Origin of the sequence: Priestia sp. TGN 0903, assembly GCF_050846855.1 — a bacterium.
In the GTDB taxonomy this organism is placed as follows: domain Bacteria; phylum Bacillota; class Bacilli; order Bacillales; family Bacillaceae_H; genus Priestia; species Priestia zanthoxyli.
Window position 1 is genome coordinate 228,126 of sequence record NZ_JBOZGL010000001.1, and the last position, 461,373, is coordinate 689,498.

Genomic DNA, 461,373 nt, shown 5'->3' on the forward strand with positions numbered 1-461,373 from the left:
AGGTAACATTGCTTCAACACTAAATCCTATAACGGATGCTCATCCTAATTTAGGGTTCTTAGTAGCAAATGCCAAAGGAGACGTTCTTTTTCATTCAAATAACAAAAAAATAAAAAGTACCAATATAAAGTATTTACTCAAACAAAAGCTTGCAGCTGAATCTACGGGTAATCAATCATTTAATGCACATTATTCTTCTTTTATATCGCTCCTTTCCCTTCAAGATGATATCGGATACCTCGTTATTGAAGGACCTTCTTTTGATCCTATTTTCAGTCCGAATAGATATATTTATCAAGTCTATATGGGACTTGGAGGTAGTGTGCTCATCTTTTTTGTCTTGTTTTTATTATGGACAAGGCCTATTACACGGTACATTAAGCAGATTGAAGAGGGAATCAACAGGATTGTGAACAAGGACTGGACGTATTCCATTCCGGTGAAAGGAAAAAATGAACTGTCATTCTTAGCTAAAAACATCAATTGGATGACCGAACAAATGAGGCAACGTTTTGAAAAAGAACGTAAAGTGGAACAAGCCAAAAATGAATTAATTACAAATCTCTCGCATGATTTACGAACTCCATTGACCTCTATTATTGGATATCTAACACTCTTGAAAGATAAACAGTATAAAAATAGTGAAGAGCTGGAGCAATATATTCAAACCACCTACGGTATTTCATTCAAATTGAAAAATTTATTGGATGAACTATTCGAATATACGAAGTTGTCCCTACCTGAAGTAGACATGCAATTTCAAGAAGTCGATTTAAGTGGGGTGTTATATCAGCTTGTAGGAGAGTATACTCCCATGTTTGAAAATCGTGGGCTTTCCGTAAAAGTAGAGATTCCTGATGAGGCTGTTTTTATCTCCATAGATATTGAGAAAATGATTCGCGTTTTCGATAATTTACTTTCGAATGCTGAAAAATACAGTCATGAAAGTGGAGATATTGAGATAGTCCTCTATACTAACGAAAAACAAGTCATTGCACGTATTTCTAATACAACTGATCAAATTGCTTCTGAAGAATTAAGCCATCTGTTTGATAAGTTTTATCGAATGGATAAAGCACGCTCTAGCAAAGTCGTAGGGTCGGGAATTGGCCTTTCCATTGCCAAACGAATTGTTGAACTTCATCAAGGCGAAATATGGGCAGAAAGCGAGCAAAACAAGATAACGATGTATGTTGTGGTGCCTTTGCACCAAGATACAAAGGAGAAAGAGACCATTTATGAAGATTTATGAACTAATTAGACTAGCAGTAGAAATTATGTTTACGCCTATTTCTGATGATGTTCTAATGCTAACTTTTTATGAAAAAACACCTTCAAGTGATTACCAGGTAATCACTCGAAGGTGTTTTCTATTATTTTATTAAAACCGTTGTATTCGCCGGAATTACAAGCTGATTTTTGACTTTTGTAGCACCTTTTTCACTAGCAAAAATCAATTTACCTTTCGCGGCTACAGATACTTTTACCGGTTGATTTGAAATATTATGATACACGCTAATCGAGTTGCCTTTATACGTACGGCTATAGGCAACAACTTCTTTACTGTCTACTGAAATAGATTGAAGCGTTCCTTTTACTAACTCTTCATGCTGCTGACGCACGCGAATCATTTCACGGTAATGATTTAACAAAGAGTCCTTTTGTTTGGTTTGTGCTTCTACAGACACGCCGTTGCCGCCTTTGTTATATACAGGTGTTTCCCAGCTAGTTTGTCCAAGTCCGTTTCCTTCGTACCAGCGGAACGGTTCACGGATTAACTCATCAGGCTTTTCACCGGTCATGCCAATTTCTTCACCGTAATAAATATACGGGTTGCCAGGAAGCGTAAGTAAGATAGAAGCAGCTGATTTTGCTTTGTTCACATCGCCGCTCAGTTCACTCATGACGCGGTTTTGATCATGGTTGGTTAAGAAAATGCCGTCAATTTTATTTGGATTGTATGATTTGAACAGCTCATCCGTTGCCGCTGCTGCAGTGGCGATTCCTTGATCATTTCCTGCTTTTACAGAGCTGACAATTTTCCCTGCTAAATCAAAGTTAAATAGGGAATCAAGCGATTGATAGTAAGGAGCTACCACTTCAGGCTGATCCCATACTTCACCCGTTAGATATACGTTAGGATTTTCTTTTTTCATCGCATCTCTAAACTCATTCCACCACAGGATATTTTTCTTAGCGCCTTCAGGCGTTTGACCTTTAAAAATATGAAGCGCAGCATCTAAGCGGAAGCCGTCAACGCCTTGCTTTAGCCAAAACTTTCCGACATTAATCATTTCTTTTCTTACTTCAGGGTTATCGTAATTTAAGTCAGGCATTCCTTCCCAGAACGTTCCATAAAAATACTCTCCGTTTGGAGCTTTATGCCATACTTGCTGCCCCCAAGATCCTTTTTCATTCAAGTCGGTATCTTTATCAGCCCAAATATAGTAATCTCTGTACTTGCTGTTTTTATCTTTTAACGCAGCTTGAAACCAAGGGTGTTCGCTGCTCGTATGATTCACAACGAGGTCCATAATAACTTTTACATCTCGTTTATCTGCTTCTTTCATCAGTTTGCGAAAATCTTGCAGATTTCCGTACTGAGGATCAATGTTATAATAGTCCGTTACATCATATTTATGATAGCTAGGAGAAGGGTTGACCGGCATCATCCAAATCCCGTTTACTTGAAGATCATTCTTTGTATGAGAATTGCCATCATTTAAATAGTCCAGCTTTTGTGTAAGACCTTTTAAATCACCATGTCCATCTTTATTTGCATCGTAAAAAGAGTTTACATACACCTCATAAAATACACCGTTTTTATCTGCAGCTGGAGATTTACCTTTATGTACGGTTTCGGCGTGAACGCCTGTTGATAAGCTAGCAGCCAGCGGCAGTGTTAGAGCTAAAGCTGTCCATTTTTTCCCTTTCATCGTTTCATCCCCTTTTTTGCAATCGTTTGCATAAATTGACTACAATTGAAATATAGCACCTCTTTGAAAACGATTACAACGAAAATTTTATTTTGATTATTTTGAACTAGTAATTATTCTGACAACCTAGTTATTTACTGTGTCCAATGGCATTAAGAAGCTGCATTATATTAAGGCTATAGATAGAAAACATCAATAAAATAAGGGAGTATTATCCAAATGAAAATAATGACTATGTCAAATATTCTGACAATGTTGTTGTTCAATTCATCATCTCGTGCTAAAATCCAAATATAACTGAAAAACGGTACTACAGTTCCGAAAAACGGAACTTGAAGTATTGATGCAGATAATTCAGCTTGGATTTTATTTACTATCTGCAAATGATTACGCTTACAATGAAGTTTTTAAGGGGGAAGAACGCATTGAGTAGAGTGGATTTAAACTGTGATTTAGGGGAAAGCTTTGGTGCTTATCGCATTGGCAATGATGAAGCCATTTTAGAACACGTGACGTCTGTAAACGTAGCCTGTGGATTTCATGCAGGGGATCCAAGCGTCATGAGAAAAACGGTAAAATTGGCCGCTGAAAAAAAAGTGCAAATTGGTGCTCATCCTGGTCTACAGGACCTTATCGGTTTCGGACGCAGAAACATCAATATTTCACCTCAGGAAGCCTACGATATCGTAGTCTATCAAATTGGTGCATTAAACGGTTTTTTGCAAGCAGAAGGGTTATCAATGCAGCATGTAAAACCTCACGGTGCACTATATAACATGGCTGCTAAAAATAAAGCGTTGTCTGAAGCAATAGCAAAAGCTGTTTACAACGTAAATCCTGAGCTGATTTTGTTTGGATTATCTGGAAGTGAGCTGATTCAAGCAGGTAACAGAATTGGTTTGAAAACGGCCAACGAAGTATTTGCAGACCGTACCTATCAGTTAGACGGTTATCTTACGCCTCGTACAGAACCAAATGCTTTAATTGAAAATGACGACGAAGCTGTTTCTCAAGTTATTACAATGGTGAAAGAAGGGAAAGTCAAATCTCAGCAAGGCAAGGATGTAGAATTGCAGGCAGACACGATTTGTATTCACGGAGACGGGGCTCACGCACTTGAATTTGCTCGTCATGTCAACCGTTCTTTACAAGCATCAGAAGTGGTAGTTAAGGCTATTTCACAATAAAAACTACATACAATCAGGAGGAAGATGATATTGGAGCCAATAAAAAAATCAACACCTCAGCAAAAGCTTTCGGCTGCACCTAAAGTAAACTGGACGTTAATGCTTGGAGCCGCTTTTTTAATGGCCACATCGGCTATTGGACCAGGCTTTTTAACTCAAACTACCGTATTTACACAAAATTTAGCCGCAAGCTTTGGATTCGTTATTTTAATTTCAATTATTCTTGATATCTTTGCTCAAACCAACGTATGGAGGATTATTGCCGTTTCTGAAAAACGCGGACAAGAAATCGCCAATATGGTATTTCCCGGACTAGGATACGTGCTCGCTATTTTAATTGTAATTGGAGGACTTGCATTTAATATTGGAAATATTGCCGGTGCCGGTCTTGGATTAAATGCGATTACCGGTATTTCTCCAACAGCCGGAGCTGCAATTAGTGCAGTTATTGCCGTGCTAATCTTCGTTGTAAAAGAAGCTGGAAAAGCAATGGATCGCTTCACGCAAATTGCAGGTTTTGTCATGATTGGGCTAATGCTATATGTAGCAGCTACTACTTCACCTCCCGTTGGAGAAGCTGTAGTGAAATCTTTTAAACCTGATCAAATCGACATCATTGCGATCGTTACGCTTGTTGGAGGTACTGTTGGTGGTTATATTACCTTTGCAGGCGGACATCGTCTTTTAGATGCCGGGGTAAAAGGCATCGATTCTTTACCTCAAGTAACTAAAAGTTCTGTAACAGGAATTCTTATCACTTCCGTTATGCGAATCGCTTTGTTTTTAGCTGTACTTGGCGTTGTATCTAAAGGGTTACAAATTGACCCGGCCAATCCTCCAGCATCCGTGTTTCAGCTCGCAGCAGGAAACGTCGGTTATAAAATCTTTGGTATTGTCATGTGGTCTGCTGCTATTACGTCTGTAGTGGGAGCTGCTTATACATCCGTTTCGTTTATTCAAACGTTTAGTGAAAAACTTAATAAAAACTCAAACTGGATTATTATTGGATTTATTATTATTTCAACTCTGTCGTTTGTCTTAATTGGAAAACCTGTAAAAGTTCTTCTGTTAGTTGGAGCAATTAATGGATTAATTCTGCCGATCGCCCTTGGAACATTACTAGTTGCTGCATATAAAAAAAGCATCGTTGGTGAGTATAAGCATCCTTTATGGCTTACCATTTCTGGTGTACTTGTCGTTATTGTAATGGCTTTAATGGGCGGTTATACGTTAATGGATCAGCTTCCTCAATTATTTAAATAAAACAATGTGCCCGCACGCAAGTTGCGTGCGGGTAATGATGGGAGATAGAAACATGTCAAACCTTTCACAACTAACTCCAGCTGAACTTCGTCAGCAAATCCGTAACAACCAGCTTATTCACCCAACGGCAGGCATGGCAAACGGCTATGCTCAAGCTAATTTAGCTATTTTACCAAAGAAACAAGCCTTTGACTTTCTATTGTTCTGTCAGCGTAATCCTAAATCTTGTCCTCTTTTAGATGTAACGGACGTTGGATCTCCTGTTCCAAAGTTTGCGGCTCCGTCCGGAGATATTCGTACAGACATTCCGAAGTATCGAATCTATGAAAATGGGGAACTGGTAAAAGAAGTAACCGATATCAAAGGCTATTGGACAGAAGATATGGTAGCTTTTCTCATCGGCTGCAGTTTTACATTCGAACACGCACTTTTAAACAACGGCATACCTGTTCGTCACATTGAAGAAAACTGTAATGTTCCTATGTATAAAACAAATATTTCATGCGCTGAAGCGGGAATATTCCACGGCTCGACGGTCGTTAGTATGCGCCCAATTCCTCAGCAAGACGTAGTGCGGGCAGCGCAAGTAACTTCACGTTTTCCAGCTGTGCACGGAGGACCTATTCACATTGGAAACCCCGCTGCAATAGGGATCCAAGACCTTCACTCTCCGGATTTTGGTGATGCTGTTTCGATTAAGGAAGGAGAAGTGCCCGTATTTTGGGCTTGTGGTGTAACTCCTCAAGCAGTAGCAATGGAAACCAAACCTTCTATTATGATTACACATGCTCCTGGACATATGTTTATTACAGATATTCGAGATGAAAAACTAGGTGTTTTATAAAAGAAAGAGGTGTAGATATGAATCAAACCATAACAAAAGCGTCAGCTGTTATTTCTCCGCTTGGCGACTCAGCGCTTGTTATAACGTTTGGAGATAGCATTCAGTATGACATTCATAAACAAGTCAAAACGTGTAAAGATTCGATAGAATTAAGTCCTTTCCCTGGGTTTATTGAATGCGTGCCGGCATTTACGAACCTTACGATCTTTTATAACCCTCTTGAAGTGGTAGCAGCCGTGAAAAAGAAGGAGAAAAAAGAATTTGTGTCTCCTTTTGAAGTAGTGTCTTCTATCCTTCAAAGTAAATTAGAGAACGAACAGACAGAAAAAGAGTTAGACCATCGTACGGTTTCCATTCCAGTTTGCTACGGAGGCGAGTATGGACCTGACCTTGAATATGTGGCTCGTCACCATAACTTAACACCTGAAGAGGTAATTAGTATTCATTCTGAAGGCGAATACTTAGCGTACATGATTGGATTTGCTCCTGGATTTCCGTTTCTCGGAGGACTATCTGAAAAAATTGCTACGCCTCGCCGCTCGTCTCCTCGCACCTCTATTCCTGCAGGTTCGGTTGGTATTGCAGGAATGCAAACAGGAGTGTATCCTATTTCCACTCCCGGAGGATGGCAGCTAATTGGTCAAACGCCGATTAAACTGTTTTTGCCGGAGCAAAATCCTCCAAGTTTGCTGCAGGCTGGAGATATTGTAAAATTTGAGCCTATCTCTAAAGAAGAGTATCAAGAACTACAGGCAAAGGAGGGAGAAAAATGAGTATAAGAGTTAGTAAAGCCGGGTTATTAACAAGCATTCAAGATTTAGGAAGAAAAGGATTTCAGCAGCACGGTGTAATTGTAAGCGGTGCAATGGATTCTTATTCTCTCCGAATTGCTAATTTACTAGTTGGTAACGATGAAAAAGAAGCGGGACTTGAAGTTACGCTAATGGGGCCTACCCTTGAAATAGAAAGTGATTGTTTAGTAGCGATCACAGGTGGAGATTTAACTCCTTCGGTCAACGGAAAGCCAGTCCCGATGTGGAAACCTTTATTTATTCCAAAAGGAGGCACTTTATCATTTGGGCCTTGTAGAACTGGTTGTCGTTCTTATCTATCTGTAGCTGGAGGATTTTCTATTAATGAAGTGTTAAATAGTAAAAGCACGTATTTGAGGGGCGAAATTGGTGGCTATAAAGGAAGAGCATTACAAACAGACGACGTTTTACCTGTATCTGTTCCTGCTGCTTCAAAGCCTGCTTTTCTTTCCAATGAACTGATAAACGGAGTATATACTTCTTCATGGTCCGTAAATTATAAAGAATTTGTCCATTTTACAAAGAAACCAAGTGTCCGTGTTATAAATGGGGGTCAATTTGATTTATTTACAGCTGAAAGCCAAAGTCATTTTACTCAAGACCCCTTTAAAGTATCAAATCAATCAGATCGAATGGGTTATCGAATGGATGGACCTTCTCTTCAGCTTCAAGAAAAAAAAGAGCTATTGTCTGAAGCCGTCTCACAAGGTTCTGTTCAAGTCCCGCCAGATGGAAATCCCATTATCCTGTTAGCAGACCGCCAAACTACAGGAGGATATCCTAAAATCGCTCAAGTCATCACAGCGGATTTACCGCTTTTAGCTCAAGTAAAGCCCGGAGAATCCATCTATTTTTCTCACATTTCGCTTCATGAAGCAGAAAAAATCTATTTAGAAAAAGAACAGCTGCTTCAAGAATTGAAGATTGCTATTAACCTTGCGTCAACTAAATAACATAAAACGGGAGTGACAAGAAATGATAAACGTACGTGAATTGCAAGAAGTTGTTTCATTAATGAATGAATCTGGTATTCAAAAGCTCCATATTGAACATGAAGGAACAAAAGTTGTCATTGATAAAGCGGGAATTCCTTTAGAAGACACAGCTGTTACAGAAGTAAAAACAGAGGAAGTAAAAGCCGCTGCTGCTGAGCAAACGCCTCAAGATTCTATGTCTGTAAACGCAGCAGAGAATAATGAAAAACAAATCTTATCACCAATGGTTGGAACCTTTTACGCCAAGCCAGAAGCAGACGCTGATCCGTTTGTTCAAGTAGGACAAACTATTGAACGTAAAGATGTTGTATGTGTAATTGAAGCGATGAAGCTGTTTAACGAAGTAGATGCAGGAATGGACGGAAAAGTGCTTGAAATTCTTGTGAAAGACGGAGATGTTGTTGAGTTTGGACAGCCTCTATTTACCGTAAAATCATATTAAAATATACGTATTAAAGTATACATATTGTCAGGAGGAGCCACTATGTTCAAAAAAGTGTTAATCGCAAACCGCGGTGAGATTGCAGTTCGTATCATTCGAGCTTGTAAAGAGATGGGAATTGTAACCGTGGCCGTGTATTCAGAAGCAGACAAAGATGCACTTCACGTAAAGCTAGCAGATGAGTCATTTTGTATTGGTAAAACATCTTCTAAAGAAAGCTACTTAAATATTCGGAATTTGCTTACCGTAGCACAAGTAACCAAGGCAGACGCTGTTCATCCCGGCTACGGATTTTTAGCTGAAAATGCTGATTTTGCTGAGATGTGTGAATCCTATGATATTACCTTTATTGGTCCAAAAGCGGAAGCCATCCGTAAAATGGGAGCAAAAGCTGTAGCAAGAGAAACAATGAAACAAGCCGGTGTGCCTATTGTACCTGGCACGGAAGGACTGATTGAAGATAGCAGCACCGCTATTCCAGTAGCAAGAGAAATAGGCTATCCAATCATTGTAAAAGCTACAGCGGGCGGCGGCGGAAAAGGAATGCGGCTAGCTCATAGCGAAGAGGAGCTAGAAAAAGCGATTCGTCAAGCTCAGCACGAAGCAGAAACAGCTTTTGGAAACGGCGGAGTATACCTTGAAAAATATTTAGAAGAACCGAAACATATCGAAATTCAAATTATTGCTGATGAGGAAGGTAATGTAGTTCATTTAGGTGAACGAGATTGTTCGATTCAGCGACGTCATCAAAAATTAGTAGAAGAAGCTCCGTCTCCTGCAGTAGATGAAAATCTTCGTGCGAAAATGGGCAAGGCGGCAGTCTCGGCAGCTAAAGCAGTCGATTATACAGGTGTGGGAACGGTGGAGTTTCTGTTAGATAAACACGGACATTTTTACTTTATGGAAATGAACACACGGATTCAAGTTGAACACCCTGTTACAGAACTTGTAACAAACATCGACTTAATTAAAGAACAAATTTCAGTAGCAGCAGGCTACCCGCTATCATTTGCTCAGCTGGATGTTCAGTTAAAGGGATGGGCAATTGAATGTCGAATCAACGCAGAAAATCCGGCTAAAAACTTTATGCCTTCTCCTGGAAAAGTCGAGATGTATTTACCTCCTGGCGGCTACGGCGTGCGTGTAGACAGCGCGGTTTACCCAGGCTATGAAATTTCTCCATTTTATGATTCAATGGTGGCGAAATTAATTGTAACAGGGAAAGACCGAAATGAAGCGATTCAACGAATGAAACGTGCGCTCGAAGAATTTATCATTATAGGTATTCACACAACCATTCCTTTTCATTTAGAATTACTGAATCATCCTTCTTTTAAAGAAGGGGATTTTACAACCAAATTTCTAGAAAGTAACCCTATTTCAATTAAAGAACTAGAAACGGTGTAAGAAAGGAAAGTGCTCTTATAAGGGAGTGCTTTCCTTTTTTTCTTCATGTATAATAAAAAGAACATATGATTAGCTAGTAAGCTATACTTCTATCAAATACATGTATTCGCACAAATAAGGGAGAAGGTTTTATGCAAGCTAACAATAAAACAGTCGTTAAATCCATGCAGATTCTCACGCTTTTTATCAACCACCCTAAGCTGACCTTCACAGAAATGATGGAATATTCAGGCGTTCCGAAAACTTCTTTGCATCGAATGGTTGGTTCGCTTGAAGAGATGGGATTTTTAACAAAAGACGCGCAAGGATACTATTCGCTAGGACTTTTATTCTTGCAATTTGGTCAGCTAGTGGCTAATCGCTTAGATATTAGAAATATCGCAAAGCCCGTAATGGAAACGCTCCGAGACGAAGTAGAAGAAGCGGTTAATCTAATTGTACGAGATGGGGATCAAGCCATGTATATTGAAAAAGTAGATACGCTTCATCCCGTGCGTCTCTATACATCAATTGGAAGGCGTTCACCTCTTTATGCAGGAGCTTGTTCACGCATTATTTTGGCGCATTTACCCGAAAAAGAACAAGAGGCATATATTACTCAAACGGAGCTAACTCCAATAGGTATTGGAACCATTACAGATCAAAAGAAACTAAGAAATGTATTAAAAGAAGCAAAAGAAAAAGGGTATACCATTAGCACCTCTGAATTAGAAAACTTTACAACATCCGTGAGCGCGCCGATTGTAAATCATCAAAATGAAGTGGTTGCAGGCATTAGCGTAGCGGGAATTGAAGCGAGATTTCAAGGAGACAGACTGCCGTTCATTATTCAAAAAGTAACAGAAGCGGCGAGCCTAATTTCTGAAAAACTCGGTTATCAAGGTTCATTAAAGTAGCATACATAGAAAAATGGAGGTAAACCATTGAAACGATTAGAAGGTAAAACAGTCGCACTCGTAGGTCAGCGTAAAGTAGAAGAAATCAGCAAAATTGTTGAAAACCTTGGCGGGACCCCGCTTGTACGACCTGCACAAGGAACCATCTTTTTAGATGACACACACTTAGAAGCAGATATTAAAGAACTGGTAAAAGGAAATTATGATTGGTTTATTTTTACGACAGGCGTTGGGACGGAAATTTTATATAAAACAGCAGATAAGCTAGGACTAGCTGATGAATTCCTTTCTTCTTTACAAGCAGCTAATATTGCTGCACGCGGGTATAAAACCGTAAATATGTTAAAAAAGCTCGGTGTTACTCCAACCGTTCGAGATGATGATGGAAGTACAGCGGGCCTAGTCAGAGCGCTTCATTCGTTTTCTTTTGAAGGAAAGCATGTAGCGCTTCAGCTTCACGGAGATCCTGCACCAAAATTGATTGATTTTCTTTCGAATCAAAAAGCCCAATTCAAAGAGATTTTACCGTATCAGCATATTCCTCCAAAAGCAGAAGTCATGGAACAGCTTATAAACGAATTAACAAGCGGGAAAGTCGATGCTGTTAATTTCACAAGCGCTCCCCAAGCCCGCTTTTTATTTTCGTTTGCAAGAGAACACGGACAAGCTGATCACATTCGAGAACTCTTTAACAGCTCTGTAGTAGCTGTGGCCGTTGGGAAAGTAACCGCTGCTGCTTTAAAAGAAGAAGGAGTAGATCGTATTGTTATTCCTGACCAAGAAAGAATGGGAAGCGCAATTGTAGCTTTAGAACACTATTATCAGCAGCGTGATTAAAAAAACCTTCTCGCCTCATGGCGAGAAGGTTTTTTGTATGGCTTCATCCAAGCGTTGTCGAATATTGTTTGAAAATTGCCTATTGTCCTCTTTTTGAACTTCTTCAAACATCGAATAGAAATAAATTCATTGTTATTCCAGAAAATCATTTTCAAATATTGTAAAAATGGTAGATAAAGGGTAAAAATAGACAAATATGTTAAAGAGTTATTACGTTTCTTTTAGAAATATCTTAAATCTAAACAGCTTAAACAATAATAATTATCTACTTTATAACGCTAAAAGCACTGCTGTTTGAAGCTTGATAGATCTTTCACTGGCATGGGGAAATAAAGGTATATTTTTGCAGGCAAGAAGTGAATGTATACACAAGCGTTAAATGTTACATTACTGAAATACAATTGTAATATTGTTATTCTTTTTTTGAACGTTTATCGTGGTATAATTTTCGTAGATTTTCATTAGCATATTTAGCTATTTATCGACAAATACAGTGAACTTTACATAAATTGTCAGACTTTTATACATATTGATACATAATTAGAAATTACTAGTTTAACAGAGCGAGAAAGCGGAGGAATTCATATTGAAAAAGAAAATGCTTTTACTTAACACAACGGTTTTATTAGGCCTAGGAGGAGTTTTATCAACCCCAGCGTATGCCTCTACCATTCAGGATATGGAATCACAAAAATCTCAAATTCAAAATCAACGCCAAGATGTGCAATCTAACATCAAAGCAGCTTCTGATGAATTAACACGCCTTCAAGCAGAACAAGATCAAATGAAAGCACAGCTTGAGCGATTAACATTAGCAGAAGAAGAAAATAATAAAAAAGCCCAAAAAACAGAAGCGGATATTAAAGAAACGTCTAAACAAGTAGACCAGCTTGAAAAAGAAATTAAGCTGCTTCAAGAAAAACTTGAAAAGCGAAATGATATTTTAAAAGATCGTGCACGTTCCATGCAAGAAAGCGGCGGTAACGTAGAGTATTTACAAGTTTTACTCGGTTCTTCAAGTTTTGGTGATTTTGTAGACCGCGCGCTAGCTGTTTCGACGATTGTAGATGCAGACCGCGGTATTTTAAAAGAAACTAAAAATATGCAAGACGAACTAAAAACAAAACAAGCAGATGTTAAATCTAAGCTTGCTAGCTTAGAAGATATGAAGGCAGAACTGGATGAAATGACTGTCCAGCTAGCAGCTCAAAAGAAACAAAAAGATGCGTTGGCAAAAGAACTAAAAGATAAAGAAGCAAAAAATGAAGAACTAAAAGCTTCTCTACAATCAAAAGACAGCTCTCTTGCGAATGAACAGTCTACGCTTGAACAAAATATTAAAGATCAAAAAGCGGCGGAAGAAGCAGCAAGAAAAGCAGCTGAACAAGCAGCTAAAGAGGCAGCTAAGAAAGCAGCCGAACAAGCTCAAAAAGCAGCGGCGGAACCAGCTGAAAAAGCTGATTCGCCTTCTCCTAAAGCAGCACCAAAAGCAAGCAGCAATGATGTTGCACCTACAAGCGCTCCGGCTCCAAAAGCTAGCAATGTTGTAACGGTAGGAAACCGCTGGATTGGAAACTCTGCTTACGTATTTGGCGGAGGACGCAGCCAGTCTGATATTAACCACGGTTTATTTGACTGCTCGTCATTTGTACACTGGGCATATTCTCAAGTTGGTGTTAACCTTGGGCCTCTTGGATCTGTAAGTACAGAAACGTTAAAGCATGCTGGAACGCAAGTGTCTTCTAGTCAAATCCAGCCTGGAGATCTTGTTTTCTTCGATACATATAAAAAAGACGGACACGTTGGTATTTATGTAGGCGGCGGCAAGTTCATCGGTGCTCAAAGCTCAACAGGTGTTGCAATTGCAAACATGAGCAGCGGCTACTGGAAACAAAAATTCAACGGACGCGTAGTTCGTATTTAATAGGGTATAGTAAAAAGAAAACATCCAATTTGGATGTTTTCTTTTTACATTGTAAGGAGCGTATGACTATGAACTCTATTTTTGATCATATACAGCCCAACTTAGATATTTTATTTGTCGGTTTTAACCCAAGCATCCGTTCCGGTGAAACGGGTCATCATTTTGCTAATCCAACCAATCGTTTCTGGACGATTCTTCATAAAGCAGGTTTAACAGATCGTAAATACCATCCCGAGGAAGATCACTCGCTGTTACAGCTAGGATACGGTTTAACAAATATTGTGGAGCGTCCTACAAAGGCAGCTGATGAGATTACAAAAGAAGAATATGCAGAAGGCAGAGAAATCCTAAAGAAAAAAATCGCTACATACACGCCTAAAATCGTTTGTTTTGTTGGAAAAGGTGTCTATCAGCAGTACAGCGGACGCAAGCAAGTGAGGTGGGGCAAACAAGAAGAATCGATGGTATCAGGAATAATGGATTTTGTTGCCCCGTCTTCAAGCGGGCTCGTTCGGATGAAAATAGATGAAGTAGTGGCTATTTACGCAGAACTTCCGAAGTTGCTGCGTACATTAAAATAGAGAAAGCCTTAGGGCTTTCTCTATTTTGTAAATGAAATATCAATTTGAATAATTTCTGACCGGCTTCCGATTCGAAGAGGAGGACCCCAAAAGCCAAATCCTGAAGAGACAATGGTATGCAGCTGATTAGTTTGTTTGTAGCCCCAATCAATTTCAAATAACCGCTTTGTGATCAAATGATTAGGGGCCATTTGTCCTCTGTGAGTATGACCGCATAAAAGTAAATCTACGCCTGCTTGTTCCGCTTCTTTTAAAGAAAGCGGCTGATGATCCATCGCAATGACTGGAAGAGAACGATCCGTTTCACTCGCTAAATCGAAAAAGCTGTCTCGATTTTTATCCGTCTTATCTTTTCTTCCAATTAAGTACAAGCTATCGCCTATGTTTAACACTTCATCCATTAAAATAGGAATGTTCATTTCTTTCATTCTTTCCACAAACTGAGGGATCTTCCCACCGTAATACTCATGGTTTCCCAAAATTCCATATGTGCCTAAAGGCGCTTTGAGCTGCTTCATCATATAATCCATTTCTTTTTTAAAGAATACGTGGGGATCATCGTCAATAATATCTCCAGGAAGTAAAATAAGATCTGGCTGTATCTTTTGTACATGAGTGATTAGCCGCTGTAAATGTTTTTTGCCGGACAATGTGCCAAAGTGCATATCAGATGCTACGGCAATGCGAAGGTTTTTCCGATTCGTCTTTTTAGCAAGCGAAATTGTATATTTTCTTACTACAGGACTGTAAGCATTATACGTACCGTAAGCAAAAATGAATAAAAAAGCAGCAATCATGAAAAGTCCGATTGAATCGATAGCTGTAGAAAGCGAAGCGCCTAGAAAAGTGAGAATATATACGGCTAGATTACTTATAGGAAGCAAAAGAACTGAATATTGAATAAATCCTAACCAATACGATCCTACAATTTTAAACATGCTCACTTGTTGAAACGCGCGACTGATGATAAAGGAATAAGCAAAAAACACAACGATCACCGTAAGAATCCATTTGTTTTCCACTTCAAACATTGTGTGAAGCCACACCCAAGCGTTCCATCCGATGTACAGAACGAATAAATTATATAAAATAACAACTAAAATAGACCTTACTAACACACTTACTTTCATACGCTAACCTCTTTTCTTTCATCCGTAATTCCACTATAGCTCATTTTTATTGCTTCAACAAAATTTTATCTCTTCTTTCATCAATAAAATTTTTGCCTGTTGCACAAACGAAAAAACACACCTATAAAACAAGGTGTGTTTTTTGTATTAATGATGGTGATGCGCGTGGTGAAGGCTGCTAATCACAAATTCAGGCTCTGGAACGTGGAAATATTGAATCCATACGCCTTCTAAAAATTTCTCGCGTTTATCTAAAACGATATCGATATCTTTATCTGTTTTTACGATTTCATCATGTTCAGTCGGCGTATCGAATTTCCAATCATAATGCGCATGATCACCGTGGTCGATAGTTACATATACACGGATCATTTTTCCTTGACCTTCTGGGCTAGCCAAGGCATTTTTTAATACTTTTGCTGCGTTTCGATTAATTTTTACTTCCATTTCGAAAACTCCATTCTGTAACTTAGTATGTAAAGTATTTTCGCAAACTTAAACGAAAAAGAGAAATTTTTTGCCTGACGCTCCGTATAGAGTTGCTTCATTACAACATAATACGCTACACTACACCATATTGAATGAAAAAGGAGCGTATCATAAATGAAGATCGTTATTTTAGGTGACACTCATATCCCCAAAAGAGCGAAACATTTTCCAAAAAGACTCCTAGCCGAACTGAAAACAGCTGATGCGATTATTCATACCGGAGATTTTCAAACGATAGATGTCTACAATGAACTGCGCGTTTTTGCTCCTGTACACGGCGTGATTGGAAATGTGGACAGTGAAGAGCTTCAGCAAGTACTTCCAACTTCATTGCTTCTTCCGTTTGATGATGTTACGATTGGCGTAGTCCACGGTCATGGCAAAGGAAAAACGACTGAAAAACGTGCACTTTTGGCATTTGAACATCAACAAGTCGATGCAGTAATTTTTGGTCATTCTCATATTCCTGTTCATAAACAAATTGGTGATATTACATTGTTTAATCCAGGTTCCGCTACTGACAAGCGGCGTCAAAAGCAATTTTCGTTTGGGCTGCTGTACATACAAAAAGACACGCTGCACTTTGAACATGTTTTTTATGATTCTAAAGACTAAAACAAGAGGGGACTCTTGTTTTAGCACTTTTACGTTTACGTTGTGTGGTCTAAATGAGCGATATATTCGTGAAGCTTATTTTCTTCATAGTCGTTTAAGTCATGCATCGGAATAACCTGCTGAGTTTGAGGATCCGTTCCTCTTACTTCCGCAATTTTTACTCCTTCTTTATAGATATTAAAAATATCTTTTTCTTCTCCGCGCTGAACCTTTTCTGTTTCAAACATTGAAAAAGACTTGCTGTTTTTACTTTCTTCCATTAAAATCACCTACTTTTTTTATCGTACTCTTATCTTTTCACTCCCATTGTTAATTATGTATACACTCGATGACTAAAGGAATATGAAGTCTTGCCGATAGAAAGGAAGTGCACGATCACTTTTAACTACAGAGAGAGAGGCTACATAGCATGGAGAGAGTAAGAAAAAAAAGGTCCCTTAATAACTTTAAGACAAAGCTGGTGCTAGCATTTGCAGCGATCTTATTAGTGCCATCTGTTACGATAGGTGTATCAGCTTACATAACAGCGAAACATGAAATTGAAAACCAAATTATTAACACAGCACAGCAAAATGTACAGTCCATTAATTCGGTGATTGACGATACCATTGGACCAAAAATTCATGATGTAGAGTTTTTTGCATCAGTGGTAAACAACGAGCGCTACAATGAAAAAGATATGGCTACTTTACGCAAAGATTTTAACTTATATGCTTCGCTTCATCCAGAAGCCGTCAGCATTTTTACAGGAAATCAGCAGGGGAAGTTTATTCAAGCGCCTAAAAAAGTGACACAAGCAGGCTATGATCCCAGAAAACGAGATTGGTACAAGCTAGCCATGCAAAACAAAGGGAAAACAGTTGTCACTGAACCTTATCCCTCAGCCTCTACAGGTCAAACCGTTATTACTGTAGCAAAAACAACGGCGGATGGCACAGGGGTTATTGCTTTAAATTTAGATATAAGCCGCATCAATAAAGCTGTCAGCAAAGTGAAAATCGGAGAAAAAGGATATCCATTTCTTTTAGATGGAGAAAGAAAATATATTGTTCACCCTACGGAAAAAGCAGGTACAAAAGCAACAGATTCTCTTTTTGACAAGCTTTATGCAAAGAGCTCCGGATTCTTTGAATATACCTTTAACGGTGATGAAAAAAAGATGGTCTTTACGACAAATAAAACAACGAACTGGAAAGTTGCAGGCACTATGTATTCATCAGAAGTGAGTGAAGCAGCACATCCTATTTTTTACAAAACACTATTTATTATTGTAGTTTGTCTGATAATCGGGAGTCTTACCATTTTTGTGGTGTTACAATCGATTATTAAACCGCTCAAACAGCTTAAGAATCAGGCTCTAAGCGTTAGTGAAGGAGATTTGACAACAGCGATTACCGTCAATTCAAAGGATGAAATCGGTGAGTTAGGGTATGCTTTTAGTCAGATGCAAAACAACCTTCGTACATTAATTCAAAATGTTGAAATGAGTGCAGAACAAGTGGCTGCTTCTTCAGAAGAGCTAACGGCCAGTTCACAGCAAACGAGCGCTGCGACTGAACAAGTATCGGTTGCGATACAAGAAGTGGCTTCTAGTGCAGAAAAACAAACGGCTGTTATTGACCAAAATGCAGCTTCTTTAGATGAGATTGTACAAGGAGTTTATACGATTGCCAAGCGTACAGAAACTGTTTCTCAGCTATCAAATCACACAACGTCTGAAGCGGTAGAAGGTGGAAAAGCCGTGAGAGAAACGGTCGAACAAATGGAATCCATTTCTCAGTCCGTCGAGCTATCTAATACAACGATTCGTACTTTGTTTCAACGTTCAAAAGAAGTTGGAACCATTTTAGAAGTAATCAGCGGCATTGCTGCTCAAACAAATTTACTAGCCTTAAATGCTGCAATCGAAGCGGCACGAGCTGGAGAACATGGAAAAGGGTTTTCCGTTGTAGCAGCAGAAGTAAGAAAGCTGGCAGAACAATCACAAGTTTCTGCGTCTCAAATTTCTGAGCTTATTCAAGCTATTCAACAAGATACTCAGGAATCTGTACATACAATGGAGCAAGTTACAAACAAAGTTGAAGAAGGACGAACAATTTCACAAACGGCGATTCAAAAGTTCGAACAGATTCTAAGCAGCATGAATGAAACGACTCCGCAAGTAGAAGAAGTGGCTGCGACTGCTCAGCAAATTTCAGCAGCGGTTGAAGAAGTGGCTCGTACAGCGGGTGAAATGGCGATTCTTGCTAAAGGAAATGCAGCTACATCTGAAGAAGTGGCTGCATCAACTGAAGAACAGCTGGCTTCAATGGAGGAAATTGCTGTTTCCGCACAATCTCTGTCTCAAATGGCAGAACAATTGACAGCACTCATCAGTAAATTTAATTTGTAAACTTTCGTCAAATCGTCATAGACCTCTTTTATATTGGAAAAAGTAGAACATACACATATGAAAGAGGTGACAGTATCCGATGGAGCAAACAAAAATGACCTTTGAGCCAGCTTCAATTAACGATGATATGCATGCGAAGCTTAAACAACTAGAAGAGCAGTTTCAACAAACGTTGGGAAAAAGAGTAGCTTTAGTTGCATACGAAGCTGAAAAATAAAAAAACAAAAAAAGAAAAGACCTAGTGTCTTTTCTTTTTTTGTTTCAATAAGGTTAACATACATTAAATTACAAGCTTTTTTTCATATACTTTCTCAAAATAAGTTATAATATAGTGTAAAAATACACTATATTAGTGTTATTTCACTTTTTGTATGGTATAATTTCACAGAAATAAAGAAAGGAGCTTACAGTTTGTGATGAAGAAAAACCTGTTGTTAGGATCTTTTTTATCTTTTTATCTAGTAGGTTCGTATACCTCATATCATATTTATAAACAGCAGCAAACCCGTCCTGTAACGGAGGATGTTGCGCAGCTTCTTCCTACAAAAGTCAAAGAAATAAAGCATGGAACCACTGAAAAACAGCTGAAAAATTGGGTGAAAACCGCTTCACAGCATCATGAAAAAATAGCGATTTCAGGCATGCAGCACAGCCAAGGAGGGCAGACATACTATCCTAATGCTATTTTACTTGATATGAAGCAGTACAATAAAATTATAGATTACAAGCCCCGTCAAAAAGAAATTACGGTTCAAAGCGGGACAACGTGGAATGATATTCAGCAATATATACATAAAGACGGTCTTGCTCTTAAAGTTATGCAATCACAAAATATTTTTACCGTTGGAGGTTCTATTAGCGTGAACGTACACGGCAGAGATATTCGATACGGTTCTTTAATGGATACGGTCAAATCTATGCGTCTCCTGCAGGCGGACGGATCTATTATCGAAATTAGCCGGACGAAACACCCCCAGCTGTTTTCTTTAGTAAACGGAGGCTACGGGTTATTTGGGGTCATTTTAGATGTGACGCTTCGTTTGACGGACGATGAATGGTACGAAGATGAAATTATTCGCTTAGATTATAGGCAGTATACAGCGTATTTTAAAAACTACGTACAGCATAATCCTGACGTTCGTATGCATATGGCGCGTATTTCTGTTTCTCCTAATCAATTGCTAACAGATATGTACGTCACAAACTACCGTTTATCTTCTCAAAATACTTCTACTGTAAACGAACCGCTCAAAACAGAAAAAATAGTGGCTCTTCCTAAATTTATGCTAGGACTGTCTCGATACAGCGACTGGGGAAAAGATATGCTGTGGGAAACACAAAAGGCTTATTTCTTAAAGCAAAATGGACGGCTTGAAACAAGAAATAATGTTATGCGTTCTGAAAGTGATTTTATGGAATACGAAAGTGCTAGCCGGACGGAAATTTTACAAGAATACTTTGTTCCAGTTGATGAATTTGCTTCTTACATCGAGGATTTACGTCAAGTGTTATCAACTGAGGAATTAAATTTATTGAACATTACCGTTCGCTATGTAGAGAAGGATAATAAAGCCGTCATGTCTTATGCAAAAGACGATATGTTTGCTCTTGTTTTACTTATTAACCAGAAAAGAGACAATCAAGGCATCTCTGATACACAAAGAGTTGTCCGAAAAATGGTGGATGTGACGCTGCAGCATCAGGGAAGCTATTACTTGCCTTACTACGGCTACCCAAGCAAGAAGCAGTTAGAAGAGGCTTACCCTCATACAACCGCCTTTTTTAATTTGAAAAGAAAATATGACCGGAACGAAACGTTCGTTAATTTATTTTATAAGGAGTATGGAAAATGACGTACAAACAACTCTTACATTCACAAAGCCTGATGATTACCGCAAGCAGTATTGTGTTTCCTTTTTACCTTTTACTGCTTCGAAATCTTGGCGATAGCTATTCACAATTTGGCTTAGCTTACGGAATTTTTGCTTTAACCGCAGCTTTGAGTCATCCGTTGATCGGTTCATGGAGTGACAGAGTAGGAGAAAAGCGCTTGCTTCTTTTATATACGTTTGGGATGGCCGTTGTTATGATTGTGATTCCTGTTTTAACAACGATCACACAGGTGTATATCATTCAAATTATAATGGGTCTGCTTGGAGCTCTTCAAAAAACAGCAGAAAAAATAGCGTTATCTAGGCAGACAGATCGTGCTCACACAGGAAAACAAGTAGGACACTATCATTTATGGACCTCTATATGGGCAGCCTTGGCCGTTATTGCAACAGGGTATATCATTGATTTTCTGACAATCGGAAGCCTTTTTTACATCACTTCGTTTATGTACGTAGCGGCAGGGGTATTAATATGGCAAAAACCAAAAACAATCGAGCTTGAACACCACCATTCGCTGTAAAAGCATATATGGACAGGTCACCTGAATTTTTTAGTTCGTACAGTAAGATACTATAAAAAATTTATGTTCTCCCGATATAAGTACTGAAAGGAGAAACGTTTATGCAAGGTATAAGTATATCAGGGCAAGATGCATGGTCTTCTATTATAGTATCGTTCGCTATTTTCATCATTATATGGGGTCTGATTCCAGGCTTAACTATAAAGTATGTATGTAAAAGTCAAACACTAGGTATAGCAAGTTTTTTTATCGGTATTGTCTATGGAGTTAAAGCAGGTCATTTTCTTATTTAAATACGGTTTAGGTTAAATAAGGAAGCTTGGACCGCTATTAGCTAAGTCGGAGTCCCTTTTGTTTCCTGTTATTTTTTTAGAGCAATTCTCCATAATAACAGTTAAAGAGGTGAATCCGATGACAGATAACAATGTCGGGTTTGGAGTTAGCGGAAGCGAAGAGACTAGAAAAAAATCTACTGTTTCTAGTAAAACTCCTATATCTAATGATGTACAACAAAATCAAAAACAAGATAACTACGAAAAGCTTAGCCATCAACTAAATTCATTATCTGATGATGAATTTAGAGCAGATCGTGATGAAGATTAAGGGCTACCTATCAAAAAAGAATATTTAAATTAAATAAAGTATTATGAAAGTAAACTAAGTGGATTCCATGACTTTAACGTGATAGCATTAAGTACTGGTACAAACATACCACTTGACTATTTTGACATGCTATCTTGTCAAAGTTCTTGGTTATTTCTTTGATAACTGAGAATTCATTTGTAACCTTTAAGTAGAGATATAAAGGTAATCCTTCACTTTAATAAGTGAAGGATTTTTTTTCATTCCGTAAAAGTTTTGCAATTGTTTGGATTAATAAGAATAAAACAGATACATTGTATACAATGTAAACGTCGTCATGTATAATGTAACTTATTCTTAGTTGAAAACTTGAATGAGCAGGACAGACATACTCGAGATAAGCGGAGGCATACACCGGTGTCTAAAAAAATACATGATTTTAATGATATTATCCGAAAGCTGCGCAAAAAACTTTTTGGAAAAGGTCCAGAACGAATTCATACTGTATTCGTTCAAAACATGGCTATTTCAACTTTGTACGGCAACTTAACGCCAGCTGAACAATTTATCGCGAGAACAACCGAAGGTAAAGAGACGGTACATATGGCAAGAACGAAGCTTATTCAAAACCTTTATGCTTCATCTCCTCCAGAGGGGCTTGAAGACTTGTTAGGAGCTAAGCTGGAGTACTTATTTTCTGATATCAAAGTGGAAGAAGATATTGCTGTTTCTGTGTTTGTGTTTGAAACTAATATTCAGTAGAACAACGCAAAATACATAATTTAATTAAATGAAAGAGAAGTAGGATCTGCTTGTTTTTTATTTAGTTTTATTATAGATAATGATGACTGATATACTGTAAAGAAAGTGCAGGATTATTAGGCAGCATTCAAAAACCTTGTGTAAAAGGTGTTTTTGAGTGCTGCCTTTTTTAATTAAGGAGGAGTTTTATGGCATTTCACAAGCCGGATAAAATGTTAAACATCGCTTTAGAAGCGGGGGTTTCAAAGACGAAGTTATCCCTTTCTTCTATTCTTATGCTTGGGTTTCTAGGAGGCGCATTTATTGCGCTTGGTTTTTTACTAGATGTGCGCGTCATTGGTAATTTACCAGCTGAATGGGGAAGTTTATCAAATCTTTTAGGAGGGGCCGTCTTTCCTGTAGGTCTTATGCTGGTAGTACTTGGGGGAGCAGAGCTCATTACGGGGAATATGATGTCTGTCTCCATTGCCCTGTATGCAAGAAAAATTTCGCTTCGTCACTTGCTTCATAACTGGTTTTGGGTTACGCTTGCTAACTTTTTAGGTGCCGTATTTATTGCGTATTTCTTTGGACATATTGTCGGGTTAACAGAAACGGGGCCTTTTTTAGATAAAACGGTAGCAATTGCTCAAGCTAAAATTGACGACTCATTTTTTAAAACGCTTATTTCTGCCGTGGGCTGCAACTGGCTTGTATGTTTAGCTATTTGGCTTTCATACGGCGCTGACGACGTTACGGGGAAAATTCTTGGTATTTGGTTTCCGATTATGGCATTTGTTGCGATTGGCTTTCAGCACGTTGTAGCCAATATGTTTATTATTCCCGCTGCTATTTTTGCAGGTCATTTTACATGGATTGATTTTATGACAAATATTATCCCTACCTTTATTGGAAATATGATAGGTGGAGCTGTATTTGTAGGCCTTATTTATTTTTCTTCTTATCAACAGAAACAAAAAGAACGATTAAAAAAAGCTTCTTAATCAGGATTTATCAGTTGTCATTAAAAAAGCAGTCTCTTAGTAAAGAGGCTGCTTTTTTGATAGTGAAAGGTGAAAAAATGTACTTTTAACAATTTATGTATGATAACATATAAATCGATTAGAATATGGTACCATGAGCGTTTGAATCCACACTATTATTTTCATAATAATATTATGGTTAACTAGATGTTGATTAATACATTCGCAATTGAATATCTAGTACTACTTACTGTTTTATATGATTCATATGCAAATCATATTTAATAACTTACTAACGCTAACGGAGAGTGAAAAAATGAAGTTCATGCTTGCTGTTTTATTGATTATACTTGGTAGTATTTTAGTTGGTTTGACCAGTAACAGTCTAGGCGCAACAGGTAATAACATCATGCATTTATCTGGAATTGGGTGCCTTATAGCAGCTATTTTTATAGCAAAAGGCAAAAAAGATATCAAACACCGTAAAAAAAAGGAATGCGATGTTTAATCACGCATTCTTTTTTGATGTAAGCAGCTCTAGGCCTTTGTCATCCACTTTTTCTTACGATTATTATAAAATAGAAAGTAACAGCTATACATACAGCAGTAAGGTGGTATTCAACAATGAAACAATCTAACAAAACGATCGGTATTGCAGCGCATGTCGATGCAGGAAAGACAACATTTTCCGAACAGCTTCTTTATCATACCAAAAGTATTAAACAACGAGGAAGAGTCGACCACAAAGATTCCTTTCTTGATACCCATACGATTGAAAAAGAACGAGGAATTACGGTATTTGCCGATCAAGGCACTTTTTTATATAACGGTTCTACTTATTATTTAATTGATACGCCGGGCCACGTCGATTTTTCACCTGAAATGGAACGTTCTATTCAAGTGATGGACTATGCGATTGTTATCTTAAGCGCAGTCGAGGGAGTCGAAGGGCATACAGAAACGGTTTGGCAGCTGCTTCAAAAACATCGTGTGCCCGTATTCTTTTTCATCAATAAAATCGATCGTGTAGGAGCAGATCCTGAACGTGTTATAAATGATATTAAACATAACTTAACCCCTGATGTTTTTGACATAACTTCAGAGCTTATAGACGGCTCGTTAAGTGAGGAACTTATTGAATTTACAGCTGAAAAAGATGAAGAGCTTTTAGATGCATTTATGGAAGGCAAGAATGATCAAGCTTATTGGAAAGCAGCTATACAAAAGCTTATTCAAACCAATCAGCTTTTCCCGTGTGCTTGTGGCTCAGCTTTACAAGATATCGGCATTGAAAGTTTTTTAGAGAAGCTCGATTTGCTATCAGAAACTCACTACTCGCAGGAAGAAGCATTTTCAGGGCGTGTATATAAAATTCGGCACGATGAAAACGGCATGCGCATCACGTTTATCAAAGCTCTAAGCGGGACACTGCAAGTTCGTGATGAAGTGGCTTATGAAAAAAACGGAGAGCTATACGAAGAAAAAATCACTCAAATTCGTGCTTATAACGGAAGCACATTCAAAAATGTAAATGAAGGTTCAGCCGGTGAACTTTTTGCAGTTACAGGATTGACTTCAGCATCCGTTGGAGACGGTCTTGGAACGTTAAAAGAAAGCCGCTCCTACGAACTTTTGCCTACGTTAAAATCAAAAGTTGTTTTTGAGCCTTCTGTTCATCCAAAAGAAGGAATTAAACTTTTTCAACTATTAGATGCCGAAGATCCTTCTTTACATGTGACGTGGGAAGAAAGGACTCAAGAGCTTCATATTCATGTGATGGGAGCCATTCAGCTTGAAGTTCTCGAAAAACTGATAAAAGAACGTTTTAATATAAACGTACAGTTTGAAGAACCAGAAATTTTGTACAAAGAATCCATTGAAAATACAGTGATGGGCTACGGGCATTTTGAACCGTTGAAACACTATGCAGAAGTTCACTTGAGAATAGAAGCAGCGAAACAAAACAGCGGAATTACCTTTGAAAATGCTTGTCACGCCGATGATTTATCCGTTGGGTATCAAAATCTAGTCCGTCAGCATATATTTGAAAAGCCGCATCACGGTTTGCTAACGGGGTCGCCTATTACTGATTTAAAAGTGACGTTGTGTACCGGACGAGCTCACAACAAGCATACAAGCGGTGGAGATTTTAGAGAAGCAACGTACCGAGCATTACGACAAGGGTTAGAAAAAGCCAAAAGTATTGTGCTAGAACCGTATTATGACTTTAAAATTAAAGTGGATATTGATCAAATGGGGAGGGTATTAGCTGATGTTCAAAGCGCACACGGCCGCTTTGATTCTCCTGTAACAACCGAAAACAAAGCGATTATTACAGGGAAAGTTCCTGTTGCTACTTTTATGAACTACGGTTCGACGCTAGCATCTTTTACGCACGGAAAAGGAGCGATGTCTCTATTATTCGGAGGGTATGAACGTTGTCATAATGAAGAAGAAGTTATTGAACGAATCCGCTACAATAAAGAGGCAGATCCGGAATACAGCTCATCCTCTGTCTTTTGCGCCAAAGGACAGGGATATACGGTTCCTTGGAAAGAAGCAGAAGAAAAAATGCACTGTTTATAAAAAAACACTGTAGCAATTGCTACAGTGTTTTTTCTCCATACCTTACCTTTACAATAAAAACCACATTATAGTATAGTTTACTTATATTTCTAAAAAATGAGGTGATAGAAACGTGGATGCTACTGTTAAAACAACTAAAAGCGGGATAATAGGTGGGGTTCTTGGAGGAATTTCACTTTTATATGTTATCATTAATACTTTATTGATCCTTAACTTTTTTACAGGACTTGTTGAGGCTGAAAAGCTTCAAGGTCTTCCTATTATCGCACCTATCTTTTTAGTTCCGCTCATGATTGTCCCTGCAATTATTGGTTTTTTTATAAAAAAAGACAAGCTCTGTCTATGGGCGATTATTTTAAATATCATCTTGTTTCTTGTACCAATTGGCTACCATGTCATCGGTACGTTAGTATTCGGTCCTTAATCAAAAAACGAACAAACTTCAATATAAAGTTTGTTCGTTTTTTGATATCACATAACCACTATTGAGCTGGAGCAGTAGCTGTACTGCTGTTTTCGTCTTTCACCATCATCCTTACACCTTGTACAACCGCAATTCCTTCCCACTTATCAAGATCAGGTTCAAGAAATTCTAAAGCAAACGTGTGCGGACGTAACGACAGAAACGAAGAAAGTGTGCGGACTTGAATGACAGGAACGCCGGAACGTAAAACGTCAAATTTACGATCTGTTATATTCCCCGTAATTTCATATGTATCGCCGTCGTTTCTAATATAAAGATACTTCTTTTTAAAAAAAGTGAATTTCCGTTGAATCATTCCAACTTCATTTCCGTGGTGATCTGAAATAATCAGCTTTGGCATAAGGGCAAACATTTTAGATTTACCTGTAAACACGATCTCTTCGTTTTTCAAAATCTCAAATTTATTAGCAATAGATAACTTATATGCGACATTTCCAACAATGTCTTGTGATTCATTATAAATAGGAGATTCACCTAATTCGAAAAACTTGTCTTGCAAAATAATTCCTTGTTTCTCCATCTAAAAACCTCCTTTAGAATATATTACCATATCTTACACCTTTTGAGTTTGATAAGACTATTTTCATGGGTATTATTAAATAAAGTTCGTACTTACGTGCTGCGAATAATGAAAAGAATGAAAATAGGTTTCAAAGCTCATAATGTGTAAAGGAGACCTGCTTGTTACAACACCAAGTGGAACGTAAAGCAATTTGTTAGATATACATAAGGAGATGATACTTTATGCCTCAATGGCATCCGCATCGTGAACAAAAAAATTTACCTGATGAATTTCCTGTTAATCCGCTTTTTTCTCGACAAGGAGAAGTGACGATTCCAAGGCTGCGTATTGGTGATCAAGGTATGCTTCCCGAAACAGCTTATCAAATCATTCATGATGAAATTGCTTTAGACGGGAATGCCCGCTTAAATTTAGCTACGTTTGTTACTACGTGGATGGAGCCTGATGCAAAGCGTTTGTATGGAGAGTCTTTTGATAAAAATATGATTGATAAAGACGAGTATCCGCAGACAGCGGCTATTGAAGAGAGATGTGTACGTATTTTAGCGGATTTGTGGAATTCACCTAATCCTGATACAACGATGGGTGTTTCTACTACAGGTTCATCTGAAGCTTGTATGCTTGGTGGACTGGCGTTAAAAAGACGGTGGCAGAAACTGCGTAAAAGTAAAGAGCTATCAACAGACCGGCCGAACATTGTATTTAGTTCATCCGTTCAAGTGGTGTGGGAGAAGTTCGCAAACTATTGGGACGTAGAGCCTCGTTATGTGAACATTAATGCAGATCATCCTTATTTAGATCCAGAAGGCGTCATTAATGCGGTTGACGAAAATACAATTGGTGTCGTACCGATTCTTGGAGTGACGTATACAGGAGTTTACGAACCAATTGCTGCTATCGCAAAAGCATTGGATGAGTTACAGGAGAAAAAAGGGTTAGATATTCCTATCCACGTAGACGCTGCTTCTGGAGGTTTTATCGCTCCGTTTCTTCAACCAGACCTTATCTGGGATTTCCGCTTGCCGCGAGTAAAGTCCATTAACGTATCGGGACACAAGTACGGTTTAGTCTATCCTGGCTTAGGATGGGTGATTTGGAGAGAAAAAGAAGACTTGCCTGAAGATCTTATTTTCCGCGTTTCTTACTTAGGAGGCAACATGCCAACTTTTGCGCTTAACTTCTCTAGACCAGGAGCACAAGTCCTTTTACAGTACTACAATTTCTTACGTTTAGGTAAAGAGGGCTATTATGCCGTGCAAAAAACCTCCCAAGAAAACGCGCTGTTTCTCAGCAAAGAAATTGGAGAAATGGACGCATTCGAAATTATCGCCGATGGTTCAGATATCCCAGTTCTTGCTTGGAAACTAAAAGAAGGATACACGCCAAACTGGACTCTTTATGACCTGTCTAGACAATTGCGCACGTATGGATGGCAAGTGCCTGCTTATCCACTCCCAGCAGACATGGAAGAAATCACAATCATGCGCATTGTTGTTAGAAATGGATTTTCAAGAGACCTTGCTCATTTATTTATGGTTAATTTCAAACAAGCCGTTGAATTTCTTAACTCATTGGATAGACCTGTTCTTAAAGACACGAAATACGACAATGGATTTCATCATTAATTAGGGACAATTGTTTCATTTTATAACTGGTTAGTATAAACCTTAAGTATTAATTACTTCTATCTTTTGGGTTTAAATTCGTGTTATAATAGAAAATGTTGTCATTTTTACAAATCCTTTGTTTACTTTATCTAAGGAATTTAGGATCGAGTTGAAAATAAATGATGATATCAAGATTAGGTTGATACGTAGAGACATTCTGTTTTGTGTATTAATAAAGTCTATAAAGAAATTAAATATGAACGAGGGCACTTAATAGTGCCTTCGTTTTTGTGTGGGGAGTTTAATTATGAAAAATGTATTGAAATCTAAAAAAGTGTGGTTGTTTGCAGGACCTGTAATTGGTGCTGTAGTTGTAGGAACTTCTTGTTTTTATATAGGAAAGGCTGTTCAGGATGACATATATAGTACAAACATTGATAAAGAAATAGTTACATATAACCAATTAGTGGATGAATACAACAAAATAAATGATAAGCGTAATCAATATATCGATGATATAGAAGATTTAGAAGATGAGGTTAGCGAGAAGAAAAAAGAAGTCAAGGAAATTAAAGATGCTATGGCTCATAAAGATGAATTAAACGCAAAAATCGATAAGCTAGAAGCTAAAGTTCAAGAAAGAACATCTACCGCTTCTGATTTAGATTCAGAGCTCAAAAGTAAACAATCCGAATTAGATAAATTAACAGCGGGGGTACAAGAAAAAGAAGATGCACCTAAAGAATTTAGTGCTGGCCAGTATTTTGTAGGTCAAGATTTTCCCGAGGGACGTTATAAGGCTGTTCCGGTAGGAGAAGGTAGTAATTTTCAAGTTTTTGATACAGAAACTGGAGAAGCGGTAGTTAATACAATTTTAGGTCATGATAAATATTCAGAAAGTGAATTTGTCTTTTATGCTCAAGATGGCCAATATATGGAGACGCAAGCACGCGTTAAGTTAATTGCAGTGGAGTAAGGTTCTTTGTGCTATTACATAGTACATAAACAAGTTGATTAGTAAAAAGGAGTCCTTAGATTTTTCTAAGGGCTTCTTTTTCATACCAAAAACAAGAAAATGTTATCATTTTTTCTTATTTTTGGTATAATAACCCCCTAAGGTTTTATAGTTCTTTAGGATTACTTGAAACCTAAAAAAAGATAAAAAAAAGGGGATAATAGTCTATGAAAATGTTGAAAGTTGCTTTTGGTATTCCATTGTTAGCTATATTGCTAGCAGCCTGTAGTGATGAATCCAGTGAAACGGTATCGCAAAAAGAAGAGTCTGCAGAGAAATCAACAGCGGTTCATACGAAAGAAAACGGCAACAAAACGGCTGTAAAAGAATCATCTCCGAATACATTACAAACAAAAGCATCAACCATTAAAAAAGCAGTTAATTCTAAAGAAGCTGATCGCGATTACTTATTAAACGTAATGAATGGTTATCAGTATATCCAAGTAGGTGACAATCAGTATATTTACTACGGGATTAATCAAGAGCAAAATGTTTTTTGTATGATGGAAGTTAATTTTGACGCGAGTGGTGATTATGTAGAAAACATCAATTTTGTTGATAATGCTTCAGAAGAACAAATTGCTTTGCTTCAAAACCAAATACAAGAACAACAAAAGCAATTATCAGACCTTGAGCAGCAGCAAATGGAAAAAGAATTAGATGATTACTACGCGCAGCTAGAAGAAGACCGACAAAAAGAAGAAGAGGCGCAGGCCAAGGCTGATGCAGAAGCTGAAGCTCAGGCAGAAGCTGATCGTAAAGCGGAAGAAGAACGTTTAGCAGAAGAAGAGAAGAAACAGCAGGAGGAAGAGGAAGCTCAGGCAAAAGCGGATGAGGAAGAAGCTGATGCTTCTTTAGAAGATGAGGCGCAAACAGAATCGGAAGCAGAGCAAGAAGAAGATACAGAAACCCTTGAGGAAGAGGAACCAGCCGAACAAACAGTTTCCCAAGAGCAAGCTATCCAGCTAGTTCGTGACCAACAAGGCATATCTGAAGATTCACCTCTTCTTGTAGAATACGATCACCTTGACGACTCAGGAAACTATATTATCCATGTTTATGAAAATGTTGTGGATAATGAAGATACAGGAGAGGAACATACAGCTACACAAGGTTGGTATCAAGTAAGTCCTAGTGATGGGTCCATTACTGATGTTACGGTAGATGGTTACTAATACTGTAATAGTTTTTTAGATAAATAGCTTTAAAATGCTTCTTAACAATACAAAAATTTCTTCAGGTGTATAGTAGTACTGTAAGGCAGTTCGAAGACATAAAAGAACAATATTGATGCCTCTTTAACACATAGAATAAGCATAGTAACAAAGCATCGACAGGTTTAACAGCTTTAGATTTAAAAATTGAATTTAAAGAAAAGCTCAATAGTCAAAAAAGTCCCTAACACGGGGCTTTTTTATTAGCAAATATTACTTTTTAATGTAGAGTGTGCTAAAATAACTAAGACTTTCAAACTAATAAACAGTTCTATCATTTGGATACATATAGATAAGATACACCTTACAACTTAAGAGGAGGAACAACTATGTACAAAAAAGGTATTATTTCATTAGTAGCTGCAACTACGTTTTTAGTTAGCGGGTGCCAATCAGAGGAGAAAGCAGATTCAAAACCAGTCGAAACAAAAAGTGGGAGCAACCAGGTGGATACAGGTACTAGTGCTGTTAAGACTACCCAAGATAGTAGCAAGGACACAAATAGCAATACCGTGGAAACTTCAAATGTAGAAGGTAGCGCTCATGCGAGTGATGTTCATAAAAATAGTAATCAGCAAAATTCAGGCAGTTCAAATGAAGATTCAACTAATGTTCCTGTAACTAAGGATACAGCAGCGCTTGTAATGGCAGACTACATAAATGGACTAACAACTGCAATTAACACGGGTGATTTTAGTAATGTTTCAGGGACTTTAAAAGGATCTTTGCATAATGAGCAACAATCTTTGGTTAAAAACTTATATAAGAAGGGAATTAAAGAAAACTGGGTAAGTTATTCTGTAGTCGATTTTAATCAGGCAGGGACTTCTTCTAATGGCCCTCTTTATAAAATACAGACTGTAGAGACTGTATCTGTTATACAACCAGATGGTTCTCAAAAGACAAATAAATATAATTGGATGTACACAGCAGTACTTATTAATAGTCAATTATACTTAACTGATATCGCTAAAACTGGTCCAATTACTACTGTATCAAAAACTGGTCCATCAACTAGTAACTCTGCTACACCAAGTATTTCATCTGCAAATAGTAGCACAAAAGCTAAGTACTTAAGCATACTAGAGCAGACAAAAGCTCAAGAAGTGCCGGCAACTTCTCAAGTTGATGGCGAAAGAATGAATCAGTCATATAGAAACTATGATAAGTGGGACAAGGTTCTTAACGATATCTATAGCGAATTAAAGAATCAATTGTCTGCATCAGAAATGAACAATCTTAAAATCAAGCAACGCCAATGGATTAAAGATCGAGATTATCAATCTACAAAAGAGCTTAATGAGGCTGGTGGAGGGACTTATTACTACGCTGAAGAAGCTCTTATCTTACTTGAAATGACTAGAGAACGTTGCTATTTTTTAGTTAATAACTATATGAAGTAATGAGTCAGTATTATTATCTGGAATTTTATATGTTAAAGCTAAAAAAGTGAAGAATGGTGAGGAAGTAAAACCTTTATTAATGAGAAGAACTACAAATGCATTAACTAGTGTAACACTTTTATCTGGAGCTGGAACTACACTAGCTACTACTGGAACGCATTTGTAGAGGTTATTAAAAGGCTATACCAATACCATAATTATGTACAGAAAGAGTAACGCTAAGTTGCTCTTTTTTTATGACTGAAATGTGAAAAAAGCAGTATTATTTTCCTTATATTAACTGTAAAATTAGAAATAATGATAAATGTAAATGAGGGAAACATATGAAAAAAATATTAGCTTATGCAGCTACTCCATATCTTGTTCTACTTCTTAATGGATGTTCTTTTGAACCAGAGATAAATTCGATTAAATTAGATACAGATCCATCTATTGAGGATTCTAAGTTAGCTGGCTATTTAGCAGATGGTACGAACAGTGTTTCATATTCCTATAAGGAAGAAGACGATAAGTATAAAGTTAATGTCAAAGCAGAGGTAGATAACAAGTTTTATGACAACAACCCTCTAGGCATACTTAATATCCTTTCTAGAACTGTTCAGGATATAGATAAAGATATAAGTGACTATTGTGGAAGAAAAGCTTGTGAATTTGGCAACTTAAAATTAGTTTCAGCTACATCAACTAAAAAAGATACTTACTCTATGAAAATTGATAGCTACGATGGAGATGAAGTTTTAGTTCGTGATGATGTAAAATATAAAAGGGAAGACTTAGCCTATTACAAAGATCCTGATGGAATATTGCCAGATCCGAATTATAATGAACATGAAGATGTTCTTACCTTAGAGGATGCTGTCTATCAATACATGGAAGATAAATTTGATGAAATTACAAACTACGGTGAAAATTACATACCAGAAATAGATGATCCAAAAGTAATAAAAGCTGCAGCTATATACTTTGACATCACGGAAGAAAAAGCAGATGAAATCTATGTAAATAAAGCAGTTAAAGAAGGAGAAAATTATAAGGGGGAGGACTATGAGTGAAAAGAAAAACTAAAAATCTATCCATAAAGTCAAGCGGATGGAGGGGAAGAATTCGTTCTTTTTCCTTTTTCTTTTCGATTCTGCATCAAATCAACTAATTACAATCTCATTAATATCACATTGATTCATAACGACCTTAAACTTATTATACGAATTACACGAAATTGTAAAGTTCTAGGATAAACCATAAGGCATTACTTAATTACATATAAAATGATACGTACTGGCGTATTCAGGCGATTGCGATTAAGTGAGCGGCCATTTTAACCATTTCTAAGATATAATCCATAGCTTGTACATAATTTAATTCATTTGACCTTAAGCGCGTCATTCAGTAGATTCTTAAGAGTTCTGTTTACAACCCGAAAATTAAAATCCCGAAAGCAAAAACAGCTGATTTAAAAGGAACCTACACACTTTAAAGGAAAAGCAAAGTATTCCAAGGATCTAAGAGCAAGGGAGACCCTAACGATTTTATTTCTTTTTCTAGTTTACATAATATATATTCTAGGAACCAATTGATAAAACACAAATTCTGTCTCATTATAAAAGTATACTTATGATAGTGAGACAGAATTTAAAAATGAGATAGGGTTCGTATTTATATGATCTAACTCACTAAACTAATTAGCAACAAGAATTGTTCTAATTGAACAATTGCAGATATGATTTTATAGAAATACATATGAATTTCACCAGTTTATTTTTAGGATTGATCAGTTCAATTGATGTTTAGATTATATTTAGAGAGTTTGAAAAATGAATGACTTATATAAATTAAATTTTACACTCATTCATTTTTTCTCATCGTATTCTCAATGAACCTTTTGCAAAACGATGAAATCTGTTTGTAATTAATATCTTAAGGATTTATTTGCTACTGAACGTATATTTTTCATTTAGTACATATGTTTGCATTAAATGGATTTTTATTCATCAACAAAAGTAAAAACCTCGTATTTTCTGTAATAAAATACAGTTATAAGTATTTTTATTCCACCTAATTCCTTGTTAAAATCACTATAAACCCCTTTCCTATCAGCTTTTTAGTGATTTTAGTTGTAGTTTCCTTTTTCATCGGGTATAATATTAAACAAATAGATGACGGTATAAATTGGATGTCATTATCCAGTTTTAAAGGAGCGATACTCATGAACATTACAATTTATTATGGAAATCATGAAGATAAAACAATTCATACAATGGATTGTCACGTAGATATCGATTTAGATGATGAAGATATGGTAGCTTTAACAGAAGCTCGTTAATGAATATATAAAAGGCTGTGGATGCTTTTCATCTGCAGCCTTTTATTTTTTTGCTCCCCCTCTTCTTTTCCATCTTTTAATGACCGCTACGTTTTAAGATCATTAGCTACTTTTATTATAAAATTTCAAATTCTCCGTTAACTCCTCTTTACTTTTCGACACATTTTTTGTATCATTAGATAAGAACATATGTTCGTTTTATTTTTTATCGTATTGATGATCACAAGGAGTGTTTTTGAATGACGGTACGAAAAAGAAAAAGAAAGAAGCTCCCTCCTACCCTATCCAATACAGGCTTTATTGGAGCAACGTTTGCTGATACAGATGAATTAGCACGCAACGAATATCACTTTCCTCGTAAACAAATGAAAATTACCCATCATGTCTTAGATGCTTTGCTTCAAGGGGCAACGCACTTATTTCAACAGCATAAAGTTGAAGCCGCTATCTCATGCGTGTATCTACCTAAGTACAAAAAGATCGGTTTGGTTCTTTCTAAACAACCTTTTGGCCACGATGAAGGCATTGGGTATTTTATTAATTACTTAAAGGAAATCGGACATATTGAATGGGATGAAAAAACGAAAGACTACGAAATACATAATACGAGTTTTATCGGCGTGGTATTTGCAGATCTAGAAAAAATTGCTAAGTTCACCTTCGACTTTGAGTTAGAATTACTGTCGAAGTTCGTCAAGGACTTAATTATTCCCGCTAAAGAGCTATTCTTGCAGCATAATGTAAAAGCGTATCTCTCAGGCGTTGAAAATGAAGATCAGCATAAAGTAGGGTTTGTTTTATCGATTAAGCCTTATGATGAACGTAAGGAAGCAGACTTATATTTTGTGGAATACTTAAAAGAACGTGGTTTATACGAAGAGGACGAGTCTGAAGAAGAGCTAGTACCTATTCATACAAAATGGAGCTTATTTAAATAACATATGTTGTACCCGCTGTCGTAATAAGACAAGCGGGTCTTTTTTTGCTTTTTTACTAAAACCCAAAACAAATTAGTAGCAAGTACTAATAGTTAGTAATATAATAATAGTAATGATAAAAAATCATTGATATCTATAATATAAGGAGTCGTTTTTATGATTCAACTAAAAGATTTAGTTCCAAGTGAACATTACAACTTAACAGAGGAAATTGAAAAACATGCATCCGATCAGCTTGCGCTAAAGTGGCAGGACGCTGACGGTGTACGTGAGGAAATTACATATAACCAGCTGTTAGCAAAAGCAAATAAGGTGGCAAACGGGCTAACGGAGCTAGGATTAACAAAAGGCGATCACGTGTTGGTTATCGCACCTCGCCTTATTGAATCGTATGCTATTTACTTAGCATGTTTAAAAGCAGGTATTATTGTAATTCCTTCTTCAGAACTATTACGCGCAAAAGATATCCAATATCGTTTACATCACGCTGAAGCAAAAGCGATTATTTCTTACCATCCTTTCTGCAATGAGATCGATAAGATTGAAAACTTCCCTACTTCTCTACAACATAAAATTACATTTGGTGCTGATGTTACGTCGTGGACGCGCTTAGAGTCACTTACAGCGGATGCATCAGAACAGTTCCAAGCAGCTAAAACAACTAAGGATGATACGGCATTCCTTCCTTATACATCTGGTACAACAGGACAGCCAAAAGGCGTTGTTCATACTCATGGATGGGCTTATGCTCACCTTCGTATCGCTGCTGCTGAATGGTTAGATATTAAAAAAGGCGATACGGTCTGGGCAACAGCAGGTCCTGGTTGGCAAAAATGGATTTGGACTCCGTTTTTATCTGTACTTGGACAAGGTGCAACAGGCATTATCTATAACGGACGTTTTGAACCTAAGAAGTTTTTAGAGATTTTACAGTATGAACAAGTAAACGTACTGTGCTGCACGCCAACAGAGTATCGCTTTATGGCTAAAATTGATGAACTTGAACGTTTTGACCTGTCTCACCTTCATAGCGCTGTATCTGCCGGAGAACCGCTAAATGAAGAAGTAATTAATGTGTTTAAAAAATATTTTAATATCCAAGTACGTGATGGATACGGCCAAACGGAAAATACCCTTTTGATTGGTACCTTAAAAGGTGTAAAAACGAAGATTGGTTCAATGGGTAAACCAATGCTTGAAGGGTTTGTAGAAATCATTAATGAAGACGGCGAGCCTTGTGAGCCTGGAGAAGTTGGAGACATTGCCGTTCGTAGAGACCTCCCTTCTCTTTTCAAGCACTACTATAAAGACATGGAGCGCACTAAGAAAACGTATAAAGGAAACTACTATTTAACAGGTGACCGCGCTTCTAAAGATGAAGAGAACTATTACTGGTTCCAAGGACGCGGAGATGATATTATTATCAGTTCCGGCTATACAATTGGGCCGTTTGAAGTTGAAGATGCGTTAATTAAGCATCCAGCAGTGAAAGAATGTGCCGTTGTAGCTAGTCCAGATGCTGATCGCGGCCATGTAGTAAAAGCGTATGTTGTTCTTGTTGATCATGTAAAAACAACAGATACAGGGTTTATTAAAGAGCTGCAAAATCACGTGAAAACTCTTACTGCACCTTACAAGTATCCTCGCGTAATTGAATTTATTGATGAATTACCAAAAACTAATTCAGGTAAAATTCGACGTGTGGAACTTCGTGAACGCGAGCAACAAAAAGCATAATAAATGAAAAAAAGACGTATCTGTTAGGATACGTCTTTTTTTATTAGATAGCACGCTGTGAAGTACGAACATCTACCGTTAAAACACCTGTATTTACGTTTGCATATGCTTTAATGATGACAGGATAATCTTTGTTGTTTGTGAACTTAAAATCAGGTCCTCCCCACGATACGGTCGCATCTCTTCCCGCAGGTACATAACCTACATGTTTTGAATGGTGAGACCTAGCTGTCACTTGAAGACCAGCGCCGTCAATCGCATTAAATAACGTAGAAGATGTTTGACAAATACCTCCGCCAATTCCCATCACCAGCTGTTTATTGATAATTTCAGGAGCAGGCTGATAGCCTCTTTCTGCTGTGCGCTCCCCAACTGTTTGATTATAAGAAAATGAATCTCCTGGTCCTAACACAACGTTATTAATTGCTTCTGCTGATAGCTGAACATTTCTATTTCTGCTTGTATCACTTGGACGAAAACGTGTAGAATACGAAGCTAATGATACATCAGCGATCCCTTGAGCAGATGCTGCCGTGACATTTGGAGCGGTTTCGTATATCGGAACCTTTACCTCCAATTGTTTCGTATTTAAGTTCTGCAGATTTTTAACAAGTTCTGCTTCTTTTAAGATGATTTGCTTGGATCCGCCAGTCAACGATCCATTTTCATCTATTTTTATGTTTTGCATAGGTGTATCGATCCCTTTTGCCAGCTCAGACGCTAACTGTTTAATTTCTTGATCATATACACCTTTATCCTTGTAATGAACCGGCTTGAATTCTTTCATTACTTCTCCTGTACGGGAATCTTTTAACTGATACGTCAGTTCTTCGACTTTAAGGACTGGCTTTTTCTTTTTCTCAGCCTTTTTTTCTGGTTTTTTAGCCGCTTGTTTTTGTTCGATCGCAGCTGTTTGCTTTGCGGAATGATTTGTATACATGCCGTACGCAATAAACGCACTAACAATTGTCGCGCCAAGCAAGAGCGCCCCTAAGACTTTCTTCATGTAATTGAATCCCCCCATATCTCGGCTTTACCTCAATATGTTTTTTCTATAAAAATATGTATACATTCATTTTATACAAACATCTTATAAAAGACGATCTGCCAAAGTGAATAATCACCATTTTTTATATTTTTTTCTTTATTCAACACATGAGGTAAAGCGGAATGATGTTCATAGACCCCATTTTTTCTTATGAACTCAATAGAAAACAAATGTTGTATGCGTTTCCTGTTATTACTATTCTTATATATAATAGCACGAAAACAAGGATTTTTTAACGAATTATGGTAATTATTTTAAAATTTTTCTGACAATTTTCGCGGTGTTGTTCATTTTTCTATGGGCATTATACATGGTATAATGGTAAAAATGGAATTTGTTTTATGAGGAGGATTTACGCTTGACTGAACGTTATAGCAAAGAAGAGATTAGTCATCAGCTAGAAAGTATAGATCATGTAAAAGAAGCTCTTTTAAAATATAAAAACACCGTAATCGGTGAGAAATATGATTTGCTTCCCTACCATTTAACTTCAACAAAAGAGGCAATCTTAAAGACGATTCACGATAAAAAAAGCTGTATTGTTAGCGATATCACAAAAGTACTTGGGCTCTCACCCGGTGCTATCACCATTGTATTAAATCAATTAGAAGATGATGAGCTTGTGAATCGTATATATAAAAAGCAAAACCGCCGAAGCGTGTGGGTAGAGTTGACGGAAAAAGGCGAAAAAGTTGTCGAAATATTGCAAGCTACTCGTGTCGATTTTTGGTCAGATTTACTTTCACACTTATCAGAAGAAGAAAGAGATCAATACTTTCACATTATGAAAAAAATATCTCAAAAATTACAGCAATAAATATAAAAAAAGCGGCTATAAGGCCGCTTTTTTTATTATGCGTGTGCTAAAGCTTGTTTTTTCACTTCGTTTTTCAACACTTTTCCTACGCTGTTTTTAGGAAGTGATGAAACAAATACAACAGTTGGCACTTTATATGGTGCTAATCGTTCTTTACAGAAATTCACTACGTCTTCTTCAGTTAGAGCTGACGCTGCTTGTTTAACAACAAATGCATATGGAACTTCGCCGTACACATCATCAGGCATGCCGACAACTGTCGCTTCTAACACACCGTCTGCTGCTAGGACAACTTCTTCTACTTGATCTGGGTAGATGTTGTCTCCTCCATATACAATTACATCTTTATAGCGTCCTTCAATATAAAGAAATCCGTCTTCATCTAATCGACCTGCATCGCCCATCGCTAACCAGCCATCTTGTAAGACAGCATTTGTTGCTTCTTCGTTTTGCCAGTAGCCTTTAAATAGATAAGGGCTTCGTACAAGCACTTCACCTTTTTCTCCAGTTGGAACTTCTTGACGTGTTTCTGGGTCTAAAATTTTAACTTCCACATGTGGAGCCGGTTTTCCAGCTGAGCTTACTTTCTTCCATCCCATTTGAGGATGCCATGAACTGATAATCCAAGCTTCTGTGCTTCCGTATCCTTGAGCTAAAATCATACCGTTACGGTCATATTGTTCGATTAAAGACTCTGATACTTTTGTTCCGCCTGACACAGCAAGTTTTAGAGGGAAATCATAGTGATCTCCTTTTTCAAGCTCTTCTACGATGTATTTTAATGCTGGTGGTAGTGCAAACAGCATTTTAATGTTTTCTTTTTCGATTACCTCAATTACTTTAGCTGGATCTGTTTCTTCAGAACATACCATTGTGTTTCCTGTGTTAATGCACATAAATAAAATACTCATCGAACTCATGTGGAAGAATGGATGAACAAATAAATAGCGCATGCTTTTATCAATATTTGCACGTTCTTCCTGTCCGCCAGAGTTTAAAAAGGCACTTACCGATCCGTGTGCAATCATACATCCTTTTGATTTACCTGTTGTACCTGATGTAAACATCATTAATGCTAAATCTTCAGGAAGTACTTCAGGAAGTGCTTCTGGTGTGTTTGTGTTATACGTTGAGAATTGAGTTGTAAATTCTTTTGCATCCTCAATTTTTAACGTAAAGCTAAGTCCAGCCGTTTGTTCCGCTTTTTCTAATACAGACGTAAATTCATTGTGGTGGATAATCGCTTTTAACTGTCCGCTTGTAATAATGCTATCAAGCTCATAAGGTGTCATGCTCTTACTTAATGGAACAACGACTGCTCCCACTTGTAAAATCCCCATTGTAACAACTGGGTAAGCAATGCTTGTATGAGCTAAAATACCAATACGATCTCCTTTTTGAATTCCTTTCTCTAAGAAGTAATGAGACAATTGATTTACTTTTTCATGAAATTCATTAAATGTATAACGTTCATTATGTTCAACTAGTGCTTCATGTTGAGGAGAAATCTCTGCACGTTCTGCGACTAAGTATTGTAATGTGTTCATTTTATCCTCTCCTTTGTCCGCTCGGACTAAATATTTCGTTCGTGAATATTTTAATGACTAAAACATAATAACAAAAAATTTTTCCGAAGTAAAAGTTTAAAATTATCAAAATGTGTTTATATAGGTTGTATCGGGAAATGTTAAAAGAGATGCTGTTTTTAAGAAGTGTTGTATTACCAAGGGTTTGAGGAAAATTTACAAAATTTAAACAGTTCAGACACTGGGTTTAATGAACTATTTTTTTCCTTTTTTTGTTTGTAAATTAGTTTTTATTTCTTGTTTTTCATTTTTTTAATATATTTTCTTACTTTCCCCTTATTCACCGGATTTTGAGCTCATTCATTGAATGAAAACGGTGAATATGAAACAATAATATATAAGTATTTGGATTTGAAAGGAGCAAATTTAGACATGAAAGTTCTTGTAATTGGTGCGAATGGTCAAGTAGGCAAACATATTGTAAACATTTTGAATGAAAGTGATGTGCACACTGTACGTGCGATGGTTCGTAAAGAAGAACAAGCAAAAGAGCTTGAAGCAAGAGGTGTAGAAACGGCTTTTGCGAGCTTAGAAGGCACTGTGCATGAAATTAAGGAAGTGATGAAAGGCTGTGACGCCGTTATCTTTAGCGCAGGATCAGGCGGCAGCACAGGTCATGATAAGACACTTTTAATTGATTTAGATGGAGCAGTAAAAGCGATGGAAGCTGCAGAAGATTTAGGAATTAAACGATTTGTGATGGTAAGCGCCCTTCAAGCACATCACCGTGAAAACTGGAATACTTCACTAATTCCTTACTATGTAGCCAAACATTATGCAGATAAAATCTTAGAAGCAAGCGGATTAACATATACAATTGTTCGTCCAGGCGGATTGTTAAACGAACCAGGAACAGGACGTGTAGATGCTGGGGAGAACAAAGGGCGCGGATCCATTCCTCGTGAAGATGTCGCGCGTGTGGTAGTAGAAACGTTAAGTGAAGATCATACATTCGGACGTTCTTTTGATTTAGTTTCAGGTGATACACCTATCACAGAAGCTATTCAATCTATTTAATATAAAAAAGCAGCGAATGCGTATTCGCTGCTTTTTATTTATCATTTAATACATGTATTAAATGATAAATTACTTTTGCTGTCAGTCCCCATATGACTCGATCTTCATAGTAATAAAAATGTTCTTCCATCTCTCTTGTTTGCCAATTATAATTTTCACCACCAATAATCGCGTCATAAGGAAAATTATGTTCGGGTTCTACTCTGAAATTAATATTGTGTATATCAGGTTCGGTACGCTGAAAAAAAGAAAGAGGCGCGGTAAATACTTCTGCTACTTCCGAAGGATTCGGTCGAAGTTCAAGCGACTCATCAATGAAACCTACATAAGGATAAATGATTGTTCCGAATTGAGAAACAATATAATCTAAAGCTTGTACGTGCTGAATAGATTGGGGTGTAATCCCTAACTCTTCAGAGGTTTCACGGATAGCCGTTTCTTTTTCATCTGCATCCGTCTTTTCAACACGCCCTCCTGGAAAACAAATTTCTCCGGGCTGTCTACGTAAATCGAGCGCTCTTACTTCAAATAAAACTTGTAGTTCCCCTTGTTTTTCAATAAGCGGAACAAGAATGCCGAAGCGGGAGAACTGCTCCATCCCAAGGATTGTCGGCATCCGGTTTTCTAACTTAGCTATAATGCGGGATGCATCCATACGTCCACTTCCTTTCACAAAATGAATTATCAAAAGAATAGCGAGTTATAAGCTGCGATGTCAACTAACCTGCAAAAGAAAGCTGTTATCTTTATTATATGAAGAGATGTATTGAATTGACACTACAATTGATAAAAATATATAACATAAATATAAATAAAAACAGATAGCACCGGCTACCTGTCTTTTTGTCTTGTTTTTAACAAACCATAAATAAGTAAAAAGAATGCCACCACACTGATAAGCAATCCTCCTACTTGCTTATCAGTGAGTCCAAAACGAAGCTGAAGCCAAAAGATAACCAAGCAAATCAAAATGACGCTGGTAGCTAAATAAAAGTAAATGCTGTAGAAAAACGGATTCGTTCTTTTCCGTTTGTAGACAAGTAGTGAGATGCCTATATACGTACCCAATAGTGTGAGTAATACAACAACTTCCGTTAATGTTCTCACTGCATTCTCCCCTCTCCCTTTTTTCTTCTATACCCCGTTTCTTCTTTTATCAAAAGGTAAAAAGGTATTCATAAAAAACCGCTTTTACGACATAAGGCGGTTTTCTCGCTACGCTTTATCCTGAATTATTTCCTTTTTTACATCGGTCGTTTTCATCTTACTAACATCAGCTGCTTTTTTACAAAGGCGTTTGTATTATACATCAAGAGCAAAGGTAATGACCGCTTCACAAGCTAATTCGCTGCCTACAAATGCTTTTCCTTTTCCTTTTACAATCTTTCCGCGCTGCTTAAGAATCTCAAATTCTAAGCGTAGTGTATCTCCTGGCCTTACTTGACGCTTAAAGCGACATTCATCTATTCCTGCTAAAAAAGCAAGTCTTCCTTTTTGGTGGTCATCCGTAGCCATGGCAAATCCGCCGAGCTGAGCAAGAGCCTCCACAATAAGTACACCAGGCATTACCATGTAGTCCGGGAAGTGACCTTGAAAAAAAGGTTCATTTGCTGTTACTTGTTTAATTCCTACAGCAAGCTTTCCTTCTTCTTGCTCTAAGATGCGATCAACAAGTAAAAAAGGATAGCGGTGTTGAAGGGTATGTTTTATTTGTTCAATATCTTTCATATGTATCGCTCCTTTTTCTTATAATAAAGGGTCCTTACCGTCAAATGCAGGGAACGTATCTGGATGAAGAAGCGGCGCGAGTTTTTTTAACCCTAACAGCAATCGAGGTGAAGGACGACAATACAGCCATTCTTCTAGTACATATACACGATGTTCTTTTATGGCCGGCATGTCAGACCAGTTCGGTCTCTTGTGTAAAATCGTTGGATTTACTTTGTTTGTCTGTACGCCTACCCAAGCCAAACACACGTGATGTGGATTTCGTTTGAGCACTTCTTCCCAATCACTCTGTACATTTGCTTCTTTGTGATCAGCAAATATATTTTCTCCTCCCGCTAACGCGCTAATTTCGGTCAGCCAGTTTGCTTTTCCAGGAGTAAAAACGGGTTTTGGCCACCATTCCCAGTATACAGTGGTTTTTTCGATTTGACTTGCCATTCCTTTATATGTAGAAAGAAACTGATCATACCGCTCTAACAGTTCAGCTGCTTTTGTTTCAATATTTAATCGCTGGCCTAAATCCTGTAGATTTTGACGGATATCTTCTAGCGAATTAGGATTATATACGACGTAAGGTATCTTTCGTTTTTTAAGTTCTTCAATATTTCGCTCCATTCCAGGAACGCTTAGTGAAGCTAGGACTAAATCTGGCTTGGCTTTTTCCACCGCATCCATATTAATAGATAAATCGGGACCTAAACGCGGCAGACTCTGAATAGACTGCGGCCAATCGGAATAATCATCAATTGCTACGAGCAAATGCTCACATTTTAAATACGCTATTAGTTCTGTATTGCTTGGACAAAGCGAAACAATTCGCATATTTCCCCTCCTGCATCCATTTCTTTTTTTCTATTATACAATAGATTTCTATATAAAAAGCAGAGACTTTCACTGAAGTCTCTGCTTTTGGTGCTCTTTCTTATCCACCCATCGCACGATAAAAGAAATAAAAGAAACCCAAACAGCCAAGTGAACTAATGCTTGTAGTTAAAATACCGATTGAAAGCAGCACCTGTCCGTCTCTTTTTTGTTTGTATCGCAGCATATAATAAAAAGCTAAAAGGGTGCCAATAAGTAAATAAATAGCCCATATGTAAGGTAGATTCTTTAGCTGAAAGATGTATTCTTGATTAAATAATAAACAGTAAATAAAAAAAAGATTTACGATAAAAAAGCTAGGAAGTACACTTTTATTCATCTATTAAACCCTCTTCTATTCTTTATTTTCTGCTATAGTTATCTTGTTTTGATTTCTCAGTTCATCCCGTATTTCACGTAAATATTGATTTCTCTCTTTCATTCGCTTTAACACTATAACAATAACAGCTATCATACCAGCAATGATTCCTATATAAAGAACTCCAAACACTAAGATAGGTACTACACCCCAAAGCTCCATCTCATCCCTCCTACTTTTTGGTTATTACCTTATTTTACCTTATTTTGTAAAGGTGTCACGTCTTTTATCCATGAAAAAGGGGGTTTGAATATACATTCAAACCCCCTAAAAAGATAATAAAAAATAATATTTATTATAGCGCTTTGCTTTTGACACTTGCTCCCGTTCCGAAGAACTTATCAAAAATTTGATAAAGAGCAGACAGGCCAACTAACCAATAAATCGTTGTTACTAACCAATCCCAAGAGCCAAATAGCTCTTCTACTACATTCACGCCTAATGCTACAGCTAACCAATTTAAACCGCCTAAAATCACAAGAAGAGTCGTTAAACCTGAAAGAAATTTCACGTTGTCACCTCCTTGCGAACTGCATTAGGAAAAGCAGCTCATGTTACATCTTATGCGCTGTATAGATCAGTATATGCATAGGCGCTATGTAAAATAGTTATAAAGAATATGTGATTTATTCTTTTTTATTTCCTTATTGTGCAGCTGCTGCTTTCCCAATTTGCTTAATCGTTTCTACATGCATCGCTTCGTGATAGAAACTGAATAAAAACGTTTCGCCAACTGTTGTAAAGTTGATACCCGCTTTATTTGTAAAAGGTGTGATTAACTGCTTATCAAACTGCCCCGGCATGAACTCTTTAATACGGCGTGCTTGGTCTTTCAACACATTCGCAATTTCTTCAAGAGATGGAGCAGCCTCGTTCCAATCAGCAGGTTTTGTTCCGGCACCAAAAAAGCTTTCATAACTCTCTGGCGTTTGCATCGGTTCACCAGCTAAGCCAAACACAAGCTTTTCTTGAATAAAGGCAATGTGTCCAAGATTCCAGCGAATATTGTTATTGAACCCTTTTGGTGTGATGTCCGCTGCCTCTTCTGTTGTTTTTTCAAGGATACTAATCGTAATTCCTCTTACAACGTCCATATGTTTTAAAATCATGTTTTCCATCGTCTAATCTCTCCTTACGTTGTCGTATTAGATAAACTATTCAATGTCTATTGTGCACAAATTACCCCTTAAATGCCACCCATAACATTTAAACCTTAAAATAAAAGAAAATTCAAAAGAAAATCCCCCTATATAAAAACTAGGGGGATTTTTTAAGCAGAAGACTTTAAATTTGAGACAGGTCCTTTGTTTGGCTTCGGTTTTAGCTGACCAAGCTTATTTTTCAGATAATCTTTTAATGCGCCGCGTTTTCTCTTGCGTCTTTTATCACGATTTTTAATAGTAATCTCCTCCTTTCCTTTTAGTTTTAAGACCTGCGTATTAAATGGATTCTTCTTTTATACATAAAATCCTTTTGAATTCTCAAATTTACCTTCATGTAATTCTTTCCTTTTTACAAAAAAAGACCAAAGTATCAAAACTTTGATCATTCAAGCTACATACGTAATCGATCCAATAGTGGAAATAATAGCGCTGTTTCTGTCATACCAAACAACAGGTTCGTATCTAACCGCCAAATAACTGAGGTGAGCGGTGTGAAGCCTGACAATTTCATCTGACAGGTAAGCTGATTGCTTTGCGTTGTCTTTTCTCTTTAAATTTAACACTTCAATAATTCTTTCCCGCGTCGTAATTCCAATTCCATGACCAAAATATAGAGTTTCATCTAATACAATGGTGTTTTCACCTTTCCACTGGGGAGTATCAGGGTTATAATCAGGGTTTTTAAAATACGCACAGTCTCCGGGCAAGTAGTCAGATCCTTTATAACCATGAAGCTCAAGATCTTCATCGTATTGCCAATCGTGTAAGTAAAGATCAGCAAAAAGCCTGTTAAAATTTGCTTTTCCAATATTATTTAATACAGCTTTGTAAAAGATGATGATAACAGCCGTCGCGCACTCAAACGCGTATTCGTGTCCGTTGTAAAAAATATCATCGATGGCCTGATGAGGAGAAACGGTAGGTAGTAGCTGAAACCCTCCGTTATCGGTTCGTTTCCAATACTTTTCGTTGCACCTAGAACGGGCGAATGTAGCAAACCTAGCGCCGCTTTTGCGCAGCAACACAGACGATTCAATAATTTGTAATTTAACAGATACATCAAAATCAAGCTGGTCAAATGTAGCATACTCATACACTTCCCTATAGGCATCCATTTGTTTTAAAATGTCTGCTTTTTCTTTTGTTAACGAACTATTATTTAAATCGCTTATTTTCACAATTTGTTGATTAACTTTAATCATAGACGTTCTCTCCTTTACAGAAAATGATATCAATCACCTTCTCTAACAGGATATTGATAAAAAATTATTTTGTGTATCTTCATTTATTTAAAATCGTGAAGATTAGGAAAAACGATAAAAAAAGTAAGTTAACCGCTAATTTTTTCATTTGTTCCTTTTTGTCCTTTTGTCACCTTTTTAAATATAAAGCGAGCAACTAACACGTACAGTGGTAACACAATAATGACGGCAATAACATTTAAAATCCAAGGTATTGTCCCCATAAAAACGTTTGAAGATGCTTTATCATACCAGCTCACAATAATTATTAAAAAGACAACACTGGATATAAAAGTACTTACATATCCCTTCTTATAGTTTGTACTTCTCACAGCAACAACAAAGCCAATTACCAATGAAATGCCTGCTGACATTAAGACAAAAATCAAAAATAAATTTGCTACCTTTTGAACGTCCATTACTTCCCTCTTTCTTATAAAATTTTCACTCCAGAATCTTCGTTGCGTCACTTATAAAAAAAGTAAATTTAAGTACTTTAAACTTCTAAAACAATTAACGCCTTTTTCTAGATACAATTCCTACAGTATTTTGATTAACCGCTTCATTTTGTTTTTGATCAAAAGTTACTATTAAATTAAATTGTATATAAAAATTAACAAACCACACCCAACCATAATCCAACGCATACTTCCTTGGAATGCAGAATTAAAAATGTTTGCTAAAGCTATTATAAGTCCTGTTGACATGTTAAGATAATTCCAAAACAAGCAAATCGCCCCTCCTTAACCATTGCTTCTTCTTTTCTTAGGTCTTAATATAAATTCGTAGATGAACCAATAAATTAGAGGAAATAAAACGATAACGAGAAACCCGTTTTCAGCCGGTATATATTTGTAGATTAATAGCATAATAATTGCAAACACAAGGTAAGCTATCCAAAACCCTTTATCTCTTTTACGCATACTTACCACCTCTCTCTGAACTGAAATAGCATCCTAACGTCTAACGTATTTTCTATATACACAACCAAATCCTTTCTTAAAAGTACGTTATTAGCGAACGCCATACCAAGATAAGCCTAATTTTTAAGTCTAGGCTTATCTTGGTACTACCTATTTAGCAAGAAATACTTCTTCATTCACATTTTCAAAAAACGACTCCAACCTAGAAAAGTCCTCCTTGTTTCCCCGTGTAGAGAAAACTTCTTGATCATCGTGAACAATAACCATCGTAAGAGTTGATTTGAAAATTGTAAGGATTTGCTTTCCTGTTTTTATTTCCCTGATTTTATTAAATGGGATATGTAATACAATAGGCAGCTTAGAGAAAACTTCTCCGTAAAAAAGTAGGCTTTTTTCTGTATAAGCTAAAACACCTCGAATAGGTACAGAATTTCCATTTGGTACACCTACAAGTCCCGAAAATCCACTTTCACATTCATAGTAAGTTAAAATAGATTCTCTAATTTCTTCGTCGCTATCTACCCTTTCTTTAAACTCTTTAGTTGCTCTCTCTTTTAAACTCATACTATCCCCCCTATAGAAATTACTTCTGTTTAACGTACACCTAACTAAATTTTATAATAATTACACTTTTTTGTAAATTTTGGGTATCTGCCACCTAATTAATCTTTCTAGTTAAAATAATTCATACAAAAAAGTGCTTGGATATTTAAATATCCAAGCACTTTTTGTTAATCCCCCTCAAACTACAAAAACTTTATAGGAAGGATACGTTTTTAATACTCAAGCTTAGCAACACCTAAATTCGATTCAAAATCAGTAAGGTACGTGCGGGCTCCGTTATATTTCTCTTCTTCTTCATAGTCATAATTATTACTTGTGTACGGATTGTTAACAATGTTTTTATATGATCTGATGGTTTTTAATTGAGTATCCAAGGAATAATCAAAACCTTTCATTGCTGTTTCTAATTCTTCAAGCTGTTCCTTACTAAAAGCATCTCGATGCTTTTGTAATTCATCTTTTATTATATGCAGTTTGTATACTGGTCCGTTTGTTATGTCATTAACTGTAGGTTTTATATCTCTATTAATATCTTCTTGAGAAGAATGGAGGTGGTCGTAGAAGAATGATATACCTAGATCCTTGCCGTCATCCCAACCTCTGGTGGCCTCGATAACCGAATGCATATTTTTCATCATTGTCACTTTATATATTGTTTTAGGGGAAGTGTATTTCGTATAAGCTTTTAAAGCCTCTTCTCCATTTAGTTTATCAACATCTTTTTCAAGGTTATTGATACTTATTTCTAACTCGTCATTATTCATTTTATTAACCTTTGCAGTACTGTTAACGGACGTAGATAACAAATTAAAATCATTTTTATAACTTTGAAACGTTTTTTCTATGTCCTCATCTTTATTAATAAGACGATCACATTCATTTTGGAGAAACGTTAACTCTATTTTTATTTCTTTTTGGGCTTCTTCTTGTTTTGTATTTTTGCTAATTGATTCTTTTGAGGTACATCCCATTAAACTAAAAGCAATAGTTAGAACAGCTGCTCCTGCTGCTATCTTCCTTGAATTCTTCATTGTGAAACTCCATTTCTTTGTTGTTTAACTTTTACATACTGAACAACTATATCACACAAATGGATTATTTTAACTATTTATATTAAGATTAAAATTAAAGGAATTAATAAAACGGGGGTTTGTATGAAAAAGTTATATTCTGCATTACTCGCATCTCTACTGTCAGCCAGTATACTAACGGCTTGTTCAGCAACGAACGTAAACAGTAAAAAAGACGTGGAATTCTATTCTAGTGAAGATGAAGCCTTTGAAAATGCAAAAAAAGAGTCTACAGGAATACAAGATATTATCGGTGAAAGCAAATATGTAGATAACGAAAAGATTGTTATCTATACAATTAAAGGAAAATCGAATGTAGGTATAGGAACAGCTACATTAACTCAAAAGGATCAAAAAATCCGTTGGTATTTTAATGGGAATCCAGCTATTATTAAACAATCAAAGGGAAATACAGATATCACTAGTGACATAACGACTCCAAAAGGTGTAAAGTACGATTTTTATGCCGGTACCCCAACAAAATCAAATATGACAATTGAAACCCGTACCGATACTGAAGTGATCCCTCATATTGATAAAGAATATGATATTTATTATTACCTCTCCCCTGTTCCAAGCAATTAAGCAGCAATTTTTTTATTAGTCGCAACTAACCAAGGGGGACATTATATATGAAAGAGTTTATAAAATTATCTCTGTTTATGTTTATTATCGTTGGATTATCAGGGTGTATAGGCGAGGAATATGACTTCTCTCCCCCTACGGTTACATTATCGGCCAATGATGTTGTGGATGTTGAACTGAAAGAAACTAATGTAGATTGGCGCGGTGAAGAAGGAAAACAGTACAGAAAGGAAACAAATACAAGGAATAGTATAAATAGAGCTAAAAAGCAACAACAGCTAGCTGTAGCCCCTGAAACACCAGGGAATTTAAGGTTTGATAGCGAAGATTTTCTTGTTAATGACATTAGTTCTTATACAATAAGCACTAGTAATGCGAAGCAAGATATTAGAATAAACGAACAAGATAGAACTTTTGCGTTCCCAAAGAAAAAAGGGAATTATGTTTATTTGCTAGAACTCCAAACTGATAGAGGCTACGCACAATATGTAGGGAACGTTGTTGTTAAATAAATAACATAGAAAGTAATAAACCCCAACCTCTACAAAGAGATTGGGGTTTATTACTATTATAGTATTCTACTATACCTACATGAGAGGTCACTTATTGTCATTAGTAAGCTCTATAGAAAGATCTTGTCCAGATATTTTTCGACTTACGTATGAGAATAAAAAAGTGCTAACTACAAGCATTGATACTACTACAGAAAGAATTGTTTTATAATCTATAACAAACTTCCCTGGATCCATTAATAGCAGAATTAATGTTATTAAAAGTCCCATTACAATTCCATATATTACTCCAATCGTAATATATAAATTCACTTGTGAAAGAATGACTTTACGAATGGATTTTGGCGTCATGCCCATCGCGCGTAAAACAGCAAATTCTTTTCGTTTTGAATAAATATTATTTGCCAATGAATTAAATACTCCTATCATGGTAGAAAGAACCAATGTGGCAATAACAACTATAAAAATTCCCCAACGCTGATAAAACATTTCGTTTGCTTCTTTAACAGATTGATCATAGCTGCTTACCTTTAATTCGGGATACTGGCTTTTTAAGCCCTCAATTTCTTTTACAGCGGCCTTTACATTCGTAGCATCTATATATAGGCGGTAAAAATTCACATCTTTAAACTCCTTGTTTTTCCAATCTAAAAATGCCTCATAGTTGTCAAGAAGATGGTCAGGTATAGCTGTTACGACATAATCTCCTTTAGGTATTATATGCCCCTCTATAATTGATCCATCTTGATTTTTAGCATACATACCTAAATGGAGTACCTGACCTACTTTTACATTATGACTTTCAGCAAATTTTTTAGACACTATTATACTATTCTCTTTATTACTTCCTTTTACATAAGAGAAGTGCTCTAGAAGTCCTTGCTTCTGCAATCTTTTCAAGTCAACCACATTGTAAAGAATATCTGTAACCTTTTTTGACTTTGAAATCTCCCCTAAGCCCTGGTTGCTCATGTTGCTAACGCTTTTTACGTGAGGCAATTGTTCAGCCTTTCTAGTGAGTTCTGCTACATCTATTTTTGAATCATCAAGGCGAGTTTCCACAATAATGGGCATTACATATTCTTTTTTTAAGTAGGTTAGTCCATTATTTTGAATGGTTCTAAATGTAATTGACCCAAATACAGTAATGACCATTAATCCGCATATTATTAAGATAATCATTGTATTTTTTCTAACTTGAGGAATTAGATTTTTAACGGAAATATAAAATTCTTTCCCAAATAGTTTTTTTCCATATGGTAAAAACCACTTTAATCCTTTAGTCACTAGGATAGGAAAGATTAGTATAAAGGCAAACAAGACTAAAATAACTGTAATTAGTAACATCCCAGGTCCGTATGTGCCTCTTGTAGGAAATACCTGGCTTCCTATAACTAAAAATAAGGACATTGCTATTAGTACCTTGAAAATTACTATTCTTGTCTTGGAAAAACCATAGTTAATTTTCTCGTTCTTCTGCATTGTTTTTAGTGGCAATACTTTTGTACTTCGATAAGCTGGAATGAGTAAAAAGAATTGAATAATAACAAACATTACAACTGTAATGATAACGGCAGTACCTACGTTAAAATCAGATGGAGAGGAAGCTATTTTCGACACTTTTCCTAACCAGCTGTATAAGTACCTTTGACTGCAAAAGGTTAGCAAAAACCCGACACCTGTACCTACGGTGTTTATAACGGTGCTTTGAAGTGTGATAATCTCGCTAATCTGTTTAGCAGTGGCTCCTATCGACCGCATAATGGCGAACTGATTCCTCATTTTGTAAAGCAAAAGCTCAAAGTTTGAAATGAGAATAAGAGACGTGATGATTAATACCAATGCCGATAAAACCATAATAAATGTATGTAAGGATTGTAAATTATTTTGCACGCCTGCATCTTGTTCAGCTATATCAATACGTAAGTCCTTGTTATATGATTTAATATGCTTGGCCAACTTTAAGGCGCTCTCGTTTTTTTGTGCCTTTATTAATAAATAAGTCGCTTCTGCGCTGCTTTTTTCTTTTGTTTGAATATAGCGTTTTACATTCTTTTGATTAAGTATCAGCATATCCGGTGCTACTCCAGTAGCGGATAAATCATTTACGGTTTCCGCTAATGTGTATGTTCTGTTTTCAATAAGGACTTTATCACCAATTTTTATGTCTAAATCTTGGGCTAAGCTCTTATTCATTGCCACAGAGCTACTATTTAGAGGTTTGGAAAAGTGATATCGACTTTTAGCTAAGTAATCATTTTCAACACCTACTGTATAGATAGAGGCATGTAGTTGATTTAGGTTTAAATGAGCAATAGATACTTTTGATACCTTATCTACCATTTTATCCTGGTGAATTTCTTCAACTAAAGTTGATGTCAAAATTTTGCCTTGATTCATATCAAACCCTACGGACAAATCCATCGCACCGTAAGTTTGTTTTAATTGACTTTTTAATGTGTCCTGCGCATTAAAAGAGAATAAAACCATACTAAGTACAAGCATGGTAGAAATAGCTATACTTACAATAGACGAAAACACAATGAATTTATTGGACTTAAATAAACGAAAAGCTAAACCTCGTAGTGTTTTCATATCTTAAGACTCTCGGCTTTTGTAATAAGCTTAAACTTCTCTAGTATATGATCCAAATCACTATTTCCACTACAGATATACGTATCGACAATAGAGCCATCATGAAAGAATAGAACGCGATCTGCATAAGTAGCTACATTAGGGTCGTGAGTAACAAGAAGTATGCTTTGGCTAAGTTCGTTTTTTGTGGTTACCAGTGTGTCTAGTATGCCTTTGGAAGTATTAAAATCAAGGTTACCTGTAGGTTCATCTGCCAGAATAATAGGTGGGTCAGTTATAATAGCCCTTCCTATAGCTACGCGTTGCTGTTGTCCACCCGACAGTTGTACAGGGCGGTGTTTTTTCCAAGCTGTTAAGCCCAAGAGCTCAACAACGTTATTTACTTTTAAATCAATTACGTCCGATGTAAGTTCCTTTAAAACTAGCGGAAGAGCTATGTTTTCTTCTACAGATAAATCTTTTAATAAGTGGAATGATTGAAAGATAAATCCAATGTTATCTCGTCTGTACGCTGAAGCTTGAGGTTCTTGGAACATATCTTTTGAAAGCATTCCGTTTAATTTAATCGTTCCACTAGTTGGCTCATCAAGTGCTCCTAAAATGTTCAGCAGTGTACTTTTTCCTGAACCACTTGTTCCCATAACAGCAACCATTTCACCTGCCCGTAACTGAAAGGATATATCATTTAGTGCAGTAACTTCATAGCCCTCTCCTTTATAAACTTTAGTTAAATTTCCCACCTCTAAAATATGTTGATTCTTCACGTCTTCACCTCGAAGTAAGTTTCTTTTTTTGTAGTAGCAAAGGTAGTTCACGCTTTTATTACATCTACCTCGTAAATCCCCACTATATCTAGTACGTTTCAAAACAGGAATAGTTTTACATTTTGTGAAAAAAAGGAAAATTTTTTAGTTATTTATAAGAAACACAGAAAAGTAGAAGTTTATGAGATAAGCTGCTACATTCAAATTCAAACAAAAACAGTGTTGTATTTGACTCTGTTTTCTTGCTTAAATTCACTTGAACTCACATAAAACATTTCCACTTTTACCCTTATGTCTTGTAGTCCCACACGTAAACAATTATACTTATTTTAGTAAATATTCATAAAAAAGGAAGGGGGGGAACGTCATGCCGCCAAATCCATCACACCATCCTATTATTCTATTTGATGGTGTTTGCAATCTTTGCAACGGATGGGTACAGTTTGTTATCAAACGAGATTCACGTGCTCTATTTCGTTTTGTGTCGCTTCAATCTGATACTGCGGGAACCTTGCTGCGTAAGCATAACTATGAGCACCCACCACTTCACTCGGTCATTCTTCTTATGAACGGGAATCTTTACACAGAGTCTACGGCTATCCTACATATTGTCCGCCAGCTTCGAGGACCCATTCAACTAATGGCGTGTTTCCAAGTGGTTCCCGCGTTCATTCGAAACCTGTTCTATCGTTTTATTGCACGTAATCGGTATAAGTGGTTTGGAAAACAAACGTCATGTATGTTGCCAACCCCTGAAGCCAAAATGCGATTTTTGGACTAAGCATACAAATGGAGGAAAACAATGCGTTTATCAACAAAAGAGAAATTTCGTTTAAGTATTCTTGCGACCCTAAGGTGGACCATGGCTATTACGTTTCTTATTTATGGAATGGCCAAAATCTACCCAGGACAATTTATAACAGGCGATTTCGTGTTTGATTCAACAAAAGATTCTGCGATGAAACTGGCGTGGTATTTCTTTGGGTATTCTGATTTCTACAACTATTTTATTGCCACTGGCGAATTATTAGCTGCGTTGTTATTGGTGATACCGCGTACCGCGACACTAGGGAACATTATTTTTCTCCCCATTATTGCCAACATCACCGTCCTTAACTATTGTTTCAACATTCCTGCCAAAGTGGTGTGTGTTCCGCTTCTTGCGATGAGTTTGCTATTAGTATTGATGGAATACTCAAAGTTAAAAGGCATCTTCTTTGTCAACACTGCTACCCCAACGCAGAAAGTAGACGTTCAATCATCCGAAAGGAAGGTGACCGTTAAATGATCGTCTTTCTTTTGCCGCCCATTATCTTCGGTTTGGCGTGTACTTATTATTTTGGTCTTCGCAAAGAAGACTGAACACAGACAACTCCTTTTTTGTTCTGACTAGTATTTACGGAAACCAGGGAAGTTCGCGATAAGATACTAAAAAGAACTGCTGCAGGTAAACCCATAAAAGTGCAAATTGATGCCGCTGCATGTTGGCATTAAATTTCTTTATGCCACTTTTCAAAAACAATAAAAAAGGCAACAGCTCAACTTATGAGCTGTTGCCTTTTATTTATAGAAACACAGAAATAACCTTTTAACGATACCAAATTGTTTTATCTTGATACGGAATACGTTTTGATGAAGCTTCTTTATTAGGATGTCCGACGTAAATTAAGCCTAGGAGCTTATCGCCGTCTTTTAGAGATAAAAAGTCATTCAGTTCTGACTGATAGACAATGTCACCCGTTCTCCAAATTGTAGCCAAACCTTGTTCTTCCGCTACTAATAGCATATTTTGTATGCTTGCCGCTACGGCAGAGATTTCTTCAATTTCAGGCACTTTTCCTGAAGGACTTACTGCTACCGCAATAATGACAGGAGCGCGAAGCGGTCCTTTTTTTGCTTTTGTTGTTTTTTTCAACGCTTCTTCTTCACTTAAGTGAGCCGTTTTTTGCTTCATAATACGTTCCATTTCGTCTCCTAAACGAACGCGTGAATCCCCTGTAAACACTCGGAATTTCCAAGGCTCTGTCTTTTTATGGTTAGGAGCCCAAGTGCCTGCTTCTAACATAAGGTCGATAGCATTTTCTGATACGTCTTTGTCTTGCATAGCTCCAATCGTTCTTCTGGCTTTAATAATATCTAATACGCTCATGCTTTTCGTCTCCTTTTTCACATTCAATTTATTATAGTTATGTATTTGTCTTGAATATAGAATAATTGAAAATCATTCTCACTGTCAAATGTTTTGATTATCAATTAGGTAACGATGAATATGCCAATTTTTTAAGCGTGTTTGTTTTTTTAGCAGTTTTTCTTTTAATTATTTGGCAGTTCCGGCAAATAAAAAACGATTTGGAACATGTAATCCAAATCGTTTTTTTATCTTATACCCAGCCGCGGAAACGAGAAGCTTCAGCTGATTTTTTGATTCCTGCCATGTAAGCAGCAAGTCTCATGTCTACGTCATTTTCTTGAGCGATTTGATAGATCGTTTCAAATGAATCCACCATTACCTTGCGTAATTTGTAAGCTACTTCCTCTTCAGACCAGTAGTAGCCTTGATTATTTTGCACCCATTCGAAGTATGAAACCGTTACGCCTCCAGCACTCGCTAAAATATCTGGCACTAAAAGCACGCCTTTTTCGTCTAAAATGCGCGTAGCCTCAAGTGTAGTCGGTCCGTTCGCTGCTTCGACTACAATAGAAGCTTTAATGCGATGAGCGTTACGAACCGTAATTTGATTCGAAATGGCTGCGGGTACTAAAATATCACATTCTTTTTCTAATAGTTCTTCGTTTGTCATCACATTGGTAAATAAATTCGTTACGGTACCAAAACTGTCGCGTCGATCAAGCAGGTAATCAATATCAAGACCAAGCGGATCATAAAGAGCTCCGTACGCGTCTGAAATGCCAATTACTTTTGCTCCTGCGTCATGCATGAACTTAGCAAGAAAACTGCCGGCATTTCCGAAGCCTTGAATAATAATCCGTGCTTCTTGCAAGTTAAGGTTTTTCTTTTTAACAGCTTCTTCTATACAAATGGTTACTCCTTTAGCCGTTGCAGTTTCGCGTCCTTGAGATCCTCCGAGTACGATAGGTTTTCCGGTAATAAAACCAGGAGAATCGAACTCACGCAGTCGGCTATATTCGTCCATCATCCACGCCATGATTTGAGAATTTGTATAGACATCCGGTGCAGGAATATCTTTAGTAGGCCCAACTATTTGACTGATGGCTCTTACATAGCCGCGGCTGAGTCGCTCTAGTTCACCAAACGACATGTTTCTTGGGTCACATACAATTCCGCCTTTACCTCCGCCGTACGGAAGGTCGACAATCCCGCATTTTAAACTCATCCAAATGGATAATGCCTTCACTTCTTCTTCATTTACTTCAGGATGAAAGCGTACGCCTCCTTTAGTAGGCCCGACAGCATCATTATGCTGAGAGCGGTAGCCCGTAAATACTTTTACCGATCCGTTATCCATTTTAACTGGAATACGAACCGTCATCATGCGCAGTGGTTCTTTCAACAAATGATACATTTCTTCACCATACCCTAGTTTTTGAAGCGCTTCTTGAATAACGGTTTGAGTAGATAAAAATAAATTAAGTGATTCCTGTTCTTGCTGCTGTTCTTTTTTTAATTCACTAGCTGTTTTTGTAATGGACATTCTGTTCACCCCATATTAATCATTGAAATTTCTCAATGATTTAATATGCAATTCCTGTGCCAATTTCGGCGGTTTTACAACGCTTTTATTTTATAAATAATCTGCACTAGCAAGCCTTATATTCCCTGCATAGGCTGATATTAGTATATACTTAAAGAAATAAGACAAACTATTTATACTGAAAAGGAGGAAAGTGCTATGTTACATGAAAGAAAAGAACAAGAGCGAAACAATCACTATATAGAATGCTGTTCCATCTGCGGAGAAAGGCTAACATCTTTTCAAGAAAAAGAAATCTTCACATGCGACAGCTGTTTTGAACAAAAAGTCAACGATGTGCTTTCTGAGCTGTAATCAGGTACTCTATTTTTTAGAAACAGGTGTCACAATATTAAAGTTTGGATCAATAGAATCCTGACAAGACAAAAAGAAATCCCATTTTGATTTATCTCCTTGAACAAATATGACCGAGCTATAAGAGTGATCATTTGTAGTTGTTAGCCGGTATAAGGTATCTTGCCACATCGTTACCGTCACCTCAGCTTTCTTTCGCGTATCTCCAAGATACCTAAAGATTCCATGCTTAAGTTCTGTGAGAGCTACTTCATTACGATCGGGTATCACAAACAATATACGATAGTTACATGCGCCCGCCTTTAATCCATCTACGCGAATGCTAAATAGTTCTAAAATATTTTTCAAAGGAAGTGTATCCCATACTTCTTTTGTAATAATGTTGACTGGCAGCGGTATATTACCTAAACGAAGTTCTTTGGCTCCTGTTAAATATTCATTTCGCCAAGGACCAGATTCAGCTATATACCCTAATTGTTCAAGCGCGTCTGCGCATAAAAGTTTTGCCTTTACATGGTGAGGATCAGCGTAAATAACTTGTTTGGTCACTTCAGCTACCCATTGATAGTCGCCTTGTTGAAAACAGCGCTGTGCTTTTTGGACAATGTTGTCCGCTCCGCCCATATACTCTACATATTTCTTAGCTGACTCTTCAGGAAACAGTTTATTTAAATCTACAGGATTGCTGTTATACCAGCCCATATAGCGCTGATAAACCGCTTTTGCGTTATGGTTAACCGTTCCATAAAAGCCGTTTGTATACCACTCGTGAGATAGGGTTTTCGGTAGCTTCATCATTCGGCCGACGTGGTCGATGGTATAGCCTTGATTCATCAGCCTTAATGTTTGGTCATGAATATATTGATAAACATCTCGTTGATTTTCGATATATGTGATGCACGACTCGTTTCCGAACCTTGGCCAATTATGTACCCCAAATACAGTTGTTAGTTCTTGGCCAAATAAATCGATTGCTTGCTGCAAGTATTTTGCCCACGCTGCTGCGTCTCTTACTTTTGCTCCTCTAAGGGTATAGAGGTTGTGCTGAGTGGCCGTACAGTTTTCTGCAATACAAAGAGCCTTTTCACTAGGAATATAGATGTTCATTTCAGCAGGCGCCTCCGTCCCTGGCGTAAGCTGAAACTGAAATGAGACGCCGTCAATTTTCTTACTTACATAAGAATGATGTTCGGAAGGATGAATTTCTTCTATTCCTTTAATAAGCGTGATTGTTCCAAATGAAATTTCTTTTCCGATGCCGTTGTCAATTAAGCCTTTTTCATCGCGTCGCAGTCGAATACCGTACATGTATTGACTTCTTCGTGTCATTGCTGTTGCCGCCGTGACGTTTTCATCAATAACCGCATCCATAAATCCAGCAGGAGCATAAACTTTACTAGTTTTATTTTGTATTGAGTCAGGTAATATCCCTAGAACTCCGCCATAATGATCTATATGCGAATGAGAGAAGATAACAGCTCTAACAGGACGCTTCCCGCACTGCTGGTTTACTAGTTCAAGCGCTTTTTCTGCCGTTTCTTCGGATGTTAAGCAATCAATAACAATCCACCCCGTTTTCCCTTTAACAAATGTAATATTAGCCATATCAAAGCCTCTTACCTGAAAGATGTTTTCAGTTACTTGATATAAACCGGCTTGTACATTTAATTTTCCTTGTTCCCACAGTTTAGGGTGGACAGTAGCAGGTGTAGATTGTTCAAATAAAAAAGCGTACTTTCTTAAATCCCATACAGGATACAGCTGATTTTTTTTGAAAACCAGCGGAAAAGGTACGCGTACAAGGGCTTGGTCATCCGCAAGATTTTGTTCTGATTTCACTTGTTCCCAGTCTATTTTTTTATAAGTCTCAGCATTAGTCGCTGCAGTTTTTTGAGTAGCATCTTTTCGGTCAATCGTTAACTCCCGTTCATAATCAAACAGCATAACCCCCTCCTTTTTATTATTTTATGCGTAAAAATAAGACGAAGTACAAAAGAGAGAGAAAATAGAGTCAACAAAAAAGAAGATGCGCTTAGCACGCATCTTCTTTTTTATACTGAATGTTATGTTTGAATAGAATAGTCGAGTATTCTGTCTGAATTAGACAGCCTAGCACTTAGTATAACGATTGTTTACCAATGTTCCTTTTGTAATTAAAGCAAATCTTCCTTCTAAGGTGCTCAATACGTTTCTTGAAGTCGCTGTAAAACAATGCATGTGTACAGTCTCTCCTTTCCTGTATTGGCCTTACATAGAATATATACCCGGGGAAAAATAATTAAAACTTGATTTGGGTATTTTTTCAAAAATAATAATAAATCCATTCCGGTGTTTTTTTAAGAGAACGTTCCCATTTAGGGATTTCATCTATTACTGTTTTGGTTAATCTGCGGCTGTTTGTTTTATCTTCATTAATTTCTCGTTCTATGTGTGCAATCATCTCGCGATCATAAATAAGACAGCTCGCTTCATCATTTAAATAAAAACTTCGGGGATCCCAGTTGGCTGTGCTAATATTGGCAATCGTATGATCGATGACCATTACTTTTCCGTGAAAAAACCCCTTTTTATATAAGAAAATTCGAATACCTTTGTTTAATAGTTGCTCTGTTTTAGGGTAACTAGGCGGTTTAGTGAACCACGCATCAGTATTGTCCGGAAGTATAATATCGATTAAAACGCCTTTTTCTTTTGCTGAAATAAGTGCATTCATTAAATGTTCACTTGGAATAAAATAAGGGGTAGCAATGGTAAGCTTTACTTTGGCACGGTTGATTAGATCAATCATCTTTTGCTCAAGTTCTTCTCCAGTTGAAAACAATAGCTGATAGTTTGCTCCGTGAGAGCGAGCGATAGGAACTCGCTGAGGAGATATATGTTGTCCCGTATCTTCTTCCCAATCTTTCAAAAATTGCTTTTCAATTTCAAAAATACCTTCTCCTTTAATTCGCAAGTGGTAATCACGCCAATAGCCCAATTTTTTATGCTTCCCTAAGTATTCTTCTCCTATATTAAAACCTCCGAGATAGGCTTCTTGGCCATCTACTACGACAAACTTTCGATGATTTCGATGATTAATGCTATAAAAAAAGTGCTGCCTGCTTGCTTTTCGACTAAAGGTAAACTCAACTCCATTTTTCTTAAGATCATCTATGAGTGTTCGGGAGAGATCGTTTCCTCCAAAACGATCTACAGAAAGTTTAATCTTTACCCCTTCAGCTGCTTTCTCTTTCAATAGCTCAAATAGCTTCATGCTGATGTTGTCCGCTCGAATAATAAAAAATTGAATGTACACGTACTTTTTTGCTTTTTTAATATCCTCAAATAAAGTAGGATATAAACTACTTCCTTGTGTATACAGCGCTATCTTACCTTGGTAAACAGGCGTTTCGATAAGCGGATGTACGCGAACATAAGAGTTATAGCCTTTTTTTACGTCCCATTGAAAAAACAAACACAAACAAAGCCCGCATACTAAAATAAACAGCATTTTTTTAACCATACTGTACTCCTGATTTGTCTAATATGTATATATAGGCTTTGGAGGTTTGTTTTATTTTATATGAGGAAATGTATGGGAATATAAAACGTGTAACACAAAAAGCTTAATCATTTTTTGATTAAGCCTTTGTGTACTTCGCTAGCATTTAGTAAATATAGTCCTTATACAAGTCAGACTGAATAACCTTTTTATAAGCGAGACCGTGTTTCTTAGTAAGAGATTTCACCTCATCTACACAGCTTTGAGCGCTTCTTGGCGATACGTAAATATCGTTGATAAGCTGATGTAAATTACATGTAAGGAGGTTGCCATGCTCGTGAGAAAACTCATACGATCTTTTTTCGAGGATATCCATTCGTTTTTGCCATTGATTTGCGGAAATACCTTGAATTTCGAATAGCTTTTGCAGCTTCCAAGCGTGTATACGACTTGCTACAATAACAAGCCTCAATTCATTTTCATGCTGATAGGATTTGCGCTTGTAAAATAACGTGTCATATACAGAGTGACTGATCATTTCTTTTTGGAAGTCTATGTACTGCACTTTTCCAGAGAAGATTTTATAGCGTAAATCTTTAATACTGCATAATAAATTTTCATAGGTGGTTTTAATAGCTACGCCATCATTCCCTTTTAAATATAGATCCCACATTCCAGCGGCTTCGTAATCATTGATATGCCAGGATGAAACAGCAGAAAATTCATGGATTTTTCTTATATAGGTTCTAGAGGTACGGTTATGACGTTCGCCTTTTTTTCTTAACTCTTCTATGTTCCACATCGAAGAGCATCCTTCAAGGGGGTCTGAAAATGCATCAGGTTTTGCGAAAAAAAGCGCATTGGTTTCTAGTAAATCTTGAAAATCAGACAGCGGCATAAATCGCCATACCGTCGGATTATTGTGCACCTTATAGCGTTCATCATAATCGTCATAGCTAGATTCGAATCTTTTGGCATATTCGTACGCTTTCTCTCTATAAGCTAAATCCATTGGTTTTCCTCCTCTGAATGCATATTCATACTTGAATTATAGCACTTAATTGTTGTAATTTTCAAAATTATCCACCTGCATTAAGTTCTATTATCAGAAAAGAAGACACACCTCAACATCTACAGCGTGTCTTCTTATTTAATGAAATGAATGTTTTGCTTAACACTTTCACTTTCTGGCTGATTTAATTCCAATAAATAAATTTCATCCGCTCGAAAATCTGTATTCTTCATTTCTTTTTTTAAGGTACGAATAAAGGCAGCTGAACTTTTTCCATAGGCTTCAAAATAATGAAACGTGTGTACAACAAATAAAATGGATGCGCCACTGTAATCTTTTTTGCTCTTTTTTTGAATGTTCTCTAGCACTTTTTCTATATACTCTTCCACAGAACCTTCCGTCTGGATACGGGGTAGAGCAAAATTTCCTGAATTGACCCTCTGTGCATCTTCAAATTCCAGTTTCCCATCTTTGTAAGAAGTAATTTCAATTCGTTTTTCAGTACCATCCGGCTGAATAATTAATCCGTCGTATCCTTGACTTCCAATAATAAGCTTCAATTTTGAATTCCTCGGACAATAAGAAGATTGGCTGAAGCAATAAAGCGGATAAAACTCTTCAAAAAACTTTTTGAAACGCCCTTTTTTAAGTCTGGCTAATTTTATATACTCTTTGTTTTGATGAATCATTTGCTGCGTATGTTCAAAATACTGCTTCATTTCTTCTTGCGTTCTGTACAGATCAAGATCTTTAAATAATTCATCCATCTTTTTCACCTTCAATCCCACCAACTAAAAAAGTCTTCTTACTTAGTAGATACATATTCATAAATGTGTGTGACAATTTTCTTTTTTTAAAGATATAGCTTTTTTAAAACAAAACGTGCACACTTTTCATTTTTTTTGCATATCCTGTTATTCGTGCGTTCAATCATGAGCGTACGTTTCAGCCTTTAGTTGTAAAAGATAAACCGTAAAGTTACAGCTGATGGCCGATGATATGCGTCTGATGATTTCATAAACTATAACGAACAGGAAACTTAACAATAATTGAGGTGTTGGAAATGTTTGATAATGATTACGTAGTTAAAACCATTCACGATTTACATGTAAAACGTACAGAAAGTCAATTAAAAGTTTTATTAACTTATTTTTTCCATAAAAAATAACACGTATTTATAGATGGTAATATATAGTCAGTTGTTACTTGATGTTTTTTATAAGAAGAATAGTTTGATACAAATAAAAAGGAATAGTGGGTAATCCACTATTCCTTTTTTTACTATACTTGCAATTCCCGAATCAGTTCAGCAAGAATTTCAATGCTTCTATCGATATCTGGTAAAGAGGCATAGGCGTAAGAAAGCCGAAGATAACTGCCGGTTTCTTGTGCATAAATACTTCCAGAGTTAAGCAATATCCCTCTTTTTAAAGCACGAGAGTATAAAGATTTCATTGAAATAGAAGGTTGAATATGCACCCATATAAAAAAGCCTCCTTCAGGATTCGTCCATGTTGCTATATCTCCTGCGTATGTTTCCAAAGCATTCAGCATCACTTTTCTTCTTGTTCGCAATTCCGTTCGTACAGTTTCCATATGCTGTTGATATAAGCCATTTTTAAACCATTCTGCTGCTACTCTTTGAGATAATGAGCTAGATCCATAATCTGTTTGCATTTTAATATCCGCCAAACGCTCAATGACTGGTTCTGGGCCGACTATCCATCCGATCCGTAATCCCGGGCTTAGTGTTTTAGAAAGACTGCTAACATATAACACGTGTCCATTTTTATCTAAAGCTTTTAATGGCAGCGGAGGCTGTTTATCTAGCCATAATTCGCGGTATAAATCATCTTCAATAATAGGAAGCTGATGTTCCTCACATTCTTTCAACAAATCGTAACGCCTATTTTGTGACATTAATGTTCCCGTTGGGTTATGGAAACATGGATTTGTATATAAAATAGCTTGCCCTTCTTGAGGGTCGGCGCGTTTTATAGCTGTTACTTTTATTCCTTCCTCATCCATAGCAAGGCCTTTGAGTTTCATTCCGGCTGATTGAAATACATGTAAGGAATATAGATAAGAAGGTTTTTCGAGCAAAACCGAAGAGTTTCTTTGCAGCAGTCCAATTGAAATAAGCTGAAGAGCTTGAAGAGCGCCGGAAACAATTAAAATAGAATCTGGAGAAGATTCAATCCCTATTGTTTTCATATATGCACTTAATTCTTTTCGTAAAGGAAAATACCCCTTTGGTTCTTCGTATCCTAGAACCTCCATATTTTCTGCTACTTTTTCTACGGCGTATTTCATTTTGTTTTTAGGAAATATGTCAGGTGAAAGCTCTCCTTTGCTTAATTGAATAAGGTTTGAGTTAAATTCGGATTCATTAATATCTTGTACCATTGCTTGACTCGGATGATGCATGCCTGATTTCACATGAACATCCCAATCGGGCGGAGTTGTAGCCAAAAGTGTCCACGTATTATTTATAACGATGGTTCCCTTTCCCATCTTACCTTCAATTAAACCGTCCGCTGTTAATTCCTCTAATGCGGTGATGACCGTACTTCGGTTAACATCAAACATAGCAGCAAGCTTTCGCTGACTAGGAATTTTACTTCCAATCGGCCATTCTCCACGCGCAATTTTCTCTTTCATAAAATCAATGATTTGCTTGTATTTTGGATAACTAGAACTGTTCTCTTGATTCATACATTTACTCCTGTTTTTAAAGTGGTTGGGTTAATTGCCTTTAAACTGGTTGAAGACATTTTATCAAATGTTTATTAACATGGGAACCACAATAGATACTGGTTGGATTCAAAATGAAAAATGGAGATGAATAGGTATGAAATTAACGTTTAGTCTGGTGTTCTTACATATACTGATGATTAGCTTATGGGCTTCAGCATTTCCAGTTATTCAAATAGGGCTGGAATCGTTTTCTCCTCAGCACCTCGCTTTTGTTCGGTTAAGTATTGCTTCTGTAGTGCTGTTAGTTATTGCAATAGCCACACGCATGCCCTTGCCTGACATAAAAGATATTCCACTTCTTTTAGCTCTCGGTTTTTTAGGTTTTGCCGTCTATCACACGGCCTTAAACATTGGAGAAAAAACGGTAAGTGCGGGTATTGCGAGTTTACTGATCTCGACTACTCCTATTTTTTCTTCGCTTTTAGCTATTTTTCTTTTTCAGGAGGAGTTCGGAAAAAGAAAATGGATTGGATCTGCAGTAAGCTTTGCGGGTATTGTACTTTTAACCTTCAGCAAAGAGAATTTTGTACACTCAGTTAATGGAATCTTACTGGTTCTGCTAGCTGCCCTTGCAGAAAGCGTCTATATAGTATGTCAAAAAAATTTATTAAAAAAATATGGTTTCCTTTCTTTTGTGACGTACAGTATTTGGGGGGCTACAATTTCTATGCTTGTTTTTTTACCTGGGTTAGAAACAGAACTTGCGTATATCTCTGTCAGATCAGCAATAAGCGTGATATATTTAGGGTTATTTCCAACCGTTATTCCCTATATGGTACTCGCTTATCTGACATCGCGTATAGGTTCTGCTGAGGCTGCCATCTCTCTTTACTTAACTCCTGCGCTGTCCTTTTTCTTAGCGTGGCTGCTTTTAAAAGATATCCCGAGTGCAGCTTCCATTGCTGGAAGCATCATTACGTTATGCGGCGTGTTGCTTACACATAGTAAAAGAGAGAAAGTTCACAATGCAAAGGTAATGCGTAGGGCTTAGGGAATTCTCTTAAATGCTATGTTTTTTATTTATATATTTTATTTAGAACATACTTTAATTTCTTCTTTTTGCAGTTTAATTAATAATTAATATAAAAAAGCGCCTTTCTTTAATGTTTGAAATTTAAAGAAAGGCGCTTTTTTATGTAGTTTCTAATTCTGCTTTTATTTTCCCAGCCACTGCGTGAGTCAGCTGCTGAAGATCGTAAATCTCTTCTCCTGAAAGTACTACGTGTCCGTTTAAAACGTGGTTATGTTTATATGCTCGATACGTTACTTCAATACTTTTTATCGCACGCTCTACTTCATCATTCACCATAATGCTTTCATAGTGATAGGATAGTGTTTCAATTCGAATCTGCGTATTTTTCATATTCATTCACCCTCCATGAGCCGTTGACTAAAAATATGACTGTTAGAGGTCGACTATACATAAAAACTTTTTTGTTGCCACCTAATTTGTTATTTAGAACATATTTTAATTACTTAATTGATGTCTGCTCTTCTTTTTTATAAAACCTCAAAATAAACCCCTACTCTTCAGAGCGGGGTTTTATTGCTTGTAGTACCAGCCTTTTTTATCTAAAAACTGCTTAACTTTTACAAAATCCAGTCCAGCTGCTGTGAGTTCAGCTGACGGATTACCTATTGCATGTACGTTTAATTCACTGTCAATTCCTTCATTTTTTAAGAAAGTACGAAACTCTGTTTCCATGTCTTTACTTAATCCGCCTGTTTTAATTGTAACTGGGATAGGTTCTACGTCTTTCATTTGCACGAATCCGCCTGGAACAGCCCATGCTGCACTCGTATAGCCATGTACGCTAAATACCGTGCCTTTTTTTATAGTTCTGAAATTCTCTGTTACATTCGCATATTTGTAGACTCCAATATCCTTCTTCGCTTTTACTTGAAAAGAATATTTATCTCCGAGTGAAGTAACCTTTGGTAATGATTCTTCTATAGGATTACTTACACCCTTAAGCAATTCCATCATTTTAGCTAATGTTTTCTCATCAGCTTTTCCAGTTGACGTTAATCCATACTTTTCTTGAAAAGCTTTAACAGCTGCAACGGTTTCATTTCCGTATTGGCCATCGGTTCCTTGCTGGGAAAGCTCAAATCCTAATTTAGTTAAGTTTTGCTGCAGTTCTTTTACAGCTAGTCCGCTATCACCTTGCTGCAATTGTGCTGATGGCTGATTATTTTTCACCACCGTCACGCCTGTGTTAATACTATTAAAGAAATCCAGATCCATTTCATTGATATCAACATTGCCTTTAACCCCGTTTACTTTTCCTTGATCTGTATATTGAAACATAGACCATCTATCCCAAATGGCCGTATCACCTGGATTAGTAAATCCCTTGGAACGGTTACTTCCACTGTAACGAGCTATCCATAGCGGATATCTTGCCACGGCGCTTGTAAAATTGGATTTAATAAAACTATACCCGGTGTAAAGAATAGGCGTAATGCTTGTTTTCCTTTCAATATATTCCATCCATCTAACTGCAAAGGCTGTGACCTGCGCTTTTGTTTTCCCTTTATTTTCTTCCAAATCTAAGCAATGAGGCAAATCAACCTTCATGCTGCCTAATTTATTTAAAAAGAAATTAACTTCTGCAATAGGATCATTATCAGCATGAGCAAAGTGATAAAAGCCTACACGTAGACCTGCATTTTTTGCTCCTATATAATTATCATATGATTTTTTATCTAAGAAGGTTGTACCTTCTGTTAATTTAATATACGCGCCTTTTACCCCATCCGACGCCACTTTTGCCCAATCAATTGTTCCGTTGTGATGAGAAACATCAATGACCTTAATATTTTGATTATTACGGTTTTGCATTGCTATCACTCCTTCATACAAACTATGAATAAAAAAGGAAATGGCAACTGATACAGGCCTATTAAATAGATATTAGGCTTTATAAAAAACCGTACAATAAGAAGGGCTTTTGGTAGCCTTACCTTATTATAAGAATTATAAGAAATGAATTTGTGCAATTTCATAACGTTAGGAGAGCTATATTCGTTTATACTAATAATATGAATATATACTGTATAAAAAATGGAGGAATATGATGTCTTTAATAAAAGAAGCACGTAGGTATGCAGAACATGCTCATACCGGCCAAGTGCGTAAGCTGTCTGATAAACCTTATATCGTTCATCCTATTAACGTAGGTAATATTTTAGAAAAAGCAGGTTTTAGTGAAAAAGTAATAGCAGCAGCTTATCTGCATGATGCTGTAGAAGATACAAGTGTAACACTCGAAGAAATTGTACAAAGATTTGGCTTAGAGGTAGCGGAGATTGTTGAAGCTCATACAGAAGACAAATCCAAAAGCTGGGAAGAACGTAAACAGCATACAATTCAAATTGTGAAAACTGGTTCTCTTGAAGTGAAATCTTTAATTGTAGCAGATAAATTAGACAATTTACGGTCTTTAAAAGAAAGCTACGATCAGCAAGGAGATACAATTTGGAATAGTTTTAAAAGAGGATTCGAAAAACAGAAATGGTACTACGAGTCCATCAGCAAATACGCTGAAAAAGGATTGGGACCAAGCCAAATTCCAAGTTTTTTTAATACGTACAAACAAGAAGTAAATGATTTTTTTAGAAGTTAATATTCATATGAAGAAATTAGAAAACACTGAAAATAACTATTGCGAACGTGCGTCATACGTATTAAAATATAGTAGAGTCAACAGGCAATAAAGACTCTACATAAGCGGGACTGTAGTTCAGTGGGAGAATACTTGTCTGGCAGACAAGGGGTCGTGGGTTCGAATCCCATCAGTTCCATAAAACCAGTCGTATCAAGAGTTTAAAATACTTTAAAACTCTGCCGGATGGGATGGATGCAATACTATTTCATCTGACCTCTTCATGATTTCCATGAAGAGGTTTTTTATTTTCTTTTTACGATTGATCCCCATGATTTTTATGATTATTCTTTTCACTGCTCCTGCTGACAATTTCTCTAAGTTCGCCCTCGTCGCCTTTTGCATTGATGATTTCAAAAAGCTGATTCAGCCCTTCACTTGTTTCATCGTTTGGTTCTTTGCCCATTTTATCCCCTCCTTTTGCTTTTAGGGTGCCCATCTTTTTCGCATTGTTTCATGTAAAAAGCTAAAAAGCAATTTATCAATATTAATCGATCGTAAAAGTATACCTTTACGACCCTTATACAATTACTGTTTATACAGATATACTCAATCAATTCTTTAAATTTTGCAGCGTTTTATAGGGTTTCTAATACTCATCTATAATAAAATGATCATCACAAACTTCTTTAAAATCGTTCTCTTCTTGGAGATCTCCTTCTTTATCTTTAGATATCTCGGTTTCTTGTGTAAATAGTCTAAAAAGCTTGTTTAACATTGTTTCACCTCGTATCTTTCATTAATACATTCAGTATGATTCATTTATATGAAGCCAGTATGAATTGAAACGTAAGATAATGTGAATGTAGACATTATCTTAAGATGTTGAGCATGCTTATATCCTGGACAAAAAAGTTACTTCATTCTACTTATGTATTATCGCTTTGCTTCTTGAGTCCTCAACTTCTTTAAATACCGTTCAAATCGCTTGCGTAATCGGAATTATACCTTTGCTTGTTTTTCTTTAGTTATATCCACAATCAAACGAAAAAACGCAAGCTATAAAAAAGAACTTTGGATGCTGCTGCAAAGTTCTTTTCATAAACACTTACCGTTTGTTAAGAACTGTATTAAATATGAAATAGCTCATACACTTCTCATACAATCGCTAAGACCTATTCAGTTAACAGTCCTTCTTACGTTTTTTCTCAAACCATCCATATGCAATTTCAGCTTCAATTTCTTTATTTCCTGGAGAAACTAAGAAAATAACGTATGAACCGTTGTTTGGAAAGATAAATTTGCCGTCTTCATCACTTACTAATGTACTTTTCGGAGGAACAACACGGTTAAATACGTTTACCCCTTTAGCAGGAACGCCTTTTACCATTTCTGCAAATTTAATTTTCCCTTTTGGCTTTGAACGTAGTGTAGTATTTGCTGGACTCACATTATCTGAAGTTGTTCCTTTTCCAGGCGGGATAGGGTTAAACCAAATTTCAGCAGTAAAAGGTTCGTTGGAATAGTTAGTGATAGTAAAAGCATTCACAAATAGATCTACTCCAGAGCCGGAAGGGTTAACTAACCCGCCCCAAGCATTTCTATTTCCACCGAAACGAATAGGCTTAGTTTGTCCAACAAAATAGTCTCCTTTTAACGATTGATATAAAGGATTAGATATATTCACCGCTTTAATATACGGTTTGCTCGACTCGTAATTTGACATACAATCGTCTCCTTTCTGGACTATATTTTAGGAGTTTTTTCTGTAAATGCTTGGACACATGCATATATAAATATATTTATATATAAACGCAAAAAGATAGACCCGGTACTGAGCCTATCTTTTTCTATCGTTTTTACAAAAAATTTCCCCTTGGCCCTTTCCTTACTAATGCCCTCGTCGACTGCTGGTGTATAAACGGATTGTTTTTTGACTTTATATTCCGATGCTTTTTTAATCCGTCTACTATCCCTTCTTAAAGTAGTAATCACCTATTCTTTTGTAGTCATAAAATGAAGAATCTTTACCTTTTTTTCACAATACTCAATAATTTCATAACAGGTTGTGAGGATATCATGTCTAGACAGTTCTATTTCATCCAATACAAACTTTGAAAGCTGCTTTTGCAGAACCTCCAGCTTTTTGCTGTCTTCTTCATCGATCCACAGTCCTTCCGTAATACATACATCTGCTAGTTTGTTAATAGATTGAGCCGTCCAGTTTAAGCCGGCTGAAGAAACGGTTATTGTCAGTAAATCATTTTTTATAGCTAAAATAACCTGACACACATGGGTATAGGCATCAACTTTCTTTTGGATAAATGCTTTGCGAAGCTCTTGCTTGTATTGCTCTTTCGACATCGCTATAGCTACGACAGACGTAATGAATGTTCCTGCCAGCGCGATGAGCGACCCTATCAAAATCCCTATCATTTCTTCTGACAAAACGTTCACCTCTTTAAAGGTATTTCTATATGCTATGGGAATGAAGGAAATGATATGAGGATAAGTACCATGTAAAAACAGCCCTAACTTAGAAAAGTTAGGGCTGAAACACTAAAATAGGATGATAACCAAATTAGATAATACGACTTGTAATAATTCCTTCAATTTGACCAATTTTTTCTTCTAGCTCAGGCACAATCTCGTCACTTACTTGATTGTCAATATCGATCATTGTATACGCATATTCACCGCGGCTTCTGTTCACCATATCTGCGATGTTTAAATTGTAGTTTGAGAATACTTGCGTAAGTTGTCCTACCATATTCGGTACGTTGTGATGGAAAGCAGCTACGCGTTTTTTCCCAGTGTAAGGAAGAGATGCATTCGGGAAGTTCACTGAATTTTTAACATTTCCTGTTTCTAAGAAATTTTTCACTTGACGTGCTGCCATTACCGCACAGTTTTCTTCTGATTCTTGAGTTGATGCCCCTAAATGAGGAATTGGCACAACATTTTTCATGTTCAAGACATTTTGATTTGGGAAATCTGTAATATATCGACCAACTTTTCCATTTTCAAGAGCAGCTTTCATATCTTCTTCGTTTACAAGCTCACCGCGTGAGAAGTTCAAAATATGAACATCTGGTTTCATGATGCTAAACGTCTCTTTATTGAAAACACCTTTTGTATCGTCCGTTAATGGAACGTGAACCGTAATATAGTCAGATGCTGCAAATAGTTCTTCTAGAGACATTGCACGCTGTACGTTGCGAGACAAATTCCAAGCTGTATTAACAGAAATGAATGGATCAAAACCAATTACGTCCATATCTAAATCAAGCGCGTCGTTTGCTACAAGAGCACCAATTGCACCTAAACCAATAACGCCTAATGTTTTACCTTTGATTTCTTTTCCAACAAACTGTTTTTTACCTGCTTCAACTAACTTAGGAATTTGGTCACCTTGGCCGTCTAATCCTTTTGTCCATTCAACTCCAGCAAATAAGTTACGAGAAGAAGCCATAATTGTAGTTAAAACCATTTCTTTTACTGCGTTTGCATTAGCTCCTGGCGTATTAAATACAACGATACCTTGCTCCGTGCAAGCTTCCACCGGTATATTGTTAACCCCTGCTCCAGCTCGTGCAATAGCTTTTAAATTTTGGTCAAATGCCATGCTGTGCATGTTAAAGCTACGCACGACAATCGCATCTGGATTTTCGCTGTCGTTGTCAATTTGATAACCTTCTTGATTAAAAACATTTAGACCTTTTTGTGCAATGTTGTTTAATGTTTTGATTGTTTGTACTTTTTCTAATGTTAATGTGCTCATTTTGTACTCTCCTCTGATTATCATCGTAGTTTTACATGTTTTTACCTTTGGATAAAGGAACTTCATTTTTAATTTTTTTAAAAGTCTGGTTTTTTAGCCTACATGTCTGATAACTTCTATATCCTCTCCCCCTAAACAGAAAGAGGTAAGAGATATGTATTAATCCCTTACCTCTGCCCAGGCGAACGGCTACGTCACTATATGCTTCCTCACGGTTATCCGCGTTTCGCCAGTCACATATAGTCTTTGAAATTAAGTATATTCTAGCAAACTCTTTCAGAACGTTCAACCTTTTTTTAAAAGTTTGCTTTTTTCAGTCTAATTTTTAATCTCTTTGGTGAATCTCCTAATATATTGACAAATATCCTAATACATGTTAAATAAAAAGAGTGATTAGCACTCTATCCACTCAAGTGCTAATTATTTTATAAGCCCTATTTGGAAAGGAGAACTTCTTATGTCAAAAAAAGAATTCAAAGCCGAATCAAAGCGATTATTAGAGATGATGATTAATTCCATCTATTCTCAAAAAGAAGTATTTTTGAGAGAACTTCTATCAAATTCAAGCGATGCAATCGATAAAATTTATTACAAAGCCTTAACAGACAACTCCTTGCGTTTTAACAAAGAAAGCTATTACATAAAAGTAACACCAGATAAAACTAACCGTACCTTAACCATTACGGATACTGGGATTGGCATGACGCAAGAAGAGCTTGAAAGTAGCTTGGGCACAATTGCGCGAAGCGGTTCCCTTGCGTTTAAAAATGAAAATGAAACAAAGGACGGACACACGATTATTGGCCAATTCGGCGTTGGGTTTTACGCAGCGTTTATGGTGGCAGATGTCGTAACGGTGATTAGTAAAGCGTTAGGCAGCAATGAAGCCTATAAATGGGAATCTACTGGTGCTGATGGTTATACAATCGAACTTTGCGAAAAAGAAACGGTTGGAACTCAAATCATTTTAAAAATCAAAGAAAATACAGAAGATGAAACATATGATGAGTATCTAGAAGAGTATCGTTTAAAAGAGATCATTAAAAAGTATTCAGACTTTATCCGCTACCCAATTAAAATGGACATAACGGAAAAACGTCCTAAAGAAGGTTCTGATAACGAGCTAGAAGATTATACAGAAGAGCAAGTTATCAACAGTATGGTACCGATCTGGAAGAAAAATAAAAATGAATTGACTTCAGAAGACTATGAGCAATTTTATTCAGAAAAGCGCTACGGGTTTGATAAACCGCTCACTCACCTTCACATTAATGTGGATGGAACGATTCGCTACAATGCTATTTTATTTATTCCAGAAAATAGTCCGTTTGATTACTACTCAAAAGAATTTGAAAAAGGACTTGAACTGTATTCAAACGGCGTATTAATTATGAATAAATGCGCAGATCTTCTTCCAGACTACTTTAGCTTCGTGAAAGGTATGGTAGATTCTGAAGATTTATCTCTTAATATTTCGCGTGAAATCTTACAGCAAGATCGCCAGCTTCAGCTGATTGCCAAAAACATCGGCAAGAAAATCAAAAATGAGTTAAAAAGTTTGCTTAAAAACGAACGTGAAAAGTACGAGAAGTTTTATGAATCATTTGGCCGTCAGCTAAAATACGGCGTTTACAGTGACTTTGGCAGCAACAAAGATGTATTAAAAGACCTGCTTTTATTCTATTCTTCTACAGAGAAAAAGCTCGTAACACTAGACGAGTATGTATCACGCATGCCTGAGGATCAAAAGTATATCTATTATGCATCAGGCGAATCGTACAACCGCATTGAAAAGCTTCCTCAAGCAGAATTGGTTGCAGATAAAGGATACGAAATTCTGTATTTTACAGAAGATATCGATGAATTTGCGATTAAAATGTTAATGACGTACGAAGAAAAAGAATTTAAATCTGTTTCAAGTAGTGACTTAGGGATTGAAGCAGAAGAAGAACAGCTCAATGAGTCTGAGGAAAAAGAAAATAAAGAGCTATTTGACTATATGAAAAAAGCTTTGGCGGGAAAAGTAGGAGATGTGCGCGCGTCTAAACGTTTAAAAACACACCCCGTTTGCTTATCAGCTGATGGTGAAGTAACGATTGAAATGGAGAAAATTTTAAGTGCTATGCCTGACAATCAGCATGTAAAAGCAGAAAAAGTGTTAGAAATTAACGTAAATCATGATGTATTCGCTTCTTTAAAAGATGCATTTGAAAATGACAAAGAGAAACTAGACCTTTATACAAATTTATTATATAACCAAGCTCTTCTAATTGAAGGCTTATCTATTAGTGATCCCGTTGAATTCACAAATGATATTTGTAAAATCATGATATAAAAATCAGGCGCAGAATCATTCTGCGCCTGATTATATGCATGGCATAATAAAAGTAGTTATATAGTAAGAAGCGATAAAAATGGGTACGGGCAGTTCTTCTGTTACTCTTATTGAGTGTTTTCCTTGTTTAAAATGAAAAAGGTCTGATTTAAACTCCGCGACTTTTTCTCTTTTTTGATTAAAAATACATGCTTCCTCTACAGCTTCATGACTACTTAACATGTAGACGTTATTTCCCCATCTAATTTCTTGTGCTCCTTCGTTTTTAATTATTCCTTTACCTAATAGATCCCCCACTGTTTTTCCATTTTCTTTTATCACCCACCGGTGTTTTTTCACGTGATCAATAAACACCGTTCTTCCTTCCCATTGAACTTGTACATGTACCTTTAAGCCGCAGGAAAAGATAGGAAACCAAGAAATAGAATCTAACACTGGAAGTCCATCACGAGTTACAAAATCAATACTTTTAGTCCACATATTTTTATGCACTCTCTTAAGCTGTCCGACGTTTTCTCCATTTTCATTTGTAACTGCTACGGTCTTCCCCGCTGATTTAAAATAGGGAAGATAAAAGATATATTCTTGCATATAATCCTCCAAAGCTTCTGTACCTCATATTAACAGCGTGTACATAGTTATGTTTCTATCTTTCATATATTTCGTTTGTTTCTTTGGATTTCTTCCTTTGTTTAAATTGGCTCTGATTTTCTTTTAAATGCTTTAGTAAAGCAACAATCAAGAAACTAACAATCACAAGAAGAAGCCAAGAGCTAATTTTACTTATATGAACCATTGTCCATTGCTGCTGTTGATCTGGATACTGCCATGCTCCGAAAAATGTTGCGATATTTTCAGCGATCCAAATGAAAAAGCCAATCAGTACAAAAGACAATACTAAAGGCATGCGATATGTACGTTTGTTAACCGTAAAATATACAAAAGTTCGATAAAAAATAAGTAAAGTAAAAAGTTTTAAAAACCAGCGGAAGTCGTAAATGAAATGATGCGTGAAAAAGTTAAGGTAAATAGTCATACTTAGTATACTGACAATCCACGTAGAAGGCCAATTCGCAAGCTTTAATTCAAGCCTTCTCCACACTTGGCACATGTAGCTGGCTACACTAGCATACATAAATCCGCTGTACAGCGGAACTCCCCAGACTTTAGTGAAAGCTTTTTCCGGATAGCTCCATGAGCCCATATGAACTTTGTAGAGTTCTAACGCTAGTCCAATTAAATGAAATACTGCAATGACTTTTACTTCATCAAGCGTTTCTCGTTTAAACGCCACCATTAAAACTTGAGTTCCTAGACAGACTAATAAAATAAGGTCATATCTAGAAATAAACGGTACTTCAATTATTTTTGTCATGGCCAATGTAAGAAAAATAATAACAGGAAAAACACAAGATTTTGCTTGTTCTAAACCAAAATAGATTAATTGCTTCATTGTAACATCCTATCTTTATAGTATTCCTTAGTATTTTCACAGAAATGATTCCCTGAAAATTATTGCAGATTTTTCAAATTTATTCAATAAGCATCTCCGCTGTTTTTGCAACTAAATTATCATACCCAGCGGAGATCAGTTTTCTCCATTAACTTTTCAAAAAATCGGTGACTCTCTGTACATAGCGCTCTTTATCGTAAGATAAGTACAGATAACTGGTTAACTGTACAGGCTCTCCAAAGAAAAAACGTTCATACAGCGTTTCTCTTGTGCCAAACGGACTCATCGTTAAATCCCATGCAAGTCGAAAAAGCTTAATTCGATCTTCTGCTCCTCTCGATTTAGCTTGCAAATAACGCGTAATATCTTCCTTAACCAATGAGCGGCACGTATTTTCTGTTGGTATTGCCATTAGTCCGCTTGCACCTAAAAGCTGGATAATCTCTGTAAAGGTAGGATATGTTTTTGAAAATATATTTGCGGCAATACGAAGTGTAGTTTCATTCGGACGCATGTATCCCCATGTATCAATCTCCGCTTCTTCTTCTGCTTTCATCACGAGAGCTTTCATCGTTTCTAACGCAATAATAAGCTCCGTGGCTTTTTCTCGCACATGCGGATAGTCCGTAATGTTAATGGTTTCAATCAGAGATTGTACAATTCCTAATACAAACTCTGTTTTGACAATTCTCCTTGAAGTTACTTGATGCAGAGCAAAAGCTGAGAAGGAACTAGAAGCAAGGAATGTATTTGATACGTCTACATTTTCATAGAAAAACACGCGGTTCCACGGTACTAATACATGGTCAAAGACAACAATTGTATCCATTTCTTCAAATCTAGAACTTAATGGATAATCAAACGTCGAATCTTTTCCTGCAAATGATTCTCTACAAATAAATTTAATTCCTTTTATATTACTTGGAATTGAAAAAGCAAATCCTTTTTCTTTTCCTTGAATGCCTGCTGAAGACAGTACGAGCAGCTCATCCGTCATGCCACCCTGTGTAGCAAGCAGTTTCGCACCTTGGATAACGATTCCCTCATTGTTTTTATCAACTATTTTTGCTGCTATCGGTTCATCGTTTTGCTCGTAATAAAATTGGATTCGACTGACTTGAGGATCGATGAATGTATGAGTGAGCGATAAATCGTGCTCTCTCACATATTCATAATAAGAAATGATGTTTTCAGGAAAGCAATTTTCTTCTCCTCTCAGGAGTTCTGCAGAGGATGCAAAAGCCATCAATACAGTATTCATATAATCTGGACTTCTCCCCATCATACCGTGAGTTAAGCGAGCCCACTGCTGAGTCATCTCTCGCCTCTTTTTTAACTCCTCTTTTGTTTTAGGCTGTAAATAAGATGTACCGACAAATTCCTTAGAAGCCGGAGATTGGTATGTCATGATATCTTTGATTTTTTTATCATGCTGAAGATCATAAAGCTTAGCTTGACTGTTAATGGCTCCTTTAAAAGCCGGATGTTCTGATATATCGCCTGTTACGAGCTTGCCATCAACCCATACATTTGCTTTTAATTGGTTAATTCTCTCTACGTATTGCTTCCCATTAATTGCTGACATACTCCCACTCCCAGACTTTCGATAAATATTTTCACCTATTGCATTTTTATCATATTACGATGTCTTTTCCATGTTTCCTTCATACATCACAGCTTTGCGCATAAAAAAAAGAAGGTTACAATAACCTTCTTTTTTTATGATTTATTTATATTGAATATCATTTCTTAGAGATTCAACTTTACTTAATGCTTGGTCAATATCAGGCTCTTCAACATTAAAGTGAGCAAGTGCATCGTGAAGATGCTTAGCAATTGCATTAAAATGTTCGGGCTGAATATTCATATTTGCATGCGCTTTGGCCATCGACTTTCCTGAATATTGATTCGGTCCACCTAAGGCAAAGCTTATAAACTTAGCTTGATGTCGACGTTGTTTATCCATATCCGTGTGCTCGAAAAAGTGACTAACTGTTTCGTCTTTTAAAACAAGCTCAGAATAAAAATAGTCTACTACTTTTTCAATCGCTTCTTGTCCGCCCACTTTTTCATACAATGTTTGTTCCAAAACAATTCCTCCTTTTGTACCTTTAACCATTATTAACCAATACAAGTATTCATATTCTTTGAAAGGCTTCTTTATGGGAATTCGTTATCGTCATGTTTTATTCCTCTTCCTCATAATGAATAAAATGTAAAGGGAATGAACGCAGTGCAAAGGAGTTGTAGAAACTGCATTTAATATCTATCGTTACTGGTCTGAATCATTACATTTTGATAAGTGCTGGTCTAATATACGTAAGTATAAGCCGGTAAGCCTTTTACTCCTACTCGGCATGAAAAAAGAGAGCCGGCAGCTTCTTCGTATTTTTCTTCTTCCTTAGCTGTGGTGATAAATAAAGTTTGTAAATCGTCTCCTCCAAATGTACAGCAGGTTACATTGGAAACAGGAAGATGAATAGATTCTATAATTTCTCCTTTCTCTGGATCTACACAAATAACTTTCGAACCTCCCCAAAGCGCTACCCACAGTCGGTCGTGCTCATCAATTGTCATTCCATCAGGAAACCCGTCTATATCTGAAAGGTCAATCACCACTTTTTCATCTTCGAGCCTTGTTGTTTCTTTAGAAAATGAATAAGACATAATTTTATTTTTCGGGGAATCAACTAGAAAGAATTTGTCTCCTGTTCGATTCCAAGCTAGCCCGTTTGACACGCTTAATCCTTCTTTAGCACTCTTAATTACACCTTTTTCATCTACTACGTACAGCTGGGCTTTTCCTTCTTCATCTTCTTCACTCATCGTGCCAATCCAAAAGCGATTATATGGATCACATTTCCCGTCATTAAAACGCATGTTTTTTTCAAGAGTATCTAAACGGATATACTCTTCATGATTCTTTTTGTTTTTATCCACTAAAAGCAGCTGATTACGAGTGGAGACGACCAATTTTGAATGATTGGTTGTAGAAACGCTTGTAACAACTGAAGGAAGATCCATATCTTCTAATGTTGTCGTTTTTGGATCGTACGTAAGAAGTTTTTTATCTAAAATGTCTACTAGCACTAATCTTTGATTTTCTTCATCCCATAGGGGTCCTTCCAGTAAACGTCCATCGTACTTTTTTTCAATTTTCGCTTCCATTTTCAAGCTCCTTTGTTGTTTTTATGTACAACCGTTTTTTAATCGCTTTCTAAAAAATATTCCTTTAAGTATGCAAAACAAAAAACAGGAATATGTTTCCTTTTTATAAATACCCGTTGCATAACCTTCTCTAAACACTAGGTTATTCTCTAAACACTAGGTTACAAGAGAATCTTTTCATAAAAAAACAGCACGCTGTATATAGCGTGCTGTTTTTTTATTATAAAGTTACGTGTTCGTTTTCTAACTCTTTAACACGTGCTGCAAATTCTTCTTCTGTTAAACCATGTTCTTTTACATAGCGGTTACGGGGACTTACTCGGCATTCATGTGAACAAGCGCGTAAATATTTGTGTTCGTTTTCTTCAGAAGCTAAGATTTTCTTATTGCATTCTGGGTTTGAGCAGTTAACATAACGTTCGCAAGGCTCGCCGGTAAAGTGATCCTTCCCGACAATCACATGCTCTTTTTGGTTAACTGGTACGCTGATGCGCTCATCAAATACATAGCACTGACCATCCCATAGTTCACCTTGTACTTCTGGATCTTTTCCGTATGTTACAATACCTCCGTGAAGCTGACTTACATCTTCAAAACCTTCTTCAAGAAGCCATCCAGAGAATTTTTCACAGCGAATACCGCCTGTGCAGTACGTTAAGATTTTTTTATCTTCAAACTGATCTTTGTTGTCGCGAATCCATTCAGGAAGCTCACGGAAGTTTTGAATATCCGGACGAACAGCTCCTCGGAAGTGGCCTAGATCGTATTCATAATCGTTTCGTGCATCGATTACGACCGTATTTTCATCTTGCATCGCTTGATAAAATTCTTTTGGGCTTAAGTAATTACCCGTTACGCGAAGAGGATTCACATCTTCTTCTAATCGAAGAGTTACTAATTCTTTGCGGTGACGCACGTGCATTTTTTTGAACGCATGTTCATCTGCTTCGTCTATTTTAAATACAATACCTTCAAAACGAGGATCATTTTTCATCGTTTCCATGTATTTATCTGTTTGTTCAACTGTTCCTGATACTGTTCCATTGATCCCTTCAGCCGCAATTAAAATGCGTCCTTTTAGTTCAAGCTCTTTACAAAATGCCAAGTGCTGAGCTGTGAACTCTTCAGGATTTTCAATTGGAGTGTACAAATAATATAGTAGTACTTGATATGGTTTTCTTTCAGTCATGTTGCTTCTTCCACCTATCTGTTTATATTTGCAAGATATAATGCATGTAGGTCGGTTATTGTGAACCGAATTGATGGTAACAATTCATTACTTAAAGGTACATTACGACAAAAACAACATCCTTTTTATGAGGATGCTTCTATCTAAAAAGTATTACAGTGAATGATTGTTTCAAAAACATACAGTATTTAAGCCTGTAATAGTATAACATATCAAGGCGAACACTTCTAGGATTTGTTTTTTTTATGAACATTTTCTTGCGGAGATACGTTCTACCTGAGCTTTTCTGCGCATACATGATGAGATATGAACCTTTGAGATTGGAGGCGGAAATGATGCCTTTTTATACATTAAAAGACGGTGCAACTTTATACTATGAACAACAAGGGGAAGGAACACCTATTATTTTCATTCACGGAGTTTGGATGAGCAGTCGTTTTTTTCACAACCAGCTTTCTTTTTTTTCGAAACAGTATCAAACTATTCTTTTGGATTTAAGAGGACATGGAAATTCAAGTCATACTCCATATGGTCACACAATTTCCACTTATGCTCGCGATGTGCATGAGTTTATAAATAATAAACGATTAAAAGACGTCATATTAGTAGGCTGGTCGATGGGTGCTTTTGTTGTGTGGGAATATTTGAAACAATTTGGTGAAGAAAATGTAAAAGGGAATATTATTGTAGATGAAATGGCTTCAGACTTTAAATGGTCAGACTTTCCAATCGGTGCATTTGATTTACCTGCCCTTATTTCGCTTATGCAAGGTATTCAGCTTGATCGAACAAGTACATTAGAAAGTTTTATTCCGCTTATGTTTAAGGATGAATTAACTGAAAAAGATAAACATTGGATTATGAAAGAAGTAACGAAAATGCCCGAGTCGATAGCTAGTGCTATTTTGTTTGATCAATCCATTGTGGACTATCGAGAATTCCTCCCGTTTATTACAATTCCTACTTTACTGTGCTTTGGAAAAGAAGAAAAACTCATTCCTGTAGCGGCTGGAAGGCATATTCAAAAGCTGGTTTCAGGTTCTGTACTTGAAGTTTTTGAGAACAGCTGCCACTGCCCTTTTCTCGAAGAAAGCGATCGGTTTAACAAAGTTGTGAGTGATTTTATCGAGCGTATCTAATTTACAACAAAAAAAGAATTGCCTTGTTTCTAACGGATTCGGTTGATAGAAAGAAGCATAAGTTAGAACTACAAATCAGCAATATAAATGGTAAGTAAAAGCGCTCGAAAAAAATCCGAGCGCTTTTACACTTAATGTTCTCCGCCCTCATTGAACTTAACTCTTTTACAGTTTGAGGCGATAACTTATAAGAATATCTTTTGGTTCAAAACCAACTTTCATATATACTCGATTTGCTTGACTATTTGCTCTATCAACGGTTAGTTTAATTTCATTAATTTGTGGAAATGAAAACATCTCTGTTAAAACTTCCTTTAACAACCTCGTTCCTAGACCTTGACACTGAGCATTCTTTGAAACACCAATATACTCCAATGAAGCCTCTCGCATTTCAGTATCGACTTCAAAGTACGCATAGCCTTGCAACTCATTAGACACATTTTTAAGTATCTTTAACATATTTCTATCGTTAAGTCTCTCAATAATTGTTTTTCCATCATAATAAGTATTTTGAAACATTGCGTTATGCAGCATTTCAAATGCTTGAAAATCACTATGTTTAAATGGCTCGCTTTTCATTTCAATAACTTTATCAAAATTTTGTTCTTTAATTTCTAAGATCAAGTGTTCACCAGTCTTTTTTGCTTTTATTTCATTCATAAATACTTGTTGCAGCTCATTTTCTTCATTGATAAAAAAATGAAATTTTTGAATCAAAGGATTTTCATTAACTAACTGTTTCCATAATTGAGATTGCAAATAAATAGAAGATGTTTTATTAAAAGGTCCCCACACTTCTGCTACCGTTTCTTCGATATCAAATCCAATAGCCGCTAAAATTTCTCCTGTCCTATTTCTAGCGATTAAAAATTTAATATCACCCTCGTCACTAATAAAAGCTTCTTTTAATGTCTGGTAGATTTCTTCTTCTTTTTCACCACAATAACCAATATGTGATGTTTTCTGACTATTTGTTTCTGATAGAAATCGAGATAATTCACCGAGGTTATTTGGTTTTTCTATAATAGCATCCATAACACTATCCCCTTCTTTAACTCCAATTTAGTGTCGTGTTCGTTCCTACTTCAAGCTATCCCTGCTTATTAACCTCTTTTACCTTCCTAGTTTGAAATTATTATTCTATATGATATTAATTAATCTCAATACAAATAAGGTAATGAAATCTCGCGTCCGTCATAGGCAAAGCTTACGTTTTTATCTAAAAGCATCTCAGCGTGCTTTCTGATATCAATATCGTGTGATAAATGAGTGAACACCATGTTTTTTGCCTGTAACTTCACTTTAATCTCCATTGCCTCTGTCACATCATATACGGATCTTTTTTCTTTTTGAAGATATTCTTTCCAAAAAGATGTACCGAATATCAGTAAATCTAAGTGGTAAAAAGGCTCCCACTGTTCTTTTGTCACATTAAAAGAATCGGATACATACGCCCAGCGTGCGCCTTGTTTTTGATGAACCACAATGCCGTAGGAATGACCGTTAAATCCGTGATTCACTTTATGAAACGTAATGGCCGTTTCTTCGCTTTCCCACTTTAACGTGCCATTAAAGGTAAGCCCTTTTCTTTTTGCGAGATAAGGAAATCTTTTGATTAACTCATTGATGACTTCAGGCGCTCCTACGACTTCTGTACTTACATTATTCCAGTAGCATAAGTCGGCTAAATCCCCTAAACCAGCAACATGATCATTGTGAGGATGAGTAATAAACACGGTAGAAGGGATTTTTTTGTTATTGTATAAATGAAATTGATGTTTAAAATCAGGTGATACATCAATCAAACACACATTACCGTCCAGTGTGAACTGTGCACTAGGTCTTGTGCGCTGATTTAATGGATCTTTTTGCGCGCATACTTTACAGTCACATAATAATCGAGGCACTCCTTGAGCATCGCTCGTCCCATAAAATAAAAGCTTGTTCATTGCTCTGTTTCCTCCTTTTTTTCTTCTAAAGGTCTATCTTTTTATTTTAAGAAATGCCCTATGGCGTTCTGCATCTTTCTTTTATTTGTCCTTCTAGAATAAAACCAGCTTTTATGTAAAACAGCCAGTCTTTTTAACGACTGGCTTTGCTATATTCCTTATAAAAAACGTTTTTATGCTTTTTCTATTGCTTTCTTTCTTCGTCTCTTTCAACAATATGCTGAAGAATAGATAATTTGTTTGTCCAAAATTGTTCGTAGTAAGAAAGCCAATCTTTTATTTCTTTCAAAGGCTCCGGCTGAAGATGATACACTTTTTCTCTGCCTTTTTTTTGTCCATGGACTAGGTCTGCTTCTGAAAGTATATGAAGATGCTTGACAACAGCGGTACGGCTTATTGAAAAATGGGACGTTATTTCTGAAATAGGCAATTCTTTTTCAGAAAGCAGCTCAAGTACTTTTCTTCGAGTAGGATCAGCAATGGCTTGAAAGATATCATGCTTGGCAGCTGATGAAGTCATTTAGTTTTCAACAACCTTTCGAAGTTTTTCATTCACGAGACTAGTCCACCCGTAGCTCATTCTATCTCGTACCACTGAACTCTTTTCGTTTGCTTTTTCAAGAAGTGTTTCAGCTTCTTTCCAGCCGCTATGAATAAGCGTAAATTCAGTTTGATTACCCATTTCTTTTAAGGTAAACGAAACGACCCATCCATCCGTATCCCAAGAGAAAGAAAGATAGTTTGGTGCATCTATTTCTAATACTTTACACGGAGATGGTCCAAAAGGCGATTGCAAATGAAATTCATATCCTACCTGAGGCTGAAAATCATTAGGCATGAACCATTGTTGGAGCCCTTCTGCGGTTGCTACTTTATCCCAAACTTTTTGAATCGGCGCGTTAAATATTATCGTCTGTTTTACATCTTCTACTACACTTTTATCATTCATCGTTGTCTTCATTCTCCTTTTCCAAAAATAACATCAAAAGGTTTTATATGAAAATAATATAACACCTTTTGGTTTCATGTCAATTCTTCTTTCGAAAAATGAAATCCTTCAATACATCTCCGTTCTTTGATAAAGAAATTTGTTATGATGTTGAATGAGTGCATTTTGTTATATTTCAAATATATCTTTTAAACGATGCTTCGTCCGCTTTGTGCCAATGCATAGTGAATACCGTGCTGCAATGTTTGAAAACAATCATATTTTGATAAATCAATATGAGTCTTTGATATAACTAAGCCTAAGTCAGCAGAAATTCCTACTAAAATTGTTTTCGTACCAATCAGGGACGCTGCTGCACCTAATTTTTCAATAAGACTTGCCGTATATTCAGTAAGTTCTTTATCCAATCCGGTTAAATCCAGCACAAGATAATTAGCCTGATGTTTTGGGAGGTTATTTAATGTATTGACAATCAAATCTTCCGTTCGATCCTCGTCGTACTTGCCAATCAAAGGAACGACGACTATGCCTTCCAAAACCGGAATAATAGGAGAAGAAAGCTTTTTAATAAGATCTTTTAACTCTGCCGTTTTTTCTGCTACAATGCTTTGCAAATGTTCTATTTTCTGCGCTTCTTTTCTTCTCGCTAATTGATGAATATTTTGAGTAATATCAATGTTGGAAGGGAAGTATTCTACTGTGGTGCATTCATGCCCTTCTATTTGATGTTGAATCACCTTGTACCAAATGTTTGTCCCGAATAGTCCTGTGAAAATCCCTGCGTAATGGGCCGGAAGAAAATTTCCTCCTTTTGTTTTCTTTTGGGCCACGTTAATTTTATGTTCCCAACTGTCTTTTAATTCAGCAGATAGAGTTTTACTTTCAGGATTTAAATATTTGATAGTTGTTTTCCCCCATCCAGCCGAAGCGTATGTATTTGTAATTAACTCAGCCGCTTCAAAAACCGTTACGCCTTTCATATTTTGAAAGTACTCTCCTACTACTAATCCTTGTCGAAAACCAGTGGTTTCCAGTACTACCGAAGCTGCCTCTTCTCCAGATATTTCTTCGATTGTGTCAAACAATGTTTTCATCGCCGAAGAAATCCAAAAAAGAATCGCATCTTCTCCTTCAAAGCTAAATTTTCCTTTTTCTAAATCCCAAGCAAAACTAAGACCACCTATATCAATATTCTTTTTTTCACCCATGCCGGAATCTCCTTTTTATATAATCTCTATACTATAGTGGTTTTTACGTAAAAGTGAGTATGAATTACCTTGGATGCTGCTTTTTTTAATCTTATCATTATTAGCTCTAAAGGAACAATTCTTTTCAACCTACTGAGCTTGTAATAGTGGTGAAATAAAAAAAGCTTCTATTTTATGAAGAAGCTTTTCGGCTGAATTATTTAGTTTTCCTCATTCCCCTGACAGCTCGGACATTCATAAACGTGCACAAAATAAAGCCCAACATGGTGAAAACGTTTTCCTAAGCAGTCTGGACATGTGCCTGCTTCACGCATTTGTTCGCGTCGTTTTTCTCGCTGATTAGCTAAAAGATTTACAAATTTCATTAAAAAGACCTCCGCATGTTTTTGACTATAGGTTTTCCTAGTAGGAAGCCTTTTATTCGATCCGGTATATTTATCACAGCGCCTGCTTAAGTTTACTTTTAATCATGCTCAAGTTTTCTAATAGCACAAAAAAAGGATAGATAAAGCAGTCTCATGACGCTCATCTATCCTTCATTTTTACTCTATCTAATGCTTAACGTTATATCTGATTGGTGATAAAATCCAGCATATATAAGTTATTCTTCTACTTTGTATTTTTCTTTTTTTCGAAGAAACGGCCACCAGTTTCCTTCTCCAAGCGTCACGACAATCGCTGGCATAAGAAGCGGAAGAATAACAAGACCATAAAGTAAAAGACCGATGATAACAACTGTTGCTACATGAACAAGCGTTAATACACCTGATGGCATCATAGCCCCAAACGTTCCGGCTAGGATAATAGCGGCAGTAATAATAACCGACCCCATCTTACTCATAGACGTAACCATGCCTTCTGCTACGCCGCTTTTCACTTCTTCGTTAAAACGGTCTAACAAGAAAATAGAATAGTCAATTCCAAGGGCAACTAAAATAACAAAACTAAAGAATGGCACGGCCCAGCTGATTCCGTCATTCCCCATTATATCCACGAATAGAAGCTCTGAGATTCCCATTGCTGTATAATACGTAAGCAACAGTGAAGCAATCATGTATACAGGCATGATCATTGAACGGAATAAAATGGTCAAAACAATAAACAATCCAATCATCATAATAACCATTGTGCGTGAAAGATCCGTTGTAGATAAATCTTTTAAATCCGCATTTGAGCTCGATACCCCTCCGTACACAATTTCTGTATGCTCAAACGGCGTATCAACGACTTCGCTTGCCACCGCTTTTTCAATATTTTTTACGGTTGAAATGGCTTCTTCAGAATATGGATTTTGATCGAGCACTACGCTGAGCTTAACTCCTTTTCCATCTGCAAAAGAATAGTTGTCGATGGATTGTTTAAACCCTTTATCTTTCATCACTTCTGCTGGAAGATAAATACCCGTATCTCTAACTGTTGAGCTGTCACTCATGTTATCAAGCATACCTGTTGCTTTTGTTAAGCCATCTGAGATTTTCGTTAGCCCATCATTTGCACTGTCAACACCTTCTGCTAATTGATTGATACTGTCTGATAGGGTTCCGACTTGGCCTTGCTGAGCTGAAAGATTCTCATTTGCTTGTTGAAGACCGGTTTGAATGGTAGTAAGCTGTTTGCTGAGTGCTGCAAGCTGAGAAACCGCTTGCTGCACATTTCCTGTTGTAGAGAGCTGAGTGCTGACAAGCTGCAGCTGTTGATTAACTTGAGCTAATCCGTCTGCGGCAGGTGCAAGTGACCCGCCAGATTCTTTAGAAGCAGAACCCGTTTGGTCAGCTATTTGATTTAGCCCTTTTTCAATATCACTTAATCCTTTTTGTACATCTCCGATTCCTTTAACAGCATCTTTGATTCCGTCTGATACAGAGCCCAGCTGTGAATTAACATATAAATCATCAATCTTTTCTCCGGTAGGCTGTGTGATCGTCATAACAGAATCCACGTGATCCACTTTTTCAATTGCTTTGCTTATATTTCCTAAATACGGAATAACATCCGCCTTTGTTAACTCTTTATCTCCTTTAATAATAACATTGACAGGAAATGCTTTTCCTTCTCCCAGTGCGTCACTGATAGCATTTAGTCCTTTTATAGATTTATAATCACTGCTTATTTCAGCAGTAGAATCAAACGATACTTTTGAGTCATACGTTACAATAAAAGGCACGGTAATAATCGCTGTAATGACTAAAAATACGAACGGTCGCGCTACTGCCTTTCTTCCTAAAAACCCCCACAGCTTATTATCGCTATGAGAAGCCACTTTTTTAGACGGCCAAAATAATTTTTCTCCAAGGGTAACCATAAAAAGTGGCAGCAAGGTAAATAAAATCACTAGCAGCACACCAACTCCCACTGCTACGCCAACGGCCGATTGGAAAATAGCAAACTTGGCAAATCCAATGGCTGCAAAACCAATAAATACGGCAATTCCGCTGATGAATAACGTTCTTCCTGCTGTACGGTAAGCCGTGATCGTGGCTTCTACTTTATCATGTCCGTTAGCCAATTCTTCACGGAAACGGTTAAGTAAAAGAATGCAGTAATCCGTACCTATTCCAAACAAAATAGCTACTAAGAACGTTTGCGTGAACGTTGAGATTGGAAAATCGACATTTTTAACTAAAATACCTAGTAACGATTGACTGATTAAGTATGTGATTCCCACAATTAAAATAGGAATAAACGGCGTCACGACTGAACGGAAAACGAGTAGAAGCAAACCTAAAATCAAGAAGATAGTAATAAACTCGGTTTTCTTTAACCCTTCTTCTGAACTGTGTGCAAAATCCTGATTAATAAGAGATGCACCTGTTACATATGCCGTAACGTCTTTTGGCACGCTGTCATAAATCTGATTCGCTATTTTTTCAACTTTTTCATCCGATCCACTGACAGTAACCGGAACTAAAACGGTTTTTTTGTCTTTAGACATTAATTGGTTACGAACATCTTGATCATCTGTTAAAGGCGTTGTAACATCTTTTACACCTTTAATTTTCTCTGTCTTATCAATGATTTTCTGTATCTGTTTCTCACTATCTTTATCTAATGCGTTATCTAGCTTGATCACCATGCTGATGGTGTTACTGTCTTCCCCAGCATTTTTGAGAATTTGGCTGGCCCTAGATGAAACGGCATCATCAGGAAGCTGAGACTGTCCTTTTTCACTTGCGAGCTTTGTTAAATTGGGTGCCGTTAGCATCAATATGACCGTTAAAGCTAAAATAAAGGCCGCAATCACCCATTTAAATTTCACAATAAATTTCATTTTTTGCTTTCCCCTTTTATAGTTAACTTTTCTTTTGCCATTGTAAGAATTTCAATAAATGTATCTATTTTTTCTTCTTCTACATCATCAAACAAATTCTCAATGATACTAAAACACGCGGCATTTCCGTCATGTATTACCTTTTCTCCTTCAGCCGTAATCTTAATAAGCTTAGAACGTTTATCGCTCTCTAGTTCATTAGTGTCCCACTCCACAAGCCCTTTTTCGAGCAGTTTTTTAATTCGATTCGAAATGGCACTTTTATGAACACCTTGCAAGACAGCGAGACTGCCAGGTGAAGACGGGCCTTTAATCATTAAACTATTTAACAAATCAAACTGCTGCCTTGAGACATGTTCGAAGAGGTTATGGCTCAGCTCTCTGTGAATGACTTCTGTTCCTACAAACAGCACTTCTTCAAAAAGTTCTACAGCTTGATATAACTTGCTTTTCGTCACTTCTTTCCCTCCTTTGCTCATTTAGTTTATAGGTATAAACTATTCAACTTTAAAAATAGTTTATAGGACTAAACTTTATTCTGTCAATAAATTTATGTCTGACTGTCTTCATATATGATAAAGATAAACGGAATCCCAAAAGATACCGCTTACATCAGCTTTTTTGGTTGTCAAAGCTCGATCACTTAAGTATTATTAGTAATTGACTTCTTTTCAAGGAGATATAAATTTTATACACAGAAAGGGTGATCATACATGAATACAATGCATACTAATGAGCAGGTCAGTAAGAAAGATTCCTTTCCAATTGCTCTTATCTCGTTGACTCTTGGAGCTTTTGCTATTGGAATGACGGAATTCGTTATTATGGGGATACTGCCTAACGTTGCAGAAGACCTTCATGTTAGCATTTCGACTGCTGGTCAGCTAATTACGAGCTATGCTTTAGGAGTAGCGATTGGCGCGCCAATTTTAACCATTTTCACTCATCGACTTCCTCAAAAGCTTCTGCTTTGTTTACTCATGCTTTTATTTATTCTCGGAAATGCGATTGCTATTATTGCACCTAACTATGGAATTTTGATGGGAGCTCGTTTAGTTACGGCGTTATGTCACGGTACTTTCTTTGGAGTAGGCGCTGTTATTGCTTCACGGCTCGTACAACCGCATAAGCGAGCAAGTGCTGTTGCAACGATGATGGCAGGTTTAACCATTGCAAATATCATCGGCGTTCCTGTAGGAACATTTATTGGCCAACACTTAGGTTGGAGAGCTTCGTTTGGGGCTATTACCATTATGGGAATCATTGCATTTATCGGTATTATTCTGTTTATCCCAAAGCTTGGTCAAGAAAAATTAACGGGTCTAAAACAGCAGTTTGCTGCTTTTAGCCAACCAAAACTTCTTGTGATGCTTCTTTTAAGTGCAATAGGGTGCGGTAGCTTATTTACTGTATTTACGTACATTACACCGCTTCTTGAAGACGTTACGGGAGTAAGTGAACACAGCGTTACGTGGATACTTGTATTGTACGGATGCGGCGTTACGCTTGGAAATGTTGTTGGAGGAAAGCTTGCAGATTGGAAGTTAATGCCTTCGGTTGTAGGTATCTTTGCTTTTCTTTGTATTGTGCTGACTATTTTTACGTTTACTGTCAAAAGCCCAGCAGCAGCGATTATCACGCTGTTTTTCTGGGGAGCAGCAGCATTTGCTGTAATGCCTGGTATTCAAGTGAAAATTATGAACTTAGCACAGGAAGCACCTGCTTTAGCTTCTACTTCGAATCACTCATTTGCTAACTTAGGAAATGCTTTTGGCGCCTTTTTCGGAGGCGTAATTATTAACCATATGGGACTTACTTCACTTCCTTGGGTTGGCGCCATTTTTGTAGGAACGGCTTTTGTTATTAGCACTTGTCTGTTTATTGTGGAAACACGCAAAAAACATAGTGAACAATCGTCCTAACTGTCTAACAACTGAACAAAAAGCAAAAAAAAGAGCCTTTCTTGGATGAAAGGCTCTTTTTTTGCTTCTAACTCGCTTTTTTCATTTCTTTACTTGTTAATCGACTGTGTTTACGAGAATAACCTATATACACAAATATACCAAGCACAATCCATATGCTAAAATATAGCCATGTTGTTTTAGGAAGATTAATCATTAAAAATAAACAAGATAATACAGATAAAATTGGTAAAACCGGGACAAACGGCATTGTAAATCCACGTTTTAAAGTTGGGTGCGTTTTGCGTAAGATGATAATGCTGACGCCCACCATACCGAAAGTTAAAAGGGCTCCGATATTTGCTAAATTCGCAAGTTCTTTTAAATCGATAAATCCTGAAATTAACGCTCCGATAATTCCTACTAGCCAAGTGGAGAGAATCGGAACTCCCGTTTTCTCATTTGTTTTAGCAAATGCTTTTGGTAGCAAGCCGTCGCGGCTCATTGAGAATAAAATTCGTGTTGCTGCATAAATGTAGGCGAAAATAACAGCCATAATCCCAATGACAGCTCCTGCAGCAATAACTCCTGCCACTGCATTTTGTCCTACTGAATGAAGAACATAGGCCATTGCTTCTGGAACATTCAGTTCCTTGTAAGAAACAACCCCTGTCATAACAAGGCATACCGCTACATAAATAATCGTGCAGATCACGAGTGAACTAATAATTCCAATTGGCAAATTGCGCTGTGGGTTCTTTACTTCTTCTGCTGATGTAGATAAAGCATCAAAACCTAAGAAAGCAAAAAATACGGCCGCTCCCCCTGTCACAACCCCTCCAATTCCATAAGGCATAAAAGGAGTCCAATTAGACGGCTTCACATAAAAAGCCCCTACAATAATAAAGAGAAGGATAATAAATAATTTAACAAGTACCATAAAATTATTCACTTTTTTACTTTCTTTAGTTCCCCTTGAAAGCAGCCATGTAATAAGAAGGGTAATACAAATAGCAGGAAGGTTCACCAGGCCTCCATTTGCAGGGATCGTAATCAATTCTTTTGGGAGTGAAAAACCAAAGCCTTCTAAAAAATTATTAAAATAAGAAGACCATCCATTTGCTACTGCTGACATCGTTAATAAATAGACGGAAAGCAATGTCCATCCCATTAAGTGTGCTACCACTTCGCCGATGGTTGCATATGTATAGGTGTAAACGCTCCCAGATACAGGTATAGTTGAAGCAAATTCCGCATAGCACAGCGCTGCAAAACCGCATACAATAGAAGCCAGTATAAAAGAAAAAATAACGGCTGGCCCCGCATCGTTAGCAGCTACTAAGCCTGTTAAAACTAAAACCCCCGTTCCTATTACGGCTCCAATACCAAGAAGAGTCAAATCGAATGCCCCTAATGTTTTGACTAGAGATTTGTTTTGACTTTGTTCTAATAATTGCTCGATTGACTTCTTTTCAAATAGTTTTCCCATTGCACTCTCTCCTCTCTGTTGCCACTCATCCATTAAAAAACTTAAAAATGACGTCTTTTCCTATTTGACTACGCGTTTTTACTTCAGATACAGAAGTAATTATATAGAAATAATTACTAACTTGTCTATTAGTATACTAATATCATTATATATATTTCAAGAGTTTTTGTAAGCGATTTCTTAATCTCTCTCTATTTTGGCTTTATCAACTAAATAAAGAAATCATCATTGTGATTATGTATAATAAGTTTGAATAAAATTAATATTCTAAAAAATAAATCGGTTCATTTTCAGATAGTTTTTTCGCTGCCTATCTTCAAATATAAATTCCTGACATAGGGATTATTTACAGAACGATGAATGTTTTACCTTAACGGGTGTTATAATGATGAAAACTGAAGTGTATGAAGGGCGGAGAGAGATGCTTAACTTACTTATTGGCTGTATTTTATTAGCATTAGGAGTGTACTTTATGTTTAAATTTCTTTTTTATTCTCCTTCTAAAAAGAAGCGAGGTCAGCAACCTATGAACAAATTGTCAAATGAAGATTCAGCTCCATCAAATGCAAACGATTCGAATGGGATAAGATAATTTTTTTCACAAAATACCGGCGTTTGTCTAAGGCAAAAGTTATACTGCCGATATATAATATCTTATACCCTTCTAGTTCAATATTCCCTTCATTTTGGTGTAAGACAAGATGAAGGGAATCACTATCCGACTTAAAAAATCGGATTTTTCTATTTAGCAAGGTAAATGGCCTCAATAAACTCTGTTTGAATCCATTTCTTTATTCAAGTGTACAGCTGCCTCTTCAACACTTACTGTTCCAATGTTTTTCTTCCCGTGCTTTCGCATAGCAAGCGATTTATTTTCTACTTCTTTATCTCCTATTACGGCCATATAAGGAACTTTGAGCATTTCGGCTTCTCTAATTTTCAGACCTATTTTTTCAATACGATCATCCACTTCAACACGATACCCTTGTGACTCCAGCTCGTGTTTCACCTTGTACGCATATTCCACATGCGGCGGTGCAATAGGCAAAAGCTTAAATTGAACTGGAGCTAACCAAAGAGGAAATTGACCTTCATAATGTTCAATCAAGATGGCCATAAAACGTTCAACGGAACCGTATATAGCGCGGTGAATCATTACAGGACGATGCGGTTTATTGTCTTCTCCAATATACATACAGTCAAACTTCTCTGGCATTAAGAAATCAAGCTGAACTGTTCCGCACTGCCAGCTGCGGCCTAAGGAGTCTAAAATATGAAAATCGATTTTCGGCCCGTAAAAAGCCCCGTCTCCTTCATTCACCTGGTAGTCTAATCCTTTTTCATTTAGCACAGATTGAAGCGACTTTTCCGCTTGATTCCATGTTTCAATATCTCCCATAAATTTTTCAGGACGTGTGGATAGTTCCACTTTGTAATCAAAGCCAAAATGTGAATAAAAGTCATGGATAAACGCTAGAATGCGGCTAATCTCAGCTTCAATCTGATTAAGTTCTACGAATAAATGCGCATCGTCCTGTGTGAATGACCGGACTCTTAGCAGTCCGTTTAAAGAGCCCGAAAGCTCGTGACGGTGAACCAATCCAAGTTCTGCGTATCGAATCGGAAGTTCTCGATAGCTTCTTCGCTTGCTGTTAAACAATAAAATGGCTCCCGGACAATTCATCGGTTTAATCGCATAGTTTTGTTTGTCAACATTTGAAAAATACATATTTTCATGATAGTGTTCCCAATGCCCTGATTGTTCCCATAGCTCCTGTTTCATCATGATGGGAGTTTTTATCTCTTGATAGCCTGCTTTGTAATGCTTTTGTTTCCAGTAGTTTTCTAACTCATTTCGAACAATCATTCCGTTAGGTAAGAAAAACGGCATACCAGGAGCTTCTTCCATCGACATAAACAGCTCCAGTTCTTGACCTAATTTTTGATGATTTCGTTTTTCTGCTTCCATTTGTTTTGACATGTTCATTCCTCCAATATGTTTTTATTCAACAAAAAAACCGCACTCATCCCTAGTAAAGGGACGAATGCGGCCGTGGTACCACCCTAATTCCGTAAAATACCTGTATGCATTTTACGCTTAAAAAGATAACGGTTTTACCGGTTGCAGTTTCAGTGTATACACATTCCCCGCCGCAGCTCCAAGGTGGTAAATTCATTTCGTTTTCTAAGGGTTCTCAGCCAGTGACCCTACTCTCTGTAAAGAAAATCCAAAAATGATTCATGTCCTTTTCAATGCTTGTATATTCATTTTTTCTACATAAAAAACCGCACTCATCCCTAGTGAAGGGACGAATGCGGTCGTGGTACCACCCTAATTCCGTAAAATACCTGTATGCATTTTACGCTCAAAAAAGATAACGGTTTTACCGATTGCAGTTTCAGTTATGCACATTCCCTGCAATAGCTCTAAGGTGGTAAATTAGATGATTTCTTAAGGGCTCCCAGCCGCTGACCCTATTCTCTGCGAAGAAAACGGCACCTAATTCATGTCCTTTTCATTGCCAAATAATGTTTGTTAGTTGTTAAAAGTGATTATAGTGTATAAATTTTACAGAAGTCAAGAAATAATTTTTATTTTTTAATATTATAGAATTAATTTATGCTTAAATTCCCGAAAAGTTACTTAGGAATATATGGGCTTAAAAAGTTTTTTATTATAATATTAACACCTGCATTTTATTTTGTTTTTACCTTTATTTTGTAAAAATAAAGGCAAAAAAGAAAGATATTACAAGCACTTATTTGCTTTATCTAAGTATTATTAACGAATTAAAATCCAGTACTGCTCAAATCAGAATAAGTAACATAGCACAAGTATCATCAGTTTTTTTATTTATATACTAAAATATTAAATATACCTTTTTCTACTTACACCAATATTAGGCTTGAACTCGTCGAAACTATTTTTTATCTATCTTTAGACGGAAGCCCCTGGTACATGCTTCCACTTTGCGGAAAAATCCGTTTTTTCCTGAGTTGTTCTTTAAGAATAACATCAAGCTGCCGCTGAATTTTCCTTGTTTCATTTGTTGAAAAATACGGGTAAGCCAAATTTACTGTTTCTAACGGATCCTTGGTCAAATTGTACATTTCAATTTGATCCGGAACCGATGTTTCTTTAAGGTTAGTAAGATCTACCGGGTAACTTTCATATTGCTCTCGGTGGATGACTTCATCTTTTTCGTTAGGTGCTGACCGAAATTGCGGATTATCATGGTATCGAGCGTATTTCCAGATTTCCTTTCCTGCGGCTGATTGAAACTCGACAATGACCGCTTGAATGTGATTAGGCTGAACGACTGACGGATAGCTTTCTCCTAAAAAATTTGTTTGGTGAAGTCCTTTTGTCGGGTCATCATCCGTCATAAAGAAAATCGGTGCTTTTTCTTTATAGAGCGATGTTTCTCCTCGCAACGTTCCTGAGAGGTCTCGCCCAACAAATGGATGTACTTCCGTATGACTTTTTTGCAATTGCTTTTGAACAGCGGAAACATCGATATTAGCCAAGCTAAGCATTGTCGGGATCAAGTCAACATGACTAGTCAGCACGTCTGTACGTTGATAACTAGGAAACAAATGCTTGTTATGAATGAGAAGCGGCACGTGAATCGACTCTTCATACATGTTGTACCATTTTTGATGTAGTCCTCCGTGAGCCCCAAGCAAATCACCGTGATCCGACGTGAAAATAATAATGGTATTGTCATAGAACGAAGATTGTTCTATAGTCCGAAGGACTTTCAAAATTTGTTTATCAACATTTTTTTGAAGCTGATAATATAAGCGCCGGTAGAAACTAGAATTTGGCGTCGGCTGCAGCGCTTTTGGGTAGATGTATTTATAGCTGCTTTGAGCGCTAGGCTTCGTTTGTAAAGATTCTCTAATAGTAGGTGGCGGCTCGATGTTCGGAATTGTCTCATCAATAGAAAACTGAAACATAGCAAGGTGTTTGGTGATTGCTCCGAACAGCGCAATGTCATGCGGGTTCACAAACGAAGCTACTATGAGCCAAGGCTGCGCAGTCTTTTGATATTCTAATCGTTGAATAAGCTCTATGATTTCCTCTGCATATATTTCGTCTCGTCCACTCACTCCAATGGCCGCAGATGAACCAGAATTGTGCGGGTTTCTCCCTTCCGGCTCTGGACCAATCCACCCTGAAAAACCAAACTTTTCAAGCTTATTAGCCCGTTGATAGAGGCGCTCTTTTTCTGGATCCGGTATTCCTGTTTGCATCTCGTAGCTAGAAAAAACGTTATGTGTTCCTGGAATTAAGATGTTCTCATCAGAAATATGCCATTTTCCTTTATAAAAGGTTTGATACCCAGCCTGCTTAAAATAATCTCCCATCGTTGGGACGGTATTAGGCTGCAGCCAAAACATATCAGGATCTTGTGACTTCTTTGCGATACCTTGCGTTTGGGTCACTCCGTGCAAGGAAGGGTACTGCCCTGTAAACAATGTAGCTCGACTCGGTGAACAGGCTGTAGAACCGACGTAGTGACGAGTAAACCCCATTCCATGCTGTTTTAAAAATTCATGTGCTTTTAAATGTTTTTTTCGCCACTTTTTTACTTCTTTACTTTCATATACGGGTGGAAATCGTTCTTCGTCCACCATAATCAACAAAAAATTAGGCTGCTCTTTCATGTTTACTCCTCCGCGTGTTTATCAAATGTTCTGTATTGATAAACTATGTAAAAAGTACTTTTTTTAGAAGAACGGAGTAAGGTTCATGTCTTTTTATACCCAAACAAAAAAAGACTTAGAGGATTTCTCTAAGTCTTTCATAACGCGTTTCGATATTCCTTATTTTTTGTATGCTTTTAGCTGCTGATTTCGTTTATAGGTACCCATTATACTAGGTATACCTACAATTATGCTTATCATAAAACTCCACATCATGTAGCGCCAATCCCCTGTAACAAGCGCTACTCCCATAAAAAAAATGAGCTGACCAACAAGAGCTAACCATGAAGCTATCCAAGCAAACATCATATTCTCTTTCAAGTTATCACCTCATATTTTTAATTACGAATGACTTCTTTTATTTTACCATAAAATTCTAATTTCAAAGGTTGTTCTACTGTTTATGCTATGTACATAACTAAAAAAGCTAATGACAGCACGTAGCTAGCCATTAGCTTTTTTATTATTTTGCAAATACATGATGCCCTATTTTAATTGTTTCTTGTTTTTGGCGCAGCCATTGATCTCCCGTTTTATCAGGATTAAAGAAGAATAATGAACCTTTTCCTTGACCTTGGAAGTTAATTGCTTCTTCTACAGCTTTTTTTGAACCTTTGTCTGCAGGTTTATTAATTTGACCGTTGCTGACTGGGCTGTACTGACCTTTTTGATAAATAACGCCTTTTACAGTGTCAGGGAATTTGCTGCTGTCGACTCTATTTAATACAACTGTTGCCACGGCTACTTTACCTGCGTACGGCTCTCCTTTGGCTTCAGCTGATACAAGACGAGCTAATAATTCTTTATCATTTTTATTTACTTGAATGTGCTGTTCATGTGCGGGCGCTGCAGCAAATGCTGAGTAACCTGCACCAAAACTTGGGATAAGCATTGCGATAGCAATCACTAATTTCTTCATCATAAAAATAAAAGCCTCCTTGCTATTTCTTGACGTGGTTCATATGCTAGCAGAAATATAGGAGTCTTTCATTGCAAAAAATTATCCAATTCCAAAAAAATTGGATGTTCCTGTTCTTCTTCAGTTGTTTTTAACAGTATAAAACGGCGGTCTGGATTATAAGTATTAGTTGCATTTACTTCATTAGTGGTTTATGATGTAAAAATACAAATAGTAATGATTACGATTTAAGAGAGTGTTTTAAGAAAGGATGGATGATTTGGCTAAAAAATCAAAAATAGCGAAAGAAAAGAAACGACAAGCACTTGTCAAAAAATACGCTGAGTTAAGAAAACAATTAAAGGAAGAAGGAAATTATGATGAACTACAAAAGCTCCCGAGAGATTCTTCCCCTACTCACCTGCATAACCGCTGTGAGGTAACGGGAAGGCCTCGTGGATATTTGCGTAAGTTTAAACTTTCTCGAATTGCTTTTAGAGAATTAGCTCACAAGGGACAGCTTCCTGGAGTGAAAAAATCAAGCTGGTAAATTTCTAATTAAGTAAAGGCAGCCTTTTTGGCTAAAAAAAAGAATGAACACGCCTTGTAAATCGTAATCATTACTTTTAGTAGGAGGAATTAATATGGCTACATGGAACTTAGATACAACGAAGCATCACGTTCTCATTTGCAATGGAAGCAGCTGCAATCGGGTTGGAGCCGAAGAAGTTACACAAGCGATTCGAAGTGAGATAGCCAATCAAGAATTAGATCCGTACATACACACTACTCGCACTCGATGTAATGGCAGATGCCACGATAAATGCGTCGTTATTTCCTATCCAGACGGTATTTGGTATAAAGATGTGAAACCTCAGGATGCACGAGAGCTTATTAACTCATTAAAGAAGGATCAGCCTTTTTGGAAAAAAATAAGCCATACTTTTTGCGAAGAAGGTTTTCAGCGAACGGAAGGTACTGTGAAAGGTATCTCAAAAGAAAAAAGAAACCGTCATCAACGTATCTAAAAAACTTTAATTTACAACAGCGAGAACATAGCCCTTGTAAGATTACCAACGAACAGAGAAACATCATTAAAAATGTTTGTTTGTTCTCTCTGATTCACCTGTTACTTAATCTAAACACCAAAAGCCGCTTCTGGTGAACAGGGCGGCTCTTGTCATCTTTAAATATCTAAGAAATTATATTTTCTCTGTTTCAAATATGGAATTTGAACTGTATATTTTCTTAACTACTGATGAAAGAATGTGGATTCCTTTTTTTAACTCCTCATCTGTAGCGGTAAGACTTATACGAATGCACTCCCGGTTGTGAGGAGAAGATTGGCTGCCGTGAAAGAATGATCCGCCTGGTACTACAATCAAGTTTTCTGCTTTTAATTTATTGTATAGATCGTTATCACTGAAAGGCAAACCTTCCAACCAAAGCCAACCAAATAACGAACCTTCCGCTTTGTGCAAATACCAAGGAATATCATCCGGCATATGTGTAGTTAAAAGGTTTTTTAAATAATCATGTTTTTGTTTATAATGAGTTCTTATATAGTTAGCTGAAATTCCAGCTAACTTTCCGCTCTTCAAGGTGTTAACCACCATTCGTTGACCTAGCCTAGAAGAGTGAATCAAGATATTTGATTGAAAAGCTTCCATTACTTTTATAAAGTCACTTTTCCCTATAGCAATCCCTATCCTCTCTCCAGGCAAGCCGGCTTTAGAAAGACTCATGCAGTGAATGATGTTGCCATGTATAATTGGATTCATTTCAACAAAGTTCATAGCCGGAAAAGGAGGTGCGTACGCTGAATCAATTAGCAATGGAATGTGATAGTCCTTGCATACTTTGGATATAAAATGTACGGCTTCTTTTGAAAGAATGTTGCCGCTTGGATTATTAGGTCTTGATAATACGACAGCTCCGATGTCTGGGTCCTGAGCTATTTTATCTTTGAATGCCTGTCTATTAAATTTATAGCGAAACGTGTGATGATCAAGCTTTGAGACGACCGGAGGAATTCCTTCTATTATACCTTCCTCTAGTGCCACTCCGCTGTACCCAGCGTAATCTGGCAGCATAGGTATTAATGCTTTTTTTACTCTTCCTTCTTTACTTGTACCGCAAAACGAATTTAAAGCTAAAAAAAACAGATTTTGACTTCCCGACGTGATCAAGACTTGTTCTCTGTCCAGTTTAATACGATAACTCGTAAAGAAGTATTCTCTTATGCAATCAATTAATTCATGCGTACCGTAACTAGAACCATATTGGCTAATCAAATTTTTTAGTTGTTTGTCGTTCACAATATCTTTTAAAGCTTCTTCCCACATTTCATAAACTTGAGGGAGGATGGCAGGGTTGCCAGCACTTAAATTTACATATTGATTGAGATCAGAATTGAGCACTTCTTGGATGTCATGCATAATCGCGCGAACGCCTACTTTATTAGTCATTTTGCTTCCTATTTTACTTAAATGCAAACCAGTCACTAGTGCACCTTCTCCTTAAAGATTATGGTCATCGAATAGTAAGTATGGAACTTCAATCTTTTTATTTTGCTGATTAATAAAGTAATTGTCCGGGATAACAAATTTATCACCGTTCTCACTAGGCAGTAAGTATTTTCGAACATAGCGTTCAGCTTTTTCTTTATAGCCAGAGTCACTTTGAATCGTTTCAAGTTCTTCAATTTCTTTTACTAAAAGGTCTAGTTCTTTCAAACACATATCTAAATCTAAAAAAGCATGTTCTCCTTTTCGGGAAATTGAGCGACCATTTGCAACGAGCCAGCTAAAAAGAAAAAATCCCGTTCCAGAATCAAAGTTTCGAGGTGCATTGTGCTGACTAGGGTACCTTAACAGACGTTCAAAGAGAACAAATTCCGTTATCTCTTCCCAAAAAGGATATTTTCTTTTATGAAGAGTCAGCGCCGTCTGGCAGTCTACTTTAACTTCTTCCAGTATGCCTGCAAAAAAATTCATTTTCGCCTGTATATGTTGGTCAAAAGGTTTATTTCCGCAGTGATGATAATAATCATGCAGATATCCCCAGATTACCCTTGCCTGATAGGTGTCTTCTCTATTCATAGTATGAGATTTAAAGTTAAAATCAGGAAAGATAGAAGACGCTCTTTTTAATGTATCATCATTGTATATGCTGTGAAATTTATTAAAGAAAAATATTGCGAAGTTTTGACTTGTTATCTTTTCTTTTGTTTTTACATTCTCAGGGAAAAATACAATACACTTCCCTTCCATAAATCCTTGAGTACCAGCCAACAGCTTTAACGATTGACATCCATTTTTAGGATGAGGAAGTTCTGCTTCGATAGATTTCATGATTTCAGGCTCATCGCGAACGGCGATAAAGGCTTCTAAATAAAATCCTCTTTTTGTAGGGCCATTTGGCGTTACAATCGGTCCTAAAAAGAACGTCGCTTCCCCGTTTGCAGGTGGGCTATAAGCAATTAATGTTTGATCGAAATAAGGAACCTGATCGAGTCCTCTTTCAATCCAATCACATACGTCATTTTTTAATGCATTCCACACTGCAGGTAAATTTAAAGAGTTATATACAGTTTCAGTTTCAGCAACTACTTTTAATAAAAGTTCTCTAGCTTTTTCATAATTTCGTTTGACCTCTCCATTTGGGCCCTGATATTTTCTTATCTCATATAGAGCAGGTACTATTTTATCGTTTAATAACTCCACTAAACTTTGAGTATGATTTTTTGTTAACATGATTAAAACCCTCCTTTTTTAGAACAGCTACTTAGCAGAAATATTTTTAGATGATGTAAGAGTAGAGTTATCTGTGTTTTTCTCTATTTGCTTTTTCAAGTTAATAAATATAACCCCCCCTATTACAAACGCTGTACCTATATAGACCTGTTTGTTTAATGTTTCACCTAAAAAGACAAATCCTACATATAAGGCGATAACCGGTGAAATAAATAAATGCGCCGTTGCTTTTGATATATGCCATTTTTTTAATAAATAAATATTAATAGAAAACCCCAAGACCGACCCTATAATAGCCAAGTATAATAATGAGATAAGACTAACCCCAGAGAAAGTGCGGTTTCCATTCTCTACAAATAAACTAAAAATCAGTAAACAAACGCCTCCACTTAGCATCGAAAAAGAATTAAAGGTCATAATAGGCAAGGATTTTATACGAGATTGTACTTGAACAGTTATAAAAGCAGAACCTAGCATAGCAGTTAAAATGACGATCATTGCTACTATTTGAATACCATTTCCTTGTATAAGCAGCTGATTTCCAAATACAACGCTCATACCAATTAAGCACATCACTACACCTATCTTTTGCCCTTTTGTAGCTGGTGTTCCTTTAAACAAGCGATTAAATAAAAGGGCAAACACTGAAATGCTGGCAGCTAAAACGGAGACCAGCCCGCTTGGTAAATAGACAGATGCCCAATAAACAGAACCAAACGGTAGCGCAAAATACAAAATTCCATTTAATGCCGAAATGATTACTACTTCTTTTGAAACCGCTATTTTTTTTGTGAATAAGAGGTAAAGGGCGATTATTAAACTAGCAATTAAAAACCTCATACCTGCTGACCATAGAGGCAAGCTATCTTTTAATCCAGTCTTTTGAAAAGCCCATGTCGTTCCCCCAATGACGGCTAATAGACAAAACAAAAGATGTACATGAATACGGTTTAATTTAGAAATCACTGTTTCACCTTATTTCTTTTTTAAGTTGAGCCTATTTTCTTCCGTGGAGCGTAAAACACATCGGCACTTCTCCAAAATCTTTTACAACGGTTAACCCCTGCTCGTTAGCAGCTTTACTTGTTGTGATACAAGCGTCTACTTTCCCTTCTAAGCAATCAATTGCCGCTTGAGCATTACTATTTACTAACTGAACATTGGTACTGATGGAATGAGCTAAATCTACAGGGGCAGGATGTGAAGCGATTAATAAACTGTTGTTCGCTATCACCTCTTCTTTTGAGGCAAGCACCATGTTATACGTTGGCATAATAAAGCTATCTACTAGCTCTAAACTAGTTAAATTTTTGAACACAATATCATGTAAGTAAGGATATACCGCGCAGCCTAAAAGAGCAGAACTCTCCGTTTCTTTTACATGAACTAAAGCTTCTTCCAACGTTTGATGCAAAAAGACCTGACCTTGTATGCTTTGGCGTTCAAACCACAGATAGCCTGCTTTTTCACAATTTGTTCCTTCAGGCCCTAAGGTATGGATAATGCTAATCTTTTGAAGCTGCTTATTTTTCTTACTAGACGACTCTGCAACTATCATAGCTTTTGATACCCCCTATGCGTTTACTTTATTTTGATAAACGATTTTTACTTTGTTATCCAAATAGCTGTAATACTGTTCACAGTCGGAATAAGAGTCATGAGTGGTTAAAATAAATCCAGGGTAACCTGAAAAGTGCGGATATGGTAAAATGTCTGTCCCCTCAGTTATAAATTGAATAACTCTTTTTACTTCAGTGTCTCTACGCACGTCTTCTAAGCCTCGAATTTCTTTAAAAATCCCATGGCCTTGCACAGGGATAATGTAGTTGCCCACCACTTTCTTTCGTTTTCTTTCCTTTTTTAATACAGGAGGTTTTAATCCTAATACATAGTGAAAAACTAGCTCCATATAGTTAATACCTGTACTTTCTTTTACGATATAATGAGAAATCCCAGACCCTCCAATGCGCGCTCCTATTTCAATCACATAAGGTTTTCCTGCTGGGTCCAAGCGTAATTCAATATGAGCGGGGCCATTTTCAATCCCTAAAGCGGTTGCTGCTTTAGCTGCTTCTTGTGCAATAGATTCCCAAACGTTTTCTTTCAGGTGAGCTGGAGCTATATAAACACCTTCTTCAAAGAAAGGTCCCTTGGAATTTCCTTTATAACCTATAGAAAGCACATAAACTTCTCCTTCTACAGTAAACGTCTCAATAGCAAACTCTGGGCCGTCTATAAATTGTTCAATTACCATGCTCGTTTTCTTTTTTGTGAATTTACTTAGGTCTTCTTCATTTACGCGTCTTACTTTTTCTATGCTGTAAATCAGTTCTTTTTTATTATTCGCTCGTGATACACCTTGACTGGAAAATCCGTTAGAAGGTTTTACTACGACAGGATAAGGCATTGAAAGATTCGTTAATTCCTCCGTATTTTCAACCTCTTTAAAATACGGAGTGTTAAGATCATTATCTTTTAAAACCTCTCTCATCTTCTGCTTGTTGCGACAGTTACTGATTACAAACGGTGATAAGCCCGGTAAGTTTAACTCTTCTGTCAACTGAGATACAAACTCTAATGCAGGCTCATATAATGTCATAATGCCGTCAAAAGGATTTTTGTGATGCTCTGCTTTAATAATCTCAAGAGCTTTGTCTGGGGTGTGAAATAAATCAATGGGTATGAAATTTTGTACGTTTTTAAGATGCTTAGGTTCTACTTCTTCTTGGTTATAAAAAAACGTCACTTTAATTCCGAGAGCTTCTGCTTCTTCAAAAATAAACGGTAAATATGTATTTTGTAACACAACTGCTAGATGCTTGTTTTGTAACGGCATTTACTTCCCCCCTACTTTTAAACAGCTCTTCACTGTTCGATGACTAAATTCTAATGATCGCTTCATATATTTGTCAATTTAATTTTATATAACATTAGGAATATATAGAATATTTGATATATTAGTAAAAAGTAAAGAAAAGAATGGTTTATAGGGTTAATACTAAAACGAACTTAAAAGCAGGAATTTTGCTATTTGATTATAAAGATATTGTTAGAAAAAATTTAATGAGAATTTTTCTAAAAAAAAGAAAGGTCGACATAGATTCAACCTTTCTTTTTTTATTTTTTTATTAAAATAGATATTAACCATTTATAAAGTTACATCTTTTTCAGCCATCTCATTTAGTATTCTTTTTAATGCCACGTCTGGGTTTAATGCGGGATCTGTTATATGCTGAGTTAAACATTCCGCACTTTCACTAACCTCTTTTTCGGTAACTACAACCGAATTATATTGAACAAAGTGAGTAAGAAACTTCATGCCCGTTAAGTTAGCCGTTTGTTGCAGTGGTTTTGTTAACTCACTAATCGTATAGTTGTTATAACCTCCTGCTCTATATGACTTTTGCGGACCTCCTACTGAAATTGCCAATACAAATTCTTTTCCATGCAGTTTGGTGCCATTCGTGCCGTATGCCCAGCCGAAAGTTAATACATCGTCCAACCATTTCTTCATTAGCGGAGGCGTACTATACCAGTAAAAAGGGAATTGAAAAACGATGCGGTCATGCTTTAATAAAAGCTCTTGCTCTTTTTCTACATCAATTTCCCAATTCGGATAGCGCTCATAGATATTATTAACTGTGACATCTTCCTTCTCTAATCGCTTCATCCACGCTTTATTAACGTTAGATTCTGCTAAATTAGGGTGAAATATATTTACTAATACTTTCATTATGATCTCTCCTATACTGTGTATGATCTTTATAGTACGGAGATGATTTTCACTTAAACATCTCCTCTTAAATTCCTTTACACGTTTATTTTAGGAGATATTTAAGTCGTTTTCTTGTACAAAATTCGGTTATTTTTGTACAAAATTTTGTTTCCACTTAAGCGGGGACATTCCGGTTATTTTCTTAAAGTGCCTTGAGAAATGGCTTTGATCTGTAAAGCCTAATTCATAAGCAATTTCACTAAGCGGCAAACTGGACCTTTGCAATTTTTCTTTTGCTCTTTCGATCCGAATCTTAAGCAAGTATTGATGGGGCGTTACGCCTAGCGTTTGTTTAAAGCTGTTAATGAAATGAGAGGGACTTAAATTAGACAAACGAGTTAACTTATCTAATGTAATTGATTCAGCATAGTGGTCTTGCATGTATTCCATCGCTATTTTTAAATGCTCAAGTCCCGGATTCTTACCAAGGAAATTGGGCTGACTATCGTTATACTGTTTTAAAATGTGATAAATAATTAAATTTGTAACTGAGTCAATGTACAGTTTTCCTTGGGGATTCCCCTGTTCGACCTCTTCGCTAGGCCATAAAAGCAGCTGCTGCATTTTATAATCTTGATTTCTAAGGTAATAGCTTAAATCAAGCCTAGAAGATAAGCTTTCTTTATCAGCTATTTCTTTAACGATTTGAGGATTTAACTCAACACGTAAAAAAGATAACGGTTCTTTCCACTCGCAAGTGCTGTCAGCTCCCGCAGGAATAAAGTTAATATCATTTTTAAACGCTACTCCTCCATGAAAGCTGTCTGCTACTGTTTCTTGAATCGCAACAGGCTTAGCGGTACGGTGAAGAAGAAGCAAATGTTTATCCAACGTTTCACGTGCTTGCTGAGGCTGCACGTTTGCTGCTTTTATAATTTGAATATTTTCTTGTTTTTGACTCAAAACGTCATTTGAGTTAAACTTCACTTCTTTCATATAGCGCTCCTTTTTTATAGAGATATCCATCTTTTACTTTTTAGTTTGAATTTATGTGAACCCTTTTTGATTACTATAACGAAAGAGAGAATAAAAAGAAAAAGAAGTGAACTTATAAGTTCACTTCTTTTTTTGAAGTAGCATTTATTTCATAGCCTGTACAGTGTCGTTAGATTTTTGTTTTGCATCACGCTGAACGAAAAAAATAATGCAAAGCGCCAGAAGATATAAACATGCAAAAGCTGTTATGTACCAAAGCGCTGAGGTAATTCCGCTTGCGTCCATAGTAAAGCCAATAAGCGCAGGGAAAACAGCACCTCCAAGCCCTGAAAAACCAGTAATTAAACTGGTGACAATACGAGCAGATCCGGTAAACGTATGGTTAGCATATACCATCGTTATCGAATAGATACCTGACATTGCAAGCCCTAAGAACGCTAATAAAATATAGCCTGCTACTGCTTCTTTTAACAAGATAAACAGCACTAAACTCACAATTGTTCCTCCAATGCTGCCAAAAAGATAGCGTTCGTATGTAACGATTCGAATAACCCATCCAGTAGCTACTCGTCCTATTAGCATAGCCACCCAAAAAACGCTTATGCTTAAAGTAGCCTGTGATGGAATTACATCTAGATACACGATAAAAATAGACGAAAGAAAATTATTCATGCTGCTTTCCACTCCGGCGTACATAAAAATCATTACACTAAAAAGAGCGAGTATTTTCCATCTTTGATTTTTAGCAAGCACAGGCGCAGGTTCTGAGTTGGCGTCTGAAGCATCGCTTTCTGAAGTTGAAACAGTCTCTTTTTCAAAAGGAATCATTTTACAGACCACAACCATTAGTAAAGCTAGTACACTTGTTATAAAAAATGAAAACCTCCAGCTGTTCTGTGAAATCAATAAGCTAGCTACTAACGGCATCAACAGCGCACCTAGACCGAATGATACTTCTAAATAACTCATAACAATAGCTCTTCTACCGATAAATACTTCCATCATTAAAGTAGCTACAACTACTTCCAATGCGGCTACACCAATACCGTTTAAAAAATTGAATGCAATAATCCACTCAAATGGAGGCAATAAAAGCATACCTATTTGTGATAGCGCTATCATTAGTGCGGAAATTGTAAGTAAATTCATTTCTCTGAAGCGTCCTAATAAAAAAGAAGATAGCGGAACTCCTATCAAAAATCCTAAAGAACCTACTAATACAAGCTGCCCGCCAACTGTATAGGAAACATGATAATGTGTTAACAATTGCGGTAAGACGGATCCTACGGCTGTAATGACTAATCCGCCCAACAAATAAAGTGCATATGAAGCTAGCGCAAACTTTTTCATCTTCCCACTCCCTTAAATTCTCTAAAACTTTCTTTCTGTACTTAATTATAAAGCTTTTCCTTTAGTTGTTAACTGAAATTTGAGAAAAAAACCATTCTTCCTACTCTACTTAATTTCCAGTCATTTATAAGATAAAACAAAAAGAAGAAGACAGGTGTCTCCTTCTTTTTTATTTTTCACTTTACAGTGATGCTTTTAAAATAGCTAAAATATCATCTTTATTCAGTTTCTTAAAGTTACCGAAACCTCCGTGCTCCATTTCACGAGCAGCAATTCCAGCAATTTCGTCTAGTCGCTCTTCTCCGATATCGTAATCTCCTAAGCGAGAAGGTGCACCAAGGCTTGACCAAAAAGCGCTTAGCTTATCGATTCCTTCTAACGCAATTTCTTTGTCACTTTTACCTGCAGTTTCAATATCAAACATGCTTGTCATGACGCGTTTCATACGAGTGACATCTTGATCTACAACGTGTCGCATCCAATTTGGGAATAGGATTGCTAAACCGCCCGCATGAGGAATGTCATATACTGCTGATACCGCGTGTTCAATTGTATGTGAAGCCCAATCGCCAAAGTAGCCCATTTGAAGTGTTCCGTTTAATGCGATCGTTCCGGAATATAAAATCGTTTCGCGGTGTTCGTAGCTTTGCAGATCTTCTAGCAATTTCGGTGCTGTTTCAATTACTGTTTGTAATACGGAATAGCACATACGATCTTGTAAAGGCGTGTTTTTCACGTTATGGAAATATTGTTCGAACACGTGGCTCATCATGTCTACCATGCCGTAGATAGTTTGATCTCTAGGAACAGACATCGTGTTCACAGGATCTAGTATAGAAAATACAGGGTGCGTAACGGCGCTTCCCCAAACGTATTTTTCATTTGTTTCCCAATTCGTAATAACCGAATCAGGATTCATTTCAGAACCTGTTGCTGCCAATGTTAATACCGTTCCAAACGGCAGTGCTTTTGTAGCCGTGACTTTTTTGTTAATAATATCCCAGACGTCTCCTTCATACTCAGCTCCGGCAGCGATTGCTTTTGTACAGTCAATAACGCTTCCTCCGCCGACTGCTAGCATGAAATCAATGTTTTCATTTCGGCAAATTTCAATTCCTTTTCGTACCGTAGATAATCGAGGGTTTGGCTCTACGCCCGCTAACTCGTGTATGTTTACGTTTAGCTCTTTTAACAGCGCAAGAACTTGATCATATAAACCGTTTTTCTTAATGCTTCCTCCACCATATACAAGCAAAATATTTTTTCCGTATTTCGGGAGTTCTTCTGATAATGCTTGAAGCTGATCTTTTCCGAAGATTAATTTTGTGGGATTATGATAAATGAAATTTTCCATACTATCTGTATACCTCCTAGTTGAATATAAAGTAAGTTGTCGCATTACGCGAACAAGAATGTAAGTATAAATGTAAAACAAAAATTTTTCAAGAGTTAAGTTCTCAAATCGCGTACTTTGTTTTATTGAGTGATTAAAATGAAGAAAATGGCTTCCTAGACATAAAAAAGAGAGCAAGTAAATGCTCTCTTTAAAGCTCTTTATAAACCATTTTTCTATACGTAACAAAGCCTTCTTTTTCGTAAAAACTCTCCGCAACCGTATTGTCACTCCAGTAATCCAACTCAATTGTATTTATGTCTTGAGTACGGGCAATGCTATAAATTTCTTTCATCAAACTTGAACCAAACCCTTTGTTTTTGTGGAGTTCTGCGATACTTATTTGATGAACATAAATTGACTTGTAAGCTTTTTTAAACACTGTTTCTGAATACTGCTTTATTTCAACCCAAGCGAATCCTACATGCTGTCCTTCATCTTCTGCTAAAAGAAAGATAAACCTATCGTTTTCCATCACTTTCTTAAAAAATTCATGTATCTTCTGAAAATCATATGTTTGAAAGCGCTCGGGGGATAATTCTACATGCAGTTGATGAACAGACTGATTAAGCTTGGCAATTGTATCAGCATCGAAAGTACGGCTAATCTTCAATTTTTTCTCTCCTATATATCTCATATTTAGTAGTGGTCGTTATGAATTTATTTCGTTTAATATAGCCGGTGCGTTTGAGGTAAATAACAGATCGTTTTTATTGGTCGTTTTAATAAAAATTCGGTCAGTTGTTCCGTACGGAGGGCCAATTCGAATGGCGTTTGCTTCTTTGCCTCCGTACGTGTCATCTTCCGTTACTTCAAGAATGTCTTCTAACGGAATCGTAAAGTGTGCAAGCTGCCATTTTATAATGAGATTATCATTTATTTTTCGGACACTGATAGTTGCTGTAAACATTTTGTCCATCCCCTTTGGCTTCTATTTATCTTAACTTTGTCTCTCTGCAACGTGTTCTTTTATCCTTAAAATCGCTTCTTTCGGACAGCCTTGAAAATAGCCTCCGTGATAACAAATAACATGCTCGATCTCATAGTTTAAAAACTTTTCAAGTGATTGAACTGCTTGGTCCATATTTAAGGTCGTTTGTTTAACAGGTTCCATTAGCTGTCCATTTGCCAATACTAGAGCATCTCCGGCAACCAGCGTTTTTGATTTTCTTAAATAAAAACTAACGTGCCCAGGCGTATGTCCGGGAGTAAAAATAACTTCAATGCCTCCGCAGTATGGAAGCAGTTGACTTCCTTTTAATACTATATCCACGTCAACTTTTGGAGGGGTTTTATATAAATATTTTATTTCATCAGGTATAGCTGATAGTTCTTCTTTACTCATTTGACTAGCATTCGTTTTAATAAGCGGAAGTTTCCCTTCAATATACGGCTTATCAAATTCATGAGCATATACGATGATATTTTCATTTGATTTTTTTCGTATATCAGTCGCACACCCTATATGATCTAGATCTTGATGCGTTAGAAGAATTACTTTTAGCTGTTCAATAGATATATTCAATTCACCCAAGATCTCTTTCAGTTGATCGGTTTGCCCAGGCATTCCTGTATCAATTAGAATAGCTTCATCGTTATTCCAAACTAACGTAGGATTTAATATTATATCTTGGTCAAAAGCTCTGGCAGTCAACTGTAGCATCTCAACACCTGCAGAAATTCTCATTACGAACCCCTTTTCTTATTAAAGTACAAAGATTTCCAACCTCCACAATTGCTTAGCATGCAGTGCTATTCTTGAATTTTATCAATAAACAAAATAAAAACCAGACTGGAAAAAAATCACTTTTTATGATATGATATTTGTATAACAGAGTGTAAAATAATCGATTTTTATAAATGAAAAGGTGAACCCCACTGTCCGGGGTTCACCTTTTTTCTTTGTCGTTAGCCACTATGGCTTTTTTATTTCTTATCCTCTTTTTGAATGCACTCATGCAAAGGTACAACCTTGGTTTTCTTTGCTATTTTATATCCCCACCACGTCGCTAAAAAGAGAGGCAGGCCAATGTAGGAGACCGTTAAGCCGTACCAATCAATTTTGTCGGAAAGTACCGCTTGATAGTTTTGTCCTAAAATAACAATGAGGCACATTCCAAATGCAAGAACAGGACCTAGAGGGAACCATTTTGCTTTATAGGCTAGATCATTTAGATCCTGTCCTGAAGCAACATATGCTTTTCGGAAACGATAGTGGCTGACGGCAATACCAATCCACGCAATAAATCCGCTCATACCTGAAGCGTTTAAAAGCCACATATACATTTGATCACCAAAAACGGATGTTAAAAAGGCAAGACCGCCAATAATAGTGGTTAAAACAAGCGCATTTACTGGAATTCCTCGACGATTAATTTTCCGAAGCGCTTTAGGCGCTTGCCCTTCATTGGCCATTGACCATAACATTCGCGTAGAAGCATATAAACCAGATGTTCCGGCTGATAAAACGGATGTAAGAATAACAGCATTCATCACCGAAGCAGCTGCAGCAATTCCTGCTTTTTCAAAAACAAGCGTAAATGGACTAACCGCAATGTTATCCACATCTCCTCCTAGAAGAGATGGACTGGTGTAAGGAATGATAAGCCCGATTACAGCAATGGCTGCAATATAAAATAGAAGGATGCGCCAAAAGACTTGGCGAATGGCTTTTGGTATATTTTTTTGAGGGTTTTCACTTTCCCCCGCCGCAATACCGACTAGCTCTGTACCTTGAAAAGAAAATCCCGCGATAAAGAAAATGCTTAGTACGGACAGAAATCCGCCGTTGACCGGCGCTTCTTCTAATGTAAAGTTTTTAAAGCCGATATATTCACCGCCGAAGATGCCAAAGATCGTCAGAAGGCCCACTCCGATAAATACAATGATAGTTACTACTTTTACGAGAGCAAACCAATATTCAGATTCTCCATAGCTTTTTACAGATAGGAAATTAAGTAAAAAAATTAAGCCTAAAAACAAAGCGCTCCAGATAATACTTGGCACATCAGGGAACCAAAACTTCATGATAATAGCAGAAGCAGCTATTTCTACAGCGAGCGTAACAGCCCAGTTAAACCAGTAGTTCCAGCCGAGCGCAAACCCGAGAGCTGGGTCTACATAGTGACTGGCGTATGTTGAAAAAGAACCTGATACCGGCATAAACGTGGCCATTTCTCCAAGGCTAGTCATGAGAAAATAAACCATAATTCCAATAGCCCCGTAAGCAATCAGCGCTCCTCCCGGTCCAGCAGTTTGGATGGAAGATCCCGTGGCTAGAAATAAGCCAGTTCCTATTGAACCTCCAATGGCAATCATGGTCATATGACGAGCTTTTAAATGGCGTTTTACATGCTTATCGTCCTGTTTTTTTTCTTCTTCATTACGATTTATATCGACTGCTTCCATACTTATCCCACCTTCATAAAAGAACTATGCGAACATGTTTAACGTAAAGCGTATAAGAATATCCATCTCCTATAAAAAGTAGGAGATGGATCCTTTATTGCTCACTTTGAAAAATCAAAGTAGTTTCGTTTTAATAGACGAGGCAGGCTCATAAGCTGTTCGTACGTTACACTTTTTTCTAAGACAGAGGTGTTGATTAAAAACAGTTGATCTTCAATGTGTCCAACTGTTTCGTCTGTTTGATACGTAATTCCACATTCTGAACATGTAATGGAAGGCGTCTCTTTAATTTCTATAGCTTTTGTACCGTCAGGAAGCTCCCAATAAACCGTTGCATCCGTCTCCTTGGCTTCATATGATTCGCACCATTGGCACTTCAATATTATTCCTCCTTTGCTCCCGCTGTTTCGTATTTTTTCATTTGCGTTTCAAATTTTTTCTCTTTTAATTGATCGCGCTTTTCACGCTTGTCTTTTAAAGAGCTATGCTCTGGATTTTGATCATACGTTTTCCGGCGGTCAAGACGGTTTAGACCTTCTGGCGTTAAGTTGAACTTTGTATCATCAATAATCGAAAGAACACCGTTGCTTTCAAATTTTTCAAACACTTCAGGATATACTTTTTTATAAAATTCTTCTGCGCTGCCACTTTGGTAATTTTGCGGCTCCGGATAAGACGTAATAACACCTTCAAAGTTTCGAAGCACAACTTTATTGGAGCTTTGAGAAATAATGTAGTTTGGCTGCAGCGGAATTTTACCGCCTCCTCCAGGAGCATCCACGATAAACGTAGGAACTGCATAGCCCGACGTATGGCCGCGAAGTCCTTCCATAATTTCTAGTCCTTTACTGATTGGCGCACGGAAATGGCCGATTCCTTCTGATAAATCACATTGATAAATGTAGTAAGGACGCACGCGGATCTTTACTAAATCATGCATAAGCTGCTTCATGATTGGCACGCTGTCGTTAATTCCGGCTAAAATAACCGCTTGGTTTCCAACTGGAACTCCTACGTTCGCAAGCATTTCACATGCACGCTTTGATTCTTCTGTAATTTCAATTGATGTGTTAAAGTGCGTATTTAGCCAAACCGGATGATATTTCTTTAAGATGTTGCACAGATTTTCTGTAATGCGCTGAGGGAACACGACCGGCGCTCTTGTACCGATACGAATAATTTCTACGTGCGGAATATCGCGCAAATTTTTCAAAATATATTCTAAAATATTGTCATTGATTAATAGGCCGTCTCCTCCGGAAATTAATACATCACGAATTTGAGGGTTGGCTGCAATGTAATTAATCGCTGTATCCAGCTGTTTTTTTGGAACGCCCATTCCGATTTGTCCTGAAAAACGTCTTCTTGTACAATAGCGGCAGTACATGGAGCACTGATTTGTAACTAAAAACAGGACGCGGTCGGGATAACGGTGCGTTAAGCCAGGAACCGGTGAATCTTCATCTTCATGAAGCGGATCTTCTAAATCATACCTTGTTTTATGCAGTTCTTCTGAAATAGGAACGGACTGCATTCTGATTGGACATTTCGGATCATTCTCATCCATTAACCATGCGTAATAAGGAGTGATGTTTAACGGAATCGTTTTGGTTGCAATTTTAACGCCTTCTTCTTCTTGAGGTGTTAAATTGATCACTTTCTTCAAATCTTCCAATGTTTTAATCGTGTTTGTCAGCTGCCATACCCAGTCGTTCCACTGCTCGTCCGTTACATCTTTCCAAAGCTCAATTTCTTTCCAATGTCTGCTTGCTTTATATAATGTATTTTTCATTTTATATTCCCTCCAAAGTTCATTTTTTGAATAGATGTTCTACTAAGAAATTGACCGCACCATATAATAGCGATCTTCTCCTTCGCCAAACTCTCCTGCTCGCGTTTCTTTAATCGTAAAGCCCATTTTTTTATACAGCTTAACAGCGCCTTCATTTTTTACATTCACAGTCAAACAAACGCTTTCAAAACTATCTTTTTGTAGAATAGAAAATATTTCTTCTAAGAACAGCTGTCCAACTCCGCTTCCTTGTTTATCAGAGCGGACGTAGAAACCAAAGATATAAGCTTTTGTGACATCTTTGTAATCTCTAAGCAGCTCGCAAATGGCAATTGGCCTTGCGTCATTTTCCTGAAAATATTGAATGAGCTTTCCGTAGCGCGCTAAAGGTACAAGCGTCTGTTCATCAACGGCTCCCATGCCCGGAAACGCATCTTTTTCAAGTTCAATCATCATTTTTTGCTGCGCGGGACTTAACGACTCTGGGACTTCGATATAATACTGCTCTTTTAATGCATCCATTTTTCTTTCCTCCTTTTTTCACTTTCATATTTTGCATCTTGCAGCGGCCATATTGGACTTGGAAGGTGCTGATAATTAAAGGTCGTTAAGCGATTTGACGCTACGCCTGGAGCATCCACATAGATGATAGACCCTACAAGCGGTTCAAAAGCGGCTCTGAAATGATTTTTAGCTTTTAAACCAATGATTTTTTTCCTTGCTGGCTCGATACCGATATGGCGAAAAAGTTCAGGATCGTTTGCTGATACCGGCCTTCCAATCAACAAAATATCCAATTCTCCTACTCGAATATGAGCTGCGCCTTTTACATTTACTTTTAAATGCTGATTAAACGGTCCCGAATTGTAAAACTCACCTTCTGATAAGCCAATGACCTTTGCTTCAACTTCAACGGGCTTTCCAAACTCAGGAGAAACTTTTCCTCCTAAGGAAAGAGAGACGTAGCTTCCAACTCCTGCTTGCACGCATTGTTTAATAGATTCAGGGTCATAAAGACCTCCAAACAGTGTCCCCGGCATATTTAGCTTCAGCATGTATTCTAAAAGCTCTGTTGTATCACCGCTTCCGCAGCTTAAAGGATTGTCCGCTATATCAGCGAGCACAATTGGCTGTTCGTTTGATCGTTTTAACGCTGTTTGCAGACCTTCTTCAACGGTAGGCAAATCCATGATAAAATCTTCTTTTATACTCCAAAACTGAGAAGCTAGTCTATTTGCTGTTTTTTCTGCTGTTTCAGGATTCAAAGCTGTTACGAGCACGCTTGCTCCCGCAATTGGAATATCAGAATACGGAAAGCCTCCAAAAATGGAAACATTGTATAAGTCTTCTTCTTGCTCGGCTTGCTTAGCAAGATCAATCATTTTTTTCATCGGCCCTTCTGCTGTTCGCATATTAATCGACGGCAAAAGCATGGGCAGTTTTTTTAAAGACGCATAATAGATAGCGCTTTCTTTTACTTGTGTTAAAAGCGCTCGCGCAGCGTTCACTCCTTGTTCATACATATCAACGTGAGGATATGTTTTAAAACCAAAGTGAAGCGACGTGTACGTAAGCATATCTTCACTGACATTTGCATGCATATCGAGCGTAGTGGCAATAGGAACGTCATTTCCTATACAGCTTCTTATTTGACCTAACAAATGAGCTTCCGGATCGAAAAGATGCTCTGCTACCATTGCGCCGTGCAAGGCGATTAATAAGCCATCTAGCGGGCCGGCGTGAGTAAGCATATGCAGCATTTGCTTTTCAATTGTGTAATAAGCTGCCGAAGATACAACCCCAGACGGAATTGCAGCTGCACAAACAAGGGGAACGATTTCTACTTGCTTCTCTTGCTTTAATACATCCAAAAATCCCCCTACTTCTGTTTTGGTTCCTGAGTATGCTTTATATATTTCCGTTCCAACAAAATATCCTTCTTGTACAAACTGTTCTATTTCTGTTTTTAATGGACTAAAGCTGTGAGATTCATGATAAAAAAAGGCAATGCCAATGCGATATGAAGACATGTGCTCCTCCTTTTCGCTAAGGTGCGAGATTAATAGTTGGTGTAGACAGACTTCCATTCTGTCATCACATCAAATGCATGATGAGAAACTTCCCTGTGGCCGTTGCCAGACATTTTCATTCCACCGAATGCTACCCCCATTTCAGCATTAGATGTTCCGTTATTGATATAGACTAATCCGCTAACAGCGTCTTTGGCAGCTCGGCTGGCATAGTGCAAGCTGCTTGTATAAATAGAAGTGGAAAGTCCGTACACCGTTCCATTATTGACGCTCATTGCTTCTTCGTAGCCATCTACTTCAATAAAAGCAAGCACGGGACCAAAAATCTCTTCTTGAGCAATTGTGTGATTTGAATGGACGTTATCGATGATTGTAGGCATGTAATAACAAGTTCCTAACTCTGATAAAGCACGACCTCCGAGCGCAATATTCCCGCCTTCTTCTACCGCTTTTTGTACGTAATCTTCTACTAAACGGCACTGCTGTTCATTAACAAGCGGTCCTATTGCAACCCCTTCATCAAGACCATTTCCAATCTTCATTTCTTCTGTAAGAGCTATTACTTTTTTCAACAGCTCTTCTTTTACTGAACGCTCCACGATGACTCTGCTAGCTGCGGTACAGCGCTGACCCGTTGTCGTGAATGCTGATTTAACGATTCCCTCTGCTGCTTTATCCAGATTGGCATCTTTTAATACGATAACCGCGTTTTTTCCTCCTAGCTCTAAAGAAATACGCTTTAAGGTTTTGCTGCTCATTTCTGCTAATTGCTGACCAACTTCCGTAGAACCTGTAAATGAGATGATTTTCACTTCAGAGTGCGTAGCAAGCTTTTGTCCAACGATTCTGCCCGATCCTGTAAGCAAGTTAATCGTTCCTTTTGGAAGCCCCGCAGCGTGCAATACTTCCATAAAAATCTTCGCTGAGAGCGCCACTTCTGAAGCCGGCTTCCAGACAACGGTATTGCCAGCAATTAAAGCGGCAAACATTTTATAAGAAGCGAGAGAAACAGGAAAGTTCCAAGGTGTAATACATGCCACAACTCCAAGCGGTTCGCGAACCATTTTTATATCTCGGTCAGGAAAGCCAGCGGGCACTATTTCGCCAAACAAACGTCTTCCTTCTCCCGCCATATACTGAGCTGTTGCAATGACGACACCAACTTCCCCTATGGATTCTGATAGCGGTTTTCCCATCTCTTTTGTCATTACTTGGGCTAGCTCTTCTTTTCTGTTTTCAAAAAGCCCAGCTGCTTTTGTTAAAAATGCTGCACGTTCAGGAATAGATGTATTTTTCCAGTGGCTGTAGGCTTTACTAGCCGCGTTTACGGCAGCATCGACTTGACTAGCCGTAGCGGCTGCGCACATTCCGACGAGCTCTTGTGTTGCAGGGTTTATACTTTTAAAATAGGTTTGCTCCTCTTCACTTACCCACTCGCCGTTAATATATAAATCTCCTTGCAGCAGTTCGGTTTTAGTTTGACTCATATCGTTACCCTCCTTTTCATTTAAAAAGCTAGTTAATTGAAACTGCTTCTGTGATGACTTCTTCTAATAAAGACAGCCCTTGATTCAGCACGTCTTTATCAATATTCAGCGGCAGCATTAAGCGAATGGTTTGCCCTTTGACTCCACAGTTCATGATAAGCAGTCTTCTTTCCAGCGCTTTTGATTTAATGGCAGGAACATAAGCAGCTGCTGTTTCAACATGAAATTCAATGCCAATCATCATGCCAATTCCTCTAACCTCTTTAATAGCCGGTAAATGTCCGATAGAATGCTGAAGACGTTTCACAATATCGGCACCTACTTTTTCACTGCGCTCTACAAGCTTTTCTTCTTCAATGATTGAAATGTTAGCTAAAGCAGCTGCGCACGATACTGGATTTCCACCAAAAGTAGAACCATGTCCGGCTGTTGGCCATTTCTCATGCAGTTCTCGGCTTGCTACAATCGCTCCTAGTGGCATACCACCGGAAAGAGCTTTTGCTAAAACTAAAATATCTGGTGTGACTCCAGCATGTTCCGCGGCAAACATTTTTCCAGTGCGCCCGAATCCCGTTTGCACTTCATCAAAGATAAGCAGAATGCCATAATCATTCGCTATGTCTCTCAGTGCGCGTAAAAAGCTAGAAGGAGCAGGGTAATAGCCTCCTTCGCCCATGACTGGCTCAATAACAATCGCCGCTACGCGTGAAGGATCCACTCGCAGTTCAAACAGCTTTTGCAGTTGATTTAAGCAATATGCTTCCGCTTCTTCCTCGTCAATATTAGGAAGCTGACTTGGATACGGATAAGGCGCGTGATACACTTCTCCCAAAATCGGCTCGTAGTAGCTTCGGTACTTGGAGCTTGAAGCCGTAATAGCTGTAGCTCCTAATGTACGGCCATGAAAAGAACCTTCAAAAGCAATAATCGCTGGTCTGCCAGTGGCCGCTTTTGCTAACTTAAGCGCTCCATCAATAGCTTCTGCGCCTGAGTTTGAAAAGAAAACCGTATCTAAGTTTCCTGGCGTAATTTGCGCAAGTTTTTCCGCCAAATTCACAGCTGTTTCATAGTATCCGTAATTTAAACCGAGGTGAAGCAGCTGATCTGCTTGTTTTTTAATCGCTTCTACCATCTTTTCATGTGTATGACCTACTGCATTGACAGCTACTCCTGATACAAAATCAATGTATTCCGTGCCATCAGCTGTCCAAAATTTCGCACCGTGCGCTTTTTCAATAACAAGCTCTGTTACTCTTGTCATCACGGGTGATAAATGTTTTTTGCCTTTGATTTGAAGCTCTTCTGTTTTATTTTGCACTTTCATATGACTCATCCTTTCTTATGTGCTGATGAAAAATAGAAAACGCATGATCTAGCAATCTCACTATTTCATCAACTTCTGATTTCGTTATATTTAAAGGAGGACTAATAATGATATGTTCTCCTTTATGTCCATCTACAGATCCGGACCCTGGATAAAATACGCCTCCAAGCTCCATACAAATTTCATTGAGCTTTTCGCTGGCTGCTTCGCCTGGCTCGAAAAATATCTGTTGATTGGCGTCTTTCATTAGTTCTAATCCAATTAAAAGTCCGCGGCCGCGAATATCTGAAATATACGGATGCTTGCGCTGCAGCGCTACTAAACATTCCATTAAATACGCACCTTGAGTTTCTACATTTTGAAGGATATTTACTTCTTCATACATGTCCAAAGCAGCAAGTCCTGCCGCTATCGAAACAGGATGTCCACTGTACGTATAGCCGTGAAGGAATTTTCCGCCGCTATTTTCTAACAGTCCTTGAATCAGACGGTCATGGACAACCATTCCTCCTAAAGGAGCGTACCCTGCTGAAACTCCTTTACCAAACGTTAGAATATCCGGTTCGATTCCGAATTGTTCCACTGCAAAATCAGTTCCTGTTCTCCCAAAGCCTGTCATCACTTCATCAACAATCAAAAGAATGTCATAGCGGCTGCAGAGCTCACGTACTTTTTTGAAATAGTCAAGCGGAGGCACGACAGCTCCTTGCTGACTTCCTACAATCGGCTCTGTGATAAAAGCTGAAATATTTTCTGGACCAAGCTCTAAAATGGTGCGTTCAATATCGGTGATGCAGCTCCAGTTTTGATTTGCCACGCAGTCTTCTTGATTGCGATTATACGGACAGCGATGACAATAAGGAGAATAAACGTGCGCAAAATGTAAAAGATTAGGTGTGTAAGGATATCGTCTTTTTACATCTCCTCCAGCTGATAGTGCCCCTATCGTATTTCCGTGATAGGACTGCCACCTTCCGATTACGATGTGTTTTTGCGTCTTTCCGGCATCTCTGTGATATTGCCTTGCTAATTTTAATGCACTTTCATTGGCTTCTGATCCTCCTGATGTAAAATAGACTTTGTTTAAATGGAGTGGAGCCATTTTACCGATTTTTCCTGCAAGTTTATGCAAAACATCTGTTTCAAAACGTAATGTATGAACAAACGCCGCTTTTTTAGCCTGATCAGCCATCGCCTCGGCTATTTTTACAATGCCGTGCCCTAAGTTTGCCGCTACGGCCCCGGAGCAGCCGTCTAAATACTTTTTTCCTTGTTCATCTATTAAGTAGCTTCCTTGACCGTGCGTAATCATAGGGTACTTTTTTGTTAAATCTCTATGAAAAACATAATCTCTTTTTATTTCGTCCATCTTTCCACCACCATCGCCATTCCTAATCCTCCTGCAACGCAAATAGTAGCAAGGCCGTATCGTCTTTTTTGCTTGTGGAGCTCATGACACAGAGTTGTGATGATTCTTGCCCCGGAGCAGCCTAAAGGATGTCCAAGCGCAATTGCTCCTCCGTTTACATTCACTTTCTCTGATGTGATGTCCCATTCTCTTAAGCAAGCAATACTTTGGGCGGCAAATGCTTCGTTTAATTCAATTAAGTCCATATCATTTAAGCTTAAACAGGCTTTAGTTAAAGCAATTTGCGAAGCAGAAACGGGGCCAATTCCCATTTCCTTTGGAGAGACGCCGGCTGCGGCAAACGACACAATCTTTGCCATAGGTGTTAATCCGAGATGCTCAGCTTTTTCTTCCGACATCAGCAGCAGCATCGAAGCGCCATCGTTTCTTCCGGATGAATTTCCGGCTGTCACCGTTCCATTTCTTTGAAAAACGGGCTTAAGCGTACCAAGCTTTTCTTTGCTAGTAAGACGAGGAAATTCATCTGTTGCAAAATGCCTCATTCCTTTTTTTCCTTCTTTTACAGGAACCGGTATAATTTCTTCTTCGAACAAATCAAGTTCTATAGCCCGCCTAGCTTTTTCCTGACTATAAAAAGCAAACTCGTCCTGCTCCGTACGGCTAATGCTATACTTTTCAGCAAGCCACTCCGCCGTCTGTCCCATTGTAAACGTTCCGTATAGCGTTTCAGGCTGTGATTTTGGCTGACTTTCTGTGTTAGAGTCATAGAGTGTTAAATCACCAACGTGAAAACCAAAACGAGTGCCTACCGTATAGTGCGGTGCTTGAGACATGCTTTCCACTCCTCCAGCTAATACCGCTTCGGCTTGACCTGATAAAATGGACATAGTTCCATTCATCACAGCCTGCATGCCTGAGCCGCACTGGCGGTGCACGGTATAAGCAGGAATACGTTCAGAGAATTGAGCTTTAAGCCCGGCTACTCTCGCTATATTAGGAGCATGAGCGCTTTGTTTCGTTTGTCCGACAATAATTTCATCAACAATCTCTGATGTATATCCGGCTGAAGACAAATTGTTTTTCATCACAAGAGAGACTAGTTCTTCTGGAAGCGTATCTGCAAGCGAACCGCCAAACTTTCCAATAGGAGTTCGAAATGCATTTACAATCACTGCCATTATGCTGTCACCTCATTGTCTTTGCTAAACAATGTAGAAACATGAAAAGAAGCCTCTGTTTTTTGTTTTACTTCCTCTAAAGAAACACCCGGAGCTGTTTCAAGAAGTTCAAGACCAAGATCGGTTACCGAAAAGACAGCTAATTCCGTAATAATCATATCGACTCGTCGCTCTGAAGTAAGCGGATAGGTTAAATTCCTAACTAGCTTTGACTCTCCTTGACTATTCGTATGAAGAGTCGTCACAATCACTTTTTTCGATCCTTCTAATAAATCCATTGCTCCTCCTACGCCAAGAACACTTTTCCCAGGGACAGCCCAGTTTGCAATTCGCCCTGCTTCATCTACTTGAAGCACTCCAAGAATGGATACATTCACATGACCTCCGCGTATCATCGCAAAAGAATCGGCGCTGTTAAAAAATGAGGCACCTTCCAAGACCGTGACGGGAAGCTTCCCAGCATTCACAAGCTCTGGATCTATATAGGTTTCTTCAGGAGTAGGGCCAACGCCGAGAATTCCGTTTTCTGAATGTAAAAACACGTGAACATCGGGTGAAATATAATTAGCAACCAAAGTAGGAATCCCTATCCCTAAGTTCACTACATCTCCGTGACAAAGCTCTTTTGCAGCGCGCCCAGCAATATATTGTTTGACGTTCATCTTATTTTTCTCCTTTCACTACGATATAAGTAACGTATAAATGAGGAGTGATAATTTCTTCAGGAGAAATTTGTCCAACTTCAACCACTTCTTCTACTTCAGCAATCACGATATCAGCGGCCGTTGCCATCATTGGATTAAAGTTTCTTGCTGATTTGCTGTAAATAAGATTTCCGAGTCGGTCTGCTTTTTTAGCTTTTATAAGCGCTACATCTGCGTGCAGCGATTCTTGCAAAACATATTTTTTTCCTTTTAATACTCGTTCTTCTTTTCCTTCAGCGAGCTGAGTCCCTACGCTCACGGGCGTGTAAAATCCTCCAATGCCCGCACCTCCTGCTCTAATAGCCTCGGACATTGTTCCTTGCGGGATAAGCTCCACTTGAAGTTCTTGTTGTTGATAGGCATGCACAACTTCAGGATTGGAAGTGAAATACGAACCTATAGCTTTTTTTACTTGTTTTCTTTGAACCAATATACCCAATCCTTTTCCAGGTTCACCGAGGTTATTACTAATAATCTCTAAATCTTTAAGGTTTGATTTGGCAATCGCCTCAATTAGACTAAGCGGACTTCCTACAAGACCAAATCCACCTACCATAATGCGTGCGCCATCAGTTATTTTTCCTACTGCTTCTTCGCGCGTGATGATTTTGTTCATTTTTGTTTCCTCCTTTTCTTTTTATATTTCACAGCGCTTTACACGAAAAAAACCAAGCAGGACACAATGACTCCCCAAAGAAACAGGGACGTCCCCCATTCTTTGTAAAGCGTGTGTGTCTGCTTGGTTTTAATAAGACCATGAAAAGAGGTTGTCTTCTCACTTTATTCTAACCAAACGCTATGTAATTTTTTGATTCACATTATCCCAGTAACGTTGGATTGCAGCCTGAAGCGCTACGATAATCGCCTGTTGAGATGGAGCAAAATAATAATTTTGAATACGTTCAATAAGAGGTTCAATTCCATCTGCAAGGCAGTAACCAATAAGCAGCTTCCGGAAAAAATTTTGCGTCAGCTCCGTAATAAACGTAAACTCAGCATTTACAATTTTATGCTCTGTCAGATCCACTTCTAGTACAATTCCCGCATGCTTATACATTTCATACATGGAAGTTCCCTGTGGAGCTTTTGCATATCCTGTCACAATGACTGTATTCAGTATTTGCATGCCCCTTAATCTCCTTTTAAAAACTATTTAATTACTCCGCACATTTACACTAATAATTCTGAAAGGTCAAATGAGACTAACTCATATGCTTTTAGTTATGTAAGTGCTTTCATTTTTAAAAAGATATGTTCTTACACAACTAATATTTCGCCTTTTCTAGACAAAATCCTTCTTTTCTTTTAAAAAAACTTTCTATTTTTTTATTTATTCGGCTTTATTGAAATTTATTCGAATCTCCATCAAACTTTTCATCTGCTATACGGATGGACTCTGTTGGACAGCCTTCAAACGCATCTATTAAATCGTCTTCTAACTCTTGGGGCACTTCAACAGTGCCTTGATTATCATCAAGGATAACGAACGCAATTCCTTCATCATCATAATCATAAATATCAAGTGCCGCAGCTCCGCATGCGCCGCACGCAATACACGTTTCTTTATCGACTATTGTATATTTCCCCATGATCATTCTCCTAACTAAGTTTAAAAGTTATTACTTATTACCAGCCGCGTTCTTGCATACGATTTTCTGGTAATAATGATGAAATTTCAATTCCTTTCATTGCACTTCCTAGCCCTTTTGACAAGCTTGCAATCAGTTCATAGTCTTGATAATGCGTTGTTGCTTCCACGATTGCTCGCGCAAATTTTTCAGGGTTGTCTGATTTAAAGATTCCTGAACCAACGAACACGCCGTCTGCTCCAAGCTGCATCATTAACGCTGCGTCCGCGGGTGTTGCTACGCCGCCTGCTGCAAAGTTTACAACTGGTAAGCGGCCTTCACGTTTAATTTGCAGTAATAGCTCATAAGGGGCACCTAATAGTTTGGCTTCTGTCATTAACTCGTCTTCATCCATGCCTACCACTTTACGTACTTGAGCGTTGACTTGGCGCATATGACGCACTGCTTCCACGATATTTCCTGTTCCTGGTTCGCCTTTTGTACGAAGCATCGAAGCACCTTCACCAATTCGTCTTGCTGCTTCCCCTAAATCACGGCATCCGCATACAAATGGAACCGTAAATGTACTTTTGTTAAGGTGATATTCCTCATCCGCTGGAGTCAGCACTTCACTTTCGTCAATGTAGTCTACACCCATTGCTTCTAGCACGCGTGCTTCAACAATATGGCCGATTCGGGCTTTTGCCATAACTGGAATGGATACAGCATTCATCACTTCTTCAACAATTGTTGGGTCTGCCATACGAGACACGCCGCCTGCTGCACGAATATCAGCTGGAACACGCTCCAATGCCATAACAGCAACAGCGCCTGCTGCCTCTGCAATTTTTGCCTGTTCTGCATTGATCACGTCCATGATAACGCCGCCTTTTTGCATTTCTGCCATTCCCCGCTTCACGCGGTCCGTTCCATTTCTCACCATATTCAATTCCTCCTTTATATGTTCAAACACTTATTATGCAACTTCCATGCCAGTGTTAAAATATAGAAGAAATTAGTAAAAAGTACTGATTTTTATGCCAAATTATTAAGCGGTTTTTAAAAATTTGGCAGGCGAAAGCCAATTTTTTAAACTAAAACAGCTTCCATCCCTATTAGAGACGGAAGCTGTTTTGTTAAGGAACTAACACTAATTTTCCGGTCGTTTTTCTTCCTTGAAGCAGACGATGTACATGTGCTGCTTCTTCAAGTGAAAATGTACCGCCCAGCATTAATTTTAACTGACCGGAATTCACGTAGTTTAATAGCTCATGCAGGCTTTGCTGATAAAGTGCTGGTTTTGCCATCATTTGAGGTAAGAAAAAGCCGAGAACCGACTGATTTTTTTCCATCAGGCGAGCAGGGTTAAACTTTACAGATTTTCCGCTAGCCATTCCGTAAAAAACGAGGCGCCCAAATGGTGCAAGACATTGAAGAGATTCATAGAATATATGCCCTCCTACCATTTCTAAAATAATATCGGCTCCTTTTCCTTCTGTTACTTCTAAAATCCGTTTTTCCCAGCCTGTTTCTGTATAGTTAATCACTTCGTCGGCACCAAGATTTTTTGCAAGCTCAAGCTTTTCTTTAGAGCTCGCTGTAGCAATAACTTTTCCAGCTCCAAAAATTTTCGCAAGCTGAACAGCTAAGGTTCCGACGCCGCCTGCTGCTGCATGAACGATGACGGTTTCTCCTTTTTCAAGGCGACCCATTGTTTTTAAAATATGATAAGCCGTTAGTCCTTGAAGAGGCAAAGCAACGGCCTGTGTTAAATCCACATTCTCCGGCAACGGAATAAGGCCTCTTGAATCTGCCAGCGTGTACTCAGCGTATCCTGTTGCTCGATTAGATCCTAGCAGTGTCACGACTTTTGTACCTACTTTTATCCCTTGTACATCCTCGCCTACTTCAACCACTTCGCCTGCTACTTCAGAGCCTGGAATAAAAGGCAGCGGCGTTTCGACTACATATGCTCCTTCGCGCCGCGCAGCGTCGGCATAATTAACGCCAATTGCCGCAACTTTAATGAGCACATCTTTCTTTTTAGGTACAGGGCGTGCAATATCAATAACTTGCAGAACATCAGGCCCTCCATACTGCGTGAATTGAATAGCTTTCATCTTTTATATCCCCCTCTTATTTCCCTTGAAATAGTGGCTTTCTTTTTTCTTTAAATGCAGATATTCCTTCTTGATGATCCCTCGTTTCTACCATAAGAACTTGCGTTAGCCTTTCTTGTTCAAGCACTTGTTCTAGCGTTAAATGGAATGAATCGTTGACGATTTTTTTCATTTTTCCGTACGCTTTCGTTGGCCCTTGTGATAAACGGCTTGCAAAAGACGTAACCTCATCTTTCAACTGATCTAACGGCACTACACGGTTCAAAAAACCGGCTTTGTAAGCCGTATCGGCATCCAGAGGCTCTGCTAAAAATAGCAGTTCTTTAGCTTTGTGGGGGCCAACGACCTTTGTGAGAAAGTAAAGACCTCCTCCATCTGAAATCAATCCCACTTGAGAAAAGCTTAATACAAATCGGCTTTCTTGTGATGCGATGATAAAGTCAGAAGCGAGAGCTAAATTAAAAGCAGCTCCTGCTGCAAACCCATGAACTGCTGAAATAATTGGCTTCTCTAGATTTTGCATCGCTAAAATACATTCATTTAAACGGCCGATATGTTCATAAACATCAGCTCCCGATGCTTGACCCATCGTTTTTACATCGCCTCCGGCAGAAAACGAGCGCCCCGCTCCATTTAATATAACCACTTTAATAGACTCATCGCTTTGTGCCTGTTTTATTTCAGCTGTTAACTTTTCAATCATTTCCTCACTGAATGCATTTAAACGATCCGGTCGATTTAACGTTAAAGATAAAATAGTCCCCTGCTTTTCTACTACTAAATCACTCATAATTTCGACTTCCTCCTCTTTGCTTTGTATTAAACGATAAGCCACCCGCCGTCTACTAATAAATCACTTCCCGTCATATACGATGCCTCTTTAGACGCTGCAAAAGCAATAACATTTGCAATTTCATCTGGTTTACCTACACGTTTTAAAGCCGTATTTTTTTCGATTGCCTTAGTGAAGCGCTCATTTTCAAGTCCAGGCTGTGTTAAAGGTGTTTCTACGAATCCAGGAGACACAGAGTTTACTCTGATTCCGTGAGGTGCTAATTCAAATGCCATTGCTTTTGTAAAGTTGATTAAAGCAGCTTTAGCAGCGCTATAGTGGGGGATTTGCGCACCTGCTTTATGTCCTGAAAGAGAAGCGATGTTAACAATAGAGCGATTTTCTGCTATTTCTTCAGTTAAAAAAGGAATCAAATGTTTTGTTACAAGAAATACGCTTGTTAAATTGACGTCCTGCACCTGTTTCCACTGTTCAAGCGTTGTTTCTTTGATTGTGGAATTAACAGATCCGCCTGCGTTATTAATTAATAAATGAATTTGTCCGTACTTTTCTTTTATAAACTCAGCAAGCTCTTTGACGTCTTCTTCTTTCGTTACGTCAGCTGGGAAAATATCTGTACATTTTCGTTCACACCGTGTGTCAATAGCGGATGCAGCCTGTATTAGTTTTTCTTTCGTTCGCCCCACAAGAATGACGCGAGCGCCTTCTTTCGCCATTCTTTGAGCGGTCGCTTCTCCAATGCCACTTCCAGCTCCTGTAATAACGGCTATTTGCCCTTCAAAACGCATCATAATACCCCTCCTTATACAACATATCGTCCGCTGTCGATAAATTCACGGGCGATGTCTCGATTGCGCATGAACTCTCCTTCACTTTGCAAATCATTCATCCATTTTCCAAGAATTGTGCGGTACTGTCGGTGTTTTTCATCCGTTAACATCCCGTTTATTAATTGTCGAGCCTGCTTTTCAATTTCAAAGAGCGTTTCACTAACAACTGTTGCTGTGAGCTTGCTTTTTAACGTTTCTTTTTCTTCTCCATTTCTGGTTACAGCTTTTTCCACGCGCAGCACAGATGACTCCATAGCGAATAGCCCAATAGCAATTTCTGCTAGTTTCATCAGCGTTTCTTGTTCTTGCGCTAGATTTGTCTGAAACGTTTGGAATGCTGTTCCTAGCAATGCAAGAAATAAATGCCTTGTTGTAATAACAGCCTGCTTTTCTCGTGCTAGAAGTTCATTTGAAGATATTTCCCACTGACCGCTCATCAATTCACTAACGGCATGTTCTACTCGTTTGTTCAGCTCTATTTCTCCTTTGCCTGCTTTTTTTAGAAGCTGAGTTGGAAGCAAAAGGCGGTTGATTTCATTTGTACCTTCAAAAATACGATTGATGCGTGAGTCACGGTATACTTGTTCAATTTTATATTCTTGAATAAATCCTGCTCCGCCATGAAGCTGCAGCGATTCATCGGCAATTAAATCAAGAGTTTCCGATCCATACACTTTACACACTGAACATTCCTTTGCAAATTCAGCCAGCTGTTTAGCTACTAACTTATGATTTTCACTTTCATATAGTCCACCAAGCGCCTCTTCTAGTAAACCAGCTGTACGGTACTGGATAGATTCAGATGCAAAAATACGAGCCGCCATTTTTGCTATTTTTTCTTTTGAAGCGTTAAATTCCGCAATAGCTGTTTTAAACTGCTTGCGTTCTTTTGTATAACCTAAAGCAAGTTCAAACGCATATTTCGCTGCGCCCATACATGCAGAACCTAAGTTAAAACGTCCAAGGTTTAAGACGTTCAGCGCAATTAAGTGACCTCTTCCTACTTGTCCAAGTACGTTTTCTACGGGTACTAAACAATCTTCATAAATAACCGGGCGAGTAGACGACCCTTTAATCCCCATTTTCTTTTCTTCTGGCCCGAGAGACAGTCCTTCAAAATCTTTTTCTACAATAAAAGCGGTAAAATGTTCTCCGTCTACTTTTGCATATGTGATGAACGTATCTGAAAAGGCAGCATTGGTAATGTACTGCTTCGTTCCATTTAATACATAATGCGTTTTTTCAGGATTTAATACGGCTTTTGTTTGGGCTGCAAGAGCATCAGAACCAGCTTCTGGCTCTGTCAAACAGTAGGCGCCAATATATTCACCGCTTGCCAATTTGGGCAAGTATTTTTCTTTTTGCTTTTTGGTACCAAAATACGTAATAGGAAGTGTCGCAATGCATGTATGATTAGAATGAGCGACTCCATATCCGCTTGTCCGGCCGATGATTTCACCTACGAGTCCTTTGCTTACTTTATCAAGACCTAGTCCTCCATATGCTTCTGGAATACTGTGAGCAAGAAGTCCGAGTTCGCCTGCTTTGTGCATCAATTCTACTACTTTATCAAAATCTTGCTGCTCAATGTCACTGTGGTAAGGGTCGACTTCTTTTTCAATAAACTGCTTTGCTGTCTGAGCGATCATACGATGCTCATCCGTTAAGTCTTCAGGTGTATAGACGTGCTGCGCAGATGTTTTTTTAAGTAAAAATGATCCGCCTTTTGCTTCGGTTTTCATTTCAGACATATCATTTCCTCCCCGTTTACTAGCTTTTTCTTCACTACCTTAGGAACTACAGAATAGACGTTTTTCCGGCTTACAAAGCCAATTTCGTCTAGAAAGCCATACTGAGTGAGCATTTCTCCTACGGCTGAGTGTTTCAATATTTCAATAGATGAATGCTCATAAGCCTTATACAAAAGCAGTGCGGCTTTTGCAGCATCCGTTAAATAAAATGTTTTTAGTTGCAGAAGACAGCTTATAAAGTACCCCGCTCCATATAAATCTTCTAGACAGAAGCGATCGGATGAACCTGAACAAACCAATAAAACAGTTTCATCTTGACTTGGTTGACAAACAGCACTGGCAACCGCTTCTCCGTTTAACAGTGAAGCTGCATAGACATGTTTTGCTTTTTCAGCGTTATGAATGGCCACCGTTCCATTAGTGGTGGATAAAATAACCGTTTTATCTTGAACATGCTGCTTTATCGTGCTGGGGCTTGGATCAAAAAATCCTTCAATCGTTTTCCCTCTATATTCGCCTACAAGCGCAATTTCGTCAGGCTTATACGTTTTTGCTTTATTGCGCGCTTCTTCTTCGTTTTTTACGGGAATAACCTCTATTGCTCCTTGTTGTAAAGCAGCCGCAATTGTTGAAGTAGCCAATAAGACGTCAAATATAACGACCGTTTTTCCTTCTAGCTTTTTGGCAAGAAGCTCTTCTTTTTTGAGTATTACGTGAACTTTTCTTTTCATATATGCCCGCGTTCTGTATGCAGAGCATGAATAATCAGCGTTTTTACATACTCTCCAAATTGTGAAAACCGTTTGTCATTTGTTTGGCCTTTTTTATAACGGTAATAAATTTGCTGACAAATGACAGCAAGTTTGAAGTACGCAAACTTCAGGTAAAAGTCAATGTGTGACACATCTCGTCCGCTTTTTTTAGCATACGCTTCCACAAAATCTCGACGGGAATAAAAGCTTTTTTGCACAGTAACAGGTGGGTTCCCCAATCCTCTTTTTAAAAGTTCAGGGTCGCTGTCTTCCATCCAATAGCTCATCGCCACTCCCAAATCAGCAAGCGGGTCTCCAACGGTTGTCATTTCCCAGTCAAATAATCCTACAATTTTATTTCCATCCGGTGAAAATAACGTATTGTTAAGCTTATAATCATAGTGAATAATGGTTGAATGCTGTGAAGTGGGGATGTGTGTGGTCAACCATTTCTTTAGTGCTTCTACTTCCGGTATGTCACTTGTTTTTGATTTTTCATAACGATGAATCCAGCCGTGTACTTGACGTTCTAAAAAACCTTCAGGCTTGCTGATTTCTTCAAGGAGCGTACCTTTATAAGGAACGTCATGAAGCTGAACAAGGACATCTACCATTTGTTCTGAAATACGACGGCAAAGTTCGCTAGTTCCTTTCACGTCTTCTGGAAACGCTGTGTCGATGAGAACACCGTGCTTTCGCTCCATTAAAAAAAAGGGTTTCCCGACCACCGTTTCATCTTCACAAAACACATTAGGCCTAGGAGCGAGAGGGAAAGATTTCGATAAAACAGATAAAATCTTGTATTCTCTTTCCATGTCATGCGCTTTTGGCGCAACTGGCCCAAATGGCGGGCGTCTCAACACCGCCTCCCACTCTCCGACTGAAAGAGCGTAGGTTAAATTGGACGCACCCGATCCAAATTGCTTGATTAAAAGAGGCTCTTTAGGTAAATCAGGAATCGAAACACGGAGAAACTGATGCAGTTTTTCCGTGTTTAATTCCTCTCCTTTTCGTACAGGAATGATTTGTGACATTCTTTTACCACCTGCTTTTTTATAGTTAAACAGCTACTTTATAATTCATCAAAAACTGCTTAATGTCCGCTGGAATAGAAATGCTTTTTTGTGCATCAAAATCAAAGTACACGATGACAGCTTCTCCTTTAGCAATCAGCGATCCCGTCTTGCTGTCGGTAATTTCATGGCCAATTGTAAAGCTTTTATTGCCGACATTAGATACAAAGGTTTTAATCGTTAACACTTGATTAAAATATCCTTGCGCAACAAAATCACATTTAGTAGACGCTAAAATATACTCCCACTTTTTTGTATGCATGGATGCTCCCATTTCTTCAAAAAAAGCAATGCGTGCCTCTTCTAAATAAATGAAATAGCTCGTATTGTTAATGTGACCGAGTGCGTCTGTTTCGCAAAAACGCACTTTGACCTGTGTTTCATACATGGTTTTCTCCTCCTTTACTTATGTGAAAAAACAGCGGGACGCTTTTCAATAAATGCTGATACTCCTTCTTTAATATCTTCTGTTTGAAAGACTTCTTCAAACAGCTCTGCCTCAAGTTCAAGACCTTCAGATAGTGTACGATTCATTCCTTCGTTTACCGCTGCCTTAATTCGAGAAAGTGACGGAAGAGAGTGACGGTTAAATTTCTTAGCCAGCTCTTTTGCTTTTTCGAGCCCTTTTCCTTTAGGCGTTACATGATTGGCAAAGCCTGCATGAAGTGCTTCTTCCGCCGAAACAGGACTGCCGGCAAACATCCATTCTTTAGCTTTAGATGCGCCGATTACGCGCGGAAGACGCTGAGTTCCGCCGCCTCCGGGAAACAATCCGAGCTTCACTTCCGGAAGACCGATTTGAGCATGTTCTTCGGCAATGCGTATATCAGCGGTTAGTGAAAGTTCGCACCCTCCCCCAAACGTTAAACCGTTTAACACGACAATTGTTGGTTTTTCAATGTTTTCAAGTTTTTGCAAAACACGATGGGTTTTCATAAACTCTTCTTTAATACCGCTTTGTCCCATTAGCTGTGGAAATTCTTTAATATCAGCTCCAGCCATAAACGCCCGGTCGCCCGCTCCCGTTAAAATGATTGTAATGACATCAGGATCTTTACTAAGCTCTTCATACGTTTCTTCAAGCTGCTGCACAACAGCCTGGCTCATTACATTTAAAGGCGGATTATCAATGGTTACAATAGCTGTTTTCTCTTCTTTTTCAATACGTACAAATTTTTTCATCATTGCTTCACTCCCTGTGTGTGGTATGTGTAAAAACCTTTTCCTGTTTTGCGTCCAAGCTCGCCTTTTTGAACTTTTTCTTCTATGCACGCAGCTGGCTTGTCCTCAGGGTCCCCTGTTTCGCTATAGCGCTGCTGCATCACAAAATATCCGACGTCAATTCCTGAGAGATCCATCAATTCAAAAGGACCGATCGGGTGATTGAGCGCTTTTTTGCAAATCGTATCAATGTCCTCAAAATCTGCGTATCCATTTTCGTAAAGGAAAACGGCTTCTTTTTGCAGCGCTCCTAAAATTCGATTGGCAATAAAACCTGAGATTTCTTTTTTCAGAAGGACTGCTGTGCGATTAATTTGCTTGCAAACTTCCATTGTCGTTTGAGCTGTTTGTTCACTTGTCTTTTCACTCACCACAACTTCTACGCAGTCCATTACAAGAGGAGGAAAAAAGAAATGCATGTTAACGATTTGCTCTGGACGGTTTGTTGCACTTGCAATAAGCGAGTTAACAATTGTTGAACTATTCGATGCTAAAATGGCGTGACTTGGTGCGTACTCATCTATTTCTTTAAAGACGCTTTGTTTTACATCTAACTTTTCTACAACAGCTTCAATCACAAAATCAGCACTTGAAACCGCTTCCTTTAATGTGCTTGTAAAAGACAACCTTTGAAATGCGGCTTCTTTAGCATCAGAGGAAATTTTGCCTTTGTGAACCCACTTGTCTATAATTGCTTCCAGCTTATTTTTCGCCTCGATGAGTGATTGTTCATTCATATCTTGAATAATTGTTTCATATCCTCCAAGTGCACAAAGCATACCAATTTGATGTCCCATTTGTCCTGCGCCAATGACAGCAATACGCTGTATATCTTTACTATTCATGTTATAGCCTCCTTTTAATATAAAAGGAGAGAAAGAGCTTATACTTTCCCACCTTTTACGAGCACTGTCCAGCCTAGCAGCTACTGTGACTGAATACCTTTCATCAACATCTTATAAAAAATAGCCGCAACTTCTCGATCTGACTTTTCACCATCCGGCTGAAACCAAAAATAGCTCCAATTTGTCATTCCTAATATGCCTAGCGTCACGATATCTGAAGGCAAATCTGAACGGAACTGCCCTGCTTCCATTCCTTTTTCAATAATTTCCTGTACGTTTTCTTTAAAACGATCGCGCTTTGGAATGATTTGCTGTAAGTGTTCTTCACTCAAATGACGCATCTCTCGAAAAAACACTTTAGCTCGAAGACCTTCTTTCTCAATATCATGAACAAGTTTAAAAATAATGCTGTGCAGCTTTTCAGGATAAGATATTGTCTTATCTGCAAGAATCGTCTCTTGGTTTTCTATTAATCTTTCAATATATTGAAGGTGAATATCCATTAAAAGCTCTTGCTTGCTTTTAAAATAATAATAAAACGTTCCTTTTGTGACGTTTAATTCATTTACAATATCTTGAATAGACGTTTCTTTGAAACCTTTTTGAGCAAAAAGCTGAATGCTTCGTTCCATCATCAAATCTTTCATCGTCAAACCCTCTCTGTCTTTTCTCATTTTCACAAATTATACCATGGCTTAGAGGGAGCTTTTGAAAAAGTTTGTTTATGTTCAGCTTCTTTACATCGTTTCTTTCACCACTTCTTCTCGCAGTGCTCTTCGTAAAATTTTCCCTACATTGGTCTTAGGAAGCTCAGCGCGAAACTCAAAGATTCGCGGAATTTTGTAAGCTGCAAGATGATGTCGACAATAAGAAGTAAGCTCTTCTTCAGAAAGAGATTTTCCTTCTTTCACTACCAAAATCGCTTTAATTGTTTCTCCTCTGTAAGGATGCGGAACGCCAATGACAACGGCTTCTTTAATGTGGCTGTGCTCATATAAAACTTCTTCAATATCTCGAGGATACACATTAAAACCACTCGCAATAATCATATCTTTTTTGCGATCAACAATGGATAAATACCCATCTTCGTCTATCTGTCCAATATCTCCTGTGTACAGCCAGCCGTTTCTAAGCGCGTGAGCTGTTTCTTCAGGCTGATTCCAATAGCCCTTCATAACTTGAGGGCCTTTAATCACTATTTCTCCAAGCTCTCCTCTTGGCAGTTCTTTTGTTCCTGTAGCCACGTCTACAATTTTATAAGCAGTTTGCGGAACGCCAAGTCCGACTGTGCCTGGCTTTCGTTCACAAAACGGCAGGTTGCAATGGGTAACGGGGGACGCTTCTGATAAGCCGTATCCTTCTAACACTTTAGCACCCGTTTTTCGTTCGAACTCTTTCATCAGCTCAACAGGCATTGGCGCACTGCCGCTGTTGCAGATGCGAATACTTTCGATATTGTATTCTTCTGCCCGCGGATGATTGGTAATCGCGACATACATAGTTGGCACTCCAGGGAAAATACTAGGCTGCTCTTTTTTGATTGTATTTAGTACTTCTTCTAAATCAAAACGCGGCAATAGCAATATTTCATTTCCGCAAAGAATTGATAAATGCATACAGGAAGTCATGCCAAATACGTGAAACAATGGAATAACGGTTAAGCATTTTTCTTTTCCTAATTCAATATCATGCTTAAATATTTCGTATGATTGAACTGCGTTTGTGTAAATGTTTGTATGTGTAAGCATCGCACCTTTAGATGGTCCGGTCGTTCCTCCCGTATACTGAAGAACAGCAATATCGTGTGCTGGATGGATGACCGGCTGATTAAATTCATGCTTAATGGTTAGAAAATCTAAGAAGGAAAGGTCTGGTGATGTAGGAACAAAAGGTTTTTGCAAGCTGACGGTTATCGCTTCTTCTATCTCAACACGATTCCTTATCTCTTGAAGTCTCGTATAAAAATCATCGAGTAGAATTATTTTTTTTGCGCCGGAATCGTGTAAAATATGCTCTAGTTCTTGTTCGACAAGCATGGGGTTGACCTGAGTGACAATGCCGCCCGCTGCTACAATGCCAAAATAGCTTATTATATATTGCGGACAATTTGGCAGCATAATTGCTACACGATCTCCTTTTTTAATCCCTTTTTTCTGCAGTGCTCCTGCAAATACGCGAACTGAGTGGTACAGCTCCTGGTACGTTAACGTATGCTGATACATGCGCGTGGCTGTGTGAGCAGGATAACGTTCGGCTGTTTCTTTCAGCATATCAAATAGTGAAATATCTTCGATGTGAATGTCATGAGTGTAGGCTTCTGGATAAGGTGTAAACCATTTTTTAACGTCTTCCATTGAGTAACTCCTTTCTTATTCACATAGCATGAACTCCACCGTCTACTGTCAGAATATCGCCCGTAATATAATTAGACGCTGCAGAAGCAAGAAAAACAGCCGCTCCTTTTAAATCAGCTTCGGAGCCAAAGCGTTTTAAAGGGGTTTGACTTAGAAAATAATCTTTTCCTTGTTCCATAATCCCACCTGACATTTTAGTAGGAAAAAATCCCGGCGCAATTGCATTAACTTGAATATTATGCTGTCCCCATTTGACAGCTAAATCTTTCGTGAACGTAATGACCGCTCCTTTACTCGTGTTGTACCCGATTGTATCCATATACTGAGGGTCCGTTCCTCCAAGACCCGCAATTGAAGCAATGTTAATAATCTTACCAGCTTTTTGTTTAATCATTTCTTTTCCAGCTTCTTGTGACATTAAAAACGTGCCCGTCACATTAATATTCATCACTTTTTGCCATGCTTCAAGAGGCATTTCTTCAGCCGAAGCTCCCCACGTAGCTCCGCTGTTGTTAATTAAAATATCGATGCGTCCAAATGTTTCAATCGTTTGATGCACGACATTTTTAATATCTTCAGGCTGACTGATGTCGCATGCTAAAGCGAGGGTTTTTACGCCCATGGTGGCCAATCGATCAGCCACTTGCTGACATGCTTCTTTTTTTCTTGAGCATAGAACAATATTTGCCCCTGCCTCTGCAAGCCCTTCTGCCATTTGCTCTCCTAATCCTCTGCCTCCTCCGGTAATAATAGCTGTCTTTCCAGTTAAATCAAACAGATCCTTTATGTGCATAGGTTGCCTCCTGTTCTTGATAGGATTTTAGCTCAAGTCTTGCAAGCTGTGCTTTGTGCACTTCGTCTGGACCATCGGCAAGGCGCAAAGTGCGGGCATTTGCCCAAAGTGCCGCAAGCGGCGTGTCTTCTGAAACACCTGCTGCTCCAAATGCTTGAATGGCACGATCAATGACTTTTAAAGCCATAGCAGGAGCTATTACTTTAATCATGGCAATTTCTTTCCGCGCTTTTTTATTTCCAACTGTGTCCATCATATAAGCAGCTTTTAATGTTAATAAGCGAGCTTGCTCAATTTCAATACGCGATTCTGCCACCCATTCTTGAATAACCCCTTGCTGAGAAAGTACCTTATTAAATGTAGAACGACTTTGAATACGCTTACATAATTCTTCGAGCGCTCTTTCAGCTGCTCCTATTAGACGCATGCAGTGATGAATACGTCCAGGCCCTAATCTACCTTGAGCAATAGCAAACCCTTTTCCTTCGCCTAAAAGCATATTGGATGCTGGCACACGCACATTGTCATAATGAATTTCAGCATGTCCATGAGGAGCGTGATCGTATCCAAAGACTGGAAGCATTCGTTCAATTTTAACTCCCGGAGTATTTAATGGAACTAGAATCATAGACTGCTGTTCATATTTAGATGCGTTAAAATCGCTTTTTCCCATGACAATAGCAATTTTGCAGCGAGGATCTCCCGCACCTGAAGACCACCATTTTCTTCCATTTATTACATATTCATCGCCTTCTCTTACAATACTGCACTGAATGTTTGTGGCATCAGAAGAACCTACATCCGGTTCTGTCATAGAAAAGCAGGAGCGAATGTCTCCATTTAACAGAGGCTTTAGCCATTTTTCTTTCTGTTCAGGCGTTCCGTATCGAACCAGCACTTCCATATTGCCAGTGTCAGGAGCTCCGCAGTTAAAAGCTTCTGGTCCAATAATAGAACGGCCCATAATTTCGCAAAGAGGAGCGTATTCTACATTTGTTAGACCTGCTCCGTATTCGCTTTCTGGCAAAAATAAGTTCCATAGCCCAGCTCGCTTTGCTTTTTCTTTTAACTCTTCCATGATTGGAGGAACAGCTGACCATCTAGATGGCTGTTCATTCAGCTGTTGTTCGTATAGCCGTTCATTTGGATAAATATGCTCTTCCATAAAAGAGCTCAATTCTTTTTGCAGCTTCACTACTTTGTCAGAGTAAGAAAAATACACGGTAGTCCCTCGCTTTCATTTACTTACTAACCGGTTGGTATGTTACATATTTATCATAAATGAAGGGAAATAATTCAGCAAGATATTTTTAGAAAAATTCTAAATATTATATTATTTAGAAATAAAAAAAAGAGAGGTTGTAACCTCTCTTTTTACGCGGATGTCATTTCCTCAAATACGGCTGATACTTTTTCAAACTCATCATCATCTTCAATTGAAGACCATTCACCATCATCTTCAATTTTTAAAAAGAAAACATCAATTTCTTCTTCTGTTTCAATTAAAACTTCTTCCACAAACGCAACGGCAATATAATCGTGGCCTTCAATCGTCATTTTTCCAAGCACTTCAATATCTTGCTCTTGATCATTTTCATCTAAAATTGTAAAAATCTCTCCCGTTTCAATACGTTCCATCGTATTCCCTCCTATTTTAACCTCATTATTCGTTCACTAACATGTATTCCCCTTTAGAAAAGGTTTCATGCTTATAAAAGTAGAATCTACTTTTTAAAAGGCAAAAGAATGTCTACGGTAGTTCCTTTTCCAAGTTCACTTACAAAGTTAATTTCTCCTCTATGTTCTCGAATGATCTTATAGCACACCATCAGTCCAAGCCCCGTTCCTTTCTCTTTCGTACTATAAAAAGGTTTTCCTAAATGCTGCATTCGTTCCTGCGTGATGCCTGGCCCCTCGTCGCTAAACCGGACAACAAGGTTCTCCTGATTAAATCTTTTTAGTTGAATCGTTACAGTTCCTCCACTTGGCATGGATTCGACGGCATTTTTAAATATATTGCTAAAGACCTGTTTTAACTGGTTTTCTTCGCATAATACGAGAGGAAGATGAAGATCAATCTCTTTTTTTACGTGAATTTTCTCTGTAATCCCCTGCACCTCAGCTAGCTTTAACGTGTTCTCTAAGATATCTTGGACGTGTTTGTCTTTGTAGGTTTTCGCCTGAGGCTTTGCAAGACTCAAGAACTCGTCGGCAATCAATTCGATTCTATCTAACTCATGATTTATCATTTCTACATAGTAAGGCTGACCGCTCGTTTCTTCTAATAACTGCATAAATCCTTTTACCGCTGTTAGAGGGTTTCTGATTTCGTGAGCGATACCCGCTGCTAACTGTCCGACTAAGGAAAGCTGAGCGGATTCACGCAGCAATTTTTCAGTTTTTTTACGTTCTGTAATATCACGAAACAAAACTTGAATGGCCTGCTTTCCCATATACGGAATAGGAAAGGCAATGGTTTCGGCATCAATCGTATGACCGTCTTTATGAATAAACTTTTCTTCCTGCAGATCCACAGATTTATTTTCTGTTTTCATTCGATAAATTCGCTGTTTTACAACATCATAGTAATCAGGGTGAACAAACTGATAAACACAAGCTCCTAATACATCTTGAGGATTCTTGTATCCTAGTGCTTTAGCTCCTGCAGGGTTGATATAATCAATTTTACCTTCACTATGAACGATAATTGCTTCCGGGGATAACTCAATCAAACTTCGGTAGCGCTGTTCGCTTTCTTTTAAAGCCGTCTCATCCTGCTTGCGTGATGTTATATCTCGATAGACAAACGCAATGCATAACGGCCAATCATTCATATTTTCAACGCGAAATAGTGTGACGCTTACATTAATTAAATGCCCGTCTTTATGCTGTCTGACCGTCTCAAATTCCGTTTTCGATTCCCCTGATTGAATAGTCTTATGAAGTTCGCACACGGGCTCCTTTAAAAACGAAGGTATAATCGGAAGAGGCTTTTGATGAATTTCTTCAAACGTCCAGCCAAATGTATTCTCAAACGCAGGGTTCACTTGAAGCGTTTTACCCTCTAAGTCAACGATAGCAACAGCATCTGCGTTATGATAAATAAAAGGCTGAATCTGTTCTTTTTTCTCCTGATAACTAGTTATATTCACGCAATGTCCCATAATTTCAGGTTTTTCTGTGTAAGATAAAGGGGTTAAGTTTACTACATAGCGTTTATCATTTATTTGAAGCTCGTACATAAGCTTTTTCTTTTTATTTAGCGCTTCAAAAAAATGCTCATACGAGACCCATTCTTCTAGAGGTATTTTTTGCTCAGAAACGCTTTCTCCTTGATACATACTGTAAACAAGATGGTCACCTTTTTGTTTGTAAGCAAATATGATTCCTAGATCCTCAGCTGAATGATTTTCTGCATGTAATCGGACTATTTTTTTATTTTCGTTCATCGTTCATATTTACCTACCCCTCACTAGCATCTTTCCTACTCGTTCTCATTCTCTTAATTTTACATGAGGTGTTTAAAATTTACTAGATAAAGAAGCGGATATTTTCCATTCATTCACATAAAAAAGCGCCTGTATAGGCGCTTTTTTATGTGAATAGGAATTACTTTGAATGATGCATTTTATGACAGTGACGCTTCGGGACAAAACCATTTTGCTCCATATGCTGATAGCGATTTTCCATATGTGAAGAAATGTTTTGACTCTCCGTTTTGCTTAGCACGCCGTACTCCACATATTTTGAAAGTATTTCTTTCTTTTTTTCGAACATTTCTTTGTACAGAACGGATAATTCCTGCTTTTGCTGAGACGTCAGCTGCACGTCTTTTGTTTCTGGCTGAGGATTGTTTTCCGCTAATACAGGCGTCCCGCTCATAAATAAAAAAGCTGCTGCTGCACTTATCATAACCTTTCGCAAACAATCTACTTCCTTTCATCATATAGTAGTTATAGTTTGCGAACTTCTATTTGTTTTCATTCATTCTATTTGCTTAGGACTCAATAGCCCCTCTTACATCATAATCGCTAAGATCAATTTCCATTTCCATTTCAAGTGCTAATTTAGCAAGCTCTGAACCAAGATAAGGACCCGACGTTAAGCCTGAAGCTCCGAGACCATTCGCTACTAGTATTCCTTCGTAAGCTGGAAGAGCCCCAATGACTGGCAAGAAGCCTGGAGTAAATGGTCGAAACCCTACCCTTGTTTCTAAGACTGTGCTTTCTGTTAAGCCAGGAGCAATTAATAAGGCCTTTGAAAAAATTTCATGAAGCCCCCCAGCCGTTACTCTCAAGTCATAACCCGTGTCGTTTTCATGTGTTGCTCCTATGACAATTTGACCTTGTTCAAACGAAAGAATATATTGGTCGCTTGGAGGCATTACAACGGGCCAGTCTTTTGTATCTAAATCAGGAAGATGCAAGTGGACAATTTGCGCTTTTTGAAAGCTTGCTAAAAATTTCACTCCAAGAGGCTCTAGTAATTGATTTGCCCACGCTCCTGCTGTCACGATTGTTGTACTTGCTAGAAGGGTTTGTCCATTTACGGCAACGCCCGTTACTTGATTATTTTCATAAAGTAGTTCTGCGTTTCCTTCTATTATTTTTGCACCGTTTTTCTTCGCTGCATTCACAAGTGCGTTTCGAAGAGCTCTTCCGTTAACGCGAGCGGCTCCACTAATATGAACTGAACTGTATTCTTCCGAAAGAGCCGGAAACAAAGCCTGTGTTTCTTTAGCGGATAAACGTGTAATCTCGCCTATTTCGGGGGCTTCTTCCCGACGCTTATATGCTCGTTCTTCCATTTTTTTAAGCTTTTGTTCATCAGTGTGTAAACTAATTGCTCCTACTCGCTTATATCCCGTATCCGTTTCTCCATCTTCTTCTAATTGCTGAATTAATGTTTGATAGTACTTGGCGCCGCCTTTTGCTAAGCGGTACCATGCTTTATTTCGACGCTGCGAAAGCCATGGACAAACAATTCCTGCTGCTGCATCAGTAGCTTGACCAGCATCCTTGCGATCTATCAATGTCACATCTGCTCCTGCTTTTGCTAAATGATATGCCGTAGAAGCTCCAAGTACCCCAGCTCCAACTACGATGTATGTTTTCATACCAAAACACCCTTTTCTTTCTTCTAGTATTCTCATGCTATATGTATGCAATTTTAGCATAGCAAAAAAAGAAGTCACATACTAGGCGAAGCTATTTTAAGCTTATTTTTAAGCCTTGCTGACTTTGACATATAGCTCCTTTCGTCTCGTAAACAAAAGCGGTAGAAGTTCTTTTACCAAGATTATAACAGGGTGAAGAAAGCCATAAATAGTGGTAGTACGTCTTTAACGCTGTGGCTTACGGCTTTTCTATTATAGGTGCTGAATAAAAAAATGAAAGAATAAAACCACTATAATATGTAAATAAAAAGAAATAACCATTATTTTAAGGAGAGCGTATGCAATCTTCATTTGTATTATTTTTTATCATTCTTGGTTTACTATTTGGCAAGTGGCGAAGGTATCAAGAATACTACCCTACTTTGCTGTTTTGGGTCACGGGGAATTTGCTTTATGAAGTGCTGCTGTTTCATCACCGCGTATGGGTATTTCACCCTGTTGGTATTGATCATCTTTTTCTACCCGATCACCTAATGGTTTCTCTTGGAATAACCTTAATTATTTATCCGTTTGTTATACCGGTTTTTTTAGGAAGGCTGCCGCTGCATGTAAGCGGCCGGCTGTGGTGGATTCTTTTATGGGCGCTTTTATTTACTGTGATTGAGTTCATTGCTTATGTTAATCACAGTATCACTCATCATTATGGATGGTCGCTGCTATGTTCTTTTCTCTTCAATATTGTCACGTTCTCACTTTTAATCATTCATCAGAAGACAGCGCTGGCTGCTTGGATTCTATCTGGAAGCTTCATAGCTTTTTTATTTATCTTCTTTGATATTCCTATGCCTTAACTTTTCATTGACTAGACAGAGGAAAAGGAAATATAATAGGAGTTACATTTAAATATAATTTTCCTCTCTGAGAATAGAGGTGCATGAAATCAAGAGTCACTTATTGGAGACTAATGGAGTCTGTGAAGATAAGTAAAAGGGATTTCGTGCCGAAGTATATAAACATCCATTGTGTTCATATACTGGTTCAGTATTGAATAAATGCTGAGCTGTCACAAACCACTTGGTTTGTGGAGAGCTATTGAAGAGATGTTGATGCCTAGAATGTAATAATACTTTATTATTATGAAACCAAGACGCGTGAACATCACTTCACGGGTCTTTTTTGTGTTTTTCTACTGACCATCAAAGTTATAGTTGAATGATTTAAATGGAGGGATACGGATTATGTACTTACATGGAACGAGTAAAATTAACAGCAGCAATCATTTAGAAATTGGGCAGTGCGATACGGTCGAACTGAAAAAACAATACGGCACTCCCCTATACATCTACGATCAAGAATTAATTGAGACGAAATGCAAGGCCTTCCATTCAGCCTTTCAAAGAAGCGGCTTTTCATATCAAATCGCCTATGCAGGGAAAGCGTTTCTTTGTATGGAAATGGCTAGCCTTTTAACGAAGCTTGATATGTCATTAGATGTGGTCTCAGGAGGCGAATTATTTACAGCTCTTGAAGCGGGATATCCAGCTGAACGCATTCATTTTCACGGAAATAACAAAACGATTGAAGAAATTGAAATGGCTCTTGATGCGAATATTGGCTGTTTTGTTGTGGATAACTTTACCGAACTTGAAGTTTTACATGCCTTAGCAGCTGAGCGCAAACAGAAAGCATCTATTCTTCTGCGTGTTACTCCAGGGATTGAAGCCCACACACATGAATATATTATGACCGGACAGGAAGACTCCAAGTTTGGATTTGGTCTTTCCAATGACCAGGCTATGAAAGCGGTAAGTTCTGCATTAGAAAAGCCTTACTACGATCTTTTAGGCATTCATTGTCATATTGGTTCGCAAATTTTTGAAGTAGATGGTTTTTCTCGCGCCATTGATATTTTAACTGATTTCTTATTCAGTATTCGTGATAAAATGGAATTTGAAGTAAAAGTTTTAAACGTAGGTGGTGGTTTTGGTATTCGTTATACCGAAAGCGACTCTCCACTTCCAGTTGAGTATTATGTAGATGCACTGACAGAAAAGCTAAGCCGCACGTTAACTGAACAGAATTATACCCTTCCGGAAGTCTGGATTGAGCCTGGAAGAAGCATCGTAGGAGAAGCAGGTACAACGCTTTATACAATCGGCTCAACGAAGGAGATTCCAGGTGTACGCAAATACGTAGGAATTGATGGCGGTATGACCGATAATATCCGTCCTGCTCTTTACGATGCAAAACATGAAGCTGTCTTGGCTAATAGAGTGACGGATAAAAAAGATGAAACAGTATCAATTGCGGGGAAATGCTGTGAATCAGGAGATATGCTTATTTGGGATATCGATTTACCGCGCGTTAATCAAGGAGATTTACTAGCAGTATCCTCTACAGGTGCCTACAACTATTCAATGGCTAGCAATTACAACCGTATTCCGCGCCCTGCTGTTGTATTTGTGAAAAATGGAGAAGCTCGTCTTGCTGTAGAGCGAGAAACATACGAAGATTTGGTGCGTAAAGATGTAAAGCCAGTCGTTACTACGTATGCAATGAGCAAATGATAGCTGTTCTTGCGTAGTAAAGAAGCTATTGTTGTTTGGAGGAAATCTATATGGTTTTAAGTGTATTTAAAACGTACAGATCATCGCTTATTCTGCTTCTCGCTATTTTAATTGGCGGGATAGCAGGATATGCTATCGGGCCCGATGTGGCAGTCGTAAAGCCCTTTGGTGATTTGTTTCTTAATTTAATGTTCATGATTATCGTTCCCCTTGTCTTTTTTAGTGTGGCTTCGGCGATCGCAAACATGAACGAAATGAAACGTCTTGGTAAAATTATGCTAGGTATCGCCGTTGTGTTTGTCGCCACTGCTGTTGTTTCAGCCGTTCTAGGCTTTTTAGGCGCATCACTTTACAATCCGCTGCACAACGTAGATACTTCTGCCATTAAAGAATTAATGGGTGACAGTGAAAATACAGCTGAAAAAATGACGCTTTTAAATCAGCTTGTTAGTACATTTACTGTACCTGATTTTGTTCAGTTATTTTCGAAAGAGCATATTTTACAATTAATTGTCTTTGCCGTTATCTTCGGTATTGCTACCACGATGGCTGGTGAAAAAGGACAGCCTATGGCGAAATTTCTGACTTCGGGTCAAGAAGTATCGATGAAAGTCGTTAAAATTGTCATGTACTATGCTCCAATTGGTTTAGGGTGCTATTTTGCTACTGTAGTAGGAGAACTTGGACCAAAGATCTTGCAAGGGTATGCTAGAGCATTTATTCTTTATTTATTAATTGCAATCGTTTACTATTTTGGCTTCTTTACGCTATACGCATGGATTGCTGGCGGTAAAGCAGGAATTAAGCTGTTTTGGAAAAATGCAGCTGCTCCTTCTATCACTGCTATTGCTACCTGTTCTTCCGCGGCATCTATTCCAGTCAATTTAGACGCAACAAAGAAAATGGGTGTGCCGCTGGATATTGCTGAAACAGTAATTCCATTAGGAGCAAACACCCATAAAGATGGTTCTGTTATCGGTGGTATTCTAAAAATTGTTTTCTTATTCAGTTTGTTCGGCAAAGATATGACGTCTGCTACGAGTATTTTGAGCATATTAGGCGTAGCCTTTTTAGTTGGAGCCGTAATGGGAGCAATTCCTGGAGGCGGTATGATTGGCGAAATGTTAATCATTACAATTTACGGATTTTCGCCAGAAGTTCTGCCCATCATTGCGGTCATTTCCACAATTATTGACGCCCCTGCTACGCTCTTAAACAGTACGGGAAATACAGTAACAGCGATGCTTGTTACAAGGTTTACAGAAGGAAAAGACTGGATTAATAAAATTATCACCACCGATAAAGTCGCCTAGTAAAAAAGCAAAGGGAACAGTCTTAGTGACTCTCCCTTTGCTTTTTTCGTGTGCAGTAATATCGATAGCCGTGTATAAAGTTTGTAAATACGCACATTCTATAGGTATGTTTCATAACCGGACTGGAGGTGTCGTCTAATGAGTAACGCTGCAGGAGGTTCAAAGAAGAATCAACCGAATGATGCGAATCACGTAAGTGCAGAAACAAAAGCTCATCAAAAACGTCTCACTGAGCAAAACAAACAAGAGCATCAAGCTGAAGAGCGAAAATAAAATGACGTCAAAGAACGTTTGGCACAGGCCCTGCGTTCTTTGACGTCATTTTATTTTGAGAGAGCTTAATGACGACGCTCTTTATAGGTCTATCGTACAACCTCCTTTCAAACTTTTACATATTCTATTAATAGGTTTGTAAAAGGAGGAATGATATGGTGTTTTCTTGGATAGAGATTACAGCTGCAGCCTTTGGGCTTTCAGTTATTTTGATAAGTTTTGCATTTTTGCCCGAACGTACAGGCAAAAATCTTTATATTCCTCATCAGCTAGTAGCAAAATCTATGTTTCTCTATAAAAAGATTATTGGTTTTATAAATCAATTTCGACAGAAACTTTAGTTCATTTCCTTTCCTCGTTTTTATTCGTTGGATAGCTCCCTTTTTTAATCAGCGCATTTACAGTAAATAATTTAATGGTTAAAATAAAGAGTAAAAAAAAAGGATAAGCAGTTTGCAGAAATGGAGTTTCACATGGAAATCAGAGACTTAGAATACTTTATAGAGGTAGCGAATCATAAAAATTTTACAAAGGCAGCGCTGCAAGTTCATTTGTCACAAACGGCTTTAAGTAAAGCCGTCAAAAAAGTAGAAAATGAACTAGGATTTGAGCTTCTTGACCGTTCAACAAGAGAATTAAAGCTAACCGATGCAGGAGAAGTCGTGTATCATCAGGCAACTAAAGCGCTGTCGGTGTTAAAAGACATGCCTCACTTGTTGGGCGATTTAATGAACTTGCAAACAGGGCAAATCAAGATGGGAATCCCTCCGCTCATCGGGACCTTGTTTTTCCCGAAGATTGCAAAAGCATTTAATGAACAATACCCTAAAGTATCTCTAGAGCTTATTGAATTTGGAGCAAAAAAAATTGAAGCCCTTGTGGAAGAGGCTGGTGTAGATATGGGGATTGTTATGCTTCCTCTCACAAGCGGTCATGATGAGCATTTTCACGTATACCCGTTCGTTAAGGAGAGATTCCTTTTATACGCCCATAAAAACCATCCTTTAGCGAAACGTTCTTCCGTCTGGATGAAAGAATTGGAGCATGAAAAATTCATTATGTTCAGTGAAGAATTTACGCTGCACGACCGGTTAATTCAAGATGCTTTAAAATCAGGATTTGTGCCTTCTATCGCATATAAAAGTTCTCAATGGGATTTAATTATTGAATTAACAGCAGCAGAACTAGGTATTGCTATTTTACCCGAATCGCTTTATGCCAAAGTGAAAGATTCCAATATTATTACGGTACCTATTGCAGATCCTGAAATGATGTGGGAACTTGGAATTATTCTGTTAAAAGAACGCTACAGTTCATTCGCTGTAAGAGAGTTGATTAATTTTCTGACAGCAAAACAAATAACAAATAAGTTGGACGCAAATTAAATAGAGGCTGGGAGATAACGAAATCAATCCACAGCTAGAAGCACATACGCCTACACACATGAAATTCACGTTCACTATCACCATGAAAAAATCCGACCGAGGAATCGAGATTCTCCATCAAGAATTTGAATTCATCGGTCGGATTTCCCTTCAACAAAACTACTTTTGTCCCAGCCTCTTTATATGTAACACGAGTTCTATCATTCAACAATCCCTACAATGAATCCATCATAGCCTTTGCTTCCAACGGTTTGTATAGCCGTGGCGCTGATTCGTTTTTCTTGAGCCAGAGCATCCATAAATTGTCGAATTCCCTTTACATTTTCATCTTCACTTTCTGAGTTCACCACATGCCCTTGACGAACAACATTATCACAAATAATCGTACTTCCTCGTTTCGATAATTCTAGAGCCCACTTTAAGTAATTTGGGTTATTCGGCTTGTCAGCATCAATAAAGATAAGATCAAACGGCTCTGTTCCCTTATCCTTTAATACAGCTAATGTATCAAGCCCGGGGCCGACAATGACTTCTACTAAGTGGCTTACTCCCGCTCTTTTTAAATTTGCTCGTGCTACTTCTGCATGCTGAGCGCTTAATTCGAGCGTAATCAGCTGTCCGTCTTTCGGAAGAGCTCTGGCTAGCCAAATCGTGCTGTACCCTCCAAGAGTACCAATTTCCAAAATGCGTTTAGCCCCTTTTAATGAAGCTAACAAATGCAGAAACTTTCCTTGACTAGGCGATACGTCGATGGCAGGTAATCCAGCCTCTTGATTTGCCTTCAATACCTCATCAAGAATAGGGTCAGGTTGTATGAGCTTATCATTCATATAAAGATCCACTTCATTCCAAATTTCATATATAGACATTTCCATACTCCTCCACATAAGTGATAAAAGCTTTATTATTCAAAGATACGAATATGTTTTTCTCATATTCAGCTTGTTGCCATAATCGTTCGTATTATGAATGTGTTCTAGCTCTTTAATAAACTATCCTGCTCGCTCTTAAAAAGAATTGTTATATGTCCATAAAAAAAAGACCTTCAGAGAGGTCTTTTTTTATCTTTAAATAATCGTAGCTCAATCAGTAGAAAATAGCCGGTACCTTTCTACCGGCTATTTTCTAGAAGACATCTTATTATCCGTTATGACTGAACTTAAATACCATCGGTGTACGTTCTGTTTCTATTTTCCAAATCATGTGATGATATCCTTTGCTCCAGTAATCTTTTACTAAGTAATCGGGAATTCCAAATATGTTTTTCCATACTTTCTGAGCATTCTTGTATCCGCTATCCAAACAAATTTTTTTAATTTCTCTGCTTTGAAGCGTAAGCAGCATAATATGTATAAGCAGTGTTCCTACCCCTTTTCTTTGGTACTTTGGGTGAACAAAAACTGTGCCGATTTCAATCCATCCTTGCAGCTCCCCTTTTGTACACGCCATAATTAATTCACTAACAGGGCCATATTCAATGCAGCCAATAATCTTATTGGTGCACGTATCTATTCCGAGCCAAAAGAATCGATGTTTTCCATCGCTATCAAGGTCACTTTTTAAATATTGTTCTTTACTTTCAATTTCTATTTGTATATCGTTCACCATGTCAGATAGACCCTCTCTATGAAAGGTATCTGTGATCACTTCATTAAAAAGCTCGTGGAGTTCTGCGCTGTCCTCTATTTTTGGTCTTCTTATTTCAATATGATTCAATGTTCATCCCTCCTGATTATTTCACTGTTAAATATGAAGCTTTACTTTTATTATTTATCAATATATGTTGATAATCCTTTTCCTTTTCTACAGTTTTCCCAACAAAAAAAGCACGAGAAGCTTTAAGTTCTCGTACTTTTTTATAATATGGATTCTGCTTTTCTATTGGGAACTGTTAATACTGATTCACAAAGCTCTGGATTTTACATACGAATTCAGAAAGATTCTCCTTTATCTCTTTATCCTCTGTTTTCGCTACTTGCTCTTGTATGGCATCAATCATTAAACGTGCTCTTTTAGGATCTATAGAGGCCGGCTGGCTGCTATTATTTGATAAACTCTTCAAAATTTGATTAGTCATTTTGTTTTTATCATGAATATAAAATAATATTTGAGGAACTTGATTAATTAACAAATTTACATATCTGCGAAACTCCTCTATCTCATATAATTCTCTTGAAGTACCTTTAAAGCCATCAACGGAAAGCATAAGACTCTGGTAGCCTTTATCACTGCGTTGATTAAGTGCTTTAATCACTTTTAAAAATCGACCGAACTTTAGATAACGTATTTCGTCTTTCTTTAATTCTAAAAATTCAATTTCTCCTTTTTCTAAAAAAGGATCTTTGATAAGACTATTATCATTCATATACATTCTCTCCCTACTAATTTATTAGTTGCAGAGCTTGTTTTGAATTCATTTGTCTATCGTTTTAGTAATTGTTTACCTCTTTTAGGACCGTTTTAAAACCTTTATTTGTAAAACGCTTACATAAATGTTCTCAATTGCCTGACGCGTTGATGGAACCCTATTTATTATCTGATAAATGACGAATGAAAAAGAGCTCCTTTACAGAAGCTCTCTTTTTAAGATTATAGGGATGCTGATAACTTTATATCTTATTTGCCTCTTTTAATACTGCTAATAAGTATTCCCATGTCTTAAGAGTAGACGGAATGCTCAGGTGTTCATCAGGTGTATGAACGTCGTACATATCGGGTCCGAGCGAAATGGCATCTAATCCAGGGATTTTTTCTAAGAAAATACCGCATTCAATTCCAGCATGGATGGCGATGATCTCCGCCTCTTCACCATACTTTTCTTTGTAAACCTTTTTACATAATTCGCGAATTTTTGAATCTCCATTGTACGCCCATTCAGGATAATTACCTTTTGTTTCAACTCTTCCCCCGACTACCTGAGCAAGTATGCGCACTTGACTTACTATTTTTTCTTTTAAGCTTTTTACTGAGCTGCGAATTTCATTTTGAAAAACAACCTCAGATTCTGTCGTCGTGATCACACCTAAGTTGGTAGAAGATTCTACTAATCCTTCAATATTCATACTCATGCTTTGAACGCCGTTTGGTGTTAGCATAATAGCTTGTACAATTCGTTCTGTCGTTTCTCTTGTAAAACATTTCTCAACGGAAGAAAATTTGTTTATTTTTACATATACGCTCGGATCAGCCGCTTGTAATTCATTTTTTACTATTTCGTTCCACTCACGAATCTTATTTTCTAGCTTTCCTACCTCAGAAGGCTCAACTGATAGAATTGCTTCTGATTCACGGGGAATTGCATTTGATTTTAATCCTCCGCTAATGCTGCTTAAAGAATAGGGAAGTTCTTGTTGTAAATCATATAAAACTCTCCCTAGCAGTTTATTCGCATTTCCTCTTTCTTTGTCAATTTCCATTCCGGAATGTCCGCCGCGCAGTCCTCCGATGCTTAAGCTATATGTTTCTGAGTTATTGGAAGACGACTCCCAGTTTAGAGGAATACGAAGCACGCCTTTTACCCCGCCTGCGCTGCTGACAAGGAGCTTTCCGTCCTCTTCTGTATCAAGGTTAATAAAGATTTTCCCTTCAAAATAAGCTGGATTTACAGCAATGGCTCCGCCCATAGTCGTTTCTTCTTCAGTGGTAATGACTACTTCAAGAGAGGGGTGCGCTATATTTTGAGCATCTAGTAAAGCCAGTGCATATGCAACGGCAATCCCGTTATCAGCTCCTAGCGTAGTACCATTTGCATAAAGCATATCTTCAACAATTCGCAGTTGAAGCGGATCTTTTTCAAAGTCATGGACAGTTCCTTTATTTAACTCGCATACCATGTCCATATGTCCTTGCAAAATGATAGCTGGAGCATGTTCATATCCTTTAGTTGCCGGCTTTTTAATGATTACATTTAAAGCTTTGTCTTGGATAACCTCAAGGCTTCTTTCTTTTGCAAAAGAAACTAAATAGTTACTAATTTCTTTTTCATTTCCAGATTCTCTAGGAATAGCTGAGATTTCGTTAAAGAAATAGAAAACCGGATGTTTAATTAATTCATTTACTGTTTGCACCATATGTATCATCCTTTCTAATCTGTACGCTTTTTTATCCTACTATTTATCTTGACAGTAGAAATAGCATATGAGGCTTTTTTTATGTATCGCCTAGTTATATTTTAACGTTGATTAACTCAATAGAATAGATATAACCTAAAAAAGCATAAATGAGCCCGTTGGACTCATTTATGCTTTTAATGATTTGTTCTATTTTTATTGAGCTGTATATCCGCCGTCCATTACTACCGCTTGACCAGTTACACCTTTTGCTTTATCACTGGCTAAGAAGATAGCGTAGTCAGCAATTTCGCTCACGTCTAGTAATCTTTTTTGAGGGACTAAAGGATAAATAACTTCTTCAAGAACGCTTTCTAATGGTACGTTTCTTGTTTTAGCTAAACCATCTAACTGACCTCTCACTAGTGGTGTATCCACATAACCAGGACAAAGTGCATTAACCGTAATACCGTGTGCTGCACCTTCAAGAGCAGCTACTTTTGTTAGCCCAATTACACCGTGTTTGGCACTGTTATAAGCTGCTTTGCCTGCAAAACCGATTAAACCGTTGATAGAAGAAACGTTAATAATACGTCCGAACCCTTGTTTTTTCATAATCGGAAACGCGTGCTTAATCGCCATAAATGGAGCTGTTAGCATAATTTTAATCATTAACTCATACTTTTCAGTTGGAAACTCTTCGATTGGAGAAACATGCTGCAAACCAGCGTTGTTAATGAACGTATGAACCGCTCCAAAATGTGCGTTTGCTGTTTCAATTAAATGTTTGATTTCTTCTTCTTTTGTTACATCCGCTTTGACACCAAGTGCTTCGAATCCAGCTTCACGAAGATTTTGTGCTGCAGCTTCTACGGCAGTTTGATCAATATCAGATAACACAATTTTCCCGCCGTTTTCAGCGAATCGTTTACCTATTTCAAATCCAATTCCTCTTGCTGCTCCTGTGATTACAATTACTTGATTTTCAACCATGTGTATTCTCCTCCTGTTTTTAAATAATACCGGCTGCCGCTAATGCGACTCCTGCAAATAAAGCGATTGTCGGGATGATAAATGCAACAACAAATACGTCTTTATACGTTTCTTTATGCCGAAGACCAGTTACAGCTAATAGCGTTAACAACGCACCGTTATGCGGTAAAATAGATGCACCTGACGCAACGCTTGCAATACGGTGCAGAGCGTCAGCACTTAAATTCGTCGTTTGAGACAAGTGATACCACGTATCTCCTAATGCTTGAAGCGCAATACCCATACCACCGGATGCTGAACCCGTGATCATCGCTAGCACTTGAACGCTTAACGCTTCTGAAACGAGCGGATTACTCGAAATGTTTAGTAGTACGTGCGTGACATCTTTAAACTCTGGAACTGCTGTAATAACCGAGCCAAAGCCTACTGCTGCACTCGTGTTAATAACAGCCATTACGGATCCTTTTGCTCCTTCATTTATAGAAGAAATAAACGTCTTATAGTGTTTGAAATTAATAAGTAAAATAGAAAAAATACCAATTAATAATGATACGATAGGCTCCCATTTTAAAACGTTTAATGTCACGACAACGATAATCAGCGGTAAAATAGCTAACATTACATTCATCGAGTCCTGCTCTTCACTTGCGGCAACAGATGATTCATTAGGCTCAGTAAACCCTTGATTTTTAGCTTTTAATTTTTTATCGCGATAAGCTAACCATAAATAGCCTCCCACTGCCATAATAAGACCTGAGACAATTCCAATAATCGAACCGGACATTGCATTGGTTTTAAATGTAGCAGTCGGAATCAGATTTTGAATTTGAGGCGTACCTGGAATCGCTGTCATTGTAAATGTAAATGCTCCGAGTGCAATGGTTGCTGGCAGTAAATTTCGCGATACGTTAGCTTCTCGAAATAATGCGATTGCTAAAGGATAAATCGCAAAGACAACAACGAATAAACTGACTCCGCCGTATGTCAAAATGGCTGAAGCAATCAGCACCCCTAAAATGGCTCTTTTACTTCCAAACAATTTAGCAATGCGCTGCGCTAGCGACTTAGCTGCGCCTGTATCTTCCATTAGCTTTCCAAAGACGGCTCCTAATAAAAAGATGGGGAACCATTTTGCAGCGAAATCTACAAACCCTCCCATATACACATCTGTATAAGTAGGCAGTACTTTTAAACCGCTAAAATAAGCAACAAACGTAGCGACAACAGGTGCCACCCAGATAATAGACCATCCTAGATAAGCAAAAAACATCAACAATAACAATCCTACAATAATAACCACACGGTAACCTCCTTTCCTTTTAATACATATACATAATGGATTATTTCACAACACAACAAGTTTACACCCGTTAGTTTTATAAGTAAAATGAATAAAAGGAATCAAAACTATGAATAAAAGTCGTAGTTTATTTAAAAATCCACACTCAATTATTTTTTTTCTATAATTTCACTTTGAGTAGAAGCTATAAAATATACTTCCTTCTTTTTTCCTTGTACAAGCTAAGTTTTTTTCTGTTATATCCCGCGCTCTTCCTTTATTTTCTTTTCTCTTATAAGTTTTTCCGAACATATAGATGGGTATTTGAATGTTATGACACAGAAAAAGAGGCGATCTTATGCTACACTTCATAACAGACTTACTGAAACAATTTGGAATTTGGGGACTTTTAAGCGGACTGGCCATTGAGGCTTCCTCCCTGCCGTTTCCTGGTTCTCTTCTCACCCTTACCTACGGATACTTATTAAACATGCACATAGTGAAATTATTATTAATCGCTCTTGCAGGAAGCGCCGTTTATACAGCTTTTAGCTTTATACCGTATGGGATAGGCTATAAATTAGAAGATAAGGTAAAGAAAAAATTATCAAAAAAGAAAAAAGCATTTGAGAAATCGCAAAAATGGTTTAAAAAATGCGGATTATGGAGTATTGCGATTGCTCGTCCTTTAGGGCTCGGCAACTACATTTCTTACCTTTCAGGGCTATCTAAAGTAAAACCTATGCCGTTTGCTCTGCTCACATTTCTTGGTATCTTTCCTTTGAATATTGCCATGCTTTGGCTAGGACAAATCGGAAACTTTAAGTCCATTCAGTCTTTTATCTCAGATGCACAAACTTATATTCTAATTGCAGCGGTAGTGGCTGTATGCGGATTTTTAATTTATAAGTTCTATTTTAAAAAGAGCAGCTGCAGCGAACAGTCTAGTTCAACTTAAGATTAAGAATATAAAAAAAGACCCCTCGGGGTCTTTTTTTATTAAATAGAAATAACACCTAAGATTAATGCAGCTAGTGTCATCACCGCCGTAGTTCCTAGCGCCCACTTAATTAAAAATCGTTGCAAATCACTAAATTCAATTCCTACCATTCCAATTAATAAGTGAGCTGCTGCTACCAAGGGACTTATCACGTGAACAGGTTGTCCTAAGATAGCAGCTCTTCCAATTTCAGCTGCGCTAATGCCATAACTTTCGGCAGCTTGAGCAATAATCGGCAATACGCCAAAATAAAAAGCATTATTAGACATAAAAAATGTAAAAGGAGCACTTAAAAATGCTACTACAACTGGCAAAAAAGGGCCCATTGCATCTGGAATTATTCCTACAAGTGTATTTGCCATAGCATCAATCATCTTTGTTCCAGACATAATTCCTGTAAAAATACCTGCTGCAATAACAATTGAAACGACGGCTACCGCATTATTTGCATGAGATGAAATTCGCTGCTGTTGATCTTTGATGTTTGGATAATTTATTAGTAATGCAATAGCGAATGCTACCATGAACAAAAGCATCAGCGACATGAAGTCCATAATTAAGCACACCATAAGACTAACGGTAAGCAGAAAATTAAACCATACTAACTTAGGACGTCGATAGTCTGAATATTGCACTGTTCCCTCTACTTCATGTGCGTGTGCAATTTCATTTGCAGAATGTTTAATATTGATAACTCCTAATCTTTTTCTTTCCCTTCTTCCAAGTACAACAGAAACAAACAGCACCCATAGAAGCCCAAAACCCATTACAGGTATCAAAGGCAAAAACAACTGAGATGAATCCAAATTTAATGAACTCATAGCCATAGCAGAAGCACCTCCCCACGGAGTCATATTCATAACTCCCATAGATAGCATCGCTACTCCTGCAAGGATAAGTGGATTCATTTCTAAGCGTTTATATAGCGGAAGCAAAGAAGAAACCGTTATCATATATGTAGTAGTTCCATCCCCATCTAAAGCAACCATCATTGAAAGCACAGCAGTTCCTACAACGATTTTTAGAGGATCTCCTTTTACAACCTTTAAAATGAATGAAACAAGAGGGTCAAACAATCCTGAATCAATCATCAACCCAAAATATAAAATAGCAAATAAAATCATAATAGCTGTAGGCGCAATGTCTTTTACACCCTCGAGCATCATAGGTCCCATTCCACTAGCAAAACCGCCTATTAGACCAAATATGATGGGGATAATGATAAGAGCAACCATTGGGGTAAGTCGTTTTGACATAATTAAATACATGAAGACTGCAACCATTAAAAATCCTAATAAAGAAAGCACAGATATTTTTCCTCCTTTTTTGATAACGTTTTCATTTTTATTTGCTACACGTTACTAAAAAGGTATCACTTGTTGAAGCTGGTTCATAGATAACCAACATAAGTTTAATATCTTTTATAAAAGTAATTTTTTTCATTTTTTTCATGCATCATTTCTACATAAAAACGAGATAGCGGATAAAAACCCACTATCTCGTTTTTATGTAAGATTAGTTACTCGATATTTCCGTTCGGGCCTCCCTACACTTCCATACACTATTTCAACCTGCATTTCCTTACACGATACTAAATACTCTAAATACCTTCTCATTGTTGAATAACTGATACCGACTAATTGAGCAAACTCATCTACATTCAAGCTTTCCTGAACTTTGCAAACTTTATCTCTTACCAAACGAAGAGTATGTTTATCAATACCTTTAGGAAATGCTGTTACTGCAGCCGCTGATTGATTGCGGCGACTATGATGTGTTCTAAATAAATGGTCTATTTTGTCTTGATTAATCATTTTATTTTCAGTTAATTCTATTCTCGTAGACTGATAATGTTTTAAAGTAGATAAAAATTTATCAATAATTACAGGTTTCACCAAATAACCAAACGCTCCGCCTCTTATTGCTTCTCCTACTGTTTCAACATCATTGGCTGCCGTTATTAAAATAATGTCGATTCCTCGATACTTCTTTCTAATTTCCCATAGCAGTTCTACTCCATTGATATCTGGCAAAAAGACATCTAATAAAATTAATTGCGGTGTAAATATTGTCAGTAATTCTAAAGCCTGTTCTCCAGATCCTGCTGTCGCAACAACAGTGAAATGCTCTAGTTTCTTAGTAAATTGTTCATAAATTTGTGCAGCTGTAGAATCATCTTCTATAATCATGACATTAATTTGATTTTCAGTCATATCGATTCTTCCTTTTCATTATTTAATAGCTTTGGGATAACTAATGTGAATCTTGCTCCCTGTAACATACTTTTGCTTATGTATAGTTCACCTTTAAGCAACTCTACAGATCTTTTAACAATGGTCAATCCAATCCCGTGATTTTCACCTTTTTTCGTTGTGTAACCATCTATAAAAATCATATTTTCTACTTCTTTTGATATCCCTTGTCCATTGTCTTCAACTTCAAAAATCAGGTCGTTTCCTACATCTGTAAAAGATACTAGCACGTTCCCTTTATGTTCTCGCACAGCCTCGAGCGCATTATCAATTAAATTCCCCAAGATGGAAACAACGTTTTTTGCCTCTTCGATATCTAAAGTACTTGTTAAGTTACTATCTTGATCAATTTCTAAAGTGACGTCTAATTCTTTCGAACGATTGATTTTCCCAAGTAAGCAGGCAGCAATCAAAGGATCCTTCACAGAAGACATTAAAAAAGAAAGAATATCTTGGCGTTCCTTTACCTCTGATGAAATCATTTGCATGACATGCTCATATTTCTTTAACCTTAATAACCCGTAAATCACGTTCAGCTTATTTAAAAATTCGTGATTTTGAGCGCGTAAATTATCAGAGAACATTTTAATTTTAGAAATCTCTTCAGTCAATTCTTCAATTTGTGATAAAGTTCTTATGGTAAGAACGATACCTTGCACTTCTTTTTTTCTTACAATAGGAGATAAGTCTAAAATATACTGCTGACCATCTAGTAGAAGGGATTGGTTAGAATACACGCATTGCTCTTCTATTGCTTGATCAATTAGCTGTCCTAAACGGGTGTTCTTTATCTCTCCTCCTATTGCTAAATGAAGGTTATCAAAGAGCTCTCTAGCCCTTCTATTCATCGACGTTACATATTTTTCGACATTTACAGTAACAGTAGCATCTCGAATAGATTCAAGGGTAGCCTCTTTTTCTTTAAAAAGAAAGGAAATTTCCTCTGGTTCCAGTCCAAATATTAGTCTTTTTACCCGCCTTGCAATAAAGAAAGCCCCAAATGCTCCAATAAGAAAAGGAATACAGGACAATTTAATAATTTTTATTCTATAATCATTAATCTGTTTTTCTATATTGCTTACAAGAAACCCTACCGAAGAAACACCTATAACGTTTCCTTGGCTATCCCATATGGGGGTTTTGGCTTTAATTGCAAATCCTGAAATTCCTTTTCCTTTATAAATAATGGATTGATGCTTCTTTAAAGAAGCTTCATTGCTTGTTTTGGTATGTTTTCCAATGTAACTACTATTGGGATGAGAATAGCGTATTCCTTTATCATTGGCGATGGTGACATAATCTGCCCCTGTGGTTTTTCTTATTTTTTCAGCAACAGGTTGGATGTGCTCAGAAGGATTTTTCTGCTTAAAAGCTTTTACAATCATTTTATCTTCAGAAGCTAATTTTGCTACTGTCATAGCTTGATTACCTACATATTTTTCGACAATTTCATCTACCATTGCAGAAAATAAGATGCATACAAGGACGGTACTAACAAGAATAACTACAGTGATGAGTAATGTAATTTGGGCAAGTAAGCTAAGTCTTCTATTCACGTAAAGAGAACGCATACATTCCTCCTTTTAAGGAATTAATAATGAAATAAAATACCGTCTTTTGTTTTAAGTTTAGCATAAAAAAAAGGAAGTTTAGCACCAAACTTCAAATGTTTATAATCAGACTGATAAAGGGAAAAATAAATCGAATAAACGCTTGACTTAAAGTATACTTTAACAATTATAATCAATTCGAAAACATCGCAAATGGAGGAATTAACATGAAATATACAGTAATCACTGGCGCAAGTTCGGGAATTGGATATGAAACAGCTTTAGCTTTCGCAGCGCGCGGAAAAAACCTTATATTAGCTGCACGTAGAGAGGACAAGCTGGATGAGTTAAAAGAAAAGATTGAAAAACTGAACCAAGATGTAAATGTTATTATCCAGTCGGTTGATTTATCCGTGGCAGAAAATGCTCACACGTTTTATGAGTCGCTTAAAGAATATGAGTTAGAAACATGGATTAACAATGCTGGATTTGGAAACTTTGCTTCTGTCGGTGAACAAAAATTAACTAAAATTGAAACAATGCTTCACTTAAATATCGAAGCCTTAACCATTCTTTCTTCTCTATTTGTAAGAGATTATGAAAATGTTGAAGGTACACAGCTTATTAATGTCTCTTCTGGAGGCGGCTACACCATTGTTGCTGATGCAGTCACTTATTGCGCAACAAAATTCTATGTAAGTGCATTTACAGAAGGTCTTTCTCAAGAATTGAAAGGAAGAGGATCAAAAATGCAGGCTAAAGTTCTAGCTCCAGCGGCTACTGAAACAGAATTTGCACAGCGTTCGATGGATATGAGTGATTTTGAATACGAAGGACGAGTACCTAAGTTTCATACGTCAAAAGAAATGGCTGCTTTTATGCTGGACCTTTATGATAGCAATAAAACGGTAGGACTTGTAGATGGCGTGACTTACGAATTTCAATTAAAAGATCCTATCTATCCATATGCAGACAGAGCGACAAGTTCAGATTCTTAAACAGAAAAGCACCCTTTTAGGGGTGTTTTTTTATGGACTCTTGAATGGGTATCTTGTTTATGTGATGAAAATGCTTAAAGATAGTCGTGTTCAAACTCGACTTATACTTGCACTCTTTATTTCCTGATTTTTGTTTCACTTTTTTGCACATACTAACCGAACGGAGGTGACGAAAATGGGTACAAAAAAATCTGCTAACCGAGGTCAAGTAGCTCCTGGTGTTAACCCTCAAGGGCACGGAAAAGATGTTGAATTTTCAACAGAACCGAAAAGTGAACTTGAAAACAAAGCGAAAAAATCAAATACAAAAATTTAACTAAAAAGGAGAAGGTTCCTCTTCTCCTTTCTCCCCCTCTTAACTGCTTTCCTACATACACTCCCCAGGTCGTTTACTTCTTTCTGCTTCTTATAAAACTGTATCAATAGTATAAAAAAGTATACTATACAACAAAAATGTGCGTACTTGTTAGGATGAATTATATGATTTATGATAAATCTGCAAACGGATTTTACGACAAATTGTATGTTAACTGACTGTTAGTTGTAAGCTATACAGGGTATAGATTACTCTGAACAGTTCATCATTAAATATTTTTACAGAAAGGTTGTTTACACATGAACAATACAGATAAGAAACAAGAAATTTTAGACGCATTTAACTTTCGTCATGCTACAAAAGAGTTTGATCCAGCGAAGAAAATTTCCGATGAAGATTTCCAATTCATTTTAGAAACGGGGCGTTTATCTCCAAGCTCAGTAGGTTACGAGCCGTGGAAATTTTTAGTCGTTGAAAATGAAGATTTAAAAGAAAAATTAAAAGCTGTTTCTTGGGGAGCACAAGGCCAAATTCCTACAGCAAGTCATTTTGTTATTATTCTTTCTCGTACAGACGCAAGATATGACTCTGAATATGTGTTAAATCTTCAGAAAAACGTAAAAGAAATGCCGGAGGATGTATTAGAGACATTAATGCCTCGCTACAAAGAGTTCCAAGAAAATGATTTTCACTTGTTCGAAAGCAAGCGAGCACTATTTGATTGGGCCAGCAAACAATCTTATATTGCACTAGCTAATATGATGACATCAGCTGCTCAAATTGGCATTGATTCTTGCCCAATTGAAGGGTTTAACTATGACCAAGTACATGAAATTCTAAAAGAAGAAGGATTACTAGAAGACGGCAAGTTTGATGTTTCTGTTATGGTTGCGTTCGGCTACCGTATTCACGAACCTAAACGCGAAAAAACAAGAAGAAGTATGGATCAAGTTGTACAGTGGATCAAATAATAAACCAAAAAAAGAAGAGGTGACGTTGCTCACCTCTTCTTTTTTATATCTTTATATGCTGCTATAAAATCACCAGGATCGGTGTGTATGGTATAAGCGAACATTCCTTGATTTGTATGTAAGTATAAAAAGCCGCTTTCTTTTGAAACGCATTTGTAAGAGATGTCAAATACGCTGTTAATGTGAAAGGACTCATTCTCTGTTTCAATATTATCAGTATATAAGCACATGTCTTTTGAATGCTGAATCGTCACTTTTTTTGTTCGTTTTATTTTTCTTTCAACGTATGTATAAGGAATCATAGAAATAATGCTCATAGCACAGCTCCCCTTCTTTATGAATATTTTCCTTTTGGAGCATAAAATATCTCGTTAACAAAACTCTATCACTTACCAAAAAACAATTCCAGAAATACTCTTTCTGGAATTGTTTTTAAGATTGTTGCTCTTTATTTTCTTCATCTTTGCAAAAGTCGATATTACTGTTTGTCATAGAGGCAATAGCAGGAGAGCCATTTCCAAACGAAAAACAAGCTCCTACCGATTTTGTATTGGCCGTGTGACTATTTTGTACAACACAGCCTACGCTTACATTTGAATTGTCTTTTAACCCGTTAGTCACGATATTCTCAATGTTAATAATACATCCCATTTTACCACCTCTTTCGTTTCTATTAACGTATGTCATCTCTGTATATATGTATAGGATGTTCGCCTATTAATGATAAGTTGTTTGCTGCAAAATAGAAAAAAAGAATCTTCGTATACCCTTTAAATAGAGAAGACACTCAAATGATGTCTTCTCCTTAAGTGAATTTAACTTTTCACAGCTTTTTCCCAGTCTGATGCAAACTTTTCAATTCCTTGTTCTGTTAACGGGTGTTTTACTAATTGTTCAATTACAGCATACGGAATGGTCGCAATATGAGCCCCAGCAAGAGCTACTCGTGTGACGTGATCTGGGTGTCTGACTGACGCTGCTATAATTTGTGAGTCAATGTGTTGAATTCGAAATAGCTCGGCAATTCGAGATACCAGATACACACCGTCTTCTGAAATATCATCTAAGCGTCCTAAAAATGGCGATACGTATGTCGCACCAGCACGGGCTGCTAGAAGCGCTTGATTCACTGTAAAAATTAACGTTACGTTTGTTTTCACGCCTTTTTTAGCTAGATAACGGGTTGCTTCCAATCCAGCAATGGTCATAGGAAGTTTAATTGTTATATTTTTGTCTCCTCCGTTAATTTTTATAAGCTTTTCTGCTTGCGCAATCATGTCTTCTGCTGTTACTGTGTCGGGTGTGACTTCTGCTGAAACGGATTCTACTTCCGGGACGGTTTTTAAAATTTCTTCGATGCGATCTTCAAACTTTACGCCTTCTTTAGCTACTAGCGAAGGGTTTGTGGTAACACCTGATAATACCCCGATTTTATATGCTTTTTTAATATCTTCCAGGTTAGCTGTATCAATAAAAAATTTCATCATGTATTCCTCCACTCGTTATGTTAAAACCAGCTTTTCAGGGGCATTTTTGCATAACTTTATGTTCAAATGGAATTGCCCTCTTCATATTGTCTTCATAAAATAAAATTTATTTCCTTTCAAATGCTGTATGTTTTTCTCCAAGTTTTCCCTTCTTTAAACTCACCTGAATAACTTCTATTTGTATGTATCATACTAATGATGTTGAAAAACCTCTCATTTACTCAACTAAAAAACCTCCAGCATTTATGCTGAAGGTTAAGATACATTCTACTCTTAATTTTTTAGTCCTCTATAGCGAGCTGTTTTTAATTCTTGAACGTAGGGTTCAAAGTCCGGCATCTCTACAGCTCTCGCCAATTCGATTGCTTTTTCAATATCGTATGGAATACGCACAAATTGAATAGAAAATGCTGAAGGACTTTCGCCTTGATCCTTTCCTTCTAAGATAAGATAGGAAGCTTGTGGTAAATCAAGCGGGTTTCCTACACTTCCTACATTACACAGCGTTTTCCCTTTAATATGTTGAATAAATGCATTATGTACATCTCCGTAACAGATGACATCCGGTTCTCTTGATCCTTTTATATTTTCCGTATATTCCGTATTAGCAAATAGACTAAGGCGCTTTTCAAGTGAATCCCAGGGTTGAATTCGGTCATAAAGACTTCTAGGTGAAGCGTGAAACATTCTAATTAATTTCCCGCTCATCATAAACTCAACAGAAAAAGGAAGTTCCTTTAAGTATGCTTCTTGGTTTGAACTTAACTTCTCTTGATGCCATTTTAACGCTTCAAATTCCGCAGGCTTTGTAATGAAATCATCCCAGTTTCCCATTACTGTTACTTCGCACTTTTCTTTTATGATATCAATTGCTTTACTTGAATCCGGGCCTTTTCCTACTAAATCACCTAGACAAATGATGCGATGGATATCTCGTTGTTGTATGTCAGCTAAAACTGCTTCTAATGCAGGGAGATTTCCGTGGATATCTGAAATAACAGCAATTTTGTCCATTGATTCCTCCACTCCTTTTTCATATGTATGTATTCAAGCCTTTTCTTTATTATAACATTTTATGATAAGACCGTTTACTAAAACGGGTCCTCTTCATTTAACAAACAACGGTATAATTCGAATGGAGATAAAAGGGAGGAATAAGAAGTGGATTTTTATGGATTGGAAAGAAATCTATCTTCCTTATTTATTAACATAAAATAAAGGAGTACTGTAATATATTTATACGAGTACTCCTTTATTGGTAGTTAGGTAGTATAGAGAGTCGCCAGATACCTCATTTATCTTGCGACTTTTGGTTTATAGCTTATTGAACACCAACTGCGTCAAATGACTTGCCTACTGAAATTACTTCTTGAGAGCCTGAACCGTATAGATCAGCAGCAGCTTGTACTAAACCTGCACGCGCTTGGCTGAACGTTGTAGACTGAGTGAAGTATAGCGTATTGGCACGGTAATAAATTTTTCCTAGCTTATCTCCGCCGATGCCTGTTACAGTAACTCCGTAATGAGTTCCTCCGTTAGCTAGCAAGTAGGCAGCTTTGTTGATAATACCGCTATTTGTATGAACCCCGCCGTTGTCACTAGAACCTGTATAGCGCTTTGAATAATGATCCGGATCTCCATATTTCGCTGGGTTGCTCATTGAACGAAGTGCATCGCCGCTTGTTCCAGGCGTATAAATATCCTCTCCAATTTCCCAATCTGGATTTCGGTTGTCATAGTATTCTACCAACGTTCCGAAAATATCGGAAATCGCTTCGTTTAATGCACCTGATTCATATTGATAGATTAAATTAGAACTTCTTTCTGTCACCGCATGCGTCAATTCATGTCCGATAACATCTAATCCTCCTGATAGCGGAACAAAAGTAGTTCCATCTCCATCTCCATATACCATTTGAGAGCCATTCCAAAACGCATTGTTGTAGCCGCTGCTATAATGAACAGTCGATTTTAGCGGAGCTCCTGCATTGTCATAGGAGTTGCGGTTAAATTTGTTTTTATAATAATCATATGTCACGCCTGCATAATAGTGAGCATCTACTGCAGCTGCATCGCGAGTTGCATTGTACGTATTATCGGTATCGGCCCATAGCGTACCCGGAAGAGATGTGCGATTTTTTGCATCGTACGTATAGATTGTAGCGCCTCTTGTATTATCTTGTAAGTAGTAAGTAGAACTAGATAACGTTGTCTTTAAGGATTTAGTATCTCCAAGAACTCCTTTACCTGAGCCAATAACATTTGTGCCTGTTACAGGTTTCGCTGCCGGCTTTGCCACTTGCTTCACGTCGGCTTTTGGACCAGCTACGGAATCAATTGTATTGTACTTATCCAGTACTTTACCGCTAGTAGCATCAACAAAGTAATAATAGTTGCCTGGTTCAGGATTTAAGAAATTTAAATTTACTACATAAGCATATGTAGTGTCTGAACCATTTTGATAAATATACAGTTCAGATGAAGGAGATTTTTCATACGTCGGCTTAAAGCCTAAGTCTTTTTCAGCTACTTGAATCGCCTTTTTGCTGTCAAGTTGCTTTTGGCCTTTTAGCTTTTCCTTTTTATCTAAATCAGGAGCTACTGTACCTGATACAACTTTTAAGGTTCCATCTTTCGCTACGTGTGCTAATTGAGTAGATCCCCAAACGGGAATATTATTATATACTTGCTGCAAGCGTACCACGGTTGCTTGTTCAATAGGATCTTTCACCACTTCTGTCACTTTAAATGAGTTTTGAGCATTTTCGTTTCCTAATTTATATTTGTCTTTATTTGTATTCATATAGTGAAATACGACGTCTTGAGCCTTCTGCGATGACGGGCCCGAGAGCTTTCCGGAAATAAACTCAGGAGATTTAATTTCTTTGTTATACTTTTCAGTTGAAAGTACATTGTTTGGCGCAGCACTGCTCGTATGTGCAAAAGCAAATGATGAAGAAAGAATACCAACTGATAATAATACCTTTAAAGCCTGTTTTTTCTTTTTCATAGTTTTTTTCTCCCTATCCCTAGTAAATTTAATTACCTCAATCTTTCTGTTAATTGCGATAATTAGCAACATTATAGCAACTAAAAATTACTACGTCTATATATTATTTTAATATTCCTATTATTATGAAAATTAAAAATAAGTCCTCTGCAATAAGTCTTTTTTACCTATTTAAACTATATGAAAATCATTTATGTTGATTTTCATACAAGTAAAATAATTCTTCTAGTCAGCTGATAAAAACTAGTAGGATAGGTAGCGTTATTCGTTCTTACTGTCAGCTCTATGAAGCATTTTACAAAAATTACTTATAAGGAAAATTATAAATTTCAGACCATTTTTTCGGCTTAAATATACTCTTCCTCTTCATTTTTTTATTTTTTTAATCTATTAATTAAATTTTTTATATGTTTTTTATGTACGTGCACAACATTATTTTATTATAGTACTGTACTTCTTATGAACGTAAAAAAGCACGAATCTACTAAAATCTTTGTAAATCCGTGCTTTTTCTGTTTATTTCAAGCATACACAACCAACGATAACTAATAAAACAAATAGTACAACGATTAATGCAAAACCGCCACCGTAATTACCGTAGCCGCCGTAACCGCCGTAGCCATAACCACCGCCGTAACCCCAGTTACAAAATCCCATTTCACTTCACCTCCGTAGCCTGTTTACTCTATAGCATATGTACAGGCTAGAAAAAATGCTCGCCCATTTATCGCCCTTTTATAACGATAAAAAAGAAATTGAGACATAATGAAATCACTCCAATCAACCGCTAGAAGCAACCAGCTAGATTAAACCCATGTTCGCCATAACAAAAAAAATCCGAACGATAAATCGTTCGGATTTCCCTTCAACTAAACTGCTTTTGTCACAGCCTCTTTTAAGATAACAAATATTAACTTATTTACTTTTAGAAGCTTGTTCTTTAAAGCGAAGTATGTAATACGGAACAATACAAATAACCGCCAAAACGAGAGCCGTTAAGCTGACTATGCGGGGATTATTAAGCCCGAAAGAATAGTCTCCAAAAGATGCTCCAATTGCAATAATAGCAAAAATAATATACAGAATACGAAATATGTTAATCCACTTTTTCTGTTTAATCGTAACCACTCCTTTGCTTATTTTACTCCAACATAGAATATTATAACTTTACTAAACAACTTGTTGCAAAATTTCTTCTGCCTTTAACTGATTACCTTTTATTTTAACGGTAAACAAATTTCCACATTCGTCCCTTTGTTTACTTCACTTTCAATACTAAGAGTTCCTTTATGCTGCTGGATAATATTAAAGCAGATCATTAACCCTAACCCAATACCGTCTTCTTTAATACTGTAAAATGGTTCACCTAAATGTTTAATGCGATCTTTTGAAATTCCTACACCTTCATCAATAATTTGAATATGAAGGTGATTGCTGTCTTTTTGTCTCAGCTCAACTTTAATTTCGCCTCCGGAAGGCATTGCTTCAATCGCATTTTTAAGAATATTTATAAACACCTGTTTCATTTGATTGCTTTCACAATATACAAGAGGCAATTCTCCATATGAGTGAAGTTCAATAAAAATGTTTTTCATGGTTGCTTGAGGCTGCAGCAATAAAATCACTTGTTGAATTAACAGCTGCAAATCAATCGACTGAAATGTTACAGCCTGTGGTTTTGCCACAGACATGAATTCATCTGTAATCATTTCAATACGCTCAATTTCAGAGGATATAATGTTCATATAGGTTAACTCTTCTTTACTCGCTTTTTCAGTTAATAGCTGCATAAACCCTTTGATGGCCGTTAAAGGATTCCTAATTTCATGAGCAATAGCTGTAGCAAGCTGACCGACCGCTGCTAATTTCTCAGATTTCTGCAACAGCTCTTCTGTTTCTAGGTATTCTGTCCTGTCTCTTGAAACAATAAGAAGCACTTTTTTGTTTTCTATATTGAACAATTTCCCACTATATTCTAGTTTTTTTACTTCTCCAGACTTAAATGTAAACTGTGATTGCAGCGTGAAAGAAAGATTTCCTTGGCGAATTTCTTCAACCGTTTTTCGAACAATGTCAGAATCTCTAGGTATAATATCTTGGCATGGCATGGATAAAAGCTCTTCTCTCGTATATCCAAAGCGCTTACATCCAGCTTCATTTACTTCGATAAAACGAGAAGGAAAATGATTAGAACCTATTTCAAGTAAATAAATTGCGTCGTTTGCATATTCAAATAACGTTCGATATTTCAACTCACTTTCCTTAAGCTTACGATGCAGCAAGTCAAGCTCTTTTCTCGCTTTTTTAGCCTCAGATATATCCACACATACTCCAGACAAACCTATTAACTCATCTTTCCCATTAAAAATTGGCGAAATAGTGATGCGAAGATCTACTAAACTTCCGTCTTTACGAGCTCTTACAACTTCTACTCGATTGATTGCCTCTTTTTCAGCAACCGTCTTTTTTATATTCTCATGTACGTCCTCACTAAAAGCCCCTGCTATTTCGTAATATGTTTTCCCAACTACTTCGTGGGCTTTCCAGCCATATACTTTTTCGTAGGCTTCATTAACTCGCAAGATCCGCCCTTCTAAATCAGTTATGATCACCGCATCCATGTGATGATTAATAAAAGACTCCAGCTGTTCTTTCGTATATTCCAGTTCTTTTTTCATTATTCTGACAAAAAAAGAATCTTCTTCATCCTTACATGAATCTGATCCAGCATAAGCAGCTTCTTCTGCTACAGCGTAAAATTTACGATAAAATTCTATCGTCGCTACAGCTACTCCCAGTCCGAGAATTCCGAACACTAAATATTCTATTTCGCTATAAAACGGCGACTGAATAGGTGTATTCCAGAAGTAATTCGTCAGTAAGACATGAACGATAAAATGAATAAAAAAACAAAGAAGAGATTGTTTTAATAAAGAAAACTGCTTTCTATATCGAATAAGAGGAAGGGAAAATAAAAAGGTAAAGATTAAAATTAAGATAGTCAGTAACCAATGACTTTCTAAATAGATACTGCACACAGCCATAGTGATACCTGCAACTGCACCGGCTCTATAACCAAAGTATAGAACGGTCAAAATAAGAGGAAGAAAACGTAAATCATATGTAATCTGTTGATACGTAACGCTATATATCATAAGAATAGCAGAAACAATACTTGCATAAATACCACTCATCCATTTGTATTTATGGGCTAGACGCTGCAGCAAAAATATTCGTATCGCAATCATAATGCTGACAAAAAACGAAAAAATACATAAGTTAACAAATAATCCGCTACTAATCACTCCTTCTATTCCTCCTTTACTTGTAAATATGCGTGAAATAATTCCCTTATATAGAGAGTGTAACATGAATAAGCGCTGCTATTTATAAAATTGATAAAAAAAACTAGTCTCGCCCGAGGCAAGACTAGTTTTTTTATTATCTATGCTGATCTTGATACATAGGTCCTTCTGAAATCATATTGCTTTCAGAAACGTACGTAGGATCTGAATGCGCATCTTTATTTAGGCTAGCATTTACCTGCTGTTTTTTAGATAAATTTGAAAGTTTTACTTTGGCACTTCGAACAAGTCCTTTTACTTTTCGGCGTTTCGCAGCATCGCTTAATAGATAAGACGTAATGCCGACTCCTACCGTTGATAGCGTAATACCTGATATCAATGCTTTTTGTTTTCGTTTTCTCATAATAACTCCTTCCTTGTACCTTTTTGAATCTTACAATAACTTTTCCCTCTCAGGTACTCTCTCAAACCAGATTATTCAGATTATTCACTTCTTTAATAAGACGCTGCAGCGTGTCCGCTCCTGCTATTCCATCTGAAAAAAGGCCATACTGATTCTGGAATTTTTTCACTGCAGCGATTAATTCATCTCCATAGAAACCGTCTGCTCCAAACTTCGGAAGAGAAAAACCTAGCGTAAGTAAGTTTTGCTGAATTTGTTTGACTCCTAACCCTCTATCACCTTTGGAATAGACAAATGGTCCTTTTGTATTATTCGTCATAGAGAGATTTGTTGTGACTTCTTTAAAAAATGAGCAGTCCATTTCATTTATATCCACATTTGTAGAAATTCCTTTTACTCTGCCAGAATCCGTATACTGAAACATTGCCCACCGCTGCCATTGACTTAGCTCACCAGGGTGCTGCATACCGCCTTGTCTGTTGTTTGCACTATATCTTGCTACCCACAAAGGATACTTACTTATTTCAGTTGTAAAAAAAGTTTTAGCAAAATGATAATTAGTATATACGATAGGCTTAATCCCTGTTGTTTTGTGAACATGCTCGAGCCAGCTTACGGCAAAGCGAGAAACAAATTCTTTGGATTTTTTCTTGTCTTCTTCTAGATCCAAACACGGCGGAAGGTCTAGTTTCATTTGTCCAAGCTGAGCAATAAAAAAAGCAGCTTCTTTCTCCGGGCTATTTGTACAGTGAGCATAATGATAAAATCCTACTCTCAAGCCCGCATTTTTAGCACCTATATAATTTTCATAAGATCTAGGATCTACAAAAGTTCCGCCTTCTGTTAACTTTATATACACCCCTTTCACTGAGGTGTTTTTTATTTCTTTCCAATTAATGATTCCTTGATGATGAGAAACATCGAGAATAATAGGATTATTTGAATGTCGACTTTGCATAGTTTTCACCTCTTTTGCTAGCTTCCTTATGTATACGACGAATATTTTAAAACCCCTGTTTTTCCGGATCTTGATATTGTTTTATAACGATGTGTAAAACGTTGCTCATTTGAATAGCTAAATAAGCTTCGTGTTTTTTGTCATAATAACGATACCATCCTTGCGTATGAATAATAGATTCCTCAAGCTCTTTTACATTTTCTGATTCAACCAATGTACTGATTGATTTTTCATTTCCAAAATAAAACTTCACTTCGTACGTCACTTGAATCCCTCCTTTATAAAGATGTAAATACCCTAATCGTATGTACTTGAATCTAGTACAAGGTAGTGTAAAATTTCTTTTAATCCGCTTTCTCTTTTTATATGTTTATTTAGAACAATGTTCATTTTATTATAAAACAAGAAGCCAAGCAGCTCAGCTTGGCTTCTTGTTTTATTTTGATGGATGAATCATATTAGCTGGATTTACCCATTGCTCAAATTGTTCTTCTGTCAGAAGGCCTGTTTTTACCGCTGCTTCTTTTAATGTCGTTCCTTCTTGATGAGCCAGCTTGGCGATTTTAGCCGCATTTTCATACCCTATGTGCGGATTTAACGCTGTTACAAGCATAAGAGAATTTTCTAGATTATGCTGGATTTTCTCTTTGTTGGGTTCAATTCCTACTGCGCATTTATCGTTAAAAGCCTGCATGGAATCTGTCAGCAGTCTGACTGATTGTAAAAAATTATAAATAATAACCGGCTTAAATACATTTAATTCAAAGTTTCCTTGACTAGCCGCAATTCCAATCGTCACGTCATTCCCTAACACTTGTGCAGAAACCATTGTTAGAGCTTCACTTTGAGTTGGATTTACTTTTCCAGGCATAATAGAACTTCCTGGTTCGTTAGCAGGAATCGTGATTTCACCTAATCCGCTCCGAGGACCGCTTGCCAGCCAGCGTACGTCATTGGCGATTTTCATTAAGTCAGCTGCTAAGGCTTTGAGTGCACCATGGGCATAAACCACTTGATCGTGACTTGTTAATGCATGAAATTTATTAGGTGCTGAGATAAATGTTTTTGCAAGCGTGCTGCTGATTTCTTTCGCTACTTCATCGCCGAAGTCAGGATGTGCATTTATCCCCGTCCCAACAGCTGTACCGCCAATAGCTAGCTCCTTCATATACTCTACGCTTTGTTTAATCATTTCTTCATTTTTTTCGAGCATATGATGCCATCCGCTAATTTCTTGTCCTAGTGTTAGCGGTGTAGCATCTTGTAAATGGGTTCTTCCTATTTTAATAATATCTTTAAACTGCTCTTGCTTCGCAGCAAACGTTTCTTTTAATGTTTTTAGAGCAGGTAATAATTGATCTTCGACTTCTAGTACAGCTGCAATATGAAGAGCTGTAGGGAAAGTATCGTTAGAGCTTTGTGACATATTAACATCATCATTTGGATGGAGCGTTTCGTCGCCGTTTATTAGCTGGTTTCCCCGGTGGGAAATCACTTCATTTACATTCATGTTTGATTGCGTTCCGCTTCCTGTCTGCCATACTACTAAAGGAAAATGTTCATTCCATTTCCCTTCAATAATTTCGTTAGCAGCTTGCACGATGGCTTCCGATTTCCCTGCTGATAGTTTGCCTAGTTTATGATTGCTAATAGCCGCACTTTTCTTCAGAACCGCAAAAGCGCGTATTACTTCAATCGGCATTTTTTCAATCCCTATTGGAAAGTTTTCTTTACTTCTTTGCGTTTGCGCTCCCCATAGTTTATCTTCTGCCACTTTGATTTCTCCAATTGAATCTCTTTCGATACGATAGCTCATAGTTAGAACTCCTTTTCAATATTTTCTTTACCTATTAGTATTGATTATATGGATGAATTTCATGACATAATAACAATTATTCACTGTTGAAAATTCCCTTTTTTCTATTTTTTAAACGGGCTTAACTTATTTGATTATTTAGCTCATAGTTTATTTTGATTTTATGATACAAAAAAAGATCCGAAGAATACGCTCTTCAGATCTTTTTAATAAGTCCAATTTTACTTATGAATCCATACAGCACCAGCTGAATTGTCTTTTGCTTCACCAATTACGTCTAATTTTAATCCGTTTTGAGGAAGCAAGCGGCCTGCATCTTTAATTCTTTCATCTAAATACGATTTTTTATCGTTAAAGCTTGTAACACCATTTGATTCTTTAGATGAAATCGTTCCCCACGTTTTATGAGAATATGACCAAGCAGGTGATTTATCAAATGAGAACGCCGCGTCTGCAATTTGATATCGGCTTGAATTTGCTGTAGTGCTAATACCATTCACATTAAAGTAAAGAACTTTATGAGCATGTGAATCAACTACACCAAGGAATCCTTCACCCGGATGTTGTCCTACCCAGTTATCAAGATAGCTTTCATCTGCGTACCAAAGCAGCATGCCTGTATTATATTTTGCACCGCGCGCGAATTGAAGTGCTTTATCACTGCCTGCATAGTTTCTCCACTCAAGGTAATAATAGTTATCTTTATAGCTGATGCCGTTTGTCTTTTCAAATCCATCTAACGTTACTTTTGGAGCTCCTTCAGCATCGTCCGTGAATACCGTTTTTCCATCTACTACTAAACTAGCATTATCAAGAGCGAATCCTTGAAGAGCAAGTCCGCCGTCCGTGACGTATTCAAATTGAAGCTTGATTTTTTTACCTTTAAACTGCGTTAAGTCATAACTTTTATCTTCCCATTTTCCGTTAGATGTTTCAGCAGAACCATCTGCATTATTCGCTTTATCACCAATTGTATCTAACAGAACTTTTGAACCGTCAGGAAGAATCGCATTTACATATAAGTAATCGTATTCTGCCTCTACTTCATAGAACGCTTTGTAATTGAATTTAGCTGTGTTGGCCGTTGTTAAATCAAACTCTGGCGTTGTCATCGTCGTATGCAGATCGTCTCCGCGTTTACTGTAATAATAGTTGCTTCCAAACTCAGGCTTAATCCCTTGAACAGCTTTTTTAGGTAAATTAATCTTTACAATACCTGGTCGTTTAGATTTTGTGACACTTTGATCAACCACGCTCACAGAGCCCGATTTTGTAATGTTTTTGCTGTCAATTTGTTGAATATTTGCCCAGTTTCCACCCATATTTGCTTGGAAAAACTCTTTATTTTGCGGGGAGAAACTTGTCGGTTCTGTTCCAGCTACTTCACCAGCCCAGCTCCCTCCGCTCATAATTGACCAAACGCCTACCGGCTCACCTTGACCCGTATACTGTGTATCATACTCATCCGGCAAACCTAAATCATGGCCAAATTCATGAGCAAAAACTCCAACTGCTCCGTCTTCTGGTTCGATTGTATAATCATAAGCAGCCATGTTTGTTCCAGGAACTTTATATACTTGTCCCAAAGTAGAGCGGTGAGACCAGATAGCATCGTTGCCTAGTTTACCTCCACCTGCTTCTTGCCCAGTTCCAGCATGAATGACCATTAAGTGATCCACTATGCCGTCAGGCTCATTGCGGTTGCCATCTCCATCGATATCATATTGATCGAACTGATCATAATCTGAAAGGTTAATGCCGCTTTTTGCTGCTGCAGCAAGCGCTTCTTTTACAAGGTTACGAGGCCCTTTAGATCCAGGCGCATTATCGTTTCCTCCCGCTGGATTGTCTGCTCCGTATTCTTTTGCGTTTCCAGGTACGGTTAACCAGTCAGAAACCGTTCCATCTACTGTGTAACTACCTCCAGACTGTTCTTCATAATATTGTTTAAACGTTTTAATTTTCTTTCCGTTGAATAGCGTAAAGTCTTTCTTTCCAAACATTAATTGCTGATAGTGATTTCGGTTAAAGTCTTTTGCATACATGTAACCAGGTTCTTGAACGACATTATTGTGCTTAAAGTCTGCGTATTCGACTAAAAGTACAAGAACTTTATCTTTTCTCACTTGTCCGTTATATTTTGCCTGAGCTGCAGGTTTAACGTTTACCCCGTTCCCCGAATTGTTTCCTTGAGACTTAATGTTAGCAAATTCGCCTCGTTGAAACTTTTCTTTTTGTTTTGTTTGCATTTCTTTCGCTTTCAAATCAATTTTGCTAGCTTTATGTCCTTTCATGCTCTCTTTATGTGCATCTTTTTTGTTTATGTAAGAAGTAACGGCTTTCTTCACTTCTTGCGGTGTTGCACTTTGAGAAATAACTCCTTGGTTTTTCAGTGCGTTAGCCAATCTTTCTTCCGGTACTGTATTCATATCAATTGGTGAACTCGGAAGTTCCTCCGATTGTGCGGTTTTAGCTGAAGCAGTACTTCCATTCATAAGTACTGGTCCCACTCCGCTTAATGTAACAGTTGTGGCAAGAAAAGATGTCCCCAAAATCTTTTTCCAGCTTTTCAAGTAAACCCCTCCATTTTAGAATTTTCAAACTATTAGCAAGATTTATTTTATATTCTAAAACTAGGAAGGTCAACTACATTTTACTATATTATTAAAATTTTTTGATTCTAGTAGATAATGTAAAATAGTTTTATAGTATGTAACTAGTTTTCTTTACCTGACAATTAAAATGTCTGATAAACCCTTCTTGCGTATGCAAATTCCATGCCAAATCGATAACCACAACTAAAACTGTATGAAGCGTATTTTTTTAGGGAATTAGAACCACCTTTTCCGTATTACTATTATATAAAAACAAAAAATTCCCCATTATGGATACAGAAAGATAAAAAAATCACTTCTCGATAGACGAGAAGTGATAACCTTTGTATGCAAGTAAATTTAAGAATGTTCTTTTTGACGATGCAGCAAGATATGATAGAGCGACGTGCTCCAAATAGACATATTGCGCGCTGCGATTTCATAAGGTTTTTCATCAATTTTAAACAAGAAATCCCCTTCATAACTCACGGATTTCCCTTGCTTTTCCAGCTCTTGTTTAACAGCTTCAATCCATTCTACTGCATTCGTATAATGTTTGTTCAAACGAACTTTAATAGTTTGATTCCTGTAATGAATAAAAGATGTAATTCCCCAAAAAATTAAGACAAGAAAAAGTACCATATACAGCAATTGCATGATAACGATCCCCTTCTTCCTTCATTTCATTATTTTCAATGAAGACTTAATTTAGATGAGTAAATATTACTATTCTCCTTTGCTATCGTCATCTCCTTTAAAAAAGTAAATTCCTTTTCCACGTGGGCGTATAAAATAAACCCGTGTACATGCTTGCTCATCTTTTTTACTAACGTTTTCTGTTAAAAAATGATAAGCTAATAGAATGATAAATAGAAAGGGAGGGCGACGAGTTGTCAACTGAACAAGTGAAATTAGCAGCCGTTTTAGATGTTGAAACAACGGGATTAAGTGCTCAAACATGCGATATTATCGAACTGGCAATTGCTGTTGTTTCTTATGATTCTTCTACCGGAGAAATAATCGACATTGTAGAAGAATATGAAGAATTTAATATGCCTTCAACTCCCATTTTCCCGTACATTACAAACTTAACGGGAATTACAAATGAGATGGTCAAAAATAAAACATTAGACGATAAAAAAGTGGAATCATTGTTAACTAGCGTTTCGGCTATCATCGCTCATAATGCTTCTTTCGATCGCAGTTTTCTTTTAAAACGGTATCCATCTTTATTTAACCAAAAATGGCACTGCTCTATGCGTGCTGTCAAATGGAAAGAGTACGGCTTTCCTAATAAAAAACTAACAACACTTCTTGACCATCATAAGATTGAGAGAGAGAACGCTCACAGAGCTATGGATGACGTGAAAGGAACCATTGACTTGCTAAGACAGCAAAATCCTAGCGGAGAGCCCTATTTTTCTGAAGTATTAAAAAAAGCAATGAGCAAACCTAAAAAAACAGCGGCTTCCACTCGTTTTTAACTTAATAAAAAAAGCGCAGCTTCTGCGCTTTTTTTGTTTTTATTTGCCTATTTCTTAAGTGTTGAGTTATATGTTTGAGGAATATGGTTGTAAACAGCGAGGTTGTAAACGCACTGGAAGAAAAAGAAAAGTGCCTGCTTTCAAACCAAAAAATCGCGGAGGAACAAACTGAACAGCTGGTGTTTACAGACATATACGAAATCAGCTGAATTGCTAATAATCTAGAAGATTCAAATTATACTTCTCTTACCTTTTGGCTTTGAAGGTCGTGATGCGTTTGTTCTAGTTCACTTAAATTCAATTCGTACAAATGTCTCCCGTCTTCTGCTTTAAAGTAACCCGATTCAATAATTTGATTCATTAAAAGATCTTTCTTTTGCTCAAATGCTTTTTCAGATGTCATGTTATCATCTCCTTTTTTAGGTGAATATCTTTCATAGAAAAGACGTACACCGCTTGTGGCATACGTCTTGTTGCTTTTCACACTCGTTACCTATGTTTAAAAACAACGCAATCGTTACATTTTATCGAGAAGGCTGCTTACGTCTTGCAGCCATATTGAACATTTTGGTGATGCACTACTTTTATACCCTTCATGATGTTCTTAAAACGCAATTGGAAAAAGATTTTCATAAAATCTGTTTGCCATCTACTGCCCCGCTTTCAAAATGCGGCTGTGAGGCGATTTTTTTTGTTGCTAAACTAACCACCATTAATACAACTAAATTAATAAATAAAGAAATGACGCCGACATTTGTATCTTTAATGATTTGTGGCAACGCAGGAAACAACGTGCCAAGCGTTGTTTCAGTAATCGTTATATACATCACAGACGCAATGCCGGCAACAATACCTGCACACGCCCCGTATTTAGTCACGATATTGTTTTTCATTAAACTAAAAATAAAAGCAGGAAACAGCTGCGTCACAATGCTGTAGCCCATTAGTAAAAGCGTTACAATTGTATTCCCTCCATGAAGTGTAAAATAGACTGAAACAAGCGCAATGACTGGTACGAAGCATTTAGCCAGTATCGAAATTTGTTTGCCCGTCGCTGAGGGAACAAGCACGCCGTAAACGTTCTTAGATAGTGACGTAGAAGCTGCCATCAAGAGCATCGATCCAGGCACAAGCGCTGTTAATAAACCAGCTGCGCCAATAAAGCCGACAATCCACGGGTCAAATGTTTGAATGGAAAGACGAAGCAGTGACAAGTCCGCTTCTGCGCCTTGTAGTCCAGGTACCTGCATAAGAGCAGTAAACCCTACAAAAAAGACAAAAAGCAGCATTAACGTATAAATAGGACTTATAATAGAATTCTTTCTAAATACATTCTCGTTTTCAGCTGAATACGTTGCATTAAACGTATGCGGCCACATGTAAAATCCTAATACGGTCAGCATGACTGTAGAAATAAACCACGAAATACTTAGACCTGTCTTGGGAAGAGTAAGAAACGTTGGATTTGCTTGATGCACAGCCTCAAACATTGGCTGTAAGCCTCCGTAGTAATGAAACGGCATATATATTCCTAAAAATAAGACAACAATAAAAATCATAATATCTTTCACAATAGCCGTCCAAGCGGAACCATGTATGCCTGATATCATTAAGTAAACCGTTAATGATATGGCTCCAATCCAAATGGCTGCAGTTGAAGAGATAGAGCCATAAGAAGCTTCAGATACAATAATGCCTAGGCCTTTGAATTGTAAAATAATATAAGGAACAATTGCCAGCACCCCTGCACATGAAACAACGATACCAAGAAACGGACTTTTGTATTTTGAAACAAAAAAATCCGGCTGAGACATGAGCTTATGCTGCTTCGCATATCGCCATATTTGCGGACCAATCCAATACCCTAACACGTACGCTAAAGAAATATAGGCTAAAATATAAAACGCCGGCCCTCCTTTCCCATATGCCCAAGCGCTTCCACCTAGAAACGTAAAAGTAGTATAGATTTCACCCGCCATCAAAAAGAAGACAAAAACGGTTCCAAAACCTCTGCCCCCTACGCTCCACTGCTCTAAATCCATTTTTTTGCCCCGCGTAGCTCGAATTCCAAGATAAATAGCTAAAAGTAAAAAACCGAAAATAATAATCAGTGCGGTATTCATTGTTTATCTCCTCCTTTAACAGCAGGATCGAGCTTGTACACAATACCCATAATAAAAGATGTAAGGATTACCCACATAACAATCCAAAAAAGAAAAAAAGGCATCCCTAAAATAAACGGAGTCACTTTGTTAACGAAAGGCAATAAACCTAATATTCCTACAAACGGAAGCAGGCAAAGAAGATAAATTATTTTCATAGAACTCCTCCTTAATCACACGGCTTATCAGTACTTATCTAAGGCTTTAACTATCTCATTATGTACTTCTCTTATTCTTCTCTTTACACCTCCATTCTTGAGCTAAACGAGACGTTTGTCATAGAAAACCGCCGTTTGTTTGCTCCTTAGTATCTTCCATTTGTCCCCATATGAAAAGGAGTTTGTAAGACATGCTTACAAAATTTTGAATGCAGCAGAATATTATTTCATATTTTTATATACAGAATATAGACAAACAAAAAAACGGAACTGAAAGTAAAGGTCTCAAACAGTTCCGTTTCGATCTAGCATTTCTATACTTTATTCTTCTTCTTTTTTCTTTACACCAAGCGAAGAGAGCGCTTGCTTTAAATGTCCGAACGTTTCAATTTTATTAAAACTGATTCCTACATTAACAGCCGTCTGAGCCATGTCAGGACTCACTCCTGACATAATCGCATGGATGCCTAGCAGCTGCAAAATGTTAATCAAATCAAAAAATTTGTGAGCGACATACGTATCTACATAATTTACACCCGATAAGTCAATGACTAAATGCCTTATATGTTTTTCTGCACACCTTTTTGGAACAACCTCGATAATAGAATCACCTTTGATTTCATCAATAAGCCCTACCAAAGGCAAGACCGCGATGTGGTCTACAATTGGAATAACAGGAAAACTCGTTTCGTCGATTAGCTCTTGCTGAAGACTTATTTTTTGCCTTGTGATTTTATAATACTGTTCGGAAAATTCATTAATGAGTTTATCAAATGTTGTATGATAAACTTCACTCCAAGACAGTATATCTTCTTTTGTAATAGATGAATGTATCAGGCTATATGTTTTGACATATGTCCAAATAATTTTTCTTGTTTTGCTTAGCGCTTCTACTACTTCGTAAATCGGCGTATCAAATTTAATTCTGCTGTTTACTACTTCCGTCGTCCATTTCATCATACGTTGTTTAAAAATCTCTTGATCGTCAAGAAAGCCGCTCGCAATTGTTTCGATTGTATAACGATGCTGCTCGCGCAGCTTTTTCTCAACTGATGCGTCTGCGTCCTTTGAGTAAATCGATCCTTTAATATTACTTCTTTGGCGCAGCCATTCTTCACTGATAGAGGCTGAATTCTCTAAAATATATTCAAAAAGACGTTGATTTTGTTCACTCACTACTGTTTAACCTCCGTTCACTTTCTCCTTCTGTACAATCACTTACAAAACGCACCTTATGAGAAATTCATGCTTCATGTTTTTTCCTCGTCCATCTCTATCATACACGATAACCGCTCTGCATACTTATAGAGAATTAGATATAAACAAGCAGGTATTTGATTATCTACATAGATAAACTGCCGTGTATGATGAAACTATCATTTATTTTGACATGAAAGGATGTTAATTGTATTGAAAAAATCAATTATTTTGTTGGGGCTTCTGGCTACAAGTATTGGATTATCAGCTTGCTCAAACAATACAACAACTTCTTCTGCTACAAACTCTTCTGCACATTCAGGTCATGAACATCATAAAGCTGCAGTTGCTGATATTCGCGAAGAGACTCCAGGAGCAGATGTTTTACCACAGTTTTTGAAGAACCAGCCTAAAGACATGAAGCTAGTTTATCTATCCGTTGCTAAAAATCGTGAACTACTTGAAAAAATCCCTTGCTACTGTGGATGTGGCATGGAAGCGAATCACAAAAATAGCTATGACTGCTTTATTTTTAAAAACAAAAGAAATGGAGCAGTTGTCTGGGATGATCATGGAACAAAATGCGGATTGTGTATAGAAATTGCAGCTAAAGCTATGCTCGACTATAACCGAGGCAAATCAATAAAAGATATTCGCAAAGACATCGATGAAAAATATAAGGAAGGCTATGCACAACCCACTCCTACTCCTTCCTTGTAGAACATTGGCATTGTTCAAGTAAACATTCGCGACAGATATATGTAAAAGTAGAAAACATCAAAAAACACTCAAATAGCTATTTGAGTGTTTTTTGTGTACTATTCTTTCACAAACTCTTTTGTACTTCTTACTGTATCAATCGGACGCACGAGCTTCTCAATTTCTGCACGTTTTGGCTCTAAAAATGGAGGAAGTGATAATTTTTCTCCGAGCGTTTCGTAAGGTTCATCTCCCATAAATCCTGGTCCATCTGTCGCAAATTCAAATAAAATTTGCGGAGCCACTCTTGCATACAACGATTCAAAAAAGTGACGATTCACATAACCAGACGTATGGAAACCGAAGCTTGGCATTCGGTTAATCCATTCTTCAAGAGCCTGTCGATTTTCTACGCGAAAAGCAACGTGATGAACCGTTCCAAAACCTTGCTGAGCCTGCGGAAGTTTTTCGTTGTGTTCGACTACTACTTGCGCACCGTTTCCCCCTTCTCCTACTTCAAATAGATGGAGATTTCCTTCTTGAGCAATCTCTTTAAATAAAAGGACTTTTTCCATCATTTCTTTAAAGTAATTAAACTCGGCGATACGAATAAAGATAGGACCGAGTCCCGTAATAGCGTATTGAAGAGGTACAGGACCTTTTTGCCAAGGAGTGCCTGATTCAACTCCTTGATTTCCTTCATCGGAAATTAACTGATACTGCTGATCATCAAAATCAACAAACGAAAGCGTCTTTTTCCCAAATAGCTCTTGAATCCCCGTATGCTTCACTTCTAAGCGATCAAAGCGCTTTACCCAATAGTCTAAAGCCTCATCATTTGGAACGCGGAAAGATGTTTTTGAAATTTCATTTGTTCCGTGAGAACCTTTTGGAATTCCTGGAAAATCAAAAAAAGTCATGTCCGTTCCGGCACTGCCTTTATCATCTGCGAAAAACAAATGATACGTTTGAATATCATCTTGATTGACCGTTTTTTTTACTAAGCGCATGCCTAACACATAGGTGAAAAATTCATAATTCTTTTCTGCGCTGCTCGTAATAGCCGTTACGTGGTGTATTCCTTTTAAGTGGTTCATTCTACATTCCTCCGGATAAATCGTCTAGTTTATCATTCGTTATTTATCTTTAATTTAAATATCTTTAATTAAAGATAATATACCATGATTAATTTTCCTTTGTCAATAAAGTATGGATGATCTCGGAAGGAAATATGTAGGTTTTTACATTTTAGCAAAATCTCATAAATGAGGACGGACCAAATCGGTAATAAAACACCGTATTGTTGCCTAGTCCCTTCTCTAACCTATACTAATTTATTTCTCTTACACGATATCATGTTTTTAAACCTTTGTCCGGTATTGGCTGAGATCATCACCCAACAGGCAAACATCAATTAATTCAATAACTCCCGGCAGCTAACTTTTTTAATCTTTTTATATAAAAGGAATAGTAAGAAAAAACTTCATCACATATACTATATAAATTTATATAAAAGGCAGGGATATCATGAAAGCACAGCGCTTGGTAGATGACAAAAAAGGAACGTACAGCAAGGAAGTTCAGAAGCACTTCAAAATAAAAATAAATGGAAAAATTTACACAAAACCCTCACCGCAACCACCTTCCTCACCCCCTGTGAATAAAAAAAATCTTAAATATAAACCTCAAAATAAAGTTCTACGCACGTATGATAAAAAAGATCAAGTGGTAAACGGCACACAAGAAAGGCTCATAAAATCTGCCAAAACTAGATTAACTAAATACGAAAAGCTTCTATTAAGCAATCAGCTTTCAGAATCCGCGGCTCTTTACTCACCTTTTGGGTTAGAAGAGCTCGTGCGCATGGCTAGTAGAGAGGAGTGAACGATTTGTGTTGGGTGAAAAAGTAATCATTGATACAAACATTTGGGCTTCACATGCGCTTAATTATCCAGAAGTTGTGGAATATATTAATGAACTTATTTCAAATAATACGGAATTTTTAATGCCTACCGTTGTACAAATGGAACTTCTGTCGCATTGGGAAGTAGAAACAAATCCTCAAGTCAAAGCAGTAAAAAATCATTATATTTACGATATGACCGATAAGATTGTAGACGTTACAAGTGAAATTGCACAGCTAGCAGCTCAAATTCGCAGAAAAGCCAAAATAGAATCAAATAAAAAAATTAAAGGCCCGGATGCGATGATTGCCGCATCTGCTTTTATACATAATGCAAAACTAATTTCCAACAATAATAAAGATTTTGCTTGGATTACATTTAATTTCAGCTACCGAGGTCAACCATTATCTTATGTAAATCCTATTAAAGACACGATTGCTTACGCTTCTTTTATTAAAAGCTTTGAACCTCCCAACCTTCCCGGTGCTGATAACTTACAAGAAAACGAGAAGGAAAGTTAATTTGTTTTTGCTTTCAAAATACTCCTTGTCTCCCGCCTTTTTCAAATTAAAAGTTTGATGGGTACATACTCCAATTCTTTCTATATTGAATACAGTAAAAAGCATAAAAACTTAGGCGGTGAAAAGAGTGAATTACCCATATTACCCGGAACAACCTTTAGAAGAGTATCAATATGGCTATGATTATTATTCCAATCCCCAGGAAACTGAAGAAAGATTCCCTTATGGTTATTATCCATATCCTCGCCCACGTCCATTTTATCCTTACCCTTACCCACGTCCCATTTATTACCACCCCCCTTACTTTTACCCTCGTCCTCGTCCGTTTTACCCACACCCAGTGTATTGGAGATAAAAAAAGAAGAGCTGTCAGCTCTTCTTTTTTGTTTCTTGATATTTAGACATCTCTTCTTTAATAATGGTCACAAACGCTTCATTTTGCTCAATTTCAAAAACAGTAATAGCTTTTTCTAGGTAAGCTATTCCTTCTTTAAGCTCACCAAGCTGACAGAGTGCTTCTCCAATTTGATAGTGCAGTTCTCCTAATAAATAAAGCGTCTCATGCTGAATACACAGCTCTAGTCCTGCTTGTGCATATTTAACCGACTTTTCATAACGTTCCATTTGCAAAAGCGCATGTGATAATCCATATAAAATTCGAATTTTGACAAGAGGATCTTTTAACTTAGGAAGCAAAGCAATATGCTGCAATCCTTCCATAAACGTACTGAACGCTTTTTTTAAATGACCTTCTTCTTCGTAAATAATGGCAATACTATTTAAAATAGCAATCTCTTTCTCTGAATAAAACTGTTCGCTCGTACGCGTGAACGCAATCGCTTTTTCCAATTTACGAAGCGCTTGTTCAAATTTATTTCCAATATAATAATCACATATGGCTTCGTGCCATAGGAAAAATTGTGCGTGAAAAGGATCTTGAAACATAGGATTATCTTTTTCTTTATCCACCATATGTAACACAGTTTCATAATCGCGTTTTCGTATATAATGCCTAATGGTCGATTTAATTTCTTTTGAATAATCGTTGGGCGTTAGCTCTCCTGCTTCAAAGAAATAATTCATCGGAACCCCTAAGCGTTTCGATAAATGATAGAGAACTTCACTGCTTGCATGAATTTCACCTTGTTCAAATCGATGTAGCTCTTCTTCTGTACAAATTCCTTCTGATAACTCGACAGTTGTCATTTCCGCAATCTTTCGCAGATCTTGAATCAGCTGACCTACTTGTTTTTTATCATTCAAAAAATCACCTTACTTAATGTCAATGAACTCTGTGAAAACAACATTCCATTATGTTTTTATAAGTCTATTGTACCATTTAGGTAGTTTTTTTATCAATAGAAATAAGAAAATAATTCCAAAGGAAATTCTTGAAATTATAATTAAATTATTTCAAACAACCTCCAGCTTCTTCTTTAGTCATATCCCCTCTTTGTACAGCAGTCATAACTTGATCGCAATAGTATGATGTTTGACTATATCCTTCTTCATCAATTTCTTTTTGAATCTGTTCCTTTGCTTCATCGGAGAAATTAGCATCTTGTTCAGCAATGATTTGAGCTTCATATGCTTCTTGTTCTGCCTGTTCTTTAGCTAATCTTTCTTCTTCCTTATTCAGTTCCTCCTCAATCTCAGCCTCTTCAGCCCATGTTTCAGCTTGATTTGCTTCATAATTATCGATTGTTTCTTGACTAACTGGAGATTCCGCTTCCTTCTTTTGCTCTGCTTGTTCAGCTGCTATACGTTGTTCTTCGGCAATCTTTTGTTGTCTTTGTTGTTCGGCTATTTCTACTTGTCGTTTAGCTTCCGCTTCTTCTTTTACTTTTTGTTCTGCTAATTCCTTAGCCTTTCTTTCTACTTCAACTTTTGTAGCGTAGGCACGTAAATCTTTCTGTTCATCTTGAATTTGTTGAGATTCAGATTTCTTATTTAATTCTCTTTCATTAGTCTTTTTTTCTGGCTTTACAGCAGTTTCTTCCTTAGAATTCTCACCGTTCTTCTCTTCCCCTTGGTCACATGCTCCCATAGTGAAACTCAAAGACAACAAAATGCTACCAACTAACAACTTTTTCACAGCATTCTCCCCTTAACTTTTCTCTGTATGGAGTGTTACATTAAACTGATAAATTGATTTGACTAACTAATTTTTCTAAGTCCTTAATTAATTCTTTAGGGGTCCCTATATTGTTCATTACGTCATTACATATCTTTAGAAGCTCAAGTTTAACTTCTATGCTAATTTCCTCAGGTTTTAATTGTTCATTCACAACACACAGCCCCTTAACGAGTAAATAATATCACGAAAAAGGTTATTTTTTTATATATTCAATTATTTCCCTTATCAGTTTTTCGATAATTTTCTTTTTGAATCATTCTCATTCTCTGCATTTTCTTTCCTATAATTAATGTAATCCATCATTATACTTTCTATAGCTTTTAATAATTCTTTTACTTGCTTTTCTGTAAATAAGCATTCTCTAATAGGTTCTCTTATCTTCTTAATCTTCGTGTACTTCTTACCATCTACACCAAAGTGAACCTTATGGTGATGTGCTTTACGATCACTCTATGAGTTTTACTCCAATCCTCTTTAACTTCTATAAGGTGATAGGCTATTTCAATAGGAGTACACCTGCCTTCTTCAAGACAGACTTCATCTAAAGGATTTAATCTCTTCTTCCTATTGCATAATTTAATTCATGGGTTACTAGATTAAAAGGCTTTCCCTTCCTTATCTACTCTCTGTTCCTTGTACTCTTAATGATTATCTTTTTTGCACTTGTCACAATATGTATCATAAGCTAATTGACGACATTCCTCTGTGTTATATATCTTAGATGGCTTCTTAGGCATGTTGTTTAGCCACCTTTTTTACCATTTATTATTTAGCACATATTTTAATTTGCATACTATAGATATAATAAAAAGCCACTCTTCAGAGTGACTTAGCATTAGATTTATTTTTTTACTTCTTCAGGTACATAATCTAAAAGTGTGGATATTATCATATTAAAATGCCATGGAGTAAGGTTATTACCAGCACTTTCTTTTAGCTCAGTTCTTAGTTTTTCGCCCCATACTGGATATTTATTATTACTTTGTGCTTTCTCTAACATATGACCTACTACATTTATTACTTTATAATACTCATTTTCTTTTGCACTGATATAATAATCTTTTTGTTCATAATCCATAACTCCACCTCCTTTTAGTTACTTATTATTTTCTCTTCATTAACCAAATCAAACTTGTTAATTACCTAAAATAAAAAGTCGACCCTATGATTGACTTTCTCGACTGAATTAAATATCATCTCTTTCAGTCGCTTTAAATACTGCTTTAATTTTGTAGGTATCTTTCTTACCTTTTACGGCAGTAACCCTTGTAATCAGTTCAATAATAACCCCTGAAACTGAATGGTATTGCAGGTCCTGAAATAGGCGTCTGCCCCCCACCCAAAAATTTTGGAGCTTTCGCAGGATACCCTAACGGATAATTTCCCCACCAACTGTCAACTTCACCACTAGAATTCAGTACATATCCAGTAGGACGTCCAAAAGAAGGCATGAAATAAGGGTAGAAAGCATAGTTAAAAGGAGTATAAAAATTAGAATAGAACATTTAATCACCTACTTTGTTTCAACTTGTAAAAAACCTTCATTAAGATATGAAATCTTTTCTTTTATTGTGAAGCATCATTTTCAATAACTTCTATAACATTGTCTTTATTTATAACATTGAAATAACTTTAAAAGAGATAATAGGCTATTTTTTTGAAACTCTTTTTAACCTTTTCTCCCTCCAAATACAGAAAAGAACAGCACATCAATGTGCTGTTCTTTTCGAGTTTATATGATTTATGACACTATATATCCTTAAATAGAATCAAATACTTGACGCAGTTGAGCTGCGCTTTTATTGATCGCCTGCTGAGCGAGTGGAACAAATTCATGAAACCCTAAAAACCCGTGAATCATTGTTTCATAATTTTCGTAGGTGACGGGAACACCATGATTTTTTAATGCGTCCGCGTAGTCTTTTCCGCTATCTCTTAGAGGGTCGTACTGTGCTGTAAGAATGGTAGCGCTCGGCAGGCTCGATAAATCTTCTAGTAATACCGGAGCGTTATAGGGATGCTGTTCTTCTTCTTTATTATTTAAGTACTGAAGGCGAAACCAATCCATAAGATCTTTTGAAAGAAGATATCCTTCGGCATTTTCTTTCATAGATGCAGGGTGCTGATTTTTAAATCCTACAGATGGATAAATAAGCAGCTGATGAACAATGGATGGACCTTGTCTTTGTTTTGCTAAAATGCTTGCAACCGCAGCAAGGTTGCCACCGGCACTATCTCCTCCAACGGCAATTTTGTTTGAATCAATATTTAATTGAAAAGCGTGAGCTGAAATCCACTCCAAGGCGTCATAGGCATCGTTCACCGCAGCGGGAAATTTACTCTCAGGAGCAAGGCGGTAATCAACAGACACTACAATACAGTTTGTTTCATTTGCATACGACCTGCATATGGAGTCATGAGTATCCAGGCTTCCTAATACCCAGCCTCCTCCGTGATAATAAACAAGAGCGGGAAATGGCCCTGTTCCTTCAGGCTCATACACTCGTATAGTGAGGGTACGTTCATTTAATTGGATTTCTTCATTATATACTTTTTTAACTGCTTCTTTAGAAGGAGTTAAAGACATTTTTTCCATTTCCCTCAGCTGCAGGGGTGTAACGTCCTCTAAAGAAGGACGGGGCATTTCGTTATATTGATTTAGAAATATTTGAATATGCGGATCTAACGGCATTTTTCTTCTCTCTCCTTTCAAGGTAACTCTATATGTAATGATGAATGAAATTTCAGAAAAAATCCAATATATTGTCTTCTCGGCAGGCTTTTGTTTGTTTTAATTAAAAATGGGTATAACAATTAAATAAAGAGGATGATATTCGTATATATTTTATTCTCACCTATATAAATATAAATACGTACGAAGGAGGCACAATGATGATTATTGTTTATATAAGCTTAGCTGTTGTTTTGGCATCACTTGCGTATCTTATTTACGCAGGCGTATCATTTAATAAAAAAATCAAGCCAACTGTGAACTCTGTAAACGCCACTTCTCAACATCTTCAAAACGAAACTGATCATATTAAAGAAAAAACAAACCATTTAAAAGTAACACAAGCAGCGATTAAAACGGATATACAGTACAAAAAAGATTCGGTCAAATATACAGCCAACTCATTTAAACAGCTTGTTAATAGCTTTAAACGTTAAAAAAGGAAACCTTTATAAAGGTTTCCTTTTTTATTACATCGCCTGAGACGTATCTTTAGGAGGTGCAGCCGTTTTGTTTCGGTGATAAATAGCATTAATCTCTCCTCCAATGACGAGAATTAACCCCGTTAAAAATAGCCAAAGCATCAGAACAATTACGCCTCCTAAACTTCCATAAGTAGCAGAATAATTGCCAAAGTTGCTTACGTAAAATGAGAACCCTAAAGATGTCAGCTGCCATAGCAGCGTAGCAGCGAGTGCTCCGGGCCATACGTGAGCAAAAGGAAATGTTTTATTTGGCGCTAATCTGTATAATACGGATAAAACAAGTACCATAGTGCCGACACCAACAATCCAGCGCAGAATATTTAAAACCACTGTTGTACCTGAAGGAAGAGAAAACCATTCGCTTATCCAATTTAACAAAACCCCTCCGAACACTGGTAAAAGAAGCGATACAACAATTGTTACAATTAATCCAATTGTTAAAAGAATGGACAAGCCTCTTACTTTAATAAACGAGCGCTGTTCTTTCACGTCGTAGGCTTGGTTCATTGCACGAATAAAGGCGTTCATACCGTTTGAAGCGGACCAAATGGTTCCTAAAATCCCTACAGTCAGTAACCCGCCGTTTGGTTGGCTCACAAATTGAGCTACGTTATCTTTAAAGATTGCAGCCGTTTCTCCCGGCATAACGCTTTGAAGAAGATCGATTGCCTCTTCCGGTTTAATCGATAGATACGGAACAATCGATATCAGTAAAATAAGCATAGGGAATAATGATAGCATATAATAATAGGCTTGCTCAGCCGCTAGTCCCGTTGCTTGGTCTTCTTGAATTTCTTTACCAAGACTTTTTCCAAATGATAATAGCTTTTTCATGATAAACCTCTACTTTCTCTTTTTTTGTTCTTTTCCCATTTTATGCACTTTTCAACCTTGAAAGTGGAGAATTTCGAGCAAAATCTCAAATCAAGCGACCATGAGAAAGTAGAATGATGTTTCCTACACAAAAAAAGTTCCGGCTCAAAAGAGCCAGAACTTTTCATCAAAGTGTTTATGTAGAGCAGACTAGCGAATGTGTCCTTGTGCACCGCTTAATTGCTGCTGCGCCATTGCAACAAGATGCTTCGTCATTTCTCCACCAACAGAACCATTTGCGCGAGCCGTCTGCTCAGCGCCAAGCTGAACGTTAAGTCTTCCCGCGATTTCCGTTTTTAACTGATCAAGAAGCTGTTCAGCACCTTGAACTAAAATAGGATTACGATTTGCCATGTTTATCACTCCTTTCCTTCAACAGCTTATATAGGTTAATGTTCCTTTCACTTGAAATTTTATACAACATCCTTCAAAAAAAAAGATCCCTGGCTATCGCCGAGATCTTTTTTTCTTTTTAAGCTTTTCTACACTCGTTCAAGAGGCATTGTGCAGCAGCGGAAAGAACCGCCGGACTTAATAATTTCAGATATATCAACTTCAATCACTTTATAGCCTCGTTTCCTTAACTCTTCATTCACTTCTGTATTTATTGGCAGACTGATCACCCGTTGATTACCGATGGATAATACATTGGTTCCCATCGTAAACTGCTCTTCTTTTGTTACTTCAATTAAGTCATATTTCATGCGAAGTAAATTTAATTCTTTCTCATGTAAAGCGGGTGAAAATACAAGCGCTTCTGTAGGTGATAAAATATTTAACACACAATCAAGATGAAGATAAGACCGATCAATAGGAATCGGAACAACCTCATACGCTGGAAGCAGCTCTTGGATATGCTCCACGCCTTCTTTACTTGTACGGTCGCTGAGTGCAATAAAAATAGCTTGTCCATCAATCAGCACATCTCCACCTTCAATGGAGTGGTCCGGTACCTGATGGAAAGGAATACCTTGCTGCTGCAGCCAATCGGCTAGCACTTGTTCTTCTCCGCTTCGAATTTCGCTGCCCATTTTCGTGACAATAACGGTATCTCCGAGCGTATAGCCAATATCCCGTGTAAATACTTGTTCTGGAAATGGCTCTTGTGCAGATAGTCCGATGACTTCAATCCCTTCTTTTTGAAGACATTCGACAAATTGACGGTGCTGCTTTGAAGCTAAGCTCTCATCAATGTTTTCGTCCGCATAATGCTTTTGTGTTTCATTAATAATTTCTTCAATTTTCATATATGTAGGTGGACAAACGACCACACGTTTTAATGTATCATACTCATTTTTACATCCATAACTATTCGTCATTTTAGCTGGCTGTTTCATTTGCATCTTTTTAAATCCCCCTTCGTGCATTTATGTACAGTGTTCCCTAAATCGCCTGAAACATAAACACGATTTTGCTAAGGAAACACCCCTGCGCATCTATCTGAAAAGCTTTTTCAGGCAAGAAAAACAAAAAAACACAATACTTCTTCTAATTACAATAACTGTTAGTATAAAATAGTCTAGTAACTGTACAAAAAATTGGAGGTAAATATGAATAAAATAGCGAACGCATTATATGCGGGCAGAAAAATTTTATTACTACTGTGGGTCATCCTAATTGTCGGATTTGGCTTTTATGCGGCTAAGCTTCCTTCTGTGCTTGGAGGAAACGGATTTGAAATGAAAGGAATGTATAAAGATACCGAGCAGCTTTTAGTTAATAAATTTGATGTTAGCGAAGCTCAGATCATCGTTTTGTTTGAAAAAAAAGACGGAGTTTCTGACTCGAAATTCCAGCAAACGATCGCTCAGTATATGCAAAAAGCAAAGGACAAATCAGACGCGTCGAAAGTTGACATACCAACGGCTTCTAACAAGATGATAAAAGGAAGCACAGCGTATGGAATTATCCACTTTAATCACGATGATGGAACGATGGATAAACGAGTGGAAAAGATCAGAACTCTTTCATCTGAAGAAAAAGAAGTTAGTGTAAAATTAACCGGTGGTCCTATTATTGAAAAAGATATGAATACAGCAAGCCAAGCAGATTTAGCAAAAGCAGAAGCCATTGGTATTCCTGTTGCTTTAGTTGTGCTTCTTCTAGCTTTTGGCGGCGTGATAGCCGCTGCAATTCCTCTTATGATAGGAATTGTAACCGTCGTTACCACCATGGGCGTTGTCTATTTCTTTCATCCGTACACAGAGCTGTCCATCTTCATTTTAAACGTGATTCCAATGATTGGATTAGCTCTTAGTATTGACTTTGCCCTTTTATTTATTAATCGCTTTAAAGAAGAAATTCAAACGAAATCGGTAGAACAAGCAATCAAAATCACCATTCAAACAGCGGGACGCTCGGTCATCTTCTCAGGATTATGCGTATTTATTGGATTAGCGGGAATGCTGTTTATTCAAGTTGATATTTTTCAAAACGTCGCTCTTGGAGGAATGGCTGTTGTTTTTATTGCTGTGTTTTCAGCTCTTACGCTGCTTCCTTCCATACTGGCTATACTAGGTACACGCATCAATCGTTTACGCATCTTAAAAATCAGTGAACAAGGCGGTCAATCTAGGTGGCGTTCATTCGCTACATTTGTCATGAAAAAGCCTGTAGCTATGACGATTGTTTCTCTTATTATTCTGTTAGTAGCACTTATTCCCGTTCGAGACATGCATCTAGAAATACCATCTTCAGAAGCGCTGCCAACAAAATACGAGTCTCGTCAAGCTTTTGACACGTATAACGATACGTTTATAAATAAAAACACGGCAGACGTTTATTTTGTGTTAGAAGCTAAGCAAGATATGCTGAAGGAAAAGCCTTTAACAAATGCCTTTACTTTTATAAAACAATTAAAAGAAGATTCGTTAGTTAAGCAAGTTGATTCTATTTCTACCGCTTTAAACGTAAAATCCAGTAATCAGCTTCAAGCTATGCTGAACAACCCGCAGATAAGCATGCAGACAAAGCCAGCTGTAGATTCGTTTATTAACGAACATTATATGCTCATAAAAGCTACGCTAGATACAGACCAAAATTCAGATCAAGCAAAAGATTTTGTTCGAAAATGGAAAGAGAAACGTTCACCTTTCACCGTTCATATTGGCGGCTATCCAAAATTCGAACAAGAAATATTTGATGAAATTTATAAAAAGGCGCCTTATGGCCTGGCTCTTGTTTTATTTTCAACGTATGTCATTTTAATGATTGCTTTTCGTTCCGTCCTGATTCCTTTAAAAGCTATCATTATGAATATTTTAAGCTTAACAGCTACGTTTGGTTTACTTGTATGGCTGTTTCAAAATGGACATTTAGGTCTTACCCAATCCAATATCGCTTTAGTGCTGCCGGTCTTTGTTTTCGGCCTTGTATTTGGGCTTAGCATGGACTATGAAGTCTTTTTGATTTCACGCATTCACGAAGTGTATCATCAAACGAAGGATAACAATGTAGCAACGGTAGAAGGCCTAGCTTCCACTAGTAAAATCATTACGAGCGCTGCTTTAATCATGATTGTCATTACAGGAGCCTTTGCTTTTACAGACGTAACGCCTGTTAAACAAATGGGTGTAGGAATTGCCTTAGCTATATTTATCGATGCAACGATTGTCAGAATGCTTCTTGTCCCTTCTCTTATGAAATTGCTTGGAGATGCCAACTGGTGGTTTTTCACTAAAAAAAGCGATAAGTCCAGTTCCAACGAACAGGTAAAATCATGATAAAAAAACCCGCTCAAGTGAGCGGGTTTTTCATTGAAGATTTCTTTATCGACTTAATTTAGCAAAAGCGATAATGCCTTCTTCATCGTCTAATTCCAGTTCTAGTCCTGCTGCGTATGGGTCTACGTTCATTTCCGTATCCAGCCAATAGCGCAGCGCTTCGATAATGTTCAAAGTAATATGAACCTGTTTACGATCATGCACGTATGACTCTGCTGAAAAACCGTAGTCATCATCATACATTAGCTCAATCTCTACTTCTTGAGGCTGAACTTGTTTTTTTTCTGCGATATACAAACACATCGCATTGATAATATCTTGTTCAGAAATTTTTATTGTCTCCAAGATTTCACTTCCTCATTTTTACGCTTGTTGCTACGTACGCTTTGGAATAACTTTACTACAAGAAGAATTAAAGCTACAATCACAAGCATATTTACCATAAAGCCTAAAATTGGGCCTAATGGTCCTAAGCTAGATAATAAGCTTCCAAATAATAAGCCCGCAATTCCTCCCATTAAAAGACCTTTCATTAAGCCGCCGCGCTTTGAACCAGCTGCTGTACTTTTAGATGAGGAGTTTTTAGACGTATTGTTTTGCTTAACCGAATTACTGTTATTGTTTTTAAATAAGCTTGATTGGTTATTGCTTCCGCTGTCAAAAGAGCGCTTTCCTGATTTATACCCTTTTGCACTTGCTACGTTTGAACCGTCATGAATAAGTGATCCACCGACTGGTGAAAACACAACCGCTAATGCGATAAATGCGGCCAATAATTTTTTTACCATTGCTTTCCCTCCACTAAATGACTAACGTCACATATGTTTTTTCATATATGATTTCCATATATGTTCCTACGTTTCATCATACCAAAAGGTTTCACTTTTTTATATAAAAATGCGTCAAGCTCCATCAAATGTTCACAGGATTAAACATTTGCACGTATTTCGTGCTTATATAACATCAGTTAAGTATAAATCAAAGGCATTCATAAAACTAACAAAGGTCCTTCATCTTTATTATATATAGCTTATTTTACACTTCGCCGAAAACATTATCTAAAATTTCTATTTTTGAGGTAGTGACTTTTGCAGAATTCTTTGTTTGCTCCACTAATTTAATAATGTCTTTATGGGCCTGCTTAGCACCTATTATTAATAAAGGAACACCTATTACATTAATCTTTAACCTTCTTGAAAACAAACCTCCTAGTGTCATAGATAAAGGTACGGTGGGAGATGTATTGGAAAAAAGTATTTTCGTTTGTAATTCTCCTTTTTTATTTAGCAAATTGGCTAACTCATACATAGCAGGAACTACTACTTTTGAAGACCCTCTCCCTAATGTATATACTTCATTTTTTTCTTCATCATATCCATGAAAAATTAACTTCCCCATATCCTTAGAAGTCAATTTATTAAAAACATCAATATTTAATATTTCTTTATCAGTTGGTTCTCTATTAGCAGGGAGCTTTTTCAGATGGTAAGCAGCTGCCAATGCTGATGAATGTGTGCCTCCGTAGCAGTTATAAATATAAATCATCTTGTCATCTCCTAAATAACTAACTCTCCTTTCATTATAATCAAAATTTCTCTGCTCCATTCTTAGATTTCCAGAAGAAATTCTGTTCTTTCCCTATTAAAACCTGTACAAAAAACATCCTGGAATACAATTGTTACACTCCATTCTTTGCTTCCCACAACTACTTCCCTCTTGGTTGAAGTTTAAAAAGATTCAAGAAATTCTTGGAAATAGAGACATTCAAACAGTAACATTAAAGGATCTATATACTTATATAACGAATAACATATAGGAAAAAGATTTAATGAATGGATGAAATTTGTCTCTGAAAGCTTCTAACATTGCACGTTTGTAGTTAATTCGTCTTCAATACTTCATATTATATACTTGCCCTTTCATAAATAAGAGCTTTCTCTTATATGAATATGTATAGATAAACTAAAGTTACAAAGGAGAGATATGATGTTGAATGAACAGCTCCCATTATCAACAGCAAATTTATCAGATGCAATGGAAGGTGCCAACCACTTAGACTTTTCTATTAAGCCCTTGCAGCGTCATTACAAACTATTCGGGCCGGCTCTTACCGTAGATACGCCCGCTGGCAATAATTACTCAGTGCTTGAAGCGATTCGACTAGCGGAGCCGGGAAGTGTGCTCGTTATTGATGGTAAAAGCTACTGTAACCGTGCCTTAGCAGGAGATTTCGTAGTAGCCATGGCGAAGCTTGTTGGAATAAGCGGTATTGTACTAGATGGGGTTATACGAGATCAAGAAGACATCGAAAAGCTCGATTTCCCCGTATTTTGTAAGGGCTCTACGATCGCAGCAAGCAGCAAAAAAGAAAAAGGAAAGGTAAACGAGATCATTTCCTGCGGGGGCGTAAAAATCCGTCCTGGAGACTTTATTGCAGGTGATGACGGTGGAGTGATTGTCATTCCCAAGGAGCAAGCCGAAGAAGTATTAGCAAAAGCGCGAGAAAAATGGCAAAAAGATAAAGACCGAGAGAACGAAGTATTAATTAGCAAAGAAACGGTATATACCTATTTAGATAAAGCCCTAAAATAAAAGACCTCCGCTTGGAGGTCTTTTATTTGTCATATTGTAAAAATTCTAATCGATTTCCAAACGGGTCATGGACAAAAAAACGCTCTCTCCCTGCAATAGGCTCTTCTTCAGAAAGAACGCAGCCCGAATGTGCCAATTTACGTCTAAGCGTCTTGATATCTTCCACGACAAAAGCTGGATGCGCTTTTTTAGCAGGTATGTAGTCATCTTGAATACTGATATGCACTTCTTGAGTCCCACATTGAAACCATATGCCGCCTCTGTGCCTTAAATTTTCCGGCTTAAGAACAGTTTTCATTCCTAAAAGATTTTCATAAAAATTTCTTGCTTCTTGCTCGCATCCTTCTGGACCAAGAAGCTGAACATGATCAATTCCCAGAAACATCCACAAACCCCTTTCAAAAAACGTCTTCCTAAAAGTTATTAATCAATGACTCTAGGATTATGAATAACCTGCAGCTCTTTTACAGCTTGCTTCATTTCGCTTTTGCAAATTGGACAAGTTGGCTGATCTCCGCTTTTAAAGTTATCTCGAACCCAACAATTACACGTATCTGATGTACATTCCCAAACTTTTGTTTCTTCAATAACAGCCGGCTCTAAATTTTTACGATTATACATACACATCGTCTCCTTTAAACAGTACTTTTTAAGTGGATAATAAATGAAGATTAACTTAGCGTGTAAATGCGGTAAATGGTGCAAGATAAAGTGATACTATACATCCGTAAATCAATCTTTGAGGAATAATACGGCGTCTTGAAAGACTAAAATAAAAATGAAGTTATAACAAAGCAGATAGCAGTTGCTTTTCTTAAAACAACGGGATAGTCTGAAAAGAACAAAAATGAAGATCACAAAAATTATATATTTTACTATTATAACAGAGTTTATAATTTTTTACAAATCAGCTTCCATTTACTTGTTTTGCTTTTCATAAAAAAAAGCGAGCACATGATTAGGCTCGCTTTTGATTTCTTATCGAGTTTGTCCGTTTCCACTCATAATATATTTAATTGTCGTAAGTGCAGGAAGTCCCATTGGACCACGTGCATGAAGCTTTTGAGTTGAAATCCCAATTTCAGCTCCAAATCCTAAAGCTCCTCCGTCAGTAAAGCGCGTAGATGCATTATGATACAGTGCGGCTGCATCAACTAATGACATAAAGCGTGAAACGGCTTGTTCATCTTCTGAAATGATGGCTTCGGAGTGTTTTGTTCCATATGTTTCGATATGGTCAATCGCTTCATCCACACTCTCTACTACTTTCATCGCAATTGCTAAGCGTAAATACTCTTCAGCCCAGTCTTTTTCAGCCGCTGGTTTTGCTCCAGGAATTTCACCTACTGTCGCTTTGTCACCATACACTTCAATACTATGATTGTTGAATGCTTGAATCAATTCATCTTTATGAGAATCGAGCCAGTTTTTGTGTACAAGAACCGTTTCTGCTGCGTTACACACCGCTGGTCGATCTGTTTTTGCATTAATTAAAATCGGAATGGCCTTCTTAACGTCAGCTTTTTCATCGATGTAAATATGACAGTTTCCGACTCCCGTTTCTAACACGGGAACGGTTGCGTTATTGACGACCGCTTGAATCAATGAAGCCCCTCCGCGCGGAATCAGCACGTCAATATGCTCTTTCATTGTAAATAATTCTTGCGTAGCCGCACGATCTGTACTTGAAATAAACTGTACCGCTTCTTTAGGAATTGGCGTTTCATCAAGAGCTTTGTGAATAATGTCCACGATAGCTTGGTTAGATGAAATAGCTGAAGAGCCGCCTTTTAACACAATAGCATTTCCAGATTTCAACGCTAGCCCTGTTGCATCTACCGTTACGTTTGGACGTGCTTCATAAATCATTCCGATCACGCCAAGAGGCACCCGTACTTGCTTTACATCTAAACCGTTATCCAATGTCCAGCTTGATAAAATATCGCCTGTTGGATCATCTAGCTCAGCAACTTCACGAAGGCCGTTTGCAAATTCTTTTACACGTTCCGCTGAAAGAGCAAGGCGGTCCATAAGCGCTTCGTCAAAACCTTTTTCTTTCCCGTTTTTTAAGTCTACTTCATTTGCTTTTAAAATATACTCCGTGTTGCTTTCAAGTGTAGAAGCAATCGTTAACAGCGCATCGTTCTTTTGCTTTGTTGTTAGTAAACTTAATTGCTTAGCTGCTTTTTTTGCTGAAATAGCTTGTTCTTCTACTGAATACGTTTCATTTGTTTGTAACACCAAATCACTCCTGGATTCGTTTTAGTTTTGTTTGATTTTAAAGTGTGAGGCATAAGAGGTAAATGCAATCATGCAAAGAAAAGGAAGGGCTCCTTTTCTTTACAGCATGTTTGCTTACAAACCGACCGGTACTGGAATTTCTAAGTGACACACTAGACCTTCGCTGTCAACAATCGGTTGATCAATTGGCTCATTCAGTGCAAGTTCATCAGATGAATAATTTGTCACGCCAAGAGCCAGCTCATTGTCATCTTTATCTAGAATACGTACAACTGCTCGTTCACTAAAGTGTCCTTTAATATATTTAACATGCTCGCGAAGTAAAGGCTCTTTATCTTCAATAATTGCACGTTTCGCGGCATCTTCGACTACTATTTCCCCTTCAGGACCAGAGTTAAACGCAATCCACTGCTTTTTCTGATTAAGGTTCGCAGAATCATCTTCAGATTCAAAATACGTTCCTGTTGCATCTCCGTCAACCGCTTGTGTTAAAATGTTTGGCACGCCAGCTCTTCCTAAAAATGCTGGAATTCCTGACGCCATAGCGATTTTGAACGCGTCAATTTTCGAGCGCATGCCGCCTGTTCCAACTGAACTTCCTGAATCTCCTGCAGATTCTTCGATGTCTTGCGTGATTTCCCCTACGTGAGGAACTAATTTTGCATTTGGATCCTGACGAGGGTCTGCGCTGTATAAGCCATCGATATCCGATAAAATAATAAGCAGGTCGGAATCCACTAGTCCAGCAACTTTAGCTGAAAGTGTATCATTGTCGCCAAATTTTAATCGATTGATGGTTACCGTGTCGTTTTCATTGACAATTGGTACGATACCACGTTCTAACAGCACATTAATTGTATTTCGTGCATTGTTGTAACGATTTTCGTCTGAAAAATCGTCTCTCGTAATTAAGATTTGAGAAGCAACGTATCCATGTGATAGAAACAGTTCTGAATAAGCCTCCATTAACAGTCCTTGACCAATTGAGGCAGCTGCTTGTTTTTCAGGTAAAGAGCTAGGTCGCTCTAAGCAGCCAAGCTTGCGGTATCCTGCAGCTACAGCTCCTGATGAAACCAATAGCACTTCATGACCGCTATCTTTTAAGTCTACGACTTGATCCACAAGGCGCTCGAGCTTCCGTCTGCTGATTTCACCGTGTGAACTTGTTAATGAACTACTTCCAATTTTAATTACAACCCGCTTCTTATTGTCGGGACTCATCAAATCACTCCTAGTGTGTTCTGTATGTTTTCTTGTTTATGATTATTTTTTTGTGGTGAGGAATTCACGAAGAAGATAAGTGACGAATTAATTAGTACTTGCCACTTTTTGTAGTTGAGCACTCATTTCTTTTGAACGCTTTGATGCTCCTTTGACTGCTTGCATCATTGCTTCTCCGCCGCCGTGTTTAGCTAAGGCGTCTAAACCAGCTGCTGTTGTACCGTTTGGAGACGTCACATTTTCACGAAGCTCCGTCGGCGTTTCATCTCTTTCCATCATCATTCTTGCTGCACCGTAAATGGTTTGGGCGCCAATTTCACGTGCTAGCTCAGGATCGAGACCTTCTTCTTTAGCTGCTTTTTCGATATGCTCCATAAGGAAATAAAAATAAGCGGGTCCACTTCCGGCAATTCCTGTGAAAATGTCCATTTGAGGCTCATCAATCACGTACACTTTTCCGATTGCAGAAAGCAGCTCTTTTGCTGTTAGCACAGCATCCATTGCAGCATATTGACCTGGAGATATAGCCGTTGCTGATTGCTGAATCATACTTGATGTATTCGGCATCACTCGAATGACCTGCTGTTCATCATGCAATAACTCTTCCATGTAAGAAGATGAAATCCCTGCAAGAACAGATAGGACAAGCTGGTCTTTGTTGATTTGAGGCTTTAATTCGTTTAATGCCTCTTCAGCGCCTTTTGGCTTCATCGCTAGAATAAAAACGTCAATGTCATCTGTTTTCAGCTCGCTGCGCTTTACTGCTTTGATACCATATCTATTTTCAAGTTCGTGCAGTCGCGCATCATTGCTGCGATTTGTTACGATAATATTTTCAGCAGGTAATTTCTTTGCATTGACCATACCAGAAATCATCGCTTCTGCCATTGATCCAGCACCTAAAAAAGCAACTTTTTGTTTTTGATCCATCAAATCTCCCCTGTCATTTGTTCGTATTTTTGTTCTCGTTTCTTTCAACGGTTCCTATAGTAACATGCTGAAAAAGAGTGTCAAGTTGAATTTAACCGTTTTTTTCCTCCTTGAGCGTATAACCTTATGCGTATGTAAGCGTAAACAAAACTTTTTTAAATATTTTTTTCTGCAAAAAAAAACGATTTTTTTTATAAAAATACGTTTATATAAGGAAAATCGGGGCATACTATATAGTTTGGACTTTAAAATTTTTTTGCGAAAAATAGAGGAATTTTGAAAACGTTATTTGAACAATATAATAGGTTTGCTAAAATGAACCTATGTACCAGCATCTTGGTTTTTTTTAAAAAATTTACTTTTGATGTAAACCACGCTGTGCTGTCGACATTAAAATAAACAAAACGACATACAATCTAGGAAGTGTCGAAACATTATTGGAGGTTCTATTATGAAGAACAACTCGTTTTCTACAGTTCCATCGTCTTCAGAAGGAATAGAGAAACAGGATTTACACGTTGTGGGAATTGGCGCTTCTGCCGGAGGGTTAGAAGCTATTGAGCAGTTTTTCGCTAATATGCCTTCACCAAATGGAATGGCGTTTATTATTGTACAGCACCTTTCCTCTAAATATAAAAGTTTTATGCCAGAACTTTTAGCAAAAAAAACAGGAATGAATATCAAACTGACACAAGACGGGATGACTTTACAAGAAGACACAATTTATTTAAATCCTCCCCATCATTATGTGACCGTTGTGGATCATACTCTTCGCCTTCGTCCTTATGAAGAAAATGATCAGGTAAAGTATCCGATTGACGCCTTTTTTCATTCTCTGGCCGCTGCAAAAAAACACCGGTGCACAGCCATTATTTTATCGGGAAAAGGAAATGATGGAACAGGAGGAGCAAAAACGATAAGAGAGTATGGCGGAACTGTACTTGTACAAGATGAAAGCACAGCAAAGTACAGAGATATGCCCCTAAGCGCTATTGATGCACACCTTGCTGATTATATTCTTTCTCCTGCTGATATGCCTGACCTTGTGCAAACGCATGTCAGCCAAACTGAATTTACATATAATGAAGAAACGCTACAATACATTTATTCATTAATAAAGAAGAAAACAGGCATCGACTTCTCTATGTACAAAAAAAACACGGTGCTGCGACGACTTGAAAAAAGAATGGCTTTACTCGATCCGCCCTCTCAAACGATGGAAGAGTACCGGGACTATTTATGTAAGGAAGCCGAAGAAATCGTCGAACTGCAGCGAGACCTGCTGATTGGAGTGACGCAATTTCTTAGAGATAAAGAAGCATTCTCTATTATTGAAGAACAAGTCATCCCTCAATTAGTTGAAAGAAAGATTCATAGCCAAGAAGATGAAATCCGCATCTGGGTAGCAGGTTGTTCTACTGGTCAAGAAGCATATACATTAGCTATTTTGCTTCATGACTATTTATCAACAATCAACCGTTATTTCGATGTCCGAATCTTTGCTACGGACATCGATCGTCATGCAATCAAAAGAGCGAGTCAAGGCATTTATGAAGAAGCGGAAGTTCATTCCTTCTCAGCAGCTCAGATTAATGAATATTTTGAGCAAACAAAACATGGTGGTTATCAAGTTAAAAAAACAATCCGTAAAATGATTGTTTTTGCCCCGCATAATATAGGAAAAGACTCGCCTTTTGTAAACGTTGATTTAATCAGCTGTCGAAATATGATGATTTACTTCCAAGCTGAACTGCAGCAGCGCATTCTGTCTCTTTTTCATTTTTCTTTGACAGAAGAAGGCGTACTTTTTTTAGGCCCTAGTGAAACAACGGGAAATTTGTCTGATTTGTTCCGCCCTATCAACAGTAAGTGGAAAATATTTAAACGTTCGGGGCAGCCCAGCCGACAAATTACAGGAGCTTTTAATCTTTCAAAATCCAGCTTGCATGAAGGTGATTTTTCTAGCGTACCGCTGCCAAGTCAACTTTATAAGCCTCTTCCTTCGCTTAAATTGGATGAGATGTATCAGTCAATGATTGATCATTTTATGAGCCCTTGTCTTGTATTAAATGAATACAACGAAGTGATATTTTGTTCAAAAGAAGCGACTCAGCTTATTAACGTTCCTGTGGGGAAGATTAATTATACCATTTTCAAAATGGTTCCCGTTCACGTCTCTTTAGCCATTGGAGCAGCTATTAAACGCGTAAAAGAGCAAGGTATGAGCGTATGCTGTCAGCACATTGAATTTGTCATAAACAACGTGCAGCGCCGTTTTAATATTACTATATCTGCCCTTCCAACAAATCACTCTCTTTACTTACTTATGTTTGACGAACAGACAGATAGTGCCATTATTGATAAGGAAGAGCCCATGTTTCTTAATCAAACAAGCTCTATTAGTGAGCTTGTAGTAGATTTAGAGCAAGAGCTTCATTACACGCAGCAGCATTTGCAAACGACGATTGAAGAGCTAGAAACAGCAAATGAGGAGCTAAAGTCCACGAACGAAGAACTGATTGCTTCCAACGAAGAGCTGCAGTCCACAAATGAGGAATTGCAGTCTGTTAATGAAGAGTTAATTAGTGTTAACAACCAGTACGAGCGAAAGATTGAAGAATTAACGGACTTAAACAACGATATTGATAATTTATTAATCAGTACAACTATTGCTACCATCTTTTTAGACGAGCAGCTGAATATTAAATTATTTACGCCGGAAACGAAAACAGTAATCAACGTTCTTCATCAAGATATCGGAAGACCTTTCTTTCATATTTCGCATAACTTTAGATATGACCATCTAATTGAGGACGCAATGCACGTTTTAAGAACAAATAACACCCTTCAAAAAGAAATTCAAAGCTACGATAACCAATGGTATAGCATGAAAATGATGCCTTATCGTACGAATGAGAATTTAATTAACGGTGTAGTTATTACGTTTATTAATATTACAGAAATTAAACGTTCAAATGAAGAATTGGCTATTACATCATTTGCAGTAGCTCACAGTCCTACGGGCATTTTTATTACCGATCATCAAGGTAAAATTAAGTACATTAATCAAAAATTCATGGAGCAAAAGCATGCGCCGCAAGAAGTATTTGGGCTACACCTCTACGACTTATATACAAAAAAGCTAGGCGTTAAAAGATTCCCTAAGATTTGGAATGAAGTATATAGAGGAGAAAAATGGAACGGAGAAATTTCCTACGTTCAAGAAGACGGAGAAACCGTTTGGGAACAGTTAGCCTTAATGCCTGTTAAAAATGATCAGGATGAAATCATCCATTACATTGGTTTAAGTGAAGACATTTCACAGCGCAAACAGTCGGAAATGATGCTCAAAAATTCAGAGATGCTGTCAGCACTTGGACAGCTGGCTGCCGGCATTGCCCATGAAATACGAAACCCTCTTACATCATTAAAGGGCTTCTTACAGCTTATGATGCAAGAAGAAACGTATAAAAAAGAATATATGGATGTCATGATGTCCGAGTTTAACCGCTTAGAGCTGATTATTAGCGAACTGCTCATTCTAGCCAAACCCGAAGTCGTAAAATATGAAAATAAGCAGATAAATTTAATTCTTCAAGACGTATGTACACTGTTGCATACACAGGCCATTCTTAAAAACATTACTATTTCAACGGATTTTGAAGAAAAATTACCTGTTGTTCATTGTATTGAAAAAGATATGAAACAAGTATTTATCAACATGGTGAAAAATTCTATTGAAGCGATGGATGACCCCGGGTCTATTCTAGTGGTATCTAAATTTGATCCAGATACAAATCAAGTAGTCGTCCAAGTGATAGATGAAGGAAAAGGCATGCCGAAAGATCGATTAACACGAATTGGCGAGCCTTTCTATACAACAAAAGAAAAAGGAACAGGATTAGGATTGATGGTGAGTCATAAAATCATTAGTAATCATAAAGGAAGCATTTCGTATGATAGTGAAGAAGGCAAAGGAACAACGGTAGAAATCCGATTGCCGCTTTCTTAATGTACTTTGTTCTTCTGTCTTAAGCAGTCAAGCTCCTGATTAATTAAATCTTGAATGTCAAACAAATGTGTAGAGACCAATTCAATATACTCTCCTTTTCCTGCTTCAATTACGTCGGAGCGGATAATACTTAGGAGGTCTTGAATGGTTAGCACATTTGTTTTCATTTCTCGAAAATGACGCTGAAGATCAACTAGCTGCATTTTTTTCGCCGTTTCTACATCTGTTTCTCTGACCGAAAAACCTTGGTTCACTTGTGGTGAGTCTTGCATAAGTATAGAGCGAAACTGTTGAAGGGTTGATTGAACACTCATCATATGCTCATGAATAGGATAGCAGAAAACAGCATGCAGCGAATGGTACGCTTCAGGCTTAAAATGAAAATCAAAAAGAGCAACCGGGTTGGAAAACGTGCGCATATTTACTTCGATTTGCACTTCTTCCTTTCCCTGGAGTGCTCTTTTTACTTTTTCTTGGCTGTCTTCATCAACTAGATCTAAAAAGTTCTGAACAGGCGGGAAATTTTTCGTGACGCTTGGTGTAAATTCAATTATTTCGTTGTCTTTATTGAGTAAAAACATTGGAACCGGAATGTTTTGAATCGGCAAACTGATCATATTTCTTCCCCCATTACTAACATTTTATCTTGCGTCGAACTTTCTTTATTGTTGATTAGAAGCCAGTCTTTAAAAGCTTGAATATGATTAATGAATATAGTTTTTGAAGATCCTGAAGCCGATAAATCATGCGTGCTGAGAAGCCTGCTGCCCACTAATACAAGAGGACTTTGCGACATGCTTTCAATCTCAGCAATGTATTTTTGTAAATCAGGCAGCAAATGCACTTGTGAGACGGACAAACATACTACATCAGGATCCCATCTTTCAATGCTTTTTAGAGCGAACGGCAGCGGCAAGTTTGCTCCTAAGTTTTTAACTTCCCATCCGTGTTCGCTCATAAGTCCTGCAATCATTTTAATGCCTAAGTAATGCTCTTCTCCTTCAATACAAAAAAGAAGTGCTCGATTACGCTGAAGCAATTGATGCTGTGATAGCTGAAAGCGAGTTAACACATAGTCACAGGTTGCAGTAGCCAAATGCTCGTCCGCGACTGAAATTTTATTTTCTTGCCACCTTTTCCCTATCTCATACATCGCTTCTGTCAGAAACGTATATACGTCAGTTGAAGAATGGCCTTCTTCTATATATATAGCAATGAGCAGCCAGCTTTTTTGAACGTCTCCTTCTAGCAAACAATCAGCTAAAGCCGCTACACTACGAGAGTAAACGATAAGATCACGCCCTTTTCCTAAAGTTACAATAGATCTCTAGGCAAAACTTCTTTTTTGCACGATGGACAACATGCGTAGACGCCTTTATTTTCATCATACTCTACGTTCATCGGCTGCTTGCATGCTCTACATACAGCATGTACGTAGTTTAAATATTTTTCCACTAATAAACGTGTTGCCCCACTTGTTTTCCCGCAATAATAGCAAATAAACCTTACTTTTCCTTTTTTTGTTATCTCTACTTCTCGCATATGCTGACAGGATTCACAGCGATCCCAGCTGCGAAGGTAATTACTCAAAGAATATTGTGGTTTATTTGTTTCTATATACATTTTTGTTTCTTGATTTCTTGTTTTATCTTCTGTAAAATCAATTGACCGAATAAGCTGTTTAGCGCCTAGCTTTGACTCAATTCTAGCTGCCATAAACGCTTCATTTTTTCCGCCGTAAGGCATATTGATCCATATAGTGGATTCATCGATGATAAGCAGTGACATCGGAACAGCAGCTGAAATGACATGAGCACCGTCAATTCGAACTTCTTTTGGTTCACGAGTAAGAACGGTCACTTCACCTTTAAATGAATGTAACATCTCCCGTATTTCTTGAGGAACAAGCGAAGCATAAGGAATACACAATAAAATCTGCTGCCGAGCTTGATATAAATCTTTTTTTAACTGACTGCTGTTCGATGGATGGTACCAAATCAATTTCCGATGCTGAATGACTTCTTTTAAAAATTGCTGAGGTTGGTATACTTTTTGATTTTCGTTAAAGTGGTTGACCAACTTCCAGAACGCTCGCTCCTTTGGTACACGCTGCTGGACAAACGACTCGTCTGAAAGCATCATAAATTTTCCTTTTGAACGCGTCACCGCTACATTTACCAATCGGTCGCTATTTTCATTTGTTAAAAGTAAACCTGGTTTTGACTGCGGCTTTGTATCGACCGTATCAAAAATCATGATATCTCGTTCCGCGCCTTGAAATTTGTGTACGGTTGCTGCGATTATATCGCTGGCTGGTTCAATATCTTGAAGAAATGCATTAATCAATTTAGCTTGAGACTTATAAGGAGTCACATAGCCAATAGTAGCCGAAGAAGCTTTGCGTGCCCGCAGTATCAAACTTACCGCCAAAACAGCTGTTATCACATTATAGCGTGAACCGGAAGCGACATCTCGCATAGCGGAAGAATGCAACTGACCAATGTTAAGCATAAGCGCTGCTTCATGAGCAAACGGCCGGCTGCTTGCTACTACTTCTCGACTTGTTGTGACAGATGGATGATCCCCTACTCGATTGCTGTAAATATAGCGATTTGTAAAAGCTGAGATATCTTTATGCATTCTTCTTTGCTTTTTCAACATAAAAAGATGCGGATGGATCTCACCGCTTTCTACTTGCTCTACAAGACCCGTCTGCTCAAATAAATCTCGCTGCAGCCACTTCTTCACTTCAGCATGAGAAGATTGAGATACCGGGGGAAGCTGTTTAAAATCGCCGCATACGACAATTCGTTTTCCTAACGTAGCTGCAAAAGCAATTTGCGGTGCATATGCCATGCTAATTTCGTCTACCACAACCATATCAAATTCACTTTGATAAAGTAATCGGTCAATAGCCGCTTTTGATAAAGTAGTGCCTACAATATACGCTTGATCAAAAACATTTTTCTCCGCTTCAATCCACTTGTTACGAAGGGCGTTTAGCTTTTTATTAACTTGCTGAAGCTGGTGAGCTCTATTGGGATATCTGCTTAAGTAAACTCGTTCTTCTTGCAAATCACGCATCTCCTGAGCTAAATCCGGATCATCTTCTCCAATGACTTCTTCTACTTTTATATTTTCTAAGCCGCTGCTTTTTGTTGCTCCGTATCGAATGAGTTTTCCTTTTTTCCAAGCTTCTTTCTTTTTTAACTGACGTGCAGTTTCTTGCAGCAAACCGTCCACCGCTGCATTACTGTGAGATAATAAAAGGACACGCTTTGATTTCCGGTAATAGCTTGCCGCGATTTTGGACAGCGTATATGTTTTCCCTGTTCCAGGAGGCCCCCAAATATAAGTAGTACGGTTATAACGCGCTCGCAGCAACACTTCATGAAGAGCGTTCTTAGACGTATACTCTTTATGGCGAACAGGACTATCGCCTCTCATAAGACGTTTGATTCTTACTATTTTTTGCTTGTAGTCTTTTGCTTCCGTCAGTCTATCAATGAGCGCCTGCAATAATTCCCATGGTTCGTTATATATATCGAGTTCGTCTACTTCTTGTCCAATAAACGCATCTATTTTAAGGTACAAATCAAATCCTTCCGTTCCGATAACTTCTCCTTTACTTTCTTTATGCTGGTGGACAAGGCGTACCTGAGCTCCATCAAAAAGGTATAAATCGGCTGTGCGTTCAAACCGGTAAAGATACGCATCTCCCTGCTGCCCTAAGTACTCTCCTTTTCCTACCGTATACTTTTCTCCGCCGTGTTTCTTCATATAATTAATCTCAATTGAAAGTGCGCGCACCCATGCTTTTAAATATGAAGAGATAGAGCGTTTTTCCATAGATGTCTAACTCCCTTTTTATCCGTTCATTTCTAACTTGTCTATTCTATCATGTCATTTGAATATAGCATAGCTTCTTTCTTCTTCATTTTTATAAAAGCAGAATACCTTTTTTACTAGTCTATCTCTCCAGACAAATTAAGACTTTTTTCATCATAATCGTAAAAAAACTGCGTTTTTTCTATATTTTTAGACGTATTGTTACAAACTTGTAATATAAAACCTACCATTTTGTCATGAGTTTGTTACATATTGCTGATAGAATAAGAGACAACTATTGGAAATAAAGGAGAATTATTAGATGAAAAAACACATTTTTACATTAGGGGCCACAGCTTTAGTATCAATTGGAATTGCAGACGCAGCATCGGCTGACACAGACACGCATAAAGTAAAAGCTGGAGAAACGTTATTCAGCATCTCACAGCAGCATAATGTAACAGTTGAAGACTTAAAAAAGTGGAATGGTCTTTCTTCCACACTAATTTATGCAAACCAAACATTACAAATTGGATCTACATCTACTGACTCTTCATCTAGTTCAACTCCAACTACAACATCTTCAAATCATACATATACAGTAAAATCAGGTGACACGCTTTATCGTATCGCTAAAAACAACGGTACTTCTGTACAGCAGCTAAAAGAGTGGAATAACTTATCTAGTCATTTAATTTATGTGAATCAAGTATTAAAAATAAATGGAACAGGAACAGTTTCATCATCACCTTCAGCACCTGTACAAGAAAAAACAAACGAAACGCAGGCATCCCCGGCTCCTAGCAACAGTAAAAGTTATAAAGTTCAGCCTGGAGATACAATGTGGAGCGTAGCACAGCGACACGGCATTTCAATTTCTCAATTAAAACAGTGGAATAACTTATCGTCTAATACGATTTACATTAATCAAGTGCTACAAGTAGGCGGACAAGCTGCAGCTCAGGCGAAACCATCAACGCCATCACCTGCTACTCCTTCAACACCGTCAACTTCAGCACCGTCGACTTCAACGCCGGCACCTGCTCCAGCGCAAGAAAGTAAGTCGGTTTCGAAAGAGATTACGGTTGAAGCAACAGCTTATACTGCTTACTGTGCGGGCTGCAGCGGAATCACTGCTACAGGCATCGACCTAAGGTCAAATCCTAATCGAAAAGTAATTGCAGTTGATCCTCGCGTGATTCCATTAGGTTCTCGCGTATACGTAGAAGGTTACGGAGAAGCAATTGCTGGAGATACTGGCGGTGCCATTAAAGGTACTCGCGTTGATTTATTTATGGCATCTCAAAGCTCAGCTTTAAATTGGGGACGCAAAACGGTAAAACTTCAAATTTTAGATTAATCATTAAAAGCAGAAGCGTGTTAGTCGCTTCTGCTTTTTAATTTCTTTTCAAACATAATCATATCGATAGCTTGCAGGCCATTCTCGTAAATCGGTGGAACGTACTGCAAAAAGAAATTCTTTTTGACACCGCTTTGATAAAAGCCTGCCTTTTTATAAAATGCTATGTTTTCAAGACTGGAGTCCGCTGTTCCTACAATCATTTTAGAATATTGGTTACGTTCATACAGTACTTCTAACTTTTTAATGACTTTGCTGCCGATTCCTTTTCCTCTGTATGCTTCTTTTAAACCGATATTCTTTACTTCTACTGCCGACTCCTCTTCATCGGTGAGGCACTGCACAACTCCTATCTCCTTCTTTTCATACACAATGGTAAATAAGGAACCTTCATTTATATACGACTTCACTACTTTTTCGTCTTCATCCCCTATTAATAGCAGGTTTAAATAGGAAGCGTGCCGGTCTTTATCAATTTCAATAAGGTCGATACTCATTTTCATCCTCCAAAAAATAAGTCAATAATATTGCTGCCTCTTGAAGATGATTTATTATATAGCTCTGAATACCCGCAGCTCGTGCAATATACCACAGTAAATTGATTGTGCTGAACGTCTAAGTATCTAGACAGCCCCGTTCCCGTTGTAGCAATTTCTTTTGTTTTTGCTTCTGTATGTCCGCATTTTACACAACCGTTTTTCCCCATTGCCATACTCCTTTACAAATAAAATAACTTCTTATTTATATAAACGGATATAAAAGGAAAAAGTTTCATTAAATTGATAAATAAAGGAAAGTAAGAAACCGCATCTCCAACAGAAGATGCGGTTTCTTACTTTTAATATCAACGGGATGACTGTACACTCGATTTCTATAACAGCAATTCTCTTTTCATAATTTCAACGTTTTTCTGATGACATTGTGCCGTGAAATCAGATGGGAATGCCAATTTGTCGTTTAGCTTATCAAGCGCTTCTTTACTGTCTTCTTTCACTGCAGCTTGCAGTTCATCTAAATAAGAGCTGGCCATCTCCACTCGCCTTTGAATTTCAGCTCGGTGATGTGTCGTTTTTCCGTGTCCGGGAACTAGTGTTAGATTTTGGTACTTAGCTAAAATGTGTCGCGCAGTAGCAAGAGTGTCGCGGTAATCGTTTACACTTTCATATATGTACGGATATTCAAAGTCCGATAAATAATCCCCTGCGATCCATATTGAATTATCGACAATCATAAATAGTCCATCGTTTGTATGACCTTTTGCAAAATAACAGGTAATAGATGTTTCACCTAAGGTAATGTGCTGTTCATTTTCGGTTACCACAATATCCAGCTCCGGGAATATAATATCATGAGATCTTTTTATATAATAGTCATGATCAAACTGCTTAATCATTTGAACTTTTTCTTCTTTGTCCGGATGATTTTTTAAAAATTTGCTGCCGATAAAGGTGGCATTTAATTCTAAGAAAGCGCCATACCCAATGACATGATCAAAATCTCCGTGAGTAAAAAATACATACAGCTTGCGATGATTTAAGATCTCTTGAACATGCTGTTTAATTTCATTAATTTCGTGAGGAAGCCATGTTGGATCAACAACAATCACACAGTCTTTTGTTTCAATCACTGCAGATGTTGTTTGAAATAGCGCGCTTTCAAAAACCGTCATTTGCTCCGTTTTGTATTGAATCATAGAGAACAGCTCCTTATTTTTTCTATCACCCTTATTATAGCGGAAATAGAAAGATAAGGGCGCTTATGACGATTTATAAAACGAAACTATGCAAGATGTGATAAAATGCGGAACCAGCCAAACAATGAAATCCAAATAGGAATACTAAATAAGGTTCCCCAAAATAAACCTTTCAAAAAGTTCCCTTGATTCATTCTGATATTCCTCACCTTCATCATATGTTGGTTCTTAGTCTAGCTCACCTTAATGAAATTTTAGTGAAAAATAAAAAAGAAGCAGCTGCTTCTTTTTTATTTATTATAAAATTGGTGGTCGTACTTAATTTTCGGCAGCTCGCGTACTTCCTGCGACATTCCTGTTCCGCACATCGGACAGTTATAATCAACCGTAACAAAATCTTCTCTCATCCACCCATTACATGATTCAGATTGACACGCATATACAGTCGTATCCATCATTTGATCTACTTCTTCTTCTACGGCTTTTTTTGCAAAATACATGTGCACAGCTCCCTTTTTTTCTTAGTATATGTAAAATTCCCATTTTTTATTTACAGCTTGATCACTTTTTCATCCAGCGTTATTGGACACCCCTATTTAATTGTGTATAATTAAATAAAAAGCAATAGACTGGAGGCAACATGAATGGAACAACTTTATAAGCAGCTGCAGCTAGAAAATCAGCTTTGTTTCTCAATTTACGCCACGTCTCGAGAAATTACAAAGGTGTACAAGCCGCTGCTCGATAAATTAGGAGTAACCTATCCGCAGTATTTAGCCCTTCTTGTTTTATGGGAACATGAAACACTCAGCGTGAAAAAAATGGGCGAACTTCTGTATTTGGATTCAGGCACCCTTACTCCTATGCTAAAAAGAATGCAGGATCAAGAATTAGTGATTCGTGAACGTTCTCATGAAGATGAACGCGTTGTTTTTATTAGTTTAACCGAAAAAGGAAAAAAATTACGTGATAAAGCTTGTCATATTCCAGAAGAAGTTTTTAGCATGACAAATAAGTCACAGGGAGAATTAGAAAAGCTGAAAGAAACGCTGCAGGAGTTACTGAAATCACTGCATACGTACAATCAAAAATAGACCATATAAAATTGCACATAAAAAAACGCCTGGATTTCAGAAAAATCCAAGCGTTTTTTTATTTACTCAACCGTTGTATTTAACGTTACGTTAACATTTCCGCGTGTTGCTTTAGAATACGGGCAGAATTGATGTGCATCTTCTACTAGCTTCTCAGCTACTTCTTGTGAAACGCCTTTAATATGAGCGTTTAACACCACGCCAATTTTGAATCCATCATCAGTGTGGTCTTTTAGTAGACTTACTTCTGCAGTAATAGACGAATCAATGTCTTTTTTTTGTTTCTTAGCGATTAAATTTAAAGCGCCGTCAAAACAAGCAGAATACCCTGCTGCAAACAGCTGCTCGGGATTTGTTCCTTCTTTTTTGTTATTTGGAGAAGGATTTACAAGGGTTAAATCAATAATACCATCATCTGATTTAACTCGACCATCTCGGCCTCCAACCGCTGTTGCTTTAGATGTAAATAGTGCGTCTGACATAAGATCACCTCATAGATTATTTTATGTAATTTCATTGCAGACAATTAAAAAAGTCGCAATCAAATTCATTTTGTAATCACTTTGATTACCGTGATAGTAATGTACTTCCCCTTCTATAATGAGTGTAAACCTATTATTTTATACAAAAAAAGAGAGTTACCTCTCTTCTTTTCCTCTTTGTTTTTTTAAACCGCTTTGAATAATGTTATCTCCATATTTTTCACGCAAACTTTCGACCGCTTTGTATAAAGGCTCTTTTTTTGCTTGTTCTCCGTATGTAAACAAATCCAACTGTTCTTCTTCTTGAAGCTGGTGACTCACTTGAAGAGCAGCTACGCCCAATAAACGAATCGGTTCTCCGTTCCAATGCTTTTGAAATAATACCGCACTGTAATGAAAAAGATCGTTTGGCTCGCTAATTGTTTTAGAAATAGTTTGGCTTCGAGTAATAGTTTTAAAATCACTATATCGTATCGTTAACTGAATCGTTTTGCTTACAACTTTTTTCGCTTTCATACGAGAACTCACTGAGTGCGATAGTTTATTTAAAATAGGCAGAACTTCATGTTCATCTACTGCATTTTGAGATAGCGTCGTAGAGTTTCCAATTGATTTAAACTGTGATTGGCGATCAGGGTTCACCTGTCGATCATCTTGGCCCCACGCTCGGTCTCTCATAACTTCTCCTTTTACTCCGAGAGTTTGTTTAAGAAGACCGGGAGCGGCATTTGCTAGATCACCGATCGTCACCACCTTAATCGCATTTAGCTTTTCAGCTGTCTTCTTACCGATTCCGTGCATTTCCTCTACGGCTTTTGGCCAAAGAACTGTTTGGACATCTCTTTTTCGAAGAACGGTAATTCCTAAAGGTTTTTGCATATCACTTGCCGTTTTGGCTAAAAATTTATTCGGTGCGATTCCAATTGACACAGGAATTTGCAGCGTCTGTATTAAATGCTGCTGAATGGACTTTGCTATGTCAAGAGGAGAGCCTAATTCAGCACAGTTTGTAATATCCAAATAGCCTTCATCAATTGAAGCGGGCTCTAAAAGAGGTGAAATGGTTACTAAATAATCAAACATGTTTTTGGACACTTGGCGATATAATGGAAAATTAGGCTTTATAACAACCAGCTCGGGGCATTTTCTTTTCGCTTCCCAAAGAGGCATAGGCGCATACACTCCGCGTTTACGAGCAATATAGTTACAGGTTACAACAATTCCTCTTCGTTCTTTTGGATTGCCAGCAATAGCAAGAGGCTTATCTTTGAGCGTATGATCATGTGCGGTTTCAACAGATGCATAAAAAGCATTAGCATCAATATGAAGAATAACTTTGCCGTTTTTAGGGTACATCATTTTCATACTATCACCTCTTTCTGTATAATTAATCCCCGAAAGAAGAACGTACATTCTTATTTATTATAACTCTTTTTTCCTAAGTTGTGCGTACCTATACTTTATTTTTATTTTGAGCGAACACTGTGTGTCACTCTCTCGTATTCTAATGAAGAAAGGAGGAAGAAAACGTGATTGATCAGCTTATCGGAGCCATTAACCAATTAGGCTACGGATATTTCTTTTTTATCATTTTAGTCGGAGCCAACCTTACTCCTATTCCTGACCCAGTATATATTATGCTTGCAGGCAGCCAGGCTACGTCTCCATCCGTTCAGTATATTCCAGCTTTTATACTTACCTACAGCGGCATGATGCTTAGCTTATACCTCAAGTTTTTGATAGCCAGTCTTTTTTCAGCTCAGGCGCTTGCGCTATTAAAACGCCCGCGATGGGAAAAGAATGTTATGAAAGTTGAGCGAACGATTCAAGAATATGGATCTCACGCCATCATCGCAAGCTACTTTTTACCAGGAATGCGACATGTGATGCCTTTTTTTCTCGGGGCAAGCGGAATGAAGCATCGTCATTACATTAAAGTCTCATTTTCTTTTGGTTTCATTTGGACGCTGGCTTTATTTATTTTCGGTTCCTTTTTTAATACGACATCTTCTTATACTGATGTGATTGAGATCACTTTAGCTTTTTGTGCGATCAGTTTGATTATCTATGCCGTTCAAAGAAGAAAAATACGAAAAAAACAGCAGTAGTTTGTGTAAAAAAGTTCTTTTTCACAAACTGCTGCTGTTTCATTTATATTAAATGACTTCATTATATCCCTTCACAAAGTATTTGCGCGCGCGGTAAAGAGCTGATTTTAACGTAGTCATCTGCATATTTAATAACTCGGCAATTTCTTCATATTTAAATCCTAATCCATATTTTAATAGAAGCAAATTGCGATACTTAGGATTCAATTGATTTAAAATCGCCTGACATTCAGCCGCTTCTTCATTTCTGAGGACCTGCTGAACAGGCGTATACATAACGGGTTCTTCTTTGTAAGAAGACGTATAGCGGTCTTTCACTATTTTACGCCTTCCTAAATCACAGCGTTTATTTAATGCGACGCGAAACATCCAAGCTTTTATTTTTTCAGGATCGACCATTTCTTGTTTTTCTAAATATTTTAATGCTACTTCTTGCGTAATATCTTCGGCGTCTTGTCTATTCACACCATTTTTTAATAAATAAGCCAGCACCTGATTTAAATAATCTTGTAATTCCTCGCCGCACATAATAAGTTCTCCCTTGTTATTTTAGTTTTTCTTTTAGTTCTACCGGCAGCTCACTTTCATTCAACATATAAATATGCGGAGTATCTACTTCATCTTTGTAATAAAACGCAACAAGATAATCTCCGGTGTCTCGTGAGTTAGCATTTTGAAGAAGTGTTTCTACCTGCTCATTGTTTTTTACTTTAATTGATTTCTCATCCGCCGTTAGCGATGTAAACTCTTCTTGAAGACGATAGTCGCTTTTAAGATGTGAAGAGTTTTTAAACACTTCGGTTTTTTCTACGTCCTTTGGCATGAGGCGAGCACGTTCATATAAATGCTCTTTCTTCAGCCATTCTTCTACTTCGCTATAAGACTTATCCCAAGATGCTTCTTGTACAGACAGTCCTTTCCCATCCATAAAATCGATTGACGCCCAGCTTTCTTTTGTGCTGTACATTTCATCAAACGTTTCGTTCATCATCGACTGTTTGACTACGTGTATAAGTTCTTTCACTTTTTCTGGATTTGTAATATTAATTGGATCTGACTTTCCTGAAACATAAAAACTGATGTTTTTAATTTTATCCATGTTTTTTGTTCGTAAAAGCGGATGGAAATTTTCTTTGTATTCTTTCGTCTCCGCAATTTCTTTGTAAAAAACTTTATAGTCTGAAAATGGAATAAAATACTCTCGAACGATTTGTTTTCCACTTTTTAATTTGTAAGCAAATACAGCCATCTTCCCGTTTCTGCCTTCTATTTCACTTTGTTTTTCAGGATCCATCTTCTTATCTTTGGATGCTGTAATTTGTTTTTGCAGCTGACGAACGCTCTTAATCGTTTCTTTACTTGTATAGTAATATGGAGCTTCGTAGTAGCCATTCATTCCATTTTCATAGTTTTCAGGTTTATCCTTCAATGGGTACATATTTTCATTAAAATACACACTTTCAATCTCTGAAACCTCTGGCACTTTAGTAGAATAACCGAACACATCTAAATGAATGATAAAGCCAACAATAGCCGCGGCTATAACAAAACCTAGATACCCTTTCCATTTCGTAAAGATACGCCACGTTTTATTCAAAATGATTTGAGCAACTGTATATCCTATTAATGAACCAATAATATAGCCCACGACCATCCATGAAAATTCACCTTTCATGCTAATAAAGTAAAATCCGCCTAACATGAGTGAACAAGCGGTTACTCCGTATACGAATACCGGTTTTAACCAGCTAACTGAAATGGTTTGCGTAGCAGCTTCTACTTTTCTTTTTTGGTAGGTGATTAAAGCAATGATGTAAAATAAGACAATGAGTCCAATATAAACAAATGCACTAGTAGAAAAGCTTTTATGAGCTACCATTTGCGCTACGTGTGAAAACGGAACAAGGCTGTCAACATTTTTGTTCACGTAATAGTCATACGCATAACCGTACCAGTAAAACTTTACATTAGATATAGCTAAATAAGAGATTCCGCCGGGTAGAAGAAATAGAACATATAAAAAGATTCCTTGGAGGACAGACATTCCGGTGAACATTCCCGCTAAAACAGTTCCAGTCAGCACAAATAAGTTAATTAAAATACTGTAACCGACCCAGCTTAGAACATCTCCTGTTGTATAAACATCCTCAACGGTTAAAACTCCTTTAACGGCAAAAGTAACGACTCCCGTAATTAAAATAGGAACAACTAAAACCAACGCGCCCAGAAGCATATTTTGATGAAACAGCGTAGAACGCTTAATTGGTAAACTATGAATATAGTCAGCCGCAATCTTCGTTTGGATATATCTAAATAGAAAAATACCAAGTAACACTGGTACAACAAACATAAACACAAATTCCAGCCCATCCAATACGTTAAATAGCGTATCTGGTTTTTCTATATAAGGCTCTACCTTTCCTGTGAAAGTGAAAATCAGTTGTAAAGGTAAAGCGAACAGCAGTACTAGCAAGTATACAAGCCCAATCCATCCCACGTTTCTCATGGATTGAATCCACATGCCGCGGTTAAACGATGATGTTTTCGATTGCATAACCCACATCCCCCATTTCATAAATAAAGATTTCTTCCAGCGTAAGTGGCAAGATGTCAAAAATTAAAGGCTTATACGATCGGACTTTGTTTACTAAGTGATTTTCTTTTCCTCGAACAATACAAAGCAAGACGCTTCCTCGTTTTTCTTGATATAAAATGTCTAGCGTGTCATAAAGCGCTAGCGGCACATCTCCTTCAAATGCAACTTGAATTTTGTGCACATCAGACTTTAAATCATCCAGCTCTTTTTCAATTAATAATTGACCGTGATGCAAGATGCCTACATGATCACAAAGATCTTCCACTTCTCGCAGGTTATGTGACGAAATTAAAATCGTCATTTCCCGTTCTGCCACGTCTTGAACAAGAAGGTTTTTAATTTTTTGACGCATTACCGCATCTAAACCGTCGAGCGGCTCATCTAAGATAAGTACATCAGGCATAGCAGACAGCGCTAACCAAAATCCTACTTGACGCTGCATTCCCTTGGACATTCTATGTACCTTTTTATGTAATTGAATTGGGAAAGCTTCTTTTAATTTTTGGAACCGTTCTTCGTTCCAAGTCGGATAGACGCTTCTATAAAAAGACGCTAATTGCTTAATCGTTGTTTGAGGGAAAAAATAAAGAGAATCTGGCATAAAAATAATACGTTCTTTTAAACCAACGTTTTCGAATACTTCCTCGCCGTCTATGGCAATCTTTCCGTGATCCTGCTTGTAAATACCTGCAATGATTTTTAATAGCGTTGTTTTCCCTGCCCCGTTGGAGCCAAGCAGTCCGTAAATAGATCCTTTTTTTATAGAAAGCGTGACGTCTCTTAGAGCTTCCATTTCTTCAAACTCTTTTTTTATCGCCTTCAGTTCAATCACTATCGCTTCCTCCTTTTACTGCTTTTTCAGCCTGTGAAATAAGTGATAGAATTTCATCTTTGTCCATTCCTAAATACATAGCTTCTGCCAACAGCTTTACTAATTCTTCTTTCATCTTTTTCACCTTCTCGTTATTTAGTGTATCAACTTGAGGCGTTACAAAACTTCCTTTGCCTGGAACTGAATAAATATAGTTTTGATGTTCTAGTTCACGATACGCTTTTTGAATTGTATTTGGATTAATCGTTAATTCTTTTGCTAACAGCCGAACAGATGGAAGCTTTTGATCGGCCTTAAAGACTTCATGAATAATAAGCTCTTTCAATTTATCTACTAATTGCTCGTATATCGGCTTACGACTACGAATATCTAAATCGAACATAGTCTGCCTCCCTTCATCTACCCAAAATCATGATGTGTGTACTAGGTGTATTAACTGTATTACTTATCGCATTACAGTTAATATTATAGTATGTTTTCTGGAAAAAACAAGTACTTTTTTTACTTTTGTTACAAATAGATGACAAAAAAGTGTTTAATAGCTTTATAGATGAAACAAAAATAACTGTAAACAAATTGCGCAGGCTGCCTTCGTTGCAAGCTAACATACTCCTTTAAGTCAGCACCTTGTTTTACTTTTCTTAACCAAGTGCCTCTAGTTATTACCATAATAATGTTTTATAATGTTTATAATTAATTTTTTTAATATAAAAGGAGCCATACTCTATGTACTATGATGCGTTAAAGACGTTTGTTTCTGTTGTAGAAGAGCAAAGCTTTACAAAAGCTGCGGAAAAATTAATGATTTCACAGCCAAGCGTAAGCGTACACATCAAAAATCTCGAAAAAGAATTTCAAACTTCCCTGTTCCTGCGTTCACCTAAGATGTTAAAAATCACACCCAGCGGCGAAATTTTATACGATCGTGCTAAACAAATGATTCAAATATATGAGCATACGAAACGAGATATTTACGAACACCATCACCGTGTCAAAGGAATGCTAACGATTGGCGCCAGCTTTACAATTGGCGAATATATTCTTCCTTCCTTTTTAGCAAAGCTTCGTGAACAATATCCTGATATTGATGTAGAAGTGACGATCGGTAATACAAAAGAAATTGCTCAGCTTGTTCGTCATTTCAAAGTGGATGTAGGGCTTATTGAAGGTCACACGGAAGAGTCCGATTTACATATTCAGTCCTTTATGGACGATGAGCTTGCCATCGTTGCGTCAGTGGATCACCCTTTAGCTCAGCTTAAAAGAGTAGAAATTGATGATTTACAAAACCAGCGGTGGGTAGCGCGTGAAAAAGGCTCTGGAACAAGAGAATATTTAGATCACGTTCTAATGTCCAACGGTTTAAAAATGAAAAGCATGCTAACAATCAGCAGCAATCAAGGAATTAAAGAAGCGATTGTTCACGATTTAGGAATGTCTGTACTCTCGCTTTGTGCTATTAAAGAAGATGTAGAACAAAAGCACCTATCGATTCTCAATGTTAACACCGCTCCTTTTAAGCGCCGTTTTTCTTATATCTATCCTGCTAACAGCGCTCATAAAAAAGTAGCGGAGCTTTTTATTCAGCTTTTAAACTAGAGAATGAAATTAAGACATAACTAAATTACTTCAATCTAAAGACTAAAGTAGCTAGTATAAATTACTTGCGACACCGCAGTTGATTTCCGTGCAAGACTTCGCTTTCCGCGGGCGTCCGTTGAGCCTCCTCGTCGCTTCCGCTCCTGCGGGGTCTCACCTGTTCCGCTTTCCCGCAGGAGTCTCCGTCTTGCCCTCCAATCAGCTGCTAGAAGGAACGAAACAGATGAAACTATGTTCACCATAACAAAAAAAACGAACCACTAATCAAACATGTTGATCAATGGTTCGTTTTTCACTTGGGCTAAAATCCTTTTGTACCGACCTCTTTTTTTAAATCAATAGCTATATGTCTTTATATTTTCTTAGTGAACGTGCGTCTGCTGAGCCGGCATTTTTGATAAACGAACAGCTAAGAAAAAGGCTGTTGTAAGAAACACACCAATTAGAGCAATCACACCTTTCCAGCCGTACGCGCTCCAGCATAAGCCAGCCGCAGTCCCTCCAATGCTCGATCCTGCATAGTAAAAAAATAAATATAAAGACGAAGCCTGCGCTTTGTCATGCGTTGCTCTTCTTCCTACCCAGCTGCTTGCGATGGAGTGACTTCCGAAAAAGCCAAACGTCAGCAGCAAAAGCCCGGTAATTTTTATCCATAAAACGGGATGCAGCGTAACGATTGAACCTATAAGCGTAACAGCAATCGTACATAACAGCACCTTTTTCCGACCGTATCGATCCGCCAGCGTCCCCATCCAGACTGAGCTGAATACTCCTACAAAGAAAATGACAAAAATAAAACTTACAAGAGTATGATTCCAAGAATACGGAGGAGCAGATAAAGCGTATCCAATATAATTGTATAAAGCTACGTTACTTCCAAGCAGTGCAAAACCAATAGCAAAAAGACAAAGCATCCCTTTATCTTGAAGATGACTGCGAAGAGAGCCGGTAAGCTGACGAAGTTCAAATGACCGGGAAGTAAAGTTCTGTGAATCAGGCAAGTTCATAAAAAAAACAAATGTGGCCAATAAGCTGATTGCGCTTACAACATCAAGAGCTACAGACCAGTTAAAATACTCCGTGAGCACTCCTGTCATAAGCCTTCCCGCTACGCCTCCAAAGGCGTTTCCGCTTATATAAATCCCCATCGCTTTTCCTAAACTTCCAGGTTCAATTTCTTCTCCTAAGTAAGCCATGGCCACAGAAGGCAACCCTGCTAACACGATTCCTTGAATTACGCGAAAAATTAACAGCGTTTCAAAGGTAGAGCTAAATGCTGTCATGATACATAGCAATGACGCAAAAATTAACGATAGGCCCATCAGTTTCTTTCGTCCCCACACTTCCGACAAAGAACCTAAAAAAAGCATACTAACCGCAAGCGTGATGGTCGTTAACGAAAGAGATAAACTCGCAAACGCCGGAGATATCCCAAATTCTCTAGAAAATTCAGGTAAAATGGCCTGTGTACAATATAAAATTGAAAATGTGTTGAAGCCTGCTGCAAAAAGCGCAACATTTGTTTTGCGAAAAGCCGATGTTCCAATTACGGTATAACTCACAGTTGGTCACTTCCTTTTTTCTCTAAAAAAAGCATATCACGGTTTTTTTATTCTGTATAATTCATTATGTAAATCGTTTTCATGCATTTCGGTAATGAGTAAAATGACAATAGGAATGGACAACAGCCTGAGTATTTTCAAACGACTGTATGCAAGACTGCTATGCTTTCTTGTTTTACACACAAAAAAAGTCGAGCCAATTTTTCATGGCTCAACTTTTTAATTCAATACATAAGATGCTAATACTTTTTGCACGTCGTAAATGCTTTTATCTTTACGAAATTCTTTTGAAATTGGCGCGCTAGAACCAGATACCCAAATATTTAATTCGGCATCTAAATCGAACGTTCCAGCCGTTTCTACGCTAAAATGGGTAATCGTCTTATAAGGAATGGAATGATAATCTGTTTTCTTTCCCGTCACTCCTTGCTTATCAACGATAATTAAACGTTTCGTCGTAAACACCATTAAATCGCGAATGACTTTATACGCTTGTTCCACTCGCTCGTTGGCAATTAAAATGTTTTGTAAATCTTTTTCAGTTCCTCTTATATCTGCTTCTGATGCATTTCCTAATAGTCCATCTAATATACCCATGCTTATCACTCCTTTCTATCTACACTACCGCATTTTGTTCTGTCTGGAAACCCAAAACGTTTTTTTAATGAATTAATTTACTTTCACGCGCTTTTTTTGTTAATTTTGCACTCGTTTTACTAAGAGGCTTATGAAGAAAAATGCCAACGAGCAGCACGCCAAGCCAAATGCAAAGAAGAACGGTAACATCTTTTCTTACTATATCCGCTAACATGCCTCCTACAACTTCTCTCATCATGCTTATTGCGTAGGTAAATGGCAAAAACGGATTGAGTGCTTGGAAAAAAGCAGGCACGACTTGAATCGGAAATGTACCGCCTGCAGCAGAAAGCTGAAGCACAAGCAAAACAATGGCCATCGCTTTTCCTGCATTGCCAAATATCGCTACAAGCGTATAGACAATCGTCATAAACACGAAGCTGCACAGCAAGCCTAAAAAGATAAAAGGCACTTTGTCTACGACGTACGTTTTGATTAAAAATAAATCGCCTAGCGTCACAATAAAAGCTTGCACAAGAGCAATAGACAAAAACGTTAAAAGTCTTCCAAGATAGACTTCATAGCTTTTAAACCGCTCTTCATCCGCTACTTCTACGCTTAAAATTGAAACTAACAGCAAAGCTCCGACCCACAAGCAAAGCGTTGTATAAAACGGAGACATAGCCGAGCCGTAGTTCGGAATGGGATAAAGTCTTTCTTCTTTTAAAAGAACCGGCTTAGCAAAAAAATCACTTTCTTTTTGTACATCGTTTTTTAACAAATTAATAATATCTTCAATGTTTTCTTTTCGCTGAAATTCGCGTATTTTATCCGCTATATTGTGCACGTTTTGTTCAATTCGCGGAAAGTCTTTTGTTATTTTCGCAAGCTCCTGCTGTCCGAGCAAAATGCCACTCGCTGTTTTAGACAGCACGTTCGAAACATCCGGCATGCTTTTATTGGCTTCATCAAGCAGTGCGTTTGCGCTTGCTGTTTTATCTTTCGCTTCTTTGATAGCTTGTTCAATAGCCGGCACAATCGTAGAAGAATACGAATTCGTTAACGTATTTAATTTAGAAACAGCTTGGTCGGTGCGAGAGGTGAATTTCTCAAGCACACTTGGATCTGGTGCATCTCCATTTTTTGTTTGCTGCTGTAAGTCGTTTACATCCGACAGCTGCTGCTGTAAAAGCGTATGTACACTTTTTATTTGATTAATAACCGGTGAAAGAACGTTCCCTTGAGACACCGCATTTAAATCCGTAAGAAGCGTAAGGATCTCTCCTGTGTCAGCAACTTGTTTTGTTAACTGCACTTTTAGCTGTTCCGCTGCTGCGCTGACTTCAGCCGGGGCTATATCTTTTTCCATCAGCTGATTCTTCAATTCTTGAACTCCGACAGCTCGCTGTTGAACACGGTGCAGCGTTTCGCTAATCGTTGGCTCAGCGTTTTTTAACACTTCATCGCTTTTAGTTAAAAACGTATTGAGCTGCTGAGTCATCTGTGCGCCGTCAGCTGTTAATCTCTCTACTTCAGGAAGAGCGGCCTGAGCTTTCGATACAATAGCTCCAGCTTTTTGAGTGGTGTCATTCGCTTCATTAATTACTTTTTTAATTTCAGGAAGACGATTTTCAAGCTCAAAAATCCGTTGTTCAACTTGTTGAATGGTCGGTAAATCCCGCTGCAGGGTAATACCGAGTTCGTTAAAAACAGAAAAAATGGCTCCATTCGCTGTTTTGACGAATTTTTCACTAATCTGTTGTGTTAAGCTGCTGGCTCCTTTGCTTGTAATTTTAGGCGCTACGGCGTTTATTTTTTCGTTTACTTTGTAAATAATGACCGGCTTTTCCAAACGATCTTGAAGAACGGTACCAAGCTTTTGTGAAAAATCTTTTGGAATAACAATACTTGCATAATAGTCTCCGTGCTTTACTCCGTGATCAGCTTTTTCTTTGGAGACAAACGTCCATCCAAGCGTTTTATTTTTCTTTAACGTTGCAATAATATCTTTTCCCACGTTTACGTGCTGCCCTCTTATCGTAGAACCTTCGTCTTCGCTCGTTACTGCAATGGCAATACCTTCAGTCCGCCCGTATGGATCCCAAGATGCTTTTATATTAAACCATGCGTAAAAAGACGGCAGAATCATAAGCGTCAACACAATGATAATCATCGCCCAATTGGTGAAAATTCTTTTTAAGTCACGCGTATAAATATAAACAGTATTTTTCATATGTCCCACCCAGTTTTATTATTACAAGTTAGCTTATCCATGTTCGAAGAAACATATTTCTGATACTATAGAAAAAGTTAGGTATGGTTTTACTAGAAAGGATGATGAACATGACAGAAAGACTTTATTATAGCAATCCCTACACAAAAACGTGGGAAACAGAAGTGACAGAGACGCGCGCTCTTTCAACTGGCTACGCATTAACGTTAAAACAAACCGCTTTTTATCCAGAAGGCGGCGGACAGCCTTCTGACTACGGTACTATTGCCGGAATCGACGTAAAAGATGTTTACGAAGAAAATGGAGAAGTCTATCATCTCGTTAATACACTGCCTGCACAAACGAACGTCACGTGTGAAATTGATTGGCACCGCCGCTTTGATCATATGCAGCAGCATAGCGGACAGCACTTACTTTCGGCTCTATTAATCGATACATATGATATTCACACCGTTAGCTTTCATTTAGGAAGCGACGCTGTCTCTATTGATTTAAATGTGCCTCAGTTATCTCATGAGCAGCTATTACACATTGAAAAAGTTGTAAACAATGCTATTTACAGCAACCGCCCCATTAAAACGTACGAAGTGAAAAAGGAAGACTTACATACTCTTGCGCTTCGCAAAGTGCCCGATCTAGAAGACGAAGTGGTACGCATCGTAGAAATTGAAGGCATTGATGTTTCTGCCTGCTGCGGTACTCATGTGAACCAAATTGGAGAGCTGGGTCTCATTAAACTTACGAAAACGGAAAAGCAGCGCGGCAATACACGCCTCTTTTTTAAATGCGGTATGCGTGCATTAGCTGATTATCAGCAGTCTCAAGAAATCGTAGCAGAACTTAGCAATAAATTCAGTACAAGCCGTGAATTAGTTATAGAACGCATTAAAAAATTGGAGACTGAACAAAAAGAGCTGCAAAAACAACTAGAAGAATTAAAAAATGAAAATGCAGCTTATTTAGCAAGTGAATTAGAAGCCAAAAAAGAAGGATCATTTCTGTACCATCACTTTGAAAATCGTACACTAAAAGATGTGCAAGCTTTGACAAAGCAGCTTCTTCAAACGCCTGATACAACGCTTCTTTTTGCTTTTTCAAGTGATCAAAAAGTCTTACTGGCTCACAGCGGCAGTGAGGTAAAATGCGGAGAACTTTATAAAGAGCTGCTTCCGCTTTACGATGGAAAAGGCGGCGGCGGACCAAAACAAGCTCAAGCCAGCTTTTCATCTTCTGAAAATATGAACGCATTTCTTAGCGCAGTAAAAGAAAAAATAACTGGAGCATAACAAAAAGCCTGTCTTTTTAAAGACAGGCTTTTTCAACACAATCAGCTTACTAAATAGCCAATTAATAACCCAATTGATAAAGTAAATCCAAAAAACGTATTTGTTTGAGCAGTTGCTTTCATCGCAATAAGCTCTCCGCGTACAAATGCTTGTACGGCTTGAATGGGCTTAGGTGCACTAAGGAACACTAAGAAAATCCAAGGGCTAATATCGAAGAATACCACTAATGCAACGGTCCAAATATACGCAATGCCAAACAAAGCAGCTAAAAATCTAATCGCATTTTTAGAACCTAATAAAATAGCTAGCGTACGTCGTCCGCCTTTTGTATCTTCTTCTATATCACGAATGTTGTTAGACAAATTAATCGCGCCTACTAAAATCGCAATAGGGAGTGATACAAAGATGCTTTCAGACGTTACGGTATTCGTTTGAATAAAAAATGAAATCAACACGAACATCGCGCCCATGCACAGACCTGAAAATAACTCTCCAAACGGCGTATACGCAATCGGAAGCGGTCCGCCTGTATACAAATAACCAATCGCCATACCTACTAATCCAACTAAAGCAAGCCACCAGCTGCTGTTTGCACATATATATACGCCTAAAATAAGAGCAATTCCATAAGAAATCAGTGCTAAATTTAATACCGTTTTCGGCTTCATTCCGTGTCTGACGATGGCTCCTCCAATTCCTACGGAGTCTTCTGTGTCTAACCCGCGTTTAAAATCATAGTACTCGTTAAATAAGTTCGTCGCAATTTGAATCCACAAACATGAAAAAAGCATCGCTAGGAACATCCAAACGTTCACATGGCCATAAAACATAGCTAGAACTGTTCCAATCAAAACGGGTACAAACGATGCCGTTAACGTATGAGGACGGGTTAATTGCCACAAAATTTTCCCTTTACTGTACTGCTCGACTGCAGCTTTATTTTCTTTGTTATGACTTGTCATCATCCTCTTCCCTTCTATTACGAACCGTATCTCTATTTAAAAGTGCTGCTTTTAACATAATGAATGATAGCAAACTTACTCTAAGACAATACACGTCCGCCCAACAAAAAAATCACGGAATCCTTTAAAATATAAGTTCCATCTTATATCATAATAATTTATTGCTCTTTTTACAAGATGACCGCTTATACATTTTCGCCTTTTTTCTGCAAAAATCTGCTTTGACGCAGAAATTTATAATAAAAAGATGAAAAGCTTATACGAAAAGTGAGGTTGAGACTTAACTAAATCAATCTCATCTAAAGATGAACAAATAGGATAAATGATTTGGTATGGGGTGCTTGTTACACCGCAGTTGATTTCCGTGCAAGACGTCGCTTTCCGCGGGCGGCCGCTGAGCCTCCTCGTCGCTTACGCTCCTGCGGGGTCTCACCTGTTCCGCTTCTCCCGCAGGAGTCTTTGCCTTGCCCTCCAATCAACTGCTAGAAGGAACGAAACACATGAAAGCTATCTTCACAATAAAAAAAGCCGAACGAATTGGATTCTCAATCGAGAATCGAACTCGTTCGGATCTTCCTTTAACTAACATACGTTCATACAAGCCTCTTTTTTTATCACTACATCTTAGTAATTAAAACCGTCGTCCCCGTGTCTTCTGCGAAATCTTTTATGAAAACATGAATCGCATATCGCATGATCATGATTCCAAGGAAGGTCTTTAGAACACGCACTGCACGTTCTTTTAAATTTTTTCATATCTTTTCTTAATACGTCATGTATTTTGTTTGTAAGCTCTTCTCGGACACGCTCCCAGTAAATAGCTTCCGGTCTTCTATCCATTCGATATAAAAATAAAAGATGCAGGCCAATCGCCTTATAAGACAGCTCTAATTTTTCCAGTGAACCTTCTATTATCCTTGGTTCAGGTAATTCTTCTCTGTTAACAATTGCATTCATGCTAGCCACCCACTGCTTTTTCAAAGAGCTTTCTTTTGCTGAAAACGGCAGCTGCAAGTAACCATATAAATCAACAATGGGCATTTTCGCTTCAATCAGCGTGTCTTTCACTTCCTCATAAAGCTCACGTTCTTGTGCCAGGTTTGATTTTTGTGTACCTTTTGGATTTTTAAATTTAGCCCACATGTCAAAAAACGTTCCGAGGTCATGATGATATTCTTTAAATCTTCTTAGCATATCTGAAGTAGGCGCAATTGAAAATTTGCTGATTTGCTCGTCTGTTGAAAATAACAGTTCTCTCATTTGCTTTGCATCTTTAGCGAATGCAACTTCTCCCACATTATAGAGACCCTTTCTTCCAGCACGACCTGCAATTTGCTTTAACTCTTGAGAAGTCAACAACCTCCGTTTTTGCCCATCAAATTTCATGTTTTCTAGAAGCACAATTCGTCTAATTGGAAGGTTTAACCCCATTCCAATTGCATCTGTAGACACAATGACAGTTGTTTCTCTATTAATGAACTGCTCAATTTGTTTTCTTCTTGTTTCAGGCGGCATACTTCCATAAATCACGCTCACTTTGTGACCATCTTTTTCTAGCTTAGCCGCTGTTTGAAGCACTTTTTTACGCGAGAAAACAATTAAAGCATCTGCGGGTTTCACTTGTTCAATTTTGAAATTTCGAAGATCTACTTTTAAAGGTATATCTCTTTCGTACTCATGAATTTCTGAGATCACACCGTCTAACATCTCTTCTAACATACTTCGAATGCTTAAACTCCCGATCACATGAACTTGTTTGGCATTAGCTCGGGTGATGGCTTTATACCATGAAAACCCCCGATCTCGGTCTTGAATCATCTGTGCTTCATCAATTACCGTTACATCGCCATGTTCTAATTCACTAAACATTTCTACCGTACCGGCCATGTGCTGAGCGTCTTCAACAATCTTTTCTTCTTCACCTGTTTTTAACGAACAAGCAACTCCGTCTTTGTTCAGCTTTTCAAAAACTTCTAAAGCTAACAGGCGAAGTGGCGCTAAGTAGCTACCCGAAGCAGCTTTCTTTAATGACTTTAATGCTGTATACGTTTTTCCTGTGTTTGTATCACCGAGATGAAGAATGTATTCCGTTTCTTTTCTTGGATCCATTTCGTATTCTGCACCAAAAATATAATTTAACTGTCGCTGTTCTTCTTCAATCAGCTTGTTCTTTTCTTCACGTTCACGTTCTTGTTGTAATCGTCTTTCTTCCAATTGCTGTGCATATCGCTTTTTATGCTCTTCGATCGTTAAGTTGTGATCTGAAACTTCTAGTACATAGGAAAGCTTTTCTTCTACAAGCATTCTTTTATATTCATAGACCAAATCCGATAAATCACTTCTGAGTGCTTTTATAATATCCATTCGTGTTACCGAATCATTTGTATAAGATTTATACTCTTCTTTAAATGAAGCAGGAAGGTCATCCATAATCATAGTTGGAATGATTTCATAAATCTTATCGGTGATAAATACCTCGTATACATCTTCATACGTTTCAAACAAGATAATCGTTGAATATCTGTCTAATTCTGAGCTTACGTTCCCGGTGAGCTCTTGAAAAAAGTCATGAACCGTTTCATAATCATGACGTGTTAAATCACCGTTTTCTATTAATTCATCTTCAAGCTCAGTATGCGGCGCATAGTTTTCAATATACTTTGAGTTTGTTTCAATGTCTTTTGATAGCTGATGTGAAAGCTGTTCTCTTATATGTAGGTAATACAGCTCTTTGTTTACTTCCAAAATAGGAGCTGCTTCCAAATTTAACTGTAATTGATATCTGGCTTTTCGATCATTAATACTTTGCTGTCTTTCTTTCTCTTTTCTTTCTTCTTCTTTTTTGGCAAATTCAGCTCTTGCTTCTCCGTATAGAGATAGCCACTCTGCTTTACTGCCCTTTCCGTACTGCTTTTCTAACCAAGAAAAAGCATCAAATTCTATACCTTTTCTCGTTTCTTTAGCAAATAACTTATCGATAGCTTGAGGTTTATATCCTTTTATCTCAAAGCCTCTTTCTGTTAAATACGATCTTCTGTTTTTCTTAGATACAGAAGAAACAACTATTTTTCTCCACGCAGTCCCCCAGGCTTTTTTAATAAAAGAGTGCCTGTCTGTTAAATACGTCTCTAAATCCGGACATTCGTCTTGTTCACCTAATACGCTTTTTATATCCTGTAGCAATGTATGCTTAGTTTTTTCAATGGCCCTGCCTTGAATAGCCTCTAATTCGAGCATAAAATTCTCCTTTGGAAAGTTTTCCTACATTTATTATAGAAAAGACCCCTTATAGAATCAAATGCATTGTTACCACTTTATTTGAAGCTAGATTAAGAACTTCTCTTCCCCATGCTTTTGCTTATTTCTCACCTATTTTCAAGATAAAAAGCTCCTTTAAACAGGAGCTTTCGGTATATTTTAGATAATTCAGTCTTTTCTGAATATCTATCAAGCATTTTTGTCAATTCCCTTTGAGTAAAGGATGGAGAGCTGCGAAAGCTTGGTTAACGATACGTGTAAAACACCTGTAAATAAAAAAGCTAAGATTGTTGCGCCTGTGGCTAGCGGATGAACGTACGTAAAATAATAGGCAAATACAGCCCCCACTATGTAGGATACATACACATGAAGGTTAAATCCTTTTGTATACCAATATATTTTATTTTCCTTATCTAAAATAGCTGAAATGTCATAGTGTTTTCGGCGAATAATATAGTAATCAACAAGAACAATCGCAATAATAGGAATAAATAAGACGCCGATCATAAGCAAAAAGCTTTGAAAATTTGTCATTAACCACTCTTTTAATAGAGAACCTAGGACTGTGACAACTCCCATCGTTAGTGCCGGTATCCAAAAGCGCTGCTTTGAAAAAATAGACAAATAAGACATTGTTGCGCTATACAGTACCATTACGTTGGTTGACAACACCGATAAAAAAATGACGATGGCTGCTACTAATCCCAACAGCGGGCTATATGCGCCAATTAAATTTACCGGGTCATACGTTTGCGTCATATTTCCGAGAATTGAAAAGCCTGAAACCGTTGCGCCTAATCCCATTGCAATCAAAGTCGCAACGTTATAGCCTAAATACGTTCCCGCAATTCCCGTTTTTTCAGATTTACAGTTTCGATTATAATCGCAAACAATAGGAATCCACGTAAAAGCTGTAGCTACTACAATATCAAAAGCTAACATTCCTGTAATACCAGGATTTTCGCTTGCTTTCATTTGCATTAATTTTGCTGCATCAAATTCGATAAACAAATAGCTAAACACAACGGTTGCTAAAATGACCATTAGCGTAGCTACTAATTTTTCCGTTGCTTCAATGCCTTTGTGTCCGTATATAGAAATAGCTACTACTAGTACTTGAGTAAGAATTGTAAATAGATTGATGTTGCTGTAACCGGTCAAAAAGGTGACGGCATGATTTAAACTTAGCCCTGCCATGTAGGCGCTTGAATCCATGCCCATCCTATTAATGTAATAAGATTAACAGCAGCAGGAAGCATAGCTCCTCTTTGCCCAAAAGCAGGTCTCATCAAAACCATGGTTGGAAGACCGGTTCGAGTTCCGATATTCCCCATCAGCACGAGCGGTATGGCACCGACTAAAGAGCCAAGCACAATCACAAATAATGCCTTTAAAAAGGTCATATCGGGTACAAACAGCATTCCCGTAAAAACGGTCGTTACTACCACGTTGGCTCCTATCCACATAGAAAATGTAGAGAAGAAGCCCATACTTCTTTTATTCATTGCAATCGGCTGCACATCATCATGGGCGAGACCACTTTTTGTTGTCATCCCTTTTCCACCTTTCACTTTTATTGATACCAATTGGCTCGAGCTAGCTTGGAATTTGTATTCACATGCTTTGTTTCAGTAAAAGCAGCTAATCCTGATGGACCTAGCTCCCGGCCAATGCCGCTTTCTTTAAAACCGCCCCACGCCGTTTCAATATGAGGCGTATGGTAGCTGTTGATCCAAATCGTTCCCGCTTGAAGCTGTTCAGCAACTCGCTCTGCTTTCATTAAATCATTCGTTAAAATTCCTGCAGCTAAACCAAATCTCGTACCGTTGGCAAGTGCTATGGCTTCTTCTTCACTTGAAAAAGATTGAACGGTAATGACGGGACCAAATATTTCTTCTTGGACGATTTTCATATGCTGCTCCACGTCAACGAGCACCGCTGGCGTTATATAGTTTCCACCTTCGCAGTCAATTAACGTTCCTCCTGTTAATAAATTCGCACCTTTTTCTTGACCTAGCTTAATAAAACTCTGTATTTTATTCAGATGCTCCTTGCTAATAACCGGACCCATCTCCGTTTCTTCTCTTAACGGATTACCAATTTTTATAGCAGCAACAGCCTCCGTAAGAGCAGAAAGAAACGAGTTATAAATAGATTCGTGTACGAGTATACGCGATGAAGCTACACACACTTGTCCTTGGTTAAAAAATGAGCCAAACATTGTCCAGTCTACTGCAATATCAATTTCGCTATCTTCAAAAATAAGAAGCGGAGATTTCCCTCCCAGTTCAAGCGAAACTCTTTTCATCTCTTTTGCGCACTGCTGATAAATACGTTTGCCTGTTTCTGATCCTCCTGTAAAAGAGACTTTGGCTACGTCTTTGTGTTCAACAAGGGCACTTCCCACTTCACCGTCTCCTATAAGTAAATTAAACACGCCTTCTGGTATACCGGCTGTTTCACATAGTGAAGCTAACTTTAAAAAAGAAAGCGGCGTTAATTCTGACGGCTTAAACACCACCGTATTTCCAGCTTCTAATGCAGGAGCCAGCTTCCACATGCCAAGCAGCAAAGGGAAATTCCAAGGAACGATTAGCGCGCATACGCCAATAGGTTCTTGAATGATTTTACTGCTTGTGTCGTCGAACATGTTCTTTGTCCACGGCTGATTTTCTTCTATTAAGTTTGCGTAATATCTTAAACAATTAATTGTATCTTCAATATCTAACTGCGCTTCTTTTATCGGTTTGCCAGTATTTAATGTTTCTGTTTCAGCGAATATACTCGCTTCTTTTTCTAATAAGTCTGCTAGTTTCGTAAGCACCTCTACACGCAGTGATTTATTTTTCTTCCATTCACTTTGTTCAAAAGCCTGCTTTGCTTTACCTACCGCTTCCTCTACTTGTTGAAGCGACGAATCAAACACTTCCGCTATAATCTTATTGGTCGCTGGGTTGATTATTTCTCTTTTACATGGTTTTGCTTGTTTCTTATCTATTTTTACATTTACTTGCCCGTTCATAGTCAAACACCCCTCATAGAGAACTCTTATATAAAAATGGGAAGATAATAGTACCTTCCCACTTTTACCGTCTTTTTTATATTTAGTCGCGTGCTTTCACTAACAGCGCTTCTTCTTCTTTTTCTTTTTTTCTTAACGCAATAAGTGTGATAAATTCATAGACAATATTAGCGGCCGCCGCTGCTGTAATTTGGCCATGATCATAAGCTGGCAGTACTTCTACTAAATCAAAACCGACAAAATCAATATTTGTTAAGCCTCGAACGAATTGAAGCGCATCGTCAATACTTGCACCTGAGACTTCAGGCGTTCCTGTTCCCGGCGCGTAAACTGGATCTAAAAAGTCAATGTCAAACGATAAAAATACGGGTCCTTCCCCTACACGCTCATGAATAATGTCTAGCATTCTTTCAACGCCGAGTTTTTTATATTCGTTTGTCGTATACAGAGCTAGACCTAAGTTCTTTGCATCTTCTAAATCTTCAATGCCGTACAGACCGCCTCGCATACCAATTTGAATTGAGCGCGACACGTCGATTAACCCTTCTTCTATCGCTCGTCTGAATACCGTACCGTGATTGTATTTTTGTTCAAAATAACTATCCCACGTATCAGAATGAGCATCAAACTGTAAAAGCGCTACCGGTCCGTGCTTTTTCGCGATGGCACGAAGTTCACCAAGGGTCATCGAATGATCACCGCCTAGTGAAATAGGAATAATTCCTTCATTCACAACCGGCGTTAACCCTTCTTCAATTTTTTTATACGTTTCTAAAATATACCCGGGAACCACTGATAAATCGCCGTAGTCCACGCCTGAGATGTAATCAAAAATATTAATCTTTTGTTCTGGGTTATACGGGCGAAGCAAAATGGAGAAATCTCGAATAGCTTCCGGTCCAAAACGTGCTCCTGTTCGAAAAGATTGACCTGAATCAAATGGAATACCCGTCACAATAAAATCCATCTCTGCATTTACTTGTTCTACGTACGGAAGTCTCATAAATGTACGTGGTCCGCAAAAACGCGGAGATTCAAATGAATTTTTCGGCTGATATTTTGGCATGATTTATTCCTCCTAGTGGGTTTCATTCATTAGCGCCGCATCATCATGTTAGATACTAACGCTTTTTATTTAGATACTTTTTATTAATGCAAAATGCATGCCAATTTTTATCACCTTATTTCGCGCAATTATGGACGATTTTTAATTCATAATAGAATCAAAACAAAAAAACTGATTCAGTATTGAATCAGCTAATTCATTTTGAATTAAAATTTCATTATTTTATATTGTACTTTCGTAAACGTCTTACGACCGTAGGCTGACTGATTCCTAGTGCATTTGCCATTTCATACGTTGTTTGACACTGACGATGAGCGCGAATTAGCCAGTTTTTCTCTACTTCTGCAAGTGCTTGCTGAAGCGTCATTCCCTGAGAGGTTAACGTGTCAAGAGACTCCCATTCTTCTTTTTCACTGCTGCTATTTTCTGAATAAAACGGGAGATCTTGAGGCGAGATGCTGTTTTCATCCGTTGTTAACACGAGGCGTTCAATTGTATTTTCAAGCTCGCGCACATTTCCGGGCCACGGATGTTCAAGAAGCAGATTTAATGCTTCTGCATGAAAAAATTTCTTGATGTTATATTTTTCATTTTGTTTATGTAACACGTGATAAAGCAGTGCCGCGATGTCTTCTTTTCGCTCGCGAAGCGGCGGAATGGTAATCGGAATAACGTGCAAGCGATAAAATAAATCTTCACGAAACGTTCCTTTTTTGACCATTTCTTCAAGCGGCTGATTTGTGGCTACAATCAGCCTGAAGTTTACGTGTTTGGCTCGTTCACTTCCAATTTTGGTGACTGTTTTTTCTTGCAGCACTTTTAACAGCTTTACTTGCATATCAAGGGGAAGCTCTCCTATTTCATCTAAAAAAAGCGTACCGTTATGAGCTAATTCAAACTTTCCTATTTTCCCTTTTGTACTGGCACCTGTAAAAGAGCCTGCTTCGTATCCAAACATTTCAGATTCGAACAAACTAGCTGGAATGGCTCCGCAGTTAATTTCAATAAACGGCTCTTCTTTTCGTTCACTTCCACAGTGTAAAGCACGAGCAAAAGCCGTTTTACCAACACCCGATTCACCTAGCAGCACAACCGTTGCATCGCTGTCTGCCACGCGATTAATAATCGACCATACCTTTTTCATCGATTCACTTCGTATGACCATATCATTCGACTGCTGTTCCCGGAGTTCTTCCATTTCGAGCTGATATGTTTTCATTTTCACTTCGAGCTGCTGATAATCTTCTTTTAAGCGCTGAAGCTCTGTTAAATCATGAGAAAAGCTGATAACTCTTTTCATACACTGATGTTCATCATACACGGGAATACCGGTTGCCATTACAACTTTACCCGTTTCTGTTTGTTGCATCAGCTGTACTTCTTTCTTTTTCTTTAACACTTCAATCGTAACGGAAGGTGAAAAGATCCCGCGTTTTTGCAGTTCGTAGACGGTTTGACCGACCAACTCTGACACATCGTATCCATATATATCACGGCAGTTTTGACTTGCTCGTAAAACAAGTCCTTTTTCATCAGTGATCACGATATTGTCGTGAGAAGCATGCAAAATCGCTTCAAGCTCTCGTTCAATCATTCCCCTTCACTCCTCCTTTTTATGTAATCTGATTTTTCTAACATTTATATCTATTATTTTATCAGTAAACTCGCTTATTCAACACAAAAAGCTCCTTTAATAGGAGCTTTTTGTTTACGATAGCTGCTTCATTTTTTGTTTAAACAGTGCTACTTTTATCATAAAATAAGTGATGTTTTCAGGTAATTCTTCTTTGATTGGCTTTAACTTTTCATCGCCTACTGACGAAGCAGCTTGTAAAATTTGCTGTTCGTCTTCATCCGAAAGAAAAGGCGTCCAGTCGATTTCTTTTTCTTCTTCCGCGCATTTAAACAAATGGTTTTCAATGGTAATGCGGCTCAACTCACGTTCTTCAGCAATTTCGTCTAAAGATTTTCCTTGCTGAAATAGCTCATACGTCATTAAGTGAGAGCCTTCTTTTGATGAAGCTCTTGCTTTTTTTGGAGCAGGCGCTGAAACTTCTCGCTTTCGGTCTGGATGTTCTTCACAAAACTGTTTGATTTCAGTCGTGAATCGTTCTCCGTATCGCTCTTGTTTTTGTTCTCCAACTCCTTTTACAGTGGCGAACTGTTCAAGAGTTACCGGAAGTTTTGTACACATATCATGAAGAGTGTCGTCTGAGAAAATAACAAAAGGAGGCACGCCCGCTTCATCTGCTAGCTGCTTTCGAACGGAGCGCAAATGAGCAAACAGTTCGTCATCTTGGACAATTTGCTTCACTTCCATTTGTTCTTTCCTCATCACTTTTTCCGTACCAAGAAGCACCCCTTTTCCTTTGGACGCTACGGATAAAGTAGGAAATGACCCTTGTCCTACTAAAATAAACTGCTCTGAAATCAAATACTCGATAAAATCGCTCACTTCTTTAGCCGACCGGTCGCTCATGACGCCGTACGTTTTCAGTTTATCAAAACCAAAATCAACTACTTTTTTATTTCGAGAACCCGTTAACACTTGAGCAATCATCATTTTACCGAAACGTTCGCCCATACGAATCATACAAGATAACACTTTTTGCGTATCGACCGTTACGTCTATTTCCACGCGATCATCCGTACAGTTGCTACAGCGGCCGCACTCATGTGCTTCACTTTCTCCAAAATAATGAAGAATATACGCCTGCAAACAGCCTTCTGTATGACAGTAGTTCACCATATTTTGCAGCTTTTCAAGATCTTGAATCTGCTTTTTAGGATTCGACGTTGACTGTTCAATCAAAAAGCGCTGCACGCGAATATCTTGAGGTGAATAAAGTACGATACACTCACTTGGAAGTCCGTCACGACCAGCACGTCCTGCTTCTTGATAATAGCTTTCCATATTTTTTGGAAGCTGATAGTGAAGAACAAAGCGAATATTCGATTTATCGATTCCCATTCCGAAGGCAGACGTGGCTATCATTACCTGAACATCATCTTGAAGAAAGCGGTTCTGCTCTTCATCACGGCTGCTTGCGTTCATACCAGCATGGTATTTTGATACGTTAACTCCTGATTTTTGCAATCTAGCATGAAGTTCTTCAACATCTTTACGCGTAGCGGCATAAATGATACCTGCTTCTTGATCATTTTTACGGATATACTGATCGATATAGCTGATTCGATCCTGACCTTTTACAACAGCGAACGATAAATTTTCACGTTCAAACCCAGTCATCACCGTGTACTCTTCATTAATGTGAAGAGCTCGGCAAATATCTTCACGTACTTGAGGCGTCGCAGTAGCCGTTAGCCCCATCACAATCGGCGCGTTAGACAGCTTGCTGATTAGGTCACTGATGCGCAAATAGCTCGGTCTGAAATCATGCCCCCACTGTGAAATACAGTGCGCTTCATCTACCGCTACAAGCGGGATAGGAAGCATTTGAAGCTGTTCTAAAAACTGCGAAGACTCCAGTCGTTCCGGTGCTACATAAAGCAACTTATATTCACCAAGCGCTACTTCTTCTAAGCGCTGCTGTACCTCCGTGTGAGTCAGAGAGCTGTTAATATACGTGGCCGGAATACCAGCTGCATTCAGCGTGTCCACTTGGTCTTTCATCAAGGAAATCAACGGAGAAATCACCAGTGTTGTACCTTCTAATAATAATGAAGGAATTTGATAACAAAGTGATTTCCCTCCTCCTGTTGGCATAATACAAGCGGTATTGTGCCCTTCTAAAACATAACGAATCGACTCTTCCTGTCCTTTTCGAAACGAATCATAACCAAAATAGGACTGTAAATGTGTTAAAGCTTGTTCAAACTGCAAAATAGCGTCCTCCTTTAAAATAAGTAGAAATAGTAGTTGAGGGATTCATTAGAAGGAATTGAGACGTAGGATTTTATTTTATCAAATCTTAGAGGAAGTTGCACAGAATTCGTTGATTTAAGGATATAGCAAAAATGATAAGCGAAAAGCCATCAATTTATAACTCTCTTTCCTATCACAAACAATCTTTTTATGTATGTCAGGACTCCTTTCCTAAAAATCTTTCCCCATTCCATTCTTTTTTCCTGTATACTTAAGAATAGGAAAGAGGTGCTTATCACGAGACATCCTGTAGAAACGATTTATTATTTAGAAAATCCACAGCGTAATATCTCAACATATGCTTCCACAACTCAGTTAACGGTTGAGTCTGTTGTGAAAGATGTGTTTGGTGTTGCTTGCGTAGCAGATATTAAAATTATGCTTCAATATAATAAAGAATTCCGCAAAAGTATTAGTCAATTACACAATGCGATGGACGATGATCTTACGTTAGAAATGGTTTTTCGAGTTGCTTCAAAAGAAGATTTGCTTCGATTTAAAAAACGTTTACTTGAAAGTAGTTTAGATGACGCAGAAACGTCAATAGACTGTCCATTCAGCGCAACCATTCAATTACAAGATGGTCGATATACATGGAACGAGTCTACTTCTGTTTATGAAAAACAAAAAGAACGTCTTTCATCTTAAATTTCTCTATTTTTATGTATGCAAAAAGCCTGGATCTTAGCTGTTTAAGATCTAGGCTTTTTGCAGTTTGTACTGTACCTTAAAAGGTCAAAAAAAAGATGCAGGAAAAAGGCTGGCTAAAGCCTTCTTCTGCTTATTGTCCGCCAGATTCTCCTCAAAGATAACCGCGCTGTTTCCTCTTCTCCTATGTTAGACTTTTTAACTCAATTTTATGAAATAGGTTTTATCTCTTCCAATAACGTGTATACACAAAGCAAGAGGATAAGTTACTTAAACTTCTCTTCATTACTAAACATATTCTAGAAAGTTGTCTATCATACAAGGAGGTTTTTTGAAATGGTAAATGTAAAAGTAGTTGAAAATGGCGTACAGGCAAAAGATACAATCGAACAATTTTTGCGTGAAGGATTTACAAAAGACGAAGTTTATTTACTTGCACACCATCAAGATCGCTCCGAGGATTTAACAGCTGCAACAAATACAAACAATATCGGCCTTTCTGAACAAGGTGTTTTTGATGCGATTGCGAATGTATTTCGTTCTCGAGGAGACGAGCTTCGTGCCAAAATGCGTTCATTAGGCCTATCACAGCCGGAAGCTGAACGCTATGAAGAAGAATTAGATCACGGCAAAGTAATCGTGGTTGCATCAAAAGTTGCTTAATCTAAAAGCCCTACAGCAGGGCTTTTTTATTTTTGTCTTCTGCCCTTCTTCTCCTTTCATTAAAGAAGTCATCCCTACATATGATTATGAAGATAAGAGTTACTGTGAGGAGTGATATATTTGATTATAGGAATTGAGTACACAAAGCGTGTGAAAAATGGATTAGTCGTTAAAAATATTCCTTACAAGATACACGATAAACCTTGTGATGAAGGCTGCTGTAAAAATGATAAAACGATAGGCGTCAGAGACAAATTAAGGGTTAATTGGTTGTTAAACGTTTTTATGCCCAGTAAAAATATAACGGTATTTGATTATAAATATTGGTCAGAAGAGCTAACTTCTTTATGGAGAGAGTATCGGAGAAAAACTGTATAATACTCAAGATAAAAAATCTCCTTGATGAGCAAGGAGATTTTTTTCTATTGACTTTATCTTCTAGCACCAACCTATTTATTAAGCATTTCAACAATTTTTATACCTTTAGATGTTTGTACCATCACTATTATAAATTGCTGAATGGGATGCTTTTTCTTCCACTCATCATAATCAATTTTATATGTAACATTTCTTAGCTGTGTTTATCCTTTTCTGCTGAAGGTAATAATGAAGATGCATAAACTATATAAAGGGTGAAAAGTTATGATTAACGTCATTGAGACACTACTTGATTATATAAAGAACTCTTCTACAGATGATCCGCCCCCTCGCCCACATATCGGTGAGACTATGGGATGCTGGCTGTATTTTACTGCTTTAGCGGAAGAAATACCTGCCTTAGAAACTTGTCTTAATACAACAACCAACAGTGAACTGCTTAAGCTTGCTCAAGACTCAAAAAACCTGGCTGAATCTCAGATTGATACACTAAAAAAATTAATGATTAAAGAAGGAATTCCCCTTCCTGAAATACCGGCTACCAAACCGAAATCCGACCCTAACAGTATTCCATTAGGAGCAAAAGCCACGGATTCTGAAATCGCTAACTTAATATCTATAAAAATTGCCTCTAATATCGTCATGTGCAGCACGAATATGGGACAATCTATTAGAACCGATATTGGATTAATGTGGTTGAAATTCCACACTGAAAAGGTCATATTAGGATCAAAAATAAAAATTCTAATGCAGCAAAAAGGCTGGCTCAAAATTCCGCCTTATTATTATCCACCTGGAGCCCCTCATAACTCTAATTGAAGTGTTCTTAGGTAAAACAGCATAGATAACCTTACATCCAACACATTTAACGAGGTGCTTAAACATGGATTTCCCTACAATTCATACAAATTTTTGGGACGCAGTCATTGGTGTTCCTGTCGTATTAATCGTGACGCAGCTGATCAAATGGCTTTTTCATCCTAAAGAGCAATATGTTCCGACTATCGCTTTAGCTGTCGGCGTGCTTTTTTCAGTATTGATCAGTCACCCTCATCATATTATTGCCGGATTGTTTATGGGATATTTTTATGGATACGCCGCAATTGGAAGCTATGCAGGTCTTAAAACAACGTGGAGAACGATTAGAAAAGATACGTCTCCTTATTCATCAGACTAAAAACCAGCGAAGTATTCGCTGGTTTTTTATTCTTCATTGCTTATTTCTTCTGCTCCTAGCTCTTTGGCTAAGTGAACAACCGATTGATTGATTTTCCATACGTAATAAATGTTATGCAGCAGCTGCAGATGCTGTAAGTTTCTTGATTGAACGGACGTATCAAAATAATCTAAAGATTGTTCAATCTTTTGTCTTACATCTTCAAGCGTGTATACATACGTTCCTCTTTCTCCTCGTAATGCTTTTTCAAGCTGAGTGAAGTTGCTTGCCACTTTCTCTTCCACTTCCTTTACTACGCCATGAAATTCTGCTTCCTTATAAAAAGCTTCGTTTCTAGTAGAAGATGCCACCAAATGCTTAGCGTAATAATTAATAGCGGTAAAAACAGTTAAAAATTGCTGAAGACGTGAACGGCCAACGAAACCTTTGATAATAGGATCTGAATCGACATGAAGCTGTTTTAGCTTTTTTTCTAATTCCATTCCTTTATCAGCTAAATTGGCAAATGCGTACTGATTCGTAAAACGATGTAAATAAGTATGAACAAATTCTTTTAAAGCCGCTACGTATTCTACTGAAGTGTCGGTTATTTTATCTCTTGTTCTTTTAGGAAACACAAGAGCAGATACGGCTAAGCCAATTCCAACTCCTACGACCGTATCTAACACGCGGGCCAGCAATAAACTCTCTGAAATTCCGCCAAGAAGCATGTCATACATAAAGGCCAGCATCATCGTAATCCAAAAACTCATAAACGAATACGTAATGGGAAAGAAATAAAAAGCCATAAACACACAGATAAAAAGCAGCGTTACTTCAAGTATTCCAGGGGAAACGTAGCTTGCAACAACAAAGCCGACAGCTGCTCCTAAAAGCGTGCCTACGCTTCGCTGCACGGCTTTTACAAACGTACTTCCTATCGTTTCTGTACCGAGAAGCACTAAATAGCCTGCTAAGAGCGCCCAATATTGATGCGATGGAGATAAAAACGAGCCAAATATTAATGTCGCAACAGCAGTGATGACCGCTTGAATAGACTTTTTCGTAGACGGTTTTAATCCTTTTTCTTCATCATTATCCTCTTCGTCTTCTTGTTCTTCCGCTTCTTTTTGAGGCTGTTTTTCTTGTTTCACAATTGCTTGCTGCAGCTCATACGCTTCATCAATGACATGATTTGATATTGTTTCGATACGGCGTATTAAGTAAAGCCAGTCTTTATACCTTTTGTCTTGAGGTTCGAGTTCGCTTAATTTTTGGCGCAGCTCTTGCAGATGCTGAGCTGCATCCGTTAAGGAATGAGTAGGATTTTCATTTAATACCTCTGCTTCGCGAATCGATTCCACTAGCTTTAACAGCACCTGCTGAATATCAAAATGATTAAATGCCTTTAATTCACTGAGTTTTCGGATTGCCGGAGAATATGTCTGCAGCAGCATCACTGTATCAAATACATAAAGGCGCATTTGCTCAGCTGTTACGCCAGGCCATATGTCGTGAGGATCTGTATTGCCAAGCTCTTCTGATGCTACACGGGCATACTCCGCTAGTTTTTTAATATTGCGGTTGTATTGTTTAATTTGAGCAGGTTCAATTTGTTTCTTTTGAATTAACTCAATAATTAAATCAAGCACCAAATTCACTTGAATATGAAATGATTTCATTGAAGACCTCAGTACGTTGGCAGGTCGGTCTTTCAAGATGACAAAATTATAGATAAATGCACAGCAGGCTCCTACTACAACGCCAGCTAACAGCCACGGCAGCTGAGAAAATGTAACGTGTAAAATAGAAGCAAAATAAAACGACATAAATGCTACCATCGACAGGGAAAAATAGCGAATACCAAATTTCTGTAAATAAAAAGACAAAAACACCAATAGAACGAGAAAGATATTTTCTGCTTGTCCATATCGTGATAGAAACGAGCCAATTCCAAGAGAAACGGCGCTGGAAAGTGCTACTAATCCTGTTGTCACTTTTTTTGCTTTTGTTGTTTCATCATTTACAACCAATATACCCATCAGGCCGATTACGCCCGATAAAATAGCAGCGGTAATTTGAGAGCTTCCCGCTGCTTTTAATACAATCAGCATAATAACGACAGCTGTAATGACACTGATCGTAGCTTTAGAAGCTGTTTTGAACCTTTTTCGTCCAGGATCTGCAGCGACTAAGCGGCTAAACCAATATGAAAAAATAAAAACCCTCTCCTTTCGTGCTGTAAAGTTCTTTGTAGAAAGAGTAATATTATTACTTATACCCTTTTTAATTCTTTTCTATCGTATGTAAGTATGTTTTTCACTATAACATTGCAAACGGCTAAAGAACTAAACAAATGCTTAAAAACACATCTGTTTTCTGTCAGATGTGTTTTTAAAAAATAATGGCTCATTATAGTGTAAGTGAAGAAATTTCCCACCCGTTGGTTAACGGATTTCTTTTTAAAGTAAAAACCATCGTTGTCTTTTGAGCCCCTTTATCTTCGTAATAAATAAGACAATCTACGGCGATTTTCTCTTTTGTTTTATACTTTTTCGCATGAAATAAGTCCGTTTTATAATAAATGGTGGAGATCCTATGCAGTTTTGCCCATAGCTTATGCTCTTGCTTCACGCGCAAAACCGGCTGCATTAAGGCATCGTCATCTTGCTTTAATCCTGTTAAAAACATATTTACGACTTCTGCCGGCTCAGCTTTTAATGCATATTCATCAAGCTTTCCTCCTGCTTTTAATACCATTAACTGATGACCTGGATCTACATTTTGAGACTTGTGAGTCGTACTTCCTGCAAAATGAATGCAAAAATGACCAGGGAACCCATTGTCAAGCGCACCGGCTCCGTGAGGCATTCCGTTCATGGAAGCTGCAAGCATTTGGCCTTTAAACGGAATAAGAACAGCTCTTCGGTTCCAGCTCCATTTTCCATTATATAAGTGCTTCATTACTTTCGTATCTTGACGTGTAAGCGGCTGAACATCGGCATGGTGTGAGCCTGCTCTTCGCTGCACATAAAAGTAAAAACCGGTTTCTACATCAATAACTTTAAATTTTTTCCCCTTTGGCAGTAAGCTTTCTACACGTTTCCACTTTAATACTTTTCCTGTGTCACTTACCGGAAAGTACGTAAGGTTTTCTTCTGCTTTCATCTTTTGGGGATGCACAAAAAAACTAATAAGCATAAAGACTAAAATCATTAATTTTGTCATTGTCTACCCTCATTACCTTGTAGTTTCTCTATGTAATATGCGAAAGTACACATACAATTATAAATAGAAATTTTTACACGCTCGACTCATGGAAAATAATACAAAAAAGAGCTTGTGAATCCTATACATTAAACGGTTCATTTTATTCATACTAACAGGTGAAAGCGAGGTATATGATATGAATTTCACTTGGATGGTTGGACTTTTAATGCTCATTCAACCTCTTTCTACACAAGACCACCTATCTATTACTCATGACGGTAAACCAATTGAACAGATTGAACGGGACAAAGTGGCCGTGCCTCTTCTTCCTGTACCTATGGTTGATCATGATCGATACAATCTTCTTCTAAAAGAATTGGATAAAAAAACATATAGAGAGCCCATAAATGCCCGCATTGATAAAAGCGGACAAATTGTTCCTGAGCAAGCGGGTGTCAAACTATATCATAAAGATTTTGTGGAGAAATTTTATACTTATTTTTTTAACGGCGGTACGTCAACATTAGAAGTTCCGACGCTGCCTGTTCCGCCTCGCGTGGATAAGGAGCTGCTTGCAACGATTCGCATTAAGCAAATCGGTCATTATCATACGGTATTTAACCCCCATAATAAAAATCGTTCCCACAATATTTCTCTTGCGGCTGAATCACTAGACAGCAGCGTCATATTTCCTGGGGAAGTTTTCTCTTTTAACCAAACCGTTGGAAAAAGAACGGCAGCAAAAGGGTATATGCGTGCGCCAATCATTGTAAAAGGAGAGTATTCCGAAGGAGTTGGAGGAGGAATTTGCCAAGTTTCTTCTACTTTATTTAATGCCGTCGATAACGCTGGCGTAACGATTACGCAGCGCTACTCACATAGCCGCAGTGTTTCCTACGTACCTCCTGGACGAGACGCTACCGTCAGCTGGTATGGACCTGACTTTCATTTTAAAAATACGTACAGCGACCCTTTATTGATTCGAGCGCAAGTACATGGCGGAGTCGTAAGCGTGGCCGTGTACTCTACTGATGCGATTGAATACAAGCCTCGCCGCGTGCCTTGGGCTTCTAATGAACCCTTGCCAAAAGAGAAAAAAATTGAATCGCATGTTGATACTGAGCCTGCTGATTAATCCTCTCTTCCAGCTTTTTATAATGAACATAAAAAAGCCTAAAGGGTATCCTTTAGGCTATTCAGTGATATAATTAGCAGCCGTAGTAGCCACCGTAACCACCGCTATAACAACTACATCCAATAATTACTAATAGAATAAATAATACAACTAATAAAGCGAAACCAGAACCGAATCCACATCCAGCATTAGACATACAAGCACTCCCTTTCAATGTGATTTTCTGATGCTAAAACAAAGAAGGTTCAAACATGGGGTGTTTCTCATGGATAGCTTATTGTATGTCTGCCTAGACGTTTTGGTTTGCTGTCCTGCTCATTTTTTAAAAATCGGGCTTGTTTTCGTCTTTATAACTCGGAAAATGTAATTGCATAAAAGTAAAGCTCATTTCCACTCTTCCTTTAAAATCGCGTAATAATATTCATCCCACCATCCTTTTTCAGTTGGAATACATTTTTTAAAATACCCTTCTCTTCTCATCCCGATCTTCTCCATAACACGATAAGAAGACGTATTCTCAGGTTGACAAGTAGCAATAATCCGATGCAGTTTCATTATGTTAAAGCCATAGTCCACTATTGCTTTTGCCGCTTCTGAAGCATATCCTTTCTGATGATAGAGAGAATTAAATACCCAGCCAATTTCATAAGTATGGTCCCCAAAATAGGTAAAAAAGACGATATGACCTATTAAGATTTTTTCGTTTTTTAATACAACTGGAAAATTTTTAACGTTTTCTTTCATATTTTCATTTACAAATTTCTTCGCATTATCCTTACTAAAAACACCTTCTGGTATGTACTTCATGACAGTAGCATCAGATGTATATGTGTAGACATCTTGCCAATCCTCATATTTAAATTTGCGTATTAGTAGTCTGCTAGTCTCAATGTTCATGTGTTTCTCCCCTATCTCAAAGCTATCTTTCTATACGCTTGTTTCGATAGTGAAGATATAAAAACCTCTTTGCACCAAGTTACTAGTGCTTTTGTTGACGCTTCTTTAAAACAAGGTAAAGTGACTCTGCGAAAAAGAAAAACAAAAGAGAAAAAAGGACAAATAATTCGGCCACTTCCATTACACGAAACGTGCTTAAAGCATTGTATAGTGCCTGCAGTACGTTCATTCCTTGAAAAAGATCAATTCCTACAGAAAGAGCGATCACAGCTCCAAATAGCAGCAGGCTAACTCCAATAATTTTCATTATTTTCTCTCCTTACCTAATCGTTACTTACCTCATAGGGTCGTCATTTTCATTTACCGTCATGCAAAAGATTTTTTGTTAAAAATTACATAATTATACGGTTTTTGGTCAAATTAATAAAAACTAAAGTAAGGGTGCTTTCATTTATGCCTTCGTTCTTTAAAAATCAAAAGTCTAAAAGTAAACTTCCACCTCAGGCAAATCAAACAAGCAGCGAACAAACAGCTTCTTCTCTTAAGAATTTGCTGTCTGAGAATCTTACCCTCATTAAAGAGAAAACTGGAAACAGCTCAGATATTGTGATTCGTCATTTTAAACTAGGTGTCAATAACAGCTTGGCTGCTGCTATCGTCTACATAGAAGGGATTGTAGATAATCAGGCTATTCAAGATTACTTACTGCAGTCTCTTATGAAAGATAATCAAAAAAATAACCTAAACGATCAAAATGCATTAGAGTTAATTTCCGAAGACATCGTAACAATTGGCAACGTATCGTTTGCAGACAACTGGAATGATTTACTTTCTTCTTTGATGTCAGGAGACAGCCTTCTTATTGTCGATGGCATAAACCGCGTACTCAGCGTGAGTACACAAGGCGGTGAAAAGCGTGCTATTTCAGAATCTACTACCCAAATGGTAGTGCGGGGACCAAAAGGTGCCTTTACTGAGTCTATTGGCACAAACTTAGCCATGGTTCGCCGAATTATTAAAACACCTGACTTATGGCTAGAATCGATGAAGATTGGCCGGGTAACTAAAACGGATGTCACTCTTATGTATATTCATGGCATCGCAAACGATAAAGTTGTAAAAGAAATTCGAAAGCGATTAAAAAACATTGATATTGATAGTATTTTGGAATCAGGTTATGTTGAGCAGCTAATTGAAGATCAAACGGCCACTCCATTTCCAACTATTTACAACACAGAAAGACCCGATGTGGTGGCGGGTAACCTTTTGGAAGGAAGAATTGCTATTTTTGTGGATGGAACTCCTTTTGTACTTATTGCTCCAGCATTGTTCATTCAATTTTTCCAATCGGCTGAAGATTACTACGCACGCTTTGATATTGCCACATCCATTCGTCTTTTGCGGGTGTTTATGTTTATGATTTCACTTATCGCTCCTGCTACGTATGTTGCGGTTACGACATTTCATCAAGAGATGGTACCTACAACGCTTATCGTAGCTCTTGCGGCACAGCGAGAATCCGTTCCATTTCCCGCGTTCGTGGAAGCTTTTTTTATGGAAGTCACCTTTGAAATTTTGCGTGAAGCAGGGATTCGTTTACCAAAAGCTATCGGCTCTGCTGTATCAATCGTCGGAGCTCTTGTTATTGGGCAAGCGGCGGTTCAAGCAGGAATCGTCTCACCAGCGATGGTTATTATTGTATCGATTACAGCCATTGCTAGCTTTGCCACACCGTCTTTCGATATGGCTATTTCAGCGCGTTTAATTCGTTTTTTATTTATACTAGGCGCGGCTACATTCGGTTTCTATGGCATTATCCTTATTCTTTTAATAGGGGTTGGACACCTGTGCAGCTTACGTTCATTTGGTGTTCCTTACATGACGCCATTAGCACCCTTTATTCCTACAAGCAATGAAGATACATTGCTGCGGTTACCTTGGTGGACGATGAGAAGAAGACCTAAATTAATTAGTGATAACAAAGTTCGTCAAAGCAAACATCAAAAGCCTGAGCCTCCTTCTTCAAGAGGCATGATTAATCAGGAATTGGAAGAAGATGATCAAAATGAAACGTAAAAGTTTATTTTTACTGGTAATGACCATAATGATGGTATTGCTTACTAGCTGCTGGAGTAAAAAAGAGTTAACGGACCTTGCATTTGTATCGGCAATGGGCATTGATAAAACGAAAGATGGGCGGTATGAGCTTACCTTTCAAATTATTAACCCAGGAAATGTAGCTGGCTTACAAGGGGGCGGCGGTACTCAAAGTCCGCCTGTTACGATCTATTCTGCTTCCGGTGATAATTTAGTTGAAGCAAGCAGACGCGCTTCAGCTAGAATTTCCCGAAGACTTTATTATGCCCATACTAACTTAGTCGTGATTGGAGAAAAACTAGCGCGTGAAGAAGGAATTAACATTCTTATTGATTCTATTGATCGCGATCCTGAGTTTCGAATTACGACTTCCTTAGTCATCGCAAACCAGTCAAGTGCTGCTGATTTGGTAAAAGCACTAACGCCTGTCGATAAAATTCCAGCAAACAAAATTATGAAAACGCTGGAGTTCACTCAAAGAAAATGGGGAGAAAACCTAAAGGTTCCCTTTCAAGAAGTCATGAGATCTCTTGAATCTCCCGGAGGAGAAGCGCTAGTATCGGGTTTTCGTTTAGTTGGAAATCCTCAACAAGCAGAAAAATTAGATAATCTCCAGCAAAGCGCACCAGAAGCTACCCTTCGTGCTTCTGGCATTGCTGTTTTTAAAAATGGAAAGTTAATCGACTGGTTGTACAATAGTCCAGCCAGAGGAAGCGTTTGGATCCTTGATAAAATACAAGGAACCGATATTAATGTAGATTGGAAAGGAAAAAAAGAAGCGCTTGCCTATCAAACAGTTCGTCAAAAAACGGATGTATCTGTAAAGGTGATAAAAGGAAAACCTTATGCGTCCGTTCACACTCGCGTAGAAGGCGATCTTGGAGAAGTGGAGGTCCCTGTTGATACACGTCAACCTGCTGTAATCAAAAAAATGGAAAAAGCTGCAGGTAAAGAAATAAAAAAAGAATTACAAACAGCTATTAAACAAGCTCAGACAGACAAAGTTGACATTTTTGGTTTTGGAGCAGCGTTGGAACGCACACGCCCCAATCAGTGGGAAAAACTCAAATCAGAATGGGATGACGTTTACTTTCCAAAATTAGATGTAGACGTTACGGTAGAAGCTTATATTCGCCGAACAGGTCTGCGCAATAAGTCATTTCTTTCTAGCGTAAAAGAAAAACAACACTAAGATAAGGAGGTACTGGGTATATGGAAAAAGCAAAAATTAGCGCCACTCAATTATTTATTCTCATGGTTTTATTTGAACTGGGAAGCGCTCTATTAGTCCCTCTTGCAATGGGAGCGAAGCAAGATGCATGGCTAGCTATTTTAATTGGAATGCTGTGTAGCTTTCTTTTCTTTTTAGTCTATCATAAACTCTATTCCTACTATCCGGACCTCCTGCCTACAGAATATATGCAGAAAATTTTAGGTAAGGTATTGGGAACACTTCTTGCATTTGTATACATTGTCTATTTTTTATACGATGCATCACGAGTTCTAAGAGATTTCGGAGAGATGCTTCTTACTTTTGCTTATCCCGATACGCCTCTATTTATTGCCAATGCCTTATTGATGCTGGTCATTATCTATATTACCCGAAAAGGAATTGAAGCGATAGCGAGATCAGGAGAGCTTCTGTTTATTTTTATGTATTTTCTGGCTGTTGCAGGCTTCATTTTAATTATTAGCTCAGGGTTAATTGATTTCAAGAATTTACAGCCGGTATTAAAAGAAGGAGTGCTCCCTGTTGCAAAAGTTGCTTTAACCGAAACGCTGTATTTTCCTTTCACAGAGGCTATTGTATTTACCATGCTTCTTCCTTACTTAAGTAATCCTAAAAAAGCAAGTGTTACCATGATATGTGCAACGGGATTAAGCGGAATTAATTTAATTATTACAATGATTATTAACATTAGTGTGCTTGGAGTTGATCTGACGACAAGATCACAGTTCCCTCTTCTTAGTACTGTCCAAACGATCCAAGTAGCTGATTTTTTAGAGCGTCTAGATGTATTTTTTATGTTCGCTATGGTGATTGGGATTTATTTCAAAGTTAGCATCTTGTTTTATGCTTCTATAATAGGTACAGCTACTTTATTTAAAATTAAATCTCCTTCACGTCTAGCGTATCCTTTAGGCATCATTGTGTTATTTTTGTCGATTACAATCGCTAGTAATTTTCAAGAACACCTTTATGAAGGACTGCACGTAGCGAGATTTCTTTTGCATATGCCGCTATTTTCTATCGTACCCCTACTGCTTCTGATTATCGCCTTTTTGAAGAATAGGAAGAAGCAGCACAGATAGTGTATCTCTACTAAATAAAAAAATGGCGTTAAAATTATTGAGGTGATGTGCGTGTATATATGGTTTTATGATCATTTTGTTAATACCATCTTATTTCCGCTTACTTGTATCATCCTAGTGTGCCTGTCATTAGGACTGTATGCATACTTTAAATTAAAAAAAATGAAAAATTGATACTAGACGGCTATTTTTCTCATTCAAAATAAGAAAGATACAACAAGATAGAAAGCAACTGTTATTCCCGCTGCAATTAAAGCTGGCTTTAATTTATATTTGGCATATTCAATAACAGATAAATCTAATATTTTGGCGATGGTATTCGTATCATCGCTTAAAGGTGAAGAAAACGCTCCAAAGGAACCGCTCGCAAACACCGCACCGATAATTAACGGCAAAGAAAGATCTGCAGAACTTGCAAGCGATACGCCAAGCGGCATTAAAATCCCCCACGTTCCCCAAGCAGATCCGATAAAGTAAGAAATAGCGGCTCCAAAGATAAACATGAACGGAGTGACAAACATTTGAGGAATCCACTTAGAATGTGCCGTCACGAAATTTGAAAAACCTAAGTCTTCTGTAACAGCGGATAATCCCCATACTACCGATAACAACAAAATAACGGACATCAAGTCATTGCCTCCTGTGATAAAACCATTAAGCAAATTCTGTAATGTAAAGCGCTGAAACAAGAAAAAAATGAGGGTAATTAACGTAGTCATAATTAAAGCTACTACCATCGCTTCTAACACGTCTGCTTTAATAAATGCTTCAAAAAAGCTGTGACTCTTACGATGTCCACTCCACCATGTTAAAAGTAAGGTAAGTGAAATCACAACAAGTAAAGGTACTAACAAATTCCAAGGCTTAGAAGGCAAATCCTTCGAGACGCAAGGATGACAATCATGCCAATCTTTTTCGTCTTCTTCCTCGAGCTTCATAGGAGCCGTAGACGTTGAATGATGAAAAAAGCTGAAATAAATTCCTACTAAAATAATCACAATCGAAAAGAAATTATAAGGAATGCTTTGAATAAACAAAGAATAAGCGTCTTGTTTTATGCCTTGATGATCAATTGCCATTTGAATGATTGAGACCATATATCCTACAAATGCCGTTGCCACGGGAATTAAGACGATAACGGGAGTAGCAGTTGTTTCAATAACAAACCCTAGCTCTGCTGTCGTCATTTTCACTTTTTTTAGCAGCGCTCTCATAATGGGCGCGATCGTCACAAAACGAAAGGTGGGAGCACTGAATGTTCCAATGGTTGAAACATAGGTTAAAATAAGAGCTTTTTTTCTTGTATCAATTCTTTCTGCAGCTGTTTCCACAAAACCTTTAACTCCTCCAGCCATCTTAATCATTCCGATAAGCCCTGAAAACGCGTATAAAAAGACAACGATTTCTATATTACTTTTATTTCTAAGAGCTTGTACAACGTAGTGAAGTAACTTTTCAACACCTCCGACAATCGAATGATCAATCAAATAAGCGCCTACTAATAAGCCTAAAAACAAACCTGGCAGCACTTGTTTGGTGAAAATAGCTATTGGAATAACAATTAAAAACGGTATAATTGAAAACCAACTAGATTCCATAGGACTCTCCCCTATCTTAAAAACCATATTAGACGTCTTCACGTATCGTTCATTAGCTTTTAATGTAACCCCAATAATATGTGTATATTCACGAAAACGATACGTATAAGCAGCACTGATTGAATAAACTATTTCTAATTAAAAACAGCATAGTAAAAATCTTTATTTCTACAACAAAAAAAGCAGTTTGCACATGCAAACTGCTTTTGAAAAGAAGCGGAAGACGAGGTTCGAACTCGCGACCCCCACCTTGGCAAGGTGGTGTTCTACCACTGAACTACTTCCGCGCAATATATAAAAGTAAAGATGCGGGTGAAGGGACTTGAACCCCCACGTCATAAGACACTAGATCCTAAGTCTAGCGCGTCTGCCAATTCCGCCACACCCGCGTGTGAATTGAAAAATAACTCCAAAATGGCAGGGGCAGTAGGAATCGAACCCACACTGACGGTTTTGGAGACCGTAGTTCTACCTTTAAACTATGCCCCTAGAAATGATTTCTTCAAAAGAACCTCGTTTATTGACGACGCTATATTATAATAAAACATATATGGAATTTCGTCAATAGGTCTTTTTATGAATCATGACTAGTACTGGCGACTTCAAAAAAACTGTGAGGCATATCACAGCTTTTCACACTTCCCACCACCAGTTGCAGCACCTTTTATCCTCTACCATTTATTTTTATAAGCTTTCTGTAAAAGCACTTTTTTAGGAAAAGTGCAGAACTATACAAAATGTCTCCAAAATCGCGTGAAGACTGAAAGAATATGGAGGAGTGCAGATTTTACAGGAGGCACGTTTTTTTGAGAATCCGTATTAAAATCCACAGGTTCCCCCTCATTTCCCACAAGCGTACTGTGAGAAATTTTAGTTTCAATAGCCCCTGTTAGCTCGGCTGCAAATTCTTCACTATCTATCATAACCATAGATTCAGTATTTAAAAATACAGAACGTGAATCTAAGTTAAAAGAACCAACTGCGCTCAAACGCTGGTCGTAAACAACGGATTTCCCGTGAATGGAATAAGGCTGTTGATATTCATAAAGCTTTGAAGCCGCTTTTATGACGCGATTTTTTACTCCTAAGTATGCAGAAAAAGCCATAGCATTCGGAGTGGACGTAATAGAATTCGTTAAAATAATTCTTTGCACTTTAGATTTTACTGACTTATCTATATACTGTTCCATCTCTTTTGTTGGTACAATATAAGGACTTTGAACGACAATGGATTTTTCAGCTTGCTCGGAAAGCTTAATAAACGTTTTCCATATAAAAGGGCTTTTATTCATTCGTTGAATAGGATTTGTAATAAAAGAAACCTTTCTTGTAGGCATCGTTGATTCTCTCCATACAATATAGGGATGGACAAAGGGTTCGTTTGCTTTTTTGGCCTCTTCGTATTGATCTATTAACAATTTCTTTCCTGAAAGGCCACGAAATTGTTTAGTTTTCTTGAGCTTTGGAAAAGCTTTGCGCGTATACGGGTGGTTCCATAATTTCTCTACATACTTCTCCATTGAAAGAATGACACTATTACTTTCTTGCTTTGTATTATAAATCAGCACATCACGGTCATAGACAAAATTTTTATCCGGTTGACTGGCCAAGTATTTATCTCCAATATTTCGTCCTCCACTAATACCTAATTGGCCATCGACTACTATTATTTTATCGTGAAGACGGTTATGCCATGTCCAAGGTTTAAGAATAGTAAAGGGCTCATAGTACTTTAATTCAATATTATTGTGGAAAGCTAGAGCATAAAGAACATTTTTTCTCTTGCCTTTTAACCCATGAGAGATCCCGTCTAACAGCACTCGAATACGTATACCTCGGTCCGCAGCTTCGAATAAAGCACCCATAAGTAAATCCGACGAACGACCTTTGCCGATGGAAAAGTACGCAATATCGATTGTATGCCTCGCTTCTTGAATCATCTGCATCCGAACAAGCCCTGAAAAATAACCGTTTTCCAAAAGCATAATACGGTCTGTGGATTCTTTCTTTCCGTAAAAATTCTCAGTATTCATTACTTTTAAGTCTTTTCCCTTGTGCAAAGGGACATAAAACAGTACCACTGCAGTTACGAATACATATATGAAGTACAATACGACAATCATTATTAGTATATTTATTAGCATGTTTCCTGTCACAATCCCTTTCCATTCTTATCGTTCTGTTTTTATTAGGATTCTTACTTTTTTAACTTCTATACCTTTTAAAATAAGAATGGAATGATGGATTATTTGTTACACTACTGTTGATTTCCGTGCAAGCCTTCGCTTCCGCTCCTGCAGGAGCCTTCGCCTTGCCCTCCAAACAACTCCTAGAAGCCATTATATACACGAAACCTACATTCACTCTGCCAATAAAAAAAAGCAGAAGTTCATTATCTTCTGCTTTTGCAATTTATACCCTATTGTGAACCTGCTCTAAGTGTAAGTAAAACAGCGGCTCTTTTATTGATTAAGGTCGTTTTCCATATCTTTTATGTCTTGCTGAAACTCAGTTAAACGCTGACGCTGTGTTTCAGAAGCATTTTCAAGCGCATTCTCGATTTGCTGAGAGGCTTCGTTCACTTCACCTATCACTTGCTTCGCTTCATGTCCATAGGATGCATCATTTTTAGCTTCATTTGCCTGTTCATATGCATCTACTGCTTCTTTATGCCCCTGCTGTGCTGCTTGAAACGATTGTTGTTTATCTTTGTTATATGGGAATTTTTTCATCATAGTGCTCCTTTCCATTTGTTCACTCTATAGTGTGGCATTTTTCCACTTATTCATACGACGTTTCAATAGGTTGAAGCTGCGTAAATATTCCGCATAACAACTTCCTTTATTATTTAAGAGCGTCCAATGATATCTTTTATCCCTTGAAATAATTTCTATATTTTACATAAATGTATAATCACTTTCTTTAGCGGACATCATACGAATAGCTTATTTGAACGTCAAAATATATTGGGGTTGACTGCATGCACTTGTTTCTTTCCTTTTTGATCATTTGTGCAGGGGTTATATGGATGGAAATAAAAAGATTACCTCAACACTCTCATAAAAAAGAACGGAAAATTTTTATTGTATTCATGACAATCAGTATCATGATCGCTCTTGCAAAAATCTTTCGGCTGCCTCTACCGAACCCTTCTGATTGGGTAGAAGCAATGTTTCAGCCTTTAAGTCACTTATTATTCCGTTGGATCACTTAATTCGTGTATATGGCAAAAGGATGTGCTCATTTTGCTTAATGAAATCAATATGTCGGCTGCGCAATTTCGCAAGCTAGTAACTTTATATAGCATCGGAAGCACAATTATTGTTGTGCCTGCCGCTATTACGGCTGATGCTCATCAAGATGCCTGGATTGCAGCACTTTTCGGTGTAGCATCAGGAATTGGCTTAGTTTTGCTTTTTACCTCACTAGGAAAAATGTTTCCAACGCTTACGCTGATGGAAATGAACGAAAAAATTTTAGGTAAACTGTTTGGAAAGATTGTTTCTGCTGTTTTTGTATTATCCAATTTGTTTATCAGCAGTCAAGTTCTTTACTATGTAGGGAATTTTCTCACTACACAAATTCTTCCCTACACGCCGCTTACAGCCATCCACATTGCATTTATGGGTGTGGTTATCGTAGGAGTACGCCTAGGGATAGAAGTTATTGCACGAAGTGCCGAGATTTTATTCCCTTGGTTTGTCGGATTATTCGGACTTCTGATTTTGTCTATGATTCCGCAAATTAAAATAGAGCATATTCAGCCTGTGTTCGAAATACATCCAAAAGCTTTTATTCGGGCTGTTTTAACGTTTTTAAGCATGAGTTCTTTGACTTATACGATTCTGCTTATGATTTTTCCTTCCCATACACCAGACACAAAAAAGTCCACTCAATCTTTTTATATAGGTAATATAGCCGGTGGACTAGTGATGGTTACGTTAATCTTACTCGGAATTTTAGTGCTTGGTCCTTATTACTCCCAAATCACCATGTTTCCAAGCTATGAATTAGGAAGAAGAATTGATGTAGGAAACTTTCTTCAAGGAATTGAAGTGGTCATTGCTATTTTGTGGTTTATTACGCTCTTTTTTAAGCTTTGCATTTACTTTTACGCTACTCTTTTGGGGTTTGCCAATGTATTTCATATAAAGGACTACAAGCTATTTTCTTTTCCAGTCGCACTCATCATGATTACACTTTCCCTTATTGTGTATCCAAGCGTTTCTTATCAAAAAGATTGGGATACAAAAACGTGGATTCCCTACAGCTTACTTGTAGGCATCTTATATCCGCTTTTCCTTTTAATTGCAGGATTTATTCAAAACAAAAAGCAGCATTCTTCGAACAGCGACTAAAAAATCAAAAACCTTTAATAGAGAATGCACCTTCAGTATAAGTAGTTATTTTTCTGGAAAATATAACATTAATTATTCATGTATAGGAGCTAGTCTATGCTAGGGGTATTGGGGTTACTTATTGTTTGCACGCTCGTCATTTGGTCTGAAGTACCTAACTTACGGCAAAAAAAAGCGAAGAAAGAATTATGGCTATTCTACACAGTTCTTGCAATTGGAATGTCCGTAAGCATCTGTAAAGCACTGGGTTTATATGTTCCAAATCCTTCTGATTTATCAGCTGCTATCTTCAGGCCAATCAGCATATTTTTACTTCATTTATTATCTTAATACGTAAGACGAGGAAGTGAATACCGTGAAACCTGTAGTTAAAATTTCAACGATTCAATTTCGCATGCTCGTTATGCTTTATACAATTGGAAGCACAATTGTTATTGCTCCAGCGGCTATGACTGTTGATTCTAAGCAAACCGCTTGGATTCCGGCTATCCTTGGAGTAGCATGCGGATTTGTATTAGTGAAAGTATATATAGCTCTCGGACTTTTATTTAAAGATAAAAATCTGGTAGAAATCAATGATGTAGTATTTGGAAAATATCTAGGAAAAGGTGTATCTTGTTTATTTGTCCTATCTACTGTCATAACGTGCAGCCGCATTGTATACTACGTCGGGAGTTTTTTAAATACCCATATTATGATGGAAACGCCGCTGCTTGCTATTCACATTATTTTTATGCTTGTGGTTGTTTTCGGGGCAAGACTCGGGCTAGAAACAATTGCACGCTGCTGTGAAATCTTTTTCCCGTGGTTTGTTGGCCTTCTCGGGATTTTTATTTTTTTCACTAACTCCTCAAATGAAACTTGAAAATCTTATGCCTTTAATGGACATTCACTTAAAGCCGCTGACTCATTCGGTTCTTATCTTTCTTAGCATTACTTATTTTACTTTTGCTCCTTTGATGATGATTTTCCCCCTTCATTTAAGAAAACCTGAAAAAGGAGCTAAAGCTTTAATGAGCGGCAGCCTGCTAGGTGGATTTATTATGGTAATTGTTATTTTTTCTTGTATAATCGTTATTGGTTCTTATCATTCTTCAACTACCATGTTTCCCGTATATGAAATGGCTAAGCGAATTGAGGTGGGAAATTTTTTGCAAGGAATCGAGGTAATTATTGCCATTATATGGTTTCTTACTCTTTTCTTTAAAGTTTCTCTTTATTTTCATGCTTCCATCGCTGGACTTTGTCATATTTTTAACATCAATGAAACTCGATTTCTAACGTTACCGATGGGATTAATTGTTACGACTTTTTCCATTATTGTGTACCCAACCATTACCTATCAAAAAACATGGTTAGCCGAAACGTGGATTCCCTATAGTTTTTTGATGGGAGCTTTATATCCTTTTATTCTTCTTATCATAGGATGGATTCGTTTTAAACCAGCTAAAATAAAAATAAAAAAGATAATAAAATCCACATAAAAAAAGGTTGAGACATAACGAAATAAATCCAATCGAAAGACGAACAAATGAGATACATGAGCTCTGGACTGCTTATGACACGGCAATTGATTTCCGTGCAAGGCTTCGCTTTCCGCAGGCGGCCGCTGAGCCTCCTCGTCGCTTTCGCTCCTGCGGGGTCTCACCTGTTCCGCTTTTCCCGCAGGAGTCTTCGCCTTGCCCTCCAATCAATTGCTAGAAGGAACGAAACAAATAAAACGATGTACACCATCACAAAAAAAGCGAACCACTCATCGAACAGGTTGATGAATGGTTCGTTTTTTACTTGGACTCAACTACTTTTGTCCCAGCCTCTTTTTTTATGCTTGAAGCGCTTGAAGCCCTGCTTGGTTTAAGAAATGCCAAGGCTTATTAAAGTGGGGTTGAAAGAAAAAGTCCATAAAGCCAAGCTCATCGATCGTCATTTCCTGCTGTACGCATACGGACAATGTATTAATTGCTTGAGTAGCATCAATTTTAGAAATAACCTGTGCACCTACAATTCGTCTCGTTTCTTCTTCATATACTACTTTTAACGTAATATTTTCGTACGTTGGCATGAATTCTGGTCGGTTATTTTCTGATATTGTGATACTTTTCACATTCATATCAAAAAGAGAAGCCGCTGTTTCAGTTATGCCGGTAGATGCAACATTGTAATCATAAATATGCAAGCCTGATGTTCCTTGTGTTCCCATATACTTGATCGTCGGTTTAACAAGGTTTTGAGCAACTAATGTTCCCATTCTAACCGCATTTGTAGCAAGCGGAATATAGGCATGTTTCTTAATCGGATTGTAGTAAATCGCACAGCTATCTCCGGCCGCAAATATATCTTTTTTGCTTGTTTGCATATATTCATCAACCACAATTGCGCCGTTTGGAAGCATGTCTACCTGCCCTTTTACTAAGTCTGTGTTTGGACGAAAGCCAACACACAAAATAACAAGATCCGCTTCATATTCACCTGCAGTTGTCACTACTTTTTCAACAGATCCATCGCTGCCTGCAAATTTAGTAACCGCTTGGTTTAATGCTAATGTAACTCCCCGCTTTTTAAATTCCGTTTCCATCAAGCTTGTAAACTCTGGATCAAGATATTTATTTAAAATACGATCAGCACTATCAATGAACGTGACTTCTTTTCCATACACTTCAAAGGCTTCTACTAATTCTGCACCAATATAACCCGCACCAATTACGGCGATTTTTTTTGCTTGTTTTGCTTTTTCGATAATGTGATTAGCATGCTGATAGTTTTTACAAAGCACAACATTATTTAAATCGATGCCTTCAAGGTTTGGAATAATCGGCCATGATCCAGTTGTCATCACTAATTTATCAAATGTATCTTCAAATTCTTCGTTTGTTTCTAAGTTTCGCACCGCTATTTTTTTGTCTTCTGTATCAATATTCGTCACTTCGTGTTTCATTTTCATATTTACACCCATCTCTTGCAATTCAGACGGTGAAGAGTAAAATAAACCATTTGCATCTTTTACGACCCCGCCTACATAGAGCGCAATTCCACAAGACAAAAATGAAACATTATCATTTCGCTCATAAACTGTAATTTTAGCTTCTGGATAAAGTTCTGCCATATTTTTTACTGCTGCTGTTCCTGCATGTGTACACCCTACTACTGCAATTTTCATAGATGATATCCCCCTTAGGATTATAGAAAATATAATTTGTGAAGTTTTTCACATATATTGTGAAATGTTTCACATATCTTTTACAATTCTTATTATACAAACATGTTTGTTCTTTTTCAAGATATATGTGAAAAAAATCACATACTTTTTTAAAAAAATATGTTACAGGGTTCTTTAAATAGCATTGAAGCTTGATATGATGCACTTTTTTTGTTGATGCGCTGCTGATGAACAATTTCATCAGCTTGTTTTTTCACGTAGAAACTCACTATCCAATGCACTCTCTAACAAAAAAAATAAACCGGATAAAATAATCATCGCTAAAATAGATACACGGATTCCGCTTACAAGCAAGTCTGCTATATAAACCGATAGAAAAGTAAAAAATATGTCCACAAAAGCCGCAGATGCTACAAATAATACTCTGTTCATCCTAGCATTCTTCATTAAAAAAATAAGCGCCTTTGAAAAAAGCTCTGTGATAGAACCAAACACAAAAATAAAAAATAGAAATAAACATATGGCCCAGTAAGAGTCATATTCCACTCCCATCACTCTAAGGAAGCCTATAAAACCAAAAAAGTAGCTTCCCATTAAGATAGCTAAAATGATTAGTACCATCGTTCCTACTATAAAGAACGCGATTAACCGATTCATTCCCCTGCTTTTTCTTTTCATTGTTCCACGCCACCTTGCTTACTCATCACTTAATCCATATTATACCAAAAAAAGTGCGATACCATGGTATCGCACTTCTACGTTAATTATCTTTTTTATCTTGAAGAGCTTGTTTTAAAGCATCTCCCAAGCTCGAACCAAATGCTCCGTCATCGTTGTATTTGTTAAGAAGCTTTCGTTCTTCTCGCTTTGAAATCTTTTTCTTTTTGTCCTCAGCTTTTTCCACTACTTGACATGAACGGCACTGGAAGTACGTCCCAGCTTTTCCTGAATGAATTTCCATTCGTTTATGACACTGCGGACAGCGTCGGTTCGATAATTTAGGGTCTTTTGCGCGTCTATAGCTGCACTCAAGGCTTGAACAAACGAGCACTCTTCCTTGCTTTGTTTTCTTTTCTTTTAAGAACGAACCGCATTCTGGGCATTTAGAGCCCGTTAAATTATGGGGTTTGTACGTTTGATTACTTGTTTTCACTTGCTTGACAAGCTTTTCTGTTTGTTCGCGAATATTCGTTAAAAACTCTTTTGCATTTCCTTTTCCTTTAGCAATTGCTTCTAAGTCACGTTCCCATTTAGCCGTAAGCTCAGGAGACTTTAACTCGTCTGCTACTAAGTCAATCAGCTGCTTTCCTTTTTTTGTTGCGTGCAGACGGTTATTTTGGCGATCAATGGATTCGTTTTGCAGAAGTTTTTCAATAATATCTGCGCGTGTTGCCGGCGTACCTAAGTTGTGTTTTTCCATTTGTCCAAGAAGATCGGCTTCTGTATAGCGCTGCGGCAGCTCTGTAAATGCACTTTTCATCGTTACATTTTGAATGAGCAGCTTGCTGCCTTCTTTCATATCAGGCAGCTTCACCGTTGCTTCTGAGTCTCCACCAGAAACTTTTTTGAAGCCTGCATTCACAACTTGCTTTCCGCTCGCTACCAACAGTTCCCCGTTTACTTCAAGCTCTGCTTTAACCACTTCATACTCATATGCAGGATAAAACAATGAAATAAATCGCTTTGCAATTAAGTCATACAGCTTTCGTTCATCAGCTGATAAGTCCTGTAAAAACACAGGCTGATCCGTTACGATAATCGCATGGTGATCACTTACTTTTTCATTATTAACCACTCGCTTTGGCAGCTGTGCATTTTTTAAAATTGGACGAACTTCTTCTTTATATACAGCAGAGATGCTTTCCAAGCGCTCTTTCATAGTGGAAACCATATCTGTTGTTAAATAACGAGAATCTGTACGTGGATACGTGACTAACTTATGCTGTTCATATAACTTTTGAAGTACATTTAATGTCTTCTTAGCAGAGAAGTTAAAGCGTTTATTAGCATCTCGCTGCAGTTCATTTAAGTCATAAGGAAGCGGCTGCGCTTCTTTATGCATTTTGCGCTTGATTGTTTTCACAACTGCTTCACCTGATAATTTTGAGTGCAGCTCTTTTGCACGTTTTTCATCAAAAATGCGCTTTTCATTGCCTTTTTGCCAAGCTGCTTCAAACGACGAAAACTGAGCTGTAAGCGTCCAATATTCACTAGGTTTGAATGTGTTAATTACTTGTTCACGCTCAATAATCATCGCAAGCGTCGGTGTTTGTACCCGTCCTGCTGATAATGGTTCTTCGTATTTAGTCGTTAACGCTCTGGTTACGTTTAAACCGATAAGCCAATCGGCTTCTGAACGGCAAACCGCTGAATCATACAAACGATTAAACTCTTTTCCCGGTTTTAGCTGTTTAAACCCGTCACGAATCGCTTTGTCCGTTTGAGACGAAATCCAAAGACGTTTAAACGGCTTGTTCCAGCGTACCTTTTCCATAATCCAGCGTGCTACAAGCTCTCCTTCACGCCCTGCATCAGTCGCAATAATTAACTCGCCAATATCCTTTCTTTTTGCTAGATCGGATACTGTACGAAACTGAGAGCTCACTTTACGAATTACTTTTAGTTTCATTTTCTCAGGCATAATTGGCAGATCTTCTAATCGCCATGTTTTATATTGGTTATCATAATCCTCTGGTGTTTGTAATTCAACTAAATGGCCGAGTGCCCATGTTACGACATACTTTGGCCCTTCAATATACCCTTTTTTTGTTTGTGTGCTGCCAAGCACGCGCGCAAGATCACGTGCTACACTTGGCTTTTCTGCTAATACAAGTGATTTCATTTTATGTATACCTCCAATTCACTTGTTCCATTATACATGATTGTATACTTTTTGTACGACTTCAAGATTAAGTTTACATAATCATATTATAATAAATAAAGATGAAGAATTTCTCTTCATCTTCTAGCTACTTCTTTTTATAAAATAGTCGCGAGATAATTAAACCGATAGCTCCTAAAACGATAAATAACAAGGCTCGTATAGCCATTGGGATAAAAGGTAAATCATATAAAACGAGTTTAAAAAGTGTTAAGAACAAAATGCCCACGCCGACATATGTTGCTGTTTTAAAATTTCGAAGTGATCCTATTACGAATGCAGCAATGGACAAGCATAACCAAACAGCCGTCATAATAAGCGTTTGTGTATTAGCGGAAAGATCAGTGGTTCCAGCGACCGTCACTTCCGTTACAAAAATTAAAGAAAGAATAGAAAAAACAATACTTCCTCCAATTTTGAACGTATCGTGCTCATCTTTTTCTGTTTTTTGAATACTGATCCATACAAATACTAGAATAGAAGCTAACACAACAACCCAATTTAATGTCGGAAGAGACAGCACTTGTTCGATTGGCGTAACTAAGATATACGTGGCACTCAGTATATAAATCGTATAAGAAAACAGTTGATGAAGTAGATTTTTATACGTCATGGCGATATAGTAAACAGCAAGTCCTTGAATCACATATAAAATGACTCCTTCTCTTAAATCGACGAGCTGATGAATAAAAAACGCTACTGCAACAATTAAATAGGTAATAAAAAATTCAAATTTCTCTTTAGAACTTCTTACTGTGTAAACACCTAATGCGTAAATAATAACTAGCGCAAGCAGCACCATGGTGGTCGTGCCATCGTCAAAAACGGCAAGCAGCCAGCCGTACGTAACTGCTAAACTCGATAGAAGGGTAAACGCATATACTTGGAGTACGGATTGTGATAGAAAAAAGCTAGAAATTAAGCATAAATGCTGAATCAGAATCGCCATACCTAATAACGCTTTTACACCATTATCACCAACAAACGAGTAATAAATGAGTAGCGTAAGATTTAATAGTACCGCGGAAAGAACATATAAAATTGAATATTTTTGTTTGATTGCCACATATAAAAAGGCAATATACAGAAGCGTTTCATAGCCAATGAAAACCAGAGCATTAGGCGAATTACTTTCAATAAGAAAAGGAACTAGTACGCCTCCAACCGCGCTAATAATCCCTAATGCCTGTGAACGATAAAAGACTGTTGCTGCAATTCCTAAGATGATCCAACTCGCATTTAGCATAAAAGCAAGCGTTGGTCCTGCTAAATGATATAGGCTATGCATCGCAAACGTCGTTAACATGAGAATAGGAATAGCTCCTCCTACAAGTACTTGCCCGAGCACCAGCCTACCCTTTTTGATTTGAAAATGACCTGTCACAGCAAAACCTATCGAAACAACGAAACCGAGAACAACTTTTGCTTTTTCATTCATTAATCCATAGTCAGAGGCTGCTTTAAATCCCCATAGCACGCCAATAATAAATACGAAAATAAAAATTCTCGGCAGCCATGTTTGAAAAAGGACTTTTTCCCAATCAACAGGCTCTTCTATTGCCTGTGAGCTTTTAGCTGCTGTTTGAGCAGGACGTTTAGTCGTCTCCTGGCGCAGCTTGGGAGGAGCGTGAACTGCTGGTCTTGGAGAATTTGTTTTATATACAAGCGACTTTAGCTTGGCTACGTCTTCTTCTAAACTGCTTATTTTTCGTTCAAGCTCTTCTATTCTTTCGTTTTCCATATTTCCTCACCCTTTCTCTTTAAAGTATTTGTGATTTTTATATGTATACCTTACAGTACTTAACTATTATACCATTAAAAGGAATATCACTTAGAAACATTCTATTTTTAGCAAAAAAAAAAATACAGCGCCCTTTTCAAAAGAAAAGTTCGTTGTATAGGATGTGCTGCATTTTTTATGTCACTTTCTCGCTGTATGTACTGTGAAATCCCGCTTCGATGTGGGCTACTTGAAAGCTATGATGACCAATTAAATATTTAACAATATCCACACGGTCAATTTTACCTGGCTTATTGTTCATTGCTTCTCGCACCATAGATTGAAATGTTTCTTTGCAAAACTTCTTTTCATGAAGCAGAATCGTTTCACAATACTCTTCATGGTCTCCCTCTGAAATACGATAATAATGCATTTCTTTCACCCCTTTTTAATGTTATACCTATTACATACCCCAAATATTGCTATTTTAACAAATTAATTTTATTATTCTTTATTTTTCCATTTATATATAATTTACAGCGCAACGTTTCGAAACTCATCGTTATAAATGCTAATTTGAAGACGCTGAGAAAAACGTTCTTCTTCAATGTAGGTCTCGGGCATTAATCCAACAGGATATACCCTCGGGTTTTCACCACTTCCTAATATGTATACATACATCTTTCCTTCGCTTGTATATCGAACTTTCGTCGAAATACCTCCTTGCCCTTGAAGAGGCGCATAAACCGCTCTTACATTATCTCTAATTTCTTGTACAAATCCATGTAGTTCAACATCCGAATCGTAATAGTGGTTTGCTTCATACAAGCCGTAAATACGAGACTTATCGATATCACATAATATGTTCCAAAATTCAGATAAATCTTCTTGGAACAACACTTGAATAAAATTTCGTGCAGCTTCTTGCTGTTCTTTTGTTAATTCTTTTGTTAGCGCAAACTCTTCATTTTTTAACATCTCAGTCACCTCCCTTATGTATGTAATACGACAAGAGATACAAATAACCTCTTTTTTCAGCTTATTAGCAACCAATTTATTTTGCACATTAAAAATTGAAAAGCTATCTCGACTAAGATGTCAAAATAACTTTTCAATTACTGTAGAATAATTACGTAAAATACTCGATTTTCGCATTTGGAAAATACTGATCAATGTAATATTCCAACGTCTCTCTTAATTCTTGTTCTTCATCTTTTGCGTATACATACTTTCCAATCCCGTAACGCCCCCATTTGTAGCGGCGCTCTTCTTCATTCATCTCAAGCTTTGTTTTCGGATAGTTTTTCTCAATCACTCGTTTGGCCGGCTTGGTAAAGCGATGCTGAATCATTTCAAATGTAATATCATCTCTTGACTCTTCAGGTATAGAAGCATCAAGCTTCTCAAACAGCTGACGGTATCCCTCTTGCCAACCTTCATGAATGTAAATAGGCGCCACAATAAAGCCAAGTGGATATCCGGCTTTTGCAACTTTATTAGCAGCTTCAATCCTGTAATCAAGAGGAGATGTACCAGGTTCAAAGTTTTTTATAACATAATCTGCGTTTATGCTAAAGCGAAAGCGCGTGCGACCATTATGTTTAGCATCCAATAAATGATCCACGTGATGAAATTTAGTCACAAAACGCAGTTGACCTAGTTCACTTTCTCCAAAATATTCAATCGCGCGCTTTAATGAATGTGTTAAATGATCAATTCCTACGATATCAGATGTACAAGCCGCTTCAAATCGCGTTATTTGAGGGGCTCTTTCCTGCATATATTGCTCTGCTTGACCTAATATTTCTTCAACATTCACGTACGTGCGAATATACGGTTTGCTTCCCATTGTTGTCTGCAAATAACAATAGTGACAGTGCCCCATACACCCTGTTGCAAAAGGTATTGCATATTCAGCTGACGGTTTAGATGTATCAAATTTCAAGGTTTTACGCACACCAACTACTAAAGTAGACTTGGCATTGCGGTATTTTTGCAAATCATTTTTTCCCGGTATATTACGCACTTGATTATGAGAAGTTGTTTGACGAATCTCAATTCCCATCTTCTCAAATTTTTCTTTTAATTGAACACCAAGCGGGTACTCCATTGCCCCTGGCTCAATGTATACTAATTGAGGTACAAAAGGTTTTATCATCATGTACACTTCCTTTTTTCTAATACTAATAGCGTTTGAAAAATAAAAAGACTCTATCCGTGGTAATTATTTTTTAGATCAAAAAAGACTCTCTATTTAAGAGAGCCTTTCGTCAATCATATTGTTCATAATCAAATATCTTGTTATACATGTTCTCTGCTTCTTCATACGTTGAATACACAGCATCATCTTCAGCTAACAAATGATAAGACTCATGCAGAAACAGCGCTTTTTCACCTTTATTTTCAGGATGTTCAACAATTTCAGCTTGATTAATATTGGCAACGTTTGCCGTATGAGGATTTCGGTAAATAACAAATACTTGATCTCCTACTTGATATTCTTTTTTCTCCACGATCATCATCCTTTTCTTCTTTCTTTACTCGTATGATGTCCGCTTTTACTCATTTTATCCGATAAAAACACGTGGTGAGATCATCAAGAATTTATACGCTTTTACGCTCAATAAACCGAAAAGGAAGCTCAATTTTTTGAGGATCCTTGCTCCTGACTAGTTTAAAAAGCGTTTCGCCCATTTCTTTGAGAGGAAGTTCGATCGTTGTGATTTGTAAATAAGAAGAAAGCGGATGATTATCAAAACCAATAATAGCTAAATCGCCTGGAACTGATATCCCCGCTTGTTCGCACTGAGCTTTTATACCAATAGCGACTTGATCGTTTGTTACTAAAAGCGCCTGAGGCCGATTTTTCATCTGCACCAATTTTTTCACCACTTTTTCACCATCTGTCACGTTCAAACAGCCTTGAAACACCCATTCCGGATGATAAGGCTCATTTATTCTTTCTACATATTCTTTGTATGCTTGCTGCCTCTGTTGACTATTTGTACCCGTCATTCTTCCAATACAGTAGCCAATATCCGTATATCCTTTTTCTTTTAAATACATGAGCGCTTTCTTAAAAGCTGCATAATGATCAACGTATACGGAGCGAATAGAACGATTTTGTACGTTTTCGCACACGGCTATCGGCCCGTACTGCTGATAATATTCAATCGTGCTCCAGCTGCCTGCTCTAGAACAAATAATCACTCCATCAACCTGCTTTGTTTTTAGCATATGAAGCGCTTCTTCTTCTTTTTTTACATCATAGTTCGTCTGACAAATAACAAGCTGATACTGCTTTTCTAACGCTTGAGAGGCCACTCCTTCTAAAAGCAGACTGAAATAAGGATGATTAATAAAAGGCAAGACGACGGCAATCATATTTGTTTTCCCTTTTGATAAGTGAACGGCATTAATGTTTTGTTCATAATTAAGTTCTTGAATTACTTCTTCTACCAGACGGCGCTTTTCTTCTTTTACATACGGATGATGATTTAAAACCCGTGACACGGTCGAAACAGATACACCAGCTTTTTTTGCGATATCTCGGATATTTGTCATGTTTTCACCTTTTTCTCTTGCGCTGAAACGCGTTTCATACTTTATTCTCATTATAAAGTGAAAAAGCAATAAGCTAAACCCGTTACAATCATGTTTTTATTCACTTTTATAAGGAGGTCATATCATGGGTATTTTATTATTCATTTTATTATGCGGAATTGAAATCGGAGGAGCGGCTTATGCACTTAAACAAAATGAGACACTTTGGAAGGAGCTAGATGAAAAAAAGCCGACTGATTTTTTCAAACAGTAAAAAACCCTTAAAAAGAATGTTCTTTTTAAGGGTTTGATATTACGCAGCTTCTTTAGATGATTTTGATTTTTTATTTAAACGAGGAAAGCCAATTACAATCGCAATGATACCGCAAACCGCTGTTAACATTGGATAGAATGTAAATGGAATAATCTCAACCGGTGAAACTTTAGCAAATCCTGCTGCGAGAAGCATTTGTGCACCGTAAGGGATAAGCCCTTGAACGCTGCATGAAAACAAGTCGAGCAGACTGGCTGATTTACGATTATCAATTGAATACTTATCAGAGATTTCTTTCGCTAACGGACCTGCTGTAATAATTGAAATCGTGTTATTAGCCGTGGCTAAATTTGTTAAACTTACTAATCCAGCGATACTGAATTCTCCGCCTTTTTTTGTTTGAATGCGTCGTGTTAATAGGTTCAATAAGAACTGAATACCGCCGTTATAGCGAATGAGTTCAACCATTCCGCCAATTAAAAGAGATAAAATAATTAATTCCGACATTCCGCCAATACCTTCTGTCACAGTTTTAGCAAGAGAAGAAAGCGTGTAGCTTCCGTCAGCTAATCCAATCACGCCGGCTAATACAATTCCTCCGGTTAAAATACTTAATACGTTTGCACCAAATATGGCAGCGACGAGTACGCCGACATAAGGCAAGATTTTAAACCAGCTAAAATCTTTAATTTCTACTGATGACGTATTGCCTAGCGTCATTACAAGTAATAAAATCACTGTAACAATCGCTGCAGGAAGGACAATAAAAAAGTTTACTTTTAATTTATCTGACATATTTGTTTTTTGCGTACGAACTGCCGCAATGGTCGTATCAGAGATTACGGATAAATTATCTCCAAACATTGCACCACCAACAACAGCAGCAATTGCCAATGTAATCGATACATGCGCCTGCTCACTGATTCCTACAGCGATAGGCCCTAACGCAGCGATCGTTCCCATTGACGTTCCCATCGAAATTGAAATGAATGCGCCAATAACAAAGATTCCGACTACCACTAAGCTTTGCGGAAGCACAGACAGAGCTAAGTTTACCGTTGAATCAACAGCTCCCATGCCTTTAGCGACTTGAGAAAAAGCACCTGCCAAAATAAAAATAAGTACCATAATAATGATATCAGGATGCCCTGCTCCTTTAGCAAAGCGTTCCACTTTTACATTAAGTGAATCTTTGCGGTTCATAGCCAGCGCCACAATGGCTGCAATGATAATAGCTACTAATACAGGCAGCTTATAAAAATCTCCCGTTATAATTCCTGATCCGACAAACAGGACTAAAAAGACGCCCAGCGGTAACAGCGCCCAGCCGTTTCCTTTTTGTTGTTCCATTCTCAACACCTCTTGTTTACGTAATAAAAAAAGACCTCTTCTTATTGATAAGAAGAGGTCTCTTATTTGTATCATAAGATTACCCTTCTCATCTTCCAAACGAAACATCGTCTGCTGGATTTGGCACCGCACTGCGTACAGCCAGTTGCCGAGACATCATAGGGCCAGTCCCTCCGTCTCTCTTGATAAGAAGTTTGTAGTTGTTTTAAAAATAGTCTTTCACTACTGTAATCTCTTTTTATTTAATTGTCAAATGCTATTTTAGAAAAATATATAGTGTGAAAATTCTCACATCAATTAGCTACGTCACGTTTTAAAAACGCCACCCACGCTACGCCCATAAAGAAGACAAAGTGTGCAACTAAGATGAAGATTGAAAATGGAATTGTCATTCCGTCAAACATCGTCTTCATTCCGTCCATATACTGCACAAAGTTTGTGTTGGCGAACAGTAAAAATTTCCCCCACCATAAACCTAGCTCTGATACTAGTCCTGTTACAGCTTTTGCGCCGATACTTATGACAATAGCTAGACTTGAAGCAAGCGCGCTGTTTCTAAATAAAGACGACAGCATAAAAGCAAACGTCATCATCATAAACGTTTCCATATACGCGCTGTCATACGTAAGCGTAATGTTTTTAAGCAGCTGCGCATCTCCTTCTAGACTAGCAAATCCAAAGAACAATGCTCCCCATACAAACGAAAAAAGCAAATAGCTCAGCAAGTAATACAAGCTAATTAAAACGAGCGTTATGTACTTGGACGTTAAAATCGTTGAACGTCTAGCAGGGCGAATTAAAAGAAGCTTAATGGTACCCGCTTCAAACTCTTTTGCAACCATTGATCCTCCAACAGCAAGCGCGAAAAATTGAACGAGGATCAGCATGCCTGCACTAAATGACAGGAAATTCAATATGTTGTCTTCCGTTCCTGCGCTGTTTGCTACTTTCTTCATTAAAAGAGCCATACAAAGAGTTAAGATGCCGATTGTAATAAACGTGACTTTTGTACTTCTTTTGTAAAACCATTTCATATGTTCATTTTGAATTAACTTAAGCATGGTGCTCTCCCTCCGTAACGGACATAAACGAATCTTCAAGCGTCTCATAAACAGGAGTGATTCGGTAGACTAAAATATCGCTGTCCACTAATTTTCTATTCACAGCTGGAATTTGTTCTTTCATAATCACTACATCAATACTATCGGATTTTATTGTTACTTGGAATTCTTGAGATAAAAGATCCGCTGCTTGTTGCACGTCAGATACTTCAAATTCTACATACATCCCTTGATCTTGACGATTTGGAGATAGATCTTGAACAGCTTTTAACTCGCCGTTTTGAATAATACCAACGCGGTCACATAATGCTTCCACTTCTTTTAATAAGTGGCTCGCGATTAAAATTGAAATACCTTCTTCCCTGCAGAGAGTTTGTAAATATGTACGAAATTCTCTCATTCCCGCTGGGTCTAGACCATTTGTTGGTTCGTCTAGTAAAAGCAATGCAGGCTTATGTAAAATAGCTTGAGCTACTCCTAAACGCTGTCTCATCCCAAGGGAATACGTCTTCACTTTTGCATGAATGCTGTTTTCAAGCTTTACTAGCGCAATCACTTCATCCAAGCGTTCTGCTGTGATCCCTTCATGCATATTCGCAAAGTGTTTTAAATTTTGATAGCCCGTCAGATAATCATAAAACTCAGGATTTTCAATAATCGCTCCAATTGATTTCATAGCTGATGTAAACTGTTCTTTTAAAGGAAACCCATTGACGGTAATTGTTCCCTTTGTTTCTTTAATGAGTCCTACGACGGTACGAATGAGCGTTGTTTTTCCAGATCCGTTCGGACCAAGCAATCCGAAAATCTCACCGCGCTCAACCGATAAGGATACATCATGCAAAATGGTTTTCTTCCCAATTACTTTACTGACATGATCTACTTGTAGCACTGTTTCTGTCATCATGTACATCCTTTCTTTAATTAGCAATACGCCTTCTATTGTTTCTCTTTTTTAACTATTTGTCTACTATAACCTTATTTTTGGAAAAGTAGCCCATTCAAATCATTCGTATTATCCGCTTACATTTGATAAAATAAAACAAACCTTAGTTAGAGGAGGACTTCTACATAATGAACTTAACCGTATACCTTGCCGGGCAAATTCACGATAACTGGCGAGACGAAATTAAAAACCAAGCAGAACAATTAAACCTTCCCCTTACCTTTGTCGGTCCCATGACAGACCATGACCGCTCCGACAACATTGGAGAAGAAATTTTAGGAAAACAGCCTAATGCTGTCTTAAAAGATGAAGCTGCTTCTCAAATTAATAATTTACGCACACAGGTGCTCCTTAAAAAATCTGATGTGGTCATTGCTTTATTTGGTGAAAAATACAAACAGTGGAACAGCGCAATGGATGCGGCGACAGCCATCGCATTAGATAAACCGCTAATTTTGGTTCGCCCTGAAAAACTGCACCACCCGCTTAAAGAACTGTCAAACAAAGCCCAAGTTGTAGTCGAAACGCCAGAACAGGCTCTTCAAGCACTAGCTTATATTTTTGAATAACAACAAATAAGAGCTGTCGAAAACCGGCAGCTCTTATTTGTTGTTTGTTGAAGGCTCTGTACGAAGCATACGATGAGTATTTCGTGGGAAGTTCCGAGATTATTATTTTTTTAGGTTTTTTTCATTTTTGACATAACGATAAGCAAAGTTACAGTCGGGTGCTTACTTTTTTGACCCGGATGCTCCATAATCTTTAATCGTTAACTTCACATCATAGTTAATTGGCACTTCACTAAATGTTTGATCCCAATTTCCTTTGACCCTCATCCATGTTCTAGGCTGCTTAATTCTCAATTGATTTCCGAAACCTGCAACATCAACTTTATATTTTGTTTGCATTTTTTCTAGTACGTTTCTTACCAGGTACTTTACTTTTTTTTCTGAAGTCTTTTGCGCATTCTGTAAAAATTGATTATTAAAAGAGCTCCCTGAGGTCATCCAACTTTCAGATAGCCTTCCCACTGATTCAATGTGTACATCAAAAGAGATATTATCTCCTTTAACATGGGGTTGAATGTGACTTTTCATAGACTCTATTTCATATACAATCAGCTGACCGGTCTTTTTATCAAAGCTTTTTACTAGCCCGCCTTTCCCTTTCCCTGTAATCCAAGCCAAACCATCTAGTTCTTCTTCATTCAAAAAACCAATCATTTTGCTTGTTTCCCCTTTAATTATACCAGCACCCGCAAATTTGATTTCTCCATTTGCTGATAATACATTTTGCAACAGAAAACTAGATCCAGTTTGAATCTTGCTTGCTAATTTAATAAGCGGCATGGGCGGTAAAACCCGCGTTGTTCGATACGTATTGTCTATCATTCCATACAGGTGAAAAGCTGGGATCTCTCCTGCTGTTTTTGATTCTAACGTGTCGCTAGCTCTTCCTTTACTAATAAACACAAGGCAACTAGGTCTAAAATCATTGTCCCGAAGAGTTTGGTCCACTAATTGCTCTAAACTATACGCTCGTGCAAGGGCCTCACTGATAACCATTACTTTCATATGAGGACTAGTTAAAGGAGTGTCACTTCTTAAAGATAATTCACGAAGCATTTGAAAAGGAGAATCTCCTGTTTCCGAAATATTTACGTAAGATTTCTGCTGCGGTCCTCCTTGTTTAGTGGTTGAACTTGCGACTTGAGGAGTGATAAGTTGATAAGTTGACGTAATCAGGTTCTTTTTAGTATACCCTTCTCCTTGTTCATCAAATTCTTTTTCAGCTATGGACTCCTTACCTTTATCATAGGCCACACCCACTCCAAAACTTTGCTCTTCAATTTCATGACTGCTCCAGCAGCCTGCCAGAGGAAAGAGCAAAAAAACAGAAAACAAAACCAATAGGTACTGGAAATGGTTAAAGGTTTGTTTCATATTTTACTCCCTTTACTTTTGAAATAATGAGAAGCAGCAGCGGCAAAAAGCCAAATAAAACTAAGGCGATATTGCCAATCATATCTCCCAATTTAAATACATCATTAATATTTTTAGGAATCATGGAAATAAGATATATGACCGGAAGCAAACCATACATAAATGGATGAATGTTTTTTTGGAAAAGCTGAGACAGTCCTAATGAAGCGGCGTAATGGTTAATAGTAAAAGAAGCAAACATCTGCATGATCCATACAACTAGCAGCAAGGAATCAAATCGTTCAAAAATCAAGCCTGTCAGCTCAAAACTCCTTATTAAATCAAGCGTTGGCCATGTTCTTATTACTACTCCATCAATCGATAACGCTCCAATCACCATTACAACAGTAATCACATAAATAAATATAGGAATAGTAATTCCAACTAGCACAGCTTTTCCTGCTTTGTGCGGTTCTTTCATAAAAGCTAAAATGATTAACATGATTTCAGGACCGGTGAATGCAAGAGCAGTTGTTTTTACCCCTTTTAGTACAGGAAGAACTCCTGATCCAAGTACGGGGCGCAGATTATCTATTTCAAATATTTTCATACTCATAAAAGCTACCAGTAAAAAAAGAATAACGGTAATAGGGAATATAATTTCAAACAGTCGAGCGATCGGATTAATGCCCCCTCTAATTAAATAGAGGCTTATCCACATGAATGGCATAATAATAGCCCACGTCGGCGTTCCTTCCAGCAAGAGATATCCGGTTACTTCTGCCAATGAACGAGCGTGAAAACCACCAAGCAGTAAAAAATAACCTATCATAAGTAAGCTAATTAACTTACTCAACCATTTCCCTGTAATTTCTTTACTGTATTGATAAAACGTCTTTCCAGGGAATTTCCGGCTTAACTTCACCATGATTATCGCTGCTATCATGGTGACTATTCCTCCTAGAATAACAGTTAACCACACATCTGGTGTTTTCACTTGTTCCGCAGCTGTTCGAGGCAACGTCAGAATACCAGTTCCAAGTATAAAATTGATGACAATAATAGCTGTTTGTGGCGTCGTAATACGATCTTTTGAATTTATCATTACCTCTGATTCACTTCCTTTTATCATAAGCTGCTATCCTTTTCGTAGAGAATCTTTGGTGTGCATCATCTTTGGACGTCTTTTCATCATCATAAGAGGCATACGGACCATCAAGTCTTTCCATTCACTTAAACGATAGGGTACCGCTGGACTCATGTAAGATACGCCAAAACTTTTTAGTTTCACCAAATGACTGGTCATAAAAAGGAAAAATAAAACGACGCCGTATAATCCAAGTATGGCAGCGCATAGCATAGCTATGAAGCGAAGAATACGCAATGAAATCCCGACGCTATATTGCGGAATAGCAAACGATGAAATGGCAGTTAACGCCACAATAATCACTAAAATAGGGCTAACAATCCCTGCCTGCACAGCAGCTTCTCCAATAATTAATCCACCGACAATTCCCATTGCTGGACCAATTGGTTTTGGTAACCTGAGTCCAGCTTCTCTCAAGATTTCGATAGCTATTTCCATGAATAAGGCTTCTATAAGGGCTGGAAACGGCACTCCAGACTTTGTTCCTATAATGGAAATAGCCAATTTAGTCGGAATCATCCCTGGGTGGAACGAAATAAAAGCAATATACAAAGCCGGTGTAAAAAGGGAAAGAACTACTGCAATATAACGAAGAAAACGAATAAATGTACCGGGAATCCACCTTTCATAATAATCTTCCGGCGACTGTAGCATCATGCTAAACGTAACGGGGACAATCAAAGCAAAAGGCGTCCCGTCTAATAAGATGGCTACTCTCCCTTCCATCAAAGCAGCAATTACACGATCAGGACGCTCCGTATTCTGCACCTGAGGAAATAGGCTAAGGTAATTATCTTCAATGAGTTGTTCCACATATCCTGACTCCGGTACATTATCAAGATCAATTTTTTTAATTCGTTTTTCTACTTCTTCAATTAGTTCTGGATCAACAATTTCCTTTATGTAAGCAACAACTAAGTCTTTTTTGGAACGCTTTCCTACTTGAAATTTCACCAGCGACAAATTTTCAATGTCTCCGCTTCCTCTTAATAAAGAAGTATTATCACTTAAAGATTCAGTGAAGCCTACTCTCGGCCCTCTCACTAATGCTTCTGATACGGGCTCTTCAATCGTCCTTGTTTTCACTTTGCTTGTACCAAGAATTAAAGCAGGTGATATTCCGTCAATTAAAAGAGCCGTAGATCCTGTTAAGACTTTTGATGTTACTTCTTTAATGAAATGAACCTCTTCTACATCACTGATTGATAATACTTGGCTTTTAATAAACTGTTTTGAAAGGCTTTCCTTTACGTAAAGCTGATCCTGTTGGTATTCTTTTGAAAAATCAGCCATCAATGATGACAAAATATGTTTTTCAATAAGATCTTTATCTGATAGCCCCTCTACAAAAATAATAGCTGCCTGAATGCCTGTACGACCTATAATAAACTCCCGAAAATGAACGTCGGAGTTATGACCAATTTCATTTTTAACTGCTTTTAGAGTTAAAGCTAAATGATCCGTAACATGATTAGATGAATTTTGAGATGTAAATTCCTTTTTGTTTTCCTTTTCATTCGCATGGTTTCCTATTTTTTTTATTGTTGATCTCCATTTTTTCACTTTCATCACTCTTCCTCTGAATTACGAATCCCGCTTAATAATTTGTAGATTATATACGGGATGAAAAAAACCAGCACTGCTTGTATAAAAACTGGCCCTTCTGGAAGATAGGAAACAACTAATTTCCACATAATCATCACCCTATTTATGTCCATATCAAAGCAATTTTAGAAATAAGCATCCGTAAAATATCAGTGTTTACTTCATAGAAATTCTTTTATTTACCAGGTAGTATTATTCTTCTTTTTGTTTCTTATACAAAGGAATACAACATCCATCTTAAAAATGAAAAAGAGCTGCTTACTGAAGGCTTAGATATACTAGTTTGCTGCTCAAAGTTTTGGTGAATGCTAGAATAATCAAGCGTTACCGCTCAAAAAATCCCTTAAATGGTTGACGAGTGCTTAAAGTGTCGGTTACACTTTATGTTTGAAATATTGTATTCATATCGCTCTTATCTCAAAAGAATGGTATAATTTTATAGATATTGAATTTGGAGGACTGCTCATACATGATTACAGTTAGTAATGTAAGTTTACGATTTGGCGACCGAAAGTTATTTGAAGATGTGAATATTAAATTCACGCCTGGTAACTGCTATGGATTAATCGGCGCAAACGGTGCTGGAAAATCAACGTTTTTAAAAATTTTATCTGGTGAAATTGAATCTCAGACTGGTGATGTACATATGGGCCCTGGCGAACGCCTTGCTGTCTTAAAACAGAACCACTTCGAATATGAAGATCAAGAAGTTATGAAAACCGTTATTATGGGGCACGCTCGCCTTTATGAAGTAATGCAAGAAAAAGATGCTATTTATATGAAAGCAGACTTCACAGATGAAGACGGAATGAAAGCAGCTGAGCTTGAAGGTGAATTTGCTGAATTAAACGGTTGGGAAGCAGAATCAGAAGCGGCTATTCTTTTAAAAGGATTAGGTATTTCTGAAGATCTTCACGCCAAAAAAATGGCTGAACTAACGGGTAGTGAAAAAGTAAAAGTGCTTCTTGCACAAGCTTTATTCGGAAAACCTGATGTACTACTTCTAGATGAGCCTACGAATAACTTGGATATCCAAGCAATTCAATGGTTAGAAGAGTTCTTAATTAACTTTGAAAACACAGTCATTGTTGTATCACATGACCGTCACTTCTTAAACAAAGTATGTACGCACATTGCTGACCTTGACTTCAGTAAAATCCAAGTCTACGTTGGTAACTATGATTTCTGGTATGAATCAAGTCAATTAGCACAAAAAATGGCGTCAGATGCAAACAAGAAAAAAGAAGAAAAAATTAAAGAGCTTCAAGCCTTTATCGCTCGCTTTAGCGCAAATGCATCGAAATCAAAACAAGCAACGTCTCGTAAAAAATTGCTTGATAAAATTTCATTAGATGACATCCGTCCTTCTTCTCGTCGTTACCCATACGTGAACTTCACGCCGGAACGTGAGATTGGAAATGACGTACTTCGCGTTGAAGGTTTAACAAAAACAATTGACGGCGTAAAAGTACTTGATAACGTAAGCTTTATTATGAATAAAGATGACAAGATTGCTCTTGTAGGCCGAAACGAACTTGCAAATTCAACATTAATGAAGATTTTAATGGGTGAAATGGAAGCAGACAGCGGTACGTACAAATGGGGTGTCACAACGTCTCAAGCCTTTTTCCCAAAAGACAACTCCGAGTACTTTGAAAACGGAGATTTAAACTTAGTAGACTGGCTGCGTCAGTATTCACCTAATGATCAAAGCGAAAGCTTCTTACGCGGTTTCTTAGGCAGAATGCTATTCTCTGGTGAAGAAGTGTTGAAAAAAGCCAACGTTCTTTCCGGAGGAGAAAAAGTTCGCTGTATGCTTTCTAAAATGATGTTAAGCGGTTCGAACGTTCTTTTACTAGACGATCCTACGAATCACCTTGACTTAGAATCAATCACAGCACTAAACAACGGACTTATCAGCTACAAAGGTTCAATGATTTTCACATCTCATGACCATCAGTTCGTTGAAACGATTGCGAATCGTGTGATTGAAATTACGCCAAACGGAGTAATTGACAAGCAAATGACGTACGATGAGTATTTAGAAGACAGCAACCTGCAAAAACAAGTAGCTAGCATGTACGCTTAATAAAAAATCCCCCCGTTCTTTAAAGAACGGGGGGATTTTTTATATATGCACCTCTTGATTTAGCGATGACTTCGGAGAATACGTTAAAAACGCTAAGCTAGCAAATACTAGTGCTGCTCCGCATATGTTTACCAAAGTTAGAGATTCTCCTAAGAAAAAGACGCCAAGTAAAAAAGCGGTAACGGGCTCTGCTAACGATAACGTTACGGCGGTAGACGCTTGCACTGACTTAAGCGCTGTAGAAAATAATACATAAGCAATCGCCGTCGTAAGTATTCCTAAATGAAGAGCAATCCCCATTCCATTTAAAGAGACTAGCCATCTCATATCGTACATAAACCAGCATGGTATCAGTAAAACGGCGGCGGCTGTGAACACAAGCGAAGCTCCTACTTGCGGATCAACATGCTGAACAATTTTTTTATTGACAGTCGTATAGCAAGCAAAAGACGCCCCTGCTCCTATCGCCATACCCAAACCTATCACGTCGATTTGAGTATCTTTTTTTAACAACAAGCAGCTGCACCCTATAATACCAGTGACCGTAGCAAGCAACCATTTTTTTGTAGGTTTCTTGCGGTACACTATGTAATCTAATACTCCTGATAAAACAGGCGCACTGCCAATTGCCACCATTGTGCCTACTGCAACACCCGTTTTAATGACAGCGGAAAAAAATAACGGCTGATAAGCGGCCATACTTGCTGCAGCAACCGCAAGAGGCAAAATAGGAAGACGTCTTACGTCCACATTCTTTCTTTGTATAAGACAAGCTGTAAGAAGCGATAGTCCCCCTACCGCTAAACGTACGGCTCCAATAGCCACGGAATGCGCTTCAGCAGATGCTAAAGCTTGGGCGGTTCCTGTTGTTCCCCACAAAACTGCGGCACATAAAATAAGTATTTTTGATAATGAAGTATTCATCGTTTCATCTCCTTTCTTTTATCATAGCTAAAAGAAAGAAAAAAGTTTTTCCGCTTTTATGATCTTATTTGTCTGTTTTTAAGATACTTCGATAGTGAGTAGGTGAGACTCCTTCTTGTTTTGCAAACCATTTCGTGAACGAAGACAAGCTGTGATAGCCGACTTCATGTGCAATATACGTTACCGAGTAGCTGCTCTCTTTTAGCAGTTCTTTTGCTTTATTTAAACGTATATGCGCTACATAGCTTTGAGGCGAATAACCCGTTTTTTGTTTAAACCAAGTGGAAAAATAGGCAGGATGATAATTTTCCAGCTTAGCAAGACTTTCTATATTTAACTCTTGATTGAAGTTAGCATGAAGGTAATCAATGGATTTAAACGTTTGTTTCTTTGGCAAATAATGCTGAACGTAACGGACTAAATCTTCAAGCGCCCCCCTGTCAGTGCTTTTTTGAAGCCCATCAAGTAACAGGTAGCGAAGTGCTTTCCACGTTGAATCCCATTGAATAAAAGCTGCTTCTTGAGAAAGATGCGCACTTTCTGTAAATTTCAAAGGAATATCAACAACCAAACATTCATTTGTATTTTTAGCTTGATACGTATGCAGTTGACGAGGCGGAATGTAAAAGCATCCTTCTTGCAGCGTTAAGTGCTGCTCGCTTGCTTGAATATCAAGAGCGCCTGCTAGCGGAAACAAAAGCTGACTGTAGTTATGATCATGAGTATGAGGTGAATAGCTGTAGGCTCTTTTTTCGCAAATAATTTCACGTAGCGTATCCATTTTGTTCTCCTTTCCTTATTTCCTGTCTCAAAGAAGCTGTTCTATGCCGTCCAAAACGGTTCCCAGCACCCTTAACGATTCTGCTGGAGCATATAAAACATCCAATGAATGATCGGCATTTTCGATGACCGCAATATTCATTGGATTTGTTTTTAATCGATAAACTTCTTCAGTATAATAGTGATCACCACTTCCTATTACAAGAAGACCTTTGTGAGAGCTTTTTAGTAAACTTTCAAACAGTTCTGTTCTTGTTAAAAGCGGCGTCAGTAAAAGCATCACTGCGTCTTTGTAAACTTCATCTTTCATAACTCGCTGAATTAGAGGAATGGTCCCAAGCGATTTCCCTGCAAATATGATATCTTTATAGCTATTTTGAGGCAAAACGTCTTGCAGCACTAAACCAATGTCTTTCATCATAACGTCTGCAATCTCATCTGTAGACTTTGTCATCAGCTCTTTGGAATATGTATAGTGAATCTGAACCACGTCAATTCCGTGTTTTATCATCAGCATCGTTACATAATACAACAGGGGCTTTTCGTACATATAGCCTAGCCCTGAAAACATAAAGCAAATGCGAGGCCCTCCTGTTTTAATATGTGTATAGGGAATCCTATGAGTTTGGCTGCTTACACTTTTTTGCTCTACTTGCATGTCACTCCTCCTTTTTAAATATTCTAACATTTAATCCCGTAAAAAAACCCCATCTTTTCTTAAAAAAATGAGGGTTGAGGAAATAGCTCTGCAAGCAGTTCGTAAGATTTCTTTTTCGCTTCATAATCGTGGATATTTGTAATAATTAAAAATTCGTCGTTATCGTATTTTTGCTGCAGCTGAGTTAGTCCTTTTTTTACTTCAGCAGGGTTTCCTACAATCATACGAGGACGATTGGTGCTTATTTTTTTGAGCTCTTCTTCTGAATAAGAACGATTGTGTACTTCTTTTATCGATGAAATTGTTGTATCGCCACCTTTTGCTACTTTCAACAGCCAATCATCCAGCGTTTTGGCGTGCTCCTCCGCTTCTTCTGTTGTTTCTGCACATACAACAAATACGCATACATTGGTGTTAGGCTTTGACTGATACGAAGAAGGGATAAATTCTTGTTTATAATGACGAATGGCTTCTTGTCCACCAACTGAATAAATAAAGTGTCCAAATGTAAAAGAGATGCCCAGCTCAGCAGCTGATCTTGCTCCTCTTTTATTGATACCAAGATGCCACAGTTCCGGTTTTGTTTCACTTAACGGATAAGCTGTCACCCCGTAATACGGATGGTCAGACGGCAAATTATGCTCAAGATGCCCTTTTAACGCTTGAATTTGCCGCGGAAATTCATTGAGGCTTTTACGTACTCCATCTGTAAGCGCTAGCCGCGTCAGCGCATCTCCTCCCGGTGAGCGTCCAAGACCTAAATCAATTCGATTCGGAAACAGATTTTCAAGCAGCTGAGCATCTTCTGCTACTTTATACGGACTGTATTGAGGAAGAAGGACTCCTCCAGATCCAATTCGGATTCGGCTCGTTTGAGAAGCTAAGTGCGTCATTAAAAGAGTTGGAGATGAGCCTGCAAGACCGTTCGTATTATGATGTTCCGCTACCCAAAAGCGGTGGTAGCCCAACTTTTCCGTTAATTTTGCCAGTTCCACCGTACGTTTTAACGCTTCTTTTGGTGTTGATCCGCTTGAAACTGGAGACTGATCCAATACGCTTAGCTTAATCATAGCTGATTCTTCCTTTCGATTTTCAATTTCTATTGTATCTATTGTAGGAGAAAAATATGAATTCGTCTTGAAATTTGCTTCACGCTCATAAAAAAAGCAAACGCTAAGGCGCGTTTGCTTTTTCTTTTTCTTATTTTGCTTCGTGTATTTCTTTCACACGCTTATCGCTCGGCAACAGCCATGTTAACAGCCCTAGGATTGGTAAATAGCTGCAAAACAGCATAATAAACTGAAGGCTGAAGACATCGGCTAATTTACCGAATACAACAGCTCCTAAAGCTCCCATCCCAAAAGCAAGACCTACAATTAAGCCGGAAACCAAGCCAATTTTTCCCGGCATCAGCTCTTGAGCATAGACGACCGTGACGCTGAAACTTGACTGGAGAATAAAGCCGATTAACACTAGAAGAGGTGCCGCAACTCCAAGAGAAACGTGAGGCAGTAATAAAGTAAACGGTACTGACCCTAACATAGAAAACAATAAAATATTTCGTTTTCCGAAACGATCGGCAAGCGGACCTCCAAAGAATGTTCCAAACACCCCTGCAATCATAAATAAAAAAACGTAAAGCTGAGCGCTTTTGATAGGCAAATTAAATTTTTCAATAATATAAAACTGAAAGAAATTAAGGATGCCGGCTCCGTACCATGAACGTGCAAAAACAAGAAAAATTAAAAGTCCAATCGCAAAAATAATTTGCTTGTTCATCGTAAATGAAGCATCTGACTGCTTTTTATTCAAGCGTTGACGAGTAGCTAACTCTGATTTATACCATTTAGAGACGCTGTATAGAACCACTACGCCGATACCTGCAATTAACGTAAACCAAATTGTTCCAAACTGACCAAGTCCGATAAAGATAAATGCCGTAAACAGCGGAGCCATCGACTGTCCAGTATTCCCGCCAACTTGATAAATAGACTGTGCCAGCCCCCGCTTTCCTCCTGCTGCCATATACGCTACGCGAGAACCTTCCGGGTGAAAAATAGCGGATCCGAATCCTACAAATAAAACAGATATAATCACAAAATAAAAATTTGGCGCTAAAGCGAGTCCAACCATACCAATCATGCTTAAACACATTGCAATTGGCAATAAAAACGGCGAGGGACGCTTATCGGCAAATACGCCGAATACCGGCTGCATAATCGATGACGTCATGTTTAAAGCAAAGGCAATCCAGCCGATTTGCGTGTAGTTTAAATTCATCGATTTTTCAAGGACTGGAAAAAGTGCCGGTATAACGGACTGCATACAATCATTTAGGAAATGTCCTAAACTAATAGCAAATAAAATACGGTAAATTGTCGCCGGCTGCGCTTGCTGCGTTCGTGCTGCTGCTTGCATTCATAACCCTTCTTTCTTATTTAATCTACATTAAAACTGTTAAAGTCTTACAATGTCTTTTTCTATTATACAGTGAAAAGTAAGATTATAGTTGTTTTCTTTTTTATAAAAAAGGGAAAATTGCCTGTGAGGTGAGAACAGTGAAAAAACATGTGCATATGATTGTAGACGGACGCGTTCAAGGGGTTGGGTTCCGTCACTACACGCAGCTAAAAGCAATGGAATGCTCCATTAACGGATGGGTACGAAATCGAGACGATCAAAAAGTAGAAATTGATGCTGAAGGTGAAGAAAGTAATATCCAAAAATTTATTGAAGAAATTAAAAAAGGTCCCTCGCCGTTCGCTTCTGTCAGCAATGTGGAAGTAAAGGTAGTAAACACCCCTTCCCACACCCATTCTTTTCGCGTAAAGTACAGTTAAAATACTCGCTAAATTAAGATAATTTTTGATAAAATGGAAAAGTAAGCGATTTTATATCATCTACATATAAGGGGGAAAAAACGATGGTTGAAAACAAAATTGTGTTAATTACAGGTGCAGCTCAAGGTATTGGTTATCAAATTGGTGAGCGCTTTGCTGAAGACGGAGCGACTGTTGTCTTAACTGACTTGAATGAAGACGGAGTTAAGAAAGCAGCAGACAAATTGAAGACAAAAGGCTACGGAGCATTAGGCATTAAAGCAGATGTGACAAATGAAAGTGACATTGAACAAATGATTGCTCAAACGGTTGAAACATATGGCCGCCTTGATGTATTAATTAACAATGCTGGCATGCAATTTGTTTCCCCGCTCGAAGAATTTCCTACTGAAAAATTTGAACTTTTAACGAAAATTATGCTTGTTGCACCTTTTGTTGCGACTAAGCATGCGTTTCCTATTATGAAAAAGCAAAAATTCGGCCGCATTTTGAACATGTCTTCCATTAACGGATTGATTGGTTTCTCAGGAAAAGCGGCATACAACAGTGCTAAGCACGGCGTGATTGGCTTAACGAAAGTGGCTGCTCTTGAAGGTGCGGAGCACGGCATTACGGTAAATGCGATTTGCCCTGGTTATGTTGATACACCGCTTGTTCAAAATCAATTAAAAGATTTAGCACGTACGCGAAATGTAGCGCTTGAAAAAGTGCTAGAAGAAGTTATTTATCCTCTTGTTCCTCAAAAACGCTTGCTGGCAGTTGATGAAATTGCAGACTACGCAATGTTTTTAGCAAGTGATTTAGCAAAAGGCGTCACCGGCCAAGCTGCTGTGATCGATGGAGGATATACGGCTCAATAAAAAAAGAGTGTCAGTTAGACTGGCACTCTTTTTTTATTTATTGAATTTCAAATTCTCCTAAAGAACCGGTCGTCTGACCTGCTTTTACTGCTTCTGCGTATAAATAATACGTTCCCGCTGGAAGAGCTTCACCATTAATTTTTCCGTCCCACGTTGCGCTAGAGAATCCTTTTCCTACATTCGTATACGAACTTAACAATTCCCCTTTTTCTAGCGTTGCATCGTAAATGTAATAGCTAAGCTTCTCTGCTCCTCCTGGTAAATAACTGCCGTATTCAAACGAGCCATTTCCTAGTACATCTACATACGCAGAAGTAACGCGAGGATAATCCGGCTCTTTTACAAATAAGATCGTTGGAACATCGTACGTTTCTTTATTGTTACTTACCGTAATGGTCCCTTCGTAATAGCCAGGAGATAATTTCCCCGCATCTACTTTTACATTGAGATTTACTTTTTGCGTTTTTCCTGCATTAACAACTAAATCGTTTGTTGATTTAACGTCAATTGCTTGATGGCTTTTCTTAAATTTCACTTTGACCGAGTATTTTTGACTGTGATTTGATAGATTTTTAATCTTAAAGCTTTGTTTTTCTACTTGTTTCCCTTTATCTTTATAAAAGACGCCGTACGAGTGACTTCCTGGGGTAATAAGCGTTTTTGCTTTAATTGCATCTACTACGCGCATGCTTCCTGCACCCTGCGTATTATGAGGGTAAATGAGCCCGTTGCGGTCACGAAGCAGTTCCGTTGTGTTCATTAAAGATGCTTTTACGTCTTCTACTTTATAATTGGGATGCGCCTGTAAAATTAACGCTGCTGCTCCTGCTACGTGCGGTGCGGCCATGCTTGTGCCTTGTTTTGATCCATATCCATGAGGATTGCTTGGATCATTGGTTGGCACTGTACTGATAATATCGACTCCCGGTGCCGAAATGTCCGGCTTAATCATCCACGTATCCACAACCGGTCCGCGAGATGAAAAGTCAGCCATTGTTTCATCGACTGTCTGATCAAATGTTGCGTTAAAAGAGCCCGTGACGGATCCTTTTGCTAAAGAAGCTATCAAAGCTTGTCCATCGGCTTTCGATAGGCGAATACTCGGCAGAGATGTACCTGGAATATCAGGAATTGTTCCTTCTACGTTATTGTAAATGACTGTTGCAACAGCGCCAGCTTTTTTCGCATTGTCAACTTTATCTACAAACGCAATGTCACCGCGGGAAATAACCGCTACTTTTCCTTTTACATCCTTTCCTTCAAAATCTTCTGGTTTTCCAAGTCCGACAGGTACAAATTCATAATTTTTACCGCTTGCATCCAGTAACGCCTTGTCGTTTGGAAAGCCCATTACTTCAGCTGAAGCATAGCTTGCGTTATCTACGGTTAATGTCGTTTTATACAAATTGTAAGGAAGCTGAGTCGCACCAACTGAAATAGCTTCACGAGACGTTCCCGGAGAGCCTACTGTCCAGTTAGCTGGTCCACTGTTTCCATTTGATGTAACGGCTACTACTCCTTCTTCCATTGCCCAATCTAATGCAATACTCGTTGCCAAGTCCGGATTATTAATCGTATCTCCAAGCGACAGGTTCATTACATCCGCCCCGTCTTCTACCGCACGTTCAATACCGGCAATCACGTCTTCGGTTGAACCCGTTCCTCCTGGACCTAATACACGATACGCAAGTAAATGAGCATCAGGAGCTATCCCTTTAATTTTTCCGTCCGCTGCAATTGTTCCCGCTACGTGCGTACCGTGCGTTGTGGCTTCGCCTTTTGGATCTCCAGCCGGCGTTTCTTGAGGGTCTTTGTCATCATCAACAAAATCCCATCCTTTATATTTCTCAAACGCGGACTTTAAATCCGGGTGGTCGTAATCAACGCCTGTATCGATAACGGCTACGGTCATATTTTTACCTGTATATCCTGATTTCCACGCTTGATCTGCTCCCACGTAGTAAATGCTTTTATCCATTTCAGAACCGTATTCTTCGGCGCTCACTTCTTTCGATTTTACTTCTGTTGTATGATATTCAACGCTTGGATAAATAGCTTTTACTCCGGGTAAACTTGCTACTTTTTCAAGGTCATTAGCCGGAAGTTCCGCTGAAAACCCGGAAAACACTTGGTCGTATTCTCGCTTTACTTTTGAAGTTTTAGAAGCTTTTGAAAGTTCTTTTTTCACTTCGTCACGCGCTTTTTTAATCTTTCCTTTACTTTGCGCTACTCCTTTTTTCTTGGCTTCCGCTACAGACTCTTCATTTAACTCCACAATAACTTTTACTTTTTTAGCCGATTTTAAGTTATAGTCTCCTTGAATTTTAACTAGTGACGGTTCCAGCGCCGGCTTTGAATTCCCCTTAGCCGATGCTCCCATTGCAAAAGAAGATAAAGCAACCGAAAATGCTACTGTACTCAATACAGCCCGAATTGATACTTTTTTCATCGTTTTTCCCTCTCCATTTCTCTCTATAATTCGTACGACTATGTATGTCTTCATCCCCAAAACATACGCATCTTTTACTTAGCTAATGAGCTAAAAACTAGAATAGTATGGAAGTTCTATATATTACTATAAAATCCTTGAGTCTATGGAATCATTTTATATATTTCTCCAAACTGAGCACTACTGCTCAAAAAAGGAAGAATTTTGTCTGTTCTTTGCTTTTTCAGCACTTTTTTATTCCTAAAATTATGAAGGAATTAGATGAATATACAAGAATGCTGACGATTTTCTGTTAATTTAGCTATTTCGATGAGGGACTCATTCCTACTTTCTCTTCGTTTACTTATAAGGTTTTTTTATTATTTTAAGAAAATTGTTCTTATAAGCGTTTTTTATTTTATAATTTATTATTTAGAACATAGTTTAATTTAATGTAAAATATCGCATTTAATTAAATGAAATTTTTAAAAATTACGAATAATAAAAGTAGTTCGTGCAGATACTAACGTCAACGCTCGCAAAAAGGGAGGTATGATTATGATAGATTTAAATTTCATCCTACTCATCCTTGATCTTCTTTCATCGCTTGTCACGATTGGCATCTACTTTACAACTAAGTAAGTGCTTCACCTTCTCTTTACTCTTCTAGCGTATGTACTTAAGCTATCACAAAAAAGAAGCAAGCCAATTTTTACTGGCTTGCTTCGACTATATAATAAAGTAGTTAGAGTGAAAGGGATTTATCCGCGTCTTCCGCCTCTGCCACCTCGTTTTGATTCAGTGCTGCGTTTTAGTGTAGATAAATTATCTTCACTATCTTTTAAGAAACGCGCCATTTTTTGTTCGAAGTTTTCCTTTGGTTGGAAGTTGCTTTTAGAACGATTATCATTATTTCTTGCCTGACGTGGCGGGCGTTGTGAATAAGAAGATGAGGGTCTTTCCGGTTTATCTATCGCTTTTTTAATCGATAATCCAATTTTTCCGTCTTTCTCATTAACGACTTTCACTTCAATTTCTTGACCAACTTTAAGATGGTCATTAATGTCTTTTACATAGCTGTCAGCTACCTCACTAATATGTACAAGCCCAGTTTGACCTCCAGGTAATTCTACAAATGCTCCAAAATTAGTAATACCTGTTACTTTCCCTTGTACCTTGCTACCTACTTCAACTGCCATAAAAAATGTTCCTCCTCAATAATATTAAAAGCACTTCATTATACCAAAGTGCGTAAGAATAACAAAGTGTGTATGAGAAAACAATTTGTTAAATTACACTTTTTCCGCCACTTTTTTGTTTTATGAAAGAAATCAGTCAAAATAATGCCCATATTAGATCTCTAATATGGGCATTTCTCTCATTTCCACCATTCATCAAACATGCTAGCCGGTAACTGACGCTTATGTTCAGTAATACGATAGCGCTGTTCAATTTTTTCAGCGGCTTCTTGTGATACTTCTTTTCCTTCCAAATAATCGTCTAGTTCATCATAAGAAATTCCTAGTTCCGTTTCATCAGATTGACCAGGACTATTATCTAATAAGTCAGCTGTTGGTACTTTTTCGTACAATCGTTTATCTGCACCTAATTCTTTTAGCAATGCTTTTCCTTGACGTTTTGTTAATCCCGTTAGAGGCAGCACGTCTGCTCCGCCATCTCCGTATTTTGTAAAAAAGCCTGTTACTGCTTCTGCTGCATGATCGGTTCCGATAACTAAAAGGCCGTTTTCTCCTCCGATTGCATACTGTACAATCATACGCGTACGTGCTTTGACATTTCCTTTATGAAAATCAGACAGCGCTATATCTGTAGAACCTGTAAACGAACTTTCAAATGCTTCCACCGTGTTTTTAATATTAAATGTATATGTTTCATTAGGTTTAATAAATTCTAGTGACGCCTTCGCATCCGCTTCATCATGCTGCGTGCCATGAGGCAAGCGAACGGCTACAAATTTTGCTTCATATTCTTCTTTTCGCAATTCGTCTACAGCAATCTGCGCTAATCGTCCAGCTAAACTAGAGTCCTGCCCTCCGCTTATACCTAATACAAAGCCTTTTGCATTTGCTGACTTTAGGTAGTTTTTCAAAAAATCAACACGGGCACGAATTTCTTGTGCTGGATCAATTTCAGATTTCACATGTAGCTCTTTTCTTATTTTTTCTTGCATGTCTGACATGATACATGCTCTCCTTCCATTATATGTAGATTTCTTACTGATACAATCCATGTTTTTTACTATAAAAATAACAGAGATCAGGCATTAAATATCGTGGTTCTCCGCCCCTGGCAAATTCTTGACGAATATAAGTAGAGCTGATTTCCATTGCTAGCCCCTTATCAAGAAGCTGAAACCGGCCGTCGTCATAATTTCGAAGCAAAGGAGAATGACTAATAGCTTTCAACATGTCTATTCCCTCTCTTGCCATGATGATAAACTGGTTTTGACTAATAAGTTCATCTGCTTTCTTCCACTTGCCCTCACCAATATCTTGCAGTAAGTCGGCTCCCATAATAAAAAATAAGTCAGCGTGTGGGAGCAATTTTTTAAAGTGCTCCATAGTGTAGTATGTGTAATGATAGCCGGGCAATACGTCTAGCTCATACGTATCGAGCAAAAATTTCGGGTTGTCTTTAATCGCTAAGCTAACCATATTTACACGGTGTTCATCGGACGTTTGGAGCTTTTTGTCTGTCCGTTTGTGCGATGAAGGCAAGAAGATAATAGCATCTAACTTCTTTCGATGCGCAACCGTTGATGCCGTCCAAAGATGAACGTTGGTAACCGGATCAAAAGATGAACCATAAATCCCAATTTTCGCTCCTTTTTCTAAAAGCGTATCTATTTTCTTATCAGGGTTTAGCTGTTGAAAATAAGCAAGCGTATCTGACATGTCTCCAGCTCCCTACTATTTTTTATTTAGGGCTTCCGCTACTTTTTGTTTTACGTACGCAATTTGACGCGTTTTATTTTCCCAACACTTTTCGCTTAAATCTACTGGATATTCTTCTGGATTGCGCGTGCGCTTATATTCATCCCAAAGCAGCTCTAAATTATCTTTTACGTACTGCTGAATTTCTTGAAGTTCTTCTGTTTCATACACAAGCTTTCCGTTTACAAAGATATCATGATGAAGTTCTTTTGCCTCAAAATTTGTGACGAATTTACTGATAAACGTATGAACAGGGTGGAACATTTTTAAACGCTCTTCGCTTTGAGGGTCTTCGTCTTCCATCGTAATATAATCCCCTTCAGATTTCCCATTCAAATTATTAATAATACGATATACGCGCTTTAACCCTGGTGTACTGACTTTTTCAGGATTCGCACTAATTTTAATCGTATCCATCATCTCGCCATTTTCTCCTTCAATAGAGACGAGTTTATACACTGCTCCAAGCGCCGGCTGATCATATGCAGTAATGAGCTTCGTACCAATTCCCCACATGTCTATCTGTGCACCTTGCGACTTTAAATGCATAATCGTATCTTCATCTAAATCGTTGGAAGCAACAATTTTTGTCTCTGTAAACCCTGCTTCATCCAACATTTGACGAGCTTTTTTAGACAAATAAGTTAAATCGCCGCTGTCTAAACGAATTGCCGTAAAATTAATTTTGTCTCCTAATTCTTTTGCTACTTTAATCGCATTGGGAACTCCTGATTTTAAGGTGTCGTACGTATCAACTAGAAACACACAGTTTTTATGGCGACGAGCGTATTTATGAAATGCAATATATTCATCTTTATAAGCTTGCACCATTGCATGGGCATGCGTTCCTGCAACTGGAATTCCAAATTTCTTTCCTGCACGCACGTTAGAAGTAGCACCAAATCCGCCAATATAGGCTGCTCTTGTTCCCCAAATAGCAGCATCCATTTCTTGAGCGCGTCGCGTTCCAAACTCCATTGCCACTTGATCTCCTACTACATGTTTGATTCGGGCTGCTTTTGTTGCAATCAGCGTTTGGTAATTCACAATATTTAAAATCGCTGTTTCTACAAGCTGAGCTTCAATTAATGGTGCTTCTACACGTAAAATTGGTTCATTATGAAACACAAGCTCACCTTCACGCATACATCGAATTGTCCCAGTAAATGTAAGGTCTTTTAAGTAAGCTAAATAATCTTCTTTAAAACCTAATTCTTCGTGCAAGTACGTTAAATCAGATTCGCTAAATTTAAATGCTTTAATATATTCAATAATTCTTTCTAATCCAGCAAAAACAGCATACCCATTCCCAAAAGGAAGTTTGCGGAAAAAAACTTCAAAAACAGCCTTCTTTTGATGAATGTTATCTTCCCAATACGTTTCTCCCATATTAATTTGATATAAATCGGTGTGTAGCATTACGCTGTCATCTGTAAACATATTCATTGATTTCCTCCACTTTTATGTCCTTAAATAATTTCTGCTCCGAGGCAAGATTTAAAGTGTTCGAGCGCCCACTCATGGCCTTTTTGATTAAAGCTCGCTATGGCTTTTTCATAAATATAAATAGCAAATCCTTTATTATAAGCATCTACTGCTGTATGAAGTACACAGATATCCGTACATACACCTGCTAAGTAGACATCGGTAATCTGTCTTTCTCGCAGTTTAATCTCCAGATCTGTTCCAGCAAATGCGCTGTATCTCGTTTTATTTATCCATTCTACATTTGCCTTTGATTGATACACATTATATAAATCATTTAACTTTCCGTATAGCTTCCTTCCTGCAGAACCTTCAATATTATGAGGCGGAAACAGCGCTGATTCTGGATGCAAGGAATCATTTTCTTTATGAAAATCAATGGCAAACACGACATACTCGTCTTGCTCAATAAATTGACGCGTGATATCGCTTATAGATGTTTCAATGTGTTGCCCTGGTTCTCCGCATGTCAAAGCTCCGTTTTCAGCTACAAAATCATTGGTATAATCAATGTTAATCAGTGCTTTTTTCATTATGTTTCCCCCTCATAAATAAAAATTAACAGTTAACATATTGTTAATTATTTGAATTGAAAGTTTTTTCTTTTAATAGCGTGCTGTATAGATTGGCTTCATCACATTCATCTCAACAAACCGGTAGAGCTTTGTTGGCTTTTTAGACGTTCTCGTCGTTGTTTTTCCGTCTACTTCTTCAATGAATGGCAGCATTCTTATTTTTCGTGCAAACGCCTGATCACTTTTAATTGCCGCATCATCCGTTACGGTAAGCAGCACAGCCTGCAGTTCAGAGTATGTAAACTGAGAAGGCAGAAACTTCTGAGCAATAGTCGTTTGCAATAAATCTTTCTTAATTTCCTTGATTGCATCTCGAATGATGATTTCATGATCAAAAGCTAAAGGCAATGAAAAGATTTCATCTATTTTAAATAATTCAACTCGAGCAGCATCATCATTCGCTTTTCGTTTTATTAGACTATCTTCTGGGACAATTGCATAATGTGCGTTTGTGATGACCCATCCCCTATCGTCTCTTCCGGGCTCATCATAGACACCATAGTGTTTTAAATGGATATCGTTCACGCCCGTTTCTTCTTCGAGCTCTCTTTTAGCCGCTTCAAAAGCTGATTCATCAGGATGGACAAATCCGCCGGGAAGCGCCCACTTTCCTGCTTCGCTGTTCTTTTCTCCCTCCGCGTTTAGCATTGCTCGCTGGATAAGCATTAATTTTAAATTCATTTTAGGTGGTTTGTATGGTTCTTTTTCTTCCGTCACAATCGTAAATACAGCAATATCTGACGTATAGCCATAGGGTTTAGGGTATTCTTTTTTCATTTGATTCGTCATTGCTTTTTTGTTCGACATTCAGCATTTCTCCTGATCACTCTTTTTACAATTAACAATATGATTAATGTTAATTATATTTGTTTTATGGAAAATGTCAATACTTTTCCCACTAATTATAAAGAGAAGGTAATTTATGTTGTAAATAACGTTATGTTTCGTATTTTTTAGAGTTTATATGCATAAAAAGCCGAGTGAAGAAGTTCTCATTCCCCCTCTTCCCTCAGCTTTTTTCCCTTTTAATTAACGTGCTGCTAAACCAATCATCATTTTACCGTCTTTAAAATATTCAATGACATAGTCAACAGACGGACAGTAAATAAACGCTTCTTCTGTAAGATCAGCTGTTTGTTGGAAAAACGTTAGAGCCTGAGCTAAATCGACGCTTACGGCTTTAGTTGCTCGTTTCCAAAATAAAACAACCTGATGTTCTTTTATATTCATCTCTTGAAGCCATTTTTTGATTTCTTCAATATGCCGGGCGGACTTTTTAATTAATACTTTTCTCCAATTAATTTGCATGATTGTTAAAAAAGGAAAGGTGTTTGAAAGTTTTTCGAAGTAAATGCTTGTCTGCTTTTTCGTTAGCAAATCTGCACTGTTACCCAATGTTTGAATATAATGTTCTACTTTTGTCATAATCATCCTCCAGTCGAAATTGGAGTTTGCTAGAATTTTCAGAGACGTTCTCTACTCTTCTTGCTAAAAATCCTGCAGCTTTCCAACCGTGCTTTTTCTCAACAATGTTTAAATTTCACCTTTTTATACAAATTATTCAAAATAATTTGTGTATTTTAGTTTACCATAAAACTTAATCTTTGACTTTGTTTATGTAAAACCTTATTTGTGTTTCGACCAAAGAACGAATTCCATAGAAGAAAAGCTATAAAAAAGTTGACATTAACATTTATAAAAGTTAATATACTTACTAAAAGTAACTTAATTGCATATAACAAACAAGGTGAAGAAAATGAACTATCAAACAGATGTGTGTATAATAGGAGCCGGACCAGGCGGTGCTCTACTAGCCTATCTACTGGCTAAACAAAATATATCAACTATACTGATAGAGAGATCTGATAAGCTTGGAAAAGAATTTCGAGGCGAACATTTAAATGAAGATGGAGAAATGATTCTTAAAAAACATCATATATTTGAAGAAATTGAAAGCTTAGGCCTCCTTCGAATGTCTAGGGTCGAATACTGGAAAGATGGACATGTATTCAAAACGATAGAATCTGAACTTGGACATGCAGGAATTCATGTTCCACAGCAGCATCTTCTTCAGTCTATAGATAGCCGAGCAAGCAGCCATCCCTCCTACAAACTTATGCTGGGCACAAAAGTAACGGAGCTAACGCAAAATGAAAAAGGACAATATACTGGAATAAAAGCTCAGCAAAAAGGCCGGGGTGAAATAATAGTTGAAAGTAAAATCATTATTGGAGCAGATGGTCGATATTCAACTGTTCGCAAACTTGCGCACATAAAAAACAATATTCATAATCATGGATACGATTTGCTTTGGGCGAAAATTCCTGCACCTGAGAAATGGGAACCTTCTATTAAATTTGCGCTTGTGAAGCAGCAGCAGGTAGCGCTTTTTTCTCAAGCAAAAGGCTTTGTTCAAATCGGATGGAATATTGAAAAAGGCAGCTATCCTGCTCTTCAAAAACAATCGTTTAAACCGTTTATTCAGCGTTTAATAGAGGCTTTCCCTAGCTTAAACCTTTCAATTGAAAGGTTTATTAAGTCGTGGTCAGACTTTACGCTTCTTTCTGTGCAAAGCAGCATAAGCGAAGTGTGGTCAAAACATCACCTGCTCTTGTTAGGTGATGCTGCTCATACGATGACTCCTACTGGCGCTTTTGGATTAAACGAGTCATTAAAAGATGCTGACTTACTGTCTGACTTACTGCATCAAGTTTTTTATCAAAACAAAGAGATTTCAGAAACATTGAGACAGTTTGAACAGAAAAGAAAGCCAAGATTAATAACTCTTGAACGTATTCAGTTTCAGCGAGAAAAAGAATTCCCGTCTCATTTTATTTCTTCTTAAGTCAACAAAAAAGAGATTCCATAGATAAATGGAATCTCTTTTTTGCAATCATGATTTTTTAGCAGCTGTGCTATGTAAGTTCTCTTTTATGTATATTCCGCGAAGTTAATCTTGCTTGGCCCGCTGCCATTTTTGAAATTCAAGAAATTGTTTAAACTGCTCTTTGCTTATTCCTGACTCCGCTGCTTCTTTTGCTAACTCAAGCCACTCATTATCAATATCCAACGATTCAGATTTATCCATAGGCTCATGAATCAATCTATCAATACTCACGTTCAATGAGGTAGAAATTTTGTTTAGAAATTGAATAGATGGGTTGAGCTGAATTCCTCTTTCTACTGAAGATATGTACGATTTAGCAACACCCGCTCGGTTTGCAAGTTCTGTTAGCGATATTCCCTGTTTCATTCTAAGATCTCGAATACGTTGACCAATTGTCATTATAATCACCCTTACTAATGCTTACTTATCGATAATAATACCATAATTTCACTTTATCGTGCATTATAAATAAACGTTCTTACTGTAAAGGGATAATTATACATCTAGTGGACATAGCTTGAGACCCGCTATAAAGGTTAGCTATGCGTAACGAATTCTTTATTTCCTTACTGATGTATCGGCTAAGAATTTGAACTAATACTTTGTAAAAATTGTCTAACTTCCTCGATGCTTATACCTGTTTCTTTTGCTTCCATTATGAGCATAACCCATTCTAAGTCTAACGCATTTTCGTCTTTAAAATTCATAATTCGCTTCCTTTCTTCTTTTTCGGGAATTGAGAACGTTTTCTTTTTGCTGTTTTTGGGCATTCTCCCTTATTTTTCACTATGGTTTTACAGTATAATGGATATTACTAGAACATTAGACATTTTATATTTGCTAAAAAGCACCAATTTTTTTGAAATTTTTGTCTATTCCTATCATAATGATTTTACCGTTACACAAACGCTACAGTTAGACACTAGGAGGATTGCTTTTATGCCTTTTCTGCATACGGCGACAGAAAAAATTTACTATGAAATTCATTCGCCCGTGTTCACTGACAAGACAGAAACCGTTGTTATGGTTCATTCTTGTGTCACTGATCATACGCTTTTTGATTCTATTACTGCGGAATTAACCCAACATTACCGTGTTATTCATTACGATTTGAGAGAGACAGGAAAGAGCGCCTCTGCTACAGGAGAATTATCGTTTGAGGCTCATATTGAAGATCTTTTTCTCTTATTACATACGTTACATATAAAGAAGTGTTACTTAGTTGGAGTGGGATTTGGAGGACAAATCGCTGTTAAATTTACCGCCCGCTATGAATTTCTTATTGAAGGACTGATACTACTGTCTCTTCCTTTTTATTCAGATAGCACCATTCAAAAGATTAAGAGATGTTACAACGAAGAAAGCAAAAATCAAATACCGGTAAATAAAATCCTTGAATTAGGCAAACTGGAAAGTCTGGAATATACAAACATACAAGAGGTTATTGAAAGACTTAAACAAATGGATCCCAATGTATATTTCCGCTTCGTTAAACTTTCTATTACAGCCAGTCTATTTCAAGAGCTAAGCAGCATTTCACTTCCTGTACTCACTGTATCTGGCCAACATGATTTGCTGTTTTCATCTCAGTATCTGATTTCAAAAACGATGTTTTTAAAAAACTACAGTCATATGACCATACCTAACGCACATTCGCTATTTCTAGTAAAAGAAAAAACAGCTTTATTCAGAGAAATTATCATAGATTTTATTAAAAGTAATACATACCAGCTGCCTTCTTTAAAGAATGATTCTATGAAAATACTTAAAAACTGGGAAAGTGATACGGCTATAGACATACAAAAAGACTTCCATGCCCACACACCCTCTCTTAAAGTAGATTTCTTATACTCTTTTTCCGTCTATGTAAATGGTCAGCTTATTACAGAAGGCTGGAATAAGCGCTTTGCTCAAGAAATTTTACTATATCTTATTTTTCATCATTCTATCAGCAGAGAACAGCTATGCGAAGCACTGTGGCCTGACATACCTTTAAGCAATGCTAAAAAGAATTTACGCGTCTACTTGTCTCATTTAAAAAAGTTATTGAACGCAGAAAATTCAGAGCCGGTTTTACTTGTTAACAGGCAGCTCATTTCTTTAAATGCCGATGTGTCAAGCGATGGATTAGATTTACTAACTGACCTTCAGTGGATAACCGAACAGTCTGACCCGTCGCTGAAATTCAAGGAAGCTGAACAGCGCCTACATCAATTAGTTCCTCATTATTTAACAACGATTTATGACGACTGGTTCCTTGATATCCGAGTGAAAATAGAGATTATTCTTCTTGATCTATTAATCTGGATGAAAGAATGGCTTTGTGAGAATGGAAAAGTTTCGAAAGCCGTATTTTTACTCGTTAAATTTATTGATTTAGTAGAAGAAAAAGAATTCATTTATGATGAAATTATCGATTGCTATATCAAGCTCGATAACAATGAAAAATCAGAGTACTGGCTGAATCAAAAAATGCAGTATTTAGTTGAATAAAAAGGATGTGAATACATGAATTCGTACTGTGAGATGGTGTTTAATCAAATACACGTCAACGTCCAGTCTCTCACCGCGATCATTGATGAGGTTACAGAAGAAGAGCTTGCTTATCGTCCCCTCCCTCACAAGCGGTCTATTCAAGAGCTGCTGCAGCATTTATGTCTCATTTGTACTGCAGACTATTCTATTTCCTCAGGCTACTCTGCAGATAAAATGAACGACTTTTATCTGCAGCATCCAGCTTATACAAAGCTTGAACTCAAAACAGCTTTAATAGATGGCTTCAATCAGCTAAAAGCGGCCTACTCTTCTTTTGACGAACGAAAGCTTTTTTCACTGCAAACGTCCTATTGGGGATGCACGTATACATGTTTTGAGTGGCTGCTTGAAATTCAGTCTCATTTATACCATCACCGTGCAGAACTGTATACGCTTCTAACCTGTTACCGCAGAAAGGGATTGGATATAGTGCTTTTTGAGTGATATAGTTTTTCACTCTCTATATTTTCGTAGATTTTTAGAGGCTTAAAGGAATCTTTTTTTATTTATTTACCATTTTCCATACATTATGAAATATAATAGGAGAAATAGTAATAGCTTTTGTATATAGAAAGCATTAAAAGAAAATGAGGTTGGGTTATGAGAGAAACAATTGTTGCAGCTTTAAAGAAAATTGAAGAAGATTACGACGTAAAGGTATTATACGCTTGTGAATCTGGAAGTAGAGCATGGGACTTTCCATCTAAAGATAGCGATTATGATGTTAGATTTATTTATATTCATAAGAAAAATAAATATTTAAGCATTGACCCAATCGGTGTAGGTAAAAAGCGAGATGTAATAGAGCTACCTATTAATGACCTATTAGATGTTAGCGGCTGGGACTTAACCAAGACATTAAAACTTTTTAGAAAATCAAACCCACCTTTACTAGAATGGATGCAATCAAACATTGTATATTACAAGGCGTATTCAACATTTGATAAAATGAAAAAACTACATTCTAACATCTTTACTCCTACTTCTTGTATATACCACTATTTAAATATGGCTAGAAATAACTTTAGAGAGTATTTACAAGGTGACGAAGTAAAAATCAAAAAATATTTTTACGTTTTAAGACCCGTGTTAGCTGCTAAGTGGGTTGAACAATATAATGAATTTCCTCCACTAGAATTCCCTATTCTCTTAGAGAAACTGTTACCAGAAGGAGAATTAAAAGAAGAGGTTAGTAAGCTGTTAAAGCGTAAAATTAGTGGTGATGAGCTAGATTTAGAACCACGCATCAATGTTATTAATGAATTTTTAAACATAGAAATTGACCGTTTAGACAAATACGTCAGAACTTTATCTGTAGAATTAGATGACCCTACATATGAATTAGATCAATTGTTTAGAGATACTTTAGACGAAGTTTGGAACTAAGTATAAAACAAAAAGGCTTATCCCTAATGCAAGTAGCAGCGGATAAACCTTTTATTTATAATTTCTATTAAAGCGGTATATTATTATTCGTATTTTTTGTTTCATTCAAATAGCTCTCCACATATATTTGTTCTGCATCTGTAGCATTTTTAATTCCATCCTCGGGACTAAATTCAATGTTTCTCCTTATTGCTACACGATCTGCAATGTAACCCATTGCTAACAAAAACACTATACATCCGCCTGCCCATAGCCACATTGTCATTTTAATATCCCCTCTTTCTTCTTTAGTTCACCTAGCGTCGCGTAATACAGCATATATCCTCCGCAGGATAAAAGCCCTCCAACAAGTAAAATGGCAAGTTTTTTAATAACTATCCCCTCCACATTCTTTTAAACAAAACAGAACTAACAGATGATTCGACTTTATGTTAAACGTTTTTCCGCAAAAAGGAATTTAAATTAACATTCCCTATACTTACTATACGTTATAGCACTAATAAAAGTTTCAGAAAATTACATCAATAATTCCCAAGTTGATTTTCAACAAATCTTATTATAATTTTTTATGTTTCATCCTAAATAATTTCAAAACCGCTGCCAATCTATCTATAAAGCATTCGAGGCTTTACGCCGCTTCAATCAGATCTACTATTATTGCCAGGTGCATTAATTATGATGCCGATTGTGACTGAATGCATCAACCAATTACCTCAACATTTAATTTCTCACGGTACAGCTTTAAATAATACAATTCGTCAAGTTGCAGGTTCAATTGGTACTGCTATACTTGTTACAATTATGACGCAACAAACTACGGAACACCTCGCTAAAGCAATAACAACTTCGACTATAGATATGGTAGTAACGATGTATTCTTATTTGCGACGCTATTGACTCTAATTGCGTTACTACTCTCTCTTCTTACGTACACCAAAGATCAATAGAGAGAAATAATAAAAAGCCGTTTCTTTGGTTAAGAAACGGCTTTTTACTTTAATAAACAATTATATTTAAAGCATATATTTTACATTTGGATATCATGTTTAGATTCAAATGCAGACACTTTTTCTTTAGCATCTAAAAATTGTGTTTCAGCAGCTTTTGTGTTTTCTTCTAAAGTTGATTTATCCTTACCACTTTCTTTTTGTAGAACTTCTAGCATTTCAACTTGTTTATTTAATGACGAAGTTACGCTAGTGACTGCGGAATTCAATTGATTATATTCTTCAGTACTAAAGCTAGCTTTATATTTCTCCAACTCTTCCTTAATAAGCTTTATTCTTTTCATAGGCATTCCTTGTATAGACTTAATAGCCTCAGTTGCGTCTGCATCAATTTTTTCATAATCGTAGCTATCTGCATTAAAATCTTTGTCTAACTCAATAGTGTTCACCGCATTAAAGTGCTGAGTAATATCCGCTTTAGTTAACACAATATGCATATGAGTACCAATTGCAGCCTCGTACACATCTGCTGCCGAACCGTAACGCTTTTGAGCTTTTATTGCTTGATTATTACTTAAATTGTCTATCTCAGTTTTTAAGTCTTTTACGTGTTTGTCTAGTTCACCATCATCACCTTGAAGAATATTCTTGCTTTCAATTGACTTTGCAAGTATGTTAAAATCTGCTTCAAAAACAAGATAATCATCAGATTCCATATATCCTTTTTCTTTTGTATATTCTTCATACTCACTCTCTAAATTAGAGAGTTTTTGTTCGAGTTTTTTCTGCTCTTTCCCCATTTGTTTCTGCTCTTGCTTAGCAGATCCTTGTTTTTGTTCTTCTTTCGTTGATCCACAAGCTACTAAACTAATAGATAGCAAAGATGCTACAAGCCCTAGACCGATTTTTCTTAAATTCTTCATTTTTTCTCCTTTTTTTGGTATGTAGTTTTTTCACCTAACAAGGATAGCATATATTACGTACTCCAAAAGAACGATTTTAGTAAAATTATCAAGTTTTCTATAGATGAACCATTAAAAGCAACAATATTTTATCTGTTAGTAGCAGCTTTAAAAAACCTCTTATCTGCAGTTTTACTAACAATTGCTTAATTATTAGACCTTTTATCTGACGCGCAATGAAACTAATTAGAAAAAAAGTAAAAACCGTTTCACTGTTTAGAAAACGGTTATTTACTTTAACATATAATTCTATACTTAGAGTTAATTTGATATTTCAACCCCTATTTCTGATTCAAAATAATAAATTTACAATTTTTTAGCGCGTTAACTTGTTTTTCTAAAATAGAAATTAACTGTTTTTCTCACAAAAATAGTACTATTTTCAAGAGGAACCTTTTATTTCTCCTGAGAATAGTACTACACTATATTAGATAACCTTTATTTTTGTTTTAATTGTATAATATGTATCTGCTAAGAATCCTACTGCAAGTCCGCTAATCATACCGTACGGTAATACACCTGATACATTTTGATAAAAAGTGCCGATTATCATTGCAGCTAGGATGCCGAAAAGTACGCCTATCACAATATGCGAACCAAACTTCACCTGTTTTGCGGTATACATTCTTCCTCCTCCTCACTTTTTTTCCATTATATCACAACAGCATCGTTTATTTAATGATAACTGAGCGAGGAATGCGAATGTAATAAAACTGTAACCTTATATAACTATTTTAGTACTACTCTTTTAGCGAATAAAATGTCATATGAGGCTTTTCTTCTTGGTAATACGCTAAACGGTCTTGGAGCGTACCGGTATGAAATTCAAATTTATGCCCATCTGGATCCGTAAAATAAATAGATTTTTTGTCTCTCTCGTCACGATTTCTTCCAGGTAAGATATTTACATTATGCTGTTTTAGCAGCTCTTTTGCTTGGTCAAAGCTTTCAATTGAAATGGAAAATGCTAAATGAGTATACGAATACTGAATTTCTGATCTAGGAATATCTTTTTCTTCGTTTAACGCGAGCCACAATCCATTTAGACTAAAGTAAGCGGTGGACTTTCCTTTTACTAAAAGTTCTGCTCCTAACACTTTTTGATAAAATGTAATGGACCGTTCTAAATTTGACACAGAAAAGCACATATGATTAATTCCTTGAATCATCTTTACCCTCCATTTCTAGAAAAAAGTACTTCTTTCTATTATATAACTTTTCTTTTAGCGTCTATTTTACTGAAAAAACATACTTTTTGCCATGTAAAGAGCTACTCCCCAAATCATACATGCAGAAACCTTATTGACCCAAATCATTATTTTCCCATTCGAATCCATTTTCCCTACCGCTTTTCCGGCAAAAGCTAAGGATAAAAACCATATCCATGAAACGCATATCGTAACGAGCGTAAAAATCCATTTTTCTTTTCCGCTGTACAGTAGAGAATTTGTTCCGATTACACCCATAATATCCATCAGCGCGTGAGGATTTAGCAGAGATACAGAAGCAGCAAATAAAATTTGTGCTTTCACCGTCATCCCTTCCTTTACTGACGTTTTTGAAGGTTCGCTCTTCCACGTCACAAAGCCCATATACGCTAAAAAAAGAAAACCTATCCCAAAAATAAGCGCTTGAAAAAATGAAAAGGCAGCGGCTACTGCTGAAACTCCCAGCACTGCTACTAGAATTAAAATCGTATCACAAACAGAAGCCGTTACCACTACAGGAAGCGCCTGTTTGATCGTTCGTTGATTTGCTCCTTGGTTAAAAACAAACACATTTTGTACTCCTAAAGGTAAAATCAAACCGAATGCTAACAATAAAGCATGTATAACCACTGTAAACATGTTGTTCTCTCCTTTCTCTTTTATCCTACAATTGACATCCCTTGTTGTCTCCATCCAAATTTTGATTTATAATACCAACCAAATTATAAAAAGGTGGTCTCACATGAACTGGACTCCAAATCCGGCTGATAAAAAGCCAATGCACAAACAAATTCAAGAGTATATGAAAGAGAAAATCATAAATGGAGAGTGGCCTATTGGAACGAAAATTCCTTCTCAGCGCCATTTAGCTGCTAGCTTTTCTGTAAATAGAAGCACGGTGGTGACGGCAACCGAAAACTTAATTGCTGAAGGACTGCTCAGCGGAAACAAAGGAGGCGGCACCAAGGTCATCAACAATACGTGGAGCTTACTAGCATCAGGTTCTCAGATGAACTGGAATTCGTATGTAGAAGCAGGAATATACCAACCAAATTCTCCGACTATCCGCCATATTAACGAAGCTGAATTTCAACCGGGCATTATTGGTTTAGGAACTGGAGAGTTAGCACCTGACCTGCTTCCTTCCCATCAGCTTTCGGAGCTATTTGGCGGAATGAAACATAGAAGCGTACACTTGGGCTACGAGCCTCCAAAAGGCAACTATGAACTGCGTCAAGAGTTAGCCAAGAATTTAAAAGAACGGGGAATTGAAACGTCTCCGTCGTCCATTTTAATTGTATCTGGTTCACTTCAAGCGCTTCAATTAATTTCAATAGGCCTTCTGCCTCCAGGTGCCAATATATTAGCTGAAAAGCCTTCTTATCTGTATTCTCTACCATTGTTTCAGTCCGCAAAAATGAAACTAATGGGCATTTCGTTAGACAAAGAAGGAATTCATTTATCTTCATTAAAAGACCAGCACGAAAAAGAAAAAGGCACAGTTTTATATACGATACCAAACTTTCATAACCCCACCAATGTGACGATGAGCGAACAAAGGCGTCAAGAGCTGCTTCACCAGTGTGAAAGAATGCATTTACCTATTATTGAAGATGATGCGTACGGAGATCTTTGGTTTCATTCACCGCCTCCGCTTTCATTAAAAGCTCGAGATAAAAATGGAATGGTTCTTTATTTAGGAACGTTCTCTAAAACATTCAGTCCAGGATTTCGAATTGGATGGATCGTAGGGCCTGAACATGTAATTGAGCGATTGGCCGACCTTAAAATGCAAGTTGACTACGGAGCCAGTTCCTTATCTCAATGGGCAGCTGCTGAAGCTCTAAAAACCGGAATTTATGACAAGCACGTTGCCAGCGTACGCTATAAATTAAAAGAAAAATCTCAGCAAACGCAGGCTATTTTAGAGAAGCATTTAAAAAGGCTTGCTACGTGGAATACTCCGAGCGGAGGTTTTTATTTTTGGCTGACGCTGCATAAGCCTGTTTCGATGCGGAAATTATTTAAGCACTGTCTCCACGAAGGAGTTCTGTTAAATCCAGGCGCATTGTATGATCATGAAACGTCACAGCATATCAGAATATCCTTTTCTTATGCAACTCTTGCAGAATTTGAATACGGCATCAAAATAGTCGCAAAAAGCCTTAAGAATCTTTACAAGTGATTCTTAAGGCTTTCTTGTGTTAACGGCAGCTTTATCAAAAAAGTGAGCTTATTATGCTGACGCTCTGCTCGTATCTTCCCTTGATGCAGCTGAATGATTTGTTTTGCAATAGCCAGTCCTAAACCTGAACCATTTGCGTCCGTTCTTGATTCATCACCTCGATAAAATCGATCAAATAACTTTTCCACCTCAATTTTTTCACTGATGTTAATGCTGTTCCTAAAGGAAATTACCAACGAATCCTCATCAATTTCCTGATTCACCTCTAATACGGAAGGCTTTTTGCTGTACTTCTTGGCATTTTCGAGCAAGTTTTGAAAGACTCTTACCATTTTTTCTACATCAATAAATGCATGCCATTCACAAGCAAAGTTAGTCTGAACGTCAATGCCTTCTCTTTTTAACATCGGCTCGTACTCTCCTATTACCTGCTGAAGCAAACGTTTCATATCCACTTCATTTCGCTGAAGCTGAAAATCCGGACTCGTTAATTTTGTATAGTCAAACAACTCTTCTATTAAATCCGTTAAATAATTTGCTTTTGAATCAACAATATATAAATAGCTATCTAATGTTTCATCGTCCATATTTTCTCTTTTTTTGATTAAATCGAGGTATCCCACAATGGACGTTAAAGGCGTACGCAAATCGTGAGACACGCTGGATATTAGCTCATTTTTTGCTTGTTCGATTTCTCGTTCCCGATCAAACTTTGTACGAAGCTGTGCAGACATTTTGTTAATATTTTGACTCAATTCAGCCAGCTCATCTTTTCCTCGCACATGGATGGTTGCGCCTAAATCTCCATTTGATATTTTTTGAACCTGTTCGGAAATTTCTTTCAGGTAACGAATATGGGAACGAATAAGTACTAAAAAAACAAAAATAAAGACCACAACCGCCATAGAAATAAGCCCAAACGCCAATAGATTATATGCAGAAACATTCATTTTCTCTTCTTGTATATACCTGCTTAAAACAAGCCTAGCAATTAAAATAAAAGTTAAATTGGTGACCAAAAAGCTTATAATCACAGCGAAAAGAAGCTTTACACTTAATTTTCTCATATCCTGTATCCTACGCCCCATATGGTTTTAATATAAATAGGCTTTTTCGGATCATCCTCAATTTTTTCACGAATCTTTGTGATATGAACCATTACGGTACTATCCGATTTAAACGCGTCTTCTTGCCACACGGCTTCATATATTTTCCCCATGCTCATTACCGTTCCTTTGTTGCGTGCCAGCAGCTCTAAAATATCAAACTCTTTTGGTGTTAAACGAATCTCTTGACCGCGCACAAAGACAAGGCGAGTACTGCGGTTAATTTCCAAATCGCCAATTTGAATAACGTCACGCTCAGCGCGTTCATTGTATTTTTTATAGCGTCTAATTTGTGATTTGACTCGTGCGATGAGTTCGAGTGGGTTAAATGGTTTTGTTAAGTAATCATCTGCTCCTGCTGTTAGACCAGAAATTTTGTCCATATCTTCTGACTTAGCCGAAAGCATAATAATGGGCATATTTTTTTCTTCACGTATTTTAAAAGCAGCGTCGATTCCATTCATCTGCGGCATCATAATATCTAATATAATTAAATCTACTTCTTGTTCCTCTAAAAGCGCTAAGCCAGATACAGCATTAGAAACTTTCAGCGCTTCAAATCCTTCATTTTCTAAGTAAATAGCAATTAAATTACGAATTTGCTCATCATCATCTATAATTAAAATTCTGTCTTTCATTTACAAACTCCTTATATCCCATTCTTTTCGCATGTAAAAATGTATGCGGGAGGAACGTTTCTCCACTCTTTTTCGACTTTAATATGCGGAAAAAACGTGCGAATTAACTCTTTTTTTAAATTTGTATACTGAAACGTAATAAATTTCCCTTCATTAGCTAATACACTTCGCGTGTTTTGTAAAATACCGTCTGACACTTCAGACGCTAAAGAAGCAAAAGGAAGACCTGATAGTACGTAATCCACTTTTGAAATATCATACTGGATCAAGTACTTTTGAACATTTTCAGCCGAGCCGTGTATCACATACACATTTTTTTCATCTCTTACTTGTTCTTTTACTTTTTCGTAAAAATGCCGATTGTATTCGATAAGAAGCAAAGTTGTACAAGCGCTTCGTCTTCTTATCAATTCACGGGTAAAAACTCCGGTTCCTGGCCCGTACTCTACTATACAGGCTGCATGTTCAAAATCAATCCCTTTCACCATTTTTTTCGCTAAGTGCGTAGAGCTTGGCAAAAGCGCTCCTACCGTTCGCGGCTGGTGAAAATATTGATACATAAAAGCTAAATTCATTTTCTATTCCTTCTTTCTACTCTTTCTTTCTAGAATAGAAAAAAAATCTAAAGAAACGTTAAGTAAATTTCTTAAGAATTCTTAAGAAAACAAAAAAGAGGATGGGACATAACGGAATTAACCCAATCTAAAGACGAGCAAATTGGATTAATAAACTCATATGGATTGCTCTTGACACCGCTGTTGATTTCCGTGCAAGACTTCGCTTTCCGCGGCCGGCCGATGAGCCTCCTCGTCGCTTACGCGTCTGTGGGGTCTCATCTGTTCCGCTTTTCCCGCAGGAGTCTTCACCTTGCCCTCCAATCAACAGCTAGAAGCGGTGAAACCAACGTTTATAATAACAGTAAAAAATCCGAATGGTCAGTCAATAATACCGATTGATCATTCGAATTTATCCTTAACTAAAATATTTTTGTCCAGCCTCGATTACTCGTTTAAAAGATAATTTATCGTAAATAACATCCGCTATTTAAATCAAAGGTAGCTCCTGTATAATGTTTTGCTTGAGGACTCAGTAAAAAAAGAACGGTATCTGCCACGTCTTGAGGCGTAACAAAGCTTGGAATCAGCTGATGATCGATGTATTCATTTTTGCGCCACTCTGGAATATTTTTCATCATATCGGTATTTACCATTGTAGGTGCTACGGCATTCACACGGATATAAGGAGAAAAATTCATTGCACAGCTTTTGGTTAATCCTAATATCGCTGCTTTAGACATTCCATATATAGCATCGGAGCTTCCTTCCATTCCTGATACGGACGATATATTAATAATTGCTCCTTCTGTTTCCTTTTCCATTAATAATTCGCCAAAGTATTTGGAGAAATAAATATATCCTTTAATATTAATGTCCATCACAAAATCTATTTCCTTTTCTTCATAATCCAATAAATTTTTCCCTAAATACACGCCTGCATTATTAACTAATCCATATAAATTTTTATCTTTTATTTGATAGAAAAGATTTCTTACGCCCTTCCCTTCTTTAACATCTATTACATACGTTTCAATATGACCTTTCGTATCTTCAGCTAGCTGTTTCAAAGCTCCTTCATTACTATCACAAGCAATAACTGAATAGCACTTCAACACACACTCTTTTACAATTTCTTTGCCAATTCCAGCACCTGCACCCGTGACGATTACCCATTTTTCTTTCATCTCTACACCTCTTATCTACTTTCTGTTACACATACTTGTTATGTAAATATTCAAACATTCATTATACCATTATTTTCTATATAGACGTCCCTTTCTTACGCTCTTTTTTAGCTTACCTGACAAAGCGCGTATAGTTTTTTATGGGAGTGATAACGATAAGACAGTACATTATTTCAAACAAGAAAGAGATGATAAAACGTGGCAAAAGTACTTTATATTACAGCTCATCCTCACGATGAGTCTCAATCATTCAGTATGGCAACTGGAAAAGCATTTATCGATGCTTACAAAGAGCACAATTCAAGTGACGAAGTTGTACATATTGACCTTTATAAAGAAAATATCCCTCATATTGATGCAGATGTATTTAGCGGCTGGGGCAAACTTCAGTCTGGCTCGGAACTCTCTTCTCATGAACAGGAAAAGGTCAATCGCCTTGCAGAATTGAGCGAACAGTTTGTAGGAGCGGACAAATATGTTTTTGTAACGCCTATGTGGAACTTTTCGTTTCCACCGGTTATGAAAGCTTATTTAGACTCTGTAGCCGTAGCGGGTAAGTCATTTAAATACACGGCCGAAGGTCCGGTTGGACTATTAACAGATAAAAAAGCGCTTCATATTCAAGCACGGGGAGGCATTTATTCTGAAGGTCCTGCAGCTGATATGGAAATGGGGCATCGCTATATTGGAATTATGATGAATTTCTTCGGAGTACCTTCGTTAGACGGCATTTTTGTGGAAGGGCATAATGCAATGCCAGATAAAGCCCAAGAAATTAAAGAAAAAGGAATAGCTGAAGCAAAAAAACTTGCCCAAACTTTTTAATATAAAGAGGCTGTAACAAAAATATTTTGATTGAAGGAAGATCCGAACGAGGACTTGAGACTCTTAATGGAGCATCAACTTTGTTCGGATTTTTCTGTTGGTAAAGTGAACGTAGCTTTCATGCATGGTGGCTGCTTCCAGCAGTTAATTGGAGGGCAAGGCGAAGACTCCTGCGGGAAAAGCGGAACAGATGAGAACCCACAGGCGCGTAAGCGACGAGGAGGCTCATCGTCCGCCCGCGGAAAGCGAAGCCTTGCACGGAAATTAACTGCGATGTAACAAGCCATTCATACTAGATCATTTATCCCGTTTGTTCGTCTTTCGATGGAAGTGATTTCGTTATGTCTAAGTCTCTTTTCTACGCAAAAAAGCTTTCTCTTTCCCTTTCGATCCACCTGTCCATTTCTCGATCACTTTTTTCTACAAGTCTGTTAACGAGGATATCATGCCAAATATAGTTTTCAAGTAAATTAATGTTAACTCCGTTATTGGTATAGTAAGCCATTTCTTTATGACCATAAATCATTTCACTGCTGTCAACAGATATAATAAACCAGTTTTGATTCCCAATATTTTCGGTATAGCTTGTATGGCGGTGCCGGTCAAATTCCTCCATCGCTTCATCTTGTTCAAACACAATTCCTTTTAGTGTGACACTCTCCCTTAGCTGTAATAAAAGAGGCTTCAACTCATTATAAATATCAGGCCAAAGCGAGATGACAATTTTATTTTTTGCTTTTAACAATAGCGACTCACAAAAAGCAAGAATGGCTGTTTCTCCTCTCATCGTCATAACCCGGCTTTCTTCTATAGACTCTGCAGCTTCAAGACGTTTAAGCGTTTCGCTAACGTCTTCATACGTTTCGTTCCATTTTTTCTGCAGCGAATGCAAAAAAGCATCGACGGGCAGCGACGTGTACTGGGTGCCATCATTACTCTCTTCTTTTAACACCATGCCTTTTTCCTCTAGTGTTTGTAAAATATCGTATACACGCGCTCTTGGCACACCTGAATGTTTACTAATGCTATAAGCAGTGGAAGATCCTTTTTTGACAAGCGTCACGTATACTTTTGATTCATACTGATTAAATCCAAGCGACTGCAGCTGCTGAATAATATTTTCCATAAAGGAAACCTCCCTGTTTTTTAAGTTATTTGAAATTTTCATCATTTACATATTTACAACTGCTTTTTATATAGTTACTATTTAAGTAGTCACTATATATATATTATGACATGAGGAAGGTGCTTTATGGAAGAATTAAGTTTACAGATTGTTCTTTTGCTTTTACTCTTTGGTTTTTTAGCTGCATTCATTGACTCCGTAGTGGGCGGAGGTGGTTTAATTTCTACACCCGCTCTTTTATTTTTAGGCCTGCCGCCCGCTGCTGCCTTAGCTACAAATAAATTAGCTGGAACGATGGGCGTATTAACGAGTACCATTCGATTTGTCAAATCCGGAAAAGTCGATTTTCGCGTTGTGGGTAAATGGTTTCCTTTTGTATTTATTGGCTCTTTGGGAGGTTCAATCACCGTTCATTTTCTATCCTCTGCTTTTTTGAAACCTGTTATTTTAATTCTCCTTGTTTTAGTTGCTATTTATACAATCTTCAAAAAAAACTGGGGCACCACGTCCACGTATAAGCCGCTGTCTATTAAGAAACTTATTTTCTTTACTGCACTTATTTTTATCATTGGCTTTTACGATGGATTTTTAGGAGCAGGCACAGGTTCATTTATTTTATTTGCTTTTTTATTTATGGGATTTGATTTCCTGCAGTCAGCAGGCAGCGCAAAATTTTTAAATTTCGGCAGTAATTTAGGTGCTTTGCTTGTATTTTTGTATTTTGATTCTGTTGTATTTTCTTACGGATTAATTATGGGGTTTGCGATGATCGTGGGTTCTTTCGTTGGATCAAACGTCGCTTTATCAAAAGGCGTGACGTACGTCCGAACGCTTTTTATTCTTGTCACTTTAAGCCTTATTAGCAAAAACATATTCGACTATGTAAATCAGTACAAATAGATCAATGGTTTCTTTCGAACTATAACAATGAACCTATATATCTATTAGATTAATAAAACCACCTCTTACTATTTTCTTATTTTTGGGTAAATGTGTAAAAAGACACTAAAATTGTTGTATACTGATCGATGTTGTTTTACATAATTAGAAATATTATACAGAGGTGAACGTTTTGTTTAAGAAATTTAGGTTTTTATGGTTTATTTTGCTGATCTTTGCACTTATTTTTGTCAAAAATACGTTCTTTTCTTCTTCAGAGAACGCCGCTGAGACGCTAGCAACGTCAGATGTTCCACAAGCCGCAGCTACTTTCAAAGAGGGAAACAATCAGCAGGACGGAGTCATTATTCAAAAATATCGCAAACAGCTAGATGCAGCACAGAAAAAAAATGACGAAAAAGCTACTAAAGAAATACAAGAAAAAATTTATGAAGACGGAAGACAGGCGGCACTAAACTTTTTACCGCGCAATAAATTTCAAAGAGCTTTTTCTCAGCCTTCGAAAAAATCGGCCGATGACATTTATAACTTTCTAATTGCCCAAGTAGGGTTTGGAGGATATGATTCTCTTTATCAAGAAGCAATAGCCGCAAAAAAAGAAGCAGCTTCTTCTACTGATGAATTAAATATGAGTGGCATTCAAGCTAAAACCGCTGCACTTACATACAGCACACTCGCACAAAGAGAGCAGCTGCTTGTTACAAGTCTTGCCTATGACTTAAGCAGCGTAGGCGTCATTTCTTCCGATACAGCTAAAGGTATTGATAAAAAAGCTACTCATATGCTAGAAGTTAGAAAAGAAGGAATAAATGCCGCGATGCAAGAATAAGCGAAACAGCTCTTTTCTTCTTCCTAATAAAAACGTGTCCGCCTGTTTGGCGAACACGTTTTTTTGTTTAATAAATAATAGCCTGTACGCTCATTATTGTAACGGTTAAAATAAGAATCACGTTTCCTATAATTAACCACGGCTTTGCGCTTCCTCTTCTACCTTTAATAGCCGTGATTAGTCCAGCAATGGGCAATAAAGCCATAATGATGACCCAAATTTTACGAAGAATGCTGGAATCCAAATAAAAACCAAACTGCATCATCGCAAATAACACGACTGTAATAAGGAAGAAAAGTGTAGGCACAGCTAAATGAATGCCTCTTGGTCTCATTGAGTAGTACACAACATCACTTTCTTTCTATGTAAAATCTTACGTAAAATAACGTTATCATTTACACAGAGTTTTGACAACTTTTTGAAGGATTTTGTCAACAAATTTTAATAATCCAGAAGAAATCACTTCTCATTCAGCTGCCCGAAGACTGCCGGAAGTGCAGAAATAACGTCGCTTGCTAACATATCTATCATTGTATGCCCCTGATCGAGCAGCACATCCGCTGCTTTTCCATGAACATATACCGCATTGCTGATTGCTTCTTGAAGAGAATCATGCTGCATAATAAAAGCGAGGATGATTCCGGTTAACGTGTCACCCGTTCCACCTTTTGCAAGTCCTGCGTTTCCAGTGGTATTTACGTATTGTTTTCCATCCGGCGTTGTAACGATCGTGTTTGGGCCTTTTAATACAAGATACACACCATTTTCCACTGCGTATTGGCTAGATATCGAAAATCGATTTGCTTCTACTTCTGCGATTGTTGTATCCACGAGTCTAGCCATTTCTCCGGGATGAGGTGTTAAAATCGTTGCGTGTTCTCTTTCTTTTACTTCTTTCATCAAATCCGGCAGATGAAAAAGAGCATCTGCGTCGATTACAACAGAAACGGGCTGTTGAAGTACTTGTTCGACAACTTTCTTTGTTTCTTCCGTTCTCCCAAGCCCTGGTCCAACTGCAATTGCATCGTACTTTGCTTCTTCTAAAGGAATCTCGCCTGCAAAAAAGCCATCTTTGCTTGGGCATGGCTTATACATCACTTCTAACATGTGAGCAGCTGCAATCGCATGAATATCATTCGGAAGCGCAAGCGTTAAGAGCCCTGCTCCGCTTGTGAGTGCTGCTTTTGACGTTAGCATCGGCGCTCCGGGTGTTTGAAGTGAACCTCCTATTACGATTCCTTTTCCATGTGTACCTTTATTGGACGAAGCATTCCGAATGGGAAAAGATTGTTTAATATGCTGAGTTGACCATACCTCTTTAAGGGATGAGCTTTTTCCAATTGCTAGCGGTGGGATACCGATATCTACTACAATCAATTCACCATAGCTTTCTTTGCTCGGGTATGTAAATGCCGTGATCTTTGGCTGCTGAAGCGTAATCGTAGCATCTGCACGTACCGTAAGCTCTTGCTTCTGTTCCATTACTCCACTTGGGACATCGATGCTGTATATGTAAGCCTTAGAGTCGTTTATTTTTTTTATAATGTTATCATAAGGAGATTTGATGCTGCCTTTTACGCCTATACCTAATAAACAATCAATAAGGACCGTATACTTTTTTACAGAGAAGTTGTCTCCCGCCGATTGCCACGCGAATTCAGCATTTTCATAGATGATCATGGCTTTTTTAGCTGCGCCTTTTATTTTCTCCCGTGCAGGAACTACCCAGACGTCAACTTCATAGCCTTTTGACTTCAAAGCACGGGCAATAACAAAGCCGTCTCCTCCGTTGTTTCCCGTTCCTATAAGCAGCCCTATTTTTTCATATTTTTCGATTCGCTCACTCAGCGCGTTTGCAGCAGCCTGTCCGGCATTTTCCATAAGGGACTCTTCACTCATCCCAATTGTATTCGTCATATAATCATCTACTTGATACATCTCTTGATTCGTTACAATTCTCATTATGCTGCTCCTTACTGAAACGGAAATGGTTCGTCTGTATTTACCGTTCCTTTTATTTTCGTTATAGTTAATTGTTCTCCTTTCACCCAATCCTCAAACGAGAAAATAAGAGGTTTTGCTTTTCGTCCAATTCCCACAATGACTTGCAGCGTCTCCGGTACATATGCCACTGTATGAAGCGTTCCAGCAGAATTCCGGTAATCTTCTTTAAAAATACCGTATTCATCTTCATTAAATAAAGAAAAAGCTTCAAGAGGCGATAGCTTTTTTTCAATATGATCTCGAATATGATCGAGCCTTTCCTTTGACTCTACCAAATGATGACGATTTTCTTCGACCAGCTGATTAAAATGGTTCGTACACCCCATCATCGTTCCTCTTTGTACATGAACGCCTCGTCCAGATGCTTCGACTACTGCTCCCTGTCCGCTGCGGTCGTAAATGGAATAATTAAACGCATGACGGTGCGGTGCCCTTTCTAAAATAGCAACAGCCTCTTCTGTCGTTTCACATGTTTCTAAAATAAACCGAGCAAGCGTACAGCAAATAAATCCGTTCGTTTGACGGCGGCGATTAACAAAATGATAGCCAATTGCTAATCCTTTTTCGTTCATTCCATCCATTCGCCCAATCATTCTTGTTCCAAACCCGACGCTTGCATATCCTTCATTTGGCTGAAAAAGCAAAAATCGACCTTCGTACGTTTTCGGATGATAATCGTAATTCCGCACATACACACCGTGCTGCATAAGAGCGGAACATCCCGTTTTCTTCCACTCTTGCTGATACCCGCTGTACTCATGTATGACGTCTTCAAGAGGCCAATCTAAGCCTTCTGCTAAGCCCAATAGCTCGTCCCACAGTCCGGGAGCAAATAAGTCGTAATAATGACGAGCTTCTTTTGCTATCGTTTGATAGCTTCGTAATGAACGTTTTCTTCTTTTTTGATGATTTTCAAACAGCTTTGTTCCTTTATGTGATTCCCCTTGCATTTTACCAAGCTCTCGGTAAGAGCCTCGCCCTTGAATAACTTCTACCTGTATTTCTTTCACTTCTATCACTCCAATTTTCCAATACCTTTATTGTGCAGCAAGCGCTCTATTCTTTGCAACTTTCTCCTCTCATAGAACGCTCTTCCTTTGAATACAGTTATAAAGAAACAGGTCGAAAGATTGAAAAGCATTATCATAAGAGGTGATCATATTGCTAAAGGAAGTTCAGCTAGAGATTCAGCGAAGAATCGCCTATCTGCGCCCAACACAAAAAAATGACGGGTCATTTCGCTACTGTTTTGAAACAGGCGTTATGCCTGATGCGTTTTTAATTATGCTTCTTCGCACCTTTGATTTAGATAAAGAAGTGTTGATTAAACAATTAACCGAACGGATCGTTTCCCTTCAAAATGAAGATGGTCTTTGGACGTTGTTTGATGATGAAGAACACAACTTATCCGCTACTATTCAAGCTTATACAGCTCTTTTATATTCAGGCTATTACCAAAAAAATGACCGGATTTTGCGAAAAGCAGAAAGATATATTATAGATTCAGGAGGCATTTCTCGCGCTCATTTTCTCACAAGATGGATGCTTTGTGTTAACGGCTTATACGAGTGGCCAAAGCTATTTTACCTCCCGCTTTCTCTTTTGCTCGTGCCTACCTATGTACCGCTTAACTTTTATGAACTAAGCACCTATGCCAGAATTCACTTCGTCCCGATGATGGTAGCTGGAAACAAAAAATTTTCACTTACTTCTAGGCATACACCTTCTCTTTCTCATTTAGATGTAAGAGAGCAGAAACAGGAAGCGGATGAAGCTGCTCAAGAATCACGCGCTTCTATTTTTTTAGTCGACCATTTAAAACAGCTGGCTTCTTTACCTTCTTACATCCACAAGCTTGGTTATCAAGCAGCCGAGCGTTACATGCTAGAAAGACTTGAAAAAGATGGAACACTCTACAGCTACGCAACCTCTACTTTTTTTATGATTTACGGTCTTTTGGCTCTTGGCTATAAAAAAGATTCGTTTGTGGTTCAAAAAGCAATTGACGGTATTTGTTCACTACTTAGTACATGCAGCGGTCACACGCACGTAGAAAACTCCACGTCAACCGTTTGGGATACCGCCCTGCTATCTTACGCTCTACAAGAAGCAGGTGTACCGCAGCAAGATCCCATGATTAAAGGCACAACTCGTTACTTAAAGAAAAGACAGCATACAAAGCTTGGAGACTGGCAGTTTCATAACCCAAATACAGCGCCTGGAGGCTGGGGATTCTCCGATATTAATACGAATAACCCTGACTTAGACGATACGTCTGCTGCTATTAGAGCTCTTTCTAGAAGAGCGCAAACCGATACAGATTATTTGGAGTCTTGGCAAAGGGGCATTAACTGGCTGTTGTCCATGCAAAACAAAGACGGGGGTTTTGCTGCATTTGAAAAAAATACTGATTCTATTTTATTTACTTATCTGCCGCTTGAAAACGCAAAAGACGCAGCAACGGATCCGGCTACTGCCGATTTAACCGGTCGAGTGCTTGAGTGCCTCGGAAACTTTGCCGGTATGAATAAATCCCACCCTTCGATTAAAGCTGCAGTAAAATGGCTGTTTGATCATCAATTGGATAACGGAAGCTGGTACGGCCGGTGGGGTGTTTGCTACATTTACGGAACGTGGGCCGCTATTACTGGACTCCGTGCTGTAGGAATTTCCGCTTCTGATCCGCGTATCATCAAAGCCATCAATTGGCTCAAAAGCATTCAACAAGAAGACGGCGGATTCGGAGAATCATGCTATAGCGCTTCTTTAAAAAAATATGTGTCTTTACCCTTTAGCACTCCTTCTCAAACGGCTTGGGCTCTCGATGCTTTAATGACAATATGTCCATTAAAAGATCGAGCAGTTGAAAAAGGAATTAAATTTTTACTGAATCCAAATCTTACAGAGCAGCAAATTCATTATCCCACGGGAATTGGTCTTCCTGGACAATTTTATATTCAGTACCACAGCTACAATGATATTTTTCCTCTTCTTGCACTTGCCCACTACGCAAAAAAACATTCTTCATAAAGGGGGTTGAGACATGACGAAATGAATCCAATCTAAAGACGAACATATAGGATACATGAGCTCCTATGGATCGCTTGTGACACGGCAGTTGATTTCCGTGCAAGGCTTCGCTTTCCGCGGGAGTCTTCGCCTTGCCCTCCAATCAACTGCTAGAAAGACTTACACACATGAAACCTATGTTTACCCTAACAAAAAAAACGAACCACGAATCAAACATCTTGATCAATGGTTCGTTTTTCACTTTGTCTAAAATCCTTTTATTCCAGCCTCTTTTTGTACATAAAAGCAGGTTTTTTTAGGAGACAAGTGGAATACCTTTTTAATGTTGGGAAAGAAAGGATGCATCAAATGAATAATGTTTCACCACTTTTAAAAGGAAAAAACGTGATACTAAGAAAACCAAAAGACAGCGATGTACATGACTATCTAGCGTGCAAGCAAACAAAAGAGCTTATTCGTATGTACGGAGGCGATACCCGAAACTTAAAACCTCTTACATTACAAGATGCCAAGCGGCACGTCGAGTACATAAAGTCTCAAAAGCTGAATTGGTGTGTTGAATATCAGCAGCAGTTTGTTGGAGAAGCCCGGCTGACCGTTAACGAGTACGACCGGCGCGCACGATATGCTATTGGTTTATTCGATTCTTCCGTTTGGAATCAAGGGCTCGGCACTGAAGTTACAAAATTGGTGCTGGCCTACGCATTTGAACACCTTCACTTGCACAGAGTCGATTTACGAGTGCTCGAATACAACCATAGAGCCATTGCTTGTTATGAAAAATGCGGTTTTGTAAAAGAAGGAATAGAGCGTGAAGGTGCTTTTATTGAAGAAGCATTTCAGACAGATATTATCATGAGTATACTCGAACAAGAGTATTATCAGCTTTAGAGGAGAGAATCAGCTGTCATCATCGTACTTCTTTAAAAGTTCGTATAGCCCAAGCCTTTTGTGAATAAAGTAACATAACGATATAACCAAAGGAGCCAACGATGACAGCTTATGATTCCTCTTCTTTTGTATTTGTAACCATTGATAAACATGACATTGCTGCTTTTTTACTCATTGATATTATTTGCAGCACCACTATTTATGTAGCATGTAAACATTATCTCCACAATGAGCTTGTTTCCATTGCAAGCAGCGCTCTTTTTCCCATGGTATGTAAGAAGGTTTCTCGACGCTAGCTCAGCTTTTTACCGGTTCTTTTAATGACAGCCAAGTGCGTTCCTTCTGCTGCTGAATCTCTACGGAGTGATTAAAAAATTTAGAAAGATGCGGCTCAGTGAGCTGGTCTTTCGTTTTTCCAGAAGAAAACACTTCTCCTTGGCGCATACAAAGCGTATGGGTAAAGCAAGGCAAAATTTCTTCTACATGGTGAGTAACATAAATAAGCGTAGGAGCATTTGGCTGCTCTGCCATTTTTGCAATCAGCTGAAGAAGCTGTTCTCGGGCCATTATATCTAGACCTGTACATGGCTCATCAAGTATTAAAAGCTTTGGTGAAGCCATAAGAGCTCGAGCAATTAGCACTCGCTGGCGCTCTCCTTGAGAAAGTGTTCCGTAGGCCTGATTTTGTAAATCTTCGCAATTTAGCAGCTTCATTAATTCTATGGCTTGGTTCATATCTTTTTGCTCCACTTGTTCATATAACCCAATAGATGCAAATTTTCCGCTTAAAATCATTTCTACAACCGTATCGTCATCTCGAAACCGCTGTTGAAGCGAAGAGCTTACCCATCCAATTTCTTTTCTGAGCTCAGACAGATTTGTTTCTCCAAATTTCCTTGAAAGAACTTCTACTTCCCCTTTTGTAGGCCAAATATATCCGTTGATGATATTTAAAAGCGTCGTTTTTCCGGAACCATTTAACCCAAGCAAACACCAATGTTCCCCTTTTTCCACTGACCACGACACGCTTTTTAAAATTTCTTTTTCTGCTCGTTTTACCGAAACGTTGTTAATGTTGATCATGCTAACACTCCTTTACTCTCATTTTTCATTATATATACTATAAAAGAATAATGATTTATCCCATTTGTTAACTTGCTTTTCTTTTTTCATGCCAATTCTTTCAGCCACTTTAATCGATGGATAATTGTGAGGATCTATCAATGATATAATCTTATGAAATTTCAGCGTATGAAGGCCATAATCTAAACAAGCTTTTGCTGCTTCACTCGCATAGCCTTTTCCCCAGCAGCTGCGTAAAAATAAATAGCCAAGCTCTGGATCTACCTTGCCGTCTACTTTTTGAAGAACCATGCCGCACTGCCCTAGAAACTCTCGATTCTGTTTATCTTCAGCGATCCACATGCTAACGCCATATGTTTGATAATGCTGCTTCATCCATTGAATCCAGCGATATGTGTCTTGTTCATTTTTAGTAGAAGAATAATACTTCATTGCTTCAGCATCTTCAAATATTTTCATTAAATTGCCTGCATCGCTTTCAGCCATAGCTCGCAGCGTCATTCGCTCTGTCTCAATAATCGTATAAATCCTCTCCTTTCTTCCATTCCAACATCTACTATCTTTATTATCCGCTACTATTTTCTTTTCGTAAAGTTTTCCTTTTTTTATTTAAATGAAACAGAAAAAGGCACCAAAAAAGGCTGCTACACACAGCCCTTTAATCTGGATCACACGTTTTCCCGTACCGTAATACGTTATATATAGCACGTCCATCACTTGCAGATGTTTCTGTATATTGAATTGGCAGCAGTGAAAAAATAACATAATAGACTGAAAAATAAACAAATTGATAGCAAAATATATCTTCAGGCAGAATATTAGCCATAATTAATCCATTTATTATAAAAATAGTAAGTAAATTAAACAGTACACCGCCCGCATACACCACTGCATGGGAAAAGCGACTGTCGTTCTTAAGATTTTCATATTTACAAAACGAGTCTAGAAAATAGACTGACTTAATTTTAAACTTCCCCATTTTAAGAATCGTTTTCCCCCGCCCAATAGTAAAATCGACCTTCCCTCCGAAAATAATTGCCATGACGGAATGCCCCAGCTGATGAACAAATGATACAAGTGGCAATACAAGACAGAATGACCACACAAACTTTGGAAGATCATTTAACCCAAACACGTTTATCCCTCCTTTTTGTTTCTTCTCTCTACTTTTCCTCCCCGTTTTTACTTAAAACTACATTTAAATTCTTTTTTTAAAACTCATACGAAATAACTAGCATCCACATCATTTCTTATAACCTAGATAAAACCCAATGTATGTAACTTATGAAAAATACATTTTCCGAAAAACAGTTGGAGTCACGTTTTCTTGTTCTTTGAAGCGCTTGATAAAATAGCTTGGATGTTCATACCCTACTTGTCTTGCTATATCTTGTACAGAGATTTGGTTGTTTTTAAGCAACAGTTTCTTTGCTTTTTGAATTCGGACGCGCGTTACGTATTCAAACGGCCGGATACCAAGAGATTGTTGAAAAAGCAAACACGTATACTGCTCTGTTACGTTGAGCTGCTTCGCCAGTACTTCTAGCGTTAGCGGCTGATGATAATATTCCTCAATATAGCGAAGGACTGGGTTTAGCTGAGTAATTTGCTGCAAGCGACTTTTGCTTTCTATATATACGCTGTCTTGGCGCAGTTTCAAAATGACGCTATATAGTAGTTCAGAGCACTTCATGGTGCTAGAGGTATGATTTTCTTCTAACAAATTCATTAGCTCTTGCAGCATCCTATAAAGGCTTTCAGCATGTGTAAGGACGATTTTTCCGGAATTAATAAATTGAAGAGAAAGCATGATATCATCAATTACACTTCCATTAAAAGAAACCCAGCATACTTGCCATTCGCTTGTAATGGGGTAGTATTCGTGCGGAACATGCGGCGTCAGAAACATCCCTTCATTTTCTTTTATAATATAAACCTCGTCGTTTACACGAAGCTCGCCTCTTCCTTTTATACATTGAATCCATTGATAATCAGGAAACTCTCCCTGACGTTTAATATGCGTTTGATGTCTCCAGCTTCCAGCGCTTGTAACATAGAATGGCAGTTTCATATCTTCATCTGAAAGAGCCGGAAAGTACATACGGTCCACATTACTTCCTCCTTTTTATGTGAATATAGTTATATTATCATGAAAATAATTAGATTGATAGGGTTTTCAGAAAACGTTATCATTTTCATATAAACTAATAACCTAGTAATCTAGAAATGAGGGATCGACATGTTAAAAACCGGCAAAAAATTTAATTATACAGCACCTGCAAACGGATACCCTGAATGGAATAACAACCCTGAAATTTTTCAATTGAACCGTTCGAAAGCACACGCTTTACTAATGCCTTATCAAACGGTCGAAGAGGCCTTAAAAAATGATAGAAAATCTTCTGTTTACTACCAAAGCTTAAATGGAAGCTGGTACTTTCATTTTGCTGAAAATGCGGATGGCCGCGTCAAAAACTTTTTCGCTCCTGAATTTTCATATAAGAAATGGGACTCTATTTCAGTTCCTTCACACTGGCAGCTGCAAGGATATGACTATCCTCAATATACAAACGTGACATACCCTTGGGTTGAAAACGAAAACCTCGAACCTCCTTTTGCACCGACTAAATATAACCCTGTCGGTCAGTACGTCCGTACTTTTACACCTAAATCAGAATGGAAAAATCAGCCGGTGTACGTCAGCTTCCAAGGCGTCGAATCTGCTTTTTACGTCTGGGTTAACGGTGAGTTTGTTGGATACAGCGAAGACAGCTTTACTCCAGCTGAATTTGATATAACTTCTTATCTTCAAGATGGTGAAAATACGATAGCAGTAGAAGTATATCGCTGGAGTGACGCAAGCTGGCTTGAAGACCAAGATTTTTGGCGAATGAGCGGCATCTTCCGAGATGTGTATCTGTACTCTACTCCACCGGTTCACATCTATGACTTTAGCGTTCGTTCGTCGCTTGATAACAACTACGAAGATGGTGAACTTAGCGTTTCAGCTGATATTTTAAATTACTTTCAGCACGATACTCAAGATCTAACATTTGAAGTCATGCTGTATGACGCGAATGGCCATGAAGTACTACAAGCTCCGCTGCAAACAAATGTAAGTGTGAGCGATCAATATACAGCGTCCTTACGTACACACATTAAAAGCCCTGCAAAATGGAGCGCAGAAAGTCCTAATTTGTATACCCTTGTACTCAGCTTAAAGAATGCTGCTGGTTCTATTATCGAAACGGAAAGCTGTAAAGTCGGCTTCCGTACGTTTGAACTAAAGAATGGCCTTATGACAATCAACGGCAAGCGTATTGTACTTCGAGGAGTAAATCGCCACGAATTTGATTCAGTAAAAGGCCGTGCAGGCATCACACGCGAAGACATGATTCACGATATTTTGCTGATGAAACAGCATAATATTAACGCGGTGCGTACATCCCATTACCCTAACGATTCAGTATGGTATGAGCTGTGTGATGAATACGGACTGTACGTGATTGATGAAACCAATTTAGAAACGCACGGAACGTGGACTTATTTACAAGAAGGCGAACAAAAAGCCGTTCCAGGAAGCAAGCCAGAATGGAAAGAAAACGTACTAGATCGCTGTCGTTCGATGTACGAACGTGACAAAAACCACCCTTCTATTATTATTTGGTCGCTTGGCAATGAATCATTTGGCGGAGAAAACTTTCAGCATATGTATACTTTTTTTAAAGAGAAAGATTCCACGAGACTTGTTCATTATGAAGGAATCTTCCATCACCGCGACTATGATGCTTCTGATATAGAAAGCACGATGTACATTAACCCAGCAGATGTAGAGCGCTATGCTTTAATGAATCCGAAAAAACCTTATATTCTGTGTGAATACAGTCATGCGATGGGTAATTCTTGCGGAAATCTATACAAATACTGGGAGCTGTTCGATCAATATCCAATCTTGCAAGGCGGTTTTATATGGGACTGGAAAGATCAAGCTCTTCAAACAACAGCAGTAGACGGTACTTCTTACTTAGCTTACGGCGGAGATTTTGGTGATACGCCTAACGACGGCAACTTCTGCGGAAACGGCTTAATCTTTGCTGATGGGACAGCTAGCCCGAAAATTGCAGAAGTAAAAAAATGCTATCAGCCTGTAAAGTGGACAGCAGTAGACGCTTCTAAAGGAAAGTTTGCCGTTCAAAACAAACACCTGTTTACAAACTTGAACGCCTATGATTTTGTTTGGACTGTTGAAAAAAACGGTGAACTACTTGAAAAACATGCGTCTCTTTTAAATGTAGCTCCTGATAGTACAGACGAACTGACGCTTTCTTATCCTCTTTACGAGCAAGAAAACGAAACTGATGAATTTGTTTTAACTCTTTCTCTCAGATTATCCAAAGATACAGCCTGGGCTTCAGCTGGATATGAAGTGGCGTACGAACAGTTTGTACTGCCTGCCAAAACCGCTGTACCTTCAGTAAAAGCTGTTTATCCTGCTTTATCAGTTGACCAAAACGAACAAACGCTGACGGTTACAGGAACTAACTTCACGGCTATTTTTGACAAGCAAAAAGGGCAGTTTATCTCTTACAACTATGAGCATACCGAGCTGCTTGCATCGGGTTTCCGTCCGAACTTTTGGCGCGCAGTCACCGATAATGACCTCGGCAATAAATTGCATGAAAGATGTCAAACGTGGCGTCAAGCAAGTTTAGAGCAGCACGTGAAAAAAGTAAGTGTTCAACCGCAAATTGACTTTGTTATCATTTCGGTTGAGCTAGCTTTAGACATCTCTCTTGCTTCTTGCTATGTAACGTATACGCTATATAACGATGGTGAAATGAAGATTGAACAATCTTTAGCACCTTCTGAGGCAATGCCTGAAATTCCTGAAATTGGGATGCTGTTTACGATGGATGCGGCTTTTGATTCTTTAACATGGTACGGCAGAGGCCCTCATGAAAATTATTGGGATCGTAAAACTGGCGCTAAGCTTGGCCTTCATAAAGGCAGTGTAAAAGAGCAAGTTACACCGTATTTACGCCCTCAAGAATGCGGAAACAAAACGGACGTTAGATGGGCAACTATTACAAACGATCAAGGACGCGGCTTTTTACTAAAAGGTTTGCCAACAGTCGAGCTGAATGCTTTACCTTACTCACCTTTTGAACTGGAGGCTTACGATCATTTTTACAAATTGCCGTTAAGCGATTCCGTAACCGTGCGGGTTAACTACAAGCAAATGGGCGTTGGCGGAGACGACAGCTGGGGAGCTAAAACACACCCTGATTACACACTATACGCCAACCGCTCGTATACAAACACGTTTACGCTAAAACCTCTATAAAAATAAAAAGGACTTTCAAATGAAAGTCCTTTTTACTTATGATGTCACCTCTGGCTTTCGCTGAGAAAGCAAAAATACCGTAGCGATAATAAGAATTGTACCTAGCCACTCCGTCCACCCAAAAGTCACATGAAGCCATAGAACAGATAGCGCGGCTGCTGACAAAGGCTCTGCTGACGCAAGAACAATGGCTTCAGAAGCGCTAATGTGCTTCAAACTTTCCAAGTAGCAATAAAAGGCAATGAGCGTTCCAAAGATAATCACAAATAGCACCGCACACAGCGACAATAGCGACCACTCACCGGCTATATGCCACGGCGGATGAATAAATGAAAAACTTACGCCGCCTATCACCATTCCCCAGCCTACTACTTCAACTGAGCTCCATTTTGCAAGAAGACGTTTAGGCTGAAGCGTATAAAAAGCAGACGTCACAGCTGCTCCAATCCCCCAAAACAACCCCCATCCTGTAATAGACAGCTCGTTAAAATTTCCGCTTGTTGCAAGAAAAAATGTCCCCGTTATGACGAGCGCAACAGAAATCATTTCTACTTTCACCGGCCACTTTCTTGCTTGCACGGCTAAATAGCCAATAATAAATATTGGCGACGTATATTGAAGCACTGTAGCTGTAGCAGCGTTACCTGCTTCAATAGCTGCAAAATATGTATACTGCACGCCGAGCATACCGATTACACCAAACAAAAGCAGCGAAGTCCTCTCTTCTTTTGTTTTCCAAATTGCAAAAATATTGCGCTGCTTAGAGGCTATTGCCAAAAGCAGCAATCCAGATACTAACATACGAACGACGACCAGCCACTCTGCGTTAAAACTCTTATGCTGAAATAAATATTGAGCTACCGTGCCAGACACTCCCCACATCGTGGCACCAATGATTACAAGCAGCAGCCCCCACGCTCTTTTAGATGAAGTTTGAACTCCTTCCACTTACCATTCCTTCTCTCTTTTTCATATATATTTAACTTACCTCCCTCCGCATTAACGGTCAATAGCAAAAAAAGTCGAAGCAATATGCTTCGACTTTTTTTAAATGCTTTTATGAAGTAATTTCTTGAGTAAAGGAAATAGCACATCGGGAAGTTCTTCGATGTTTGGTACTAGAATACTATATTTCCCGTACATATTTTGAATGGTTTTCTTCTGTCCTTCATCAATTTCCCCGTTGGATAAAAAGACGTTGATGACTTCAATTCCGTGCTTGCGTGCTTCTAATACCGCTTCGTGCGTATCTACAATACCATTTTGTTCATATCCCATAGCGGCTGGTTCACCGTCTGAAAACACAAGTAAAAACTTTTGCTGCTCAGAACGCTGAAGCAAGCGACGTGTCATATGGCGAATGGCAAATCCATCACGGTTGTCTTCTTCAGGCTCAAGCTGCATAATTTCAGGACCGCTTTTACGCTTTAATGATGCTTGAAAGTCCATCACCGTCTGCAGGTAGTTAGGCTGGCTTGTTTCAGTAGCATCATTTGTATCTTCCCAAAATCCAACAATTTGATGAGGCACCATAACAGACTTTAACGCTTCATGAAATAGCGTAATCCCGAGCTTCGTTTCATCCATTTTGTCGTACATCGATGCCGAACAGTCAACTAGAAGAGAAAACACAGCATCAATTTGGGCAGAATCTTCATCTTTTTTATAAAACAAACGAGGATTATCATCCGTCCATAGTTTTAGAAGTTTTTTATTTAATCGGCCAAAGTGCAGCTCGCTTCTAGGTAGCGTTTTTTTATGTTCAAGCGTTTTTTCAATCATTTGCTTTAATTTTTTTTGATACGATGCAATGATTTTTTTATTCTCATCATACTGAACAACGTGATCGTCGCTTGGAAGTTTAGAATCTACAAACACAGCATAGGCATGCTTATTTTCTTTCCCATACTCATAATCCGCTTCCCCGTCTTTTTCCGGATGCGTTTGCTCCATGGCTTCGATTTGAGAATAATCGTTCCGGGATGTTTTTTGAGAAGATCCTTGCACCATGCCCATTGCTTGATCTCCATCGTCGCCTTCACGAACCCCATCGCCTAACATATCTGTTTTTGAACCTTGATCCATATCAAACTGCAGAAAACTTTGCGTCGCTTCGCTTGTCTCTCGATGCCACATTTCCATTTTCTCTTCGTGAATGTCTTCATCTCCGTCTTTTTCATGTTCTAAAATATCATCGTTCACTAATGAATCTTTGCGTTTTAAATCTTCAAATGTTAACCCTTCTTCTAACTGATCATACTGAAGTTCAGCCAAGAAGAAATAAGTATTAAGCATATCTTTTTCGATAATATCATCAAAAACATCTACGAGTTCAAGGCAGATGCGCGATACGTCTTTTGTTGTTTTCGCTTCATATACATTTGTTAGCTGTCTGCGAATAAAAGGCATCGCTAAGTTAATCGATTCACTCATTGAAGGAATTTCTTCAAACGGATTTTCAGCCGTTAATAGCAAGTAAATGCCGTTAAAAAGTGCATCCGTGTACACGCTTTTTGTTAAATTTGCACTCATTTGTGTAGCAAAATATTTTCTATAGAGCTCCCTTCTGACGGCGAAGGCTTTTTTCGTTCCAGGACGTTCGCGTTTGCATACTTCTTCTAAACGAATATCTTCAAACAGCATAAACAGCTGCTTAGCTAAGCTAGGTACCGAGGTTTTATTTATTTTCTTTAAATATGCATTAATTTCTTTGAAGTTTGAATGCTTATAGCTTCCAATACTTCTTAAAAACACATCACTTTTTAAGCCGTACACTTTGTCTTCTTCTGGACGGTTATCCCAAAAGTGACTGAGATAAATAATGCCGTGTACAGGATCATAATAAGATGAAACGCGATACTCTACTTCAATTTCATCATTTTTTGTTAATGTTTTCGTTAAATCTGCCAGCTCCATATAGAGAAAGGAATCTACATTTTTGTCGTTAAATTTAATAAATCGCATAGCGCCACTCCTTACTCAAATAATGTTTCAGCAATATTTTGAATGGCGGCTTTTTCCCTTTCATCTTCTAGCTTTTCAATAATACCGCGTTTAATCGCGCGAAGAGGCGGCATATAAAGAGCTAAATCACACGTATCGATAAGCGCACGAATGGACGCAGCTTCTTCTGATACATGGCCGCTTTGAACTTGAGTAATTAAATCTGCGGAGAGCGTGACAAATTTATCAATTAATTTTTCGTCTTTTAACTGAGACTGAGACATTAGAACTTGCTTTAAGCTGCTCCCTTGAATATATGGCACTTCAATAACAACAAAACGATTTTTTAACGCTTCGTTTAATGGAACAGTCCCAACATACCCTTCGTTAATAGCCGCTACTACGCCGAATGTTTGCTGACCGCGCACTACATCTCCAGTGAATGGGTTTGTAATCATTTTCCGGTAGTCAAGTACCCCGTTTAAAATAGGAAGCGTTTCAGGTTTCGCCATGTTAATTTCATCAATATATAATAAATGGCCTTTTTTCATTGCCTGAATAACAGGTCCTTCTACAAACTCGATACCTGTTTTCCCTTCTTGTTCAGAAATTGTTTTAAAGCCAAGCAGCGCTTCTGCATCTAAATCAACCGAGCAGTTAACGCTATGCATCGGCTGAGAAAATAAATGCGACAGCGTTTCAGCAAGCTTTGTTTTACCTGAACCTGTTGGCCCTTTTAAAAGTACGTTTTTCCCTAGTGACAAGGCAATAATGGCATCTTCTAAAATATCTGCTTCTTCTGCTGTATAGCCGCCTTTTCCGATTAATAGCTGATCAGCATGAGACAGATTTTCATATTTACGATTCGCTAAAAGCGAAAGAACCTCTTTTGGTAATGATAATTGTGATAATTGAATTGACATAACAAAAAATCCTTTCTTTCTGCATACTTTCTATAGTTTACTAAAAAACATTCTTCTTCTCAAAGAATTGCTTTACCTATGCGTTTCTCTAAGGTTTCCGGTAGAAAAATCGCCGTCTTTAAACATATATTCAGTAAAAAAAAGTAGGTTATTCACCTACTTTTTTACGATTTTATAGTTTTTATGATTAACGACTGTTTTCATGGATTCGCCTGTTTCAGCATCTTTTCCAAAATCTACGATAACCGAATTGTCTCGCACTACCATAACAATTCCTTTAAATCCTTTATAGTCGCCTTTTTTAGGCTGAATCGTATCGCCAACTTTAGCTGCCTTGACTTTAGGTGCTTGTTCTTCTGTACCTTGTGTATTTTCTACGTCCATCATGACCCCACCTTTTCCAATTTACCGTGTTTTTTATAAGTGAAAACACAATTTAATTTACTTTTTGTTGAAAATACTTAGTTTATTTTCCCACAAACATCGATGGTTAAACACCATGTGTTTGTCCATTTTCATTCTGCAAACAAACGCTGTATTTTTTATTATGTATGTAGCTGTTTTTTGTAAGAGCACATCCTTGTTCTATCATAACATTTTCTGTTTCCTTCGAACACCAATTACCCTTTAGTTTTTTAAAAAAATGACAAATTACACGGAATTATGTCGAATTTCATATGATTTTCTTTTTAGTATGATAAGCTATATATCGTATTTTAAGCATCTTTTATCTATTACATACGATTTTTGATAAAAAAACCGAAACTTTTATCCACAAATTGCGTTGATTAAATGAAAGGGGGAGAAAATGGCACAACAGCATAACTTTGAACACATTTATAAACAGCACATGCATGATTTGCTGCGCTATCTTCTCTCTCTTACTCGCAGAAAAGAATCAGCGGAAGATTTAATGCAGGAGACCTTTTACCGGGCACTTTTACACTTAGAAACGTATAAAGGCGAGGAAGTAAAGCCTTGGCTGTTCAAAATTGCTTATCACGCCTTTATTGACTGGTATCGAAAAGAAAAAAAACGCCCTACTGTCGAAATAGAAGAATGGCACTTTACTCCTCAGCCAAGTGCTGAAGAACAAGTGATGATTCAAAGTGAAATCGACGGCTGGCTTTCTGATGTATCTGCTTTGCCTCCGGCTAAGCAGAATATTGTACTGTTACGAGATTATCATGGCTTCACATATGAAGAGATTGCAGAAATGACTGGCTTTACTCTGTCAAAAGTGAAAATGGACTTGTATCGTGGTCGTCAACAATTGAAAAAAAGAAAGGAAGAGGACGGATGAGCTGTCAAGATATGAAGCATCAATGGGAAAAATATAAAAACGGCACTTTGACAGACAAAGAAGCAGAAACACTTGAACAACATACGGAAAATTGTGAAGCATGCTCAGCTCATTTAGAGCACTTGCTAACCGAAGATGAACCGTTATCGCCAACTCCATCAACTACTTCACTAAATGACGATACGATGTTGGATAATAAAAAAGTGAAAAAGTCCATTTATATGGCCAAATGGAAGCAGCGCCTTTCAAATGTGACAACTGTCATTAGCTCTGTCGTTCTGCTATGGATGATTGGCAGCTTTTTATCCATTGTATATTATCATCAATCAAAAACCGAATACATAAATAGCGTCAATCAAGCGGCTATCGAATCTGCTTTTCCGAACGTTCATATACGTGAAACCACTTCTGATACACAGTCCTTTTTCCGAATGCAGTCGCAAATGGACGCTTATAAGCAAATTGGACGTGAAGAGCAGGCCATTGGGACGTTTACATTTCATCAGCTGTTTGATAAAACGAGCGGTGTAGAAAAAGAATTTTCCGGCGGTAAATACGACCTTAACCTTTCCTTTGTCTATCCTGATCAAAAAAAACTAAAGCTACATGCAAAAGAGTATAAGGAATGGACGAATGAAACATGGAATGCATTAGAAAATCTACCAAAAGGAACGGTAAGCGAAGTGGCTATTTCTTTTGATGATACGTATTCGCTAAAAGAAGTTCAGCAAAAAATGAACGCCATCGACAGCCGTGATTTTTCTACCTCTTGGTACGCGCTTAATACAGGGAACGAACAAAAAACAAGCACAAAAGATGAGCCCTTAATTGACTTAACATCAACATTTGGTTTTCCAGAGTTTTTAGACTTGCCTTACGAGCACAAAGGAAATCAAACGCACTCTACTAGCAAGTCGAACGTTTTAAATATGATGAAACTATTAGCCGATAATGAAGAAACAGTCCAAAAAGTTCGTCAGCTAGACCATTCCGATTTGTTGCTAAAGCAGCGATATTCTTATGTAAAGAAACATGGAGTCAGTGTGTACGGCGTTGTGATTACAGGACCTACCAAAAAGCTGCTGAAATTAAAAAATGATCCGTCTATCACCTACGCGTCACTTGGAGATGTAGAGCTATGGAATTGGTTCAACCGCCCTTCATCCGGCACGTTAATGAATCAGTAACAAGCACTTGAAAACAAGTGCTTGTTTTTATTTCTTCGTTAATTCTTCAAACCTTTCTACAGCTTCGCTTTTATCAAATGAACTAAACCATCGATAGTCTTGGTCATCTAAAATACGATAGTGCTGACTAATCATATTTTGCTGCAGACGAAAAGAACCTTCTTTTTGAATCTCTTTCCACCATACTCTTCCTCCGAGCGTTTTATCTTTTGGAGAAGATACGCCGTTATGAGCAATGATTTCTACTACTTCTAAGGGGACGTCTCCTAAAACCGATTGAAGGATTTCACTGTCACGAAACAAACCGCATACTGCAATAGTGGTCGTCCACCCTGCTTCCGTGCGCCCTTTTTCAATTTGAACCAATGTTTTTTTTGAAATACCAATAACTTCAGCCATTCTGTCTTGTGAATAGTTTCTTTCTAAACGAATTAATCGTATTTTATCCGATACGGATTTAATCACTTCTTGTTTATCCATTTTTACAGCCCTTTCTTTCTATACACGCACATGTCTTTAGTGTAATATTACACCTAATTAAAGAAGAGTTTCAAGCGTTTCCCTTCATCACAAAACGGGGAAATATACTGAAATGGTTTTTGTATACTAAAACAATTAAAAGGAGTTGAGAATATGTACATCATTGTATGGACTATGCTTGTACTATACGCCTTTCTGCTAGCTCCGGGAGCAAGCGCCGCTGATGATATGCTGTTTAAAAACCTTGTCACAGGAAATTTTCAACAGGTAGATCCGCTCGTAGTTATGGTATTCTCTTTTTTAGGACTTTTCCCAGTATTGTTCATGGTAATGATTTGTAAAAAAGATACGTACAAACTGCCTGGATGGCCATTTTCTCTCCTATCATTTGCGCTTGGAGCTTTTTCTCTTTTGTTCTATTATCATTGGAAAGGACAAAAAGTTCGAACACGTTCGCGTATTCCTTCACGTTTCATTGCCATCATTTCTTCTCGTCTATGGATTGGACTATGCTTAGCACTCACGATTGCTGGTTACGTATACGGACTATCCATAGGTTCAATAAGAGCTTATGAAGATGCTTTTATGCAGTCACAGCTTGTTAGCGTGATGACCGCTGATTTTTTTGTTTTAACGTGGCTTTCTTATTCCGTTATGACAAAAGAAAAGATAGCATCCCGGCCTTACCTTCTCTTATGTTTCATTCCAGTTGCGGGCCCTTTTTTTATTTTGTTACGGCATAACCGCCAAGATGTTAGAGAAGAAAAACTTTAAATAAAAGTCTTGCGTTCCATTCATTATTCCGTTATAATCATTTCTTGTACGATGAAAGTTGATTAATTAGAAAACATTTATATATCGGCATTTTATTTACATTTGTTATACATACCTGCGCTGTGCGTATACTCATGTTGTCTTAAACCTTTGAGTGTTAAAAGGGAGCTCAAAATTTAGCTGCAGATAGCACGCCCTTCTTGGGACGCTAAACCCGGCTATGAGGGCACCCACCTAGTAGATCTGGGTATTTAAGACACTTAGGGTTACGGCAGTGCGGGCTTATTTTTTAGTTAGCTGTAGCTAGCTTTTTTTATTTTTTTATTTATTAGTTTACATAATTATTTTATTGTTAACTTATATTTTTTTTAGACATGTATGTTTTATTTATCTTCGATTGAGGAACATAAAAAGTAATAAAGGAGATGGATAAAATGAATGAACAAAAAATTGCTAAAAAAGTAAATGAAGTATTAGAAGGAAATCGTGTAGGAACATTAGCCACAGTTGTAAACAACAAACCCCACTCTCGCTATATGACATTTTTCAGCGATGAAGATGGTATCGCTCTTTACACACCAACAAATATCAATACACATAAGGCAGAAGAAATCGAAGCCAATCCGAACGTGCACGTACTATTAGGCTACAGCGGCGAAGGATATGGCGATCAATACTTAGAATTATCCGGGACAGCTGTTCTTCGTACCGGTGATCAATTAAAAGGACGTATATGGAACGATCACATGAAAGAATGGTTTGACGGTCCAAATGACCCTGAGTATGTTGTTCTGGAAATTACACCAAACGAAATTCGCTTTATGAATGAAGGCGAAGAAACTCCTCAAACCGTTCAGCTATAATAAAAAAGCGCACACTGTGCGCTTTTTTTATTTTCCTACCGCTTCTTTCAATTGAGCTGCTTTTTCTTTTGGAGACGCTGCTAAGCTAATCGCGGTAATAATAGAAACACCATCTGCACCTGCTTCTACTACTTGTTTGGCATTTTCAGGCGTGATGCCACCGATTCCTACAATTGGAAAGTCAATATTCTGGTTTCGCACTTCTTCAATTAATTTTGTACCTTGCACTGCTTTTGCATCTTTTTTTGTAGAAGTAGGAAAAACAGGTCCCATTCCTACATAATCCGCCCCGTCTTTTATGGCTTGCTGCAGCTCTTGTATATTATGAACAGAGACGCCCACAATTCCTTTTCCTATTTTTTCTCGAACAATATGAGCTTTTTCATCTTCTTGTCCAATATGAACGCCATCCGCTTGTAAGCGGATCGCTAAGTCAAGATCATCATTCACAACAAAAGGAACGCTGTGCTGCTGACAAATTTGCTGAAGTTCTTTCGCCAGCTGATATTTCGCTTCTCCTTTTAGGGCACCCTCGCCTTTTTCACGAAATTGAAACACGGTAACGCCGCCTTCAATTGCTTCTTTTAATACTTCTTTCGGATCTTTTTTACAGTTATTACTGCCCATTATAAAATAAACTTGCAGCAGCTTTTTGATTTCTTCGTTTGTCATTTTCCGGCTCCTTTTAACGTTGATGTACTCTTGCATATGATTCAATATCCTGCCCAGATAAAAGATGAAGCTGGTTTAAGAGCTCAATTTGAAAGCTTCCCGGCCCTTCTTCACCTTTTTTCGCTGCGGCGATTTCACCTGCCACTCCGTAAAAACTTAAAGCAGCAACGCTTGCCTCGACATATTCTTTTTCTACAGCAGCGAAAGCTCCTATAATTGATGTCGACAGACATCCAGTCCCCGTCACTTTCGTAAATAACGGGTGACCGTTGTCTACTGTATACGTTGTGTTTCCATCCGTGATTACATCTTGTTTACCCGTAATAACAATCACTGTATCTAATTTGTTCGCCGCTTTCTCAGCAAGTTCAATGACGTCTCCTTGCCCTTCTAATGAATCAACGCCTTTAATGAGCCATGACTCGCCTACTACATTCGCAACTTCAGCAGCGTTACCACGAATAACTGCAATATTTAATTCTTCTACAAGCTGACGTGCTACTTCTGTACGAAACGGTGTCGCTCCGGCTCCTACAGGATCGAAAATAACCGGCACGCCATTTTCATTTGCTGATTTTCCTGCTATTCTCATCGCTTCTACTTCTTGAGCCGTCAGTGTACCCATATTTAAGACAAGCGCTCCGGCGATTCGAGCCATATCAGCCACTTCTTCCTTCGCATAAGCCATAACAGGTGACGCTCCTAGGGCAAGCAGTCCATTTGCTGTAAAATTTGTTACCACAACATTCGTAATATTATGAACAAGCGGACTTGTATCTCTTACTTTTTCTAATTGAGCTAAAATTTTACTAATATCCATGTTCTCTCACTCTTTTCATTTAGTTTTAACACTGCAAAAAAAGACAAAAAAGCACCTTGCATGCGCAAAGTGCTTTGGTATGTACTCACATTCCCTGCGCTGGCATTATCCAACAGGTTCAAATGGTCAACAGGCGCCCCTGTACTCTCAGCCTGCCCCGCGCAAGCTCCCATACTATTCTTGTTACGTTTAAAGTTTACTATTAACCTTTTTTATTTGCAACCATTTCACTGTTTTGCCCATAAAATAAAGCTTCGCTATAGGCTGAGTGGTGTTGTAAATCTTACAGCTTTACTAAAAGCATCATTAGAAGACCTCCAGTAAACTACTGGAGGTCTTCTATCCCCTAAAAATTCTATCATTTCTCTTGAATCGCTTGATTTCTCACAGCTGTTTTTCGGTCCTTCCCTGCTCTTAAAGATAAAAGAAAACAAAGCAGCAGTACAAGTGCAGCTGATACGTACGGGTAATTAATGTTTATATCAAAAAGAAAGCCTGCTACAACAGGTCCAATAATATTACCAAGACTTGTATAAGCAGAATTTAGTCCGGCTACATACCCTTGGTCGTCTTGTGCCATCATCGACATTTGCGTGCTGATTGCCGGACGTAAAATATCTGTTGCTAAAAAGACGATAAATGTCACAACAATAATAAGCCAGTACGTGTGCACAAATAGTGTAAGTAAAATAAAAAGTCCCGTCATCATCAAGCAAAACGAAATCACTCTTTTTTCACCGAATTTATTTAAAATCCAGCCAAAAATCGTAACCTGCACAACAGCCCCTGCAATAGAGCCAAACGTAATAACAAACGCAATATCTTTTGGCGTAAAGCTAAATTTATGATCAACAAATAGTGAAAAGATCGTTTCATAATTGGATAATCCAAACGATGTCACAAAAACGATAATTAAACTTAAAAAATAAGGTTCTTTGTAGGAATTCATAAGCTGCAGTAGCAGCCGATCTTCTTTTGGATTCTCATTGTTTGAAACAGCATGACCTTGTACAGGACGAGACTCCGGCAAAACAAAAAGCGTAATCACTGCAGCCAAGCCTCCTGCTACTGCGGCCATGTAAAATGGCACGCGCATGCCGTATTCAGCTAAAAAGCCTCCAATACCGGGCCCGATAATAAATCCTGTTGTAATCGCTGCCGTCACATAGCCCATCCCTTTAGCGCGTTCTTTAGCAGACGTCACGTCCGCTGTATAGGCCATAACAGCAGGCATAATAAGCGCGGCCCCGACCCCACCTAGCATTCTGGATACAAATAATAAAAGAGGTGTACTCACTGAACCAAAGAACCATTCAGACAGGGCAAAAACAATCATTCCCGCTACAATAATTTTCTTTCTCCCTAACGAATCTGATAATCGCCCCGCTAAAGGCGAAAACAGAAATTGAGTTAGTGAAAACACCGCTACTAAAAGCCCCATCACGCTGCCGTTGATATGAAGCTCCGTCATATAGGTTGGCATAATTGGAATAACGAGACCGATTCCCGTAAAGATAATAAAAATATTTAGCATGAGCAGCAAAATCGCCGCCCGATTTCTTAACAATAATGACATATAAACCTCCTGATTACAAAAATACTGAACGTTCGGTCTATAAAAATACAAAATAATGAGGGATTACTCATTGCCGCAATAAGCATCCCCGCTTATTTAAGAAGACCTTGCTATAATTCCGTTTAAAAATACATCGATTGCTGAATGGTAAAGCTGCAGGGCATTTTCCGTACTCGTTTTTCGAGACATGCGGCTCATTCCAACAAACAACCCTTCTAAAATCACTGCAAGTTGCTCTGCATTTTTATGAGAAAACTCGCCTTCATCGATGCCCTGTTGCAAAAGTTCCCGGTTAAACTCCACGTGTCGTTTCACCATCTCATCAATTCGCTCTTCGATGTCGCTGCCCTTCTCCTCGTTGTTAAAAAACTCATCCGCAGCTTTCGTAAGAGGATGATTCAAATCATCTAAAATGATTTGCTCCGCTATTCCAAAAAGCTTATCTCTTGTTGTTTTGTAAAGAGACTCTCTTTCTTTCCAGTTTCGTTCCCACTCAAGATCCCATTCGTCTATTAAATAAAGAAAAAGCCCTTCTTTACTTTTAAAGTGATAATAAATATTCCCTTTACTGCTTCCCGTAGCTTCTACAATTTCCTCAATAGATGTGGCTTTATAGCCTTTTTGAGAAAACAATGCTTTAGCGGCATCTGCCACTTTTCTTTTGGTTTGTTCACTTTGAAGCTTTTTTTTATTCAAGCTATTTCCACCGCCCCGTACATTTATTATTTATACTGAACATTCGTTTTGTATTATCTGACACCTATACTACATAGGAAAAACCTTTTTGTCTAGTGAGAAAACCTAGTTTATACCTTTTTATATGAATCATGACCAAAACAAAGCCTCCTAAAAAGCTTACTTGCTAACAGGATAAATGACAGCTGCTTGCCCGCACAGTTTGCATACAAATAAACAAATCATCTGCGCCTTCTTTCCTGTCTTTTACTCATTCAATTTCTTTGTCATAAACACACTGTATGGATCTTCTTTGTAGGTAGAAAACGGTTCGCACTCGTAAAATCCAAAACTGGCGTATAGCTTTCTAGCCGGTTCAAAAGCGGGTGCGGATCCTGTTTCTAAGCTTAAGCGTCGGTACCCTCGTTTTTGCGCTTCATTTATTATGTACTGCAGCAGCTCTCTAGCAATTCCTTTCCGCAAATGAGCGGTAGCTGTTCGCATCGATTTAATTTCTCCGTAGTGCTCATCTAACTCTTTTACAGCTCCGCACCCTGCTAGCTGACTTCCTTCCCACACGCTCCAAAACGTAATATTACGTTGTTTTAAACTTTCAATATCTAGAGCATGAATACTTTCAGGGGGGGAATGTAAGTTCATTCCTTGAAGGTGAGAACTTACTAGCTCAATAACTTCATTGTTCGTTAAGTGGTCTCTTTTTATTTTAATCATCTTCTCTTCCTTCCTGCTACTAAAGGGTGGTCAACTACAAACCAACTTATGAATACATTCACTGTCGACCTTTAAAAATCCTTTTATACACTCCCTTCTTTTTCTCCAGTTATTAAAACAGACTTTGCCAAGCAGATGTTTCATACATTGTTAAACGGAGGTGAAATTCGTTGAAGAAAGTTTTATTTTGTCTTGTCCCTCTTTTGTTTTTATTATCCGCCTGCTTTAGTGATCCTGTTCAAGATGATTTAATCGATTATAACAATCAAGATTTAAAGAAAGCCGCTCAGCTTGAAAAAGAGGCGATTGACGCATACGATTCCGTTACAGGCGCTAACTACACAAGTGACGCTGTTATGTACGATACGATGACGAGTGAAGTCATTCCTACCTATCGTAAATTTGTTGACGAACTGGAAAACATCGATGTAGAAACCGACGATCTTCGAAAGGTTCATGAAGGCTATATAAAGGCTGCCAATACCCAGTATAATGCTTTTATTAAAATTGTCAGTGCTTTGGAAAAGCAGGACCGCAACCTTATTGCTGAGGCAAACGCTATGCTTGATGAAGCACGAAAAGGTATACGCGATTACAATGCAGCTATTAAAAAGCTGGCTAAAGAACATGATGTAAAAATTGAAGAACCAAAAACACAGCGCGAAAACAGCCTATAGTTCCCATGCAAAAAGAAGGTCTCTAAAAACAGTAAGAGACCTTCTTTCGTATGATGTTTCAATTTCTCCACGTTCGTTCAATAAATGAAGAAGAATATCAGGAAATATTGCTTAACGATGCATAATAAGAGGCAATAATTTCTTCATCTGAATGCGGAATTTCGTTTCCTTTTACAAGCTGAGCGCCGTTAATACAGCCGCTTGTAAGTAAGATAATATCATTCGCCTTTCCTAAAGAAAGCGACTTTAATACTCCTTCTGTTCGAGTAGGGGCGCGGTGAATATTGCTTGCGCTCGGATTCGAAAAACCTGTCATCACTTGATCTACAATTACGTTAGGATCATGATAACCTGGGTGATCAACCGTTACGATAATTTCATCAGCTTTTCCTTCAATGGCACGCGCCATTTTAGGCATTTTATTAAAATCTCGAATGCCGATTCCTGCAATCATGACAATCAGCTGGTTATACTCCATCTTTTTTACTTCTTCTACCAAACGCGTAAGGGCAACAGGCGTATGAGCATAGTCTAAAATCACTTTTTGGTTATTAGGACCTTCTATCACCTGAAATCGCCCTTCTGGACTTTCCAATTGAGGAAGTACGCTAATAATATCTTCAATGTGGTATTCAAAGTGAAGAGCTGTACCAATGGCCGCTAGCACGTTAGCAATGTTGTAATCACCATATACAGGCACTGCTACTTTGTATGACTGTCCTTTATAAAGTAAATCAAAGAAAGAGCCTCCTTCTTTGACGGTGATGTTTGTTGCTTGCAGAGTTGCCTCCTTGTTATTTAATAAACTATACGTGACTTTAGGTCCTTCAAATACCCTGCTTAAGTCTTTGCCCATGTCCTGATCATCTATATTAATAACGGCATGTTTGGCCTGTTGAAATAATTTCATCTTGCATTTTTTATAGTGCTCAAACGTTTTATGATACTCTAAATGTTCTTCCGATAAGTTTGTATGAATGGCTACATCAAAATAAATATTTTCTACTCGTTGCTGATCAATCGCAATCGAAGATACTTCCATCACTGCCGCTTCATCACCTCTTGTATACAAATCATAAAAAATTTTATGCAAGTCTACCGACTCAGGTGTTGTAGGCGTACTTTTTTTATAAACTAACTTCTGCTTTGATGACCAAATGCCGGTCGTTCCAATCGATCCTGTTGGCAATTTCAAAAGAGTTAAAAGCGACCTTACGTAAGCTGCTACGGTTGTTTTGCCATTTGTACCTGTAACGCCAATTGTCTCAATTTTTTCATCCGTATAATCAAAATACATTTTAGAAAAAGACGCCATTACTTTGCGAACGTCGTCAACAGCTAAAAACGTACAGTGAGAATACTGAGTGCTCAAAAGACGCAGCTCCTCAATGCTTGTCCCAAAGACTGCTACGGCTCCTCTAGCTATAGCTTCTTTAATATATCCATGTCCATCTTCATTTTCACCTTTTATACTAAAAAATACTGATCCGTCGTGAACCTGCTTTGAATGATATGTCAGATGGTTGATCGTTTGAGATGCAGGCCCAAAAATATGTTTAATTGATAAATTCGTTAATGTATCAAAGTGGATGTTCATAGCTATTCCTCACAGTGTATAAATTTTATTTTTAATATGTTCTAAAATCCCTTAAATACTCTTTGAAGGATATTTTTTCTTTATTTCCATTTATAAAAAACTTTCTACCATTCAATCTTTTTATTTTGCTTTCATGTGTAGAACGAAAATAAAGAAAAGACGGATCACTATTTTTTAAAACTAAAAGCATGTAAAATATGGATGAACTGTGTATATCATACCAGCAGCAAAAGCGAAGTATTGTAGTAAAATATTCCCCCTACACGTGCAAAACGAAACCCTTCTTTAAAATAATTTCATAGAGTAAGTTGAATCATGATAAATACTTGAAAGGGGGGAAGAAAGATTACTGTATGAATCAGTCCCTCCCTCCCTTTGCAAAATAACAAAGAAAACATCATAATAAAAGATGCGCAATAACAGCGTGAATGACTTTGCTTTGAAAGGATGGACTACAGCAAATGACGCGTTCTCTTTTAGCGATTGAACCACTTCCTCTTTCGTTTTATCAACAGCCTACGCTTGAACTAGCTCAGTCGCTGTTAGGATGTCTTCTTGTTCACGAAACGGCAGAAGGAGCTGCATCTGGTTTTATTGTGGAAACAGAGGCTTATAAAGGGCCTTTCGACCGAGCAGCTCATAGCTTTAATAACCGGCGCACAAAAAGAACAGAGGTAATGTTCGGTCCTCCTGGTCATGCCTATACGCATACAATGCATACACATTGTTTACTCAATGTTGTAAGCAGCGACATCGATTGTCCAGAAGGCGTCCTCATTCGAGCTATTGAGCCATTTAGCGGAAAAGATTTGATGAAAACTAGACGTCGAGGGATGGAAAATGAAATAAATTGGACAAACGGTCCTGGGAAACTAACAAAAGCACTAGGGGTTTCAATGGATTTGTACGGTCATGATTTAACCACCCCTCCTCTTTATATTGCTCGTGGCTTCACTCCTTCAGCGATTTCCGCCGGACCTCGCGTTGGCATTGATAATTCTGGTGAAGCGAAGGATTACCCTTGGCGCTTTTGGGTTACCAATCACCCGTTTGTATCGAAATTCAGGTGAACAAAAGGCAAATAATTTATCAACGAAAATAAAAGAAGCACCTCTTTTTAGAGATGCTTCTTTTTGCTTACGCCCACCACATTTGTGACGGAGTTTCTTCAATTAATACACTTTGTAAGTTTGTAACCGCGCGTTTAAATCCTTCTTCAATCGACATGATTGGATCTTCATGCTCAATGCTGACTACATAATCGTATCCGTATGTGCGAAGGGCACTCATCATATCAGACCACTCTTTTACATCATGTCCGCATCCTACGGATCTAAACGTCCATGCACGCGTTTGGACTTCTCCGTATGGCTGCATATCCGTCAGTCCATACATGTTAATATTATCCTGGTCCAAGTACGTATCCTTTGCATGGAAATGATGAATCGCATTTTCTTTTGCTAAAATTTTAATAGCTCCTACCGGATCAATTCCTTGCCACCATAAATGACTTGGATCAAGGTTAGCGCCAATCGCTGGACTTGTTTTTTCGCGAAGCTTTAGGAGCGTATACGGAGTATGAACTAAAAATCCACCGTGAAGTTCTAAACCAATTTTTACGTTATGCTCCTCCGCTAGTTCTCCAATTTCTTTCCAATAAGGAACAAGCTTATTTTCCCACTGCCAATTCAATACGTCTCCATACTCGTTAGGCCAAGGAGTAACAGGCCAGTTTGGGTACTTCGCTTCTTCGTGATCTCCTGCTGTTCCAGAAAAGCAGTTAACCACTGGAACATCTACTAATGATGCTAGTTGGATGGTCTTGCGAAGCGTTTCGTCAGATTCTTTTGCAAAACTTGCCTCAGGTGAAATAGGATTGCCGTGGCAGCTAAATGCGCTGATTGTAAGTCCGCGGTCTTTTATTTGCTTCATATATGCTTCTCTTTTTCCCTCATCTTCAAGCAGCTCATCTAGCGGACAATGGCTGTTTCCCGGATAGCCTCCCGTTCCGATTTCAACAGCATGAAGACCTGCTGATTTTACTTTATCTAACATCTCTTCAAAAGAAAGATCCGCAAATAAGACCGTGAATACTCCAAGTTTCATTTTAATTTCCCCCTGTGCGATATATTTCATCAATAATAGCTGAGACTTGAAGCGCTTCTTGTGGCTTTACTACTAATTCAGCATTTCCTTTACACGCTTCAACGAAATTTTTAGCCTGACTTAAGCTGTAATCATCTTCTCCATCTATCCAAGGTGACGTACTGTTCATGAGCATACCGTTTTTGGACGTGTATAGTTCAAACGGAAACACGCTTAAACCGCCCTCTACCCCTGATATGCTTACGTGCTCTTCATCATCTTCGATATTAGCAGCCCAAGAAGTTTCTAAAAGAAGCGACGCTCCATTTTCAAATTTAATATAGGCCGTTACATGATCATCCACGCTGAATGATTCATGATCAAATGTTCCCCATTGATTTAATTGGTTAGGCGTTTTACTCAGGTCATTATATGTACTTCCCAGTACTTCAGTATGCTTTGGGTTTCCCATTAGCCAAAGCGTTAAATCAAGCAAATGGCAGCCGTAATCAATTAAACTGCCTCCTCCTTGAAGATCTTTGTTCGTAAATACGCCCCAACCGGGAACTTTTCGGCGACGCATCGCTCTGACACGTGCAACTAATGGACGCCCTACCTCTGTCATCATTTTTTTCGCAGCCTGCGCTTCTTTCATGAATCGGTAGTGATACGCAATCGCTAACTGCTTACCTGATTCTCTAGCAGCAGCAAGCATTTCTTCACCTTGCTCTTTAGACATCGCCATCGGCTTTTCACATAGAACGTGAACGCCTGCTTTTAGCGCTTCTACTGCAAACTCGGCGTGAAATTTATTAGGTGTACAAATACATACAGCATCCACTTCTTTAAACATATCTTTGTAATCAACAAATACGTGAGGGATATTATGTTCATTGGCTACCTCTGTGGCTCTTTCACTATTAATATCGCTAAGCCCCCAAATCACACATTCATCACCCAGTTGTTTGAATGCCGGGATATGCCTGCTTACAGCAATCCCTCCTGCTCCGATTATGCCAATTCTCACGTTTTTCACCTCTTACACGCGCGTAATTTGTTTCGTTTGACTTGATTTTAAAGCTGCTAAAATAACAGCAAGTGATTTTAATCCTTCTTCACCAGGAACCGGAGATTCTTTATCTTCTGCAACTGCATCTACAAATTGTTCAATGACGTGAGAATTACTTTGTCCGCCTTCATCGTTCGACTGGATTTTTCCTAATTCATAGTTCACCACTTCACCCGTTGCATATTGTGCAACTAATGAATACGTCGGATCGTCCTCTAAACGAAGAATCCCTTTCTCGCCGTAAACAATCGTGGAGTTATCTTCTTTTCCATTGTAAGCCCAGCTTGCCGCAAGCGTCCCGATAATCCCGCTTTCCGTTTTTAATACGCACACAGCATTGTCGTCTACATTTGCAAAGTCTTTTGCATTGCTTTCCACGAATGCACCGACTTCTACAATTTCTTCATTTAATATGTAGCGGAGCATATCGGTTTTATGAACGCCTAAATCCCCCATAGCACCAATAAACGCTTCGTCTTTTTTGAAGAACCAGCTTTCTTTTCCGTCCACGCTCCAGCCTTCAGGACCACCGTGGCCAAAAGCCGTACGGAAACTATAAATTTTACCGACTTCCCCTTTTTCAATAAGTTCACGAGCTTTTTGATGAGAAGCTACAAAGCGCTGATTATGTCCGATCATTAGTTTTTTACCGTTTGTTTTTGCTGCTTCAATCATCGCTTTCGCTTCTTCTTCTGATGTTGCCATCGGCTTTTCACACAGAACATGAACTCCGCTGTTTAACGCTGCAACCGAAATAGGCGCATGAAGATAATTGGGCGTACATACGCTCACTGCTTCCACTGTACCGCTTGCTAAAAGTTCTTCATAGTTTGTGTACGCTTTTACACCGTACTGCTGTGCTACGCTGTTTGCACGTTCTGTGTTTATATCGCAAACGGCTACTAATTCTACTTGTTCATTCATCTTATATTCTGGTAAGTGACGGTGTTGCGCAATGCTTCCGCACCCAATAACGCCAATTTTTACTTTTGCCATCTTTCCTATCCCCTTTGCTTAAGCATTATTCATTAGTTTTTAACAGCGATTGATTCAAGCGGTTGCGCATTGCCGTAAACAGGGCGTTTTCTCTCTGCCGGCTTCGCCCATTTAATAGCATTCATAATGACACGCTGAATGTCTTTGTTATGGTATGTTGGATATGTTTCATGTCCAGGTCTGAAATAAAATACTTTTCCGTTTCCGCGTTTGTACGTGCAGCCGCTTCTGAAAATTTCTCCGCCTTCAAACCAGCTCGTGAAAATCAGTTCATCAGGTGCTGGAATATCAAAGTGCTCTCCGTACATTTCTTCGCGCTCAAGCTCGATAAATTCACCAATACCTTCCACAATCGGATGGCTCGGCTCTACTACCCACAAGCGCTCTTTTTCATCTGCTTCACGCCATTTTAAGTCGCAGCTTGTGCCCATTAACGTTTTAAAGATCTTGGAAAAGTGACCTGAGTGTAAGACAATAAGCCCCATACCGTCTAGCACGCGCTGCTTTACTTTCTCAACGATGTCATCTTTTACTTCGTCATGTGCTAAATGACCCCACCATACTAAAACATCCGTTTGATTTAATACTTCTTCAGTCAACCCGTGTTCTACTTCGTCTAATGTTGCTGTGTGCGTACGAAATCCTCCTTCTTCTAAGAAAGAAGCGATGGCACCGTGAATGCCTTCAGAGTAAATTTCTCTTACAACCGGATTTTTCTGTTCATGACGATTTTCGTTCCATACTGTAACATTAATCATTTTCATATCCCCTTTTTTTGTGAATGCTAACTTATATCCCCTTTTTTTATCAATGCTAAACTTTGGTTAACCGGTTAACTTACTGTGGTTCACTCGCGCTTAGCAGTCGAATCTCGAATAACAAGTTCAACCGATAATTTTACATGCTGCAGCGTGCTGAAACGGTGTTCGATTGCTTGAATAACAGATGTCGCGGCGACGACTCCTTTGTTAAATACATCTTGACGAATGGTTGTTAGACTTGGAGATGCATAGCTGCTAAACGTGATGTCGTCAAACCCTACGATTGAATAGTCTTGCGGAATTCTTTTGCCCTTTTCTTGCAGTGCTTTCATAATTCCAAGCGCCAGCGTATCAGAGGATGCAAAAACCGCCCGAATATCCTTATGCTCTTGCAGCAGCTTGTTCCCTAAATTGTAACCGTTATCAAAGGAACTTTCGTTCACTTCAAAAACAAACGTCTTTGATGGTGTAATGCCTGCTTCTTTTAATGCTTTCTCGTAGCCTATATACCTCTTTTTATCCACTGGACTATTGACGAGGTGATGAGCAACAAAGGCAATTTCTTTATGCCCCAAACTCACTAAATGTGTTGTAGCGAGATATCCTCCATACTCATCGTCTACAGAAATATGATGATAATCACGTTCGTACCTTTCGTATGTATCAACTAGCACAATCGGATTCGATAACGCTTTCATTTTCTCATACAATCGATGCGGGAAGGCTCCTAAAAACAGAAGACCATCAATATTTCTCGTTCGAATCCATTTTAGGCAATCAGCTGGGCTACTCACTCCAGATATGACTAGATCATAACCATGCTTACGGATTACATATTCAATTCCACTAATCATTTCACTGTAATAATGGTTATCTTTAAATATAGTAGAAAGTGAATCATCTGTAAGCGGGAACATCACGCCAATCATATTTGACTTTTGTTTCGAAAGACTAACGGCGGTTAAATTTGGTTCGTAGTTTAATTCTTTTACCGCTGTTAAAATTCGCTCTTTTGTTTCATCGGATACTTTGTTAATTCCGTTTAAGACGTAAGATACTGAAGCTGCAGACACCCCTGCATGCTTTGCTACATCACGAATCGTTATCTTTTCTCCCATAAAATCTCTCCAGTTAAACGGTTAACTATTTACTCGTTCATTATAATTCACTCCTTTATTATCAGTCAACGTATTTTTCAAATTATCTGTTAACTATTATAATATCTTCCTAGATTGGTATGTTTTAAGCAGTGACAAAATGTATTGACACCTGTTAATCTTTGAAACGTACATATAAAGTTCGGTGCACAGCACGCACCGATCCGTGATAAAAGGGGCGTTCAAAAGGATTTCAGGAGGTACTTACTTTATGTTTAAGAAACTAGCAATTATTGGAGCACTAGCAGTTCCTATGTTCGGCATGAGTCACGGGGCAAATGCCGCTGAAACAACCCATCGCGTAAAAGCCGGAGAGACTCTTTACAAGATTGGCGCTGAATACGGCGTTACGGTTAAACAGTTAAAAGAAGCGAATCACAAATCTACCGACTCTATTAATGCAAATGAAACATTAACAATCCCTAACTCTATTAGCGAAAGCGATAAAGAATTGTTAGCTCGCCTTGTACAAGCTGAAGCAAAAGGTGAACCTTACGCTGGCAAAGTGGCTGTAGCAACAGTCGTTTTAAACCGCGTGGATAGCGATTCTTTCCCAAACTCTATTCATGATGTCATTTATCAAGGTACACAGTTTACACCTGTACAAAACGGTGAAATTAATAAAGCAGCGGATGCTGAAGCAAAAAAAGCTGTAAATGAAGCACTAGCGTTTAGAGGTCAAGGAAAAGGTTCGTTATTCTTCTTTAACCCAGATAAAACAAGCGATCAATGGCTTCGTCAAAAACAGGTTACGATTACAATCGGAAATCACGTTTTTGCAAAATAAACAAAAAAGCACTCAGATGAGTGCTTTTTTTAATATGCAACAAGTAAGCTTAACAGAACAGCTATAATAATAATAGGTAATACATATTTAACTAGAAAGAACCATGCGTTGAATAATTTAGCGCCTTTTGTACTTCCTGAAATAAACTCTTCATACACGGCTTCTTTTTTCATTTTAAATGTCACAAAAATTGCAATGGCTAAACTTCCAAGAGGCAGCATTAAATTGCTCACAAAAAAGTCAGCTACGTCAAATATACTTCTGCCAAAAAGTGAGACATGTTTTAGTACACCAAACGAAAGCGCTGATGGGATACCTACTACAAACACAAGAATCCCTGCTAAAGAAGCGTAGCGAGTTCGTTTTGTCTGATCGTCTTTGGTTAAAGCAGCTACGATAATTTCCAGCAGTGAAAAAGCAGACGTAAGCGTAGCAAATAGAAATAAAATTAAAAACAGTGCTAAAAAGACGGTGCCAAACGGCATTTTCTCAAATACTGTTGGCAAGACCACAAACAAAAGTCCAGGTCCTTCGGTTGGCTTTAATCCGAATGAAAAAACAGCTGGAAAAATAGCCAAGCCTGCAAGCAGCGAAACAAACAAGTTCAAAATAGCAATGGTGCCCGCTGAACGCGTCAAGCTTACTTTTTTCCCTAAATAAGAGCTATATGTCACCATGCAGGATAATCCTACGCAAAGCGAGAAAAACGACTGACCGAGCGCATAGAGAACAGATGACCCTGTAATGGCTGAAAAATCCGGTTTTAAAAAGAACTTTACTCCGTCCATAGCTCCGTCTAATGTTAAAGAGCGAACCACAATGATAATAAAACAGATAAATAACAGCGGCATCATGTATTTATTAGCACGCTCTATGCCTTTTTGTACGCCTTTTGAAATAACAAACACTGTAATTAATAAAAACAGCGCCTGTGCACCTAATACCACATAAGGTTGGCTAATGACGGCATTGAACAACGGACCGTACTCTTTTCCGCTTAGCATACCGGTTACGCTCATAATCGTATATAAAATCACCCAGCCGCCAACGACGCTGTAAAAGGAAAGCAAAACGACACAGCTGAGTACTCCCAGCCTGCCAATCCATACCCAAGCGGACTTTGGAGCAATTGCTTTATAAGCACTAATCGCTTCTTTTCCCGTATGTCTTCCAATGATAAATTCTGCCAACAGAAGCGGCAATCCAATAAAAATTGTAAATAAAATAAACAACGCAAAAAATGCTCCACCGCCACTGATTCCGGTTACGTATGGAAATTTCCATATCGCTCCTAGACCAATTGCTGCCCCAGCAGATGCTAAAATAAAACCGAGGCGTGAAGACCACTGATTTCCTTTACTCATATAATGTTACTCTCTCCTCTTCTAAACTCAAAACTCACCTGATTAGTACTGTACCATAAATGCAGAAGAAAATCATTCCCGTTTTACTTTTTTCTATAAAACGATATCTATATAGAATAGAAAAAATGAAGAAGCAGCTGCCTCTTCATTTTGAGTTTGATGTTTCTATTCAAAAATTATTCTCTGTACGACGATTCGTCTCCACGGTAGGCTTCTTGATTTGATATTTCTTCAATATGCATATGCCCTTCTCTCTCTAAACGAAGAACTGTACGCTCTGCATCTTCATAACTCTCGCACGTCACTTGTTTATATTCCATATCGTCTTTATCTGTGTAAGCCACTAAATATGTTTCCATTTTAACTCCTCCTATATAAACTATATGTAACGTATGTTGCCTTTTTCGTTTATTTCTAAACATATAGGCTCCAAACATAAAGCCTAGCATACTATAATAGCGGAACTTCAATTTAAAAAGTTGAATTTTTCATTATGCACCGATGCAACATGGAGGTTACGCTTATGACATTTATTTTATCATTCGTACCAATTGTTGTTCCTTTTGGTATTTTAATTAGCTTAATTGCTTTTACAGCTGCTTTTTTACAATCAAAAGAGCATCATAAAAAGCTCTAGCTTACAAAAGCTAGAGCTTCTTTTTAAAAACGTCTATAGCGTTTAATCAGTCCCACAATAATAGCAATTGCTAATAAAACAATCGAGATGATAACAGTAATGACAATTGGCTGATTTCCACTTTGTTTCACCGCAATGGCAATATAAGCCCAAATAAAAACAAGCGGATAAACAGCGTCTCGGTTTTTTAATGTAAACATAATGCCCAGCGCAGCCCCTACCAACAGCATAATAATCGTCCATGCTAACTCATTTAGGCCAAGCAAGTGCTGTATTCCATTTGCTTGAAATACGACAAATACATTAACAATAGTCGCAACAGAAATCCATCCAAGATAAAGCGAAATCGGCAGACGCATAAACCATGTCGTCATCCGAGAATGCTGAATAATGGAATATACAATCATTAATGTGCCTAAAATAAAGAGCATAACTAAAAGGGATAACTTATAGTAATCGTTTTGGAAAATAAAGATCCACGCACTATTTAACAAACAGTTTAGAAAAAACCAAATGCCGATACGTGCATATATTTCCTTTTGATCTTCTCTTGCAAAAAATTGGCGTATAACCCAAATGGTTAATAACAAATAAATAACGCCCCAGATAGCAAAGGCATAACCGGCTGGTGTAAACAACGTAGGAACTTGCGCAGAAGCCTCTGCCGTTGTTTTGCCTCCTATTGGAATCGCATTTGCTAAATAATTCACAAGAAGTGTAATAGCCAAGCCTACTGTATTTAATACAGCATACAAACGAAATTTTGCCATTTTGTTCTCTCCTTTCTTCTATTTATATGGGAATGTTTCGGAGACGAAAACGGCTCTTCCCTTCATTAATACCTCTTCTTCCCTAAAAATATGCATTTTTAAACAAAAATGATTAAAAATAGCTTCAAGAAGCTACCTCTTTAAGAGATAAAAACCGTTAGGGAACAATTTTCCGTAACGCTTTCTATTTTTCAGAATATATGGTAAGTTAAACATAGACTAATAGGAAGTCCACTAGGGGTGCCGACCGGCTGAGACAAGTTTTCTTGATCCCTTTGAACCTGATCTGGCTCATACCAGCGTAGGAAAGTGGCAATGTTCAGTTTTGTACTGTCATTTGCCACTCCGTTTATAAACGGAGTGTTTTTTATTTCCTTTATGTGCTTGTTTGTGACTTCCTCATATTAAAGGAGGATTTTGATGTCATTTTCATCTCAATTAAGACAAGAAGCAAACTATATTTACGAAGCCATTTTTAACCACCCTTTTATTAAAGGAATTGCTGAAGGAGACGTGCCAAAAGAGGCGCTTATTCACTACGTTTCTCAAGACTACGAATACTTAACAGCATTTGTCCGCATTTACGGCGCTGCTTTAACAAAATGCCGCACGCGTACCGAAATGGAAGCCTTTAATGCCGGCATTTCTACGGTATTACATAGTGAAGTACACCCTCATAATAATTTTTGTGAAGTAGCAGGCGTACGCTATGAAGACCTCCACACTGAGGCTCTTTCACCAACGGCCAGCCACTACATTAACCATATGACAAGCGTTGCGCATACAGGCAGCTTAGCGGAAATCATTGCCGTGCTTCTTCCATGTCCGTGGACGTACGTTGAAATTGGCCAGCGCATTACAGAACAAGTAAATCCATCTCCTTCTCATCCTTTTTATGAATGGATTCAGTTTTATAATAATGAAGAAATGAATGGCACAACACAATGGTTTTGTAACAAGCTTGATGAACTCGCCGAACAAGCGACTGAAGAAGAACGTAATCGTATGAAAGATCACTTTATCAAAAGCTGTGAGCTGGAGTATTTATTTTGGGAAATGGCGTATACACAAGAAAAATGGCCGCTTTCTCAGCTTTCACTTTCAAAATAACGAAAAAGCCTCCTATCAGGAGGCTTTTTATTTCAATAATTTTTTAATCATTTTCAAGTTTTGTTTCTCTGAAGGATAGCGGAATGACAAATCAAACTTGGTTGTTTGAGACAGCATGCTTTTAAAATGAGAAAATGTCTGAAAGCTGTCTTTTCCATGATATTGGCCCGTACCGCTTTCTCCAACTCCGCCAAAGGGTAAATATGGCGTAGCGATATGCATAAGCGTATCATTTATACAGCCTCCTCCAAATGAAAGACGCTCCGTTATGACATTTTGTACATTTGCACTTTCCGTAAACAAGTAAAGAGCTAACGGCTTAGCTTTTTCTTGAACTTTATGAATAACTTCGTCTAGCGTTTCGTATTCAATCATAGGAAGAATAGGCCCAAAAATTTCTTCTTGCATAACGTCTGATGTCCAGCTTACTTCACTTAACACCGTAGGTTCTATTGTGAGCGTACTTTTATTATACCCGCCTCCAACTATAGCGTTTCCGTCTTTTAAAAACTCAACTAGCCGAATAAAATGGCGCTCACTGACAATACGGCCGTAGCGCTCACTTTCAAGCGGATTACTACCGTAAAATTGATAAATCGCTTCGCGAAGTTTCTCCACTAGCTGCGCTTTTACCTTTTTATGCACGAGCAAATAATCGGGAGCAACGCACGTTTGGCCTGCATTCATTCCTTTGCCAAACATAATTCGCTTCGCTGCAAGATCTAGGTTTGCATCTTCATGTACAATGCACGGACTTTTTCCTCCTAGCTCCAGCGTGACGGGAATAAGCTGCTTCCCTGCTTCTTGCATAATAATTTTCCCTACATTTACACTTCCCGTAAAGAAAATATAATCGAGGGGCTGTTTTAAAAGCAGGCTCGTCGTGTCTACAGCGCCTTCAATCACCGTCACAAATGCGGGATCAAAAGCCTCAGCTAGTAATTCTTGTATAACCCGAGATACGCTAGGCGTTAATTCAGAAGGCTTTATAATCGCCGTGTTTCCAGCGGCAATCGCTCCTACTAAAGGAGACAGCGCTAATTGAAACGGATAGTTCCACGGAGCAATAATTAACGCGACTCCATACGGTTCAGGAACAATTTTCCCTTTAGAGCCCACGTGTGTTAAAGCGGTTTTTACTTTTTTAGGCTTCATCCATTTTGCTAAATGCTTAAGCGTAAACCGAATTTCCTCTAGTAAAATCCCAATTTCCGACGTGTACGCCTCTACTTCAGATTTATTCAAGTCTTGTTTTAAAGCATCCATAATTCTCTGCTCGTTTTGTTTGACTGCGTCTCTGAGCTTATTCAGCGCTTGAATGCGGCTGCTGATGCTCTTTGTCTTTTGTGCATAGAAATACTGCTTTTGTGTAGAGACAATATGTTCAATGACCGTTTCATCTGTGATATAGAATTGCTCGTGGTTCATCTCTTTCATCTCCCTATAAACATTCAGCTTCAACTGTAGCAAGCAAGCTTTTTAATAGCTCAACTGCCTCGTTTAAAGCCAATGAATAATATCTCTGCGTTCCTTTTTGCTCAATTTGCACAAGCTTTTGATCACGTAAAATTTTTAAATGATGAGAAATTGCCGGTCGTGATAAAGTAGACTCGTTTGCAATTTCATTAACGGTTAAAGGCTCTTTTTCCGCGAGCAGCAAAATAATATCTTGTCTTGCTGAATCACTTAGAGCCTGAAAAATAGGAATGCTGGCACGAAATAACTCCACTGCTTTTTCACTCATAAATATTCTCCTTTATTTAATTTCTTGTGTTCTGCGGACAACGGATGAAAGCCACTTTCTTGGTACAAAGCGCGGGATGAAGGTGGCGAGACGAAACTGTACTCCTGGTACGATAACCGTCTGCCCTTTCATAAATTTTTTATAGCCCGCTTTAGCAACTGCTTCTACATCCATTGCACCGCTTTGAAAAAGCTTGGAATTGCTCAGCTGAGCCCGGTCGCTAAAACCCGTTTTAGTTGGACCCGGGCATAGAGCACTTACCGTTACATTGGTACCTCTTAATTCATTTTCAAGGGCCTCTGTGAAAGATAATACGTACGCTTTTGTTGCGTAATACACTGTCATAAGCGGACCCGGCATAAATGCAGCAACGGACGCAATGTTTAAAATTTTCCCGTGATTTCTTTTGACCATATCGGGTAAAAATAATTTTGTTAAATGAGTTAATGCTCGGATATTTAAGTCAATCATGTTTAACTCTTCATCTAAAGCTGTTTCAATAAATTTACCGTATAGTCCAAAACCTGCATTGTTCACTAAATAATCAACGTGCATTTCTTTATTTTTAAGTTCTTCATACAGTGACTGTATCTCTTCTTCTCTTGATAAATCCTTTACAACCGTTATTACGTCAATATTATAAGTAGATTTTAAATTCTCTCTAATCGCTGTTAGTTTATCAGCACTTCTGGCAACTAAAATTAAAGAATGGCCATCCTTTGCGAATTGATAAGCTAACTCTTTACCTATTCCTCCGGACGCACCGGTGATGAGCGCATAATGCTGTGACATAGTGTTCACTCCTTATGTTTATATGTTCAAGAACTTAAACACTTAAACTTATCTTATAGGATTCATTTTTTCCCGTCAACTGTTTTCTATACTCTCCTTTTCTTTTATGTTTTCCATTTTTGCCATTTGCGCATTTCTGTACATTTTTTTACAAAATATGCGTTTTCTTTACATAGAAGGCTAATGTCGTCTAGTTTTGACAACCTTTGTCACCTAGCAGGAAAACAAGTGAAGATATGGTGAATACAACATACAACAAATAATCCATTACATAGTTGGATGAAAATAGATAAGGGAGGAAATGAAAAATGATGGAGACGTATACAATTAAAAAAGTAAGTGATCAATTAGAGGTAGAAAAGAAAACGTTAAAACAATGGGAAAAATTATTGGGCAGCTATTTAACAATTGAACGAGTAGATGGGGCCCGTGTCTATACAGAGGAACAAATTGAATTATTTAATGATATTAAACAGCTGTTTGATGAACAATGTACGTTAGATGAAGTCAAAGAATATGTTCAGCTGCTGATAAAGGAACAAGAAGAGCAGGAGCATTTAGTGATGGAATCAGAGGCAGCGGTTTCAAAAGAAGAAGAACCAGCAAAGTTGAAAACTGCTAAAAAAGAAAACGTCATTGATTTTCAAGAACACTCCAATAAACAAATGAAGCAAGAAAAGAAAAAAGCTGCTGAAAAGCAGGAAAGCATTTCAGAGAATAAGCAAGAGAAGACCCCTCCTATACCTGAAGCACGATTAGCTACTGAAGAAGAAAAGCAGGCTATTTCTGCTTCTATTGAAGAACCAAAACCAAACGACCTTGTCGTGAATGAAAAAGAGCTGCTTCAAGGGGAACTAGTAGAAGCTGTTCGCCGCTATGAAGATGTGTTTGAAGTACTTGATACGTTTAAAGCTGATTTGTTAAAAGAAATGCGAGAAGGAATGCGAAATGAAGTTCGGGAAGAAATTGTCGGAGAAGTAAAAAAAGAGCTTGAAAAAAGTGCTACTCAAACTGTAGAAATGGTGGAGTCGGTCGGGGCATATATCTCTGAGTCTTCAGAACGCAGCGCAAGAGATGTAGAAAATATGTCTAAAAAAATTATCCGTTCTAACGAAAAATCGTTTGATGAAGTCACTTCTTTGATTGAAGATTATTCAACAATTGCGGAAGAAAAAACAGAGGATATGCGCCTGTTCATGAAAGATGTCATGGAGAATGCGGATGAATCCTCTAAAGAAATGCAGTATTTATTAGACCGATTCTCAAGCAATTCTACCGTTGCAATGAATCAAGTAAAATTTATGGTTGAAAAATTAAATAATTCTTCAACTAATACGACAGAAGAGCTTCGTGATTTAATTGATTCGATGAATGAAGAACGAGTCTATTATTTGAAAGAAATGGAGAAAGAGCGTAAGCTTCATCGTCAAAGCGTAGCTGAACGCGAAGAAATGTTTAGTGATTTTGTCCAAACCTTTAGACAAACCGCCGCTGCTGATATGAAGCGAAAACGGAAGTGGTGGAAGCTGTTTCTCTCCTGAAAACACCGGCCCTATGGTAATAGGGCCGGTGTTTTTTGATGGTATAAGCACTAGTAGTTTGTCCGGACGAAACGTTAAGGTAACCTATGCTGATGAGACGTTATACTTTGAAAAACATGATAGCCGCTTACCGATACGCCTATAGTTCCCGCTCCCGGAAACACTGTATCTCCGCATAACCACAGCCCTTGTAAGCCAGATCGATGCGAAATGCTGTTGAACAAGGCATGATCTAACGTTTGCGGAAAGCCTCCCACTCCGCCGTTTGGGCGAGAAGTGAACCTTTCCCATGCTTTAGGAGCTCCTGAAATTTGATGCTCTGCTTCTTCAATGTTAGGAATGATAGTTTTAATTCCTGCTATCATTTTTTTCTCAAGAACTTGTTTTTGAACATCATAGGTTTCCTTGTTACTCCACTTGCTAAGCTCAATGTGAGTAGATGCTGTAATTGTACGCTTGCCTTCCGGCGCACGAAAACGATCGTCAGGATGAGACACGGAAATAAATAAATGATTTCCTTCCGTCATCTCGCCTTGTTCGGATTGAAGCACTTGCTGAAACAACTCTACCTTCTGCGGAAGATCTCTTTCATCAACCGCAACATACATCGAAAACGTTCCCCACTGCGGAAGCTCGCTTTTTTCTTTGGCCCTCTTATGGATATGTTGGTAATCTTCATCATGCAGTAAAGACTTTAAGCTTTGAATTGGCGCGTTGCATACAACGTCTGAAGCGCGGTAGCGGTTACCTCTATGATCATGCACGATCCACTCGTCGTTATCACGCTCTATCTTTACTACTTTCCTTCCTAGAGTCGTTTTTCCTCCGTTGGCTTTAATAGATTTTTGCAGGGCTTCTGCGACTTTGTATAAGCCACCGTTCACATAGAAAGCTCCTTCGTGATAAATATCCAACGCTAGACATCCGATAAGCATTGAACAGTTCTCACTCGTTGTCTGCATGCTGTCTATTAATTGACCATCAATAAAATGAATAAAGTCCGTTTCGTCTAGCAACCTGTGTTTTTTTAGTAAATGACTAAACGATCGATGAAAATAAGGTAATAACTTCACAGACCCAAGATTTAACGAACTTACCAGCCTACTCCACTCACCGATTGTGAGAGGAGGAAGAACCGGCAGCGGCCGCATGAGCTTGCGAATTTCTTTTGCAACTCTAAAAATACTTTCATAGAAGCTCCTAATATTCTTCGCTTTATGAGGAAATTGTTTTTGAAGATACGAAATATGCTGATACCGGTCTTGATAATAAATTAGTGTACGATGTGGAAGATGAACTTTCATGATTTTCTCAAGAGAAATCTTTTCAATTTCTAGGCCCAGGTATGTGCTGATTCGCTCATGGATCCCTCCGCGCTCAAATCCCATTCCAAGCGTCGCTCCGACAGGAAATGTATAGAGATGGCGCTGGAATTTCCCGGCACAGCCTCCCCACTCTCGAGAAGCTTCTAAAACCGTCACTTCATAGCCATGTTTAGCTAAAAGCGCTCCCGCTGTTAACCCACCTATTCCTCCACCTATTACAACAACTTGCTTATGCATGTTTTCACCTTCTTTAACTCTTTCTTCTATTGTGCAAAAAAAAGAAGCTCACCGCAATTTAGAAGCGGCTCGTTACGGCAATAAAAAAGCTGTGAATGATCTCACAGCTTTTTGGCTTATTTCGTAATCACTCCACAAACAATTCGGTCTCCTGAGTTTCCTGAAGGATCTGTTGTGTAATCGTCTACTTTATCATGTATCACTAATGCCGACCCATCCATATCTATAAGAGAATTCGGCTTTCCTTCTTGCAACGTCACAAGAGAAGCAAAAATTTCGGTATCTACTTTTCCATTTGGCGCAACTTCTAAGTTGGGCAAGTCACCCGCATGCGGGCCTTTTGTATTTTTAAAGCCGTGTTCACGTTTAAAAGGATTAAAATGGGCCCCTGCTGTTTTGAAATCCGGCACCTCACATTTTCCTATTTCATGAATATGAAATCCATGTCTCCCGGGTGAAAGACCTTGAGCAGTTAATTTAATTTGCACACCGTTCTTTGCTTCTGTCAGCGTAGCCTCTCCTACTTTTTTGCCTGACGTATTCGTTAAATCTACTTTAACAGGTCCTACCGATACCTCGCTCGTTTCTTTCGCTTCCTCGGTTTTCAGGTGGTTTTCATGAGCGTTATTTTGCTCTTTTACCATGCTGCATGCTCCTAACAATAACAGAACAAAGACTACGCATCCGTTCATTATCAACTTTTGCATCCGTGATTCCTCCTTTTGCTTATTTATCACCATCCTTTCACTATTTTCCTTTTTTTAGACATCAAAAATAAGATTGAGACATACGTTCACCTTACCAAAGAAAAAATCCGAACGAGTTGGATTCTTAATAAAGAACCTCAATTCATCGTTCGGATTTTCCTTCAACTAAAATACTTTGTTTTAACGTCTTACTTTTGTTTAAAGTTGTATTCTTTTTCCGTTCCGTTTGAAAAACGAACTTCTAATTCAAACGACTGAAAATCTTTTTTTAGGCCAAACGCATCGATTACTTCCTTTTTTACATCTTCATCGGGGGTGCGCTGATCAAAATTTAACTTTTTAAATGTTGAAGATAATTTATTAAACGCTTTGTCTCCGTTCAAGTGCTCATCGTTAATATTATCATCCACTTTGGCTTCTATCTCATCGTTTTCATTTTCATAGTCAGCTTCATAATCATTATTAAGTCCCTTGTAGTCTACTTCTAAATCAAATTTTGAAAAGTTAAAAGATGTGTTTTCACTTTGATTATCATAGCTCATCGGCGTTCCGCCATTTGTCACGCCTTGTTTATTTTGAGCTTCTCTCGCGGGTGCTGCATCATCATTGTGACATGCTGAAAGTACGCTCATACCTATAAGGGAAAAGAATATGAAAAAGGGTCTTTTCTTCACTGTATTTCCTCCTTCGACTTCACTCTTCTTTCCCTTTATGTCCACAAATTCAATTTATATACGCCTTCACTAGAAAACCCCGCTCTCTAAAAAGAAAGCGGGGTTTTTCGTCTTGTTTATTTTACATTAGAATAAGAAATACTGTACATGCTGTTAAAATACGTATTATAAAGAGCTTGAACAGCACGGTCTAAAGCGTCTGCTTTCACACCAAACATCATGCTTACCTCAGAAGAACCTTGGTTAATCATTTCAAGATTCACTTCAGCACGAGCAAAAGCTTCTGTAGCTTTCGCAGCAATTCCTACTGTGCTATTCATTCCCTCTCCTACTACCATAACCATAGCAAGATCACGTTCAATAAAGATTTCATCTACTTCAAGTTCTTTTTCAATTCGAGCAAATACGCGTTTTTCCACATCTGGCGTAAGCTGATGCTCGCGCATGATGACAGAGATATTATCAATTCCTGAAGGAGTATGTTCGTATGAAATACCTTCATCTTCTAAAATTTCAAGCAATCTTCTGCCAAAACCAATTTCACGGTTTAATAAGTATTTGCTCACATGAATATTGCAAAAACCTTTGTCACCAGCGATTCCAACTACTGGCGTATCGCCGTGAGGACGCTCAGCTACAATGAATGTACCTTTTGCTTCAGGATTATTTGTATTCTTAACACATACAGGAATGCCTAGTTTATAAACCGGCTCTAGCGCTTCATCATGGAAGACAGAAAAACCTGCATAGGATAGTTCACGCATTTCTCTGTATGTGACTTCTTTCATTTCATGAGGCTTTTCCACAAGTCTTGGATCTACGCTGTAAATAGCATCTACGTCAGTAAAGTTTTCATACAAGTCAGCTTTTACTCCTGCTGCTACAATTGAACCTGTAATATCTGACCCACCGCGCGAGAACGTAACCATGTTCCCTTCTTCAGAATAGCCAAAAAATCCTGGAATCACCAAAATGCCCGAACGCTCTCTTAGCTGCGGCAGTTTTTCATAAGACAGTGGAAGCACTCTTGCTCTTCCTGGTTCATCAGAAACAAAAATACCTGCTTCTTTTGGATTTACATAATGAGCTTCAAACCCTAAATGGTTTAAATAAGCAGCCATTACCTTTGCGTTATTATCTTCTCCACTTGCTTTGAGACAATCTAATAAGCGAAACGGATCGTTTTTATGTAAATCAATAAGTGATTGTAAATTCGCAATAATATCAGTAATAATCGTTTCTGGCATAGACAAGTCAACCACGATTTCACGATAGCGATCGATTACTTGCCCAAACTCATCGACGTAATCTTCTCCAAGCTGTATTTTGGCAGAAAGTGCGATTAACAAATCTGTCATTTTTGTATCTTCTCCGTATCGCTTGCCCGGAGCTGATACAACTACCAGCTTTCTCTCTTTATCAGACGTTACAATATGCGCAACCTGTTTAAATTTCTCTGCGCTTGCAACTGAACTCCCGCCAAACTTCGCAACCTTCATGTTTGAGACACTTCCTTACTTTGTTTTTAATATTCGATTATTGTACCATATTTTATCAAGTAGAAAAGCTTATCTATCTAACTTTTCTAAAAATTAAAGGAATACTACCGTAATTGTACTCTCATAAAGAACAAATGTCTACCACAAAAACACAAAAAGACTGATTTTACATGATGTAAAATCAGTCTTTATTTGTTATTCTGCTTTTGGTTTTTTTAATACACCTACAAGGACCGCTGTCACAATGGCACCAATTAAAATTGCTAGTGCATATAAAAGAGGATTTCCTTGTACAATTCCGATAACGAATACACCGCCGTGTGGTGCTGGTAAACCGATGTGGAACATCATTGTTAAAGCACCTGCTACTGCAGCACCGATAACCGATGCGGGAATAACACGGCCTGGGTCAGCTGCTGCGAATGGAATCGCACCTTCTGTGATAAATGAAAGACCCATTACATAACACGTTTTACCTGTTTCACGCTCTTGGCGAGTAAATTTGTTTTTGAACAAAGTTGTCGCAATAGCCATACCTAGTGGCGGAACCATACCGCCTGCCATAATCGCTGCGTGTGGAGCATAGTTTCCAGCATCAATCATTGCGATACCAAATGTAAAGGCTGCCTTATTAATAGGACCACCCATATCAATAGCCATCATACCGCCTAAGATAATACCTAATAATACTAAGTTACCCGTGCCAAATCCACTTAACCAGTGCGTTAACCCTTTGTTAATTGCACTAACTGGCTCATTTACAACATAAAGCATAATCAATCCTGAGATAAAAATCCCAAATAGCGGATAAAGAAGAACTGGCTTAATTCCATCAAGAGCTTGCGGCAGGACGCTGAACAATTTCTTTAATCCCACTACTACATAACCCGCTAAGAAACCAGCGATTAAACCACCTAAGAAACCGCCTCCGCCAGAAGCTGCTAAAAGACCTGCAACCATACCAGGAGCTAAACCAGGACGATCAGCAATACTCATTGCAATGAACCCTGCTAGTACCGGTACTAGTAAAAAGAATGCATTATCTCCGCCAATTGTTTTTAGCGCCGCTGCAAACGCATTGTACGTTGGATCTTTCGGTTCTGCTGAGTGAATACCAAACATAAATGAAATGGCGATTAAGATCCCGCCCCCTACAACAAACGGAAGCATTGCTGATACACCGCTCATTAGGTGTTTGTAAAACCCTGTACGCTCTGATCCTTTACTTTCTCCGCCTTCTTTGCTGCCACCGCCGCCGCTGTATACAGGAGCGTCTCCTTTTAACGCGCGGTTAATTAATTCTTCGGGCTTACGAATTCCTTCAGCTACTGGAACTTGAATAACTTTTTTACCTGCAAAACGTTCCATTTCTACTTGCTTGTCCGCTGCAACAATAATAGCGGTAGCGTTTTCAATTTCTTCCTTCGTCAACGCGTTTTTAACACCGCTGGAACCATTTGTTTCAACTTTGAGCGTCACGTTCATGTCTTTCGCTTTTGCTTTTAGGCTATCCGCTGCCATATACGTGTGGGCAATTCCCGTTGGACAAGCCGTTACAGCAAGCACTAATTGATCTGAAGCTGTATCCACTTCTTCTTCCGGCGCTTCATTTTCAGTTTCTTTATCATCAATTGCTTTAATGACTTCATCAATTGATGATGCTGTTAGCAACGTTTTTCGGAACGATTCGTCCATTAATAACGTAGACAAACGAGATAATGTTTCTAAGTGAGCATTATTCGCGCCTTCACTCGCTGCAATCATGAAGAATAAATGTGCAGGCTGTCCGTCTAATGATTCATAATCAATACCTTCTGTTGAGCGTCCAAATGCAATGGCCGGTGTTTTTACCGAGCTTGTTTTTGCATGCGGAATGGCAATGCCTTCCCCAATTCCCGTTGTACTTTGAGATTCACGATTTAAAATTGCTTCTTTATAGCCAGCTCGGTCGCTTAAGCGACCAGCTTCGTCTAATTTTCCAACTAACTCATCAATAACATCAGCTTTTGACGTGCTTTTTAAATCAAGAATGATTGTATCTTTTTTTAATAGTTCTGTAATTCTCATTCTCGGTTCCCCCTACTCTACCTTTGTGATTGACACTTGTTCACGAAGCGTCTTTACATCTTCTGCTGTACATAATTCAAGTGAGAATGCTGTGGCACTTCCTGAAGCAACTCCTGTTTGAAAGGCTTCTAATAAATCCCCTTGCTTTACATAAGAAGCAATAAATCCAGCTACAAGTGAATCGCCAGCTCCAACAGAATTTTTCACTGTTCCTTTAGGGACTGTGGCACTGTAGACACCGCTTTCGTTAATAAGAAGTGCTCCATCGCCTGCCATGGATACAACGACGTTTTGCGCTCCTTGTTCCACAAGCTTTTTACCGTATACTAGCGCATCTTCTGCACTGTTTACTTCTACATCAAACAATTCTGCAAGTTCATGATGATTTGGTTTGATAAAAAACGGCTTGTGAGACACGACGTCTAGCAAGGTTTTTCCACTTGCATCTACTACTACTTTTACTCCGTTCGCTGCTGCTAGTTCCGTTAACGTTTCATACACAGAACTTGGAAGCGTTTTCGGTATGCTTCCTGCTAATACGAAGATATCGCCTTCAGTCATTTGCTTTACTTGAGTCAATAAAGACTGAAGCGCTTCGTCTGTAATAGCAGGTCCTTGACCGTTAATTTCTGTTTCTTTTTCCGTTTTTAACTTTACGTTAATGCGGGTATCTCCATCAACTCTTGTAAAAGCTGTTTCAATATTCTCCGCTTTTAAGTAGTCTTCGATATAGGTTCCTGTAAAGCCGGCTACAAAACCGAGAGCTTTATTATCAACATCTAATCGCTTTAAAACGCGAGAGACGTTAATGCCTTTCCCTCCTGGAAACTTGGCTTCATTCGTTGTGCGGTTAAGTCCGCCTTCTTCGAATGCTGAAACATGTACTACGTAATCAACGGATGGGTTCAACGTACATGTATAAATCATGATTTCACAACCTTTATGTCTGTTTTGTTTGCATACTGTATAAGTACATCACTAGGTACGTCATTTGTTATAATTTTTGCTTCATGTAAATCGGCTATTTTCGCAAAACTTGTTTCAAAAAACTTAGTAGAATCTGATAAAATATAAGATTCTCTAGAAAGCTTCATTGCCGTTTGCTTGATCAATGCTTCTTCTGGATCAGGAGTTGTATATCCATATTGATGATGAATCCCATTCGCTCCCATAAAGCACTTATCAAAACGATACTGCTCAAGACTTAAAAGAGCTCCATTGCCAATTAAAGCGCCCGTTTTATGTTTAACAGATCCTCCAATCAAATAGAGGGTGATACCTTGTTCTAACATCGGGTTTAAATGCATTAAACCATTTGTCACGACAACTACATCTTTTTGCTTCAAAAAAGGAATCATTTCATACGTTGTAGTTCCTGCATCTAAAAAAATACAGTCACCTTCATTTATAATGGAAGCCGCATACTCTGCAATGTTTCGTTTATCTTGAATATTTTTAGCAGATTTTTCGATAACGCTCAGTTCGATTCGTTTACTGCGAATAAGCGAAGCGCCACCGTGAACACGTTTGAGCATTTGCTCTTCTTCTAGTTGACTTAAGTCTCTTCTAATTGTGGATTCCGAAGCGCCTGTAACTTCGATAAACTCTTGCACTTTTACAAGTTCTTTCTCTTTTAAAAGTTTTAAGATTAGTTGATGTCTCTCCGGCGTTAACATGTTCTAGCTCCTTTTTCAAAAAAGCGTTTTCATTTATTTCATGTACTTACTTTATCACGGTTCACATTCAAAATCAATCATAAAAAATCAAAAACATTCATTTTTTTAATTACAAAATAAAGTTTTTTGAACGAACAATTAGATTTGCATTTGTTTTGATAATAGTTTATACAAAAGGAAATAAGCTGGTAATTCAAGAATTTGTCTACTTTTCTCATTATATGTAAAGGTTTTCTTGCAACTAATTAGCTATGACTGTTTTTGACTATTTCTTGACCGATTTAATTTCTCTTGACTGAATTATGTTTAGCTTGTCCTGTTTTAATGAGAGCCTATACATCAAAAAAGTTGTCCACCTTTTTGGACAACTCAAAGTGACCCATCATTTAAATAAAAACAGAAGCATATATAATATAGAAGCAAGGGCAGAAGAAATAGCCAAACTTGAGATAAAACGAACGAGTCTTTTCTTAATGAACTGCGTTAATTCAATTTCTCTTACTTGAGTTTTTTCATTTTGCATACAATATCCCTTCTTTAATCAAAATTTCCTAGTAGCTAAAAGTGACTACTCGCAGAATATGCTTTTATGTATTGTATGCAAGCGTTAAAAAAAAGATACAAATTCAACAAAAAAGCTACTCTTAGCTAGAGTAGCTTTCATCTTTCCATACATCTGCTTCAATTACTGCATCCGCTCGAATCGAATATGTATAACAAGGCCCTGTCACCATCAGCGTATTCGACTGCAGAGAAACTTTATCGATTGTCACTCGTTCATATCTTTGAATATGTCCTGCTTCATAGACGTGAAGGGTTACTGGATGATGCTCCGAGTAACTGTTCATAATGACATTTTCAATATGCTCAATCTTTTCTTTTTTCAACCCTAAAGACTGCTTATGGGCCTCGGGACTGTACATTTTCTTCATTTTCTCTAAATGCTCAGGCATTACTAACTTCGCATACTGTTTTAATTCATCTTGATACACGTTCATTCTCCCCCTTGACTCTTGCTTCTATTTTACCGAACGAACATTCTCATTGCAAAACTTTTTAATCAAAATAAAAGCAAACAATTCATTTTTTCATACTCCATAAAAACTGTCAAAAGATTTTATGTTGATAGCAGAAATTGATTTTTTAAAAAATAATAATATCCCATCTTTAATTCAGCCTCTAGAGTTGGTATAATACATTGTCATGACTGTGTTTTCGGAGTTTTTGATGATTGGAGGTAACGTTCATGATCAATAAAACAAAAGAAATTATCCTCATTATTCTAGGAAGCCTCATTTTCGCACTGGCCATTAATTATTTTGCTATTCCAAATGAATTAGCAGAAGGCGGCGTAACCGGTGTAACAATGATTACCTATTATGTACTAGGCTGGTCTCCTGGTATCACAAACTTTATATTAAACGGTTTGCTGGTACTGATCGGATACAAATTGCTTCACAAACGTGTGATTGCTTACACAATTATATGTATTATTTTCACATCTCTATTCCTACATATAACTGAAGGACTGGGAAATCCTCTTGACGATACGCTACTGGGGGCTATTTTTGCTGGTATTTTAGCCGGTGTAGGACTCGGGCTTGTGTTTAGAGGTGGCGGAACTTCCGGAGGCTCGGCAGTTATCGCCCGCTTAGCTAATCAATATCTAGACTGGAATATTAGCAAAACGATGCTAGCAATTGATTTATTAGTTGTAGCAAGCGCCTATTTTGTCATCGGTGGAGAAAAGACGATGTACACGGTTATTTCTCTTTATATCGGAACAAAGGTGCTGGATTATATTATTGAAGGACTCAACCCCCGCAAAGCAATCACCATTATTTCACACCGTTCAGCTGAAGTAGCCGAACAAGTTAACAAAAAGATGCAGCGAGGCGTCACTGTCTTTTCTGCTCATGGAAGCTATACAAAAGAAGCAAAAGACGTATTGTACGTAGTTGTGAACAAACAAGAACTATTAGAGTTAAAGCGCATTATTCATAAAGTCGATGAACAGGCTTTTGTGGTTGTCCACGATGTGCGAGACGTCTTTGGAGTAGGTTTTACTATTCCAAAAGCCAGCTAAAAACCCGCTGTAAAAAAGCGGGTTTTTTCTATTATATATGTTTGCGCTGAAAATACAGTAAACCTGCTACTCCAAAAAGCAGAAAGCTGCTTATAACAACCACTAAGAAATTCTGTGTAGTCAGCATCAACCCCCATGATGCTTTTCCAGTTACACCTAACATTCCATACATTGGCTGAGTCCATGGGTACCAGGGGCCAAATCGTTCAGAATTAGCAACGAATAAATTCGGTAGTGTTAAAATGACGTTGACTGTCAAAGATGCTCCAAAGCTAGAACATGCCATTGACACAGCTAGCATAAACGCAAGAATGGGCAACACCGCAACCCATCCGCCTAGCATATTTCCAGCTATCATCTTTAATGGCACAGCGCTCGGATAGTCTTTTAACATGCTAACTCCTAATAAAACAACAAATACAAGCACTTGAAGAATTCCCATGAAAGCTGCTGCTGTAATCAATTTTGCTCCGTATACCGATGTCCTTGTCACAGGAAGAGATAATAATTGCTTCCATCCTCCCGCTTCGTGTTCATACCGACAGATGAAGGATGTTACTAACCCGCCAATTAACGGATAAAACAGCAATCCGTGAACATTGGCAATCAAGGCATCTGCCATTGCCCATTTCATTCTCCCGCTTGGCATTGCCTGATCACCTACAAAAAGGATAATAGCGATTAGAATAGGACTCACAAAAAGGTACGTCCAGGCTTTTGTTTTAAACAATTTAAACGATTCTATCCTACATAATTGCAAAAACATTTAGGCCACATCCTTGTTGATAAAGTGCAAGGCGCCTGCAGCATATAGGAAAATACCGATAATTACACCTGCTATTATGTACATATTCCGATAGTCAGAAAACGCTAGCATTGGCCATTGCCAGAAAAACCAGCTCGGCAATTCTCTCATACCACTCATCGTCACACTCATCACAATACCTAGTGCAAGAGAGCGGCCTTGATTTTTAAAAAGCATAGATAACCATATTTGAATAGCTACAAATGGAATGGCAGAAAAAAACGGATAAAAGGTATACACGAAAAGATTTTTCCAAGAAGACGGAAAACCAAATCCTAACCACCAGCCTAACCCAATTATACCGATTAATAGAACAGCAGAAGCGATAAGTAGCATAAACATAACTACTACAAATTTTGCTGTATAAACACTCAGTCTGCTCACAGGTAAGCTCAGCAGCTGCTTCCATGAGCTTCTATGATATTCAATATGCGCTACATTTGAAGCAAGAATCGTTCCTCCCAGTAAAAAAGCTATTGGAAGCGTGATGTTTAGTTCATGAAAAAGACCTTCCCACACATTCGGATTTTGCTGAATTAAATATTCATATCGAACGCTATAATCAACTAGAGTTAAGCCAATTACACCCGCTGGACCTAAAAATAGTAAAAACCAGAGCCATTTTCTTTTTAACTTTATACACTCAGCCTGCAGTATTTTTGTGAACATATCTATTCTCCTCGCTTGTCAGCTTTAAAAAGATATCTTCTAATGATTTCGATTTTTCTTCAACTCGGTAGATTGAGACATTTTCTTGCACAAGCTGATAAACAAGATGTGCCACTTGCTCATGATCAATATAATCTAAAAGAAGACTATGTTTATCGATAGTAGGTACAAACCCGTTTGCTAATAGTATTGTTTTAGCCTTTTCTATCTCTCCTGTTGTAAATGCCACTTGATGCTTAGCTTTTTTGCGAAGCGATTCAATCGAGCCATTAAATAGCATCTTTCCTTTTGTAATAATACCTACTTGAGTCGCTAAATGGTCGATTTCATAGAGTAAATGACTTGAAATCAATACGGTAACTCCGTTTTCCCCTGGCATTTCTTTAATTAATGAACGAATTTCTTGAATTCCTGCAGGATCCAGTCCGTTGGTTGGTTCGTCTAAGATTAATAAACGAGGATTTCCAAGGAGTGCAGAAGCAATACCAAGCCGCTGTTTCATTCCAAGAGAAAAGCCTTTGACTGGGCGATTTGCTTCTTTTGTTAATTTTACAATATTTAGTACTTCATCCACTCTGTTTTTAGATACACCTAGTATTTTACGAAGTACCTCTAAATTTTCTCTTGCAGTTAAATGCGCATAATAGGAAGGGCTCTCTACAAGTGAACCTATCTTTTTTAAGGCTTGAATATGCTGCCTGTGATTTTTTATTCTTTCTCCAAACAGCTCAATTTCCCCGCTCGTTGGCTTCATTAGCCCGAGCAACATTCGGATCGTTGTCGTCTTCCCTGCTCCATTAGGCCCTAAAAACCCGTAGATTTCTCCTTCTTTAATGGATAAATTCACTTCATTTACAGCTTCTGCTCCTTTAAATACTTTTATCAGCTGAGTCGTTTTAACAATTTCCACTTTTATCACCTCTCCTTTACTATAAACAGCCAAAGTTAAGAGGACGGAAAAGAAAGGTTAAAATTCGTTTAAAAAAGCGAGTGAATTAATCACTCGCTTTGTACACAATTTGAATATCCGTTCCATGTTTTGTAGAATGAATTGACCACGTTAACTCCATTTCTTTAATCATCGCATCCACAATCGCTAGACCTACACCGTTTTGCTTCGTATGGCTATTCTTTTTAAAGCCTGACCCTTTATCAGAAATGGTGAGAGAAGATAAATCATGCTCTTGAACAAGACGAAAGCTAATAAAGTTACCTTCTTTGGCATGACGAATGACATTTTGACATAAATTATCTATTATTCTTTCTAACCACTGAACATCTCCGCGCCAATATATGGACTGAGAAGGCAGTTGAATATCCACTTCCATATTCTCTTCTTCAAATAATGGATACCATTGCGCAATGCTTTTTCTAAGAAATCGAGCCATATCAACTTCCTCTTCCCGATATGGATATTTTCCATTTAACAGCAGCGTATAGGAAAATAAATTATCTATTAAATCACTAACAAATTCTACTTTTGTATCAATTACCTCAAGAGATTGTTGAATGTTCAAGGCCATTTCTTCGTTTTTCAGCTGATAAATATGCGTTCGAACAGTCGTGAGCGGTGTTCGTAAGTCATGCGATAGACTCATAATTAAGTCTTGCCGCAGCTGTTCTTCTTGCTTCTCTCGATACCGGCTTTCATGAAGCTGTTTAACCATTTGATTAAAGGATTGTTCTAGCTGACCAATTTCATCCGTGGACTCAGATACAACAGGTAAAGGAATTCCTCGCTCGCCTTTGTTGTTCATAGCAGCTTGTAACACTCGCAGCCTTTTTCGAATTCGAAGAAAAAAGAACAGAGAAAGTACAATAAAAGAAAGCACAATAATAAAAACAAATCCTAAATAAATATTATAGTAGGCTGGGTCTAGCCTTTGAATAGGAGGCTCAACGGCTTTTTCTGGCACTTCAATGACCATAAAACCTTGCTTTTTATCTGTTCCAATAAAGGTAATAACCGTATACGGATTGTTTCCGTATCGTTTTTTTATAAATTCAGCCGTATAAGACGATGACCATTGCTTCGGAAGGGCTGCATGATAAGGAAGCGGAAGCTGTGTTTGTCCATCTTCGTTTACCCAGAACATTGAAGCTTCAGGGTATTTTTCTTTTAATAATTTTAGCTTTTGATTAATTGTTTTCTCATTTGCTCCTTCTAGCTTTCGGGCTTCTTCATTCCACATTTGTTCGTAGTAGCTTTTTCCTTTATACTCTTCATTTAATAATCCTTGAATATGCATAAAAGGGACGGTGATCAGCCATGAGCCTGCAAAAAATGATACCGGTATAATTAGTACAGCTGAAAGCATAATTAAGATATACTTCGTGATAAGAGACTGTGTAACGTTCATTGCTTTACCCTGTACCCAATCCCTCGTATTGTTTCAATAATTTCAGGCTTAGCTGCATTTTTCTCCAATTTTTCTCGTAAATAGCGAATATGTACCATTAATGTTTTATCTCCTTCTATATAACGCTCTTTCCATACTCCTTCATAAATTTGTTCTTTTGTTAAAATTTGATTTAAATGCTGAAGGAAATAAGTAAAAATATGAAATTGCTTACCTGTTAAACTAATTTCTTCACTTGTCTCTCTGTTCATCACGCGATAGTCTATCATCGAAATATGCAAATGTTTTACAATAAGCTCTTCTTTCTTTCTTGAAAATCTCCTTAACAATACTTCGAGCCTTGCAAGCAGCTCTTCTGGATGAAACGGCTTTGTGACATAGTCATCGGCAAACTCTAGCCCCATGATCTTATCTTCTAGGGCTGTACGAGCTGAAAGCATTAAAATCGGGACATCAGGTGCTAGTTTTTTAAGCTTTTTTCCCACTGTAAATCCATCTAACCCAGGCAGCATTACATCTAGAATGACAATATCCGTTTGTTTAATAAACTGACTGGCGATATCTCCTGATTGTAACCAAGTAACTTCATAGTTTTGCTTTTTAAGCTCATTTTGAATCATTAATCCAATTTCTTCATTGTCTTCAATGTATAAAACGTGATTCATGCGCACAACCCCTTTACTTCTTTTTCCATTTTATCGAATTCTTGTTAACGATAAAAGCCTAAAAAGCTAAAAGGCGATGCCTTTTAGCTTTTTTCTTTACACGTCCATTTAATTAACAAACCGCAATGCGTTAATCCTCCTCCAAACCCATAGAGAATAAGAAGGTCATTATCCCGTACTTTTCCTGTCATTATTCCTTCGTTCAAGGCAAGTGGAATAGAAGCTGAAGATGTATTTCCGCAGTATTGTACACTCGTTAACGTTTTATCCATTGAAACACCTGTTTTAGCACAAATAGCTTCAATCATCCGAAGGTTTGCACTGTGCGGAATAAACCAATTTACATCAGAAAGAGAAATGGAAGTACCCTTTAACAATGCTCCTACTCCTTTTGGAATCGTTCGGACAGCAAAGCGGTATACTTCACGCCCATTTTGAACTAAATTTCCGCTCGCGTTAATTTCTTTTCCTGAAAGAGTATCAGATAAATTAGAACGATATAAATTCACCCCTCCGCTTCCGTCCGTTCCGTAGTGACATCCTAAGAAACTTGGATTATGCTCATCGTATTCTACAAGCATAGCTCCCGCTCCGTCACCGAACAGCACGCAGGTGGCCCGGTCCGTATAATCTGTAATTTTCGACATGACTTCAGCACCAATAACTAAAATCTTTTTATGCAATCCGGACGTCACTAAGCCGTTCGCCACGTGAAGTCCATATGTAAAACCGGCGCATGCGGCACTTAAATCAAATGCAGCAGCTTGATCAATATGAAAGTAATCTTGAACCTGACATGCTACGCTAGGAAAAAAGTGATCCGGTGTTGTTGTCGAAACAATAACTGCATCTACATCTTCTATTTTTACATTATAGCGGTTAAGCAAATTTTCAACAGCTTGAATAGCAAGCGCGGACGTGTATTCGCCTTCACCAGCAATTCGCCGTTCTTTCATTCCCGTGCGCTGTACAATCCATTCGTCACTTGTATCAACCATTTCTTTTAAATGGTCGTTCGTTAATTTTTGCTTTGGTGTATATATCCCCATTCCTGTGATTCTAGCTTTTGATTGCATCATTTCTCCACCTCAAATCAGTTGATACTTAATTATAACACCTACTTTTAATATCTGGTACTAATTTATTAATAGATAAAAAGCGCAAAGGTATACCCTTCACGCTTTTTTATTGGATATAAATTTTTCTATGCCTTATCTAATGCGTGCCTGATACTCTTTTTCTAAGTCAGAGAGTGTGAGTTCAAAAAGATGATGATTTTCTTTTTTATAAATCCCTTTTTCAGCAACTCTTCAATGAGGTATTGTTTTCTTTGGCGCACCGCTGCTCGTAATAAATTTTCCATCTTTTCTCCTCCTATTATATTAATTTAAGAATAAAAAAAAGACTCCTAACACAGGTCAGAAGCCTTCGGTAATCCGATCAGCACAGGAATGAAACTGTCAGATCTTCATAATTTTAAAACTTATAACTCAATTCCAATTCTAAAAATTCTAAATCTTCTAACTAAAAGAAAGTCAATTCTTCTTCGAATTCGCACGTTTTCTATATTTAATACAGTACTTGCTTGCCCCGCCGTCAAGCGTTCGCTATCTAGACAGGCCCTTCAGTTTCTCTAAATACGTATTGAAATAGGATTATTTGTGGCTTGCTACTTTGCTTTTAGCTAAAAAGCGGTTTTTTTCCGTGCTGTCCACTTGAGTAATTTGTCCGTCGTGAAGAGTAATTAGTACAGATCCATAGTTGATTTCAGTTAGTAATTTAACAATATAATCTAATTTTTCTTGTGTAATTGAAGCCATTTTATCATTCTCCTATTCATAGATAAATTTATATTTCAGTTGCAGTTGAATAAATAAAGCGAACAACATCTATAAGTACTTGTATAATGTGCAGAAGATAAATACATCGTAATCCTCCCCATATGCTCAGTTGAAGATTGAGATTTTAATGACCACAACCAATGTACAGAAAAGGCCCACACCAGTAGCGAACAAGTATGAGCCTTCGGTTGACCGATCAGCTTCTTTAGCATCCCAATTTTTTCAAAAGATTTATACTATCTATATTATTTACACTTTACCTATATGTCAAGTAGGGATTAAAAAAATAAATAGATAGTATTAATTTTTTTTATATCTTTGACCTAATAAAAAAGACTCCTCTGCATGAACTTACACAGACGAGTCTTTTTTAGTCCCATTTTTTTGGATAGGCAAAGTTACCGTAAAGATGCTTCCTTGTTCTTTTTTGCTTTCAACACGTATTGCGCCCTCATGCAGTCGCACAATTTTTTTTGTAATAGCTAGACCGAGGCCGCTTCCTTTCAACGTTCTCGATTTATCTACTTTATAAAAGCTTTCAAAAATATATTTTTGATCTTCTTCGGCAATACCAATTCCATTGTCCTTTATTTCCACGTCTATTTCTTCGTTTTTTTGATGAATGGATATTTTCACAAATCCATGTTCAGATGTATATTTAACAGCATTTGTTACTAAATTTAGCCAAACTTGCTCTAACAAATCTTTATCTGCTTCTATTTGAACATTGGATAAATCAAGGTCAATTTCTATGTTCTTTTTTATCCACTGAGGTTCTAAAGCCATGACCACATGCCTGATTTGTTCATCTAACCGGTATTGCTGCAGCATTAGCGTTTGATGTTCAGAGTCAAGAGAAGCAAGCTTTAGCAAATTGGAACTAAGCTGAGATAGTCTTGTACTTTCTTTTTCGATAATCGTTAAATATTGTATCTTTTTATCTTCACTGACGATATCATCTTTAAGTGCCGCTGAAAAACCGCGAATAGAGGTCAGCGGTGATTGAATTTCATGCGAAACGCTAGCAATAAACTCTTGCCTCATCGTTTCTATTTTGTTTAATTCTTTAGTCATTTGATTAAAGTTTTTAGTTAACAGACCAATTTCATCATTCGCTGCGTGCTCGACTTGCACATTGTATTCGCCTTGTCCGACAACTTTCATCGCTGTACTGAGACGCTTAATCGGTTTAATAATAATCGTTGAAACATATGCAAACAATACAATACCTACTAATAAAATCGTAATAAGCTGGATATTTTGAACATCTTGAATAACTGAAAATTGCCGCTGTGGATGAGACTGAATAAATAGAGCATACGACCGTCCATTTTCTTTAAAAGGAAGACCCACTACGTTTGGCTGTGGACGATCACCTTTTTCCTCGTTTAAATTAGAATAACGCTTCCCACCTAATACTTGATCTACTTCTTTGGGTGTAATTGGAATAGGCGGTCCCGGCTGTCCTAATACTTTCTCTTTATGCTGATCATCAATAATAATAAACGAAAAATGAATGAATGATGAATTAGATAAAAACCTTGCAGCTTTATCGGAGTCTTCTGCTCCGTACAAATCGATAAAATCTTCTCCCATCTTCACCATATCCTGACCTAATCGCATTTCGAGCTTCTGCTTGCTAAGAAATGTCGTGACAACAACGGTAATCACAACGCTCAATAAAATTGTAATGATGAACGATAGAACCAGCTTTACATAAATTGATTTCACGTTAACACCCTTCTGCTCTATAGCCTAGTCCGCGAATTGTTTTGATTTCCATACCGACGTTTTTCATATGATTAAGCCTCTCTCGCAGACGTTTTATGTGAACGTCTACCGTGCGCTCATCACCTTCATAATCATATCCCCAAATTAATTGAATAAGCTGATCACGAGTAAAAATCTTTCCTGGAGAACTAACTAATGTGAACAGTAATTCAAACTCTTTTAACGGCAGCTGTTCGCTTGTTTCTCCTGCACTCATCTCTAATTTGGTACGGTCCAATTTTATATTCCCCATATAAATTACATTGTTAGCTTCTACTCGGTACCTGCGTAAAAGGGCCTTTACACGAGCAACCATTTCCTGAGGATCAAAAGGCTTCACGACATAGTCGTCTGTTCCGATATCAAATCCTTTTAGTTTATCATGCGATTCGCCTCTAGCTGTTACCATCAAAACCGGTATATCAAAATACTCCTTAATTTCCTTTGTTAGTTCCCATCCGTCTTTAAATGGCATCATGATATCAACGACCGCTAGATCAATTCGAAACTCTTCCATTTTCGCCCACGCTTCTTCACCATCTGCTGCTTTTATAATTTTAAATCCTTGATTTTCTAAATATAATGATATCAGCTCTCGAATGTGTTGATCATCATCTGCAACTAATATTTGAATCATACATGTCTCTCCCTATTCCTAAGTTTGTCCAGCTTTTACGCACAGTAAGCTCTCTGTTTATACCAAACAGAGAGCCACATAAGATCATACAATGATTTTATACTTCAAATATGAACTGAATATGAACAAACTGATTAACTCTTATTAGCTGAAGTTGTTTGCTCGTTCTTTTTCTACAATCCCTTCCAAATACGATAAAAACGTTTGACGTAAATCTTTACGCTTTAACCCCACTTCTACCATTGCTTTCATATAGCCTACCTTATCTCCAATGTCAAAGCGCTGCCCTTCAAGTTCAAGAGCAAACAATCGCTCTTTTTCACATACCACGCGCAGTGCATCTGTTAATTGTAATTCATTTCCTACCCCTCTTTCAATCGTTTTTAGATAAGAAAAAATAGAAGGGTTTAAAATGTAGCGGCCCATAACGGCAATCGTTGACGGAGCTTGTTCTATTGATGGTTTTTCAATCAAGTCATTCACTTCATGAAGGCTGCCAGATTTATTTCTCGGCTGAATAATGCCGTATTTTGATACTTCTTCCACATCCACTTTTTGAACTCCAATAACTGATTGATTAGTCGTTTCATACGCTTGAATCATCTGTTTGAGCGCAGGTTCTTCAGAAGTCATAATATCGTCTCCAAGAAGAACGGCAAACGGCTCATCTCCAATAAATTGCTCAGCACAAAGAATAGCATGACCAAGTCCTAACGGCTCTTTTTGACGAATATAGTGAATACTGGCCATTGATGAAATCGTTTGTACTTCTTTTAACATTTCGAACTTGTGCTTTTCTTCAAGCATTTGCTCTAGTTCAATTGATTTGTCAAAATGGTCTTCAATTGATTTTTTATTTCGACCTGTAATAAAAATAATACTTTCAATACCTGATTTCACAGCTTCTTCTACAATGTATTGTACAGCAGGCTTATCGACAATTGGCAGCATTTCTTTGGGCTGCGCTTTTGTCGCTGGCAAAAATCGAGTTCCTAAACCGCCTACTGGAATAACTGCTTTTTTTATCGTCATATATGAATCCCTCTTTCTTTTTTAGTAGTAAATACAAATAATTTGGTGCCAATAAAATTGATACCGACACTTACGGTTGTAATTAAAAGTTTACTGATTAGCAGTGGTATACCCCATTTATTATATAGAACAGTCAACAGAAAAGATGTTAGGGATAAAGTGATTAAATTCACGATCACGAATGAAATCACTTCACGCTTACTGCTTTTTTCTTTTTTCTCAAACGTCCATTTACGATTCATGACATAACTGTTTAAAATGCCCGAACTGTATGAAATCCACTGCGCTAGTATGTAGTTCACACCGATTGTTGTTAAAAGTGCGTATACTGCAAAATCAATCAGTGTATTTACCACTCCTACTAACGCAAATTTAATAAAGGGTATCCATTTGTTAGTCACGAAGTGATACTTCCTTGCGTGTTTCAAGCTGATACTTTTCACGGACGATATAGAGTGGACGATTTTTTGTTTCATCGTAGATGCGGCCAATATATTCTCCGATCATACCAAGAATGATTAAAATGATGCCGCTAAAGAATAGCTGAATGACAATTAATGACGACCACCCTGTGATGGTGCTGTCTGTAAATAACTTCAAATACAGCACCACTAAAAGATAAATAAAACCAACACCTGATAGCGTTACACCAGCATAGCTAGCTAGCTTCAGCGGTTTATAGGAGAAAGACGTAATGCCATCCATTGAAAGCTTCAGCATCTTTTTCAAAGGATATTTTGACTCCCCGGCCAAACGCTCGTCTCGCTCATATTCTACTGCTATTTGCTTAAAGCCAACCCAGCTTACTAATCCGCGAACAAAGCGATTTTTTTCTTGAATGCTATTCATTTGATTGCACACTTTACGATCTAGCAAACGAAAATCCCCTGTATCGAGCGGAATATCAATATCGGTCATCGCACGTAAGAAACGATAAAACATAGCCGCTGTTTGCTTTTTAAAATATGTTTCTCCTTTTCGCTTTGTACGCTTAGCGTATACAACGTCAAATCCTTGCTTCCATTTTTCAATCATCTCTAAAATTAATTCGGGCGGGTCTTGCAAATCAGCATCAATCACAACGACCGCCTCTCCTCGTGCATAATCCATACCAGCTGTAATAGCAATTTGATGACCAAAGTTACGGGCAAAATCTAATAAAACAACCGCTGGGTCTTGCTCACTGTACTCTTTAATAATTTCTGCCGTTCGGTCTCTACTGCCGTCGTTCACGAAAAGAAGCTCGTAAGCTTCTTTCGTTGAACGCATCACTTCTGTTAGACGGCGATAGGTTTCATGAATCACTTCTTCTTCGTTGTAGACAGGAACAACAATAGAATATTTAATAATTGAACTCATGTTCATGTCCTCCTTATTTAAGCGTTATTTCGTATAATGTTCCGTTTCCAGATGGTCCTTGCTGAGAACTTGATGAAGTAGACTGCCATTTGGAAGAAGGGATCTCCTTACTATTTTCTTTAATCCACGTGATAACGTCAGATTGGCCTCCCTTACCCATTCCAGACAGGTAGAAATATTTCACTTCACCTTTTTTAATCATAGATTTTAATTTACTCACCGTTAGAATTGGATCTGAACCGCTAAATCCTCCCATTGCCATGACTGGCTTGCCCGTTTTGATAATGTAAGGCGCAGCTGAAGTTGAATCCGTTGTGGCAAATAAATATTTTTCGCCTGTATTATTTTTTGTTAAATAGTTTAGTAGCTTTGTGTTTACTTCTGCGTTCATCCCTCCACTTTTTCGTTTTGAAGATGATAATTTGCTTGAAGAGCTACTTGGCATTTGCATTTGACCATTATTTTTGGACGAGCCTCCTGGCATTTGACCGCTGTTTGACGATCCGCTTGGCGGCTGCATTTGACCATTATTGGACGAACCGCTTGGCGGCTGCATTTGATTGTTTGAAGATGAATTGCTGCCAGAGCTTCCTGGAGGCTGCATGCCGTTAAAGCCAGACTGTTTGCTATTTGTAGCTGTGCTTGGAGGTCCTCCCATACCGCTTGAAGAATCAGGACCTGCTGCTGGAAGCATGCTATTTCCACCATAAATAATTGGTGTCATTGCCCAGTACGCCGGCATTGCAAGCAAGACAACCATTGCTGCTACTCCTAAATAATTCGTTACAGAATTTTTACGCTCTTTACGAATAGCTAAAACAAGAGCTAAAATGACGCCCAGTGCCCCTACACCTGCAATTGGCGCTACGCCGATTGAGCTGACATAAGGAGACATGATATATACTTGAAGCGCTGCTGTTGTTAAAATACCACTCGGCAGCAGCCATGATTTCCAGCCATTATGCTGTTTGTACATACTCCATAAAGCTACTGCTCCCGCTCCTGCAAATGCTGCGATTGGAGGTGCCAGCATAATTAAATAATACTGATGGAAAAATCCTGCGATACTAAAGAAAACAGCTACCGGCAGCAGCCAAGCTAACCAAAATAAACTTTCTTTTTGTTTTGCCGTGTAAGGCCCTTTAAATTTCACTCCAGCAAATAGACCCACGATTGAAAAGATTACAAATGGCAATAACCAGCTGATTTGATCTGATAACCCTTTTTGGAACAGTCGGAATGGACCAGGGTTCCCCGTGTTGAACATTCCGTTTTGATTTCCTCCATCTGGAGCCTGCATCTTTTGAGAAGAGCTGCTCTTGCTTTGATTTGAGCTTTGTGAAGACTCAGCATTTGAATTACTCGTTTGTTTTGTTTCACTGCTTGCTGTTTGCTGCTGAGCTTGAGCAGGCTGTTTATGACTGCTTCCCGTCACGCTTGTATTTCCAGTTAAACGATTGATACCGTTATATCCAAAAGCAAGCTCTAGAACTGAATTTGTTTGACTGCTTCCCATATAAGGACGCTTATCAGCCGAAGTTGAATCTACTACAACTGCCCATGAGACAGAAACAGCAAGCATCAGTGCAGTTGCTGTTGTTAAAAAAGCAATTTTCTTTTTCCACGTAATTTTGGTTGCCACTACATAGAAAACATAGAATGCTGGTAAAACCATGTATGCTTGAAGCATTTTCATGTTAAATGCAACACCAATCATCGCAAAAGCCGCTAACACCCAGCCAAATTTAGCTGTACGCACAGCACGAAACAACATCCACGTTGCTACTAATAATGTAAACACAAGCATACTATCAATATTATTTGTTCGGCTTACCGCGGGCACAATCGGCGTCAGAGCCATCGCAAGAGCAGCAAACCTCCCAGCCCATACGCCAAACGTACGTTTCACGAGTACGTATAGTAAAAGAACTGAACCGATGCCTGCTAATGCTTGCGGTAAAATGACGCTCCACCCGTGAAATCCAAATATTTTGGCGCTAATTGTCTGAATCCAAAACACAACCGGCGGCTTATCAATGGTTACATAGCCTCCTGGATCAAAAGATGCGTAAAAGAAATTATGAAAACTTTGAAGCATACTTTTGACAGCTGCCGTGTAATAAGCGTTGGCGTATTCATCTGTCCAAATTTTAAATAAGTTCAAAAACGCTGCAATTAAAACAATTGGAACTAAAAATAAGTCTATTCTTTTTTTGTTTGAAGTCCGTTCTTCTTTCACTTCACTGTTCATGTGTTTCATTTCACTCCTTCGTAATTTCTGACTTTAGTCTAACAAGCTTATGTGAACTGATTATGAACAGTGAAAATAATGTTTTTATTTTTTAAAAAGCTATTTGACCTCTTACGCTCAGCAATGAAATATTTTACAATTAAAGAATCAAGTACATGAAATGAAAAGGATCTTTCTTGGATGCTGCAGCTTCTATGAAACATTCTTATCAACACTTCATCCACTTCTTGCTGAGAAAGGAGACAACTTTATGATTCAAGTAAAAGATATATACGGAAATTTACCCACACTAGAAACAGAAAGACTCCGCTTGCGGAAAGTTACCAAAAAAGATGTGCGTGACATGTTTGAATATGCCTCAAATGAAAAGGTAAGCAGATATGTAAATTGGGAAAAGCACCGAAAGCTTCAAGATACAAAAGAGTTTGTTTCCTTCGTTTTAAAGCAGTACAGCAACCAATCCATTTCTCCTTGGGCTATGGAAATCAAAGCCCTGAAAAAATGTATTGGCACCATTGACTTTGTCACTTGGAACCCTACTCATCGCATTGCGGAAATTGGCTATGCGATTTCTGAAGCATATTGGAATAAGGGATTTGTTACGGAAGCAGCTGAAAAAGTAATTGCGTTTGGATTTGAAGAAATGGATTTAGTGCGCATTCAGGCGAGGTGCTTTGTTGAAAATGCCGCTTCTGAGAAAGTGATGAAAAAAATCGGTATGTCTTATGAAGGAACAATTCGAAAAGCCATGTTTATTAAAGGAGCTCATCAAGACTTAAAGTTATATTCAATCTTGCGAGAAGAATACACGCGCAACGCGTAGAAAATGTATAAAATACTTTCCATAACACAGGCTAACTTCAACACTAACTCTTCCTTTTGAGGTGAACAATGTTGGAGCAAGCAATTCAGCATTTAGACTTATCTGCACACGGTTTGTGGTTTCCGATTACCGTTAGTTTATGCTTATTTATTCTTGCCCTTGTTTTATTTAAACGGCTGGTTTTTTATCTATTCAATAGCGGTATACTTCCTCGTTTATGCTTTTGTGCTGCCATGGCATATCGCATTTATTAAGTAAAAAAGCGGATGTTGATTAACATCCGCTTTTTTACTATGCACTTACTTTCTACATGCTGAAATCCATATTTATGGCCGGTCATTTTATGCGCCGCGATGACACATGCGTGCGGCTATGCTCTTCAGGACGTGTAAACCCAATTTTTAAAAGCGCCGCTTCTAAATTTGCTTCTGTTTTAATTTGATTAAAATCAATTCCTAGTTTCACTACCGTTTGGGCAATTTCCGGTCGTATCCCCGTTATAATAGCTTCCACTCCCACCAATTTAAGCGATCGATGAATTTTAAAAAGATTGTCTGCTACCATTGTATCAATAATCACGACACCTGAAATATCTAAAATAAGATAAGATAATTGAAGGCTTGTCCCTTTTTTCAAGCAGGTTTCCATAATAACTTGCGAGCGGTGGGTATCAATTTCTCCAATAATCGGCATAATAGCAATCCCTTTTGTGACAGGTACGAGCGGAACTGAAAGTTCTTCTAGTGACGTATAAGCTAAATTCATCATATATCGATTATGCTCGTCATAAATTTGACCAAAAACACATGTTACCGTATCTAAAAGTGGATCAATTCGTTCACTGACATGCAGCATGGTAATTGCAGCAAACTGATGCTCCTCTAGTTCTCTTGTAAATACATCCCAAATAACGCTGCGATAGATTGGAAGGATACCTAGTGCTTTTTCTAAAGGAATATTTTTTTCCACTGCATATTTACCCGTATCAAGTGCCCATTCTTTAACAAGTTTAAGTACAGCCTCCTGTTCTTCAAATAGAGCTCTCCCAAAGTATTCCATAATTGACACTCGCCACTTCAGAATTTTCTTTTCTTTCAATTCCTCTAGACTTAGCGTATGTGTAGCATCTAAACGTTCGGCTAATTTTTCTGACAAGCTATATTTATGTTCAAGAATCTTTTTTCCTATATACACGAGTTCCTCTTTCATAAAATACGTTCAGCTCCTCTTTTCTGCTATTTTTACTGCGTATATAACCTTGACTAAGCCTACTTATCCATCCGAAAATTGACTAGCCTTCCTAAAAATAACAAAAAAGCGGTTATTTTATGAATTTTCTTTCTTTTTATTATAGTACCAGAGTAAGAGCCGCACAACTTAAAATTTGCTTCGGAAAAAATTTATGCTTTTATATAAAAAGCGAGATGGGGGCATAACGAAATCAACAGTTAGAAGCCAGTACATACATTAAATCTACGTTTACGATGAGCATAAAAAAACACGAACTATCCATCACCTTTCAATAGATCGTTCGTGTTCAACTTTAACTAACATACTTTTGTCTCAGCCTCGTTTTTTATATTCACTTTCTTTTATCTCGCCTTACACTTGGAATAGCCAGACAACAATTGGCCCAAAAACGGATCCTAATACAGCGCTTAACGTCATTGATACTGAACTCATCGATACCGTTAGCTCACCGTATTCAAATGCTTTAGAAGTTCCTAGCGCATGAGAAGCACTGCCTAATGCAATTCCTTTTCCTAAAGAACTCTTGATCCGAATCCATTTTAAAAGTAGCGGTCCAAGGATTACTCCAGAAAAACCTGCGATCATAACAAATACCACGGTCATCGATGGAACGCCCCCTAGTCCTGTGGCGATCTGAATCGCTACCGGAGTAGTAATAGACTTAGGAATAATGGATAAAATCAGGCTTCGATCAACGCCAAATACTTCAGCAAACACAAGTCCGCTGATCATGCCTGCGAATAACCCTACAAATACCCCTCCAATAATAGGAACGCTGTATTTTACTAGCATCTCACGCTGTTTATAGAGTGGATACGCTAATGCAACAACCGCTGGTCCTAGAAGTGAATTAATCCATTTGCCTCCAATCATATACTCATCATAGGAAACATGAAAAGCAAGCAAAAGAAGAATAACGAATATGGTTGTAGTTAAAACAGGAATAAGAATCGGATAGGAGAACCGCACGTATACTTTTGCCATGACTAGATACAAAGCAACTGTAGCTACGATTATAAAGACCGCGATAAAGAATTCTTGCACTGTTGTTTCTCCTTTCGTTTGTTCGCTTTTTTTTCCAAAATTTGGCTGGAAGTCCCTGCAGCGGCCATCGTAACAATCGTACTAAGCACAATAATTAAAAATAAAACCGCTCCGCTGCTTGAAAGAAGCGAAGGATAATTCATCACACCTGCCATAGCTGGTATGAATAATAGCGGTAAAAAAGATAACAAGAAACTTGCTCCGTCTTCAATTATTTTGATGGGAACAACTTTGCACGTTAAGCAAATGAGCATTAAAATTAAGCCTATAATACTGCCTGGAATAGGTAGATGAAGCATATGGTGAACAGCTTCGCCAATCATAGAAAAAGCATAAAGAATCGCAATTTGTAAAATGATTCGTATCACTTTCATTATAGGTCACTGTCCTATAAATAAAGAACAGCTGCCCTCCTCTCTTTATTTTGTCATGTTGTCTAACATTTAACTATATAAACACCTTTACTTTACCTACTTTTACTTGTACTATACAACTATATATACATTTGTATTATACAAGTATATATTTCTTTGTCAATGAATGATTTTGTAAGGGGCGATTATAATGCAAGAAAAGAATTCAATTGAATTGATTGAATATGAACTTACTACCTTTATTAGACGAGCGGTCTATCTTGATAATTCCGAAAATAAAATAGGAAACCTAGAAAGATCAGCTTATTTATTGCTGCGGCAATTAGATGAATTTGGACCAGCTCGTGTAAAAGAACTGGCAGAAGCATTTAAACTCGACATTTCAACTCTTTCTAGACAGGCTGCTGCTTTAGAAAATAAAAAGCTTATTTCTCGCTCCTGTGATCCTTCGGATGGGCGAGTCAGCCTATTTGACATCACAACACGCGGGAAACAAATGCTGCAAACTGATAAGCAAATGCGCCTTGAACGCTATCATAGTATGTTAAAAAAATGGTCAAGTGAAGAAAAGGAGCTATTTGGCAAACTATTAATGCGGATGAATGACGCATTTATCGATTAAATAGAAATTCATGAAAATTAGGCTACTGCTGCAAGGTGTTTGTCCCTTTCTCTTTTCTCTTTTTTGCATTTAATGTAAAGAGACTATTGAAAAGGATGTATGATTATGTCTGTTCCGAATAAACGGAAAGCCACGCCCTGCCTCTTCCCCGGCTATAAATGGTGTGGCCCCGGATGCAGTGGTCCGGGATGTCCTGTAAATGATGTAGACTGCTGCTGTAAATACCATGATTTATGCTATGAAGATTACGGATCATGCCGCTCATGTGATGAGCAATTTCTTGAGTGTCTTTGCTCCAAAGCAAATCCGTACAGTTTAAAAGGAAGACAGGCATACGCTATGTATACCTATATGCGGCTGAAGTTAGCTTTAAAACAATATGACTAAGCAAAAAAGAGGTGAATTAAAAAATTCATCTCTTTTTTATGCCATTTTATCCGTATGAATCCAAAAGCGTTGAACAATAGCCCCGTCCTCTTCTATATAATCCTCGTCTTGTATACCACCGTTTGCCAGAATAGTTCGACGAGAAGCAGTGTTCCAATCATCACACACAACTAATGCCCGTTGGACTCCCAGCTTTTTAATTTCTTGAAGAGATAACCTCAGTAGCAGCTTGGCATATCCTTTTTGTCTTTCACTTGGCCGAATACCATACCCTATATGTCCTCCGCTGTTTCGAAGTATTTCACTTAGCTCATGGCGGATATTAACTACGCCTATTACTCTTTCGTGATGCATTAGCCAGTAGGTGGAATCGGGTACAAATCCTTTTTTTAATCCGATCCCTTTTTCTGCATCTAATAACTCTTGAACCATTTTTTCAAAGTAAGCAGGATCTTTAGCAATGACCCACGGAATCATTTTTTCTCCGCTTGCTTTCCATTCATGATAAAAGCTCATATAAGCCTTTTTATAAGCTGCATCTGGTTTAATTAAAACAGCGGTTTCCACGTACCTTCCTCCTTTTTGTTTATTATGTTTATACTACCGATTTTTCCCAATAAATAAAAGAGGATAATTTACGTGATGTGATCGTTGTATGAGCTTATTTATAAGGTATGTAACAAAAAGCGCTCAATGAATGTTCATTGAGTGCTTTTTGTTCTACTGCCGGTTATTTAAATAAACTCCTTAAAAAACCTCGTTACTTTTGCAAGGGTATACAGTAAGGTACGCTTCATAACAGGCTCTTCTTTCTTTTGGATTTCAGGAGGTTTAACCCAGCGCTTGTGATTGGCAATAAGAATACTTTTATCCATTTTGTTTTCCATCGCCATCGTCAACTCTTTTGCAAATTTTTGACTATCGATAATGACCATTGATTCGTTATTCAAAAATGTAGAACGGGAATCTAAATTAAAAGAGCCTACGGCGCTAAGTCTTTGATCATAAATCACAGACTTTGCATGGATCGAATAAGGTCCTTGGTATTCGTAAAGCTTTACACCTGTCTTCATAATCGTATCACGCATACTAATATATCCGGAAAAAGCCAACACATTGGGCGTAGATGTAACTGAATTTGTGAGTAGCGTCCATTGAACGTCTGGCTTCTTTTTCATGGCTGTATACTTTCTCATCGCATTGGTGGGCACCACATAAGGACTTTGAATAAGAACAGAGCGGTTAGCTTCTTCTGCTAGGTTAATAAACGTTTTCCACATAAAAGGTCGTTTATTAAAGCGTTCAATTGGATTATGAATAAAAGAAACACGCTTTGTAGAAACGGTGGAAGCATTCCAATTAATCTTGGGGGTCGCAAACGTTTCTCCTACTTGCTTAGCTTTATCATATTGCTGCAGCAGCAAAGCTTTCATCCTCTTCCCCTGATCAACCTGGTACTGTGTGAGATGATGAAAAGCTTTTTTAGTGTAGGGATGAGCCCATAATTCATTTATATAATTTTGCATTTGAGTGATGACGCTATCTTGTGTATGTTTACTGTTTGTAATAAAGACATCACGATCATAGACGAAGTCTGGAGGAGGCTTTTTAGCCAAATATTTGTCCCCTATATTCCGTCCCCCTATTATGCCTAGCTGTCCGTCTACAACCATTATTTTGTCATGCATACGATTTTGCCACGCCCAAGGTTTAAACAATTGAAACGGTTCGTAATACTTCACTTCAATATTAGGATGTGAAGCTAATGCATAGAGCACGCCCCTTCGGTTTCCCCGTAAGCCGTTAGCTATCCCATCCAAAAGAACGCGAGTATGGACGCCTCGATCAGCTGCTTTAAAAAGAGCGGCCATAATTAAATCAGTTGACTCTCCTTTTCCTATTGAGTAATAAGCAATATCAATCGATTTCTCAGCTTGTTGAATCATTTGAATACGAACTCTTCCTGCCTCATAACCATCTTCAAGAAGTCTCACTCGGTCCGTAGACTCACTGTGACCAAAAAAGCTAGCCGGTTTAATTGAGGTCGTTTCCTCTCCTATTTTTAAAGGTACATAAAAGAGAACCACCGCCGTTATAACCACATACAGAATATATAAAGATAAAATAATAAGTAATCCTTTGAATGCTATTTTTATCATCGCAACTCCAGCTTTTTGTCTTTTTCTGTTATCGTTCACAAATAATGATCATTACATGCAAGAAACTGCTTCCTTGATTACTTTGCGCTTTGTTCTTTTGACACATTTATTTTTTCTGATTCACTATTTGTATAGTATGCTAGTACATATCATAGAAAAAAGGATGATGGTGATGGAGGAATATTCTTTTCGTTTTCATATTACAGATTCTTACCCTTTGCAAAATGAAAACGATAAAATAGAAGCTGTTGTACGCACCAAAATCAAGCATGCGGAGCGAGGATGCTTGTACGAGGGTTATCTTCGTGTTCATATCACTAAAATCGGGGTGTTTCCTGTAGCAAAAGATATTGCTGAAGCGATTGGCGTTCGTTCGCTTCGTCAGCAGTTAGCGGCCGAATTAAAAAGATACGTACGGCCGCACCGCAATTTTTTATAACTTTATCCAAACATTTGTCCAAGTGGACTTTCATCTGTAATAATATCTTGAATAGCATAGATAGAAATTGGAAAGTAAGGAATTCCATATGCGTAAGGAGCCAGGTCATACAGCTGATAAAATAGTACAAGTGATTTATCGGCGATATAAAAATCCTGATCTGGTTTAATTCCTTTATATTCTCCAAGAACCATAATATCGCGCTCTTTTATTTGCGCTCCTACTATTTTAGAAAGAACACTTACGTAATTACTGTCTTTTTTAAACAAATCTTTTAGTTGATACGTTTTTCCAGTCAGCACATTAAACGTTAACGGAACTACCACGGTCAATCCGTGCGCTCCCCCGGAATAAGCAAAATTGACAAGCGTTAAGCTGAGCACATTTCGCTCGTTTGTTTTCAACTCATAATAACCCGTTTCTTCTGTATCCGGATTTTCTCCATATCCCTGCTGACGAATTAATTCATTCGTACGCTGCAAGATTTTACTGTTAATGCTGTGCTGAACCGCTGGATTAGTCAAATGAACAGCTGGATAGTAAACGTTTAACTTTTTCTTCACTATTTGTTGAGAATATACCGTTGCAGGTAACGTAACCATCGCTTCCTCCTCTTTCTATACAGAATGTTACATTCTATTCTTTTAGCTTTCATTCCATTACTGAAGCAAAAAAATCCCGTGCATATACGCACGGGATTTTTAACTTTCTATTATTTTACGTTGTTAATTGTTTTAGCAGCGTCTACCGTATTTTTTAATAGCATTGTGATGGTCATCGGACCAACGCCGCCTGGTACTGGTGTGATATAACCTGCAACTTCTAAAGCCGCTTCGTAATCAACATCACCAACGAGTTTACCATTTTCCATTGTGTTACCTACATCAATTACAATGGCACCCGGCTTAATATCATCTGCTTTGATAAGTCTAGGTTGTCCTACAGCTGACACAAGAATATCAGCTTGTTTTGTTAAAGCAGATAAATCTTTTGTGCGAGAGTGAGCAATTGTTACCGTTGCACTTTCTTGAAGTAACAGCATGGATACTGGTTTACCAACAATATTGCTTCGTCCAATTACTACCGCATGTTTACCTGAAATTTCTTCACCTGAACGTTTAATTAACTCAACGATACCGTGTGGTGTACATGGTAAATAGCACTCATCGCCAATGACCATATTCCCTACGCTTACTGGGTGGAAGCCATCTACATCTTTTTTAGGAGATACAGCATTTAATACTGCTTTTTCATCAATATGTTTTGGTAATGGAAGTTGAATAAGAATACCATGAACAGATGGATTTCCATTCAAGTGATGGATTTCGTTTAAAAGCTCTTCTTCCGTAATCGTTACGTCACGTTTGATAATTTCAGACGCAACACCGATTTCTTCACAAGCCTTTGCTTTTGCTTTTACATATGATTGGGAAGCAGGATTTTCTCCTACTAAAATTACGGTTAAACCAGGAACGATACCTTTTGTTTTTAATTGAGCTACCTCTTCTTTTAATGCGGCGCGCAGTTCTTGCGCTACTTCTTTTCCTTTAATTACTTTCGCTGTCATGATGTTTTTTGCTCCTTTCAACTGTAGCCATTTAATAAATGTACGAATTATAGTTATTAATCTAACACAAAAGTTCGGTTTTGTTCAATGTTTTTATTATTTTTATTTTAAATAGATAAAAATAAATAACAAATAACGTATATTCCATTCTTATCGCACTATAATATTTTGTATTCATAGAAGCTGTTTTTATTCAAATGTTGCTTTTCTAAATTAAAAACCGCGCCTTCGGCACGGTTTTCGACAATTTATTTTTTTGTTGATATGCTTTTCTTTGTAGTCAACGGCAGCACGTCTTCCTCTGTTTTTAGATCCTTTACATGCATTTCCTTGAGAGGCACACTTATTTTCTTATTTTTCGGAGGTTCTTCAAAATTCTCCACCCAATCACATAGCAGTTCAAATCCTTGATACACATAAGGAAGGAGAGGCTGAAGCTTTCGATCTGGATCAATTTGATGATTCCATACTAAGCTATCAATATGGTTTCCATTTTCAATTACGTAGTGACGATGAAGGTGCTGCTTACCAGAATCTTTTACCAGTTGTTCATAAGGATAAGCATGAATATCCGGAAAAATAAGAGCATCTAACGACCCTGTAATGCTTATCAACGGAACGGAAATATCACCTGTATTTTCAATTTCACGAACTTTTTGCTTAACATCTTGTGGTCTTTCTTGATAATCATACTTTTTAAAAATAGAATCTAACGAACGATCTCTAACTCCGTTTTCAAAAAGCGTCAAGTATTTTTGCCACGGAATGCTTCCAGGTGCTTGACTGTCAAACTCATCTCTATATATATTAAGCGTTAAAAACCAATAATACTGGTCATGATATGGCCATAAAAACTCAGATCCTTTTGGCAACCCTGCTTGATACAACCGGTGCAAAGCTTCTTTTTGCGATTCACCTACCGTATACAGTGCTTCTTCGGCATGATTTACAACAGGTGTTAGGGAAGTGATCAAGTTATCGTGATCAGCTCGCCACATAACCCCTTCCCATTCAACCCCTCCATTAAAAAGCTGAGGCTCTCCATTTTTCCCATCGTTTTCTAAAGCATAGCGAACAACATAACCCCCATTAGAAATACCTAAAGCATACGTTTTTATATCAAAATATTCTGTCACTTCTTTCTGGAGTTTGTGACGATAATTTTCAAACAAAAATCTCTGAGCAATTTTTGTCACTTCTCGGTATTGAATATGCCATTTTCTAATGGAGTCTTCTTCTTTGACTAGAGCGTTTTTTGCTTTAGCAAATGGATCATCTCTCACTTCTTCTCCCTGTGTCCCTTTATCAGAAGCAGCAAACGCAAACCCTTTTGCCAACACATAGTCGCTGAACAGTAAATCCGTTGATTTCTCATCTCTGGTAGCTGGAACTCCCGACATAACTAACTTTCCATTCCAGTCATCAGGAATTCGAATGAGAAATTTACCACCATCAACTTCACCTTCTACTTGAACGCCCGTTATTTCTTCAGGCTGATACATGTAATACCATCCATTTTTTTCTTCTTTTGTTCCCCAATAGATAGGAGCCAGCCCAATGTTCCCATAGGCAGTCGCTGCTTGAAATTGAAGAGGGTTTTTAGTCGTTAACCAGTTTCCATACTTACCGTCAAACGTTGTGATATTCAAGTGATAACCTCCATTCACATTTGCTTTTGAAGACAATCTTCGGGGACTGTACACGCATAATTTTAGTTAAATATTACCATTATTTTCTCGAAAAGTACATCAAAACGCCTTTGTTGCAGAAAGAAAGTAGACATTTATCACATCTGAGCCCATAGCGCCGTATAATATTGAAATTTATTCAAAAAAAGGAGTGTCAATGACTATGAGTTCGTTTAATTCTTCAAAACTCTCTACGACTCTCATTCCCCCTGCTACTTCCTCCTATCCGGTTTCTGGAAGAAAATATACTCTTACTCATTCTGATACAACCGGTCAGCTTTTTTTAAACATCGGATGCTCATATAACAACAAGGCGATAGATAAAAATATGCGTGATGAAGTACTAGCTGCTCTTCACGTAACAGACCGACAAGCAGTTATTCAAGGCGAAGTTTTTGTTAGCGGAGGTGAGTTCAGCCGCGAGCAAGCACAGCTTCGTTATCACATTTTCCGCCGGGAGCTTCCGCTTGCTTTAGAAGCAATATTTTACGGAGACCAAGCGTTTTTTCAACATTATCCAGACTTGCTAAATACACCGATTTACATTTATTTCGTATCGACTTATCAAGAATTTAGAGGGTGGTCCTATTATCAAACCCCTAAATTTTATTTAAAACAAACATGCAGCAGCTAGCACGCTAGTGCATAAACTAATGGGAAATGAACGAGGAAGGTGTGAATATCTCATGTACAGTCAATGGGTTTACCCCTATATGCCGCGCTACTACCATCCAGTGGTTCCTACTACGAATGAAAATTATTTGGAACCTTATAGATACAATGAAGACTTATTTTCTTATATCCTGCATGAAGAAGAGGAAGTTAGATCTACACGCGATGTAGACAGAGTGATGAAAATTTTAAAACGCCAGTATCAGTCCATCTACAGAGATGCTCAACGAGGCGGGATGGATAGCAAACTAACAGAATACTTATTTCGTTCCATTGTAAGATTTGTTGATGATAACTATAACAATTACAGCGGATCTATTAACGAACGCGTCGAAAAAGCCGCGCGACAGCTGAAAAAACGTGATCCCTGGATATTTGAACTTTTTAACTTATACAGCGTTTCCCCTGTTTCACAAGTTCGAATTACTAACACGATTTTAACCGTTTCATTTGAAAATTTACGTAGAGGAAATGAAGTGCCAAATCCTAGATAAACAAAAAACCGCCACAATTGTGACGGTTTTTTGTTATGGTAATACAGTTGCTCCCATTAGATGGCTATCAACTTGTTTAGCTACTTCACGACCTTCATGAATAGCCCATACGATTAAACTTTGCCCACGACGAGCATCACCAGCAGCAAAAACACCTTCAACATTTGTTTTGTAATTTCCATACGCTGCATCTACGCGACGATTTTTCGTTTCAACACCAAACGCTGATAGAACCGGATGCTCTGGACCTTCAAACCCAATCGCAATAAAGACAAGCTGAGCTGGCCATACTTTTTCTGTTCCTGGAATTTCGGTAAAGATGTACTGTCCATTTTCACCTTTTACTTTTTCCATTTGAACCGTATGAAGTTCTTTTAGATTACCTTGCTCATCTGCCACGATTTTTTTCGTTTGAATTGAATATTCACGTGGATCGTCCCCAAGTTTCGCCTGTGCTTCTTCATAAGCATATTCAAGATTAAATACATGTGGATATTCAGGCCACATATTATCTGCCGTACGCTCAGCAGGAAGCTGAGGATGTTTACCAAACTGAACAACACTGCGGCATTTTTGACGAAGAGCAGTAGCTACACAGTCAGCTCCCGTGTCTCCGCCTCCAATAACAATAACGTCTTTTCCTTCAGCATCAATAAATTGACCATCTTTGAAGTTAGAATCTAAAAGGCTTTTTGTTGAAGTTGTTAAGTAGTCCATTGCAAAGTGAACTCCTTTTGCTTCACGGCCTTCTAATACTAGATCTCTTTGCTTCTGAGCTCCTGTACACAAAATGACAGCATCATATTGTTCTTTTAACTCTTCAGCAGTAATGTCTTTTCCAACTTCGGTATTCGTTACAAAATCAATACCTTCTTGTGTCAATAAGCGAACACGTCTTTCCACTACTTCTTTATCTAGCTTCATATTTGGAATTCCATATGTTAATAAACCACCGGCACGATCTGCTCTTTCATATACCGTTACTGAATGACCCGCTTGATTCAGCTGATCTGCGCTCGCTAAGCCTGCTGGCCCAGAGCCAATAACAGCAATTTTTTTGCCTGTTCTTTTCTCCGGAATACGCGGAGTAATCCACCCATTCTCAAAGCCTTTATCAATAATAGCGCGTTCGATATTCTTGATCGAAACCGCTGGGTCTGAAATAGCAAGCGTACAGGAACCTTCACACGGAGCAGGACAAACGCGTCCTGTAAACTCCGGGAAGTTGTTGGTTTTCATTAAACGCTCTAAAGCTTCTTTCCAGCGTCCTTTATAAACTAAATCATTCCACTCTGGAATTAAGTTATAGATTGGACATCCAGAAGTAAAAGCATTAATATCCATTCCCATGTGGCAAAAAGGTGTGCCACAATCCATACATCGTGCTCCTTGACGGCTTAGCGCTTCATCAGATAAAGGAGCAGCATACTCTTTCCAATCACCTAAACGTTTTAACGGGTCACGTTCCTTCCCTTTTTCACGTTTGATTTCCATAAATCCTGTTGGTTTTCCCATCGTACTCTCCCCTTTCTTACTGAGCTACCGCTTCTTGTTGTTTTGCCGATGCTTTCTTTTCTTGTTTTGCATTTTCCTCAAACGCACTCATAGCTGCTTCTTCTTCCGTTAACCCAGCTGCTTTTTGCTCTTCAATGCGATTCATCATGCGTTTATAATCATTCGGAATCACTTTTACAAATTTCGAAAGCGATTCTTCCCAATTTTCTAATACAAATGCTGCTTTATGACTGTCAGTATATTTTAGGTGATTTGCAATCATCTCTTTTACTTCTTCTGCTTCTTCTCCTTTTAAGCTCTCAAACCCAATCATGTCTTTATTACAAAGGTTTTTGAATGCTTCTTGATCATCAGTAAATACGTAAGCAATACCGCCAGACATTCCCGCACCGAAGTTTTTACCTACATCACCTAATACGACAACGCGTCCGCCAGTCATATATTCACAGCCATGATCGCCAATTCCTTCAACCACTACGTTCACACCGCTGTTACGAACCGCAAAACGTTCTCCTGCTAGCCCGCTAACATAAGCTTCACCGCTTGTTGCACCGTAAAATGCCACGTTCCCGACGATAACATTTTCACCTGACACAGCTGTTGTTTCCTTAGGTGGAGCAACGATGATTTTACCTCCTGATAACCCTTTTCCGATATAATCATTTGCATCTCCAGTTAGATACATAGACATTCCTTTTGGAACAAATGCACCAAAACTTTGTCCTGCAGAGCCAGTGAATCGAAGAGTAATCGTATCTTCTGGCAGACCTTTCTCACCGTAACGTTTTGTAACTTCACTTCCTACAATTGTTCCAGCTACACGGTTAATATTAGAAATTGGCAGTTCTAACTCGACTTGATACTTATGCTCGATTGCTTGCTGTACCGCTGGCAAGATTTTTTGCATATCAAGAGATTCGTCAATTTTATGGTTTTGAGGTGTTTTAAAAGTACGTACACCTTCAGCTTGATATAAAAGAGTTGTTAAGTCTAAGTGCTGCGCCTTCCAGTGATTTTTTGCACGTTCGCTAACGCTTAATACGTCTGTACGTCCAACCATTTCATCTACTGTTTTAAATCCAAGTTCAGCCATAATTTCGCGTACTTCTTGTGCAACAAATTTCATATAGTTAACGATGTGATCCGCTTCTCCTAGGAACTTTTTACGAAGCTCTGGGTTTTGCGTCGCCACTCCAACTGGACATGTATCTAAGTGACACGCACGCATCATGATACAGCCTAAAACAATTAAAGGCGCCGTAGCAAAACCAAACTCTTCTGCTCCTAAAAGTGCTGCCATGACTACATCTTTACCCGTCATTAATTTCCCGTCTGTTTCAAGCACTACCTTTTCGCGAAGACCGTTTAACATAAGCGTTTGATGAGCTTCCGCTAAGCCCAGTTCCCACGGTAGTCCCGTATGTTTAATACTTGTTTTTGGAGATGCTCCCGTACCTCCGTCGTAGCCGCTAATAACGATAACGTCCGCTACTCCTTTTGCTACTCCGGCAGCAATCGTTCCTACTCCTGCTTTTGAAACGAGTTTGACGCTGATTCGTGCATCACGGTTTATATTTTTTAAGTCATGAATAAGCTGTGCTAAATCTTCAATCGAGTAAATATCGTGGTGTGGAGGAGGTGAAATTAAGCCTACTCCTGGCGTTGATCCACGCACATCTGCTACCCATGGATATACTTTGTTTCCTGGAAGCTGACCGCCTTCTCCGGGTTTTGCACCTTGTGCCATTTTAATTTGAAGCTCATCCGCATTCACAAGGTAATGACTTTTCACTCCAAAACGGCCAGAAGCAATCTGTTTAATCGCACTGCGGCGATTATCTCCATTTTCATCCACAGTGTAGCGGCTAGGGTGCTCGCCACCTTCTCCACTGTTACTGCGTGCGCCTAAACGGTTCATCGCAATCGCTAATGTTTCATGAGCTTCTTGACTTAAAGATCCAAACGACATAGCACCTGATTTAAAACGTTTTACAATCGAATCAACTGATTCCACTTCATCAATGGAGATAGATGAACGCGTTCCATTAAACGAGAATAGGTTGCGCAAGAAACCGATGCGTTCTTCATTAGCCGATTCAGAGAATTTTTTAAATAAGCTGTAATCTCCCTTACGGCAAGCCCACTGCAGCGTGTGAATTGTTTTTGGATTAAACGCATGATGCTCGCCCGTGTGTCTCCACTGGAAGTCGCTTCCTGACTCTAACGTTTGCTCAATTGTTTCAACATAAGCATTGTCGTGACGCGTTTTCGCTTCTTTTGCAATAACATCTAAACCGATACCGCCAAGTTGCGAGGCAGTACCTGTAAAATATTGCTCGATAACCTCTGCACTGATTCCAACTGCTTCAAAAATTTGTGCGCCCCGATAACTTTGCACCGTTGAAATGCCCATTTTAGACATTACTTTTACAACACCTTCAGTAACGGCTTTTACATATTTCTCAACAGCATAGTCATACGATACGTTCAACGTACCTGCGTTAATTTCATTTTGATATGTTGCAAAAGTAAGATATGGATTAATTGCGTCTGCTCCGTAACCAATCAGTGCTGCAAAATGGTGCACTTCGCGCGCTTCTCCTGTTTCCACTACAATGCTCGCCTTTGTACGGTTTCCTTTTCGCACTAGGTGCTGGTGCAGCCCGCTGACCGCTAATAAAGCTGGAATGGCTACAGAGTGAGCTCCCGCTTCACGGTCTGTCAGAACAAGAATGCTAGCGCCTGCGTTAATTGCCGCTTCAGCTTCAGCAAATACGCGATCAAGATCTGCTTTTAAATCCTTTGTGAACACCGCAGAAATAACAGCACTTTTGAAATCTGGATGAATGGCAGACTTCAGCTGATGAGTTTGATCGTTTGTTAAAACCGGCGTCTCAAGCTGAATTCGATGAATGTTTTCTTTGGTTGGATGCAGTAAATTCCCTTCTGCACCAAGCAACGTCATTGTTGATGTAACCAACTGTTCACGAATAGCGTCAATCGGTGGGTTCGTTACTTGAGCAAACAGCTGCTTAAAGTAATTGAACAGCGATTGAGGACGATCAGACAACACGGCTAATGGAGTATCATTACCCATTGAACCAAGCGGATCTTTTCCTTCTGTAATAACTGGAACTAAATATTTATGAATATCTTCATACGTGTAGCCAAATGACTTCTGGCGAATGACCAAATCATCGAAGTATTCAGATTTTTCTTCCTGCACTTCTGGCAACGTTACCAGCTGTTCATCTAACCATTCTTGATAAGGCTCAGCCTGTGCCATTTCAGATTTAATTTCTTCATCTGAAATAATTCGGCCTTCTTCTAAATCGATTAGAAGCATTTTACCTGGGCTTAAACGATCTTTATATAACACATTTTCATCTTCAACATCAATGACGCCTACTTCTGATGAAAGTATGATGTAATCATCTTTTGTAACATAATAGCGAGCTGGACGTAAACCGTTACGGTCTAAAATAGCACCGATTTGCTTTCCATCCGTAAACGAAATAGCAGTCGGACCATCCCATGGCTCCATTAATGCGCTATGATACTCATAGAAAGCACGTTTTTCTTTTGACATGTGCGGATTCTCAGACCAAGGCTCTGGAATAAGCATCATCGCTGCATGGGCTGGCTTGCGGCCGGCCAATACAAAGAACTCTAGCGCATTATCTAACATGGATGAGTCGCTTCCTTCAGCATCTAAAATTGGAAGAACCTTCGGCAAATCCTTACCAAATGCGTCCGAAACAAACTGCTGTTCACGCGCTCTCATCCAGTTTTGATTACCGCGAAGCGTATTGATTTCACCGTTGTGAATTAAATAACGGTTTGGATGTGCTCTTTCCCAGCTTGGGAACGTGTTTGTGCTAAAGCGAGAATGCACTAAAGCAAACGCTGAAGTAAAGTCTTCATCTTGTAGGTCAAGATAAAAAGCATCCACTTGTTCAGGTGTTAACAACCCTTTGTACACAATTGTTCTGCTTGAAAGACTTGTAAAATAAAAACGGTTTTGACGTGCCTGCGCCCAATTTTCCGCTTGCTTACGAATAACATATAGCTTGCGCTCAAACGCTAAGTCATCTTGAATACTGTCATTTGCCCCAATAAATACTTGTCGTACGTATGGACAGCTTTCTTTTGCAACTTTTCCGATTTTTCCGACATTTACAGGCACAGTTCTCCAACCTAATAACGTTTGTCCCTCTTCTTCAATTAATTTATTAATATAAGCTTCAATTTCTCGACGCTCGTCTTCATTATTTGAGAAAAAGATCATTCCAACTCCATAACGACCGTTTTCTGGCAAGTTCAGTTCAACGCATGTCTTTTTAAAGAACGCGTGTGGAATTTGTACCATTAATCCAGCTCCATCTCCTGTTAGCGGATCACTTCCCTGTCCGCCTCGATGGTCAAGCTGGCAAAGCATGTTTAGTCCTTTTTTAACGATATCATGTGACGCTACGCCTTTCAATTGAGCGTATAGTCCGATTCCACATGCATCGTGCTCAAATTCAGGACGGTAGAGACCTTGAGCTTTTGGCATTTGATTGTATGTCATCTTCTTCTCCCCCGTTCGTTTTCTTTATCTTTTTAAGATCACCTGTTTACATTGTAAGTTTTCAAATCAATATAAACAATATATAATTTAGATAAAACTAATCTAATTTTGATATATATAGATGGAGGATGCTTATGGAACTGCGTCAATTACGCTATTTTATGGAAGTTGCAAAAAGAGAACACGTATCTGAGGCCGCAGAATATCTGCATGTAGCTCAATCAGCAATCAGCCGTCAAATCGCGAACCTGGAATCTGAGCTAGGTGTTAGTTTATTCAAACGTGAAGGAAGAAATGTCAAGTTAACAGCAATAGGAAAAGTCTTTCTTGAGCATACGGAGACGGCTATGAAAGCTATTGACTATGCGAAAGAACAAATTGATGAATACTTGGATCCCGAAAGAGGAACGATTAAAATCGGATTTCCAACAAGCCTTGCTAGTCATCTTCTTCCTACTATTATATCAGCCTTTAAAGAAGAACACCCAAATGTTGCTTTTCATCTTAGACAAGGTTCGTACAAATTTTTAATTGAATCGGTTAAAAAAAGAGATATCAATATCGCTTTTTTAGGCCCTGTACCTGTAGAAGATCAGAGTATTGAAGGGCATATTCTATTCACTGAAAATCTTTTAGCCCTTGTTCCCTCTCATCACCCGCTCGCTGAACGGGATAACATTCGGCTGCGGGATTTAAGAAATGAAGATTTTGTGCTATTTCCAAAAGGATTCATTTTACATAAAATGGCCTTTGACGCTTGCAAACAAGCAGGATTCATGCCCAATATTTCATCTGAAGGAGAAGATTTAGATGCGATTAAAGGTCTTGTATCCGCAGGAATTGGCGTGACGCTTCTTCCTGAAAGTACAGTGTCTGAAACGACTCCTCGTTTTACGACTAAACTTCCTATTCATACGCCGCAGCTTCAGCGGACAGTCGGAATGATTATTCCTAGAAATCGTGATTTAGCACCTTCTGATAAAATTTTTTATAAGTTTGTCAAAACCTTTTTTGAACGTTTGGAGCAGTATAAATAAGAGAGGCCCCCTGCCTCTCCTATTCTTTGCTTTATACACTATTCCTCAGCTGATCAATTGTATAAATAGATCTTTTTCCCCCTAAAGCTAACAGGCATTGACGCTTACCGGACTCTTTCTTATACTGAAGTAACTGACTAAAAAGAAACAAGGTGACTGCTATGGATTTTAAAATTAATTTTTTATCATTTTACGTAATACAAGTAGAAGGAAAAGAAGAACAGGCCTCTAAACAATATAAGCATTTTCAAACGCTTGATACGGAAGAATATGAAGAAAGTTCCATTAAAGATTTTTTAGACGGTGAATTTAAAAAAATTGTAAAGCGCAAAGTAGAGCGACACCCCAAAGCAGAACAAGTGCCTACAAAGCTCGGGTATTTTATAGTTGAACCGGGACACGCTCTCGACTCAAACCCTAATTATAATTTATTTCACCGCACTCGTTTTGCCACAACCAAAGAAGAGTTTGAAGAAAACAGCGAACAGTTTATCAATGCATACCTTGATACTGCAGCCGTTCGAGGAGGAGCATTTTTAGTGGTATCTGCTGTTCCAAGAAAATATTTTGATCATGCTTTTGTGTTTATTTTAAAATGTGACTTCGAACCAAAAGTGGCTTCAATTTCAGATGAATCAACCCTTATTCGTCACGTAGAAATGGCGATTACTACTAAAAACATGAAATCCATTCAATACCCATACATGCCTGAAGAAGGCATGGTGGAAGAAAGCGAACTCGTTATCCACCAAGCGTCTCACGCCCGTTATTTTGAAGACTTTTTGAAATTCATTGATTACAACGAGCCGATGCCTGAGATTATGAAAACACAAGTGATGGATATGGTGCGTGAACACGTCAGCGAAACGTTTGAAGCAGAAAGCGTAGAGCTTGAACAGTTTGAATCAGACATGGAACTGTGGGCAACAAGTGAAAAGCGTGAGCTTCAAGAACGTTTAGATACCCATCAAGTCATGGAAGCCGCTGCTCATATCGTCGAGCATACCCCTGATGCAGAGCTTAAAATGAAGCTTGGCGAAACAGAGATTAAAGGGCTGCTAGCTGATTTTGGTGAAAATATTCATTTAGCAAAAGTGAACGGACGCTACGTGGCGTTAATTGAAGCGGAATCGATTCTGTTTGAAAAAGGCGCGTCTCCGATTGAGTTTCATAAGCCAGGTGATTTGCACGGGATTATTGAGAAAATCAACAGTAAGAAATGGGAAGAATAAATAAAAGGAAGAGAGCTGTGTATTTGCTCTCTTCCTTTTATTTAACTGAACTAGTAGCTCTATTTATCCACCTTAATTCTCTACTAATTGACTCACCGCAACATTTTGTTCATTTTCCGGCTGACCTAGCGGATAAATTCTTGCCGTATCATTTTCTTCGCTTACATGTTGAATATAAACGGCCGTATCGTTATACGTAACGTTAGCCATAACGGGTGAATCAGCAATTTGTTTTGCTCGCTGCTTGTCCACGTTTCTTCCCCCCTCTATGCTGATATACATATAAGGTTTGCTTAAAGAATGGATGATATTCGCCGTTTATAATCGTTCTAGCGCTTTTTAGCGGTGCGGTAGCCAAGGTAAAAGATGAAAGAAGTATAGATAATAAATGCAGCTCCAGCTAGCAAGATCATTTTGTGATGATGCCAAAGGTCTACGTATGTTTTGATGAAGACCCCTTTTGTAAGTAAAATATATTGATACACAATAAAACCAACCGCCAAAGCAAGAAACAGCACGCGAAACAAACGAATGAAATCAATGTTAGATAAAATGGAAGCAGCTTTTACCCAGGGCGATGTAGGAGGCGGAGCTTTTTTGATGCTGCGGCTCTTCGGCTTTTGTTTCTTTGCAGGCGGAGCTTTTGATTCTTCTATTTTAGGTGCTGGTTTTTGTTTCCCTTGAGCCATCGGTCACTTTCCCTCTTTCTTAAATAAAGTGTCTAAAAAAGAAGCTTTTCTATTTTGCATATTCAAGAAAGGGTTTGCTATCTCCTTTTTCCTCCTAAAAATATTTTCCTTTTTTAAAATACAGAATGTCTTTAGGTATGTGCCTATAGCATTTTTCTTATCTTCGCATACGTTATATCGTGTTTGATTTGAAGTTACTATTTAAAAGGAGCGGTGCCCTAATGAACCCTTATTATTTCAACCCTGGATATATTCCTCAGCAAGTTGATTACTCAGTTCAACAATACTATCCCCCTTACGTACCACAGCATGAAGAATACGATGAAAGACAGCAGCTTCAAAATCTTGGAGGATTTGAACGAAGAATTCGTGCTCTTGAGAGACAAAATGAGGAGCAAGTCAGAGAAATTACTCGCTTAAATCGAGTTGTGGAGCGACATACTGACCGTATAAACAGATTAAATCAGCGCTTACGCAATGTAGAAAGAAGACTTAACATTCCATTTACAGCAAGCCAGGACGGATTTTAAACTTACCTTAAGCATTCCCGTTTCTTTTGAGCGAGAATGCTTTTTTACATATCTTCCGTCGTTTTTGATAGCACGAAGGATATTTGATTAAACTTTACATAAAATAAAATTCGACTATAAAAAAGAAAAGGAGAAAATCACATGAAATCCCCTGTTGTTATTTGTCCTAACTGTCATTCTCAAAAAGAGCTCGCTACCGTTTTAACTGCTCAGTCCAATCAAAACGTTATCTATATATGCTCAGCTTGCGGCTATAAGCTGACAAACATTAAAACAAGCAAAGGATAACCAGTATCTCTCCCCTCACTTAGTACCTATACTTAATACGTTCTTCTGTCCACATACAAAAATTAACGTTTACGTAAATGTTATTAATTTTGTATACTGATAGTATTATGGGAAAGGGAGTTGAAGAAGTTGAAGTTTAAAATGAAGGAACGCGGGCAGCTGCATTTGAGTCCGGAAGGAAAACAATTGATTTTAGACTTATACGAATCAAATATGATGGAATCTGTAAATGAAGCTTTGGATGCTGAAACAAGAAGCTTTCACAGCGGAAAAGCCGACGGGATACAGGCTATTCTACTTCTTTTAGGGGTACAGCTAGAAGAAAACTCTGCACAATCATAAATAAATTCCCTATAAAACACATAAAAGCAGACGCACTCTTCTGGTGAATGCGCCTGCTTTTTATGATTCTTCCTGCTCGAATTTTACAATTGCAGCCTTAGCACGATCTCTCAGTGACAGAAGGTCAGACTCTACTTTTAAGATGTTTTTCTTTTTCTGTTCAATCAGCTTGAGCTGCTCTTCTACCGTATGTAACACTTGCTCTAACTTTTCTTTTTGTTGACTTGTTCCTTTCACTTGCCTATAATCCATCTTTTGTATTTCAAGAGTATCACTTAAAGCAAGAAATTCCTGTAATTCTTGAAGTGAAAAACCCATAACTTCTTTGGCATTCGTAATTTTCTTTAAAAATTCTACATGTTCTTCCGTGTACAGACGAAATCCACCTTCACTTCTTGGAGGTGCTGGCATCAGTCCAATTTGTTCATAATAACGAATCGTACGTTTTGTTAAACCGCTTTGCTTCGCTACATCATCTATTTTTAGTTCACTCATTTTTAAATCCCCTTTAATCAATTAACAATGTCAACTTTTCGTACTTTTTACTATTATACACTAACGCTAGATATCTCAAAACAAATCTGAACAGCTGTGCACTTATTTAAAAATAAATAAGCAATTTCTTTACCCTTTTTTAGAGTAAAAAAATTGCTTATACAGTATACGCTGGGTTCTTTTCTCTAAAACCTTATCATAAATGCCGTTTCTGTTAATTTACGATTTAGCATACAAATTAATAAATTTGTTTTTGAGACTTCTTATTTCTATCGACTAAATGTTTATTAACTTGTATGTAGCCTTCTCTTTCTGTACTAGCCCCGCCTGCGCTGAGTACACCGATAGCCACGCATGCTATCCAACCTAGTTTCATTATAACAGAAAGCGCTTACATAATAAAGTGTTATGCTTTAATTTCTAAAAAGTTATAAATAAAATCAGCAGGTCTTTTTCTAGCCCCTGCTGATTTGTTAAATAGAACGAGCGACGATACACCTTTATGGAATAGTAAATAAGTCGTCTTAATAAGCTACTTTATAAATCAAAAACCGTTCATATGGATTTTTACGATTCAACTCTGGCAGCATTACCTCTTCTTTTAAAATGAAAGAAGGGTGTTTTTCGAGATGATGAAGATAATCCTCTGAACTATAATACAAAATTAAATCAATCTCGCGCTTATTCTCTTCCCACGAAAGCAAAATATTGTTCACTACTTGGATAAAAATTTGAACTGAAAAAGGATTAAAAAAATAAAAGCAGTTGTCTAGTGGGTGAATCTTATATTCCTGGGCTAAACAACACTGAAAATAAATATGACTTTTTCGGCCCTTGGCTTTTTTTAAATAGCGCCTCTGATTATCTATGGCCTGCTCATAGAAGTGCTCATTCATTTCTATCCCTACAGCGGTGGCATTACATAGGTAGTTCACATAAAAATTCAGCCTTCCTTTCCCACACCCGAAGTCGACAATTCTATCGCTGCTTGTTAGCTCATACTGATTGAAAAGTGCTTCTAATGCACTATAAGGCGTGGGTTCATAACGATGGTAATGAAATGAATCATTAAATCCCTTTTGTTCTCCCGTTGTTTTTATATTTAATAAAGCATCATAATATTGTTCATTCATGGCCAATCTCCTGTTTATAGTTGTCGAAAAAGAGAAAGAAGGACAGATGTCCTTCTTTCTCTTTTTACTCACTCTACTTTTACGCGCATTTCTGATATTTTAAGACCAATCTCTTCGATTAACTGCACAGCTTCCGCTCGTTTTTGATCATCTAATGTGCTGATTTCTGGTATGTCTATGCTTTTTAAATATCGATAAGAGGCTTTAAGTCGTTCTAGGGTATCTTCTTGGTCAAACTTTTTCATGATTATCTCCTCCAGTTTATGTAGTTACTATATGTATACCACAAACATGTCCGTAATAAATCTAACCTGTTTAATAAATACTAAACGTATCTGATTTATCTAAGAGGAAATGCACTTCTAATAGCTGATATATACTCAAAAAATTCCTGGGTTTTCGAATTTTTACGTTCATTTCTCGTGTTAGTTGAAAAAAAAGCTTCTCTTTGCGCTTTACTTATCTCAATTTGCACACCCATCCGCCTAGCTGTTTTATTGGTTATATTTCTAGGGCTGGTACCGGAAACAGGATCTTGATCTGATAAAATTTCTGTACTAAAGCCTTTAGAAACAAGCGCTTCATGTACTTTGGACCTTAACGCTTTGTCAGCACCGCCGATTTTAGTATGCTTTTCACTTTTGTCGTTGTATCCATGAAAAGATACTGCATAGTCTTCTTTTGATATAATCGTTAACGCATGAGGTTCATCAAAATGAGTGGATGTGATATGAAGATCGGCATTTCCTGATTTCTTTAACCCTTCAAATATATAGTACGAGTATTCGTTGCCCGCTAGGCCAACAGCAAGTTCGGATGTTCCAGTTTCGATACCTCCGCCGTGTATCGCAAGCATAATAATGTTAGAAGGTCTGATTTCAAATTGAATTTTGTAGTCTTGGTTGTATACTTCATAAGAGGCAAGTTCAGAGAAGCTAGCATATTTATCTGGCATCATATATCCTCCTTGTGAATAAGACATAGTAAATAAACTTATTAGTTCTTTCTTTAATGTACCACATCTTTTCTTTCATCACATACTATGTGATTGCAATTACCAATAAATATGGTACGATTAAGTTCGAGTTTCTTGCTCGTTAAAAGTTCACCAGATAGTCAAAATTTTCGTTTTTAAGCATTCCATTTTTATCTTATAATAAAGGATGTACTTATTTTCAGTCGGAAATTCGACATTTTTCTTTGTTTTTTAAAAAAGTTCAAGGAATGTTAACAAATTTTACGAGCAACCTTGATGTAATTACGATATTTTTTTGTTAAAATAGTTTAGTTGATTAATAAAGATTAGGTTTATTCATGTAAGAATAAGCTCAAAAAGGAGAATTGCTGTGAAAAATACCGAAGTTATCACAAAGGAATCACTTCCTATCAATCAGTATTTTTCCCGGGAAGTAATCAGTGCTATTATAAAAACTGGGATTATTAAATCGAACTCACTAGGAATGGTTGCTGGGCTTTGTCTCGCAATTGCTGTTAATGACTTAAGCTTTGTGACACAAATTCCTATCATTATTTTGGCTTTAATTGGGACATCCTTTGTCGTAGGAGGAGCTGGGGCAGTTAATAACTTCTATGACCGTGATATCGATGCAATCATGAAACGTACAAAAGACAGACCGACGGTAACAGGAGCGGTCAACCCTAAATTTGCTCTATGGTTAGGACTGGCTTTATTTGTTATTGGTGTAGGTATTTTATTTTTAGTTTCTAACATGGCCGCCATTATGGGTATTTTAGGATTTTTCTTTTATGTAGTGCCTTATACTATGCTTACAAAACGTACAACCATTTATAATACCGAAGTCGGAAGTATTTCTGGAGCTATGCCTCCGATCATTGGCTGGGCCGCTATTTCACCAGACTTATTTCATCCGGTAGCAATTGGATTGTTTGTATTTATGTTTTTATGGCAGCCTCCTCACTTCTACGCTATTGCGATTAGAAGACTTGAGGAATATAAAGCCGCAGGTGTACCAATGCTTCCTGTAGTAAAAGGTATCCGTCGTTCCAAAGTCCAAACGCTTGTATACCTAGTTATTTTACTAGCGGCATCGTTCTTATTTTTATCGTTTAGTAAAATTATCGCATTTACAATGTTCGGTTTAACACTCGTGTGGATGCTTCTTGGAATTGTTGGATTTAAAAAATTAGAAGATACAAAATGGGCTACTTTAATGTTTGTGTTCTCATTGAACCATCTTACGATTATTTTTGCCCTTATGATTATACTGTCATTTTTTAAATAATAAATGCTCAAAAGCAGGTAGCTATCAGCTACCTGCTTTTATATTAGATACATCTTTTGCTTTAAGCGAAATCATTCCTCCGTATCTCGCCGAAACTGCTCCACCTAACGCGTTGGCAAACATTGTGTACTGCTTACATGACTCCTCACTTTCAGGCAAACCTTTTTCATGAATACACCAGAGAATTCCTGCCATAAATGCATCACCCGCTCCTGTTGTATCTATCGCCTGTACTTTCTTTGCACTCACATGAAGCATTTGATTTGCAGTAACGGCTACTGCGCCCTTTTCTCCTTGAGTGACCCATACGAACGGAATATGATACGCTCTCAGTTTTTCTAGGCTTTCTGCCAGATCTGTTGAATTCATCAAAAATAGGAGCTCATCTTGAGAGATTTTCAAAATATCTGTTTCGTACAAAAACGATGTTACAATATTTCTACATGCTGCTTCACTTTCCCATCTTTTCATTCGAATATTCGGATCAAAAGCTACCAGCATACGATATTTTTTTGCGAGCCTCACAGCTTCTCTTGTAGTTTCCTGGGAAATCGGATGAAACAAAGTGCCTGATCCAAAATAAAAAATCGCTGCCTTCTCAAATAAAGCTTCCTGCAGCTCATATTTATACACTTGCTCATGAGGGGTAGAATCTATGTAGGAATGAAAGTAACGATCTCCTTCTTTACTTTTATGTACATACACTTCACAAACTTTTTTCGTCACCGAAGTTACACAGCCGCTTTGGTTTACTCCTTCAATTAAAAGCTTCTTTCTTACAAAACCACTTGTTTCATCACTCCCTAACTTGCAGATATAAGATGCTTTTGCTCCTAACTTCTGAACTCCAACTGCTACATTAACGGTTGTGCCTCCTAAAAAAGGGTCAAAGTCAGTGTTAGATTCATTTTTGGCGATAAAATCAATAAATGCCTCACCGTATGAAATAATTCCTTTTTTCACGTTAATCCCCGCCTTCTTCCTTCTGTCTCGCAACGCATTTGACGCATACACACGCTTTCCCTCTGCTTTCTAAAGGAATTTGTTTAAACAAATCAGGAGTAAAAACTTTCTGCATGCACCAACACTTTTCTATTTCTCTGCCTTGTACAGAAGCACAGTTATTTTTCTCTCCGCAGATAGGACATCTGCTATCATCGCCTGAAAATGCCATAAATTCCTCTCCTTTTTTCTATGCAGTTGTATAAGTTATCTTTATTAGTATACAAGAGGCAGTTAAAAGCGCTTTCTGCTTTTTGATATTTTCGTTTTCAACTTCTTCTATTCTTGATACTATACATATAAAGGAAATAACATATTGAGAAAGGAGCCTTTATGACGATACATTTATTTCACCAAAAACCCCTTGCTACATGGATGCGTGAATATCCTTTATTAACACCTTTAATCAATAAACAGGAAATACTTTGGATAAATCCTTATTTAAAACCTGCTCAAGAAGCACTTTCGTCTCTTTCTTTACATACCAAAGATATAAAAGATGCAAAAGAGCGACTTTCTCGCTTTTCTTCTTTTCTTCAAATCGCTTTTCCGGAGCTAAAAGCATCAAAAGGAATCATTGAATCACCTCTTCAAGAAATTGCATACATGAAAGACTATTTAAATCAACAAATGAATAACGAGCTGCAAGGAAAATTATTGATGAAATGCGATCACGATCTTCCTATATCAGGTTCTATTAAAGCAAGAGGCGGCATTTATGAAGTATTAAAATTTGCTGAAAGTCTTGCTATCAAAGAAGGGCTGCTTACCGAAGAAGACAGCTATGCTCTTCTAGCTGAAGAACGATGTAAAAAGTTATTTTCTTCTTATTCTATTGCAGTAGGATCTACCGGTAATTTAGGTTTAAGCATTGGTATTATAAGCGCCGCTCTCGGCTTTAACGTCACCGTCCATATGTCAGCCGATGCGAAGAAATGGAAAAAAGATTTGCTTCGTTCGAAAGGCGTAACCGTTATTGAATATCAGTCTGACTACGGAAAAGCCGTGGAAGAAGGACGAAAGCAAGCCGAAGCAGACCCCGCCTGTCATTTTATTGACGATGAGCAGTCTAGAGATTTATTTCTTGGTTATTCCGTCGCTGCCTTACGCTTGGAAAAGCAGCTAGCCGAGCTGCAAATTCAAGTAGACGCTGAACATCCTTTATTTGTCTATTTACCTTGCGGAGTAGGCGGAGGTCCTGGCGGTATTACGTTTGGATTAAAAGCAATATACGGTGATCATGTTCACTGCTTTTTTGCTGAACCTACTCACTCTCCTTGCATGCTGCTCGGATTAATGACCGAGCTGCATGATGGCATTTCCGTTACCGATATTGGACTTGATAACATAACAGCTGCCGATGGACTAGCTGTAGGAAGGCCATCTAGCTTTGTAGGCGAAACGATAAAATCGCTTATTAGCGGAATTTATACTGTAGAAGATGATCAGCTTTTCCGATTTATTTATGAGCTAGCCAATCGTGAAAATATGTATATAGAACCTTCAGCAGCGGCTGGTTTACAAGGGCCCCTTCACCTGATGGAAAGCGGGTCTTCCTATATACAAGCGCAAGCACTAGAAAACGATATGTCAAAAGCTACTCACCTTGTATGGTCAACTGGAGGCAGTATGGTGCCCGCTGACGTGATGAATAGCTATTACGAGTAAGGAAAAAATTTAATGAATAGATAACGTCAAAAGGCATGAAGAACAATGATGTTCTTCATGCCTTTTTAGAAGAAGTAGCTTGCAGAAAGATAGGATGCCAAATTTCAAATGGAAAATATCCCGATTTATAGCTGCCGCTTGTACCCATAGTTGAAATTTTTATTTTCCTGTATCCTTTTTTCCATAAAAAGGTGCCTGCAAACACCTCAATTTGCTCCACTTTCTTCCTTCTAATAATCGTTGTTTTTCGTGTTAAAAACTGTGAGCGAATAGCGACAAATACCTCGTTCATCATTAAGCCGCCTTGGCGATAGCCCAACCAGTGAATAAGTACATATGCAAGGCATAGCACAGCAATAACCCACACGAACATTGATTTCCAAAAGCTGATGCCAATCCCTGCCGCTACAAATAACAAGAGCGGTAATAGTAATGGGTACCATGCATATTGAATAGCTGTATTTCTTGGACACTTTATATATTCGTAGTGCGGGACATATACGTTCATTAACGATGAAATCTCTTTTTGCTGGATAAACGGGTGTAAATAGACCTTTTCTTTTAAATCAGAGGTTACGACATTTAACGAAACGGAAGACCATCCAAATAAGCGTCGAACCAACCCTTCCTCTATCGTAACAGCCTGTATCTTATGAAAAGGAATCGTAAGGGATTTCTTATTTAATAGTCCGTATTTAATATGTAGATAATGATCGTAGCGTTCCACTGTAAAACCGCCAAATCGTATCACATATAAAACGATAGACAACAAATAAGCAAGCACCACAATTGCAGCGACTAATACAAATAAACCAAGCATCGATTGATGAATCACTTCTTCGTAAGCTGTCTTCACCCAGCGGTTGATATACGTATCAATATACTGATAGAGAAAACCAAGAGCAGCAAATATATAGCCAAAATTCCCGGAAAACGCAGCAGCTAACGCCAGCTGTTTCACCGACACTTTCATCATACGTTCAGGACTTTTTTCTGTTATTTCCGGCTGACTCCCTGACAGCTTTAACGTATCTTTAAGATGGTGCGCTTCTTTTAGTGAAATACCAGATAAATCAATTTCAGCATCCGTACCGCTGCTGGCCGTGTCAATACGAAGCCGGGCTAAGCGAAGAATTCTAAAGACAAACGGCTGATCTAACTGAATCGATTGAATGCGATTTCGTTGAATAAATCGTTTTTCTTTTTTAAAAATCCCTTTATACAGACGCACTTCCGTTTCCGTTACTTCATAACGAAATTCCCTCCAGGTAAAAAAAGCAAATAAAGCGACTACGCCTCCCGCTAATAGCGTTGCCCACCAATATGTAAACAACAGGTGCCGATTGACGATAAATACAAACACAAAAGGCAGGATATTATTTTTTATATGTTCAATAAATGCTATTGCAATATATAGCGGATGCAGCCGCTTACTCATCTTCATCATCTACCTCTGCTAGTCTAGCAATATACTCTCGCAGTGCTTCAGCATCTCTTTGTACGAGTGCAGGAATTTCGACGCTTCCAGCTGCTGTGATGATTTTAACAGATGCCAAGTCAAATTTTCGAAAAATCGGCCCTGTCAACGTTTCAACGTGCTGTACTTTCACAAGGGGAATTTTCGTATGATACCAGATGAAGAGCCCTCTTTGCACATCAATTTGAGTATCTGTTACTTCATATGAATATACATTCATATATACATTTGGAGCTATAATTGTATATATGATAAAGCTCACGACTAATAGTCCAGCTGATATCCATCCAATAATTGACCACCAATCAAAAAAATGAACGAGTAGAAAATAACCCGCTGTTGCCAGAAGCCACAGGCTATGCGTAAAAATGGATTGCCAGCGCATCGCTTTTTTAGCCTCGAGGGGCAATTTGCCCTTTAAATGTTCAAACTCCATAAAAACTCCTTTCTCTACCTTTTTTACTATTTCTATTACTATATTACGTTAAAAAAGGAAAAAAGTTTCATCGTTTACTATTTTCTTATTATTTTTTGATAAAAAACAAACAAGGCTGCCTATTTCGAGGCAGCCTTGTTTGTTATCGATAAACGCCGTCTTTCTCTCCGTGTGCAACAGCCGCTCTTTCAACTGCTTCAGATACTGCTTCGTGTACAGCTAGATTAAGAGGGTGAGGAACTAAATCGCCTGGACGCGTTGAATTTGCAATGGCTTCAGCTGCAGCTACAAGCATCGTATGCGTAATATCACGCACTCCCGCATTTAATACTCCTCTGAAAATACCTGGGAATCCAAGCACATTATTCACTGACCTTCCGTCAGTAGCATAAATAGCTCCTGCTTCAAGAGCATCTTCAGGTTCAATTTCTGGTTTTGGATTAGAAAGTGCTAAAATGATTTGCCCTTTTCGAATCCATTCTTTCTGTATTAAGCCAGGTACACCTGTTGTCGCAATAACAATATCACAGTTCTCCATAAGCTCTTCTAATGAATCCGCTACTTTTCCACCGTAGCTGACCAAGCGCTCATTCGCTTCAGGAGACTTATCAGCTCCTATCACCTGTTTGACACCGTAAGCCATGAACATTCTGCAAGTAGCGATACCAGCAGCTCCTAAACCAATCTGCCCTACTTTTGCTTCTTTCAAATTCACACCTGTGCTGCGACAAGCTGAGATAGCTGCTGCTAGCGTCACAACTGCTGTTCCGTGTTGATCATCATGCATAACTGGAATATCTAGCTCTTCTTTTAAACGTTCTTCAATTTCAAAGCAGTGAGGCGACCCTATATCTTCTAGTAAAATACCGCCAAATCCTGGTGAAATATTTTTAACCGTTTGAATGATTTCTTCCGGCTCATTTACATTCAACAAAATAGGGATAGCGTTTACACTGGCAAGCTGATCAAATAACGCAGCTTTTCCTTCCATGACAGGCATTCCTGCAACTGGACCAATATTCCCTAGTCCTAGTATAGCGGTACCATCCGTTACAATCGCAACCGTGTTTCCAATGCTCGTATAAATTTTAGCTTTGTCGGGCTGTTCTTGAATAGCACGGCAAACGTTTGCTACACCTGGTGTATATACTCTTCTTAAGTCAGCGATCGACTCAATTTTCATTTTGCTTTTCATTTGAATTTTACCGCCTTCATGCGCATGAAGAACTTCATCTGATACTGTATGTAAAGTAATGCCTTCTAAACTGCGAACCGCTTCAAGCAATTCCTCAAGCTGGTCTTCACTTTCTACTTGAACCGTAATACTTCTCATCGTGTAGTTATGTCCTACTTTAACGGTTTCAACCTCGCCAATGTCTCCTCCAACATTTCCAATGGCTGTTGCTACTCTTCCTAAGTTTCCTGGTACAGTCGGTGTTTGTACCATTAATGTGCGTATTAAATTATTCATCATATCCCCATATCCCCCTTGTCCTAATCCTGCAAGTACGTATACTTACTAATGAAGCGTTTAAAACGGTCCAATCTCCCATAAGTTCATATTATCTACTTATCTTACAAGTAGATCTATGCGTACTCTCTTTTTCATCAAAAGAAAAGAAATAGATAACGCTTTCAAACAGATGTTTCGCTTTGATTATAAGCAAAGTTTTTAGAATAATCAAGCGATGACATTGTGAAAATTCATAAATTATTAAGAAGGATTTTGTTGTTCATAAACAGAAAAGACTTATATAGAGAAGAAACAAAGGAGTGAAGAAATTGAAATCAATTTGTGTGTTTGCAGGATCAAGCGCAGGAATAAAAACAGAATATAAAGAGGCCGCCGTCTCGCTAGGACGCTACATGGCCCAAGAAAACTACCGGCTGATTTACGGAGGCTCACGAATGGGCCTGATGGGAGAAGTCGCAAATGAAATGCTTGAACATGGGGGCGAAGTCATTGGTATTATGCCCCGCGGTTTGTTTAGCGGTGAAATTGTTCATACCGCGCTGACAGAACTCATCGAAGTAGAGAGCATGCACGAGCGAAAAGCAACTATGCACGAGTTAGCAGATGCTTATATTGCCCTTCCTGGAGGTTTCGGGACATTTGAAGAGCTGTTTGAAGCTCTTTGCTGGGCTCAAATTGGCATACATAAAAAACCAGTGGGGTTATTAAATGTAAACGGCTACTACAACCCCCTTATGCAAATGGTTCAGCATGCAGTAGATGAAGGATTTTCTACGGATTCTGCTATTCGTCTCATCAATATTTCTGATACTCCCGAACAGCTTATCTCTTCAATGGACACCTATACGTCTCCTTCAGAGGACCAAAAATGGAAGACTGAACGCTAAAAAGCAAGCGCATCATTTGCGCTCGCTTTTCAGGCGTTGTCAAAAGTAATTTCATATTTTTTTACCCCAAAAACAAAAGGGCTATCTATTGGCTTTAAAGGCTGATTCTGAACTTTGGAAAATTCCCCTTTTTCTAGTAATTTAGCAAAGGCAATTTTCCCTTCCATTCTTGCTAACGGTGCTCCTAAGCAAAAATGGATGCCAAAACCAAAGCTTACGTGAGGATTCGTTTTACGACGCACGACAAAAGTGTTAGACCGTTCAAACTTAGCTGAATCTCTATTTGCACTTGCTGCCCAGCTAATTACCTGCTGCCCTTTTTTAATTTTACACTCTCCAAGTTCTACATCTTCAGCGGCTATGCGTCCAATCGCTTGAATAGGAGGATAATAGCGGAGCGTTTCTTCCACGAGATTCGGAACTAGGGATATGTCTTGACGAACTTCATTCTGTATGTCTACGTCTTCTGTCATATACCGGACTCCGTTCGTAATTAAGTTTGTTGTTGTTTCATTGCCTGCTACTAGCAGTAGAATACAAAACCCTAGTACTTCCTCTTCTGTTAAATGTTCGCCGTCAATTTCTGCTTCTAAAAGCAGCGAAATCAGATCTTCTTGTTTCTTTCTCTGACGCTCAGCGATAATTTCTTTAAAATACCCTTGTAAAAAAAGCACCCCTTCATTACGCTTTTGCATCATTTTCGCAAAAGCTTCGTCTGAATTATTTTCAGCACCGCTCACTAAGTCATCGGAGTACTTTTTAAACAGTGCTCGATCTTGTATAGGTACTCCTAGCAGCTCAGCTATTACAATAATCGGCAGTGGTCCAGCAAAATCTTCTACTATATCAAACTTTTTTTTGCTGCTTACTTCATCTAATAAATAATCTGCAATCTCTTCAATATGACCCTCCAAGTGCTGAATAGCTCTTGGTGTAAAAGCTTTATTCACTAAGTTTCGTAATTTTGTGTGTTTTGGAGGATCCATCATTAAGATACTTTCTTGGCGTTCTTCCATTGCTCGTTTGGATGAAAAAAGCGACGGGTTTTTTAAAATATACTTTACTGTTTCATAATCAAATACATCCCAGCAGTTTCGGCTTTCATCGTAACGAATAGGTGCTTCTTGACGCAGACTGTTATAAATATCAAATGGGTAAAGCTGCTGTTCAACGGATTTAATTTCTTGCATAGGAATTAAGTTAGCATAACGATTTTCTCTTTTCACTGCTTTTGGATTCATCTCGTCTTCCTTCTTTCGTTTAAAAGTGACCTCATTAAGTTTTTTGACCTTCTACAGATGAAAGAATTTTTTTCCATCTTTATATCTTTTGATCAGACTATCACAAGGTTTTTTCACTTTCAACGGACATAATCAGAAAATTTTGTCAATTATACAGAAGACTTATTTTATTTAAGGTCTAAATCAGTGATTCTTTTCCATTTTTTTAGTTCTTTTATCTTGTTTCATAATAATCACATAGATGGTTACACTACAAATAAGTACGCAAGAAAGTAGGGATCTCATGTGATAGATGCCCTTATGTGGGGTGGTGTCTCAGGCTCAGCTGTATTAATTGGAGCTATTATAGCTATTTTTGTACCTTTAAAAAAACAGTTGACTGCTTATATTATGGCTTTTGGCACGGGCGTTTTGTTAGGAGCTGCTGCTTACGAGCTCATTCAAGATTCGGTAAAAGAAGCGGGAATTATTGCTTCTTCTTTAGGCTTCTTAACAGGCGCAGCACTTTTTACTCTTCTTGATATGTCTTTAGCTAAAAAAGGTGCTCACAAAAGAAAACGTTCAAACCACCTTGTCCCAGCTAGCTCAGGACTAGCCATTTTTATTGGTACCATTATGGATGCTATACCTGAATCACTGATGATTGGCGCAAGTTTGATTGAACAGCACCACGTTAGCTGGCTGCTTGTTGTTTCTATTTTTATCAGCAATATACCGGAAGGAATCTCCGGGACAAGCGGACTACTAAAAAGCCAATATAAGCGAAAGAAAATTTTTTCATTATGGCTTTCGGTCTTCTTTATATCAGCTCTTTGCTCTTGGATTGGATATCTATTTCTTCAAGACGCTACCCCAAACATGATGGGCTTTATTGCCTCATTTGCCGGTGGTGGAATTGTAGCCATGGTTGCTTCTACGATGTTGCCGGAAGCTTTTGAAGAAGGTGGTCCTGTTATTGGTTTTATTGCTTCATTAGGGTTATTAACTTCTATTATTTTGGATTATCTGTCTTTTTAATGAATAAATTTATATTTTGTATGAAACAAAAAGTGTAGGTCTTTCGTCTTTACAAGTAGATATAAACAAAAGGAGTTACCATTATGAAAAAAATAGATGCTTCTCTTACACTTTGTATAGTGCTCACTTGCCTATCAGGGTGTGCCTATGCACCTCATAATAATCTGTCTGCTGAAAGAGTCTCTGCTTCTTCTATTCATCATACTTCTTCTTTAAAACGTGATACTTCAATAGAAGAAATAACAAATAAACTTCCAGGACACGTTTATTTAAAAGGTATAACTTTTCAAAATGCGCAAAAACCTTACTACTTAGCAATTAACTACGCTGCAACAGATAATCAGCATGCGTTTGAAAAAAGCTGGACGTCTGTTAAAACTAAACGTACACTTTTACATAACGCAACCATTTTACTTTCTGCCGTACAAAATATTGACAGCGTTCACTTTACTATTAACACGACTGTTCCTCAGACAATCACGATTACTCGAAAAGAGTTAACCGACTTCTACGGAACAGATCTGCGCAATTATAAGGACGGGACTCAAGCATGGAAAGCAAAATACGAAGGGCAGCAAGAAAAAATCGAGGAATTTTATGATGCACATCCAATTACGGAAATGCAGTAAAAGCGGCCCATTGCCGCTTTTTAAAGTTGTTTTTTCATAAACACCTGCTCAAGTTTGATTCCTTCATCTGTATATAAATCTTGAAAACCAAATGATTTTAACATTTTCACGAGTAAGCTATTTCCTTTTTCAGGTACATTATGTGTATTGTAAGCAATTGGTCCATACATATTAAAAATGGTTGCTAATAAAAAGGCCAGAACGTCCTCTGAATTTGAGATATGTTCCTTAACGCTTCCTTGATAAAAAGTAACGGAATTCACGATGCCTATGGAAGAAAAATTCTTTTGAAATAATAGATAGCCAACTTCTTCGTTTCTTTCATTCAACGCAATAAACGATTCTCCATCACAAATACAGTCAAATTGATTTTTCCACGGAACGTCGTATGTATAAAAGGGTAGGTTCTGAATATCTTTTGCAAGCCTTCGCTTTAACGAATACGCAAGCTGATTCTTCTTTTTAAGTAAAGAAGCGGGAAAACTACCTCTATGCTTTAGAAAGAAAAGCGTATCTACAATTTCATATCCATATTTCTCATAAAGGTGAATGGCTTTTTTATTGACTGTAAATGCTTCCAGACTGGCTTCCACTACTCCTTGCTGCTGATATTTCTCAAGTGTAGCTTTTAGTAAGGCTTCACCAATTCCCATTTTTCGGTAAAGGAATGCTACACTTGTACCTCCATTCCAAGCATGTTTCTTTCCTTTGACTCTTTTTATTCCATTTAACATAATTCCAGCTGGTGTGTCATTATAAAAAGCTACAAAAGAATGCTCGACAGATAAACGATCCACACCAAACCTACAAATGAATTGATCTAGTGACATCTCAACCGGAATGTAATAATCTTCAAAACCCTTATTAAATGCTTCTAGCGCATCAGAAAAAGAACACTGACTTAAAGGCTTAATTATAATCACAGGACATTCCTTCCTTTTTTAAAAAGATAATAAGCTAAAAAACCATTATAAGGAAAAATCATCAATAACATTCTGAATTTTTGTGGTTTTAAAAAGGAAAGGAAGAAACAAACCCTTTATACACCCTGTCTCTTCCTTTCTTTTAACACTCTATTCTATTGTTTTTTAATCTCTACATCCGAAGCTTTCACAAACGCATAGCGGTGATTAAAATAAATTTGATAATATTCATCTTTTCCCACAATCATTTTGTGATCGTTTGGATTTGTTGTAAAAGTGGGTGCATAGTAATAGTCACTCCTTACTTTTTCTACCCCTACGTACACCTGATCCGGAGAGATTGTATACTGAAGTGGGACCATGTCTTTAACCGGGATATCAGAAGGATAGGCTGAAGCTTCCGGGAAAGCTCCTCCGTACACTTGAATGCTTTCTTTTCCTGCTTTTGGCGTTAATAATATGCCCGTACCTTTACTCGTATTTTTATTATGCGGATTGTAAAACCAGGCTTTTTGTCCTCCGTACCAAATCGCTGTCCATTCTCCTTTTGTCTCAGCCACTGCGTACGTTTGGCCCGTTACAGCTTTGCTTCCCCAGTCTAACGTTTGTTTCGTTCCTGGCCCTGAAGCTGCAGGCTCATTCAGTAGCGGTGAATCATTGCTAGGAGCTTGATGCAAATACACAAAGTTGGCCGGCTGCTTTGGTGCATCTGATACCTCTGGCTGATTGTTTTCAAAGACGGGATTAATTGTAACGGCTAGTTTGCTTGTATGCTGGCGCTCGACTGGGCTTCCTACTAAATCCATATAGTGCCCCCAATCCCAAAACGGCCCGGGATCCGAATGCATACCTGATTGAGCCTTAGGAGACAAACCCGGTACCTCGTCATGACCGATAATATGAGCTCGGTCTAATGGAATATGATATTCTTTGGCAAGGTGGCGTACGAGTCTTGCTGAAGAACGGTACATTTCTTCTGTAAACCACGCGGATCCTTCAAGGGCGAACCCTTCATGTTCGATTCCAATACTGTGCGTATTAAAATACCAGTTTCCTGCATGCCATGCTACATCTTTGTTATCAATCATCTGTGCAATGTGGCCATCACTTGAACGTATGACATAGTTTGCAGCTGCTCTGTTAGGGTTAGCAAACAAATCAATGGTTCCGTCATAACTTACTTCTGTATCATGAATAACAATATAGCGAACATCTGATTTTTGACGATTCGCAATATCATAGTTTCCGTAATCTGAAGGACTTTCGCTGAATTTCCCGTAAAATGCAGGGATGTATTCACATTTTAAAGATGCGGGACAATCCGCTTTATTCGTATTGGAATTTTCAGTGCGAGGAATCGATATATCTATGTTTTGAGGAGAAATTTTAAGATGCTGTCCATCTGAAGTTGTAAGCTCTGCTCCTTTTTCCAACGTTTCATATACATCATCGGCAAACACTCGAGCGTTTTCTTTATCCTGAGAAGAACTGTAAGCTGCGACTGCTTCGTACCATTTTTGTTCAGTGGACGGTACGTTTCCTCTTTTGTCTTTTGCAATAAAAGCTAGTACAGCAGCGCCACCACGAATATTTTGCACAGGGTCATTTTTTAATCTTTCTTTATCTGACTTAAGCAGCTTAGCAGCTAAGGAGAGCGTTTGCTGTTTGTCATATGCTGGTTGTGAAGACGCAGTTCCGTTTCCTTTTCCATCTTCTAAAAAAGGGATGTCTGTTAAATGCATGAGGCCGTATCCCCCGGCTGCGCTAGGTTTCCCATTATGACTTTCCCAGCGCGACTTGTTGTAGGAAATTGCTTTTAAAAGCGAAGCTGGCACACCAAATTCTTTAGATGCTTGTGCAAATGCTAGCTCCAAAGAGTCCGACTGATTCTCTGCAGCCTGAGCGACTGGAGGCGCTTGTAGCATATGAATAGGCGTATAACCTGTACATATAACCCCAGCCGCAAGCATGGCTGCCCCTATCTTGTTTAGTTTTAATCGTTTTTTTAGTTTCAAACGTATTCCTCCCCCGTAAAGTATGTAAATGAGGTAAATAAAGACATAATATGACTTTACCTCGTTCTCAACCATTTCGTCTTCTTTCTTTCTATTCCCTTGAGACAATAGTCTAGAAGATTCGACAGAGTTACTAGGAGGAAAGATGTGGTAGGAGGAAAAAACGATAAAAACCATCCCTCTTCTTTAAAACTGCGCTTTCAAAAATGGTGAGTACAAAGGCGGTATATTCATCCCTTTGGCTGCCTTTTTAATAAAGCAGCAATATTGTAGATAATGACATTACTTCTATAATTCAACTATTACTAAACCAAATTTCTTAATTTACCAGTTTTTTAACAGACTGCACGTTCGACATTTTAGTAACTTTTCACCATAGTTAACCATGGAAAAGGTTGCTATTATTAAAGACAAGAGAATGTTTACATATGATTGAACGCAGCAAGAACTGCTCTTGAAAGGAGATACCTTATGAGAGGACACAGCATTCCAGCAATTAAGTTGAATGAAGAAGAAAAAGAAAAATTAGAGGAACTTATTGAACACTATAATTTAAAACGAACGTCTCTCATTCGAAAATTTATTATGGACGGAAAAGTTAAGCCGCCTTTAATCGGCAAAGAAGCAGGTGTGGAACTATTAGTTAACCTGCGAAAAATTGAGTCTGAGCTAAGCCGGCTAAGCAATAATATGCATCAAATCGCAAAGTATTTACATAAACCAAAAGATAAGCAAAATCATTCACAGAACCTTGAACAAATCCTGTTAGAAATGATGAAAAAACAAAAACATGTGCAAGAAGATGTAGAAACTATTTCAGAGCAGCTTAGCGATCATTTATACGTTAAATAGAGAAAAAACGCTCTTTTCATTTTAGAAAAGAGCGTTTTTTATAAAGAAGTAGGGATTTAAATACTTTTTTTCATGCCGCACTTTGCGCATGTACGGATAAAAATAAAGTCTTTTACTAAGCTTTTAAATTTCACATGTCCACAGTTATCGCATCTGCCTGCAACTTTATCCGGAAACTCCTCATATACATATACTTTTGTTAAATCAATCGCTTCTTGTTGCTCTTCCATTTCCATCACACCTTTATGCATCTTTACGATTCAGCTCTTTATATTCTATCAAAAATAAATAAAATTACTAGGATGAAAGCTTCAAAAAAACAAGCAGGTTTCTTCACGATGTTTTTATCCGTTCAGCTTTGTACCACCATTTTTCTCTATCTAAAAATGCTTTTACATTCAATATTTTTTTATCGTGAAGTGTAAAGATGGCTACCGCAGCTCCTTCTTCAGAAAAGGTTACCGCTGTTTCTAACTTTTCTTTCGTCACAAACACTTTTAATGTTTCCATATTCTCTTTTGTTAATTCCGCAGTTGTGATAGTTTCTCCTTCAATGATTGTATCTTTTTTTTCAATAAAATGTTCTCCATCAATTATCCAGGCTGCATGCGTTTCACTATCAACTTGAAAGAGGGTATTCTTTTTTAAATAACCTGTTCTCTCTGACATATTGGTATACTTATACGTCTCCTTATCCTCGGTTGTTTTTATCCATAAAGGTTTATATAAAAAAGTAGGCTTTAGAAACCCTTCCTCGTCAGGATCTCCCACAGAATTTGTAGATTTAGGCTCCAAGTTTAAAAACTGCGCAATCCCTTTTGCATATGCCACCCCCATATCTTTTAGAAATTGAGGATTTTTTAAGAGCTTTGCATCGTGTTCTGTATCAATAAACCCAATTTCAGTTAATACAGACGGCATATATGAACGCCTTAACACACTATAATTAGCTAATTTCCTGCCTCGGTTAGAGTGATTGTATTTAGCGAGAACAAATTTCACATGATCGTGAATATCGTTTCGTAACACAATGGTTTGGTTATTTATATTTTTGCTATAAATAAAATCTTCATATCCCGTTTCGCCACCTGAATTTATATGAATAGATAAGTATACATCAGCCCCCCACACATTGGCTTTGTTGACCCGTTCATTTAATGACAAAAACACATCGGTTGTACGCGTTGTACAAAGAGAAAATCCTTGATAATGAGCAGAAAGAAAAGAGATGATGTGCTGTTGAACAGCTAACACTACGTCTTTTTCATATAACCCGTTGGCTACAGCCCCTAGATCTGCCCCTCCGTGACCTGCATCTAAATAAATTTTTTTCATATAACCCGTCTCCTCCTTATTCTTAGCATATGCATGAATAAGCGAAGACGTTTGTTATACAAAACTACTTTTATGTATAAAGCTTTTTGCTATAGCTCATTTAGAAGTCTTTACAACTGATTTACCATAGCTGGTAACATTAAAATATGTATTTGATCCATCGTCTTCATTGATCACAACATCTAAGTCATGAAAATAACGATGAAGTTCTTTTAACAGTGCTTGATCTTTCGTCTGCTCTAGCTGTCCAGCGAGCTTTTCCATATGCTGAAAGTCTTTCTTTAAAACAGAATCTTTTACTTCAATCGTGCCAATGGTATTTTTAATGGCTCCCGCTTCTTCTTGTACGGCAGGCCAGTCCGGGTGCTCAATGGCACTCCACCCCGTCAAATCATTTAGTACGTCATGATGTTCAGCTATAAAATCTTTTGCCTGCTGATCGTTGCTTTCCAGCTTATCAACTTTTTGTTGATTCACTTTAATGGCACTTGCCTTTATACTTTGCTGTGATAAAAAAGGAATTTTTCCGTTTTGGTACAATATCCATCCTGTCGCTCCTCCCCCGACTAAAAGAACGGATAAAGATATCCACATAATCATACGCTTCTTCTTACTTTTATGTCTTTTTTCCATTTGACTCCTTTCCGGGTATTCAAAACCCTTTAGGCCTTATGAACTGAAACGAATAACCTACAAAAATAATTTTACCATATTTTTAATATTAAAAATATTAAAAAAGAGACTCCTTCGAGTCTCTTTTAATCCACTTCAGTTAACTTTCACCTGTGTGTAACGATTTTTAGGAACATTCAATTGCAAGTTACTTCTTAACGTACTCCCTTCGTATTCTGTACGATACAGGCCTCTTTCTTGCAGTATCGGTACGACGTGTTCAACAAAGTCATCTAAGCCATGCGGAACGCTTGAATGAATAATAAAGCCGTCAGCTCCTTTTTCTTCAAACCACTGTTGCATCAAATTAGCGATATGCTCTGGCGTCCCAATAAATTGTGTTTTAGGTGTAGCAATTCGCAGCGCCACTTCTCGCAGTGTCCACTTATGTTTTTTAGCGTTTTCTTTGATTTTATCAGTTGTACTGCGGAAACTATTACTTCCGATATCCCCTAAATCAGGAAACGCCTCATCTAATGGAAACTGTGAAAAATCAAAATGATCGAAAAAACGTCCTAAATAGTTGAGCGCATGTTCAATTGTTACCAATTGAGCAAGTTCTTCATATTTTCTTTCGGCTTCTTCGGTTGTACTGCCAATGATAGGACCTATTCCCGGGAAAATTAAAAGTTCGTTTTCATTGCGTCCTTGCGCTACGGCTCTTGATTTTACATCTTGGTAAAAAGCTTTTGCTTCTTCTAAATTATCTTGTCCCGTAAACACTGCGTCAGCCGTTTTCGCTGCTAAATCTTTTCCGCTTTCAGAGGAGCCTGCTTGAAACACTACGGGCTGCCCCTGAGCTGAGCGGCCAATGTTTAACGGACCTTCTACAGAAAAAAATTCCCCTTTGTGGTGCAAGCGATGCAGCTTTTTCTCTTCAAAAAATTGTCCGGTTTCTTTATTTCGAATAAATGCATCATCTTCCCAAGAATCCCATAATCCCTTCGTTACTTCTAGAAACTCTTCAGCTATTCTATAGCGTTTATCATGAGTGGGGTGCTCTTTTCCATAGTTAAGCGCAGATCCTTCCAATGGAGATGTTACAACATTCCATCCCGCTCGGCCGCTGCTAATATGATCAAGTGAAGCAAATTGTCTAGCCACCGTAAACGGCTCGCTATACGAAGTCGATAGAGTGCCAACTAAACCAATATGAGAAGTGACAGAAGCAAGTGCTGATAGAATAGTGAGAGGTTCAAAACGATTCAAAAAATGCGGAAGCGATTTTTCATTAATATATAACCCATCGGCAATGAACACTAAATCAAATTTTCCTTCTTCCGCTTTTTGAGCCTGCTGCTTGTAAAAACCGAAATTAACGCTGGCATCTGACAAAATTTCAGGGTGTCTCCATGCCCCCATGTTTCCTCCCACTCCATGAATAATAGCCCCTAGCTTTAATTGTCTTTTTATTGTCATATTACCATTCTCCTTTTTCATATCCATTCATAAATTCTCGTAGTTGATTGGTCAAACCGCCTGCTCCAAAGCGAAGGACTCCTTCTTTTTCTGTCTTTCTTTCATTTCCTTCCTGTGCAAATTGCAAAAAAGCGATAACGTGAACTCTTCTAGGGTGAATATTTTCAATTCCTTCGTCATAAAACCATTGATCAATTGTATTGTAAATCCCTTTATTGACTCTGAATTGGCTGTGGCACCAATTAAAAAACTGTAGATCAGGCAGATTTAAATATCTCGCTTGCCCTAGCTTGGAAGCTGTATGTTCACTAGATACATAGCCCATATGTTGAAATCTTTGCTTAACTTGTAGTGTATCGGCTTTAATTTGATGTTTTAAAAACTCAATGGAAGGGAACTTTTTCTCACCTCGCACCCGAAAGATAACGTCGCATTGAACTGTCTCTCCATAAATAACGTCGTTAAAATCCAAAATATGAACCTCAAATGTTTTAGATAGTTCCGATCCAAATGTCGGCTTAACGCCTACATTCATAACTCCTATATGTTCAAGTCCCCGCAGATGAACGAGGACACCATACACGCCATTTTTTAATTCCTCATGCTGAGTATCTATATTAGCTGTCGGAAAACCCAAATGTCTTCCTTGCTGCCTTCCAGGTACAACCTGGCCTTTTATAATAAGTTTTTTGCTTGTTTTAGCTTTTAATGCTCCTCGATTCACTACGTTCACCCTTCTTCCCTTAAGTCTAGTAAAAAATAAAAGGTTCTTTGCACAATGCGTGACATTGTGCAAAGAACCTCTAGTGATCTAGTCGGTTTGTTTAATTTGATGATTTTATCATATACTTATTATTCCTATGAGTCAAGTGGGTTTTAAATTAAAATATTAGATTGTTTTTTCATAAACATAAGAGTAAGGCGAATGCGTTGGGTTAATACGCTTGAAAAATTGCTTTGTTCGATCTTCTTTTGGATTTAAAAATATTTCTTCAGGATGACCTTGTTCGACAATCTTTCCTCCGTCCATAAACACCACGTGATTAGAGACTTCACGGGCAAAACTCATTTCGTGCGTAACAATAATCATCGTAATTCCTTCTTCAGCAATTTTACGAATAACAGACAGTACTTCACCCACCAGTTCAGGGTCCAAAGCAGACGTTGGCTCATCAAATAAAATGACTTCAGGATTTAAAGCAAGCGCTCTAGCGATACCCACTCGCTGCTGTTGACCTCCTGATAACTGACTTGGGTACGCATTTGCTTTTTCAGCAAGCCCAACTTTTTCAAGGACGTCTAAACTTCGTTGTTTTGCTTCTTCCTTTGGCAGCTTTTGAACAATAACTAGCCCCTCCATAATATTTTCAATAACGGTTTTGTGTTTAAACAAATTGTATTGCTGAAAAACCATCGTTGTTTTTTGTCGAAGAGTTAAAATATCTTTGCGGTTTGGCTTTTGGCACTGAACCGTAAATTGATCGATTGAAACTTCTCCTTCATCTGCTTTTTCTAAGAAATTAATGCAGCGTAAAAACGTAGTCTTTCCAGAGCCACTCGGCCCTAAAATGGTCACAACGTCCCCTTTTTTAACAATTAAATCAATACCGTCCAATACTGTATGTTGACCAAATGTTTTTTTAATATTTGTTAATGTAATCATACAATCCCTCCTCGATTATAAACCGTTAATTTTCGTTCAAGCAGCGCTGTTATTCCTTCTATTAACATCGTCAGCATCCAATAAATAAGGGCAGCAGCAATATAGGCTTCTAAAAACTTAAGATTATTTGAAGCTACGATATTAGCTGCACCGTTTAACTCTTTTTGTGAGACGATGAATGCGATAGAAGACGTATGCAAAAAGCCGATGAAGATATTGCATAAATTTGGTAAAGATAAAGCAAACGCCTGAGGGAAAACAATTCGTTTCATCGATTGAAAACGATTCATTCCAATGGAATACGCAGCCTCAATTTGTCCTTTTTCTACCGCTAACAAACCAGAGCGAATGATCTCTGACATATAAGCCCCCGCTGTAAAAGACAAAGCGATTAATACAAATACGACAATAGGAATGCTGTTTGCATTGAAGCCCCATCCATAGTAGCTTGATAGTTTATTAATCAATAGCGGGAACCCTAGGTAAATAACCATAATATGAAGAATGGCAGGCGTTCCTCGAAAAAATGATACGTATACGTTGGCAATAGGCGTTATTATTTTTACTGAATTAATTCTCACAGCCGCAACAGCAATACCAATAAGCAATCCGCCTAGTAATGGACCGATGGTAATAAGGAGTGTTAAAGGTAATGCCTTCAAAATTTCTACAAATGCTGTCCATATAAACGGTACGTCAATAATCATGTTTACACCTCTTTTAGTAAGCTCGTTTTATACATGAACAGGCTGATCGTGTTTTTGCAGCTTCTGTTCGGATTTCATAAAAAATTTCTCTAATATAATGGCTACCAAATAATAAATAATGGCAAGTGCAATATATACTTCAACTGCATGAGCCGTTGCTGCGATAATGGTATCTCCTCTTCCCATCATATCCATGACACCAATGGTAAAGGCTAAAGACGTATCTTTTAAGGAACCAATCACAAGGTTTCCAAAGTTAGGAAATGCTACAACGAGAGCTTGCGGCAGCAAAATTCGAGTGAACGTTTGTTTTCCGGTCATTCCTACACTATACGCTGCTTCAGTTTGCCCTTTATCTACACTATTAATGGCACCGCGCATCATTTCAGAAAAAGACGCCGCCGTGCTCAGTGAATATGTGATAATCACAAATACGAGCGGAGCCATTCTAGAAACGTCAATATGAATCAATTGTAAGAGGGCAGGTACCCCGTAAAAAACTAAAAATAATTGAATTAAAATAGGCGTCCCCCTCATAAAAGAAATATAAACTGCTGCTAATTGACTTAACACCGGTACTTTATAAATACGAGGCAGGGCAATAAACAATCCCAAGGTACTGCCAATCAAAAGTGAAGCAACCAAAATCCAAATTGTAATATGCAAATAAGATAATAATTGAGGAATAGAGGTGAAAATCAGCTCTATATCAAATGCTTTTCCCATCTTTTTCTCTCCTTTGTTTCCCTCTACAGGTAGCGAAAGGACCCAAGTTCAAGGCTTGGGTCACAGTAAGTGATTTAGTTATTTCCAGCTGCTTTTGTATAATCTTCTCCTAGCCATTTTTTGCTTAATTTTGTCAATGTTCCGTCTTCTTTTATTTCTTTTAGCGCTTTATCAACATCTTTTTGTAAACCTGTTTCATTTTTTCGAAGCATAAAATATACTTTTGAATTTGAAATAGCAGGTCCCACAACTTTTTGCTCTGCGTCCGCTTGCTTATTGACAAAGTCAACTGCAAACGGCGTACTAATTGTAGCGTCCGCACGTCCTGTTTTTAGCTGCGTTTTTGTATCATCAGATCCTTGACCTGAATAAACGATATCAATTTTATTTCCATGTTCTTTGTTATACTTATCGATTAAGTTAGCAGAGTTACTCGTTGCTCCTACAATTACCTTTTTACCGCTCAAATCTTTAATTGATTTAATTGACGTATTTTTTTCATTTACAACTACATGTAGCGGAAAGATATTATAAGGTTCTTTATTAAACAGGAACTTTTGTTTTCTTTCTTCATTCACTTCCATCTGATGGGCGACTAAATCAATTTTGTTGGATTCCAAGCTCAAAAGTAAATTAGAAAAATCCATCGTTTTGAATTCAAACTTATAGTTTGGAAGACGTTTGTCTATTTCTTTAACAAGCTCTACGTCATAACCCGTTAGATTTCCTTTATTGTCAAGAAAGCAAATGTTGGGAAATTGCGTACCCGTTCCCACAATAATTTTTTGCACTTTGTCTTTGCTTGCGTTAGCTGCTGTTTCTTTATTGGGTGTTCCGCAAGCGGCTAATAATAAAAGAAGTGATAAAAAGATAGCTGTCAGCTGTAGTTTTTTCATGTGTTTGGTCCCTCACTATGTCTCAAAATAATTTATTGTTTTAACGAGTTAATAAAATGGATGTTGCAGCTATTTAACGATTGGTGAATAGTCTTCAATCAACTTTTCTATTTGTTCATAATCTTTTTCAATAACTCCTTTAAACTGCCCCTTATCTCCAATTTCAACGACCGGTACATGACGAATACCGTATTTAATTTCAAGTAGATCTCGCAAATAATCTTTTCCTTCTACATCGATACTTTCATATTGATGGCCTTTTTCATGAAAATATGCTTTTAGTTCTTCACAATGATGACAACCTTTTCGATTCCATAATAAAATTTTCACTGACATGGTTTCTCCTCTTTTCTTTTAAATGATTAATTAGCTTGTTGTAACTCCTTGTGTTTTTCTAACTCATATCTTTCGGGATGTAAGATCTTCCTTAAGAATACGCCTTTTCCTTCTTCTCCTTGATCGACTTCAAAAAAGCGTTCATACCCTTTTCTTTCATACATAGGAATCAGCCATGGGTGTCGATCAGAAGTAGCTAATGTAACAGCAGGAGCCCCCAGTTGATCTCGAATAATCGTTTCTTCAACCCACGTTAAGAGTTTAGAACCTACTCCTTTCTTTTTAAGCAAAGGATCTACCGCAAACCACCATAAGAAAGGCCAGTTCGTTATTTCTTTATACGTTCTTGCTGTAATCGTAGCTACGATTTTTTCATCACTTTCCAGCACGTAGCAGCGGCTGTTTTGAATGTTTTCTTTTAAAAGTTGAATCGTTGCCGTCGCAGCAGGAAATTTAATTCCTAGCTTTCGAATCGGCTCATATGCTCGAAGCGTTAAATCCAACAGTTCTTCAGCATCTTCTACGGTAGCTAATCGAAATAATTCACTCATTTTCTTCACCTCATTTTATAAATGTTTGAAGGGATAGATTACCTTTGTAAATCAGCTCATCCACCGCTTCCTTTAAACGACTTTTGGCATTCGCATTGTTAATACCTGTAAAAGAGACGTATTCATGCAGTAGAAAAAGACTGCTGAGCCAGTAAGGTCTACCTAAAAAAGACGCTAAAAGTTTTAAATCATACTTAGCTTTTAGTAAAGAATTCACATTTTCACCAATAAGAATTGGCAGAAGTATTTTTTTATACAATAAATCTTCTGGCAATATTTTTGTTAGCCGTTCAAAAGATTCTACGTATGTTTCATTTACTCCCGATAACAGAACGACAATGCTTTTAGCTTGGTTCATTTTCGAAATAAATGCCTTTACTTCTTTCTGCGCTTCCTGCTTCAAAGCGTGTACATCATGATACGAGATAGCTTCGGCGTGCACTCCTTTTGAGGTTAAGCAAGCTTCTAGCTCATCTTTCACTGAGGCTATTTGTTGATAATTATGAGAGCTTCCGTTATATAAAATACATACATCGCTCACCTTTTCCCCCTCCTTTTTACAGCAAAAAGGCTCCTAGAGTTTCCTCAGGAGCCTTTGGTAGACCAATCAGCTTTAACTGTTTCTTTGATAAAACCGGAGAATGAAGTGAAGTGTCTTTGAAACATACTCACTCAATTCTTATTTATCCAAGTTGTTTTATCGGCTTTTCTATTTGATGATTCAACTATATAGCCTCAAAATGGCAAAGTCAACTTATTTTTCAAAAAATATTTTTCTTTAAAAAAACTCTTTTCATCTGGAAAATCCTTTGCTAAAATTATTTCCAATTATTCTTACCTTTTTTATCAACTTTAAGGAGTGTTTTCAGTGAAATTAAGTATTTTAGATCAAAGCCCGCGTTATGAAGGTGAGCGTGCTGAAGATGCATTTCAGCATACCATTCAATTAGCTCAGCTAGCAGAAGAACTTGGCTACCACCGTTTTTGGGTAGCGGAGCATCATGACTCTGAACATGTTGTAGGATCATCACCCGAAGTGTTAATTTCTCACCTGCTCGCCAAAACGCATCATATCCGTATCGGCTCAGGCGGTGTTATGCTTCAACACTACAGCCCTTATAAAGTAGCAGAAAATTTTAACGTTTTAGCCTCATTATCTCCAAATCGCATCGATCTTGGAATCGGCAGAGCACCAGGAGGACTACCTCATTCTACTCAAGCCTTGCAACAAAACTCTCAGCCCACTAAGTCCTTAACAGACAAACTGATAGAACTTAAACAATACCTAAACGATACGCTGCCGGAAGATCACCCTCTTTACGGTTTAAAAGCCTATCCAAGGCCCCAAAAAGCAGCAGATATGTTTTTACTGGGAGCAAGTGCTTCAAGCGCAGAGCTAGCGGCATCTCTAAATCTTCCTTATGTATTTGCTCAATTCATTAATGGTGATCAAAAAGTGCTAGAAGAAGCGATTTCCGTCTATAATCAGCACGTTTCATCCCATGCACGCTCGCTTGTCGTTGCCCTTTCCGTCATCGTAGCGGATACCGTAGAAGAAGCAAAAGCATTAGCATCCAGCACAAAAATATTTAAAGTATACTTACAAAGTGGGAAATCCGCTACATTAGGCTCCAAAGAAAAAGCGGAAGAATTTGGTCAGCAGTCTAAAGAAAGCTATCGAATTGAAGAAAAAGAAGCAAACGTCATATACGGCACAAAAGAAACCGTTCGTCAAAAGCTCCAAGCTTTGAAACAGGCATTTTCTATTGATGAATTTATTATTCTTACTGCTCTTCAAGATTTTGAACAAAAAAAGCGGTCTTATACGCTCTTAAAAGAAGCTTTCAGTGAAGGAGATGCTCAGAAAACGAATCAAACTCTAGCAGCTTACTAATCAAGAGGCTGAAATAAAAGAATTTTAGTCGAAGTAAAATACGAAGTAATAATTAAAATGATTGATTATTACTTCGTATTTTTTCGTTGTCATGGTAAACGTAGCTTTCATGTGTTTAATTGCTTTTAGCTATTGATTGGGCTGTTTTAGCTATGTCTCAAGTTCTTTGTTTCATCTACTTACGAGGCGTTCAAACAAAGTATACGCATGCTTCTTTTTTTCAAAAAATCATTAAATTGAATCAAACGTTTTTTTATAGTACCATATGAAGATATGAGTCTAGTAGAAGAAGGGAATTTAAAATTATGCCTTACAAAATGATTGTTTTAGATTTGGATGACACACTATTATGCGATGATCACACTATTTCTCCCCGCACAAAAGAAGCATTAATGAAGGCGCAAGAATCGGGAGTAAAAGTTGTACTTGCTTCTGGCCGACCAACTTACGGAATGGTTCACATCGCCAAAGAACTGGAGTTAGAAAAGTACGGAAGCTTTATTTTATCGTTTAACGGGGCGAAAATTATTAATTGCTTAACAAATGAAGAGCTATTTAGCAGCACCTTATCTCCGCGTACTGTTGCACGTCTCGACGATATTAGCCGCGAAGAAGGCGTCTTAATTCATACGTACGTTGGAGATGAAATTATAACCGAAGTAGAAAATAAATTTACGGATATTGAAAGTGACATTACAGGTCTGCCGATCCGTGTTGTTTCATCTTTTACTGATGCCGTTACAGAACCTGTTGTAAAAGTACTCATGCTGGCAGAGCCGGAAAAGCTAGTTCATGTGGAAAAGAAACTTCAAAAGCAGCTTCAAGGAGAGCTAAGCGTAATGCGCTCTAAACCATACTTCCTTGAATTTACAGAAGAAGGTGTCACAAAAGGGACAAGCTTACATTTATTAATTCAACAGCTTGGCATTACACGTGATGAAGTGATTGCTATTGGCGACAGTTATAATGATCTTGCCATGATTGAATTTGCTGGACTTGGCGTAGCAATGGGAAATGCTCCTGAAGATATTAAAGAAAAAGCCAACCACGTAACAGATACAAACATGAACGACGGTGTGGCAAAAGTTGTGGAAGAATTCATCTTAAAACCTGTTAGTGTTTCATAAGACAAAAAAAGCAGCTCATACGAACCGAGCTGCTTTTTTGTTTTGATTTTATACTCCTAAAAGTTTCATAAGAAGCGTAGCTAAAATAACAGTAGAAGCGCCTCCAAGTCTTGTTGCTACTTGAGCAAATGGCATAAGTGACATACGGTTGGAAGCTGATAAAATCGCTACGTCTCCCGTACCTCCTAAACCGCTGTGACAGCCGGTTACAATTGCTGCATCCACTGGATGCATTTTCATCATTTTACCTACAAAATAACCCGTTGCTACCATAGCCATAACAACTGCTGCACATACGACTACATAACCTGGTGTCACAATTTTCACTACATCTTCAAGAGGAATATACAAAATTCCTAGCCCTACCATTAACGGCCATGTCAAGCTCGTAGAAATGAATTTGTACATATGGTAAGCACCTTGCTCCATCTTAGCAGGCATTACTTGTAAACATTTGACTAGCGTTGCCGCTACGATCATTAAAACTGGACCTGGAATTCCTAAAAACTTATGTGCTAAGCCTCCGAAAATAAAGAAACTACATGCAATTAAAAGACCTGCGCCCATTAACGAAAAATCTACTGGTTTCTTGATATTTGTATCTTCTGAGATGCCATCTCCACCTTTTGTCTTCACAAGAACTCCATTACCTGTTAATTCTGGCTTTTTCTCTCCTAGACGTTTCATTAAGCCAGCACATACGATAGCAACGATGTTTCCAATAACAGCAGCTGGAATCATTTGCGACACAAAAGATTCTGCTGAACTACCTAAAATTTGAGAATAAGCAAGTGAAAGCGGTAAAATACCTTCACCAATTCCTCCTCCAATGATTGGTACAACAATATAGAAAAATGTATGTTTTGCTCCGTAACCAAATAACATCCCAACGGCTACGCCTGCAGCTACAGCGGCTAGCGTACCTAACACAAGCGGTACGAACATACGTGTAAAGCCTTGAATTAAAACTTTACGGTTCATGCCCAGAATACTTCCGGCTACTAAACAAGAAATATAAAGGTATAAAAAGTTTGATGTTTTCATCAAAGTTGTTACCGCTTCCATAGACGCGGGATTTAAAACATTATAAAAAACTAATACGGAAGGTACAAGCAGTGATAAAATAGCTGGTCCGCCAATATCTTTTAAAATCGGAATTTTTAATCCTAAATCACCAAGTAGCATTCCCATTACCATAATAATCGCAAATCCGCCAATCATATCTGGAGGAAGTTCGTTGTAAACGGCCGCGCCATATACAATCAATGCAAGTAAAACGTATAGCGGTAGAGGAATAACTCCTACTTTAATATTGTTGATTCGGTTCCAAAAACCCCTATTTTCAGGCTGTGAATCTTGAGTAAACGTTTCCAATTTACGTGCTGTATTCATCTCATAACCCCCTGTGGTTCTAATATAGAGAATCATACACAAGTTTAAAAAAACTATATACGTTATGTAACTTAAGAATTCTTTTTGTAACTAAAAAAAGCACAGCTTCTTTTTTCAGAAGCTGTGCTTTTTCTATCTAAAAATTAAGCATTTACTGTTTCTAAAGCTTTAATTTCTTTGTATGTTGGTTCCCACATTGCTGCTTTTACTGCCGCTTTTACATCTGTTGGAACTTCTTTTGCAACGCCATCTTTAATTGCTGCGTTAGCAACCGCTAAAGCAACGTTATATGATACTTCACGTAATTCTTCTACGCGTGGTAGTAATGAAGCTCCTGGTTTGCTGCTGTCTACCATTTGAGCTACAGCGTGTGCACATGCTGCGAACATGCTGTCTGTAATAACTTCTGCTTTTACCACGATTGATCCAAGACCAAGACCAGGGAAAACAAAAGCATTATTAGATTGACCAATTTCATATTCCACACCGTCGTAGTTAACTGGTTCAAACGGACTTCCAGTCGCTACAAGTGCTTTTCCTTCTGTCCAATTTAATAGGTTTTCAGGAGTAGCTTCCGCAAGCGGAGTTGGATTTGACATTGGTAAAATAGCTGGGCGTTCTACATGCTTCGCCATTTCTTTTACGATTTCTTCTGAGAATGCGCCTGCTACACCAGACGTACCAATTAAGATTGTTGGCTTAACTTGTCTGACAACTTCTAAAAGAGAAATTTTGTCTTCTTCACGGTTCCAGTCCTTCACTTCTTCTGCTTTTCGTGCATAAGGCGTTTGGAAACCTAATAAATCGTCCATGTCATCTGTTAAAAGGCCTCGGAAATCGACTGCCCAGAAGTTTTTGTATGCTTCATCTTCTGTGATCCCGTCTAATACCATTGCATCACGTACTTGATCTGCAATACCGATACCTGCTGTACCTGGTCCAAAGATTAAAACACGGTGGTCACGAAGTGGCATTTTAGACACTTGAACTGCTGAGAAAATAGCGGCAAGCGTTACGGCACCTGTGCCTTGAATATCATCATTAAACGTTAGAATTTCTTTTCCGTACTTGTTAATAATATTACGAGCATTTACATTACCGAAATCTTCCCAGTGTAACAGTGCATTAGGGAATATTTCAAGAGATTTTGAAATAAATTGATCTACGAAATGATCATAGCGCTCACCGCGGATACGTTCATGGCGGTTTCCGATATATAAAGGATCATTTAATAATTTTTCGTTGTTTGTTCCTACATCAAGAACAACTGGAAGTACTCTGCTTGGATCGATTCCTGCTGCAGCTGTGTACACGGCTAATTTACCGATAGCAATATTAATACCACCAACGCCCCAGTCACCAATTCCTAAAATACTTTCTGAATCTGTAATAACCATTAAATCAATGTCTTCACTATTTGCATCGATATTTTTAAGAGCTTCTTCAATGCCTTCTACATTATCGATTGACAAGTATACGCCACCCGGACGGCGATATTCGTGGCTGTATTCTTGGATTGCTTGTCCAACTGTTGGTGTATAAACAACCGGAAGCATTTCTTTTAAGTGATCTTGCAATAAACGATAAAATAATACAGCATTACGGTTCTGTAAATCGTTTAAATACACATTCTTACCAAGGTTATCTGCCTGAGCTAAAAATTGCTCATATGCACGTTTTGCCTGCTCATCTAAACTTAAAGTCATTGGAGGAAGTAAACCTTCTAATCCTAACGTTTTACGCTCTTCTTTTGTAAAAGCTACTCCTTTGTTTAACATTGGAGCTCCTAAAATTTCTTTCCCACGTAAAGTCGTTTCAATTGTTTCATTATCTGTAAAAAATACGTTGCGCATACGACTATCTTCCTTTCTGTAGACTTGTATGACAAGCATACAAGTTGGTTAGATTTAAGTAATTGATACCTTATATGGATATTACTCATATTATTCAAATGTCCGTTAACTTTTTATGAATAGCTTGCTAATTCATTTGACAATAGTATATTTTATGCCTATCTATTTCTGCTGTCAACTATTTTAGTAGAGCAATTTTTTAGTTATAAAGAGGTAGAAATTTCTGAATTTAATATCTTTTATCAATTTTCTTTTTATATAGGTACTAAGAACCCTCTTTATTCTATTCATCTCTTTTGGAAAGTCAAAATAATCCTTTAATATGGAAAAAATGTTTAATTATAAAAAATTTATTTTGAAATAATTTTAGTTTGCCTATAAAAGAATATTTTTTATTTTTTTGTCTATGCTGATTAGTGAATTACTATGAATATTCTTTCCTTTCTATCTATACATATAAACTACATAGTTCTTTTTTATAATAATGGAGGTTATTATATGTTAAAACCAGATACAGCTATTATTTTTGGATTTCTTATCGAAGAAGCGGCCAGTCGATTAGACGATAAAGAGATTAAAGAAATTGCGGCTAAAGAGCTAGAGAATGGAGAATTGGTGTTTGAAGAAGCCAGTTATTTTTATAAACGCTTTTTTATCCCTGCTTCCTCTGAATTAAGACAAGCTCTTCGCCGAGAGGTCTTATCGCTTCATTTAACATTAAATCAAATTAAAAATGCTTATGGCAACGGATCCATGTCTAAGATTGCTCATATGCATCAAATTATTGCAGAAACTGAAAAATCAACAAACGAACTTAACAGACTTTTAAATCTTGCGTTCTATGAGGGTGAGGACGATCAGACATACGCCTCCTTCATGAATATTTTTTCAAATAAATCATAAAAAAAACCGCCCTTAAGGACGGTTTTTTTTATTGAACACCTTTCATTAAACGCTGAATTTTTGGCGAAATCATTAGTACAATTACACCTAAAATGACCGACACTCCGCCCAATGCAGCAAAATAAACAACTTGCGAAATGTTTTCATAGTATTGAACAAGCTGAGCATTGATTGCCTGCGCCGCTGCGCTTGTTAAGAACCATAAACTCATTGTCTGAGCAGAAAACGCTGCAGGTGCTAGTTTTGTTGTAGTTGATAGCCCTACTGGTGATAAACAAAGCTCTCCAACTACAACTAAGAAGAAGCTTAATACTAGCCATAGCGGGCTCGCTAACGTTTCGTTTCCATGAATACTAGCCGGGATAACCATGACAAGGAAAGAAAGCCCTGCAAATAAAAGTCCTAATGAAAACTTCTTTGGTGTAGAAGGCTGTCTGTTTCCTAATTTCACCCAAAGTGCTGCAAAAACTGGGGCAAATATAATAATAAATAACGGATTTAACGATTGGAACCAGCCAACTGGAATTTTAAAGCCGCCATACGTTAGCTGTGTATGATCTTTTGCATACGTTGCTAAAATTGTTGACCCCTGCTCTTGAATTGCCCAGAACATTACTCCAGAAATAAAAAGAGGGATATAAGCTAATACGCGTGAACGCTCATCAGCTGTTGTCTTGGGACTCTTATACATAACCACAAAGTAAATAATAGGAATAACAATCGCTAAAATACTTACAAATAAAATAACGCCTTCAACTGTTAAAATACCTGCTAAAGAAGTCAGTACAATAAAGATAGCAAGTACAACTACAGCAAGTGCAATAGTACCAAAAACTTTTTTGCGCTCTTCTGGTTTTAAAGGGTTTGGAACTTGTCTACCTGCACGCCCTAGGTTTTTACCTCGTGTAGCCATAAATACAATTAGACCTAAAAGCATTCCTACTGCCGCGATTCCAAAACCTAAGTGGTAGTTATACTTTTCACCTACTGTTGAAACAACTAGCGGCGCGATAAATGCTCCAGCATTTACACCCATATAGAAGATACTAAATCCAGCATCTCGACGGTTATCAGTCGGGCTATACATATCGCCCACAACGCTTGAAACGTTTGGTTTTAATAAACCTGTTCCAATGATAATCAAGAACATTGAAATAAACAGCGCTGTTACACCTGCTGGCAATGCAAGCACTAAATGCCCCAGCATAATAAATATACCGCCGTAAAACACCGTATTAGACGTACCTAAAATGCGGTCTGCAATCCAACCGCCAATAATTCCAGACATATAAACAAGAGAACCATAAATAGAAAAGATCGCTAAAGCGGTTCCTTGTTCCATTCCTAATCCACCGTTTGCAATTGTATCGTACATGTACAATACAAGTAGCGCACGCATTCCATAGTATGAAAAACGCTCCCAGAATTCTGTAAAGAACAAGGTAAATAAACCTTTAGGATGTCCGAAGAATCCTTTTTGAGGAACTGTTTCATACACTTTTTCTCTCTCTACCGACATATTCCTTAACCTCTCTTTCAACCGTAAACCACCATAGACAAAACTGTCAAAAAATTATGATGATATAAAAAAATAGAAACAAGAAAATTTTATTCTTATAAAATGATTCTGTCAATATCAGAATTTTACAATGAGTGCATAATATACGGTTTTTCATTATAAAATTGCACCTATAAAAAGCTTTAAATCAAGATTTCCTTTCTTAAAATATCTTTTTGAAAATTTTTTTATACAAAACCCTTGATTACAAAGCATCTGATTATCTACTTTTCATACAACCAGATAATATTTTTCTTTTTGGGAAATTTTTCTTTATATTTAAAAAGAAGCTTTATTCTTTTTAAATTATGCTTCCCTCAATCAAAAATATACTTTTTTAAAATAATAAAACCTTCTTTAAAAATGTCTCTTTTGTTATAGTAGATACTCTTTTTTCACCTATGTAATACTTTTAATATAAGTCATCCTCATTTTTTTATGTAAAAAAAGAGATAAAAGGTTTATTTTTCATCTCTTTTTTCACTGTGCCTACAATTTTACGTATTCACCATTTACCATTTGTCCTTTGTGAAGAGGAAACACACCTTCTTCTTTAGTGTATACAATCGTTCCTCTATTAATGGTAGTTAAAATAACGCTATTAAATACCGTTCCTTCATATATACTGTGCTTATGTTTGAAAACCATTCCTTCTTTTGTCACTTTTTCAGTTTGATCCAGATCAACGATAACCAAATCCGCATCGGCTCCTAGCAAAATGCTTCCTTTTTTGGGATATAAGCCGAATCGTTTAGCTGGATTGGTTGATACAAGCTTTGAAATGTGAGAAAGAGAAATCCCTCTAGTGATCGCTCCTTCACTAATCATTGCTTGCAAAGAGTACTGACCGCCTGATATTCCACCCCAAACTTTAAATAAATCATTCTGATGAGCTGTTTTTAACTCAATCGGGCAAGGAGAATGATCCGAAGAAATCATATCTACTTCTTCTGATTGAATACATGCCCATAATTTTTCTTTTTGACTCCTGCTGCGAAGAGGAGGTGCACACTTAGCCGTTACACCAATTTCTTCAAAGTCTTCCTCTGTAAAAAGTAAATAATGCGGACAAGTTTCCAGCGTAACGTTCATTCCATTCTTCTTTGCTTCCGTAATAAGCTGCACTGCTTCATAGCTGCTAATGTGTACAAAGTGAAGCGGACATCCCGTTTCTTCACCGTACTCAAGCGCTTGCTTTACTGCGTTTACTTCTGCTACAACCGGTCGCGTTTCTAAATAATCTTTAATAGCCGTTTGCTTTTGCTTCTGTTTAGCCTGTTCAAGCTTTTGTATTAAGTCATTTCTTTCAGCATGCAGGGCAAGCACTTTATTTAGTTTTGCAATCTCTTTCATTCCTTCGTATAATGTGAGGTCATCTGAGAAATCAAATTCAGAACCTGCTTCTGACATAAATGCTTTAAAACCTATTACACCCGAATGAGCCATTTTGGCTAATTCTTCTTTATTACCAGGAACCAACCCTCCCCATAGACCGTAATCTACTACTGACTTTTGATCAGCCAGCTTTTTCTTTTCCCACAGCGCTGCTTCTGTTACGGTAGGAGGAACGCCGTTTAAAGGCATATCAAAATATGTAGTGCAGCCTCCTGCGGCCATAGATGCTGAACCGTAGTCAAACCCTTCCCAATGGTCTCGGCTCGGTTCATCAAAATGCACATGAATATCAATCATTCCAGGCAGAACATATTTGCCTTTAGCATCTACGTATTTTTTTGCTGGTATGCTAACACCTTGCGCTATTTCTGCAATCTTTCCTTTTTTAACACCTATGTCCGCTTTTACTATTTCGTCTTCTAATACGACCGAACCATCCCGAATAATTAAATCGTACATATTATCAAACTCCCCTTTACTTACTTCATCTTTTTGTTAAACGAAGTAGTCTGCTATTGTTCTATCATGCACTGTTTCCTTTAAAAAGTCTTTATCATTGTAAAGAACCCTGACACACAGACTGATTATTACGTCAGTTAATATAACTGAATTATCCGATTTTTTCATTCGCCATTTTGTCTAAACTTTTCTTTTTCATTTGGTCACTTTCACTAACTGAAAAGAGATGGAGACATAACTAAATCAACGGACGAACAAATTGGATAAATGAAACCTACCTCCACTCTAACCATAAAAAAATCCGAACGAGTTTGATTCTCCATCAAGAATCAAACTCGTTCGGATCTTCCTTCAACTAATTTTGTCACAGTCTCTTTTAACTCTTTTTTACTTTTTGTGACATTGGCAACCTTACTGTAAATGTACTTCCTTTTTCTTGTTCACTTTCTACATCAATTTTGCCTTTATGTGTTTCTACGATCCATTTAGCGATTGCTAGGCCTAGCCCGTGACCTCCCATTTGACGGGATCGGGATTTATCAGCACGATAAAAGCGGTCGAAGATTCGATCCTTTTCGTCGGGATGAATTCCAACCCCTGTATCACGTACTTTTAATGTACATTCACTCCCGTGCTGAACCACTTGAATGTTTACACTTCCATGAGGAGTCGTATATTTAATCGCATTGTCTAACAAAATGTAAATCAGCTGAGTGAGACGCTCTTGATCTCCAGTTACAACTAATTTTTCAGGCGTATCCAGCTGCAAATCAATATGTTTAGAAATCGCTAGAGTTTCAACCGATTCCATTACCTTTTGTACCGCATCTGTAATATCAAATGGCATCATTGCTTTTTCTACTTTATTAGAGTCTGAGCGTGCAAGCGTAAGTAAATCACTGACGAGACTCGTCATCCGCTTCACTTCAGCTTTCATATTATTAATTAATTTTTTAGAGAAGGGATCTTCTGTTACTTCCTCCTGCATTTCTAAAGCGTTGATAGAAGAAAGCATAACGCTAAGCGGTGTCCTTAGCTCATGGGATGCATCCGCCACAAATTCTTTTTGCTTTTGGAAAGCTGTTTCAATTGGGACCATGGCACGTTTTGACATTAAGCGGCTGATATAAATGGCTACTCCTACAAACAGTACCGTAAGGCTCAGCATAATAATGAGGAGCCACTTTAACAGCTGATAAAGAAACGAAACGTCTTTTCCAATATAAAGCATCCCTAAAAATTGGCCTTTATAAAAAATAGGTTCCCCCGCCATCATTAAATCAATATCTATTTTGCCTTCCCCGTTTTGCCCTTTTACTCCTTCGATGTGCTCAAAACTAGGACGCGGGGCTTTTATTCGTTCTTTTCGCACTTCGTTTTCAATAGGGATCCATCCATCAATTAAATCTAACAAGTTAGAGCGAAGACGCTCACTCGCTTCGTTGCCCATAATAAGGTCCCCTTCAGGACTGATGACATAATAAAAAAACTGGTCTTCACCGGCTACGACAATGTTTTTATACTCTTCTTTCGACTGTTGATTCGAACTGTTTACCGCTTGTTTAATTAAGATGCTTTGGACAATTCGAGACTCTTGTTTTAACATGCTATTTAAGTTTTGCTGCTGACTATTGGATACAACCACATACACCAATGCATAAACAATAAATACGAATAAAAGCAGAAACAGCATTAGCAATGCGCTGTATCGGAATGTTAAACGATTTTGCGTCTGGCTGAATAAATCTTGCTTTACTTTTTGTTTTACTTTCTGTTTAGCCCTCGTAAGAAGTTTAGCTTTCAATTTTGTAGCCTACTCCGCGAATGCTTTGAATAAGATCTTGTTTGTTGAATTTCTCTAGTTTTTTCCGCAAAAGTTTAACCGTCGCATCAATCGTTTTAATCGAAACATCTGATTCATATCCCCATACCCGGTCTAAAATAATATCTCGAGAAAGAACTTGTCCTTTGTTTTTCACTAAAAAATCTAGCAGTTGAAATTCACGAGGACTTAATTGAATAAACTCCTCGTCAAACTGCACGGTTTGACTTGCTCTTTTTAATATCATGCTGGCAATCTCTACTTCTTCTTCTAAAATTGGTGCATAATTACGACGAGCCAAAGCGCGAAGCCTTGCAAGCAGCTCGTCAATTTCAAATGGCTTAATAACGTAATCATCCGCTCCCGCATCTAAGCCTTGTATACGATCTTGAACCGCATCTTTTGCTGTTAACATAAGAATGGCCCCGGCGTATCCTTCTTTTCTTAGACGTTTACATACATCGATTCCGTCTCCATTGGGCATCATCCAGTCAAGAATTAACACATCATAATGTGCTTCAGATGCATAGTCATATGCATCATTCCCTTCCGTCACCCATTCGACGTTATAGCCTCCTTTTTTCTTCAGCATATAACTAACTAATTCACCTAGCTGCAAATCATCTTCTGCTAGCAGTACGTTCATTCTGCGTAACTCCTTCCTTCGTTTGATACATTTCCCTGCATCCTTTTGTTTACTTTATTATACAAAAAGAATCAGCAGAAACAAGCTGCCTCTACTGATCTCTTTTCATTTTAATTTTCCCTACCTGTATTAAGAACGAGAGCAAACTGCTGTTCAGCCGTTCGCGTCTTTTGTACTTTTATGAATGACTAACGATTTGATTTGAATATGAAGGATTTGATCCATTAACAGTTTCTGTGACCTTTACAACACGCCGGCATATTTCAGCTCGTACACCTCTGTGCTTCAATTGTTCGACGATTTTTTCTAATTTGCTATAAGACGCTGTTTGTTTCATATCCATCCCCTCATTTCGTTAAGGTATTATTTATGAATCAAGTTTGTTTGTAATATCATACTTTTTCTTTAGCTTTTGTAACCATGTTGGATACTCTGTTTGGTATTTTTGATCAAGCAGCGTTTGCTTGATTTTTGCTTTGCTGTTTTCATATGTTGCTTTTTGCGCTTCTTTTTTGCCTGTTACTTTAATAATATGGTAACCGTATTCTGTTTTAACAGGATCACTTACTTCATTTACCTTCATTGAAAATGCTTTGTTGGCAAAAGCTTCGACCATATCGCCTTTTTTGAAGTATCCAAGGTTTCCGCCATCTGATTTAGAAGCTGTATCCGTTGAATATTCTTTTGCTAGCTTTGCAAAATCTTCTCCTTTATCAAGCTTTTCCTTTACTTCTTTTGCTGTTTTTTCGTCTGCTACTAAGATATGACTAGCTTTTACCTGTGCTTCTGTAGCTAGTGAATCCTTATTTTGATTAAAGTACGATTTCATTTCACTATCTTTAATATTAATAGTCGACTCGACCATTTTTTTTGCTTCAATATTCGTCTTTAAATCTTTTTTCAGCTCTGACAATTTTACACCGCTAGATGCTAATGCTTGATTTAGTGCATCTTCTCCACCGTACTGACTTTTAAGGTTTTCTAATTCAGCATTAATTTCTTTATCGGTTACTTTAATATTTTGTTTAGCTGCTTCTTTTGAAATGACTTTTTGTTCGATTAGTGAATCAAGGACGCTTGATCCTCCTTGAGCAAGAAGAGCATCATACAGCTGATCTTTTGTGATTTTTTCATCACCAACGGTAGCAACTACCTTTGATTTATTCATTGCTACGGCACCAATAGCTACTGCAGCAATAATGACAACGGCTGCGATAATCATAATTATTTTGTTTTTAGACATCATTAAACTCCTTTTCCATTTCTCATTACTTACCTAAACTTAAACTTTTGCGCGTTGGTAACGGTTTAAGCTCAATTAAAGGCCTTGCAATCGTAGATACGTATTTACTCGACAACAGCCACGCCACTCCACAAGCTCCAATCAAAAGAATGCTGTATCCTTGTACATTTTCTATCCAGTCTCCAAAAGAAGATAAGCGAATATATTTAATCAGAAATCCATGTAGCAAATACACATAAAAGGTTTGAGCACCTCGAGATGTAAAAGACATCGTCTGTGTAGGGGTCAAAGCTAAAAAGGAAACCGTCATTGCTAAGCTGATGCTATAAAATAGTATACGAATGATCATTCCCTCTACTTGATTTACACCTAAGGAGACATAAGATTTTGAACCAAATAGCCACTCCTTCTCAAAATCCGGTGCTACGTACTGGATCCACAGAGCAATAATGAGCAATGTGCCTCCAGCTATTTTCTTACAAGAAACAGACGTCAACTTTTTAAAATGTTCTTTTTTCATATAAAACCCTGCTAAGAAGAAGGGGAAGAATACAAATGTTCTAGAAAGACTTAACGTTGTTTCTAGCGGTTCACATAAGCCAATCATAATTCCTAAAACTGCCGCGACGGCTAAAGGATATTTGATCTTTGTAAAAATGAACAGCATCGCATTCCAACAAAATAAACTTAGTAAAAACCACAGTGACCAAGCTGGTTGAAATACTGAAACTTCAAATGACGATTCATCATACAGTTTATAATCATATACCGCATAGATAAGTTGAAAGATAATATAAGGAAGTAATACTTTCTTCGCCATCTTCCACATATATCCTTTCTTTCGGTATCCTTTTGCAAAATATCCGCTTATTAAAATAAACGCTGGCATATGAAAAGTATAAATAAATATGTAGAGTGTTCGTAACCACTGTTCATCATTAATGAAGGGAGTTAACAAATGGCCAAACACTACCAGTACAATTAAGATAAATTTCACGTTATCAAAATACGCATCCCGCTTAGCCATTTGACTTCCTCCTTTCTTTTACGTTCTATGGATTTGTACGACGTGCTGCTGCGAATATCTTTTCTTTACATCCCTTACTATACATAGTGAAAATGAAAAAACAGTGAAAACTTTTCTTTTTTCTATTTTTAAATAAGGCGCCGCTAAATAAGTTTGACAAATGGCGCCTCTTTCTCTACTATATAGATACGCACCCTATCCAATTCAATTTCGCTTGTTGCGGGACACTTAACCAGTACGGATGGATAGGGTGTTTTTGTATGCAAAAAAAAGCAGAAGACCTAGGTCTTCTGCTTTTTATTTTGCTATAGGCTGACTGTCATCTTTTCCGTTTTCTTTTTTACTTTTTAAATAATAAAACAGATAACAAAAAAGGACAAATGGGATACCGCAGTATAATGCGATACGCTGACTCTTATCAAAAGCAAGTCCTACACAAGCAGCAAAGCATAAAACGAATGCTAAGATAGGAACGAGAGGATATAAAGGAGCTTTGTAAACAAGCTTTGATACATCATTTCCTTCTTTAATATAGCGTCTTCTGAACATAAAATGAGAAGCTGCAATAGCCATCCATACAGCTACCACCGCAAATCCAGAAATAGAAACTAATACTAAGTAAACAGTAGTTGGTGCAACCACGCTTGACAGCAAGGACAGACAAGCCACTCCCATGCTGATAAGCAACGAATTAAATGGAACTCCTTTAGACGTTACTTTCCCTAACCAGCTGCTAACCATTTTTTGATCGGATAATGACCAGAGCATTCTCGAGCATGCATATAAGCCTGCATTAGCGTTTGATAGTAAAGCTGTTAAAATAACCAAGTTCATAATATCTGCTGCATAAGGAATACCTATTTGATCAAACACCGTCACAAAAGGACTTTCTAACACTCCTGCTTGTTTCCATGAGATCAACCCAGATAGTACAAACATGGCGCCGATAAAGAAGAAGAATGTACGCCAAATGATATTTTTAATGGCTCGAGGTATGTTCTTTTCTGGATCTTCGGTTTCTCCCGCCGTAATACCAATTAATTCTGTTCCTGAAAAAGCAAAACTTACGGAAACCATCGTAATTAATACAGGCATAAGTCCATTTGGAAATAAACCGCCCTCTCCTGTAAAATGAGAAAGCATCGGCGCTTTTTCATGACCGCTAAGGGGAATGAATCCAAACATCGCTGCTGCGCCTAAAATAATAAATACAATAATCGTTAATACTTTAATACTTGAAAACCAAAATTCTGTTTCGCCGAAAAAACGTACAGATGTTGCATTTAAACCAAATAATAAAAGAGCAAACAGCGCGCTCCATATCCAAACCGAAACGTCAGGAAACCATCTTTGCATAAGCAGCCCAGACGCTGTAAACTCCGAACCGACAGATACTACCCAAGTCAGCCAGTAGAGCCAGCCCACCGCAAAACCAGTTCCCGGCCCTATAAACTTTGTAGCGTATACTTGAAATGATCCTGACACAGGCATTGCTACGCTTAGTTCCCCTAGACATATCATGACTAAATACATAATTAATCCACCGATTAAATAAGCAAGGAGCGTTCCCCCAGGACCTGCTGCATTAATTGTATAGCCAGAATTAAGAAACAACCCCGTACCGATAACACCGCCAAGGGAAATCATAAATAAATGACGGCTTTTCATTTTTCTTTGTAACTGATTCATAGATGTTGTATTCTCACCCATTATGTACCTCCTTTTTATAGTAAACCCATCCAAAAACTTGGTTTTTTTACATATTCTCTATAGTCTCTTCTCTTCAGGAATAGGCTCTATTTCTTCGATATGTACGAATTTTGTATATTGTATACAATATACACTTCTTAAATCTTTTTACGATTATATCATTTTTCAGATTTTTTACAACAATGAATAGTAAAAAATATTTCAATAATTCTATTTTTTTATATTCTAACTAAGATTAAATGAAGTGATATGATATGATTATTTTTACACCTGTACGTTCTTTCTTGCTATTTTTATACTCTTTCATCACCATGACATGAAGAGAAAGAACGGCTGATGCGATATTTATTTTAGGGGGAAACAATGAACAAGGGGCCTATGATTTATCATTCATTAAAAGATCATGTATATAACTACATAGCAAGTCAAATTCAAGAAGGTACACTGCTGCCTAACGACAAAATAAATGAAGCCAGTATTTGTTCTCAGCTGAATGTCAGCCGAACGCCTGTAAGAGAAGCGCTTATTAAATTAGCTTCAGACAACCTATTAGAATACAGACCGCGCAGAGGGTTTACTGTAAAGGAAATTGACACACACAAAAAACTAGAAGTGTTTGAAATCGTCGGTGCTTTAGATGGTCTGGCAGCTGCCTTGTCGATTGATCACTTAACTGAAGAAGATTTTACGAAGATGGATGAGCTTATTAAAAAAATCGATGTTTCGATTGAATCAGAAAATTATCAGGATTATCAAAAATATCAAACATATTTTCATCGAGTATATTTGAACCGATGTGATAATGTGACCTTAAAAGAACAGCTTGTGTCTTTACAAGACGGATTCATCAGACAAACGTACTTTAGCGATGACAAAAAAGAGCTATACGCCATTTTACGCGTAATGAATGAACATCACCGCCATATTCTAAAACTTCTGCAGCAGAAAAAAAAGGCGGATGTTCAGCTTTACCTTCAAAATGTTCACTGGAAAATCGAATACCCAGAAATGATTTGATCAAAAAGAACTGGAGACATAACTAAATCAATTCGATCAACAGCTAGAAGAAACGAAATACATGAAACCTACGTTTATCATACCAATGAAAAAATCCGAACGAAGTTGATTCTTCATTAAGAATCTCAATTCATCGTTCGGATTTTTCTTCAACTAAAACTCTTTTATTTTGCTATAGCAGAACGCTGTTTTTCTTCTTTTACGTACCAAATGAATTTCCCTGTATATCCGTAAACAATCGCCAAAATAATAGAGACAAAACTGAGCCACATAAACGGCAGATAAGCGAATGTAGAAATCCCAAGCGTTGTAGCTAGAAATACACCGTTATCCGTCCACGGAACCATTCCAGAAGTTAAGGTTCCCCCTACTTCTGAGTTACGGGCAAGCACTAGACGCTGTATTCTTAACTTATCATAACTTTTCTCCATAATTTTCGGTGTTAAAATTAATGAAACATACATCGCACAACCAAATATATTTCCTAATAATCCAACGAAAATAGTAGAAGCCGTAACGTTTCCTGAATTGACAAGAATTTTTTCAAATTTAGATAGCAGGACTTCTAAGACGCCGAGCTCATCTAATAACCCGCCAAATCCTAGGCCAAAAATAATGACAATAATAGAACCGACCATGCTTAAAATTCCGCCACGATTTAATAGCTCACTTAAAAATGTGTTGTCGGTATTAATTTTAAATCCTTCATAAGCCGTATTAAATGCGCTCGCCACATCCATATGTTGAAAGACAACTGCCCATATAATTCCTAATAATGAACCAACCGCAATTGCTGGAAGAGAAGGTTTCTTTAATGCTAAAAGGACAATGACAGCCAAAGCCGGAATCAGCATCCACCCGCTGATGTGAAATGTATCCAACAGCGAAGATTTTAATTCTTCTACCCGTCCAGCATCAAAATCTTTTCCCCCATACATAAACCCTGTTACCGTAAATAATACTGCCGTAATGAGATAAGCAGGAATATCCAATACTAACATTGCTTTTACGTGATCGATAACGTTCACTCGGGCCATTGACGCAGATAAAATGGTACTATCAGAAAGAGGAGAAAGCTTGTCTCCAAAATAAGCTCCTGAAATCACGGCTCCAGCTACTAAAGGAAGCGGCATACCTAAGCCTTGTCCGATTCCCATCATCGCGATTCCGGCTGTACCAACCGTTCCCCAAGATGTTCCTGTTGAAATCGAGGTAATAGAGCAAATGATCAGTGTAGCAAGTAAAAAGAATGTTGGATTAATAAACTCTAATCCAAAATAAATAAGAGAAGGAACAACTCCTCCGGCAATCCATGTTCCAATTAACGTACCGACGGCTAATAAAATTAAAATAGCTTCTAAGCCGTTTGATATTCCTCTTGTAATGGCCCCTTGCAGCTGATTATACGTATACCCAAGTCGTACTCCTAGCGCCATAACAATAAACCATGAAATAAATAAAGCGAGCTGAATAGGTAAATCAAAAACAGTTGCAAACGAAATAACAACAGCTAAAAATAAAGCAAGCACAATCATTATTTCCCACATAGATGGTAAACGGGTTGTGTTCAAACTAGCTCCTCCTAAACTGGTATGTAGATTCTGGAATGTGGTATCGTTTAAGAGCAAAACGTCCTTATTTTTTAATTGTTCCTCTTACTGCTCCAACGTATGTATTTCTATGAGTACTTAAACAATAAACTGCATCTTTTTAAGAACATAAAATAAGGATACTCGCGTAAACAATAAGCCATCTTTCTTTTATCCAGTGGTCATAATACCATAAGAGTGTGCTTTCTTACAAGACTCGTTATAAAGCGCTTTCTGTTTGTTTATACATTTTAATATATAAATATATTTTCATTTATTTTATTCAACGAAAAGAGGAAAGTAACATGAAAGAATATGCAACGTTTGCAGGAGGATGCTTTTGGTGCATGGTCGCTCCTTTTGATCCGCTTACAGGAATCATTAGTATCCGCTCGGGCTACGCTAGAGATGAACAAATCGCTTCTGAAGCTAAACAGGAAAGCGCGTACGTAGAGGCCGTGCAAATTGTATGGGATCCTTCTCAAATTACGTTTGAAGAGCTGCTTAACCTGTATTGGCAGCAAATTGACCCTACGGATTCCGCCGGACAGTTTTCAGACCGCGGACCATCGTATCGAGCCATTATTTTTTATCATAACGAAAAGCAAAAAGAAGTGGCTCTCGATTCTAAAAGAAAGCTCGCCCAAAGCGGACGTTTTAAGAACCCTATCGTCACACCTATTTTACCTTTTTCTTCTTTTTACGAAGCAGAAGAACAGCAGCAGGATTATTATCGAAAAAATGCATTTCACTATAAATTATACAAAGAAGGCTCGGGGCGAACTGATTTTCTGACGCAGCATTGGCCCAAGGACCGCTCTTACCTTAAAAAGTTCCTAACGCCTATGCAATATTTTGTTACGCAGGAAAACGGAACCGAACCCCCTTTTACAAATTTATATTGGAATAACAAAAAAAAAGGAATTTACGTTGACCTTCTAACTGGAGAAGCACTGTTCAAAACGTCAGATCAGCTTCCTTCTCATACAGGCTGGCCCATTTTTAAGCGTCCTATCTTATACGGAAACATAAAAAAAGTGCCGGCTCAGCATTCAACAGCGCTAAAAAGCAAAGAAGGAGATAACTATCTTGGTTTACTTTTAACAGAAGAAAACAGCGAATACTATCAAGTAAATTCTGCGGCTCTTCGCTTTATTCCAAAAGAGAAGCTTAAAGAAGAAGGCTATGAAGATTTTTTAATTTTATTTTGATGCCTATACTTTCTTAAACGGGTAAAAATAAGCAGTTACTTTCTTTGCGTAGTGTACAGTTAAATTATGATAGTCCGCCGGACGCAAAAAAGGCTGAGTGATAGAATCATCTCTTATTTCACACTCTCCTTTTTGCAGCTCCCAAGGATCATGATAAAGGTCTCCTCTGTAGACATTTCCTTGGTGAGTGGTAAATAAGCAATAGCGCTCTGTAAGCCAATGAGCTAATTCTCCTTTTCTACTGCGATAGGACGGAGAAGTACCTCTATATGTAAGCTTTACTCGCTCTTTTTTTGAGTCTCTGTGCGTTCGAACTGACTGAAAAGAAATATAGTTCTGAGTTTTGTTGAATGTCATAGCAGCGTGGTAATAAGGCAAGTGAAAAAACTGACGAGCAATCCATACTCCTAGTGGATTGCTTGCGTCTAAACTAAAAAAATAAACGCCTTTTTCCCCTTTATATGTAACATAGGTACGCACATTTAGCTCATATAGCCGTGAAAAGATGGGCACGGCGGGCGTTCCTTTGAATCGAATGTCTGTCATTGTAAAAGGCACAAGCGCAATCCACGCTTGACCATTATAGGTGTCAGGCTCTAACTGACTCGGCAATAAAGAAGCCAAAAATGCCGGATCTACAGGCCAATGAATAAACAGTAAATCTTTCCACGTTTGTTTCATTATCCAATTATTTTTCACTTCTTGGTCCCTCCTTTTTCTAGATGTTCTTTTCCATTAATTCAGCGGCTGCCGATTTGCCTGACAAATATGCGCTCTCTAACCGTGAGTGATTCGTCTCGTCTTCCCTTCTTAAAAAAGCATCTCCTGCCACCAGTAGCGACGGCATAATTTTAGCAAAGGGCTGATGAAGAACTTGTTCAACCTCTACATAGCGCCATTTCTTTATCTGGATGCTTTTAATATGATTTGCACCTATCCATTCTTTTATTTCATTTTTTATCATCGGCAGCAACTCACGTTCATGTTCATCAAAATGTTTTTCTGACCAGTCTTTATTCATATATATGCTAAGAACGGGCGTCTTTGATATTCCTTTTTGCTCATGATTAACAATTCTTTGGATTGTGCTAGATGGATTTGTGATTTGACCATGATCACTATACAGCATCTCTGTGTAAAGCTCCACGATAGCAACCAAGCAGGGACTAAATTTAAGTGTTTTAAGAATAGATTGGTCCGCTTGCAGCTTACTATTATTAAATACCTCAATAACCTGAGGAGACGGAGGTGTAAGAATGATATCAGTCGCTTCAAAAATCTCATTTTCTTCTGTATACAGCTGGTACCTTCCGTTTTGAAAGTCAATGGTTTGAACTTTTCGATTCAAGTATACGCGTAGATCTTTTGCTAAATATTTAGCTAATGCATTCATGCCATTTATACTTTGATAACGAGGGTGATGCTCACCAAACCACTTTTTAACCTTTCTATCAGCTATCCATTTATTTACGGCTTGCTGAAATTCATCGGATCTCACTGTAAAAAATTGAGCTCCGTGATCTGCTTTTCCATCCCCTACTCTTCGTGTAGCCATTCGTCCCCCTACACTTTTGCCCTTATCAAGAAGAAAGACCTCTATTCCTGCTTTTTGTAATTCAGCCGCAGCTGTAAGGCCGGTCATTCCTGCACCTACTATTCCTACTCGTTTCATTTTTTCCTCCTTATTTAACTCATTTACTTACAGTATAAAAAAAGCGGAATAATTGAGCTAATTTAAACTGTCTTTTTCATTTACCTTCGCTCCTGCTTGTCTCAAAAAAATAGTCTACGATTCTTTTCATCTTAATATACTTGTTGTATACAAATATATCTTTACCTGCTAGCACGTCTATAAATAGGAGGACTGTCACATGATGCTCTATGATATTAAGCATAAAGTATATTACGAAGTATTTAATACAGCTCGCCCTAAAATGAAGGACGCTCACCAAGGACGAAGCTGGGGATATGTTTATAAAAATCTCAATGGACAACCTACCAAGTTTTGGATTGACTTTACGCACGGACGTTTTATGTACTTTCAAGTTGAAGGCAAGTGGTATCGCGTGCAATATTTGCAGTCCAATGATAAGAAAAAAACAGCAGATGTCTTTAAAGGCGCTCTCATTGATTTGATTTTAGATGGAATGGACCTCAAGTTAGTACGAGGAAACTTTGAAAAGAGAAGACTCTTAGCTTTATAACACATAGAAAAACAGCCGTAAAAGCAGGACTGCTTTTACGGCTGTTTAATTGTACGAGGAGTAATCAATATTTCAACCCTTCTATTTTTCGCTTTCCCCTCTGCTGTATTGTTAGATGTCACCGGTTTGAACTCTCCAAATCCTTTTGCACTGAACATGCTTGGATTAAGCTTATCGTTTTTTAAGATAACTTTCATAAAGTTAACTGCTCTCATCACGCTTAACTCCCAGTTGGATTCAAAACCAGCGTTGCGAATAGGTACGTTATCGGTGTGGCCGCTAATAATAATATTACGAGGAGGATCAATCACCAAAAGCTCTGAAATATCATTTGCGATTTTTGTATCTTCACTCCGCACTTGTGCTCTTCCCGAATCAAACAATACATTGTCTCGAATGGAAATTAAGAGACCTTCCTCGGTTAGCGAAGTCTGTAATTGATTTGTTAAGTTTTTCTTTTGAATATACGCATTAATTTTAGATTGAATTTGCTGAAGCTCTTCTTGATCAGCTTCTCGAATGGTTTGCTCCTTTTGTTCGCTCGTTAAAGATTGTGAAGAAGCAGGAGACTGATTGGAAGCTGTCTCTACTTCATTTGTTTTTTCCGTACTTTTAGCTGCAGGAGTATTTGAAGGCTGAACCGCTTCTTCAGATTCCTGCAGAGATTGAAATTCCATCACGCCCGTTCCTCCAACGAACGCTTCATTAAATGCGCGGGAAAGGTTCTTAAATTTTTGCGCATCCACTGAGCTCATTGCAAACAATACAATGAATAAAGCAAGTAAAAGTGTAAGCAAATCTGAGTAAGGAAGCAGCCAGCTTTCGTCAACATGGTCCTCTTCATGCTTTCGTTTTCTGCGTCTACTCATTTGTGCCCACTTCGCTTTCTTGAAGAAGCTTTTTACGTTCCGCTGTTGGCAAATAGGAAGCCAGCTTTTGCTCAATTACTTTCGGTGTTTCTCCTTCTAGAAGTGAAAGCACTCCTTCGATCATCATATACTTTACCTTTACTTCATGTTTCGATTTACGCTTCAGTTTATTTGCAAACGGATGCCATAGTACATACCCAGTAAAAATACCAAGAAGCGTAGCAACAAACGCCGCGCTGATCGCATGTCCTAGCGTATCCGTATCTTCCATGTTCCCAAGCGCAGCAATTAACCCTATAACAGCTCCAAGTACACCCAGAGTTGGAGCATATGTACCTGCTAAAGCGAAAATACTTGCACCCGTTTGATGTCTCTCTTCCATAGCATCAATTTCTTCAGACAACACGTCTCGTATATAATCCGCACTTTGACCATCAATAGCTAAATTCAAACCATTTTTTAAGAAAGGGTCATCTACATCAATAATTTGGGCTTCAAGTGATAGTAACCCTTCTTTTCGAACAACTTGTCCCCATTCTGAAAACATGGATACTAAATCAACGGGCTGCAGCATTTTTTGTTCTTTAAACAGGACACCAAACAGTTTTGGGACTCTTTTGATTTCATTTGAAGGAAATGCAATCACTACTGCTCCGACGGTTCCGACAATAATAATTAAAATAGCAGCCGGATTTCCTAACACAGATGGATTAACCCCTTTGAAAAACATGCCTACAATAAGAGAGGCTATTCCTAAAATCAGTCCAATAAAAGATGTTTTATCCATATGTAATTCTCCTATCCTTAACTTCCTGTTCTTTCTTTTTGTGTATTTTATCCTCATCTTTTATTTCGACTATTTCATAGAATTTTTAAGCTTTTTATGAATCATATTTACAATTACATCTTTTCTCTATTATAAAAACACTTTTTTCAACTTTTCATACAGAATATCTGAAGGTCCAGCTATAATCGCTACAATTTGATTTTCCACATAAATAGCAGCCGTCATCTTATTATCAATATCAGCTAAAATTGCAAACCCGACGTTAATATTCAACTTTACTCACCTCTGTAACGTTGTTGTTTATTCAACATATAAAAAGAGCAGTCTTACCATTTATTTTTCCGTGTTTTATTGACATTTGTAAATTTTATATTAAGATTATGTAAATGAGTTGACAAAATGGAGGTGATATTATGCTACTAGAAAAATACTGTAAAGACACTGATTTAATGATTATCCAGTTTACAATCGAACTAACAAAAGATATTCACGCTAAAATCTCCGCACGTACTTTATTTTATGAAGAACAGGTGATACGTTATGCTGAAAAAAGAATACGTTCTTTCTTACATCCTCTTTCCCTTAAACATACGCTAAAATTTGTCTATCAATCTGAAATACTACAAACCATTCTATTCAAATTAAAACCAACTTTTGAACAGCAGCACGTACTGCGCTGTATTTCATCTTAAAAAGGAGTTCCCTTTAGCGGAAACTCCTTTTTGATTTGATTCTACGATATAGACGATATGCTTTTCTGATAACGTTTAAAAGCGGATACGGCAAGCGGATATGGTATTTATCAATAAACGGATAAAAGGTGTAATAAGCTTTTACAAGGTCTGTCCATTTTTTATCAATACCCTCCTTATAAAAGTCAGAAATATCCACCACATATCCTCTTCCATCTTTCATCATGACATTTTTGCCATGCACATCATACGGGTTTAACCCCTGGCTTCTTGCATAGTCCAAAGCTTTGTTCACATCTTTTATGACTTGTTCTGGAATCTTTATTCCCCGCTGTACAGCATCATACAAAGTAACACCTGTAAGTCTTTTTAAAATCAAGTACGTCTTTCCCTCATGAAAAAGTTGAGAATAAGCTGGGTGAACGCCCAGCTTTCTATACACTTGCGCTTCTTTTTTTACACCATAAACGTCTCTTCCGTATACTTTTACGACAAATTCAGGATAATTCTCGTGCGTAAACACACCGGCATAGTTTCCTTTACCAATAAGTACCCACTCTTTTGTTTTGTTCGTAACTTCAACTGGATCATAGTCACTTTCACTTTGAATCTTAACTTGCGTTAGTAATGATGTTTCAACTAGCGACACTAACTGTTTAATTGTTTTATCCATAGTCCCCTCTAAAAATCCTTCAGTAATCTCTATCAAATATTATCCTATGATAAATCTCAATGCAGGATGTGTCAATAAATTGACAGCCTGATATAAAGAGGGAAAGGATTCCCGTTCATTCAAGACTGCGTGTGAACTTTGTGAACATTCACATCCAGTTCTTCTTTCATATTCAGCATAACGCCCGCCATCGGAGCAATAGGCTCGGGCTTAGTCAGTTGAAATAAAAAGCGCTTTGTCATTTCTGACAGAAAAATAGTTACTATTTCAGTGATATAGTCCATGCCTCTTTCCGCTTGATGCTCAATCCCAAGCGGCATATACATATAGCTTGGGACATCAATGGACCCTCCTTTTTCAAAACGGTCAGGTAAAAATTCACTGGGCTCTAAAAAGTAATCTTCATGGCGATGCATCATATAAGGGCTAATTAACATAATCTCCCCTTTTTTAATGCTGTAACCATCTATTTGTATATCTTCACGTGCTTGACGCCCAAATAGCCAAAGAGGCGGATACAGCCTCATGCTTTCAGCAATTATTTTGCGCATATAGGTCAAATTTTTGGTTGAAAGTGATTCACCGCTAGCATAGGCTTGAATTTCTTTATGCAGCTGAAGGTGCTCCCTAATATTTTGAGACAGTAAATGAATAGACCAGCTGCATACGTGCGTAATCATTTCATACATCGAAAGGAATATAGAATTTAGCTGTTCGTATATTTCTCTTTCATCGATGTCTTCCCCGTGAGAATTTAATACACACTGCAGTAAGTCATTTCCTTCGGTTTTGTTTTGAACACGCATTTGAACGCGTTCAAAAAGGAGTTGTTCTAGCTGCTCATCTGAGTCAGGCTGGTGCAAGGGTAGACGAATATAAATTTTTCCTAACTTTTCTTTTTTTCTCATAAGTGCTTGAACATAGTGAATTTTGTCTTTATCCTCAATCGAAATGCCAAATACAAGTTGAAGGAGTACAGCTACGACTATCTGTCTTATGTCTTTTACTATCGTTCGAAGCTGCCCTTCTTCCCACGTTTCCGTATGCTTTTCAATTATTTTTGCGATTGCTTCCTTATTATAAGTTAGATGTTGTTTAAGTTGTGAGGGTTGAATGGGGCTCATGTATAATGCTTCATCTGTCCATAACATTTCTTCACCCAGCAGCGTTTTAAACATATGCGTTAGTTTAATTTTTTGAAACGCCTTGCTGTTTGTAATGACTACATCTTTAATAAGTTGAGGGTCTCTCGTTACATAAAAGCGTTTGTGCGCAACTCTAAATGTTGCAATTTCTCCATACTGAGTCAAGTTTTCCAAAAAACCCAATGGGTTCTCTCTAAACTTTTGCAGGTGACCGGTAAGCTTATACGACGAGGGGCCCTGTATAACCGGCAATGTTATCACTCCTTTTCTAAAAATGCGGGACTTAAACAAATAAAAGAGTAGTCCACTAAAGACTACTCTTTTTCACACAAAGATATGCTATTGATTTTCACAAAAAATCTTACTTATTATTCCATATTGATCCATACGCTTTTCACTTCAGTGTAATTATCAAGCGCATAGCTTCCCATTTCACGACCAATTCCCGACTGCTTATAACCTCCAAACGGGCTTGCTGCATCAAATACGTTGTAACAGTTCACCCAAACTGTACCCGCTTTAATACCATGAGCAATATAGTGTGCTTTCTTTAAATCCTGTGTCCAAACGCCTGCTGCTAGACCATATGCTGTATCATTTGCTTTGGCAATCAAATCATCAAGATCGTCAAACGGCATAGCAGCTACAACCGGACCAAAGATTTCTTCACGAGCAATCGTCATCGAATGATCGACATCTGCAAAGATAGTCGGTTCTACGAAATAGCCTTGATCAAACGGTATGTTTCCTCCTGCGAGTACTTCCGCTCCTTCTTCAATTCCTTTATCAATATAGGTTTTCACTCGTTTTTGCTGCTGCGCAGATACAAGCGGACCCATTGTTGTCTCATCAGCTAATCCATTTCCTTGTTTAATAGATTTCGTTTGAGAAACTAAATCAGCTACGACATTATCATATAAGCTTTTTTGGACATACAGACGACTTCCAGCACAACATACTTGTCCCTGGTTAAACATAATACCTGAAAGCGCACCAGGAACAGCTTTTGTTAAGTCTGCATCCGGGAGGATAATGTTTGGTGATTTTCCTCCAAGCTCTAACGTCACACGCTTTAAAGAGTCGCTAGCTTGTTTCATAATTGCTTTTCCGACAGCAGTAGATCCTGTAAAAGCAATTTTATCGACAAGATCATGATGAACGAGCGGTTCACCTGCTGTTTTCCCGTAGCCTGGCACAATGTTTAGCACGCCTTTTGGGAATCCTGCTTCATCGGCTAGTCGAGCTAAGTAAAGTGCAGAAAGAGGCGTTTGCTCGGCTGGCTTGAGCACAATTGTACATCCAGTTGCCAAAGCGGCTCCGAGCTTCCAAGCGGCCATTAAAAGCGGGAAGTTCCACGGAATAATTTGGCCAACAACTCCTACTGGTTCATATCTCGTATAGTTAAAATACGCTCCTTGCACAGGAATAGTTTGTCCAACCATTTTAGTTGACCACCCTGCAAAGTAGCGGAAATGTTCGATGGCTAATGGAATGTCTGCATTTGATGTTTCACGAATTGGTTTTCCGTTATCAAGCGTTTCAAGCTGCGCAAGTTCCAATTGATGTGTTTCCATTAAATCAGCTAATTTATAAATAAGTCGACTTCTTTCAGCTGCTGACATCTTTGTCCAAGGTCCATGATCAAAGGCTTCTCTAGCCGCTCTGACGGCGCGATCAATATCCTCTGGATTTGCTTCAGCTACATCTGCCAACTTTTCACCCGTTGCTGGATTTACTGTTTCAAACGTTTTTCCTGAAACAGAGTCTACCCATTCGCCATTAATGTATAGCTGTTTAACTCCTTTTAAAAACTCCACTACTTTCGGACTCATTTCAACTTTTTTCGCTCCAAGATTTTGCATCAAATACATACCTCCCCACGAATTTTGAAAACGCTAACAATAAATATTTTACCATGTTATCTAGTAAAATCAACAATTTTGCATACAATATTCTGAATTTTTCTACATGCATTCTAGCTATCTAAAACTTATCTTACTAGTACAAATGTCGAAAGAGGCGAAACGTTTATTGTATTTCCTTTCACCGTACGGAGCGTTTTTGTTCCGGCCCGCTCGCCGTCAACAAGTAATCTCCACGTTCTGTTAGAAGGCAAATGAACCGTTTGAGCTTGTTTATTTGCATTATGAATCACCATTATTTCGTTTGCTTTATCTTTATTAGCTTTAGCATTTAACGTATAACCTACTACGTTTGCTGGTGCATCAACAAAGCGTAAATTTTGATGAATAGCCTGTGCACTCGTCATTCTAAATGACGAATATTGCTTTCGAAGCGCAATAAGTCCCTTCATGTAATTTACTTCTTGTCTGAAAGCTGCTCGGCGCTTCCAATCTAGCTGATTGACAGAATCGGGTGACTGATAGCTGTTATGGTCTCCGCCTTTTGTTCTCATAAACTCTTGACCTGCATGTATAAAGTTCATTCCTTGAGATGTTAAAATAATAGAAGAAGCAAGCTTGTGCATTTGCTTTTTCGTTTGCTCGGTGTCAGCAGGGTTCGTCAGCTGAAGCTTATCCCATAACGTATGGTTATCGTGCGCTTCTACATACGTAACAACTTGATCTGGATCTTCATACGTGGCAGTTGAACGATCATAATCAATTCCAGCTGCTATACTTTGCTGTATGAGCTTTTCTTGTCCTTGCTTTCCATTCACAAATCCGTTGTCATAATCAAAAAATACGCTGCCTTTAAGACCATCCCGCATACTGTCATTAAAGTGAGCGATGCGCTTCATATCCTGAGCGTTTTTCTGGTTAGCTTTGAGCTTAGCGTCAAGCTCGGTTCCTAGATCCCAGCCCTCTCCTAAGACGATAATGGAAGGATCAAGTTCATCTAACTTCTTTCTCACTTCATTCATTGTCTTTGTATCGTGAATCCCCATTAAATCAAACCGAAACCCGTCAATGTGGTACTCTTTTGCCCAATACGCAACAGAATCTACGATAAACTTCCGAACCATTTTCCGTTCAGACGCCGTGTCGTTTCCAACACCTGTTCCGTTGGATAGAGTTCCATCTTCTTTATAACGGAAGTAGTAGCCTGGAACTAGTTTATCAAAACTATGCTCACTCACTGCATACACGTGATTATAAACAACGTCCATTACCATGCGAAGCTGCTTGTCATGAAGCGTTTGAATCATTTGTTTGAGCTCAATAATTCTAGTCTTAGGATTATATGGGTTTGTTGAATAGGAGCCTTCTGGGACGTTATAATTTTTCGGATCATATCCCCAGTTAAACTGCGGCTCGTTTAATTTCGTTTCATCCACCGTACGATAATCGTAAATAGGCAGGAACTGGACGTGCGTTACACCTAAATCTTTAATATGACTGAGTCCTGTTTTTACTCCATTTGGTCCTTTCGTATTCCACTCCGCTACGCCTAAATATTTTCCTTTGTTTTTGATACCGCTCTCTTTTTGAGACGATAAATCTCGTACGTGCAGTTCATAGATAATGGCATCTTCTGGATTTTTAAATTTCGGCTTATTTGTACTCCACTTTTTCGGATTTGTTTTAGCCAAATCTACGACGACTCCGCGATCTCCATTGACCGTTGTTGCTCGTACATATGGATCAACCGCTTCATTCCAGACGTTCCCAATTTTTACTTTGTACGTATAAATTAGTTCATCTTGATTTCCTTTTAACTCCGCTTTCCACGTTCCTTTTTCACTTTTAGTCATAGAAATTTCTTTTAAAGCTTTCGAGTTCCATGACGAATAAGTCACTAGCTTGGCTTCACTTGCAGTTGGAGCCCATACGCGAAAATTTGTTTGTTTCTTAGAATATGTGTTTCCTAAATCGTTTCCGCTATATGCATACTTTTCGTCAAATTCTTTCGTACGCACGACATTTCCATTGACTACATCAGCTGATCCGTATCCTTTTTGCTTAACTCTATACGTTTGTGTAACGTCCAAAGGCCGTTTTGTTATGATTTTAATTTTAGTAGTAACAGCGTCTCCTCCCTCTTTATAAGGTGTCACTTTCTCAATTTGAGCTCCGTCAATTTCAATGTCTCCTAAACTCTTAGAAGAGTCAAACGGTACGTTTGTTTCTAAGGTGATTTGATTAAACGTATCCATCGTCGCCTTCATGATTTTCCGAGTGAGATCTACTCCAGCTCTATCGTAATAAATTCGATTTTGCCCTTGAACAATCCATACTTCTACATTCCCATCTTTACCAACCTTGGTAATAAAGCGGTTTCCTCCGTCTTTATTTTCCCAATCGCTGTCACTAGTAGAATGGCGTACAATAAAACCAATTTTGTCAAATAAATTACCACTTCCACTGTTAATTGTGTAAGTTGCTTTCTTCCCAAAATTCGTGTCTTCCGTAAATTCGATTTGCTTGCCTTCTTTTTCATCACCTGGCCATGTCCAAATGTTCCACCCGCTATAATCTCCATCGTACCGATGATAGTTTAAGGTAACGTTTACTTTATCAAATTCCGGTAAATCTCGATATTCACCGTCAGGAGGAGACGTATATGTATGTTCATCTCCACTTTTTACCCATACTTCTCCTTCACCGTTCTCCACTGAAACGAAGCGGTCTCCTCCATCTTTTTCCCACGACTCTGTTCGTACAATAAAACCTACTTTGTCATAAGTACCGGGTAGTTCAACTTCCGCTACTTTTCCAAATTGATCTTCCCCTGTAAATGCGTAAGGCTTCCCTTCTCCTCCTTCAGGAAAAACCCATAATCCCCATTCTTTTGTATCGTTTGAAGCAGGCTGATAGTGAATCGTGAGTTTTGTGGTATCCGCTGCAGATGCAAACGATTGCATAAACGGGCTAAAAAAAGAGCTTACTAGTAAGAGTAAAGCCGTCAGTACCATTGCATATTTAGTCCAACTACGTTTCAATTAAAACCCTCCCGTAAAATAAAGTACGTACACATTTTTCACTATAACCTTTTTTGAAAGCGTTATCATAAGTATTTTTTCCTATTTTATGCGGATAAAGAAAAAAATCCATAGTTAACAATGTTAACTATGGATACCGTATCTCTTTTACACTTCTGCTGTTTCAGGTGAGATGGTTTGATCGTTGTATACGTTTGTATCTAACTCTTTTGTTAGTTTACTAGTTACGACTCCGGCTGTCATGCTTCCACTTACATTAAGTGCCGTACGTCCCATATCAATCAGTGGTTCTACTGAAATTAATAAGCCTGCTAGCGCTACGGGCAAATTCATAGAGGATAATACAAGTAAAGCCGCAAATGTCGCTCCTCCGCCAACCCCTGCTACGCCAAACGAACTAATTGCTACAATGGCAATCAACGTGAAAATAAATGAAGGCGTTAAAGGATCAATACCTACCGTTGGTGCAATCATAACGGCTAACATAGCTGGATATATTCCAGCGCATCCGTTTTGACCGATTGTAAGACCAAATGAACCTGCAAAATTCGCAATTCCTTCTGGAACCCCTAACTGTCTTGTTTGTGTGTTAACATTCAAAGGCAATGCTCCAGCACTCGTACGAGAAGTAAAGGCAAACGCCAATACAGGAAATACTTTCTTAACATATGTGATCGGATTTACACCGATGATTGTTAGAATAACTAAGTGAACGATAAACATAGCTGCCAATGCGACATATGATGCTACAACAAATTTTCCAAGTTTAACAATTGCATCAATATCACTCGTTGCTACTGTTTTGGTCATAATTGCAAGTACCCCATAAGGAGTTAAACGAAGAATTAGCGTCACTACACGCATGACAATTGCATAAAGCGTATCAATAATTTTTGAAAATAACGCCGCTTCCTCAGCTTTTTTACGCTTCACGCCTAAATACGCAATTCCAACAAATGCGGCAAAGATGACAACGCCAATCGTGGAAGTTGATCGTGCGCCTGTTAAATCAAGAAACGGGTTAGCAGGTAATAATTCTACTACTTGCTGCGGAATTGTTTTTGCTTCTAAACTAGATAAATTGTTTTCCAAGTCCTCTCCGCGCTGAAGTTCCGCTTCCCCTTTTGTGATTTGGACAGATTCTAAATTAAAGCTCGTTGTTGTAAAAATACCAATTGCAGCTGCTATCGCTGTTGTGACAAGCAAAATCCCAATAATTAAACTACTAATCTTTCCAATATTGCTCGTCAATTTCAAACGAGTGAATGCCGCTACAATCGATACAAATACAAGCGGCATGACAATCATTTGAAGAAACTTCACATATCCGCTTCCTACAATGCTAAACCAATCGGCGGTCGCTATCGTTACTTCATGAGTCAGACCATACACCCACTGAAGAGCAAAACCAAAAATAATCCCTAGGCCAAGCGCCGTGAACACACGCTTTGAAAATGATACATGTTTTTTCTGCATCATAAACAGCCCCGCAAGCAGTGCCAGCATAATAAGGATGTTTAGAATGACTAATAAGTTATTCATAGATGTTCCCCCTGTAATTTTTCCATAATTTATGTCTCTATTACTTATAATACAACAATACCAATAAGTCAACTAGGTTTTATGTTTTTTCCTAAAGACAGTTTTTTTGAATAATTTTGACAAAACAAAAAAGCTAAGGATTTTCCTTAGCTTTCTATTTTACGCTTGTATGTACTTCAGTGGTCTTTTGCTCCGTTACCAGAGATGGCCTTTCTTTCATCAGACCGGATGTACTACAATTCATATATAGGATTACATTTCATATAATTCATTTAGCCATTTTACAAACAAATGTCTGGGTAATTCTAGTTCGTGAAGCTCGACATATTGAATATCAGATAGCGTCGTTCCTCTAGCCATATAAAAGTACCACTGCCAGCCAATATCTTTAGCAATGGCATAGGATTTAGCTAGATCTTGCCTATTATCTGTCTGCTGCATATCATTCATCCACTGCGTTTCATCCGCTTCATACTCATAATAATGGAGAGTATATTTATCACACCAATACGCAAGGTCTTGATGGGAAAACGGATTTTCTCCGTCACATACTTGAAGCAATAGCATTCTTAAATTTTCCGGTGTATACGGTAATATAATTTTTTGATCTGCACGTCTCATTTTGCTACCTTCCTGACATGTTCGTTTCTTTTATTACATCATGTACAGCTGCGTTTAGCAATAAGAAATGGATGACGTTTTCATTACTTTTCGTTTACAACATTTCATTTGCTTGCAAAAACCGCCGTATCTTCGACATACAGAGGCAGTCGGATTTTAACAATCGTCCCTTTTTTCTGTTCACTCTCAATCTGCAGGGTACCGTGATGATCATGAATAATTTTAGAGCTGATTGTTAATCCAAGCCCCATTCCTTTTTCTTTTAAAGTAAAAAACGGTTCTCCTATATGTTCTAGACGGTCTTTAGAAATTCCTACTCCTTCATCTCTAACTTCTATAAAAATATGGTCATCCTGCGCTGTTTTGATTGTGATATAAATATTTCCAGGCTTATCCATGGCTTCAATTGCGTTTTTAAAAACATTAAGTAATACTTGGATAAGGTGATTTTTATTTCCATATACACTAGCGTTATTTGTTTGTTCATCGTATAAGAAGTCAATATTTTTCAATAAAGCTTCATGGGAAGTTAGACTCATTACATACTTAACCGCTTCTGTAAGAGAAAACACGCGAAAATGTTCACTTTCAGGTTTTGACAACAGGAGCATTTCACTAACAATACCATTAATTCGTTCCAGCTCATCAAGCATGATATTAGCATACCCTACCGCGGATCGGTCTGTTTCTTTCATGAGCTGAACAAACCCTTTAATACTCGTAAGCGGATTTCTAATTTCATGGGCAATTCCAGCAGCTAATTCGCCTACTACAGAAAGCTTTTCCTTTTTTATCAGAAGCGCTTCTGCAAGCTTTTGCTGAGTGATATCTCGTCCAATCGTAATAAGAGCTTTTCTTGAGCCATCATCAAAAAACACAGGTACTTTAATGACGTCAAATGTTTTGACCTCGCCGTTTGGTATTTCAAATGCTTCTTCCATGCGTACCTTTTCCTTTTTTCTCCAAGCTTCTTCATCCGATGAAATACAGTGTAAGAAAGCCGCTTGAAAGAAAGGCACAAGCTCCCCAAGCTCTGCATCGGTTTTACCCCTGTAATCAATACCCTTTAAATGATAAAGTTCTCTTCCAAAATCGTTCACCGCCACCCATTTGCCAGCTCCATCTTTAAAACAAATAAAATCTGGCATTGAGTTTATTAATGTAGCAAGCTGATACTGTTCATCAGACACCTGGGTATAAACCGAACGCTTATGAAGTAAATAAAACGTGCCAGCCGTTATGCCCACTAGTAAACTATCTTTTATCAAACTGCTAAGAGCATATGCTCCTTTAAAAAATGCCATTGTTTGAAAGACGGTGTACACCCCTAAAAGCAGAAGACCCGTTACCGCCGCTGCTTTTCGTACACCCTCCCTATTTTTTATCAATATTTCCCACCAGCCTTTGTTTTTTATGTGAATACTCTCTATGTTTCATCAATTAAGTTCTGAATATTCTTCTTACTTTTAAACTAGTTTACCTTATTTTTTTATTCTTATCTAATACCTTTTCTTATTACTTTTGACACAGTTTCTTTTATCCTCTTTATTTGTTTCCGCATTTTCATTTTATTTGAATTATTTTCTCTATTAAAATAGGAATTTAGATACGGAATATCCTGGAACATTTAGGTAATAATACTCTTTTTTGTATTTTCTTAATATTGTAAATTCGAATAGTACCAACTACATCGATAAATTTAGGGGGATTTTAATGAAAAAAACCGTGATTTCTTTGGCTGTAGCCACAAGTTTGACTTTATCTTTTACAAGTGTACAAGCTTCTACTTCTGCAAATGCTTCTCACCATCAAAGTTCTGAACAAAAAGTATTAAAAAAAATCAATGCTGAGAAAATTTATCAAGACATTGCGTATCTCTCAAAAAAACCTCGTGTGGCAGGAACTGAAGCTGAACGCGAAGCTGCTACATTTGTTCAAAAGCGTTTGTCTAAACTAGGCTATGAGAGCGAAGTGGAACCTTTTACCTTTACCGGTTACACACCAGCAGCTAGTTTTTCACTAAGCGTAAACGGTACCGGCTACTCTCCAACAACTTTTACTTATAGCACCAATGGAAATGTCACAGCTGAAATTGTCGATGGAGGGCTGGGTACAAAAGATAATTTAGCAAACAAAGATGTGACAGGTAAAATTGTATTAGTTCAGCGAGGCACTATTACTTTTGGTGAAAAAGTATTAAATGCTGCTGAAAAAGGGGCTGCAGCCGTCATTATTTTTAATAATACAGACGGTGAGCTAAACGGAACGCTTGGCGGCGCTAATGATAACTACATTCCGTCTCTTGCTGTTACCAAAGAAGAAGGTGAAAAGATTCTTACTTCTATTCAAAAAGGCGAAAAGCCTTCAGGTACAGTAAAAATTGAAGGAGCTGTCGTAAGTGAGCGAACATCTTATAATGTAACCGCTGCTAAACCTTCTACTTTTAAGAAAAAAGGAACAAATGATATTATTGTAGTAGGTGCTCATCATGATTCTGTGGCCGGAGCACCTGGGGCAAATGACGATGCTTCTGGAACAGCAATGGTGCTTGAATTAGCTCGCGTATTTAAAACTCTTCCTACCGATACAGAACTGCGATTTGTTACATTCGGAGCTGAAGAAGTAGGCTTACTAGGATCCGAGCATTATGTTAGTGAGCTATCTGAAAATGAGAAAAATCGTATTGTTGGAATGTTTAATTTAGACATGGTAGGAAGTCGAGATGCGGGAGATTTGGTGATGAATACAGCTGATGGAACACCAAATCTTGTCACAGAATTAGCTCAAGCTTCAAGTACCAGATTAAATGGATCACCTACGCCATTCCAAGCTGGCGGCCGCAGTGATCACGTTCCTTTTGCAGAGGCAGGAATACCGGCTGCTCTATTTATTCACAGTCCGTCTGAACCTTGGTATCATACGCCTGAAGATACCCTTGATAAAATAAGCAAAGAAAAACTTCAAGATGTGGCTGAGATTGTTGGAACAGCTATTTACGATCGTTCCCGTCCAGACCAACAAGGTTCTTCCGTTAAAAAGAAAGCAACATTTAAAGCTCCTCATCTTTATCACGAGCAAGATGTTAAATAAGAATCTATCCCTGTTATTCATACATGACCAAAAAAGAGATGTTTATGCATCTCTTTTTTTGATAAGCAGATTTCTCAAGGTTTTAAATCCATTATGCTACAATTATTATAGAGGAACCTCACTTATTGCTTACATAAAAATTTTGAACAAAAGAGGTGTATTTTTTGGATTTTACGGTAGACCATTCAATTCTCTTATTATCCATTCTCCTTGTCATAGGGGTACTTACTGCAAAGTTCTCTACTCGCCTTGGGGTCCCTTCGCTT

At 37.9% G+C, this 461,373-nt stretch carries 461 protein-coding genes, 4 tRNA genes, 1 other RNA gene, 3 pseudogenes, 5 riboswitches and 2 other annotated features (2 of these 476 running past the window's edge); of the genes and pseudogenes, 140 read left to right on the plus strand and 329 right to left on the minus strand.

Annotated elements, in window-relative coordinates:
* Window positions 1-1,252, plus strand: the 3' portion of a protein-coding gene (locus ACRPLY_RS01235; protein ID WP_325076905.1) for a sensor histidine kinase. The gene continues 251 nt to the left of window position 1, outside the view; only the last 1,252 of its 1,503 coding nucleotides appear in the window; the start codon falls outside the window, past its left edge; it ends in the stop codon at window positions 1,250-1,252.
* A 121-nt stretch (window positions 1,253-1,373) separates the two neighbouring features.
* Here ACRPLY_RS01235 and ACRPLY_RS01240 read toward each other — a convergent pair whose 3' ends face one another.
* Entirely contained in the window at window positions 1,374-2,936 is a 1,563-nt protein-coding gene (locus ACRPLY_RS01240; RefSeq protein ID WP_165636097.1) for an alpha-amylase family glycosyl hydrolase, read from the minus strand.
* Window positions 2,937-3,361: 425 nt separating this feature from the next.
* Here ACRPLY_RS01240 and pxpA point away from each other — a divergent pair, with 425 nt between their 5' ends.
* The 11 genes from pxpA to mug all read left to right on the plus strand — a co-directional run bounded on the left by pxpA (window position 3,362) and on the right by mug (window position 14,124).
* Window positions 3,362-4,123, plus strand: coding sequence for a 5-oxoprolinase subunit PxpA (pxpA, locus tag ACRPLY_RS01245; RefSeq protein ID WP_165636096.1), 762 nt, complete (start codon window positions 3,362-3,364; stop codon window positions 4,121-4,123).
* Between the two features lie 24 nt (window positions 4,124-4,147).
* Window positions 4,148-5,386: an NRAMP family divalent metal transporter gene (locus ACRPLY_RS01250; protein WP_033579076.1), complete on the plus strand. Its 1,239-nt coding sequence runs from the start codon at window positions 4,148-4,150 to the stop codon at window positions 5,384-5,386.
* Between the two features lie 52 nt (window positions 5,387-5,438).
* Entirely contained in the window at window positions 5,439-6,230 is a 792-nt protein-coding gene (locus ACRPLY_RS01255; RefSeq protein ID WP_432231469.1) for a putative hydro-lyase, read from the plus strand.
* A gap of 17 nt (window positions 6,231-6,247) precedes the next feature.
* Entirely contained in the window at window positions 6,248-7,003 is a 756-nt protein-coding gene (gene pxpB, locus ACRPLY_RS01260) for a 5-oxoprolinase subunit PxpB (RefSeq protein WP_432231470.1), read from the plus strand.
* Window positions 7,000-7,995 (plus strand): biotin-dependent carboxyltransferase family protein, encoded by a 996-nt coding sequence (locus ACRPLY_RS01265; protein ID WP_048020765.1) that lies wholly within the window; start codon window positions 7,000-7,002, stop codon window positions 7,993-7,995. Before pxpB ends, ACRPLY_RS01265 begins: the two co-directional genes overlap by 4 nt.
* Window positions 7,996-8,017: 22 nt before the next feature.
* The gene (gene accB, locus ACRPLY_RS01270; protein WP_432231471.1) at window positions 8,018-8,479 is read left to right on the plus strand and encodes an acetyl-CoA carboxylase biotin carboxyl carrier protein; all 462 of its coding nucleotides are present in this window, start codon (window positions 8,018-8,020) and stop codon (window positions 8,477-8,479) included.
* 42 nt (window positions 8,480-8,521) lie between these two features.
* Window positions 8,522-9,886, plus strand: a complete 1,365-nt coding sequence (accC, locus tag ACRPLY_RS01275; RefSeq protein WP_432231472.1) for an acetyl-CoA carboxylase biotin carboxylase subunit — start codon at window positions 8,522-8,524, stop codon at window positions 9,884-9,886.
* 131 nt (window positions 9,887-10,017) lie between these two features.
* Window positions 10,018-10,782 carry an IclR family transcriptional regulator gene (locus ACRPLY_RS01280; RefSeq protein WP_033579070.1) on the plus strand — a complete coding sequence of 255 codons (765 nt, stop codon included), beginning with the start codon at window positions 10,018-10,020 and terminating at the stop codon, window positions 10,780-10,782.
* A gap of 27 nt (window positions 10,783-10,809) precedes the next feature.
* Window positions 10,810-11,619, plus strand: a complete 810-nt coding sequence (locus ACRPLY_RS01285; protein WP_154988706.1) for a uroporphyrinogen-III synthase — start codon at window positions 10,810-10,812, stop codon at window positions 11,617-11,619.
* Window positions 11,620-12,205: 586 nt separating this feature from the next.
* Window positions 12,206-13,543, plus strand: coding sequence for a coiled-coil domain-containing protein (locus ACRPLY_RS01290; RefSeq protein WP_048020771.1), 1,338 nt, complete (start codon window positions 12,206-12,208; stop codon window positions 13,541-13,543).
* Between the two features lie 68 nt (window positions 13,544-13,611).
* Entirely contained in the window at window positions 13,612-14,124 is a 513-nt protein-coding gene (gene mug / locus ACRPLY_RS01295; protein WP_034266359.1) for a G/U mismatch-specific DNA glycosylase, read from the plus strand.
* Window positions 14,125-14,144: 20 nt separating this feature from the next.
* On the opposite strand, the gene ACRPLY_RS01300 is transcribed toward mug, so the two are convergent.
* Both ACRPLY_RS01300 and ACRPLY_RS01305 read right to left on the minus strand, forming a co-directional pair.
* Window positions 14,145-15,254: a metallophosphoesterase gene (locus tag ACRPLY_RS01300; RefSeq protein WP_034266356.1), complete on the minus strand. Its 1,110-nt coding sequence runs from the start codon at window positions 15,252-15,254 to the stop codon at window positions 14,145-14,147.
* 147 nt (window positions 15,255-15,401) lie between these two features.
* Complete coding sequence (locus ACRPLY_RS01305) at window positions 15,402-15,701, minus strand: hypothetical protein (RefSeq protein WP_013083290.1); 300 nt, start codon at window positions 15,699-15,701, stop codon at window positions 15,402-15,404.
* A gap of 156 nt (window positions 15,702-15,857) precedes the next feature.
* On the opposite strand from ACRPLY_RS01305, the gene ACRPLY_RS01310 reads away from it, so the two are divergent.
* Window positions 15,858-16,358, plus strand: coding sequence for a metallophosphoesterase family protein (locus tag ACRPLY_RS01310; RefSeq protein WP_033579065.1), 501 nt, complete (start codon window positions 15,858-15,860; stop codon window positions 16,356-16,358).
* Between the two features lie 35 nt (window positions 16,359-16,393).
* Here the strand turns inward: ACRPLY_RS01310 and ACRPLY_RS01315 are convergent, their stop codons facing one another.
* The gene (locus tag ACRPLY_RS01315; protein WP_014459961.1) at window positions 16,394-16,618 is read right to left on the minus strand and encodes a hypothetical protein; all 225 of its coding nucleotides are present in this window, start codon (window positions 16,616-16,618) and stop codon (window positions 16,394-16,396) included.
* Window positions 16,619-16,767: 149 nt separating this feature from the next.
* Here ACRPLY_RS01315 and ACRPLY_RS01320 point away from each other — a divergent pair, with 149 nt between their 5' ends.
* The 11 genes from ACRPLY_RS01320 (at window position 16,768) to ACRPLY_RS01370 (ending at window position 26,479) form a co-directional block, all read left to right on the plus strand.
* Window positions 16,768-18,750 (plus strand): methyl-accepting chemotaxis protein, encoded by a 1,983-nt coding sequence (locus ACRPLY_RS01320; protein WP_430077700.1) that lies wholly within the window; start codon window positions 16,768-16,770, stop codon window positions 18,748-18,750.
* A gap of 79 nt (window positions 18,751-18,829) precedes the next feature.
* Window positions 18,830-18,967: a hypothetical protein gene (locus ACRPLY_RS01325; RefSeq protein ID WP_014459963.1), complete on the plus strand. Its 138-nt coding sequence runs from the start codon at window positions 18,830-18,832 to the stop codon at window positions 18,965-18,967.
* A gap of 199 nt (window positions 18,968-19,166) precedes the next feature.
* A complete protein-coding gene (locus tag ACRPLY_RS01330; RefSeq protein ID WP_432231682.1) occupies window positions 19,167-20,603 on the plus strand; it encodes an FAD-binding oxidoreductase in 1,437 nt (478 codons plus the stop codon).
* The gene (locus tag ACRPLY_RS01335) at window positions 20,600-21,163 is read left to right on the plus strand and encodes an MFS transporter (protein WP_028413262.1); all 564 of its coding nucleotides are present in this window, start codon (window positions 20,600-20,602) and stop codon (window positions 21,161-21,163) included. The genes ACRPLY_RS01330 and ACRPLY_RS01335 overlap by 4 nt, the downstream gene beginning before the upstream one ends.
* A 101-nt stretch (window positions 21,164-21,264) precedes the next feature.
* Window positions 21,265-21,456, plus strand: coding sequence for a hypothetical protein (locus ACRPLY_RS01340; protein ID WP_028413263.1), 192 nt, complete (start codon window positions 21,265-21,267; stop codon window positions 21,454-21,456).
* A gap of 118 nt (window positions 21,457-21,574) precedes the next feature.
* Complete coding sequence (locus ACRPLY_RS01345; protein WP_033579060.1) at window positions 21,575-21,766, plus strand: hypothetical protein; 192 nt, start codon at window positions 21,575-21,577, stop codon at window positions 21,764-21,766.
* Between the two features lie 396 nt (window positions 21,767-22,162).
* Complete coding sequence (locus tag ACRPLY_RS01350; protein WP_013057171.1) at window positions 22,163-22,507, plus strand: DUF2294 domain-containing protein; 345 nt, start codon at window positions 22,163-22,165, stop codon at window positions 22,505-22,507.
* A gap of 188 nt (window positions 22,508-22,695) precedes the next feature.
* Entirely contained in the window at window positions 22,696-23,490 is a 795-nt protein-coding gene (locus tag ACRPLY_RS01355) for a formate/nitrite transporter family protein (protein WP_048020790.1), read from the plus strand.
* Between the two features lie 295 nt (window positions 23,491-23,785).
* Entirely contained in the window at window positions 23,786-23,977 is a 192-nt protein-coding gene (locus ACRPLY_RS01360) for a hypothetical protein (protein ID WP_028413266.1), read from the plus strand.
* 116 nt (window positions 23,978-24,093) lie between these two features.
* Window positions 24,094-26,055, plus strand: coding sequence for a GTP-binding protein (locus ACRPLY_RS01365; RefSeq protein ID WP_432231473.1), 1,962 nt, complete (start codon window positions 24,094-24,096; stop codon window positions 26,053-26,055).
* A gap of 112 nt (window positions 26,056-26,167) precedes the next feature.
* Window positions 26,168-26,479, plus strand: a complete 312-nt coding sequence (locus ACRPLY_RS01370) for a hypothetical protein (protein WP_034327748.1) — start codon at window positions 26,168-26,170, stop codon at window positions 26,477-26,479.
* A gap of 58 nt (window positions 26,480-26,537) precedes the next feature.
* Here the strand turns inward: ACRPLY_RS01370 and ACRPLY_RS01375 are convergent, their stop codons facing one another.
* Window positions 26,538-27,059: a hypothetical protein gene (locus ACRPLY_RS01375; RefSeq protein WP_098999351.1), complete on the minus strand. Its 522-nt coding sequence runs from the start codon at window positions 27,057-27,059 to the stop codon at window positions 26,538-26,540.
* Between the two features lie 224 nt (window positions 27,060-27,283).
* Between ACRPLY_RS01375 and ACRPLY_RS01380 the strand changes: the two genes are divergently transcribed.
* The 7 genes from ACRPLY_RS01380 to mbcS all read left to right on the plus strand — a co-directional run bounded on the left by ACRPLY_RS01380 (window position 27,284) and on the right by mbcS (window position 37,296).
* Entirely contained in the window at window positions 27,284-28,687 is a 1,404-nt protein-coding gene (locus ACRPLY_RS01380; RefSeq protein WP_432231474.1) for a glutamate decarboxylase, read from the plus strand.
* Window positions 28,688-28,976: 289 nt separating this feature from the next.
* Complete coding sequence (locus ACRPLY_RS01385) at window positions 28,977-29,645, plus strand: hypothetical protein (RefSeq protein ID WP_432231475.1); 669 nt, start codon at window positions 28,977-28,979, stop codon at window positions 29,643-29,645.
* Window positions 29,646-29,851: 206 nt separating this feature from the next.
* The gene (locus tag ACRPLY_RS01390; protein WP_328170988.1) at window positions 29,852-30,859 is read left to right on the plus strand and encodes a hypothetical protein; all 1,008 of its coding nucleotides are present in this window, start codon (window positions 29,852-29,854) and stop codon (window positions 30,857-30,859) included.
* Between the two features lie 368 nt (window positions 30,860-31,227).
* Window positions 31,228-32,301, plus strand: a complete 1,074-nt coding sequence (locus ACRPLY_RS01395; RefSeq protein WP_432231476.1) for a lysozyme inhibitor LprI family protein — start codon at window positions 31,228-31,230, stop codon at window positions 32,299-32,301.
* Between the two features lie 323 nt (window positions 32,302-32,624).
* On the plus strand, window positions 32,625-33,353 hold the full coding sequence (locus tag ACRPLY_RS01400; protein ID WP_432231477.1) for a hypothetical protein: 729 nt from the start codon (window positions 32,625-32,627) through the stop codon (window positions 33,351-33,353).
* A gap of 1,507 nt (window positions 33,354-34,860) precedes the next feature.
* Window positions 34,861-35,559: a hypothetical protein gene (locus ACRPLY_RS01405; protein ID WP_230932660.1), complete on the plus strand. Its 699-nt coding sequence runs from the start codon at window positions 34,861-34,863 to the stop codon at window positions 35,557-35,559.
* 156 nt (window positions 35,560-35,715) lie between these two features.
* Window positions 35,716-37,296 carry an acyl-CoA synthetase MbcS gene (mbcS, locus tag ACRPLY_RS01410; RefSeq protein WP_432231478.1) on the plus strand — a complete coding sequence of 527 codons (1,581 nt, stop codon included), beginning with the start codon at window positions 35,716-35,718 and terminating at the stop codon, window positions 37,294-37,296.
* A gap of 43 nt (window positions 37,297-37,339) precedes the next feature.
* Here the strand turns inward: mbcS and ACRPLY_RS01415 are convergent, their stop codons facing one another.
* Window positions 37,340-38,302 carry a VanW family protein gene (locus tag ACRPLY_RS01415; RefSeq protein ID WP_033579048.1) on the minus strand — a complete coding sequence of 321 codons (963 nt, stop codon included), beginning with the start codon at window positions 38,300-38,302 and terminating at the stop codon, window positions 37,340-37,342.
* Between the two features lie 400 nt (window positions 38,303-38,702).
* Here ACRPLY_RS01415 and ACRPLY_RS01420 point away from each other — a divergent pair, with 400 nt between their 5' ends.
* The gene (locus ACRPLY_RS01420; protein WP_013057155.1) at window positions 38,703-39,161 is read left to right on the plus strand and encodes a MarR family winged helix-turn-helix transcriptional regulator; all 459 of its coding nucleotides are present in this window, start codon (window positions 38,703-38,705) and stop codon (window positions 39,159-39,161) included.
* 35 nt (window positions 39,162-39,196) lie between these two features.
* On the opposite strand, the gene ACRPLY_RS01425 is transcribed toward ACRPLY_RS01420, so the two are convergent.
* On the minus strand, window positions 39,197-40,708 hold the full coding sequence (locus ACRPLY_RS01425) for a class I adenylate-forming enzyme family protein (RefSeq protein WP_432231479.1): 1,512 nt from the start codon (window positions 40,706-40,708) through the stop codon (window positions 39,197-39,199).
* 411 nt (window positions 40,709-41,119) lie between these two features.
* Here ACRPLY_RS01425 and ACRPLY_RS01430 point away from each other — a divergent pair, with 411 nt between their 5' ends.
* Entirely contained in the window at window positions 41,120-41,764 is a 645-nt protein-coding gene (locus ACRPLY_RS01430) for an SDR family oxidoreductase (protein ID WP_432231480.1), read from the plus strand.
* Window positions 41,765-41,798: 34 nt separating this feature from the next.
* Here the strand turns inward: ACRPLY_RS01430 and ACRPLY_RS01435 are convergent, their stop codons facing one another.
* The 12 genes from ACRPLY_RS01435 to ACRPLY_RS01490 form a co-directional block, all read right to left on the minus strand.
* Window positions 41,799-42,419, minus strand: a complete 621-nt coding sequence (locus ACRPLY_RS01435) for an NUDIX hydrolase (RefSeq protein WP_416420030.1) — start codon at window positions 42,417-42,419, stop codon at window positions 41,799-41,801.
* A 176-nt stretch (window positions 42,420-42,595) separates the two neighbouring features.
* Window positions 42,596-42,871: a hypothetical protein gene (locus tag ACRPLY_RS01440; RefSeq protein ID WP_014459988.1), complete on the minus strand. Its 276-nt coding sequence runs from the start codon at window positions 42,869-42,871 to the stop codon at window positions 42,596-42,598.
* Window positions 42,872-43,066: 195 nt separating this feature from the next.
* Window positions 43,067-43,492, minus strand: coding sequence for a 3-hydroxyacyl-ACP dehydratase FabZ (gene fabZ, locus ACRPLY_RS01445; protein ID WP_033579045.1), 426 nt, complete (start codon window positions 43,490-43,492; stop codon window positions 43,067-43,069).
* 18 nt (window positions 43,493-43,510) lie between these two features.
* Window positions 43,511-44,314, minus strand: a complete 804-nt coding sequence (locus tag ACRPLY_RS01450) for a cobalamin-binding protein (protein WP_224980140.1) — start codon at window positions 44,312-44,314, stop codon at window positions 43,511-43,513.
* A gap of 100 nt (window positions 44,315-44,414) precedes the next feature.
* Window positions 44,415-44,693 carry a hypothetical protein gene (locus ACRPLY_RS01455; protein WP_098999346.1) on the minus strand — a complete coding sequence of 93 codons (279 nt, stop codon included), beginning with the start codon at window positions 44,691-44,693 and terminating at the stop codon, window positions 44,415-44,417.
* Window positions 44,694-44,708: 15 nt separating this feature from the next.
* On the minus strand, window positions 44,709-44,894 hold the full coding sequence (locus tag ACRPLY_RS01460; protein ID WP_034266296.1) for a hypothetical protein: 186 nt from the start codon (window positions 44,892-44,894) through the stop codon (window positions 44,709-44,711).
* Between the two features lie 133 nt (window positions 44,895-45,027).
* Window positions 45,028-45,243: a DUF378 domain-containing protein gene (locus tag ACRPLY_RS01465; RefSeq protein ID WP_013057146.1), complete on the minus strand. Its 216-nt coding sequence runs from the start codon at window positions 45,241-45,243 to the stop codon at window positions 45,028-45,030.
* 133 nt (window positions 45,244-45,376) lie between these two features.
* A complete protein-coding gene (locus ACRPLY_RS01470; protein WP_033579041.1) occupies window positions 45,377-45,850 on the minus strand; it encodes a DinB family protein in 474 nt (157 codons plus the stop codon).
* Window positions 45,851-46,281: 431 nt separating this feature from the next.
* Complete coding sequence (locus ACRPLY_RS01475) at window positions 46,282-47,097, minus strand: protein-glutamine gamma-glutamyltransferase (protein WP_033579040.1); 816 nt, start codon at window positions 47,095-47,097, stop codon at window positions 46,282-46,284.
* 128 nt (window positions 47,098-47,225) lie between these two features.
* Window positions 47,226-47,555 (minus strand): hypothetical protein, encoded by a 330-nt coding sequence (locus tag ACRPLY_RS01480; RefSeq protein ID WP_033579039.1) that lies wholly within the window; start codon window positions 47,553-47,555, stop codon window positions 47,226-47,228.
* Window positions 47,556-48,209: 654 nt separating this feature from the next.
* Window positions 48,210-48,623, minus strand: coding sequence for a GRAM domain-containing protein (locus tag ACRPLY_RS01485; RefSeq protein ID WP_098626519.1), 414 nt, complete (start codon window positions 48,621-48,623; stop codon window positions 48,210-48,212).
* A gap of 212 nt (window positions 48,624-48,835) precedes the next feature.
* Entirely contained in the window at window positions 48,836-49,654 is an 819-nt protein-coding gene (locus ACRPLY_RS01490; protein ID WP_432231481.1) for a hypothetical protein, read from the minus strand.
* Window positions 49,655-49,777: 123 nt separating this feature from the next.
* On the opposite strand from ACRPLY_RS01490, the gene ACRPLY_RS01495 reads away from it, so the two are divergent.
* Together ACRPLY_RS01495 and ACRPLY_RS01500 are read left to right on the plus strand one after the other, a co-directional pair.
* Window positions 49,778-50,278, plus strand: a complete 501-nt coding sequence (locus tag ACRPLY_RS01495) for a hypothetical protein (RefSeq protein ID WP_432231482.1) — start codon at window positions 49,778-49,780, stop codon at window positions 50,276-50,278.
* Window positions 50,279-50,325: 47 nt separating this feature from the next.
* Window positions 50,326-50,790, plus strand: a complete 465-nt coding sequence (locus tag ACRPLY_RS01500; RefSeq protein ID WP_033579033.1) for a hypothetical protein — start codon at window positions 50,326-50,328, stop codon at window positions 50,788-50,790.
* Window positions 50,791-50,877: 87 nt separating this feature from the next.
* Here ACRPLY_RS01500 and ACRPLY_RS01505 read toward each other — a convergent pair whose 3' ends face one another.
* Both ACRPLY_RS01505 and ACRPLY_RS01510 read right to left on the minus strand, forming a co-directional pair.
* A complete protein-coding gene (locus ACRPLY_RS01505; protein ID WP_432231483.1) occupies window positions 50,878-53,385 on the minus strand; it encodes an FtsX-like permease family protein in 2,508 nt (835 codons plus the stop codon).
* A complete protein-coding gene (locus tag ACRPLY_RS01510) occupies window positions 53,382-54,149 on the minus strand; it encodes an ABC transporter ATP-binding protein (RefSeq protein ID WP_432231484.1) in 768 nt (255 codons plus the stop codon). Before ACRPLY_RS01510 ends, ACRPLY_RS01505 begins: the two co-directional genes overlap by 4 nt.
* A 367-nt stretch (window positions 54,150-54,516) precedes the next feature.
* Here ACRPLY_RS01510 and ACRPLY_RS01515 point away from each other — a divergent pair, with 367 nt between their 5' ends.
* Window positions 54,517-54,930, plus strand: a complete 414-nt coding sequence (locus ACRPLY_RS01515; protein WP_367032270.1) for a thiol-disulfide oxidoreductase DCC family protein — start codon at window positions 54,517-54,519, stop codon at window positions 54,928-54,930.
* A gap of 21 nt (window positions 54,931-54,951) precedes the next feature.
* A complete protein-coding gene (locus tag ACRPLY_RS01520; protein WP_063247971.1) occupies window positions 54,952-55,437 on the plus strand; it encodes a hypothetical protein in 486 nt (161 codons plus the stop codon).
* 300 nt (window positions 55,438-55,737) lie between these two features.
* On the opposite strand, the gene ACRPLY_RS01525 is transcribed toward ACRPLY_RS01520, so the two are convergent.
* Both ACRPLY_RS01525 and ACRPLY_RS01530 read right to left on the minus strand, forming a co-directional pair.
* Window positions 55,738-56,298 carry a nitroreductase family protein gene (locus ACRPLY_RS01525; RefSeq protein ID WP_432231485.1) on the minus strand — a complete coding sequence of 187 codons (561 nt, stop codon included), beginning with the start codon at window positions 56,296-56,298 and terminating at the stop codon, window positions 55,738-55,740.
* 232 nt (window positions 56,299-56,530) lie between these two features.
* Window positions 56,531-57,823, minus strand: coding sequence for a Glu/Leu/Phe/Val family dehydrogenase (locus tag ACRPLY_RS01530; protein ID WP_033579029.1), 1,293 nt, complete (start codon window positions 57,821-57,823; stop codon window positions 56,531-56,533).
* A gap of 198 nt (window positions 57,824-58,021) precedes the next feature.
* On the opposite strand from ACRPLY_RS01530, the gene ACRPLY_RS01535 reads away from it, so the two are divergent.
* On the plus strand, window positions 58,022-58,177 hold the full coding sequence (locus tag ACRPLY_RS01535) for a hypothetical protein (RefSeq protein WP_162871471.1): 156 nt from the start codon (window positions 58,022-58,024) through the stop codon (window positions 58,175-58,177).
* Window positions 58,178-58,186: 9 nt separating this feature from the next.
* On the opposite strand, the gene ACRPLY_RS01540 is transcribed toward ACRPLY_RS01535, so the two are convergent.
* The 5 genes from ACRPLY_RS01540 to ACRPLY_RS01560 all read right to left on the minus strand — a co-directional run bounded on the left by ACRPLY_RS01540 (window position 58,187) and on the right by ACRPLY_RS01560 (window position 65,385).
* The gene (locus ACRPLY_RS01540; protein ID WP_432231486.1) at window positions 58,187-60,121 is read right to left on the minus strand and encodes an alkyl/aryl-sulfatase; all 1,935 of its coding nucleotides are present in this window, start codon (window positions 60,119-60,121) and stop codon (window positions 58,187-58,189) included.
* A 358-nt stretch (window positions 60,122-60,479) separates the two neighbouring features.
* Window positions 60,480-61,679 (minus strand): phospholipase D-like domain-containing protein, encoded by a 1,200-nt coding sequence (locus ACRPLY_RS01545; RefSeq protein WP_310876449.1) that lies wholly within the window; start codon window positions 61,677-61,679, stop codon window positions 60,480-60,482.
* A 145-nt stretch (window positions 61,680-61,824) separates the two neighbouring features.
* A complete protein-coding gene (locus tag ACRPLY_RS01550) occupies window positions 61,825-62,670 on the minus strand; it encodes a DUF2971 domain-containing protein (protein ID WP_098999341.1) in 846 nt (281 codons plus the stop codon).
* A gap of 134 nt (window positions 62,671-62,804) precedes the next feature.
* Window positions 62,805-63,437, minus strand: a complete 633-nt coding sequence (locus ACRPLY_RS01555) for a hypothetical protein (protein WP_034266280.1) — start codon at window positions 63,435-63,437, stop codon at window positions 62,805-62,807.
* Between the two features lie 514 nt (window positions 63,438-63,951).
* Window positions 63,952-65,385 carry a PLP-dependent aminotransferase family protein gene (locus ACRPLY_RS01560; protein WP_047750930.1) on the minus strand — a complete coding sequence of 478 codons (1,434 nt, stop codon included), beginning with the start codon at window positions 65,383-65,385 and terminating at the stop codon, window positions 63,952-63,954.
* Between the two features lie 136 nt (window positions 65,386-65,521).
* On the opposite strand from ACRPLY_RS01560, the gene ACRPLY_RS01565 reads away from it, so the two are divergent.
* Window positions 65,522-66,418 carry a DMT family transporter gene (locus ACRPLY_RS01565; RefSeq protein ID WP_328171560.1) on the plus strand — a complete coding sequence of 299 codons (897 nt, stop codon included), beginning with the start codon at window positions 65,522-65,524 and terminating at the stop codon, window positions 66,416-66,418.
* A 141-nt stretch (window positions 66,419-66,559) separates the two neighbouring features.
* Here ACRPLY_RS01565 and ACRPLY_RS01570 read toward each other — a convergent pair whose 3' ends face one another.
* Both ACRPLY_RS01570 and ACRPLY_RS01575 read right to left on the minus strand, forming a co-directional pair.
* Window positions 66,560-66,790, minus strand: a complete 231-nt coding sequence (locus ACRPLY_RS01570; protein WP_016764194.1) for a hypothetical protein — start codon at window positions 66,788-66,790, stop codon at window positions 66,560-66,562.
* A 180-nt stretch (window positions 66,791-66,970) separates the two neighbouring features.
* Complete coding sequence (locus tag ACRPLY_RS01575) at window positions 66,971-68,272, minus strand: GH25 family lysozyme (RefSeq protein ID WP_432231487.1); 1,302 nt, start codon at window positions 68,270-68,272, stop codon at window positions 66,971-66,973.
* A 235-nt stretch (window positions 68,273-68,507) separates the two neighbouring features.
* Between ACRPLY_RS01575 and ACRPLY_RS01580 the strand changes: the two genes are divergently transcribed.
* Complete coding sequence (locus tag ACRPLY_RS01580) at window positions 68,508-69,056, plus strand: HD domain-containing protein (RefSeq protein ID WP_432231488.1); 549 nt, start codon at window positions 68,508-68,510, stop codon at window positions 69,054-69,056.
* Window positions 69,057-69,162: 106 nt separating this feature from the next.
* A tRNA-Ala gene (locus ACRPLY_RS01585) sits at window positions 69,163-69,234 on the plus strand.
* A 117-nt stretch (window positions 69,235-69,351) separates the two neighbouring features.
* Here the strand turns inward: ACRPLY_RS01585 and ACRPLY_RS01590 are convergent.
* The 4 genes from ACRPLY_RS01590 to ACRPLY_RS01605 form a co-directional block, all read right to left on the minus strand.
* Window positions 69,352-69,501, minus strand: coding sequence for a hypothetical protein (locus ACRPLY_RS01590; RefSeq protein WP_165636078.1), 150 nt, complete (start codon window positions 69,499-69,501; stop codon window positions 69,352-69,354).
* A 717-nt stretch (window positions 69,502-70,218) separates the two neighbouring features.
* Window positions 70,219-70,761, minus strand: a complete 543-nt coding sequence (locus tag ACRPLY_RS01595; protein WP_165636077.1) for a DUF6143 family protein — start codon at window positions 70,759-70,761, stop codon at window positions 70,219-70,221.
* A gap of 269 nt (window positions 70,762-71,030) precedes the next feature.
* Complete coding sequence (locus tag ACRPLY_RS01600) at window positions 71,031-71,483, minus strand: hypothetical protein (RefSeq protein WP_367077200.1); 453 nt, start codon at window positions 71,481-71,483, stop codon at window positions 71,031-71,033.
* Window positions 71,484-71,616: 133 nt separating this feature from the next.
* Window positions 71,617-72,816: a phosphoglycerate dehydrogenase gene (locus ACRPLY_RS01605; RefSeq protein WP_165636075.1), complete on the minus strand. Its 1,200-nt coding sequence runs from the start codon at window positions 72,814-72,816 to the stop codon at window positions 71,617-71,619.
* Window positions 72,817-72,984: 168 nt separating this feature from the next.
* Window positions 72,985-73,063: riboswitch (ZMP/ZTP riboswitch) on the minus strand.
* A 210-nt stretch (window positions 73,064-73,273) separates the two neighbouring features.
* On the opposite strand from ACRPLY_RS01605, the gene htpG reads away from it, so the two are divergent.
* Entirely contained in the window at window positions 73,274-75,151 is a 1,878-nt protein-coding gene (htpG, locus tag ACRPLY_RS01610; RefSeq protein WP_325076876.1) for a molecular chaperone HtpG, read from the plus strand.
* Between the two features lie 30 nt (window positions 75,152-75,181).
* Here htpG and ACRPLY_RS01615 read toward each other — a convergent pair whose 3' ends face one another.
* From ACRPLY_RS01615 to ACRPLY_RS01640, 6 genes are all read right to left on the minus strand, one after another.
* Window positions 75,182-75,742 carry a tubby C-terminal domain-like protein gene (locus ACRPLY_RS01615; protein ID WP_432231489.1) on the minus strand — a complete coding sequence of 187 codons (561 nt, stop codon included), beginning with the start codon at window positions 75,740-75,742 and terminating at the stop codon, window positions 75,182-75,184.
* Between the two features lie 55 nt (window positions 75,743-75,797).
* The gene (locus tag ACRPLY_RS01620; protein WP_028413304.1) at window positions 75,798-76,604 is read right to left on the minus strand and encodes a DUF817 domain-containing protein; all 807 of its coding nucleotides are present in this window, start codon (window positions 76,602-76,604) and stop codon (window positions 75,798-75,800) included.
* Window positions 76,605-76,752: 148 nt separating this feature from the next.
* The gene (hpaB, locus tag ACRPLY_RS01625) at window positions 76,753-78,189 is read right to left on the minus strand and encodes a 4-hydroxyphenylacetate 3-monooxygenase, oxygenase component (RefSeq protein ID WP_432231490.1); all 1,437 of its coding nucleotides are present in this window, start codon (window positions 78,187-78,189) and stop codon (window positions 76,753-76,755) included.
* Between the two features lie 141 nt (window positions 78,190-78,330).
* Window positions 78,331-78,693 (minus strand): group I truncated hemoglobin, encoded by a 363-nt coding sequence (locus tag ACRPLY_RS01630; RefSeq protein WP_025751868.1) that lies wholly within the window; start codon window positions 78,691-78,693, stop codon window positions 78,331-78,333.
* A gap of 221 nt (window positions 78,694-78,914) precedes the next feature.
* The gene (locus ACRPLY_RS01635; RefSeq protein ID WP_034266244.1) at window positions 78,915-79,772 is read right to left on the minus strand and encodes an SMP-30/gluconolactonase/LRE family protein; all 858 of its coding nucleotides are present in this window, start codon (window positions 79,770-79,772) and stop codon (window positions 78,915-78,917) included.
* 220 nt (window positions 79,773-79,992) lie between these two features.
* A complete protein-coding gene (locus ACRPLY_RS01640; protein ID WP_033579013.1) occupies window positions 79,993-80,961 on the minus strand; it encodes a rhodanese-related sulfurtransferase in 969 nt (322 codons plus the stop codon).
* Window positions 80,962-81,296: 335 nt separating this feature from the next.
* Here ACRPLY_RS01640 and ACRPLY_RS01645 point away from each other — a divergent pair, with 335 nt between their 5' ends.
* Entirely contained in the window at window positions 81,297-82,100 is an 804-nt protein-coding gene (locus ACRPLY_RS01645; protein WP_432231683.1) for an alpha/beta fold hydrolase, read from the plus strand.
* A 165-nt stretch (window positions 82,101-82,265) separates the two neighbouring features.
* On the opposite strand, the gene ACRPLY_RS01650 is transcribed toward ACRPLY_RS01645, so the two are convergent.
* From ACRPLY_RS01650 to ACRPLY_RS01685, 8 genes are all read right to left on the minus strand, one after another.
* Window positions 82,266-83,135 (minus strand): GNAT family N-acetyltransferase, encoded by an 870-nt coding sequence (locus ACRPLY_RS01650; RefSeq protein ID WP_432231491.1) that lies wholly within the window; start codon window positions 83,133-83,135, stop codon window positions 82,266-82,268.
* A gap of 125 nt (window positions 83,136-83,260) precedes the next feature.
* On the minus strand, window positions 83,261-84,049 hold the full coding sequence (locus ACRPLY_RS01655; protein ID WP_432231492.1) for an MBL fold metallo-hydrolase: 789 nt from the start codon (window positions 84,047-84,049) through the stop codon (window positions 83,261-83,263).
* Window positions 84,050-84,233: 184 nt separating this feature from the next.
* On the minus strand, window positions 84,234-84,569 hold the full coding sequence (locus tag ACRPLY_RS01660) for an ArsR/SmtB family transcription factor (RefSeq protein ID WP_034266233.1): 336 nt from the start codon (window positions 84,567-84,569) through the stop codon (window positions 84,234-84,236).
* The gene (locus tag ACRPLY_RS01665) at window positions 84,570-84,998 is read right to left on the minus strand and encodes an SRPBCC family protein (protein ID WP_063247983.1); all 429 of its coding nucleotides are present in this window, start codon (window positions 84,996-84,998) and stop codon (window positions 84,570-84,572) included.
* A gap of 188 nt (window positions 84,999-85,186) precedes the next feature.
* Complete coding sequence (locus ACRPLY_RS01670) at window positions 85,187-86,206, minus strand: STAS domain-containing protein (protein ID WP_432231493.1); 1,020 nt, start codon at window positions 86,204-86,206, stop codon at window positions 85,187-85,189.
* A 200-nt stretch (window positions 86,207-86,406) separates the two neighbouring features.
* A complete protein-coding gene (locus ACRPLY_RS01675; RefSeq protein ID WP_165573448.1) occupies window positions 86,407-86,571 on the minus strand; it encodes a hypothetical protein in 165 nt (54 codons plus the stop codon).
* 236 nt (window positions 86,572-86,807) lie between these two features.
* The gene (locus ACRPLY_RS01680) at window positions 86,808-89,474 is read right to left on the minus strand and encodes an MMPL family transporter (protein ID WP_432231494.1); all 2,667 of its coding nucleotides are present in this window, start codon (window positions 89,472-89,474) and stop codon (window positions 86,808-86,810) included.
* Window positions 89,471-89,932 (minus strand): MarR family winged helix-turn-helix transcriptional regulator, encoded by a 462-nt coding sequence (locus tag ACRPLY_RS01685; RefSeq protein ID WP_033579007.1) that lies wholly within the window; start codon window positions 89,930-89,932, stop codon window positions 89,471-89,473. The genes ACRPLY_RS01680 and ACRPLY_RS01685 overlap by 4 nt, the downstream gene beginning before the upstream one ends.
* A 255-nt stretch (window positions 89,933-90,187) precedes the next feature.
* On the opposite strand from ACRPLY_RS01685, the gene ACRPLY_RS01690 reads away from it, so the two are divergent.
* Entirely contained in the window at window positions 90,188-91,396 is a 1,209-nt protein-coding gene (locus ACRPLY_RS01690; RefSeq protein ID WP_165636066.1) for an MFS transporter, read from the plus strand.
* Between the two features lie 67 nt (window positions 91,397-91,463).
* Here the strand turns inward: ACRPLY_RS01690 and ACRPLY_RS01695 are convergent, their stop codons facing one another.
* On the minus strand, window positions 91,464-92,864 hold the full coding sequence (locus tag ACRPLY_RS01695; RefSeq protein ID WP_432231495.1) for an amino acid permease: 1,401 nt from the start codon (window positions 92,862-92,864) through the stop codon (window positions 91,464-91,466).
* A 388-nt stretch (window positions 92,865-93,252) separates the two neighbouring features.
* Between ACRPLY_RS01695 and ACRPLY_RS01700 the strand changes: the two genes are divergently transcribed.
* On the plus strand, window positions 93,253-93,456 hold the full coding sequence (locus tag ACRPLY_RS01700) for a hypothetical protein (RefSeq protein ID WP_260505816.1): 204 nt from the start codon (window positions 93,253-93,255) through the stop codon (window positions 93,454-93,456).
* A 171-nt stretch (window positions 93,457-93,627) separates the two neighbouring features.
* Here ACRPLY_RS01700 and thrS read toward each other — a convergent pair whose 3' ends face one another.
* From thrS to ACRPLY_RS01720, 4 genes are all read right to left on the minus strand, one after another.
* Window positions 93,628-94,845: a threonine--tRNA ligase gene (gene thrS, locus ACRPLY_RS01705; protein ID WP_033579003.1), complete on the minus strand. Its 1,218-nt coding sequence runs from the start codon at window positions 94,843-94,845 to the stop codon at window positions 93,628-93,630.
* A gap of 53 nt (window positions 94,846-94,898) precedes the next feature.
* Window positions 94,899-95,127 (minus strand) — a binding site (T-box leader).
* 39 nt (window positions 95,128-95,166) lie between these two features.
* Window positions 95,167-95,393, minus strand: a binding site (T-box leader).
* A gap of 399 nt (window positions 95,394-95,792) precedes the next feature.
* Entirely contained in the window at window positions 95,793-97,535 is a 1,743-nt protein-coding gene (locus ACRPLY_RS01710) for a sulfatase-like hydrolase/transferase (RefSeq protein WP_432231496.1), read from the minus strand.
* Window positions 97,536-97,694: 159 nt separating this feature from the next.
* Window positions 97,695-97,895, minus strand: a complete 201-nt coding sequence (locus ACRPLY_RS01715; RefSeq protein ID WP_034266212.1) for a hypothetical protein — start codon at window positions 97,893-97,895, stop codon at window positions 97,695-97,697.
* A 142-nt stretch (window positions 97,896-98,037) separates the two neighbouring features.
* Window positions 98,038-98,496, minus strand: coding sequence for a cell wall hydrolase (locus ACRPLY_RS01720; RefSeq protein WP_033579000.1), 459 nt, complete (start codon window positions 98,494-98,496; stop codon window positions 98,038-98,040).
* A 256-nt stretch (window positions 98,497-98,752) separates the two neighbouring features.
* Here ACRPLY_RS01720 and rpsN point away from each other — a divergent pair, with 256 nt between their 5' ends.
* Together rpsN and ACRPLY_RS01730 are read left to right on the plus strand one after the other, a co-directional pair.
* Window positions 98,753-99,022, plus strand: coding sequence for a 30S ribosomal protein S14 (gene rpsN, locus ACRPLY_RS01725; RefSeq protein WP_432231497.1), 270 nt, complete (start codon window positions 98,753-98,755; stop codon window positions 99,020-99,022).
* A gap of 94 nt (window positions 99,023-99,116) precedes the next feature.
* Window positions 99,117-99,500 carry a (2Fe-2S) ferredoxin domain-containing protein gene (locus tag ACRPLY_RS01730; RefSeq protein WP_432231498.1) on the plus strand — a complete coding sequence of 128 codons (384 nt, stop codon included), beginning with the start codon at window positions 99,117-99,119 and terminating at the stop codon, window positions 99,498-99,500.
* 174 nt (window positions 99,501-99,674) lie between these two features.
* On the opposite strand, the gene ACRPLY_RS01735 is transcribed toward ACRPLY_RS01730, so the two are convergent.
* From ACRPLY_RS01735 to ACRPLY_RS01945, 43 genes are all read right to left on the minus strand, one after another.
* Window positions 99,675-100,976 carry a valine--pyruvate transaminase gene (locus tag ACRPLY_RS01735; protein WP_432231499.1) on the minus strand — a complete coding sequence of 434 codons (1,302 nt, stop codon included), beginning with the start codon at window positions 100,974-100,976 and terminating at the stop codon, window positions 99,675-99,677.
* A gap of 15 nt (window positions 100,977-100,991) precedes the next feature.
* Window positions 100,992-102,227 (minus strand): DUF6421 family protein, encoded by a 1,236-nt coding sequence (locus ACRPLY_RS01740; RefSeq protein WP_432231500.1) that lies wholly within the window; start codon window positions 102,225-102,227, stop codon window positions 100,992-100,994.
* Window positions 102,228-102,254: 27 nt separating this feature from the next.
* Window positions 102,255-103,193: a DMT family transporter gene (locus tag ACRPLY_RS01745; RefSeq protein ID WP_432231501.1), complete on the minus strand. Its 939-nt coding sequence runs from the start codon at window positions 103,191-103,193 to the stop codon at window positions 102,255-102,257.
* Between the two features lie 31 nt (window positions 103,194-103,224).
* Window positions 103,225-103,785: a hypothetical protein gene (locus ACRPLY_RS01750; protein ID WP_432231502.1), complete on the minus strand. Its 561-nt coding sequence runs from the start codon at window positions 103,783-103,785 to the stop codon at window positions 103,225-103,227.
* Window positions 103,786-103,800: 15 nt separating this feature from the next.
* Window positions 103,801-105,063, minus strand: coding sequence for an ATP-grasp domain-containing protein (locus ACRPLY_RS01755; RefSeq protein WP_432231503.1), 1,263 nt, complete (start codon window positions 105,061-105,063; stop codon window positions 103,801-103,803).
* 312 nt (window positions 105,064-105,375) lie between these two features.
* Window positions 105,376-105,960: an NAD(P)H-dependent oxidoreductase gene (locus ACRPLY_RS01760; RefSeq protein WP_432231504.1), complete on the minus strand. Its 585-nt coding sequence runs from the start codon at window positions 105,958-105,960 to the stop codon at window positions 105,376-105,378.
* Between the two features lie 129 nt (window positions 105,961-106,089).
* Window positions 106,090-106,938: a helix-turn-helix domain-containing protein gene (locus ACRPLY_RS01765; protein WP_432231505.1), complete on the minus strand. Its 849-nt coding sequence runs from the start codon at window positions 106,936-106,938 to the stop codon at window positions 106,090-106,092.
* 144 nt (window positions 106,939-107,082) lie between these two features.
* Window positions 107,083-108,288, minus strand: coding sequence for an MFS transporter (locus ACRPLY_RS01770; RefSeq protein ID WP_432231506.1), 1,206 nt, complete (start codon window positions 108,286-108,288; stop codon window positions 107,083-107,085).
* Between the two features lie 181 nt (window positions 108,289-108,469).
* Window positions 108,470-109,642, minus strand: a complete 1,173-nt coding sequence (locus ACRPLY_RS01775) for an iron-containing alcohol dehydrogenase (RefSeq protein WP_432231507.1) — start codon at window positions 109,640-109,642, stop codon at window positions 108,470-108,472.
* A 190-nt stretch (window positions 109,643-109,832) separates the two neighbouring features.
* A complete protein-coding gene (locus ACRPLY_RS01780; RefSeq protein WP_033578995.1) occupies window positions 109,833-110,294 on the minus strand; it encodes a GNAT family N-acetyltransferase in 462 nt (153 codons plus the stop codon).
* 39 nt (window positions 110,295-110,333) lie between these two features.
* On the minus strand, window positions 110,334-110,591 hold the full coding sequence (locus ACRPLY_RS01785; RefSeq protein WP_432231508.1) for a hypothetical protein: 258 nt from the start codon (window positions 110,589-110,591) through the stop codon (window positions 110,334-110,336).
* A gap of 30 nt (window positions 110,592-110,621) precedes the next feature.
* A complete protein-coding gene (locus ACRPLY_RS01790) occupies window positions 110,622-111,368 on the minus strand; it encodes an MBL fold metallo-hydrolase (RefSeq protein ID WP_034266182.1) in 747 nt (248 codons plus the stop codon).
* Window positions 111,369-111,607: 239 nt separating this feature from the next.
* The gene (locus ACRPLY_RS01795) at window positions 111,608-113,089 is read right to left on the minus strand and encodes an amino acid permease (protein WP_033578992.1); all 1,482 of its coding nucleotides are present in this window, start codon (window positions 113,087-113,089) and stop codon (window positions 111,608-111,610) included.
* A 101-nt stretch (window positions 113,090-113,190) separates the two neighbouring features.
* Window positions 113,191-113,469, minus strand: coding sequence for a YokU family protein (locus ACRPLY_RS01800; RefSeq protein ID WP_033578991.1), 279 nt, complete (start codon window positions 113,467-113,469; stop codon window positions 113,191-113,193).
* A 2-nt stretch (window positions 113,470-113,471) separates the two neighbouring features.
* Window positions 113,472-114,881: a lysine 2,3-aminomutase gene (gene ablA / locus ACRPLY_RS01805; protein WP_033578990.1), complete on the minus strand. Its 1,410-nt coding sequence runs from the start codon at window positions 114,879-114,881 to the stop codon at window positions 113,472-113,474.
* A gap of 42 nt (window positions 114,882-114,923) precedes the next feature.
* A complete protein-coding gene (locus tag ACRPLY_RS01810; protein ID WP_049164561.1) occupies window positions 114,924-115,403 on the minus strand; it encodes a GNAT family N-acetyltransferase in 480 nt (159 codons plus the stop codon).
* Window positions 115,391-116,911, minus strand: a complete 1,521-nt coding sequence (locus ACRPLY_RS01815; protein ID WP_432231509.1) for a M81 family metallopeptidase — start codon at window positions 116,909-116,911, stop codon at window positions 115,391-115,393. The genes ACRPLY_RS01810 and ACRPLY_RS01815 overlap by 13 nt, the downstream gene beginning before the upstream one ends.
* A 29-nt stretch (window positions 116,912-116,940) precedes the next feature.
* A complete protein-coding gene (locus ACRPLY_RS01820) occupies window positions 116,941-118,398 on the minus strand; it encodes an aldehyde dehydrogenase family protein (RefSeq protein WP_432231510.1) in 1,458 nt (485 codons plus the stop codon).
* Between the two features lie 28 nt (window positions 118,399-118,426).
* The gene (locus ACRPLY_RS01825) at window positions 118,427-119,722 is read right to left on the minus strand and encodes an aminotransferase class III-fold pyridoxal phosphate-dependent enzyme (RefSeq protein ID WP_034266166.1); all 1,296 of its coding nucleotides are present in this window, start codon (window positions 119,720-119,722) and stop codon (window positions 118,427-118,429) included.
* Window positions 119,706-121,091 (minus strand): aspartate aminotransferase family protein, encoded by a 1,386-nt coding sequence (locus ACRPLY_RS01830; RefSeq protein ID WP_432231511.1) that lies wholly within the window; start codon window positions 121,089-121,091, stop codon window positions 119,706-119,708. Before ACRPLY_RS01830 ends, ACRPLY_RS01825 begins: the two co-directional genes overlap by 17 nt.
* Window positions 121,079-122,269: a thiolase family protein gene (locus tag ACRPLY_RS01835; RefSeq protein ID WP_432231512.1), complete on the minus strand. Its 1,191-nt coding sequence runs from the start codon at window positions 122,267-122,269 to the stop codon at window positions 121,079-121,081. The genes ACRPLY_RS01830 and ACRPLY_RS01835 overlap by 13 nt, the downstream gene beginning before the upstream one ends.
* Window positions 122,269-122,931, minus strand: coding sequence for a 3-oxoacid CoA-transferase subunit B (locus ACRPLY_RS01840; protein ID WP_274863891.1), 663 nt, complete (start codon window positions 122,929-122,931; stop codon window positions 122,269-122,271). Before ACRPLY_RS01840 ends, ACRPLY_RS01835 begins: the two co-directional genes overlap by 1 nt.
* 1 nt (window position 122,932) lies before the next feature.
* Window positions 122,933-123,589: a CoA transferase subunit A gene (locus ACRPLY_RS01845; protein WP_028413338.1), complete on the minus strand. Its 657-nt coding sequence runs from the start codon at window positions 123,587-123,589 to the stop codon at window positions 122,933-122,935.
* A 180-nt stretch (window positions 123,590-123,769) separates the two neighbouring features.
* Entirely contained in the window at window positions 123,770-124,099 is a 330-nt protein-coding gene (locus ACRPLY_RS01850) for a DUF3870 domain-containing protein (protein WP_013057066.1), read from the minus strand.
* 214 nt (window positions 124,100-124,313) lie between these two features.
* Window positions 124,314-124,562, minus strand: coding sequence for a ferredoxin (locus ACRPLY_RS01855; RefSeq protein ID WP_432231513.1), 249 nt, complete (start codon window positions 124,560-124,562; stop codon window positions 124,314-124,316).
* A gap of 37 nt (window positions 124,563-124,599) precedes the next feature.
* Window positions 124,600-125,484 (minus strand): pyridoxal 5'-phosphate synthase lyase subunit PdxS, encoded by an 885-nt coding sequence (gene pdxS, locus ACRPLY_RS01860; RefSeq protein WP_014460089.1) that lies wholly within the window; start codon window positions 125,482-125,484, stop codon window positions 124,600-124,602.
* A gap of 193 nt (window positions 125,485-125,677) precedes the next feature.
* Complete coding sequence (locus ACRPLY_RS01865) at window positions 125,678-126,661, minus strand: quinone oxidoreductase family protein (RefSeq protein ID WP_432231514.1); 984 nt, start codon at window positions 126,659-126,661, stop codon at window positions 125,678-125,680.
* A 16-nt stretch (window positions 126,662-126,677) separates the two neighbouring features.
* Window positions 126,678-127,451 carry an enoyl-CoA hydratase/isomerase family protein gene (locus ACRPLY_RS01870; protein WP_028413341.1) on the minus strand — a complete coding sequence of 258 codons (774 nt, stop codon included), beginning with the start codon at window positions 127,449-127,451 and terminating at the stop codon, window positions 126,678-126,680.
* A gap of 29 nt (window positions 127,452-127,480) precedes the next feature.
* Window positions 127,481-128,242: an SDR family NAD(P)-dependent oxidoreductase gene (locus ACRPLY_RS01875; RefSeq protein ID WP_033579541.1), complete on the minus strand. Its 762-nt coding sequence runs from the start codon at window positions 128,240-128,242 to the stop codon at window positions 127,481-127,483.
* A gap of 14 nt (window positions 128,243-128,256) precedes the next feature.
* The gene (locus ACRPLY_RS01880) at window positions 128,257-130,035 is read right to left on the minus strand and encodes an acyl-CoA dehydrogenase family protein (RefSeq protein ID WP_432231515.1); all 1,779 of its coding nucleotides are present in this window, start codon (window positions 130,033-130,035) and stop codon (window positions 128,257-128,259) included.
* A complete protein-coding gene (locus ACRPLY_RS01885; protein ID WP_311264512.1) occupies window positions 130,023-130,766 on the minus strand; it encodes a 2-phosphosulfolactate phosphatase in 744 nt (247 codons plus the stop codon). Before ACRPLY_RS01885 ends, ACRPLY_RS01880 begins: the two co-directional genes overlap by 13 nt.
* On the minus strand, window positions 130,763-131,821 hold the full coding sequence (locus tag ACRPLY_RS01890) for a phosphotransferase family protein (protein ID WP_182029628.1): 1,059 nt from the start codon (window positions 131,819-131,821) through the stop codon (window positions 130,763-130,765). The genes ACRPLY_RS01885 and ACRPLY_RS01890 overlap by 4 nt, the downstream gene beginning before the upstream one ends.
* 25 nt (window positions 131,822-131,846) lie before the next feature.
* Window positions 131,847-132,248, minus strand: coding sequence for an acyl-CoA thioesterase (locus ACRPLY_RS01895; protein ID WP_048020916.1), 402 nt, complete (start codon window positions 132,246-132,248; stop codon window positions 131,847-131,849).
* 14 nt (window positions 132,249-132,262) lie between these two features.
* Window positions 132,263-133,045, minus strand: a complete 783-nt coding sequence (locus ACRPLY_RS01900) for an enoyl-CoA hydratase (protein ID WP_028413346.1) — start codon at window positions 133,043-133,045, stop codon at window positions 132,263-132,265.
* A complete protein-coding gene (locus ACRPLY_RS01905) occupies window positions 133,042-133,926 on the minus strand; it encodes a 3-hydroxyacyl-CoA dehydrogenase family protein (RefSeq protein ID WP_325076843.1) in 885 nt (294 codons plus the stop codon). The genes ACRPLY_RS01900 and ACRPLY_RS01905 overlap by 4 nt, the downstream gene beginning before the upstream one ends.
* Before the next feature lie 80 nt (window positions 133,927-134,006).
* A complete protein-coding gene (locus ACRPLY_RS01910) occupies window positions 134,007-134,573 on the minus strand; it encodes a TetR/AcrR family transcriptional regulator (RefSeq protein WP_028413348.1) in 567 nt (188 codons plus the stop codon).
* Between the two features lie 90 nt (window positions 134,574-134,663).
* On the minus strand, window positions 134,664-136,280 hold the full coding sequence (locus ACRPLY_RS01915) for a long-chain-fatty-acid--CoA ligase (RefSeq protein ID WP_168760769.1): 1,617 nt from the start codon (window positions 136,278-136,280) through the stop codon (window positions 134,664-134,666).
* A gap of 19 nt (window positions 136,281-136,299) precedes the next feature.
* A complete protein-coding gene (locus tag ACRPLY_RS01920) occupies window positions 136,300-137,073 on the minus strand; it encodes an SDR family oxidoreductase (protein ID WP_325076841.1) in 774 nt (257 codons plus the stop codon).
* A complete protein-coding gene (locus ACRPLY_RS01925; RefSeq protein ID WP_325076839.1) occupies window positions 137,051-138,295 on the minus strand; it encodes an acyl-CoA dehydrogenase in 1,245 nt (414 codons plus the stop codon). Before ACRPLY_RS01925 ends, ACRPLY_RS01920 begins: the two co-directional genes overlap by 23 nt.
* 152 nt (window positions 138,296-138,447) lie before the next feature.
* A complete protein-coding gene (locus ACRPLY_RS01930; RefSeq protein WP_013057050.1) occupies window positions 138,448-138,711 on the minus strand; it encodes a DUF1292 domain-containing protein in 264 nt (87 codons plus the stop codon).
* Between the two features lie 86 nt (window positions 138,712-138,797).
* Window positions 138,798-140,522, minus strand: a complete 1,725-nt coding sequence (locus tag ACRPLY_RS01935) for a PAS domain-containing sensor histidine kinase (protein WP_325076837.1) — start codon at window positions 140,520-140,522, stop codon at window positions 138,798-138,800.
* Between the two features lie 160 nt (window positions 140,523-140,682).
* Window positions 140,683-140,997, minus strand: a complete 315-nt coding sequence (locus ACRPLY_RS01940) for a YckD family protein (RefSeq protein ID WP_155010163.1) — start codon at window positions 140,995-140,997, stop codon at window positions 140,683-140,685.
* A gap of 73 nt (window positions 140,998-141,070) precedes the next feature.
* Window positions 141,071-142,189: an NAD(P)/FAD-dependent oxidoreductase gene (locus tag ACRPLY_RS01945; RefSeq protein ID WP_033578972.1), complete on the minus strand. Its 1,119-nt coding sequence runs from the start codon at window positions 142,187-142,189 to the stop codon at window positions 141,071-141,073.
* 338 nt (window positions 142,190-142,527) lie between these two features.
* On the opposite strand from ACRPLY_RS01945, the gene ACRPLY_RS01950 reads away from it, so the two are divergent.
* The 6 genes from ACRPLY_RS01950 (at window position 142,528) to ACRPLY_RS01975 (ending at window position 147,727) form a co-directional block, all read left to right on the plus strand.
* Complete coding sequence (locus tag ACRPLY_RS01950) at window positions 142,528-143,040, plus strand: CBO0543 family protein (RefSeq protein ID WP_028413355.1); 513 nt, start codon at window positions 142,528-142,530, stop codon at window positions 143,038-143,040.
* A 66-nt stretch (window positions 143,041-143,106) separates the two neighbouring features.
* Window positions 143,107-143,289, plus strand: a riboswitch (Lysine riboswitch).
* Between the two features lie 138 nt (window positions 143,290-143,427).
* Complete coding sequence (gene lysA / locus ACRPLY_RS01955) at window positions 143,428-144,756, plus strand: diaminopimelate decarboxylase (RefSeq protein ID WP_014460106.1); 1,329 nt, start codon at window positions 143,428-143,430, stop codon at window positions 144,754-144,756.
* A 50-nt stretch (window positions 144,757-144,806) separates the two neighbouring features.
* The gene (locus tag ACRPLY_RS01960; protein ID WP_047750979.1) at window positions 144,807-146,069 is read left to right on the plus strand and encodes a dicarboxylate/amino acid:cation symporter; all 1,263 of its coding nucleotides are present in this window, start codon (window positions 144,807-144,809) and stop codon (window positions 146,067-146,069) included.
* 138 nt (window positions 146,070-146,207) lie between these two features.
* Window positions 146,208-146,342: a hypothetical protein gene (locus ACRPLY_RS01965; protein ID WP_013057043.1), complete on the plus strand. Its 135-nt coding sequence runs from the start codon at window positions 146,208-146,210 to the stop codon at window positions 146,340-146,342.
* A gap of 155 nt (window positions 146,343-146,497) precedes the next feature.
* Window positions 146,498-146,683, plus strand: a complete 186-nt coding sequence (locus ACRPLY_RS01970) for a hypothetical protein (protein WP_028413357.1) — start codon at window positions 146,498-146,500, stop codon at window positions 146,681-146,683.
* Window positions 146,684-146,815: 132 nt separating this feature from the next.
* Window positions 146,816-147,727, plus strand: a complete 912-nt coding sequence (locus tag ACRPLY_RS01975; RefSeq protein WP_028413358.1) for a LysR family transcriptional regulator — start codon at window positions 146,816-146,818, stop codon at window positions 147,725-147,727.
* Between the two features lie 200 nt (window positions 147,728-147,927).
* Here the strand turns inward: ACRPLY_RS01975 and ACRPLY_RS01980 are convergent, their stop codons facing one another.
* The 6 genes from ACRPLY_RS01980 to ACRPLY_RS02005 all read right to left on the minus strand — a co-directional run bounded on the left by ACRPLY_RS01980 (window position 147,928) and on the right by ACRPLY_RS02005 (window position 154,069).
* On the minus strand, window positions 147,928-148,614 hold the full coding sequence (locus ACRPLY_RS01980) for an O-methyltransferase (protein ID WP_034266120.1): 687 nt from the start codon (window positions 148,612-148,614) through the stop codon (window positions 147,928-147,930).
* 253 nt (window positions 148,615-148,867) lie between these two features.
* Window positions 148,868-149,443 carry a GNAT family N-acetyltransferase gene (locus ACRPLY_RS01985; RefSeq protein WP_047750981.1) on the minus strand — a complete coding sequence of 192 codons (576 nt, stop codon included), beginning with the start codon at window positions 149,441-149,443 and terminating at the stop codon, window positions 148,868-148,870.
* A 175-nt stretch (window positions 149,444-149,618) separates the two neighbouring features.
* Window positions 149,619-150,092 carry a hypothetical protein gene (locus ACRPLY_RS01990; protein WP_047750982.1) on the minus strand — a complete coding sequence of 158 codons (474 nt, stop codon included), beginning with the start codon at window positions 150,090-150,092 and terminating at the stop codon, window positions 149,619-149,621.
* A gap of 244 nt (window positions 150,093-150,336) precedes the next feature.
* A complete protein-coding gene (locus ACRPLY_RS01995; RefSeq protein WP_432231516.1) occupies window positions 150,337-151,797 on the minus strand; it encodes an aminoacyl-histidine dipeptidase in 1,461 nt (486 codons plus the stop codon).
* 195 nt (window positions 151,798-151,992) lie between these two features.
* A complete protein-coding gene (locus ACRPLY_RS02000) occupies window positions 151,993-152,769 on the minus strand; it encodes a 3-hydroxybutyrate dehydrogenase (RefSeq protein WP_028413363.1) in 777 nt (258 codons plus the stop codon).
* A gap of 19 nt (window positions 152,770-152,788) precedes the next feature.
* Window positions 152,789-154,069: a GntP family permease gene (locus ACRPLY_RS02005; RefSeq protein ID WP_014460118.1), complete on the minus strand. Its 1,281-nt coding sequence runs from the start codon at window positions 154,067-154,069 to the stop codon at window positions 152,789-152,791.
* A gap of 337 nt (window positions 154,070-154,406) precedes the next feature.
* On the opposite strand from ACRPLY_RS02005, the gene ACRPLY_RS02010 reads away from it, so the two are divergent.
* On the plus strand, window positions 154,407-155,006 hold the full coding sequence (locus ACRPLY_RS02010; protein ID WP_014460120.1) for a DedA family protein: 600 nt from the start codon (window positions 154,407-154,409) through the stop codon (window positions 155,004-155,006).
* 41 nt (window positions 155,007-155,047) lie between these two features.
* Here the strand turns inward: ACRPLY_RS02010 and ACRPLY_RS02015 are convergent, their stop codons facing one another.
* From ACRPLY_RS02015 to ACRPLY_RS02025, 3 genes are all read right to left on the minus strand, one after another.
* Window positions 155,048-156,355 carry a CitMHS family transporter gene (locus ACRPLY_RS02015; protein WP_034266108.1) on the minus strand — a complete coding sequence of 436 codons (1,308 nt, stop codon included), beginning with the start codon at window positions 156,353-156,355 and terminating at the stop codon, window positions 155,048-155,050.
* 198 nt (window positions 156,356-156,553) lie between these two features.
* On the minus strand, window positions 156,554-157,261 hold the full coding sequence (locus ACRPLY_RS02020) for a response regulator (protein ID WP_098999322.1): 708 nt from the start codon (window positions 157,259-157,261) through the stop codon (window positions 156,554-156,556).
* Window positions 157,258-158,871 (minus strand): ATP-binding protein, encoded by a 1,614-nt coding sequence (locus ACRPLY_RS02025; RefSeq protein ID WP_034266101.1) that lies wholly within the window; start codon window positions 158,869-158,871, stop codon window positions 157,258-157,260. The genes ACRPLY_RS02020 and ACRPLY_RS02025 overlap by 4 nt, the downstream gene beginning before the upstream one ends.
* 206 nt (window positions 158,872-159,077) lie before the next feature.
* Between ACRPLY_RS02025 and ACRPLY_RS02030 the strand changes: the two genes are divergently transcribed.
* The 3 genes from ACRPLY_RS02030 (at window position 159,078) to ACRPLY_RS02040 (ending at window position 161,135) form a co-directional block, all read left to right on the plus strand.
* The gene (locus tag ACRPLY_RS02030) at window positions 159,078-159,848 is read left to right on the plus strand and encodes an SDR family NAD(P)-dependent oxidoreductase (RefSeq protein WP_028413364.1); all 771 of its coding nucleotides are present in this window, start codon (window positions 159,078-159,080) and stop codon (window positions 159,846-159,848) included.
* Window positions 159,849-160,023: 175 nt separating this feature from the next.
* The gene (sspL, locus tag ACRPLY_RS02035) at window positions 160,024-160,164 is read left to right on the plus strand and encodes a small, acid-soluble spore protein L (protein WP_013057030.1); all 141 of its coding nucleotides are present in this window, start codon (window positions 160,024-160,026) and stop codon (window positions 160,162-160,164) included.
* Window positions 160,165-160,463: 299 nt separating this feature from the next.
* On the plus strand, window positions 160,464-161,135 hold the full coding sequence (locus ACRPLY_RS02040; protein WP_028413365.1) for an NAD(P)H-dependent oxidoreductase: 672 nt from the start codon (window positions 160,464-160,466) through the stop codon (window positions 161,133-161,135).
* Between the two features lie 29 nt (window positions 161,136-161,164).
* Here the strand turns inward: ACRPLY_RS02040 and ACRPLY_RS02045 are convergent, their stop codons facing one another.
* The 14 genes and pseudogenes from ACRPLY_RS02045 to ACRPLY_RS02110 form a co-directional block, all read right to left on the minus strand.
* A complete protein-coding gene (locus ACRPLY_RS02045) occupies window positions 161,165-161,452 on the minus strand; it encodes a hypothetical protein (RefSeq protein ID WP_028413366.1) in 288 nt (95 codons plus the stop codon).
* A 115-nt stretch (window positions 161,453-161,567) separates the two neighbouring features.
* Complete coding sequence (locus ACRPLY_RS02050) at window positions 161,568-161,786, minus strand: spore germination protein (protein ID WP_028413367.1); 219 nt, start codon at window positions 161,784-161,786, stop codon at window positions 161,568-161,570.
* Between the two features lie 164 nt (window positions 161,787-161,950).
* Window positions 161,951-162,619, minus strand: a complete 669-nt coding sequence (gene fsa / locus ACRPLY_RS02055; protein ID WP_028413368.1) for a fructose-6-phosphate aldolase — start codon at window positions 162,617-162,619, stop codon at window positions 161,951-161,953.
* Window positions 162,620-162,895: 276 nt separating this feature from the next.
* Window positions 162,896-163,636 carry a metallophosphoesterase family protein gene (locus ACRPLY_RS02060; RefSeq protein ID WP_028413369.1) on the minus strand — a complete coding sequence of 247 codons (741 nt, stop codon included), beginning with the start codon at window positions 163,634-163,636 and terminating at the stop codon, window positions 162,896-162,898.
* Window positions 163,637-163,943: 307 nt separating this feature from the next.
* A pseudogene (locus ACRPLY_RS02065) lies at window positions 163,944-165,542 on the minus strand (M4 family metallopeptidase); the annotation flags it as partial.
* A gap of 606 nt (window positions 165,543-166,148) precedes the next feature.
* Window positions 166,149-166,289 (minus strand): YjcZ family sporulation protein, encoded by a 141-nt coding sequence (locus ACRPLY_RS02070; protein ID WP_028413371.1) that lies wholly within the window; start codon window positions 166,287-166,289, stop codon window positions 166,149-166,151.
* Window positions 166,290-166,547: 258 nt separating this feature from the next.
* Window positions 166,548-166,760: a hypothetical protein gene (locus ACRPLY_RS02075; protein ID WP_013083131.1), complete on the minus strand. Its 213-nt coding sequence runs from the start codon at window positions 166,758-166,760 to the stop codon at window positions 166,548-166,550.
* Between the two features lie 89 nt (window positions 166,761-166,849).
* Window positions 166,850-168,937 (minus strand): PAS domain S-box protein, encoded by a 2,088-nt coding sequence (locus ACRPLY_RS02080; RefSeq protein WP_099330988.1) that lies wholly within the window; start codon window positions 168,935-168,937, stop codon window positions 166,850-166,852.
* A gap of 136 nt (window positions 168,938-169,073) precedes the next feature.
* Window positions 169,074-169,340 (minus strand): hypothetical protein, encoded by a 267-nt coding sequence (locus tag ACRPLY_RS02085; protein WP_063248016.1) that lies wholly within the window; start codon window positions 169,338-169,340, stop codon window positions 169,074-169,076.
* A 61-nt stretch (window positions 169,341-169,401) separates the two neighbouring features.
* The gene (locus ACRPLY_RS02090; RefSeq protein ID WP_311264508.1) at window positions 169,402-170,298 is read right to left on the minus strand and encodes a GH25 family lysozyme; all 897 of its coding nucleotides are present in this window, start codon (window positions 170,296-170,298) and stop codon (window positions 169,402-169,404) included.
* Between the two features lie 46 nt (window positions 170,299-170,344).
* A complete protein-coding gene (locus ACRPLY_RS02095) occupies window positions 170,345-170,563 on the minus strand; it encodes a hypothetical protein (protein WP_155010166.1) in 219 nt (72 codons plus the stop codon).
* Window positions 170,564-170,734: 171 nt separating this feature from the next.
* Window positions 170,735-172,114: a class II fumarate hydratase gene (fumC, locus tag ACRPLY_RS02100; protein ID WP_028413375.1), complete on the minus strand. Its 1,380-nt coding sequence runs from the start codon at window positions 172,112-172,114 to the stop codon at window positions 170,735-170,737.
* 221 nt (window positions 172,115-172,335) lie between these two features.
* The gene (locus tag ACRPLY_RS02105) at window positions 172,336-174,687 is read right to left on the minus strand and encodes an immune inhibitor A domain-containing protein (RefSeq protein WP_028413376.1); all 2,352 of its coding nucleotides are present in this window, start codon (window positions 174,685-174,687) and stop codon (window positions 172,336-172,338) included.
* Between the two features lie 381 nt (window positions 174,688-175,068).
* Complete coding sequence (locus ACRPLY_RS02110; RefSeq protein ID WP_028413377.1) at window positions 175,069-175,365, minus strand: hypothetical protein; 297 nt, start codon at window positions 175,363-175,365, stop codon at window positions 175,069-175,071.
* A 233-nt stretch (window positions 175,366-175,598) separates the two neighbouring features.
* Here ACRPLY_RS02110 and ACRPLY_RS02115 point away from each other — a divergent pair, with 233 nt between their 5' ends.
* A complete protein-coding gene (locus tag ACRPLY_RS02115) occupies window positions 175,599-176,192 on the plus strand; it encodes an exonuclease domain-containing protein (RefSeq protein WP_028413378.1) in 594 nt (197 codons plus the stop codon).
* A gap of 235 nt (window positions 176,193-176,427) precedes the next feature.
* Here ACRPLY_RS02115 and ACRPLY_RS02120 read toward each other — a convergent pair whose 3' ends face one another.
* The 4 genes from ACRPLY_RS02120 to ACRPLY_RS02135 form a co-directional block, all read right to left on the minus strand.
* Window positions 176,428-176,595 carry a Fur-regulated basic protein FbpA gene (locus tag ACRPLY_RS02120; RefSeq protein ID WP_080754423.1) on the minus strand — a complete coding sequence of 56 codons (168 nt, stop codon included), beginning with the start codon at window positions 176,593-176,595 and terminating at the stop codon, window positions 176,428-176,430.
* A 226-nt stretch (window positions 176,596-176,821) separates the two neighbouring features.
* Complete coding sequence (locus tag ACRPLY_RS02125; RefSeq protein WP_154988820.1) at window positions 176,822-178,315, minus strand: sodium:solute symporter family protein; 1,494 nt, start codon at window positions 178,313-178,315, stop codon at window positions 176,822-176,824.
* On the minus strand, window positions 178,312-178,512 hold the full coding sequence (locus tag ACRPLY_RS02130) for a DUF3311 domain-containing protein (protein WP_033578956.1): 201 nt from the start codon (window positions 178,510-178,512) through the stop codon (window positions 178,312-178,314). Before ACRPLY_RS02130 ends, ACRPLY_RS02125 begins: the two co-directional genes overlap by 4 nt.
* A gap of 321 nt (window positions 178,513-178,833) precedes the next feature.
* On the minus strand, window positions 178,834-179,688 hold the full coding sequence (locus ACRPLY_RS02135; RefSeq protein ID WP_034266072.1) for an STAS domain-containing protein: 855 nt from the start codon (window positions 179,686-179,688) through the stop codon (window positions 178,834-178,836).
* Between the two features lie 234 nt (window positions 179,689-179,922).
* Between ACRPLY_RS02135 and ACRPLY_RS02140 the strand changes: the two genes are divergently transcribed.
* The gene (locus tag ACRPLY_RS02140; RefSeq protein WP_028413382.1) at window positions 179,923-180,429 is read left to right on the plus strand and encodes a PCYCGC motif-containing (lipo)protein; all 507 of its coding nucleotides are present in this window, start codon (window positions 179,923-179,925) and stop codon (window positions 180,427-180,429) included.
* 98 nt (window positions 180,430-180,527) lie between these two features.
* Here the strand turns inward: ACRPLY_RS02140 and ACRPLY_RS02145 are convergent, their stop codons facing one another.
* Complete coding sequence (locus ACRPLY_RS02145; RefSeq protein ID WP_028413383.1) at window positions 180,528-181,505, minus strand: ring-cleaving dioxygenase; 978 nt, start codon at window positions 181,503-181,505, stop codon at window positions 180,528-180,530.
* A gap of 430 nt (window positions 181,506-181,935) precedes the next feature.
* On the opposite strand from ACRPLY_RS02145, the gene ACRPLY_RS02150 reads away from it, so the two are divergent.
* Both ACRPLY_RS02150 and ACRPLY_RS02155 read left to right on the plus strand, forming a co-directional pair.
* A complete protein-coding gene (locus tag ACRPLY_RS02150; protein ID WP_028413384.1) occupies window positions 181,936-182,292 on the plus strand; it encodes a hypothetical protein in 357 nt (118 codons plus the stop codon).
* Between the two features lie 7 nt (window positions 182,293-182,299).
* Window positions 182,300-182,833: a PIN domain-containing protein gene (locus tag ACRPLY_RS02155; protein WP_047750993.1), complete on the plus strand. Its 534-nt coding sequence runs from the start codon at window positions 182,300-182,302 to the stop codon at window positions 182,831-182,833.
* A gap of 369 nt (window positions 182,834-183,202) precedes the next feature.
* Here the strand turns inward: ACRPLY_RS02155 and ACRPLY_RS02160 are convergent, their stop codons facing one another.
* From ACRPLY_RS02160 to ACRPLY_RS02180, 5 genes are all read right to left on the minus strand, one after another.
* Entirely contained in the window at window positions 183,203-184,096 is an 894-nt protein-coding gene (locus tag ACRPLY_RS02160; protein ID WP_034266057.1) for a helix-turn-helix domain-containing protein, read from the minus strand.
* A gap of 145 nt (window positions 184,097-184,241) precedes the next feature.
* Complete coding sequence (locus tag ACRPLY_RS02165; protein WP_325076818.1) at window positions 184,242-184,928, minus strand: hypothetical protein; 687 nt, start codon at window positions 184,926-184,928, stop codon at window positions 184,242-184,244.
* 40 nt (window positions 184,929-184,968) lie between these two features.
* A complete protein-coding gene (locus ACRPLY_RS02170; RefSeq protein ID WP_155017243.1) occupies window positions 184,969-185,121 on the minus strand; it encodes a hypothetical protein in 153 nt (50 codons plus the stop codon).
* Between the two features lie 690 nt (window positions 185,122-185,811).
* Window positions 185,812-186,048 (minus strand): hypothetical protein, encoded by a 237-nt coding sequence (locus tag ACRPLY_RS02175; protein WP_325076817.1) that lies wholly within the window; start codon window positions 186,046-186,048, stop codon window positions 185,812-185,814.
* A gap of 681 nt (window positions 186,049-186,729) precedes the next feature.
* Window positions 186,730-187,662, minus strand: coding sequence for an alpha/beta hydrolase (locus tag ACRPLY_RS02180; RefSeq protein WP_098112591.1), 933 nt, complete (start codon window positions 187,660-187,662; stop codon window positions 186,730-186,732).
* A gap of 200 nt (window positions 187,663-187,862) precedes the next feature.
* Here ACRPLY_RS02180 and ACRPLY_RS02185 point away from each other — a divergent pair, with 200 nt between their 5' ends.
* Window positions 187,863-188,138, plus strand: a complete 276-nt coding sequence (locus tag ACRPLY_RS02185) for a hypothetical protein (RefSeq protein ID WP_034266052.1) — start codon at window positions 187,863-187,865, stop codon at window positions 188,136-188,138.
* 33 nt (window positions 188,139-188,171) lie between these two features.
* Here ACRPLY_RS02185 and ACRPLY_RS02190 read toward each other — a convergent pair whose 3' ends face one another.
* The 3 genes from ACRPLY_RS02190 to ACRPLY_RS02200 all read right to left on the minus strand — a co-directional run bounded on the left by ACRPLY_RS02190 (window position 188,172) and on the right by ACRPLY_RS02200 (window position 190,402).
* Entirely contained in the window at window positions 188,172-189,020 is an 849-nt protein-coding gene (locus ACRPLY_RS02190) for a YihY/virulence factor BrkB family protein (RefSeq protein WP_028413391.1), read from the minus strand.
* 189 nt (window positions 189,021-189,209) lie between these two features.
* Window positions 189,210-189,413, minus strand: a complete 204-nt coding sequence (locus ACRPLY_RS02195) for an alpha/beta-type small acid-soluble spore protein (protein ID WP_013056997.1) — start codon at window positions 189,411-189,413, stop codon at window positions 189,210-189,212.
* A 128-nt stretch (window positions 189,414-189,541) separates the two neighbouring features.
* A complete protein-coding gene (locus ACRPLY_RS02200; protein WP_034266049.1) occupies window positions 189,542-190,402 on the minus strand; it encodes a dimethylarginine dimethylaminohydrolase family protein in 861 nt (286 codons plus the stop codon).
* Between the two features lie 207 nt (window positions 190,403-190,609).
* On the opposite strand from ACRPLY_RS02200, the gene ACRPLY_RS02205 reads away from it, so the two are divergent.
* The gene (locus tag ACRPLY_RS02205; RefSeq protein WP_432231517.1) at window positions 190,610-192,781 is read left to right on the plus strand and encodes an MMPL family transporter; all 2,172 of its coding nucleotides are present in this window, start codon (window positions 190,610-190,612) and stop codon (window positions 192,779-192,781) included.
* Between the two features lie 45 nt (window positions 192,782-192,826).
* Here ACRPLY_RS02205 and ACRPLY_RS02210 read toward each other — a convergent pair whose 3' ends face one another.
* The 3 genes from ACRPLY_RS02210 to ACRPLY_RS02220 form a co-directional block, all read right to left on the minus strand.
* The gene (locus ACRPLY_RS02210) at window positions 192,827-193,126 is read right to left on the minus strand and encodes a YxcD family protein (protein WP_014460159.1); all 300 of its coding nucleotides are present in this window, start codon (window positions 193,124-193,126) and stop codon (window positions 192,827-192,829) included.
* A complete protein-coding gene (locus tag ACRPLY_RS02215; protein WP_033578944.1) occupies window positions 193,114-193,569 on the minus strand; it encodes a hypothetical protein in 456 nt (151 codons plus the stop codon). Before ACRPLY_RS02215 ends, ACRPLY_RS02210 begins: the two co-directional genes overlap by 13 nt.
* A 247-nt stretch (window positions 193,570-193,816) precedes the next feature.
* Window positions 193,817-194,326 (minus strand): DUF3189 family protein, encoded by a 510-nt coding sequence (locus ACRPLY_RS02220; protein ID WP_043982658.1) that lies wholly within the window; start codon window positions 194,324-194,326, stop codon window positions 193,817-193,819.
* Window positions 194,327-194,767: 441 nt separating this feature from the next.
* Here ACRPLY_RS02220 and ACRPLY_RS02225 point away from each other — a divergent pair, with 441 nt between their 5' ends.
* Complete coding sequence (locus ACRPLY_RS02225; RefSeq protein WP_034266024.1) at window positions 194,768-195,373, plus strand: RraA family protein; 606 nt, start codon at window positions 194,768-194,770, stop codon at window positions 195,371-195,373.
* Between the two features lie 22 nt (window positions 195,374-195,395).
* Here ACRPLY_RS02225 and ACRPLY_RS02230 read toward each other — a convergent pair whose 3' ends face one another.
* The 5 genes from ACRPLY_RS02230 to proC form a co-directional block, all read right to left on the minus strand.
* A complete protein-coding gene (locus tag ACRPLY_RS02230) occupies window positions 195,396-195,758 on the minus strand; it encodes a VOC family protein (protein ID WP_013056991.1) in 363 nt (120 codons plus the stop codon).
* Window positions 195,759-195,796: 38 nt separating this feature from the next.
* The gene (locus tag ACRPLY_RS02235) at window positions 195,797-195,994 is read right to left on the minus strand and encodes a cold-shock protein (RefSeq protein ID WP_013056990.1); all 198 of its coding nucleotides are present in this window, start codon (window positions 195,992-195,994) and stop codon (window positions 195,797-195,799) included.
* Between the two features lie 357 nt (window positions 195,995-196,351).
* Entirely contained in the window at window positions 196,352-197,614 is a 1,263-nt protein-coding gene (locus ACRPLY_RS02240) for a glutamate-5-semialdehyde dehydrogenase (protein WP_325076814.1), read from the minus strand.
* 114 nt (window positions 197,615-197,728) lie between these two features.
* Complete coding sequence (gene proB / locus ACRPLY_RS02245; RefSeq protein WP_028413398.1) at window positions 197,729-198,835, minus strand: glutamate 5-kinase; 1,107 nt, start codon at window positions 198,833-198,835, stop codon at window positions 197,729-197,731.
* 87 nt (window positions 198,836-198,922) lie between these two features.
* Entirely contained in the window at window positions 198,923-199,765 is an 843-nt protein-coding gene (gene proC, locus ACRPLY_RS02250) for a pyrroline-5-carboxylate reductase (protein ID WP_028413399.1), read from the minus strand.
* 451 nt (window positions 199,766-200,216) lie between these two features.
* Here proC and ACRPLY_RS02255 point away from each other — a divergent pair, with 451 nt between their 5' ends.
* A complete protein-coding gene (locus tag ACRPLY_RS02255; RefSeq protein WP_028413400.1) occupies window positions 200,217-203,777 on the plus strand; it encodes a CheR family methyltransferase in 3,561 nt (1,186 codons plus the stop codon).
* Here the strand turns inward: ACRPLY_RS02255 and ACRPLY_RS02260 are convergent.
* The 3 genes from ACRPLY_RS02260 to ACRPLY_RS02270 are packed head-to-tail and all read right to left on the minus strand — an operon-like array spanning window position 203,774 to window position 207,626.
* Window positions 203,774-204,394, minus strand: a complete 621-nt coding sequence (locus tag ACRPLY_RS02260; protein ID WP_432231518.1) for a hypothetical protein — start codon at window positions 204,392-204,394, stop codon at window positions 203,774-203,776. The genes ACRPLY_RS02255 and ACRPLY_RS02260 overlap by 4 nt on opposite strands.
* The gene (locus tag ACRPLY_RS02265; protein ID WP_308012831.1) at window positions 204,391-205,098 is read right to left on the minus strand and encodes a cobalamin B12-binding domain-containing protein; all 708 of its coding nucleotides are present in this window, start codon (window positions 205,096-205,098) and stop codon (window positions 204,391-204,393) included. The genes ACRPLY_RS02260 and ACRPLY_RS02265 overlap by 4 nt, the downstream gene beginning before the upstream one ends.
* Complete coding sequence (locus ACRPLY_RS02270) at window positions 205,092-207,626, minus strand: AAA domain-containing protein (protein ID WP_325076810.1); 2,535 nt, start codon at window positions 207,624-207,626, stop codon at window positions 205,092-205,094. Before ACRPLY_RS02270 ends, ACRPLY_RS02265 begins: the two co-directional genes overlap by 7 nt.
* Before the next feature lie 301 nt (window positions 207,627-207,927).
* Here ACRPLY_RS02270 and ACRPLY_RS02275 point away from each other — a divergent pair, with 301 nt between their 5' ends.
* Window positions 207,928-208,965, plus strand: a complete 1,038-nt coding sequence (locus ACRPLY_RS02275) for a LysM peptidoglycan-binding and 3D domain-containing protein (RefSeq protein ID WP_049164475.1) — start codon at window positions 207,928-207,930, stop codon at window positions 208,963-208,965.
* Between the two features lie 20 nt (window positions 208,966-208,985).
* Here the strand turns inward: ACRPLY_RS02275 and ACRPLY_RS02280 are convergent, their stop codons facing one another.
* The 4 genes from ACRPLY_RS02280 to ACRPLY_RS02295 all read right to left on the minus strand — a co-directional run bounded on the left by ACRPLY_RS02280 (window position 208,986) and on the right by ACRPLY_RS02295 (window position 211,158).
* Complete coding sequence (locus ACRPLY_RS02280; protein WP_034266012.1) at window positions 208,986-209,462, minus strand: GNAT family N-acetyltransferase; 477 nt, start codon at window positions 209,460-209,462, stop codon at window positions 208,986-208,988.
* 2 nt (window positions 209,463-209,464) lie between these two features.
* Window positions 209,465-209,671: a zinc ribbon domain-containing protein gene (locus ACRPLY_RS02285; RefSeq protein WP_016764047.1), complete on the minus strand. Its 207-nt coding sequence runs from the start codon at window positions 209,669-209,671 to the stop codon at window positions 209,465-209,467.
* 165 nt (window positions 209,672-209,836) lie between these two features.
* Window positions 209,837-210,658, minus strand: a complete 822-nt coding sequence (locus ACRPLY_RS02290) for an MBL fold metallo-hydrolase (RefSeq protein WP_033578938.1) — start codon at window positions 210,656-210,658, stop codon at window positions 209,837-209,839.
* A 290-nt stretch (window positions 210,659-210,948) separates the two neighbouring features.
* A complete protein-coding gene (locus ACRPLY_RS02295) occupies window positions 210,949-211,158 on the minus strand; it encodes a cold-inducible protein YdjO-related protein (RefSeq protein WP_014460174.1) in 210 nt (69 codons plus the stop codon).
* 144 nt (window positions 211,159-211,302) lie between these two features.
* Here ACRPLY_RS02295 and ACRPLY_RS02300 point away from each other — a divergent pair, with 144 nt between their 5' ends.
* On the plus strand, window positions 211,303-211,752 hold the full coding sequence (locus tag ACRPLY_RS02300; RefSeq protein ID WP_033578937.1) for a MarR family winged helix-turn-helix transcriptional regulator: 450 nt from the start codon (window positions 211,303-211,305) through the stop codon (window positions 211,750-211,752).
* A 62-nt stretch (window positions 211,753-211,814) separates the two neighbouring features.
* Here the strand turns inward: ACRPLY_RS02300 and ACRPLY_RS02305 are convergent, their stop codons facing one another.
* Window positions 211,815-212,234, minus strand: coding sequence for an organic hydroperoxide resistance protein (locus ACRPLY_RS02305; RefSeq protein ID WP_016764045.1), 420 nt, complete (start codon window positions 212,232-212,234; stop codon window positions 211,815-211,817).
* 156 nt (window positions 212,235-212,390) lie between these two features.
* The gene (locus ACRPLY_RS02310) at window positions 212,391-213,599 is read right to left on the minus strand and encodes a DNA polymerase IV (RefSeq protein ID WP_033578936.1); all 1,209 of its coding nucleotides are present in this window, start codon (window positions 213,597-213,599) and stop codon (window positions 212,391-212,393) included.
* Between the two features lie 164 nt (window positions 213,600-213,763).
* Here ACRPLY_RS02310 and ACRPLY_RS02315 point away from each other — a divergent pair, with 164 nt between their 5' ends.
* The gene (locus ACRPLY_RS02315) at window positions 213,764-214,342 is read left to right on the plus strand and encodes a DedA family protein (RefSeq protein WP_014460178.1); all 579 of its coding nucleotides are present in this window, start codon (window positions 213,764-213,766) and stop codon (window positions 214,340-214,342) included.
* Between the two features lie 48 nt (window positions 214,343-214,390).
* Here ACRPLY_RS02315 and ACRPLY_RS02320 read toward each other — a convergent pair whose 3' ends face one another.
* Genes ACRPLY_RS02320 through ACRPLY_RS02335 form a run of 4 tightly spaced genes read right to left on the minus strand, consistent with a single transcriptional unit; the run spans window position 214,391 to window position 218,152 of the window.
* Complete coding sequence (locus ACRPLY_RS02320) at window positions 214,391-214,870, minus strand: RNA polymerase sigma factor (RefSeq protein WP_325076809.1); 480 nt, start codon at window positions 214,868-214,870, stop codon at window positions 214,391-214,393.
* A 16-nt stretch (window positions 214,871-214,886) separates the two neighbouring features.
* Window positions 214,887-216,896 (minus strand): DUF6449 domain-containing protein, encoded by a 2,010-nt coding sequence (locus ACRPLY_RS02325; protein WP_325076807.1) that lies wholly within the window; start codon window positions 216,894-216,896, stop codon window positions 214,887-214,889.
* Window positions 216,871-217,770 (minus strand): ABC transporter ATP-binding protein, encoded by a 900-nt coding sequence (locus ACRPLY_RS02330; RefSeq protein WP_028413411.1) that lies wholly within the window; start codon window positions 217,768-217,770, stop codon window positions 216,871-216,873. Before ACRPLY_RS02330 ends, ACRPLY_RS02325 begins: the two co-directional genes overlap by 26 nt.
* The gene (locus ACRPLY_RS02335; RefSeq protein ID WP_013083081.1) at window positions 217,763-218,152 is read right to left on the minus strand and encodes a GntR family transcriptional regulator; all 390 of its coding nucleotides are present in this window, start codon (window positions 218,150-218,152) and stop codon (window positions 217,763-217,765) included. The genes ACRPLY_RS02330 and ACRPLY_RS02335 overlap by 8 nt, the downstream gene beginning before the upstream one ends.
* A 344-nt stretch (window positions 218,153-218,496) precedes the next feature.
* Between ACRPLY_RS02335 and ACRPLY_RS02340 the strand changes: the two genes are divergently transcribed.
* Window positions 218,497-219,369, plus strand: coding sequence for a selenium metabolism-associated LysR family transcriptional regulator (locus ACRPLY_RS02340; RefSeq protein ID WP_047751008.1), 873 nt, complete (start codon window positions 218,497-218,499; stop codon window positions 219,367-219,369).
* 35 nt (window positions 219,370-219,404) lie between these two features.
* Here the strand turns inward: ACRPLY_RS02340 and ACRPLY_RS02345 are convergent, their stop codons facing one another.
* The 4 genes from ACRPLY_RS02345 to ACRPLY_RS02360 all read right to left on the minus strand — a co-directional run bounded on the left by ACRPLY_RS02345 (window position 219,405) and on the right by ACRPLY_RS02360 (window position 223,740).
* A complete protein-coding gene (locus tag ACRPLY_RS02345; protein WP_162200721.1) occupies window positions 219,405-219,611 on the minus strand; it encodes a hypothetical protein in 207 nt (68 codons plus the stop codon).
* A gap of 120 nt (window positions 219,612-219,731) precedes the next feature.
* Window positions 219,732-220,931 (minus strand): MFS transporter, encoded by a 1,200-nt coding sequence (locus ACRPLY_RS02350; protein ID WP_325076806.1) that lies wholly within the window; start codon window positions 220,929-220,931, stop codon window positions 219,732-219,734.
* Between the two features lie 219 nt (window positions 220,932-221,150).
* Window positions 221,151-221,528 (minus strand): PH domain-containing protein, encoded by a 378-nt coding sequence (locus tag ACRPLY_RS02355; protein WP_028413413.1) that lies wholly within the window; start codon window positions 221,526-221,528, stop codon window positions 221,151-221,153.
* 64 nt (window positions 221,529-221,592) lie between these two features.
* Window positions 221,593-223,740 (minus strand): YhgE/Pip domain-containing protein, encoded by a 2,148-nt coding sequence (locus ACRPLY_RS02360; RefSeq protein ID WP_325076804.1) that lies wholly within the window; start codon window positions 223,738-223,740, stop codon window positions 221,593-221,595.
* Window positions 223,741-223,850: 110 nt separating this feature from the next.
* Between ACRPLY_RS02360 and ACRPLY_RS02365 the strand changes: the two genes are divergently transcribed.
* Window positions 223,851-225,026 (plus strand): alanyl-tRNA editing protein, encoded by a 1,176-nt coding sequence (locus ACRPLY_RS02365; RefSeq protein WP_325076802.1) that lies wholly within the window; start codon window positions 223,851-223,853, stop codon window positions 225,024-225,026.
* Between the two features lie 41 nt (window positions 225,027-225,067).
* Here ACRPLY_RS02365 and ACRPLY_RS02370 read toward each other — a convergent pair whose 3' ends face one another.
* From ACRPLY_RS02370 to recQ, 8 genes and pseudogenes are all read right to left on the minus strand, one after another.
* A complete protein-coding gene (locus ACRPLY_RS02370; RefSeq protein WP_025752322.1) occupies window positions 225,068-225,988 on the minus strand; it encodes a 1,4-dihydroxy-2-naphthoate polyprenyltransferase in 921 nt (306 codons plus the stop codon).
* A gap of 344 nt (window positions 225,989-226,332) precedes the next feature.
* Window positions 226,333-226,467: a hypothetical protein gene (locus ACRPLY_RS02375; protein WP_268988747.1), complete on the minus strand. Its 135-nt coding sequence runs from the start codon at window positions 226,465-226,467 to the stop codon at window positions 226,333-226,335.
* Between the two features lie 145 nt (window positions 226,468-226,612).
* A complete protein-coding gene (locus tag ACRPLY_RS02380) occupies window positions 226,613-229,225 on the minus strand; it encodes a helicase-related protein (protein WP_325076800.1) in 2,613 nt (870 codons plus the stop codon).
* 210 nt (window positions 229,226-229,435) lie between these two features.
* Window positions 229,436-230,799: pseudogene (locus ACRPLY_RS02385) on the minus strand (purine-cytosine permease family protein).
* Window positions 230,800-230,819: 20 nt separating this feature from the next.
* Complete coding sequence (locus tag ACRPLY_RS02390; protein WP_325076798.1) at window positions 230,820-232,268, minus strand: aldehyde dehydrogenase family protein; 1,449 nt, start codon at window positions 232,266-232,268, stop codon at window positions 230,820-230,822.
* Between the two features lie 82 nt (window positions 232,269-232,350).
* Complete coding sequence (gene speB, locus ACRPLY_RS02395; protein ID WP_325076797.1) at window positions 232,351-233,334, minus strand: agmatinase; 984 nt, start codon at window positions 233,332-233,334, stop codon at window positions 232,351-232,353.
* 217 nt (window positions 233,335-233,551) lie between these two features.
* Window positions 233,552-234,928, minus strand: a complete 1,377-nt coding sequence (locus ACRPLY_RS02400) for a sigma-54 interaction domain-containing protein (protein WP_325076795.1) — start codon at window positions 234,926-234,928, stop codon at window positions 233,552-233,554.
* Between the two features lie 114 nt (window positions 234,929-235,042).
* Entirely contained in the window at window positions 235,043-237,178 is a 2,136-nt protein-coding gene (recQ, locus tag ACRPLY_RS02405; RefSeq protein WP_108674707.1) for a DNA helicase RecQ, read from the minus strand.
* Between the two features lie 270 nt (window positions 237,179-237,448).
* Here recQ and ACRPLY_RS02410 point away from each other — a divergent pair, with 270 nt between their 5' ends.
* The 5 genes from ACRPLY_RS02410 (at window position 237,449) to ACRPLY_RS02430 (ending at window position 240,086) form a co-directional block, all read left to right on the plus strand.
* Window positions 237,449-237,868, plus strand: coding sequence for a hypothetical protein (locus ACRPLY_RS02410; protein WP_033578925.1), 420 nt, complete (start codon window positions 237,449-237,451; stop codon window positions 237,866-237,868).
* A gap of 336 nt (window positions 237,869-238,204) precedes the next feature.
* Window positions 238,205-238,531, plus strand: coding sequence for a general stress protein (locus ACRPLY_RS02415; protein ID WP_013056955.1), 327 nt, complete (start codon window positions 238,205-238,207; stop codon window positions 238,529-238,531).
* 111 nt (window positions 238,532-238,642) lie between these two features.
* On the plus strand, window positions 238,643-238,909 hold the full coding sequence (locus ACRPLY_RS02420) for a hypothetical protein (RefSeq protein ID WP_230683508.1): 267 nt from the start codon (window positions 238,643-238,645) through the stop codon (window positions 238,907-238,909).
* A 264-nt stretch (window positions 238,910-239,173) separates the two neighbouring features.
* On the plus strand, window positions 239,174-239,728 hold the full coding sequence (locus ACRPLY_RS02425) for a DUF3231 family protein (protein WP_033578924.1): 555 nt from the start codon (window positions 239,174-239,176) through the stop codon (window positions 239,726-239,728).
* Between the two features lie 64 nt (window positions 239,729-239,792).
* Window positions 239,793-240,086: a hypothetical protein gene (locus ACRPLY_RS02430; protein ID WP_325076793.1), complete on the plus strand. Its 294-nt coding sequence runs from the start codon at window positions 239,793-239,795 to the stop codon at window positions 240,084-240,086.
* Window positions 240,087-240,112: 26 nt separating this feature from the next.
* Here the strand turns inward: ACRPLY_RS02430 and ACRPLY_RS02435 are convergent, their stop codons facing one another.
* Together ACRPLY_RS02435 and ACRPLY_RS02440 are read right to left on the minus strand one after the other, a co-directional pair.
* On the minus strand, window positions 240,113-242,179 hold the full coding sequence (locus ACRPLY_RS02435; protein WP_325076792.1) for an FUSC family protein: 2,067 nt from the start codon (window positions 242,177-242,179) through the stop codon (window positions 240,113-240,115).
* 298 nt (window positions 242,180-242,477) lie between these two features.
* Window positions 242,478-243,293, minus strand: a complete 816-nt coding sequence (locus tag ACRPLY_RS02440) for a hypothetical protein (RefSeq protein ID WP_014460202.1) — start codon at window positions 243,291-243,293, stop codon at window positions 242,478-242,480.
* A gap of 178 nt (window positions 243,294-243,471) precedes the next feature.
* On the opposite strand from ACRPLY_RS02440, the gene ACRPLY_RS02445 reads away from it, so the two are divergent.
* Window positions 243,472-244,410: a VanW family protein gene (locus ACRPLY_RS02445; protein WP_014460203.1), complete on the plus strand. Its 939-nt coding sequence runs from the start codon at window positions 243,472-243,474 to the stop codon at window positions 244,408-244,410.
* Window positions 244,411-244,483: 73 nt separating this feature from the next.
* Here ACRPLY_RS02445 and ACRPLY_RS02450 read toward each other — a convergent pair whose 3' ends face one another.
* The 3 genes from ACRPLY_RS02450 to ACRPLY_RS02460 form a co-directional block, all read right to left on the minus strand.
* Window positions 244,484-244,606, minus strand: coding sequence for a YjcZ family sporulation protein (locus tag ACRPLY_RS02450; protein WP_013083059.1), 123 nt, complete (start codon window positions 244,604-244,606; stop codon window positions 244,484-244,486).
* A 188-nt stretch (window positions 244,607-244,794) separates the two neighbouring features.
* A complete protein-coding gene (locus tag ACRPLY_RS02455; RefSeq protein ID WP_325076788.1) occupies window positions 244,795-245,307 on the minus strand; it encodes a GNAT family N-acetyltransferase in 513 nt (170 codons plus the stop codon).
* Between the two features lie 82 nt (window positions 245,308-245,389).
* Complete coding sequence (locus ACRPLY_RS02460; protein ID WP_325076787.1) at window positions 245,390-245,614, minus strand: hypothetical protein; 225 nt, start codon at window positions 245,612-245,614, stop codon at window positions 245,390-245,392.
* A 146-nt stretch (window positions 245,615-245,760) separates the two neighbouring features.
* Here ACRPLY_RS02460 and ACRPLY_RS02465 point away from each other — a divergent pair, with 146 nt between their 5' ends.
* Genes ACRPLY_RS02465 through ACRPLY_RS02475 form a run of 3 tightly spaced genes read left to right on the plus strand, consistent with a single transcriptional unit; the run spans window position 245,761 to window position 249,717 of the window.
* Entirely contained in the window at window positions 245,761-247,383 is a 1,623-nt protein-coding gene (locus ACRPLY_RS02465) for a spore germination protein (RefSeq protein ID WP_325076786.1), read from the plus strand.
* Window positions 247,373-248,596, plus strand: coding sequence for a Ger(x)C family spore germination protein (locus ACRPLY_RS02470; RefSeq protein ID WP_432231519.1), 1,224 nt, complete (start codon window positions 247,373-247,375; stop codon window positions 248,594-248,596). The genes ACRPLY_RS02465 and ACRPLY_RS02470 overlap by 11 nt, the downstream gene beginning before the upstream one ends.
* Window positions 248,597-248,616: 20 nt before the next feature.
* Window positions 248,617-249,717 carry a GerAB/ArcD/ProY family transporter gene (locus tag ACRPLY_RS02475; RefSeq protein ID WP_432231520.1) on the plus strand — a complete coding sequence of 367 codons (1,101 nt, stop codon included), beginning with the start codon at window positions 248,617-248,619 and terminating at the stop codon, window positions 249,715-249,717.
* Between the two features lie 197 nt (window positions 249,718-249,914).
* Here ACRPLY_RS02475 and ACRPLY_RS02480 read toward each other — a convergent pair whose 3' ends face one another.
* The 6 genes from ACRPLY_RS02480 to ACRPLY_RS02505 all read right to left on the minus strand — a co-directional run bounded on the left by ACRPLY_RS02480 (window position 249,915) and on the right by ACRPLY_RS02505 (window position 254,047).
* Window positions 249,915-251,315, minus strand: coding sequence for a Na+/H+ antiporter NhaC family protein (locus ACRPLY_RS02480; protein ID WP_049164418.1), 1,401 nt, complete (start codon window positions 251,313-251,315; stop codon window positions 249,915-249,917).
* Between the two features lie 215 nt (window positions 251,316-251,530).
* Window positions 251,531-251,602: transfer RNA gene (locus tag ACRPLY_RS02485), tRNA-Gly, on the minus strand.
* 20 nt (window positions 251,603-251,622) lie between these two features.
* Window positions 251,623-251,704 (minus strand) — tRNA-Leu (locus ACRPLY_RS02490).
* A 26-nt stretch (window positions 251,705-251,730) separates the two neighbouring features.
* Window positions 251,731-251,804 (minus strand) — tRNA-Trp (locus tag ACRPLY_RS02495).
* 239 nt (window positions 251,805-252,043) lie between these two features.
* The gene (locus ACRPLY_RS02500; protein WP_049164415.1) at window positions 252,044-253,438 is read right to left on the minus strand and encodes a phospholipase D-like domain-containing protein; all 1,395 of its coding nucleotides are present in this window, start codon (window positions 253,436-253,438) and stop codon (window positions 252,044-252,046) included.
* A gap of 339 nt (window positions 253,439-253,777) precedes the next feature.
* On the minus strand, window positions 253,778-254,047 hold the full coding sequence (locus tag ACRPLY_RS02505; RefSeq protein ID WP_367077245.1) for a hypothetical protein: 270 nt from the start codon (window positions 254,045-254,047) through the stop codon (window positions 253,778-253,780).
* 296 nt (window positions 254,048-254,343) lie between these two features.
* On the opposite strand from ACRPLY_RS02505, the gene ACRPLY_RS02510 reads away from it, so the two are divergent.
* From ACRPLY_RS02510 to ACRPLY_RS02530, 5 genes are all read left to right on the plus strand, one after another.
* Window positions 254,344-254,529 (plus strand): hypothetical protein, encoded by a 186-nt coding sequence (locus ACRPLY_RS02510; protein ID WP_028413446.1) that lies wholly within the window; start codon window positions 254,344-254,346, stop codon window positions 254,527-254,529.
* Window positions 254,530-254,551: 22 nt separating this feature from the next.
* Window positions 254,552-255,673, plus strand: coding sequence for a GerAB/ArcD/ProY family transporter (locus ACRPLY_RS02515; protein ID WP_367077246.1), 1,122 nt, complete (start codon window positions 254,552-254,554; stop codon window positions 255,671-255,673).
* A gap of 96 nt (window positions 255,674-255,769) precedes the next feature.
* A complete protein-coding gene (locus ACRPLY_RS02520) occupies window positions 255,770-256,003 on the plus strand; it encodes a hypothetical protein (RefSeq protein WP_049164408.1) in 234 nt (77 codons plus the stop codon).
* Between the two features lie 25 nt (window positions 256,004-256,028).
* Complete coding sequence (locus ACRPLY_RS02525) at window positions 256,029-256,538, plus strand: GerAB/ArcD/ProY family transporter (protein ID WP_367077247.1); 510 nt, start codon at window positions 256,029-256,031, stop codon at window positions 256,536-256,538.
* Window positions 256,528-257,157 carry a GerAB/ArcD/ProY family transporter gene (locus ACRPLY_RS02530; RefSeq protein ID WP_367077248.1) on the plus strand — a complete coding sequence of 210 codons (630 nt, stop codon included), beginning with the start codon at window positions 256,528-256,530 and terminating at the stop codon, window positions 257,155-257,157. The genes ACRPLY_RS02525 and ACRPLY_RS02530 overlap by 11 nt, the downstream gene beginning before the upstream one ends.
* A 72-nt stretch (window positions 257,158-257,229) precedes the next feature.
* Here the strand turns inward: ACRPLY_RS02530 and ACRPLY_RS02535 are convergent, their stop codons facing one another.
* From ACRPLY_RS02535 to ACRPLY_RS02580, 10 genes are all read right to left on the minus strand, one after another.
* Window positions 257,230-257,367 carry a hypothetical protein gene (locus ACRPLY_RS02535; RefSeq protein ID WP_186806706.1) on the minus strand — a complete coding sequence of 46 codons (138 nt, stop codon included), beginning with the start codon at window positions 257,365-257,367 and terminating at the stop codon, window positions 257,230-257,232.
* 128 nt (window positions 257,368-257,495) lie between these two features.
* Window positions 257,496-258,830 carry an FAD-dependent oxidoreductase gene (locus ACRPLY_RS02540; RefSeq protein ID WP_028413450.1) on the minus strand — a complete coding sequence of 445 codons (1,335 nt, stop codon included), beginning with the start codon at window positions 258,828-258,830 and terminating at the stop codon, window positions 257,496-257,498.
* 240 nt (window positions 258,831-259,070) lie between these two features.
* Window positions 259,071-259,508 (minus strand): YrvL family regulatory protein, encoded by a 438-nt coding sequence (locus tag ACRPLY_RS02545; RefSeq protein ID WP_432231521.1) that lies wholly within the window; start codon window positions 259,506-259,508, stop codon window positions 259,071-259,073.
* Between the two features lie 82 nt (window positions 259,509-259,590).
* Complete coding sequence (locus ACRPLY_RS02550) at window positions 259,591-261,672, minus strand: DNA topoisomerase III (RefSeq protein ID WP_432231522.1); 2,082 nt, start codon at window positions 261,670-261,672, stop codon at window positions 259,591-259,593.
* Between the two features lie 127 nt (window positions 261,673-261,799).
* Window positions 261,800-263,452, minus strand: coding sequence for a DUF2339 domain-containing protein (locus tag ACRPLY_RS02555; protein ID WP_098112569.1), 1,653 nt, complete (start codon window positions 263,450-263,452; stop codon window positions 261,800-261,802).
* 175 nt (window positions 263,453-263,627) lie between these two features.
* Window positions 263,628-263,864 carry a hypothetical protein gene (locus ACRPLY_RS02560; protein ID WP_013056931.1) on the minus strand — a complete coding sequence of 79 codons (237 nt, stop codon included), beginning with the start codon at window positions 263,862-263,864 and terminating at the stop codon, window positions 263,628-263,630.
* A gap of 101 nt (window positions 263,865-263,965) precedes the next feature.
* Window positions 263,966-264,409, minus strand: a complete 444-nt coding sequence (locus ACRPLY_RS02565) for a hypothetical protein (protein WP_033578900.1) — start codon at window positions 264,407-264,409, stop codon at window positions 263,966-263,968.
* 151 nt (window positions 264,410-264,560) lie between these two features.
* Entirely contained in the window at window positions 264,561-265,589 is a 1,029-nt protein-coding gene (gene splB, locus ACRPLY_RS02570; protein WP_025752275.1) for a spore photoproduct lyase, read from the minus strand.
* Between the two features lie 112 nt (window positions 265,590-265,701).
* Complete coding sequence (locus ACRPLY_RS02575; RefSeq protein ID WP_033578899.1) at window positions 265,702-265,950, minus strand: transcriptional regulator SplA domain-containing protein; 249 nt, start codon at window positions 265,948-265,950, stop codon at window positions 265,702-265,704.
* Window positions 265,951-266,035: 85 nt separating this feature from the next.
* Window positions 266,036-266,995, minus strand: coding sequence for a LacI family DNA-binding transcriptional regulator (locus ACRPLY_RS02580; RefSeq protein WP_028413456.1), 960 nt, complete (start codon window positions 266,993-266,995; stop codon window positions 266,036-266,038).
* Window positions 266,996-267,119: 124 nt separating this feature from the next.
* Between ACRPLY_RS02580 and ACRPLY_RS02585 the strand changes: the two genes are divergently transcribed.
* Window positions 267,120-267,248 (plus strand): hypothetical protein, encoded by a 129-nt coding sequence (locus ACRPLY_RS02585; protein ID WP_255219815.1) that lies wholly within the window; start codon window positions 267,120-267,122, stop codon window positions 267,246-267,248.
* A gap of 39 nt (window positions 267,249-267,287) precedes the next feature.
* Here ACRPLY_RS02585 and ACRPLY_RS02590 read toward each other — a convergent pair whose 3' ends face one another.
* From ACRPLY_RS02590 to ACRPLY_RS02600, 3 genes are all read right to left on the minus strand, one after another.
* Window positions 267,288-268,598 (minus strand): Na+/H+ antiporter NhaC family protein, encoded by a 1,311-nt coding sequence (locus tag ACRPLY_RS02590; protein WP_034265856.1) that lies wholly within the window; start codon window positions 268,596-268,598, stop codon window positions 267,288-267,290.
* Window positions 268,599-268,683: 85 nt separating this feature from the next.
* A riboswitch (SAM riboswitch) is annotated at window positions 268,684-268,790 on the minus strand.
* Window positions 268,791-268,891: 101 nt separating this feature from the next.
* A complete protein-coding gene (locus ACRPLY_RS02595; protein WP_098627180.1) occupies window positions 268,892-269,659 on the minus strand; it encodes an ABC transporter permease in 768 nt (255 codons plus the stop codon).
* A complete protein-coding gene (locus ACRPLY_RS02600; RefSeq protein WP_034265850.1) occupies window positions 269,652-270,563 on the minus strand; it encodes an ABC transporter ATP-binding protein in 912 nt (303 codons plus the stop codon). Before ACRPLY_RS02600 ends, ACRPLY_RS02595 begins: the two co-directional genes overlap by 8 nt.
* A 170-nt stretch (window positions 270,564-270,733) precedes the next feature.
* On the opposite strand from ACRPLY_RS02600, the gene ACRPLY_RS02605 reads away from it, so the two are divergent.
* The gene (locus ACRPLY_RS02605; protein ID WP_025752263.1) at window positions 270,734-271,174 is read left to right on the plus strand and encodes a YtoQ family protein; all 441 of its coding nucleotides are present in this window, start codon (window positions 270,734-270,736) and stop codon (window positions 271,172-271,174) included.
* Between the two features lie 162 nt (window positions 271,175-271,336).
* Here ACRPLY_RS02605 and ACRPLY_RS02610 read toward each other — a convergent pair whose 3' ends face one another.
* The 3 genes from ACRPLY_RS02610 to ACRPLY_RS02620 are packed head-to-tail and all read right to left on the minus strand — an operon-like array spanning window position 271,337 to window position 275,243.
* Window positions 271,337-272,548, minus strand: a complete 1,212-nt coding sequence (locus tag ACRPLY_RS02610; protein WP_028413460.1) for a Ger(x)C family spore germination protein — start codon at window positions 272,546-272,548, stop codon at window positions 271,337-271,339.
* Entirely contained in the window at window positions 272,532-273,659 is a 1,128-nt protein-coding gene (locus tag ACRPLY_RS02615) for a spore germination protein (protein ID WP_034265845.1), read from the minus strand. Before ACRPLY_RS02615 ends, ACRPLY_RS02610 begins: the two co-directional genes overlap by 17 nt.
* 6 nt (window positions 273,660-273,665) lie before the next feature.
* Window positions 273,666-275,243, minus strand: a complete 1,578-nt coding sequence (locus tag ACRPLY_RS02620) for a spore germination protein (RefSeq protein WP_432231523.1) — start codon at window positions 275,241-275,243, stop codon at window positions 273,666-273,668.
* A gap of 505 nt (window positions 275,244-275,748) precedes the next feature.
* Here ACRPLY_RS02620 and ACRPLY_RS02625 point away from each other — a divergent pair.
* The gene (locus ACRPLY_RS02625; RefSeq protein WP_013083037.1) at window positions 275,749-277,368 is read left to right on the plus strand and encodes an ABC-F family ATP-binding cassette domain-containing protein; all 1,620 of its coding nucleotides are present in this window, start codon (window positions 275,749-275,751) and stop codon (window positions 277,366-277,368) included.
* 39 nt (window positions 277,369-277,407) lie between these two features.
* On the opposite strand, the gene ACRPLY_RS02630 is transcribed toward ACRPLY_RS02625, so the two are convergent.
* The 5 genes from ACRPLY_RS02630 to ACRPLY_RS02650 all read right to left on the minus strand — a co-directional run bounded on the left by ACRPLY_RS02630 (window position 277,408) and on the right by ACRPLY_RS02650 (window position 282,148).
* Window positions 277,408-278,292 carry a DMT family transporter gene (locus tag ACRPLY_RS02630; protein ID WP_421545447.1) on the minus strand — a complete coding sequence of 295 codons (885 nt, stop codon included), beginning with the start codon at window positions 278,290-278,292 and terminating at the stop codon, window positions 277,408-277,410.
* Between the two features lie 64 nt (window positions 278,293-278,356).
* Window positions 278,357-279,073, minus strand: coding sequence for an AraC family transcriptional regulator (locus tag ACRPLY_RS02635; RefSeq protein ID WP_432231524.1), 717 nt, complete (start codon window positions 279,071-279,073; stop codon window positions 278,357-278,359).
* Between the two features lie 27 nt (window positions 279,074-279,100).
* Window positions 279,101-279,730 carry an alpha/beta hydrolase gene (locus ACRPLY_RS02640; RefSeq protein WP_432231525.1) on the minus strand — a complete coding sequence of 210 codons (630 nt, stop codon included), beginning with the start codon at window positions 279,728-279,730 and terminating at the stop codon, window positions 279,101-279,103.
* A gap of 59 nt (window positions 279,731-279,789) precedes the next feature.
* Window positions 279,790-280,800, minus strand: a complete 1,011-nt coding sequence (locus ACRPLY_RS02645; protein ID WP_432231526.1) for an LLM class flavin-dependent oxidoreductase — start codon at window positions 280,798-280,800, stop codon at window positions 279,790-279,792.
* A 130-nt stretch (window positions 280,801-280,930) separates the two neighbouring features.
* Window positions 280,931-282,148 (minus strand): MFS transporter, encoded by a 1,218-nt coding sequence (locus tag ACRPLY_RS02650; protein WP_432231527.1) that lies wholly within the window; start codon window positions 282,146-282,148, stop codon window positions 280,931-280,933.
* Window positions 282,149-282,288: 140 nt separating this feature from the next.
* On the opposite strand from ACRPLY_RS02650, the gene ACRPLY_RS02655 reads away from it, so the two are divergent.
* Complete coding sequence (locus ACRPLY_RS02655) at window positions 282,289-282,570, plus strand: acylphosphatase (RefSeq protein ID WP_013083031.1); 282 nt, start codon at window positions 282,289-282,291, stop codon at window positions 282,568-282,570.
* Between the two features lie 83 nt (window positions 282,571-282,653).
* A complete protein-coding gene (locus ACRPLY_RS02660) occupies window positions 282,654-283,430 on the plus strand; it encodes a 3-hydroxybutyrate dehydrogenase (protein WP_432231528.1) in 777 nt (258 codons plus the stop codon).
* Between the two features lie 37 nt (window positions 283,431-283,467).
* Here the strand turns inward: ACRPLY_RS02660 and ACRPLY_RS02665 are convergent, their stop codons facing one another.
* The 8 genes from ACRPLY_RS02665 to ACRPLY_RS02700 form a co-directional block, all read right to left on the minus strand.
* Window positions 283,468-285,879, minus strand: a complete 2,412-nt coding sequence (locus tag ACRPLY_RS02665) for a S8 family serine peptidase (protein ID WP_432231529.1) — start codon at window positions 285,877-285,879, stop codon at window positions 283,468-283,470.
* Between the two features lie 740 nt (window positions 285,880-286,619).
* The gene (locus ACRPLY_RS02670; protein ID WP_013056909.1) at window positions 286,620-287,057 is read right to left on the minus strand and encodes a S1 domain-containing RNA-binding protein; all 438 of its coding nucleotides are present in this window, start codon (window positions 287,055-287,057) and stop codon (window positions 286,620-286,622) included.
* A gap of 179 nt (window positions 287,058-287,236) precedes the next feature.
* Window positions 287,237-288,058, minus strand: a complete 822-nt coding sequence (gene nadE / locus ACRPLY_RS02675; RefSeq protein WP_033578887.1) for an ammonia-dependent NAD(+) synthetase — start codon at window positions 288,056-288,058, stop codon at window positions 287,237-287,239.
* 34 nt (window positions 288,059-288,092) lie between these two features.
* Window positions 288,093-288,773 (minus strand): nicotinate (nicotinamide) nucleotide adenylyltransferase, encoded by a 681-nt coding sequence (gene nadD / locus ACRPLY_RS02680; RefSeq protein ID WP_049164380.1) that lies wholly within the window; start codon window positions 288,771-288,773, stop codon window positions 288,093-288,095.
* 15 nt (window positions 288,774-288,788) lie between these two features.
* Window positions 288,789-290,258 carry a nicotinate phosphoribosyltransferase gene (locus ACRPLY_RS02685; RefSeq protein WP_028413473.1) on the minus strand — a complete coding sequence of 490 codons (1,470 nt, stop codon included), beginning with the start codon at window positions 290,256-290,258 and terminating at the stop codon, window positions 288,789-288,791.
* Between the two features lie 23 nt (window positions 290,259-290,281).
* Window positions 290,282-290,830 carry a cysteine hydrolase family protein gene (locus tag ACRPLY_RS02690; protein ID WP_325076768.1) on the minus strand — a complete coding sequence of 183 codons (549 nt, stop codon included), beginning with the start codon at window positions 290,828-290,830 and terminating at the stop codon, window positions 290,282-290,284.
* A gap of 72 nt (window positions 290,831-290,902) precedes the next feature.
* Window positions 290,903-291,679, minus strand: a complete 777-nt coding sequence (locus ACRPLY_RS02695; protein WP_028413475.1) for an NUDIX domain-containing protein — start codon at window positions 291,677-291,679, stop codon at window positions 290,903-290,905.
* 222 nt (window positions 291,680-291,901) lie between these two features.
* Entirely contained in the window at window positions 291,902-292,297 is a 396-nt protein-coding gene (locus tag ACRPLY_RS02700; protein ID WP_014460246.1) for a hypothetical protein, read from the minus strand.
* A gap of 331 nt (window positions 292,298-292,628) precedes the next feature.
* On the opposite strand from ACRPLY_RS02700, the gene ACRPLY_RS02705 reads away from it, so the two are divergent.
* A complete protein-coding gene (locus tag ACRPLY_RS02705; protein WP_165635985.1) occupies window positions 292,629-293,717 on the plus strand; it encodes an FAD-dependent monooxygenase in 1,089 nt (362 codons plus the stop codon).
* 105 nt (window positions 293,718-293,822) lie between these two features.
* On the opposite strand, the gene ACRPLY_RS02710 is transcribed toward ACRPLY_RS02705, so the two are convergent.
* Both ACRPLY_RS02710 and ACRPLY_RS02715 read right to left on the minus strand, forming a co-directional pair.
* Window positions 293,823-294,158, minus strand: coding sequence for a helix-turn-helix domain-containing protein (locus ACRPLY_RS02710; protein ID WP_033578883.1), 336 nt, complete (start codon window positions 294,156-294,158; stop codon window positions 293,823-293,825).
* 182 nt (window positions 294,159-294,340) lie between these two features.
* Window positions 294,341-294,529 (minus strand): anti-repressor SinI family protein, encoded by a 189-nt coding sequence (locus tag ACRPLY_RS02715; protein WP_033578882.1) that lies wholly within the window; start codon window positions 294,527-294,529, stop codon window positions 294,341-294,343.
* Window positions 294,530-294,698: 169 nt separating this feature from the next.
* Between ACRPLY_RS02715 and ACRPLY_RS02720 the strand changes: the two genes are divergently transcribed.
* From ACRPLY_RS02720 to ACRPLY_RS02730, 3 genes are all read left to right on the plus strand, one after another.
* The gene (locus ACRPLY_RS02720; protein ID WP_337050480.1) at window positions 294,699-296,252 is read left to right on the plus strand and encodes an alpha/beta fold hydrolase; all 1,554 of its coding nucleotides are present in this window, start codon (window positions 294,699-294,701) and stop codon (window positions 296,250-296,252) included.
* A gap of 15 nt (window positions 296,253-296,267) precedes the next feature.
* Window positions 296,268-296,738, plus strand: coding sequence for a DinB family protein (locus tag ACRPLY_RS02725; protein WP_337050479.1), 471 nt, complete (start codon window positions 296,268-296,270; stop codon window positions 296,736-296,738).
* A 156-nt stretch (window positions 296,739-296,894) separates the two neighbouring features.
* Window positions 296,895-297,680 carry a nucleotidyltransferase domain-containing protein gene (locus ACRPLY_RS02730; protein WP_028413480.1) on the plus strand — a complete coding sequence of 262 codons (786 nt, stop codon included), beginning with the start codon at window positions 296,895-296,897 and terminating at the stop codon, window positions 297,678-297,680.
* A 67-nt stretch (window positions 297,681-297,747) separates the two neighbouring features.
* Here the strand turns inward: ACRPLY_RS02730 and ACRPLY_RS02735 are convergent, their stop codons facing one another.
* Window positions 297,748-297,945: a hypothetical protein gene (locus tag ACRPLY_RS02735; RefSeq protein ID WP_045290429.1), complete on the minus strand. Its 198-nt coding sequence runs from the start codon at window positions 297,943-297,945 to the stop codon at window positions 297,748-297,750.
* A gap of 332 nt (window positions 297,946-298,277) precedes the next feature.
* Between ACRPLY_RS02735 and ACRPLY_RS02740 the strand changes: the two are divergent.
* Window positions 298,278-298,511 (plus strand): annotated as a pseudogene (locus ACRPLY_RS02740) (hypothetical protein); the annotation flags it as partial.
* A gap of 196 nt (window positions 298,512-298,707) precedes the next feature.
* Here ACRPLY_RS02740 and ACRPLY_RS02745 read toward each other — a convergent pair.
* From ACRPLY_RS02745 to ACRPLY_RS02760, 4 genes are all read right to left on the minus strand, one after another.
* Entirely contained in the window at window positions 298,708-299,550 is an 843-nt protein-coding gene (locus ACRPLY_RS02745; protein ID WP_325076761.1) for a hypothetical protein, read from the minus strand.
* Window positions 299,551-300,016: 466 nt separating this feature from the next.
* The gene (locus ACRPLY_RS02750) at window positions 300,017-300,214 is read right to left on the minus strand and encodes a hypothetical protein (RefSeq protein ID WP_208732360.1); all 198 of its coding nucleotides are present in this window, start codon (window positions 300,212-300,214) and stop codon (window positions 300,017-300,019) included.
* Between the two features lie 115 nt (window positions 300,215-300,329).
* Entirely contained in the window at window positions 300,330-300,758 is a 429-nt protein-coding gene (gene fosB / locus ACRPLY_RS02755; protein WP_208732361.1) for a metallothiol transferase FosB, read from the minus strand.
* A gap of 66 nt (window positions 300,759-300,824) precedes the next feature.
* Window positions 300,825-301,436 (minus strand): LysE/ArgO family amino acid transporter, encoded by a 612-nt coding sequence (locus ACRPLY_RS02760; RefSeq protein ID WP_325076758.1) that lies wholly within the window; start codon window positions 301,434-301,436, stop codon window positions 300,825-300,827.
* A 103-nt stretch (window positions 301,437-301,539) separates the two neighbouring features.
* Here ACRPLY_RS02760 and ACRPLY_RS02765 point away from each other — a divergent pair, with 103 nt between their 5' ends.
* Window positions 301,540-302,982: a PLP-dependent aminotransferase family protein gene (locus ACRPLY_RS02765; RefSeq protein WP_325076757.1), complete on the plus strand. Its 1,443-nt coding sequence runs from the start codon at window positions 301,540-301,542 to the stop codon at window positions 302,980-302,982.
* Here the strand turns inward: ACRPLY_RS02765 and ACRPLY_RS02770 are convergent.
* From ACRPLY_RS02770 to ACRPLY_RS02790, 5 genes are all read right to left on the minus strand, one after another.
* Entirely contained in the window at window positions 302,973-304,049 is a 1,077-nt protein-coding gene (locus ACRPLY_RS02770; RefSeq protein WP_325076756.1) for a HAMP domain-containing sensor histidine kinase, read from the minus strand. The two genes, ACRPLY_RS02765 and ACRPLY_RS02770, sit on opposite strands and share 10 nt — an antisense overlap.
* Entirely contained in the window at window positions 304,046-304,726 is a 681-nt protein-coding gene (locus tag ACRPLY_RS02775; RefSeq protein WP_325076755.1) for a response regulator transcription factor, read from the minus strand. The genes ACRPLY_RS02770 and ACRPLY_RS02775 overlap by 4 nt, the downstream gene beginning before the upstream one ends.
* Window positions 304,727-304,737: 11 nt before the next feature.
* A complete protein-coding gene (locus ACRPLY_RS02780; protein WP_325076754.1) occupies window positions 304,738-305,301 on the minus strand; it encodes a class I SAM-dependent methyltransferase in 564 nt (187 codons plus the stop codon).
* 127 nt (window positions 305,302-305,428) lie between these two features.
* Entirely contained in the window at window positions 305,429-305,608 is a 180-nt protein-coding gene (locus ACRPLY_RS02785) for a hypothetical protein (protein WP_325076753.1), read from the minus strand.
* Between the two features lie 139 nt (window positions 305,609-305,747).
* Window positions 305,748-306,467: an SDR family NAD(P)-dependent oxidoreductase gene (locus ACRPLY_RS02790; protein WP_325076752.1), complete on the minus strand. Its 720-nt coding sequence runs from the start codon at window positions 306,465-306,467 to the stop codon at window positions 305,748-305,750.
* Between the two features lie 198 nt (window positions 306,468-306,665).
* On the opposite strand from ACRPLY_RS02790, the gene ACRPLY_RS02795 reads away from it, so the two are divergent.
* Together ACRPLY_RS02795 and ACRPLY_RS02800 are read left to right on the plus strand one after the other, a co-directional pair.
* On the plus strand, window positions 306,666-307,292 hold the full coding sequence (locus ACRPLY_RS02795; protein ID WP_028413489.1) for an FMN-dependent NADH-azoreductase: 627 nt from the start codon (window positions 306,666-306,668) through the stop codon (window positions 307,290-307,292).
* Between the two features lie 66 nt (window positions 307,293-307,358).
* Window positions 307,359-307,571 (plus strand): hypothetical protein, encoded by a 213-nt coding sequence (locus tag ACRPLY_RS02800; RefSeq protein ID WP_033578872.1) that lies wholly within the window; start codon window positions 307,359-307,361, stop codon window positions 307,569-307,571.
* A gap of 79 nt (window positions 307,572-307,650) precedes the next feature.
* Here the strand turns inward: ACRPLY_RS02800 and ACRPLY_RS02805 are convergent, their stop codons facing one another.
* Complete coding sequence (locus ACRPLY_RS02805; RefSeq protein WP_047751054.1) at window positions 307,651-308,418, minus strand: TrmB family transcriptional regulator; 768 nt, start codon at window positions 308,416-308,418, stop codon at window positions 307,651-307,653.
* Between the two features lie 126 nt (window positions 308,419-308,544).
* Here ACRPLY_RS02805 and ACRPLY_RS02810 point away from each other — a divergent pair, with 126 nt between their 5' ends.
* Together ACRPLY_RS02810 and ACRPLY_RS02815 are read left to right on the plus strand one after the other, a co-directional pair.
* Window positions 308,545-309,318 (plus strand): sulfite exporter TauE/SafE family protein, encoded by a 774-nt coding sequence (locus ACRPLY_RS02810; protein WP_013056888.1) that lies wholly within the window; start codon window positions 308,545-308,547, stop codon window positions 309,316-309,318.
* A 163-nt stretch (window positions 309,319-309,481) separates the two neighbouring features.
* Window positions 309,482-310,147, plus strand: a complete 666-nt coding sequence (locus ACRPLY_RS02815) for a hypothetical protein (protein WP_321201948.1) — start codon at window positions 309,482-309,484, stop codon at window positions 310,145-310,147.
* 67 nt (window positions 310,148-310,214) lie between these two features.
* On the opposite strand, the gene ACRPLY_RS02820 is transcribed toward ACRPLY_RS02815, so the two are convergent.
* The 3 genes from ACRPLY_RS02820 to ACRPLY_RS02830 form a co-directional block, all read right to left on the minus strand.
* Window positions 310,215-310,493 (minus strand): hypothetical protein, encoded by a 279-nt coding sequence (locus tag ACRPLY_RS02820; RefSeq protein WP_223260155.1) that lies wholly within the window; start codon window positions 310,491-310,493, stop codon window positions 310,215-310,217.
* Window positions 310,494-310,606: 113 nt separating this feature from the next.
* Window positions 310,607-312,109 carry a bifunctional ADP-dependent NAD(P)H-hydrate dehydratase/NAD(P)H-hydrate epimerase gene (locus tag ACRPLY_RS02825; RefSeq protein ID WP_028413492.1) on the minus strand — a complete coding sequence of 501 codons (1,503 nt, stop codon included), beginning with the start codon at window positions 312,107-312,109 and terminating at the stop codon, window positions 310,607-310,609.
* An 11-nt stretch (window positions 312,110-312,120) separates the two neighbouring features.
* On the minus strand, window positions 312,121-313,161 hold the full coding sequence (locus tag ACRPLY_RS02830; RefSeq protein ID WP_098112557.1) for a C45 family autoproteolytic acyltransferase/hydolase: 1,041 nt from the start codon (window positions 313,159-313,161) through the stop codon (window positions 312,121-312,123).
* Between the two features lie 142 nt (window positions 313,162-313,303).
* On the opposite strand from ACRPLY_RS02830, the gene ACRPLY_RS02835 reads away from it, so the two are divergent.
* The 3 genes from ACRPLY_RS02835 to ACRPLY_RS02845 all read left to right on the plus strand — a co-directional run bounded on the left by ACRPLY_RS02835 (window position 313,304) and on the right by ACRPLY_RS02845 (window position 316,368).
* On the plus strand, window positions 313,304-315,181 hold the full coding sequence (locus tag ACRPLY_RS02835) for a terpene cyclase/mutase family protein (RefSeq protein ID WP_165635979.1): 1,878 nt from the start codon (window positions 313,304-313,306) through the stop codon (window positions 315,179-315,181).
* A 348-nt stretch (window positions 315,182-315,529) separates the two neighbouring features.
* Window positions 315,530-316,072, plus strand: coding sequence for a GNAT family N-acetyltransferase (locus ACRPLY_RS02840; protein WP_028413495.1), 543 nt, complete (start codon window positions 315,530-315,532; stop codon window positions 316,070-316,072).
* Between the two features lie 101 nt (window positions 316,073-316,173).
* Window positions 316,174-316,368, plus strand: a complete 195-nt coding sequence (locus tag ACRPLY_RS02845) for a hypothetical protein (protein ID WP_013056879.1) — start codon at window positions 316,174-316,176, stop codon at window positions 316,366-316,368.
* A gap of 1 nt (window position 316,369) precedes the next feature.
* On the opposite strand, the gene ACRPLY_RS02850 is transcribed toward ACRPLY_RS02845, so the two are convergent.
* From ACRPLY_RS02850 to ACRPLY_RS02865, 4 genes are all read right to left on the minus strand, one after another.
* Complete coding sequence (locus ACRPLY_RS02850; RefSeq protein WP_028413496.1) at window positions 316,370-317,155, minus strand: ABC transporter ATP-binding protein; 786 nt, start codon at window positions 317,153-317,155, stop codon at window positions 316,370-316,372.
* Between the two features lie 18 nt (window positions 317,156-317,173).
* Entirely contained in the window at window positions 317,174-317,656 is a 483-nt protein-coding gene (locus ACRPLY_RS02855) for a GNAT family N-acetyltransferase (RefSeq protein ID WP_165635978.1), read from the minus strand.
* Window positions 317,657-317,813: 157 nt separating this feature from the next.
* On the minus strand, window positions 317,814-318,290 hold the full coding sequence (locus ACRPLY_RS02860; RefSeq protein ID WP_028413498.1) for a site-2 protease family protein: 477 nt from the start codon (window positions 318,288-318,290) through the stop codon (window positions 317,814-317,816).
* Between the two features lie 147 nt (window positions 318,291-318,437).
* Entirely contained in the window at window positions 318,438-319,256 is an 819-nt protein-coding gene (locus tag ACRPLY_RS02865) for an AraC family transcriptional regulator (protein ID WP_224980575.1), read from the minus strand.
* A gap of 138 nt (window positions 319,257-319,394) precedes the next feature.
* On the opposite strand from ACRPLY_RS02865, the gene ACRPLY_RS02870 reads away from it, so the two are divergent.
* On the plus strand, window positions 319,395-322,499 hold the full coding sequence (locus tag ACRPLY_RS02870; RefSeq protein WP_432231530.1) for a glycoside hydrolase family 2 TIM barrel-domain containing protein: 3,105 nt from the start codon (window positions 319,395-319,397) through the stop codon (window positions 322,497-322,499).
* Window positions 322,500-322,535: 36 nt separating this feature from the next.
* On the opposite strand, the gene ACRPLY_RS02875 is transcribed toward ACRPLY_RS02870, so the two are convergent.
* From ACRPLY_RS02875 to ACRPLY_RS02890, 4 genes are all read right to left on the minus strand, one after another.
* Window positions 322,536-323,447, minus strand: a complete 912-nt coding sequence (locus ACRPLY_RS02875) for an EamA family transporter (RefSeq protein ID WP_033578861.1) — start codon at window positions 323,445-323,447, stop codon at window positions 322,536-322,538.
* Between the two features lie 99 nt (window positions 323,448-323,546).
* A complete protein-coding gene (locus ACRPLY_RS02880; RefSeq protein ID WP_165635975.1) occupies window positions 323,547-325,463 on the minus strand; it encodes a vWA domain-containing protein in 1,917 nt (638 codons plus the stop codon).
* An 11-nt stretch (window positions 325,464-325,474) separates the two neighbouring features.
* Window positions 325,475-326,365, minus strand: coding sequence for an ATP-binding protein (locus tag ACRPLY_RS02885; RefSeq protein WP_014460283.1), 891 nt, complete (start codon window positions 326,363-326,365; stop codon window positions 325,475-325,477).
* 156 nt (window positions 326,366-326,521) lie between these two features.
* Window positions 326,522-326,752 (minus strand): YkvS family protein, encoded by a 231-nt coding sequence (locus ACRPLY_RS02890; protein ID WP_013056869.1) that lies wholly within the window; start codon window positions 326,750-326,752, stop codon window positions 326,522-326,524.
* Window positions 326,753-327,173: 421 nt separating this feature from the next.
* On the opposite strand from ACRPLY_RS02890, the gene ACRPLY_RS02895 reads away from it, so the two are divergent.
* Together ACRPLY_RS02895 and ACRPLY_RS02900 are read left to right on the plus strand one after the other, a co-directional pair.
* Window positions 327,174-327,668, plus strand: coding sequence for an RNA polymerase sigma factor (locus ACRPLY_RS02895; protein WP_013056868.1), 495 nt, complete (start codon window positions 327,174-327,176; stop codon window positions 327,666-327,668).
* Window positions 327,665-328,855, plus strand: coding sequence for an anti-sigma factor (locus ACRPLY_RS02900; protein ID WP_432231531.1), 1,191 nt, complete (start codon window positions 327,665-327,667; stop codon window positions 328,853-328,855). The genes ACRPLY_RS02895 and ACRPLY_RS02900 overlap by 4 nt, the downstream gene beginning before the upstream one ends.
* A 27-nt stretch (window positions 328,856-328,882) precedes the next feature.
* Here the strand turns inward: ACRPLY_RS02900 and ACRPLY_RS02905 are convergent, their stop codons facing one another.
* Window positions 328,883-329,335, minus strand: coding sequence for a helix-turn-helix transcriptional regulator (locus tag ACRPLY_RS02905; RefSeq protein ID WP_432231532.1), 453 nt, complete (start codon window positions 329,333-329,335; stop codon window positions 328,883-328,885).
* 153 nt (window positions 329,336-329,488) lie between these two features.
* Here ACRPLY_RS02905 and ACRPLY_RS02910 point away from each other — a divergent pair, with 153 nt between their 5' ends.
* From ACRPLY_RS02910 to ACRPLY_RS02920, 3 genes are all read left to right on the plus strand, one after another.
* Window positions 329,489-330,109, plus strand: a complete 621-nt coding sequence (locus ACRPLY_RS02910) for a hypothetical protein (protein ID WP_034265740.1) — start codon at window positions 329,489-329,491, stop codon at window positions 330,107-330,109.
* Between the two features lie 109 nt (window positions 330,110-330,218).
* Window positions 330,219-330,396: non-coding RNA, 6S RNA (gene ssrS / locus ACRPLY_RS02915), on the plus strand.
* Between the two features lie 147 nt (window positions 330,397-330,543).
* A complete protein-coding gene (locus tag ACRPLY_RS02920; RefSeq protein ID WP_013082985.1) occupies window positions 330,544-330,972 on the plus strand; it encodes a pyridoxamine 5'-phosphate oxidase family protein in 429 nt (142 codons plus the stop codon).
* A 27-nt stretch (window positions 330,973-330,999) separates the two neighbouring features.
* Here the strand turns inward: ACRPLY_RS02920 and thiE are convergent, their stop codons facing one another.
* The 5 genes from thiE to ACRPLY_RS02945 all read right to left on the minus strand — a co-directional run bounded on the left by thiE (window position 331,000) and on the right by ACRPLY_RS02945 (window position 335,444).
* On the minus strand, window positions 331,000-331,644 hold the full coding sequence (gene thiE / locus ACRPLY_RS02925; RefSeq protein WP_028413507.1) for a thiamine phosphate synthase: 645 nt from the start codon (window positions 331,642-331,644) through the stop codon (window positions 331,000-331,002).
* Between the two features lie 13 nt (window positions 331,645-331,657).
* The gene (thiM, locus tag ACRPLY_RS02930) at window positions 331,658-332,464 is read right to left on the minus strand and encodes a hydroxyethylthiazole kinase (RefSeq protein WP_432231533.1); all 807 of its coding nucleotides are present in this window, start codon (window positions 332,462-332,464) and stop codon (window positions 331,658-331,660) included.
* Between the two features lie 74 nt (window positions 332,465-332,538).
* A riboswitch (TPP riboswitch) is annotated at window positions 332,539-332,647 on the minus strand.
* 175 nt (window positions 332,648-332,822) lie between these two features.
* Entirely contained in the window at window positions 332,823-334,040 is a 1,218-nt protein-coding gene (locus ACRPLY_RS02935; RefSeq protein ID WP_028413509.1) for an MFS transporter, read from the minus strand.
* 96 nt (window positions 334,041-334,136) lie between these two features.
* On the minus strand, window positions 334,137-334,736 hold the full coding sequence (locus ACRPLY_RS02940; protein WP_028413510.1) for a TetR/AcrR family transcriptional regulator: 600 nt from the start codon (window positions 334,734-334,736) through the stop codon (window positions 334,137-334,139).
* Between the two features lie 246 nt (window positions 334,737-334,982).
* Window positions 334,983-335,444, minus strand: a complete 462-nt coding sequence (locus ACRPLY_RS02945; RefSeq protein ID WP_432231684.1) for a GNAT family N-acetyltransferase — start codon at window positions 335,442-335,444, stop codon at window positions 334,983-334,985.
* A gap of 173 nt (window positions 335,445-335,617) precedes the next feature.
* Between ACRPLY_RS02945 and ACRPLY_RS02950 the strand changes: the two genes are divergently transcribed.
* The gene (locus ACRPLY_RS02950) at window positions 335,618-336,124 is read left to right on the plus strand and encodes a hypothetical protein (protein ID WP_013082979.1); all 507 of its coding nucleotides are present in this window, start codon (window positions 335,618-335,620) and stop codon (window positions 336,122-336,124) included.
* 97 nt (window positions 336,125-336,221) lie between these two features.
* Here the strand turns inward: ACRPLY_RS02950 and ACRPLY_RS02955 are convergent, their stop codons facing one another.
* Window positions 336,222-337,721 carry a UDP-N-acetylmuramoyl-L-alanyl-D-glutamate--2,6-diaminopimelate ligase gene (locus tag ACRPLY_RS02955; protein WP_432231534.1) on the minus strand — a complete coding sequence of 500 codons (1,500 nt, stop codon included), beginning with the start codon at window positions 337,719-337,721 and terminating at the stop codon, window positions 336,222-336,224.
* Window positions 337,722-338,182: 461 nt separating this feature from the next.
* Here ACRPLY_RS02955 and ACRPLY_RS02960 point away from each other — a divergent pair, with 461 nt between their 5' ends.
* The gene (locus ACRPLY_RS02960) at window positions 338,183-338,791 is read left to right on the plus strand and encodes a DNA-3-methyladenine glycosylase (RefSeq protein ID WP_028413513.1); all 609 of its coding nucleotides are present in this window, start codon (window positions 338,183-338,185) and stop codon (window positions 338,789-338,791) included.
* Window positions 338,792-338,858: 67 nt separating this feature from the next.
* On the opposite strand, the gene ACRPLY_RS02965 is transcribed toward ACRPLY_RS02960, so the two are convergent.
* The 5 genes from ACRPLY_RS02965 to ACRPLY_RS02985 form a co-directional block, all read right to left on the minus strand.
* The gene (locus tag ACRPLY_RS02965) at window positions 338,859-339,827 is read right to left on the minus strand and encodes a sugar phosphate isomerase/epimerase family protein (protein WP_028413514.1); all 969 of its coding nucleotides are present in this window, start codon (window positions 339,825-339,827) and stop codon (window positions 338,859-338,861) included.
* A 1-nt stretch (window position 339,828) separates the two neighbouring features.
* Window positions 339,829-340,833: a Gfo/Idh/MocA family protein gene (locus ACRPLY_RS02970; protein ID WP_098626801.1), complete on the minus strand. Its 1,005-nt coding sequence runs from the start codon at window positions 340,831-340,833 to the stop codon at window positions 339,829-339,831.
* Window positions 340,834-340,845: 12 nt separating this feature from the next.
* A complete protein-coding gene (locus tag ACRPLY_RS02975) occupies window positions 340,846-341,871 on the minus strand; it encodes a Gfo/Idh/MocA family protein (protein WP_432231535.1) in 1,026 nt (341 codons plus the stop codon).
* Window positions 341,872-341,903: 32 nt separating this feature from the next.
* Window positions 341,904-342,629, minus strand: coding sequence for a ThuA domain-containing protein (locus tag ACRPLY_RS02980; protein WP_028413517.1), 726 nt, complete (start codon window positions 342,627-342,629; stop codon window positions 341,904-341,906).
* Window positions 342,630-342,718: 89 nt separating this feature from the next.
* Complete coding sequence (locus ACRPLY_RS02985; protein WP_323873757.1) at window positions 342,719-343,750, minus strand: LacI family DNA-binding transcriptional regulator; 1,032 nt, start codon at window positions 343,748-343,750, stop codon at window positions 342,719-342,721.
* Between the two features lie 250 nt (window positions 343,751-344,000).
* Between ACRPLY_RS02985 and ACRPLY_RS02990 the strand changes: the two genes are divergently transcribed.
* Window positions 344,001-344,576, plus strand: a complete 576-nt coding sequence (locus ACRPLY_RS02990) for a cell wall hydrolase (RefSeq protein WP_028408694.1) — start codon at window positions 344,001-344,003, stop codon at window positions 344,574-344,576.
* 29 nt (window positions 344,577-344,605) lie between these two features.
* Here the strand turns inward: ACRPLY_RS02990 and ACRPLY_RS02995 are convergent, their stop codons facing one another.
* The 3 genes from ACRPLY_RS02995 to ACRPLY_RS03005 form a co-directional block, all read right to left on the minus strand.
* A complete protein-coding gene (locus tag ACRPLY_RS02995) occupies window positions 344,606-345,940 on the minus strand; it encodes a sodium-dependent transporter (protein ID WP_432231536.1) in 1,335 nt (444 codons plus the stop codon).
* 176 nt (window positions 345,941-346,116) lie between these two features.
* On the minus strand, window positions 346,117-346,299 hold the full coding sequence (locus ACRPLY_RS03000; RefSeq protein WP_013056847.1) for a hypothetical protein: 183 nt from the start codon (window positions 346,297-346,299) through the stop codon (window positions 346,117-346,119).
* A gap of 301 nt (window positions 346,300-346,600) precedes the next feature.
* Window positions 346,601-347,347: a TspO/MBR family protein gene (locus ACRPLY_RS03005; protein ID WP_028413520.1), complete on the minus strand. Its 747-nt coding sequence runs from the start codon at window positions 347,345-347,347 to the stop codon at window positions 346,601-346,603.
* Window positions 347,348-347,573: 226 nt separating this feature from the next.
* Window positions 347,574-347,672, plus strand: a riboswitch (TPP riboswitch).
* 95 nt (window positions 347,673-347,767) lie between these two features.
* Between ACRPLY_RS03005 and tenA the strand changes: the two genes are divergently transcribed.
* Window positions 347,768-348,457, plus strand: a complete 690-nt coding sequence (tenA, locus tag ACRPLY_RS03010) for a thiaminase II (RefSeq protein ID WP_028413521.1) — start codon at window positions 347,768-347,770, stop codon at window positions 348,455-348,457.
* Window positions 348,458-348,484: 27 nt separating this feature from the next.
* Here the strand turns inward: tenA and ACRPLY_RS03015 are convergent, their stop codons facing one another.
* Genes ACRPLY_RS03015 through ACRPLY_RS03025 form a run of 3 tightly spaced genes read right to left on the minus strand, consistent with a single transcriptional unit; the run spans window position 348,485 to window position 350,993 of the window.
* A complete protein-coding gene (locus ACRPLY_RS03015) occupies window positions 348,485-349,885 on the minus strand; it encodes an aldehyde dehydrogenase (RefSeq protein ID WP_108674647.1) in 1,401 nt (466 codons plus the stop codon).
* 13 nt (window positions 349,886-349,898) lie between these two features.
* Window positions 349,899-350,201: an ArsR/SmtB family transcription factor gene (locus tag ACRPLY_RS03020; RefSeq protein ID WP_033578848.1), complete on the minus strand. Its 303-nt coding sequence runs from the start codon at window positions 350,199-350,201 to the stop codon at window positions 349,899-349,901.
* Window positions 350,202-350,213: 12 nt separating this feature from the next.
* On the minus strand, window positions 350,214-350,993 hold the full coding sequence (locus ACRPLY_RS03025) for an SDR family NAD(P)-dependent oxidoreductase (protein WP_028413524.1): 780 nt from the start codon (window positions 350,991-350,993) through the stop codon (window positions 350,214-350,216).
* Between the two features lie 308 nt (window positions 350,994-351,301).
* On the opposite strand from ACRPLY_RS03025, the gene ACRPLY_RS03030 reads away from it, so the two are divergent.
* Complete coding sequence (locus tag ACRPLY_RS03030; RefSeq protein ID WP_028413525.1) at window positions 351,302-352,534, plus strand: helix-turn-helix domain-containing protein; 1,233 nt, start codon at window positions 351,302-351,304, stop codon at window positions 352,532-352,534.
* A gap of 74 nt (window positions 352,535-352,608) precedes the next feature.
* Here the strand turns inward: ACRPLY_RS03030 and ACRPLY_RS03035 are convergent, their stop codons facing one another.
* The 9 genes from ACRPLY_RS03035 to ACRPLY_RS03075 all read right to left on the minus strand — a co-directional run bounded on the left by ACRPLY_RS03035 (window position 352,609) and on the right by ACRPLY_RS03075 (window position 361,717).
* Entirely contained in the window at window positions 352,609-354,096 is a 1,488-nt protein-coding gene (locus ACRPLY_RS03035) for an FAD-dependent oxidoreductase (protein WP_432231537.1), read from the minus strand.
* 116 nt (window positions 354,097-354,212) lie between these two features.
* Window positions 354,213-354,803, minus strand: a complete 591-nt coding sequence (locus ACRPLY_RS03040) for a superoxide dismutase family protein (protein WP_028413527.1) — start codon at window positions 354,801-354,803, stop codon at window positions 354,213-354,215.
* Window positions 354,804-354,991: 188 nt separating this feature from the next.
* The gene (locus ACRPLY_RS03045; RefSeq protein WP_028413528.1) at window positions 354,992-355,477 is read right to left on the minus strand and encodes a YusW family protein; all 486 of its coding nucleotides are present in this window, start codon (window positions 355,475-355,477) and stop codon (window positions 354,992-354,994) included.
* A gap of 116 nt (window positions 355,478-355,593) precedes the next feature.
* Window positions 355,594-356,976, minus strand: a complete 1,383-nt coding sequence (locus ACRPLY_RS03050) for an aspartate kinase (RefSeq protein WP_028413529.1) — start codon at window positions 356,974-356,976, stop codon at window positions 355,594-355,596.
* Window positions 356,977-357,171: 195 nt separating this feature from the next.
* Window positions 357,172-359,043, minus strand: coding sequence for a PTS fructose transporter subunit IIABC (locus ACRPLY_RS03055; protein WP_028413530.1), 1,872 nt, complete (start codon window positions 359,041-359,043; stop codon window positions 357,172-357,174).
* 12 nt (window positions 359,044-359,055) lie between these two features.
* Window positions 359,056-359,970 carry a 1-phosphofructokinase gene (gene pfkB / locus ACRPLY_RS03060; RefSeq protein ID WP_028413531.1) on the minus strand — a complete coding sequence of 305 codons (915 nt, stop codon included), beginning with the start codon at window positions 359,968-359,970 and terminating at the stop codon, window positions 359,056-359,058.
* Entirely contained in the window at window positions 359,967-360,719 is a 753-nt protein-coding gene (locus ACRPLY_RS03065; RefSeq protein ID WP_028413532.1) for a DeoR/GlpR family DNA-binding transcription regulator, read from the minus strand. Before ACRPLY_RS03065 ends, pfkB begins: the two co-directional genes overlap by 4 nt.
* A 382-nt stretch (window positions 360,720-361,101) precedes the next feature.
* Window positions 361,102-361,242 (minus strand): hypothetical protein, encoded by a 141-nt coding sequence (locus ACRPLY_RS03070; protein ID WP_013056833.1) that lies wholly within the window; start codon window positions 361,240-361,242, stop codon window positions 361,102-361,104.
* Window positions 361,243-361,363: 121 nt separating this feature from the next.
* Entirely contained in the window at window positions 361,364-361,717 is a 354-nt protein-coding gene (locus ACRPLY_RS03075) for a YolD-like family protein (protein WP_033578844.1), read from the minus strand.
* A 248-nt stretch (window positions 361,718-361,965) separates the two neighbouring features.
* Between ACRPLY_RS03075 and ACRPLY_RS03080 the strand changes: the two genes are divergently transcribed.
* Window positions 361,966-362,805 carry a YitT family protein gene (locus tag ACRPLY_RS03080; RefSeq protein ID WP_221777517.1) on the plus strand — a complete coding sequence of 280 codons (840 nt, stop codon included), beginning with the start codon at window positions 361,966-361,968 and terminating at the stop codon, window positions 362,803-362,805.
* Window positions 362,806-362,836: 31 nt separating this feature from the next.
* Here the strand turns inward: ACRPLY_RS03080 and ACRPLY_RS03085 are convergent, their stop codons facing one another.
* The 14 genes from ACRPLY_RS03085 to ACRPLY_RS03150 form a co-directional block, all read right to left on the minus strand.
* Window positions 362,837-363,571 (minus strand): ABC transporter permease, encoded by a 735-nt coding sequence (locus ACRPLY_RS03085; RefSeq protein ID WP_257042569.1) that lies wholly within the window; start codon window positions 363,569-363,571, stop codon window positions 362,837-362,839.
* The gene (locus tag ACRPLY_RS03090) at window positions 363,572-364,279 is read right to left on the minus strand and encodes an ABC transporter permease (protein ID WP_432231538.1); all 708 of its coding nucleotides are present in this window, start codon (window positions 364,277-364,279) and stop codon (window positions 363,572-363,574) included. It abuts the gene before it with no gap.
* Window positions 364,254-365,189: an ABC transporter ATP-binding protein gene (locus ACRPLY_RS03095; protein ID WP_047751073.1), complete on the minus strand. Its 936-nt coding sequence runs from the start codon at window positions 365,187-365,189 to the stop codon at window positions 364,254-364,256. Before ACRPLY_RS03095 ends, ACRPLY_RS03090 begins: the two co-directional genes overlap by 26 nt.
* An 85-nt stretch (window positions 365,190-365,274) precedes the next feature.
* Window positions 365,275-366,639: a HAMP domain-containing sensor histidine kinase gene (locus tag ACRPLY_RS03100; protein WP_028413538.1), complete on the minus strand. Its 1,365-nt coding sequence runs from the start codon at window positions 366,637-366,639 to the stop codon at window positions 365,275-365,277.
* Entirely contained in the window at window positions 366,636-367,304 is a 669-nt protein-coding gene (locus ACRPLY_RS03105) for a response regulator transcription factor (protein WP_028413539.1), read from the minus strand. The genes ACRPLY_RS03100 and ACRPLY_RS03105 overlap by 4 nt, the downstream gene beginning before the upstream one ends.
* An 83-nt stretch (window positions 367,305-367,387) precedes the next feature.
* Entirely contained in the window at window positions 367,388-368,383 is a 996-nt protein-coding gene (locus tag ACRPLY_RS03110; protein WP_325075633.1) for a ketoacyl-ACP synthase III, read from the minus strand.
* Between the two features lie 132 nt (window positions 368,384-368,515).
* On the minus strand, window positions 368,516-368,596 hold the full coding sequence (locus ACRPLY_RS03115) for a Fur-regulated basic protein FbpA (RefSeq protein WP_325077758.1): 81 nt from the start codon (window positions 368,594-368,596) through the stop codon (window positions 368,516-368,518).
* Between the two features lie 363 nt (window positions 368,597-368,959).
* Window positions 368,960-369,124, minus strand: a complete 165-nt coding sequence (locus ACRPLY_RS03120; protein WP_013056824.1) for a YezD family protein — start codon at window positions 369,122-369,124, stop codon at window positions 368,960-368,962.
* A 372-nt stretch (window positions 369,125-369,496) separates the two neighbouring features.
* Window positions 369,497-370,876, minus strand: a complete 1,380-nt coding sequence (locus ACRPLY_RS03125) for a sensor histidine kinase (protein ID WP_432231539.1) — start codon at window positions 370,874-370,876, stop codon at window positions 369,497-369,499.
* Window position 370,877: 1 nt separating this feature from the next.
* On the minus strand, window positions 370,878-371,552 hold the full coding sequence (locus tag ACRPLY_RS03130; protein WP_013056822.1) for a response regulator transcription factor: 675 nt from the start codon (window positions 371,550-371,552) through the stop codon (window positions 370,878-370,880).
* 144 nt (window positions 371,553-371,696) lie between these two features.
* A complete protein-coding gene (gene galU, locus ACRPLY_RS03135; protein ID WP_033578838.1) occupies window positions 371,697-372,584 on the minus strand; it encodes a UTP--glucose-1-phosphate uridylyltransferase GalU in 888 nt (295 codons plus the stop codon).
* Window positions 372,581-372,985, minus strand: coding sequence for a GtrA family protein (locus tag ACRPLY_RS03140; RefSeq protein WP_432231540.1), 405 nt, complete (start codon window positions 372,983-372,985; stop codon window positions 372,581-372,583). Before ACRPLY_RS03140 ends, galU begins: the two co-directional genes overlap by 4 nt.
* The gene (locus tag ACRPLY_RS03145; RefSeq protein ID WP_033578836.1) at window positions 372,978-373,943 is read right to left on the minus strand and encodes a glycosyltransferase family 2 protein; all 966 of its coding nucleotides are present in this window, start codon (window positions 373,941-373,943) and stop codon (window positions 372,978-372,980) included. Before ACRPLY_RS03145 ends, ACRPLY_RS03140 begins: the two co-directional genes overlap by 8 nt.
* A gap of 13 nt (window positions 373,944-373,956) precedes the next feature.
* Entirely contained in the window at window positions 373,957-376,203 is a 2,247-nt protein-coding gene (locus ACRPLY_RS03150; protein WP_165635961.1) for an ArnT family glycosyltransferase, read from the minus strand.
* Between the two features lie 241 nt (window positions 376,204-376,444).
* Here ACRPLY_RS03150 and ACRPLY_RS03155 point away from each other — a divergent pair, with 241 nt between their 5' ends.
* Window positions 376,445-377,017, plus strand: coding sequence for a GNAT family N-acetyltransferase (locus ACRPLY_RS03155; protein WP_014460341.1), 573 nt, complete (start codon window positions 376,445-376,447; stop codon window positions 377,015-377,017).
* A gap of 336 nt (window positions 377,018-377,353) precedes the next feature.
* Here ACRPLY_RS03155 and ACRPLY_RS03160 read toward each other — a convergent pair whose 3' ends face one another.
* The 3 genes from ACRPLY_RS03160 to ACRPLY_RS03170 all read right to left on the minus strand — a co-directional run bounded on the left by ACRPLY_RS03160 (window position 377,354) and on the right by ACRPLY_RS03170 (window position 379,686).
* A complete protein-coding gene (locus ACRPLY_RS03160) occupies window positions 377,354-378,226 on the minus strand; it encodes an STAS domain-containing protein (RefSeq protein WP_033578835.1) in 873 nt (290 codons plus the stop codon).
* 393 nt (window positions 378,227-378,619) lie between these two features.
* A complete protein-coding gene (locus ACRPLY_RS03165) occupies window positions 378,620-379,252 on the minus strand; it encodes an LrgB family protein (RefSeq protein ID WP_240962161.1) in 633 nt (210 codons plus the stop codon).
* 29 nt (window positions 379,253-379,281) lie between these two features.
* Window positions 379,282-379,686, minus strand: coding sequence for a CidA/LrgA family protein (locus ACRPLY_RS03170; RefSeq protein WP_337050539.1), 405 nt, complete (start codon window positions 379,684-379,686; stop codon window positions 379,282-379,284).
* Between the two features lie 190 nt (window positions 379,687-379,876).
* On the opposite strand from ACRPLY_RS03170, the gene ACRPLY_RS03175 reads away from it, so the two are divergent.
* Both ACRPLY_RS03175 and ACRPLY_RS03180 read left to right on the plus strand, forming a co-directional pair.
* Window positions 379,877-380,308: a MarR family winged helix-turn-helix transcriptional regulator gene (locus tag ACRPLY_RS03175; protein ID WP_337050538.1), complete on the plus strand. Its 432-nt coding sequence runs from the start codon at window positions 379,877-379,879 to the stop codon at window positions 380,306-380,308.
* 105 nt (window positions 380,309-380,413) lie between these two features.
* Window positions 380,414-380,695, plus strand: coding sequence for a hypothetical protein (locus tag ACRPLY_RS03180; RefSeq protein WP_080754416.1), 282 nt, complete (start codon window positions 380,414-380,416; stop codon window positions 380,693-380,695).
* 36 nt (window positions 380,696-380,731) lie between these two features.
* Here ACRPLY_RS03180 and ACRPLY_RS03185 read toward each other — a convergent pair whose 3' ends face one another.
* Complete coding sequence (locus ACRPLY_RS03185; protein ID WP_048021498.1) at window positions 380,732-381,211, minus strand: GNAT family N-acetyltransferase; 480 nt, start codon at window positions 381,209-381,211, stop codon at window positions 380,732-380,734.
* Between the two features lie 218 nt (window positions 381,212-381,429).
* A complete protein-coding gene (locus tag ACRPLY_RS03190) occupies window positions 381,430-382,854 on the minus strand; it encodes a phospholipase D-like domain-containing protein (protein WP_337050537.1) in 1,425 nt (474 codons plus the stop codon).
* 172 nt (window positions 382,855-383,026) lie between these two features.
* Between ACRPLY_RS03190 and ACRPLY_RS03195 the strand changes: the two genes are divergently transcribed.
* Complete coding sequence (locus tag ACRPLY_RS03195) at window positions 383,027-383,293, plus strand: hypothetical protein (RefSeq protein WP_028413557.1); 267 nt, start codon at window positions 383,027-383,029, stop codon at window positions 383,291-383,293.
* A 2-nt stretch (window positions 383,294-383,295) separates the two neighbouring features.
* On the opposite strand, the gene ACRPLY_RS03200 is transcribed toward ACRPLY_RS03195, so the two are convergent.
* From ACRPLY_RS03200 to ACRPLY_RS03210, 3 genes are all read right to left on the minus strand, one after another.
* Window positions 383,296-383,895: a DUF3298 and DUF4163 domain-containing protein gene (locus ACRPLY_RS03200; RefSeq protein WP_165635957.1), complete on the minus strand. Its 600-nt coding sequence runs from the start codon at window positions 383,893-383,895 to the stop codon at window positions 383,296-383,298.
* A 110-nt stretch (window positions 383,896-384,005) separates the two neighbouring features.
* Complete coding sequence (folD, locus tag ACRPLY_RS03205) at window positions 384,006-384,860, minus strand: bifunctional methylenetetrahydrofolate dehydrogenase/methenyltetrahydrofolate cyclohydrolase FolD (RefSeq protein WP_028408722.1); 855 nt, start codon at window positions 384,858-384,860, stop codon at window positions 384,006-384,008.
* A 248-nt stretch (window positions 384,861-385,108) separates the two neighbouring features.
* The gene (locus tag ACRPLY_RS03210) at window positions 385,109-386,509 is read right to left on the minus strand and encodes a tannase/feruloyl esterase family alpha/beta hydrolase (RefSeq protein ID WP_034265692.1); all 1,401 of its coding nucleotides are present in this window, start codon (window positions 386,507-386,509) and stop codon (window positions 385,109-385,111) included.
* Between the two features lie 202 nt (window positions 386,510-386,711).
* Between ACRPLY_RS03210 and ACRPLY_RS03215 the strand changes: the two genes are divergently transcribed.
* Complete coding sequence (locus tag ACRPLY_RS03215; RefSeq protein ID WP_165635956.1) at window positions 386,712-387,182, plus strand: staygreen family protein; 471 nt, start codon at window positions 386,712-386,714, stop codon at window positions 387,180-387,182.
* A 52-nt stretch (window positions 387,183-387,234) separates the two neighbouring features.
* Window positions 387,235-387,714 carry a hypothetical protein gene (locus ACRPLY_RS03220; protein WP_047751087.1) on the plus strand — a complete coding sequence of 160 codons (480 nt, stop codon included), beginning with the start codon at window positions 387,235-387,237 and terminating at the stop codon, window positions 387,712-387,714.
* Window positions 387,715-387,747: 33 nt separating this feature from the next.
* Here ACRPLY_RS03220 and gltD read toward each other — a convergent pair whose 3' ends face one another.
* Together gltD and gltB are read right to left on the minus strand one after the other, a co-directional pair.
* The gene (gltD, locus tag ACRPLY_RS03225) at window positions 387,748-389,229 is read right to left on the minus strand and encodes a glutamate synthase small subunit (RefSeq protein WP_432231541.1); all 1,482 of its coding nucleotides are present in this window, start codon (window positions 389,227-389,229) and stop codon (window positions 387,748-387,750) included.
* Window positions 389,230-389,245: 16 nt separating this feature from the next.
* Window positions 389,246-393,799 (minus strand): glutamate synthase large subunit, encoded by a 4,554-nt coding sequence (gene gltB, locus ACRPLY_RS03230; protein WP_432231542.1) that lies wholly within the window; start codon window positions 393,797-393,799, stop codon window positions 389,246-389,248.
* Window positions 393,800-393,933: 134 nt separating this feature from the next.
* Here gltB and ACRPLY_RS03235 point away from each other — a divergent pair, with 134 nt between their 5' ends.
* On the plus strand, window positions 393,934-394,836 hold the full coding sequence (locus ACRPLY_RS03235; RefSeq protein WP_013056801.1) for a LysR family transcriptional regulator: 903 nt from the start codon (window positions 393,934-393,936) through the stop codon (window positions 394,834-394,836).
* A 161-nt stretch (window positions 394,837-394,997) separates the two neighbouring features.
* Window positions 394,998-396,068 carry a DUF3900 domain-containing protein gene (locus ACRPLY_RS03240; RefSeq protein WP_033578829.1) on the plus strand — a complete coding sequence of 357 codons (1,071 nt, stop codon included), beginning with the start codon at window positions 394,998-395,000 and terminating at the stop codon, window positions 396,066-396,068.
* A 72-nt stretch (window positions 396,069-396,140) separates the two neighbouring features.
* Here ACRPLY_RS03240 and ACRPLY_RS03245 read toward each other — a convergent pair whose 3' ends face one another.
* Together ACRPLY_RS03245 and ACRPLY_RS03250 are read right to left on the minus strand one after the other, a co-directional pair.
* Window positions 396,141-396,320, minus strand: a complete 180-nt coding sequence (locus ACRPLY_RS03245) for a small acid-soluble spore protein H (protein ID WP_028413564.1) — start codon at window positions 396,318-396,320, stop codon at window positions 396,141-396,143.
* 77 nt (window positions 396,321-396,397) lie between these two features.
* On the minus strand, window positions 396,398-396,757 hold the full coding sequence (locus tag ACRPLY_RS03250) for a hypothetical protein (RefSeq protein ID WP_432231543.1): 360 nt from the start codon (window positions 396,755-396,757) through the stop codon (window positions 396,398-396,400).
* A gap of 221 nt (window positions 396,758-396,978) precedes the next feature.
* Between ACRPLY_RS03250 and ACRPLY_RS03255 the strand changes: the two genes are divergently transcribed.
* From ACRPLY_RS03255 to ACRPLY_RS03265, 3 genes are all read left to right on the plus strand, one after another.
* On the plus strand, window positions 396,979-397,287 hold the full coding sequence (locus ACRPLY_RS03255; RefSeq protein WP_013056797.1) for a flagellar hook-associated protein FlgK: 309 nt from the start codon (window positions 396,979-396,981) through the stop codon (window positions 397,285-397,287).
* 141 nt (window positions 397,288-397,428) lie between these two features.
* Window positions 397,429-397,575 carry a hypothetical protein gene (locus ACRPLY_RS03260; protein ID WP_098626789.1) on the plus strand — a complete coding sequence of 49 codons (147 nt, stop codon included), beginning with the start codon at window positions 397,429-397,431 and terminating at the stop codon, window positions 397,573-397,575.
* Window positions 397,576-397,704: 129 nt separating this feature from the next.
* Window positions 397,705-397,917, plus strand: coding sequence for a hypothetical protein (locus tag ACRPLY_RS03265; RefSeq protein ID WP_432231544.1), 213 nt, complete (start codon window positions 397,705-397,707; stop codon window positions 397,915-397,917).
* Between the two features lie 60 nt (window positions 397,918-397,977).
* Here the strand turns inward: ACRPLY_RS03265 and ACRPLY_RS03270 are convergent, their stop codons facing one another.
* From ACRPLY_RS03270 to ACRPLY_RS03285, 4 genes are all read right to left on the minus strand, one after another.
* Window positions 397,978-398,412, minus strand: a complete 435-nt coding sequence (locus ACRPLY_RS03270) for a MerR family transcriptional regulator (protein WP_033578828.1) — start codon at window positions 398,410-398,412, stop codon at window positions 397,978-397,980.
* Window positions 398,413-398,936: 524 nt separating this feature from the next.
* The gene (locus ACRPLY_RS03275) at window positions 398,937-399,545 is read right to left on the minus strand and encodes a methyltransferase (protein ID WP_047751091.1); all 609 of its coding nucleotides are present in this window, start codon (window positions 399,543-399,545) and stop codon (window positions 398,937-398,939) included.
* Window positions 399,546-399,613: 68 nt separating this feature from the next.
* Window positions 399,614-399,790, minus strand: coding sequence for a hypothetical protein (locus ACRPLY_RS03280; protein ID WP_165573411.1), 177 nt, complete (start codon window positions 399,788-399,790; stop codon window positions 399,614-399,616).
* 95 nt (window positions 399,791-399,885) lie between these two features.
* Window positions 399,886-400,500, minus strand: a complete 615-nt coding sequence (locus ACRPLY_RS03285) for a poly-gamma-glutamate hydrolase family protein (protein ID WP_228123050.1) — start codon at window positions 400,498-400,500, stop codon at window positions 399,886-399,888.
* A 391-nt stretch (window positions 400,501-400,891) separates the two neighbouring features.
* On the opposite strand from ACRPLY_RS03285, the gene cyoE reads away from it, so the two are divergent.
* Window positions 400,892-401,809 carry a heme o synthase gene (gene cyoE, locus ACRPLY_RS03290; protein WP_013056789.1) on the plus strand — a complete coding sequence of 306 codons (918 nt, stop codon included), beginning with the start codon at window positions 400,892-400,894 and terminating at the stop codon, window positions 401,807-401,809.
* 24 nt (window positions 401,810-401,833) lie between these two features.
* Here cyoE and ACRPLY_RS03295 read toward each other — a convergent pair whose 3' ends face one another.
* Window positions 401,834-402,772, minus strand: coding sequence for a carbohydrate kinase family protein (locus ACRPLY_RS03295; RefSeq protein ID WP_432231545.1), 939 nt, complete (start codon window positions 402,770-402,772; stop codon window positions 401,834-401,836).
* Window position 402,773: 1 nt separating this feature from the next.
* Entirely contained in the window at window positions 402,774-402,983 is a 210-nt protein-coding gene (locus ACRPLY_RS03300) for a cysteine-rich CWC family protein (RefSeq protein WP_033578825.1), read from the minus strand.
* Between the two features lie 161 nt (window positions 402,984-403,144).
* On the opposite strand from ACRPLY_RS03300, the gene ACRPLY_RS03305 reads away from it, so the two are divergent.
* Window positions 403,145-404,479: a D-serine ammonia-lyase gene (locus tag ACRPLY_RS03305; protein WP_432231546.1), complete on the plus strand. Its 1,335-nt coding sequence runs from the start codon at window positions 403,145-403,147 to the stop codon at window positions 404,477-404,479.
* A 55-nt stretch (window positions 404,480-404,534) separates the two neighbouring features.
* On the opposite strand, the gene ACRPLY_RS03310 is transcribed toward ACRPLY_RS03305, so the two are convergent.
* The 3 genes from ACRPLY_RS03310 to ACRPLY_RS03320 all read right to left on the minus strand — a co-directional run bounded on the left by ACRPLY_RS03310 (window position 404,535) and on the right by ACRPLY_RS03320 (window position 407,866).
* Window positions 404,535-405,917 (minus strand): PH domain-containing protein, encoded by a 1,383-nt coding sequence (locus ACRPLY_RS03310; protein WP_223546552.1) that lies wholly within the window; start codon window positions 405,915-405,917, stop codon window positions 404,535-404,537.
* The gene (locus ACRPLY_RS03315) at window positions 405,910-406,392 is read right to left on the minus strand and encodes a PH domain-containing protein (protein WP_013056785.1); all 483 of its coding nucleotides are present in this window, start codon (window positions 406,390-406,392) and stop codon (window positions 405,910-405,912) included. Before ACRPLY_RS03315 ends, ACRPLY_RS03310 begins: the two co-directional genes overlap by 8 nt.
* A gap of 142 nt (window positions 406,393-406,534) precedes the next feature.
* Window positions 406,535-407,866: an NAD-dependent malic enzyme gene (locus ACRPLY_RS03320; RefSeq protein WP_034265658.1), complete on the minus strand. Its 1,332-nt coding sequence runs from the start codon at window positions 407,864-407,866 to the stop codon at window positions 406,535-406,537.
* A 308-nt stretch (window positions 407,867-408,174) separates the two neighbouring features.
* Between ACRPLY_RS03320 and ACRPLY_RS03325 the strand changes: the two genes are divergently transcribed.
* Window positions 408,175-408,753: a TIGR00730 family Rossman fold protein gene (locus ACRPLY_RS03325; protein ID WP_028413576.1), complete on the plus strand. Its 579-nt coding sequence runs from the start codon at window positions 408,175-408,177 to the stop codon at window positions 408,751-408,753.
* 29 nt (window positions 408,754-408,782) lie between these two features.
* Here ACRPLY_RS03325 and ACRPLY_RS03330 read toward each other — a convergent pair whose 3' ends face one another.
* Entirely contained in the window at window positions 408,783-409,994 is a 1,212-nt protein-coding gene (locus ACRPLY_RS03330; RefSeq protein ID WP_432231547.1) for a cytochrome P450, read from the minus strand.
* Between the two features lie 285 nt (window positions 409,995-410,279).
* Here ACRPLY_RS03330 and ACRPLY_RS03335 point away from each other — a divergent pair, with 285 nt between their 5' ends.
* Complete coding sequence (locus ACRPLY_RS03335) at window positions 410,280-411,011, plus strand: ZIP family metal transporter (protein ID WP_028413578.1); 732 nt, start codon at window positions 410,280-410,282, stop codon at window positions 411,009-411,011.
* 83 nt (window positions 411,012-411,094) lie between these two features.
* Complete coding sequence (locus ACRPLY_RS03340; protein ID WP_325077565.1) at window positions 411,095-411,640, plus strand: DUF4825 domain-containing protein; 546 nt, start codon at window positions 411,095-411,097, stop codon at window positions 411,638-411,640.
* Window positions 411,641-411,660: 20 nt separating this feature from the next.
* On the opposite strand, the gene ACRPLY_RS03345 is transcribed toward ACRPLY_RS03340, so the two are convergent.
* On the minus strand, window positions 411,661-412,563 hold the full coding sequence (locus tag ACRPLY_RS03345) for a GNAT family N-acetyltransferase (RefSeq protein ID WP_028413580.1): 903 nt from the start codon (window positions 412,561-412,563) through the stop codon (window positions 411,661-411,663).
* Between the two features lie 155 nt (window positions 412,564-412,718).
* Window positions 412,719-414,578 carry an N-acetylmuramoyl-L-alanine amidase gene (locus ACRPLY_RS03350; protein WP_432231548.1) on the minus strand — a complete coding sequence of 620 codons (1,860 nt, stop codon included), beginning with the start codon at window positions 414,576-414,578 and terminating at the stop codon, window positions 412,719-412,721.
* Window positions 414,579-415,049: 471 nt separating this feature from the next.
* Between ACRPLY_RS03350 and ACRPLY_RS03355 the strand changes: the two genes are divergently transcribed.
* Window positions 415,050-415,430 carry a plasmid mobilization protein gene (locus ACRPLY_RS03355; RefSeq protein WP_028413582.1) on the plus strand — a complete coding sequence of 127 codons (381 nt, stop codon included), beginning with the start codon at window positions 415,050-415,052 and terminating at the stop codon, window positions 415,428-415,430.
* Window positions 415,431-415,486: 56 nt separating this feature from the next.
* Here ACRPLY_RS03355 and ACRPLY_RS03360 read toward each other — a convergent pair whose 3' ends face one another.
* The 12 genes from ACRPLY_RS03360 to ACRPLY_RS03415 form a co-directional block, all read right to left on the minus strand.
* Window positions 415,487-415,666, minus strand: a complete 180-nt coding sequence (locus tag ACRPLY_RS03360; protein WP_025752091.1) for a hypothetical protein — start codon at window positions 415,664-415,666, stop codon at window positions 415,487-415,489.
* A gap of 97 nt (window positions 415,667-415,763) precedes the next feature.
* Window positions 415,764-416,765 carry an N-acetylmuramoyl-L-alanine amidase family protein gene (locus tag ACRPLY_RS03365; RefSeq protein WP_274863785.1) on the minus strand — a complete coding sequence of 334 codons (1,002 nt, stop codon included), beginning with the start codon at window positions 416,763-416,765 and terminating at the stop codon, window positions 415,764-415,766.
* Between the two features lie 96 nt (window positions 416,766-416,861).
* Window positions 416,862-417,398 (minus strand): hypothetical protein, encoded by a 537-nt coding sequence (locus tag ACRPLY_RS03370; protein ID WP_432231549.1) that lies wholly within the window; start codon window positions 417,396-417,398, stop codon window positions 416,862-416,864.
* A gap of 135 nt (window positions 417,399-417,533) precedes the next feature.
* A complete protein-coding gene (locus ACRPLY_RS03375; RefSeq protein ID WP_033578807.1) occupies window positions 417,534-418,856 on the minus strand; it encodes an LLM class flavin-dependent oxidoreductase in 1,323 nt (440 codons plus the stop codon).
* Between the two features lies 1 nt (window position 418,857).
* Complete coding sequence (locus tag ACRPLY_RS03380; protein WP_047751101.1) at window positions 418,858-419,580, minus strand: riboflavin kinase; 723 nt, start codon at window positions 419,578-419,580, stop codon at window positions 418,858-418,860.
* Window positions 419,581-419,745: 165 nt separating this feature from the next.
* On the minus strand, window positions 419,746-420,519 hold the full coding sequence (locus ACRPLY_RS03385; RefSeq protein WP_034265635.1) for an amino acid ABC transporter ATP-binding protein: 774 nt from the start codon (window positions 420,517-420,519) through the stop codon (window positions 419,746-419,748).
* Window positions 420,516-421,226, minus strand: a complete 711-nt coding sequence (locus tag ACRPLY_RS03390) for an amino acid ABC transporter permease (protein WP_155010187.1) — start codon at window positions 421,224-421,226, stop codon at window positions 420,516-420,518. The genes ACRPLY_RS03385 and ACRPLY_RS03390 overlap by 4 nt, the downstream gene beginning before the upstream one ends.
* A 27-nt stretch (window positions 421,227-421,253) precedes the next feature.
* The gene (locus ACRPLY_RS03395; RefSeq protein WP_155010188.1) at window positions 421,254-421,952 is read right to left on the minus strand and encodes an amino acid ABC transporter permease; all 699 of its coding nucleotides are present in this window, start codon (window positions 421,950-421,952) and stop codon (window positions 421,254-421,256) included.
* 74 nt (window positions 421,953-422,026) lie between these two features.
* On the minus strand, window positions 422,027-422,848 hold the full coding sequence (locus ACRPLY_RS03400) for an amino acid ABC transporter substrate-binding protein (protein WP_033578803.1): 822 nt from the start codon (window positions 422,846-422,848) through the stop codon (window positions 422,027-422,029).
* Window positions 422,849-422,917: 69 nt separating this feature from the next.
* Window positions 422,918-423,184 (minus strand): glutaredoxin family protein, encoded by a 267-nt coding sequence (locus tag ACRPLY_RS03405; protein WP_028413591.1) that lies wholly within the window; start codon window positions 423,182-423,184, stop codon window positions 422,918-422,920.
* Window positions 423,185-423,210: 26 nt separating this feature from the next.
* Entirely contained in the window at window positions 423,211-423,735 is a 525-nt protein-coding gene (locus ACRPLY_RS03410; protein WP_432231550.1) for a GNAT family N-acetyltransferase, read from the minus strand.
* A gap of 10 nt (window positions 423,736-423,745) precedes the next feature.
* Entirely contained in the window at window positions 423,746-424,276 is a 531-nt protein-coding gene (locus ACRPLY_RS03415; protein ID WP_028413593.1) for a hypothetical protein, read from the minus strand.
* A gap of 327 nt (window positions 424,277-424,603) precedes the next feature.
* Between ACRPLY_RS03415 and ACRPLY_RS03420 the strand changes: the two genes are divergently transcribed.
* A complete protein-coding gene (locus ACRPLY_RS03420) occupies window positions 424,604-425,629 on the plus strand; it encodes an LLM class flavin-dependent oxidoreductase (protein ID WP_432231551.1) in 1,026 nt (341 codons plus the stop codon).
* A 305-nt stretch (window positions 425,630-425,934) separates the two neighbouring features.
* Complete coding sequence (locus ACRPLY_RS03425; RefSeq protein WP_063247285.1) at window positions 425,935-426,756, plus strand: Cof-type HAD-IIB family hydrolase; 822 nt, start codon at window positions 425,935-425,937, stop codon at window positions 426,754-426,756.
* A 48-nt stretch (window positions 426,757-426,804) separates the two neighbouring features.
* Here ACRPLY_RS03425 and ACRPLY_RS03430 read toward each other — a convergent pair whose 3' ends face one another.
* Together ACRPLY_RS03430 and ACRPLY_RS03435 are read right to left on the minus strand one after the other, a co-directional pair.
* Complete coding sequence (locus ACRPLY_RS03430) at window positions 426,805-428,148, minus strand: 2-hydroxycarboxylate transporter family protein (protein WP_432231552.1); 1,344 nt, start codon at window positions 428,146-428,148, stop codon at window positions 426,805-426,807.
* Window positions 428,149-428,291: 143 nt separating this feature from the next.
* Window positions 428,292-430,001 carry an NAD-dependent malic enzyme gene (locus ACRPLY_RS03435; RefSeq protein ID WP_034269256.1) on the minus strand — a complete coding sequence of 570 codons (1,710 nt, stop codon included), beginning with the start codon at window positions 429,999-430,001 and terminating at the stop codon, window positions 428,292-428,294.
* 498 nt (window positions 430,002-430,499) lie between these two features.
* On the opposite strand from ACRPLY_RS03435, the gene ACRPLY_RS03440 reads away from it, so the two are divergent.
* Complete coding sequence (locus tag ACRPLY_RS03440) at window positions 430,500-430,904, plus strand: hypothetical protein (RefSeq protein ID WP_047751106.1); 405 nt, start codon at window positions 430,500-430,502, stop codon at window positions 430,902-430,904.
* A gap of 28 nt (window positions 430,905-430,932) precedes the next feature.
* On the opposite strand, the gene ACRPLY_RS03445 is transcribed toward ACRPLY_RS03440, so the two are convergent.
* From ACRPLY_RS03445 to ACRPLY_RS03480, 8 genes are all read right to left on the minus strand, one after another.
* Window positions 430,933-432,423, minus strand: coding sequence for a peptide MFS transporter (locus ACRPLY_RS03445; RefSeq protein ID WP_033578798.1), 1,491 nt, complete (start codon window positions 432,421-432,423; stop codon window positions 430,933-430,935).
* Between the two features lie 528 nt (window positions 432,424-432,951).
* Window positions 432,952-434,316 carry an allantoinase gene (locus tag ACRPLY_RS03450; RefSeq protein WP_063247284.1) on the minus strand — a complete coding sequence of 455 codons (1,365 nt, stop codon included), beginning with the start codon at window positions 434,314-434,316 and terminating at the stop codon, window positions 432,952-432,954.
* A gap of 376 nt (window positions 434,317-434,692) precedes the next feature.
* Window positions 434,693-436,120, minus strand: coding sequence for a sensor histidine kinase (locus tag ACRPLY_RS03455; protein WP_028413600.1), 1,428 nt, complete (start codon window positions 436,118-436,120; stop codon window positions 434,693-434,695).
* On the minus strand, window positions 436,110-436,784 hold the full coding sequence (locus ACRPLY_RS03460; RefSeq protein WP_028413601.1) for a response regulator transcription factor: 675 nt from the start codon (window positions 436,782-436,784) through the stop codon (window positions 436,110-436,112). Before ACRPLY_RS03460 ends, ACRPLY_RS03455 begins: the two co-directional genes overlap by 11 nt.
* A gap of 178 nt (window positions 436,785-436,962) precedes the next feature.
* Entirely contained in the window at window positions 436,963-437,121 is a 159-nt protein-coding gene (locus ACRPLY_RS03465) for a hypothetical protein (RefSeq protein WP_155017217.1), read from the minus strand.
* A 30-nt stretch (window positions 437,122-437,151) separates the two neighbouring features.
* Window positions 437,152-438,027: a peptidylprolyl isomerase gene (locus ACRPLY_RS03470; protein ID WP_048021256.1), complete on the minus strand. Its 876-nt coding sequence runs from the start codon at window positions 438,025-438,027 to the stop codon at window positions 437,152-437,154.
* Window positions 438,028-438,052: 25 nt separating this feature from the next.
* Complete coding sequence (locus ACRPLY_RS03475) at window positions 438,053-439,054, minus strand: acyltransferase family protein (protein ID WP_432231553.1); 1,002 nt, start codon at window positions 439,052-439,054, stop codon at window positions 438,053-438,055.
* 297 nt (window positions 439,055-439,351) lie between these two features.
* The gene (locus ACRPLY_RS03480; RefSeq protein WP_034269273.1) at window positions 439,352-440,764 is read right to left on the minus strand and encodes an amino acid permease; all 1,413 of its coding nucleotides are present in this window, start codon (window positions 440,762-440,764) and stop codon (window positions 439,352-439,354) included.
* Between the two features lie 363 nt (window positions 440,765-441,127).
* Between ACRPLY_RS03480 and ACRPLY_RS03485 the strand changes: the two genes are divergently transcribed.
* Window positions 441,128-441,781: a GntR family transcriptional regulator gene (locus tag ACRPLY_RS03485; protein ID WP_432231554.1), complete on the plus strand. Its 654-nt coding sequence runs from the start codon at window positions 441,128-441,130 to the stop codon at window positions 441,779-441,781.
* Window positions 441,782-441,945: 164 nt separating this feature from the next.
* Here ACRPLY_RS03485 and nhaC read toward each other — a convergent pair whose 3' ends face one another.
* Entirely contained in the window at window positions 441,946-443,352 is a 1,407-nt protein-coding gene (gene nhaC / locus ACRPLY_RS03490; RefSeq protein WP_028413606.1) for a Na+/H+ antiporter NhaC, read from the minus strand.
* A 323-nt stretch (window positions 443,353-443,675) separates the two neighbouring features.
* Here nhaC and msrA point away from each other — a divergent pair, with 323 nt between their 5' ends.
* A complete protein-coding gene (gene msrA / locus ACRPLY_RS03495; RefSeq protein WP_251440539.1) occupies window positions 443,676-444,581 on the plus strand; it encodes a peptide-methionine (S)-S-oxide reductase MsrA in 906 nt (301 codons plus the stop codon).
* A gap of 3 nt (window positions 444,582-444,584) precedes the next feature.
* Here msrA and ACRPLY_RS03500 read toward each other — a convergent pair whose 3' ends face one another.
* The gene (locus tag ACRPLY_RS03500; RefSeq protein WP_028413608.1) at window positions 444,585-445,280 is read right to left on the minus strand and encodes a YqjF family protein; all 696 of its coding nucleotides are present in this window, start codon (window positions 445,278-445,280) and stop codon (window positions 444,585-444,587) included.
* A gap of 19 nt (window positions 445,281-445,299) precedes the next feature.
* On the minus strand, window positions 445,300-446,253 hold the full coding sequence (locus ACRPLY_RS03505) for an NAD(P)/FAD-dependent oxidoreductase (RefSeq protein WP_432231555.1): 954 nt from the start codon (window positions 446,251-446,253) through the stop codon (window positions 445,300-445,302).
* Window positions 446,254-446,452: 199 nt separating this feature from the next.
* Here ACRPLY_RS03505 and ACRPLY_RS03510 point away from each other — a divergent pair, with 199 nt between their 5' ends.
* Window positions 446,453-446,785 (plus strand): hypothetical protein, encoded by a 333-nt coding sequence (locus tag ACRPLY_RS03510; RefSeq protein ID WP_033578790.1) that lies wholly within the window; start codon window positions 446,453-446,455, stop codon window positions 446,783-446,785.
* A gap of 35 nt (window positions 446,786-446,820) precedes the next feature.
* On the opposite strand, the gene ACRPLY_RS03515 is transcribed toward ACRPLY_RS03510, so the two are convergent.
* The 3 genes from ACRPLY_RS03515 to ACRPLY_RS03525 form a co-directional block, all read right to left on the minus strand.
* Complete coding sequence (locus tag ACRPLY_RS03515) at window positions 446,821-447,654, minus strand: flagellar motor protein MotB (protein WP_432231556.1); 834 nt, start codon at window positions 447,652-447,654, stop codon at window positions 446,821-446,823.
* Entirely contained in the window at window positions 447,647-448,441 is a 795-nt protein-coding gene (gene motA / locus ACRPLY_RS03520) for a flagellar motor stator protein MotA (RefSeq protein ID WP_033578789.1), read from the minus strand. The genes ACRPLY_RS03515 and motA overlap by 8 nt, the downstream gene beginning before the upstream one ends.
* Before the next feature lie 129 nt (window positions 448,442-448,570).
* Window positions 448,571-448,714 (minus strand): hypothetical protein, encoded by a 144-nt coding sequence (locus ACRPLY_RS03525; protein WP_014460421.1) that lies wholly within the window; start codon window positions 448,712-448,714, stop codon window positions 448,571-448,573.
* Window positions 448,715-448,854: 140 nt separating this feature from the next.
* Between ACRPLY_RS03525 and ACRPLY_RS03530 the strand changes: the two genes are divergently transcribed.
* Window positions 448,855-449,133 carry a hypothetical protein gene (locus ACRPLY_RS03530; protein WP_014460422.1) on the plus strand — a complete coding sequence of 93 codons (279 nt, stop codon included), beginning with the start codon at window positions 448,855-448,857 and terminating at the stop codon, window positions 449,131-449,133.
* 13 nt (window positions 449,134-449,146) lie between these two features.
* Here ACRPLY_RS03530 and ACRPLY_RS03535 read toward each other — a convergent pair whose 3' ends face one another.
* The 7 genes from ACRPLY_RS03535 to ACRPLY_RS03565 all read right to left on the minus strand — a co-directional run bounded on the left by ACRPLY_RS03535 (window position 449,147) and on the right by ACRPLY_RS03565 (window position 459,405).
* Window positions 449,147-449,806, minus strand: a complete 660-nt coding sequence (locus tag ACRPLY_RS03535) for a serine/threonine protein kinase (RefSeq protein ID WP_028413611.1) — start codon at window positions 449,804-449,806, stop codon at window positions 449,147-449,149.
* A 119-nt stretch (window positions 449,807-449,925) separates the two neighbouring features.
* Window positions 449,926-451,212 carry a cytochrome P450 gene (locus tag ACRPLY_RS03540; protein ID WP_080963438.1) on the minus strand — a complete coding sequence of 429 codons (1,287 nt, stop codon included), beginning with the start codon at window positions 451,210-451,212 and terminating at the stop codon, window positions 449,926-449,928.
* Window positions 451,213-451,319: 107 nt separating this feature from the next.
* Window positions 451,320-452,813, minus strand: a complete 1,494-nt coding sequence (locus ACRPLY_RS03545) for an aldehyde dehydrogenase family protein (RefSeq protein WP_013082880.1) — start codon at window positions 452,811-452,813, stop codon at window positions 451,320-451,322.
* Window positions 452,814-452,941: 128 nt separating this feature from the next.
* The gene (pulA, locus tag ACRPLY_RS03550; RefSeq protein WP_432231685.1) at window positions 452,942-455,827 is read right to left on the minus strand and encodes a type I pullulanase; all 2,886 of its coding nucleotides are present in this window, start codon (window positions 455,825-455,827) and stop codon (window positions 452,942-452,944) included.
* Window positions 455,828-456,001: 174 nt separating this feature from the next.
* Entirely contained in the window at window positions 456,002-457,396 is a 1,395-nt protein-coding gene (locus ACRPLY_RS03555) for an L-cystine transporter (RefSeq protein WP_432231557.1), read from the minus strand.
* Window positions 457,397-457,648: 252 nt separating this feature from the next.
* Window positions 457,649-458,017 carry a hypothetical protein gene (locus tag ACRPLY_RS03560; RefSeq protein WP_013056739.1) on the minus strand — a complete coding sequence of 123 codons (369 nt, stop codon included), beginning with the start codon at window positions 458,015-458,017 and terminating at the stop codon, window positions 457,649-457,651.
* Window positions 458,018-458,121: 104 nt separating this feature from the next.
* Entirely contained in the window at window positions 458,122-459,405 is a 1,284-nt protein-coding gene (locus tag ACRPLY_RS03565) for an ATP-binding protein (RefSeq protein ID WP_033578786.1), read from the minus strand.
* 325 nt (window positions 459,406-459,730) lie between these two features.
* Here ACRPLY_RS03565 and ACRPLY_RS03570 point away from each other — a divergent pair, with 325 nt between their 5' ends.
* Both ACRPLY_RS03570 and ACRPLY_RS03575 read left to right on the plus strand, forming a co-directional pair.
* A complete protein-coding gene (locus ACRPLY_RS03570; RefSeq protein ID WP_034269289.1) occupies window positions 459,731-461,107 on the plus strand; it encodes a M28 family peptidase in 1,377 nt (458 codons plus the stop codon).
* 164 nt (window positions 461,108-461,271) lie between these two features.
* On the plus strand, window positions 461,272-461,373 hold the 5' end (the start) of the coding sequence (locus ACRPLY_RS03575) for a potassium/proton antiporter (RefSeq protein WP_432231558.1). Its footprint extends 1,377 nt past the window's final position; the window shows 102 of its 1,479 coding nt (coding positions 1-102); it begins with the start codon at window positions 461,272-461,274; its stop codon lies beyond the right edge, outside the window.

Bases quoted from the DNA above. Each gene is read 5' to 3' on its own strand.
- ACRPLY_RS01760 (WP_432231504.1), bottom strand. From the start codon at position 105,960: ATGAAAGTATTAGTAAATATATTTCACCCTAATTTAGCAGAATCTAAC.
- ACRPLY_RS01530 (WP_033579029.1), bottom strand. From the start codon at position 57,823: ATGTCCATTACAAAAACAGCTAGTGAATTAAAAAAAGAACAGCAGCAA.
- ACRPLY_RS01495 (WP_432231482.1), top strand. From the start codon at position 49,778: ATGAAAAAGTTATATTCTGCATTACTCGCATCTCTACTGTCAGCCAGT.
- ACRPLY_RS02325 (WP_325076807.1), bottom strand. From the start codon at position 216,896: ATGCAATCGAAAACATCATCGTTTAACCGCGGCATGTGGATTCAATCC.
- ACRPLY_RS02800 (WP_033578872.1), top strand. From the start codon at position 307,359: ATGGAGCATCAACTTTGTTCGGATTTTTCTGTTGGTAAAGTGAACGTA.
- ACRPLY_RS02935 (WP_028413509.1), bottom strand. From the start codon at position 334,040: ATGTCATTATTGTTAAGAAATCGGGCGGCGATTTTGCTGCTCATGCTA.
- ACRPLY_RS01330 (WP_432231682.1), top strand. From the start codon at position 19,167: ATGAAGAAAAACCTGTTGTTAGGATCTTTTTTATCTTTTTATCTAGTA.
- ACRPLY_RS02185 (WP_034266052.1), top strand. From the start codon at position 187,863: ATGATTATTGTTTATATAAGCTTAGCTGTTGTTTTGGCATCACTTGCG.
- ACRPLY_RS02195 (WP_013056997.1), bottom strand. From the start codon at position 189,413: ATGGCAAATCGTAATCCTATTTTAGTTCAAGGTGCTGAACAGCTTCTT.
- ACRPLY_RS01400 (WP_432231477.1), top strand. From the start codon at position 32,625: ATGAAAAAAATATTAGCTTATGCAGCTACTCCATATCTTGTTCTACTT.
- ACRPLY_RS01750 (WP_432231502.1), bottom strand. From the start codon at position 103,785: ATGATAGTTGCAGAGTCGTCTAGTAAGAAAAATAAGCAGCTTCAAAAG.
- ACRPLY_RS01485 (WP_098626519.1), bottom strand. From the start codon at position 48,623: ATGAGTTTAAAAGAGAGAGCAACTAAAGAGTTTAAAGAAAGGGTAGAT.
- ACRPLY_RS01790 (WP_034266182.1), bottom strand. From the start codon at position 111,368: ATGAGAATTTCTGCAGGTGTTGAGATGCTACAGTTGACTGCCAGAGCT.
- ACRPLY_RS02565 (WP_033578900.1), bottom strand. From the start codon at position 264,409: ATGTTAAAAAATGAAGAGTTTGCGCTAACAAAAGAATTAACAAAAGAA.
- ACRPLY_RS02865 (WP_224980575.1), bottom strand. From the start codon at position 319,256: ATGTACTTTCCGGCTCTTTCAGATGAAGATATGAAACTGCCATTCTAT.
- ACRPLY_RS01785 (WP_432231508.1), bottom strand. From the start codon at position 110,591: ATGTTTACAGCAACTATCAGTGTCCGAAAAATAAATGATAATCTCATT.
- fabZ (WP_033579045.1), bottom strand. From the start codon at position 43,492: ATGAAAGATATTGAACAAATAAAACATACCCTTCAACACCGCTATCCT.
- ACRPLY_RS02090 (WP_311264508.1), bottom strand. From the start codon at position 170,298: ATGCAAAGTCGACATTCAAATAATCCTATTATTCTCGATGTTTCTCAT.
- ACRPLY_RS01885 (WP_311264512.1), bottom strand. From the start codon at position 130,766: ATGAAAAGAAAAGTTCACGTAATACTCAAAAAAGAAGAGCTTCTTGCC.
- pxpB (WP_432231470.1), top strand. From the start codon at position 6,248: ATGAATCAAACCATAACAAAAGCGTCAGCTGTTATTTCTCCGCTTGGC.
- ACRPLY_RS02955 (WP_432231534.1), bottom strand. From the start codon at position 337,721: ATGAACATCCACTTTGATACATTAACGAATTTATCAATTAAACATATT.
- ACRPLY_RS01450 (WP_224980140.1), bottom strand. From the start codon at position 44,314: ATGCGAATTGTTTCGCTTTGTCCAAGCAATACAGAACTAATAGCGTAT.
- ACRPLY_RS01430 (WP_432231480.1), top strand. From the start codon at position 41,120: ATGAAAGTTCTTGTAATTGGTGCGAATGGTCAAGTAGGCAAACATATT.
- ACRPLY_RS02175 (WP_325076817.1), bottom strand. From the start codon at position 186,048: ATGGATTATGAACAAAAAGATTATTATATCAGTGCAAAAGAAAATGAG.
- ACRPLY_RS02430 (WP_325076793.1), top strand. From the start codon at position 239,793: ATGGATTTCCCTACAATTCATACAAATTTTTGGGACGCAGTCATTGGT.
- ACRPLY_RS03425 (WP_063247285.1), top strand. From the start codon at position 425,935: ATGCCTTACAAAATGATTGTTTTAGATTTGGATGACACACTATTATGC.
- hpaB (WP_432231490.1), bottom strand. From the start codon at position 78,189: ATGTCAGCAATTAATGGGAAGCAATACGTAGAGAGAATTAACCAATTA.
- ACRPLY_RS03485 (WP_432231554.1), top strand. From the start codon at position 441,128: ATGAACAAGGGGCCTATGATTTATCATTCATTAAAAGATCATGTATAT.
- ACRPLY_RS02360 (WP_325076804.1), bottom strand. From the start codon at position 223,740: ATGAAAAATACTGTTTATATTTATACGCGTGACTTAAAAAGAATTTTC.
- ACRPLY_RS02825 (WP_028413492.1), bottom strand. From the start codon at position 312,109: ATGAGAATTGTAACGAATCAAGAGATGTATCAAGTAGATGATTATATG.
- ACRPLY_RS03160 (WP_033578835.1), bottom strand. From the start codon at position 378,226: ATGAAAGAGGAACTCGTGTATATAGGAAAAAAGATTCTTGAACATAAA.
- ACRPLY_RS01665 (WP_063247983.1), bottom strand. From the start codon at position 84,998: ATGAATGATAAAAGTGTAGTAGAAGATGTAAAACAGACGATAATATTT.
- ACRPLY_RS02810 (WP_013056888.1), top strand. From the start codon at position 308,545: ATGGAAGAATTAAGTTTACAGATTGTTCTTTTGCTTTTACTCTTTGGT.
- ACRPLY_RS02780 (WP_325076754.1), bottom strand. From the start codon at position 305,301: ATGAATTTAGCTTTTATGTATCAATATTTTCACCAGCCGCGAACGGTA.
- speB (WP_325076797.1), bottom strand. From the start codon at position 233,334: ATGCCAAAATATCAGCCGAAAAATTCATTTGAATCTCCGCGTTTTTGC.
- ACRPLY_RS02305 (WP_016764045.1), bottom strand. From the start codon at position 212,234: ATGTCAGACGCACTATTTACATCTAAAGCAACAGCGGTTGGAGGCCGA.
- ACRPLY_RS03220 (WP_047751087.1), top strand. From the start codon at position 387,235: ATGTACAGTCAATGGGTTTACCCCTATATGCCGCGCTACTACCATCCA.
- ACRPLY_RS01395 (WP_432231476.1), top strand. From the start codon at position 31,228: ATGTACAAAAAAGGTATTATTTCATTAGTAGCTGCAACTACGTTTTTA.
- ACRPLY_RS02805 (WP_047751054.1), bottom strand. From the start codon at position 308,418: ATGGAAAATATTATTCAGCAGCTGCAGTCGCTTGGATTTAATCAGTAT.
- ACRPLY_RS03360 (WP_025752091.1), bottom strand. From the start codon at position 415,666: ATGGAAATGGAAGAGCAACAAGAAGCGATTGATTTAACAAAAGTATAT.
- ACRPLY_RS01970 (WP_028413357.1), top strand. From the start codon at position 146,498: ATGGTGTTTTCTTGGATAGAGATTACAGCTGCAGCCTTTGGGCTTTCA.
- ACRPLY_RS01540 (WP_432231486.1), bottom strand. From the start codon at position 60,121: ATGCTGTTTGATTATGAACGGGAGTTAACGATTGACCGAAAAGATGCT.
- ACRPLY_RS02610 (WP_028413460.1), bottom strand. From the start codon at position 272,548: ATGAAACAAACCTTTAACCATTTCCAGTACCTATTGGTTTTGTTTTCT.
- ACRPLY_RS02790 (WP_325076752.1), bottom strand. From the start codon at position 306,467: ATGAAAGAAAAATGGGTAATCGTCACGGGTGCAGGTGCTGGAATTGGC.
- thiE (WP_028413507.1), bottom strand. From the start codon at position 331,644: ATGACAAACGAAGAAATCAAAAAGCTGCTGCAAGTTTATTTTATAATG.
- ACRPLY_RS01620 (WP_028413304.1), bottom strand. From the start codon at position 76,604: ATGAAGCAATTAATCTATTTTGGTTTAGAACAAGCAAAATCTTGTGTT.
- ACRPLY_RS01655 (WP_432231492.1), bottom strand. From the start codon at position 84,049: ATGAACAAGCTTTTATTTTATGGGACGAGCGATGCTCAAGGAGTGCCT.
- ACRPLY_RS02715 (WP_033578882.1), bottom strand. From the start codon at position 294,529: ATGCCCAAAAACAGCAAAAAGAAAACGTTCTCAATTCCCGAAAAAGAA.
- ACRPLY_RS02895 (WP_013056868.1), top strand. From the start codon at position 327,174: ATGGCACAACAGCATAACTTTGAACACATTTATAAACAGCACATGCAT.
- ACRPLY_RS02990 (WP_028408694.1), top strand. From the start codon at position 344,001: ATGTTTAAGAAACTAGCAATTATTGGAGCACTAGCAGTTCCTATGTTC.
- ACRPLY_RS03545 (WP_013082880.1), bottom strand. From the start codon at position 452,813: ATGCAAAATCTTGGAGCGAAAAAAGTTGAAATGAGTCCGAAAGTAGTG.
- ACRPLY_RS03145 (WP_033578836.1), bottom strand. From the start codon at position 373,943: ATGAGTTCAATTATTAAATATTCTATTGTTGTTCCTGTCTACAACGAA.
- ACRPLY_RS02285 (WP_016764047.1), bottom strand. From the start codon at position 209,671: ATGGGGAAAAACGGTTGTGTAAAATGCGGACATACAGAAGCAAAAACA.
- ACRPLY_RS01455 (WP_098999346.1), bottom strand. From the start codon at position 44,693: ATGAATAAAAGTGTACTTCCTAGCTTTTTTATCGTAAATCTTTTTTTT.
- ACRPLY_RS02300 (WP_033578937.1), top strand. From the start codon at position 211,303: ATGGAACAACTTTATAAGCAGCTGCAGCTAGAAAATCAGCTTTGTTTC.
- ACRPLY_RS01405 (WP_230932660.1), top strand. From the start codon at position 34,861: ATGACGGTACGAAAAAGAAAAAGAAAGAAGCTCCCTCCTACCCTATCC.
- ACRPLY_RS02560 (WP_013056931.1), bottom strand. From the start codon at position 263,864: ATGCATTATTATCGTATTTCAGAGGGAGACCATGAAGAGTATTGTGAA.
- ACRPLY_RS02640 (WP_432231525.1), bottom strand. From the start codon at position 279,730: ATGCAAGTAGAGCAAAAAAGTGTAAGCAGCCAAACTCATAGGATTCCC.
- ACRPLY_RS02470 (WP_432231519.1), top strand. From the start codon at position 247,373: ATGAAACGTAAAAGTTTATTTTTACTGGTAATGACCATAATGATGGTA.
- ACRPLY_RS01845 (WP_028413338.1), bottom strand. From the start codon at position 123,589: ATGAACAAAATCATCACGCGCGAAGAAGCAGTAGGAAAAATAACTGAT.
- ACRPLY_RS01615 (WP_432231489.1), bottom strand. From the start codon at position 75,742: ATGCAAGAATATATCTTTTATCTTCCCTATTTTAAATCAGCGGGGAAG.
- gltD (WP_432231541.1), bottom strand. From the start codon at position 389,229: ATGGGAAAACCAACAGGATTTATGGAAATCAAACGTGAAAAAGGGAAG.
- ACRPLY_RS02415 (WP_013056955.1), top strand. From the start codon at position 238,205: ATGGTAAATGTAAAAGTAGTTGAAAATGGCGTACAGGCAAAAGATACA.
- ACRPLY_RS03310 (WP_223546552.1), bottom strand. From the start codon at position 405,917: ATGAGTAAGCGGCTGCATCCGCTATATATTGCAATAGCATTTATTGAA.
- ACRPLY_RS02450 (WP_013083059.1), bottom strand. From the start codon at position 244,606: ATGTCTAATGCTGGATGTGGATTCGGTTCTGGTTTCGCTTTATTAGTT.
- ACRPLY_RS02630 (WP_421545447.1), bottom strand. From the start codon at position 278,292: ATGAATACTTCATTATCAAAAATACTTATTTTATGTGCCGCAGTTTTG.
- ACRPLY_RS01315 (WP_014459961.1), bottom strand. From the start codon at position 16,618: ATGGAAGAAAGTAAAAACAGCAAGTCTTTTTCAATGTTTGAAACAGAA.
- ACRPLY_RS01700 (WP_260505816.1), top strand. From the start codon at position 93,253: ATGAAAACTGAAGTGTATGAAGGGCGGAGAGAGATGCTTAACTTACTT.
- ACRPLY_RS01915 (WP_168760769.1), bottom strand. From the start codon at position 136,280: ATGGAAGACGTTAAAAAATGGTTTACACCTTATCCAGAAGCCTACACT.
- ACRPLY_RS01710 (WP_432231496.1), bottom strand. From the start codon at position 97,535: ATGAAAGAGCAGCCTAATTTTTTGTTGATTATGGTGGACGAAGAACGA.
- ACRPLY_RS02545 (WP_432231521.1), bottom strand. From the start codon at position 259,508: ATGAAAAGAAAAAGCAGGGGAATGAATCGGTTAATCGCGTTCTTTATA.
- ACRPLY_RS01865 (WP_432231514.1), bottom strand. From the start codon at position 126,661: ATGAAAGCTATTCAATTCACGCAGTATGGAGGGCCTGATGTTCTGCAA.
- ACRPLY_RS01650 (WP_432231491.1), bottom strand. From the start codon at position 83,135: ATGGATGCTATTATAGAAAAACCAAATAACCTCGGTGAATTATCTCGA.
- ACRPLY_RS02280 (WP_034266012.1), bottom strand. From the start codon at position 209,462: ATGAGTATCGACCTTATTGAAATTGATAAAGACCGGCACGCTTCCTAT.
- ACRPLY_RS02455 (WP_325076788.1), bottom strand. From the start codon at position 245,307: ATGAACATTGAGACTAGCAGACTACTAATACGCAAATTTAAATATGAG.
- ACRPLY_RS02980 (WP_028413517.1), bottom strand. From the start codon at position 342,629: ATGATTAATGTTACAGTATGGAACGAAAATCGTCATGAACAGAAAAAT.
- ACRPLY_RS01525 (WP_432231485.1), bottom strand. From the start codon at position 56,298: ATGAGCGTATTAGATATTATTAAAGCCAGAAGAACGATTGGAGCTATG.
- ACRPLY_RS01460 (WP_034266296.1), bottom strand. From the start codon at position 44,894: ATGGAGCTTTGGGGTGTAGTACCTATCTTAGTGTTTGGAGTTCTTTAT.
- ACRPLY_RS02900 (WP_432231531.1), top strand. From the start codon at position 327,665: ATGAGCTGTCAAGATATGAAGCATCAATGGGAAAAATATAAAAACGGC.
- ACRPLY_RS03535 (WP_028413611.1), bottom strand. From the start codon at position 449,806: ATGGATAAAACAATTAAACAGTTAGTGTCGCTAGTTGAAACATCATTA.
- ACRPLY_RS02510 (WP_028413446.1), top strand. From the start codon at position 254,344: ATGGAAATAAAAAGATTACCTCAACACTCTCATAAAAAAGAACGGAAA.
- ACRPLY_RS03090 (WP_432231538.1), bottom strand. From the start codon at position 364,279: ATGTTCACAAAAATACTGCAGGCTGAGTGTATAAAGTTAAAAAGAAAA.
- ACRPLY_RS02605 (WP_025752263.1), top strand. From the start codon at position 270,734: ATGAACTTAACCGTATACCTTGCCGGGCAAATTCACGATAACTGGCGA.
- ACRPLY_RS01355 (WP_048020790.1), top strand. From the start codon at position 22,696: ATGGCATTTCACAAGCCGGATAAAATGTTAAACATCGCTTTAGAAGCG.
- ACRPLY_RS02665 (WP_432231529.1), bottom strand. From the start codon at position 285,879: ATGAAAAAAGTATCAATTCGGGCTGTATTGAGTACAGTAGCATTTTCG.
- ACRPLY_RS03170 (WP_337050539.1), bottom strand. From the start codon at position 379,686: ATGAAAGTGATACGAATCATTTTACAAATTGCGATTCTTTATGCTTTT.
- ACRPLY_RS03065 (WP_028413532.1), bottom strand. From the start codon at position 360,719: ATGTTAACGCCGGAGAGACATCAACTAATCTTAAAACTTTTAAAAGAG.
- ACRPLY_RS01300 (WP_034266356.1), bottom strand. From the start codon at position 15,254: ATGAAAGTAAGTGTGTTAGTAAGGTCTATTTTAGTTGTTATTTTATAT.
- ACRPLY_RS03385 (WP_034265635.1), bottom strand. From the start codon at position 420,519: ATGATTACATTAACAAATATTAAAAAAACATTTGGTCAACATACAGTA.
- ACRPLY_RS01905 (WP_325076843.1), bottom strand. From the start codon at position 133,926: ATGAATAGTAAAGATATACAGCGTATTGCTGTCATTGGCGCAGGACAA.
- ablA (WP_033578990.1), bottom strand. From the start codon at position 114,881: ATGAAAAATACATTATATAAAGCAAGCAGACATTGGAAAGAAATTGAG.
- ACRPLY_RS02620 (WP_432231523.1), bottom strand. From the start codon at position 275,243: ATGAAAGTGAAAAAATGGAGATCAACAATAAAAAAAATAGGAAACCAT.
- ACRPLY_RS03400 (WP_033578803.1), bottom strand. From the start codon at position 422,848: ATGAAAAAACTACAGCTGACAGCTATCTTTTTATCACTTCTTTTATTA.
- ACRPLY_RS02575 (WP_033578899.1), bottom strand. From the start codon at position 265,950: ATGATCGTGGAGAAAAAAGAATATCAAGTAGGAGATCAAGTATTTGTT.
- ACRPLY_RS02880 (WP_165635975.1), bottom strand. From the start codon at position 325,463: ATGCGATTTATTAAATTTAACGACAAAAATGTAGATTCCTTTCTCTAT.
- ACRPLY_RS02145 (WP_028413383.1), bottom strand. From the start codon at position 181,505: ATGAACCACTTAAAAGGAATACACCACGTAACGGCTATTACGAGCAGC.
- ACRPLY_RS02110 (WP_028413377.1), bottom strand. From the start codon at position 175,365: ATGCAATTGCTGTATATGGTACTTTTTCTTGTCTTAATTTTTTGGGGA.
- ACRPLY_RS03190 (WP_337050537.1), bottom strand. From the start codon at position 382,854: ATGATAAAAATAGCATTCAAAGGATTACTTATTATTTTATCTTTATAT.
- ACRPLY_RS01910 (WP_028413348.1), bottom strand. From the start codon at position 134,573: ATGAAAGATTTGATGATGGAACGAAGCATTCAGCTTTTTGCTCAAAAA.
- ACRPLY_RS02435 (WP_325076792.1), bottom strand. From the start codon at position 242,179: ATGCTGATTGTATTAAAAGCAGCGGGAAGCTCTCAAATTACCGCTGCT.
- ACRPLY_RS01500 (WP_033579033.1), top strand. From the start codon at position 50,326: ATGAAAGAGTTTATAAAATTATCTCTGTTTATGTTTATTATCGTTGGA.
- ACRPLY_RS01310 (WP_033579065.1), top strand. From the start codon at position 15,858: ATGAAGATCGTTATTTTAGGTGACACTCATATCCCCAAAAGAGCGAAA.
- ACRPLY_RS02530 (WP_367077248.1), top strand. From the start codon at position 256,528: ATGAAACTTGAAAATCTTATGCCTTTAATGGACATTCACTTAAAGCCG.
- ACRPLY_RS02190 (WP_028413391.1), bottom strand. From the start codon at position 189,020: ATGAAAAAGCTATTATCATTTGGAAAAAGTCTTGGTAAAGAAATTCAA.
- mug (WP_034266359.1), top strand. From the start codon at position 13,612: ATGAACTCTATTTTTGATCATATACAGCCCAACTTAGATATTTTATTT.
- ACRPLY_RS03530 (WP_014460422.1), top strand. From the start codon at position 448,855: ATGCTACTAGAAAAATACTGTAAAGACACTGATTTAATGATTATCCAG.
- ACRPLY_RS02050 (WP_028413367.1), bottom strand. From the start codon at position 161,786: ATGGGATGTATTATTAACATTGAGAATATCGTGACTAACGGGTTAAAA.
- ACRPLY_RS02850 (WP_028413496.1), bottom strand. From the start codon at position 317,155: ATGATCAACATTAACAACGTTTCGGTAAAACGAGCAGAAAAAGAAATT.
- thrS (WP_033579003.1), bottom strand. From the start codon at position 94,845: ATGTCAAAACAAATGGAAGCAGAAAAACGAAATCATCAAAAATTAGGT.
- ACRPLY_RS01555 (WP_034266280.1), bottom strand. From the start codon at position 63,437: ATGGATGAATTATTTAAAGATCTTGATCTGTACAGAACGCAAGAAGAA.
- ACRPLY_RS02045 (WP_028413366.1), bottom strand. From the start codon at position 161,452: ATGAGCATTATTTCTATGATTCCTTATACATACGTTGAAAGAAAAATA.
- ACRPLY_RS03180 (WP_080754416.1), top strand. From the start codon at position 380,414: ATGTCTGTTCCGAATAAACGGAAAGCCACGCCCTGCCTCTTCCCCGGC.
- ACRPLY_RS02870 (WP_432231530.1), top strand. From the start codon at position 319,395: ATGTTAAAAACCGGCAAAAAATTTAATTATACAGCACCTGCAAACGGA.
- accB (WP_432231471.1), top strand. From the start codon at position 8,018: ATGATAAACGTACGTGAATTGCAAGAAGTTGTTTCATTAATGAATGAA.
- ACRPLY_RS03250 (WP_432231543.1), bottom strand. From the start codon at position 396,757: ATGGCTCAAGGGAAACAAAAACCAGCACCTAAAATAGAAGAATCAAAA.
- ACRPLY_RS01935 (WP_325076837.1), bottom strand. From the start codon at position 140,522: ATGAACGAAAATAAAAAAATAGTCCGATTACATGCAGAAAATCATTCA.
- ACRPLY_RS01390 (WP_328170988.1), top strand. From the start codon at position 29,852: ATGAAAATGTTGAAAGTTGCTTTTGGTATTCCATTGTTAGCTATATTG.
- ACRPLY_RS03040 (WP_028413527.1), bottom strand. From the start codon at position 354,803: ATGCAAAAGTTGATAATGAACGGATGCGTAGTCTTTGTTCTGTTATTG.
- ACRPLY_RS01730 (WP_432231498.1), top strand. From the start codon at position 99,117: ATGGCTACATGGAACTTAGATACAACGAAGCATCACGTTCTCATTTGC.
- ACRPLY_RS03130 (WP_013056822.1), bottom strand. From the start codon at position 371,552: ATGATTCAAATATTAGTTGCAGATGATGATCAACACATTCGAGAGCTG.
- ACRPLY_RS01890 (WP_182029628.1), bottom strand. From the start codon at position 131,821: ATGTCACAAATCATTCCTGTACGAAAAGGAGAGGAATTAAACACGGAA.
- ACRPLY_RS02215 (WP_033578944.1), bottom strand. From the start codon at position 193,569: ATGGTAAAAAAATTATTGGCCGCATTTATCGCATTAGCGGTTGTGTTT.
- ACRPLY_RS03450 (WP_063247284.1), bottom strand. From the start codon at position 434,316: ATGTACGATTTAATTATTCGGGATGGTTCGGTCGTATTAGAAGACGAA.
- ACRPLY_RS01660 (WP_034266233.1), bottom strand. From the start codon at position 84,569: ATGACTTCATCAGCTGCCAAGCATGATATCTTTCAAGCCATTGCTGAT.
- ACRPLY_RS03055 (WP_028413530.1), bottom strand. From the start codon at position 359,043: ATGAGAATTACAGAACTATTAAAAAAAGATACAATCATTCTTGATTTA.
- ACRPLY_RS02770 (WP_325076756.1), bottom strand. From the start codon at position 304,049: ATGAGAAAATTAAGTGTAAAGCTTCTTTTCGCTGTGATTATAAGCTTT.
- ACRPLY_RS02345 (WP_162200721.1), bottom strand. From the start codon at position 219,611: ATGGTGAACATAGTTTCATCTGTTTCGTTCCTTCTAGCAGCTGATTGG.
- ACRPLY_RS02730 (WP_028413480.1), top strand. From the start codon at position 296,895: ATGAGAGAAACAATTGTTGCAGCTTTAAAGAAAATTGAAGAAGATTAC.
- ACRPLY_RS02425 (WP_033578924.1), top strand. From the start codon at position 239,174: ATGATTAACGTCATTGAGACACTACTTGATTATATAAAGAACTCTTCT.
- ACRPLY_RS01580 (WP_432231488.1), top strand. From the start codon at position 68,508: ATGTCTTTAATAAAAGAAGCACGTAGGTATGCAGAACATGCTCATACC.
- ACRPLY_RS01265 (WP_048020765.1), top strand. From the start codon at position 7,000: ATGAGTATAAGAGTTAGTAAAGCCGGGTTATTAACAAGCATTCAAGAT.
- ACRPLY_RS02255 (WP_028413400.1), top strand. From the start codon at position 200,217: ATGAAGAACAACTCGTTTTCTACAGTTCCATCGTCTTCAGAAGGAATA.
- ACRPLY_RS02855 (WP_165635978.1), bottom strand. From the start codon at position 317,656: ATGACGCTGCGAGCTATGGCTGAAAGCGATGCAGGCAATTTAATGAAA.
- ACRPLY_RS02125 (WP_154988820.1), bottom strand. From the start codon at position 178,315: ATGAATACCGCACTGATTATTATTTTCGGTTTTTTACTTTTAGCTATT.
- ACRPLY_RS01520 (WP_063247971.1), top strand. From the start codon at position 54,952: ATGCGTTTATCAACAAAAGAGAAATTTCGTTTAAGTATTCTTGCGACC.
- ACRPLY_RS02710 (WP_033578883.1), bottom strand. From the start codon at position 294,158: ATGACAATTGGTCAACGTATTCGAGATCTTAGAATGAAACAGGGAATA.
- ACRPLY_RS02590 (WP_034265856.1), bottom strand. From the start codon at position 268,598: ATGGAACAACAAAAAGGAAACGGCTGGGCGCTGTTACCGCTGGGCGTC.
- ACRPLY_RS02690 (WP_325076768.1), bottom strand. From the start codon at position 290,830: ATGAAAAAAGCACTGATTAACATTGATTATACCAATGATTTTGTAGCT.
- ACRPLY_RS02335 (WP_013083081.1), bottom strand. From the start codon at position 218,152: ATGTTCGATTTAGATATTCGTAGTCGTAAGCCGATATACGAGCAATTA.
- ACRPLY_RS01875 (WP_033579541.1), bottom strand. From the start codon at position 128,242: ATGCGTTTTGAAGGGCAAATAGCCGTTATTACAGGAGCTGGAAGTGGC.
- ACRPLY_RS03445 (WP_033578798.1), bottom strand. From the start codon at position 432,423: ATGTCGGTAGAGAGAGAAAAAGTGTATGAAACAGTTCCTCAAAAAGGA.
- ACRPLY_RS02365 (WP_325076802.1), top strand. From the start codon at position 223,851: ATGACAGAAAGACTTTATTATAGCAATCCCTACACAAAAACGTGGGAA.
- ACRPLY_RS01335 (WP_028413262.1), top strand. From the start codon at position 20,600: ATGACGTACAAACAACTCTTACATTCACAAAGCCTGATGATTACCGCA.
- ACRPLY_RS02270 (WP_325076810.1), bottom strand. From the start codon at position 207,626: ATGGAAAAACGCTCTATCTCTTCATATTTAAAAGCATGGGTGCGCGCA.
- ACRPLY_RS02725 (WP_337050479.1), top strand. From the start codon at position 296,268: ATGAATTCGTACTGTGAGATGGTGTTTAATCAAATACACGTCAACGTC.
- ACRPLY_RS03260 (WP_098626789.1), top strand. From the start codon at position 397,429: ATGAAATCCCCTGTTGTTATTTGTCCTAACTGTCATTCTCAAAAAGAG.
- ACRPLY_RS01480 (WP_033579039.1), bottom strand. From the start codon at position 47,555: ATGGACGTTCAAAAGGTAGCAAATTTATTTTTGATTTTTGTCTTAATG.
- ACRPLY_RS03370 (WP_432231549.1), bottom strand. From the start codon at position 417,398: ATGGAAAAAAGACATAAAAGTAAGAAGAAGCGTATGATTATGTGGATA.
- ACRPLY_RS02025 (WP_034266101.1), bottom strand. From the start codon at position 158,871: ATGCGTTCTCTTTACGTGAATAGAAGACTTAGCTTACTTGCCCAAATT.
- ACRPLY_RS02995 (WP_432231536.1), bottom strand. From the start codon at position 345,940: ATGAGTAAAGGAAATCAGTGGTCTTCACGCCTCGGTTTTATTTTAGCA.
- ACRPLY_RS02085 (WP_063248016.1), bottom strand. From the start codon at position 169,340: ATGAGAAAACGAAAACAAAAAGCATTGATATCAGGTATTACGCTATCA.
- ACRPLY_RS02380 (WP_325076800.1), bottom strand. From the start codon at position 229,225: ATGCTCGAATTAGAGGCTATTCAAGGCAGGGCCATTGAAAAAACTAAG.
- mbcS (WP_432231478.1), top strand. From the start codon at position 35,716: ATGATTCAACTAAAAGATTTAGTTCCAAGTGAACATTACAACTTAACA.
- ACRPLY_RS02355 (WP_028413413.1), bottom strand. From the start codon at position 221,528: ATGGGTATATTAGATGGACTATTAGGAAATGCATCAGAAGCAGATATA.
- ACRPLY_RS02845 (WP_013056879.1), top strand. From the start codon at position 316,174: ATGACAGCTTATGATTCCTCTTCTTTTGTATTTGTAACCATTGATAAA.
- nadE (WP_033578887.1), bottom strand. From the start codon at position 288,058: ATGTCAGACATGCAAGAAAAAATAAGAAAAGAGCTACATGTGAAATCT.
- ACRPLY_RS02585 (WP_255219815.1), top strand. From the start codon at position 267,120: ATGGGTATTTTATTATTCATTTTATTATGCGGAATTGAAATCGGAGGA.
- ACRPLY_RS02220 (WP_043982658.1), bottom strand. From the start codon at position 194,326: ATGATTTATATTTATAACTGCTACGGAGGCACACATTCATCAGCATTG.
- ACRPLY_RS02460 (WP_325076787.1), bottom strand. From the start codon at position 245,614: ATGAAAATTATTGGAGTTAGCCTGCTGCTATTTGGAGCTGTGATCGCT.
- ACRPLY_RS02700 (WP_014460246.1), bottom strand. From the start codon at position 292,297: ATGACAAAAGTAGAACATTATATTCAAACATTGGGTAACAGTGCAGAT.
- ACRPLY_RS02120 (WP_080754423.1), bottom strand. From the start codon at position 176,595: ATGACATCTGAAAAAGCATTTGAGCAAAAGAAAGATCTTTTAATGAAT.
- ACRPLY_RS03365 (WP_274863785.1), bottom strand. From the start codon at position 416,765: ATGAAAAAAATTTATTTAGATGCAGGTCACGGAGGGGCAGATCTAGGG.
- ACRPLY_RS02275 (WP_049164475.1), top strand. From the start codon at position 207,928: ATGAAAAAACACATTTTTACATTAGGGGCCACAGCTTTAGTATCAATT.
- ACRPLY_RS01305 (WP_013083290.1), bottom strand. From the start codon at position 15,701: ATGGAAGTAAAAATTAATCGAAACGCAGCAAAAGTATTAAAAAATGCC.
- ACRPLY_RS01340 (WP_028413263.1), top strand. From the start codon at position 21,265: ATGCAAGGTATAAGTATATCAGGGCAAGATGCATGGTCTTCTATTATA.
- ACRPLY_RS01360 (WP_028413266.1), top strand. From the start codon at position 23,786: ATGAAGTTCATGCTTGCTGTTTTATTGATTATACTTGGTAGTATTTTA.
- ACRPLY_RS02765 (WP_325076757.1), top strand. From the start codon at position 301,540: ATGAACTGGACTCCAAATCCGGCTGATAAAAAGCCAATGCACAAACAA.
- ACRPLY_RS02060 (WP_028413369.1), bottom strand. From the start codon at position 163,636: ATGGACAAAATTGCTGTTATTTCAGATATCCACGGAAATCTCCCTGCA.
- ACRPLY_RS03050 (WP_028413529.1), bottom strand. From the start codon at position 356,976: ATGAAGGTTGCGAAGTTTGGCGGGAGTTCAGTTGCAAGCGCAGAGAAA.
- ACRPLY_RS02150 (WP_028413384.1), top strand. From the start codon at position 181,936: ATGAAAGCACAGCGCTTGGTAGATGACAAAAAAGGAACGTACAGCAAG.
- pdxS (WP_014460089.1), bottom strand. From the start codon at position 125,484: ATGGTGAGAAATGGAACGGACCGCGTGAAGCGGGGAATGGCAGAAATG.
- ACRPLY_RS03355 (WP_028413582.1), top strand. From the start codon at position 415,050: ATGAGAGGACACAGCATTCCAGCAATTAAGTTGAATGAAGAAGAAAAA.
- ACRPLY_RS03410 (WP_432231550.1), bottom strand. From the start codon at position 423,735: ATGAGTGAATTATTTCGATTAGCTACCGTAGAAGATGCTGAAGAACTG.
- ACRPLY_RS02840 (WP_028413495.1), top strand. From the start codon at position 315,530: ATGAATAATGTTTCACCACTTTTAAAAGGAAAAAACGTGATACTAAGA.
- ACRPLY_RS02390 (WP_325076798.1), bottom strand. From the start codon at position 232,268: ATGAACGGGCAAGTAAATGTAAAAATAGATAAGAAACAAGCAAAACCA.
- ACRPLY_RS01795 (WP_033578992.1), bottom strand. From the start codon at position 113,089: ATGGAAGCAGTCGATATAAATCGTAATGAAGAAGAAAAAAAACAGGAC.
- ACRPLY_RS02600 (WP_034265850.1), bottom strand. From the start codon at position 270,563: ATGACAGAAACAGTGCTACAAGTAGATCATGTCAGTAAAGTAATTGGG.
- ACRPLY_RS02670 (WP_013056909.1), bottom strand. From the start codon at position 287,057: ATGGCAGTTGAAGTAGGTAGCAAGGTACAAGGGAAAGTAACAGGTATT.
- ACRPLY_RS02550 (WP_432231522.1), bottom strand. From the start codon at position 261,672: ATGAAATCACTTGTATTAGCAGAAAAGCCAAGTGTAGCACGTGATCTT.
- ACRPLY_RS02260 (WP_432231518.1), bottom strand. From the start codon at position 204,394: ATGATCAGTTTGCCGATTCAAAACATTCCGGTTCCAATGTTTTTACTC.
- ACRPLY_RS01680 (WP_432231494.1), bottom strand. From the start codon at position 89,474: ATGAAATTTATTGTGAAATTTAAATGGGTGATTGCGGCCTTTATTTTA.
- ACRPLY_RS01470 (WP_033579041.1), bottom strand. From the start codon at position 45,850: ATGGAAAACATGATTTTAAAACATATGGACGTTGTAAGAGGAATTACG.
- ACRPLY_RS01385 (WP_432231475.1), top strand. From the start codon at position 28,977: ATGAAAAATGTATTGAAATCTAAAAAAGTGTGGTTGTTTGCAGGACCT.
- ACRPLY_RS03255 (WP_013056797.1), top strand. From the start codon at position 396,979: ATGAACCCTTATTATTTCAACCCTGGATATATTCCTCAGCAAGTTGAT.
- ACRPLY_RS01550 (WP_098999341.1), bottom strand. From the start codon at position 62,670: ATGGATTTAGCTTATAGAGAGAAAGCGTACGAATATGCCAAAAGATTC.
- ACRPLY_RS01825 (WP_034266166.1), bottom strand. From the start codon at position 119,722: ATGAAAGTGCAAAATAAAACAGAAGAGCTTCAAATCAAAGGCAAAAAA.
- ACRPLY_RS02645 (WP_432231526.1), bottom strand. From the start codon at position 280,800: ATGATTAAGCTAAGCGTATTGGATCAGTCTCCAGTTTCAAGCGGATCA.
- ACRPLY_RS01980 (WP_034266120.1), bottom strand. From the start codon at position 148,614: ATGTGGAGGAGTATGGAAATGTCTATATATGAAATTTGGAATGAAGTG.
- ACRPLY_RS02445 (WP_014460203.1), top strand. From the start codon at position 243,472: ATGAATTTCACTTGGATGGTTGGACTTTTAATGCTCATTCAACCTCTT.
- ACRPLY_RS03075 (WP_033578844.1), bottom strand. From the start codon at position 361,717: ATGAACGTGTATCAAGATGAATTAAAACAGTATGCGAAGTTAGTAATG.
- ACRPLY_RS03435 (WP_034269256.1), bottom strand. From the start codon at position 430,001: ATGCGCAACGTATTTTTTACAGATAATGAAACAATTGAAACGACTTTA.
- ACRPLY_RS03025 (WP_028413524.1), bottom strand. From the start codon at position 350,993: ATGTCACAGCATTATGCGCTCATCACCGGTGCGTCCGGAGGAATAGGT.
- ACRPLY_RS01840 (WP_274863891.1), bottom strand. From the start codon at position 122,931: ATGAACGTCAAACAATATATTGCTGGGCGCGCTGCAAAAGAGCTTTGT.
- msrA (WP_251440539.1), top strand. From the start codon at position 443,676: ATGAAAGAATATGCAACGTTTGCAGGAGGATGCTTTTGGTGCATGGTC.
- ACRPLY_RS01250 (WP_033579076.1), top strand. From the start codon at position 4,148: ATGATATTGGAGCCAATAAAAAAATCAACACCTCAGCAAAAGCTTTCG.
- ACRPLY_RS01670 (WP_432231493.1), bottom strand. From the start codon at position 86,206: ATGGGTGAAAAAAAGAATATTGATATAGGTGGTCTTAGTTTTGCTTGG.
- ACRPLY_RS03475 (WP_432231553.1), bottom strand. From the start codon at position 439,054: ATGGCTAAGCGGGATGCGTATTTTGATAACGTGAAATTTATCTTAATT.
- ACRPLY_RS01975 (WP_028413358.1), top strand. From the start codon at position 146,816: ATGGAAATCAGAGACTTAGAATACTTTATAGAGGTAGCGAATCATAAA.
- ACRPLY_RS02205 (WP_432231517.1), top strand. From the start codon at position 190,610: ATGAATAAAATAGCGAACGCATTATATGCGGGCAGAAAAATTTTATTA.
- ACRPLY_RS03330 (WP_432231547.1), bottom strand. From the start codon at position 409,994: ATGAATCCAAAAGCAGTGAAAAGAGAAAATCGTTATGCTAACTTAATT.
- ACRPLY_RS03555 (WP_432231557.1), bottom strand. From the start codon at position 457,396: ATGAATAACTTATTAGTCATTCTAAACATCCTTATTATGCTGGCACTG.
- ACRPLY_RS03515 (WP_432231556.1), bottom strand. From the start codon at position 447,654: ATGAGTAGACGCAGAAAACGAAAGCATGAAGAGGACCATGTTGACGAA.
- nadD (WP_049164380.1), bottom strand. From the start codon at position 288,773: ATGTCAGATACGCTTGCTTATTTTCAACAGCTAAACCCTGATAAGAAA.
- ACRPLY_RS02130 (WP_033578956.1), bottom strand. From the start codon at position 178,512: ATGAAAATAATTTATCTTCTTTGCCTGCTTCCGTTTGTAGGAATATTA.
- ACRPLY_RS01425 (WP_432231479.1), bottom strand. From the start codon at position 40,708: ATGAACACATTACAATACTTAGTCGCAGAACGTGCAGAGATTTCTCCT.
- ACRPLY_RS02340 (WP_047751008.1), top strand. From the start codon at position 218,497: ATGTACTATGATGCGTTAAAGACGTTTGTTTCTGTTGTAGAAGAGCAA.
- ACRPLY_RS01490 (WP_432231481.1), bottom strand. From the start codon at position 49,654: ATGAAGAATTCAAGGAAGATAGCAGCAGGAGCAGCTGTTCTAACTATT.
- ACRPLY_RS01240 (WP_165636097.1), bottom strand. From the start codon at position 2,936: ATGAAAGGGAAAAAATGGACAGCTTTAGCTCTAACACTGCCGCTGGCT.
- ACRPLY_RS02695 (WP_028413475.1), bottom strand. From the start codon at position 291,679: ATGTCGAACAAAAAAGCAATGACGAATCAAATGAAAAAAGAATACCCT.
- ACRPLY_RS01595 (WP_165636077.1), bottom strand. From the start codon at position 70,761: ATGTCAAATTACGAGTCGAGCAAACCGTATATTAAAGCGGTGAATATA.
- ACRPLY_RS02625 (WP_013083037.1), top strand. From the start codon at position 275,749: ATGATTACAGTTAGTAATGTAAGTTTACGATTTGGCGACCGAAAGTTA.
- ACRPLY_RS02965 (WP_028413514.1), bottom strand. From the start codon at position 339,827: ATGAAACTTGGAGTATTCACGGTCTTATTTGCGGATCTTTCTTTTGAA.
- ACRPLY_RS03030 (WP_028413525.1), top strand. From the start codon at position 351,302: ATGATGGAGACGTATACAATTAAAAAAGTAAGTGATCAATTAGAGGTA.
- ACRPLY_RS03105 (WP_028413539.1), bottom strand. From the start codon at position 367,304: ATGAATCACGTTTTATACATTGAAGACAATGAAGAAATTGGATTAATG.
- ACRPLY_RS03110 (WP_325075633.1), bottom strand. From the start codon at position 368,383: ATGATGCAATCAAAAGCTAGAATCACAGGAATGGGGATATATACACCA.
- ACRPLY_RS03035 (WP_432231537.1), bottom strand. From the start codon at position 354,096: ATGCATAAGCAAGTTGTTGTAATAGGTGGAGGAATAGGTGGGTTAACA.
- ACRPLY_RS02960 (WP_028413513.1), top strand. From the start codon at position 338,183: ATGACGCGTTCTCTTTTAGCGATTGAACCACTTCCTCTTTCGTTTTAT.
- ACRPLY_RS01415 (WP_033579048.1), bottom strand. From the start codon at position 38,302: ATGAAGAAAGTCTTAGGGGCGCTCTTGCTTGGCGCGACAATTGTTAGT.
- ACRPLY_RS02320 (WP_325076809.1), bottom strand. From the start codon at position 214,870: ATGTGCGGCGAGGAATTACAAGATTATTTAAATCAGGTGCTGGCTTAT.
- ACRPLY_RS01965 (WP_013057043.1), top strand. From the start codon at position 146,208: ATGAGTAACGCTGCAGGAGGTTCAAAGAAGAATCAACCGAATGATGCG.
- ACRPLY_RS03155 (WP_014460341.1), top strand. From the start codon at position 376,445: ATGATTCAAGTAAAAGATATATACGGAAATTTACCCACACTAGAAACA.
- ACRPLY_RS01880 (WP_432231515.1), bottom strand. From the start codon at position 130,035: ATGTCTGAAATGAAAACCGAAGCAAAAGGCGGATCATTTTTACTTAAA.
- ACRPLY_RS01930 (WP_013057050.1), bottom strand. From the start codon at position 138,711: ATGGAACGTATTGAAACGGGAGAGATTTTTACAATTTTAGATGAAAAT.
- ACRPLY_RS01810 (WP_049164561.1), bottom strand. From the start codon at position 115,403: ATGGATGCATTAAAAGAGCAGTATTATATCGAAGTCCCAGAGTCGTTA.
- ACRPLY_RS01945 (WP_033578972.1), bottom strand. From the start codon at position 142,189: ATGAAAACATACATCGTAGTTGGAGCTGGGGTACTTGGAGCTTCTACG.
- ACRPLY_RS01560 (WP_047750930.1), bottom strand. From the start codon at position 65,385: ATGAATCAAGAGAACAGTTCTAGTTATCCAAAATACAAGCAAATCATT.
- ACRPLY_RS02905 (WP_432231532.1), bottom strand. From the start codon at position 329,335: ATGGATAAACAAGAAGTGATTAAATCCGTATCGGATAAAATACGATTA.
- ACRPLY_RS03120 (WP_013056824.1), bottom strand. From the start codon at position 369,124: ATGGCTTCAATTACACAAGAAAAATTAGATTATATTGTTAAATTACTA.
- ACRPLY_RS02070 (WP_028413371.1), bottom strand. From the start codon at position 166,289: ATGGGATTTTGTAACTGGGGTTACGGCGGTGGTTATGGCTACGGCGGT.
- ACRPLY_RS03235 (WP_013056801.1), top strand. From the start codon at position 393,934: ATGGAACTGCGTCAATTACGCTATTTTATGGAAGTTGCAAAAAGAGAA.
- motA (WP_033578789.1), bottom strand. From the start codon at position 448,441: ATGGATAAAACATCTTTTATTGGACTGATTTTAGGAATAGCCTCTCTT.
- ACRPLY_RS01835 (WP_432231512.1), bottom strand. From the start codon at position 122,269: ATGGCAGTGATTGTAAATGCATTTCGAACTCCTATTGGAAAGTTTGGC.
- ACRPLY_RS01740 (WP_432231500.1), bottom strand. From the start codon at position 102,227: ATGTTAACAAAAAATCATACTCAAAGTTTAGTGGAGTTATTAAACGAT.
- ACRPLY_RS02885 (WP_014460283.1), bottom strand. From the start codon at position 326,365: ATGTCAATTCAATTATCACAATTATCATTACCAAAAGAGGTTCTTTCG.
- ACRPLY_RS01830 (WP_432231511.1), bottom strand. From the start codon at position 121,091: ATGGACGAAATAAAAAGAGATTATGTTTTTCATAGAGATTTAACAAAA.
- ACRPLY_RS01345 (WP_033579060.1), top strand. From the start codon at position 21,575: ATGACAGATAACAATGTCGGGTTTGGAGTTAGCGGAAGCGAAGAGACT.
- ACRPLY_RS02400 (WP_325076795.1), bottom strand. From the start codon at position 234,928: ATGATTGAACGAGAGCTTGAAGCGATTTTGCATGCTTCTCACGACAAT.
- ACRPLY_RS02225 (WP_034266024.1), top strand. From the start codon at position 194,768: ATGTTGAATGAACAGCTCCCATTATCAACAGCAAATTTATCAGATGCA.
- folD (WP_028408722.1), bottom strand. From the start codon at position 384,860: ATGACAGCGAAAGTAATTAAAGGAAAAGAAGTAGCGCAAGAACTGCGC.
- ACRPLY_RS02480 (WP_049164418.1), bottom strand. From the start codon at position 251,315: ATGGAATCTAGTTGGTTTTCAATTATACCGTTTTTAATTGTTATTCCA.
- ACRPLY_RS02555 (WP_098112569.1), bottom strand. From the start codon at position 263,452: ATGGAAAACGAAAGAATAGAAGAGCTTGAACGAAAAATAAGCAGTTTA.
- ACRPLY_RS01565 (WP_328171560.1), top strand. From the start codon at position 65,522: ATGAAATTAACGTTTAGTCTGGTGTTCTTACATATACTGATGATTAGC.
- ACRPLY_RS01590 (WP_165636078.1), bottom strand. From the start codon at position 69,501: ATGGGCAAAGAACCAAACGATGAAACAAGTGAAGGGCTGAATCAGCTT.
- ACRPLY_RS01720 (WP_033579000.1), bottom strand. From the start codon at position 98,496: ATGATGAAGAAATTAGTGATTGCTATCGCAATGCTTATCCCAAGTTTT.
- ACRPLY_RS03510 (WP_033578790.1), top strand. From the start codon at position 446,453: ATGATGCTCTATGATATTAAGCATAAAGTATATTACGAAGTATTTAAT.
- ACRPLY_RS03200 (WP_165635957.1), bottom strand. From the start codon at position 383,895: ATGGTTACGTTACCTGCAACGGTATATTCTCAACAAATAGTGAAGAAA.
- ACRPLY_RS01570 (WP_016764194.1), bottom strand. From the start codon at position 66,790: ATGAAAAATACGCAGATTCGAATTGAAACACTATCCTATCACTATGAA.
- ACRPLY_RS01535 (WP_162871471.1), top strand. From the start codon at position 58,022: ATGTTACATGAAAGAAAAGAACAAGAGCGAAACAATCACTATATAGAA.
- ACRPLY_RS02975 (WP_432231535.1), bottom strand. From the start codon at position 341,871: ATGGCAAAAGTAAAAATTGGCGTTATTGGGTGCGGAAGCATTGCGCAA.
- accC (WP_432231472.1), top strand. From the start codon at position 8,522: ATGTTCAAAAAAGTGTTAATCGCAAACCGCGGTGAGATTGCAGTTCGT.
- lysA (WP_014460106.1), top strand. From the start codon at position 143,428: ATGTACTTACATGGAACGAGTAAAATTAACAGCAGCAATCATTTAGAA.
- ACRPLY_RS03005 (WP_028413520.1), bottom strand. From the start codon at position 347,347: ATGGCAAAATTTCGTTTGTATGCTGTATTAAATACAGTAGGCTTGGCT.
- ACRPLY_RS02750 (WP_208732360.1), bottom strand. From the start codon at position 300,214: ATGTATACCGCAAAACAGGTGAAGTTTGGTTCGCATATTGTGATAGGC.
- ACRPLY_RS02540 (WP_028413450.1), bottom strand. From the start codon at position 258,830: ATGAAAATTGCAGTAGTAGGGTGTACACATGCAGGAACAGCAGCAGTA.
- ACRPLY_RS02500 (WP_049164415.1), bottom strand. From the start codon at position 253,438: ATGATTGTCGTATTGTACTTCATATATGTATTCGTAACTGCAGTGGTA.
- sspL (WP_013057030.1), top strand. From the start codon at position 160,024: ATGGGTACAAAAAAATCTGCTAACCGAGGTCAAGTAGCTCCTGGTGTT.
- ACRPLY_RS03015 (WP_108674647.1), bottom strand. From the start codon at position 349,885: ATGAACCACGAGCAATTCTATATCACAGATGAAACGGTCATTGAACAT.
- ACRPLY_RS02890 (WP_013056869.1), bottom strand. From the start codon at position 326,752: ATGATGGACGTAGAAAATACACAAGGTACAGAAGAACAAGCACCTAAA.
- ACRPLY_RS01815 (WP_432231509.1), bottom strand. From the start codon at position 116,911: ATGTCTTCATATCGCATTGGCATTGCCTTTTTTTATCATGAATCTCAC.
- ACRPLY_RS03100 (WP_028413538.1), bottom strand. From the start codon at position 366,639: ATGAACGTTACACAGTCTCTTATCACGAAGTATATCTTAATTATGCTT.
- ACRPLY_RS02040 (WP_028413365.1), top strand. From the start codon at position 160,464: ATGAACAATACAGATAAGAAACAAGAAATTTTAGACGCATTTAACTTT.
- ACRPLY_RS03430 (WP_432231552.1), bottom strand. From the start codon at position 428,148: ATGAATACAGCACGTAAATTGGAAACGTTTACTCAAGATTCACAGCCT.
- ACRPLY_RS02505 (WP_367077245.1), bottom strand. From the start codon at position 254,047: ATGAAAAAATTCCCATATAACAAAGATAAACAACAATCGTTTCAAGCA.
- ACRPLY_RS03305 (WP_432231546.1), top strand. From the start codon at position 403,145: ATGACGATACATTTATTTCACCAAAAACCCCTTGCTACATGGATGCGT.
- fosB (WP_208732361.1), bottom strand. From the start codon at position 300,758: ATGATTCAAGGAATTAATCATATGTGCTTTTCTGTGTCAAATTTAGAA.
- ACRPLY_RS02295 (WP_014460174.1), bottom strand. From the start codon at position 211,158: ATGTATTTTGCAAAAAAAGCCGTAGAAGAAGAAGTAGATCAAATGATG.
- ACRPLY_RS01645 (WP_432231683.1), top strand. From the start codon at position 81,297: ATGCCTTTTTATACATTAAAAGACGGTGCAACTTTATACTATGAACAA.
- ACRPLY_RS02310 (WP_033578936.1), bottom strand. From the start codon at position 213,599: ATGAAAATGATGTACCCTAAAAACGGCAAAGTTATTCTTCATATTGAT.
- ACRPLY_RS03175 (WP_337050538.1), top strand. From the start codon at position 379,877: ATGCAAGAAAAGAATTCAATTGAATTGATTGAATATGAACTTACTACC.
- ACRPLY_RS03280 (WP_165573411.1), bottom strand. From the start codon at position 399,790: ATGAAAAAGTTTGACCAAGAAGATACCCTAGAACGACTTAAAGCCTCT.
- ACRPLY_RS02985 (WP_323873757.1), bottom strand. From the start codon at position 343,750: ATGGGAGAAAAGATAACGATTCGTGATGTAGCAAAGCATGCAGGGGTG.
- ACRPLY_RS01320 (WP_430077700.1), top strand. From the start codon at position 16,768: ATGGAGAGAGTAAGAAAAAAAAGGTCCCTTAATAACTTTAAGACAAAG.
- ACRPLY_RS02685 (WP_028413473.1), bottom strand. From the start codon at position 290,258: ATGAATATGTTTACAGATGACAGCGTAATGCTACACACCGATTTATAT.
- ACRPLY_RS01635 (WP_034266244.1), bottom strand. From the start codon at position 79,772: ATGGAAGCGAAAATTGAAAAAAAGTACGATGGACGTTTACTGGAAGGA.
- ACRPLY_RS02010 (WP_014460120.1), top strand. From the start codon at position 154,407: ATGCTACACTTCATAACAGACTTACTGAAACAATTTGGAATTTGGGGA.
- ACRPLY_RS02000 (WP_028413363.1), bottom strand. From the start codon at position 152,769: ATGGTTGAAAATCAAGTAATTGTAATCACAGGAGCAGCAAGAGGAATT.
- ACRPLY_RS01995 (WP_432231516.1), bottom strand. From the start codon at position 151,797: ATGGTGCAAACAGTAAATGAATTAATTAAACATCCGGTTTTCTATTTC.
- ACRPLY_RS01960 (WP_047750979.1), top strand. From the start codon at position 144,807: ATGGTTTTAAGTGTATTTAAAACGTACAGATCATCGCTTATTCTGCTT.
- ACRPLY_RS03215 (WP_165635956.1), top strand. From the start codon at position 386,712: ATGAGTTCGTTTAATTCTTCAAAACTCTCTACGACTCTCATTCCCCCT.
- ACRPLY_RS02660 (WP_432231528.1), top strand. From the start codon at position 282,654: ATGGTTGAAAACAAAATTGTGTTAATTACAGGTGCAGCTCAAGGTATT.
- ACRPLY_RS03275 (WP_047751091.1), bottom strand. From the start codon at position 399,545: ATGAATGAACAATATTATGATGCTTTATTAAATATAAAAACAACGGGA.
- ACRPLY_RS01515 (WP_367032270.1), top strand. From the start codon at position 54,517: ATGCCGCCAAATCCATCACACCATCCTATTATTCTATTTGATGGTGTT.
- ACRPLY_RS02760 (WP_325076758.1), bottom strand. From the start codon at position 301,436: ATGTTTACAGTGGTTATACATGCTTTATTGTTAGCATTCGGTTTGATT.
- ACRPLY_RS03570 (WP_034269289.1), top strand. From the start codon at position 459,731: ATGAAAAAAACCGTGATTTCTTTGGCTGTAGCCACAAGTTTGACTTTA.
- ACRPLY_RS02650 (WP_432231527.1), bottom strand. From the start codon at position 282,148: ATGCAAGCAGCAGCACGAACGCAGCAAGCGCAGCCGGCGACAATTTAC.
- ACRPLY_RS03375 (WP_033578807.1), bottom strand. From the start codon at position 418,856: ATGACAATAAAAAGACAATTAAAGCTAGGGGCTATTATTCATGGAGTG.
- ACRPLY_RS03150 (WP_165635961.1), bottom strand. From the start codon at position 376,203: ATGAAACACATGAACAGTGAAGTGAAAGAAGAACGGACTTCAAACAAA.
- ACRPLY_RS01575 (WP_432231487.1), bottom strand. From the start codon at position 68,272: ATGCAAAACCGTAATAATCAAAATATTAAGGTCATTGATGTTTCTCAT.
- ACRPLY_RS01765 (WP_432231505.1), bottom strand. From the start codon at position 106,938: ATGAAAGAAGTGAAGTTTAACTCAAATGACGTTTTGAGTCAAAAACAA.
- ACRPLY_RS03405 (WP_028413591.1), bottom strand. From the start codon at position 423,184: ATGTCAGTGAAAATTTTATTATGGAATCGAAAAGGTTGTCATCATTGT.
- ACRPLY_RS01695 (WP_432231495.1), bottom strand. From the start codon at position 92,864: ATGGGAAAACTATTTGAAAAGAAGTCAATCGAGCAATTATTAGAACAA.
- ACRPLY_RS01605 (WP_165636075.1), bottom strand. From the start codon at position 72,816: ATGAGCACATTAACATTAGAAAAAGTACAAACAATCAAAACATTAAAC.
- ACRPLY_RS03480 (WP_034269273.1), bottom strand. From the start codon at position 440,764: ATGGGTGAGAATACAACATCTATGAATCAGTTACAAAGAAAAATGAAA.
- ACRPLY_RS02720 (WP_337050480.1), top strand. From the start codon at position 294,699: ATGCCTTTTCTGCATACGGCGACAGAAAAAATTTACTATGAAATTCAT.
- ACRPLY_RS01770 (WP_432231506.1), bottom strand. From the start codon at position 108,288: ATGAAAAAGTTTGCGCTAGCTTCATATGCACTTTATTTGTTGGGCGGA.
- ACRPLY_RS01325 (WP_014459963.1), top strand. From the start codon at position 18,830: ATGGAGCAAACAAAAATGACCTTTGAGCCAGCTTCAATTAACGATGAT.
- proB (WP_028413398.1), bottom strand. From the start codon at position 198,835: ATGAGTCCCGACAATAAGAAGCGGGTTGTAATTAAAATTGGAAGTAGT.
- ACRPLY_RS03240 (WP_033578829.1), top strand. From the start codon at position 394,998: ATGGATTTTAAAATTAATTTTTTATCATTTTACGTAATACAAGTAGAA.
- ACRPLY_RS03505 (WP_432231555.1), bottom strand. From the start codon at position 446,253: ATGAAACGAGTAGGAATAGTAGGTGCAGGAATGACCGGCCTTACAGCT.
- ACRPLY_RS02920 (WP_013082985.1), top strand. From the start codon at position 330,544: ATGAATGAACAAAAAATTGCTAAAAAAGTAAATGAAGTATTAGAAGGA.
- ACRPLY_RS02200 (WP_034266049.1), bottom strand. From the start codon at position 190,402: ATGCAAATGAAACAGCCAGCTAAAATGACGAATAGTTATGGATGTAAA.
- ACRPLY_RS01640 (WP_033579013.1), bottom strand. From the start codon at position 80,961: ATGACTGAAAGAAAACCATATCAAGTACTACTATATTATTTGTACACT.
- ACRPLY_RS02745 (WP_325076761.1), bottom strand. From the start codon at position 299,550: ATGAAGAATTTAAGAAAAATCGGTCTAGGGCTTGTAGCATCTTTGCTA.
- ACRPLY_RS03080 (WP_221777517.1), top strand. From the start codon at position 361,966: ATGATCAATAAAACAAAAGAAATTATCCTCATTATTCTAGGAAGCCTC.
- ACRPLY_RS01990 (WP_047750982.1), bottom strand. From the start codon at position 150,092: ATGAATGATAATAGTCTTATCAAAGATCCTTTTTTAGAAAAAGGAGAA.
- ACRPLY_RS02910 (WP_034265740.1), top strand. From the start codon at position 329,489: ATGTACATCATTGTATGGACTATGCTTGTACTATACGCCTTTCTGCTA.
- ACRPLY_RS02595 (WP_098627180.1), bottom strand. From the start codon at position 269,659: ATGCTTAAGTTAATTCAAAATGAACATATGAAATGGTTTTACAAAAGA.
- ACRPLY_RS01435 (WP_416420030.1), bottom strand. From the start codon at position 42,419: ATGGATGCATCCCGCATTATAGCTAAGTTAGAAAACCGGATGCCGACA.
- gltB (WP_432231542.1), bottom strand. From the start codon at position 393,799: ATGACATACAATCAAATGCCAAAAGCTCAAGGTCTCTACCGTCCTGAA.
- ACRPLY_RS01280 (WP_033579070.1), top strand. From the start codon at position 10,018: ATGCAAGCTAACAATAAAACAGTCGTTAAATCCATGCAGATTCTCACG.
- ACRPLY_RS03270 (WP_033578828.1), bottom strand. From the start codon at position 398,412: ATGAGTGAACTAAAAATAGATGATGTAGCGAAGCAAAGCGGTTTAACA.
- ACRPLY_RS01255 (WP_432231469.1), top strand. From the start codon at position 5,439: ATGTCAAACCTTTCACAACTAACTCCAGCTGAACTTCGTCAGCAAATC.
- ACRPLY_RS01850 (WP_013057066.1), bottom strand. From the start codon at position 124,099: ATGCAAATACTGAATACAGTCATTGTGACAGGATATGCAAAAGCTCCA.
- tenA (WP_028413521.1), top strand. From the start codon at position 347,768: ATGTCATTTTCATCTCAATTAAGACAAGAAGCAAACTATATTTACGAA.
- proC (WP_028413399.1), bottom strand. From the start codon at position 199,765: ATGGATCAAAAACAAAAAGTTGCTTTTTTAGGTGCTGGATCAATGGCA.
- ACRPLY_RS02180 (WP_098112591.1), bottom strand. From the start codon at position 187,662: ATGCCGTTAGATCCGCATATTCAAATATTTCTAAATCAATATAACGAA.
- ACRPLY_RS01475 (WP_033579040.1), bottom strand. From the start codon at position 47,097: ATGATTAAAGTTAATCAACAAATTGTGAAAATAAGCGATTTAAATAAT.
- ACRPLY_RS02520 (WP_049164408.1), top strand. From the start codon at position 255,770: ATGCTAGGGGTATTGGGGTTACTTATTGTTTGCACGCTCGTCATTTGG.
- ACRPLY_RS01820 (WP_432231510.1), bottom strand. From the start codon at position 118,398: ATGAGTCAAACTAAAACCGAACTGCTGCAAGGAGATTTATATATTAAC.
- ACRPLY_RS03195 (WP_028413557.1), top strand. From the start codon at position 383,027: ATGGAGGAATATTCTTTTCGTTTTCATATTACAGATTCTTACCCTTTG.
- ACRPLY_RS02370 (WP_025752322.1), bottom strand. From the start codon at position 225,988: ATGACAAGTCATAACAAAGAAAATAAAGCTGCAGTCGAGCAGTACAGT.
- ACRPLY_RS03320 (WP_034265658.1), bottom strand. From the start codon at position 407,866: ATGATGAATAATTTAATACGCACATTAATGGTACAAACACCGACTGTA.
- ACRPLY_RS01895 (WP_048020916.1), bottom strand. From the start codon at position 132,248: ATGTATGAAACACAGGTCAAAGTGCGTTTTTGCGAAACAGACGCACTC.
- ACRPLY_RS01775 (WP_432231507.1), bottom strand. From the start codon at position 109,642: ATGGAAAATTTCATTTATCATAATCCCACAAAATTAATCTTCGGAAAA.
- ACRPLY_RS03085 (WP_257042569.1), bottom strand. From the start codon at position 363,571: ATGTTTTTGCAATTATGTAGGATAGAATCGTTTAAATTGTTTAAAACA.
- ACRPLY_RS03300 (WP_033578825.1), bottom strand. From the start codon at position 402,983: ATGGCATTTTCAGGCGATGATAGCAGATGTCCTATCTGCGGAGAGAAA.
- ACRPLY_RS02775 (WP_325076755.1), bottom strand. From the start codon at position 304,726: ATGAAAGACAGAATTTTAATTATAGATGATGATGAGCAAATTCGTAAT.
- ACRPLY_RS02290 (WP_033578938.1), bottom strand. From the start codon at position 210,658: ATGATTCAATACAAAACGGAGCAAATGACGGTTTTTGAAAGCGCGCTA.
- ACRPLY_RS03340 (WP_325077565.1), top strand. From the start codon at position 411,095: ATGAAAAAAATAGATGCTTCTCTTACACTTTGTATAGTGCTCACTTGC.
- ACRPLY_RS03390 (WP_155010187.1), bottom strand. From the start codon at position 421,226: ATGATTATTGACGTACCGTTTATATGGACAGCATTTGTAGAAATTTTG.
- ACRPLY_RS01545 (WP_310876449.1), bottom strand. From the start codon at position 61,679: ATGGTTAAAAAAATGCTGTTTATTTTAGTATGCGGGCTTTGTTTGTGT.
- ACRPLY_RS03465 (WP_155017217.1), bottom strand. From the start codon at position 437,121: ATGAAACAAACAGCGTCTTATAGCAAATTAGAAAAAATCGTCGAACAA.
- ACRPLY_RS03470 (WP_048021256.1), bottom strand. From the start codon at position 438,027: ATGTCTAAAAACAAAATAATTATGATTATCGCAGCCGTTGTCATTATT.
- ACRPLY_RS01870 (WP_028413341.1), bottom strand. From the start codon at position 127,451: ATGAGTGATTTAGTAGTAGAAAAGCAGGGGACTATTTTATCTTTAACG.
- ACRPLY_RS02440 (WP_014460202.1), bottom strand. From the start codon at position 243,293: ATGACAAAATTAATGATTTTAGTCTTTATGCTTATTAGTTTTTTTGTG.
- splB (WP_025752275.1), bottom strand. From the start codon at position 265,589: ATGATAAAACCTTTTGTACCTCAATTAGTATACATTGAGCCAGGGGCA.
- pfkB (WP_028413531.1), bottom strand. From the start codon at position 359,970: ATGATTTATACATGTACGTTGAACCCATCCGTTGATTACGTAGTACAT.
- ACRPLY_RS02230 (WP_013056991.1), bottom strand. From the start codon at position 195,758: ATGTTTCTGGGAATTGATCATGTTCAGCTTCTTGGTCCAGAAGGATGC.
- galU (WP_033578838.1), bottom strand. From the start codon at position 372,584: ATGACGATAAAAAAAGCAGTTATTCCAGTAGGCGGTTTAGGAACTCGA.
- ACRPLY_RS01950 (WP_028413355.1), top strand. From the start codon at position 142,528: ATGCAATCTTCATTTGTATTATTTTTTATCATTCTTGGTTTACTATTT.
- fsa (WP_028413368.1), bottom strand. From the start codon at position 162,619: ATGAAATTTTTTATTGATACAGCTAACCTGGAAGATATTAAAAAAGCA.
- ACRPLY_RS02235 (WP_013056990.1), bottom strand. From the start codon at position 195,994: ATGTATAATCGTAAAAATTTAGAGCCGGCTGTTATTGAAGAAACAAAA.
- ACRPLY_RS01675 (WP_165573448.1), bottom strand. From the start codon at position 86,571: ATGAAATTTGTAAATCTTTTAGCTAATCAGCGAGAAAAACGACGCGAA.
- ACRPLY_RS01900 (WP_028413346.1), bottom strand. From the start codon at position 133,045: ATGATGAAAAAATTTGTACGTATTGAAAAAGAAGAGAAAACAGCTATT.
- thiM (WP_432231533.1), bottom strand. From the start codon at position 332,464: ATGGATATTAGTAAAATTTTAGCTCAATTAGAAAAAGTAAGAGATACA.
- ACRPLY_RS03560 (WP_013056739.1), bottom strand. From the start codon at position 458,017: ATGAGACGTGCAGATCAAAAAATTATATTACCGTATACACCGGAAAAT.
- ACRPLY_RS02465 (WP_325076786.1), top strand. From the start codon at position 245,761: ATGCCTTCGTTCTTTAAAAATCAAAAGTCTAAAAGTAAACTTCCACCT.
- ACRPLY_RS02475 (WP_432231520.1), top strand. From the start codon at position 248,617: ATGGAAAAAGCAAAAATTAGCGCCACTCAATTATTTATTCTCATGGTT.
- ACRPLY_RS03185 (WP_048021498.1), bottom strand. From the start codon at position 381,211: ATGAGCTTTTATCATGAATGGAAAGCAAGCGGAGAAAAAATGATTCCG.
- ACRPLY_RS02615 (WP_034265845.1), bottom strand. From the start codon at position 273,659: ATGATAAAAGGAAGTGAATCAGAGGTAATGATAAATTCAAAAGATCGT.
- ACRPLY_RS03395 (WP_155010188.1), bottom strand. From the start codon at position 421,952: ATGGGAAAAGCATTTGATATAGAGCTGATTTTCACCTCTATTCCTCAA.
- ACRPLY_RS01375 (WP_098999351.1), bottom strand. From the start codon at position 27,059: ATGGAGAAACAAGGAATTATTTTGCAAGACAAGTTTTTCGAATTAGGT.
- ACRPLY_RS01505 (WP_432231483.1), bottom strand. From the start codon at position 53,385: ATGAAAACACTACGAGGTTTAGCTTTTCGTTTATTTAAGTCCAATAAA.
- htpG (WP_325076876.1), top strand. From the start codon at position 73,274: ATGTCAAAAAAAGAATTCAAAGCCGAATCAAAGCGATTATTAGAGATG.
- ACRPLY_RS03440 (WP_047751106.1), top strand. From the start codon at position 430,500: ATGTTAAAACCAGATACAGCTATTATTTTTGGATTTCTTATCGAAGAA.
- ACRPLY_RS03165 (WP_240962161.1), bottom strand. From the start codon at position 379,252: ATGGCAAAAGTATACGTGCGGTTCTCCTATCCGATTCTTATTCCTGTT.
- ACRPLY_RS01755 (WP_432231503.1), bottom strand. From the start codon at position 105,063: ATGCCGTTACAAAACAAGCATCTAGCAGTTGTGTTACAAAATACATAT.
- ACRPLY_RS01855 (WP_432231513.1), bottom strand. From the start codon at position 124,562: ATGGGGAAATATACAATAGTCGATAAAGAAACGTGTATTGCGTGCGGC.
- ACRPLY_RS02580 (WP_028413456.1), bottom strand. From the start codon at position 266,995: ATGACAAATATCCGAGATATCGCAAAAAAAGCTGGTGTATCTGTTTCG.
- ACRPLY_RS03000 (WP_013056847.1), bottom strand. From the start codon at position 346,299: ATGGAAACATATTTAGTGGCTTACACAGATAAAGACGATATGGAATAT.
- ACRPLY_RS01690 (WP_165636066.1), top strand. From the start codon at position 90,188: ATGAATACAATGCATACTAATGAGCAGGTCAGTAAGAAAGATTCCTTT.
- ACRPLY_RS03070 (WP_013056833.1), bottom strand. From the start codon at position 361,242: ATGCAAAATGAAAAAACTCAAGTAAGAGAAATTGAATTAACGCAGTTC.
- ACRPLY_RS03285 (WP_228123050.1), bottom strand. From the start codon at position 400,500: ATGCCAGATAAATATGCTAGCTTCTCTGAACTTGCCTCTTATGAAGTA.
- ACRPLY_RS01380 (WP_432231474.1), top strand. From the start codon at position 27,284: ATGCCTCAATGGCATCCGCATCGTGAACAAAAAAATTTACCTGATGAA.
- ACRPLY_RS02705 (WP_165635985.1), top strand. From the start codon at position 292,629: ATGAACTATCAAACAGATGTGTGTATAATAGGAGCCGGACCAGGCGGT.
- fumC (WP_028413375.1), bottom strand. From the start codon at position 172,114: ATGAGCTATCGTATCGAAAGAGATTCAATTGGAGAAATCAAAGTGGCA.
- ACRPLY_RS02020 (WP_098999322.1), bottom strand. From the start codon at position 157,261: ATGACTGAAAATCAAATTAATGTCATGATTATAGAAGATGATTCTACA.
- ACRPLY_RS02635 (WP_432231524.1), bottom strand. From the start codon at position 279,073: ATGGATACGCTACGTGAAATTATTTGCGAAAAAAGAGCCTACAGCTAT.
- ACRPLY_RS01365 (WP_432231473.1), top strand. From the start codon at position 24,094: ATGAAACAATCTAACAAAACGATCGGTATTGCAGCGCATGTCGATGCA.
- ACRPLY_RS02735 (WP_045290429.1), bottom strand. From the start codon at position 297,945: ATGACAATGTGGCTATGGGCAGGCGGATGTATAGTGTTTTTGTTAGCA.
- pulA (WP_432231685.1), bottom strand. From the start codon at position 455,827: ATGGTACTGACGGCTTTACTCTTACTAGTAAGCTCTTTTTTTAGCCCG.
- ACRPLY_RS02030 (WP_028413364.1), top strand. From the start codon at position 159,078: ATGAAATATACAGTAATCACTGGCGCAAGTTCGGGAATTGGATATGAA.
- ACRPLY_RS03020 (WP_033578848.1), bottom strand. From the start codon at position 350,201: ATGAGTGAAAAAGCAGTGGAGTTATTTCGTGCCAGCATTCCTATTTTT.
- ACRPLY_RS01920 (WP_325076841.1), bottom strand. From the start codon at position 137,073: ATGCACATAAAGGATCTGTTTGATTTAACTGGAAAGACAGCTATTATT.
- ACRPLY_RS03460 (WP_028413601.1), bottom strand. From the start codon at position 436,784: ATGAACGTACTGCTAGCAGAAGATGATTTGCAGCTAGGTGAATTAGTT.
- ACRPLY_RS03315 (WP_013056785.1), bottom strand. From the start codon at position 406,392: ATGGAGTTTGAACATTTAAAGGGCAAATTGCCCCTCGAGGCTAAAAAA.